At 31.7% G+C, this 369487-nt stretch carries 365 protein-coding genes, 2 pseudogenes and 1 riboswitch (1 of these 368 cut by a window edge); of the genes and pseudogenes, 87 read left to right on the top strand and 280 right to left on the bottom strand.

The genetic code is table 11. The features are described 5' to 3' along the window. Positions 1-1311: LPXTG cell wall anchor domain-containing protein (locus ACO6VN_RS06495; RefSeq protein WP_422404395.1), on the top strand; the 1311-nt coding region annotated here is incomplete at its 5' end. 283 nt (positions 1312-1594) lie between these two features. Here the strand turns inward: ACO6VN_RS06495 and ACO6VN_RS06490 are convergent. Continuing rightward, positions 1595-2284: a queuosine precursor transporter gene (locus ACO6VN_RS06490; RefSeq protein ID WP_064205164.1), complete on the bottom strand. Its 690-nt coding sequence runs from the start codon at positions 2282-2284 to the stop codon at positions 1595-1597. Positions 2285-2435: 151 nt separating this feature from the next. Between ACO6VN_RS06490 and ACO6VN_RS06485 the strand changes: the two genes are divergently transcribed. The 27 genes from ACO6VN_RS06485 to ACO6VN_RS06355 all read left to right on the top strand — a co-directional run bounded on the left by ACO6VN_RS06485 (position 2436) and on the right by ACO6VN_RS06355 (position 28156). After that, complete coding sequence (locus ACO6VN_RS06485; RefSeq protein ID WP_081501341.1) at positions 2436-2630, top strand: zinc-finger domain-containing protein; 195 nt, start codon at positions 2436-2438, stop codon at positions 2628-2630. Between the two features lie 10 nt (positions 2631-2640). Next, positions 2641-3768, top strand: coding sequence for a conserved virulence factor C family protein (locus ACO6VN_RS06480; protein ID WP_194200154.1), 1128 nt, complete (start codon positions 2641-2643; stop codon positions 3766-3768). Between the two features lies 1 nt (position 3769). After that, positions 3770-4207 (top strand): BrxA/BrxB family bacilliredoxin, encoded by a 438-nt coding sequence (locus ACO6VN_RS06475; RefSeq protein WP_017000167.1) that lies wholly within the window; start codon positions 3770-3772, stop codon positions 4205-4207. After that, a complete protein-coding gene (locus ACO6VN_RS06470; protein ID WP_194200155.1) occupies positions 4191-4991 on the top strand; it encodes a class I SAM-dependent methyltransferase in 801 nt (266 codons plus the stop codon). Before ACO6VN_RS06475 ends, ACO6VN_RS06470 begins: the two co-directional genes overlap by 17 nt. 318 nt (positions 4992-5309) lie before the next feature. Then, on the top strand, positions 5310-6263 hold the full coding sequence (locus tag ACO6VN_RS06465) for a thymidylate synthase (RefSeq protein WP_017000169.1): 954 nt from the start codon (positions 5310-5312) through the stop codon (positions 6261-6263). A gap of 12 nt (positions 6264-6275) precedes the next feature. Further along, on the top strand, positions 6276-6752 hold the full coding sequence (locus ACO6VN_RS06460; RefSeq protein WP_017000170.1) for a dihydrofolate reductase: 477 nt from the start codon (positions 6276-6278) through the stop codon (positions 6750-6752). Position 6753: 1 nt separating this feature from the next. Then, positions 6754-7497 (top strand): lysophospholipid acyltransferase family protein, encoded by a 744-nt coding sequence (locus ACO6VN_RS06455; RefSeq protein WP_017000171.1) that lies wholly within the window; start codon positions 6754-6756, stop codon positions 7495-7497. Then, positions 7490-8332, top strand: coding sequence for a DegV family protein (locus tag ACO6VN_RS06450; RefSeq protein ID WP_194200156.1), 843 nt, complete (start codon positions 7490-7492; stop codon positions 8330-8332). The genes ACO6VN_RS06455 and ACO6VN_RS06450 overlap by 8 nt, the downstream gene beginning before the upstream one ends. After that, positions 8322-8888 (top strand): DUF2140 family protein, encoded by a 567-nt coding sequence (locus ACO6VN_RS06445; protein ID WP_017000173.1) that lies wholly within the window; start codon positions 8322-8324, stop codon positions 8886-8888. Before ACO6VN_RS06450 ends, ACO6VN_RS06445 begins: the two co-directional genes overlap by 11 nt. A gap of 21 nt (positions 8889-8909) precedes the next feature. After that, a complete protein-coding gene (msrA, locus tag ACO6VN_RS06440) occupies positions 8910-9428 on the top strand; it encodes a peptide-methionine (S)-S-oxide reductase MsrA (protein ID WP_064205157.1) in 519 nt (172 codons plus the stop codon). A 1-nt stretch (position 9429) separates the two neighbouring features. Beyond that, positions 9430-9855 (top strand): peptide-methionine (R)-S-oxide reductase MsrB, encoded by a 426-nt coding sequence (gene msrB, locus ACO6VN_RS06435; protein WP_017000175.1) that lies wholly within the window; start codon positions 9430-9432, stop codon positions 9853-9855. 17 nt (positions 9856-9872) lie between these two features. Beyond that, the gene (locus ACO6VN_RS06430; RefSeq protein WP_194200157.1) at positions 9873-10376 is read left to right on the top strand and encodes a PTS sugar transporter subunit IIA; all 504 of its coding nucleotides are present in this window, start codon (positions 9873-9875) and stop codon (positions 10374-10376) included. Continuing rightward, complete coding sequence (locus ACO6VN_RS06425; RefSeq protein WP_017000177.1) at positions 10377-10598, top strand: YozE family protein; 222 nt, start codon at positions 10377-10379, stop codon at positions 10596-10598. A gap of 95 nt (positions 10599-10693) precedes the next feature. Further along, complete coding sequence (locus ACO6VN_RS06420; protein ID WP_194200158.1) at positions 10694-12121, top strand: S41 family peptidase; 1428 nt, start codon at positions 10694-10696, stop codon at positions 12119-12121. A gap of 14 nt (positions 12122-12135) precedes the next feature. Next, positions 12136-12639 carry a GNAT family N-acetyltransferase gene (locus ACO6VN_RS06415; protein ID WP_194200159.1) on the top strand — a complete coding sequence of 168 codons (504 nt, stop codon included), beginning with the start codon at positions 12136-12138 and terminating at the stop codon, positions 12637-12639. A 13-nt stretch (positions 12640-12652) separates the two neighbouring features. Next, complete coding sequence (locus tag ACO6VN_RS06410) at positions 12653-13720, top strand: undecaprenyldiphospho-muramoylpentapeptide beta-N-acetylglucosaminyltransferase (protein ID WP_194200160.1); 1068 nt, start codon at positions 12653-12655, stop codon at positions 13718-13720. Positions 13721-13735: 15 nt separating this feature from the next. Beyond that, the gene (locus tag ACO6VN_RS06405) at positions 13736-14362 is read left to right on the top strand and encodes a phosphatase PAP2 family protein (protein WP_017000181.1); all 627 of its coding nucleotides are present in this window, start codon (positions 13736-13738) and stop codon (positions 14360-14362) included. Positions 14363-14711: 349 nt separating this feature from the next. Beyond that, complete coding sequence (locus tag ACO6VN_RS06400; RefSeq protein ID WP_194200161.1) at positions 14712-15386, top strand: response regulator transcription factor; 675 nt, start codon at positions 14712-14714, stop codon at positions 15384-15386. Then, positions 15383-16759, top strand: coding sequence for a HAMP domain-containing sensor histidine kinase (locus ACO6VN_RS06395; RefSeq protein ID WP_422404394.1), 1377 nt, complete (start codon positions 15383-15385; stop codon positions 16757-16759). Before ACO6VN_RS06400 ends, ACO6VN_RS06395 begins: the two co-directional genes overlap by 4 nt. Before the next feature lie 105 nt (positions 16760-16864). Beyond that, on the top strand, positions 16865-19651 hold the full coding sequence (locus ACO6VN_RS06390) for a 2-oxoglutarate dehydrogenase E1 component (RefSeq protein WP_422404393.1): 2787 nt from the start codon (positions 16865-16867) through the stop codon (positions 19649-19651). Between the two features lie 13 nt (positions 19652-19664). Further along, positions 19665-20945 carry a 2-oxoglutarate dehydrogenase complex dihydrolipoyllysine-residue succinyltransferase gene (gene odhB, locus ACO6VN_RS06385; protein WP_216683895.1) on the top strand — a complete coding sequence of 427 codons (1281 nt, stop codon included), beginning with the start codon at positions 19665-19667 and terminating at the stop codon, positions 20943-20945. 350 nt (positions 20946-21295) lie between these two features. After that, on the top strand, positions 21296-22111 hold the full coding sequence (locus ACO6VN_RS06380; RefSeq protein WP_016999790.1) for a VOC family protein: 816 nt from the start codon (positions 21296-21298) through the stop codon (positions 22109-22111). 14 nt (positions 22112-22125) lie between these two features. Further along, positions 22126-22329, top strand: a complete 204-nt coding sequence (locus ACO6VN_RS06375) for a DUF6501 family protein (protein ID WP_135020234.1) — start codon at positions 22126-22128, stop codon at positions 22327-22329. Between the two features lie 207 nt (positions 22330-22536). Further along, the gene (locus ACO6VN_RS06370; RefSeq protein ID WP_422404392.1) at positions 22537-23334 is read left to right on the top strand and encodes an ATP-binding protein; all 798 of its coding nucleotides are present in this window, start codon (positions 22537-22539) and stop codon (positions 23332-23334) included. A gap of 10 nt (positions 23335-23344) precedes the next feature. Beyond that, the gene (locus ACO6VN_RS06365; RefSeq protein ID WP_422404391.1) at positions 23345-25231 is read left to right on the top strand and encodes a vWA domain-containing protein; all 1887 of its coding nucleotides are present in this window, start codon (positions 23345-23347) and stop codon (positions 25229-25231) included. 114 nt (positions 25232-25345) lie between these two features. Then, positions 25346-26683 carry a branched-chain amino acid transport system II carrier protein gene (gene brnQ, locus ACO6VN_RS06360; RefSeq protein ID WP_422404390.1) on the top strand — a complete coding sequence of 446 codons (1338 nt, stop codon included), beginning with the start codon at positions 25346-25348 and terminating at the stop codon, positions 26681-26683. A 270-nt stretch (positions 26684-26953) separates the two neighbouring features. Continuing rightward, positions 26954-28156, top strand: coding sequence for a DUF819 domain-containing protein (locus ACO6VN_RS06355; protein ID WP_194200166.1), 1203 nt, complete (start codon positions 26954-26956; stop codon positions 28154-28156). A gap of 48 nt (positions 28157-28204) precedes the next feature. Here the strand turns inward: ACO6VN_RS06355 and ACO6VN_RS06350 are convergent, their stop codons facing one another. Genes ACO6VN_RS06350 through ACO6VN_RS06340 form a run of 3 tightly spaced genes read right to left on the bottom strand, consistent with a single transcriptional unit; the run spans position 28205 to position 30398 of the window. Further along, a complete protein-coding gene (locus ACO6VN_RS06350; RefSeq protein WP_064205147.1) occupies positions 28205-29407 on the bottom strand; it encodes a toxic anion resistance protein in 1203 nt (400 codons plus the stop codon). After that, positions 29394-30113 carry a 5-bromo-4-chloroindolyl phosphate hydrolysis family protein gene (locus tag ACO6VN_RS06345; protein WP_422404389.1) on the bottom strand — a complete coding sequence of 240 codons (720 nt, stop codon included), beginning with the start codon at positions 30111-30113 and terminating at the stop codon, positions 29394-29396. Before ACO6VN_RS06345 ends, ACO6VN_RS06350 begins: the two co-directional genes overlap by 14 nt. Positions 30114-30128: 15 nt before the next feature. Continuing rightward, positions 30129-30398 carry an acylphosphatase gene (locus ACO6VN_RS06340; protein WP_070045767.1) on the bottom strand — a complete coding sequence of 90 codons (270 nt, stop codon included), beginning with the start codon at positions 30396-30398 and terminating at the stop codon, positions 30129-30131. Positions 30399-30544: 146 nt separating this feature from the next. On the opposite strand from ACO6VN_RS06340, the gene ACO6VN_RS06335 reads away from it, so the two are divergent. After that, on the top strand, positions 30545-30847 hold the full coding sequence (locus ACO6VN_RS06335; protein WP_064205146.1) for a DUF1033 family protein: 303 nt from the start codon (positions 30545-30547) through the stop codon (positions 30845-30847). A gap of 166 nt (positions 30848-31013) precedes the next feature. After that, positions 31014-31214 carry a cold shock protein CspA gene (gene cspA, locus ACO6VN_RS06330; RefSeq protein ID WP_016912585.1) on the top strand — a complete coding sequence of 67 codons (201 nt, stop codon included), beginning with the start codon at positions 31014-31016 and terminating at the stop codon, positions 31212-31214. Positions 31215-31403: 189 nt separating this feature from the next. On the opposite strand, the gene lysA is transcribed toward cspA, so the two are convergent. The 9 genes from lysA to ACO6VN_RS06285 form a co-directional block, all read right to left on the bottom strand. Continuing rightward, positions 31404-32669, bottom strand: a complete 1266-nt coding sequence (gene lysA / locus ACO6VN_RS06325) for a diaminopimelate decarboxylase (protein WP_216683746.1) — start codon at positions 32667-32669, stop codon at positions 31404-31406. Continuing rightward, complete coding sequence (gene alr, locus ACO6VN_RS06320) at positions 32666-33739, bottom strand: alanine racemase (RefSeq protein ID WP_216683747.1); 1074 nt, start codon at positions 33737-33739, stop codon at positions 32666-32668. Before alr ends, lysA begins: the two co-directional genes overlap by 4 nt. Next, the gene (locus ACO6VN_RS06315) at positions 33739-34887 is read right to left on the bottom strand and encodes a M20 metallopeptidase family protein (protein ID WP_064205143.1); all 1149 of its coding nucleotides are present in this window, start codon (positions 34885-34887) and stop codon (positions 33739-33741) included. The genes alr and ACO6VN_RS06315 overlap by 1 nt, the downstream gene beginning before the upstream one ends. 210 nt (positions 34888-35097) lie before the next feature. Continuing rightward, entirely contained in the window at positions 35098-35817 is a 720-nt protein-coding gene (dapD, locus tag ACO6VN_RS06310; protein WP_064205142.1) for a 2,3,4,5-tetrahydropyridine-2,6-dicarboxylate N-acetyltransferase, read from the bottom strand. A gap of 1 nt (position 35818) precedes the next feature. Continuing rightward, positions 35819-36556 carry a 4-hydroxy-tetrahydrodipicolinate reductase gene (gene dapB / locus ACO6VN_RS06305; RefSeq protein ID WP_194200169.1) on the bottom strand — a complete coding sequence of 246 codons (738 nt, stop codon included), beginning with the start codon at positions 36554-36556 and terminating at the stop codon, positions 35819-35821. After that, positions 36553-37443 (bottom strand): 4-hydroxy-tetrahydrodipicolinate synthase, encoded by an 891-nt coding sequence (dapA, locus tag ACO6VN_RS06300; RefSeq protein WP_103269469.1) that lies wholly within the window; start codon positions 37441-37443, stop codon positions 36553-36555. The genes dapB and dapA overlap by 4 nt, the downstream gene beginning before the upstream one ends. Before the next feature lie 21 nt (positions 37444-37464). Further along, complete coding sequence (locus ACO6VN_RS06295; protein ID WP_016999774.1) at positions 37465-38448, bottom strand: aspartate-semialdehyde dehydrogenase; 984 nt, start codon at positions 38446-38448, stop codon at positions 37465-37467. A 20-nt stretch (positions 38449-38468) separates the two neighbouring features. Continuing rightward, positions 38469-39671 carry an aspartate kinase gene (locus ACO6VN_RS06290; protein ID WP_016999773.1) on the bottom strand — a complete coding sequence of 401 codons (1203 nt, stop codon included), beginning with the start codon at positions 39669-39671 and terminating at the stop codon, positions 38469-38471. An 89-nt stretch (positions 39672-39760) separates the two neighbouring features. Beyond that, positions 39761-39937: riboswitch (Lysine riboswitch) on the bottom strand. 432 nt (positions 39938-40369) lie between these two features. Next, entirely contained in the window at positions 40370-41971 is a 1602-nt protein-coding gene (locus ACO6VN_RS06285; protein ID WP_016999772.1) for an ABC-F family ATP-binding cassette domain-containing protein, read from the bottom strand. A 143-nt stretch (positions 41972-42114) separates the two neighbouring features. Between ACO6VN_RS06285 and ACO6VN_RS06280 the strand changes: the two genes are divergently transcribed. Further along, the gene (locus ACO6VN_RS06280) at positions 42115-43020 is read left to right on the top strand and encodes a CvfB family protein (protein WP_147641201.1); all 906 of its coding nucleotides are present in this window, start codon (positions 42115-42117) and stop codon (positions 43018-43020) included. A 236-nt stretch (positions 43021-43256) separates the two neighbouring features. On the opposite strand, the gene pepF is transcribed toward ACO6VN_RS06280, so the two are convergent. Then, positions 43257-45053, bottom strand: a complete 1797-nt coding sequence (gene pepF, locus ACO6VN_RS06275; RefSeq protein WP_194200170.1) for an oligoendopeptidase F — start codon at positions 45051-45053, stop codon at positions 43257-43259. A gap of 203 nt (positions 45054-45256) precedes the next feature. On the opposite strand from pepF, the gene ACO6VN_RS06270 reads away from it, so the two are divergent. Further along, complete coding sequence (locus ACO6VN_RS06270; RefSeq protein ID WP_194200171.1) at positions 45257-45598, top strand: hypothetical protein; 342 nt, start codon at positions 45257-45259, stop codon at positions 45596-45598. Positions 45599-45666: 68 nt separating this feature from the next. Here ACO6VN_RS06270 and ACO6VN_RS06265 read toward each other — a convergent pair whose 3' ends face one another. Then, the gene (locus ACO6VN_RS06265; RefSeq protein ID WP_017000591.1) at positions 45667-46245 is read right to left on the bottom strand and encodes a GNAT family N-acetyltransferase; all 579 of its coding nucleotides are present in this window, start codon (positions 46243-46245) and stop codon (positions 45667-45669) included. Between the two features lie 153 nt (positions 46246-46398). Here ACO6VN_RS06265 and ACO6VN_RS06260 point away from each other — a divergent pair, with 153 nt between their 5' ends. Together ACO6VN_RS06260 and ACO6VN_RS06255 are read left to right on the top strand one after the other, a co-directional pair. Continuing rightward, positions 46399-47154, top strand: coding sequence for a MerR family transcriptional regulator (locus ACO6VN_RS06260; protein WP_216683749.1), 756 nt, complete (start codon positions 46399-46401; stop codon positions 47152-47154). 107 nt (positions 47155-47261) lie between these two features. Further along, complete coding sequence (locus ACO6VN_RS06255; protein WP_422404388.1) at positions 47262-47792, top strand: histidine phosphatase family protein; 531 nt, start codon at positions 47262-47264, stop codon at positions 47790-47792. Between the two features lie 158 nt (positions 47793-47950). On the opposite strand, the gene ACO6VN_RS06250 is transcribed toward ACO6VN_RS06255, so the two are convergent. After that, positions 47951-48484, bottom strand: a complete 534-nt coding sequence (locus tag ACO6VN_RS06250; RefSeq protein ID WP_194200173.1) for a hypothetical protein — start codon at positions 48482-48484, stop codon at positions 47951-47953. Positions 48485-48659: 175 nt separating this feature from the next. Here ACO6VN_RS06250 and ACO6VN_RS06245 point away from each other — a divergent pair, with 175 nt between their 5' ends. The 3 genes from ACO6VN_RS06245 to ACO6VN_RS06235 are packed head-to-tail and all read left to right on the top strand — an operon-like array spanning position 48660 to position 51603. Then, positions 48660-49754 (top strand): efflux RND transporter periplasmic adaptor subunit, encoded by a 1095-nt coding sequence (locus ACO6VN_RS06245; RefSeq protein ID WP_216683751.1) that lies wholly within the window; start codon positions 48660-48662, stop codon positions 49752-49754. Next, positions 49751-50431 (top strand): ABC transporter ATP-binding protein, encoded by a 681-nt coding sequence (locus ACO6VN_RS06240; protein ID WP_194200175.1) that lies wholly within the window; start codon positions 49751-49753, stop codon positions 50429-50431. Before ACO6VN_RS06245 ends, ACO6VN_RS06240 begins: the two co-directional genes overlap by 4 nt. Then, the gene (locus ACO6VN_RS06235; RefSeq protein ID WP_194200176.1) at positions 50428-51603 is read left to right on the top strand and encodes an ABC transporter permease; all 1176 of its coding nucleotides are present in this window, start codon (positions 50428-50430) and stop codon (positions 51601-51603) included. The genes ACO6VN_RS06240 and ACO6VN_RS06235 overlap by 4 nt, the downstream gene beginning before the upstream one ends. A 266-nt stretch (positions 51604-51869) precedes the next feature. Here ACO6VN_RS06235 and ACO6VN_RS06230 read toward each other — a convergent pair whose 3' ends face one another. From ACO6VN_RS06230 to ACO6VN_RS06180, 11 genes are all read right to left on the bottom strand, one after another. After that, positions 51870-53129: an aminoacyltransferase gene (locus tag ACO6VN_RS06230; protein ID WP_016999559.1), complete on the bottom strand. Its 1260-nt coding sequence runs from the start codon at positions 53127-53129 to the stop codon at positions 51870-51872. A gap of 32 nt (positions 53130-53161) precedes the next feature. Continuing rightward, positions 53162-54415 carry an aminoacyltransferase gene (locus tag ACO6VN_RS06225; RefSeq protein WP_422404387.1) on the bottom strand — a complete coding sequence of 418 codons (1254 nt, stop codon included), beginning with the start codon at positions 54413-54415 and terminating at the stop codon, positions 53162-53164. 258 nt (positions 54416-54673) lie between these two features. Then, positions 54674-55333, bottom strand: a complete 660-nt coding sequence (locus ACO6VN_RS06220) for a type 1 glutamine amidotransferase domain-containing protein (RefSeq protein ID WP_422404386.1) — start codon at positions 55331-55333, stop codon at positions 54674-54676. Positions 55334-55413: 80 nt separating this feature from the next. After that, positions 55414-56145, bottom strand: coding sequence for a tryptophan synthase subunit alpha (gene trpA, locus ACO6VN_RS06215; protein ID WP_422404385.1), 732 nt, complete (start codon positions 56143-56145; stop codon positions 55414-55416). Next, positions 56138-57358 (bottom strand): tryptophan synthase subunit beta, encoded by a 1221-nt coding sequence (gene trpB, locus ACO6VN_RS06210; protein WP_422404384.1) that lies wholly within the window; start codon positions 57356-57358, stop codon positions 56138-56140. The genes trpA and trpB overlap by 8 nt, the downstream gene beginning before the upstream one ends. A gap of 5 nt (positions 57359-57363) precedes the next feature. Then, positions 57364-57981 (bottom strand): phosphoribosylanthranilate isomerase, encoded by a 618-nt coding sequence (locus tag ACO6VN_RS06205; protein ID WP_194200181.1) that lies wholly within the window; start codon positions 57979-57981, stop codon positions 57364-57366. Then, the gene (gene trpC, locus ACO6VN_RS06200) at positions 57971-58765 is read right to left on the bottom strand and encodes an indole-3-glycerol phosphate synthase TrpC (protein WP_422404383.1); all 795 of its coding nucleotides are present in this window, start codon (positions 58763-58765) and stop codon (positions 57971-57973) included. Before trpC ends, ACO6VN_RS06205 begins: the two co-directional genes overlap by 11 nt. Further along, positions 58749-59765: an anthranilate phosphoribosyltransferase gene (trpD, locus tag ACO6VN_RS06195; RefSeq protein ID WP_422404382.1), complete on the bottom strand. Its 1017-nt coding sequence runs from the start codon at positions 59763-59765 to the stop codon at positions 58749-58751. The genes trpC and trpD overlap by 17 nt, the downstream gene beginning before the upstream one ends. Next, entirely contained in the window at positions 59731-60327 is a 597-nt protein-coding gene (locus ACO6VN_RS06190) for an anthranilate synthase component II (protein WP_194200184.1), read from the bottom strand. The genes trpD and ACO6VN_RS06190 overlap by 35 nt, the downstream gene beginning before the upstream one ends. Next, a complete protein-coding gene (locus tag ACO6VN_RS06185) occupies positions 60324-61727 on the bottom strand; it encodes an anthranilate synthase component I (protein ID WP_194200185.1) in 1404 nt (467 codons plus the stop codon). Before ACO6VN_RS06185 ends, ACO6VN_RS06190 begins: the two co-directional genes overlap by 4 nt. A 512-nt stretch (positions 61728-62239) precedes the next feature. Further along, the gene (locus ACO6VN_RS06180; protein ID WP_103269484.1) at positions 62240-63286 is read right to left on the bottom strand and encodes a M42 family metallopeptidase; all 1047 of its coding nucleotides are present in this window, start codon (positions 63284-63286) and stop codon (positions 62240-62242) included. A 121-nt stretch (positions 63287-63407) separates the two neighbouring features. On the opposite strand from ACO6VN_RS06180, the gene ACO6VN_RS06175 reads away from it, so the two are divergent. Together ACO6VN_RS06175 and ACO6VN_RS06170 are read left to right on the top strand one after the other, a co-directional pair. Beyond that, entirely contained in the window at positions 63408-64499 is a 1092-nt protein-coding gene (locus tag ACO6VN_RS06175) for a prephenate dehydrogenase (protein WP_016999549.1), read from the top strand. 59 nt (positions 64500-64558) lie between these two features. Further along, positions 64559-65284 (top strand): MBL fold metallo-hydrolase, encoded by a 726-nt coding sequence (locus ACO6VN_RS06170; RefSeq protein ID WP_194200186.1) that lies wholly within the window; start codon positions 64559-64561, stop codon positions 65282-65284. A 260-nt stretch (positions 65285-65544) separates the two neighbouring features. Here ACO6VN_RS06170 and ACO6VN_RS06165 read toward each other — a convergent pair whose 3' ends face one another. The 7 genes from ACO6VN_RS06165 to mqo all read right to left on the bottom strand — a co-directional run bounded on the left by ACO6VN_RS06165 (position 65545) and on the right by mqo (position 72758). Beyond that, on the bottom strand, positions 65545-66270 hold the full coding sequence (locus ACO6VN_RS06165) for a DUF3169 family protein (protein WP_194200187.1): 726 nt from the start codon (positions 66268-66270) through the stop codon (positions 65545-65547). Continuing rightward, positions 66267-66470 (bottom strand): helix-turn-helix transcriptional regulator, encoded by a 204-nt coding sequence (locus tag ACO6VN_RS06160; protein WP_016999561.1) that lies wholly within the window; start codon positions 66468-66470, stop codon positions 66267-66269. Before ACO6VN_RS06160 ends, ACO6VN_RS06165 begins: the two co-directional genes overlap by 4 nt. Positions 66471-67244: 774 nt before the next feature. After that, a complete protein-coding gene (locus ACO6VN_RS06155) occupies positions 67245-68381 on the bottom strand; it encodes a glycerate kinase (protein ID WP_103269141.1) in 1137 nt (378 codons plus the stop codon). Between the two features lie 127 nt (positions 68382-68508). Continuing rightward, complete coding sequence (locus ACO6VN_RS06150; RefSeq protein WP_016999566.1) at positions 68509-68919, bottom strand: VOC family protein; 411 nt, start codon at positions 68917-68919, stop codon at positions 68509-68511. A 119-nt stretch (positions 68920-69038) separates the two neighbouring features. Continuing rightward, entirely contained in the window at positions 69039-70301 is a 1263-nt protein-coding gene (locus ACO6VN_RS06145; protein ID WP_194200189.1) for a Y-family DNA polymerase, read from the bottom strand. Between the two features lie 293 nt (positions 70302-70594). After that, positions 70595-70999, bottom strand: coding sequence for a sporulation protein (locus ACO6VN_RS06140; RefSeq protein WP_194200190.1), 405 nt, complete (start codon positions 70997-70999; stop codon positions 70595-70597). Between the two features lie 274 nt (positions 71000-71273). Further along, positions 71274-72758 (bottom strand): malate dehydrogenase (quinone), encoded by a 1485-nt coding sequence (mqo, locus tag ACO6VN_RS06135; RefSeq protein ID WP_194200191.1) that lies wholly within the window; start codon positions 72756-72758, stop codon positions 71274-71276. A 398-nt stretch (positions 72759-73156) separates the two neighbouring features. On the opposite strand from mqo, the gene ACO6VN_RS06130 reads away from it, so the two are divergent. Next, positions 73157-74170, top strand: coding sequence for a cation diffusion facilitator family transporter (locus tag ACO6VN_RS06130; protein ID WP_194200192.1), 1014 nt, complete (start codon positions 73157-73159; stop codon positions 74168-74170). Then, entirely contained in the window at positions 74170-74355 is a 186-nt protein-coding gene (locus ACO6VN_RS06125) for a 2-hydroxymuconate tautomerase (RefSeq protein ID WP_016999571.1), read from the top strand. The genes ACO6VN_RS06130 and ACO6VN_RS06125 overlap by 1 nt, the downstream gene beginning before the upstream one ends. 110 nt (positions 74356-74465) lie before the next feature. Here ACO6VN_RS06125 and ACO6VN_RS06120 read toward each other — a convergent pair whose 3' ends face one another. Further along, positions 74466-75443: an LCP family protein gene (locus tag ACO6VN_RS06120; protein ID WP_016999572.1), complete on the bottom strand. Its 978-nt coding sequence runs from the start codon at positions 75441-75443 to the stop codon at positions 74466-74468. Between the two features lie 154 nt (positions 75444-75597). On the opposite strand from ACO6VN_RS06120, the gene msrA (ACO6VN_RS06115) reads away from it, so the two are divergent. Both msrA (ACO6VN_RS06115) and ACO6VN_RS06110 read left to right on the top strand, forming a co-directional pair. Beyond that, positions 75598-76101, top strand: coding sequence for a peptide-methionine (S)-S-oxide reductase MsrA (gene msrA, locus ACO6VN_RS06115; RefSeq protein WP_194200193.1), 504 nt, complete (start codon positions 75598-75600; stop codon positions 76099-76101). A gap of 113 nt (positions 76102-76214) precedes the next feature. Continuing rightward, positions 76215-76832 carry a DedA family protein gene (locus tag ACO6VN_RS06110; protein ID WP_194200194.1) on the top strand — a complete coding sequence of 206 codons (618 nt, stop codon included), beginning with the start codon at positions 76215-76217 and terminating at the stop codon, positions 76830-76832. A 20-nt stretch (positions 76833-76852) separates the two neighbouring features. Here ACO6VN_RS06110 and mprF read toward each other — a convergent pair whose 3' ends face one another. From mprF to glcT, 5 genes are all read right to left on the bottom strand, one after another. Next, complete coding sequence (mprF, locus tag ACO6VN_RS06105; RefSeq protein WP_194200195.1) at positions 76853-79402, bottom strand: bifunctional lysylphosphatidylglycerol flippase/synthetase MprF; 2550 nt, start codon at positions 79400-79402, stop codon at positions 76853-76855. Positions 79403-79577: 175 nt separating this feature from the next. After that, entirely contained in the window at positions 79578-80729 is a 1152-nt protein-coding gene (locus tag ACO6VN_RS06100) for an AI-2E family transporter (protein WP_194200201.1), read from the bottom strand. Between the two features lie 211 nt (positions 80730-80940). Next, on the bottom strand, positions 80941-82968 hold the full coding sequence (ptsG, locus tag ACO6VN_RS06095; RefSeq protein ID WP_194200196.1) for a glucose-specific PTS transporter subunit IIBC: 2028 nt from the start codon (positions 82966-82968) through the stop codon (positions 80941-80943). A 269-nt stretch (positions 82969-83237) separates the two neighbouring features. After that, complete coding sequence (gene ptsG, locus ACO6VN_RS06090) at positions 83238-85304, bottom strand: glucose-specific PTS transporter subunit IIBC (RefSeq protein WP_194200197.1); 2067 nt, start codon at positions 85302-85304, stop codon at positions 83238-83240. Between the two features lie 118 nt (positions 85305-85422). Then, on the bottom strand, positions 85423-86259 hold the full coding sequence (gene glcT / locus ACO6VN_RS06085; protein ID WP_194200198.1) for a glucose PTS transporter transcription antiterminator GlcT: 837 nt from the start codon (positions 86257-86259) through the stop codon (positions 85423-85425). A 98-nt stretch (positions 86260-86357) separates the two neighbouring features. Between glcT and ACO6VN_RS06080 the strand changes: the two genes are divergently transcribed. Then, positions 86358-87341 carry a DUF1002 domain-containing protein gene (locus ACO6VN_RS06080; protein WP_194200199.1) on the top strand — a complete coding sequence of 328 codons (984 nt, stop codon included), beginning with the start codon at positions 86358-86360 and terminating at the stop codon, positions 87339-87341. Positions 87342-87659: 318 nt separating this feature from the next. Here ACO6VN_RS06080 and ACO6VN_RS06075 read toward each other — a convergent pair whose 3' ends face one another. The 3 genes from ACO6VN_RS06075 to parE all read right to left on the bottom strand — a co-directional run bounded on the left by ACO6VN_RS06075 (position 87660) and on the right by parE (position 93719). Next, positions 87660-89219, bottom strand: coding sequence for an alanine/glycine:cation symporter family protein (locus tag ACO6VN_RS06075; protein WP_016999581.1), 1560 nt, complete (start codon positions 89217-89219; stop codon positions 87660-87662). Positions 89220-89304: 85 nt separating this feature from the next. Then, the gene (gene parC, locus ACO6VN_RS06070; protein ID WP_016999582.1) at positions 89305-91719 is read right to left on the bottom strand and encodes a DNA topoisomerase IV subunit A; all 2415 of its coding nucleotides are present in this window, start codon (positions 91717-91719) and stop codon (positions 89305-89307) included. Then, entirely contained in the window at positions 91719-93719 is a 2001-nt protein-coding gene (parE, locus tag ACO6VN_RS06065; protein ID WP_422404381.1) for a DNA topoisomerase IV subunit B, read from the bottom strand. Before parE ends, parC begins: the two co-directional genes overlap by 1 nt. A 200-nt stretch (positions 93720-93919) precedes the next feature. On the opposite strand from parE, the gene plsY reads away from it, so the two are divergent. Together plsY and ACO6VN_RS06055 are read left to right on the top strand one after the other, a co-directional pair. Continuing rightward, on the top strand, positions 93920-94498 hold the full coding sequence (plsY, locus tag ACO6VN_RS06060; RefSeq protein WP_016999584.1) for a glycerol-3-phosphate 1-O-acyltransferase PlsY: 579 nt from the start codon (positions 93920-93922) through the stop codon (positions 94496-94498). A 13-nt stretch (positions 94499-94511) separates the two neighbouring features. Beyond that, positions 94512-94811, top strand: a complete 300-nt coding sequence (locus ACO6VN_RS06055; protein WP_016999585.1) for a HesB/YadR/YfhF family protein — start codon at positions 94512-94514, stop codon at positions 94809-94811. Between the two features lie 55 nt (positions 94812-94866). Here the strand turns inward: ACO6VN_RS06055 and menI are convergent, their stop codons facing one another. From menI to ACO6VN_RS06040, 3 genes are all read right to left on the bottom strand, one after another. Beyond that, on the bottom strand, positions 94867-95313 hold the full coding sequence (gene menI / locus ACO6VN_RS06050; RefSeq protein ID WP_016999586.1) for a 1,4-dihydroxy-2-naphthoyl-CoA hydrolase MenI: 447 nt from the start codon (positions 95311-95313) through the stop codon (positions 94867-94869). Between the two features lie 100 nt (positions 95314-95413). Beyond that, entirely contained in the window at positions 95414-98119 is a 2706-nt protein-coding gene (acnA, locus tag ACO6VN_RS06045; RefSeq protein ID WP_194200746.1) for an aconitate hydratase AcnA, read from the bottom strand. Positions 98120-98412: 293 nt separating this feature from the next. Further along, positions 98413-100038 (bottom strand): BCCT family transporter, encoded by a 1626-nt coding sequence (locus tag ACO6VN_RS06040; RefSeq protein ID WP_135020162.1) that lies wholly within the window; start codon positions 100036-100038, stop codon positions 98413-98415. Positions 100039-100233: 195 nt separating this feature from the next. On the opposite strand from ACO6VN_RS06040, the gene mscL reads away from it, so the two are divergent. Then, entirely contained in the window at positions 100234-100593 is a 360-nt protein-coding gene (gene mscL, locus ACO6VN_RS06035; RefSeq protein WP_016999589.1) for a large conductance mechanosensitive channel protein MscL, read from the top strand. Positions 100594-100809: 216 nt separating this feature from the next. Here mscL and ACO6VN_RS06030 read toward each other — a convergent pair whose 3' ends face one another. The 3 genes from ACO6VN_RS06030 to sbcD form a co-directional block, all read right to left on the bottom strand. Continuing rightward, positions 100810-101430 carry an SCO family protein gene (locus ACO6VN_RS06030; protein WP_194200747.1) on the bottom strand — a complete coding sequence of 207 codons (621 nt, stop codon included), beginning with the start codon at positions 101428-101430 and terminating at the stop codon, positions 100810-100812. Between the two features lie 97 nt (positions 101431-101527). After that, a complete protein-coding gene (sbcC, locus tag ACO6VN_RS06025) occupies positions 101528-104551 on the bottom strand; it encodes an exonuclease subunit SbcC (RefSeq protein WP_422404380.1) in 3024 nt (1007 codons plus the stop codon). Then, positions 104551-105678, bottom strand: a complete 1128-nt coding sequence (gene sbcD / locus ACO6VN_RS06020) for an exonuclease subunit SbcD (RefSeq protein ID WP_422404379.1) — start codon at positions 105676-105678, stop codon at positions 104551-104553. The genes sbcC and sbcD overlap by 1 nt, the downstream gene beginning before the upstream one ends. Positions 105679-105747: 69 nt before the next feature. Between sbcD and ACO6VN_RS06015 the strand changes: the two genes are divergently transcribed. Further along, complete coding sequence (locus tag ACO6VN_RS06015) at positions 105748-106260, top strand: DUF2621 domain-containing protein (RefSeq protein ID WP_276325830.1); 513 nt, start codon at positions 105748-105750, stop codon at positions 106258-106260. 18 nt (positions 106261-106278) lie between these two features. On the opposite strand, the gene ACO6VN_RS06010 is transcribed toward ACO6VN_RS06015, so the two are convergent. The 6 genes from ACO6VN_RS06010 to sosA all read right to left on the bottom strand — a co-directional run bounded on the left by ACO6VN_RS06010 (position 106279) and on the right by sosA (position 110709). After that, positions 106279-106752, bottom strand: coding sequence for a CcdC family protein (locus ACO6VN_RS06010; protein ID WP_026023651.1), 474 nt, complete (start codon positions 106750-106752; stop codon positions 106279-106281). 34 nt (positions 106753-106786) lie between these two features. Beyond that, positions 106787-107473 (bottom strand): cytochrome c biogenesis CcdA family protein, encoded by a 687-nt coding sequence (locus tag ACO6VN_RS06005; RefSeq protein WP_016999595.1) that lies wholly within the window; start codon positions 107471-107473, stop codon positions 106787-106789. A 182-nt stretch (positions 107474-107655) separates the two neighbouring features. Continuing rightward, complete coding sequence (locus tag ACO6VN_RS06000; RefSeq protein WP_016999596.1) at positions 107656-107886, bottom strand: YneF family protein; 231 nt, start codon at positions 107884-107886, stop codon at positions 107656-107658. A gap of 204 nt (positions 107887-108090) precedes the next feature. Next, on the bottom strand, positions 108091-110079 hold the full coding sequence (tkt, locus tag ACO6VN_RS05995; RefSeq protein ID WP_064204992.1) for a transketolase: 1989 nt from the start codon (positions 110077-110079) through the stop codon (positions 108091-108093). Between the two features lie 83 nt (positions 110080-110162). Further along, the gene (locus tag ACO6VN_RS05990; protein WP_016999598.1) at positions 110163-110399 is read right to left on the bottom strand and encodes a DUF896 domain-containing protein; all 237 of its coding nucleotides are present in this window, start codon (positions 110397-110399) and stop codon (positions 110163-110165) included. A gap of 79 nt (positions 110400-110478) precedes the next feature. Continuing rightward, positions 110479-110709 (bottom strand): DNA damage-induced cell division inhibitor SosA, encoded by a 231-nt coding sequence (gene sosA / locus ACO6VN_RS05985; protein WP_016999599.1) that lies wholly within the window; start codon positions 110707-110709, stop codon positions 110479-110481. Between the two features lie 143 nt (positions 110710-110852). Here sosA and lexA point away from each other — a divergent pair, with 143 nt between their 5' ends. Next, entirely contained in the window at positions 110853-111473 is a 621-nt protein-coding gene (gene lexA, locus ACO6VN_RS05980; RefSeq protein WP_016999600.1) for a transcriptional repressor LexA, read from the top strand. A 318-nt stretch (positions 111474-111791) separates the two neighbouring features. Here lexA and ACO6VN_RS05975 read toward each other — a convergent pair whose 3' ends face one another. From ACO6VN_RS05975 to ACO6VN_RS05965, 3 genes are all read right to left on the bottom strand, one after another. Then, positions 111792-112808, bottom strand: coding sequence for a CAP-associated domain-containing protein (locus tag ACO6VN_RS05975; protein WP_064204994.1), 1017 nt, complete (start codon positions 112806-112808; stop codon positions 111792-111794). A gap of 20 nt (positions 112809-112828) precedes the next feature. Then, complete coding sequence (guaC, locus tag ACO6VN_RS05970) at positions 112829-113806, bottom strand: GMP reductase (protein ID WP_194200753.1); 978 nt, start codon at positions 113804-113806, stop codon at positions 112829-112831. 91 nt (positions 113807-113897) lie between these two features. Continuing rightward, positions 113898-114848 carry a metal ABC transporter solute-binding protein, Zn/Mn family gene (locus ACO6VN_RS05965; RefSeq protein WP_194200754.1) on the bottom strand — a complete coding sequence of 317 codons (951 nt, stop codon included), beginning with the start codon at positions 114846-114848 and terminating at the stop codon, positions 113898-113900. 137 nt (positions 114849-114985) lie between these two features. Between ACO6VN_RS05965 and rpmG the strand changes: the two genes are divergently transcribed. The 4 genes from rpmG to ACO6VN_RS05945 all read left to right on the top strand — a co-directional run bounded on the left by rpmG (position 114986) and on the right by ACO6VN_RS05945 (position 118639). After that, positions 114986-115135, top strand: coding sequence for a 50S ribosomal protein L33 (rpmG, locus tag ACO6VN_RS05960; protein WP_026023653.1), 150 nt, complete (start codon positions 114986-114988; stop codon positions 115133-115135). A gap of 196 nt (positions 115136-115331) precedes the next feature. Beyond that, positions 115332-116774, top strand: coding sequence for an amino acid permease (locus ACO6VN_RS05955; RefSeq protein ID WP_016999603.1), 1443 nt, complete (start codon positions 115332-115334; stop codon positions 116772-116774). Positions 116775-116911: 137 nt separating this feature from the next. Further along, positions 116912-117226: a hypothetical protein gene (locus tag ACO6VN_RS05950; RefSeq protein ID WP_016999604.1), complete on the top strand. Its 315-nt coding sequence runs from the start codon at positions 116912-116914 to the stop codon at positions 117224-117226. A 12-nt stretch (positions 117227-117238) separates the two neighbouring features. Continuing rightward, entirely contained in the window at positions 117239-118639 is a 1401-nt protein-coding gene (locus ACO6VN_RS05945) for a phosphoribosyltransferase domain-containing protein (protein ID WP_194200755.1), read from the top strand. 59 nt (positions 118640-118698) lie between these two features. Here the strand turns inward: ACO6VN_RS05945 and ACO6VN_RS05940 are convergent, their stop codons facing one another. The 4 genes from ACO6VN_RS05940 to ACO6VN_RS05925 all read right to left on the bottom strand — a co-directional run bounded on the left by ACO6VN_RS05940 (position 118699) and on the right by ACO6VN_RS05925 (position 122824). Beyond that, positions 118699-119505 (bottom strand): Cof-type HAD-IIB family hydrolase, encoded by an 807-nt coding sequence (locus tag ACO6VN_RS05940; protein WP_016999607.1) that lies wholly within the window; start codon positions 119503-119505, stop codon positions 118699-118701. 67 nt (positions 119506-119572) lie between these two features. After that, positions 119573-120484 (bottom strand): homoserine kinase, encoded by a 912-nt coding sequence (gene thrB / locus ACO6VN_RS05935; RefSeq protein ID WP_016999608.1) that lies wholly within the window; start codon positions 120482-120484, stop codon positions 119573-119575. Continuing rightward, positions 120481-121545, bottom strand: a complete 1065-nt coding sequence (gene thrC / locus ACO6VN_RS05930) for a threonine synthase (RefSeq protein WP_016999609.1) — start codon at positions 121543-121545, stop codon at positions 120481-120483. The genes thrB and thrC overlap by 4 nt, the downstream gene beginning before the upstream one ends. A gap of 1 nt (position 121546) precedes the next feature. Next, complete coding sequence (locus ACO6VN_RS05925) at positions 121547-122824, bottom strand: homoserine dehydrogenase (RefSeq protein ID WP_026023654.1); 1278 nt, start codon at positions 122822-122824, stop codon at positions 121547-121549. A 196-nt stretch (positions 122825-123020) separates the two neighbouring features. Between ACO6VN_RS05925 and ACO6VN_RS05920 the strand changes: the two genes are divergently transcribed. Then, the gene (locus ACO6VN_RS05920) at positions 123021-124394 is read left to right on the top strand and encodes an aspartate kinase (protein WP_194200756.1); all 1374 of its coding nucleotides are present in this window, start codon (positions 123021-123023) and stop codon (positions 124392-124394) included. Between the two features lie 290 nt (positions 124395-124684). On the opposite strand, the gene ACO6VN_RS05915 is transcribed toward ACO6VN_RS05920, so the two are convergent. The 8 genes from ACO6VN_RS05915 to ACO6VN_RS05880 all read right to left on the bottom strand — a co-directional run bounded on the left by ACO6VN_RS05915 (position 124685) and on the right by ACO6VN_RS05880 (position 133348). Then, positions 124685-125278 carry a hypothetical protein gene (locus ACO6VN_RS05915; protein WP_422404378.1) on the bottom strand — a complete coding sequence of 198 codons (594 nt, stop codon included), beginning with the start codon at positions 125276-125278 and terminating at the stop codon, positions 124685-124687. Positions 125279-125504: 226 nt separating this feature from the next. Continuing rightward, positions 125505-126305: a hypothetical protein gene (locus ACO6VN_RS05910; protein WP_422404377.1), complete on the bottom strand. Its 801-nt coding sequence runs from the start codon at positions 126303-126305 to the stop codon at positions 125505-125507. Between the two features lie 174 nt (positions 126306-126479). Beyond that, on the bottom strand, positions 126480-127520 hold the full coding sequence (locus ACO6VN_RS05905; protein ID WP_422404376.1) for a hypothetical protein: 1041 nt from the start codon (positions 127518-127520) through the stop codon (positions 126480-126482). Next, positions 127513-127947 (bottom strand): Panacea domain-containing protein, encoded by a 435-nt coding sequence (locus ACO6VN_RS05900; protein WP_422404375.1) that lies wholly within the window; start codon positions 127945-127947, stop codon positions 127513-127515. The genes ACO6VN_RS05905 and ACO6VN_RS05900 overlap by 8 nt, the downstream gene beginning before the upstream one ends. A gap of 369 nt (positions 127948-128316) precedes the next feature. After that, on the bottom strand, positions 128317-130833 hold the full coding sequence (locus ACO6VN_RS05895) for a heavy metal translocating P-type ATPase (protein ID WP_422404374.1): 2517 nt from the start codon (positions 130831-130833) through the stop codon (positions 128317-128319). A gap of 18 nt (positions 130834-130851) precedes the next feature. Beyond that, on the bottom strand, positions 130852-131166 hold the full coding sequence (locus ACO6VN_RS05890; RefSeq protein WP_422404373.1) for an ArsR/SmtB family transcription factor: 315 nt from the start codon (positions 131164-131166) through the stop codon (positions 130852-130854). 962 nt (positions 131167-132128) lie between these two features. Next, complete coding sequence (locus ACO6VN_RS05885) at positions 132129-132458, bottom strand: nucleoside triphosphate pyrophosphohydrolase family protein (protein WP_016999612.1); 330 nt, start codon at positions 132456-132458, stop codon at positions 132129-132131. Between the two features lie 5 nt (positions 132459-132463). Then, positions 132464-133348, bottom strand: a complete 885-nt coding sequence (locus ACO6VN_RS05880; protein ID WP_194200758.1) for an NAD(P)-dependent oxidoreductase — start codon at positions 133346-133348, stop codon at positions 132464-132466. 257 nt (positions 133349-133605) lie between these two features. Here ACO6VN_RS05880 and ACO6VN_RS05875 point away from each other — a divergent pair, with 257 nt between their 5' ends. Then, positions 133606-134349: a hypothetical protein gene (locus tag ACO6VN_RS05875; RefSeq protein ID WP_194200759.1), complete on the top strand. Its 744-nt coding sequence runs from the start codon at positions 133606-133608 to the stop codon at positions 134347-134349. 62 nt (positions 134350-134411) lie between these two features. On the opposite strand, the gene ACO6VN_RS05870 is transcribed toward ACO6VN_RS05875, so the two are convergent. After that, complete coding sequence (locus ACO6VN_RS05870; protein ID WP_194200760.1) at positions 134412-134951, bottom strand: N-acetylmuramoyl-L-alanine amidase; 540 nt, start codon at positions 134949-134951, stop codon at positions 134412-134414. A gap of 123 nt (positions 134952-135074) precedes the next feature. Between ACO6VN_RS05870 and ACO6VN_RS05865 the strand changes: the two genes are divergently transcribed. Beyond that, positions 135075-135995: a diacylglycerol/lipid kinase family protein gene (locus ACO6VN_RS05865; protein ID WP_064210896.1), complete on the top strand. Its 921-nt coding sequence runs from the start codon at positions 135075-135077 to the stop codon at positions 135993-135995. Between the two features lie 87 nt (positions 135996-136082). Here ACO6VN_RS05865 and ACO6VN_RS05860 read toward each other — a convergent pair whose 3' ends face one another. The 3 genes from ACO6VN_RS05860 to ACO6VN_RS05850 all read right to left on the bottom strand — a co-directional run bounded on the left by ACO6VN_RS05860 (position 136083) and on the right by ACO6VN_RS05850 (position 137026). Then, entirely contained in the window at positions 136083-136286 is a 204-nt protein-coding gene (locus ACO6VN_RS05860; RefSeq protein WP_017001237.1) for a TM2 domain-containing protein, read from the bottom strand. A gap of 189 nt (positions 136287-136475) precedes the next feature. Then, positions 136476-136685: a hypothetical protein gene (locus ACO6VN_RS05855; protein WP_017000444.1), complete on the bottom strand. Its 210-nt coding sequence runs from the start codon at positions 136683-136685 to the stop codon at positions 136476-136478. 179 nt (positions 136686-136864) lie between these two features. Continuing rightward, positions 136865-137026: a hypothetical protein gene (locus ACO6VN_RS05850; RefSeq protein WP_017000445.1), complete on the bottom strand. Its 162-nt coding sequence runs from the start codon at positions 137024-137026 to the stop codon at positions 136865-136867. A gap of 127 nt (positions 137027-137153) precedes the next feature. Between ACO6VN_RS05850 and ACO6VN_RS05845 the strand changes: the two genes are divergently transcribed. Together ACO6VN_RS05845 and ACO6VN_RS05840 are read left to right on the top strand one after the other, a co-directional pair. Beyond that, on the top strand, positions 137154-137345 hold the full coding sequence (locus ACO6VN_RS05845; protein WP_194200761.1) for a hypothetical protein: 192 nt from the start codon (positions 137154-137156) through the stop codon (positions 137343-137345). A 149-nt stretch (positions 137346-137494) separates the two neighbouring features. Next, a complete protein-coding gene (locus ACO6VN_RS05840) occupies positions 137495-137824 on the top strand; it encodes a hypothetical protein (RefSeq protein WP_194200762.1) in 330 nt (109 codons plus the stop codon). Positions 137825-137829: 5 nt separating this feature from the next. Here ACO6VN_RS05840 and ACO6VN_RS05835 read toward each other — a convergent pair whose 3' ends face one another. Both ACO6VN_RS05835 and ACO6VN_RS05830 read right to left on the bottom strand, forming a co-directional pair. Continuing rightward, positions 137830-138570, bottom strand: a complete 741-nt coding sequence (locus ACO6VN_RS05835) for a sulfite exporter TauE/SafE family protein (RefSeq protein WP_194200763.1) — start codon at positions 138568-138570, stop codon at positions 137830-137832. 144 nt (positions 138571-138714) lie between these two features. Further along, the gene (locus ACO6VN_RS05830) at positions 138715-139203 is read right to left on the bottom strand and encodes a GNAT family N-acetyltransferase (protein WP_194200764.1); all 489 of its coding nucleotides are present in this window, start codon (positions 139201-139203) and stop codon (positions 138715-138717) included. Positions 139204-139358: 155 nt separating this feature from the next. Between ACO6VN_RS05830 and ACO6VN_RS05825 the strand changes: the two genes are divergently transcribed. Beyond that, entirely contained in the window at positions 139359-139628 is a 270-nt protein-coding gene (locus ACO6VN_RS05825) for a YrhK family protein (RefSeq protein WP_017000453.1), read from the top strand. Between the two features lie 632 nt (positions 139629-140260). Here the strand turns inward: ACO6VN_RS05825 and glnA are convergent. The 4 genes from glnA to hflX all read right to left on the bottom strand — a co-directional run bounded on the left by glnA (position 140261) and on the right by hflX (position 144562). Then, the gene (gene glnA, locus ACO6VN_RS05820) at positions 140261-141601 is read right to left on the bottom strand and encodes a type I glutamate--ammonia ligase (RefSeq protein WP_194200765.1); all 1341 of its coding nucleotides are present in this window, start codon (positions 141599-141601) and stop codon (positions 140261-140263) included. Between the two features lie 19 nt (positions 141602-141620). Next, positions 141621-141977, bottom strand: coding sequence for a MerR family transcriptional regulator (locus ACO6VN_RS05815; RefSeq protein WP_017000455.1), 357 nt, complete (start codon positions 141975-141977; stop codon positions 141621-141623). Positions 141978-142064: 87 nt separating this feature from the next. Continuing rightward, positions 142065-143312 carry an aminotransferase class I/II-fold pyridoxal phosphate-dependent enzyme gene (locus tag ACO6VN_RS05810; RefSeq protein WP_194200766.1) on the bottom strand — a complete coding sequence of 416 codons (1248 nt, stop codon included), beginning with the start codon at positions 143310-143312 and terminating at the stop codon, positions 142065-142067. Positions 143313-143323: 11 nt separating this feature from the next. After that, positions 143324-144562 carry a GTPase HflX gene (hflX, locus tag ACO6VN_RS05805; RefSeq protein WP_194200767.1) on the bottom strand — a complete coding sequence of 413 codons (1239 nt, stop codon included), beginning with the start codon at positions 144560-144562 and terminating at the stop codon, positions 143324-143326. A 108-nt stretch (positions 144563-144670) separates the two neighbouring features. On the opposite strand from hflX, the gene ACO6VN_RS05800 reads away from it, so the two are divergent. After that, positions 144671-145144, top strand: coding sequence for a glutathione peroxidase (locus tag ACO6VN_RS05800; protein WP_017000458.1), 474 nt, complete (start codon positions 144671-144673; stop codon positions 145142-145144). Positions 145145-145414: 270 nt separating this feature from the next. On the opposite strand, the gene hfq is transcribed toward ACO6VN_RS05800, so the two are convergent. The 18 genes from hfq to ACO6VN_RS05710 all read right to left on the bottom strand — a co-directional run bounded on the left by hfq (position 145415) and on the right by ACO6VN_RS05710 (position 167952). Beyond that, entirely contained in the window at positions 145415-145639 is a 225-nt protein-coding gene (gene hfq / locus ACO6VN_RS05795) for an RNA chaperone Hfq (RefSeq protein WP_194200768.1), read from the bottom strand. Positions 145640-145652: 13 nt separating this feature from the next. Beyond that, complete coding sequence (gene miaA / locus ACO6VN_RS05790; RefSeq protein WP_194200769.1) at positions 145653-146582, bottom strand: tRNA (adenosine(37)-N6)-dimethylallyltransferase MiaA; 930 nt, start codon at positions 146580-146582, stop codon at positions 145653-145655. 1 nt (position 146583) lies between these two features. Further along, positions 146584-147594 carry an alpha/beta fold hydrolase gene (locus tag ACO6VN_RS05785; RefSeq protein ID WP_194200770.1) on the bottom strand — a complete coding sequence of 337 codons (1011 nt, stop codon included), beginning with the start codon at positions 147592-147594 and terminating at the stop codon, positions 146584-146586. A 64-nt stretch (positions 147595-147658) separates the two neighbouring features. After that, positions 147659-149335, bottom strand: a complete 1677-nt coding sequence (locus ACO6VN_RS05780; RefSeq protein ID WP_422404372.1) for a glycerol-3-phosphate dehydrogenase/oxidase — start codon at positions 149333-149335, stop codon at positions 147659-147661. Positions 149336-149452: 117 nt separating this feature from the next. Then, on the bottom strand, positions 149453-150946 hold the full coding sequence (gene glpK, locus ACO6VN_RS05775) for a glycerol kinase GlpK (RefSeq protein WP_422404371.1): 1494 nt from the start codon (positions 150944-150946) through the stop codon (positions 149453-149455). A gap of 26 nt (positions 150947-150972) precedes the next feature. Continuing rightward, positions 150973-151791: an MIP/aquaporin family protein gene (locus ACO6VN_RS05770; protein ID WP_017000463.1), complete on the bottom strand. Its 819-nt coding sequence runs from the start codon at positions 151789-151791 to the stop codon at positions 150973-150975. A gap of 162 nt (positions 151792-151953) precedes the next feature. After that, positions 151954-152487 carry a glycerol-3-phosphate responsive antiterminator gene (locus tag ACO6VN_RS05765; RefSeq protein WP_194200772.1) on the bottom strand — a complete coding sequence of 178 codons (534 nt, stop codon included), beginning with the start codon at positions 152485-152487 and terminating at the stop codon, positions 151954-151956. 9 nt (positions 152488-152496) lie between these two features. Continuing rightward, entirely contained in the window at positions 152497-154485 is a 1989-nt protein-coding gene (gene mutL, locus ACO6VN_RS05760) for a DNA mismatch repair endonuclease MutL (RefSeq protein ID WP_422404370.1), read from the bottom strand. Positions 154486-154499: 14 nt separating this feature from the next. Continuing rightward, on the bottom strand, positions 154500-157025 hold the full coding sequence (mutS, locus tag ACO6VN_RS05755; RefSeq protein ID WP_194200774.1) for a DNA mismatch repair protein MutS: 2526 nt from the start codon (positions 157023-157025) through the stop codon (positions 154500-154502). A gap of 785 nt (positions 157026-157810) precedes the next feature. Beyond that, entirely contained in the window at positions 157811-158242 is a 432-nt protein-coding gene (locus ACO6VN_RS05750; RefSeq protein WP_017000467.1) for a RicAFT regulatory complex protein RicA family protein, read from the bottom strand. Then, positions 158243-159778: a tRNA (N6-isopentenyl adenosine(37)-C2)-methylthiotransferase MiaB gene (miaB, locus tag ACO6VN_RS05745; RefSeq protein ID WP_422404369.1), complete on the bottom strand. Its 1536-nt coding sequence runs from the start codon at positions 159776-159778 to the stop codon at positions 158243-158245. A 106-nt stretch (positions 159779-159884) separates the two neighbouring features. Next, positions 159885-160394, bottom strand: coding sequence for a GNAT family N-acetyltransferase (locus ACO6VN_RS05740; RefSeq protein ID WP_194200776.1), 510 nt, complete (start codon positions 160392-160394; stop codon positions 159885-159887). A gap of 12 nt (positions 160395-160406) precedes the next feature. Further along, complete coding sequence (locus ACO6VN_RS05735) at positions 160407-162251, bottom strand: ABC transporter ATP-binding protein (protein WP_216683231.1); 1845 nt, start codon at positions 162249-162251, stop codon at positions 160407-160409. Continuing rightward, positions 162251-163972 (bottom strand): ABC transporter ATP-binding protein, encoded by a 1722-nt coding sequence (locus tag ACO6VN_RS05730; RefSeq protein ID WP_216683218.1) that lies wholly within the window; start codon positions 163970-163972, stop codon positions 162251-162253. Before ACO6VN_RS05730 ends, ACO6VN_RS05735 begins: the two co-directional genes overlap by 1 nt. Positions 163973-164067: 95 nt before the next feature. Beyond that, positions 164068-164358, bottom strand: a complete 291-nt coding sequence (locus tag ACO6VN_RS05725) for a thiamine-binding protein (protein ID WP_017000472.1) — start codon at positions 164356-164358, stop codon at positions 164068-164070. Between the two features lie 71 nt (positions 164359-164429). Next, positions 164430-165296 carry a 2-oxoacid:ferredoxin oxidoreductase subunit beta gene (locus ACO6VN_RS05720; protein ID WP_017000473.1) on the bottom strand — a complete coding sequence of 289 codons (867 nt, stop codon included), beginning with the start codon at positions 165294-165296 and terminating at the stop codon, positions 164430-164432. Beyond that, positions 165297-167054 (bottom strand): 2-oxoacid:acceptor oxidoreductase subunit alpha, encoded by a 1758-nt coding sequence (locus ACO6VN_RS05715; RefSeq protein WP_064204833.1) that lies wholly within the window; start codon positions 167052-167054, stop codon positions 165297-165299. Positions 167055-167160: 106 nt separating this feature from the next. Beyond that, positions 167161-167952, bottom strand: a complete 792-nt coding sequence (locus tag ACO6VN_RS05710; protein WP_026023702.1) for a TIGR00282 family metallophosphoesterase — start codon at positions 167950-167952, stop codon at positions 167161-167163. 152 nt (positions 167953-168104) lie between these two features. On the opposite strand from ACO6VN_RS05710, the gene ACO6VN_RS05705 reads away from it, so the two are divergent. Further along, complete coding sequence (locus ACO6VN_RS05705) at positions 168105-168323, top strand: hypothetical protein (RefSeq protein WP_017000476.1); 219 nt, start codon at positions 168105-168107, stop codon at positions 168321-168323. A 125-nt stretch (positions 168324-168448) separates the two neighbouring features. On the opposite strand, the gene ACO6VN_RS05700 is transcribed toward ACO6VN_RS05705, so the two are convergent. After that, positions 168449-169954 carry a glycosyltransferase gene (locus ACO6VN_RS05700; protein ID WP_422404368.1) on the bottom strand — a complete coding sequence of 502 codons (1506 nt, stop codon included), beginning with the start codon at positions 169952-169954 and terminating at the stop codon, positions 168449-168451. A gap of 503 nt (positions 169955-170457) precedes the next feature. Between ACO6VN_RS05700 and ACO6VN_RS05695 the strand changes: the two genes are divergently transcribed. After that, positions 170458-171348: a staphylokinase domain-containing protein gene (locus ACO6VN_RS05695; protein WP_422404367.1), complete on the top strand. Its 891-nt coding sequence runs from the start codon at positions 170458-170460 to the stop codon at positions 171346-171348. A gap of 61 nt (positions 171349-171409) precedes the next feature. Here ACO6VN_RS05695 and ACO6VN_RS05690 read toward each other — a convergent pair whose 3' ends face one another. After that, a complete protein-coding gene (locus ACO6VN_RS05690; protein ID WP_422404366.1) occupies positions 171410-172009 on the bottom strand; it encodes an FMN-binding negative transcriptional regulator in 600 nt (199 codons plus the stop codon). A 180-nt stretch (positions 172010-172189) separates the two neighbouring features. On the opposite strand from ACO6VN_RS05690, the gene ACO6VN_RS05685 reads away from it, so the two are divergent. The 5 genes from ACO6VN_RS05685 to ACO6VN_RS05665 all read left to right on the top strand — a co-directional run bounded on the left by ACO6VN_RS05685 (position 172190) and on the right by ACO6VN_RS05665 (position 177025). Next, a complete protein-coding gene (locus ACO6VN_RS05685) occupies positions 172190-172663 on the top strand; it encodes an AAA family ATPase (protein WP_422404403.1) in 474 nt (157 codons plus the stop codon). Positions 172664-173196: 533 nt separating this feature from the next. After that, a complete protein-coding gene (locus ACO6VN_RS05680) occupies positions 173197-174210 on the top strand; it encodes an ornithine cyclodeaminase family protein (RefSeq protein ID WP_135032271.1) in 1014 nt (337 codons plus the stop codon). Between the two features lie 18 nt (positions 174211-174228). Then, the gene (locus ACO6VN_RS05675) at positions 174229-175191 is read left to right on the top strand and encodes a threonine ammonia-lyase (protein WP_016998742.1); all 963 of its coding nucleotides are present in this window, start codon (positions 174229-174231) and stop codon (positions 175189-175191) included. 933 nt (positions 175192-176124) lie between these two features. Beyond that, positions 176125-176541, top strand: coding sequence for a YolD-like family protein (locus ACO6VN_RS05670; protein ID WP_422404365.1), 417 nt, complete (start codon positions 176125-176127; stop codon positions 176539-176541). 55 nt (positions 176542-176596) lie between these two features. After that, positions 176597-177025: a GNAT family N-acetyltransferase gene (locus ACO6VN_RS05665; RefSeq protein WP_422404364.1), complete on the top strand. Its 429-nt coding sequence runs from the start codon at positions 176597-176599 to the stop codon at positions 177023-177025. An 84-nt stretch (positions 177026-177109) separates the two neighbouring features. Here ACO6VN_RS05665 and ACO6VN_RS05660 read toward each other — a convergent pair whose 3' ends face one another. The 61 genes from ACO6VN_RS05660 to ACO6VN_RS05360 all read right to left on the bottom strand — a co-directional run bounded on the left by ACO6VN_RS05660 (position 177110) and on the right by ACO6VN_RS05360 (position 219580). Beyond that, entirely contained in the window at positions 177110-177517 is a 408-nt protein-coding gene (locus ACO6VN_RS05660) for a type II toxin-antitoxin system PemK/MazF family toxin (protein ID WP_422404363.1), read from the bottom strand. Beyond that, entirely contained in the window at positions 177504-178019 is a 516-nt protein-coding gene (locus ACO6VN_RS05655; RefSeq protein WP_422404362.1) for a Panacea domain-containing protein, read from the bottom strand. Before ACO6VN_RS05655 ends, ACO6VN_RS05660 begins: the two co-directional genes overlap by 14 nt. A 678-nt stretch (positions 178020-178697) precedes the next feature. Continuing rightward, entirely contained in the window at positions 178698-180077 is a 1380-nt protein-coding gene (locus ACO6VN_RS05650; RefSeq protein ID WP_422404361.1) for an N-acetylmuramoyl-L-alanine amidase, read from the bottom strand. A 49-nt stretch (positions 180078-180126) separates the two neighbouring features. Then, the gene (locus ACO6VN_RS05645; RefSeq protein WP_218688512.1) at positions 180127-180435 is read right to left on the bottom strand and encodes a phage holin; all 309 of its coding nucleotides are present in this window, start codon (positions 180433-180435) and stop codon (positions 180127-180129) included. A 23-nt stretch (positions 180436-180458) separates the two neighbouring features. Next, positions 180459-180917, bottom strand: a complete 459-nt coding sequence (locus ACO6VN_RS05640) for a hypothetical protein (RefSeq protein WP_216683206.1) — start codon at positions 180915-180917, stop codon at positions 180459-180461. Then, positions 180890-181330, bottom strand: coding sequence for a hypothetical protein (locus tag ACO6VN_RS05635; protein WP_216683205.1), 441 nt, complete (start codon positions 181328-181330; stop codon positions 180890-180892). Before ACO6VN_RS05635 ends, ACO6VN_RS05640 begins: the two co-directional genes overlap by 28 nt. A 66-nt stretch (positions 181331-181396) precedes the next feature. Then, positions 181397-181537 (bottom strand): XkdX family protein, encoded by a 141-nt coding sequence (locus tag ACO6VN_RS05630; protein ID WP_147640894.1) that lies wholly within the window; start codon positions 181535-181537, stop codon positions 181397-181399. A gap of 1 nt (position 181538) precedes the next feature. Beyond that, positions 181539-181934 (bottom strand): hypothetical protein, encoded by a 396-nt coding sequence (locus ACO6VN_RS05625; protein WP_422404360.1) that lies wholly within the window; start codon positions 181932-181934, stop codon positions 181539-181541. 10 nt (positions 181935-181944) lie between these two features. Then, complete coding sequence (locus ACO6VN_RS05620) at positions 181945-183219, bottom strand: BppU family phage baseplate upper protein (RefSeq protein ID WP_422404359.1); 1275 nt, start codon at positions 183217-183219, stop codon at positions 181945-181947. Next, positions 183219-185402, bottom strand: a complete 2184-nt coding sequence (locus ACO6VN_RS05615; RefSeq protein WP_422404358.1) for a tail fiber domain-containing protein — start codon at positions 185400-185402, stop codon at positions 183219-183221. Before ACO6VN_RS05615 ends, ACO6VN_RS05620 begins: the two co-directional genes overlap by 1 nt. Continuing rightward, the gene (locus ACO6VN_RS05610) at positions 185402-185794 is read right to left on the bottom strand and encodes a hypothetical protein (protein ID WP_422404357.1); all 393 of its coding nucleotides are present in this window, start codon (positions 185792-185794) and stop codon (positions 185402-185404) included. Before ACO6VN_RS05610 ends, ACO6VN_RS05615 begins: the two co-directional genes overlap by 1 nt. Beyond that, on the bottom strand, positions 185787-187346 hold the full coding sequence (locus ACO6VN_RS05605; RefSeq protein ID WP_422404356.1) for a prophage endopeptidase tail family protein: 1560 nt from the start codon (positions 187344-187346) through the stop codon (positions 185787-185789). Before ACO6VN_RS05605 ends, ACO6VN_RS05610 begins: the two co-directional genes overlap by 8 nt. An 8-nt stretch (positions 187347-187354) precedes the next feature. Continuing rightward, on the bottom strand, positions 187355-188203 hold the full coding sequence (locus ACO6VN_RS05600; RefSeq protein WP_422404355.1) for a phage tail domain-containing protein: 849 nt from the start codon (positions 188201-188203) through the stop codon (positions 187355-187357). Further along, positions 188204-193711, bottom strand: a complete 5508-nt coding sequence (locus ACO6VN_RS05595) for a peptidoglycan DD-metalloendopeptidase family protein (RefSeq protein WP_422404354.1) — start codon at positions 193709-193711, stop codon at positions 188204-188206. 33 nt (positions 193712-193744) lie between these two features. Further along, positions 193745-194038 carry a hypothetical protein gene (locus tag ACO6VN_RS05590; protein WP_422404353.1) on the bottom strand — a complete coding sequence of 98 codons (294 nt, stop codon included), beginning with the start codon at positions 194036-194038 and terminating at the stop codon, positions 193745-193747. Positions 194039-194112: 74 nt separating this feature from the next. Next, positions 194113-194664 carry a hypothetical protein gene (locus ACO6VN_RS05585; RefSeq protein ID WP_016998716.1) on the bottom strand — a complete coding sequence of 184 codons (552 nt, stop codon included), beginning with the start codon at positions 194662-194664 and terminating at the stop codon, positions 194113-194115. A gap of 74 nt (positions 194665-194738) precedes the next feature. Then, the gene (locus ACO6VN_RS05580; RefSeq protein ID WP_422404352.1) at positions 194739-195242 is read right to left on the bottom strand and encodes an Ig-like domain-containing protein; all 504 of its coding nucleotides are present in this window, start codon (positions 195240-195242) and stop codon (positions 194739-194741) included. A gap of 88 nt (positions 195243-195330) precedes the next feature. After that, positions 195331-195933, bottom strand: a complete 603-nt coding sequence (locus tag ACO6VN_RS05575) for a hypothetical protein (protein WP_239706203.1) — start codon at positions 195931-195933, stop codon at positions 195331-195333. Positions 195934-195970: 37 nt separating this feature from the next. Further along, entirely contained in the window at positions 195971-196381 is a 411-nt protein-coding gene (locus ACO6VN_RS05570) for a hypothetical protein (RefSeq protein ID WP_016998713.1), read from the bottom strand. After that, positions 196382-196867, bottom strand: a complete 486-nt coding sequence (locus ACO6VN_RS05565) for an HK97 gp10 family phage protein (protein WP_422404351.1) — start codon at positions 196865-196867, stop codon at positions 196382-196384. Further along, entirely contained in the window at positions 196868-197206 is a 339-nt protein-coding gene (locus ACO6VN_RS05560) for a hypothetical protein (protein WP_422404350.1), read from the bottom strand. It lies immediately after the preceding gene. Continuing rightward, positions 197203-197556 carry a hypothetical protein gene (locus ACO6VN_RS05555; protein ID WP_422404349.1) on the bottom strand — a complete coding sequence of 118 codons (354 nt, stop codon included), beginning with the start codon at positions 197554-197556 and terminating at the stop codon, positions 197203-197205. Before ACO6VN_RS05555 ends, ACO6VN_RS05560 begins: the two co-directional genes overlap by 4 nt. Positions 197557-197636: 80 nt before the next feature. Next, positions 197637-198662, bottom strand: coding sequence for a major capsid protein E (locus ACO6VN_RS05550; RefSeq protein WP_422404348.1), 1026 nt, complete (start codon positions 198660-198662; stop codon positions 197637-197639). 39 nt (positions 198663-198701) lie between these two features. Continuing rightward, a complete protein-coding gene (locus ACO6VN_RS05545; protein ID WP_016998708.1) occupies positions 198702-199073 on the bottom strand; it encodes a hypothetical protein in 372 nt (123 codons plus the stop codon). Positions 199074-199075: 2 nt separating this feature from the next. Next, a complete protein-coding gene (locus ACO6VN_RS05540) occupies positions 199076-199687 on the bottom strand; it encodes a phage scaffolding protein (protein WP_422404347.1) in 612 nt (203 codons plus the stop codon). Positions 199688-199911: 224 nt separating this feature from the next. After that, positions 199912-200961 carry a phage minor capsid protein gene (locus ACO6VN_RS05535; RefSeq protein ID WP_422404346.1) on the bottom strand — a complete coding sequence of 350 codons (1050 nt, stop codon included), beginning with the start codon at positions 200959-200961 and terminating at the stop codon, positions 199912-199914. 8 nt (positions 200962-200969) lie between these two features. Beyond that, positions 200970-202586, bottom strand: coding sequence for a hypothetical protein (locus ACO6VN_RS05530; protein WP_422404345.1), 1617 nt, complete (start codon positions 202584-202586; stop codon positions 200970-200972). A gap of 11 nt (positions 202587-202597) precedes the next feature. Then, a complete protein-coding gene (locus ACO6VN_RS05525; protein WP_422404344.1) occupies positions 202598-203878 on the bottom strand; it encodes a PBSX family phage terminase large subunit in 1281 nt (426 codons plus the stop codon). Beyond that, positions 203875-204306: a terminase small subunit gene (locus ACO6VN_RS05520; RefSeq protein WP_216683181.1), complete on the bottom strand. Its 432-nt coding sequence runs from the start codon at positions 204304-204306 to the stop codon at positions 203875-203877. Before ACO6VN_RS05520 ends, ACO6VN_RS05525 begins: the two co-directional genes overlap by 4 nt. 133 nt (positions 204307-204439) lie before the next feature. Then, positions 204440-204625: a hypothetical protein gene (locus ACO6VN_RS05515; protein WP_422404343.1), complete on the bottom strand. Its 186-nt coding sequence runs from the start codon at positions 204623-204625 to the stop codon at positions 204440-204442. 30 nt (positions 204626-204655) lie between these two features. After that, positions 204656-205315, bottom strand: a complete 660-nt coding sequence (locus ACO6VN_RS05510) for a hypothetical protein (protein WP_216683179.1) — start codon at positions 205313-205315, stop codon at positions 204656-204658. 263 nt (positions 205316-205578) lie between these two features. Further along, positions 205579-205983, bottom strand: a complete 405-nt coding sequence (locus ACO6VN_RS05505) for a hypothetical protein (RefSeq protein WP_216683178.1) — start codon at positions 205981-205983, stop codon at positions 205579-205581. A 26-nt stretch (positions 205984-206009) separates the two neighbouring features. Further along, positions 206010-206504 carry a Holliday junction resolvase RecU gene (locus ACO6VN_RS05500; protein ID WP_216683177.1) on the bottom strand — a complete coding sequence of 165 codons (495 nt, stop codon included), beginning with the start codon at positions 206502-206504 and terminating at the stop codon, positions 206010-206012. Beyond that, positions 206505-206702, bottom strand: a complete 198-nt coding sequence (locus ACO6VN_RS05495) for a hypothetical protein (protein ID WP_192808299.1) — start codon at positions 206700-206702, stop codon at positions 206505-206507. 4 nt (positions 206703-206706) lie between these two features. Next, the gene (locus tag ACO6VN_RS05490) at positions 206707-206859 is read right to left on the bottom strand and encodes a hypothetical protein (protein WP_353804999.1); all 153 of its coding nucleotides are present in this window, start codon (positions 206857-206859) and stop codon (positions 206707-206709) included. A 16-nt stretch (positions 206860-206875) separates the two neighbouring features. After that, a complete protein-coding gene (locus ACO6VN_RS05485; RefSeq protein WP_422404342.1) occupies positions 206876-207091 on the bottom strand; it encodes a hypothetical protein in 216 nt (71 codons plus the stop codon). Between the two features lie 13 nt (positions 207092-207104). Further along, a complete protein-coding gene (locus ACO6VN_RS05480) occupies positions 207105-207335 on the bottom strand; it encodes a thioredoxin family protein (RefSeq protein WP_353805001.1) in 231 nt (76 codons plus the stop codon). Positions 207336-207427: 92 nt separating this feature from the next. Then, entirely contained in the window at positions 207428-207721 is a 294-nt protein-coding gene (locus tag ACO6VN_RS05475; protein WP_353805002.1) for a hypothetical protein, read from the bottom strand. After that, positions 207718-207918: a hypothetical protein gene (locus tag ACO6VN_RS05470; protein WP_422404341.1), complete on the bottom strand. Its 201-nt coding sequence runs from the start codon at positions 207916-207918 to the stop codon at positions 207718-207720. Before ACO6VN_RS05470 ends, ACO6VN_RS05475 begins: the two co-directional genes overlap by 4 nt. Positions 207919-208003: 85 nt before the next feature. Further along, entirely contained in the window at positions 208004-208510 is a 507-nt protein-coding gene (locus tag ACO6VN_RS05465; protein ID WP_422404340.1) for a dUTP pyrophosphatase, read from the bottom strand. Next, on the bottom strand, positions 208511-208996 hold the full coding sequence (locus ACO6VN_RS05460) for a dUTPase (protein WP_422404339.1): 486 nt from the start codon (positions 208994-208996) through the stop codon (positions 208511-208513). Further along, a complete protein-coding gene (locus ACO6VN_RS05455) occupies positions 208993-209256 on the bottom strand; it encodes a hypothetical protein (RefSeq protein WP_422404338.1) in 264 nt (87 codons plus the stop codon). The genes ACO6VN_RS05460 and ACO6VN_RS05455 overlap by 4 nt, the downstream gene beginning before the upstream one ends. A gap of 2 nt (positions 209257-209258) precedes the next feature. Further along, positions 209259-209489 carry a hypothetical protein gene (locus tag ACO6VN_RS05450; RefSeq protein WP_422404337.1) on the bottom strand — a complete coding sequence of 77 codons (231 nt, stop codon included), beginning with the start codon at positions 209487-209489 and terminating at the stop codon, positions 209259-209261. Between the two features lie 11 nt (positions 209490-209500). Then, positions 209501-209749: a hypothetical protein gene (locus tag ACO6VN_RS05445; RefSeq protein ID WP_422404336.1), complete on the bottom strand. Its 249-nt coding sequence runs from the start codon at positions 209747-209749 to the stop codon at positions 209501-209503. Continuing rightward, positions 209746-209973 carry a DUF3269 family protein gene (locus tag ACO6VN_RS05440; protein ID WP_422404335.1) on the bottom strand — a complete coding sequence of 76 codons (228 nt, stop codon included), beginning with the start codon at positions 209971-209973 and terminating at the stop codon, positions 209746-209748. The genes ACO6VN_RS05445 and ACO6VN_RS05440 overlap by 4 nt, the downstream gene beginning before the upstream one ends. A gap of 10 nt (positions 209974-209983) precedes the next feature. Then, positions 209984-210577 carry an HNH endonuclease signature motif containing protein gene (locus tag ACO6VN_RS05435; RefSeq protein WP_135032714.1) on the bottom strand — a complete coding sequence of 198 codons (594 nt, stop codon included), beginning with the start codon at positions 210575-210577 and terminating at the stop codon, positions 209984-209986. Then, positions 210570-210812 (bottom strand): hypothetical protein, encoded by a 243-nt coding sequence (locus ACO6VN_RS05430; RefSeq protein ID WP_135032712.1) that lies wholly within the window; start codon positions 210810-210812, stop codon positions 210570-210572. The genes ACO6VN_RS05435 and ACO6VN_RS05430 overlap by 8 nt, the downstream gene beginning before the upstream one ends. Before the next feature lie 12 nt (positions 210813-210824). Next, a complete protein-coding gene (locus ACO6VN_RS05425) occupies positions 210825-211046 on the bottom strand; it encodes a hypothetical protein (RefSeq protein ID WP_135032710.1) in 222 nt (73 codons plus the stop codon). Between the two features lie 2 nt (positions 211047-211048). Beyond that, positions 211049-211423, bottom strand: coding sequence for a hypothetical protein (locus ACO6VN_RS05420; protein WP_135032708.1), 375 nt, complete (start codon positions 211421-211423; stop codon positions 211049-211051). A 12-nt stretch (positions 211424-211435) separates the two neighbouring features. Beyond that, positions 211436-211732 (bottom strand): hypothetical protein, encoded by a 297-nt coding sequence (locus tag ACO6VN_RS05415; RefSeq protein WP_422404334.1) that lies wholly within the window; start codon positions 211730-211732, stop codon positions 211436-211438. Positions 211733-211814: 82 nt separating this feature from the next. Then, complete coding sequence (ssb, locus tag ACO6VN_RS05410; RefSeq protein ID WP_422404333.1) at positions 211815-212321, bottom strand: single-stranded DNA-binding protein; 507 nt, start codon at positions 212319-212321, stop codon at positions 211815-211817. Then, positions 212318-212500, bottom strand: a complete 183-nt coding sequence (locus ACO6VN_RS05405; protein ID WP_422404332.1) for a hypothetical protein — start codon at positions 212498-212500, stop codon at positions 212318-212320. Before ACO6VN_RS05405 ends, ssb begins: the two co-directional genes overlap by 4 nt. Further along, a complete protein-coding gene (locus tag ACO6VN_RS05400; protein WP_422404331.1) occupies positions 212497-213291 on the bottom strand; it encodes an ATP-binding protein in 795 nt (264 codons plus the stop codon). Before ACO6VN_RS05400 ends, ACO6VN_RS05405 begins: the two co-directional genes overlap by 4 nt. A gap of 9 nt (positions 213292-213300) precedes the next feature. After that, entirely contained in the window at positions 213301-214053 is a 753-nt protein-coding gene (locus ACO6VN_RS05395; protein ID WP_422404330.1) for a DnaD domain protein, read from the bottom strand. Between the two features lie 15 nt (positions 214054-214068). Continuing rightward, complete coding sequence (locus ACO6VN_RS05390) at positions 214069-214782, bottom strand: MBL fold metallo-hydrolase (protein WP_422404329.1); 714 nt, start codon at positions 214780-214782, stop codon at positions 214069-214071. Further along, positions 214772-215551: a phage recombination protein Bet gene (gene bet / locus ACO6VN_RS05385; RefSeq protein WP_422404328.1), complete on the bottom strand. Its 780-nt coding sequence runs from the start codon at positions 215549-215551 to the stop codon at positions 214772-214774. The genes ACO6VN_RS05390 and bet overlap by 11 nt, the downstream gene beginning before the upstream one ends. A gap of 24 nt (positions 215552-215575) precedes the next feature. Beyond that, positions 215576-217552: a hypothetical protein gene (locus tag ACO6VN_RS05380; RefSeq protein WP_422404327.1), complete on the bottom strand. Its 1977-nt coding sequence runs from the start codon at positions 217550-217552 to the stop codon at positions 215576-215578. Positions 217553-217624: 72 nt separating this feature from the next. After that, entirely contained in the window at positions 217625-217909 is a 285-nt protein-coding gene (locus ACO6VN_RS05375; RefSeq protein ID WP_422404326.1) for a hypothetical protein, read from the bottom strand. A 13-nt stretch (positions 217910-217922) separates the two neighbouring features. Continuing rightward, positions 217923-218099: a hypothetical protein gene (locus ACO6VN_RS05370; protein WP_167751623.1), complete on the bottom strand. Its 177-nt coding sequence runs from the start codon at positions 218097-218099 to the stop codon at positions 217923-217925. 10 nt (positions 218100-218109) lie between these two features. Beyond that, entirely contained in the window at positions 218110-218613 is a 504-nt protein-coding gene (locus ACO6VN_RS05365) for a hypothetical protein (protein ID WP_422404325.1), read from the bottom strand. A 187-nt stretch (positions 218614-218800) separates the two neighbouring features. Then, positions 218801-219580 carry a phage antirepressor KilAC domain-containing protein gene (locus ACO6VN_RS05360; protein ID WP_422404324.1) on the bottom strand — a complete coding sequence of 260 codons (780 nt, stop codon included), beginning with the start codon at positions 219578-219580 and terminating at the stop codon, positions 218801-218803. A gap of 87 nt (positions 219581-219667) precedes the next feature. Between ACO6VN_RS05360 and ACO6VN_RS05355 the strand changes: the two genes are divergently transcribed. Further along, positions 219668-219907: a hypothetical protein gene (locus ACO6VN_RS05355; protein WP_422404323.1), complete on the top strand. Its 240-nt coding sequence runs from the start codon at positions 219668-219670 to the stop codon at positions 219905-219907. A 122-nt stretch (positions 219908-220029) separates the two neighbouring features. Here the strand turns inward: ACO6VN_RS05355 and ACO6VN_RS05350 are convergent, their stop codons facing one another. Beyond that, positions 220030-220308, bottom strand: a complete 279-nt coding sequence (locus tag ACO6VN_RS05350; protein ID WP_422404322.1) for a helix-turn-helix domain-containing protein — start codon at positions 220306-220308, stop codon at positions 220030-220032. A gap of 205 nt (positions 220309-220513) precedes the next feature. Between ACO6VN_RS05350 and ACO6VN_RS05345 the strand changes: the two genes are divergently transcribed. Further along, entirely contained in the window at positions 220514-220894 is a 381-nt protein-coding gene (locus tag ACO6VN_RS05345) for a DUF2513 domain-containing protein (RefSeq protein WP_422404321.1), read from the top strand. Here ACO6VN_RS05345 and ACO6VN_RS05340 read toward each other — a convergent pair. Both ACO6VN_RS05340 and ACO6VN_RS05335 read right to left on the bottom strand, forming a co-directional pair. After that, positions 220891-221082, bottom strand: a complete 192-nt coding sequence (locus ACO6VN_RS05340) for a hypothetical protein (RefSeq protein ID WP_103269424.1) — start codon at positions 221080-221082, stop codon at positions 220891-220893. The two genes, ACO6VN_RS05345 and ACO6VN_RS05340, sit on opposite strands and share 4 nt — an antisense overlap. 113 nt (positions 221083-221195) lie before the next feature. Further along, complete coding sequence (locus ACO6VN_RS05335) at positions 221196-221387, bottom strand: helix-turn-helix transcriptional regulator (RefSeq protein WP_422404320.1); 192 nt, start codon at positions 221385-221387, stop codon at positions 221196-221198. Positions 221388-221552: 165 nt separating this feature from the next. On the opposite strand from ACO6VN_RS05335, the gene ACO6VN_RS05330 reads away from it, so the two are divergent. The 6 genes from ACO6VN_RS05330 (at position 221553) to ACO6VN_RS05305 (ending at position 225375) form a co-directional block, all read left to right on the top strand. Next, positions 221553-221933: a helix-turn-helix domain-containing protein gene (locus ACO6VN_RS05330; protein ID WP_422404319.1), complete on the top strand. Its 381-nt coding sequence runs from the start codon at positions 221553-221555 to the stop codon at positions 221931-221933. 134 nt (positions 221934-222067) lie between these two features. Next, positions 222068-222613, top strand: coding sequence for a type II toxin-antitoxin system PemK/MazF family toxin (locus ACO6VN_RS05325; protein ID WP_422404318.1), 546 nt, complete (start codon positions 222068-222070; stop codon positions 222611-222613). Positions 222614-222748: 135 nt separating this feature from the next. After that, positions 222749-223192, top strand: coding sequence for a hypothetical protein (locus ACO6VN_RS05320; protein WP_422404317.1), 444 nt, complete (start codon positions 222749-222751; stop codon positions 223190-223192). A 93-nt stretch (positions 223193-223285) separates the two neighbouring features. Beyond that, entirely contained in the window at positions 223286-223657 is a 372-nt protein-coding gene (locus ACO6VN_RS05315; protein ID WP_016998661.1) for a hypothetical protein, read from the top strand. Between the two features lie 18 nt (positions 223658-223675). After that, positions 223676-224137, top strand: a complete 462-nt coding sequence (locus ACO6VN_RS05310; RefSeq protein WP_422404316.1) for an ImmA/IrrE family metallo-endopeptidase — start codon at positions 223676-223678, stop codon at positions 224135-224137. Between the two features lie 11 nt (positions 224138-224148). Continuing rightward, positions 224149-225375, top strand: a complete 1227-nt coding sequence (locus ACO6VN_RS05305; RefSeq protein WP_422404315.1) for a tyrosine-type recombinase/integrase — start codon at positions 224149-224151, stop codon at positions 225373-225375. A 93-nt stretch (positions 225376-225468) separates the two neighbouring features. Here ACO6VN_RS05305 and rny read toward each other — a convergent pair whose 3' ends face one another. The 31 genes from rny to ACO6VN_RS05150 form a co-directional block, all read right to left on the bottom strand. Beyond that, the gene (gene rny, locus ACO6VN_RS05300; RefSeq protein ID WP_194200781.1) at positions 225469-227028 is read right to left on the bottom strand and encodes a ribonuclease Y; all 1560 of its coding nucleotides are present in this window, start codon (positions 227026-227028) and stop codon (positions 225469-225471) included. Positions 227029-227231: 203 nt separating this feature from the next. Beyond that, positions 227232-228302 (bottom strand): recombinase RecA, encoded by a 1071-nt coding sequence (recA, locus tag ACO6VN_RS05295; protein ID WP_135031905.1) that lies wholly within the window; start codon positions 228300-228302, stop codon positions 227232-227234. Positions 228303-228463: 161 nt separating this feature from the next. After that, a complete protein-coding gene (locus ACO6VN_RS05290; RefSeq protein WP_422404314.1) occupies positions 228464-229621 on the bottom strand; it encodes a CinA family nicotinamide mononucleotide deamidase-related protein in 1158 nt (385 codons plus the stop codon). A gap of 191 nt (positions 229622-229812) precedes the next feature. Continuing rightward, positions 229813-230394 carry a CDP-diacylglycerol--glycerol-3-phosphate 3-phosphatidyltransferase gene (pgsA, locus tag ACO6VN_RS05285; RefSeq protein WP_064204821.1) on the bottom strand — a complete coding sequence of 194 codons (582 nt, stop codon included), beginning with the start codon at positions 230392-230394 and terminating at the stop codon, positions 229813-229815. A gap of 64 nt (positions 230395-230458) precedes the next feature. Further along, complete coding sequence (locus ACO6VN_RS05280) at positions 230459-230854, bottom strand: helix-turn-helix domain-containing protein (protein ID WP_016998654.1); 396 nt, start codon at positions 230852-230854, stop codon at positions 230459-230461. A 21-nt stretch (positions 230855-230875) separates the two neighbouring features. Further along, positions 230876-231691 (bottom strand): YmfK family protein, encoded by an 816-nt coding sequence (locus tag ACO6VN_RS05275; protein WP_016998653.1) that lies wholly within the window; start codon positions 231689-231691, stop codon positions 230876-230878. A gap of 16 nt (positions 231692-231707) precedes the next feature. Then, a complete protein-coding gene (gene ymfI, locus ACO6VN_RS05270; RefSeq protein WP_064210922.1) occupies positions 231708-232412 on the bottom strand; it encodes an elongation factor P 5-aminopentanone reductase in 705 nt (234 codons plus the stop codon). Beyond that, positions 232405-233694, bottom strand: a complete 1290-nt coding sequence (yfmH, locus tag ACO6VN_RS05265; protein ID WP_422404313.1) for an EF-P 5-aminopentanol modification-associated protein YfmH — start codon at positions 233692-233694, stop codon at positions 232405-232407. Before yfmH ends, ymfI begins: the two co-directional genes overlap by 8 nt. Then, positions 233684-234961 (bottom strand): EF-P 5-aminopentanol modification-associated protein YfmF, encoded by a 1278-nt coding sequence (yfmF, locus tag ACO6VN_RS05260; RefSeq protein WP_422404312.1) that lies wholly within the window; start codon positions 234959-234961, stop codon positions 233684-233686. The genes yfmH and yfmF overlap by 11 nt, the downstream gene beginning before the upstream one ends. 81 nt (positions 234962-235042) lie before the next feature. Then, positions 235043-235756 (bottom strand): GntR family transcriptional regulator, encoded by a 714-nt coding sequence (locus ACO6VN_RS05255; RefSeq protein WP_194200787.1) that lies wholly within the window; start codon positions 235754-235756, stop codon positions 235043-235045. Between the two features lie 9 nt (positions 235757-235765). Continuing rightward, positions 235766-238066, bottom strand: coding sequence for a DNA translocase FtsK (locus ACO6VN_RS05250; protein WP_216683989.1), 2301 nt, complete (start codon positions 238064-238066; stop codon positions 235766-235768). An 83-nt stretch (positions 238067-238149) separates the two neighbouring features. After that, positions 238150-239823 carry a ribonuclease J2 gene (gene rnjB, locus ACO6VN_RS05245; protein WP_016998647.1) on the bottom strand — a complete coding sequence of 558 codons (1674 nt, stop codon included), beginning with the start codon at positions 239821-239823 and terminating at the stop codon, positions 238150-238152. A gap of 156 nt (positions 239824-239979) precedes the next feature. Next, positions 239980-241197, bottom strand: a complete 1218-nt coding sequence (locus ACO6VN_RS05240; protein WP_422404311.1) for a M16 family metallopeptidase — start codon at positions 241195-241197, stop codon at positions 239980-239982. Between the two features lie 60 nt (positions 241198-241257). Next, positions 241258-243372, bottom strand: coding sequence for a polyribonucleotide nucleotidyltransferase (pnp, locus tag ACO6VN_RS05235; RefSeq protein ID WP_422404310.1), 2115 nt, complete (start codon positions 243370-243372; stop codon positions 241258-241260). A gap of 122 nt (positions 243373-243494) precedes the next feature. Further along, complete coding sequence (gene rpsO, locus ACO6VN_RS05230) at positions 243495-243764, bottom strand: 30S ribosomal protein S15 (RefSeq protein WP_016998644.1); 270 nt, start codon at positions 243762-243764, stop codon at positions 243495-243497. Positions 243765-243866: 102 nt separating this feature from the next. Continuing rightward, a complete protein-coding gene (locus tag ACO6VN_RS05225) occupies positions 243867-244823 on the bottom strand; it encodes a bifunctional riboflavin kinase/FAD synthetase (RefSeq protein ID WP_016998643.1) in 957 nt (318 codons plus the stop codon). Between the two features lie 12 nt (positions 244824-244835). Continuing rightward, entirely contained in the window at positions 244836-245744 is a 909-nt protein-coding gene (gene truB, locus ACO6VN_RS05220; protein WP_082892509.1) for a tRNA pseudouridine(55) synthase TruB, read from the bottom strand. 85 nt (positions 245745-245829) lie between these two features. Then, positions 245830-246471 (bottom strand): hypothetical protein, encoded by a 642-nt coding sequence (locus ACO6VN_RS05215; protein WP_422404309.1) that lies wholly within the window; start codon positions 246469-246471, stop codon positions 245830-245832. A 4-nt stretch (positions 246472-246475) separates the two neighbouring features. Beyond that, entirely contained in the window at positions 246476-247828 is a 1353-nt protein-coding gene (locus tag ACO6VN_RS05210; protein ID WP_422404308.1) for a HAMP domain-containing sensor histidine kinase, read from the bottom strand. Positions 247829-247832: 4 nt separating this feature from the next. Then, positions 247833-248510: a response regulator transcription factor gene (locus tag ACO6VN_RS05205; RefSeq protein WP_064204813.1), complete on the bottom strand. Its 678-nt coding sequence runs from the start codon at positions 248508-248510 to the stop codon at positions 247833-247835. An 11-nt stretch (positions 248511-248521) separates the two neighbouring features. Further along, positions 248522-249901, bottom strand: coding sequence for an SLC13 family permease (locus ACO6VN_RS05200; RefSeq protein ID WP_422404307.1), 1380 nt, complete (start codon positions 249899-249901; stop codon positions 248522-248524). Beyond that, positions 249898-251082: a glycerate kinase gene (locus ACO6VN_RS05195; RefSeq protein ID WP_422404306.1), complete on the bottom strand. Its 1185-nt coding sequence runs from the start codon at positions 251080-251082 to the stop codon at positions 249898-249900. Before ACO6VN_RS05195 ends, ACO6VN_RS05200 begins: the two co-directional genes overlap by 4 nt. A 176-nt stretch (positions 251083-251258) precedes the next feature. Next, on the bottom strand, positions 251259-251603 hold the full coding sequence (gene rbfA / locus ACO6VN_RS05190; RefSeq protein WP_016998635.1) for a 30S ribosome-binding factor RbfA: 345 nt from the start codon (positions 251601-251603) through the stop codon (positions 251259-251261). A 106-nt stretch (positions 251604-251709) separates the two neighbouring features. Beyond that, positions 251710-252684, bottom strand: coding sequence for an alpha/beta hydrolase fold domain-containing protein (locus ACO6VN_RS05185; protein WP_194200794.1), 975 nt, complete (start codon positions 252682-252684; stop codon positions 251710-251712). 82 nt (positions 252685-252766) lie between these two features. Continuing rightward, positions 252767-253384 carry a LysE/ArgO family amino acid transporter gene (locus ACO6VN_RS05180; RefSeq protein WP_216683962.1) on the bottom strand — a complete coding sequence of 206 codons (618 nt, stop codon included), beginning with the start codon at positions 253382-253384 and terminating at the stop codon, positions 252767-252769. 174 nt (positions 253385-253558) lie between these two features. Continuing rightward, positions 253559-254728 carry a MalY/PatB family protein gene (locus ACO6VN_RS05175; RefSeq protein ID WP_422404305.1) on the bottom strand — a complete coding sequence of 390 codons (1170 nt, stop codon included), beginning with the start codon at positions 254726-254728 and terminating at the stop codon, positions 253559-253561. A gap of 19 nt (positions 254729-254747) precedes the next feature. Beyond that, complete coding sequence (gene malX / locus ACO6VN_RS05170) at positions 254748-256301, bottom strand: maltose/glucose-specific PTS transporter subunit IIBC (RefSeq protein WP_216683959.1); 1554 nt, start codon at positions 256299-256301, stop codon at positions 254748-254750. Positions 256302-256415: 114 nt separating this feature from the next. Continuing rightward, complete coding sequence (locus ACO6VN_RS05165; RefSeq protein ID WP_216683960.1) at positions 256416-257189, bottom strand: MurR/RpiR family transcriptional regulator; 774 nt, start codon at positions 257187-257189, stop codon at positions 256416-256418. Positions 257190-257357: 168 nt separating this feature from the next. Then, complete coding sequence (locus tag ACO6VN_RS05160) at positions 257358-258200, bottom strand: aminoglycoside 6-adenylyltransferase (RefSeq protein ID WP_422404304.1); 843 nt, start codon at positions 258198-258200, stop codon at positions 257358-257360. 82 nt (positions 258201-258282) lie between these two features. Next, positions 258283-260814 carry a glycosyltransferase gene (locus ACO6VN_RS05155; protein WP_422404303.1) on the bottom strand — a complete coding sequence of 844 codons (2532 nt, stop codon included), beginning with the start codon at positions 260812-260814 and terminating at the stop codon, positions 258283-258285. Between the two features lie 26 nt (positions 260815-260840). Further along, positions 260841-261239 (bottom strand): hypothetical protein, encoded by a 399-nt coding sequence (locus tag ACO6VN_RS05150; protein WP_216683854.1) that lies wholly within the window; start codon positions 261237-261239, stop codon positions 260841-260843. A gap of 334 nt (positions 261240-261573) precedes the next feature. Here ACO6VN_RS05150 and ACO6VN_RS05145 point away from each other — a divergent pair, with 334 nt between their 5' ends. The 3 genes from ACO6VN_RS05145 (at position 261574) to arsB (ending at position 263522) form a co-directional block, all read left to right on the top strand. Next, entirely contained in the window at positions 261574-261717 is a 144-nt protein-coding gene (locus tag ACO6VN_RS05145; protein ID WP_016998626.1) for a putative metal homeostasis protein, read from the top strand. Positions 261718-261915: 198 nt separating this feature from the next. After that, positions 261916-262236, top strand: a complete 321-nt coding sequence (locus ACO6VN_RS05140) for an ArsR/SmtB family transcription factor (RefSeq protein ID WP_422404302.1) — start codon at positions 261916-261918, stop codon at positions 262234-262236. Further along, positions 262233-263522, top strand: a complete 1290-nt coding sequence (gene arsB / locus ACO6VN_RS05135; protein WP_422404301.1) for an arsenite efflux transporter membrane subunit ArsB — start codon at positions 262233-262235, stop codon at positions 263520-263522. The genes ACO6VN_RS05140 and arsB overlap by 4 nt, the downstream gene beginning before the upstream one ends. 667 nt (positions 263523-264189) lie before the next feature. On the opposite strand, the gene infB is transcribed toward arsB, so the two are convergent. The 27 genes from infB to ylqF all read right to left on the bottom strand — a co-directional run bounded on the left by infB (position 264190) and on the right by ylqF (position 295585). Further along, positions 264190-266316, bottom strand: coding sequence for a translation initiation factor IF-2 (gene infB, locus ACO6VN_RS05130; protein ID WP_194200803.1), 2127 nt, complete (start codon positions 266314-266316; stop codon positions 264190-264192). A gap of 4 nt (positions 266317-266320) precedes the next feature. Then, complete coding sequence (locus ACO6VN_RS05125) at positions 266321-266647, bottom strand: ribosomal L7Ae/L30e/S12e/Gadd45 family protein (RefSeq protein WP_016998622.1); 327 nt, start codon at positions 266645-266647, stop codon at positions 266321-266323. Further along, positions 266644-266928, bottom strand: a complete 285-nt coding sequence (gene rnpM / locus ACO6VN_RS05120) for an RNase P modulator RnpM (protein WP_422404300.1) — start codon at positions 266926-266928, stop codon at positions 266644-266646. Before rnpM ends, ACO6VN_RS05125 begins: the two co-directional genes overlap by 4 nt. A gap of 17 nt (positions 266929-266945) precedes the next feature. Beyond that, a complete protein-coding gene (gene nusA, locus ACO6VN_RS05115) occupies positions 266946-268013 on the bottom strand; it encodes a transcription termination factor NusA (RefSeq protein ID WP_016998620.1) in 1068 nt (355 codons plus the stop codon). A gap of 18 nt (positions 268014-268031) precedes the next feature. Beyond that, a complete protein-coding gene (gene rimP, locus ACO6VN_RS05110; protein ID WP_016998619.1) occupies positions 268032-268499 on the bottom strand; it encodes a ribosome maturation factor RimP in 468 nt (155 codons plus the stop codon). Between the two features lie 121 nt (positions 268500-268620). Next, on the bottom strand, positions 268621-272940 hold the full coding sequence (locus ACO6VN_RS05105) for a PolC-type DNA polymerase III (RefSeq protein ID WP_422404299.1): 4320 nt from the start codon (positions 272938-272940) through the stop codon (positions 268621-268623). Between the two features lie 98 nt (positions 272941-273038). Further along, on the bottom strand, positions 273039-274742 hold the full coding sequence (locus ACO6VN_RS05100; RefSeq protein ID WP_216683851.1) for a proline--tRNA ligase: 1704 nt from the start codon (positions 274740-274742) through the stop codon (positions 273039-273041). A 17-nt stretch (positions 274743-274759) separates the two neighbouring features. After that, a complete protein-coding gene (gene rseP / locus ACO6VN_RS05095) occupies positions 274760-276046 on the bottom strand; it encodes an RIP metalloprotease RseP (protein ID WP_210618298.1) in 1287 nt (428 codons plus the stop codon). A 2-nt stretch (positions 276047-276048) separates the two neighbouring features. Then, positions 276049-277179, bottom strand: a complete 1131-nt coding sequence (gene dxr, locus ACO6VN_RS05090; RefSeq protein WP_216683850.1) for a 1-deoxy-D-xylulose-5-phosphate reductoisomerase — start codon at positions 277177-277179, stop codon at positions 276049-276051. A 15-nt stretch (positions 277180-277194) separates the two neighbouring features. After that, on the bottom strand, positions 277195-277977 hold the full coding sequence (locus ACO6VN_RS05085; protein WP_064204030.1) for a phosphatidate cytidylyltransferase: 783 nt from the start codon (positions 277975-277977) through the stop codon (positions 277195-277197). An 11-nt stretch (positions 277978-277988) separates the two neighbouring features. After that, entirely contained in the window at positions 277989-278738 is a 750-nt protein-coding gene (locus ACO6VN_RS05080; protein WP_216683849.1) for an isoprenyl transferase, read from the bottom strand. A gap of 139 nt (positions 278739-278877) precedes the next feature. Beyond that, the gene (gene frr, locus ACO6VN_RS05075; RefSeq protein ID WP_016998612.1) at positions 278878-279432 is read right to left on the bottom strand and encodes a ribosome recycling factor; all 555 of its coding nucleotides are present in this window, start codon (positions 279430-279432) and stop codon (positions 278878-278880) included. A gap of 18 nt (positions 279433-279450) precedes the next feature. Then, positions 279451-280173 carry a UMP kinase gene (pyrH, locus tag ACO6VN_RS05070; RefSeq protein ID WP_016998611.1) on the bottom strand — a complete coding sequence of 241 codons (723 nt, stop codon included), beginning with the start codon at positions 280171-280173 and terminating at the stop codon, positions 279451-279453. An 81-nt stretch (positions 280174-280254) separates the two neighbouring features. Continuing rightward, positions 280255-281139: a translation elongation factor Ts gene (gene tsf, locus ACO6VN_RS05065; RefSeq protein ID WP_216683848.1), complete on the bottom strand. Its 885-nt coding sequence runs from the start codon at positions 281137-281139 to the stop codon at positions 280255-280257. A 100-nt stretch (positions 281140-281239) separates the two neighbouring features. Beyond that, complete coding sequence (gene rpsB / locus ACO6VN_RS05060) at positions 281240-282016, bottom strand: 30S ribosomal protein S2 (RefSeq protein ID WP_016998609.1); 777 nt, start codon at positions 282014-282016, stop codon at positions 281240-281242. 160 nt (positions 282017-282176) lie between these two features. Further along, entirely contained in the window at positions 282177-282950 is a 774-nt protein-coding gene (gene codY, locus ACO6VN_RS05055) for a GTP-sensing pleiotropic transcriptional regulator CodY (protein WP_016998608.1), read from the bottom strand. A 19-nt stretch (positions 282951-282969) separates the two neighbouring features. Beyond that, the gene (gene hslU / locus ACO6VN_RS05050) at positions 282970-284388 is read right to left on the bottom strand and encodes an ATP-dependent protease ATPase subunit HslU (RefSeq protein WP_050988886.1); all 1419 of its coding nucleotides are present in this window, start codon (positions 284386-284388) and stop codon (positions 282970-282972) included. Next, positions 284389-284931 carry an ATP-dependent protease subunit HslV gene (gene hslV / locus ACO6VN_RS05045; RefSeq protein ID WP_016998606.1) on the bottom strand — a complete coding sequence of 181 codons (543 nt, stop codon included), beginning with the start codon at positions 284929-284931 and terminating at the stop codon, positions 284389-284391. A gap of 12 nt (positions 284932-284943) precedes the next feature. Further along, positions 284944-285822, bottom strand: a complete 879-nt coding sequence (gene xerC / locus ACO6VN_RS05040; RefSeq protein WP_016998605.1) for a tyrosine recombinase XerC — start codon at positions 285820-285822, stop codon at positions 284944-284946. Positions 285823-285885: 63 nt separating this feature from the next. Beyond that, complete coding sequence (gene trmFO / locus ACO6VN_RS05035) at positions 285886-287190, bottom strand: FADH(2)-oxidizing methylenetetrahydrofolate--tRNA-(uracil(54)-C(5))-methyltransferase TrmFO (RefSeq protein WP_064211586.1); 1305 nt, start codon at positions 287188-287190, stop codon at positions 285886-285888. A 183-nt stretch (positions 287191-287373) separates the two neighbouring features. Then, positions 287374-289446, bottom strand: coding sequence for a type I DNA topoisomerase (gene topA / locus ACO6VN_RS05030; RefSeq protein ID WP_016998603.1), 2073 nt, complete (start codon positions 289444-289446; stop codon positions 287374-287376). Positions 289447-289552: 106 nt separating this feature from the next. Further along, on the bottom strand, positions 289553-290425 hold the full coding sequence (dprA, locus tag ACO6VN_RS05025; RefSeq protein ID WP_216683846.1) for a DNA-processing protein DprA: 873 nt from the start codon (positions 290423-290425) through the stop codon (positions 289553-289555). Positions 290426-290605: 180 nt separating this feature from the next. Next, on the bottom strand, positions 290606-291511 hold the full coding sequence (locus ACO6VN_RS05020; protein ID WP_216683845.1) for a nuclease-related domain-containing protein: 906 nt from the start codon (positions 291509-291511) through the stop codon (positions 290606-290608). Between the two features lie 233 nt (positions 291512-291744). Next, on the bottom strand, positions 291745-292653 hold the full coding sequence (sucD, locus tag ACO6VN_RS05015; RefSeq protein ID WP_017000096.1) for a succinate--CoA ligase subunit alpha: 909 nt from the start codon (positions 292651-292653) through the stop codon (positions 291745-291747). A gap of 19 nt (positions 292654-292672) precedes the next feature. Further along, positions 292673-293839: an ADP-forming succinate--CoA ligase subunit beta gene (sucC, locus tag ACO6VN_RS05010; protein WP_422404298.1), complete on the bottom strand. Its 1167-nt coding sequence runs from the start codon at positions 293837-293839 to the stop codon at positions 292673-292675. An 89-nt stretch (positions 293840-293928) separates the two neighbouring features. Continuing rightward, a complete protein-coding gene (locus tag ACO6VN_RS05005; RefSeq protein ID WP_194200809.1) occupies positions 293929-294720 on the bottom strand; it encodes a ribonuclease HII in 792 nt (263 codons plus the stop codon). After that, entirely contained in the window at positions 294701-295585 is an 885-nt protein-coding gene (ylqF, locus tag ACO6VN_RS05000) for a ribosome biogenesis GTPase YlqF (RefSeq protein ID WP_194200810.1), read from the bottom strand. Before ylqF ends, ACO6VN_RS05005 begins: the two co-directional genes overlap by 20 nt. Positions 295586-295656: 71 nt before the next feature. Between ylqF and ACO6VN_RS04995 the strand changes: the two genes are divergently transcribed. The 3 genes from ACO6VN_RS04995 (at position 295657) to ACO6VN_RS04985 (ending at position 301905) form a co-directional block, all read left to right on the top strand. Beyond that, positions 295657-296595: a glycosyltransferase family 2 protein gene (locus ACO6VN_RS04995; protein ID WP_017000100.1), complete on the top strand. Its 939-nt coding sequence runs from the start codon at positions 295657-295659 to the stop codon at positions 296593-296595. 16 nt (positions 296596-296611) lie between these two features. Next, positions 296612-299206: a YfhO family protein gene (locus ACO6VN_RS04990; protein ID WP_422404297.1), complete on the top strand. Its 2595-nt coding sequence runs from the start codon at positions 296612-296614 to the stop codon at positions 299204-299206. A 128-nt stretch (positions 299207-299334) separates the two neighbouring features. Beyond that, positions 299335-301905 (top strand): YfhO family protein, encoded by a 2571-nt coding sequence (locus ACO6VN_RS04985; protein ID WP_194200812.1) that lies wholly within the window; start codon positions 299335-299337, stop codon positions 301903-301905. 480 nt (positions 301906-302385) lie between these two features. On the opposite strand, the gene rplS is transcribed toward ACO6VN_RS04985, so the two are convergent. The 22 genes from rplS to ACO6VN_RS04875 all read right to left on the bottom strand — a co-directional run bounded on the left by rplS (position 302386) and on the right by ACO6VN_RS04875 (position 323513). Then, a complete protein-coding gene (gene rplS, locus ACO6VN_RS04980) occupies positions 302386-302736 on the bottom strand; it encodes a 50S ribosomal protein L19 (RefSeq protein WP_017000103.1) in 351 nt (116 codons plus the stop codon). A 133-nt stretch (positions 302737-302869) separates the two neighbouring features. Then, positions 302870-303592 (bottom strand): tRNA (guanosine(37)-N1)-methyltransferase TrmD, encoded by a 723-nt coding sequence (gene trmD, locus ACO6VN_RS04975; protein WP_017000104.1) that lies wholly within the window; start codon positions 303590-303592, stop codon positions 302870-302872. Next, positions 303592-304092, bottom strand: coding sequence for a ribosome maturation factor RimM (gene rimM / locus ACO6VN_RS04970; RefSeq protein ID WP_017000105.1), 501 nt, complete (start codon positions 304090-304092; stop codon positions 303592-303594). The genes trmD and rimM overlap by 1 nt, the downstream gene beginning before the upstream one ends. A 62-nt stretch (positions 304093-304154) precedes the next feature. Continuing rightward, entirely contained in the window at positions 304155-304382 is a 228-nt protein-coding gene (locus ACO6VN_RS04965; RefSeq protein WP_016910740.1) for a KH domain-containing protein, read from the bottom strand. Between the two features lie 13 nt (positions 304383-304395). Next, complete coding sequence (gene rpsP, locus ACO6VN_RS04960; protein WP_017000106.1) at positions 304396-304671, bottom strand: 30S ribosomal protein S16; 276 nt, start codon at positions 304669-304671, stop codon at positions 304396-304398. A gap of 336 nt (positions 304672-305007) precedes the next feature. Further along, a complete protein-coding gene (gene ffh, locus ACO6VN_RS04955) occupies positions 305008-306372 on the bottom strand; it encodes a signal recognition particle protein (RefSeq protein ID WP_064204043.1) in 1365 nt (454 codons plus the stop codon). An 11-nt stretch (positions 306373-306383) separates the two neighbouring features. Then, positions 306384-306719 carry a putative DNA-binding protein gene (locus tag ACO6VN_RS04950; protein ID WP_017000108.1) on the bottom strand — a complete coding sequence of 112 codons (336 nt, stop codon included), beginning with the start codon at positions 306717-306719 and terminating at the stop codon, positions 306384-306386. Next, positions 306706-307881, bottom strand: a complete 1176-nt coding sequence (gene ftsY, locus ACO6VN_RS04945; protein WP_017000109.1) for a signal recognition particle-docking protein FtsY — start codon at positions 307879-307881, stop codon at positions 306706-306708. The genes ACO6VN_RS04950 and ftsY overlap by 14 nt, the downstream gene beginning before the upstream one ends. Further along, entirely contained in the window at positions 307878-311444 is a 3567-nt protein-coding gene (gene smc, locus ACO6VN_RS04940) for a chromosome segregation protein SMC (RefSeq protein ID WP_422404296.1), read from the bottom strand. The genes ftsY and smc overlap by 4 nt, the downstream gene beginning before the upstream one ends. Positions 311445-311454: 10 nt before the next feature. Then, the gene (rnc, locus tag ACO6VN_RS04935) at positions 311455-312174 is read right to left on the bottom strand and encodes a ribonuclease III (protein WP_017000111.1); all 720 of its coding nucleotides are present in this window, start codon (positions 312172-312174) and stop codon (positions 311455-311457) included. Between the two features lie 203 nt (positions 312175-312377). After that, complete coding sequence (locus ACO6VN_RS04930) at positions 312378-312989, bottom strand: CHAP domain-containing protein (RefSeq protein WP_216683874.1); 612 nt, start codon at positions 312987-312989, stop codon at positions 312378-312380. A gap of 176 nt (positions 312990-313165) precedes the next feature. Then, the gene (locus tag ACO6VN_RS04925; protein ID WP_017000113.1) at positions 313166-313399 is read right to left on the bottom strand and encodes an acyl carrier protein; all 234 of its coding nucleotides are present in this window, start codon (positions 313397-313399) and stop codon (positions 313166-313168) included. A gap of 64 nt (positions 313400-313463) precedes the next feature. Next, a complete protein-coding gene (fabG, locus tag ACO6VN_RS04920; RefSeq protein ID WP_422404295.1) occupies positions 313464-314201 on the bottom strand; it encodes a 3-oxoacyl-[acyl-carrier-protein] reductase in 738 nt (245 codons plus the stop codon). Next, positions 314201-315121 carry an ACP S-malonyltransferase gene (fabD, locus tag ACO6VN_RS04915; RefSeq protein WP_017000115.1) on the bottom strand — a complete coding sequence of 307 codons (921 nt, stop codon included), beginning with the start codon at positions 315119-315121 and terminating at the stop codon, positions 314201-314203. Before fabD ends, fabG begins: the two co-directional genes overlap by 1 nt. Next, a complete protein-coding gene (gene plsX / locus ACO6VN_RS04910; protein WP_216683872.1) occupies positions 315114-316100 on the bottom strand; it encodes a phosphate acyltransferase PlsX in 987 nt (328 codons plus the stop codon). The genes fabD and plsX overlap by 8 nt, the downstream gene beginning before the upstream one ends. Then, complete coding sequence (gene fapR, locus ACO6VN_RS04905) at positions 316093-316662, bottom strand: transcription factor FapR (protein ID WP_026023680.1); 570 nt, start codon at positions 316660-316662, stop codon at positions 316093-316095. Before fapR ends, plsX begins: the two co-directional genes overlap by 8 nt. A gap of 156 nt (positions 316663-316818) precedes the next feature. Beyond that, a complete protein-coding gene (locus ACO6VN_RS04900) occupies positions 316819-317439 on the bottom strand; it encodes a class A sortase (protein WP_082892475.1) in 621 nt (206 codons plus the stop codon). A 58-nt stretch (positions 317440-317497) separates the two neighbouring features. Beyond that, positions 317498-319537 carry an ATP-dependent DNA helicase RecG gene (recG, locus tag ACO6VN_RS04895; protein WP_194200817.1) on the bottom strand — a complete coding sequence of 680 codons (2040 nt, stop codon included), beginning with the start codon at positions 319535-319537 and terminating at the stop codon, positions 317498-317500. 254 nt (positions 319538-319791) lie between these two features. After that, positions 319792-320664 (bottom strand): L-serine ammonia-lyase, iron-sulfur-dependent, subunit alpha, encoded by an 873-nt coding sequence (gene sdaAA / locus ACO6VN_RS04890; protein ID WP_064204051.1) that lies wholly within the window; start codon positions 320662-320664, stop codon positions 319792-319794. A 19-nt stretch (positions 320665-320683) separates the two neighbouring features. After that, on the bottom strand, positions 320684-321343 hold the full coding sequence (gene sdaAB, locus ACO6VN_RS04885) for an L-serine ammonia-lyase, iron-sulfur-dependent subunit beta (RefSeq protein ID WP_017000121.1): 660 nt from the start codon (positions 321341-321343) through the stop codon (positions 320684-320686). 130 nt (positions 321344-321473) lie between these two features. After that, positions 321474-323123: a fatty acid kinase catalytic subunit FakA gene (gene fakA, locus ACO6VN_RS04880; protein WP_422404294.1), complete on the bottom strand. Its 1650-nt coding sequence runs from the start codon at positions 323121-323123 to the stop codon at positions 321474-321476. A gap of 15 nt (positions 323124-323138) precedes the next feature. After that, positions 323139-323513: an Asp23/Gls24 family envelope stress response protein gene (locus ACO6VN_RS04875; protein WP_017000123.1), complete on the bottom strand. Its 375-nt coding sequence runs from the start codon at positions 323511-323513 to the stop codon at positions 323139-323141. 311 nt (positions 323514-323824) lie between these two features. On the opposite strand from ACO6VN_RS04875, the gene rpmB reads away from it, so the two are divergent. Further along, the gene (gene rpmB, locus ACO6VN_RS04870) at positions 323825-324013 is read left to right on the top strand and encodes a 50S ribosomal protein L28 (protein ID WP_017000124.1); all 189 of its coding nucleotides are present in this window, start codon (positions 323825-323827) and stop codon (positions 324011-324013) included. A gap of 54 nt (positions 324014-324067) precedes the next feature. Here the strand turns inward: rpmB and ACO6VN_RS04865 are convergent, their stop codons facing one another. From ACO6VN_RS04865 to ACO6VN_RS04795, 15 genes are all read right to left on the bottom strand, one after another. Then, positions 324068-324709, bottom strand: coding sequence for a thiamine diphosphokinase (locus tag ACO6VN_RS04865; protein WP_194200819.1), 642 nt, complete (start codon positions 324707-324709; stop codon positions 324068-324070). A 2-nt stretch (positions 324710-324711) separates the two neighbouring features. Next, positions 324712-325359: a ribulose-phosphate 3-epimerase gene (gene rpe / locus ACO6VN_RS04860; protein WP_194200820.1), complete on the bottom strand. Its 648-nt coding sequence runs from the start codon at positions 325357-325359 to the stop codon at positions 324712-324714. Beyond that, positions 325359-326234, bottom strand: coding sequence for a ribosome small subunit-dependent GTPase A (gene rsgA / locus ACO6VN_RS04855; RefSeq protein ID WP_064211540.1), 876 nt, complete (start codon positions 326232-326234; stop codon positions 325359-325361). Before rsgA ends, rpe begins: the two co-directional genes overlap by 1 nt. 41 nt (positions 326235-326275) lie before the next feature. Continuing rightward, positions 326276-327658 (bottom strand): ATP-binding protein, encoded by a 1383-nt coding sequence (locus ACO6VN_RS04850; RefSeq protein ID WP_194200822.1) that lies wholly within the window; start codon positions 327656-327658, stop codon positions 326276-326278. Next, on the bottom strand, positions 327648-328328 hold the full coding sequence (locus ACO6VN_RS04845) for a response regulator transcription factor (RefSeq protein ID WP_017000128.1): 681 nt from the start codon (positions 328326-328328) through the stop codon (positions 327648-327650). The genes ACO6VN_RS04850 and ACO6VN_RS04845 overlap by 11 nt, the downstream gene beginning before the upstream one ends. A 155-nt stretch (positions 328329-328483) precedes the next feature. Beyond that, positions 328484-329764, bottom strand: coding sequence for a cytochrome P450 (locus ACO6VN_RS04840; protein WP_194200823.1), 1281 nt, complete (start codon positions 329762-329764; stop codon positions 328484-328486). Between the two features lie 75 nt (positions 329765-329839). After that, positions 329840-331030 carry a S41 family peptidase gene (locus ACO6VN_RS04835; RefSeq protein WP_194200824.1) on the bottom strand — a complete coding sequence of 397 codons (1191 nt, stop codon included), beginning with the start codon at positions 331028-331030 and terminating at the stop codon, positions 329840-329842. 165 nt (positions 331031-331195) lie between these two features. Next, a complete protein-coding gene (gene pknB / locus ACO6VN_RS04830; protein WP_216683982.1) occupies positions 331196-333169 on the bottom strand; it encodes a Stk1 family PASTA domain-containing Ser/Thr kinase in 1974 nt (657 codons plus the stop codon). Then, a complete protein-coding gene (locus ACO6VN_RS04825) occupies positions 333166-333912 on the bottom strand; it encodes a Stp1/IreP family PP2C-type Ser/Thr phosphatase (protein WP_194201139.1) in 747 nt (248 codons plus the stop codon). The genes pknB and ACO6VN_RS04825 overlap by 4 nt, the downstream gene beginning before the upstream one ends. A gap of 3 nt (positions 333913-333915) precedes the next feature. Next, positions 333916-335007 (bottom strand): 23S rRNA (adenine(2503)-C(2))-methyltransferase RlmN, encoded by a 1092-nt coding sequence (gene rlmN, locus ACO6VN_RS04820; RefSeq protein ID WP_017000134.1) that lies wholly within the window; start codon positions 335005-335007, stop codon positions 333916-333918. Between the two features lies 1 nt (position 335008). Further along, positions 335009-336319, bottom strand: coding sequence for a 16S rRNA (cytosine(967)-C(5))-methyltransferase RsmB (rsmB, locus tag ACO6VN_RS04815; protein ID WP_194200826.1), 1311 nt, complete (start codon positions 336317-336319; stop codon positions 335009-335011). Then, on the bottom strand, positions 336316-337248 hold the full coding sequence (gene fmt / locus ACO6VN_RS04810) for a methionyl-tRNA formyltransferase (RefSeq protein WP_194200827.1): 933 nt from the start codon (positions 337246-337248) through the stop codon (positions 336316-336318). Before fmt ends, rsmB begins: the two co-directional genes overlap by 4 nt. Beyond that, complete coding sequence (def, locus tag ACO6VN_RS04805) at positions 337241-337729, bottom strand: peptide deformylase (RefSeq protein WP_017000140.1); 489 nt, start codon at positions 337727-337729, stop codon at positions 337241-337243. The genes fmt and def overlap by 8 nt, the downstream gene beginning before the upstream one ends. A 110-nt stretch (positions 337730-337839) precedes the next feature. Then, the gene (locus ACO6VN_RS04800) at positions 337840-338772 is read right to left on the bottom strand and encodes an LCP family protein (protein ID WP_194200829.1); all 933 of its coding nucleotides are present in this window, start codon (positions 338770-338772) and stop codon (positions 337840-337842) included. 11 nt (positions 338773-338783) lie between these two features. After that, entirely contained in the window at positions 338784-339977 is a 1194-nt protein-coding gene (locus ACO6VN_RS04795; RefSeq protein WP_194200830.1) for an FtsW/RodA/SpoVE family cell cycle protein, read from the bottom strand. Between the two features lie 214 nt (positions 339978-340191). On the opposite strand from ACO6VN_RS04795, the gene ACO6VN_RS04790 reads away from it, so the two are divergent. Next, the gene (locus tag ACO6VN_RS04790; protein ID WP_216683983.1) at positions 340192-341076 is read left to right on the top strand and encodes a c-type cytochrome; all 885 of its coding nucleotides are present in this window, start codon (positions 340192-340194) and stop codon (positions 341074-341076) included. Positions 341077-341336: 260 nt separating this feature from the next. Here the strand turns inward: ACO6VN_RS04790 and ACO6VN_RS04785 are convergent, their stop codons facing one another. After that, on the bottom strand, positions 341337-343652 hold the full coding sequence (locus ACO6VN_RS04785) for a CDP-glycerol glycerophosphotransferase family protein (RefSeq protein ID WP_422404293.1): 2316 nt from the start codon (positions 343650-343652) through the stop codon (positions 341337-341339). A 205-nt stretch (positions 343653-343857) separates the two neighbouring features. Between ACO6VN_RS04785 and ACO6VN_RS04780 the strand changes: the two are divergent. Continuing rightward, a pseudogene (locus ACO6VN_RS04780) lies at positions 343858-344136 on the top strand (YolD-like family protein); the annotation flags it as partial. Between the two features lie 226 nt (positions 344137-344362). Further along, entirely contained in the window at positions 344363-344680 is a 318-nt protein-coding gene (locus ACO6VN_RS04775) for a hypothetical protein (RefSeq protein WP_422404292.1), read from the top strand. Positions 344681-346185: 1505 nt separating this feature from the next. Here the strand turns inward: ACO6VN_RS04775 and ACO6VN_RS04770 are convergent. Next, complete coding sequence (locus ACO6VN_RS04770) at positions 346186-346362, bottom strand: hypothetical protein (protein WP_422404291.1); 177 nt, start codon at positions 346360-346362, stop codon at positions 346186-346188. A 346-nt stretch (positions 346363-346708) separates the two neighbouring features. On the opposite strand from ACO6VN_RS04770, the pseudogene ACO6VN_RS04765 reads away from it, so the two are divergent. Then, positions 346709-346876: pseudogene (locus ACO6VN_RS04765) on the top strand (tyrosine-type recombinase/integrase); the annotation flags it as partial. 100 nt (positions 346877-346976) lie between these two features. Here the strand turns inward: ACO6VN_RS04765 and priA are convergent. The 4 genes from priA to gmk form a co-directional block, all read right to left on the bottom strand. Next, positions 346977-349385, bottom strand: a complete 2409-nt coding sequence (gene priA / locus ACO6VN_RS04760) for a primosomal protein N' (RefSeq protein ID WP_194200835.1) — start codon at positions 349383-349385, stop codon at positions 346977-346979. After that, on the bottom strand, positions 349382-350584 hold the full coding sequence (gene coaBC / locus ACO6VN_RS04755; RefSeq protein WP_017000156.1) for a bifunctional phosphopantothenoylcysteine decarboxylase/phosphopantothenate--cysteine ligase CoaBC: 1203 nt from the start codon (positions 350582-350584) through the stop codon (positions 349382-349384). Before coaBC ends, priA begins: the two co-directional genes overlap by 4 nt. 196 nt (positions 350585-350780) lie before the next feature. Beyond that, positions 350781-350981, bottom strand: coding sequence for a DNA-directed RNA polymerase subunit omega (rpoZ, locus tag ACO6VN_RS04750; RefSeq protein ID WP_017000158.1), 201 nt, complete (start codon positions 350979-350981; stop codon positions 350781-350783). Beyond that, positions 350981-351604 carry a guanylate kinase gene (gene gmk, locus ACO6VN_RS04745; RefSeq protein ID WP_017000160.1) on the bottom strand — a complete coding sequence of 208 codons (624 nt, stop codon included), beginning with the start codon at positions 351602-351604 and terminating at the stop codon, positions 350981-350983. Before gmk ends, rpoZ begins: the two co-directional genes overlap by 1 nt. Before the next feature lie 173 nt (positions 351605-351777). Between gmk and ACO6VN_RS04740 the strand changes: the two genes are divergently transcribed. Next, positions 351778-353469: an Rqc2 family fibronectin-binding protein gene (locus ACO6VN_RS04740; RefSeq protein ID WP_422404290.1), complete on the top strand. Its 1692-nt coding sequence runs from the start codon at positions 351778-351780 to the stop codon at positions 353467-353469. Between the two features lie 68 nt (positions 353470-353537). On the opposite strand, the gene ACO6VN_RS04735 is transcribed toward ACO6VN_RS04740, so the two are convergent. The 15 genes from ACO6VN_RS04735 to lspA all read right to left on the bottom strand — a co-directional run. After that, positions 353538-353945 carry a VOC family protein gene (locus tag ACO6VN_RS04735; protein ID WP_194200836.1) on the bottom strand — a complete coding sequence of 136 codons (408 nt, stop codon included), beginning with the start codon at positions 353943-353945 and terminating at the stop codon, positions 353538-353540. A gap of 326 nt (positions 353946-354271) precedes the next feature. Continuing rightward, a complete protein-coding gene (locus tag ACO6VN_RS04730; protein ID WP_174700882.1) occupies positions 354272-355867 on the bottom strand; it encodes an SLC13 family permease in 1596 nt (531 codons plus the stop codon). Positions 355868-356192: 325 nt separating this feature from the next. Beyond that, the gene (locus ACO6VN_RS04725; protein ID WP_064204064.1) at positions 356193-356471 is read right to left on the bottom strand and encodes a hypothetical protein; all 279 of its coding nucleotides are present in this window, start codon (positions 356469-356471) and stop codon (positions 356193-356195) included. Between the two features lie 28 nt (positions 356472-356499). Further along, entirely contained in the window at positions 356500-357108 is a 609-nt protein-coding gene (gene pyrE, locus ACO6VN_RS04720) for an orotate phosphoribosyltransferase (protein ID WP_026023706.1), read from the bottom strand. Between the two features lie 5 nt (positions 357109-357113). Continuing rightward, positions 357114-357806 carry an orotidine-5'-phosphate decarboxylase gene (pyrF, locus tag ACO6VN_RS04715; RefSeq protein ID WP_017000583.1) on the bottom strand — a complete coding sequence of 231 codons (693 nt, stop codon included), beginning with the start codon at positions 357804-357806 and terminating at the stop codon, positions 357114-357116. Then, positions 357807-358733 carry a dihydroorotate dehydrogenase gene (locus ACO6VN_RS04710; RefSeq protein ID WP_017000581.1) on the bottom strand — a complete coding sequence of 309 codons (927 nt, stop codon included), beginning with the start codon at positions 358731-358733 and terminating at the stop codon, positions 357807-357809. Continuing rightward, positions 358730-359488: a dihydroorotate dehydrogenase electron transfer subunit gene (locus tag ACO6VN_RS04705; protein WP_017000579.1), complete on the bottom strand. Its 759-nt coding sequence runs from the start codon at positions 359486-359488 to the stop codon at positions 358730-358732. The genes ACO6VN_RS04710 and ACO6VN_RS04705 overlap by 4 nt, the downstream gene beginning before the upstream one ends. A gap of 12 nt (positions 359489-359500) precedes the next feature. Further along, positions 359501-362674, bottom strand: a complete 3174-nt coding sequence (gene carB / locus ACO6VN_RS04700) for a carbamoyl-phosphate synthase large subunit (RefSeq protein WP_194200838.1) — start codon at positions 362672-362674, stop codon at positions 359501-359503. Then, a complete protein-coding gene (locus ACO6VN_RS04695; RefSeq protein WP_216683135.1) occupies positions 362667-363767 on the bottom strand; it encodes a carbamoyl phosphate synthase small subunit in 1101 nt (366 codons plus the stop codon). Before ACO6VN_RS04695 ends, carB begins: the two co-directional genes overlap by 8 nt. Then, entirely contained in the window at positions 363760-365043 is a 1284-nt protein-coding gene (locus tag ACO6VN_RS04690; RefSeq protein WP_194200840.1) for a dihydroorotase, read from the bottom strand. The genes ACO6VN_RS04695 and ACO6VN_RS04690 overlap by 8 nt, the downstream gene beginning before the upstream one ends. Beyond that, a complete protein-coding gene (locus ACO6VN_RS04685) occupies positions 365031-365933 on the bottom strand; it encodes an aspartate carbamoyltransferase catalytic subunit (RefSeq protein ID WP_064204068.1) in 903 nt (300 codons plus the stop codon). Before ACO6VN_RS04685 ends, ACO6VN_RS04690 begins: the two co-directional genes overlap by 13 nt. 18 nt (positions 365934-365951) lie before the next feature. Next, positions 365952-367253, bottom strand: a complete 1302-nt coding sequence (uraA, locus tag ACO6VN_RS04680) for a uracil permease (RefSeq protein WP_017000569.1) — start codon at positions 367251-367253, stop codon at positions 365952-365954. A 147-nt stretch (positions 367254-367400) separates the two neighbouring features. Continuing rightward, positions 367401-367922, bottom strand: a complete 522-nt coding sequence (gene pyrR / locus ACO6VN_RS04675; RefSeq protein ID WP_017000567.1) for a bifunctional pyr operon transcriptional regulator/uracil phosphoribosyltransferase PyrR — start codon at positions 367920-367922, stop codon at positions 367401-367403. A gap of 206 nt (positions 367923-368128) precedes the next feature. Next, positions 368129-369052, bottom strand: coding sequence for an RluA family pseudouridine synthase (locus ACO6VN_RS04670; protein ID WP_064204069.1), 924 nt, complete (start codon positions 369050-369052; stop codon positions 368129-368131). After that, positions 369049-369487 carry the 3' portion of a signal peptidase II gene (gene lspA / locus ACO6VN_RS04665; protein WP_064211145.1) on the bottom strand. 41 nt of this gene lie beyond the right edge of the window, so only the last 439 of its 480 coding nucleotides appear in the window; its start codon lies off the right edge, out of view — the gene reads right to left on this strand; the stop codon is at positions 369049-369051. Before lspA ends, ACO6VN_RS04670 begins: the two co-directional genes overlap by 4 nt.

The raw sequence follows: 369487 nt of genomic DNA, 5'->3' as shown, positions 1-369487 counted from the left end.
ACTGTTACGGATAAAGACAACGATGGTAAACCTGATATTACAACGCCAGCCAAAGGTTCTGACAAACCAAATACTGGTGGAGACGACAAACCAGGTAAAGACGATGGTTCTGACAAACCAAGCACTGACGGAAATGACAAACCAGGCGACCAACCTAAAGATACAGATATCGATGGTGACGGTGTGAATAATAAAGACGAGGAAGCTGCAGGTACTGATCCAACAAATCCTGATTCTGATGGTAATGGTACATCAGACGGTGACGAAGACACTGATAAAGATGGTATTCCGAACAAAGACGAGTCTGATCCAAACGGTACAACTGTTACGGATAAAGACAACGATGGTAAACCTGATATTACAACGCCAGCCAAAGGTTCTGACAAACCAAATACTGGTGGAGACGACAAACCAGGTAAAGACGATGGTTCTGACAAACCAAGCACTGACGGAAATGACAAACCAGACGACCAACCTAAAGATACAGACGGTGACGGCATCCCTGATGACCAAGATACAGATATCGATGGTGACGGTGTGAATAATAAAGACGAGGAAGCTGCAGGTACTGATCCAACAAATCCTGATTCTGATGGTAATGGTACATCAGACGGTGACGAAGACACTGATAAAGATGGTATTCCAAATAAAGATGAATCTGATCCGAATGGAACTACACCTACGGACAAAGATAACGATGGCAAACCTGATGTAACAACGCCAGCCAAAGATTCTAACAACAACGGTTCTGACAAACCAAGCACTGGTGGAGACGACAAGCCAGGTAAAAATGATGGTTCTGATAAGCCAAGTACTGGTGGAAATGACAAACCTGGTAAAGACAATGGCTCTAACAAGCCAAGCACTGGCGGAAATGACAAACCTGGTAAAGACAACGGTTCTGATAAGCCAAGCGCTGGTGGAGACGACAAACCTGGTAAAGACAATACTACTAAACCAGCTGGAAAAGATAGCAATAAAGCAGATGGTAACGGTATGACTAACAGTAATAACAACAGTAACAGCAAAGTAAATACTGACGATAAAGCTGATAGTTCAATGCACGAAAAACACAATTCTTCAATGAAACAACAAGGTACTACAAGTTCTAATGGTCAAAATACAAGTAGCAATATGAATGACAAAAATCAATCATCTAAATCTGGTTCAAATAAAGACCATAAAGGTGCAAAAGTATTACCAAACACTGGTGAAGAAGAAAACAAACAAGCTGGTTTATTAGGTATCACTTCATTATTTGGTGGCCTAGCATTATTATTCAGACGTAAAAAATCTGTAGATAAAGAATAATTCTCTCGTTTATTTAAGTAAGATTATTTCTTGAATTTATAAGAGTAGAGAGTGAGACAGAAATCTCATTTTGCTAAAAAGATTTCGTAGTCCCACCCAGGCAAGGGTGACTAGGTTTGAAAAAAGCTTAGTATAAGCGTATTTTCAATTCAGTCAGCTACTGCCTATATAAAGAAACAGCCCGAGACATTTATATATATGTCCCGGGCTGTTTCCTTATTTCAATAAAAAATCGCTAATCCTTATAAGGATTAGCGATTTTAATTTACTTCTATTTATAATGTTACTCCACAATTTTCCCTTTACGATACATAGACTTAGCTATATAACCAAAAGGCACATTTGTGATTGTTGTTAGTAGTTTAAGGAAATAAGTAGTTATAAATATTTCAAATAATACAGTTCCAGGCATATTGCCATAGAATGCGATTAGCACGAATATCGCTGTGTCAACAATAGAACTAATAGCTGTACTACCATATGCTCTTATGTAGAATGTACTGTCAGAAGAAAATTTCTTTTTAATGATATTAAATAATAGTACATCTAAATGTTGACCAATAATATATGCGAAAATTGAACCTAGTGCTATTCTTGGCACGATACCAAAAATAGTTTTTAATGCATCTTGTGATACATCTTCTTGTGCTGGTATAAATGTTAATGAACATTGTAATAATATAACCATTACAATGACAGAAGAAAAACCTAGCCAAACTGCTTTCTTAGCTTGTTTTCTACCATATATATCATTTAAAATATCCGTTGCAAGATAAATTGAAGCGAACATTACATTTCCGAGTGTTGCGCTCACTGAAAATAACTCTACTGTTTTAATAACTTGTATATTTGCTATAATAGTACCTACGGCAACCCAAACAAATAGACCTGTTTTTCCAAATATACGGTATAGAATCAACATTAATATAAATGTGATTAAAAAGGTAATAATACCAAATAATTCATTATACATAACTTTGTTCCTCCTAAATTTTGATATAGCGGGTGTTTAGAAACCGCGATATTCGAACTTAACAATTATAAAGGCCAAAGTTATAAAATGCAATAAGCTTTATAATCCACAATTTATAATACTAATGATATAATTACGGTCTAAGTAAGGAGTGACGCTTATTTTAGTTGAAGATGAAAAAATAGCTATTAAAAAAATAGATCAATTAATGGAGACATATTGCAAAGGATGTTTATTAAAAACGCATTATAGAGAGACGCAAGGCAAACATCAAGCTCATCAATATTGTATATCTGAATGTTCTATAGGTATACGCATAAAACAATTGGGAAACAAACTTCAATAAGGAGGATATTATGGAAATCGTAAGAGTAGAACCAACACCAAGTCCAAACACGATGAAAATCGTATTATCATTCAAGAAAGAGGATAGAACTTCTCAAACATATACAGAAGTCAACGATCACAACCCTGAATTTATCAATCGTATTTTACAGTTAGACGGTATAAGATCAGTCTTTCATGTTATGGATTTCATTGCAGTCGACAAAAAAGGTAAAGAAAACTGGGATACTTTATTAAAAGACGTGACAGCTGCTATTTCTGGTACAGAAGATGATAACGAAGAACAAGAAGCTAAAGTCAATGAACATTACGGGGAAGTTAAAGCTGAAGTATTAAGATTTAAAGGTATTCCTTATCAAATAAAACTAACAACAGAGAATGAAGAAAAAAGAAAACAGCTACCTGAGATTTATATTGATAGTATGTTAAAAGCAACTAAAGATGAGGACAACGTTGTATTTTTAAGAAAATGGGATGATTTAGGTATCCGTTATGGCGAATTAGATGATGTAATGGAAACTGTACAAGAAGAAATTCTTGCATTATATCCAGAATCAATTCTTGAAAATTTAGTTGAAGAAGCTTTAACTAAAGATATTACAATTCCAGAAAAACAATTCATCCATGTTAGTAAGGAAGAATTCGAACAAGAACAAGATTGGAAAACACGTCTAAGAATGTTAAATGATTTTCCAACGCCAACTGAAGAAGACTATCCATTACTGGAAGTCGCACTTAATGACGAAAAGCCACAAATTAGACGTATGGCTGTTGTATTGTTAGGTATGATTGAGACGAAAGAAACATTACCTTATTTATATGAAGCTATGAAAGATAAAAATGTAGCAGTAAGAAGAACAGCTGGAGATTGCTTTAGTGATTTAGGCTTTAAAGAAGCTTTACCTGTTATGATTGAAGCTTTAGAAGACCCACAAAAAATCGTAAGATGGCGTGCAGCGATGTTTATTTTTGATGAAGGTGACGAAACTGCTTTACCAGCGCTTAAGAATAGACAAGATGATCCAGCGTTTGATGTTAAATTACAAGTTCAAATGGCTATTGAAAGAATTGAAAATGGCGAAGCTGCTTTAGGTTCTGTTTGGAAACAAATGGCTAACAGAAAAAGAGAGGAGAATTAATATGAATGCATATGAACAATACATGAAAGAATTAGCTCAACCAATGCGAAGCGAATTGACTGAGCAAGGGTTTGAAAGCTTAGAAACACCTGACCAAGTTAAAGGTTATATGGAAGACGCAGAGCAAAATGAAACAACATTTGTAGTTGTTAACTCTGTATGTGGTTGTGCTGCTGGATTAGCAAGACCTGCAGCTGTAACAGTCGCTTTACAAAATGATAAAAAACCTTCTCGAACTGCCACTGTATTTGCTGGTCAAGATAAAGAAGCAACAGAAACAATGAGAGAATACATTGCGCAAGTTCCTTCAAGCCCTTCAATGGCTTTATTTAAAGGAAATGAACTAAAATACTTTATGCCACGTGAACATATTGAAGGAAGAGATATCCAAGAAATTTGTATGGATATAAAAGACGCATTCGATGAATATTGTGACTGATTTACGCATAACAACTTCAGTAAAAACAAATGCATCTCTCTACAAACAGGTAGAAGATGCATTTCATTTGCTGAATAAAAATAAATACATACAAAACATTTCTATTATAAAACGTAAAAAATTAACGATAAAACAGATTTTTAAATCTAATGACTCACCAGTTATCGTATTCGAAAATACTGGTCCAAAACTATATTTCACTTCAGAAATACCCATTTATTTTCATTTAGATACCGCGAAAGTAAAATTAAATATGGTAAAAAATCAAAAGCAACCCATATTAAGTGAAATGATAAATCATATAACTAGTAAAGAAACTTCATTTAATTTTGTTGATGGAACAATGGGTTTTGGTAGAGATAGCTATTTAGTATTAAAGCAATTTCCAAACGCTAACGTATTTTCTATTGAACAACACCCTTTAATTCATTTCGTAATTTCTGAAGGTATGAAACTACAACTCAACAATAACGAATTAAAAAGAATTCATTTTATAAATGAAGATTATAATAATTGGATTAAGTTGAATGAAGAAAAAGTTGATATATTATATTTAGATCACATGTTCGAAAAAACTTTAATAGAAAGTGATAGAATGGGTGAACTCTCTAACAATATTCTTAAAATACAAGAATATAAACCGATAAAACACTATAATTACTTAATTTTAAAGGCGCGCTTTGACAGTTTATTATTTAAAGAGTTAAATGTTATGCAATGCTTACGAAAAAGTTCGAAAACGCATTATGGCTTACGCGTAAACAACAGTAAACAAGCCTTATAGCAAAAAACAGAGAAAACCCTAAAATGAATAAAGGATTTTCTCTGTTTTTTAACTTTAAATGAAATGACACATTAAATATGCGTGCGTATCATTACTTATTCAGTGATACACATACTAATCATATAACATAATAATAAAAATAATCCCAAAGTAGCAAATATTTCATTCATTGAGATGGCCCCCTTTAAAGTAATGGTTATTATATTTATCTCTATTATACATAAATATCAAAGGAGTTTCTATATTATATCAGTAGTAAATTATAAGTATTTTCGTTAATATAGAAAAGAAGAATAAAGATTAAAAAGAGGTGCTCGTATGAATAACTTTGATGAAGCATATCACGATTTATGCCGCAAAGTATTAAATGAAGGCGAAAATAAAGACGATAGAACTGGTACAGGTACAATTTCAATATTTGGTCATCAAATGAGATTTGACTTGTCAGAAGGGTTTCCACTACTTACAACTAAAAAAGTTTCATTCAAATTAATTGCCACTGAATTATTATGGTTTATTAAAGGTGATACTAATATTAGATATTTATTGCAATATAAGAATAATATCTGGAACGAGTGGGCATTTAAGAAATGGATAGAGAGTGATGAATATACTGGCCCAGATATGACAGACTTCGGTAGAAGATCATTAGTTAATGATGAATTTAATGAACAATATAAAGAACAACTCGCAATCTTTAAGGATAAAATTTTAAATGATGATGAATTTATGCGTAAATATGGTGATTTAGGTAATGTTTACGGTAAACAATGGAGAGATTGGAAAGATCAAAACGGAGAAAGCTTCGATCAACTTCAAACTTTAATTGATAATATTAAAAATAATCCGAATTCTAGAAGACATATAATCTCAGCATGGAACCCAACTGAGATAGATACAATGGCTTTACCACCTTGTCATACATTATTCCAATTTTACGTAAAAGATGGTAAATTAAGTTGCCAACTTTATCAAAGAAGTGCTGATATATTTTTAGGAGTACCTTTTAATATAGCAAGTTATAGTCTTTTAACACATTTAATAGCTAAAGAGTGTAATCTTGAAGTAGGGGAATTTGTACACACATTCGGTGATGCTCATATTTATAAAAATCATATAGATGCTGTTGAAGAACAATTATCAAGGTCTTCATACAATCCACCTAAACTAAATATCAATACAGAAAAATCACTATTCGATATAGATTATGAAGATTTAGAAATTCAAGATTATCAATCACATCCAAGTATAAAAGCACCTATAGCGGTTTAAAGGAGAATTTAAATGAAATCAATTATTGTATGTCATGATCAAAATAGAGTAATAGGATTAGATAATAAAATGCCTTGGCATTTACCAAACGATTTAAAAAGAGTGAAAAATTTAACATCGGGTAATACAATTGTGATGGGTAGAAAAACATTCGAATCAATTGGTAAACCATTACCGAATAGAAGAAATGTTGTTTTAACTTCTAATGAATCTTTTTATCACGAAGGCGTAGACGTGATTCATTCAATCGATGAAATAGACCAATTAGAAGGCCATATATTTATATTTGGTGGGCAAGGTTTATATGAACAAATGATGTCACGTGTGGACGATATGTATGTAACTGTAATAGAAGATAAATTTCAAGGAGATGCATTCTTTCCACCTTATACCTTTAATGAATGGAATGTAATTTCATCTGAAGCAGGAGAATTAGATGAAAAAAACATACTCCCACATACTTTTATGCACTTGGAAAGGATAAAATAATATGTTAAGAATGGCTAGAACAGTTGGTTGTATTATCGGTTATGCTGCACTTGTATCAACTCAATTACCTAAACTTAAAGAAAAGAAAAACCAAATAGACGATATTAGAAGTCAAGATGAAATGACATTTCTATACGCACAGAGATGGTCTCAAAAAATATTAAAATCTGCAGGCGTAAAGGTACATTTATCTGGTCGTACAGAACCTCTAGATGACCCAGTGCTTTATGTATCGAATCATGAAGGTAATTTTGATATCCCCGTTTTGATTAATCAATTACCACAACCTTTTGGTTTTATTTCAAAAAAAGAAGTTGAAAAAATCCCTTTTTTAAAACCATGGATGGAAGAATTAAATTGTATTTACTTAGATCGTTCTAATCGACGAGCAAGTTTACAAATGATTAAAGATGGTATTAAAAAATTAAAAGAAAAACATTCTTTATTGATTTTTCCTCAAGGTAGTAGAAGTAAAGGCCAAGAGATGCAAGAGTTCAAGGCTGGTTCATTGAAATTAGCTAAATCTGCTCAAGTTAAAATTGTGCCAATAGCAATATACGGTACATCTCAAATAATGGAGAAATATCAATCAAGAAAAATGGTGCCTGGTGATGTCTATGTACATATACTAGACCCTATTGACCCATCAATATTTGAAGATAAAACGATGCAGGAAGTTAGTCACTTTGTTCAAAATCAAATTAGCCTTTCTGTTCAATCGTTAAAGGAGAAAAGCAATGAATAAAATTAAATTAGTTATCGATTCAACTACGGATTTGCCAAAAGATTATTTAGAAGAACACGATATTAGTGTTGTACCTTTAAATATAGTAATTGACGGTGTTACTTACGAAGACCAAACAGAAATCAGTTCTGAAGAGTTCTTATTGAAAATGAGAGAAGCTGAAAACTTACCTAAAACGAGCCAACCAGCAATAGGTAAGTTAGTTGAAACTTACGATAAATTAGGAGAAGACGGTTCAGAAGTCATCAGCATTCATATGACATCTGAATTATCTGGTACTTTTAGCGCAGCTCAACAAGCTAGCCAAATGACAGAAACAAAAGTTACTGTTATCGATAGTAAATTCATTTCTTTAGCATATGGATTTCAAGTAGAAGAGATTGTTAAATTAATTAGCGAAGGCTATACATCAGAAGAAATTGTTAAAGAACATGAAAATATGAAATCTAACATGCGTTTATTTGTTGTTATCGGTAATATAGATAATTTAGTTAAAGGTGGAAGAATAGGTAAAGCTAAAGCTTTATTAGGTTCATTGATGAACATTAAACCTATTGGCGAACTCATTAACGGAAAGATAGAAATGATTCATAATGCTCGCACTCAAAACGCTGTCGTTAAATTTTTACTTAAAGAGTTAGATGTATTCCTAGAAACTAAAGAAATCATCAAAGTCGGTATAGCTGATGCAAATGCAGAAGATTTGGTGAATAAATTAATGAATTCAATTAAAGAAAAAAAAGATATTCATAACTTTGATACAGCAATTACGACACCAGTTGTTTCTACACATACAGGTGAAGGTGCTATAGGCGTGTTTTATTATGGAAAATAAAAATTGGATGAATAATCGCTTTTGGTTTTATGCTTTTACTATTCTTATTGTTCTAATACTTATAGCGATTATTTATGTGTTCACTTCAATAACTGATTCATCTAAATCTGTAAATGAATCAAATGAACAGACGTCCAAAGATTTCACAGTTTCTTTTAATAATGAAGAATTACAATCTCTTATGAATGCGACTTTAAAAGATTATGACATCGAAACAGAAATAACGGAGAATGACTTAATTTTTAATACGACGACTCAAGTTTTAAATAGGGATATTAACATTAAGTTAGATACAATACCTACAAAAGTAAATAAAGATACTATTAAATTTAAAATACAATCAATAGATATTGGTAAATTAAATATTTCAAATCCTTTTGTATTATCTCAAATTAAAAAGTATAGTGATTTACCAGAATATATAAATATCGATCCAAAAGAAGAAACTATATATTTATCTTTAGATAAGATAGATATCGATAATGTTGACGCAATCCAAATTCAAACGTTAGATATTTCGGCAAAAAAATGGTATTTTGATATTAAGTTAAAGTAAATCAACAAGGGAGGCGCAACAATGGCATATGCAACTTTAGCGGGTGGATGTTTTTGGTGTTTAGTTAAACCATTCAACGAATACCCTGGCATTAAAGAAGTGACTTCTGGTTATAGCGGTGGTCATGTTGAAAATCCTACTTATGAAGAGGTATGTACAAATCAAACTGGACATGTTGAAGCTGTTCAAATTGAATATGATGAGAATATAACTGATTTCGAAGCTATTCTTGATATATATTTCAAAACTTTTGATCCTACCGATAATAAAGGGCAATTCTTCGATAGAGGAGAGAGTTATGAACCTGTAATTTTCTATCATGATGAAAATCAAAAGAAAGTAGCTTTAAATAAAATAGACGAACTAAATGAAAGACAAATTTTTGATAAACCCGTAATTACACCAGTGAAACCTTATAAGAATTTCTATCCAGCCGAAGAACATCATCAAGATTATTATTTGAAGAACCCGGCTCATTATCAAGGTTATCAACAAGGTTCTGGTCGTAAAGCTTTTATAGAAAAACATTGGGGGAATTAAAGTGTTAAAAAAATCAAAAGACGAATTAAATGAAATGGAATACCTTGTAACACAACAAGATGGTACTGAACCACCCTTCCAAAATGAATATTGGAATCATTTTGATAAAGGTATATATGTAGATAAGTTATCCGGAAAACCATTGTTTACATCTGAAGAAAAATTTGAATCAGATTGCGGTTGGCCTAGCTTTTCTAAAGCGTTAAATGACGAAGAAGTTATTGAGCTAGTGGATAAAACACATGGCATGGTTAGAACTGAAGTACGCTCAGAAGATTCTAACAGTCATTTAGGTCACGTGTTCAACGATGGACCTAAAGAAGCTGGTGGATTAAGATATTGTATCAATTCTGCAGCAGTTCAATTTATCCCGTATGAAAAGTTAGAAGAATTAGGATACGGAGATTTAGTACATCATTTTAAATAACAGGGGAGACGATTAACATGTTTAAAAAATTATTTGGCGGTAACAAGACAAAAGACGTAAATGTAGAAGTATTTGCACCAATTTCAGGTGAGTATGTAGCAATAGAAGATATACCTGATCCGGTATTCGCTCAAAAAATGATGGGTGAAGGGTTTGGTATCAAACCTGCAGAAGGTATTGTAGTAGCTCCTTTTGACGGTGAAGTTGTTAATGTATTCAAGCCTTCAAATCACGCTGTAGGTGTTAAAGCAGCAAATGGACTTGAAGTTTTAGTTCACGTTGGATTAGAAACAGTTCAACTAGGTGGAGAAGGATTTGAAGCACTTGTAAATACTGGCGATAAAGTTACAAAAGGACAAGAATTATTAAAATTTGATATCGATACGATCGATTCAAAAGTAAAATCTACTATCAGCCCAGTTATTATTACTAATACTGATGATGCTGAAGAAATTAATGTCGAATCTTTAACTAGTCTTCAAAAAGGCGAAACTAAAGCAATAGATGTGAAAATGAAATAAATGAAACAGTATTCATTTTATCAATACGCACTAACAAAACGTAATGAAAACAGCGAAATGGGAAAATTAGCAGACTTAATTTTTCAAGATTTATCTTTTCCGAAGTTTTCAAATGATTATCATACACTCTCAGACTATTTAGAAACAGAAGTAATGTTTACTCAACCAATGAGCGTATTTGATGATTTATACGAATCGTATGAAGAATGGTTAAAGTTCTAAAAGTTTACACTTTGGTGTTTTGAGCACCAAAGTGTTTTTATTTGATTGGATAAACTGTTAAAATAAATTATATTTGACAAGAAAGTTGTGAGATCATGAAATTATCAAATGACAAAAATGATAAGCAAATAACAATGCCACTGTATAAATTACTCATACTTTTATTTATAACAGTATTTTTAACATCTGTTGTTACATTTGCTTCATATAAATTCGGCTTAAATTATGGCAACGATAAACAAAAGAACATTAATAAAATTGAAAAAGTATATGAACAAATTGAAGATGATTATTATAAGGATGTTGATGAGGATAAATTGACTAAAGGTGCAATTGATGGAATGGTCAAATCTTTAAATGATCCGTACAGTGAATACATATCTGCTGAAGATACTGAAAGTTATAATCAAGAGATTTCTGGTGACTTTGTAGGTATAGGTGCTGAGATGGAATCTCATAATAATTATGTACGTATTACAAGCCCTATGAAAGATTCTCCTGCTGAAAAAGCTGGTATTAAGTCTTTAGATGTTATCACTAAAGTTAATAACAAATCTATTAAGAATAAATCGTTGAATGAAATTGTTAACCAAGTAAGAGGTAAAAAAGGCACAACAGTTACGCTCACAATAAAAAGAGAAGGTAAAGAACCTTTTGATGTAGAAATTAAACGAGATAAAATACATGTTACGAGTGTAGATTATAAGAAAAAAGATGATACTGGTATCATTTCTATTTCTAAATTCCAGGAAAAGACAACAGAAGAACTTAAATCAGCTATTAAAAAAGCTAAAAAAGACAACGTTAAACATGTCGTATTAGATTTAAGAAACAATCCTGGTGGTCTTTTAGATGAAGTAATCACGAGTGTTAACCTTTTCGTTGATAAAGGCAAACCAGTCATTTATCTAGAGACAAAAGGAGACAAACCTGAAGCAGTAAAAACTGAAAAAGATAAAATGTCAGGTATCGATGATATGGATTATTCAGTATTAGTAAATAAAGGTTCAGCTAGTGCTTCTGAAATATTCGCCGGGGCATTACAAGATTATAAAATTGCTGATGTAGTTGGAACGACAACTTTTGGTAAAGGCATTGGCCAAAGTCATCAATCATTTGATGATTCATCTATATTAAAATATACAAATATGAGATGGTTGACGCCAAATAAGTCTTATATTCATAAAAAAGGAATTAAACCTAATAAAGAAATCAAGGCACCTAAATATGAAGAAATTGAAATTATAAGTCCTAAAAAATCATTCCAAAACGGTGATAAAGCAAAAGAAGTGAAATCAATTAAGATTGGGCTAAATGCGTTAGGGTATAATGTAAGCAATGAAAATGAAAACTATGATAGTGAATTAGAAAGCGCAGTTAAAAGATTCCAACAAGATCATAATCTTAACGATGATGGTATATTTACAGATAAAACAACAGAAAAATTTATTGACTTAATGCGCAATAAAATTCAAAAAGAAGACATTCAACTAGATGATACGATTAAATACATTCATCAATAAGTGAGGGATCAACAATGAGAAAAGCAACACATTCAGATATGGAAATCATTAATGAACTAACAAATATGGCGAAATCCATCATGAAGTCAGATGATAATCCACAATGGGATGAAGCATATCCTTTAGAAAAAGATTTCTATACCGATATAGAAAATGGTCATTTATATTTGTATGAGTTAAATAATGAAGTGGTAGGTTATGTTTGTATCAACCAATCACAAGCAGATTGGTATAAGCAATTTAACTGGCCTGTACCAATTGATAATGCTGTAGTCATTCACAGAATGGCTACTAACCCAGAGTTTAAAGGTGTAGCCGATAAAATGATGCAATTTGCTATTGAAGTAGCTAACGAAAATAATGTAAAAGTTATATTGACTGATACATTCTCAAAAAACAAACGTGCTCAAAATTTATTCAGTAGATTTGATTTTAAATTTATTGGAGAACATGAATCGAACGAATTTCCATTTGATAAAAATGCACCATTTTATGCGTATTATAAATTGATAGATTAGAAGGAGATTTAAAATGAAAAAAATAGCATTTACAGGTGGCGGAACAATTGGACACGTCGCTGTTAACTTAGCACTCATCCCAGAAGCTGAACAACGTGGCATCGAAACTGTTTATATCGGTTCAAAGAATGGTATTGAAAAAGATATGATAACTGATTCAGCAAAAACTACTAAATATATTCCGATATCTAGTGGTAAATTGCGAAGATATTTATCATTTGAAAACTTAAAAGATGTATTCAAAGTATTAAAAGGTATATTAGATGCTCGCAAAGCATTAAAAAAAGAAAAACCAGATCTAGTATTCTCTAAAGGTGGTTTCGTAAGCGTGCCGGTAATCATCGCTGCTAAATCATTAAAAATACCAACTATTATTCATGAATCTGACGTAACACCAGGTTTAGCTAATAAAATATCAATGAAGTTTGCTAATAAAATGTATACAACATTTGAAGAAACATTAAAATATGTTCCTAAAGAAAAATCAGATTTCATTGGAGCAATTATTAGAGAAGACTTAAGAGATGGTAAGAAAGAAGAAGGATACAAAATAACGGGATTTAATGATAAATTACCTGTTCTATTAGTTATGGGCGGTAGTTTAGGCTCTAAAATATTAAACGCAGCTGTTCGTGACAATTTAGATTACTTAACTAAAAAATATCAAATTATACATTTAACAGGTAAAGGTCATAAAGATGAAAGCATTCAAAATAATCACTATGTTCAATATGAATTTGTCTCATCAGAACTTATGCATTTTTACGCTATTTCTGACACAGTAATCAGTCGAGCAGGAGCAAATGCTATTTATGAGTTTGCAACTTTAAAAATACCTATGTTGCTAATTCCTTTAGGATTAGACCAATCTCGTGGTGACCAAATTGATAATGCTAAAATTTTCGAAAAAAATGGTTATGCTAAAGTTATACAAGAAAAAGAAGTGAATCAAAATACATTAGTTAGAAATTTAGATCAACTTGAAAATGAACGTGAAACGTTGATTGAAAATATGTCTAAATTTAAAGAAAGTTATACAAAAGAATCATTATTCAACAAAATTGAATCTGATATTCAATAATATTGGAGGTATTATATGAGCCAAGCTAATCGAACGTTATTAATACTAATATTTAGCCTGATTTTCGGGGTTATAGCTTTCTTTCATGAATCACGTTTAGGAAAGTGGATAGACAACGAAGTTTATAACTTTATATATTCTACAGAAAGTTTTATTACAACTTCTATTATGCTTGGTTTCACTAAAGTTGGAGAAGTATGGGCAATGATTGCTTTATCACTGTTAATTATTTGTTATCTTAAATTAAAAAGATTAAATATCGAAACTTTATTTTTTGCATTAACAATGATTCTATCAGGTACTTTAAACCCACTATTGAAAAATGTTTTCGATAGAGAACGTCCAACATTACTGAGATTAATTGATATTTCAGGATTTAGTTTTCCAAGTGGACATGCAATGGGTTCAACAGCATTTTTCGGCTCGATTATGTACATTGTTTTTAGAGCTTCAAAACGTTCAATGAAACCTTATTTAACAGGAATATGTGTCATCTTTATATTAATGATATCTACTTCTAGAGTTTATTTAGGGGTTCATTATCCAACTGATATTATCGCAGGTATTATTGGAGGTATTGTTTGTATTCTTTTAGCTCAATTAATGCTTAAAAATAAATTAGATATTAAAAAAACATCCTAGTGATTTGGACAGAATCACTAGGACGTTTTACTTTTATGGGCATAAAAGGGGGTTATAGAAAATGTTCAATCCATACTTAGAGGGGGAACTCTTTTATTTGGTTGAGAATCATTTTCAATTACTATTATAACTAATTGAGAATGAATGTCAATTAGTTTTTTAAAATTTTACTATTTTAAATGATAAAATAGTTTTGCTCATATATAATGAGCATGTGAAACTTGAAAATGTTATCTTTTACTAGAGGGGGAACTCTTTCATTGATAATCATTTTCAATTACTATTATAACTAACTGAGAACGATTGTCAATTATAAAGTGAAAAAAATTAAAAAATTTGAGGTGTCATCATGAAAAAGATACTCATCATTGAAGATGAACAAAATTTAGCAAGGTTTATAGAATTAGAATTAAAACATGAAGATTATGAAGTAGAGATATGTTATGACGGTGAGAGCGGGCTAAATCAAGCTTTAACTGACGATTATGATTGTATACTATTGGACTTAATGTTACCTAAAATGAACGGTCTAGAAGTATGTAGACGTATACGTCGAGAAAAAAATACGCCTATCATTATGATTACTGCTAAAGGTGACACTTATGATAAAGTTATCGGTTTAGATTATGGTGCTGATGACTACATAGTTAAACCTTTTGATATTGAAGAATTGTTAGCTAGAATTCGAGTTATTATACGTAGAAATGTAACATTAGAATCTGACACTAGTACTATTGAAATTAATGATATTAAAATCGATAAAAATGCTTTTTCTGTTTATATAGGTGGAGTATCAGTTGATTTAACTAAAACAGAGTATGAATTATTATTATTGCTCGCTGAAAATCAAAATTATGTATTACAGAGAGAACAAATTTTAAATCATGTTTGGGGTTATGAGTCAGAAGTGGAAACAAATGTAGTAGATGTTTACATACGTTATTTAAGAAATAAATTGAAACCGTTCAAAAAGGAAAACATCATCGAAACGGTTAGAGGAGTGGGGTACGTGATACGTTCATGAAACAACAATCTTTAAAGACAAAATGGATGATGCTTACAACCACGATTACATTTATCATTTTCGCATTGTTTAGTATGTTTATCATTTATTTTATTAGCTTATATTTAAAAGACCAAGAAACTGGAACTGCAACGAGAAGCGCGCAAGATACCGTTAATTTGCTTCAATCTAAGACATTAGGACAAATTACTTCAACTGATATAAACGCGACGATAACAGACAATCAAAAAATGATACTTTTTGATAAATTTGGTAAGCCAATGTTTGAAGAAACACACAATGACAATTTGAAATATACTCCTGAATTTAAACGTGTTAAATCAGTAGAAATATATGAAATGCATGTCGATAACAAATCTTATTTAGTCGTTTATAGTCCAATAAATACAAGCTACTTTAATGGCTATGAAGCAATCGTTCATCCTTTAGATAGCTATGACGCCATTATTAAATTCATGATTATTTTAGCCAGTATATTTGGATTAACTGCTTTATTCCTTATCGCAATAATAAGTTATATTTTCTCATCACAAATTACGAAACCAATTACGATACTTTCAGATAAGATGAAACAAATTCGTCGAGATGGGTTCCAAGAAAAATTAGAAGTACCAACTAATTATGAAGAAACAGACGATATGATCCAAACATTCAATAACATGATGGAACAGCTAGAAGTTTCATTTGATCAACAAAAACAATTTGTGGAAGATGCTTCACATGAATTAAGAACACCATTACAGATTATTCAAGGGCATTTGAACTTAATTCAAAGATGGGGAAAAAACAACCCAGAAGTATTAGAAGAATCATTGGATATTTCCATTGAAGAAATGGAAAGAATTACGAAATTAGTGGAAGAATTATTATTACTATCTAAGGATTCAAGAACAAGCGCAAGTGATGATAATGATATCGTGGATATTAATTATGAAATACAATCACGAATCAAATCATTACGTAAATTACACCCTGACTATTCTTTTGCTTTTAAATCTAATTATGACGCAATCAGAATGAATATTAATCGTTTCCATTTTGAACAAATGTTACTTATTTTTATGGATAATGCCATGAAATATGACAAAAAGAATAAAAATATCGAAATACAAACAAATTTAAAAAATAGAACCATCACAATTGACATAATTGACCACGGAATGGGTATACCTAAAAAAGACCTAGAATTTATTTTTGATCGCTTCTATAGAGTCGATAAATCACGTTCAAGAAAAGAAGGTGGAAATGGCTTAGGATTATCTATTGCTAAGAAATTAGTCAACTCGTATGACGGTATTGTGAAAGTTGATAGTGTAGTCGATGAATATACTAAAATATCAGTAATTTTCAAGGATACTTTCATCAATAAGTAAAATAGGAAATAAACTGCCATAAATGGTAAATTAGCCTTTAATATAAATCGGTTAAGTGCTAAAATGGGAATGTAAACGGTTTATAATTTTCTTGGAGGGTGGAACATGAAGAATGATAATCATGTCGAAGCACCTGTAAGATTTGGAACTAACTTAGGGTTAATGTTAGAAATGTATGATAATTACGTTAATGATCCGGAGTCAGTCCCAGAAGACTTGCAAGTGTTATTCGATGAAATAACGAGTAATAATACAGGCACTGGCCAAAAAATAGGTACAGGGGTGGACAATTCAAGTGTTAAACGTGTTATGCGTTTAATAGACAATATCAGACAATATGGACATTTAACTGCTCATATCTATCCAGTATACCGTCCAGAAAGAAAAAATGTACCTAAGCTAACACATCAAGACTTTGGGCTATCTAAAGAAACATTAGAAAAATTACCAGCTGGTATAGTATCTGACCATTTTGATGGTGAATTTGATAATGCATATGAAGCAATAGAATATATGACTTCATGTTACCAAGGTCCTATAGCTTTTGAGTATACACACATTAATAATAATGAAGAACGTGTATGGCTTAAGAGATATATAGAATCAACAAACACTATTGAAATATCTAAAGATGAAAAAATTGAATTACTTAAAAGCTTAGCAGAAGTTGAAGGCTTTGAAAAATATATTCATAAAAACTTTGTAGGTGCAAAGCGTTTCTCAATTGAGGGCGTTGATACTTTAGTACCTATGTTACAACGTATCTTAAAGCGTACAAATGCTGCTAAAATTCCAAACATCCAAATTGGGATGGCACATAGAGGTAGATTAAACGTTTTAACACATGTACTAGAAAAACCTTATGAAATGATGATTTCTGAATTTATGCATAAAAATCCTTTAATCTTTTTACCTAAAGATGGATCATTAGAAATCACAGCAGGTTGGACTGGAGATGTAAAATATCATCTTGGTGGAACAAAAACGACAAGTAAATATGGAATAGAACAAACTATAACTTTAGCAAACAACCCAAGTCACTTAGAAATCGTTTCTCCTGTCGTATTAGGTAAGACGCGTTCTAACCAAGATACAACAGCTGATCCTGGTAGACCAAGCCAAGATTTAAATAAATCACTAGCTGTATTAATTCATGGGGATGCTGCGTTCCCTGGACAAGGTATTAACTTTGAAGCCATGAACTTAAGCAATTTAGATGGATATACAACAGGTGGTTCATTACACATTATTACAAACAACAGAATTGGTTTTACAACAGAAGCTGAAGATGGACGTTCAACTACTTATTCTACTGATGTTGCAAAAGGTTATGACTTACCAATTATCCATGTTAACGCTGATGACGTAGAAGCAACTGTTAAAGCTATTGAAATGGCTATGGACTTTAGAGAAAGATTTAATAAAGATTTTGTCATAGATTTAGTTGGTTATAGACGTTATGGACATAACGAGATGGATGAACCTTCAATCACGAATCCAATGATGTATAAAGCTATTAAAGAACATCCTTCAATCGAATTAAAATATGGGCAAGAATTAGTAGATCAAGGTTTAATTACTAAAGAAGAAATGAATGAAATCTTTGATGATGTTACTAAAAGACTAAGAACAGCTCACGATAAAATTGATAAAGATGCTGAAATGGATAATCCAGAAATGACAATGCCCGATAAGATTAGCCAAGGACAAGATTATGAAATAACAAATGCGAGCTATGATGATTTGAAAGCTATAAATGACGCTATGTTTGACTATCCTGAAGACTTTACAGTATTTAAAAAGCTTAATAAGGTCTTAGATAGAAGACGTGAACCTTTCGAAAAAGATGGTCTTGTGGATTGGGCTCATGCAGAACAATTAGCATTTGCAACGATTTTACAAAATGGTACACCAATTCGTTTAACAGGGCAAGACTCTGAACGCGGAACATTCGCTCAAAGACATGCTGTTTTACATGATGAAAAAGATGGAAAACAATTTGTTCCTTTACATCATGTTCCAAATGGTAAAGCATCATTTGATATTTATAATTCTCCATTATCAGAAGCAGCTGTTGTTGGGTTTGAATATGGTTATAACGTAGATAATCCAGAATCATTTAATATTTGGGAAGCACAATACGGTGACTTTGCGAATATGGCACAAATGATTTTTGATAACTTCATGGCTAACAGCAATGCTAAATGGGGAGAGAAAAGTGGTTTAGCGTTATTCTTACCACATAGTAACGAAGGACAAGGTCCGGAACATTCTTCAGCAAGATTAGAGCGCTTCTTACAATTAGCTGGTGAAAATAATATGACTATTGCTAATTTAACTAGTTCTTCAAACTATTATCATTTGTTAAGAAGACACGCTAAATATTTAAACACTGATAAGATGAGACCGTTAGTATTAATGTCACCAAAAAGTTTACTAAGAAATAAAACTGTTTCTAGACCAATTGATGAATTCACTACAGGTCAATTCGAACCTATTTTAGTTGAACCGTACAAGAAAACTAAAATTAAAAAAGTGATTATCGCTTCAGGAAAAATGTTCATTGATTTAAAAGCTGAATTAGAAAAAAATCCTAACGATGAGCTTTGTTTAATTGCATTAGAACAACTTTATCCATTCCCTAAAGAAGAGATAAAAAATGTTCTTTCAGAATTTAGAAACTTAGAAACTGTAGGCTGGTCACAAGAAGAAGCTAAAAACCAAGGTGCTTGGAGTTTTGTGAGCTTACAATTGCAAAGTATTCTAAAAGATAGAAATGTTAACCTAGAATATCACGGACGTAAAGTTCGTTCTGCAACTGCAGAAGGTGATGCAGAAATTTATAAACTTATACAAAGTAAAGTTATCGAAGAAGCTTTAAAACATAATTAGGGGGAAATAAATAATGTCAGAGGTAAAAGTACCAGAGTTAGCAGAATCAATTTCAGAAGGAACGATTTCAGAATGGTTGAAATCTGTTGGAGATCAAGTAGAACAAGGTGAAAATATTGTTGAACTTGAAACAGATAAAGTAAACGTTGAAGTTATTTCTGAAGTATCAGGTGTACTTTCTGAAATTAAAGCAGAAGAAGGCGACACTGTTGAAGTTGGATCAGTAATCGCGATTGTTTCTGAAGGTGAATCAGGTTCAACTTCAAGTGAACAAAAAGAAAGTGATGACAGCGAGTCTAAAGATAAAGAAAAACAAACAGAAGCACCTAAAGAAAGCGCTGCTAAATCTGAAGATACTAAACAAACTGAAGATACTAGCAAAGAAGAAGCTAGTTCAAACGACCGTGTACAAGCAACGCCATCAGCTCGTAAACTTGCACGTGAAAAAGGCATTGATTTAAATAAAGTGAAAACACAAGCTGGAGATGTTGTTAGACCAGAAGACGTAGAAAAAGCCTCTCAACCTTCTAAACCAGCTCAACAAGAAAAACAAAGTCAACCAGCAGCACAGAAAAATGAAAACCCATCTAAACCGGTTGTACGTGAAAAATTATCTCGTAGACGTCAAACAATTGCTAAGAAATTATTAGAAGTATCAAATAATACAGCAATGTTAACAACGTTTAACGAAGTAGACATGACTAACGTTATGGAATTACGTAAACGTAAAAAAGATAAATTCCAAGAAGATCATAACGGTACAAGATTAGGCTTTATGTCATTCTTCACTAAAGCATCAGTAGCAGCATTGAAGAAATATCCAGATGTGAACGCTGAAATTGACGGTACTGATTTACTATTAAAACAATACTACGATATCGGTATTGCTGTATCTACAGAAGAAGGTCTAGTTGTACCTAACGTTAGAGACTGTGATAAGAAGAACTTCGCAGAAATCGAACAAGATATTCATGACTTAGCAGTTAAAGCCAATAACAAAAAATTAGGATTAGATGACATGATGGGCGGATCATTCACAATCACTAATGGCGGTGTATTCGGTTCATTAATGTCAACACCGATTATTAACGGAACACAAGCTGCTATTTTAGGTATGCACTCAATTGTTACAAGACCAATTGCAATTGATAAAGAACGTATGGAAAACAGACCAATGATGTATATTGCTTTAAGTTATGACCACAGAATCATCGATGGTAAACAAGCAGTAGGTTTCCTAAAAACAATCAAAGACCTTATTGAAAATCCAGAAGATTTATTATTAGAATCTTAATTTACTGTAATATAATGACCACGACGGCTATCAAAGCCGTTGTGGTTTTTTATTTTTGTTAGTTGTAGTGGATGGAGGTACTATGTTGCACGTGCACCTCGTCTTGCAATATACAGAGGCTTTATGTTGCACGTGCGTCTCGTCTTGCAACATTCGAGGCCATTATGTTGCACGTGCGCCTCGTCTTGCAACATTCGGAGGCTTTATGTTGCACGTGCACTTCGTCTTGCAACATTCGACCAACTCACCCTCTCACCAAAATTAAATTCGAACTGTTAAACTGATTAATTTGTCATATTTATAATTAATTTGGTATAATTTATACGAATTCAATTATAGGAGAGATATTCATGAATGGATTAAGAAGTGTGACATTATGGACCCACAATCTTTTAGAGACTGAATCATTTTATAAAAATATATTAGGTTTAAATACTCTATTAAACAAAGAAACGAATATCTTACATATCGGTGATGCACATTTAGCTCCCGGTACTAGAATTATTTATAAACAATATAAAGGTGAGGATCAAGAGCCGGACACGCATTTTTATGGTGTTGCTTTGCGTGTTCCTACAGACTTTGCGTTATATGAATATAAACAACAATTTGATGACCACAAAGTAGAATATGAATCGGTTCAACAACTAAATGGTAAACATATGTTTAGGTTTTACGATAATAATGGTCATTCATTTTATTTAATTTCAGATGAAAAGAACGCTGGAGTGCCTCTTGGTACTGCTTATGATGATGGTCCTATAAGTCCTCTTCATCAAATACAAGGAATCGGTCCAATCATGGTTAAATCGCCAGAAACTCAAATAACAGGTTCATTATTAAAAAGTATTTTTGAGTTGCAATTATATGCTGAATACAAGACAATAGATGATGAATCTGCTATCGTCTTCAAAATTGGTCCAGGTGGTAATGGAGGAGAATTACATTTAATAGATTATCCACATCCTCTTAAATCTTCACATCCACCTGTCGATAGAGTCGCAATCACAATTGATAATGTCGAACATTTCGATAAAATAGTTGAACATGTTAAAGATATTGATATGCAACACCAAATCATACAACATGAAGAAGGTATGATTTCATTATTTATTCGCGATATAACAGGCATGATTTATACAATTACATTAGACACAGTGAATTAAAGGAGCGTTTATTTATGTTACATGAAACTTGGAAAGAAAATCACGTTATAAAAAGGGTAGAAGTCGTTCATACTGATGCTGAAAAATTTAAAGTATCCGATATGTTAACAGTAGGAAAAGTTTATGATGTCGTGAATGAAACAGAAGAATATTATCAAATTATAGATAATTCTGGGCATGTTGGTGGATATTTCAAAACTTATTTTAAAGAACTATAAAGATTGAATTAAAAACAAACCAGAGGTTGGGGCAATTTAATTGTCTCAACCTCATTGACTATATTAGCAATAGTTGACTAGGATTGAAATCACGCTTCTATCCTAGTCCTCAATGCTGGGGTGGTACAATGAAATCCTTTCAAAAATGAGATGATTCCTGTTCCACTCCCTTTTTAAGTTTATTATTAGTATATAAAGGAGTACACAATGAGCAAATTAAACAAATACATTAACAATGATGAAACAATATATGAAGATGCTTTATCAATGATTAAATTAAATAAAAATATTTTACTAAAAGGGCCAACAGGTTCTGGTAAAACGAAATTAGCTGAAACAATCGCACAAGACATTAATAAACCGATGCATTCTGTAAACTGTTCTGTAGACTTAGATGCTGAAAGTTTACTTGGTTTTAAAACAATCGAAACAAATGAACAAGGTCACCAAGAAATTTTATTTATTGATGGACCAGTTATTAAAGCAATGAAGAATGGCGAATTATTATACATTGATGAAATCAATATGGCGAAGCCTGAGACATTACCAATTTTAAATGGAGTATTAGACTTCAGAAGAGCATTAACTAATCCATTTACAGGAGAAGTTATCGTAGCTAAAGAAGGTTTTTCTGTTATTGCTGCAATTAACGTAGGTTATATTGGAACATTACCAATGAACGAAGCTTTAAAAAATAGATTCGTCGTATTAGATATAGACTACATTGATGGAGAAACACTTAAGACTATCATCAAAGAACAAAGTCAATTAAACGATGAAGAACTTATCGATTCAATTATCCAATTCAATAAAGATTTGAGAGTCATGTCTAGCCAAGGACAAATCTCAGAAGAATCAGCGAGTATAAGAGCGTTGTTAGACCTTGCAGACTTAGCTACCGTTATACCAGTTAGAAGAGCGATTAAACGCGCTATTATAGATAAAATTGATGATGAAAGAGAACAACAAGCAATACAAAATGCAATAGAATTAATTTTCGAGTAAGGAGAATAACATGAGTGATCGTTTTATATTATTCAATGATGAACAAATCGATGCACAACAAATCATGATGTTAACTGACTTAGCAAAATTATTACTTGAAGATCCAAATGTAAAAGTTGCATTCCAAAAATTCCAACATTATGATCCCATTCATAATATATGCAATGTGAGTTTCAACTGGTTACATCGACCAGAAGATATCACAAACGCAGGATTAAAATCTGATATTATGTTAGATACGATTGGCTTTAAACATACAGACCCCTCTATTTACCAAGAAGTATTAGATGAATCGTTCGACCATATGGATTTTTTCAAGCAATTATTTATGCTAATTGAAGAATATAGATTATCTAGTATCATCATGGACACTAGACCAGTTACTAAAAAGCTATTTAATAAACGCTTAAACGTTAAGAAAAGACAAAACAATAGCCAAATACAAGTTTATCAAACGAAAACAACATATACCGATTTGCTATTTCTAACGATTGAACATGCTATCTTAAACGAAAACTTCATTAATAATATTAGTATTACTGAAGAATTCGATGATGCCCTCGTTCAAGTTTTCAATCGCTTAACGCAAATTTTCAATTTAAAAACTTCAGAAGACAGTTACGACTTAGCAGTAAGCATAATGGTGCTCGTTGATTATTTATTAAAAGAAGATATGTTGAACCAATACTATCATCTTCCTGAGCGCATATACGCGTCTTACGAGGAAGAATGGACACTTGAGGATATTAAGCGTCAAGATGCTGCACAAACGGACGATAGTAGCGAAACTGAGCATGACGAAGAGGACATCGTAACTGAAGATGCTGAAACTAAAACAGCCGATAGTCAATCTGATAGCGATCATTATTTAGAAATGGAGCTTCATGAAGGTGAAAATAGCGATGTGCTGACAGATAATGAGCGAGAAGGCGATGCTTCAGATGATATGACTAATATGATGGAGAAAAAAGGTAAAGGATCTAACGATACGATTGATGACGAAGAAGGTGGGTCTCAAGGCAATAATAATCCTTACCAATTAAAAGGTGTAAACAAGAATGTCTCATTAACATTTAACAAACCAGAAATTTCTCCTGAAGATGTTGAAGCATATAAAAGAGCAGTTGAAAGTGTTCAATTTGAAATTAAAGATTTAACAAGTATTATCCAAAAATCAATGAATCATCAATATAGTGACGTTAGAGAAAATTTAACTAAAGGTAGATTACAAAAGAATTTACTTAATTGGTTTATAGATGACCAATACAAATTATTCTTCAAAAAAGATGCATTTAGTAGAAAATTAGATGCTACATTTACACTTTTAGTTGATGCTTCAGCTAGTATGCATGACAAAATGGAAGAAACTAAAAAAGGTGTAGTACTATTCCATGAAACATTAAAAAATCTAGATATTAAACATGAAATACTTGGCTTTAGTGAAGATGCTTTCGAAGCAGATAAATTTAACCAACCGAACACAATTGATGAAATCATTTTATATAACGAATCTATAATGAAACAAAATGATGCACGAATTATGACACTTGAACCTCAAGATGATAATAGAGATGGGGTAGCTTTACGGGTTGCAACACAACAATTACTACAAAGATCAGAAGAACAGAAGTTTTTAATTGTATTTTCTGACGGTGAACCTTCTGCATTTGATTATGCAGAGGATGGTATTATTGATACTCACGAAGCTGTTATAGAAGCAGATAAGCAAGGCGTTTACGTATTTAATGTATTTTTAAATCAAGACACTATTGATGAGAGTATAAGAAATACAGTTCATAATATTTATGGTAGACAAAGCTTATTTGTAGAAGGTGTTGAGAATTTACCTGCTCAATTATCACCACTACTAAAAAAATTACTATTGCAGTCTATTTAATAAACGTTGTAATAAGTTAAAATATATTTATAATTTTCAGAAATTTCATATGGACGAAACCTAATTCCAATGATAAAATATAAATTATTGTAAGTTGTAAAAGGAGTTTAACATATGAATAAGAATATTTTTGTAGTAGGCTTTATGTTATTTGCGATATTTTTTGGAGCAGGTAATTTAATCTTTCCTCCTGCGCTAGGTTTATCGAGCGGTCAATTTTTCTGGCCAGCTATTTTTGGATTTGTAATTACAGGGATTGGCTTACCACTTATCGGTGTAATTGCCGGTTCTATTGAAGATAAAGGATATAGAGCGTCTTTAGGTAAAATTCATCCAGTATTTGCTGTCGTATTGCTTGTTGCTATTTCATTAACTATTGGGCCGTTGTTCGCTATACCGCGTACAGCAGCAACATCTTTTGAAATGGGTATCACGCCAATTTTCGAAACAAATAGTTCAATGGCATTATTTATTTTCTCATTAGTTTACTTTGCTATCGTATTTTACTTAAGTTTCAACTCAAGTAAAATGGTAGATAAAGTAGGTGCTGTTTTAACACCAGTACTACTTATTTCAATTGTTTTACTAATCATTAAAGCTTTCTTCAGCATAGGTGGAGAACCTGTCGTTCCTGGAGAAATGGAAGTTTACAGTAGTGGTGCTACTAGTTTTGGTAAAGGGTTCGTTGAAGGCTACTTAACGATGGACGCGATCGCTGCTATTGCATTCTCAATGATTGTTATTACAGCAATTAAGAGTAAAGGTGTTACAAGAGAAACGGGATTATTTAAACAAACTATTTTGGCAGGTGTAATTGCTGCAATTGCACTAGGATTTATCTATATTTCTTTAGGTTGGATCGGAAATCATATGAACATTTCAGATGCAACATTGAAAGAATTAAATGATAATGGTCAAAATATTGGTACGTATCTATTAACAACTGCCGCTCAAGTATCATTTGGTGAATTCGGTAAGTATTTAATTGGTATTATTGTAGCATTAGCTTGTTTAACAACAGCTACAGGATTGATTGTATCTGTTAGTGAATTCTTCCATGAAATTTTACCAAAAATTTCATACAAATGGTTTGTTACTATTTTCACTTTAGTCAGTTTCATTATTTCAAACCAAGGTTTAACTACAGTTATCCAAGGTTCATTACCAGTATTGTTAGTATTATATCCAATAGCTATTACATCTGTATTATTAATACTATTAGGTAAATACGTTAAGACACCACCAATTGCACAACAATTGGCTGTTGCTTTAGTAACAATTATTTCATTCATTTCTGTATTTAATAGTAATGGGGTTATCAATATCGCATTTATGCAAGAATTGCCTCTAGCTCAATATCAGATGGAATGGATTCCTTTTGCAATAGTAGGTTATATCATTGGATTCATTATAGGTAAAGTTAAAAATCAAGCTCCAATTGAATATAGTTAAAGAAAAAATCCGAGACATAGGACTTGTCTCGGATTTTTATTATGTTAGATGAGCTTATGTAATACTTTAATTTATATGTGAGCGTAACAGCTAACGAGCAAGATACTATAAACAAGCACGTTAGCGCTATAATAATCCTTTTTTAAATACTAGTTACGTTTTCCAGCGTAGCAGAACTGCGAAAACTTTTTAGAAAAAGAGATTTCGCAGTCTCACTCTCTTTTTATTTATGTCATAATAAGTATACATATAATTAAAGGGGTGGGGAATATGATGGTCTTTGCTTTTATTAATAAAGATGAAACATGGATTTTATGGGCTATTTTAGTAAGTATAGCTGCTTTAAGTATCTTTTTAGAACAAAAATATGATTTTGCTTCTAAAATTACTGGAGCTATAATCGCGTTAATTGGTGCTATGATTTTATCTAATTTAAACATTATTCCGATTGAATCTCCAGTGTATGACCAAGTTTGGGATTACGTTATTCCACTTGCTATACCATTATTATTATTCAGATCTAATATTTTTAAAATATGGAACGAAAGTAGAAGGTTATTATTTATATTTTTAATTAGTTCTGTAGGGACAGTAGTAGGGGTTGCTGTCAGCTTTTTACTATTGCATCAATTTATACCACAGCTTAATAAAATTGCAGCTATGATGACTGGAAGCTATATAGGTGGTGGTGTAAACTTTGCTGCATTAAGTACCAAGTTCGAAACACCTGGGGAACTTGTATCGGCAACAGTTGTTGCTGATAACAGTGTTATGGCATTTTATTTTATTGTATTGATTACAATTCCAAATTTAAAATTTGTGAAAAAGTATTTTAGAAGGTTGTATAATAGTGATACTGAATCTAATGAAAACAATGCAGAAGCATATTGGAAAAGAAATGAAATTAGTTTAAAGGATATTGCATATTCAATTGCTATTGCTTTTTCACTAGTAGCAATTAGCTTTAAACTATCAGAGTGGATACAGTCGGCCGTTCCGAAATCAAATCCTTTTTTAGAAGTTGTAGTCGGCATTATAGGGGATCAATTCCTACTATTGACGACTTTATCTTTAATAGTAGTTGCAGCATTTAGCAATTTCTTTGAAAAGTTAAATGCATCTGATGAACTTGGAACATTTTTAATTTATATTTTCTTTGTTGTAATTGGTGTACCAGCATCAATACCGATTATTATTAAAACTGCGCCTTTATTATTTATTTTTGTAGCTATTATATTAATATTTAACTTAGCTGTTACTTTATCATTCGGTAAGTTATTCAAATTTAATATTGAAGAAATGTTGTTAGCAAGTAATGCGAATGCTGGTGGTCCGACAACTGCCGCTGCGCTAGCTATATCAAAAGGGTGGCAAAGCCTCGTAGGTCCTATACTAATTATAGGTACATTAGGTTATGTAATTGGTAACTATGTTGGCACTTTAATGTTCTATGTACTTAGCCAATTTATGTAGAAAAAAGCACTATCTCCTTTTATTAAAATAGGGGATAGTGCTTTTTATTTATGATTTAAATGTATTTCTAAGTTGTTGTTGTTCATCTTTAAGTTGTAATAGTTTAGTTTTTAAATCTTGTTCTAAAGATTGTAGTTCTTGTTCAGCTTGTTGACGTTTACGTGTACCGTCTTCTTGTATTCTTAATGTTTCTTGAATTGTATCCACGATATTTGTTTGTGTCGTCTTAAGTGTCTCAATATCAACAATACCACGTTCATTTTCTTCTGCTGTTCTTATCGCATTTTGTTTCAACATTTCTGAGTTTTTAAGCAACAGTTCATTTGTCGTATCTGTAACTTTCTTCTGTGCTTCTGAAGCACCTTGTTGCCTCAATAAAGTTAACGCGATAGCCATTTGGTTCTTCCATAATGGAATACTCGTTAAAATCGAGCTTTGAATCTTTTCAGCCAATGTTTGGTTAATATTTTGTATCATTCTAATTTGTGGTGCTGATTGTAAAGTAATTTGGCGAGATAATTGTAAATCATAGATTCGCTTTTCTAATCTGTTTATATATTGTTGTAAATCAGCCAAATCTTGTACATCCATTTGGTTATTAGATGCTTTAACTTTTTTCTCAAGCTCCACTAAATCATTTTGTTTAAGTTCATCACGCTTTTGCTCAGCTGCTGCGATATAAATATTTAAAGCATCAAAATACGCTTTATTTTCTTCATACAATTGATCTAATAGACCAACATCTTTCATCAGCATATTTTGTGATTTTTGCAGCTCTACAGATATGCGGTCGACTTGCGCACCAACTGATTGGTATTTGCTAAACATTTCATTAACTGAGCGCTCAGCACGCTTAAAAATACGTTTTAAACGCGATTGATTTTGTTTCTGTAATTCATCAGGATTTACTTCTTTTAATTTGTTCATCAAGTTTCTAAGTGATGAACCGATTGGCCCGACATCTTTAGATTGAACTTGGTTGAGCATTTGATGAGAAAACTGTGATAATTTGTTTTGAGCTTGTTGACCATACAGTAATAGACCATCATTATCTAATGGCTTAATCTGTTTAGCTATTTCGTTTATTTTTTGTTGATCTTCATCTGAGAAATTCTTTTCATAAGTTGAAGTTACATCTGATTGACCAGATTGCTCATTTTCTTGAGCTTCCTGTGGTGCAATTTCATTCGATGAATCCTTAAACGGGTCATCAATTAAGTCATCAAATAAATTTTTATTAGTTTCTGTCATAATTACGCTCCGTTTCATATTCGTATTTTTCTTGATTAGTCTTCAAATTTACTTTTTCTTTAGTTGTTTCAGGTATTTCTTTAGTAAAATCATTTCTGTTTTTAGCCATGTCAGCTAATTCCATCTCAATATCCAATTGATTATAATTCGTTTCATTCAACTGCTTTAAATCAGCAACTAAAGTCCTTTTATTCTCATCAATCGTAAGTTTAGTTTGTTTCAACTTAGCTTTTTCTTCTTTAGTTTTATTCGGCATGCGTTGTAATAGAGTGTAGTTATCAATTAAATTAACTGTATTATCTAAATGCGAATAGAAAAAGCTTTCGACTGTATAAAACTTTTCTGGAGATTGTTTAACAGTGTTGTAAATTGTTCTTGTTAATTTAGCAACTTCATTTAAATTTTTAAATTCATTATATGAACGTACACGCATATAATTTTTATATAACCGTTTAAGTTTTGGGCTCGCATCATTTAATTGTTTTCTAATGAAATGATATTCTCTACGAGTTAATCCCATTTCCTTTAAAAAACGTCTAGAGCTATACCATTGAATAGGAATAAAACTCAATATATATGATCCGATAAACATACCAGTATCTAACATGAAATGTAAATCCAATTGAAATACACTAAATAAAAAAACAACAGACGATATTGGTACAGCTAATAGTGCACCTAATATATACGATAAATTATATTTCATTTTCATCTTCCTAAATTATAACGTTTTGAAATGCTTTGTATTTTCATCTAATGTTACATCTTCTATGTTGTAATCATCTACTTGAGAAGCAGGTGCAACACCTTCAATTATTCCTTTAGTAAAACTTTCTAAGTCATCTGTTTTCCCGCTAGCATAAACTTCAACATAATCGTTAACATTTTCAACTGAGCCAACTATATTATATTTCTTAGCCAGTTGTGCTGTGAAAAATCTAAAACCAACGCCTTGTACGCGTCCATAAACTTTAATGTGTTTTCCGTTCATATTAATCACCTCATATATCCATTATAAAGGGTTTCTTACAAAAAAACTAATAATTAGAAACATAAATACTAAGCGCTTTTCTTGATTTCATCTTCAAATAGATTTAAATTTGTTTTAAGGTAATATTCTGAATAGGGGCGTTATAAATGTGGAAAGTTGTTACTATGCGGGCAGATTATGAGGGCTGGTGGCTATTCGATGATTGGACAGATCATATTATTCATGAAATCATTTGCAATGATTTTGATGAGATGCTAATAACTTATAATGACTTACTGAAATCGTACCAAGAAAAATATGCAAATGAGATAGTTGGTAAATATAATATTCATGCTTTTTATAATAATTGCGATATTGCTTTTTGTGAAGATTGTGAAGAAGATTTACAAATTTTTTATAGTATTCTTATATTAAATGACAATTCTATTTATACACCTTTACCAAATTAATAAATTCTGAAAATATCTGAATTGGTATTGCATTTGAATATTTAGTGACGTATAATAAGTAATAGCAATATCGTTATTCCATATTGCAAATGACATTATATATTTGGTGTTTTTTGTAATATGCGAATATCGCATATTGAATTTTAGTCTTGGAGGTTTCTCAATTATGAAACAAGGTACAGTAAAATGGTTTAATGCAGAAAAAGGATTTGGTTTTATCGAAATCGAAGGAGAAAATGACGTATTCGTACATTTCTCAGCAATTAACCAAGAAGGTTACAAATCTTTAGAAGAAGGTCAAGCAGTAGAATTCGAAGTAGTTGAAGGCGACCGCGGCCCACAAGCTGCAAACGTTGTAAAACTATAAAATATATGAATTTGAAAGACTAGAAAGAAACCCTAACAATGTTAGGGTTTCTTTCTGCAAAACTATAATACTATTAAATAATAATAAAGTTTAAGTTTATATAACGATATCTTTAATTATTTAAAAGCGCTACCCCAGATTTCTATCTGATTGGGTAGCGCTTTTTTATTCAAAAAAATAAATAATTATTTATTTCACATCGTTCAAAATGAGTTGTTTTAATGTTTGTCGCTTAATAACTTCTCTTGCTTTTCCATCTCTGACAAATAACACTGCCGGTTTTGGCATTTGGTTATAGTTAGAACTCATAGAGTAGTGATACGCTCCTGTCGATAATACAGCTATATAATCACCAATTTTTGTTGATTTAGGTAATTTCATATCTTTACCGATTAAATCACCTGATTCACATAATTTACCTGCTATTGTTACTTCTTGTAAATCATCTTCTTGTCTATCTACTAATAGTGCCTCATATTTTGCATTATATAAAGCTGTTCTAATATGATCACTCATACCACCATCAATTGAAACATAAGTATTAACATTAGGTATTTCTTTAATAGTGCCAACTCTATATAAAGTTACACCCGCTTCTCCTACGATAGACCGTCCTGGCTCTATAGATATTTCAGGTATATCCATGCTATATTTTTCACTATTCTCTTTAATAGCATCAGTAATGCGCTTAATACTTTCTTCAATTGGATAGCTCTTATCTTCATTTGTATATTTAATACTGAAACCGCCACCCAAATTGAGAATTTCAATATCAATATTATTTTCTTTTAACCATTCAAATACAATTTGTATCGTATTAATCGTGCCATCTGCCTCAAAAATTTGCGAACCAATATGGAAGTGGATACCTTTAAAGTCTATTTTGTCTGATTCTTGTAGTGCTCGTACACCTTCTAAAGCAGTACCATGTTTTATCGATAATCCAAACTTACTATCTTCTTGTCCTGTTTGTATAAATTCATGTGTATGTGCTTCAACACCTGGATTAACTCTTAAAACTGCTTTGATTGGTTTAGATGCAATTCGGTTAATACGTGTAATTTCATCTAATGAATCAATAACGAAATACTCAACGCCACTTTCAATTGCATATTCTATTTCATCATTCGTCTTGTTGTTACCGTGAAAGTGTATTTTACTCGGATCAAAATCACTCGCTAAAGCTGTAAATAGTTCTCCTTCAGATACTACGTCTAAGCCCATATTTTCCTCTGTCATTAGTTTAAATAATTGAATGCTACTAAAGGCTTTAGATGCGTATGAAATATTATATTTTAGACCACTATTACTAAATGCTTCATGAAATCTTCTACACTGTGATCTAATTTGTTCTTCATCATAAACAATAGTAGGGGTACCATAACTAGCTGCAATTGTCTTTAATGAGATATTCCCCATCGTTAATACGCCTTGATCATTATATTTAACAGTCATGATTTAATCTCCTTTATTAATGAATGATGGTTCAGTGCACTAATTTGTTCTGAATTAGCACCTACACCTTTAAATGTAAATTCGTCTATTCTTATGTCATTGCTATACATTGTTACCATATCTCCATGTTTTACTGATTCATCCACTTCTACAAACATGTGACTCATCATCAATCCACGTATAGGATACCTTTTACCATTGATTAGCGCATCATGTTTAGCACGTGTTTTAAGTATACCGTCTCCATAACCGATATCAACTACTGCAAGGTTACAATCTTTATCTGCTGTATATTGGAAACTATAACCACAAGTTTCGCCTTGTTTAATAGGGCGTACTTGAATCACATTCGCAGTAACAGTAAAATTTTGATGAGTAGTTGAAGTAGGGAGGCTACTATAAGGTCTTGAACCATATAGAATAATACCTAATCGCGCATGCGTATGTTGATCAAGCAAGCCATCTTCTCTTACAAAACTCGCACTATTCTGAGCATGAATAAATTTAAACGTATAACCTGAACTTAAGATTTCGTCTAAACAACTTAACCAAGCTGCTCGTTCTATTTCATACTCATCACCACCAAATTCATCTGCGTATCCGAAATGCGTCCATATTCCTTCTATTTTAACTTGTTCATCATAGGGTAGGTTAGTATTGAATTTTAATACTTCTTGCATTTCTTGAGCATTTTTCAAACCTGAACGGTGTAGCAAGTTTTCTAATTCTAAATGCAACTTAATACCACTTAAAGCGTCTTTAAATTCATAATAAAATTCTAAAGAGGGTAAAGTCATTGCGATATTATATTGTTTTAAAGTTTCAAACTCTGTAGATGGATTCATTAAAAAGATATTTACATCACTGTTTAAATTTCTAATTCTCACAGCTTCATGTAAAGATGTCGTACTAAATGTCTGTATACCAGCAGCGATAAATGATTGCACTGCAAATTCTAAACCAAAATGATAAGCATCATTTTTCACAACAGCCATAACTTCTTGTCCATCTGTAAACTGTTTAGCGTTATTTATAAAGTCTTGTTCATATATTGTGATACGTGCAACCATTATTTATCCCTTCCTTGATTTAACAATGCCATATAATAATCAGCTACTAAAATAAGCACTTCTTCATCAAAATTTAATTTGTTTGTATGTAGACCATACACAAAATCTTTTTCAATATTTTTAGTTCCGAAAAATACAAAATAACTTGGCGCCAATTGTCCATAGAAACTAAAATCTTCGCCGAATAAATATGGTTTTTCTAGTTCATGTAATTCGACACCAGTTGTATTTAATGCTGACTTTACATTTTCGTATAGTGTCGAATCATTTGTAGTAGGTGGGTATCCCTCAGCAAAATCAACACGACATTCAACATCAAATAACAATTCAACACTTTGAGCAATTTTTATCATTTGTTGTTTCACGGTTTCTAAATCTTGTACATCATAAGTTCGAATTGTACCTTCTAAATAGCCATTTTGTGGGACCGTGTTAATTGCTTCTCCAACATTAAATTGACCTATGTGTACAATGTTTCTATTAAGACCATTTAAATGAAATTGTTGAATTTGACTCACTTGGCTTAATACATGCATTAATGCTTCTGATGCAGCTTTTCCTTCTTCTTTACTCGCTACATGACTAGATAAGCCATTTAAATAGAAACGATACTCTGTAGCACTTGCAGTAATTTCATCATTTTTAAATGCTACTGTACCTAAATCTTCAAAAGGCATGATATGTACGCCATAAATTTCTTCTATTTGAAATTGATCAAATACTTTAGATTTTATAAGTTGATTTGCGCCCGCTTCCGTTTCTTCTGAAGGTTGAAAAATGAATACAACGTTATGTGGTAATTCGCCTTTGTCGTATAATGCTTTACACCTTTTCGTAAATAACATTAGCGCTGTCGTATGACCATCGTGTCCACAAGCATGCATCACATTGTCATTTTTACTTTTATAAGGTACTTCATTTTCTTCATGAATAGGTAAGGCATCAATATCTGCTCTATAAGCAATTGTCCTATTTGAATTGCCTTCTAAATAACCAATAATCCCCGTAGTAATAGGTCGTTCATATGGTATTTCCAATGATTTAAGAAAATTTTCAATATATGTTGTTGTTTCAAATTCTTGCATGCTTAATTCTGGATGTTGATGCAAATATCTTCTTGTTTCTTTAACAAAATTTAATTCAGACATTTAAAAATCAGTCCCTTTATAGTATGTATAGAAAGAGAGTGGGACATCAATCCAATTTTTTTTAATAAGATTTCATTGTCCCACCCAAGCATATATAAATAGTATTGAAAATTTTAATATAATCTATTTCAAACTAGATATATATTGCCAATCTAATAATTTAGGCTGAGGCATTTATTTATGTCTCAGCCTAATCTTTTATATGATGAGTTATTGGTTTAAGTTACGTAAAGCAGATACGATTTCTTTTTTACCATCTTGTACATCTGCTGATTGTTTAATAACTTTAGCAGGGGTACCAGCAACAACTGCTCCTTCTGGAACATCTTTCGTTACAATTGCACCAGCAGCAACGATAGCACCTTTACCAATGCGAACACCTTCAAGTATTACTGCATTAGCTCCGATTAGTACATCGTCTTCAACAACTACTGGAGAAGCACTAGGTGGCTCAATAACGCCCGCTAATACTGCACCTGCACCAACGTGCACATTTTTACCTGTAGTAGCACGACCTCCAAGTGAAGCGTTCATATCAACCATTGTACCTTCGCCAACTACAGCGCCAATGTTAATTGTAGCGCCCATCATTACAACAGCGCCATCTTCAATAACTGCATGTTCTCTAATGAAAGCACCAGGCTCAATACGAGCATTTGTATTTGTTAAATCTTTTAATGGTATCGCTGAATTGCGACGATCCATTTCTATTTCGACATCTGTAAATTGATCTGCATATTTTTCATTAAATGCTTTCCAATCTTTAGCATCACAGAAAATTGTTTTAGATGTTTCTGAACCAAAAACTTTAAATGACTCAGGGAACTCAACATTTTCAAATTGACCGTTAACGTAGACTTTTAAAGGTGTTACCTTCTCAGCCTCACTAATATATTGTATAATCTCTTCTGCAGTAAAATCTTTAACCATGTTAAATTCTCTCCTCATTTAAATTATTGTATGTGTAATATCCGTTTTCTTTATTTACTAATATATTTGCCACACTTAGAGCACCGTTGGCAAATATATCCTTAGACTGTGCACGATGCGTAATTTCAATCGTTTCATCATGTCCAGCAAACAATACTTGGTGCTCTCCAACTATTGTACCACCACGTTGAGAACTAATTCCAATTTCAGAAGGTTCACGCTTCGTGTTAGTTTCATGTCTATTGTAAACCGGAACAGTTTCTTCACGCTTTTCTTTAATAGCATCATATAGTTGTACTAACGTACCACTTGGTGCATCTACTTTTTTATTATGATGTTTTTCCAACATCTCAATATCAAAGTCTTCAAGTAATGGTACAGCATATTGAATAATTTCTTTTAGAATATGCACGCCATAACTCATGTTTGCACTAAAGAATACCGGCATATCTTTAGATTTTTCTTTTAACTTTTCAATGATTATTTCTTTTTTACCTGTAGTCGCAATAACTAATGGTAGTTTAAAGTCTTCTTCTAATAGCGGAATTAATAATTCTGGGTTAGAAAAATCGATTGCTACATCCGCTTCAGGTGCCGATGAAATTGTATCAAAGGCAGGGTAGGGATATTGTTTAGAAGGATCTTTAACAACCACGCCTACAATTTCATTATTATTTTCTTCTGCTAGTCTTGCTACACGTTCGTTCATTGCGCCATAACCAATTAATAAAATTTTCATTGTTTTACACCATCTTTAAAGTTAGCAAATGCTTTGCTTAATGTTTGTTGTTCTTGTTCATTTAATGTTACTAAAGGTAACCTTACTTCATACTGACCGAAACCTAGTTCACTTGTTAATAACTTAATAGGAATAGGGTTAACATCTACACCTAAATCATTAAGTAAACTTAGAATTTGATCTCTTAAATTTTCAGCAGTTTTCGTATCATCTTTTTGAACGAGGTCGAATAATTTTTGAGTTTCTTGTGGTATTGCATTTGCCACAACTGAAATTAATCCTTCTCCGCCAAGCTTGTAATAGTCATACATATTATCGTCATTACCACTGTATAAAGCAAAATCAGAAGGTAATTTCTCTTTTAATGTTTGTGCATATTCTAAATCTCCAGTAGCATCTTTTAATGCTACAATATACGGATTTTCACTTAATTTAATCATTGTTTCTACATCAATTGTCATATTTGTTCTAGAAGGTACATTATATAGAACTACTGGCAATTCAACTGTGTTTGCAATTTTAGTAAAGTGGGCGATTAAACCACGTTGGCTTGTTTTATTATAATATGGTGTGATAAGCATAATTGCATCTGCACCTAATTCTTTTGCTTTCAATGATGCTTCAATAGAAGCTTGTGTGTTGTTAGTACCTGTACCTGCTATAACTGGCACACGACCATTTACTTTTTTTATACCTATTTCCAATAATTGATTTTTTTCGTCATTTGTTAAAGTTGGATTTTCTGCAGTAGTACCGTTAATCACGATACTTTGTACACCGTTTTCAATTAAAAATTCTATATGGTTTTCAAATGCTTCGTAGTCTACATTCTCATCTGTGAATGGTGTCGTTAACGCAACACCTACACCTGTAAATATATGTGACATACTTAACACTCCTCAATTTTTTTATTTATTTAAATTCATAACTTGTTCTAAAACTTGTACTGCATTTAAACTTGCGCCTTTTAATAAATTATCAGAAGTACACCAAATATGGAATGTGTTATCTAATGATTCATCCTTTCTAATTCTTCCTACGAATACTTCATCTTTACCCGTAGAATGAATTGCTAATGGATATTCATTATTTTCTACATTATCAACGAGTACAACTCTATCATCTTCATCGAATAATTTTTTAATATCTTCAACTGTAGCTTCTTTATCTAATGTTACGTTCATATGAACGCTATGGCTGTCTTGTACAGGAACACGAACACAAGTTGCTGTAACATTTAAAGTGTTATCGTTTAAGATTTTACGTGTTTCGTCGATCATTTTTTGTTCTTCTTTTGTATAACCATCTTCTAAAAATGAATCGATATGTGGTAAGACGTTATTATAGATTGGGTGAGGGTAGTTAGTTGGTTCTTCACCTTGTTCTCCTTTTAATAAGTCTTCTTTACCAGCTAAACCTGAACCTGATACAGCTTGATAAGTAGTATAAGCTACACGCTTAAGGCCGAACTTATCTTGTAAAGGTTTCAAAGGAACTACAGATTGAATTGTAGAACAGTTTGGATTTGCAATAATTTTTCGATTTAATTTAGGTTCGTTTACTTCAGGAACGATTAAATCGATACCTTCGTGCATTCTCCAGTGACTAGAATTATCTATAACAATTGCGCCATTCTCTTCAAAAAGTGGAGCGAAATGTTCACTCGTGCTGCCACCAGCACTCATGATGACATAATCAAATTGTCCATCTGTTTTATCGTCTGTTAAAGCTTCAACAGTGTATGTTTTACCTTGGAATTCTACTTCTTTACCTGCTGAACGTGGTGATGAAAATAATACTAATTCATCAAATTGGATATTCTTTCTGTCTAATACTTCTAATACTTTTTCTCCTACTAAACCTGTTGCACCTACAACTGCTAATTTTGTCATTTTGTTCACTCCATCATTCATTATATATTAAATGTTTCACACAAAATACGTACTGCTTCTTCACCTAAATCTCGGTCAACGACATAAGAAATACTAATTTCTGATGTTGTTGTTTGATAAAAAGGTATGTCGTTACTAATTAAAGTTCTGAATGCTTTAGAAGCAATACCAGACATATCTCTCATGCCAGTTCCAATTACGGATAGCTTTGCATAATTTTCTTTCATTATGTAGCGAAGGTGAGGGTAATCTAGCATTAAATCTTCTATAATTCTTTCAATTTGTTGTACTTCAGAATCTTTTATTGTAAATGACAATTGTAGACCTCTCTGATTTTCAATTTGTGAAATCATATCTACATTCATTGACTCGTGTTCTAAAGAATCAAACATTTTTTGCAGTAATTTAAAGTTTTGCATTGGATACGTTAATGTTACATGAATCATATGCGTATCTAACGCGACTCCAGTGACTGCTTTTTTCTCTAAAATTTCTGTTTGTGGCATAATCCATGTTCCTTTCACGTTTGATAATGTTCTACCTAAATAAAGAGGTATGTTGTAATTTCTAGCTATTTCAACACTCCTTGATTCTAATACACCAGCTCCTAAAGCACTCATTTCCATCATTTCTTCATAAGAAACTTCAGAAAGTAATTTTGCATCTTTATAAATTCTAGGATCTGTTCCATAAACACCATCAACATCAGTGTATATTTCACAAGTGGAATTTATACTTGATGCTATTGCTACAGCGCTCGTATCTGAACCACCGCGTCCTAAAGTAGTGATTTCCATTTCATCATTAACACCTTGGAAGCCAGCTACTACTAGAATATCGTTTGTTTTAAAAGCTTCTTCAAACCTAGGAGCATCAATTTCAGCTATTTTACTCTTTAAATGATGACCAATTGTTTTAATACCAGCTTGATACCCCGTCATCGCCTTCGTTTGAACACCTATATCATTCAACACCATTGAAAGGTAAGATATTGTTTGTTGTTCACCTGTAGTTAGCAACATTGCTAAATGTTCATCTTTAGGTTGCGATGTTAACGTATCAATATTTTGCATTAAAGTATCAGTCGTTTTGCCCATAGCACTTACAACAACTACTAGTTGTTCGCCATTATCAACGCGAGATTTTAACATATAGGCTATATTTTTAATTTTGTTAAAATCACTTACGGATGTTCCGCCAAATTTCAATACACTTTGTGTCAAGATTATTCCTCCAATTAAAATCGGGAGGTCAACGCCGTAATATAAATAAAAAAACAAGTTCGGCATCCGAACTTGTTTTAATTTATATATACAAGTGATGCACTCCATTTATCATTAAGATAATGACAGACAATAAGCTATTAACCTATACGTCCAACATAATAGTTCTGCAAAAATATTATGTTTCGGCATCGCACCCTTTCACTCCTTGAAGATTGCAGTCCTATAGGGGAGTTACTAATGATTGATGCGCCTCATCAAAAACATATTCAATTGATATGCATTCATTATACATAGAAAGAATATTTATGTAAAGAGAGAAAACAGATTATTTCAAAAAGTCACAACAATTCAACAAATTTAAGATGAATAAAATGGATAAATTAATGCAGAAATAAAGAATAGGTTGGGAGATAAATCATAACTCAAAATAAATAATCTACGATTTTGTTCGTGCATGCTTGCCTAGGGTATGGTTCGAGCCTGTAGTCTCTCACTCATACTATTCCTTCAGGCGTCAGCACTTTACAAAATCGTAGGGAACATTGCGCTAACGGGCTTGTCTTAAGTTTCTTGCACGTTAGAGGGTTCATTATCTTCTAATTCATTATAAACAGTAAGCTACTCGCACTTATATAACAAAAAAACAGGCTGGGACATATATATGTCTCAGCCTGTTCGTGTAATCTCAGCATATATTAGCTATATACACCTTGATCTTTTAGGTATTCTTCATAGCTAATTTCTTTAGAAATTACGCCATCTTCTTTAATATCAATAACTCTATTAGCAATTGTGTTAATAAATTCAAAGTCATATGAAGTAAAGATTAATGAACCTTTGAAGTTCTTCAGACCGTCGTTCACAGCTGTGATACTTTCTAAGTCTAAGTGGTTAGTAGGTTCGTCTAATAATAGAACGTTAGAATTTGATAACATCATCTTACTTAACATACATCTTACTTTTTCTCCACCTGAAAGTACGTCTGCTTTTTTCTTAACTTCTTCACCACTAAATAGCATACGTCCTAAGAAACCTCTTAAGAATGTTTCAGTTTGTTCTTCTGGTGGTGCATATTGTCTTAACCAATCAACTAAATTCATATTTACACCGTCAAAGAATTCTGAGTTATCTTTAGGTAAATAAGAACGAGAAGTCGTAACGCCCCATTTAACTGTACCTTCATCTGGTTCAATTTCACCAGCTAAAATACGAAGTAGGGTAGTTTTAGCGATTTCACTTTCTCCTATTAATACAGCTTTATCATTAGGATTCATAGTGAATGAAACATTATTTAAAACTTTATTACCATCAATTGTTTTTGAAACGCCTTGAACTTGTAATAAGTCGTTACCGATTTCACGACCAATATTAAAGTTAACAAATGGGTAACGTCTTGAAGAAGGTTGAATATCATCTAATTCGATTTTATCTAACATCTTCTTACGACTTGTTGCTTGTTTAGATTTAGATGCGTTCGCACTAAATCGAGCAATAAAGTCTTGCAATTCTTTAATGCGTTCTTCTTTTTTCTTGTTTTGATCTTGAGCCATTTGTGCAGCTAGTTGACTTGATTGATACCAGAAGTCATAGTTACCAACAAATAATTTAATTTTTCCGTAATCTAAATCAGCGATGTGTGTACACACGTTGTTTAAGAAGTGTCTATCATGAGACACAACGATTACTGTATTTTCAAAGTTTATTAAGAATTCTTCTAACCAAGCGATTGCTTGAATATCTAAACCGTTTGTAGGCTCGTCCAGTAATAGAACATCTGGCTCACCAAATAAACTTTGAGCTAATAATACTTTAACTTTTTGGTTATTTTCTAATTCAGACATTTGTTTATCATGTAGGTCGTCTTTAATACCTAAACCTGAAAGTAATACAGAAGCATCCGCTTCAGCGTTCCAACCGTTCATCTCAGCAAATTCGCCTTCAAGTTCAGCAGCACGCATACCATCTTCATCAGAGAAGTCTGGCTTCATGTAAATGTCATTTTTTTCTTTCATAACTTTCCATAATTTTTCGTGACCTTTTAATACCACGTCAATCACTTTTTCATCTTCATGAGAAAAGTGATCTTGCTTTAATACAGCTAAACGTTCATCTTTACCTAATGAAACGTTACCTGATTGTGAGTCTAATTCTCCAGATAACACTTTTAAAAATGTTGATTTTCCAGCGCCATTAGCCCCAATAAGTCCGTAACAGTTGCCTGGTGTGAACTTAATATTTACATCTTCGAATAGTTTACGATCACCAAATCGCAAACTTACATTAGTGACTTGTAACATTAAATGACTCCTTTTCATTAATACTTCTATCGATGAATTATACCATATATCTAACAAAAAAGGACAAGAGAATGAACTGTCGTTACATGAAACAAAATGCATGTTATAATGTAGAAACTAATAAGATAAGAATGGAGAATGATATGGCACAAGAAAAAGATACACTTGTAGGTCGAATAGACTTTTTAAAAGTGGATAGATTGGAAGGTTCAACGTACCATTTACTTGGACCTAACAGCGAACATATTAAAATGAATGCATCTGAAGTAGATAATGAAGACGATTTAGAAATAGGCGAAGATTATAGTTTCTTTGTATATCCAAGCCGTTCTGGCGAGTTATTTGCCACACAAAATATGCCAACAATTACAAAAGACCGTTACGATTGGGTAAAAGTTTTAAGAGTAGATAGAGATGGCGCAGCAGTTGATGTTGGTCTACCTAGAGAAGTATTAATCCCTTGGGAAGATCTTCCAAAAGTTAAAGAACTTTGGCCACAAAATGGCGACATGATTTTTTGTACGCTAAGAATAGATAGCAATAGTCAAATGTTCGCAAGATTAGCGACTGAAACAATTGTTGATACTATGTATAAAGCTGCGGAAGAAACAGTTTTACATCAACATGTTACAGCTAGACCATACCGCTTGTTAAGAGTAGGAACATTTTTACTTTCAGAAGACGGATACAAAATATTCGTACATGAATCTGAACGTAGACATGAACCTAGGTTAGGCGAAGAAATGGACGTTAGAATTATTGGCGTTAAAGAAAATGGCGAGTTAAATGGTTCATTCTTACCATTAGCACATGAACGTCTTGATGAAGACGGACAAATTATTTTTGATTTACTAGTAGAATATGATGGAGAACTACCTTTCTGGGATAAATCTGACCCAGAAGCAATCAAAGAAGTATTTAATATGAGTAAAGCAAGTTTCAAACGTGCAATAGGTAGATTGTATAAACAAAAACTTATCGTTATTGAAACAGGTAAAATTACGATTACTACAAAAGGCTGGGCTCAAGTTAAACAAGACGAAGCATAAATTCTTATATTGTTATAAATGAGTTGAGTATATAAAAGCCGTGACCTAACGCAAAAGTTGGGACACGGCTTTTATTTTTTGAAGAAAATTATTTGTATTAGCGAACGTTGTTGACACGTTTTGCAAGAATAGGCAATAAGGATAACGTTATTGACACGTTTGCTAAGAATAGTCATTAAAGACACTAATAATAAAGGTTCTTTTCGCCATTCATGACGAAAAGAACCTTTATTTAATTATTCAATTTCATCTGTTAATGTTTCTAATTCGTCAATCAAACTACCGATATAAGCTATTGTTTCTTTTAACGGCTTGTCTGTAGTAACATCAATTCCAGCTAACTCTGCTAATTCAACTGGAGATTTTGAACCACCTGATTTCAATACATTTAACCAATCATCAACAGCAGGTTGTCCTTCATTTTCTATTCTTTGACTCATTACTGTACCAATTGTTAATCCAGCAGAGTAAGTATATGGGTATAATCCCATATAATAATGAGGTTGGCGCATCCAAGTTAATTCAGCACCGTCAGTTATTTCGACTTCGTCACCCCAAAAATCTGAAATAACTTTCTTTTTAATTTCATTAAGCAGTGGGGCAGTTAAAGCTTCACCTTCGTCTACTTTTCTATAAACTTCTCTTTGGTACTTAGCTTCTAATAAGTGAGTAACCATATTATGATAATAAGTTCTTGAAATAATTGAACTTATCACCCAACGTTTGAATTTTGGATCATTAGATTTTTTTAATAAGCTATTTGCCATTAACATTTCATTCATTGTAGATGGTGCTTCCACAAAATACATAGAACAATCAGCTTGGTATACATTTTGATATTTATTCGCTAAATTAAAATGACCAGCATGACCTAATTCGTGGGCTAATACAAATACTTCAGTCATTTTACTTGTCCATGAAATGAATATAAATGGATTTACGCCATATGGGCTCGCACAATAAGCACCTGTTTGTTTACCTTTATTTTGAGGAAAATCAATCCAGCGTTTGTCATAACTATCATTTACCATTTGCATATAATCATCGCCAAGCACACTTAATGCGTCTTTAATATATTCTTTTGATCCTTCAATTGATACATCAGGTTCATAAGTTGGATCTAGCGGAATTCTTAAATCTTCAAAACGTATTTCATCTAAATTATTTGTTCGCTTTAGCAATTTAGCATAACGGCTCATATGTGGTGCTAATTCTTCAGAAATCACATCTATTTGTCTATCGTACATTTCTCTCGTAACATCTTGAGGTTCAAGTAAGAAATCTATAACCGAATCATATCCACGAAGTTCGGATTCTATTTTTTCTTTTTGAACATGAGCGTTGTATGTTGCAGCAGTCGTATTTTCATAGAGACGCAATGCTTCGCTGAATTTCTTAAACGCATTTCTTCTCACTTCAGTATTTGAGTGAACTTCAAAATCTCCTTCGAATGATACATAATCTAATGCAATTTCTTCGTTATTTGCTTCAAACGTACCAAACTCAATATCTAACATTTTCGTAATTCCATACAATTCAAACGGTGCACTAAAGGTAGGTGAGAACGTCGCTAAAGTTTTTTCAACTTCAGGATGTAACGTATGTGGTTTTTGTCGTTTTAGTAATGATAAATATTTAGGGTATTCTGATTGTTTAATTAAAGCATTAAATGTTTCCTCTTCTAATTGTAAGATTTCCGATTCTAAAAATGATAATAAACCTGCAATCTTCCCGTATGTAGTAGAAAATTGTGCTGCTACTTTTTGACTATCAGCGTCAGTCGTATCAGTAGAATACAATAGTTCTGCATATGTACTTAAATGTATTACATCAATAATAAGATCAGCTTGTTCATGTAAAGCTGATTCAATAGTCGATACATCCTTTAATTGATTGAGATACTTTTCATTAAAATCAGTCACTCTTTGAACTAAGTCAGTTAACGTTGAATAAAAAGCGTCGTTATTTTCGTATAAACTCGATAAGTCCCATGTTTCGTTAGTAGGTATTTCACTACGTAATTTTTGTCCCATTGTCTCATCCCTTTTTAAAATATTTGCAATGTTCACATAATTGCTCATTTTCATTATAATATTAATCATTTTAGAGTACAAATTTGCTAGGTTATAAAACATTTGTTAAATTCAATTATTTTTATAAAAATACTGCAAAACTTAATTAATATATTAATAATCGGGTATAATATTAGATATAGTTGTAAAGGAGGCGTAATAGTTTGAATATATTTGATTTCCCAAATTACTTATGGATATCATTTGTGATTGTCGTCGTTTTCTCAATATTGTCTTCATTAATATTAAAAAAATATGTTATTAGCGCAATATTAACATTTATAATATTAGGCATTATTGCTTTTATCTTACCTAATTTTTATGATATTACATACGAACCATTATTAGGTTACGCTGCCTTTATGGCCATTATTAGTTTATGCTTCAGTCTTTTAACATGGTATTTAGTCAAAAAGAATAGACAAAGAAGCCTAGAAAAGTTAAGCGAAAAAGAAGGTATAGATAGCGGGCATCAATTTGAAAAATTAAAAAGACGAGAAAAATAATGATAAACAACATAATATAGAATAAAACATCGACCTGAATTTACATTTCAAGTCGATGTTTTATTTTATTATTTAAAATAAACAGGTGTAGCTACAGCATATAATACTTCATTTATTAGCTTACTACCATCTGAACTTAAATCTGAATTCTTTAATGTTCCTTCTAATTCATATCCACAACGCTCAATAGTTTCTATACTTTTAGTGTTTTGAACATCTATATAAGCTTCAATTCTAACAAAGCCATGTTCTTCAACTAAATATTTTGTAACATATTTTATAGCTTCAGTAGCAAATCCTTTTCCTAAACCAGAATTAACCATCCAATAGCCAATTTCACATGAAGGTAATCTTAAATTAATATCTTGTAAAACGATTGACCCAACGAAAGTTTCAGTTTCTTTATCGAAAATAAAATATCTTAAAAATTGTTTGTTTAAGTTTATATCAGTAGTTTTATTAATAAAATCTGTAACTTTAAAATCGTCAAAATTATGATTAAAAAAGGAAACCCATTCTTTTAAGCGATCAACTGAATTAAGCATGCCTTGTTTAATAGTATCTTTATATGTATAAACACGTTCTCCAGCTAGTAAAAATAAACGATCAGTTTCTAGCTTTAAATCAAATTTTATGTTGTGACTCATAATAATGCTCCTATCTGATTCAATTTTTCTTATTTCTATAGTATATCAACTATAACATTATCTATATGACCAAAAATAATATTTTTTAATATTTGTTGTTGACCCTTACGTTACGTTAGACTTTATAGTAATAAGTAGGAGGAGGTCAGAGGAATGGAAATGACTGTAAAAGAAGTTGCAGATTTAGTAGGAATAAGCGTGCGCACGCTCCATCATTACGACTCAATAAATTTATTAAAACCAGATAATACAACTGAAGCTGGGTACAGGTTATATAACGATAAAAGTCTCGAAAAATTACAGCAAATTCTATTTTTTAAAGAACTAGATTTTCCTCTCAAAAAAATAAAAGAAATTCTCAATGATCCATCATTCGATACAAAAGAAGCATTAAGGTTACACAAAGAAATGCTTTTAGAAAAAAGATTGCGTATAGACAAAATGATAGAAACCATTGATAAAACAAATCTACATTTAAAAGGAGAGATTAATATGACAAAAGAAGAAAGATTCGAAGGTTTTGATTTTAGTCAAAATCCTTATGAACAAGAAGCTAAAGAAAAGTGGGGCGAAAAGACAGTTGATAAAGCTAATAAACAATTAGCAAATATGCCTAAGCAAGAAAGATTCGAAAAAGAAGATGAAATGAACACTATATTTAGAGAACTAGCTTCAGTTAATGATAAAGAAAAATCACCAGCATCAAAAGAAGCACAACAACTTATTCAAAATTGGTATGATTTCTTAAATGATAATATCAATTATGAGTATTCATTAGAAATATTTAAAGGTTTAGGTGAAATGTATGTAGCTGACGAACGTTTTACTAAAAATATAAACCGATTTGGTGATGGATTAGCACAATTTATGCATGAAGCTATTAATATATATGTAGAAAATCATCAATAAGAGAAACACCAATGAGTTAATCGAAATAATTACGATTTAAACTCATTGGTGTTTTATATTATGTTTATGTTATTGTAGCTTAATATTAAATTTTAAGGAGAATCATAATGATATACATACTTAGACATTGCAAAGCTATCGGTCAAGATAAACATGCAAATTTAACTGAAGATGGCCAATTATGTGCAGAACAATTAGTACAAGTATTAGCAAACCTTAATATTAATCAAATATACATTAGTAATATGAAGCGTACATATGAAACAATCAAACCATATATAAGTAAATATCAAGTAAATGTTATTACAGATTCAAGGCTCAATGAACGTCAATTAAGCGACATATCATTAGATAATTGGTTAAATGAGCTTAAATACACATTTGAAGACTTTGATTATCGTATACATAATGGCGAATCAAGTTCAGAAGCTCAAAAAAGAATTTTAAGCGTATATGAATCCATTAATCAATCATATAACAGCTTAATCGTTACACACGGTAATATAATGACATTGCTATTAAATCATTTTAATCACAAGATTGGATTTGAAGAATGGAAAGCATTAAAAAATCCAGATTTATATAGCATAGATAAATATAACAACGCTAAACATATAAGTATGTCGTTAAACGAATAGAAAAGGGTCCCCTAATCACAATATACCTAACTTCCTATAATATATATTATGTAAACTAATATGTAGAAAATATATAGTTAACACGAATATCTGTGTTTATTGCGTTTTTATATAGTTTTAACTCGATACTTAATATTATCAATTCTCATTCATTTAAGTCATGCAATTATTAAACTTATGATTATAGAAATTACAACCATTACGACACTCCAAATTATTGATGCTTTTCCTGATAAACTGCTTGTTTCATATAACAAGATTGCTATTAAATATCCTTCTATTAATATTCCGAGATCAAACGCGTGTAGATAAATGTTGTCTTGATCAAATACTGCTAAGCTCGTTATTGAATATTGTTCCGAATCTAGCTTGAATAATGCTTGTATGCTTACTACAATTAAATCAATGATTGTAAAAAGCAATGTGATAAATGTTGTCGCTGCAAATAAGCTTGATGCTTTTACATCTGATTTCATTAATTTAGAAATGATTAAAAATATAACAGATGACATTACAATGCCTAAAATAACGCTTAATCCCGGAATTATGTATTCTAGTACGTTAACAAAATTTGTTAACATTTCATTATTTGGATCACTTATACCTTGTTCTTCAGTTAATGTGCCTAATTCTGATGTTGTCGACATTAATATCCATACTATGATTAATTCTAATACAATACTTAAAATCATGTTTACTAGCCACTTTGGTTTTTCTCTAAATTTATAAAAATTTTCAGCTAAGATCCCCCTATTTAAATAAATTTATATTTATTTAATGTCACCATTTGCCTCGAATTCCATATATTTTTTTACAATATATGTTATTATTTTGGGGTAGACATTTTTAATATAGGAGTGAAAAATTTTGAAGAAGAAACTCATTTGGATAATCGGTATCATCGTTATTCTCTTATTGGTCTTGACTGCATATATTGTAAAACAGACTAGTAATGATAATGACAAGAAAAGTGACGGTTATGATACATATCAAGTTAAGGAAGAATCGCCTTTAAACATTTCTGGGAAAGCTTCCCCATCTAAAATAAAAACATATAATAACAATGATCAGTTAGGTGATTTAGTGAGTACTTTGGTTGAAGACGGAGAAAAAGTAAAGCAAGGCGATACTTTAATCAACTACAATATCAACGATCAAAAAAGACAGGACTTATCAAGTAAGGTTAACGACGCGCAAAATGTAGTTAATCAAGACTATCAAAATATTAATCAGCAACCGAACAACAACGATTTACAAAAGAAGTTAAATCAAGATTTAAATGCATTGAATGAAGCGCAAAAAGAACTATCTCAGTATACTAAACAAATTAATGATAGTACTTATGCATCATTTGACGGTGTAATTGAAATGGATAATGATACAGATGCTGCAAGCGGAGAATCTATATTAAAATTGATAGCAAATGAAACTCAAATTAAATCTTCTGTTTCTGAATTCGATGTGAACAAAATAAAAGTCGGAGATTCAGTTAACATCAAGGTTAATAGTACTGGCGAAAAAGGTCATGGTAAAATCACGAAAATATCTGAACTACCTAGTAACTATGAAGAAAAAGGTGCTACTGGTGCTGGTATGAGTCAAGGCGATAGCGAAGAAGGAAGTTCCCAGGCTTCAAATCCTGTGTCCAATAACCCTACTTTAAATAATGACAACTCAAAATACCAAGTGACAATAGGAAAAATCGACTTACCTATTCGCAGTGGTTTTTCTACAGAAGCAGAAATCCCTATAGATGCTATTAAACTACCTAAGAGTGTATTAACTAGAAATAATGATGTTTTCGTATTAAACAAAGATAATAAAGTTGAAAAACGTCATCTTAATATCGAACGTCAAAATGGTGAAATATTTGTTAAAAAAGGTCTTAAAAAAGGAGAAAAACTGATTGTTTCACCTAAAAAATCATTAAATAATGGTGATAAAGTTGAGGTATCCTCATGATTAATTTAGTAAATGTTAATCGACACTTTAAGAATGGCGAAGAAACAAACCATATTTTGAAAGATATTAATATTTCGATTGAGACTGGTGAGTTTATTGCAATAATGGGACCTTCTGGTTCTGGAAAAAGTACATTGATTAATATTTTAGGCTTTATAGATCGAGGCTATACTGGTGAATATTTATTTAATCAAGAAAACTACCAAAATGTTTCGGATAATAAGCTTGCTGCTGTAAGAAATAAAACAGTCGGATTTGTCTTTCAAAACTTTAAATTAATACAAAATAATACGATATTAGAAAATGTGAGCATCCCCCTACTTTATTCAGGTATGTCCACAAAAGAAAGAAAGCGTCATGTAGAATCCGTTTTAAGAGAAGTTGGCATTGAAGATAAAAAGAATTTAGTACCTAGTAAATTATCAGGTGGACAACAACAACGTGTTGCTATAGCACGTTCGATTGTAAACCAACCGAAATTTATTATTGCCGATGAACCTACCGGCGCACTAGATTCTCAAACATCTAAAGATATTATGAATTTATTCGTACGCTTAAATCGTGATAAAAACACAACTATGATTATCGTCACACATGACCGCAAAGTTGCAGAACAAGCAGATCGCATCATACACATTTTAGATGGTCGTGTTCAACGAGAAGAGGTGGTTGAATGAAAAACTTACCTAACATTATATCAATATCTCTTAAATCGATTATGAAAAATAAACGTCGGAATATCTTCACGATGATTGGTATCATTATTGGTATCGCTGCAGTAATAACAATCATGTCATTAGGTAATGGCTTTAAAAAGACAGCTTCAGAAGAATTCGAAGATACTGGTGCAAGTAAAGGTCAAGCAGTGATAAGTTATATGCCTAGTAATCCAGATAACGCCACTAAAAATCCTTTTGATAAAGAAGATATGGATATGGTAAGACAAATTAAAGGCGTTAAAAGCGTGAAAATTAAAGAAGACAAAAATCAAAGTTATTCAGCGAAATTAACAAATGCTCAAAAACAACAAAATGTTAACATTATTAAAAAGGAACAGTTTTCAAATACAACAGAAGGTCATGGATTTTCGAAAACAGATAATGAATTAAATGAAAAAGTTGTCACGGTAGATAAAACAATAGCGAAAGAAGTATTTAATAATGACGCTATAGGACAAACATTATTCATTGATGATCAAGGCTTTAAAATAGTCGGCATTGCTAATGATGAAATGAATGATTCAGCAGTGCATATGCCTAGCCAAACATTTAGTAAATACATGGGTAACTTAAATCAAAAGTTTCCAGAACTTGAGATTAAAGTAAACGATGATAGCGAAAAGAAAGAAATAGCGAATAAAGCTGCTAAACAATTAAATAAAAGCGGTTCTGGTAGTAGCGATGGCAACTACGAATATACAGACTTAGAAGAAGTTATGAAAAGCATTACACAAGTATTCGATGCCATTACGTACTTCGTAGCTGCAGTAGCTGGTATCTCCCTATTCATTGCAGGTATCGGTGTAATGAATGTGATGTATATTTCAGTAGCAGAACGAACAGAAGAAATCGCAATTAGAAGAGCATTTGGTGCCAAAGGAAGAGATATCGAAGTACAATTCTTAGTTGAAAGTATTGTATTATGTCTCATAGGCGGAATTATAGGATTGGTACTTGGTATATTAATATCAAAACTAGTAGAAGCAGTAACACCTGATATGGTACAAAGTGTTATCAGTCTAGGATCTGTAATTTTAGCAGTTGGCGTATCAACATTAATCGGAATAGTATTCGGTTGGATACCAGCACGCTCAGCATCGAAAAAAGAATTAATAGACATTATTAAATAGAATTGAAACAGGTTGAGACATAAATAAATGTCTCAACCTGTTTTTTATATAATTTAGGCTATGAATGTCGCACGTGCACCTCGTCTTGCAACATTCAGACAAATTACAAGTTGTGACAATATGGCTATCCTTGTTGACACGTTTTACAAGTTGTGACAATATGATTATCCTTGTTGACACGTTTCGCAAGTTGTGACAATAAGGACATTACACCTATAATGAAAGAAGCTGAGACATGTATTTATGTCCCAGCTTCTATATATTTTCTATCTTTTAATTTTTGAGCGTACTTTTTGTAATGTATTGTATAAGAAATACTTTTTCTTATTGATTGGTTTGTAGAAATCACCTATAAGTTCTTCGATTTGTACATTAAATCCTCGTTTGAATCGATATACACCGTAGTCTTCACTGTTTTCAGTAAAGTCTCCTGATAAACCGTAGAAGTTATATCTATCGAAGCCATTATCGAAACAATAGTTAATCATATACCAATGCATCATATATGGGCCCATGAAGTGATTGTATTTTTCGCTTGAACCACCTGAGAAATAGTTGATTTCATAAGCATTTTCAAAGAATACACCTGCAGAGAGATTTAACACTTCTCCATCTGTCTTCATTAACTCACTTGTTTCTAGTAATTCTTTTTGAGCATGGTCGATCTGTCTATCAGTTTCAGCGATTTTCTTAAGTTGCTTTTCTGATTTATTTTCTTTAGCCATCATTTGATCGCGTTTCGTTTCTAATTCAGTTAAGTTTTCTTGAGTAGATTGTATATATTCATTTAAATCTATATACGCTAATGGTACTAATGCTTTAGAACCGTATGTATTGATAAAGTTCATAAAGTATTCGTCTGTTTTAGATATAAAGCCTGCTCTTTCTTCAGTCTCTCTATATAATTTGAAGAATATATCTAATTCGTCTTCTTCTAGAAAACGAACTTTCACACCGTAGTTATGAGCTTTATTAACGTTACGTTTTCTCTGGCTATCGAACCCTTTTTTAACTTCTGCTAAAGTCTTGTCTTTTAAGTTTAGTACGCCCATCCATCTTACTTGGCTTGATGGATCATATTGTGTAGTAAAACCATGGTGTTGATATCCTAATGATTTTATTAAGTCGACAATTTGGTCGTTCGGGCCATCTTCTTTTATTGGATTAAGGTCTTTATCATAGATGTTATAAATCCAGTAAGGGTCTACTTTAACATATAAACATTGATGTTGTTTTAAATATTTTTCAAGCGATTTAAAATAGTATTCTACTAATTGTAAATCACTGTAATCCATCACTGGACCACGGTTTGAATAATAAACATAACTGCCTAATGTTGGTATTTTAGAGAACAAACTTGCTGCAACAACTTGGTTGCTCTCATCTTTAACACCTAATAATACGACTTGGAAGCCATCATTTTCTCTTGTTTTGATATTTTCTTTCACTTGGAAATAATGACTTTCATATTGACTATCAGATACAAAATCGTCGTATTCAGTAACGGTTAATTCTGTAAATTTCATATTATCTAAATTCCTCTCTTACTGAAAATCGTTTATTTTTTTAATACTTTTTTTAACACTTTATAAGCGGTATATGCTGGTTTATTAATTGGTTTCACAAAGTCACCAATGTATTCATAAACGTCTGCATTATAGCCCTTTTTAAATTTAATAACGCCAGCATCTGGTGCATCTTCAGAGAAATCTCCACTAATTCCATAGAAGTTGTAGCGATTAATATTGTGTTCTAATGCGTATTTAATCATTTCCCATTGTATTGCATAACTTCCTGCAAAATGACGATATTCATTTGATGAACCGCCTGCATAGTATACAACTTCGAATGGATTAATGATGAAGAATCCTGCTGCGATTGGTAAAGTATCACCGTGCTCTGCCTGTAATTGTTTAGCTTCGTCTAATTTAGCTTCGTTAGCTTCTCTTTGCTGTTTCAAGTTATTAATTTTATTGATTGCTTTTTGGTTGTCTGGTTTCTTTTCTAATTCTTTTTCAGCTTTTTCAATTTCTTTATTATGTTCCTCAAAGTCTTTTTCTAATTGAGGTATATACGTTTCGAAATCTATATATGCTAACGGTATTTTAACATTGTCAAAGTATTTTAATCTGTTGTAGTAGAAGCCATCACCACGGTCGTCGAAATCTTTCTTCTCTGTTGTATCTTCCATAAATCTTCTAAATATAGGCATTTCATCTTTAGTTAAAAAGCGAACTTTAACACCATTTTTTTGAACTTTTTTAGTGTTACGTTTTCTCAAGTTATCCATGTTTTTAATTAATGACTTTTCGTCCATACCTTCTAAGTCCAGTACAGAATGCCATCTAATTTGATGTATTGGGTGGAAACCAGTTGTAAAACCTTGATGTTCATATCCTAAAGATTCAAATTGCTGAATTAAATTATCACGTTCAAAGCTCTTTAGAACGTTACCGTCATGATCTCTTAATTGATATGGTAAATAAGGATCAATTCTAAAGAATAATGCTTTGTTCTTTTTTAAATACGGTACGATTTTTTTAAAAAAGAAGTCAACAAGTTCTTTATTATCAAAGTCCATTACTGGCCCTCGATTCGAATAAAAATAATTGAACTTTTTCATTACTGGCACACTTGTAAGCAAACATGCAGCCAACACCTCATCTTGGTCATTCTTTACACCAACTAAATGTGTTGAAGTGCCCTCTGATGTCTTTAGTTCATAGTTACCCACTGTCTGAGTAAAATGAGCATATGGCATGTTATTAGTAAATGTTTCAAATTCACCAGTCGTTAAATTTGTAAATTTCATTTATACAATACTCCCAATCTAATATTTATGTATTTAATACAATTATACATTATTTTACCTTTATTCTAAAACAATACTCATTACTATACCATTATTTTACTTCGCACTATAGAGTTTTATGACATAAATGTATAACTAATTAGTTATGAATAAAAAGGAATAGAACGTAACTTTATACATTTACACGTTAGAGATCTTCTAAAACAAACAGAGCTGAGACATTTATGTATGTCCCAGCCTGCTTTTTCCATCACTTTATTATTTTAAAACATTTACAATTTTTTCTGCTACTTCTTCACTTGAATTAGGATTTTGTCCGGTTACAAAATTACAATCTACTACTGTATGTGAGTCGAAATCACTACCTTTGACGAATCTTGCACCTTGTTTTTCTAATTCAGTTTGTAACAAGAATGGAACGTCTTTTTCTAATCCCATTGATTGTTCTTCACTATCTGTGAACGATGTTAATTTAACGTCATTAACTAAATAATCGCCACTAGGCAGTTTGGCACCAATAAATGCGCTTGGTCCATGACAAACTGAACCAATCACCTTATTTTTCTCTTTATAATAAGCTAACATATTCTCTAAATCAGGATTGTTAGGGAAATCAAATACTGTCCCGTGACCACCTGGTAAGAATATGCCATCATAATTTTCAAATACGATATCTTTAATTCCGTAAGTTTGTTGAAGTTTTTCTAAAACATCATGATATTCTTTCGTTTCATCATTTTGTGTTGAGTTTGGATCGATTGGCACACTACCACCACTAACTGATGCGATGTCCACTTCTATTCCATTTTTGATGAAAACTTTGTAAGGAATTGCTGCTTCTTCTAGCCATAATCCAGTTGGTTTACCATCTTTAAATTGAGATGTATTTGTTACAACCATAAGTAATTTTTTGCTCATTAGAAACACTCCTTTTCTTTTGTTACATCCGATTATACATGATGTTAACTTCTATTTCTTGTTTGAAGGGTTTGTAAACTTTATTTTTCGTCTAAAGCATTTCTAATAGACTTTATATATTCGATTGTATCCGTAGTTGGATCTTGTTCTAACCTTTTTACGATTTCACTACCTATAACAACCCCATCGCTAAACGATTTAATTTCTTTAACATGTTCCTCTGTTTTAATACCAAACCCACAAACAACAGGTACTTCAGAGTGTTGTTGTATAAATTTTATTTTATCTTTAAGTGATTCATGGAATCCTCTACCATCACCTGTAGTTGCGTTCATCGTAACTGTGTAAATAAAACCTTCTGCATGTTCTGCAATTTGTTTAATTCGTTCATCACTTGATGTCATCGCAATTAAAGGTATTAATTTCACATTTGTTTTTGCTAATTTTTCTTTGAATCGTTGACCCAATTCAAATGGTAAGTCTGGAATAATTAATCCATATACATTAGCTTCATCTATACGCTCGATGAAACGTTCTACACCATAAGCATCAATTAAATTATAATAAGTCATAAATAGATATGGTGTATGTATGTCGTTTTTATGTTCGATTAATTCATCGATGATTTTATTTACATTCATACCTTGTTTAATTGCCTCTTGCCCAGCTTTCATAATTGTTGGTCCATCTGCTACAGGATCAGAAAATGGCAATCCGATTTCAATGTAGTTAGCACCATACTTATCCATTAGTTTCACATTTTCAATAAAATCTTTGTTAGCCATTATATATGGTATAAATAATTTACTCATTTTGTTCACCCTCTTGATTTTGCATATATTTTCTAATCGTTTCCATATCTTTATCACCACGTCCTGAAACTGTGACAACAATAATTTCATCTTTATCCATAGTTGGAGCTAGTTTTTCCACGTAACTTAACGCGTGAGCACTTTCAATCGCTGGAATAATGCCTTCAAGTTGAGTAAATTTAATCAATGAATCCATCGCTTCTTTATCACTTGCATTCGGATATTCTACTCGACCAATATTGTTATAATAACTATGCTCTGGTCCTACACCAGGGTAATCAAGCCCTGCTGAAATAGAGTGCGCTAATTCTATTTGTCCATTTTCATCTTGTACGAGATACATTCTTGAGCCATGTAGTACACCAGGCTTACCTTTGTTGATTGCAAGTGCGTGTTTCTTAGTATCGACACCTTTACCTGCAGCTTCTACACCATACAATTTAACTTTTTCATCATTAACGAACGGATAGAATGTTCCAATTGCATTTGAACCTCCCCCTATACAAGCTACAACTGCATCAGGTAAACGAGATTCTTTCTCTAAAATTTGCATCTTAATCTCTTTACCAATAACGCTTTGTAAGTCTCTTACTATAGTAGGGAATGGATGTGGTCCTAATGCTGAGCCAAGTAAATAATGTGTATCTTCAACGTTTGAAACCCAATATTGTAAAGCTTTGTTAACAGCATCTGATAAAGTACCTTGACCATCAGTAACAGGTACCACTTTAGCGCCTAGTAGTTCCATTCTAAATACGTTTAACGCTTGGCGTTCAATATCTTCTTCACCCATAAATACGATGAGTTCCATGTCAAACAAAGCAGCGATTGTTGCGCTTGCCACACCGTGTTGGCCTGCACCTGTTTCTGCAACTAATTTTCTTTTGCCCATTTTTTGAGCGATTAAAGCTTGTCCTAATGCGTTATTAATTTTATGAGCACCCGTATGGTTTAAATCTTCTCTTTTTAAATAAATTTTTGCGCCACCCAATGCTTCTGTATATCTTTTTGCATAAGTTAAAGGTGTTTCTCGACCTACATAATCTTTTAAATAAGCATTCAATGTTTCATGAAATTCTGGATCATTTTTTAATTTTTGATAAGTTTCATTTAATTCTTGAATTGCTGGCATTAGTGTTTCTGGCACATATTGTCCACCAAATTCACCAAAAAATCCTAAATCGTCAGCTTCTAATTGTATTTCATCAGCCATTTTTATCATCCCTTCAATTGTGTTAATAATGTTTTAATTTTTGATTTGTCTTTTTTACCTTCTGTTTCAATGCCGCTAGATATGTCATACCCTATATTAGATAATTCACGTTTTTCAATTTGTTGTATCTTTTCTAAATCTAAACCACCAGCTATTAAATATGGCACATCTTCTATATTCTCCAATATAGACCAATCATAAGATTTTCCTGTTCCACCGTAATCTTTCGAAGGTGTATCAATTAAAAATAAATCAACTTGCGCTTTAAATAATTGAATATTGTCTTCTAAAGAATCATTGGCTGGCAATGCTTTAAAAATTTTTATATTTGGATATTTTATTTTCACATTTTCAATGAAATCAACTGTTTCATCACCATGAAATTGTATTGTGTTTATGGAAGTACTTTCTACTAATGCTTCTATATCTTTAATTGTTGGATTTACAACAATTGCGACTTTATCGACTTTATCATCGATATCTTTACTTAAAGTGCTAATTTCTTCTACCGTTACATAGCGTTTACTTTTAGGGAAAGTGATAAAACCTATTGAATCAGCTTGATATTTAACAGCTGTTTCAATGTCCGATTTCTCTTTGAAGCCACAACATTTAATGTACATCCTGTTCACCCCTTTTTAACACTCGAATACTTGGTAGAAATGTTTCTAAATCTGGATGTTTCATTAAAGTTTCGCCGATAAGTGCGCCGTCTACACCACTCTTTGTAATTTCTAATATATCTTCTTCAGTGCGTATACCACTTTCAGAGATATACGTTACACCTTGTTTCTTCGTAGTTAATATTTCATTTGTATGTTTAACATCCGTTACAAAACGTTTTAAATCTCTATTGTTCACACCGATTAACTCGGCATTTGTTTTATGAGCAATTGCTAATTCTTCTTTATCATGTACTTCTACTAATACTTCTAAACCTTTTTGTGTCGCATATTCATATAAATCTTTCAATTGTGTTTCTGTTAATATATTAACGATTAGTAAGATAATAGAAGCGCCTACTTGATGAGCTAAGTCTATTTGTCTTTTATCGATTATAAAATCTTTACACAATACTGGTAATGTTGTTTTAGTCGTTAAGCTTTGTAAACGTTCATAACTGCCATCAAAGTACTTTTCATCTGTCAAAATAGAAATTGCTGAAGCACCATATTGTTCATACAATTTAATTTGTGTAGCCATATCTCTTTTAGGTATGTCTGAAACTGTTGGACTTTTTGCTTTTAATTCTGCAATGATATTCAATCTATCGTCTGTTTTTACACGATTTAAAAATGTTGTTTTATGTTGTACGTCTACTTTTTCTAATTCTTCCATCTTTGTTTCATAATAATTTGTAGCTAGTAATGATTTTTTATATTCAACGATTTCATCCAATATTGTCATATACTTGTCCTCCTACTTGTTCTAGTATAGCTAGTGCTTCTTTGTTATCGATAATACTTTGGGATTTTTCTATACCTTCTTCAATCGTTTCAACTACTCCACCAATATATAATGCAAGTGCAGCGTTTAATACGACTACATCTCTTTTAGGACCATTGTCTTGACCTGATAAGATATTTAACGTGATATGCTTATTTTCTTCAGCTGTTCCACCTTTTAAAGCATCGTTTGATGCAGCTTGTAAACCAAAGTCTTCTGCGTTTATCGTATAATTTTTGATGCCTTCTTCTTGTGAAATTTCATAAATAATATTATCTCCAGATAAAGTTGCTTCATCCATTCCACCAGCACCATGTAGTACAATTGCACGTTTGCGACCTAATTTATATAGTGCTTCTGCAATAGTAGATAATTTTGACTCATCATATATACCCATCACTTGATAATCTAATTTGTAAGGATGAATCATTGGACCAATTAAATTAAAAGTAGTTGGTGTTGTGATTGTTTTTCTTACTGGTTGTACAGTTTTCATAATCGGATATGTTTCAGTAGCACTTAAAAAAGCTAAGTTTGTTTCATTAACTCTTTTAGTTGCTTCATTAATTGGTGTCGTTTGAATATTTAACGCAGATAATATATCAATGCTACCCGTTTTAGATGTGATACTTTTATTACCGTGCTTCAATACTTTCAATCCAGCTGCAGCTACAACAAATGAAGCGGTAGTCGATATATTGAAACTACCTGAATGATCACCACCTGTGCCACAAACACAAATACTATCTTCTATATATGGTCTATTTTTATAAGTTGTCGCTATAAGGTTTTCTGTTAAATAAGATAATTCATCAGATGTTTCTCCTTTCATGCTTAGCGCAACTAAGTGTGCAACTTTCAATGAAACTTCTTCTTTCTCATTCATCATTAATTGCACAAATGATTTCATTTCTTGTTGATCTAAATTACGATATTGGATGAGTTGTTTTAATGTGTTCATTTTGTGCACCTTCCTTTGTTATATTTACAAATGTATTAATTATTTTATCTCCATTATCTGATGCAAATGATTCTGGATGATATTGTATTCCGAAATGCGGGTTAATTTGATGTTCAAACGACTGTATTGCGTCGGGTGTTCTCCCTGTTATTTTTAAGCAATTAGGAAAAGATTTTTCATCACTTATGAGCGAATGATATCTCATAATATTAAAACCAGTTTCACATCCTTGATACAGTTTGGATGATTCTACAAAATCAATATGGTCTACTTTGCCATGTTTTACTTTTTCTCCTACAATTACTTCCCCACCGTAGTAACAAGTTAATGCTTGTGCGCCTAAACAAATACCTAGTATTGGTACGTCATGATATGCTTTAATAATTTTATTTAAATGATTTGTATCTAACGGATGACCAGGACCCGGTGATATTACTAAACCGTCTATTTCCAGATCTAATGGTGCTTCATCCGGATGATGAATGATAACTTCATCATATTGCTTTATTAAATTGACTAAGTTATAAGTAAATGAATCATAATTATCTATTACTAATATCATGGCGATACCTCCAATAAACTTTTAGCTTTTATCTTCGTTTCTTGTAATTCTTTTTGTGGTACAGAATCATAAACTACACCGCATCCTGCTTCTACATTGATATACTCTGAATCAACAACCATTGTTCGAATTGTTAAAGCAAAGTCTAAATCATGATTACAATTTATATAACCAACGCCACCAGCGTATATACCTCTTTTTTGTTTTCTCGTTTCGTATATACGCGTTATAGCTCGCGTCTTCGGTGCACCTGAAACTGTGCCAGCTGGGAGTAAAGCTGTAATCATTTGAAGCGGTGTTACTTCCGGCTTAATTTCTCCTTCAACTATTGTCACGATGTGCATGACATGCTCAAATTTTTCAACCGTCATAAGTTTCGGCATATGGACTGAACTAGTTTTTGCTATTATGTTTAAATCATTTCTACCTAAATCAACAAGCATACGGTGTTCTGATAATTCTTTTTCATCGTTGATTAAAGCTTGTTCATTTGCTAAATCTTCTTCTTCTGTCTTTCCTCTTTTGTTAGTGCCTGCAATAGGATTTGTTGTGATAATTTTCCCTTCTTTTTTTATGAAACTTTCTGGTGAAGAACCTATAATCGTTCTTTCTTCATCATCGATGTAATACATATAAGGACTTGGATTTTGTCGTTTTAAATTTTTATACATCTGTAATTTCAAAGTGTCTTTATTTTCATTTTCAAAAAAGTGTTTATATTTATAAATACGAGAAGGAACAACTTGGAACATATCGCCTTTACTAATTAACGTTTTATAATATGAAACTTCTTCCATAAAAGCTTCTTCAGAAATATTCGTTTCTAAATCACCTTTTTTATGATGATTAATTTTGTTTTCAAAAAGTTTAATATTTTGAAGCTCTTCTATCATGTTGTCTAATTCTTGATTCATAGCTTGTTCGTTTCTATTACTGAAAAGGTTACTCGTTATAACAAATAAATCTTCTTTAAAATGATCAAATACATATACTGATTCAACTAGGTTAAATGAAGCATCTGGATATTCAGATGAAACTTCTATACTTTTTAAAATTTTATTTTGATATCTAATTAAGTCGAAGCTACAATAACCAATCATTCCAGAAACAAATGGTAAATGTTTAAGTGGTTCTGGAATATTATCTGCTTTCATTTCATTAATAAATTGTTCTAATGCTTCATAAGGTCCATCATGTGTAACCGATTCTTGTCCGTTTATATTTATTTGAAAATACTCATCAAAAAGGTTCACTTTACCGATCGCATCAAAAGCTACAATTGAAAATCTACCTTTCATTTGATTCGTACTCGCACTTTCTAATATCATTTTCTTCTTATCAATTTGTCCTAATGTTTCTGGTGTAACATCAGCATTTAATCTTTTATATTTTATGTTCATCCTCTTTACCTCCTAAATAAAAAAACCGCGCAACAACATCCTATACAACAGGACGCTTTTGCGCGGTACCACCTTCATTAATAAGTTAACACTTATTCACTCATTCTATATTTAGCTTTAACTACATGATCCCCAATTCTAAATTTAAGTGTGTTAGTTTCCATCAACCACTAACTTTCTTTAACTACATTCTTAAATTTATACTTATGACCACTGATATTTTTCTATACAAAAAAGACACCACAGTAACGCATTCTGTAAGGACGCGTTACCGTGGTGCCACCTTAGTTAACATTCATTATCATGTTCACTTTAAAAGTTACATTAAATTTTATAATTTGAAAGCCCAATTCTCTCACTGTGTGCAGTGCTAATTTACATCAACCATTAGCTTTCTGATTGCTACTAACATCACGAGATACTTATCTTTCAAATTCCGACAATTGCTTATCGGATTAATTTAAATACACTATACGAGATAATTTTTTTAAAGTCAACCCTTAATATTTAAATTAACTGTTAATTTCAGATAAACAATAAGCTCTTAATAACTTTTCACTTTCTAAAATCGAATCTTCGTGTGTACGTTCTAAAGCGTGAGAAGACTCTATTCCAGGGCCAAATAACCCGTGACGAATATCTGCTCCAGCACGTAAAGCTGCTGATGCATCTGATGCATAATATGGATAAATATCTAATTTATATTTAATATCATTTTCTTTGCATAAATCAACAAAATGATTTCTTAATCCAACATGATATGGCCCAGAACCATCTTTTACACAAATGGATACTGTATATTCATCTGAAGCTTGACCATCTCCTAGAGCACCCATATCAAATGCTATTAATTCAACGACTTTATCAGAAATATTTGAGTTTGCACCATAGCCTATTTCTTCGTTATTTGAAATATAAAATTGAGTCGTATGTGGTAATTCGACATTTTCTTCTTTTAAATATTTTAAAAATTGAATAATCATCGCGACGCTTGCTTTGTCATCAAGGTGTCTAGATTTAACAAATCCTGAAGCAGTATGTTCAAAGCGAGGTTCAAAGCTAACAGAATCACCAATCTCAATTCCTAAATTTCTAGTGTCATCTGCTGAAAATACTTTTTCATCTATTCGTACTTCCATATGTTCAGCATCTCGAGGGATTTCAGTATTATTTTTATAAACGTGAACGCTTGTTTCATGTAAACATATTGTGCCTGATATTTCTAATCCACTTTGTGTCGTAATTGTACAATATTCCCCTTCGATAGCATTCCAACTAAATCCACCTATTAAATCTAATTTTAATCGGCCGTCTTCTTTTATATCTTTTACAATCGCACCGAGTGTATCAACATGTGCAGTAATAACACGTTGTTTATCATCATTTTTACCAGGTACATTAATTAATAATCCACCTTTATGTGTTAAACTTGTTTCATAATTAAGTGCTTCAGCGAATTTTTGGCAATATTCAATTGCTGGATCTGCAAAACCTGATGGACTATTAATATTAACAAGTTCTTTAATTGTTACGATTGTATCATTTACATTGATTGTCATTTTCTCCACTCCCTACTTATTTCATATTAATTAATATTTTAAACTTTTATAGAAATAAATCAATAACACTTGCTTTCATACACTAACTTGCTTTAAACTATTAAAGTATTGGAGGGATTTTATGCAACGTATATTTATAGTAGGACTAGGTTTAATTGGAGGAAGTTTAATACAAAACATTAAATTTCATCATCCACACATACATATAACAGGTTTTGACTGTTTTGATAAATTTTCAGAGATTGCCTACTCTATGGGCATCATTGACGAAGTTGCACATGATTTTGATTCAGCTGCAAGTGAAGCTGACTTAATTATTTTGGCAACACCCGTTCAACAATCAATAGAGTACAGTAAAAGATTATTAAACATTGATACGAAACCTGGCCTTATCGTCACAGATACAGGCAGTACAAAACTTGGTTTAAGTACACTTGAATCAAAATTATTAAATAAAGATGTTCATTTAATTGGCGGACACCCTATGGCAGGTAGTCATAAATCTGGTGTTGTAAATGCTAAGAAACACCTATTTGAAAATGCTTATTATGTCTTGATATATGACCAAGTTGAGAATGAAGCGGCTCATAGTGAAGTTAAACATTTATTAGAACCAACTAAAGCAAAATTTATTAAGATGTCTGCAAAAGAGCATGATTATGTTACCGGCGTAGTTAGTCATTTCCCTCATATTATCGCTTCTAGCCTTATTCATATGAATGAAGAAAATACACAAGTTTCAGAATATGTAAAAACGCTAGCTGCCGGAGGTTTTCGTGATATTACTCGCATAGCAAGTAGCAATGCGGATATGTGGAGAGATATTACTTTAGAAAATAAAGACCATCTTGTAACGTTAATGAATAATTGGATTGAACAAATGGAACAGACGAAAGAAGTTATCGAAGAAGGAAATCCAAGTTTAATTCGTGACTTTTTCCAATCTGCAAAAGAATATCGTGACAACTTGCCTGTTAAAGAACAAGGTGCCTTGACTTCTACTTTTGATTTATACGTAGATATCCCGGATAAACCAGGTATGATCAGTGAAGTTACGAGAATTTTGGGGCAACAACATATTTCCATTACAAACATTAGAATTTTAGAAATTAGAGAAGATATCATGGGTGCATTGCGACTTAGTTTTAAATCAAATAATGATCGTGATAGAGCTATAGAAGCTTTGAATACTTTCGATACATATACTTTGTAATGTGCGATATTAAATTTTGATGATATAATATCACTATTGTATTGAAAGGAAAGATGACTGTGAAACTTAAACAAATCAGTAAGAATGTATATATATTACCTTTTGATAGTCATAGAGATAGACCTAATTTAGGATATATACATGGAGAAAAATATAGCATGTTAATAGATACAGGTAATTCGCCTGCACATTTAACAGAAATGCTAAATGAAATAGAAAAACTTAATTTACCTCAACCGAAAGTAGCGTTAATTACGCATTGGCATTGGGACCATACTTTTGCTATGCATGCATTTAATGGTATAACAATTGCAGAAAAAGAAACAGATTTAACATTAACTAAATTAAAACAATGGCAATGGACACCCGAAGCAATGGCAAAACGCTTAAACTCTGGTGAAGAATGTGAATTCTGTGATACACATATTAAAATTGAGTATGATGATATTTCAGAAATTAAAGTTGTCAATGCAGATATGACATTCGAAGATCATTGTTCATTTGATTTAGGTAATGTAACGCTAGAAGTACAACGCATTGTAAATCCCCATTCAGAAGACGGTGTAGTTGCTTATGTTCAAGAAGACAAAATATTGTTCGCTGGAGATGCCGATACCGGTGATTTCTACTTATTAGACGGTGGATACGACAAAGAAAAATACCATCATTATATTAAAACAGTAGAACAATATGACTATCAAACATATATTCATGGTCACCTAGAACCACTTAGTAAAGAAGGTATTAAAGAAGAACGATTAAATATAGAAGAAGAGTACTTATGAATTAAAACACAAATCTTAACTCAAAATAAATAAGCATATCACTTAACTGATTATTTCAGTTTGAAAGTGATATGCTTATTTTTTTATATAATCTACGATTTTGTTCGTGCATGCTTGCCTAGGGTATGGTTTGAGCCTGTAGTCTCTCACTCATACTATTCCCTCAGGCATCAGCACTTTACAAATTCGTAGAAAATATCGCGCTAACGGGCTTGTTTAAAATTTCTTGCTCGTTAAAGGATCCGTCCTCTTCTTATTCACTACAAAGTTTGTGAAACTTGTTTAGTGTAATACATTGTATTAACAAGATACAGCATAATCATAAGTGTTACTGAGAAAAATTGATTATCATGTGAAGCCAATGAATATATAGATGCTAAAGCGATAATAACAATGATAATTTGTTGATTCAGTGAATATGTTTTTTGTAATGCTAGCAATGTAATATACTGTTCACCACTATCCATCATATTTATAAGTTTTTCGTTCAACTTTTTATCGCCTGGCTTTGGATAATTACGTTCTGGATATAATTTTCTCATGGCAGACATGTGCATATATGCTAATGGTGCTGTTACAAATAGTGTTACTACTACCATTAACGTAGATAAAATACTTACTTCTTCTGCCACATTTATCGCTATATTTAAAATAGATAAACCAATTGCAGTATTAATACCTAAAATGACTGGAGCTAAAATTAACGTTCGCTCAATCTGCATTTCTATTTCATCTTCATTATCAATATTTGTTTCTGTTTCTCTTAATCTTTGTGCTTTTTTATACACATTAATTAATGCGATTACTAAAATAATATATATAATAGCCAACACTACACTCGTTATATCTGTTTGCGTTTTTGATAATTTAAATTCAAACAGTTCATAATTATTGCTTAGTACAACCGATGTTAATCCACCTATAATACCGCCTATTATTAAATATAATAACAAGTTACCAAATAACATGATTTTACTCTTTTTCATAGTTCTTCCTCCTCGAATATGAAAACTTCTTCAACGTTTTCTTTCAGTATTCTAGCTATTCTCACAGCAGTCAGTATTGATGGCATAAAATTATTACGTTCTATTAATGAAACAGTTTGTCTAGAAATACCTGCTTTTTTAGCAAGTTCCGTCTGGTTATAACCCTCACGTGCCCTTAATTCTTTTACTCTATTCTTCATTAAACCACCTACCTACAACATCTAATATACATTATTATAGTCATTTTGACAAGTATATTAGTCAAAATGACTACTTTTATATACAAAAAGAGGGTGGGACATAAAGATGTCTCACCCTTTCAATTCTTATTGGATTTTCTTCCTCATTAATCCAACTAACCACACCTTTATTGGATTTTCTAACTCATTAATCCAACTACACACCTCTTATTGGATTTTCTACTTCATTAATCCAAATACACACCTTCTTATTGGATTTTCTAACTCATTAATCCAACTACACACCTCTTATTGGATTTTCTAACTCATTAATCCAACTAACCACACCTTTATTGGATTTTCTAACTCATTAATCCAACTACACACCTCTTATTGGATTTTCTTACTCATTAATCCAACTAACCACACTTTTATTGGATTTTCTTACTCATTAATCCAACTAACCACACTTTTATTGGATTTTCTTACTCATTAATCCAACTAACCACACTTTTATTGGATTTTCTTACTCATTAATCCAACTACACACCTTCTTATTGGATTTTCTACTTCATTAATCCAACTAACCACACTCTTATTGGATTTTCTTACTCATTAATCCAACTACACACCTTCTTATTGGATTTTCTTCCTCGTTAATCCAACTAACCACACCTTTATTGGATTTTCTAACTCATTAATCCAACTAACCACACTTTTATTGGATTTTCTTCCTCGTTAATCCAACTACAATAAAAAACTATTACTATCCTTATATCTAACATTTTCATTTTATTACTTGCGATAAATCAGTCGGAATATTTGTTCTGACTGTTGTTCTATTAAACTTTGTGCATTTTTAATAGCATATTCTAAACTAACTGGTTTTGAAGTAATACTGAATGCTGCTGTTAAACCTTGATTATGTAATTCTGATAAATCACTTTCTACAGAACCTCCTATTGCAATAACTGGAATATTATAATCAGAGGCTACTTTACAAATACCTGAAATAACTTTTCCTCCTGCTGTTTGACCGTCAATTTTACCTTCTCCTGTAAATATATAGTCAAAGTTTTGCGTTCTTATAAGGTCGTGAAAATTCACAAAATCTATTACAAGTTCGATACCTCTTTCAATATTTGTATTCAAGAAAGCCATTAATCCACCAGCTGTTCCTCCTGCTGCACCAGCACCTTCTATTTCTTTAATAAAAATATTTTTATCTTTTTCAACGACATTAGCAAAATGATTCAAAGCATGATCTAATTCCATTACTTGTTCGTATGTAGCACCTTTTTGCGGTCCAAAAATATGGCTTGCACCTTGTTTGCCGACAAAAACATTCGTTACATCACAAGCAATATCAAAATGTGCATCTTTTAAATTTGTTAATACTTGAGACTCATCTATCGATTCAATATCTTTTAAATGTATGCCTCCATATTTAATTTCTTGTTTGTTTTTATCTAAAAATCGATAACCTAATGCTTGTAATATCCCCACACCTGCATCATTCGTAGCACTTCCACCTAAACATATGATAAAGTGCTTTATTCCTTTTTTAAGAGCATCTTTAATGAGTAATCCTGTACCGTAAGTCGTTGTCACATATGGATTTAATTCATCAGCCGAAAGCAAATCAATACCAGAACTTGTCGCTAATTCAATTATCGCCGTTTGCCCATCACCTGTAATACCATAATCAGCTTTTATTTCTCTATTCAAGGGATCTCTACTATTAATAGTCTTTATTGTGCCATTTGTTGCCTGCACAAGGTTTATCATAGTACCTTCTCCACCATCAGCCATAGGTAGTAATTCAGTTTCTACTGTAGAATCAACTTTATGAATACCCGACTCAATTGCTTTAGCAGCATTTAAAGCATCAATACTTCCTTTGAAAGAATCAGGTGAAATTAAAACTTTCATTTTCGCACCTCATTTATATTCACTTTATATCTTATGATACATAAAATAATTAAAATTGTAACTTTGTTTAATTTTTTGGACAATAAAAAAGCACACCGACTTTATAGCCGATGTGCTTTTTTATTATTTATTCTTGATGGGTATATGAAAAATCCCAACCTATTCCAAATTTATCAATAACTTTAGCATAGGTTTGACCCCAAAACATTTTATCAAGTTCTACTTGTACTTGACCTTCTTTTTTAAATATTTCATAAACTTCTTTAATTTGCTCTTCTTGTTCAAAATCTAAAACAACATATATATTATGGTTCTTATTGAGAGACTCGTCATTATTAGGAACATCTGAAAACATTAATATATGACCATTTACCTCTAATTGTGCATGCAAAATTCTCTTAGGATCTTCTGCTGTTATGCCAGCATCTCCATATGTTTGTGATTCTCTTACACTTCCGTCTAGCGCTTCACTATAAAATGCCAATGCTTCTTCGCAAGTTCCGTTAAAGTAAAGATAAGGTGTAACTTGTTTAATCACATGCACCACTCCCCATATTTGATTATCAGTCAAAATTAAGTATATAAATATGTGTATAGTTTGTCAAATATTATATTTTTACACACATTTATATTATGTTTATAGATTTATTATATAAATTACTTTTTATGTCCTGCTATGAGTCCTGCTCTTTCTCTTGCTGTAGCTGCTGGTGTATATGACACAGCTTTAGATACAACATTAGGACCGTATTTTCTTTTAAGTTTATCGATTGTCTTCTCAAGTGCTTCATCTCGTTGTCTTTCAAATTCATCAATAAATAAATTAAGTTGTCTTGCTCTTTCTGGAACAAAGTTATTTAAAGTGACGCTTAATGTTCGATATTTTGCTTGTTTATCGCACAATTGTTCTGCAAAGCTCCAAATCACTCTAAATATATCCATAGTTAAATTCGTGCCATCTTTTAAAGTATATTGTTTATTAACGTCGCCTTCTCCACTATATCCCATTGAAAAAGATATCGTCTTAACTAATAAATCTCTTGATCTTAAACGCATCGCAACTTCTTCTACTAATTCTAATAATACAACTTTCGTTTCATGATAGTAGTAATCTCTCATCAGTATTTGGCTCTTACATATCGTCGGATTCATAATACGATGTTTTTCTTTAATTTTGCTTAAATCTATACCATTTGCATGCAAATGTAAATCCGTGCCAATTACACCAGACTCTCTCTTTAAATATTGCTGTGGATAGTGCGCTAAATCTCCAATTGTGAAAATACCTTTAGCATTTAATTTCTTCTCAGTTCTATGATTAATCCCCCAAAATTTACTAAGCGGATTTATGGGCCATAACTTTGTCGGTACATCTTGATATCTCCACTCAGCAATGAAATCTTCATTTGTCTTTGACTCCATATCCAATGAAACTTTACTCAATAACATATTAGAGCCTATGCCAATTGCGCACTGAATTTGGGTTTCTTCTTTGATTTCTCTCATTAAACGTTGAGCAAATGCTCTTGGTGTAGAACTAAACTGTTTGTAACTATCCGTAATATCTATAAAAAATTCATCAATACTATATTGATGAAAATCTTCAGGTGCGACGTAACGTAAAGCTATCTTAGTAATTGCTACAGAATATTCTAAATATCGTTTCATACTTGGATTAATAATGTAAATGTCATTTCTATGAGGTATTTCAAACAATCTTGATCCAGTTTTTACACCTAACTTTTTCAAAGGCTCCGTAGCTGCTAACACGATAGAACCTTGTCGTTTAGTATCTGCTATTACTGCTAATTTTGTTGTTAACGGATCCAGCCCTTTCATAATACAAGACACACTCGCAAAGAAGCTTTTCTGATCTATACATAAGATATCTCGGTCCTCACATAAATGATAATCATACATAATGTCACCTTCCCTCAATCGACTGAATATATTTTTATTATATACGAACATATGTTCTATTTCAACGTTAATACGTTTATTTTTGTATAAATAATGTTTTTAATCAACTGAAACGTTATATGTGTTGATGTTCAAAAGAAGGTTTCCCTTATTAATCCCTGTTATTCCAAAATAAAAATAAAACACACCACAAAAGCTAAGGATTACCCTACTTTTGTGGTGTGTTTTTAAGAATTTAAGCATGAACGTTACAATACTAAAATAACAATATTTTTATAAACTAATAGTGAACACTATCTTACTATAATTAATCGTTCTTCGTCATCTGCACCGACAGATTGATCAATATGAACATGTGTTTTTAAGAAGATTTCTTCAGGTTCACCTTTAAAATCAATCTGTTCTAATTTGAATTCAAATTCATATTCTTGTTGTGCGCCTTTTTTAATAACGAAAGATTTATTAACTTTGTATTTATGCAATACATTATCAAATTCAGCAAAATCACTATCTTCATCTTTGTTGTTAACTCTTTCAATTAAAGATAACATAATATATTCTACTTTAATGTCACATGAACCACCATAAAAAATCACTTTACCTTTAATTGGTTCTTCTTCATTAAAAGTTAATTTTTTTAGTCTCGTATCAATTTTTAAATTACCGATACCAATAGAAGTTAGTAATTTTTCAAACATAGAGTGAACCCCCCCTTAATCTTCATTAAGAATAGTTTAACGCGATTGGGTTAAAAGTTAAAGAGAATAAAATCAATTTTTATTTTAGAGTTAAAGAAATTTGTAAATTTGTTACATACGATTAAATATACAGATTATAAATACATGAAAATTATACGCTAATGTGCATGTATTTCGATACTTTCACATTATATTACCAAAAAAAGCTCCCTTCAAAGATTTCACTTTTTTAGAGTGTGCTTTGAAAGAAGCATATCAAAATTTTATAGTTCTATTATTTATATAATCCTAATGCTTTTGAAGTTGATGTATTAATTTCATCAAATACTTCAGGATTTTCAGACAATTGTACTTCATATGAAGGTATCATTTGTTTAATTCTTTGTTTCCATTCTGGAAATTGTTCTGGGAAACTTTTTTCTAATAACTGCAACATAACATGTACTGCTGTAGAAGCACCTGGAGAAGCACCTAGTAAAGCTGATATTGAACCGTCTTCACTTGTGACAAGCTCAGTACCAAATTGAAGTGTCCCTTTCCCGCCTTCTTCTGTGTCTTTAATTACTTGCACCCGTTGGCCAGCAATTACAATGTCCCAATCTTCTAATTTTGCAGTTGGAATAAATTCTTTTAACTCTTCTAATCGTTTTTCATCAGATAAAAGTACTTGCTCCACTAAATATTTCGTTAATCCCATTTCTTTTAATCCAGCAGAAAGCATTGTTAAAACATTATTAGGTTTAACAGATTCAATTAAATCTAAATTTGAACCTGTTTTCAAGAACTTAGGTGAAAATCCAGCAAAAGGTCCAAATAATAATGTTCGTTTACCTTCAATGTATCTTGTATCTAAATGTGGTACTGACATTGGTGGCGCGCCGACTTTAGCTTTACCATAAACTTTGGCTTCATGTTTAGCAATAACGTCTTCATTATTACATACCATGAATAAACCACTAACCGGGAAGCCACCTATATTTGTAGATTCTTTAATACCTGTCTTCTGTAACAGCGGTAAACTGCCGCCACCAGCACCAATAAATACAAATTTAGTGTTGTGATATTCAGTTTTCTTCGTTTCACTATTATAAATTTTTAATTGCCATGTGTTATCTTGATTTCTTCGAATATTCTGAACAGAATGATTGTAATATAACTCTACACCTTCATCTTTTAAATTACTTAAAAGTGAACGTGTTAAATTACCGAAGTTTACATCTGTACCAGATTCTATTTTAGTTGCTGCAATTTCTTCAGTAGTCGGACGTCCCTCCATCATTAATGGCATCCAATGTTTTAATGTTTCAAAATCATCAGTAAATGTCATACCTGTGAATAAAGGATTATTCGATAAAGCATCACAACGTTTTCTCAAAAATTCTATGTTTTTCTTTCCATAAACAAAACTCATATGTGGAACAGGACGAATAAATGATTTTGGATCAGCTAACTTACCTTGATTTACAAGATAAGTCCAAAATTGTTTTGATAACTGAAACTGTTCATTGATTTGGATTGCTTTATCAATATTAACGGAACCATCCGCCTCTTCTTTAGTGTAATTCAATTCACATAAAGCAGAATGTCCTGTACCTGCGTTGTTCCATTCATTAGAACTCTCTTCAGCTGGTTTAGATAATTTTTCGAATAATTTAATTTCTAAGTTTGGTGATAATTCTTTAAGCATTGTGCCTAAAGTCGCACTCATTATGCCACCACCAATTAATATTACATCTGTTTTCTTATGTATTGAATTCATAATTAACTACAGAGCCCCTTTCAATATTAATTTACTCATCTATATATGCCCATAACAAATATACAGAATTTCAGTTATTAAATTTGTTTACATAATTTTATGTATTAACTCTATTATAAACCTAATATCTATATTAAAAAAGTGTCAACTCATAGATAAGGTGTAATAAGACATTTAATGTATTAAGCTACATTAATATAGTAATCAAATAGTATGACATATTTAAATATTATACATTTATAGTATAACACATTCCCTAGCTAATGGTCTTAAGAAATTTCAAACAACACTTATAGTTTACATAATAAAATTATAAGCATCTAAAATGATTAGCAATATTAAATTATGGGAATTAAGATGTTATCATTATAAAAATTTAATATGCAAAGGAGCTTGTTATGAGCAGATTTTTCAATTTTCTTAAAAAAGGTAGCATGTCTTCTTTATCTGCTGCTATCGTTAACTTCATTCTTGGTTTTTTAAAGCTCTTCGCTTTTATTTTTACAGGCAACATCGCTATGTTTGCTGAAATGATGCATTCCTTTGGGGATGCAGCTAATCAATTATTCGTGTTTCTCGGTTCTGCTTTTTCAAAACGTAGTCCTAATGAGAAGTTCCCACTTGGATATGGTCGACTTATTAATCTAGTATGTTTAATAGCAGTTATAATTGTTGGGATTCTATCATACGAAACAGTAAAAGAAGGTTTTCACCATATTATTCATCCTAATGATACTGATGGCCCACTTTTATTTTTCTGGATTAATATCGGCGTACTCGTTATCGGTATTGTTTTAGAAGGTACAGTGTTAAGAAAAGCTGGCAAAGAAATTTTAGAAGAAGCTGGAGAATCCAGCAAAGGTTTATTAACACCTTTCACTAAAAGTTATTTAAATATCAGCAAAGCAAAGCCCGCTACAAAACTTGTATTTATGGAAGATACAGTAGCAGCTGGTGGCGGTATAATCGCTGTATTATCCATTATCATTGCTCGATTAACTGGCTTAGGTATGCTTGAAGGTATTGCTTCAGTCATAATCGGTATCATGATGTTTATTATTGTCGGTATTATATTTGTTGAAAATGCCCAAGGTGTTCTTGGTATCGCTGATCACGAATCAGAAATACATGCTTCACGTATCATTCTAGATGAAAAAGCTGTATCTGATATTAAACGATTAGCTGTCATTAAAGAAGGAGAAGCATTGCATATTGAAGCATTATTAGAGTTAAACAAGAACTTTACGTTAAAAGAGTTGTCAGATATCAGAAAACGGATTATATTAAAGTTGTTAGACTTATCACATGTTGAGGATGTTAATATCGAATTCATTGAAGATGATGGCCAGCAAGACTGGCGCGGTGATACAGGTCCTTCAGCAAATATACAATATAATGAGGAGAGAAAATAATGCCAATCGTAAATGTTAAATTAATTGAAGGTAGATCAGATGAACAGTTAAGAGGTCTAGTTAATGATGTTACCGAAGCAGTACATAAGAATGCTAAAGCTCCAAAAGAAAATATACACGTTATCATTGAAGAAATGAAACCTGAACACTATGGTGTAGCAGGCGTTCGTAAATCAGATTCTTAATTTTTAAATACATTAAAGAAAAAGGGAGCGAGACAGAAATCTTATTTTTAAAGATTTCGTAGTCTCGCTCCTTCTCACTTTGAATACGGATAATATGCCATACTCATCTACTATTCATCAAGAAATTCTTTTATTGCTTTTTTATTCTGTTCTTTATCAATACTTAAAACAGCACCATTTTCAATATCATTTTCATTTGTATAAGAGCCTTTTACTGGCACTGTTAAAGTCTTAATATCTTTATCGCCTCTAGCTATAAAGCTAGCTCCCGTTTTATAAATTGTTTGATCATCTAAATTTGTATTAACATAACCTCTTGCAATACCAGCAATTTTAGGTGCTTTCAGAACTGAATTTACACTTAATAGTTCTGATTTCAGTCCTGTCATAACTTGTTGTTGTCTTCTTACTCGTCCAAAGTCGCCTTCTTCGTCATTTCTATAACGCGCATAACCTAATAATTCTTTCCCGTTTAAGTTATGTTGACCTTTTTTCAGAGAAACACCAATTTTTTCAGACATGTCCTTTTCAACATTGATTGGAACACCGTCTGGTGCAATTTCATCAACCATTTGCTCGAATCCATCAAAGTCTATGATGGCATAGTACTCTGGATCAAGACCAAGGTTTTTCTTCAATGTTTTGCGCAATAATTCTGGTCCACCAAGTGAGTATGCAGTATTGATTTTGTAATTTCGATAACCACCAGGTATTTCAGAATAAATATCTCTCATGACCGAAACGATTTTTAAATCTTTCTTTAAGTAATCATATTGAACAACCATAATTGAATCGGTTCTAGGCTGTGAGTTATCAACTTTACGATCTTCCCCTAACACAAGCACATTAACCTTACCATCATTTCTGGTAGAACTATGGAACTTATGTAATTGATGGTCCTTACCATTCTCAGTTGAAACCTTCAAGCCAGACTTATATGAAGCAGTTATATAGAATACTAACCCGATTAATAGCAAAATGATACCTAAAAGAATAAAAGGCCCTTTTTTAATTCTACGCTTTTTCGTTCTTCGTGGTATATCTGTTTGACGATTGTCATCTGTTTCTGATTGATTTTGCGAAGTCATTGTTACCAACCTTTTATCTTCAAAATTGATATTAATTATATTATAATTAATATCATACACTAAGTTAACCAATTTATGGTTTAAAAATCAAGAAAAAATTGTGAAACAATCGGAAAATAAGACTTGAGACTGAATAAAGGATGGTAAAATTATAATGAATATGAATAAAGCGTATTTCGCAGGTGGATGCTTTTGGTGCATGGTTAAACCATTCGATGAGTATGAAGGTATTGATAAAGTCACTTCAGGTTACATGGGTGGAACAACAGAAAATCCTACTTATGAAGAAGTAAAGACAGGAGAAACAGGGCATCTAGAAGTTGTTGAAATCCAATACGATGTTGCATTATTCTCATACAATAGATTATTAGAAATATTTTTTGCAATTATAGATCCTACTGATGCTCATGGGCAATTTCAAGATCGTGGCTCTCAATATCAAACAGCTATCTTTTATACAAATGATGACCAAAAGAAATTAGCTGAAGAATATATCGCACAGTTAAAAGATAAATTACCTGAGAATCAAACAGTTGTAACAAAATTATTACCATATCAAACATTTTATGAAGCAGAAGATCATCATCAAGATTTTTATAAGAAAAATCCTGAAAGATATCGAGAAGAACAATTAGAAAGAAGTCGTTTTAAAAAATAAATATAACTTTAGTTAAATAGCAGTAAAGTATGTACAATAGTATACTGTACTGTTATTTTTCTGTTTAAAGTTAATTATATTTTTGATATGAATCATTACATAAGGAGTTAATTATGGAACAATGGATTACTGATTTTATGACCCAATATGGATACGTAGGTATCTTTATACTCGTATTTTTAGAATATATTATACATCCCTTCCCTTCTGAAATTGTATTAACATTTGCAGGATTTATGACAACACAATCTAATTTAAGTATTGTCATCGTATGTATATTAGCAGTTGTTGGAGCGGTGCTCGGTGCGTTAGTATTATATGGCATCGGTGCTTGGATTGGCGAAGAACGTATATATCGTTTAATACATAAGCATGGTAAGTACATAGGAATTAAAACTAAAGATTTAGATAAAACAATTACTTGGCTAAATAAGTATGGAAATTGGGCTATATTTATCGGAAGATTTATTCCTATAGTAAGAACTTTGATATCTTTACCTGCAGGAATCACAAAAATGAATATACCTTTATTCATTTTATTAACAGCAATCGGTACTGGTATGTGGAATATACTACTGATTGTATTAGGCATGACATTAGGAAGTCATTGGCATAAAATAATTGAATTCGCAGGTATATATTCCAAATTATTTATCATCATTATTGCGATTATTGTATTATATGTTCTATATCGCTGGTTTAAACGTATAAAAGAAACACGTGCAGATTAAAAAATAACGATAACACCTCGCTATTTGGTGTTATCGTTATTTTTTATTTTATAATTTATCGTCAAACTCACTCTTATTAAATTCCATAATAATGAACTATACTTTTTATAGACTAGAAATCTTGGTTCCCAATCTGGGTGGTATTTTTGTTTGTAATTTCTTAAACCTTGGAAGCTATATATACCGTTCATATTTTCAAAAACTTTAGCAGCAAATTTCTCTCTTAAGTATGCATATTTGTTATAACCTACGTTTGATAATGTAGCCATACCCATATTAAATTGTTTATAGCCTTGTTCTTTAGCCCAAAGCAACATGTGAATATAAAGTGCATCCATCACTGCTATATCAATATCTTTATTCCATCTAATTAAATCAATCGATATTGACTGATTATAATTTGTATACATTAATGAACAAAATCCTACGATACCGTATGCTCCATGACGTATAACGGCAATTGGAGCTTTATTTAAATAATTTAAATTAAAAGCGCCTACTGAAAAGTTCATTTCTTTTTTACCATTTAACCAATTATCACTTATAGTCTTCATCATTTGAATATCTTCTTCACTATATGGTGCCTCTAAAATTTCAAAGCGATAACCTTCAGTTTCAAGTTTATTATATGTTGCGCGCATACCTCTTTTCTTTTTACCAGATAAGGTAAATGTATCTAGGTTAATGAGCGCTTCTTCACCAAGTTTAAAGAATACATTTCCATATTCATGGTATAAAGAAAGTAATTTAGTTTGTACTTGATAAAAAATGATGTCTCTACCTAAAAAATACATTTGATCATAAAATTTAGTTAACACTTCAGAAAATTTATCTTCATTTCCGATAGGATCACCTAATACAATGACGGCATTCATTGTTTGACGATACATAATAAATACGTCTTCATCTTCGTTTACAAAAAATTGTTTATCGCCTGTAAATGCTAGATGACTCACGTAAGAACCTTCATATTTTTGAATGATATTTTCAATTGTTTTAAAATTAAAACCTTTAGTTAAATTTCTTTGATTATTTTTAGAAAGTATAAATGTTATGACTGTTCCTAGAAGTAATAATAGTACGAGTACAACTATAAACAGACTAAATACGGCATATTTATCAAATTTTGTAACTTCATGTGGATATAAATTTAAATAATTCACTGTGATTATTCTGTTGAAAATAAACATGACAAGAATGAGTAAGCCACTTAGCAAAATTTTTATAGGTGTAACGATTTTTTTAACGACATTTGCATTCTTATAACCTATAAATAACAATATTAATAATATTGCTAACCATAAAAATGCAATAATTGTACCGTTCGTTAAAATCGACACAAACATTAATACTAGAGTTGATATAATACTCATTAATGTGGATCGCATTGTCCCGGACATTACACCTTTAGAACAAATAAGTAAAAGCAGTGTTGCAGCGGTATGTAAAGCTAGTAAAATAGAATAAAACGTATAATGATGAGAATATATGGCATCATATAAAATAAATACATGATTAAAATATAAAACAAACCCAGTTATTCCGACTAATAATCCTAATGCGATAGAAGGAATTTTCGTCAATAAATCTCTTTGAATAGCTTTAATAAATGAAGTTGTATCCATCGCAGGCGTATAGAATTTGCTTTCTTCGATATACTTTCTAATAATACTCCCAAACTCGAATGTAGACAGTCCAAGAGCAATAATAAATGGAAAGAAATAATAAACAATTCTATACAGTAATAAAGCCAATAGAACTTGTTCTTCTGGTACGCCTAACGATTTAATGCCTAATAATATTACTAAATCAAAAGCACCAAATCCACCTGGAATCATACTCATTAGTCCTGATAAAGCAGCAATAACGAATATACCTACTAAATGTGAATAATCTACATGAACATTTAGAGCCTGTAAAATAACATATAGTAAAAAGCTCGCTGCTAACCATTCGAACGCTGAAACTATTGTGAATTTAACACCTAATAATCTATCTTGCTCTGTGGAAGGCTTTAAAATTGAAAAGATTATAAATATCGGTAAAAAAGCACTGCCGATGTATAAAACAATTTTAGCCCATGAAATATTATCTAATAATGTATCGACTTTAAATAAATGCAGAACAATTAATAAACATAATAAACTCAGCCCACTTAACATAGAAAGTAATAATAAAGACACACTCTTGATGAGCACCTTTCTATCTTGGACTTCATTTCTATATGAATAAATTCTAATTCCAGCACCTATTAATCCGCCAAATCCTAAAATGCTATTAAAAGTATTAATGATGAAACTGATTGATAAAATTTTATGTAGCGGTAGTTTAATTTTTAATGATTGCTTTAACATAACGTCATATAAAGATAATATTAGGACAGATAGTACACCTAAAATAACAATACCGACAAATATAATTGTATCCATTTCTCTAAATAACACAAATGTCTTTTTAAAGTTAATTTTAGATATTTCATTATGTAGAATATAAATGACGACTATAAACACTAGACATATAAATGGAATTTTTAAAAACGAAATAATGCTCTTACTATTTAATAATTTCATATTTCGACCTCTTAATCATTTCTTCTACCAAATAATACCATAAAATTCAATAAATTTGTATTCATATATAGATTCAAAGCTATTACATATAAAAAAGCAGTGAAGAATTCCATTGTATTAGAATTCTTCACTGCTAGTCTTATTTATTCTTAATTAGATTTATGGTAGAAGATCATTAATTTTCTTTTATTACCTTATTATCTTCTATTTCATATGGTCCTGAATCATCTTTATAATATTTATTATATCTACGTTTAAATAAAGTAAATACGTGTGTTACAGCTACTTTAATAATAGCATATGCTGGAATTCCTAGAATAACACCTATTATGCCAGCTAAATTACCTGCACATAACAATACAAATATAATTGTAAGTGGATGAATTTTCATCGTTTTACCCATAATATTTGGCGAAATAAAATGCCCTTCTAAAAATTGTACTGCTGCCCAAACGATTGCAAGTTTAAGTAGCATAAATGGTGAATCAATCGCTGCCAATACTATTGCTGGTGAAATAGCTATCATAGGCCCTAAATAAGGCACTACACTTGTCACAGCAGCAATGCTTGCTAATGTTAATGCGTAATCAAGCCCAATGATTGAATAGCCAATAAATAGTAATACACCAATACAGAATGCTACAATCATTTGTCCTTGAATATATGAACCAACTTGAAGGTTCATTTTATCAATTAAATCATGTGTATCTCTTCTAAATTTAGGAGGCATTAAACTAATGAAATAGTTTCTAAATTTTTCTCCATCTTTCAATAAGAAAAATAACACAAACGGAAATGTCGCAATAATAACAACTACATGCGTAATAGTAGAAACAAATGATTGGAATTTGTCTCCGAAACTACCTACTGAATTTGATATTTTTTTAGGAATATCACTAAAGTTTTGTTGTAACCAATTTTGAGCTTGAGTGTAATAATCCGCTATAAACGAATTTTTGGATAACTGTTTAATTTTATCGCTAAACTCATCTATATAAGTAGGTAAATTTTTTGAAAAACTTTCTATTTGATGCTGTACGACTGGAATCAATAAAGTAACTATAAACGTAATACCTGCAATGATAATAAGTAGTAAAATAAGGATTCCCCATAACCGTGAAATATTCATTCTTTCCATAAAGTTTACTAATGGGTTAAATAAATAAAATGCTATAAACGCAACGATAATTGGGCCAATTAAAGTTGTCGTTACTGTGATTAATGGTTCGAAAATAAATGAAACTTTTTGGAATATAAATACCGTTAAACCAATGAGTATAAGCAGACCTAAAATAAAATAAATATCTCGGCCTCCAAAAAATCTCATAAATCTTGTTTCTTTACCGTTCGAACCTCTACCTCGTGATTCTTTTTCCAAGAATAGCCCTCCTTGTATTAATTTATAGTCTATTATACCCTAATCGACGAAGTTTAACAGTAAAATTTTACATTAATAGTTTACATAATAATTTTATGTTTTATCATAATGAAAATAAAAAAGAGAAGAATCTATTTGAAGATCCTTCTCTTTTTATATTCTATTTAACAATAAAGATTTTATCGCCTTGTTCTACTTTTCCTTTAACTAATGTTTCTAATTTAGAATCATTAAGGTTTGTTACAACAATCGGTGTTACTGTGCTATCTGCATGCTCTTTAATATAGTCTAAATCTACTTTCATTAAAGGTTGTCCTTTAATAATATCAGTTTCTGCTTCTGCTAATATTTCAAATCCTTGACCTTCTAATTTAACAGTTTCTAAACCGAAATGAATTAGTAATTCCACACCTTCAGTTGATTCTAAACCAATAGCGTGCTTTGTAGGGAATGTCATTTTTAATTTACCGTCAAATGGTGCTACAACTTCGCCTGTTTCTGGAATGATAGCTATGCCGTCACCCATCATTTTTTCAGAGAACACTTTATCTGGTACTTCACTAATATCAATGATTTCACCTTTAATAGGAGAATAAATTGTTGCATCTCCTTCAGCTAGAATTTCAGCATTTTCTTTATTACCTTCTTCTGTAACTGTTGTTTCACTTGGTTTCGTAATTTCACCTGAAATAATACGTGCCATGTCATGTTTAATTTGATCTGATTTAGGTCCAAATATTGCTTGAATATTATTACCTACTTCAAGTACACCTGAAGCACCTAAACTTTTCAGTTCAGATTTATCAACTTGGTCTTTATCTTGAACTTCTACACGTAATCTCGTAATACAAGCATCTAAATGTTTAATATTATCTTGACCACCCATTGCTTCTAAAACTGAGAACGGTAATTCACTATTAGATACAGTTGTTGTTTTTTGTTCTGCATCATCTCGACCAGGTGTTTTGTAATTGAATTTTGAAATAAAGAATCTAAACACAAAGTAGTAAATAACTGCGTATACTAAACCAACTGGGATTACTAGCCACCATGCTGTTTTACCTTGTAAGATTCCAAATGTGAAGAAATCAATGAATCCACCTGAGAATGTATAACCTAGATGTAAATCTAATAAATATAAAATTAAGAATGATAATCCGTCTAATATTGCGTGAATAAAGAATAATAATGGTGCTACAAATAAGAATGAGAATTCTAATGGTTCCGTAATACCTGTTAAGAATGATGTAAGTGCTGCTGAACCCATTAAACCAGCAACTACTTTCTTGTTTTCAGGTTTAGCTGTATGGTAAATTGCTAATGCTGCTGCAGGTAACCCGAACATCATAACTGGGAATTCACCTTGCATAAATTTACCAGCAGTTAAACTTACATTATCAGCAATTTGCGCTTGGAAAATTGATAAATCTCCGTGTACAACTTTCCCTGCTGCTGTAGTATATGATCCAAACTCAAACCAGAATGGCGCATGGAAAATATGATGTAAACCGAATGGAATTAACAGACGTTTAATAAATCCGAATAAGAATACTGCTAATCCAGTATTTGCATCGATTAAACTAGATGAGAATTCGTTTAATCCATATTGAACGTGTGGCCAAATCCAAGCCATTAAAAACGCTAATAGGAATGATGATGCAGCCATTACGATTGGTACGAAACGCTTACCAGCAAAGAAACCTAAGTATGATGGTAACGTAATGTTATAGAACTTGTTATAACACCATGCTGCTAAAGCACCAATGATGATACCGCCGAATACCCCTGTTTGTAACGTTGGGATACCAAGTACTAAAGCATTACCAGGGTTCTCAGCATTAATATCATCAGCTGTGATACCTAAATATTGACCCATAGTCATATTTAAAACTAAGTAACCTACGAATGCTGCTATAGCTGCAACACCGTCTCCACCTGCTAAACCAATTGCTACACCCATAGCGAATAGCATAGGTAAATTATCAAATATAATACTACCAGCACTTTGCATTAAATCAGAAATCATAACAACCGTATCATTTGTTAAGAACGGCATTATTTCAACTAAGTTAGGCGTTTGCATAGCTGACCCAAAAGCTAACAACAGCCCTGCTGCTGGTAAAATCGCAACTGGTAACATTAATGCTTTACCAATACGTTGCAACTGACCAAAGAACTTCTTGAACATTATAAAACCCTCCTGTATTTTGAACTTTATAAATTATGGCACTAAAAAAGGCATGAGCAAATAAACATACCCTTGGGTACATTTTATTTGCTCATGCCTAATCGTATTAGTAACACGCAATTTATAAGTTATTATTTAAGTGTTGAATATTTTTCTACACTTTATCTACCGACTTATTATAGCACGATAAGATTACGCTTTCAATAATATTTTTTATGAAAACACGTGTAACAAAGTATGGGCTCCTGAGACAAATTTCTTTATCCTTTTTATTTCACTAAAAATATTTTATCTCCTTGGTCAATGTGTCCATTAGTTAATATCTCCAACGTTGAACCTTCTAAATTTGTCACGACAATTGGTGTGACTGTGCTATCTGCATGTTTTTTAATATAATCTAAATCAACTTTCATTAGAGGTTGGCCTTTAATAATATCAGTATCAGCTTCTGCTAATATTTCAAATCCTTGACCTTCTAACTGAACAGTTTCTAGACCAAAATGAATTAACAGCTCAATACCTTCTTTTGATTCTAGTCCAATAGCGTGTTTAGTAGGGAATGTCATTTTTAGTTTACCATCAAATGGTGCTACAACTTCACCTGTTTCTGGAATAATTGCTATGCCATCACCCATCATTTTCTCGGAAAACACTTTATCTGGCACTTCACTAATATCTATGATTTCACCTTTAATAGGAGAATAAATCGTTGCACCGCCTTCAGCTAAAATAGCTAAACTTTCTTTATCTCCTTCTTCCGTAACTGTCGTTTCACTAGGTTTCGTAATTTCACCTGAAATAATACGTCCCATATCATGTTTTATTTGATCGGACTTAGGCCCAAATATCGCTTGAATATTATTACCTACTTCAAGTACACCTGAGGCACCTAAACTTCTAAGTTCTGATTTATCAACTTTCGTTTTATCTAAAACTTCTACACGTAATCTTGTAATACAAGCATCTAAATGTTTGATGTTATTTTGACCACCCATTGCTTCTAACACATCAAATGGTAATTCTGATACTGAACTATTACGTGATTCTGTTTCTTTATCTTCTCTTCCCGGTGTTTTCAAATTGAATTTCTTAATTGCGAACGTAAATAAGAAATAATAAACTAATGCATAAATGATACCTACTGGAATAACCAATATTGCGTTGGTGCGATCCCAGTTTAATAATCCATATAATACGTAATCAATAAATCCACCAGAGAACGTCATACCTATTTGAATATGTAATAAATGCATCACTAAAAATGAAGTACCTGCTAATATAACATGTATTCCATATAAAACTGGTGCAACGAATAAGAATGAGAATTCTAATGGCTCTGTAATACCCGTTAAGAATGAAGTAAGCCCTGCAGACAACATTAATCCACCGACAACTTTTTTGCGTTCTGGACGAGCTTGACGATATATTGCATATGCAGCCGCTGGTAAACCAAACATCATGAATGGATATTTACCAGTAGTAAATGCCCCAGCTGTAAATGGTACTTTATCTTTAACTTGTGCCATAAATATACTCTGATCTCCACGTACTAATTCCCCAGCTTTATTTACATAACTTCCGAATTCAAACCAAAACGGCGAATAAAAAATATGATGTAGTCCAAATGGAATTAAAGATCTTTCAATAATTCCAAATATAAATGTCGTTAAAGCTAAATTTTTACCTAATAAAAATGTAGATAAGTTATTTAAAGCTTCTTGTATCGGTGGCCAAGCAAATGACAAAACAATACCTGTAACGATGGCTACTACAGATGTAATAATTGGAACAAATCGTTTACCTGCGAAAAACCCTAAAAATGGTGGTAAATTTATGTTGAAATATTTGTTATAGCACCAGGCTGCTAAAGCCCCCATTATAATACCACCAAATACCCCTGTTTGTAGTGTTGGTATACCTAGAACTAATGCATGTGATGGCTCTCTAGCAGCTTGGCTAAGTGTTTCAGCCCCTTTACTATAAGAGTATATGTTATCTATTGTAATGCCTTTTATAACACCCATTGTAGTATTCATAATAAGATAACCTACTAACGCTGCTAAACCTGCTACGCCATCTCCTCCAGCTAAACCTAAAGCAGTACCAATAGCAAAGAGTAAAGGTAAATTATCAAATATAATTTGACCTGAAGACTCCATAACAGATGCAATCATTACAATAATATCTGTTTTTAACCAAGGTGCAATTTCAATAAATTGAGCGTTTTTCATTGCGTTACCAAACGCAAGTAAAATTCCCGCTGCAGGTAATATTGCAACTGGTAACATTAAAGCTTTCCCAATACGTTGTAATTGACCAAAAAATTTCTTAAACATTGTAAAACCCTCCCATTGTTTAACTCAATAAATTACAGCACAAAAAAAGGCATGAGCAAGAAACTTACCATAAGGTAATGTTTATTTGCTCATGCCTGACGAAACAGTAACACGCAATTTATAAGTTATTATTAAAGCGTTGGATGTGCATTGTTAAATATGCTAATTCAGATTCATAAACTGGCCTCTTTAACTGTGTTTGCATCATCTTCACTATCTTTACAGCAATATTATAGCACAGTGGATATTGCGCTTTCAATAACAATTCAATATCAGTTGCATCCGGAATTCTTTCATCTGCTAAGACTCTTTGAATCGCAAAATGTAAGTGTCTTACAAAACGACTATAATTAATACTATTCTTATCTATATTAACTTCAAGGCCCTCTTCTATTATAATAATTGACTTCTGTATAATTTGTTTTATATTATTTATGTCGTTAAGTGAATGATTTTCTTCAGCTGAATGGATATGTAATGCTATAAATCCAGCTTCTGACTCGATAAACTGTAAATCTAACTTTTCATTTAAAGCTTTAACAGCGTTTTCAGCAATTTGATATTCCCTTGGATAAAGCACTTCTGTCTCTTTTAAAAATGGATTATGAACATAAATACCTTCTTCTATTCGCTTTATTGCAAATACAATATGATCAGTTAATGAAATGAGCGTTTTTTCACTTACACTACCGCCCAACTGTTTATCAATTCCATTTACTACTTCTAATATTGTATTAAATACGTGTTCACTCGTTCCGTTTAATAACTGTGTATATCTATCTTTATCTCTCTCAGATTCTAATAAGTAAACTTTCTCTATTAAATCTGTATCAATTTCTTCACCTTGTTTTTTACCAAAACTAATCCCCTTGCCTATTAAAATTACTTCTTTTTGATAATAGTTAGCAACTAACACATTATTATTGAGTGTTTTTTCGATAATATATTTTCCCATATAAAAACCTCATTCTGAAGACCTATTACATATTATACAATTGATGCTAATATAATGATAGATATAATATATCAATAAATTTATAGGACGTGAGTCATGTGAGAAACTTAAAAACATACATTATTTCTATGCTATCCGTTTTAGTTATTGCTACTATTTTTTATCCGAAGCAACAAGCTCAAGCAGTAACTGAAGAAGCTTGGGATAACGCAGTTACTGTTTATGGAGCAGCTTTAGAGAATAACCCTTCAGCTAAAGAAACAACTTCAAATCTTTTAGGTACAAAAAACAGTGATAAAACAACATATGTTAATGCTGAAGATTTAAATAAATACTTGAATATGCAGTCATCAAACGATGTACTCAAATCTAGCATTCGTATAACGAAAACTTCTAAAGGTAGTGGCTTGAATTTAACAATCAACCAAGATCAAGGTCAAATCACTAAAGTTACAGAAGATACTTACAAAAATGCTCTAATGACAGCTGGTATTAAAGATGCTGACGTTACAATCGCGTCAAGTGAAGATGTTACAGGAGAAAGTGCACTTGCAGGTGTTTATAAAGCCTTCGAAGCACAAGGTGAATCTATAGATTCAAACAGAACACAAGTAGCACAAGAAGAGCTATCTACAATAAACGAGATATCTGAAGAAAATAAAGATCAAGAAGGATTCTCTCAATCACAACTTAACAAGACAGTGGCAGAATCTAAACAAGCAGTTGCAGAAAAATCCGGGAACGTTTCAGTAACTGAAATTACAAATATCGTAAATCAAAAAATTGAAGATAATGGATTAACAAACATCATTAATGAAAATCAAGTTAACAAAATTGTTAATGTAATCGATAGTGCTCAAAAAGACGGTATTTTCGATGGAGAAAATGCTAAAGACTTTATTAAGAACTCTAAAGATTATGTTAATGACATAGTTAAGTCAGATGATTTCAAAAATGCTAAGAAAAAAGCAGAAGACTTAGGAAATAACATTAAAGATAAATTACAAGACGAAGGACTATGGGATAAAATCGTCAACGCAATTAAAGATATCTTTAATTCAATCGCTAATTTATTTAAATAATCCCAATTAATATACAGAATAATGAGGCGGGACATAAATACATGTCTCAGCCTCATTTATTATAATGGCAGTAGCTGACTGGATTGAAAATGCGCTTATATCAAGCTTTTTCCAACCCTAGTCATCCTTGCCGGGGTGGGACTACGAAATCTATTTATTAAAATGAGATTTCTGTCCCACCCCCTTTTTTGTTGATTATAGGATGAATGTTGCACCTGTCTCTTGTCTTGCAATATTTTACATTCAAAACATAAAAAAGACTGCCAATTTTCTCAGCAGTCCTAAGTAACACTTTCATTCATTTTTTATAAATGATAATTATTGATCTTTCTTATCATCATTTAAAGTTTCATCTTTATTTTCTGAAACATTTTCTTCTTCTGAATCTACAGTTGGCTTATTTTTCTTTTTCACTGCTGTATCTTCATTTCTACTATATGGGTTATTGCCCCAAGCTTCAATATTACTGAAGTTTGCTTTTAAGTTTTCTATTTTAAATACTGGATTTAATTTACGTTTTCTTTGGTCTCGATAGTCTTTCGCTACTTCAAACACGACTGTAGCTAGACCGAATAATGCTACGATATTTATAACCGCCATTAATCCCATAAATAAATCTGCAGTATCCCAAACAGTTTGTACTTGTACAACTGAACCAACGAATACCATACCAACAACTAATAATCTAAAAATAAACATTATAAATTTATTTTTCGTTAAATATTCAATATTAGCTTGTCCATAGTAATAGTTACCAATAATAGATGAGAATGCAAACATAAATACTGCAATAGTTAAGAATATACCACCAAACTCACCTACATGTGTTGTTAAAGCTTGTTGTGTAACTGCTACACCTTGTTCTGCATCTGCTCCAAATTGTAAGTCAGTATATAGCAGTAACATAATTGCAGTAGCTGAACAAATAATTAATGTATCAAAGAATACACCTAATGATTGAATTAAACCTTGTTTTACTGGGTGACTTACGGCTGCAGTTGCTGCGGCGTTTGCTGCAGAACCCATACCAGCTTCGTTTGAGAATAACCCACGTTTAATACCTTGCATTAATGCAAAACCAATTGCACCACCAAACGCTGGGTGTAATCCAAAAGCACTTTTTACGATGTTTTGTAACATTGGAATAATTTGATCAACATTCATCGCTAAGATGTAGCCTACTAATATAATGTAACCGACTGCCATAATTGGAACGATGAAAGATGATACTGTTGCAATACTTCTAACACCACCAAAAATAACAATTCCAGTTATAATAGCTAAAATAACACCTGTTATAATATTCGAAAATTCATATTGCTCATTTAAAGATGCAGCAATTGTATTAGATTGCACAGTATTAAATACAAATGCAAAAGTAACTGTAATTAAAACTGCAAAGATAACACCTAGCCATTTTTGGCCAAGTCCACGTTCTATGTAGTATGCTGGGCCGCCTCTAAAACCGCCCTCTTCATCTTTTACTTTATATACTTGAGCTAAAGTAGCTTCAAAGAATGCGCTGGCTGCACCGATAAATGCAATAACCCACATCCAGAATACAGCACCAGGTCCACCAAGAACGATAGCTGTAGCTACACCGGCAATATTACCAGTACCTACGCGTGAAGCCGCACTAATTGCAAATGCTTGGAAAGATGATATACCTTTTTTCCCATCTTCAAGTGTTTCTGGCTTTTCAAAAATAATCCTAAACATTTCTGGCAGCCATCTAAGTTGTACAACTCTAGAACTAATTGTGAAGAATACTCCTGCCAGTAAAAGTAAGAAAATTAAGTTTTGCGTCCAAATTAAATCATTACCCCATTGAACAAAGTCATGAAACCAACTTGGGATATAACTATCAAAGTCTTTCAAACAAATCCCTCAATTCTAAATAAAATTAGTCTAATAAATCATTATCATGATTTTACCATGACAATTAGTATATGACTATATTTTTTTATTCAAGTGCTTTTTCATCGAAGTATGCATCTATGACTTGACCAAACTCACTTTCATCAACGATAAATCTACCATTTGTATATCTTTCGCTGTAATTAAAGTCTTTAGTGTCTACTTTAATGACGTCTTTTTCAGATAAAATTATACAAGTTTCATTTTCAGAAAGAGTTAAAGCTTTTATAATTTTATGTGATTTTGATTTTAATTCTTTTAATATCATTAAACCACGTTGAGATCTTTTCGCGGGAACAAATTGGTCTGCTTTCATATGTTTTACTGAACCACGATCTGTGACAATGAATACTGATTTGTTACTTGGTAACGTTTCTGTCATGACAACATTATCATTATCTTTTAAGTTAATGGATTTAACACCAGCAGCTTTTAATCCTATGTCTGATAGTTCATCTGTATCATATGTTAAGCTCATACCTTTTTCAGTTATCACTGTTAAAAGTTCATCTTCTGTTATTTTCAATACTGAAATAACTTCATCATCATCTTTTAGTTTCATTGCAACTAATGGTCTTGTAATTCTAGATGCTTTAAATTTATCATTTGTTGATTTCTTAATCATGCCGTTTTTCGTAGCAATAATATAATTAGATTCTGGTTTGAAATCAGTTTCAAAGAATATATCTATAATTCTTTCGTCATCACCGATAGGAATCATCTGTGAAACATGTTTACCTAATTCTTTCCACTTTAAATCGGCTATTTCATGTACAGGAATGAATAAATAATGACCTTTCGAAGTAAAAGCAATTAGCGTATCTTGTGTGTTGACTTTTTGATGTTTTAACAAATAATCTCCATCTTTTAAGCCAACTTCTTCAACACCACTTGCTTGATAACTTCTATTTGAAGTTCTTTTAACATATCCATCGCGTGTCATAGAAACAATCGTTTCTTCACTTGGTACAAGAATTTCTTTTTCAATTTTAATTTCAGAGATTTTTTCTTCTATGTCTGTTTTTCTTTCATCACTAAATTCTTTTTTCACAGATCTTAATTCTGATTTAATCACTTTTAACAATGAACTTTCATTATTTAAAATATCTTTTAGACGCTCTATTGTTTTCTTTAATTCATCGAATTCTTCTTCTAGAGATACAATATCTGTATTTGTTAAACGATATAATTGTAGCATTACGATTGCTTCTGCTTGTTCTTCAGTAAATTTATATTTTGCAATTAAGTTTTCTTTAGCATCACGTTTATTATTAGAAGCTCTAATGGTTTCTATTACCTCATCAAGTATAGATAAAGCTTTTATTAAACCTTCAACGATATGCATACGCTTTTCAGCTTGAGAGAGTTCATATTGAGAACGTTTAGTAACAACTTCTTTTTGATGTTCAATATAGCTCTCTAAAATCTCTTTAAGTCCTAATAATTCTGGTCTTCTTTTGTTAATTGCAACCATATTAAAATGATATAAAACTTGTAAATCAGTATTTTTATATAAATAATTTAGAACGCCTTCACTATTTATATCTTTTTTAAGCTCAATTGCTATTCTTAAACCTTCTCTATCAGTTTCATCACGAACTTCAACGATACCTTCTATTTTTTTGTCAGCTCGTAGTTCATCAATTTTTTTAACTAAACTACCTTTGTTCACTTCAAAAGGAACTTCTGAAACGATAATTTGTTCTCTTCCGCCACGTATTTGTTCTATTTCTACTTTACTTCTTACAACTATTTTACCTTTACCAGTTTTATAAGCCTTTTTAATACCATCTAAACCTTGAATAATACCACCGGTAGGGAAATCAGGTCCTTTAATAAACTTAATAAGTTCATCTATTGTTGTAGTAGGTTTATCTATTAATTTTAGTGTCGCATCAATAACTTCACCTAAATTATGTGGTGGAATATCAGTCGCATAACCCGCAGAAATACCAGTAGAACCATTTACTAATAAATTCGGATATCTCGCTGGTAAAACCATAGGCTCCATTGCCGTATCATCAAAGTTTTGAACATGTTCTACTGTTTCTTTATCTATATCTTGAAGCAGTATTTCTGCTAATTTACTAAGTTTAGCCTCTGTATAACGCATTGCTGCTGGAGGATCATTATCGATACTACCATTGTTACCATGCATTTCAATCAATACATGTCTTAGTTTCCAATCTTGGCTCATACGAACCATTGCATCATATACCGATGAGTCACCGTGAGGGTGGTAATTACCGATTACGTTACCTACTGTTTTCGCACTTTTTCTAAAGTTTCGCTCATAAGTGTTGCCATCTTTGTACATTGCAAATAAAATTCTTCGTTGTACTGGCTTCAAGCCATCACGTACATCAGGAAGCGCTCGGTCTTGGATAATATATTTACTATACCGACCGAATCTATCCCCTATAACATCTTCTAAAGGAAGGTTTTGTATTTGTTCAACCATTAATTAACTTCCCCCTCTGTTTCTATTTCATCATCAAGCAGCTGAATATCATCACTTTCAAGTATGCTTTGATCTTCTTGCATACCAAATTGGACGTGTCTTTCAATCCATTCTCTACGCGGCTCAACTTTGTCACCCATTAATGTTGTTACACGTCTTTGTGAACGTACTTCGTCATCTATGCTTACTCTAATTAATGTTCTTGTTTCTGGATCCATAGTTGTTTCCCATAATTGGTCAGCATTCATTTCACCTAAACCTTTATATCTTTGCAGTGTGAAACCTTTACCGAGCTTTTTCATTAATACTTCTAAATCTTCATCTGTCCATGCATATTCAACTTGTTTCTTTCTACCTTTACCTTTTTCTACTTTATATAAAGGTGGTAATGCAATATACACGCGACCTGCTTCTAATAAAGGTCTCATATATTTAAAGAAGAATGTTAAAAGTAATACTTGAATATGAGCACCATCTGTATCGGCATCTGTCATGATGATAACTTTTTTGTAATTACTGTCTTCTAAACTAAAGTCAGCACCTACGCCGGCACCAATAGTATGAATAATCGTATTGATTTCTTCATTTTTAAATATATCTTCAAGTTTAGCTTTTTCAGTATTAATAACTTTACCTCTTAATGGTAAGATCGCTTGGAATTTACGATCTCTTCCTAATTTAGCTGAACCACCTGCAGAGTCACCCTCTACTAAGTATAGTTCATTTTTCTCAGTATTTTTACTTTGAGCAGGCGTTAGCTTACCTGAGAGCAATGTTTCTTTTCTTTTATTCTTCTTACCATTTCTCGCTTCTTCTCTAGCTTTACGTGCAGCTTCACGCGCTTGAGATGCTTTTACAGCTTTCTTTAATAATGACTTAGATAATTGTCCTTTCTCTTCTAAATAGAAAGGTAATTGATCAGATATTACTGAATCTACGGCAGCTCTTGCTTCAGTCGTACCTAATTTAGATTTAGTTTGTCCTTCAAATTGTAGTAAATCTTCTGGAATACGCACTGAAATAATAGCTGTTAAACCTTCACGAATATCGCTACCATCTAAGTTTTTATCTTTTGCTTTTAATTCTCCTATTTTCCGAGCATATTCATTAAATACTCTTGTAAATGAAGCTTTTAGTGCCGTTTCATGTGTTCCACCATCTTTAGTTCGAACATTATTCACGAAACTTAAAATAGTTTCTGAATACTGATCATTAAACTGAAAACTAATATCCACTTCAATTTGATTAGAAGTGCCAGTAAACATTGCAACATCATGTAGCACATCTTTGCCTTCATTCAAATATTTAACAAACTCTTTAATACCATCTTCATAATGATAAAAAACTTCATTAGGCTCTTCGCCTCTTAAGTCTTTTATTTTAATTTTGAGCGCTTTTAATAGAAACGCAGATTCTTGCAGTCTTTCACACAATGTTTCAAAATTATAATGAGTAGAATTTTTAAATATTGTTGGATCTGGTTTGAAATGTACAGTTGTTCCAGTTTTTCTCGTCTTCCCCTTTTTCTCTAATGTTGTAACTGGTCTACCGCCTTTTTCAAATCTTTGTTTATACGTATGGCCTTCTCTGTGAATCGTTACTTCTAACCATTCACTAAGTGCGTTCACTACAGATGCACCTACACCATGTAATCCACCTGATGTCTTATAGCCTCCTTGGCCAAATTTACCACCAGCGTGTAAAACTGTGAAAATAACTTCAGGTGTTGGTTTGCCGGTTTTGTGCAATCCTGTTGGCATACCTCTACCGTTATCAGAAACAGAAATACTATTATCTTTATGTATTGTTACTTCTATTTCAGTACCATACCCATTTAAAATTTCGTCAACAGAGTTATCTACAATTTCATAAACTAAATGGTGAAGTCCGCGAACATCTGTTGAACCGATGTACATACCAGGTCTTTTTCTAACAGCTTCAAGACCTTCGAGTACTTGAATTGAATCTTCACCATATTGAACTTTTGCTTGTTTATTCAATATTTCTCCTCCTACAAACGTACGTTCGTTTTTTTACTATACATTAGTTATTTTGTTATAAATCTCCGGAAAATGCAAGTCCTATCACTAATAGTAGTACAATTTCACTTTATATCTTATGGTAAAATCATATTTTAAATAGTAACCTATTTCTAGTTATGGTAAACTATTAGTACCTGCTAACAAAGGAGTGTTTTATAATGACATTTGTTGTTATTATACTTAGCTACTTGATTGGATGTTTCCCAAGTGGCCTCGTGTTAGGTAAATTATTTTATAAAAAAGATATCAGAAATTTTGGAAGTGGCAATTTAGGTGCTACTAATACTTTTAGAGTATTAGGTAAAAAAGCTGGATTTATCGTAATGTTTTTAGATATTTTCAAGGGATTCATTGTAGTTTTCTTCCCAATATGGTTTAATTTAGATATTCCTAGTATTTTTATAGGAATGTGTGCCGTTGTCGGTCACGTATTTCCAGTGTTCTTGAAATTCCGTGGTGGTAAAGCAGTAGCAACAAGTGCTGGTGCAGTATTGGGTGTTCACCCGATATTACTCATCGTACTTGCAATTATATTCTTTGCTATATTATTCCTAACTAAATATGTATCATTATCTAGTATGGTTGCAGCGACATTTTGTGTTATAGGTGCAATTATAATAGGCGATATACCATTTTTAGTTATTTCAATCGCGATATTCATCATATTATTTGTAAGGCATCGATCAAATATCGTGCGCATATTTAAAGGGAATGAACCAAAAATCAAATGGATGTAAAGGAGAATGCACTATGAATTTAGAAATTACAGATAAAGCAGTTGAATGGTTTAAAAATGAATTAGAATTCAATGAAGACCAAGCGTTAAGAATATTCGTGCGTTATGGCGGTGAATTTCAACTCAAGCAAGGTTTTTCACCTGCATTCACTGTAGAACCTTTAAATTCATCTGAAGTTGGGTTTAAAGACGAAAAAGATAACCTTCCATTCTTTATTGACGAAAAAGATTTATGGTACTTTGAAGATAATGATTTACTTATCGATTTAAATGATAACGAAGAAATTAAATACGAAGCTAAAACTTCAAAATAAACTATAAAACAAGCAGATAAACGTCGCTTTAAGGCGATTTATCTGCTTTTATTTTTTATAATTTTCGATCAATACCTTGTTCTGTTTCTTCTTTAATTTTTAAGTAAGCTTCATGCCATTCTGGGAAGCTTTTATCTAATCTAATTGGTCTATTTGTACCTTTTTTCAAACAAACATGCGTTGTTGAACCTGTACTCACAATTTCCCCATCTTCATTTAATATTTCGTATGAATAAATTGACCTAATTGGTGAATAATGCGATATCCACGTTTTAATGATAACTCTCTCAGGATATGTAATAGATTTTTTATATTTAATATTTAAATCGACTACTGGTGAGATGATACCTGCCTCTTCCATATCTGCATAGCTGAAGCCAGCTTTGTAAATATAATCTGTACGTGCAACTTCTAACCAAATTGCGTAATTTGCATGATATACGACGCCCATTTTGTCTGTTTCTGCATAACGTACATCTATTGGTGTTTCACTATAAATCATTTTGAATAATCCCTCTTTCTAAATCGCTATCCCTAATATCATAACATAAATAAAACGAGTCTGAGACATAAATGAATGTCTCAGACTCGTTTTTCTGACTTTAAGCTAATTTATTTCTTAACACCATTTGTAGAATACCACCGTGTCTATAGTAGTCAATTTCTACTTCTGAGTCGAAACGAGCTAACGCATCAAATTCAGTTACTTTACCGTCTTCATCAGTAGCTGTTACTTTCAGAATATCACGAGGTTTTACACCTTCGTGTAAGTCTACTGAAATAGATTCTCTACCAGTTAAACCTAAGCTATCAGCTGAATCGCCTTCTTTAAATTGTAACGGTAATACACCCATCATAACTAAATTTGAACGGTGAATACGTTCATAACTTTGAGCGATAACTGTTTTAACACCTAGTAAGTTAGTACCTTTAGCAGCCCAGTCACGTGATGAACCCATACCGTAATCGTTACCTGCTAACACACATAAGCCGATACCATTCTCTTGATATTTCATTGAAGCATCATATATAGGCATGATTTCTTCTGTTGGCCAATATGTTGTAAAGCCACCTTCAGTACCTGGCGCTAATTGGTTCTTAATACGAATGTTAGCAAATGTACCTCTCATCATTACTTCGTGGTTACCACGACGAGAACCGTATGAGTTGAAGTCTCTAATTGCTACACCATGATCTTGAAGGTATTTACCTGCTGGTGTATCTTTACCAATTGCACCTGCTGGAGAAATATGGTCAGTTGTTACTGAATCACCAAATTTAGCCATAACTCTTAAATCTTTTAGAGGTTTAATATCAGCTGGTACAGTTGATAAACCTTCGAAGAATGTTGGATTTTGGATATATGTTGATTCTGGATCGAAATCATACAATGGTTGATCTGTTGTTTCAATTTGATTCCATACTTCGTTTGATTCAAATACTGTTTTATATTCTTCACGGAATAATTCAGGTGTTACAACTGAAAGTACAGTATCTCTTACTTCTTCAATTGATGGCCAGATTTCTTCTAAGTAAACATCTTTACCATCTTTATCTTTACCGATTGGATCATGTTGTAAATCGATATTCACAGTACCTGCTAGAGCATAAGCTACAACTAATTGTGGTGATGCTAAGTAGTTTGCTTTAACTAACGGATGAATACGTCCTTCGAAGTTACGGTTACCAGATAATACTGAAGTAACAAGTAAATCTTCGTCTGCAATTGCTTTTTCAATTTCAGGTAATAAAGGACCAGAGTTACCGATACAAGTCGTACAACCGTAACCAACTAGGTTAAATCCTAATTCGTTTAGATAGTCTTGTAAACCAGCATCTCTTAAGTATCCAGTAACAACTTTTGAACCTGGAGCTAGAGATGTCTTAACGTATGGAGGAACTTTTAACCCTTTTTCGATTGCTTTTTTAGCAACTAGTCCAGCACCTAACATTACGTATGGGTTTGAAGTGTTTGTACAAGAAGTGATAGCAGCAATAGCTAAATCACCAGTTGTCATAGTAGTCTTCGTACCATCCTCTAGTTCGATATCTACAGTTTTATCAAATTCAGATTCATCAAAGCCGTGACCTTGGTTACCTGCTGGAGCAGTTACTGAATCTACGAATGATTTTTTCATATCGCTTAATTTAATTAAGTCTTGAGGACGTTTAGGTCCTGATAATGAAGCTTCAACTGTAGCTAAGTCTAAGTCAACAACCTCAGTATATGTTGGATCAACTTTTTCAGCTTTGAAGAACATATTATTTTCTTTTAAGTATTTTTCTACTACTTGAACTTGTTCTTCTGTACGGCCAGTCAAACGTAAATAGCTTAGAGATTCTTCATCTACTGGGAAGAAACCACAAGTCGCACCATATTCAGGCGCCATGTTTGCGATAGTAGCTCTATCTGCTAGTGGTAGTTTTTCTACACCAGGACCAAAGAATTCAACGAATTTACCTACAACGCCTTTTTTACGTAACTCTTCAGTAACACGTAATGCTAAGTCAGTTGCAGTTGTTCCTTGTGGTAGTTCGTTCGTTAATTTAACACCTATAACGTCAGGCACTGGGAAGTAAGATGGTTGACCAAGCATACCAGCTTCAGCTTCAATACCACCAACACCCCAACCTAGAACACCTATACCATTGATCATAGTTGTATGAGAGTCAGTACCAACTAAAGTATCTGGGTAAGTCACTAATTCATTTTCTTCTTCTCTAATGTGCACGACGCTTGCTAAGTACTCCAAGTTTACTTGGTGAACAATACCTGTTGCAGGTGGTACAGCACGATAGTTATCGAACGATTTAGTAGCCCAATGTAAGAATTGGTAACGTTCAATGTTACGTTCAAATTCTAATTTCATGTTCATTTCTAAAGAAGATGGTAAAGCGTAGCTATCAACTTGAACTGAGTGGTCAATAACTAAATCAACAGGAACTTCTGGGTTAATTTTAGATACATCTCCACCTACATCATCCATTGCTTTACGTAAAGAAGCTAAATCTACAACTGCTGGAACACCAGTGAAATCTTGAAGGATTACACGTGATGGTTTGAATGGTACTTCAGCATCTGCATCATTTGTTTTACCCCATTTAGCTAAATTCATAATGTGTTCTTCTTTAATAACATGTCCGTCATACTGTCTTAAAACTGATTCTAATAATACGCGGATAGAATATGGTAAATTATCAACATTAGTAAGACCTAATTCATCTAATGTATTTAAGCTGTAGAACGTATAATTTTTACCGTTCAATTCAAAAGACTTTTTAGCTTGTTCTTTTAAACTTGAGCTCATTTTTTGTTCCCCCTTTAATTTGTACATCAAAATGCTTCATATACAATTGTATAATCAAAACTTAGGTAAAACAACACTTTCACCCTAAAAATCATTATATTTACCATTCAAGTTTTTGATACGCAACCATAAGTTTTACTTATGCATAATAGTTTATACATAAAAATTAGTTATTAAATGAGAATGATTATCAACTCTTTATGAAATTCATTTTAGAAATAATTTAATTTTTATAATAAAAAACGCCTATCAAATAATCACTAATGTGAAATTTGATAGGCGTTTTTAATTGATTAGTCTTCTAATTCTCTTTCTAATCTTCTTTGTTCTTTTAATTCTTGTTCGTATTCACGTTTTGATTTTTCAACGTATTCTTTCATACGGTGTTTATTTGGTGTAATAGATAAACCAAGGTATTTACGTTCTTGGTTAGCATCTTTATAGAACGCTATAATCATCATAATTATGATGAAACTAAATGGAAACGCAGATATTATGGCGGCTGATTGTAATGCGCCTAATCCAGTGTCGCCACCAGAGAATAGCAACACAAATGCGATTAATGATTGTGCTACACCCCAAACAATTTTAATTCTACCAGCTGGCTCTAATGAACCATAAGTTGTTTGCATACCTAAAACGAATGTAGCTGAATCGGCTGAAGTAATAAAGAATATACAAATTAATGCCAAGGAAACTAGCGATAAAAGCATGCCCATAGGCAATTCATTAAATACTCCAAACAATTGTGTTTCAGTTGTCATTTTAAATATTTCAGGTGTTTTCTTACCAACTTCAATACCTGTAACTCCAAACACACTGAACCAAATGAAGCTGACGATTGTTGGTACTAACATAACGCCTAAAATAAATTCACGAATTGAACGTCCACGAGATACACGGGCTATGAATATACCTACGAATGGACTCCAACTCATCCACCAGCCCCAATAATAAAGTGTCCAATCATTTAACCACGCACTCTTTTGCTCATTTAATGGTGCAATATCGAAACCATTAAATAAGAAACTATCAAATAGAGCTCCAGTTGATGATGTAAACATATTTAAAATTAAAATAGTAGGACCAATAATTAAAGTAACAATAAGTAATATACTTGCTAAAATAAGGTTTAAATTACTTAAATATTGAATACCTTTACTTAGTCCACTCCATGCACTTGCAAGGAATAAGACAGTTACAATAATGATGATAACACCTTGCACTACGATATTGTTTGGAACACCGAATAAGTATTCTAAACCACCATTGATTTGTAAAGCACCCATACCTAGTGAAACAGCAACCCCTACTACTGTAGCGAATACTGATAACACATCGATAAATGTTCCGATTGGCCCATCTACTTTGTCACCTAGTAAAGGTCTAAGCGTTTTAGATAATAGACCTGGCTCACCTTTTCTAAACTGTGCATAAGCTAATGCTAATGCTACTACTCCGTAAATTGCCCATGCATGAAAGCCCCAATGTAAAAATGTAGATCTCATTGATTCTGTCATTGCAGCTTTACTTTCCGGACTAGCCGTTGGTGGTGAGATAAAGTGTGACATAGGTTCAGCAGCACCATAGAATACTAGACCGATACCCATACCAGCACTAAATAACATAGCAAACCATGAAATAGTATTAAATTCAGGTTTATCCTGCGGTTTACCTAATTTCAGTTTACCTATTGGGCTAAAAATAATAAATACACAGAAAAATACCATCAATATAGTAATAATCATATAATACCAACCAAAGTATTTAGATATCCAAGCACTGATATCAGCAGTTATACCGCCAAATTGAGTTGGAAAAATAGCACCGAGTGCTACGATTATACCTATTACGATTGCACTAAATGTAAACACATTTGATATTTTTCTACCATTTGGATATTTATGTACGTTCGACATCGCACTACTCCTTTCAAATACAAACTCATAATTGTTTATTCCCGTTTAAATTATTTTTAACCTAATAAATTTAAAAAATAATTTTAACAAAACAGCAACTTCAATACTTTACCAAATATCAAGTTTTAAATCAAATTCACTATTTCAATTTTTGTGTGTTTAAGGTATTATTATGACGACGAGGAGGTGTTTAATATGTCATTATTAAAAGAATTTAAAGATTTTGCTTTACAAGGTAATGTTTTAGATTTAGCAATCGCCGTTGTTATTGGTGCAGCCTTTAACAAAATTGTTACATCTTTAGTAGAGAACGTAATCATGCCATTAATTGGTCTTATTTTTGGTGAAGTAGACTTCGCTGAAAAATGGTCATTAATGGGTATTAAGTACGGTTTATTTATTCAATCGATTATTGATTTTATAATCGTGGCATTCGCTTTATTCATCTTTATTAAAATTGCAAATACCGTTATGAGAAAAGGTGAAGAAGAGGAAGAAATCGATGAACAAACTGTATTACTTACAGAAATTCGCGACGCTTTACGTGAAAAGTAAGTTTTACATATACTATTTGAGGCTGAGACCATTTTTATTGTGTCTCAGCCTCTTCTTTATTCCCTTTTCTTACAAAACGTGTCAATAATGCTATCCTTGTTGTCACTTCTCTTCAAACGTGTCAATAACGTTATCCTTCAATTTATAGATTTTAAAAATAAAAACCCCTAAATCTTAATATTACTAACGATTTAGGGGTTTATTTAAATATGAACTTTAATCTTCAATTGGACCATCTTCAACTAATGTCTTAACATCAGCTACGATTTCTGATTTAGGGAATTTCTTATCCCCAGCATCTTGACCACTATATGTTTTAATAATTTTTCCATTCTGATCAACTAAATAGAAACTTGTACCATGTGTTACTTGGTTACTACCTTTTGGTGGCGGCGCTACGATTGATTTAAAATTATCTTCTGCATATTGCTTAATAAATTTAAAGTCATAATTCGTTACTAGCGTCCATTTTCCATCAGGTACATTATATTGTTTAATATAATCTTTTAATTTTTTAGGTGTATCGTTATCAGGGTCTACACTAAAACTGATTACGCCATAATCTTTCACACCATCTTTTTCTAATTGGTCAATTACTGTACTCATATTATATGTCATTGGTGGACAAACTGTTTCACAATCAGTAAATATAAAATCGGCTATGTATACTTTACCTTTCATATCATTTTGTGAAAATTTATCGCCATTTTGATCAGTGACGTTAAAAGATTGCAATTTGTTCCCATACTGACTCTCGGGTTCTATTGCATTGTTACTACAAGCACTAACTATCAAAATTATGGTAGCGAGTAAGCCAATAAATATTCCCTTTTTCATCTAAACACTCCCAAAATTTGCTATTAATTAAAATATATCAAATTAAAATTACAACTTAAACACATATTTTCATTAATTTATGTCTTTGCTGTGTCTTTTAGTTAACCGTAAAAGAGGTTGTGCTTAAAAATCCATTTTTATTTACATTTAAAATGGTTGGGATTCTAGTTTTTAATTCTGAAACGTGGGAAATGATGCCTACTAACCTTCCAGACATTTGTATATTGACGAGTGTATCCAGCGCTGTTTCTAATGTTTCTGCATCTAACGTTCCAAACCCTTCATCTATAAACATTGATTCTAAGTGCACAGCACCCGCTTCTTGCTGCACTATATTAGATAATCCTATCGCTAAAGATAGTGACGCTTGGAACGTTTCTCCACCTGATAACGACGTTATATGTCTCGTTCTATTAGAAAATCTATCGAACACTTCTATTTCTAATCCGCTTAACCCCATAGACTTTTCTTTTTTACGTACAAGTTGATAACGATTGTTGGTCATTTTAACAAATTGTTGATTTGCGCTATCTAATATATGGTTTAAATAGTAAATGAGTACGTAGTTTTCTAATGACAATTTCTCACTATTCTTACCGTTCATCACTCTAGATAGTTCAATCATTTCTTCTTGTTCTTGTAAATCTCGTTCTATTTTGGCTATTATCTTTTGAATAGCGTCTCGTTTATCTTTATTTTGATCAACTTTTAATTGTAATTGTGTGTTTAATTTCGTCATTTCTGCTTCTAATTCTTTAGCAGCATTTAATTGAGAAATGATGTCTTCTAAATTTGGTACATCACAATCTTTAACTTTTTCAGTTAATTCTTTTACATCCGCTTCTAACTTAATATATTTCTTATCAAATTCTGTTACTTCAACTTCATACTCATCAATTTTATTCACACTTAATATAAGTTTATCTAATTGTTCGTATGACTCTATTTGTTGCTTATCCATTTCACTTTCTAAATATGACTTAATAGATGCTACTTGTTCTTCAAGCATTTGCCTTCTTTCGCTAATAGAACTTAGTTTGTTCTCTATTTGGTACAACTTCTCTTTATATTCATTTACTCGAGACTGTAACGTTTCTAATTCTTGATCATAACTTTTAATTTCATTTTCAAACGATTTAAATTGTTTACTAAAGTCTTCTATAGATTCAAATTGAGTTTCTTTATTAAAATAATCCATGTTATGTTTATAATTTTTGATTTCATTTTGAATACTAATACTATTTATTTCATCTTGAGATAACCCTTTTTCTAAATCGTGAATTTCTTGTTTCATTTTTTGGCTACGTTGTCTACTATCTCTTAAATCCTCAATTTCTTTTTGTATTTTTCCTAAATCATCGTTTACAGATTGTATTTTATGCGAAACTGATTCAATATCATTTAATTTCTTAATCTGTGATTCTGTATTGTTTTGTCTTTCCTTATATACGGCAATATCATTAGAAATTTTTTGATGCTTTAGTTTAATTTCATGCTGTTCTTCTTTTTCTTTTCTTAATGAATCAAAATCTATATCACCGTTTAAGTTCTCTATGTTGGAACCACATATTGGACAAGCATCACCTTCATGCACATGCTTTTGAATTTTCAGTATTTCATCTTCTACTGTTAACACTTCAAATGCATCTGACTCTTTCATGCTTTGTTCAATATTCTTTTTTTGTTGTTCTAACTCACTTAGTTTTGATTTAATCTCTTTCTGAGTTGCAATAAGTGTTTCCTTTTCTTGAAATTGATTTTGTGTATTTTCTAATTGCTGTAATTCAAGTTTTAAAGATTCTTGCAGTTTTAATTTATTTTGTTCTGCTTCATCATCTGCATCTATATCTTTTAAAGATTCTTGCAATGTTGTAATAGAATTTGTCTTCTGAGTTATCTCTTCTTTTAACTTCTCTAGTTGTTTTTTCGCTTCAGGTAAATGTTCTTTACTATCATAATACTGTTCTATGCTTGTATAGATATGATTTGTCTTATTAATAAATGCTCTTTGCTTATTAATGTCCTCTTGGCTTTCAAGCTTTTCACTTAACTTGTTGTTATAAAATTCAAATTGAGTGTGAAATTCTTGCTTTTCAGTTTTTAATTCTTCGTGTTGCTTCTCAGTTTCTTTCTTGTTAGTTTGTTTCTCTTTTAATTGATTATACTGATGCGTAATATTTTGTACTGTTTTTAAATACCTTAATTGTTCTCTTAAGTTATTAATATGCTCAACTTGTTCGTTTAGCATATTTAACTCATGTTGTTTTTCTTGTAATGTATCAAAGTTTTGTTTAATGACCTTCTCTTCTTCAGATTTCTTTTCTAAATTTTTAACGATTGTTTCTTGTTCTTTTAATTCTTTCAACTGATAGTCCAATTTTTCTTTACCTATTTCTTCATACTGTACTAATGCATTTTCCACTTTCTTATAGCGATGGCCTTCTATATCTTTTAGTTCTTTTAATGTTTCATGATCGAAGTCATGTAAATCTGATAAGCATTGAGAAATTTGCTGATAATGACTTTCTATTAAAGCAATTTCTTTCTTCATCTCTTCTCCTAATTGTTCTTGCAATGCTTCGAAACGATCACTATCAAATAATGTTCTTAAGATACTTCTCTTCTCTGTACTATTTGAGATTAAAAATTGCTTAAACTCCCCTTGAGGTAATATTAAAATTTGTCTAAATTGTTTAACGTTCATATGCAATATATCATTCAAATATTGATTACTTTCATTTATCGTACTCGTCTGTATTGACCATTCGCCGTCTACTTCTTTATACACTTCCACAGTAGAATTTGTTGGATTCTTATTTCCTTCTTTTATATATTTAATTGTTCTAACCACTAAATATGATTCATTTTTAATTTTAAATTCAAATTGCACTTTACTTGGTGATTTAGGATCTGCAAAGTGACTTCTTAAATCCACTTTATCTCTTGATTGGGTCGATGTCTCTCCATACAAAGCATATACCATAGCATCAAATATCATCGTTTTCCCAGAACCTGTTTTACCACTTATTAAGAAGAGTTGAGATTTTGATAAATGGTTAAACTCTATCGTTTCATTAATAAACGGCCCAAAGTATTGCATGTTTAAAGTAAGGGGTCTCATTATTCATCAACTCCTTTATTGATTGCTTTTTCAAGTAATTGAACAACCTTTTCTTCTTTAATACCAGATAACTCCTCATCTGTTACATGACTATAAAATGACTTTATGATTTCTATATCACTTAAAGCATGAACATCTAATTGAATTTCATCTTCTTTCACTTCATAATCTTGTCTAGATATTTGTAATGTATTTGGATATATATCACGTATCTTCATAAGTGGATCCGTTACATGATCCATATTCGTCAATTTAAAATGAAAATAGTCTTCCTGATTTTGAATTGTAATATTTTCATGTATAACATCTTCATAAGACGCTTGAACAACATGAAAAGAACGTTTAGGTGTTAGTGGTATAAAGTTTTGCTCAAAACTACTCTCGCTATATTCAAACAACCTATAGCCTTTAGCTTGGTTCTGTTCAGAGAATGAATATTGCATTAACGAGCCTGAATAAAATATATAATCTGATTGAATCGCAAATGGATGATGCAAATGTCCTAGCATAACAGTATCAAAAGACTTAAAAGTTTGAGCGCTAACTGTTTCAATCGTCCCTATCGATAGTGGTCTTTCAGAATCACTTGATTCTCCTCCAGCTACGAATAAATGTCCTACGAGTATATTCGTTTTACTGTCATCCATCACTTCTTCCATATGTTTAACGATATAATCAGTAGCTTCTTGATGTGTATGTATGTCTTTATTGCCAAATGCTTGTCTTATATCAGCAGGCGTGAAATACGGCATAACGTATATATGGATATCATTCATTACTACTGGTTTAAACATGTCATGATAATCTGTCATAATCTTTAATCCTGACTTAGCAAACCATTTTTCACCGTAATTCAATCTTTCTTTCCCATCATGGTTACCACTTATAGCGATTATTGGCGTATTTAATTCTAAATTAATCTTAGATAACGCATCTTCCAACACGACCATTGCATCTTTACTTGGATAATGTAAATCATATAAATCCCCACTTATGATTACAACATCCGGTTTATATTCTTTTACTGCTTCGTATAATTGTTCTAATACATATTTTTGGTCTTCTAATAATGACTGGCCGTTTATAGTTTTTCCTATATGCCAATCAGCTGTATGTAAAATTTTCATATTCTATCACCTTTCAAAATATTTGTTAGACAGGTTTATTTGCTTCATTTATACTAGTCATAAGGAGTGATTTCATTGAGTAACGTATTTATATTCTTTATTGTCTTATGGTGCATAGTTTTTATTTCGTTACTTGCTATTGGCGGATTCTTTATGTTTCGAAAATTCTTAAAGCGCATGCCTAAAGATGATGGCATGAGTGAACTCGATTGGCAAGATTACTATATCCACAAAGCCTTGCCTTTATGGAATGATGAAGCAAGATCATTATTAAACGAATTAGTGTCTCCAGTACCAGATCTTTTTAGAGACGTTGCTAAAGAGAAAATCGGTGGACGTGTATCTAAAATCGCGCTAGAAGAACATGCTACTTCGATTGAACTCGATCATATCATGAGGGGATATATCGTTGCTACACCTAAACGAGATCACAAATTTATGAAGAAAAAGCTAACAGAACTTAATATCGATTATACACCATATTTGCCATTGTTCGAATTAGCAGACGATGAAAAAAACAAGTTTTCTATATTTGATCATGCAGAAGAAATTTCAAATGCAAAAACAACGCACACTCAATAAATGAGTAGTGCGTTGTTTTTATTTTACAACACTTATTTGATTACGTAATTTCTTATATTTAAAGTACATAGATATTCTCCAAGGAACAATCATACTAAATGCCAATAAGAAAAACATACCAGCTAATTGGCCCGGATCGATTGAATCACTCAATACAAACTTGCCTACAGTTCTTATAATCAATAAAGAAATAAGAATTACTGGAAATAATTTTGAACGTTTCATATATATTTCAGAACGTTTAATTTCAAAGTTGGATGTGAATATGAGAAATAATGAAAAGAAAAGACCTACAATGATCGATTCAATTATTTCAGCACCTGTTAGTCTGAAATAAGGCACTACGTACATAAGTGCTCCAGTAGCCATAAAAAATGGTGGTAATATAATCTTTCTAGTATTTGTTGGATAATTTTGTGCTTTCATTCTTACAACTATAACGGCTAAGCTCATTAAAGCTGCTATAAATACTGAAAAAAGCAAATACATGATTAAAACCCCTTTAAGTTCTAAATATCATTTGTGTTTATTCCAAACCCAAAGATTGGAAAAATATTGTTATGTCAGTTAATAAATCAAAGAACAATAAAATTCCCATAATTATCATAATTATACCACCAAACTTCATGATAGCAACATTGTACTTCCTAATTATTTGTAATTTTGTTATAAAGAAAGTTAATACGAAAAATGGAATGCTAAATCCAAGTACATACAGTAGCATATATAACATCGCTTGGGATGAATTTGTTGCTGCTAACGTTCCAATCGCAGCTATAATCGGCCCGTTACACGGCGTCCACCCAGCTGCAAAAGCCATACCAATTAAAAACGTACCAATAAAACCTGAAGGCTTTGCTTTAAAATTAATTTTTCTATCTTTCATTAAAAATTGTGGTTGGAATACACCTAAAATGATTAATCCAAACACAATAATGATGATTGCTCCTACTTGTCTTATTAATGTTTGATAATTTATAAACAAGCCAGATATGTATCCTATGCCCATACCTAAAATCATATAGATTAAACTAAACCCTAACAAAAAGATAATAGTATGTAATATTGCATTACGACTTAGCCCTTTATTTTTTAAATCATCGTAACTCATACCTGTAATGTATGACACAAAAGCAGGATATATAGGTAGAACGCAAGGAGAAACAAAACTTAATATACCTGCACCAAAAGCAACAAAAACTGTTAATTCCATTATATCCCCCCTCACTATTATTTCCATTTTATCAAATTTATGCGTCATTAAAACGATTTATTTTGAACAATAAGTGAAAAGTTATTAAAACTAAGGTTTAATTATACTAAGTTTAACAAATAAAAAGGGACCACATCACTTTCAAGAAGTGTCGCAATCCCTTTAACATCAATGTATATAAACTACTTGATTTTTTGATCCATGTTTTTGTTCATCATTGTCATCATTTGGTTTATTTTCTTTTGAGATGGTTTTTGACCCATTTGCATCATCATCATTCGTAACATTTCCTCATTGATAGGTGGATTCTTTTTCAAGTAATCCATCATATATTTACGCGCAAGGAAGAATCCTAGAGCAATCCCACCGATTAATGCCACGATGATTAATAGTATTGCTAACCATGTTGCCATTATTTCACCCACTTTCTGTATCCTCTAAAAGTTTACTAAATTAAAAAGATTTTATCAAGATGAAACTTAATGTTTCAAAATTAAAAAGGGAGCGGGACAGAAATCTCATTTTGCTAAAAAGATTTCACAGCCCACCCCGGCAAAGATGACTAGGAATAAAACAGTCCAAGACATTTATATATGTCTCGGACTGTTCAGTTTAAATTAGAAACTTAATACTGTGTTTAATACGTTTTCTTTAGTGAAACCGTATTTTTCAACTACTAAGTCTCCAGGCGCACTAGCACCGAATCTATCAATACTAATTACTTTACCTTCTATGCCAACATATTTGTGCCAACCTAATGATGATGCCATTTCGATTGCAACACGTTTTCTTAATGTTGGAGGTAAAACAGTAGCTTTATATTCAGGGTCTTGTTGATCAAATGCATGCCAGTTTGGTAATGATACAACTTGAACACCTTTACCTTGAGCTTCAATATCTTTAGCTGCATCTACTGCTAGAGATACTTCAGAACCAGAAGCTAATAATAGATATTCAGGTTCTATTTCAGAACGGTAAACAATATATCCACCTTTACGAACGCCTTCTTCTACTTCAGCTTCTTTAACATCTAAAGCTGTTAAGTTTTGACGCGTTAATACTAATGCTGTTGGTGTTGATTTAGATTCTAAAGCAATTTTCCAAGCAACTCTTGTTTCATTTCCATCTGCTGGACGAATAACATTTAAGTTTGGAATAGCTCTTAAACCTGATAATTGTTCAACTGGTTCATGTGTAGGACCATCTTCCCCAACAGCAATTGAATCATGCGTAAATACAAATGTTGAAGGAACACCCATGATAGCTGATAGACGAAGTGCTGGTTTTAAGTAGTCACTGAATACGAAGAATGTCGCACCATAAGGTTTAACACCGCCATGCGCTGCCATACCATTTACTGCTGCTGCCATACCGAATTCACGAACACCAAACCAAATGTTACGTCCTTCTGGTGTTTCATCATTAAAGTCTGGCTCATCTTTAACGTTTGATTTGTTAGATGACGCTAAATCTGCTGAACCACCAAAGAATGCTGGTACAGATTTACTTAATGCTTGAATGATATCACCTGAATCAGCACGTGTAGCACTACTGTTTCCAGCTTCATATACAGGTAAATCTTTAGCATAGTCTTCTGGAAGTTCATTAGAAATTGCTTGTTTGAATGCTTCGCCTAATTCTGGGTTAGCTTTAGCATACTCTTCAACTAATTCATTCCATTTTGTTTCATGCTCATTTGCACGAGTTAACATTGTATTGCTGAAAATATCATATACTTCTTGAGGTACGTTGAAACGTTTGGATGGATCTAAACCGTATGCTTTCAATGCCAATTCACGTTCTTCTTCACCAAGTGGTGCACCGTGAGCACCGTTTGTACCTGCTTTGTTAGGAGCTCCGTAACCGATTACAGTTTTTACTTCAATTAACGTAGGACCTTCTAATGATTTAGCCTCAGTTATAGCTTTATCAATAGCTTCTAAGTCATTACCATCTTCAACTAAGATGTAACTCCAACCGTAAGATTCAAATCTATTTTTAACATTTTCTGAGAAAGCTTTATCTAAATCACCATCTAATGAAATATCGTTAGAGTCGTATAAAGTGATTAATTTATCAAGGTTTAAATGACCTGCTAATGAAGCTGCCTCGTGAGAGATACCCTCCATTAAGTCACCATCACTAGCTAAAACATATGTGTAGTGATCAACAACTTCATAATTATCTTGGTTGAATTTGCCTGCTAAGTGTTTTTCAGCCATAGCCATACCAACACTCATTGCAAATCCTTGTCCAAGAGGTCCAGTTGTAACTTCTACACCATCTGTATGATTAAACTCTGGGTGTCCAGGTGTTTTTGAATCCCATTGTCTAAAGTTTTTTACTTCTTCAAGTTCTAAGCTACCAGAAAGATGTAATAAACTATATAGTAACGCTGAACCGTGACCTGCTGATAATACAAAGCGGTCTCTATTAAAATAGTTTTTTGATTGTGGATTAAAGTTTAAATGCTTTGTCCATAAAGTATATGCCATTGGTGCAGCACCCATTGGTAAGCCAGGATGTCCTGAGTTAGCTGCTTCGATAGCATCGATACTTAATGCACGGATTGAATCTACTGCTAGTTGATCTTTTTCATTAAACATATATTATAGTCTCCTTTATTCTGTTATCCATTATCATTATACATCATAATATTCGGAATATTAATTATTATTACTCATTTTAACTAATTTCTTATATTATTTTTCTTTTGGATTTCTTTTAATTTTTCAGGTGTTACATCTTTACCTTCTGGATCGATAACTTTTGTGCTTTCAATCGTATCTTTAAAGTTACCTCTAAAAGCTTGTAAATATTCTGCACGAAGTTTTGTTTGTTCTTTTGCTTCTTGTTCAGAAAGTCCACTTGTTTTCTTTTTATTTGCTAGCTCATTAATTCTTTCAATCTTTTCTTTACTTAACATTTTATCACCACTTTCCATTTAATTAAAAGATAACAAAAAAAACGAGCAAATCCAAATGGATTTGCTCATATTTTAACGATTAATCTATCGAACCTACCATAGCTTTAGATTTACTTATATGATTTGGTTCTGCATCTATATTATTTGGTTGTTGGTTATCTTGTTGTTTGATTTTGTGATCAGTCATTTCGTACGTCTGTTCTGTTGAATAAACAGCATTAGACTGAGCTAAGTATAAATATCCTATTAATAGAGTCATCAAGAACACTGCTAAATATACTAAAACTGTCTTCTTAATTGTTACTGTCATAACTACTTCCTCCTAGAACGTTTGTTTGTATTTTTATAATAACAGAACAACTGTTCGTAGTCAATGAAAATACGAACAAATGTTTGTTCGAAGGAAACGTATGTGCTATAATAAATTTAAATCAATATTAGGAGCGTGCGACTATGAAAGAATTAACTAAACGTCAATCTGAAATATATCAATTCATTAAACATATAGTACAAACAAAAGGTTACCCGCCTAGTGTTCGTGAAATTGGTTTAGCTGTCGGACTTGCTTCAAGTTCCACTGTACATGGCCATTTATCTAGATTAGAAGAAAAGGGATATATAAAACGTGACCCTACTAAACCTCGTGCAATCGAGATTACCGAGACTGTAGGAGAGAACATTAACCAAGAGAACACCATTCATGTTCCCGTCATAGGTAAAGTAACTGCTGGTATACCTATTACAGCAGTTGAGAACGTTGAAGAATATTTCCCGCTACCTGCTCACTTTACATCAACACATAATAGCAATATCTTTATATTAGATGTTATTGGAGACAGTATGATAGAAGCAGGTATTCTTGATGGAGATAAAGTAATCGTGCGAAGCCAAACAATTGCTGAGAATGGGGATATCATCGTCGCGATGACTGAAGATGATGAAGCTACCGTTAAACGCTTCTACAAAGAAGAATCACGTTATAGACTTCAACCTGAGAACAGTACAATGGAACCAATTTACTTAGACAATGTAAGTGTCTTAGGTAAAGTAGTAGGATTGTTTAGAGAAATGTAAAAAAGCTGTGATGCAAGTGCATCACAGCTTTTTTTATATCATATTCCCTTTATTTGATTATTTGAGCTTTTATTTTTATTATAAAAATCTTTTTATGAAACATCTTTTTTATTTAATAATTCTTTGACACGATCTAAAACGTCAATATCTTTATTATTTATTTCTTTATTTTCCATGTTAAACTTCCCCTTTATATGTTATTCCACCAATCAAATTATTAGAAACAACATGTGTAAAACATTTAAGGAAATATGAAATAATTTTTATATCGTTATTATATCAAAGTTGTTTAGACATTGCACTTTGCTTATCTATTTTCTACTGTTGAGTAATATAGTTTTCAGTCCAATAAGGCTGTAAATCTTCGCCAATATCGACACCTACTCCTAACTCTTTATAATCTTTATTTAAAATGTTCTTTCTGTGTCCCAATGAGTTCATTAGTCCATGATGGGCATAAACACTGCTTATTTGACCATATGCTAAGTTTTCACCTGCAGTTACATAATCAAAACCATCATTGTCTAATCTATCAAATGGAGATAAACCTTGTTTATTCGTATGATCAAAATAATCGTTATCCACCATATCTGTACTATGCTTACGAGCAGTATGACTTACATTTTCATTATAAGATAATGTCGGTAAATCAAATTGAACGCGCTCTGCATTGACTATATCAAAATTTTGAAGTTCTAATGCACGCTTATATTCATCTGAAGCAGTATGGTACTGATTTGTACGTTTATCTTCAGTTGACGAAGCTACTTGCATTATTCCTTTAATTTGATTGTCTTGATGCTTATCATAAAATATGGTCGTATAAATGTTATCAAATTTGAAAACATCATAATCAGGATCATTTTGAACTAACTTAACTTTATCTTTTTGAATCTCATCTAAAGGTTCACCGAGAATTGAACGAACTTTATTCTTTTTCATTTTACTCGTTATACCTTTTTGAGATGTTATTAAGTCTTGGTTTGTATATAATCCTGTTACTTTGTCATCGTCATAACTGACCATCACAAATCCATTGTATTGGTCATGATATGCATGCCATTTCTCATTATATTCATTAACGGTTACCCGTTTTGGTTTGCCAAGTTTCTTTTCAACTTCGCTTTTTGTTTGATTGATTTGAATATTATTAATCGCAAATTCTTGTTCTTTCGGCGTCTTTAGTTCAACTTTCTTAGTAGTTTGTTCATCTTCAAGTCCTTGTTGAACATTCATCACTTTTTGTTGAATTTGTTTTGATAAATCTGATTCAGGGACTGGCTTGATTAAGGTTATAATCAATAACAATATGAATAAGTAAAATACTTTTTTCAAGTAGTCCACCTCGCCTATTTTTAGTCGCGGTCACCGTTGAATATTGAATTTCGTACAATCACATAGTCTACTTTAGCGATAGATTGTAAGTCTTTGCCACCTGCATACGAGATAGAACTTTGTAAATCTTGTTCGATTTCAATTAAAGTATCTTTTAATGATCCTTTATGCTCGACAAACATTTTTTTACCTTCTACGTTTTTACGCTCACCTTTTTGGAATTCTGAAGCACTTCCAAAGTATTCTTTGTATAATTTGCCTTCAAGTTCAACAGTTTCACCTGGAGATTCTTCGTGTGCAGCAAATAGTGAACCTACCATAACCATACTAGCACCAAATCTAATTGATTTTGCAATATCACCATTTGTTCTGATTCCACCATCAGCAATAATTGGTTTTCTTGCAGCTTTACTACAATGGTTAATAGCAGCTAATTGCCAGCCACCAGTTCCAAATCCAGTTTTAATTTTTGTTATACAGACTCTACCAGGCCCGATACCAACTTTAGTTGCATCTGCTCCAGCATTTTCTAGTTCACGAACACCTTCTGGCGTTCCAACATTACCAGCAATTACAAATGTTTCTGGAATATGTTGTTTAATGTGCTTAATCATTCTAATAACTTGCTCAGAGTGACCGTGTGCAATATCTATTGTCATATATTCAGGAATTAAATTTTCATTTGCTAATTCTTCTATAAAATCATACTCATCTTTTTTAACACCTACTGAGATAGATGCAAATAAGTTTTTACTTTGCATTTTTTTAATAAATGGAATACGTGCTTTTTCATCAAAGCGATGCATGATATAAAAATAATCATTACTAGCAAACCATTCAGCTAGTTCTTCATTCATCACTGTTTGCATATTAGCAGGTACAACTGGTAATTTAAATGTTTTCGGCCCAAATTTAACAGTAGTATCACATTCAGAGCGACTTTCTACTATACATTTGTTTGGTATTAATTGTACGTCTTCATAATCAAAAATTTTCATATCAATGACCTCTTTCAAAACTATTAATAATAATCCATTAGTTACTATACATGGTTAACATGAAAAAGTAAACGAAATAAGATTATATTTATTAATTATTAAGAGCTTTATCTAAATTCTTGATATTTTCTTCCATTAAAGATTGATATGTGATGTTTTTATCTTTTGCTTCTTCTTTAGTCAATACTTCTAAATTATGAAACTTAAGTGGTTTACTGTCAGTATCTTTCTTTATAATATCTGTTACTTTAGAACTTACATTTTGTTCATATAATATATATGGAGACTTTGATTTATTAATCTCTTTTATGATATTTAGAAGTTCTTTTTGACTAGGCTCTTCATTATTCATTCCAGTTACACCTGTTTGTTTAAAATGATAACGATTTGCTAAATATCCAAGAGAGTCATGAGAAATAAATACAGTATCTCGCTTCGTATCTTTTGTGATTTCTTTCATTTCTTTATCGATTTTATCAATATCTGTTATTAGCTTCTTGTAATTATTTTCATAAGTTTCTTTGTGCGATGCATCTATTTTAACTAATTTATCTTTAATAGATTTAGCCGCTTCTTTATTGGCAATTGGATCAAGCCATATATGCGGGTCATGTTCATTTTCTTCATTATGTGTTGCATCGTGTTCATGCTCATGTTCTTCTCCATCTTCATGATGATGTTCTAATATTTCACTTTCCTCTAAATTAGGAATAGTTTGTAATTTGTGGTCGCCTTGTTTTATTGTAGAGCTAATTTTTTTAGCTACTGGATCCAACTCATCTGAAGAATATACAAATAAATCACTTTTTGCGATATTTAACATTTCTTTTTGAGTGGGTTCGTAATTATGTAAATCAGTACCACTTGGATAGATAGACTCAACATCTACATATTCTCCACCTATTTGTTTAGTAAAACTCTCGTAAGGAAAGTTTGTCGCATAAATTTTTAATTTATCATTACTGTTTGATTTAGATCCACAAGCTGCTAGAAATAAAACAGTAACACATAATACTATAGCTATTTTCGATTTATTTTTCATAAAAGTCTCCTTATTTATATTTATTTTATTATAACAATCTGATGTCCCTATTTCATAGAGTAATTCTATTGCTAAGCATTATATTTTATGATATTATTATAAAACGTAATGATTACTATACAGAAAGGCTGATGAACATGCGTGTAAATATCACGTTAGCATGTACTGAAACAGGCGACAGAAACTATATTTCTACTAAAAATAAACGTACAAATCCAGAACGTATTGAATTAAAAAAATATAGTCCAAGATTAGGTCGTCATACTTTACATCGCGAAACAAAATAATTTCTTATTTATAATAAGATATACGACATTAAAAGTCACTTCATTAATTTGGAGTGACTTTTTTATTATTTCTTTAATTTAATACTTTAAAGCATTTATGTAATAAAATTTTCATTGCTTATTTTCTGAATAGATAATAAAATATTACTTATATTTAAAATAAGTTAATAGTGAAGTAGAAAGTATGGTGATTTATATGGAAGAAATGAAACGTGGTTTAAAGACTAGACACATTTCAATGATAGCTATCGGTGGTTCTATCGGTACAGGTCTATTTATGGCTAGTGGTGCTGTCATTACACAAGCTGGTCCTGCCGGTGCGTTAATAGCATATGCAATTATAGGTGTGATGCTATATTTCTTAATGACTGCTATTGGAGAGCTTGCTACATTTTATCCAGTTTCAGGATCGTTTAGTGCTTATTCTAGTAGATTCATAGACCCTTCTGCAGGTTTTACAGTTGGTTGGTTATATTGGATTATTTGGGCACTAGTGTCTAGTGTGGATATATTAACAGCTGCTAAAATTATTACATATTGGAATATATTTGACAGTATTGATCCATTTGTATGGAGTATGATTTTTATAGTTATATTGTTCTTATTAAATATATTTACTGTTAAAGCATTTGGTGAAGCTGAATATTGGTTAAGTTTTATCAAAGTTGCAACAATAATCATCTTCTTAATTGTCGGTGTGTTAATCATCTTTGGTATTTTAGGTGGTAATGAGCCTTTAGGTTTAACGAACTACACATACAAAGAAGCACCTTTTGTTAATGGTATATCTGGTTTCTTAGGCGTATTACTTGTTGCTGGATTCAGCTTTGGTGGTACTGAAGTTGTTGCAGTTACTGCTGGTGAGTCTGAAAATCCTAAAGAATCTATGCCTAAAGCTATTAGACAAGTGTTCTGGAGAATATTATTATTCTATATTCTAGCAATTGCAGTAATAGCAGCAATAATACCTTATACAGATCCATTGTTATTAAACAAAGATAATACAGTAACACAAAGTCCTTTTACAATTGTATTTGATAGAGTTGGTATCGCATTTGCCGCTTCTATTATTAATGCTGTCATACTAACTGCTTTAATATCAGCTGGTAATTCAGGATTATATGCTACAAGTCGTTTGCTTTATTCTTTATCAAAACATAAACAAGCACCAAAAGTATTTAGTAAATTAAATAAACATAACATGCCATTTGTATCACTATGTGTCACAATCGTTTTAATATTCTTATCAATCGTATATGCAACTTTAAATGCTGACGGTTACTATAGATTATTAAATATGCTTGGTGCACTTGTTACATTAGTTTGGTTAATGAGCATCATCAGTCACGTTCGTTTAAGAATGGCTATACGAAAACAAGGTAAATCAGAAACTGAAACTTTAGAATATAAAGCACCTTTATATCCTTTAGGCCCTATTATTGTTATTTCAGTTATTGCATTCTTACTAATTGGACAATCATTTGATAGTATCATCAATTTAAATATCCCAATTTTAATTGAATCATTCTTACCTATCATACTTGGCGTTGTTGTTTATTTCATCCATAAATTCATAACAAAAACTAAAGTTATTAAATTAGAAGATATCGATTTATCAAAACACAACTATGATAAATAATGAGTTAATACTACCAACAATACAAATACATTGTTGGTAGTATTTTTTTATACAAAAACAATTGTAACTTTTTCTTATTCCATTATATATAGTATAATAAACATAAATAATTAATAACTCATTAAGAAGGTGAAACAATGACTGGACAAACTAATTTATTTGATGATGTACTTAAACAAGATGAACGCTTTGTTATTGTGGTGCAAAGTGCATTTGATTCTGATTCTCAACTCATAAAAAAGACTTTAAGAGAATATACGAGTTTGACAAGAGAACAAATGCAGTCCTTATTCGATCATTTAAAAGATTTATACTTAAATGAACCTTTTGAAGAAAATCAAGTTTTCTATGATATTACAGTATATACAAATCAAGATTATGCTGCCGATCAAGTTTATGCACATATAAAAAGAAAAAAATTTAGTCGTGAATGGACGCATACGAGCAAATAAAGGAGTTATTTCATGTCTCAACAGAGTAAAGTTTTCCCTCTAGATAACAAAAAGCAAGTAGAGGTCAAAGTAATAGATAATCGATTTCAGTTCGAAATAGATGAAATGCTAGCCATGACCCAAGAAGAACATTCAGAGTTTCCTTATATCCCTGTATCTCCCTGTTTAGGATATTCAAGAGCATTGTATCCAGAACATCCATTATTAGTCGGTTTATTATTAGGATTTTTATATCATGAAGCCTTAACCGGCGAAACTGATGAAAGAATGGACACTGTTGCAAGTGCTATTAATAGTCAAAACAGAGGTAAGATGATTCAAGCATTAAATTTAGTAGAAACGAACAAACTCGGACATTACCCACCTACTCGATTTTTAGGGTTGAGTGAACGTGCAGTTAATCTCGGACATTCTATATTTAGTTTATTTGAAGACGATGTTATGTTCTTGGCTTCTACAAGAGATAAAGTGATATCTCATCCACCTTTACTTGATCATAGTGATATTGTTGATACACAAGAAAGACTGTTTTTCTATACTAAAGATAAAGACTTTTTTGATAATGATGAGAGGATTGCCATTATAGATAATCATTTGTTAAATGGTCATTCAGTAATTAATCTAATTATGAAAATTCATAAAAAATATCCATCTAGACAAATGTTCACGGTATTAACACCTATCGATTTAAGATCACAAAGTGTTAAAGAATCATTTTCTAGTTTGGAAAAATCTTTAAATATCAAGATTAATATCATTTCATTAATGTCTTTCGATGTAGAAGTCCAAGATATACAAAATGTTACGCATCAACTTACTCATAATGAACTATTAAAAAATAACCACCATGAAACAAAAGTACAATATTATTCGTTAAGACATATTATAAATGATTACTTTATCGTTAAAGCTCAAAATATGTTACGTAATGGAACAATCCATGATAATCCATACTTTATTTCAACAGGTAGATTTACTTTAAACGGTAGAGAACAACAAATTTCCGAAGAATTATTCCAACGTATGGGCGAGTTACTCGGTGATTTATTAGATGATTCATCTAAAATGATTATCGGTGTTGGAGAATTTCTATATGTACCTCTCCAAATTGCTAGATATTTACCTGGGAAGGAAGTAAAAGTTCAAGGTACAACACGTTTTAATTTTGATTCAAGTACACTGAACCATTCAAACAAAAAAATTAGCTTCATGTCTCCTTTAGAGAGATCAATCACTCATTATTTATATAACTTAGAAATAGATCAATATGATCAAATCATTGTATTAGTTGAGAGATTGAGACACAAAACAGAAATAGATGACTTAGTTCAACAGTTGAAAATACTAGGTGCAAAATCAATTTTAGTTATTGAAATGACTTCTATTGCTTTTAACGAGGATAGACTTTATTAGACATAAAAAAAGCCGTGAAGTGTGGATATTCCATCTTACTTCACGGCTTTTAATTATTCTTATGACTTAAGTAATTTTTCTAAAGCTGTCACGATACCATTATTATCATGGTCATCAGTTACAACGTCTGCAAGTTCTTTAATCGTATCATTAGCATTACCCATAGCAACACCAATAGCTGCTTTCTCTAACATATCTGAGTCATTTAAACTATCTCCGAATGCAATAACTTCTGAAAAATCCGCTTCTATTTTATCAAAAAGCTTTTGAAGTGATTTCCCTTTAGATACTTCATTATTCATAAACTCTAAGAAATAAGGCTTACTTGTAGTTGAAGAAATATGATCGTTAAATTGTCCATTTAGAGACTGATTAGCTTTTGAGATATTTTCTTCGTAATCTATTCCCATAACTTTAGGTACATCTTCAGTAATGACTTCTTTTAAATCTGATACCGATACCATCGGCAAGCCTGTTAATTCACTTTCAATATTCATATATTCATGTGTAGAATCATAAACGATTTCATCATTGATATATGTTAAACTGAAGAAATTATTTTCTCTACAAAAATCTATAATTTTATGTGCATTTTCTTTATCTATCGTCTGTTTAAATACAACTTCATTTGTTGCTGCATCTGTAATAATTGCACCATTATAACTTACAATATATCCACCATTTTGTTTCAAATTTAAAGATTCTGCATGCTTTGTCATACCTGCTGTTGGTCTACCAGAAGCAAGTATAATTTTCATGCCTTCTTGTTGTTTTTTTAATAAATATGCATGTGTTTCTTCACTAATTTTATTTTCTGAAGTTAACAATGTATCATCCATATCCATAACTATGTATTTATATGTCATAACTATCTCCTTAAATGCAATGATGCTTACATTCTACCATAAGAAGAATGTAAGCATCATCTTTATTTTATAAATTAATTGTTGTTTGTTTTACGCCAAATCTATTGATTGTTACAAGCTCTGACTCACAATCTTTAAATTTTTCTTGTAATGTACGCACTAATTTACCACTGAGTTCTTTTTTAATAAGTGTTAATACTGTTGGGCCCGCACCACTAATAACTGTGGCATAAGCGCCGTGTTCTAATGCTATTGTCTTAATATCTTCAAAGTCCGGAATTAAATATTGTCTATAAGGCTCATGAAAACCATCTTTCATCATCATTTTTCCAGCTAGTTCATAATTATGTTGAATTAAAGCACTAATCATCGTATTACTAATTGCACTATATTTTACTGCATCTTTTAATGCTAAATTCTCTGGTAATACTTTTCTAGCTTTTTCGGTAGATAATTCATAAGACGGTATCGTTGCTATGACATCCACCTTTGGAATATCAATATAAGATACATCGGTTTGGTTTTCTTCTGGATCATAAACACCTAAGACTAAGCCACCATATATAGTCGGTGCAACATTATCTGGATGTCCTTCGATTTCTGTTGCTAATTGAAGCAATTCATATTTAGATAGTTTTAAGTTTGCAAAATGGTTCGCCAAAAAGAGACCTGTTACTAATGCTGAAGCGGAACTTCCTAAACCTCTTGCTAATGGAATATCACTATACATTTTCAATCGAAGTGGAGGTACTTTTTGATTGAATTTATTTGCTGCTTGTTGTGCAATTTGAGTAATATAATGTGTTTCATCTTCAGGTAAACCTGTTAAATGAGGTCCAATGTGCTCAAAGTGCCATTGCTGATCTACTGATACGCTTGCTTCAACTTCTAAGTATTTATCTAAAGCCATCCCTATAGAATCAAACCCAACTCCTAAATTTGCTGTTGATGCTGGTACTTTGAGTTGCAATTTCTTCATCGTAAAGCACTCTCGATATAATCAATAATAGATTGTTCGTCATTCTCTAGTGGTGTGATTGGTGAATCCAATAAATCAATCGCTGTATCTGGATCTTTCAATCCATTACCAGTTAATATAGCAACTACAGTTTGATTTGGTTTTAATTTTCCTTGTTCATGTAATTTCAATAAACCTGCAATTGATGCGTTACTTGCTGGTTCGCTAAACACGCCTTCTTTGCTAGTCATTAATTTATAAGCTTTTAAAATTTCTTCATCTGTAACACTATCAATTAAACCATTTGACTCATCTCTCGCCTCTTCTGCCATTTTCCAACTTGCAGGATTTCCAATTCTGATAGCAGTAGCGACAGTTTCAGGATTTTTAACAACTTTACCTTGAACTATCGGTGAAGCACCCTCTGCTTGGAAACCGCACATTACCGGTAAGCCTGATTGATTCAAATTATCAAATTCTTTGAAACCTTTCCAATATGCAGTGATATTTCCCGCGTTTCCAACTGGAATAGCAAAAGTATCTGGCGCTTTACCGTCTAACTGTTCTACGATTTCGAACGCACTTGTTTTTTGACCTTCAATTCTATATGGATTAACTGAGTTAACTAAAGCAATTTCGCCCTTTTCTGCAACTTTTTTTACGATATTTAAAGCTTCGTCAAAGTTTCCTTTAATTGAAACGATTTCTGCACCATACATAACTGCTTGTGCTAGCTTACCTAAAGCTATTTTGCCTTCAGGTATTACAACGATCGCTTTCATACCAGCTCTTGCTGCATACGCAGCAGCTGAAGCAGATGTATTTCCAGTAGAAGCACAAATAACAATTTTCTTACCTTCTTCTTTAGCCTTAGCAACTGCCATAACCATGCCTCTGTCTTTAAATGAGCCAGTTGGATTCAAGCCTTCGAATTTAGCATATAGATTAATATTTAATTGCTCTGATAAATAAGGTAAATGAATTAATGGTGTATTACCTTCATTTAATGTTAGTTCTGGTGTATTTTCATTTACTGGTAAATATTCTTTATATTTATGAATAAGTCCTTGCCATCTTCCCATACTATTGGTCTCCTTCGATTGGATAATATTTTAAAATATTTAATCCATTTTCTTTAAGTTTTTCAGTTGGTAATTCATCTATACCTCTAATAACAATGCCATAGGTATTTTCAGTTCTTTGTTCTACTTTAACACTTCTATGGAAATCTATTATTGATTTAATATCTTCTCTTAATTGATCTTCATCTTTATTACTTTCTACAATGATAAAGTGACTATTTTTCAGAGGGAATTTTACGACATCATCTTCTACAATCTCTTTAGTTGCCTCTGTTTTTAGTTCAAAGTGTGGTGGCAATGTGTGTAAGTCTGATTCAAACTGTAGCGAAACATTCAATAAGTCTGATACAACTGCGCTTCCAGTTGCTAAACTCCCTGCACCTTTACCATAGAACATAGTATCTCCTACTGCATCACCAATAACGTAAATAGCATTATACTCGTCTTCTACATGAGACATTTGATGACTGTTTGGTAATAAAGTCGGTTTTACGCTTGCTACAACTTGGCCATCTTCGAATTTACCTTGGCCTATAAGCTTAATTTTATAACCTAATTTTTCAGCTACTTTTATGTCTTCAATTTCGACATTCGAAATGCCTATTCTTTCTACATCTTCTAATGAAATAACCCTATTAAATGATAAATAGCTCGTAATAACTACTTTACGAGCTGCGTCTACGCCTTCAACATCATCAGTAGGATCTGCTTCTGCATAACCTAAATCTGTTGCAAGTTGTAGTGCTTCTTCATAAGACTTACCTTCTCGTGTCATTTGGCTAAGGATAAAGTTTGATGTTCCGTTAAAAATACCCATAAATTGATTAATATTGTTCGCGTTTAAACCATTATTAATTGCGTTAACAATTGGGATACCACCGGCAACACTTGCTTCATATTTTAACGCTACTTTATTTTTTTCTGCTAAATCTTCTAATACTCTTAAGTGAACAGCCAATAAATCTTTATTTGCTGTAATAACATGAATACCTTTAGATAAGAATGATTTAAGCCATTCTACAGTTGGTTCAATGCCACCCATAACTTCAACAACTATATCTAATTCATCATCATTTAAAATATCATCAATATTTTCAGTTAAATGATATCTTGAAGTATTAATCGCTCTTTTCTTTCCAATAGAGCTAACAAGTATATGTTTAATATGTATAGACTTTCCGATTGTGTCTTCTATTTGCTCTTTATTTTCTTCAATAATCTTCACAACTCCTGTACCTACCGTACCGAGTCCTAATACTGCTACATTTAATACTTTCATTTCCTCACTCACCTTAATATATTGTTCTTGTAAAAAATACAAATGTCTACTTGAAATAGACTCAACTTTATTATAGTATAAATTCATTAAAGATTTTTGTAAAGTTTGAATTATTTGAATTAATAGTAATATTAACACTATTCCAAGCTTTGTAAAGTAGTACAATAACAATACCCCCAGTAAAAGGACTGATAAAATGAAAGTTTCAAAATTCGGCGGAAGTTCCGTTGCTAATAGCACACAAATCAAAAAAGTTTTAGACATTATTAATAGTGACGATGAAAGGAAAATTGTCGTAGTATCAGCACCCGGTAAACGTTTTAAAGAAGATGTAAAAACAACTGACTTACTTATACGTTTGTATGAAAAAATTATAAATAAGCTAGACTACACACATAAATTCCAACAAATCATTGAACGTTATCAAGAAATCGTAGTAGAACTAGAAATGGATGAAATCATTTTAGAACAATTAAAAAATGACTTAAATTGCTTAATTGATACTTACGAAGATAAACCTAAACGATTATTAGACGCATTAAAAAGTTGTGGTGAAGACTTTAACGCTCAAATCATCGCACAATACAATAATGATTTAGGTTTCCCTACTCGATATTTATCTCCAAAAGACGCTGGAATTATCGTTACTGATGAACCCAGTAACGCTATGATATTAGAATCTTCATACGAAAAAATTCATAAATTACGTGAATATGAAGAAACACTTATCGTCCCAGGTTTCTTTGGCTATTCAGAGAATGGAGATATTGTAACTTTCCCTAGAGGCGGTTCAGATATTACTGGAGCAATTTTAGCGAGAGGCATTGAAGCCAGCTTATATGAAAACTTTACAGATGTGTCCGGTATATTTAGAGCTAATCCTACTGTTGTATCTCAACCTGAAATCATACCTGAAATCACATATCGAGAAATGCGGGAACTATCATATGCTGGATTCGGAGTTTTCCATGATGAAGCTCTAGAACCATTATATAAAGATAGAATTCCTGTTGTGATTAAAAATACTAACAAACCTCATGACAAAGGAACATTTATCGTAAGTGAACGTGACATATCTAGTCTGTCACAAATCGTCTCAGGCGTAAGTTGTGACAAAGGATTTACGATCATCAATATTAAAAAATACTTAATGAACAGAGAAGTTGGATTCACAAGACGTGTGTTAAGCATATTAGAAGAAGAAAATATCTCTATCGAACATATTCCTTCAGGTATAGATAACTTAAGTATCATCATGCGAACAACACAAATAAGCGGTAAAGAACAAAATGTACTTAATAAAATAAGAAATCAAATTCAAGTTGATGAACTGACAATTGACTATGATTTAGCAATATTGATGATAGTTGGAGAAGGTATGAATCGAGCAATCGGAACAGCTGCAAGTGCAACAAATGCATTGAGCAAAAACAAAATAAACTTAAACATGATTAACCAAGGTTCTTCAGAAATATCCATGATGTTTGGTATCGATGAACATTATTCTGATATAGCCGTTCAAGCTATTTATGATGAGTACTTTACGAAACAACCAACTGAAGTTATTTAACAATCAAGCTAAGCCAAATGAAATTGGCTCAGCTTGATTTTTTATATTCAGTGAAAGAAATATAAAAGTTCTAACGAGCTAGACTTTTTTAACAAGCACGTTAGAACGAATGCACCTATTATTTTATAATGTGCTGACGTCCACTACAGGCTCGAGTCATACCCCCGACTTTCAAAATCTTAAAAGAGTCCGAGTATAAATGAATACTCCTAATCCATTGTTAATTAGAATTAACGGATTAGGAGTATTTTTTGAATAAGGGATTTATGTCCCAGAATCATTATTATTTACTATGTTTCGGCTAATATAATGTGATTGAGCTTATCTGCACCAATAACTTTTCTGAGCATAAAAAATTGATAATAACTTAAATGCTGTATTAGCTTTTGATATTTATAAATATCATCTTGTCTTAATTCATGATACAACTTATACATCATTTGTATTTCTGGCCTTAAATATTTCACGTCATATTCTAAGCTATGAAAGTATATTTTGTAATCATCAATTTCAATATTATGATCATGACTAAATTGCCACTTTTCATCTTTTGTTTCGTAAATGTATACTTTAATTATCCTCGCATTTGTTACCGGATCATAAATAAAGTATTTACTGTAATCTGACAGTTCATTTTCTGAGATATGCTCATGTTCATTTAATGGTGTCTTCACAACAAATTGATAATTACGCTTTCTAAAGTAAGCATTTAATTCGTCCATTTCTTCTCGACTTATTGTGATACCAATTATTTCTTTTATATGTGTACACTCATTCAAAAATAAATCTACAGCAAGTTCTCCACAAACAATATATTGCAAAGGATAGTCAGACATAATATTTTTCAATTCTTCTAATGTTAAATATTGTTCGTTAGATTCCATTTTCAACCTCCAAAGAAAGCGTTTTCAATTACTTTCATTTTAACAGATTTGGAATCTTTATCCAATAGGTAAGAAATAATTTATTCTTTACGAATCATGATTATTTTTTACAATATAACCATACTGTATCAAATTATTGATTTATCAGCATTTCAAAAGGTTATTTTATTTTATATGTTTCAGACAATTGCCCTTTTTATCATTTGGTTGCCCTTTTTTTGCCCTTTTAAATTGTCTGATTATATATTCTGATTAACCCCCTATATGAATCGTCAATATAGTTTTCCATCACCATATCTAGTATATGTAATAATTCATCAATTGCGACTTGTAAAACCTTTGACAATTCATTTAGATCAACTTTATACCCTTTTGCAGCTTTACTATTTATTGGATTTACACCGTTATAAACATTTATTAGACCTCGTTCTAAAGAACTCAACACATTTTCTTTGTCTAAATCGATTTGATAAATACTAGTTGTATCATCTTCGTATTCCTCTAAGTGACCATTATGTTTAACATAATTATTATAAAACCTAAGTTTTTTCATATGATTCTTGTAGAAGTTATTGATTATCTTAATTAACTCTTTATTATAAGAATCTTTTTTTAAATTTTCTATTCTAAAATTCATTTCTGTGTTATATCGTTTATTATTATTTTCAAAGAAGGTTTTATTAGTGTCTTCATCAAAACTCATAAAGTTTATTATTTGATATAAGTTGTCATATGCAGCTTGTAAGTAAGAATTACTGGATTGTATATTTATTAACTTATTATAATTATTAAACTCGGTTTTTTTATATTTTGAGAACTCAATAAATCTATTCAAATATAGTACAGAAGTAAATATATTAAAAGTTACAGATTTATACTTCAAAAAAAGTATTTTTTGTGTACTTTTTATTCTATACTCACTTTTAAATTTATTCCCTACTAACAAAATAGTATCGTCTATAAAATATTTATTTATTATATCTTCGTTTTTAAAATTTAACTGTACACCCTCCAAAGAATATTTCATGCTATAACCCCTTTTTTAGAAATATTATAGCATGTTTACATATTAATTTAGATATAAAAATAACCCTACCCTAAAATGAGGTATGGTGAAAAATACTCAGTGAATCTGTAAATAATATTATGAAGATAATACAGTTCTTTAAGTAGATTTATTTTACAAACAATACATATAAATTTATTGTTTACTTTTCACATTAAATATAACAAACATTATTAAACTATAACCTATAGGAATGATAAACCAAAAATAACTAGGAGAGAACAACTCAGGATTCTTTATTAACTTCCAAGTTAATATAATTAAAATAAATGTACTTAAAAGTATAAAACTATTTATTAATGTAGGATGTCTAAAATACCATTTTTCAGATTTATGGCCACTATTTAAAGTTTTTCCTGTTAGCTTAGCAATTCCATTCATTAGCATGAATAACAACAATATTACACCCATAAATCCAACGCATGCTATCAATAATGAATCTTCAAGAGAAAATTTCTTATTTTGAAAAATAGCAGTAAAAGTTTGAATACCCCCGAACGCAGTCATTAAAATTGCAGCAAATATACCTAGTATCGATATATATTGAGTTGTAATATTATCATATGTTCTCTTTACTTTTTTTAATTTTTTAGAGGATTTATCTATTTCTCCACTGACTTCACTTAGCCTTTTTTCTAATTTAGTAATTTCGAATTTTTGCTTTTCATAAAGACCCTCTTTTTGCGAAATTGCTAATTTTAAATGTTCTATTATTTTATAACAAATTATTATCTTTTCTTTATTAACCCTAATTTGATCCTCGTTTATTTCATCCTCTTCCATTGTAAAAGGTGTTATTTCATCTTTTTTTCTAATTTTATTTTTCCTGTACTTTTTAATAAGATATAATTCAAATCTTTTTTCAATTATATTCGCAAAATTAGTTTCATTAATCTGTTTATCATTTAATGATTCTTCAGACATATCGTTTTTAAATATTATTTCTGTTAACGCTGAATAAGGTATTAATTGTGGTTTCATACCATCACAATTTTCTATGAACGAATCGAAGTTAAAAGTGTGTTCTTCTTTATTATCATATTCTACCGGATCATCAACATATTTTTTGTATTCTCTTTTGAATAATTCAGCTATCTCTGAACTGTTTTTGCTGTAATTCAAAAACCAATCTTTTTTGATATCACTTAGTAAAATTCTTTCCTCATTATCAAGCATGGAAAGTTTCCTCTAAGTCTTCAAAATTATATTCAGGTTTCAATCCATTTTTGATTTTCCCTTCATTTTTTGCCCAATGACTATGGGTATGGCTCATATCAACTAATGTAAACGGGTTTATTTTTATAAGTTTATCTATCATATTATTCATTTTTTCATCATTTAAATCAGGAGATTTTTCTCCTTCATTTTGTATAGGAGTACTTTTATAATCCTTAAATTTTTCATATAACTCTGGAACTACTGGGCCGTATAACCAAGCTTCCATTTTACTATCATTAAATTGTGTCCTTGCGTAGTCAAGAAATATTTCTTCTCGAATCATATAACCAATGGTGAAATACAATACTTTTTGCAACTGTAAATTAGTTATAGGGCTATCTATTTCACGTGCTCTATATAAAATATGATTAGCAATTTCTTTCATTTTTTATTCCCCCTTTTATTCATTCTCTAAAGGTTAAACACTTCTTACTATTATATACCCTTTCCTTTTCTTTTTATAGCTTAACTTTATAATGTTTTAAAACTACAAATAACACTCATTATAATAATGAGTGTTCGGAACTGCTACCAAAGCATCTGAAATTTTAGGTAAAGCAATTGCACTTGCTAGAAGATATAAAATAAATAGCCCTCAGTGACATGTTTAAGGGCTAGAGTGAGCCTAAAGCTCTTAATACGTATATTATACTATAAAATTGAGTTTGTGGCTTAAAAATACCTACTATCAACTTCATCTATTATAGGAAATAAAACCTTTTTAATTTGTACAATTTATATTATTAATTTCTCCTTATTTATTCTTTAACAATCTTAACGAATTTAAAATAACTAATATTGCTGCACCTGTATCACTTAATACTGCTAACCAAAGCGTTAGTAGTCCAGGGAACACTAAGATAAAGGCAATCATTTTAATAATAATAGAGAAATATATATTTTGTTTAATTATACTCTTAGATTTTTTACTTATAGAGATAGTGTTTGTTAGTTGATTTATATTATCTGACATTAATACTACATCTGCTGTTTCCATTGCAGTATCTGATCCAATCCCACCCATCGCAATACCTACTTCACTTTGTGCTAAGGCAGGGGCATCATTAATACCATCGCCAATCATACCTACACGATAACCTTTGCTTTGTAAATCTTTGATTGCAGCTAATTTATCTTCAGGCATTAATTCAGCATAAACTTCTTTAATACCTGAAAGTTGTGCAATTTTATCAGCGGTTCCTTTATTATCTCCTGTAAGCATTACAGTATTTTTAATATTACTATCATTTAAGCGTCGTAATATTTGATTGATATTTGAACGTAATGGATCTGCTACAGTAATCAAACCATGAATCATGTTTGAAGACGCGATAATGATAACAGAATAGCCTTCTTGCTCATATGATTTTATCTCATCTTTATAACTTACAATATTTTTATTGATTGATTCAATTAATTTTAAATTTCCAGCATAGAAATACTTTTCTTTAATCTTGCCTTTAATTCCTTGACTAACTATATTTTCAAAATCAGTAACATCGTATGTTATGGAATTAAATTGAGATACATAAGCGATAATTGCATTACTAATAGGGTGTGTTGAGTATGATTCTAAGCTCATAACAATATTTAACAATGTTTCTTCATTGCTCTCAAATGTTTTAATTGCTGAAACTTTTGGACGTCCTTCAGTCAAAGTACCTGTTTTATCAAAAGCTAAAGCTGTTAACGTACCTAAAGTTTCCAAATGGTTTCCTCCTTTGATAAGGACTCCATTTTTGGCTGCACTTCCAATCGCAGTAACAATAGCTACAGGCGTTGAAATGACTAGTGCACATGGACATGCTATAACAAGTAATTCAAGGCCTTTATAAAACCATTCTCCCCAAGTTCCTAAAGAAAAAATAGGAGGTATCACCATCACTAATAATGCTAAAATGAATACAATTGGTGTATAAATTTCAGAAAATCGATCAATAAAAGCTTGGGTGGGCGCTTTATTTTCTTGCGCTTCTTCAACCATATGAATGATTTTAGATAGTGTTGTATCTTCTACTAATTTTGAAACACGTATTTTTAAAGTACCATTTTCATTGATAGATCCCGCATAAGTTTCTTCATTTACTGTTTTGTCTACAGGAATAGATTCACCAGTTATAGGTGCTTGATTTAAACTTGAATATCCCTCTATAATCGTGCCATCTAATGGTATTCGGTCGCCTGGTTTTACAAGTAAAACTTCTCCAACACGAATGTCCTTTAAACTTTTTGAAATTATACCCACTTCTGTAATAACATTTGCTTTTGCTGGTGTAATATTCATTAATGATTGTATAGAATTTCTTGTCTTATCTATAGAAATAGTTTGTAATAAAGTTCCGATAGTAAACAGTAAAACTACTATTGCGCCTTCAAACAACTCACCAATTAATATAGCACCAATGACAGCTACTGACATTAAAACATTCATATCCAAACTCTTAGATTTAATAGCATAATAGGCACTTTTTAGGGGTTTTATACCACTGACTATAATAGCTATGATATACATCAAATTAGTTACCACAATAGGCAGTGACATTATAGATGAAACAATACCAAAGATAAGAAATAGTGTTGAAATAATAGGTTTACTAAACAAATGCCACTTTGTATTATTATATTTATTACTGGATTGTAATGTAGCAGAATAACCGATTTTAGAAACTTCTTTTTCAATATTTTTAGTTTGCGAGCCTTCAAAATCAATCTGCATTTTTCCAGTTGAAAAACTGACTTGCACGTCATTAACATATGATAAATTGTTCAAATGTTTTTCAATACTTTTAGCGCAACTACCACAATCCATACCTTCTATTAAAAATGTTGTATAGTTTTGATTACTATCATTTTCTTCGATATCATAACCCAATTTTTTTAGTGTTTGTGTTACTTGATTAATACTAGTTTGAGATTTTAGGTCAACGCTTAATTTACTTGTAGAAAAATTAACTTTAGGATTAGTCACATCGTCTAAAGTGCTTAATGCTTTTTCAATAGTTATAGCACATGAACTACAATCCATACCAGTTACTTTAAAATTATAATTTGAAAATGAGGTGGCAACTTCATCTTCTTCCTCAGAACTATTGTTATTAGCATTGCATGAAATGTTATGAGTTGAATCGATGCCTTCACTGTTATTTGTATAGCATTCGTCATTTTGATTTGCTACTTTAGGTTCATTACCACAACACTTGTTATCATTAACTGTGTCACTTGTGCAACAAATATTGGGTTCAACTTTATTATTACAGCAATTATTACTCATTTAAGTCATCTTCTTTCGTTATATAGTATGATTTTGGCAACTTTCAATATCATCTTCAGTATCTTCAACTACAAAATCAATAAGTTTAAGTAATTCTAAAATTTGGTTGTTCTTTATTTGATAATAAACATATTTACCTTCTTGTCTAGAATTAACTAAGCCACACCCTTTTAGACAAGACAAATGTTGAGAAATACTAGATTGACTGATTTGTGATTGTTTAACGATTTCATTAACCGTCATTTCTTTCGATTTAAGTAACTCTAATATAGTTAAACGTACTTTATTAGAAAGCCCATGTATAAAATGTGCTTTTAATTCTATGTCATTCATTTATTCCACCTCATATTATTTATATCTAATACGATAACATATTAACATTTAATAATATGTTTTACAATAATACTTCTCTTCAATGGTTTAGATAATAGACTTTATAATTCAATTTTTTGATTTAGTAACTTTTATAAGTAGACAAACCTACTCACTAACCTACACTAGGTGGTATAATAGATTTAGTTGTCATATAGACGATTCTTTTCGTTTATATTTTTAATTTATATACACGTTCATCCGACTTATGATGCAGTCGGAGGTTTTTTTAGCGAATTAATCATGTCTATGATTTAACGTAGGGCGTATCATAGGATATTTTTTATGATTTATTAAAATGTTATTACCCTTATACCGAACATTCACTAACTTTTATATATGATATAATATAATTACAAAATATATAAAACCATATTTTTGATGAAATACTATTGCTTTGGTTATAATTCGGTTTAAATGATTGTCTAGGTGTTTATCATTCCTAACTCTCACTTTCTATTATCAAAAAGAAGTCCGTACAATTAAGTAAAGAGCTTCTTTTTTTTTGCTTTAAATAAGTATATTTTTGCTTTCTCAATTCTTCAAGCACTTCTTCAGATTTAATGTTTTTTTAAAAGATATGGTAATTCTTAATCAAGATAATATTAAGAAAATAAGAAAGTACGCTTATTATTTACTAGCACACAATTGGGAAGTTTATCAATTAATATTTTGGAATAAAATTTTGAAAATATTGGCTTGGTTAAACAAAGAAAAAGAACTAGATAATTTTTTTAATACTAACGCAAAGAAAAATGATAAAGAAAAATGATAAAGAAAAAGGGCCAAAATAATGGTTCTTTTTTATACTCAAAATATCGACTTTCTCGCACCTTGCCTTTTTTCTGCCCTTTTTCGATATAAATAAATACAAAAACAACCCTTTAACTAGCATTGTTAAAGGGTTTTACTTATGAATGATACTATTCTTTACGATTTCGTGAATTTTCTTCACTAAATCCATTTGGATATCTTTTTTGTAATTTTTCAATATTACTCTGCCCTATTTCATCCATTTCAATATTGAGTGCTGTAGCACAACACGATATGTACCACATAACATCGCCTAATTCTTTTTTCAGCGCTGTCTTATCTAATTCATGACCATGGAATACATGTTTTTTGATTACATCTGCTACTTCGCCCGCTTCACCTGTTAATCCTAATGCACCATTAATTAAACTTTGAGTCGGGTCCTTATGAATATTTGACATTGTTCTTTTTGATAATTTTTGGTATTCATTTAGTTCCATTTCAATTACCTCTTTTTAATATGATTTTTCAATAGTTGTATTACTGCCTGTGTTCCGTTATCATCGTATCCTGCTTCGCTTAAAGCATCATAAACTTCTTTTGCTTTTAGCAAACCTGGCATATATAATCCCATCTTCTCACTTTCTTCAATTGCTAATTTCATATCTTTAATAAAGTGCTTTACGTAAAAGCCTGGTGCATAATCTTCTTTTACCATTCTAGGCCCAAGATTAGATAAAGACCAACTTCCTGCTGCTCCATGTTCAATGGAATTAAATACTTTATCAATATCTAATCCTGCTTCTTCAGCATAAATAATTGCTTCTGCTACTCCTAACATACCTGCAGCAATAGCTATTTGATTTGATAATTTCGTATGTTGACCATTTCCGCTTTTACCTTGATATACTACATTTTTACCTAGCAAATTAAATATATCTTCCACTTGATTATAGGCTTCTTGATCTCCACCTACCATAATCGTCAACGCAGCATTTTTTGCGCCAACATCTCCACCAGAAACTGGCGCATCTAAACTTTTAATATTTCGTTCTTTTGCTTTTTCATAAATGTCGTGAGCTAAAGCAGGACTTGATGTCGTCATATCAATCACAATACTATTTGCTTTGGCATGATTTAAAATACCATCTTGACTTAAATAAATTGACTCAACATCTTTTGGATATCCTACTATAGATATTATAATGTCACTTTTTTCAGAAAGCGTAGCTATCGAGTCACACCAAGTTGCGCCTTTTTCAACTAAATCATCTGCTTTAGACTTAGTTCTGTTATATACATTCACTTCATAACCTTTATCAATTAAATGGCCAGCCATTGATTTTCCCATGACGCCTGTACCTACGAACCCAATTGTTTTACTACTCATAAATCTTCCTCCTTAATAACTTCCTCATATTTGTATTATACCGATTTGTTAGAAAAATCAAAAATTTTTAAAATTAAATAGGTCGATATTTCGTTGTATTGATTATTTGTAAATATTGTTTAACTCATATTAATAACGATGTTAAAAAATTTAAAACAATTTAAAATTAATTGGGTTTTATTCAAAATCATTGTGGTATTTAAAGAATATTGATACATAAGTGTCAATCTCATTATCAAAATAAAGGAGTGTATTTTATGAAGAAATTTTTAATATTACTTTTATCTTCTTTTCTATTTTTAGCTGCATGCGGTAATGGCAGCGATAGTAAAGAAGATTCATCATCTGAAAAAGAGTCTTCAAGTTCAAAATCTGATGATAGCTCTAAATCAAGTGACAAAAAAGATTCTGAGAAAGACTCTAGTAAAGATTCAGCAAGTGGCTCTGAAGATAAGAGTTCTGATAATAAAGCTAACAGTAGCGATAAAGATTCCTCTGATGATAGCTCTTCTACATCTTCTGATTCTAATTCAGATGACTCTAATACAGAAGATTCTAATTCATCATCTAATAGCGCTGAAAACTCAGGTTCAAACACATCTGGAGATAGTTCAACTTCTACTGAATCAAATAATAGTGATAACTCAGCTTCTAACAGTGAAGCAAATCAGAACGCTACAAACGAAAATAGTTCAGCACAATCGAACGATAATCAACAGCAAGCTGATGAAAGTAATTCTATGAATAACAACAACTTAAATAATAACGAAACTGTATCAGCTTTAGGTGCAGAACAAGCTCAGCAAATATATAATGAGTCTGGTGTAAACCCATACCTTAATTCTATCAATGCTGAATGGAGACAAGAATATAACGGCGGTCTAACTAATCCTGAAAAAGCTTCATTAAATGCTTTAGAAAAAGGTACTTATAATGGACCTGAGCAACCTGAATTATTCTATAATGCATTAGTAGAAATTCAACAACAATATGCACAATAAGAATTTTAAAAAAGCGTTAAGTCATCTAAATGACTTAACGCTTTTTTAGTAAAATATATAATTTAATTCAACATGTACTGCTTAATTTGTTCTATAAAATAGTCTTTCATTTCATTAATAATCCAATCATCAGGTATGCCATCTACTGTTGTACGCCAGTTAGTATGCATTTCTAATGAACGATGAGGGCACTCAGTTTCACTAAATTCTAAATGTAATCTCACTGTATCTCTATTGGGCATTAAATTATAATCAGTCATATCTGCTGCTATGACTCTGAATGTTTCTTGCTCATTTAATAAAAATTCTTCATCTGAACTCGAAAGTGATTCCAGTACCTCGTAACCTATATATTGTTCGTTACCTACTTCGTTTGCTGTATGCCAAGCAATATTTTCTGTATCAATTGCTTGCCATTGGTAATTACGATCAATGTAATAATGAGCAATACCTTGAATATATCTATCTTCCGGGGCGTTTTTTAATACTTCTCGCCATTCATTAGCATTTAATTCACTCGCATCATTATGAACAACAACACCTAATAATGGTTTTTCTCTTTTATCCATAGAATAATTGATATAATCATTTTGTGAGGCCATTTATATTCTCCCCTTTTTATTTCTTTTTATCATTTTAACATATAAAAGTATAAAACTTGAAACTGTATATCTTATCTCATACATGGTATGGTAATAAAAAATATTTCAGGAGGCATTACTCATATGACACAACATTTTCATAAGGGAATATTGTTTTATCATAAAGCTTCTGGCCAAGGCGATGTACACCAAGAGCTTGGTCAAATAACAGAAAACTTAACAAAATTCTGTGATGATTTAACAATTAAATTAAGTAAAGAAGAAGGAGATATTAAATCATTTTGCAAAGAAATAAGTAACAATAATTATGCTACACCTTATGATGTGTTATTTATTTTAGGCGGAGATGGTACTTTAAATGAACTTGTAAATGGTGTAGTTGAAAATAACATTCAACTACCTATAGGTGTACTTCCAGGCGGTACATTTAATGATTTCACTAAGACATTAAACTTATCACAAAAACCTATGCAAGCTTCTGAAGACTTATTGAACAGTCAAATTAAATCCTTTGATGTTCTAAGTGTAAACGGCGTGTATGCTCTAAACTTTACAGGTATTGGACTTATGGTTCAAAATGCTGAAAATGTACAATCTAACCAAAAAGAACTATTAGGTAAATTTAGCTATGTATTTTCAACATTAAAAACTGTTTCTAATCCGCAAATATATGATTATCATCTAATAGCTGATGAAAAAGAATATAGCGGTGAAACATCTATGATATTAATTGCTAACGGCCAACACGTAGGCGGCAATAGAATTCCATTAGAAGACTTATCTCCAAACGATGGCAATATGAACATATTCGTTTTTGAAAATCATAATTTTAGTATTATAAATGATTTCTTCAAAGTAAAAGATAGTATGAATTGGAATGAAATTAGCGACAGTATTACACACATATCGTGTAAAGACGCGTATCTCAAAACAGATCCAGATGCTAGGTTAGATATCGATGGAGAAATTCAATATAATACACCCATTGAAGTCAAAGTATTAAAAGAACGTGTTAAATTGCTTTATTTGGATATGGAAGAATAAACAACATATAAATAAAAACAGCAAAATTCTTATATAAGAATTTTGCTGTTTTTATTTTACAGGACTATTAAGCCCTATTCTATTTTATTATGCGTATATATTACCATGTTCATCAGACGGTCTCAATAATGCGAGAACTGCGCTTATAAACGCGATGATATGAGGAATTCCCGTCCAACAGAATGCTAAGTGTAATAATCCTACAACTGGTTTTTGTGCGTAAAATTTATGAACGCCAAAGTTTCCTAATAAGATTGCTAAAGCAATATAAATCCATTTATTAACTAACATTGTACCCCTCCTTTAACTACACTTATTATTATAAAGTATTCTATTTATCAATACCCAATTTATACCTAACAAAATCTCTTATCATGTGACAATTTTGTTAGATTAAATAAAAAAGAATAACCCTTATAAGGCTATTCTTTACAAAATCACCAAGAGTGTTATCTTCTCTATTGGTAATGAATATTAAATTTAGTTACCTAAATATTGATTAAATTCACGAATAAATTGAGATCTACTATCATTAGATTGATATTTCAATCCGCCTAACATAATAGACTGACTACTAACTGTGATAAAATCATAATCAATTGAATGTTTTAAAAATATATTTTGAGCTTCTTCTTCATTGTATTTGTTCTCTAAATCTTCAAATACTAATATTTTTTTATCGAAAAACATAATTGCCTCCAAAAAAACTTAATATATAAATACTACAAAATATCTAAGCCCTATACTAGAGGCAAATCATGTAAATTATCACTTTTAAATACAAATAGTTATTTTTTTAGTAGAATGAAATATCAAATTTTGATGTTTTTAAATGTTTTTGATTTATTTTGATTGTTATTAAATAAATATTATTTTTTTATAAATTCATCTTCTAAATGTGCCATCATTTTTCTAGCTTTTTCTAAACCTGGAGACTCTTTTTCCACTTCTGTTTGTTTAAGTTCGACAATATTTAAGTCAATTTCATCTTTAAGTTTCGTCCATATTTTTTGGTATACTTGATCATCCATGAAAATTACCTCCTATAAATATCTTTCATATATTACTTTACCCTTTTGGTACCAACTCAATCATAGTATATTAGCAATATTTAATTTATGATACAATAATCGTTAATTAGAAAAGGAGTGAACTTTGATGGAATTTAGCACGGCAATAAAAAAAGGTTTAAAAGCCAATAAAAATGTATATATTATGACTGTTCATAATAATTTATTTAAAGTTGAAGAATTACTTAAAGATGGGTTTCAACATATTTTACTCGAAACACCAGATTATGTTATTAATGTAGCTAAAGAACATATTATATATGTACAGACTGATAAATAAATTAACACGAGTTTAATAATATATCATTTTATGCTAGGACTTTTTTTAAAGTTCTAGCATATTTTTCTATAAAATCGATATTTCACTTTACAAACAAGAACATACGTTCGTATAATGTAAGTATTAACTATTCTAAGGAGTGTTCTGAAATGGATAAATACTTACATTTAATCGTTAATCGTTTTGAATCTTATATCACGTTTTTAGACCATTTTGAATCAACTAATGAAGCGGCTACCTTTATAAATGAATCTTTCATATATAATGAAATGAACAGAGTAGATCATTTATTAAAACATAACAAGAATTTAATAAACAACAAACGATGCGATTATGAATTATATTTTGTTGAATTATTCCATATTTATCACAATACAAAGTCATCACAACATCAATTCGAGACAATGTTATTTAGTTTAAAAAATGCCATTAAAGCTTTAAAAGAAACTTCTCATCATCATTTACAAAATCAATTATAGTTATCTTACTTAAAGATCATTAATATACCAAATACGATTAATAATATATAAACGTATTTAATAAAAGATTTTGGATCTATTCTTTTGCTAATCATATTACCGAATAGCAACGTTAGTACGAGTAGAGGAATAACAATAATGAGCAAATACCATAATGATGGTGACCAAAATCCAGAAACACCATGACTCGTAACAATAAAGCATCCAGTTATAAAAAAGTGTACTTGAGAAATCTTTTTAAGATCAAATATATCCCACTTTTTCAAAGTACCATAAATAACGATTGGCACACCATGACTATTATAAGCGCTACCTAAAAGACCCGCTATAGTACCAGCAATATAATCAAATTGATTTGGTATTTTTTTATTCATTTGATAAACCTTTACAAATTGATTAATGAGATTAACTAGACCATATACTAATATAAAGATACCTAAGCACTTTACTATGACAGCTTCATCAGTCCATTTAACAATAAAAATTCCAATCGGTGCACCTATAATAGAACCAATTAGCAACCTTTTAATAATCGACCAATCAATGTCTTTTCGACTTTTAATAAACACAGGAAAAGCAACAAGAATGCCAATTATTGCGACTATAGATACAGATAACTTAAAATCAATATTCAATAATGAAAGTAATGGCATCGTCACTAGCGCTTCACCAAAACCAAATATATTTCTTACTAAAGCACCTAACAAAATAGCAATTACTACTAGAATTAATAATGAAATATCCATAAGTTCCCCTTTAAATGTAACTTCAAAATACAAAAATGAGAGAGAGTCTGAGACAATTAATTATGTCACAGACTCTTTAAAATAGTTATATCTATTATACCATTTCTAACACTTATATATAATTCATTATAATTAACATTCGAGTTATTTTAACATCAGTTGATAAAACACTAATGTTAACCATTTATCAAATTTAAACCCAACATTACTTAACGTACCAACATGATTGAACCCTTTCTTCTTATGTAACGCTACACTACCTTCATTACTATCATCGATGCCAGCTACCATCGTTTTATATCCTGCTTCAGTAGCATGCGAAATAACTTTATCTAATAAAGCTGATGCAATACCTAACCTCTTATAACGTGGGTCAACATAAATAGAATGTTCAACAGTATATTGATATGCAGGCCAATTACGAAAAGGACCATAAGTAGCAAAACCAACAACACGATTATCCCTTTCAAAAACAATTACCGGCAAACTAGCGTTTCTTTTATTCTCGAACCAAACTTTACGTTCATCCAAATCCGTTTCATCATATGTATAAACAGTTGTAGTATTTACAATAGCATCATTATAAATATCTAAAATATAAACTAAATCATTTTCAGTAGCATATCTAATCATATCTTGACCTCCTCTAAAACTTATTAAATTATACCAATTAAAAAGCATAAGTAAAATTTCTGTTAAAAAATATAACATATATAACAATACTTAGTTTATATTCACTAACTTGAATATTTATTGTAGATTGATATCATTAATTTGAGGTGGTAAAAATGAGATTTGAAGATAAAAAAGAACTAGAATTCACCGTTTTAGGCTTCGATATTAAGATTGATACTTTCTACAAATTACTTTATCAAATTAACGATATAATATTAGCAATGTTCTTTATCGTTGGTAGTTTTTTATTTTTTAAAGAGTCTACAACATTTGCTGGCACTGTTTTATTTGTAATTGGTAGTATTCAAATGCTTATAAGACCATTAATCGCTATTACACGAGATATTCATATTAGTAAGGTAAAAAAAGATATTACAAAATAGATAAAACTGAGTCTGGGATATAAGTATCCTAGACTCAGTTTGTTATTTCTTAATTCTACCATTTTTTTCTTATGTTTATAGCTATTATATCAACTCCTAAACGATATTTCACTTTAGATTTTTCTTGTGAAGATATACGAAAGTACTTTTAAGAGTGTGTTTACTTGGTATTAATGAAGTAGTAAATCCAATAAGAAGTACTCTACTTGGGTTATTGTCTTAGTAAATCCAATAAGAAGTACTCTACTTGGTATTAATGAAGTAGTAAATCCAATAAAACTGCATCTACTTGGATTAATGAAGTAGTAAATCCAACAAAAGGTGCTCTACTTGGATTATTGTCTTAGTAAATCCAATAAGAAGTACTCTACTTGGATTAATGTCTTAGTAAATCCAACAAAAGGTGCTCTACTTGGATTAATGAGATAGTTAATCCAATAAAAAGGCTCTACTTGGATTATTGTCTTAGTAAATCCAATAAGAAGTACTCTACTTGGATTAATGAGATAGTTAATCCAATAATGTAGTGAACCCTAAAAGTTGGACTTTTTTATACTATATCAACTCTTGCATTTTTGATTAATCCATCCAAAAAGAGCTAAGGATTTACATCCCTAGCTCTTCTCTTAATATTAATATTGCTTAATATATTGTTCTCTTTCCCATTCTGATACTTGGGTTCTGTAGTAATCCCATTCTAATGATTTAGATTGGATAAATTGTCTGTAAATGTGATTACCTAATGCTGATTTTACTACATCGTTTTCTTTCATTGCTTTAACTGCTGTATAAAGTGTTGATGGTAAGTCTTGTACGCCCACCGCTTCTCTTTCTTCTCTATTCATTTCATAGATGTTTTGGTCTACTGATTCTGGTGGTGTTAGTTTGTGTTTAATACCGTCTAGTCCTGCTTCTAAGATTGTAGCTAATGCTAAGTATGGGTTAGCTGCTGGGTCTACTGAACGGATTTCGACACGTGTTGACACGCCTCTTGATACTGGTATTCTAACTAGTGGTGAACGGTTCTGTCCACTCCATGCGATATAACATGGTGCTTCGTAACCTGGTACTAGTCGCTTATATGAGTTAACTAATGGATTACATACTGCTGTGAATCCTCTTGCATTTTTCAAGATACCTGCAATAAAGTGGAATGCATTATCTGTAAGTTGCATGTCGCCATCTGGATCGAAGAACGCATTTTCTTTACCATTGAATAATGATACGTTAAAGTGCATTCCGCTTCCGTTTACACCGAATAATGGTTTTGGCATAAATGTTGCGTGTAAATTATGTTTACGTGCGATAGTTTTAACAACGAGTTTGAATGTTTGAATGTTATCACATGCTGTAATTGCGTCAGCATATTTAAAGTCTATTTCATGTTGGCCTGGTGCCACTTCATGGTGACTTGCTTCGATATCAAAGCCCATATCCTCTAATTCTAGTACGATATCACGACGACAGTTCTCACCTAAGTCTGTTGGTGCTAAGTCGAAGTATCCACCATTATCATTTAATTCTAATGTTGGTTCACCTTTTTCGTCTAGTTTAAATAAGAAGAATTCTGGTTCTGGTCCTAAGTTGAAATCTGTAAATCCTAATTCTTGCATTTCTTTTAAGACACGTTTCAAGTTAGTACGTGGGTCACCTGGGAATGGAGTACCGTCTGGACTATAAATGTCACAGATTAATCGTGCTACTTTACCTTTACCTGCAGTCCATGGGAAAATCACCCAAGTGTTCAGGTCAGGACATAGATACATATCCGATTCTTCAATTCGCACGAATCCTTCAATTGAAGAACCGTCAAACATCATTTCATTGTTTAAAACTTTTTCTAATTGTGCAATTGGTACCTCTACATTTTTAATTGTTCCTAAAATGTCTGTAAATTGTAACCTTAAATAACGTACGTTTTCTTCGTCTGCAAAGCGAAAAATATCCTCTTTCGTAAATGTTTGCTTAGCCATGTGTTGATCCTCCAGTATTTTATTTAAAAAATCTTGATAAATCTCCACGGTTGAGTGGACCTTCTGTCTTCGAGGTACCTCTAATTACCCGCTCTCTCATACGTAGTTCTTCATCTGAAAGGTCATTTTTTTCTTCTAGTAGAATTTGTTTAATCCCTTTCATATTGAATCCCTTTTCGATGAGATTTTTAATTTCAAGTAATCTCTCTAAGTCATTTAATGAAAACAACCTCTGATTACCGTCAGTTCTTGTCGGTGTAACCAGCTCATTACTTTCATAATATCTGATTTGTCTTGCTGTAAGTTCTGTTAATTTGATGACTACACCTATTGGAAACACGGCCATGTTTCTTCTAATTAAATCTCTTGACAGCACGACCGCCTCCTTCTACTAAGAACTTAAAATAAATTTAGCACATAAATTTTCAGAAAACAATTATGTGTGAGGAAACCTCACACATAATTATAACATAACTAATTCTTTTTTCATTAATGTTTCCACTGCTCTAATTATCGCGATTTTAACGTGTTCATATGTTAATCCGCCTTGAATATAAGCTTCATATGGTGCTCTAATCGGGCCATCAGCTGTTAATTCAATTGAAGAACCTTGTACAAAAGTTCCTGCTGCCATAATGACATCATCTTCATAGCCCGGCATATAGCTAGGCATCGGGCTGAAATGTGCATTGATTGGGGATGCATGTTGTATAGACTGACAAAATGCAATCATTTGTTCAGCTGTATCAAATGTTACAGATTGTATTAAATCAGTTCTTTCATCTGTGTAATGTGGTGTTGTCTTCATATTTAATTTCTCCAATAGTAAGGACGTAAACAATGCGCCTTTTAAGCTTTGACTAACTACGTGTGGCGCTAAAAAGAACCCTTGGTACATTTCAGGTAAACTACCTAATGAAGCCCCCGCTTCTTTACCGATACCAGGAGCTGTTAATCTATATGCACAACGCTCTATTAAATCTTGCTTACCTGAAATATATCCACCTATTTTAGATAATCCACCGCCTGGGTTTTTGATTAAAGAACCAGCAATTAAATCTGCGCCTACTTCTATAGGCTCTTTATCCTCTACGAATTCACCATAACAGTTATCTACGAAAATAATAATTTCTGGATAAACTTCTTTTATTCTCGTAATAGTATATTCTATTTGCTTTATTGTTAATGAAGGTCTAGAACTATAGCCTTTAGATCGTTGTATTGCTATTACTTTTGTTTTATCATTTATTTTGTTTAATACAGCTTCAATATCAATATTATTATCCTTTAAAGGAACTTCATTGTATTGAATACCTTGTTCAATAAAACTCCCGATACCATTTCCATTAACGCCGATTACTTCTAATAAAGTGTCATAAGGTGTACCTGTTATATACAGTAATTCTTCACCGTGTTTTAATTGACTATTTAATGCTATTGTTATCGCATGTGTTCCTGAAATAATTTGTGGTCTTACTAAACTATCTTCTGCTCGAAAGACTTCTGTATATACTTCTTCTAAATGATCTCGTCCCATATCATCATAACCATATCCTGTAGTACCGACTAAATCTGCTTCTGATATTTTCACTTTATGGAAAGCATCCAATACGCGTTCTTGAGCAATTAATGCATTATGCTCAATTTCATCAAAATATGGTCTTAATGTTGTTTCTACTTCTTTTACTAATGATTGTAATTTTTCTTCCATTTCTTTACCTCTTATTTTTGTTTATATCCTGTTATTTTATACATTTCATTTGTTTCATCAAACTCTAACGTTTCTACTAGTGTATGTGTTTTTTGCCAATACAATTGGTCAGCATTAGACGCATCTAATTCCATCTCATAATATTCCATTGTATTTTTAATCATCTCTACTAGCTTGTCTTTGAATACAACTTGATCTTGTTTATCTCTTGCTGACACAAATATAGAATTCTCGGAGACAGGTTGATTGATGCTATCTACTTTATCTTTTTTATTGAACACAACTAACATTGGAATGTGATTCATATCTAATTGTTTCACAAGTTTCATAACAGTTTCATACTGTTCCATATAATGTGGATGACTAGCATCTACAACATGTATTAATAGTTGTGCATATTTTGCTTCTTCTAATGTTGATTTAAATGCTGCTATAAGTGTCGTGGGCAATTTTTGAATAAACCCAACCGTATCAGATAATATAATATTAAATCCTTCGTTTATTGAAACAGCTCTTGATTTAGGGTCTAACGTTGCGAATAATAAATCTTGTTCAAATGTTTCATCTTGTGATAACTGATTAAACCATGAAGATTTACCAGCGTTAGTATAACCTATTAACGCAACTTGATAAGCTTGGTTATGTTGTCTTCTTTCCCTATATCTTGAACGGTGAGATACAATCGTTTCTAGTTGATGTTTAATTTCGTTCATGCGCGTTCTAATGTGTCTTCTATCAGTTTCCAGTTTAGTTTCACCAGGACCTCTTGTACCAATTCCGCCACCTAAACGTGATAGACTTTTACCATGGCCAGACAGTCTAGGCAGTAAATAATCTAATTGTGCAAGTTCGACTTGTAACTGCCCTTCTCTACTAGAAGCACGTTGCGCAAATATTTCTAAAATTAATTGTGTTCTATCTATAATTTTAGTATCAAACAACTCATCTAATTGTTTCGACTGTGCAGTTGTTAACTCATCGTTAGCAATAATAGCATTTACTTTTACATCGTTTAAATCGATATATTCAATCACTTCTTCTATTTTACCTTTACCAAAGTAATATTGTTGATCTGGTCTATCTCTTTTTTGAGTAAATACTTCAATCACTTCTAATTGACTTGTTTTAGCTAAAGATTTTAGTTCTTCAACTGTTGATTGAAACGTATCTTCATCTACCTGTTTATCATGGAAAGCTAATAATATTACTTTCTCCGTTTCATGATCTGTTGTTATTAAATCATTTTTCATTTTTATCACGCTCTCTTTACTTCATTTTAACATATAATTAGATATGCATATTAATATGACTTTGAATAAATCTTTACTATAATAGAGTTAAGAAAAGGAGTGATTAGAATGTCTATATATGACTTCGAGGTTGCTAAAACAAATGGAGATACTTATTCGTTATCTGAATATAAAGGTAAAGCACTATTAATTGTCAATACAGCAAGTGAATGTGGTTTCACTCCACAGTTTGAAGGACTGGAACAACTTTATCAAGATTATAAAGATAAAGACTTTGTAGTACTTGGTTTCCCTTGTAACCAATTTGGTAATCAAGAACCAGGTGATTCATATGAAGCTTATCAAAATTGTAAATTAAATTATGGTGTTACATTCCCAATGCACGAAAAGATCAAAGTAAAAGGTTCTGATCAACATCCACTTTATGACTATTTAACAAGTGCTAAAAAAGGCATTTTAAACGGCTCCATAAAATGGAACTTCACTAAGTTTTTAGTGAATAAAGATGGAGAAGTTGTTAATCGCTTCTCACCACAAAAAAGTCCAGAACAGTTAAGAAATGCTATAGAAGAAGTATTATAAAAAGAAAGAGTTCGAGACATTAATCTTTGTTTCGGACTCTTTCTATGTATTGGCAGTAGTGGACTGAATGTCTATGTTGCACGTGGATTTTGTAGTTCAAAACTTGGCTATAGCATTATCCTTATTGCCTTTTCTTGCCAAACGTGTCAATGAAGAGACTGTTATGTTGCACGTGAGCATCGTCTTGCAACATAACAGGACTTTATTTATTAAAATAAAAAAGCTAAGACAAATAAATTGTCTTAGCTTTTTTAGCCACGAGCACAAAAATTACGCATTTTCTTTATTTTCTTCTTGTGCTACGACAAAAGTAGAAATAGCATGTTTGTAGATAAGATTTTCAGTGCCTAGAATATCTAGTAATACAACATTCTCGTCAAAGCCTACAATTTTGCCTTTCATTTGGAAACCGTTTAATAAGAAGACTGTTAATTCAGTACCTTCAGATTTGAACTTCTCCAATAATACTTCTTGAATATTTTCTTTCTCTGCCATATGACTTTCCCCTTCACTTGGATAATTGGATTACGTTGTCTGCGATTTCTGATAAAGACTGTTCATCCCGTTGAAACCAAGTTACATTCATTTTATTTTTAAACCATGTCAATTGACGTTTGGCGTATCTTCTTGAATTCTGCTTGATTTGTTCTATTGCAATATCTATGTCTTTTTCTCCTTTTACAACGGGTATTAGCTCTTTGTATCCAATTGCTTGCATACTTTGTGAATGTTCATACCCCATATCAACGAGATTAGACACTTCTCTTAATAATCCTCGCTCCAACATCATGTCAACACGCATATTAATTCTTTCATATAAAGTTTCGCGCGACATGTCTATCCCAATTAATAATGTACCATATTTTCCAGAAAATGTCTGGCTTTTCTTTCTTTCACTTAATGTTTTTTTAGTCTTCAAGTAGTACTCTATGGCTCTTTCTACTCTTTGACGATTGTTTGGATGCACTGATGACGCAGTTTCTGTATCAAATTCTTTTAAATAATTGTGCAATTCAATGTTTGTATAATTCGATAATTCATCAAATTTATTATTAATTTTTTCCAATTCTTCACTTGTTATTTTTTCTTTTTCTAAATGATAATCATACAGTACTGACTGAACATATAAACCAGACCCACCTACTAATATAGGAAGTTTTCCTCTATTATGAATATCATCGATTATATTGGAAACATCTTCTTTAAACTTATACACAGAATAAGGCTCATCTGGATTGTATGCATCTACTAAATGATGTTTTATGCCTTCTTTTTCTTCTTCTGTTACTTTTGCTGTACCTATATCTAATCCTTTATAAATTTGAAATGCATCACCGTTGATAACTTCACCATTTAAAGCTTGAGCTAATCGTATACTAAGTTCAGTTTTACCAACTGCTGTTGGACCTACTATTGCGATTAACGGTTTTTTCGACATATTATTGTTCCTCTTTTTCTAATTGTTTAATTTGCGTCATCAACCAATTAAAGATGTGTTCATATACTACAAATTGGTTCGTTTCAAATAATACTTCATGTCTTTTATTTTTATATAATTGTACAGTGACATGTTTAACACCATTTCTTTTATACAGCGTAGCAAGCTTTTTAATACCTGTTCCAAAACCTCCAAAGTGATCTTCTTTACCAGAAAGCAGTAATATGGGCATATTGAGGTTTTGTTTTTTGATATAGCTTGATTTTTTGGATAATTCAGCCGATTTCACTGTTTCTAAAAAGACTCTGTGAGATACTGAATATCCAGTATAAGGATCTTCTTCGTAAATCTTTTTATTTTCTTCACTTTCGCTAATCCAGTTGTTATCTTTATTTAATTCTTTATGTTTTCTATTAGGCGTCTTAAAGGCTAAGTTATTAATAAGTTTAGATTTAGTACGATTACCTAAAAATAGATTAACAAATTTTAATCCATATAAATTTAATTTACCTTGAATATTTGAATAGACAACAGTGCCGGATAAAATTAATATATTAACATCATTCGGATAATCATGAACATATTTTCTTGCTACTAAAGATCCCATAGAGTGACCTAACAGAATATAGGGCAAGTCATTATTCAATTCAGGTTTGAAAGTATCTCTAATTTCTTTTAAATCTTCTACTAATTCTTTTAAACTATTAAAATGACCTCTAGTAGATTCTTCAATTTTTTTACCGTGGCCACGATGATTATGCCTAATAACATGAAAACCTCTTTTACAAAAATACTCTACTATGCCATCATACCTATCTTTATGTTCTGAAACACCATGTAAAATATGTAAGATACCTATTGGTTTTTCATCAGTTTTATCAATCGTCACTTCTAATGTTTGGCCAGATGATAATGTTATCATGTGATTAAATCTTCTCAAGATACGTACGCCTCCCTCAACCATTATTATAGCAAATTCTATACTGCTTAAAAATACATTGCTTTCATACATAAAAATGCACCCAAAAAATCAAGAGAAAATCTCACTTTTTGGGTGCGTTATTTGTAATCTTTAATTATTTAGCAATTGCAGGTTGATCATTTGGATTAATCGCTTCTTTAACTGCTTTTTCTAATTCTTGTTTGTATACGCGTTTAGTATCTGCATCGTAGTTAAGAACTTTAGCCATAACTTCTAAGATAGCATCTTTATATTCTAATACGTAATTGATATCAAAGTATAATCTACCTGAACGACGTACTAAGAAATCAGTTGGTTTATGCACCATTTCTTTTTGAATACTATAGATAACTTCTGCATAAACTTCAACAGGTAAATCTAAGTCAGCAACTTGCGTAGCATGTGCAATTTCAAATACTTCATCTACGTTTGAACCATATTTTCTAGTTAAGTAACGTGCCACATTTTCAGAAAGATTGTAGCTTTTAGCTTCTTCTACTTTACTTTCAACAAATGCATCGTAGTTATTGCTTCCTCCTACGTTACCGCCAGAAATATAAGTGTGCTTAGTCTCACAAGGTTTGAATTTCAATTTGTATTCTTCTTTTAATCGTTTACTTAATAAGTCTACAATATCTTGAGCCATGTGACGGTAACCTGTTAACTTACCACCAGCTATTGTTAATAGACCTGAGTCGCCTTCCCAGATTTCATCTTTACGAGAAATTTCAGAAGGGTCTTTTCCTTTTTCAAAGATAAGAGGTCTTACACCAGCCCAAGTTGACTCGATATCACTATCTTCAACTTTAACTGTAGGGAACATGTAACGAATTGCATCTAGTAAATATTGACGATCTTCTTCAGTAACTTTAGGTGAAGATTTATCATTATCATATACAGTGTCAGTTGTACCAACGTATGCTTTACCGTCTCTAGGAATAGCGAAAATCATTCTGCCATCACTTTCAGTATCAAAGTATACTGCTTGTCCTAATGGGAAGACACTTTGATCAATAACAATGTGTACGCCTTTAGTAAGTCTTAATTGTTTATTATTAGTAGAATAGTCTTTACTTCTAACGTCATCTACCCAAGGTCCTGCAGCGTTAATAACTCTTTTACCTTTAATTTCAAACATTTCATTGTGAAGTAAATCTGTCACTTCTACACCTGAAACTTTATTTTTCTTATTATATAAGAATTGGTTTGCTTTAGCATAGTTGATGATATCTGCTCCAAATTCACGTGCGCGCTTCATTACTTCAATTGTTAAACGTGCATCATCAGTACGATATTCAACATAGTAACCGCCACCTTTAAGGCCATCTTGTTTAACAAGTGGTTCTTTTTCGATAGTTTCGTCTCTATTTAACATTGAACGGCGTTCTGATTTTTTAACACCTGCAAGAAAGTCATATACTTTTAATCCAATAGAAGTTGAAAATGGTCCCATACTTCCACCTTTATGCATCGGTAATAACATCCATTCAGGTGTTGTTACGTGAGGTCCATTTTCATATACAATTGCTCTTTCTTTACCAGTTTCAGCTACTACTCCAACTTGAAGTTGTTTTAAGTAACGTAAACCACCGTGTACTAATTTAGTACTTCTAGAACTTGTACCTTGAGCAAAGTCTTGCATTTCTACTAAAGCGACTTTCATACCACGTTGTGAAGCATCAAGTGCGATTCCTGCACCTGTAATACCTCCACCTATAATAACGACATCATATTCTTTACTTTTAAGTTGATCTTTAACTTGATTACGATTTAATGCTGATAATTGTTGCATAACCATTTCCTCCTATAAATGTAAAAAAATGAGAGACTTATCCCTACAAATTAAATTGTATGAACAAAGCCTCTCACATCTCTACGGAATATTAACTTACCTTAATGATAACACAACTTAATCTAATTTAAAAGCTTGAGTGGCTTTAACTGCTGTTTTCCAACCTTTATAAAGAGATTCTCTCTCTTCTTCTTCAAGTTCTGGTTTGAATTCAGTTTCTAATTTCCATCTTTCTTGTATTTCATCTTTTGATTTCCAGAAGCCAACTGCTAACCCTGCAAGGTATGCAGCACCTAATGCTGTTGTTTCACTTACTTCTGGTCTTTCAACTGGTGTATTTACAATATCAGCTTGGAATTGCATTAAGAAATCATTCTTAACAGCTCCACCATCTACTCTTAAAGTTTCTACAGTAATACCTGAATCTTTTTCCATTGCTTCTAATACGTCACGAGTTTGATAACATAATGATTCTAAAGTAGCTCTAATGAAATGTTCTTTTTCAGTACCTCGAGTTAAACCAAATATTGCACCACGTGCGTCAGCATCCCAATATGGTGTACCTAAACCAACGAATGCTGGTACTACATAAACACCTTCTGTTGATTTAACACGTTTAGCATAATCTTCAGAAGCTGGTGCTGATTTAATCATTCTTAAACCGTCTCTTAACCATTGGATAGCTGAACCAGATACGAATATACTACCTTCAAGCGCATAATTAACTTTACCGTCTAAACCGTATGCTAATGTTGTTAATAAACCGCTTTCTGATTTAACTGCTTTTTCACCGGTGTTCATTAACATGAAACCACCAGTACCGTATGTGTTTTTAACTTCACCTTTTTCGAAACATGCTTGTCCAAATAAAGCAGCTTGTTGGTCACCTGCTACACCTGCAATTGGAATTTTTTTACCGAAGAAATGATGTTCTTGTGTATAGCCGTAAACTTCACTTGAAGGTTTTACTTCAGGTAACATTGATGAAGGTACAGTTAAATATTCTAATAGCTCTTCATCCCATTTTAAATCATAAATATTGTACATTAAAGTACGACTAGCATTTGAATAGTCTGTAATGTGCGTGCCACCAGTGAATTTCCAAATTAGCCATGTATCAATTGTACCGAATAATAAATCGCCATTTTCAGCTTTTTCTCTAGCGCCTTCAACATTATCTAAAATCCATTTTACTTTCGTACCTGAGAAATATGGATCTAATAGTAAACCAGTTTTATCTTTGAAAATTGGCTCTAAATCTTTAGATTTTAACTCAGCACAAATGTCTTGTGTTTGTCTTGATTGCCATACAATTGCATGATATACAGGACGTCCAGTACTTTTATCCCACACAACTGCAGTTTCCCTTTGGTTTGTAATTCCGATACCTTCAATTTGTTCAGGGGAAATATTATTTTCGTTTAATACACTTGCAATAACGGATAAAACTGATGTCCAAATTTCATTTGCATCATGTTCTACCCAACCACCTTTTGGAAAGTATTGCTTAAACTCACGTTGGCTTACAAATTGAATTGTCCCGTCTTTATCAAATAAAATCGCTCTTGAACTTGTCGTTCCTTGGTCAATTGATAAAATATATTTTTCCATATTAAACACTCCTAATATTTTGTAAATTACAGAATCTCTGAAGTTTCATCTTTAAGAATTGCTTTATTCAATACTATACCGAATAACACTACAACGACAGTAAAGATGATTGAGAAAATGATAAATCCATTAACGATCCCGTTAAATAAAATGTTATATAAAGCTGCACCAAACATACCACCAGCGATTGGACCTAAAATAGGTACCGGTGAGTATTTCCAGTTAGAATCACCTTTACCTGGAATAGGTAATAACATATGCATAATACGAGGACCGATATCACGCGCTGGATTAATAGCATAACCTGTAGCTCCCCCTAAACTTAACCCAATCGCTACGATTAATAAACCAACTATTACTGGATTTAAACCATCTGTAAATTTATTAGCTCCTATAAATAATAATCCCATAACTAAGATCATAGTTCCAATAATCTCACTTAAAAAGTTTGCGATATAGTTTGGATATGAAGGTCCAGTAGAGAATACTCCAAGCTTCGCACCTTGATCTTCAGTTTTTTTCCAGTGAGGTAAGTAAGAAGCCCAAACGAAACCTGCACCGATCATTGCACCAATCATTTGCGCAATAATAAACGGAATAACTTTAGACCAAGGGAATGATCCATCAATTGCAAATCCTAACGTTACTGCAGGGTTTAAATGCGCTCCCGACACATTACCTACTGCATAAACACCTAACATTACGGCTAAACCCCAACCTAATGAAATAACTATCCAATCAGCACCTTTACCTAAAGTCCCTTTTAGGTTGACGTTAGCACAAACACCGCCACCAAATAAAGTTAATATGGCAGTTCCTACTAATTCCGCCAAAAATTCACTCATATTAAACACCCTCCTATAGATTCTTGCTAATACATAAAAAGACCCCCACACAAACCTATACAAATTCATTGCATAGATATCCACGTAGAGGTCTCATTTACTCATCTCATATATTAACTTACTTAAGAGTATAATACTTAATGAAAACGTTGTCAAATCGAATTACCAAATTTCTGTATCACTTGTCGTTATATACTTTGCACCGCTTTCAATAGCTAATTGTATTTCTTCTTCAGTGTTAATTAAACCACCAGCTATAATTCTTTTTCCAGTCTTTTCACTAATTTCTTTTATTACTTTCGCAGCAACTCCAGGTAATACTTCAACGAAATCCGGATCAGCTTGTTTAATCAATTCTATACTTCTACTTAAAGCAGTACTATCCAATATAAATACTCTTAAAGTTGTAAGTGTATTTAACTTTTTAGCTCTTCTAATAACTTTTGTCTTAGTAGAAATAACACCATGTGGTCTAAATTGCTGAATAATATATTCAACAGCCGCTTCATCATTTGATAATCCTTTAATTAAATCTATATGCAGCATAACTTCTTTATCGTTTTTCTTCATTTGATTTAAGATACCTTGTAAATGACCAATATGGGTATCTAATAAAACACATCTTTTATAATCTAACTTAAAAAACTTTTCCATATCTTTCATAGAGCGAATTGCGGGTAATAAATGCTCGTTCATATTATCCTCCTACATTACACGTTTAAATAACTTTTCTAGTTCGTAAGTCGTTAATTCTATAATAATTGGTCTGCCATGCGGACAAGTGAATGGATCAGTTGTTTCTCTTAACTCGTCTATTAAATGAGCCATTTCATGATTTCTTAAATAATGATTTGCTTTTATAGATTTTTTACAACTCATCATGATTGCCGCATCTTCTCTAAGTTTCTTAATATCTACACGCTCATGTTTTAACACATAATCAATCATATCTTTAATGACTTCTTCTACTTCAACTTGAGGTAACCATACAGGATATTCACTAACCATATAATCATGATGACCAATAGGTTCTAAAAATATTCCTGCTTCTTTCAGTGGTTGGAAGTATTTTTCTATAATCATATGTTCATCTCTAGAAAAATTAAAAGTTAAAGGTAATAATAAACTTTGTGTCTCGTTTGTTACCTCACCAATTTTTTCTTTGAAATACTCATATTTAATACGTTCTTGAGCTGCATGTTGATCTATCATAAACATACCTGTATCATTTTGCGCGATGATATATGTGCCGTGAACTTGCCCTACTACTTCCATATAAGGAACTCTAGGTTTATCTTGCGTTTCATGTTGTTCAAGTGGCAATTCGTATTTGTCTTGATCGTATTGTGTTTGTTCTGTTTCTTCTCGCAAAATTGGTTCTTCTTTTTCAATATTAAATTCATTTTCCGGATTTTTATTTTCTTGTTCTTCATCTTCTACATGATGAGCGTCTTGTTCTTCCTGTATATATGAATGATTCTCTTTCGGCTTAAAATGCCATTGTGATGATGGTTCACTTTTTTCTGTTTCAGAAATAATAGGTTTAGGATTATTTATTGAGTTTGTAAAATTTGGTGTTGTAGGAGAATGATTCTCAGATGATGTTTCTGTTCGATTTTTTGCTTCAAAATCTAAACGTTGTTGTTCAAATATTTCTTTTTGAGATTTCTTTTGTTGATGCTTCTCTAACGAAGTACCAGGTATTAAAGATAATCCTCTAAATGCTTCTTTAATTTTATGATTAATTAAATCGAACAACGACTGTTCTTTTGAAAGTCTAACTTCTAATTTAGTTGGATGCACATTCACGTCAACTAAAATTGGATCCATTTCAATATTTAAGTAAACGATAGGATATCGACCAATTGGTAAAAGTGTGTGATAACCTTCAATAATCGCCTTATTTAATACAAAATTCTTAATATAACGCCCATTTATGAATATAGAAATATAGTGCCTATTGCTTCTTGTATGTTCTGGTTTACAAACGAATCCGTGCATAACATAGTCTTCAGTTTCACCTTTAATTTCAACTAAATCTTTCGCGATTTTCATACCATATATTTCAGCCATTACTTCATTTGTACGGCCAGAACCATTTGTCGATATGACTGTTTTTTCATCAGAAACTAAGTTAAACGCTATATGCGGATGACTCATCGCCATTCGGTTAACGATATCTGTAATTTTCCCTAATTCAGTATATAAACTTTTTACATATTTTAATCTTGCAGGTGTGTTATAGAACAATTCACTAACAAGAATATCAGTTCCTTTTTTAGCTTTAGCTGGCTGTTGTTTAATTATTTCTCCATTTTCAACATGTACTTCATGACCTAATAGACCATCTGTACAAGTTTTCATAGTTACTTTACTGACAGAGGATATACTCGCTAAAGCCTCACCTCTAAATCCTAAAGTTCTAATATGGAATAAATCATAATCGTTATCAATTTTACTTGTAGCGTGCCTACCAAAAGCTTTACCGATATCCTCTTCATCTATGCCTGTGCCATTATCTACAACTCTTATTGATTGTATACCTGATTCTTTAATTGTAATGTCAATTTGTGTTGCTTGTGCATCTATAGCATTTTCCAACAACTCTTTAACAACTGAAGCTGGTCTTTCAACCACTTCTCCAGCTGCTATTTTATTGGCTAAGGATAATTCAAGTTCTTTAATTTTTCCCAATGCATTCACACTTTCTATTTAATTTGATTTTGAATTTCTTGAAGTTTAGTTAAAGCTTCAATTGGCGTCATATTCATTAAATCCATAGATTTTATTTGTTTTTCAACTTTTGAAGGTGTTTGTTCTTCGAATAATTGGAAAGATGGCTGTTCAAACGTTTGTTCATTGCGCTCAACACGCGTATTGGATTCTAGCTCTTCTAGAATAACATTTGCTCTTTCGATAATTTCATCTGGTAAATCAGTTAGTTTAGCTACATGAATACCATAACTTTGATCTACTGCTCCTTCTTTAACTTTATGCAGAAAGATTAATTCACCTTGGTACTCTTGTGCAGCTACGTGTATATTTTTAAGTCCGGATAAAGTTTCATCCAAATGTGTTAACTCATGATAATGAGTAGAGAATAATGTTTTAGCTTTAGTATTGTGATGTACATATTCAATCATGGATTGTGCTAAAGCTAACCCGTCAAATGTAGATGTTCCTCGACCAATTTCATCAAAAATAATTAAACTGTCTTCAGTTGCTCCTACCATTGCTTTTTCAGCTTCTAACATTTCAACCATAAATGTACTCTTACCAGAAACTAAATCATCCGCTGCTCCGATTCTCGTAAATATTTGATCAAATATTGGCAATAGCGCATAATCTGCTGGTACATAAGCTCCCATTTGAGCCATAATGCTAATTATAGCTATTTGCCTCATATACGTACTTTTACCAGACATATTTGGACCTGTGATTAAATATATAAAGCCATCTTGGTTCAAATAACAATCATTTGGCACATAATCATTATGATCCATGACTCTTTCTACAACTGGATGACGAGATGATTTAAGCGATAAAGTTTTATCTTCGCTAAATAACGGTCTTGTATAATGGTATTTTTGAGCTATTTCAGCAAAACTTTGTAAACAATCTATTTCTGATAATAATTTCGCTTGTGCTTGTAACTTTTCAGTATAAGCTTTAACACGTTGCCTTAATTCTAAGAATAATTGATATTCTAATTCTATTGCTTTATCTTCTGCACCTAATATAATAGATTCTTTTTCTTTTAATTCTTCAGTTACAAAGCGCTCAGCATTAGATAATGTTTGTTTACGTTGATAACCTAATGCATCAGTATCTACACTATTTAAGTTAGCTTTTGTAATTTCAATATAATATCCGAACACTTTATTAAAACTTACTTTTAATGACTTAACACCGGTACGTTCTCTTTCTTTCAACTGTAATTCAGCAATCCATTGCTTACCATTCGTTGAAGCTTCTTTGAATTTATCAAGTTCAGCATTATAGCCAATTTTAAATAAGCCACCTTCTTTAACGGACAATGGCGGATCTTCGACTAAGCTTTCTTCTAAAAGCTCTTCTAAGTCTTCGAGAGGTTCTAAAGCTTTAAATCGATTAACAGATGTTGAATCTAGTCGTTCAATAATTTCTTTAATATATGGAATTTGTTTTATAGAATAATTTAATTGTACGAGGTCTTTCGCGTTAACATTTCCATAACTTACTCGACCTACTAGTCTTTCTATATCATACACCATATTTAAATAACTTCTTAATTCATCTCTTTCTATGAAACCATTAACAAATTGTTCTACTGCATTTAACCTTTGTTCTATATCATATTGTTTGATTAAAGGTCTATCAATCCATTGTTTTAATCTTCTAGCTCCCATTGGTGTCTTAGTGTCATCCATTAACCATAATAAAGTACCTTTTTTAGATTTTAATCGGATGCTTTCAGTAAGTTCTAAGTTTCTTTTTGCATAAAAATCCATCTTCATATAGTCAAGTGCACGATAAACGACAACGTCTTCTATGTGAGGCATCTCTCGCTTACCATTATCATGTATATAATTTAATAAATATATTAACGAAGTCTCTTGAGGTTTAGACGTTCCTTTTATAACGTCATATTCTCTTTCTTCATAACTTTCAACTACAGTAATCGTTTCAGTAATTAGTTGAATTTGTTTATATAAAGAATCTTGTAAAACTTTATTCACGATAATTTCATTCGGATGTATTGTCGTAATTTCATTGATTAAAGTTGTTTCATCTTCAAAAGATGTTACCTTTAATTCTCCTGTAGTCACGTCACAATAACTTAAATGAAATTCCCCATCTTCTTTAATAAAACTGAGAATATAATTATTCGTTTTTTCATCCATACCTTTTTGTTCCATCACAGTTCCAGGTGTGATGACTTGTACTACTTCTCGTCTTACCATACCTTTTGTTTGAGTTGGATCTTCCATTTGCTCACAGATGGCAACTTTATAACCTTTAGAAATAAGTTTTTCTATGTATCCTGAAGCTGAATGATATGGAACACCGCACATAGGTATTGGGTCTTTTTTAGCATCTCGTCTCGTCAAAGTAATTTCCAGTACTCTAGATGCTTCAATAGCATCATCGTAAAACATTTCATAGAAGTCACCTAATCTGAAAAATAATAAAGTATCTTGATATTGAGATTTTATTTTTAAATATTGAGCCATCATTGGCGTTGGTTTAGACATCTTTCTTCACGTTCCTTTATTTAACTTTGGATTCGTCTATTTTATCAAAATTTTCAACAATACACGAGTATGGTTAATTATAATATAATAAATCGCACTGATACATAACAATTATCTCGAATTTTATTATATAGTTGCGAGTCGCTTTTTATTTATAGTGAATAAGAAGAGTTTGGCATCTCTAACGGGCAAGAATTATAAGACTAGCACGTTACATTTTCTAACGAGCTAGTGATGGTAAACAAGCACGTTAGACTTAAAATTCACTTCATACCTCAAGCAAGCATACACTTTCAAAATAACATTATTATAGAAGAAGATGTCGGAACATTAATCATTTTCACGGACTCTTACTTTGTATTGGCAGTAGTGAAATGGACGTTCTATGTTGCATGTGAGCCTCGTCTTGCAACATTCGAGGACAATATATTGCACGTGGTCCTCGTCTTGCAACATCCATGGACAATATATTGCATGTACGCCTCGTCTTGCAACATTCAATACCTTATTTACTCAAAGGCAAATAGTCGAGACATTTATATGGAACGCTTTCATTATATACAATAGCTGATTGGATTAAAAATATACTTATGTTAAGTTTTTTAATTCTATTCTTCCTTACCGAGGCGATATAGAAATCTTTTTATATAATTTCTGTCCTACTCCTATATAAATAAATTCTCCTAATCTGTTAATTAAAAGTCCAACAGATTAGGAGAATTATTTTGAGCTAAGAATTTATATCCCAGCCTGTAAATATATAATTTAGTTATTAATTTATTGGTTTAGTGTGAACAGCTACTAGCATTAGGTGCATTTTTCATAGCTGCGCCAGTTTCACCAGTTAATTGGTTACCACCAGTTGATTCAATAATTTCATTTGTAACAGTATGGCTAATTGAATGTGAAACCATTTGCAGAAGTTCATTCACTTCTCCTTGAGCTTCTTTAAATTCACTTACAATCGGCATGTCATCTAATTCTTTTTCGATATTAGCTATTTTTTCTTCTACCATTGCTAAAGCTTTATCTTTACCATAGTTTTGGAAATTAACAGCTTGCTTTTGCAGTGATTTTAAACTTGCCATTTTTTCACGAACAGTTTGGTTTTCGTGAATTTGTGCTTCCGCACGTTTAAAAAATTCAACTTCTTCTGTTTCTGACATCATTTTTCCAAGTTTACGTGCTTGGTCTAGTATATCATCTTTTGTATACATTTAATGTACCACCTTTTCTTTAGATACAACTTCAACAAATTCACCATTTAATGAATATTGTTTAGCTTCTGTAATTTTAACCTTTACTATTTTACCAATCACATCTTGAGGTGCTTTAAAGTTTACTAATTTATTCTTCTCAGTGTAACCAGCTAATACTGTTTCATCTCTCTTACTTGATCCTTCACAAAGTACATATACTTCTTGACCTTCATAAGGTTTTAATGATTGAGCAGCATATTCACCGACTACTTTATTTAAACGTTGTAATCTTTGTTTTTTCTCTTTTTCTGGAACGTTATCTTTCATTTTAGCTGCTGGTGTTCCTTCTCTTGGAGAATATACATAAGTATATGCATGTTCAAATCCAACTTCGTGGTATAAATCTATTGTTTCTAAAAATTGTTCTTCTGTTTCATTAGGATATCCAACTATTATATCAGTTGTCAATGCTATATCTGGTATTGCTTCTTTTATTTTATTTACAAGCTCTAAATAACTTTCACGCGAATATTTACGCCCCATTATTTTCAAGACTTTATTATTACCAGATTGAACAGGTAAATGAATATGTGGAACAATGTTTCCACCTTCTGCTATCACTTCAATCAATCGATCATCGAAATCCCATGGATGACTCGTTGTAAAACGAACTCGAGGTATATCAATTTTCGTCATATCATTCAGTAAATCGCCTAAACCATAATTTAAACCATCTATGTCTTTACCGTAAGCATTTACGTTTTGTCCTAATAAACAAATTTCCTGATACCCTTGTCTAGCCAAGTCTCTCACTTCGGCGATAATTTCTTCCGGCATACGACTACGTTCCTTACCTCTTGTAAATGGAACGATACAATATGTACAGAATTTATCGCACCCGTACATGATATTTACCCATGCTTTAATTCTACCGTTACGTACTTTAGGTAAGTTTTCAATAACGTCGCCTTCTTTAGACCAAACTTCAACAACCATCGCTTTAGACATATAAGCTTCTTCTAAAATTTCAGGTAATCTATGAATATTATGCGTACCAAAAATCATATCAACATTTTGGTACGATTTTAGTATTTTATTCACTACAGATTCTTCTTGAGACATACATCCACAAACACCTATTAAACAATCTGGTCTTTCTTGTTTTAAATGTTTTAAGTTGCCGATTTCACTAAACACTCTGTTTTCTGCATTTTCTCTAATTGCACAAGTATTTAGTAAGATAACGTCAGCATCGCCTACTGAATTAGTCGGTGCAAAACCTAATGCTTGAAAAATACCAGCCATTACTTCTGTATCATGCTCATTCATTTGGCAACCATACGTTCTAATATAGAATTTACGACCTTTCCCCATTCCTCTATGTCGTTCATCTATTTTGAAATCATCATGATATTGAACTTCTGATTTACCTCTTTGCTTAGCGTCCTTTAAGTTAGGAGGTTGATAAACATGCTCGAAATATTTACTATAATCTTTTTCTAAATTAGGTTTCGTCTTCGCATTCGCTCCTTGTTTTCTTTGCTCTTCATTCAATGTCAAAACCCTTTCTGCCCATATTGATTTATCTTTATATTATATTAGAGTTCAACATAAAGTGCAAAAAAGTTAAAGCGCTTTATTAAATTTTAAATGACAATTTTTATAACTTAATCCAATATCTTTTTGTTACATTTTGACTCTCTGAAATAAACGGTTTATCTTCTTTACCACCGTTACGTTCAATAACTTTAGCACTGCCAAAGTTATCTTCATCACATGTAATCAACGCATATTCAACAAAATCATTTCTCAATTCCTCTAAAGCGTATTTTAATATAGTCGTTGCATAACCTTTACCTCTTTCGCTACGCCTTACACCGTAACCAACATGACCACCAACTTGCTGTAACCCATCGTTCAATTGATATCGAATATTCGCAGCTCCAACAATGATGCCCCTATCTATTAATACAAATGTTTTGGCTCTAACAAAATCACTATTTTTTGGTGGGATTATGGCTTCTTTTTGCATTTCCAACATGCTATTAAATCCTCCATGATGGCGGACGTCCGTACTCCAAGGAACTATTTTATCATTATTATCGTACCACTCAGATATATATTCATTAAATAGAGGTTTTATATCTTCTTTAATTTCACGAAACTCCATACACATCTTCCTTTACTGTAGTTCTTGAATTTGTTCTTCATCGCCAGCATTTAACATGTGATAGTAAACACCTTGTTTATCAATAAGTTCTTCTTGTGTTCCTGATTCTAGAATTTCTCCATGTGATAATACAAATACTAAATCTGCTTTCTTAACTGTGTTTAATCTATGTGCGATGATAATGCTTGTTCTACCTACCATTAAAGTTTCCAATGCTTTTTGTATTTTAATTTCTGTTACGGTATCGATGCTACTTGTTGCCTCATCTAGCAATAATATTTTTGGATCTTGTAATAAACATCTAGCAATTGAGATAAGCTGTCTTTCACCTTGAGAAAGTGAGCCTGATTCACCTTTTAGTACTGTGCTATATCCATTTTCTAAATTAATGATGAAATCATGTGCATTTGCTTTTTTGGCCGCTTCTATAGCTTCTTCTTTTGTCGCATTAGGTGTTCCATACATGATGTTATCTAATATCGTTCCATCAAATAAGTAAGGGTCTTGTAATACAACGCCTATTTCTTTTCTTAAAGAAGCTCGTGTAATCTCAGTAATAGATTTTCCATCGATTAAAATTTCACCAGATTCTACATCATAATAATGTAAAATCAATTGAACGATTGTTGTTTTACCTGCACCAGTAGCTCCTACAAGTGCAGCTGATTCTCCACTTTTTATTTCAAAGGATAAATCTTTAATTGTTGGTGATTTTTGTTCTTCATCATATCTGAAGTTAACATTGTTAAATTTAATATTTCCTTCAATATTGTTTAAATCTATAGCATTTTTTGAATCTTGTTCTACTGGTTCATTCATAATGTCGAATACACGTTCCGCACCGGCTATAGCAGACAGTACCGTATTAAATTGGTTCGCTAAGTCCGATAGCGGTCTTGTAAACTGCCTTGCATACTCTGCAAAAATAACAATGACACCAACTGTTACACCGGAAGATTCATTTAAAGCTAATATACCACCTATCCCCGCTACGATAGCAAAACTTAAATTATTTAAATAATTCATTACTTTAGGTATTAATCCACCAAATGTTACTGCCCAAAAGCTATATTCTTTAACATTATCTGCTTTCTCATTAAATGTTTCCATCACATAATGCTCTTGAGAAAAAGCTTTTACAACAGTTTGACCATTCACGATTTCTTCGATATAACCGTTCATAATACCCAATTGTTTTTGCCTCATCGAATACAACACGCTTGTTCTAGCTGTAATCCAACGTAAACTTATGAACATGATAGGTATAATGATTACTGTTAATAAAGTTAATAGTGGACTTAAATACAACATGATAGACAATGTTCCTATTAACGTAACAACGCTTGAAGTAAATTGAATGAATGAGGAGTTTAATACTTGTGACACATTTTCAATATCATTTTGCATTCTACTCATTAATTCACCATGTTGTTTTTTATCAAAGTATGAAACAGGTAATTTTTGAAAATGACTAAATAAATTGTCCCTTAATAAATAAACTGTTCGTTGTGCGATATTTACCATCATATACGAACCTATATAAGAAGTGATGGATAATAAAGTATATACAGATATCAATATAATGATATATTTTAATAATCCATTTAAGTCTTTAGGGATAATTTTTGTATCAATTATTCTACCAATTAAAAATGGCCCTACTAAACTCAATGAAGATGAACATATAATCATGAGTATGACAATGATGAGTTGAACACGCTTTTCATCAATTAAACGCCAAATATTTAATAAAGTCCCTTTAGTATCTCGTGCTCTCTTTTTCTTCTTAGTATTATTTTTAGACATATCATCCGGCGTTATAACCGTTTCATGTCCGTACGGATTTTTAATGCCCATCATGTATTCACCGCACTTTCTTGGCTGTTAGCAATCTCATTATAAAGTTTAGATGATTTTAATAATTCTTCATGATGACCTATTGCTTCTATATGACCATCTACCAATAACATAATTCGATTTGCTGTTTTAGCTGTAGAAATTTTTTGAGTAACAATCAGTTTAGTAGTATCTTCATGTTCAAGTGCATCCCATAAAGCTGATTCCGTCTTCACATCTAATGCAGAAGTAGAATCATCAAGTATTAACACACCAGGTTTCCTTACAAGCGCTCGAGCAATAGAAAGTCTTTGTTTCTGACCACCAGATAAAGTAACACCTTGTTGTCCAATCATCGTTTCATACTGATGATCAAATGCTTCGATAGAATTGTGTATTTGTGCTTTTTGAGTAGAATTTTCTAACGTTTCTAATTCGGCATTCGGGTCTCCAAATTGCAAGTTTTCATATATTGTTCCTGAGAATAATAATGCAGTTTGTGGTACATATCCGATAGCGTCTCGTAAATCTTCAATTTCCCAGTCTTCTACATTCTTCCCATCTAAAAGAATTTCTCCTTGTTTAGTTCTATAAATTTTCGGAATTAAACTCAGTAAAGTAGATTTTCCTGAACCTGTAGAACCCATAATAGCAAAGGTTTCTCTCGGTTCAACTTCGAAGGAAATATTGTGAAGTACCCGTTTATTAGCGTTTGGATAAGTAAATGAAACATTATTGAATTTAATACTATAAGCATGATTTTCCACTTTGTGACCGTTCTTTTCTAATACCCATTCATCTGATGGAGTAGTAAGCACTTCTTCTATTCGATCACTGGAAGCCTTCATTCTACTTAATGTCATGATAAGAAATGCCAACATACCAAATCCACCTTGCATTCTCATACCATAATTGATGATTGCGACCAGTTTACCAACTTCTAGAGTTGAACTATTAACCATATCGGACCCAAACCAAATGACAGCTAATATACTCGCATTAATAATAAATAGTAAAGATGGATTAATCAATTCCATTAGTCTTAAAGCGTATGTATAATTATGTCTAATATCCTTTATTTTTTCTTTAAATTGATTAATTTCTTGGTGTGATGTCTGACTCGCTTTGATCAATCTAACAGCTTCAAGATTTTGTTGGAAAAATCTATTCATTTCATCAAATTTTCTTTGTATCTTTGTAAATAATTTAGAACCCGTGCGCGCAATAAAGAATATTATTATAAATATAAATGGCGTTCCAATCACCAAATAAAGTGCTAGTCTAGGTTCAACTATAAAGCTCATTACGATACTTCCAATAATCATCAAAGGGGCTCTTAACATGATTCTTATAGACATATATACTGCTGTATCACAGTTATTAACATCGCTTGTGAGCCTCGTAATTAAACTAGAAGTTTTAAACTTCTCTAATGTTGCCAATGAAAAAGTTTGAATTTTACTAAATTGTGCAGTTCTTAAATCATATGCAAAAGTTTGACTAACATGGCCAGCTACAAAACTATTCCATATCCCAGACACTAAAGCTACAAGACCTGTAACAAGCATAATGCCTAAATAAAGATAGACGTGGTTTAAATCATTCTTTAAAATACCATTGTCTATTATTTCAGATATAAAAATAGGCTGGATTAATTCTACTGCTAATTCTATTAACATTAATATTAAACCTAATATAAACAGACCCGTATACGGTTTAATATATTTTAATACAGTTCTCATATCTTTCGTCCCCTTTACTCCTTAAACCGATATAATATAATACATTTCTCCTTTATATTTATAATAAATAACGTTCATTCATTAAACTATCTTAATTAAGATCTATATTTATCCGTTAACGTATCCATCATGATGCCTTCGGGAACGTGATAAAACTTCACTTGAGATATAATGCTTTTACATTCCAACTCAACCATGCGCTCGTTAATTTGTTCTATTAAAATTAGGCAAGCATTCATATCCCCTTCAATAGTAGTTTCTAAAGGATTCACTTGATACTTTAAACCAGAATCATCTATTATTCTTATTGCTTCATCAACTAAAGGTATTACCCCTGTATCTTCGTGCTCTGGAATAATTTGAATGCTCATTAATGTATTTGTCATTTGAAAATCCCCCTTTTTATTAAAAAAAGCTCATAGACAAACTATGAGCTTAAAGTGTATTCATTATATAATTATTTAAATTGAGAAACAAGCTCTTCAAATTGGTTTTCTTCAAGCTTCAATGATTTTTTAACTAGTGGTGTTTCATCAAGTTGTTCTAATTGTTGTTCATATGATGGTGTTTCTTTATCTTGATATATAATACCTGTAATCATAGATTCTTTATCCATCACTGTTTGTATTGCTTGATTTTTATTTGAAAAATCATAGTCCTCAATATCAGCTAATTTAGTTAAATTCTCTTTAAACCAATCATAAGTATTTATTTTGTTGTATGTTACACATGGTGAAAATACGTTTACAAATGAAAATCCTTTGTGATTGATTGCTTCTTCAATTATATGTGTTAATTCTTTGATGTCGCTTGAGAAGCTTTGTGCTACAAAAGTAGCACCTGATGATAATGCTAATTCTAAAGGTGCAACGTTTTGTTCAATGTTACCTTTAGGTGTTGTTTTTGTAACAAAACCTTTAGCAGAACTTGGTGAAGTTTGCCCTTTAGTTAATCCATAAATTTGGTTATCCATGATGATATAAGTCATATCCATATTTCTTCTTAAAGCATGAATAGTGTGACCCATACCTATAGCAAATCCGTCTCCGTCGCCGCCTGAAGCAATTACTGTTAAATCTTTATTAGCCATTTTAACACCTTGTGCTAAAGGTAATGAACGTCCGTGAATTGAGTGTAGACCATATGAGTTTACATAACCACTCAAACGGCCCGAACAACCTATACCTGTAATAATGGCAACTTCTTCTGGTTCCAATCCTACATTTGCTGCTGCTTTTTGAATCGCTGCTTGCACAGAGAAGTCACCACAGCCTGGACACCAGTTTGGTTTAACATTATTTCTAAAATCTTTAAATGTTGCCAATTATATCAACTCCTTCATATTGCTTGCGATTTCTAAAGCTTTATCTTCTATTTCATGCGGTAAGAATGGTGTACCGTCATATTTTGTTTGGTTAATAATTTTACCTTGATGATTTACATTCATTTTGATAATACTAGATAGTTGTCCTTGGTAATTATGCTCAGCTACAACTACTTTTTTAGCTTTATTAAAGGCTTCTTGTACAGCATCAGTAGGGAATGGATGTAATTGTCTAATTTGAATATGATTAACTTTTACATTTTGCTTATCTAATCTTGTAATAGCTTCTTCGATTGCTCCTATAGTAGAAATGAATCCTACATATAGAATATCCGCTTCATCATATTTTTCATTAGATTTAACTGGTTCATCGATTAATAATTGAGCTGTTTTACGCATACGTTTATCCATTTGTAATTGTCTGTTTTCAGCACCTTCAGAAGGTTTTCCTTCTTCGTTATGTTCAACACCTGTCACATGGTGAATACCACCTTTTGTACCAGGAAGAACACGTGGAGAAATTCCAGAATCAGTCAATGCATAACGTTTAAAGTACGCCTTATCTTCAGGTGTTTCCATGTCTTCTTCTACTAGAGCGCCTCTACGAATTTCAATTTTGTCATAGTCTAATGATTCAACGGTTTGTTTACCTAAAGATAATTGTAAATCTGAAAGTAATATAACTGGACATTGATATTCTTCAGCTAAGTTAAATGCTTCTATCGTTAAATAAAACGCATCGCTTGCGCTTGTTGGTGCTATTACAATTTTCGGAATATCACCATGAGTACCGTAAATCATTTGCATTAAGTCAGACTGTTCTTGTTTAGTTGGTAAACCAGTTGATGGCCCACCGCGTTGAGTATTAACGATTACTAAAGGTGTTTCAGTCATTCCTGATAAACCTATTGATTCCATCATCAATGATAATCCTGGACCAGCAGATGATGTAAATGAACGTACACCAGCATAGTTTGAACCAATTGCCATTGTACATGCAGCAATTTCATCTTCCGTCTGTATAACGGCGCCACCTAATTCTGGTAAACGATCAATCATGTACTCCATAATTTCTGAAGCTGGCGTGATAGGATAAGCTGCCATAAATCTAACTCCAGCTGCTACTGCCCCTAAACCAATCGCGTCATTACCTATCATAAATAAATGGCCATCAGAGTCATTCTTCTCTAAAGTATGTTCACTTTCTAATGAATCCATTTCTTCTTTCATTAATCTATAACCTTCATTTAACGCTTGAATGTTTAAATTAACGACACTTTCGCCTTTACGACTGAATAAATCACTGATTAATGATTCAAATACGTCTGTATCTAAATCCATGACTGCACAAGTAGAACCTACAGCTACCATGTTCTTCATTAACGCTGTTCCTAATTCTTTAGCTACGCCTGTAAACGGTAAGCTCACTAATTGTGCTTTACTATCTTCTGGATTTTCAGGTTTTGCTTTTGCATCGGCAATGATAATACTGCCTTTTTGCATTTCGTGATAGTTCACATCTATTGTTTCTTGGTCAAATGCTATTAATATATCTAAATCATCACTAATCGCTCTTACTGGCGTGGATGATACTCTTATTTTATTGTTAGTGTGTCCGCCTTTGATTCTACTAGAAAAATGACGGTATCCGTATAAATAATATCCTTGACGGTTCATAGCAGTTGCGAATATTTCACCTGTTGACTCAATTCCTTCGCCTTGCTGTCCGCCAACTTTCCATGAAATTTGTGATTTCATCTTATGGCCTCCCCCATATAATATCTCAATTCACATCATACCAAAAAAATCCCTTTAATCCTATGAAATTAAAGGGTTTTAACAAAAATCATCCTAATGGACGATACTATTCAAATGGATGATCATCGTTTATTAATATTCTTTGAATTTTTTTAGCTTTTCCATCTTGAGTTAAATCAACAACGACACCTGAAAGCACTTTTCGACCTTCATTTGGCAAGTTATGACGTTGAGGTAAACTCGTAATAAATCTTTCAATAACCTCATCTTTATTAATGCCGAGAATACCGTCGTAATATCCAGTCATTCCTACATCTGTAATATAAGCTGTACCTTCATTTAAAACACGTTCATCAGAAGTTTGTATATGAGTATGCGTACCAACAACTGCACTAACGCGTCCATTTAAATACCAAGCCATCGCATTTTTCTCAGAAGTTGTTTCTGCATGAAAATCAACAAAGATAAACGGCGTTATTTTAGATGCTTCTTCTATTAATTCATCAGCTTTTTTAAAAGGACAATCGATAGCAGCCATAAATGATCGACCTTGCAAATTGATAATAGCAACATCTTTATCGTTAACTTTAATGATTCTCATACCAATTCCTGGTGCCTCATCAGGAAAATTCGCAGGTCTTACCATTCTATTCGCTTGACCTATAAATTCGTAAATTTCCTTCTGACCGTATGTATGATTACCCATCGTCATAAAGTCTGCGCCCATACGTAAAATTTCTTTATATATTTTTTCAGTTATTCCTTTACCATGTGCAGCATTTTCACCATTAACAATCGTTAGTGTTGGTTTGTATGTTGCTTTAATTTTAGGTAAATATGTTTCTAATTGTTCTCTACCTAATTTGCCTACAATATCACCTATAAATAAAATTCTCACTACAGTCATCCTCTCTATTACTCTTTATATTCTAATGGAAAACAAAATATTTTAAAAGTAATGATTATTAATTTATAATATAGGGTATACGTTACAAGAGCGTTATTTATATAGTAACGTATCAAAAAATTAATAGGAGTGTTTATTTAAACATGGGAATTGATATTGAACCCGAAAAGTTTGCAGAACTAGTGGTTAAAGCAAATCCATCCGTACACGAAGAGGCAGAAGATATTGCCAAGGATAGTTTGGAGTTATACGTAACAGCTTTTAAATTAGCTGAAAAATACGGTAATTGCGCGATAAACTCGCACGAAACTTCAAATGTATTAAAAGAAGCCTTAGATTTAGAGTTGAACTTAACGAATTAAAAATAAACATGAAAAATGAAAACGAGACTAGGTATAGATTATCCTAGCTTAAATAAAACAGAGACGATTATCTTATTCATTTAAGAACCGCCTCTGTTTTTTAATTTGTATAAATTATAAAATTGTTATAATGACTTAAATAACTCTTCCCAATATTGTTTAACTTTATCTCTACTAAATCTATCTTTTATACTTTTAGCCGCATTTATACGCATTTCATTTATTAATTCAGGATTACTAAATAAATAATTCATATTTTCAGCTAATTGTTTTATATTATTTTTTTCAATAATTAAACCATCTTTACCGTTAGTAATAATATCTTCAGGACCATAGTTAAAATTATAACTCAATACTGGAACACCATTTGCCATACTTTCTAATATAGATAACGAAAAGCCTTCTGTTTTCGAAGTTACAATCGAAAAAGCCGCTTCTTTATAAACATTTTCAATATTATCGGTATAACCTTTTAATATAACGTTCTCAGTTAAGCCTTTAGATTTAATTAAATCTTTAAGCTTTTTCTCTTGATCGCCAGAGCCATATATTTCTATCAAAAAGTTTGGATTGTATTCTACGAGTAAACTTGCAGCTTCTACTACATGATGAATTTGTTTTAATGAAACTAATCTAGAAATAACAACTGCTTTATCTTTTTTAAAATTATTATGGGCATCGCTATTTTTCACTTCTATGCCATGCGGTAGCGCAAGTAGTTTTTCATCATGATTTTTTCTAGTTACTATGTCTTCTTTCTGCCTCTCTGTCAGCGCGACTAAATAATCTATTTTATCTAAATTATTTAATGCAAATTTTACAGTACTTACAATTTCTGATTTTTCAACATCAAATGGCTCTTTCACATGATTACTATGTAATCTAATAAGTTTTTTAGCTTTTTCATCATCGACCATTGTCATCACATCATCAGTATTACGAGCATCTGAAATTAAAATTGGATATTCATCATTTTCAACAACTTTTTCTATAAAATAAGCTTTTAAAGCTTCATCACTTTTAAATGTTTTATTAATTTCATTACCATTAAATAATAAAACTTTATGAGCATTGCCAGTTTCAGGGTTAACCCATTTAGATAAATAACAATTGCCTTTACTATCTTTAAAAACCATTTGTCTCGGCTTATTTAAATCAAAATCCATATAAGAAACCTTACCTAAATATCCTTTAGGTGTGTATGCTTCACTTCTAATTCTATATCTAAAATCATTAAAACAATCTACACCTTTTACAGTCTCATCGTCACGATGAGTCATATAATACCTATATAAACCATTTTCATATATTCTATATCCATTTTTATTTTTTACTTTTTCATAAGCAAAATCAGAAGAAATACAATCATTAACTTTCGTTAAATCTTCTTCAACATTTTTCTCATCTCTATAAAAATCATACATATTTCTTATTTCAACATCTCTATTAATACTATAGTATTGAAATAATTTTTCAGTTATAATGTCATAGTCACTATTATAATTAAAAGTTAATATCGTTGTTTTATAACCCAATTCAGCACTCATGTTTGCTTGCTGAATACAAGCTTTAGTTAAACCGCCTCTACCAACATCAAGTGAGTTTATCAAAAAATAAATTTCTTTTCCCATAATAATAAACCTCCTAATTGAGGTTCATTATATAGTCGCTTAAACATCATTTCAAACGATAAGTTATTTCAAAGGAGATAATATGTTTATAACAAAAAACGTTTAATCATTAATTTCGTCTTTATTTTTTTAATAGGATCCATTACATCTTACTTTGACTATAACCTAAAAACAGATTATTCATTCTTAGTATTATCGATTGCCGGGTTAACAATAGGTTACTCAATACTTATTCCTATTAAACTATTAGCTGAATATTTAAGTGCTAAAGAATAAAATATATACCAGTATAATAATAAGAGCGTCGTATCTTAGGATACAACGCTCTTATTATTTCTTTTTATTTAATTATTTATTCTTATTATCTGCACAAATACCTTTTCTAATAGCAAAAGTTTATTAATAAACTTTTTGTTACAAAACTGTAAATTATTTGTAATATACAAATAATAACAATATTTGGTAAATGTGTTATTATATTAAAAAAACAAAGAGGTGTATATATGAAAAGTTTCAAAAAAGTAATGATTTCTCTAGTTGTTGGCAATATCGTTATAACTCCCTTTATTACTTCTAATGTTGATGCTATGGAGCAACCTTCATTTAAAGTTGGCGGTAGAAAAGATTCTCAAGAAATTCAAGGTACTCATTTAATGGTGAATGTTACTGGGGTGGATAAGAAAGGTAACGAAATTCTTGTTCCTGGCTTTATAGAATTCCCTTTAACACCTGGTGAAGTATTAACAAAAAAAGATATTTTAAATTATGTTCAAATTGCAATAGATGCAAAGGCTGCAGATGAATATCGAGTGGTAAATTTAGCGCCTAATTCGAAAATTGAGGTATCATATAGTAATAACAAGTCTGATATATTTCCTATAACAGATAAAGGATTTGTTATTCCTGATTTAACTAAGCATATAGAAAATCCTAGTTTCAAATTGATTACTAACGTAGTTTTAGAAGAAAAATCTTCAACTGATAATAATCAAGTATTTAGTAAATCCACAGAAGTTTCGATAGAGCATTTTGTAAAATTTTTAAAACGCGATAATGAATCAAATATATTATTACCTATCAATACAGGAAGAATCACAAATTTAAAAGAAAAACATCATGTTGGAGATAAAATTACTGAAAATGACTTATTAAAAGCTGCTGAGATAGAGTTTAAAAAGACTAAAGAATATAAAGAAGGTTATCGAATAGTTAAAAGATTAAATGCTAATGTTATAGAAAATGGTGTTAGTTCTAGAATTCTATATGATTTTCAAGATAATAAACCATTTAATTATACGATATCTGGTAAAAGACAGCCTGCTAAATTACATACAGATGGCTTGTCAGATACTTATTACATCTCTAAAAATGGAGACGATTATCCATTAAATTAATAGATTTAAGAAAGTGAGACTACGAAACCTTATAGAAAATTAGGGTTTCTACCCCACTTCCTTAATACTTTTCTATTTCTTCTGCTAAATTTTTATCTAGATCACTTTCAGTATTATTAAGATGTATGACGTCTTTATCCGTTTCACTACGATTTTGACTTAACTTATATGCAGCTTCTAATTTATCTGCTTTTACTTTGAAACCCACTATACCTTTTATTTGTTTTTTTGTCTGATCAGATAAATTTCCCCATGTTGCCCCACCTCTATGTTCACTTTCATACTTATCCAACAAAACTTTTAAATCTTCTTTTAACTGGTGTTCATTTAACAAGACACTTTTCCCATAAACATGTATGCTTTGATAATCCCATGTCGGTACATCCTCAGTTTCATACCATGTTGATGATATGTATCCATGTGGCCCGTGGAATATAATGAGTACATCCTCGTTATTGTCCATTGTTCTCCATTGCTTATTGCCTCTAGCAAAATGCCCAGATATAAATAAAGAATCATCATGCTCATTAATAATTACTGGTAAATGTGTTGCAATAGGTTTTAATTCATCAACAGTAACTACAGTCGCAAAATTATATTTAGTCATAAATTTTTTAATTTCTTGATAATCTTTCATTTGATAATGTTTTGGTATGTACATCTGAATGCTCCCCTTTACAGCTCGATTAAATACACATTTTACATTTAATTTTAAATACCCTATTCAACTATTGTCAAAGCTTTTAATACAAATAAATAATCTATGCTACACTTTAGAGTATGAATTTATAATATCAAATGATGAAAAGAGGTATATAGATGAATAAATTAGGAACTTTGTATTTTTTTACAGGGAAAATGGGAGCTGGAAAATCAACTACAGCAAAAAAAATTAGAAATTAATAAAAACGCTATTTTATTATCTGAAGATGATTGGTTATCTCAACTTTATCCAAATGAAATAACAACATTTGACGACTACTTAAAATATTCAAAATTAATAAAGCCTTTATTAAAAGAACACATACAACGTATTTTAAAAGTTGGCAGCAATGTAGTATTAGACTTTCCAGGAAACACAAAAGCACAAAGAAGCTGGTTACTCAGTATAGCGACTGAAATAAAGGCAAATCATGAATTAATATTTCTTAATATAGATGACGAGAAATGTTTAGAAAGAATAAAAAAGAGAAGTATTGAAGAACCTTCAAGAAAGAACTTTGATACAAAAGAAACGTTTGAATACGTATCTAGCTTTTTTGAAGAACCACTTCTCTCAGAAGGATTAAATATAAACGTAAAATATCATATATAAACAAAACGCTTTTCATTCAAATAATTTATTAATAAGTTATCTTTTTTATCATAAAACCCAAAAATCCTACAACCTGCTAATAATATACAATTTAATATACTAATACTTATCAATTTCTTCATGTTGTACTCCTACAGATTTATTTGTTTATCTATTTATTATAGTATCATTTATTTAAATAAAAATAAGCTAATAAGGTTCGTTTGGTAATAACAATGACATTTGAAACCCTTCAATTGATAGTCGTCAAATACTGGACTTTATGGTGATTTTTATCACACCCTCCAAAATAATACTGCGACTCTTTGAAGTGTGAATTTCTTAAATTTAATAAAATAACAAATTCATAGCAATTTACAAAATTATTATAATCAATTATACTATTAATAATTAAATAGATGTGCTGCTATTATCCCCGGGTAAAAGCATTTAAAGCACCGAAAATTTATTCCATTAGGGCCTGTTTTACAGGAGGAATAAATTTTCGGTGCTTTTTATTTACTTCTATTTAAAACTTTAAGGAGTGGTTTCTATTGGTAAAAATAAAATCTTTAGATAGTGAATCTTTAAAACTGTTACTATCTATTAATGACATTATTCAAATTGTCGAAAATGTATACAAAAGTAAAGCGTGCAATTCAACTATGACATGGCCAACTATATTTTATGAATTTCAAAAAGGAAAAGCAGATATGGATATTAAATCTGGATATATTCAAAATGAAAATATTTTTGGTCACAAAACAGCAAGTTGGTTTCAAGAAAATGAGGTTAATGGATTACCAACTCTAAATGGTTTAATAACTATTTATAATGCAAAAAATGGTATACCAATTGGGATTACTGGCGCTGAATATATAACTGGTATAAGAACAGGTGCTTCAAGTGCTGTTACTATAAAGCATTTAGCAAATAAAACTTCTGAGGATTTACTAATTATTGGTTCAGGTAATCAAGCATTATTTCAAATAGCATCAGCTGTTACAGTATTACCTAATTTAAAAAACATAAGAGTATACAGTAGAAATATTGAAAAAACAAAACTTTTAACATCAAATTTAAAAAAGAATTTAAAAGAAAACTTTAATATTTTTATCGATGATATTGAAATAATCAATGTAATTAATTTAAGAGAAAACGTAGAAAGTAGTGATGTAATAATTACAATCACACCATCTAAAGAACCATTAATCAAAAAAGAGTGGATTAAAAAAGGTACTCATATTAGTTGCGTTGGTGCTGATATGCCAGATAAACAAGAGATTGATCCACAGATACTAAAAATCGCTAAGGTATATGTAGATGACTTAGAACATTGCATAAAATCCGGTGAAATAGAAAAAGCTATAAAAAAAGGTACAATAACTGCCAAAAATATTTATGGTACTGTCGGAGAAGTAATTATAGATAATATACGAGGGAGAACAAGTCAAGATGATATAACTGTTGTTGATCTAACAGGAATGGCTTTACTAGATATCGGAACTGCTTATCATGCACTTAAATTAGCCAATCAAAATAACATTGGGACAACAATAAATATTTAATAAAGGAGAGAAACATTTATGACATTTAATTTTCAAGACACAAAAGATGCCTATAATCGTATTAAAAGCTATACAGTAAAAACACCTTTAGAAGAGTCTTTTTACTTAGGAGATGATAATAAAAAATATTTTTTCAAATTAGAAAGTTTTCAAAAAGTAAAAAGTTTTAAAATTAGAGGAGCGCTTAATAAGATGCTTACTTTAAATAATGAAGAAAAAAAGTCTGGTGTAGCAACAATTTCTTCTGGTAACCATGGAAGCTCAGTAAGTTATGCAGCAAAATTATTAGGAATAAGAAACGTGAAAATTATTGTTCCGGAATCTACACCACAAAGCAAAATTGATAAAATTGAATACTTTGGTGGAGAAGCCATTCTATTGGGCAAAAATTATGATGAAGCAAATTCATTAGGGATGAATTATATACTAGAAAATAATTTAACTTATATAGACGCTTACTATGATGACCCATATATATATGGTGGTCAAGGTACTATAGGTATTGAAATTTTGGAACAAAACCCTGATATAGATACAATTGTTGTACCTATTGGTGGTGGCGGTTTAATTACAGGTATAGCTGTAGCTGCAAAACATATTAAACCAGATATTAAGATTATTGGTGTACAAACCGAAGCATGTCCTGCAATGATTAAGTCCTACCAACACAATACATTTTATGAAGAATACCCTAATACAGATACTCTTTGTGATTCTCTCATAGGTGGAATAGGAAAACTTAGTTATAAATTAGCAAAAGATTATGTTGATGAATTTTTAATAGTATCTGAAAATGGCATTGCTAAAGCGGTAAGTTTTATGGCTAAACAAGAAAAGTTTATTGCTGAAGCTGGTAGTTGTACTACAATCGCTGCAGTTAACGAATACCCAGAAAAAATTTCAGGAAAAAATATTGCATTAGTTATATCTGGCGGTAATATTGATGGTGAAATTTTAACAAATATTTTACGTAATCACTAATTTTAAAACGACTACCCTTTTTCATTACAAACCACAAAAAATCCTACAACCATTTTGGTTGTAGGATTTTTATTTCAATAATTATTATTTTGCGTATTCTGTTTGTATTTTTAGTCTTTGCAACACTTATTAAATGACAAGTTCCTCTATTAAAAAGTGAAATACTGTAATCCTCTTGCAGATAATTCCAAAGAAACTGAGTAACAATTATTGTGTGACTTATCGATAAAGTCAACCCGATATTTTATAAAAATTTAATATATTATTGATGTTATGCAGTATTGTTGATGCTATAATTTTAATTGAGTAAAAGAGCCTTACATTTTCGTGACACCTCTCGAGCCTTGAATTGGTATGGAAATGAGGTGGTAGCATGGATATTAATATTAGCATCAACTTTGATTTTACTGTCGTAGTAACATGGTCAGTTAGTATAGCATTTACTATTGTATATGCCGTATATCGTGCTATTAAAGGAAAGCAAAAAAATAAGCTAACTATATTGGCGTATAGTTAGCTTTAACCTAAAAAGGTTCGTTTGGTAATCACAACCAGACTTGTGAGCCTTTACTCAATGGATAGGCGTCAAGTTACGTGGACTTGATGGCTATCCTTATTACAACTAAATATTACCACATTATATTGTAATTTGACAATAAAAATCTATGATAAAAACCACAAAAATAATCCTACAACCATTGTGGCTGTAGGATTTTTAATTTAATAATAATTATTTTGCGTATTCTGTTCGTATTTTTTAATACTTCTTTATACTTACTTTATGACGACTTTCTACTATATAAATGGTAACATTTATTCTATAAATCAAAACGATACTTATTTATACTTCATATAACTTTTGCCCCGAATTTGCCCCTAAATAAACTTTACAAATCAGAACATTTGTTCGTATAATGTTTATGAGGTGATTAAATGAAAGTCTTTAACCACGACATGCCAGAACCATATAAATACGAAACAGATTATAGAAAGATACCAAGAGAATATCTTAACCCACGTATACCACATGGACGTGGAATGATAAAATGGGCGCCTTTTGCGACTATGCCACAGCAATATGAAGAAATTAATCAACACATACGTGATCAAGATAAAATTGAGAAACCAGAATTAAGCGAATCAGCCCTAGCTGATTTAAACCATGTATTGTTAGAAAAGATGTTTTATAACCCAGTTTCTATTATTAAATATTGGCATAATGGATATATTAAAGATTTGAAGTGTGAAATCCATAAATTTGATAAGATGATGAACATGCTGCAAGTAATTAATGAAGAGAACAAACAAGTTATGTATTTAGATATGGATTGTATTATGGAGATAGAGTAGAATTAAATTATTTATTATTTTAAATAAAATGAAAAAACAAATAAGGGTGTGCAAAATGATATATAAATTACGTGAAAAAGATGAAGAAACTTTAAATTCTTTAGGAAAAATCTGGTTAAATACTAATATAACTGTTCATAATTTTATTGAAGAAGAATATTGGCAGAATAATTATGAGAATGTAGTAGATGCCTTTAAAGAAGCAGAAATAATTGTATATACAAAAAATGGGGAAATAATAGGTTTTTGTGGTTTAATTGATAATTATATAGCCGGTATGTTTATTGTAATGTCAAATAGAAATCAAGGTATAGGAACTAAAATAATCAAATATTTACAAAAAGAAAAAGAAAATCTTTCTCTTAAAGTCTATAAGAAAAACAAAAAAGCAGTAAACTTTTATAACAAAAATCATTTCACAATTGAAGATTTATGCGAAGATGAAACTGGAAACTATGAATATACAATGTATTGGAAGAAATAAGGAATATATTCTCTTAGTAAAAACACCCACCAATTAAGGTGGGTTTAATTTCGTTAAATATTTTTTATATTAAAGTATTTCAATCTAAAACAAAGTTCTATTAAATTCTTGTAATTTTTCTTTTATTTCCACAATTTTCTCACTATATTCTACTTCTAAATCATCAAACTTTTTTGAAGTTATAATATCTTTTGAATGCACAGTAGATTGTTTGTGAGTTCTAACATAACACTCATCTTGAGTAATACATTTTAAATCCGGGCATTCTTTCAACCCAATATTAATATCAAAATTAGAATTAAGATGCTCTTTTTTTGAAACAGAAGATATTGGTAGCATAGTTAAATCACATTCAAATTTTTTCTTTTCTGCACCAATTATTAACACTGGTCTTGATTTATATTTTTTCTTTTTTGAATGTATATCAAAATAAGGAAAACTTGTATAAACTATTTTGTTAATCAATTCTTGAGGAGTTTTAGCTGAAACCAAATGTCACTTCCTCCTCGTTAACATCTTCAAATTCGTCAATATACATGTCATATTCATGATCATATATTCTGATTTTTTTAGCGTCTTCTATAATATCTTTCGAAGTTATTTCTTTATCGCCCGGTGTATTCTCACTTAAATTAATTCTACTTCTTTGCCACGATATTTCTTCGTGTGATAATTCTCTTAAATACCATCCAGAGTATCGAGCATATTGAGAAATCACATTATTAACGATATACTTTTCAGTTTCACTAAGTTTATCTGTTTCACACGGTTCATACTCTTCTTCTAAATAAAAACGCAATTTAGGTATAACCGGACCATGTTTCCATCCCTCGATTCTATCATTGAACAAAACATCTCCAGTTAAAGCTAAAGATTCTCTTTGCGCTAGATATATTAACTTTTGTAGTTTCAATTCACTATCTTCAAATTTAGAACCCGTTCTATGTTCATATGAATAAATTAAGAAATTTGCAATATCTTTAACATTAGCCACGACTATCCCTCCTTTAATTTAAATATAAGGTATAAACGTAACATATTCAATACATACGTTCAAAAAGGTTACAAAATGTAAACTTTTCGTACAATATGTGACACATTTTTTTAGTCTTTGTGTTAATATTCTCATAAATTAACCCCATCACAAAGTGACAGGGCAAGTTCTGGAGTTTATTTTATGAAACAAGAGCACTATCAAAGTGCTTATATATAGTAATACTACACTTATAGATTTTAATCAAATAATAACACCCTAGCCTATTTCGGTAAGCTAGGGTGAATTTACGGAAGTATACATAAACGGAAGAAAAATGTTTATATATTTAATATATCATCTTGATTTATAACTTGCAAATAAAAAAATACCCCACCTAGTTTCCGCTAGATAGGGATTCATAACATGAGTTTGTAAAAAAGTGTGGTGTCTATAATTAAATATATCAACCATATAGTTTGTTGTAAATGAAAATGCCTTACGCTTTCCGGAACGTAAGGCACTGTATATCTTGAGCAATACACAAATGCTTTAGCATTTGTAAAACGAATTTATCATATAAATAATTACTTAGCAATCATAAATTACATAAAAAACACCCTACCTAGTTTCCGCTAAGTAGAGTTTTGTGTAGTTGTTATAATACAAGACTTATAGAATATAACACATTCAGTTAGTCTATTTCCATTTAATCTTGCCCCAATATTTCTCTTTCTTAATCTTTTCTTCTTTATCTGTAATCTTACAAACGGCACAATAGAAATAACCAGCACTTGGATTAGTTGGATATTTGAAACGTACCCACCAATATCCATCTTTCTTAGTTACAGAAATAAAATCTACCCAATCATCTTTTGTATATAACCATGACCCCTTATCTACCACTTTACCTTTTAATCCTGGATTTTTTCTAACTTTAATACCAGTTTTAGATGCGTTAGGATAGAATCGTCCAGGCCATTTCCAAGTAATCTTTTTGCTCTTTCCAGCTGCTGAACCACCGATAGGTTTACCATGAATACCTTCTGCCAATCTTTTAGTAAAGGCTTGAAGATTATTTTTAATATAATTCATATCTTTTTTACTCGTAATGAAGCCCATTTCTATTAGTCGATAGTTAATATTTTCACTGTAAGCTACGTTAGCATTGAGTAAATCGTTTCGTGTTGTAATGCCTCTGATTGTCCCTACTGTTTCCTCTAATGCTTTCTGTAAGCCTTTATCAATGCTATCAGCTGCATAAGCATTTTTAATCACATGGCCACCACTAGCACTTGGGCTTGCACTATCTAAATGAAATTCAATGACGCCATCTGGTTTTAATTTGTTCTTAACCCAATATAGACCATATTTCTTTTTGTCCCCTCGATTATAGCCATAAGCTGTATCTTGATACATATCTTGTTTCTTATCATATAACGTAACTGTATGACCTGCTTGTCTTAGATACTTCGCTACATTATCAATGATATTCTTTCTAATGAAATCACGTTCATTTGTTCCATTTCCTACTGCTCCTGGATCGTTATAACCGTGACCTGCCACAAGGACAAATTTCTTCTTAGTTTTTGGCTTAGTATTCGGTTTAACAACACTAGTTACTTTATCTTTAACTGTAGATTTAGCTTTGTAATGTGGTCTAATGAAATACATAGGGAAATCATACGTATGACTAATATATTGTGCCACTTCTGTTTTATTTGCTCCACCCCCCCACCAATTCTGATCTAGTGAAACAAAAGTATTAATATTTGCTGATTGCACAATAGCTACATGCCCTGCACCGCCTCCCCAGTTACCATTCCAAACAACAATATCGCCTTTTTGTGGTAAAAATGAAGGTGTATTCTTATACACTGTCGCTAATCCATTAAAGTTATTTTTGAATGGTATATCTTTAGCATATAATCCGTATAATTGACCACCCGTTAAATAGTTCCAATAAAAGTTAACCAAATCAAAACATTGCCAACCATAAGCATTATCAAAGTCCCACCCTTTGCCTTTTAACTTGTTCATATAAGCATGGGCTTGTGCTTTTGTTTTTGTAACTGCCATTTAATTCACCTCATTAAAAAAGACAACCCATAAAAGGTTGCCTAAATTTTTATTTATTTTTTAATCCGTCAACTGGTTCTTCTGTCACGGGTGCATAGCCTGATGCCTTAGCCATTTTCTTTTCAGCTTTATATTTATCTTTCTTTTCATCAGCCCATTTAGCCTCTTTAGTCACAGGGTTGTTTTTCCACCATGCCCAAATACTCGCTACACCCATAAATGCCATTGATATAAATTGATAAAGCGCATCTTCATCTACTGGTATAGGGTTAAAGCCACTTAAAGCTAACCCCTGGTTAATTAAAGCTAACATTAATACGATAATTCTTGTAAGTGTTCCTGCGTCTACATTTTTCATTTATATTTCCTCCTTAATATTTATTAAAAAAATAGTGGTGCTATTACTTTAGCTATAATGCCTACTAAACCTATAATCGCTACCAAAATGGACGTTATCATTGTCTTACTCATTTTCTTTTCTTCTAAACCTACATTTATAGCTAACGTTTTATCATTAACAGTTGTTTCTAATTTATTAACCGATTTTTCTAACCTTTCAAATTTCGCATTATTCAATTGGTTTGACTCTTTTAATTCATTAAAGAAATTATTTATTGAGTTATTTAATCTTTCTGTAGATTCTCTTGATGCTTTACTGTCAGCTTTTAAAGTAGTTGTTAATTCAACCATATCTATATGTCTGTCGTTGAATTTCTCTTCCATTTTATCGACCTTTTCATCTACTTTGTCTACTTTTCCGTCTATGTGGTTAATCCTTTTATTAACATCATTCACTCTATCAGTTAAGTGTTTTATTTCTTGAGATGACTGTGTTTCCAAAGTTGTGCACCTCCAATGATTGCTAAAATAAATTGAATCACACCACATAACAGATTTAGATAATACGTGACAAATAAAACTGCTCCTTGAGTAGCAATCACACCAAATATTAGATGTATCACGCCAGCACCAAGTGAACCTAGTAAGAGAAATAACCAACCAGTTCTCCCTTTAAAAAATACACTCAATAATAAGGTTATAGAGAATAAAGCGAACAACCAACCCAGTGCATGTATATCTAAATAAGCACTAAGCCTATAATATAAAGGGGAAACTTTTTCTAAAGTATCAACCAACATAGTTATCCAGTCATAAGCCCTTAATAAACCATGCCCAGATAAAAGAATGATTAGTAAGTTAGCAAATAATTCATATGGATTAACGTTGGCTAGTTTAACCATGATATTTTTCATACAACACCCACTCTCTATAAGTTATTTATATATAATAGACGCCTACCTAAGTAAGCGCCTTGAGTTTTATTCAGGGTAATCTTCCCCTGTAATTTCTGTGTATTGCTCTTTTGTGATACATTCTAACTCTACATATCTTTTAATCTGTGCATTTGTGTAACAGTTTAAATCATAGAAATATTTAATATTGTCGAATCCTGGAAACATATTATTTTCCTCCTTTGATTTCAGCTAATTCAAGCATTATCTCTGCTTGTTGTTTTTCTAAATTTTTAATACTTTTATCTTTCTCGGCATTATCTAACATAGTTGAAGCTAACTTCTTTTGTGTATCTCGTAATTGGTAAGAGCTTTCAGCTACTTGCATTTGTGTTTGTGCCATTTGTAATATTGATTGGTCTGGTAGTTGTGGTTCTCCATCTTCATCTTTAGGCAAACTCTCAAGCCATTCCTCACGAGTAGAGCCTATCCACTCATTACCATTAAAATAATAAGGTTGATAAATGCCACTTGGTGGTGGAATTTCTGTCCAACTTTCATCAGGATAATCTTTTTCACTCCTAATTAACTTTGGAATACCATCATACAAATAAATTATCTTCATTTAACCCCTCCTAGTTATCCCATTTAAATGAACCTAATGCATAATCAGATGAAGTCCAATTAGCACGTTCACTATCTGGGATGTTTAATTTAACTACGCCAGTTGGTGTGATATATCCACTCACAGGCGCCTTATTAGTTGAAGATCTCAAATAAAATGGTTGCATTGTAGTTGTAAAATCTGATGGCAGTTGTGCTATTTGCATATCATTCGCAAAGTTTTCAACATTAATTCTTATAGAGCATGTTTCTATACCATTTATAATCGTTTTTCTATAAGCGCATTTAAAAGCACCAGACGATAACAACTTAGTGTCTTTTTTAACACCGTTAATTGTATCGAAGGGTACCCAACCTGTATCACTATATTTATCATTATGGTACGTTTTCAATTCTTCTTTTGTGTCTTCTATTTTATTATTAACAGAATTAATATCGTCTTTATAACTTAATTGATCATTAATATAATCTCTTAAATCAGTAAGCCCAGAATTCATATTTTCTTTTGTAGCTAACAAGTCTATCGCATTTTGTAAATATTCTTGATTAACCATTTCATTATTTTGAATAGATTCTATCAAGTCATTGTATATTTCCTCTGCTTCACTTTTTCCAGTTTGTAGTTCTGTTTGAATAGTAGAAATGGCCGTGTTTTTTAGATTTGTTACTTGTGTAATTGTTGACGTTTTTAAAGTTTCAATAACTGATGTAGCATTTGAAACTTTAGCGCTAATGGTTGTAAGCCCTTCTTGTAAGGCATCTTTCATTTGCGCAACATAATCTTCGCCATTTGCGATTGCTTCTTCAATGGCTAATACACGTTCGTTTAAATGTGCTTCTAGTTCGTCAAACTCAATAATGTAGTTTAATTTCATTTCTCCATCAAAGTCCCAAGCAAGCGACTCTTGAATAGTAAAACTAAATATACGTTCAGCTACAACTGCTTGTGTTTCTAATTCGTCTGACTTTCTTGTCACATAAACTTGCGCCGTTACCTTACCTGGCATTTTTACTAATTCATTCGGTAGTACAACTTCAAGCAATCCATTTAAACCATCTGCGATAGTTAAACGCTCTGTTATTTTAGAGCCATTAGAATGTACTAACTTGATTGACGATTTAATATTTTCATCACCTAATAAAAGTGGTTTACTTCCTTGTGTAACTTTAAACCTAAATGTTGCAGTATCTCTATCAGCACTTGAGAAAGCAATGTTTAAATCACTTCTCGACTTATATTCTGCTGATGTTTCAAGTGTTAAATTAGCAAGTTTTTTTAACGACATTATTTAACACCTCTTTCTACATATTTAGCAGTTAAATAATTAATTTGATTTTGTTGTTTTTCAATCATTTTATTTTGTTCTTGAATTGCTTTTACGATAGGTGCAATCATTTCTTCGTAACCTATTGAGTATACGTCCTCGCCACCATCTTTTTCATGGTGTTGTAATCCTGCAAAATCAATACCAATATCTTCGGTAATCTTTTGTATTTCTTGTGCAATAAATCCTTGATGTAATCTTTCACGCTTTTTAGAACCATCTTTAGGGATAGGTGTTTTATTGCCAAATTCATCTACAATAAATTCTCCATCTTCATCAGTTTCATAGTAATCCTCACGTAAATCTAATCGATACTCTACTGGTTTTAATTTTTTAATAAATTCTAAACCAAGTGTTGTTTCTTGAATATCTGCTTTATCTCGTTTATCAGAACGTAATTGAATAGCTTGGAATGAATACGGCGTTGTTTTACTATTACCAAGTTGCAATTGATTCGAACCAGTTACACTTGAATTTTGTCCAATACCTGTTATATTTTCATAGCCATTCATTGTAGGATTATTTAAAGCGTTGTAACCGACTGCTGTTGCATTTTTAGCGTTCTTTAACTGCGTGCCACCATTTGCACCAACAAATGTGTTTCTAAAACCATTTTCATTATTTGCACCAGCTGAATGTCCAAGTATTGTGTTTTCTTTTGAATCAGTTGAAACTGACATAGCATTTTCACCAATAACTGTATTAGCAAATGCATTCCCTTTAGAACGAGCCATTGCGTTTCTTCCTATAACAACATTACGGTCTAACTTGTCCTCATGGTTACCCCATCGCCAACCTGCAGCACCATAACCTATGATTGTATTATGAGAAGAATGGACTAATTCTTGAGCAGCAGATTTACCTATAACAGTATCTTGATAACTATCCATCATGTGCCAACCTGCACGCCCTCCAACGAATGTTGAATATTTAGCTTTCAAACCATATTGGAAAGCATTTTCGCCAATCGCTACGATACCGTCACCATTTAGCGTTTGTTCCATTGCGTTATAACCAATACCTACACTGCGTTTAGTTGTTATATTAAATCCCTGTGCATTTCGACCTACTGCTACGTTACTCTGGTTATCTGAACGTTTATTGGCCATAAATGCAGGTTGATCAACTTTACCAGCATAATCTCTCCAATTAGGCCAGTAAGTGTTTAGGGTTTCGTTAATATCTGGTCTAGAATATAGTTGATGTCTGCCCACAATGTTTGAAGATGCCCCTGCCCATTTACCAGCGTTTCCACCAATATAAGTACCTCTATCAGCAAACCTTGATTCCATTAGAGCACCAGCACCTACTGCTGTAGCAGAATAAGTGCTATCTAACTCTTTACCAGCGTCTTGACCAATCATGGTATTTCGTCTTTGACCGTGTGCATGTTTTAAATCCTCTGAACCATATACAGTGTTACCATATGAATTTACTGGGTCTAGATTTGTATTAAGCCCAGCATTAATACCAGTAACTAAGTTATTTAATCTTTGACTGTTTTGTTCAACGTTATTAACCTGTTGTGGAAATGCACTTAATTCAAATTCAATATCATTAATAAATAATTTAGCACCAACCCCAAATGATAAGTTTTTAACTGGTTCATCTAATAAATAAGTGCCCCTAGGGAAATATAAAATATATCCTTCATCTATTTTTAATAAGTTATCACTTGATAAACGATAGCCTTCTTCCACTTCTTCTAATACGTCCAATTTATGAATATTCACATATGCCATACCAGACCACAATTCATCTATTTTAGAATTTACAAATAAGAAGTCTGCAAGTAATCTTTCTGATATTAAATCATGTACTTTATTATCTTCAAAAGTTGCAACTCTGCCATCAATAATTTCTTTTCTACCATCTTTAAACGAACCTAACACTAGATTAGTCACTCTGTTATTTGTGTAATTAATAACATTACGCATGTTCCAATTAACTTTTAATCCTGTATCAGTCACAAAATTCAAGTAATCTATTTGCTTTGCTTCATGGACATGCTCTCCATTTACATGGTGATGTTTGATATAACGAATTAAATCGTTATGTTGTTGCTCGATAGTTTTGAAGTTATAGAATGTTTTTCTTCTGAATGTATGATCTAAAGATATAGGTAAAACTTTGTCTAATATCATTATTCACCCTCCTCTGTTGGTGGTTCATTTTCTTCCGGTGGTTCTGTATTACTTTTTAATTCTTCTATATCTGTTTTCATTTGATTAATGTCATTGAAAATAGTGATCAATGTATCGTTTATCGTTGATAAAGTCCCTTTTATATCTACATTTGATTGTTGTAATTCAGTAAGTGACGTTGATACATTTTCAAACTGACTACTCACATTTGTTTCAATACTATTCATGCGTAAACTTAGTTGATTAATATTCGATTGTTTATCAGAGGTACCACCTTCTAAACCTTCAATCAGTTCTTCTAAACCAATTACGCAATCAACATGTGTCATAGGTACATATATCTCATCGTCATTGTCTTTTAAATATCTAACTTGTGTCTGTATCTCAGCCATCTAATAACACCACCCCTACAGAATCTGAATATAAATTAGGCATAACAAAAGCCGAGCCTCCAAGAGTACCCGACTTGATCTGTTTATCCATATTCCTCATTCTTTTATTAATTGCTTGTTGTATTTTGATAATGTCTGTTTTCTTATTACTGAAATCAACTTCTACTGGTAAATTCAACAATGGATGTGATTCAGTTATTTTAATCACTTTCAGCATCGTATCGAAACCTAGACCATTGTGTTTGAAGTAAACCATATCACGTTCATGTATTGGTTCTGTATCTAAATAATTGGTTGATAACTCGACGACCGGCTCATCGTTCAACTCTTCAATCAAACGTTTTCTAAGCTCTGTTTTATCAAGTATATTATCATCATATAACGTTGGTGCTACTTTAGGATTATCTTTATCATAGTATGGTGAGTAATATTCATCTGTTACATGATATAAATCGGTTCCTTTTAGAACAGCAGTTAAATTCAGTGTTGTTGATTTTTCAGTACCTACATACATACGAGGTTTTTTGTTCTTATAGTCCACGTTACTTACAGGACCAACAAACTCAACTTTGAATGTATGATTCCCTTTAGATAAATTTTTAGCAATGATGATTTGTTCTGTTGTCATTGTTCTACTGTAAGAATTGTAGTTATCAATTACTTCATTATCAAGATACACTCTAACCACGCCACCTAACGAACCTTTTTTAATCGTCCACGTTAGTGTTTCATTACCCCATTTACAGTTAATCTGTTTCGTAAATGAGTTACCAACTCTTTCTGTATACCAAGTACCTTCTTTAACAAATGTACCGTTATACGTTAAGTTGGGTGGCTTAATAGGGTTATAGTTTTTCGTTTCAGCTTTCGTTTTCTTCTTACCAAATCCTCTGATATACGTTTTCTGTTCTTGTGTGCTTACAGATACATTTGCCTCATCTACGTTATAACCACCAATCAATTCAACATCAGAACTTTTACGGTAGTTTTCATCATCATAAATATAAATTGTTTTATTATCTGCATGGTAGAAATAACCAAACAATTCAGCACCTTCAACAAGGAACTCTATACCATTTTTATCGCCAACTTCGTCTAAAGCAATACGACTGTCAAATGTCCCAACAATTTTATATTTGTAACCTAGTTTGTTTCCCTTGAAACCAAAGTCTAAGTACTGCTCTAGTGTCCAAGTTGGTGATGGTAATTCTTCATCATCTTCATTATTCATTTCTTCACTTTCTAAATCTTTATCAATGTAGTGATTTTGGAACTCATACATAATGTGATGTGCAGTAATATCATTGGTTATTGTGACATTATTACTTTTTGGATCAGTTGTTTTAATAACGTACTCTTGTCCACGCCATAATAAAATAGATTCATTCTGAATCATGTCATATATATCTGGATTAAAGCTTGTTTTAAAAGCAGTTATTGATATCGAACGCCCGTTATTATCTTCATGTTCATATTTAAAAGAACCGATGTCGTAGTCAATTAAGACTTCAGCAACGGTTCTACTTGGATTAGTTAATATTAAGTTGTCCATGTTGTCACCTACCTATATATGAACGGGAATATAAATTCCACGGTTGGTAGAGTTATATTCGTTCCAGTTATTTCAATATCGTTATAACCAGGCGCTAATGATAACCATTCATGGTTTGTATCTATACCTACACGTTTTCCATTGATTGTAGGATATACACCGTTAATAATCAGTTGTTGATTAGATTTAATAGCTTTCTTGTATGCAAAAATATCACCAGTTGTACGATTGTGTAACTTAAAACCATTTGGTGCATTGACATTAATTTTAATAATAAGTTTATGTCTATGTGGAAATGGTGCAATCGTATCAGATGAACCATTGAATATTTTAAAGCTTGTTGAATTATGCTTATATTGAATATCATCATTCACTAATAAACCATTACCAAACTGCCATTTGTCAGAAGTTTTATCATATTGATTAGTTTCATATAAAGATTCGGAATAACCTTTATTACATGTGAAAGTAATAGTAAAATCTCTATGTCTTAATGTTAAAGGATCTGTTTCAACTTTGGGCGTAGGTGCAACAAGATATTTGATTCCAGGCATTTTACTATGAACAACATAATATGGTTCTCTACTTTGTATTTCATTTTCTAATTCAAAACAAAATAGATCCATATCTGTACTGTCTGTACCTGTATATCTAAAATGTAAAGTAAGTTCAAATGGACCAAATGTTGTTGAACCCATTAAAGCTCCATCAACTCCACTAATTTCTTGGATGTAAGTATTACCATTTACTTCATGTTTATCAAACCCCATAAATTCAAAACCGTCTTTCTCCATGAGATTGACGGTTTTATTATTGTTGTACATTAATTTAACCCATTTATTATTATTACATTTCATTTAGCCACCACCTATTACATATGAGTTATTGTTATACATTGATCCTTGCTTGCTACTTACTTTTTTAGTTACTTTATCTCCATCCATATAAACATTTGAATCTTTGTTAGCTATTCTATTTGTATCTCTGTTGTTAACAGATTGTAGTTGATTACCAACGCTGATTTGTTCAATGATTTCACGTAATAGTTCAGTGTCTTCATTAAAGCCGAGCATGTCTCCAGTTTTATCGTATAATACTTTACTACGTGCTTTCATAGATGGATCATGACTAATAACTGATTCACTAAATCCACCTTCAGCAAGCCATGCCATTTGTGGAGAATTAACGATGCCACCGTTTGCGTAACCATGTCCTTTACCAATATAGCCTAATATATTTGAACCGTACGCATGTTTAGCCCAGTTCATACCAGCAACCAAGTTATGAAGTGGGTTCATGATGTCGTTCATTCCTTTGCCTTTCATAGATTGGAATGTAGTTGGTTTAACTTGTACAAGACCACTTGCACGACCATGATTATATCCATCAGTACCACCGATAGCATTAGGGTTTCCACTTGACTCTGTTTGTATCTGCTTAAGCCATGCGTTTACATAGCTACTAGAAGTTGGTAATCCAGCTAATACTAGGGCTTTCTTAACTGTAGATTTCCATTTACCACTTCCTGAACCTCCACCAGTTAATGATTTTAACCAATCTGTTGGATCTACTGCTGTATCGTTTGATGGATAACCTTTCATACGTTGAATGTGCAAGTGAGGTGTATTAGATGAACCTGTATTACCAGATAAACCAATTACGTCACCAGCACTTACATTTTGACCAGCTTTGGCAAAAACTTTGCTCATGTGCATGTACCATTGGAACCATTTGCCACCAGGCTCTTTAAGTTCTATCTGATTACCTCCACCAGTATTAACCCAACCAGCTTGTGTAATCTTACCGGCAGTTAATGCTCTGATTTTAGTACCTGTTGGCATACCAAAGTCTAATCCGTAGTGATTGTCTGTACCGTTCATAGTCATACCAATATATTTACCGAACGGTTGAAGTTGAGGATACTTACCATTTAACAACCATGAAGCATCGCCATCTCCACCTTCTACTTCAGAAAACATATCTTTAACTTTATCAATTAAGTTAGGTATTAATTTGCTATAAGCACCTCTCACAAGTTTACCTGTACCACCAGCGATACCATCAAAGTTAACGCCCATTTTACTCATCATTGTTTCAACGAGTTCTTTAGGTTTATCTACCCACTTCATGACATTACCCATTCCGTGACCTAAAGCAGAAGCGCCTTCTTTGATGCCAGCAGTTTTAGCTGCGTCAATTGCCATACTAGCGTTCTCTGCTACATCTTCTGTTTGGTGTTTGGTATTCGCTAGTTTAGCGCCCCATTTACCACCAATCTTACCAAGAAAACCTGTACCACTATTGAATTTCGGTATTAGTCCAGCGCTAGATAGTTCTTGTGTTTCTCTACCAGATATAACACTTTGTCCTTTTCTAAGATTCATTAGGACATCTTTACCTTTAGGAGCAAACATTGAACCGTTTTTATTTCTGATTAATTCTTGATGACCATTGCGACCTTTACCATTACCTGGACCTTTATCATTAACTGTTGCTAGTGTGTTATGTCTTAATCTACCTTGACTATCCGTTTTAACTTGTTTACTTGCACCAGTACCAGTTGATAGTTTAGCGCCTAATGTACCCGAACCACCACTGATTTCATCAATTGGATCAATCAGTTTTTTATCTGTGATCCCTTCGGATATTCTGTTAATACCGTTAATCATCTTATTAAGTCCACGTATAGCGGCATTAGCAACGCTGATACCTAAATCAGCAGCAGCACTTGCCATCTTGTCTTTGATACCAATTAAATAACTCTTAATTCTATCAAGCCAAGTTTTAGCACCGTTATACATGTCTTTAAATTTGTTAACAACATTATTTTTAATAGACGTGACAATTTCCCACATTCTATCTCTAATGTTATCCCATGTGTTTATGATTTTGTTTTTAATGAGATTAATAGTATCTCTAATGTAACCCCAAATCAGTCCCCAAAGTCGTTTGATAGTATTCCATACGGATGTGAATACACCAGATGTTTTATTTTTAATTAAATCCCATGTATATCTGATTTTATTCCATATCCATGTTGCAGTGTTTTTAATCTTATTCCATATAGTGTTCCATATGTTATAAATGAATTCTTTAATCCAAGTATAAATACTAACTGTCTTATTACGTACTGCGTCCCATGTATTACGTACCTTGTTCCATATCCACGTTGCAGCATTTTTGATAGTATTCCATATGTTATTCCATGTGTTGAACAAGAAGTTCTTAATCCATGTATAAATAGATAATGTTTTATTGCGTACAGCATCCCAAGAATTACGTACTTTATTCCATATCCATGTAGCAAAATCACGAATAGCACCCCATACGGATTGCCAAATACCAAATAAGAAATCTCTAAACCATACATATGTTGTATATGTTTTAGATCTAATTGTATCCCATGCTGATTTAACCTTGTTCCATATCCAAGTACTAACATTCCTTACGGTATTCCATAGTCCATTCCATATACCTATGAAGAAACCACTAATCCAAGACCACGTTGTGAATGTAATGTTTTTACTTTCGTCCCATGCTGTTTTTAAACCTTGCCATAATGTTTGTGCGCCATTAGTTATAGTGGAACCCATAGTTCTTAACATGTTCCATAGGAAATTAACTACCCATGCGCCACCACCATATGCTAAGCTCCAACCTTGTTTGATTAACGACCAAATCTGCTTTCCGACATTTTTTAAATGCTCCCAGTTTTCTGTGAAGAATTTACTTATACCTTCTAAAATGCCATTACCAAAGTCTGTTCCGAATGTAACATACTGGCTCCACCATCTGGATAATGTTTCTCCTAACTTTTTAAATGGCGTAGCGATAATTCTACCCAATTCAGTAAATAGGTTATTTATGTTTTCAGCAGTAAAGAAATCTTTAAATCCTTTTTCAAAAGCCATCCACCATTTTTCAGCTGATGAATAAGCTTTCCCCGTTTGTAGGTCTTGTTCATCACCTATATTTTTGTATTGAGCTTTTACTTCGCCTAACACATCATTATGTGTGTTCTCTGCCATACCTTTAGCATCTAGCCATTTTTGTTTAGCAGCACCTAACGCTTTCTTTCTATCTTCGTCTGACAACTCTTCGTTTTGTGCTATTCTATCCAATTCATCTTGATACTCTTTATCAGCATCTTTAATACGTTGATCTCTTAATTTAACTGATTGTTTAACGACATCTTGTGCTTCTTTCATACTCAATGCTTCTTTATTCTTTTGAAGTCTGCCAAGTATAGTCATCTGTTCTTTTTCAGATTCACTTAATTTTTCAACCGAGAATTTATTCAGCTTATCTAAAGCGTCATTGATTTTCTTTTGTTCTTCAGGTGTAACAACACCGTCTTCAAATGCTTTATCTCTAATTTTTTCATAATCAGCAAATAGTTTTTCTGCTTCTTTTTTCTCTTTATCGTTTGTATCTTGAATAGATTTTATATATTTTTCTTGTGCTTCAGCATCTATTTTAAATCTTTCGGGCGCTGATTTATTATCATTAAATATAGCTTGCATATTATCGAGTTGTGCTTTTCTACGTTTCTCTAGTTGTTTTTCCAACTCATCTTGCATGCCATCAGTTAATGTTTTAAAGTCATCTAATTGTTTCTTAGTTGTATCTTTTCCACTTAGTGTTAGTTCAGCTAGTTTAGCAGATGCTTTTTCACTAAAGTCTACATAGTTTTTCAAAGCACTCTTAGTAGTTTTAGAAACACCTTTACCCAATACATCGGTTGTATCAGTTGCTTTCTTACCACCATCGGCAATAGCATCAAAAACTTTCTTAGTAGTATCTTTAAGTTTATTCCATTGTTCAATACGTTTCTTACCTACTTCTGTCTTAGCCCAAGAATCATATAATGCTTTACCGAAGTCTTTTGCTTTTTTACCTACGTCACCTAACCAGCCACCTAATTTTTTGAGACCACTTATTATCGCTCCACCAATTCCTTTACTGAATACTTTAATAATCTCAAAAGCGCCGTTAACTCCATTTCTAAATGTTTCTGATTTCTTGTAAGCAACTACAAATGCAGTCCCTAAAGCAATAATTCCTAATGTGATCCAACCGACTGGACCAGCTAGAGTACCTATAACCCAACCTAGTTTAGGAAATACTTTTGTTATGCCAGCAATAGCACCTTCAGCACTTTTTGTAGCTGTGCTAAATTTAGCGATGAATTGTAGAAACTTACCGAATGGCCCAAATACTGCTGCAATCACACCTGTTAATCTACCAAATTTTTTCAATATAGGACCAATTGCTACAAGTGTTAAAGCACTCCACTTCATAACGCTATTAATAAGTTTCTGTGTATTTTTATCAAGACTGTTATACCAGCCTATAATACCTCTTATACCTTCAATAATTTTATCGAAAGCTCTTCCTAAGGATTCACCCCATTTAGCTGCAGTGGATTCCATACCGTCTAACGAGTTCGTAAACTCTGCCATAAGTGGTTTCATTTTAGAGAAGAAACCTCCACCTTTGCCACCAGCATCTAGAAATGAAGCACCTAGTCTACCGACTGCAGCCCACATGTTAGCAAGGCCAGCAGTGAATGACTTTGCGCCCATTTTCTTAGCTGCGCCACCAATATTTGTTTCGATAGCATTTAAGAACATTTCACTCGAGATTTCTCCATCTCTAGCCATATCAAATACAGCATCAGCAGTTACACCTGCCTCTTTAGCTATCCATTGATAAATAGGTATACCACGTTCAGAAAGTTGTTGTAGTTCTCCATTATATGCTTTGTTCGAAGTTTGAACTTTGTTTATAATAGATCCCATTTCTCCCATACTTGTACCAGCAATTGCAGCAGCATCTCCTGTAAGACTTAAATATCTTGTTAATTCTTTACCTGGTTCAATTCCTGCTGCAACTGCGCTAGATGCAGTAGTTGCTGCTTCACCTAATCCGAATGATGTACCTTTAACTGATTCTAAGGCGTTGTTCATAATGCCTTTTACATCTTTACCACTATGTCCTAAACCATCTAGTTTAGCTTTAGCATTGTCTATTTCGACTAATCTTCCAAAACCTTTACCAATCGTTATACCAGCTAATGCACCACCAGCTATCATTGCTGGTTTCGTTATTTTCTTAGTTAAATTGTCGCCCATTTCAACAGATTTCTTAGATATCGTTTCAAGCGTACCACTAACTCTTTTAAAGCCTTCACCGGTTTTGAATACCCTGTTCATACCTCTAGACATATTCTTTTCCATTGATGTTGCAGCACGGTCTGATGCTTTCTCAATATCATTAAGCTTGTTTGCCATAGCAGTGAACGCAGATTCCATACCACTAGCATTGGAGGTGAACTTAGCTTCCAACTCTTTAATAGTTGCCATAAGACCCCTCCCTTCTTTTATTTATTTTTTAATTTACATATTTTGTTCAGCACGTTTTTTAGCTTCTATTGCTTCAATTTTCTTTTGGACTCTTTCGTTCCATTGATATTTTTTAGCTGGCTTAGAAGTTTGTTTTTCTTTCTTGTTCGGTTGAATTTCTTTTATGAATTTCTTAACTTGATTGAAATCTTCTTTTGATTGAGGATTACTATTAAGCATTGCGATAAAGTTCATGTAGTAATCTGTTTGTTCTTTCTCTGCTTGACGTTCTTCATTATCAAAATGCGTCATTAAATGAGCCAACAACTCATTGAAAGGCGTGTTCAATACTTCTTCACGCCCACCGAGTTCTTTACTTAATTTAAATATGACGGCTTCTTCAATCTGTACATCAGTGCGATTTACTTGTTCGTCTGTTCCTTTTTCGGGAATATCGCTTTGATTACCGTTGAATAAGCGTCTTTGGACTTTTTTAAACGTTCAATTAATTTAGGAATATCATTAACTTCTACAACTGCATCTACAACATCTAGGAATGTATAAATGTTTTGTTCTCCTAACTTTTCATATTGGATACCTGAAGCAATTGAAATTAAGTTTTGTAATGATTCTGGTGCGTTTTCCAATACTAGTTCAAATGAACCTAATACATCTTTAAAGAATTGAGCGCCTACTTGTTTAAATGCTTCAGATTCATTAGTTTGATAAGCTTCATCCAATCCTTTCTCTAATGCTTCTTGATATAGTCGTTTGTTTTCTTCTACAATTTCATTACGCTTTTTAAAGAAACTATCTAAAGCATTTTTAAGATGATCGTTTGTATTAACATCTTTAACTAATTTATTAATTTCTTTAGCTACACCTTTAATTTGTTTTAATCCCATTTCTTTAATTTCTTGTGTTTCTGTAACTTGTTTATTACCTTCATATGTTTTGATTTCAACTTGTGCCATTTGTCATTTCTCCTTTGATATATAAATTAAAAAACAAATAAAAAAGGCAGTGCTTTGACTGCCTTACTTATTCTTTATTCTTCTGTGTCTGGTTCTTCTGGTTCAGGTTCAGGCTCTGGTTCTTCAACTGCGTTAACCGTTACTGTTGCAGCATCTGATTTATTACCGTCCTGTGTTGTTACCGAAATATTTGTTTCACCTTCTGCAACACCAGTTACTGTACCGTTACTTGATACCGTAGCGACTGCTTCATCAGAACTTTTATATGATACTGATTTATTTGTAGCAGTTGATGGTGCAACCGTACTATTTAATTTAATTGTTGCGTCTACATCAACGCTTGCAGTTTTAGGTGCAATTGTTACACCTGTAACTGAGATAGCCTTAGTTTTGAATGATGGTACGTCTACTTTTTCAGACTCACCATTCTCATTTTCAAATGATACTTGGTAAGTGCCAGTAGCGTAATCAGTGTTAGCGTCTAAGCCATCAATTGTGACTTTTGCTTTACCATCTTCTCCACGTTCTGCAGTACCTACCACATCATCGCCTTTGTATACTTTTAATGTATCAGCCATTCTCTTTTGCCTCCTTAATGATTGCCCCTATTCAGCAGTAATAGATGCCGAATTAGTATCAACATCCACCACTACATTTTGGGGAGTATTAGGGTGTTTCTGGTTCTTCTTCAGTACCTTCTCCTAATTCGTCTGGGTCTTTACCAATATAGAAATAGTTATTTGGTTTATTAGCATCAGCACAATCTTTAGGGAACATAGCAAATTCCATTTCGTGATTTCCTTGTTCGTTTGCGAATGATTTTGTCATACCACTAGAGTTAGCGATTTTATGAATGAAGATATCTTCCGACTTATCATCACCCATTTGTCTTGGATGGATTCTTAATGTTCTAGCGCCTGCTCTTAGTGATGCTCCAATAGGTGCATCTGTAACTGAAACTACTTTCCCATCTTCTTTTAATGAAATAGTTCCACTTAATGTTTTACTAATTAAATCTAATGTTGCTTTCATTGCAACAATTGTTACTGTCCCATTCCAACCAACAACTACTTGGTCATACGGTGTATTACCGAAGTCTGGAGAATCAATATCTTCTAGTTCCGGCTCTAAGTTAACCTCTCCACCATCGCCTTGTAACAACGAACCGTCTTCACACATTTTTCCGTCGAATCTAGTTTCAGTATCTAAACCTTCATCAAAAATAAAATCTGCCATACCAAACTCATAATTAATATTTTCTTGTGGCATTGTAATTCCTCCTTAAAATTGGGTATTAAAAAAGCACTCATTCGCAATAAGGCAAAATAAGTGCTAAAAAGTTTATTGTATAAATCATATTGTCATTGCTAACGCCAACTCTAATTGGTGGCGATTCTGCATAAATGTATTGAACAAAATGTTTGTCTGTTCTTAGTAACTCTCCATCTTCATAGACAGGTACTTTCATTACTTTGTTTGTTATACCATGTATAGCATTGTAGCTATCAAATGCTCGATTAGTAGTTTTATCGAAACTTTTACTTCTGATTTCAACTTGATAATTCATCAAATGTGATTTCATATCACTTCTATCAGGAGGATAACCACCATCATAATAGACAACACCAAATTCTGATTGCGCAGTATGGTAATCCACTGTCCACTCTAAGTCAGGTAATTTATCCTGTAATATATTTTTAATAGCGCGTTGGATCATCTAACTACCTCCCTCAAGTAAACGTTCTAGCGCTCTCTCCATTGCTTGCTCGAAATGTTTATCAGTTAAAATAACAGCATGTTGTAGAAATTTACGACCTGGTTGATATCCTTTTACATTTGGTTTTTGACGGGTTCCTGTTCCTCGTCCTCTTATATAATAGTTTGGATATTTCACACCACGTTCATATTTATCTCCAACTGGTCTAACGTTATTTAGTTCGTGAACATAGGTTGCATATTCCATGTTCGTTCCCACATAAACAACGAATGACCTACCTTCTACTCTTGCTTGTGTAGAATGAATACTATCTTCTAGTTCTCCACTATCACGTGGAGCTAATGCTTTAGCATAATCTTCGCAAGTTAAACCGATTTTATCCATTTCATCTAGCAATATAAGGCTAAAACGTTTATTCATTGTCCTAAACTCATTTTGTAATTCTCGAAGTCCGTCCCATTCAATATTGAACTTAATTCCTGCCATCTACATATATCCTTTAACAAAGTGTGCTTTTCCCGATATATCTTGCCCATATTCAAGCTTTTTAACTTGTCCTAATACTTTTGTATTCTTAGGTGTTATATGCTCAATACGGGCGTTTAAATCGATATTCGAAGTGGCATCAGAAAAAGGGATATAAACTTGTGTAACGGACGTGTATTCTTCGCCATCAGCATTATAGATATTTTGAATACTATATCTAACGTGTGCTTTGGTTGATACCTTTTCAGTTACTGGTTTACCGTAATCATCTTTCGTCTGATTTCCATTCATATCGACCATTGGCACAATGACATTGACCTTATCTTTATAAATAATCATATTAATCTACCTATATGACCTACAGATTTAGTTTGTAATTGTTGATTAATCAGGAATAAAACATAAGAATCAAGTAGATTATCAGACATCGTTACGCTAGCATCATTTATTTTTTGTGTCTCAACACCTTGTCTTTTCAACATAGCGTAACCATTTGATTCTCCTTCGAGTTTGTACAAAAGTTGTTTAACAATCATTCGTTCAGTGATGTCTATCATTGGATATAACGAATTGATATCCTCGTAAGCGTCAAAGATATACTTATCAAGTAAGTTTTCTGCTATGTCATCTATCAACTCGTTAGGTGGCATTTCATCGATATATTTTCTTACCTTTTCAATGTTAAGCATTTTATCACCTCAATTACCCCTATTCTGCCGATATAACAACAGATTTAGCATTAGCTGTTACCTCAACGTTTTGGGGTTTCTTAGGGCGTTTCGTCAGCTTTTTCATCTGCAGTTAAAATAGAAATACCTTTTAAATCTTGTAATACTGGCATTGCTACTTCTCCAACGATTGTCTTCTCTCCAATTGGGTCTTGAGAAACAACACTTACAGCATATAAACCAATAGCAAAATTATTATCTGCTGCAGGTCCAACTAATGTTTTACCTAATTTGTCAGCATGCATAACAACTTTGTCATCTTCTAATAATTGTTTGGTGATATCTCCTTCAATACCATCAATCGTTACTTGGCCATCTTCAATTTCTAGTGTAGGTAGTTTCAATTCACTAAACATTTCAAGTAAATCTGAATCTTTGACTAAACGACGTCCTGTATCTTTACCATAGATTTCAAATACAACGTTTGAATTACGTTTAATCTTAGCTAACGTTTTTGAAGTCATAACCATATAAGCAGGTGCTTTTTGACGGTTATTGTCTTTATATGTTTCCATTTGTTCTTGTAATACTTCTAATGGATTTACATCTTCACGAGAGAAATCTCCAGCTGAAATTTTATTGTTATCATCTAAATCTAAATCGAATTTGATTCTAACGTTCGTTTTTGGATCTTCATAATCGAACTCTCCACGATAAACCATTCCAGCACGGATAAGTTCTTTTGTTTCTTCAACACCTTCTTTTAAATCGCCGACACTAATTAAAACATCACGAATTAAAGCATCTACCTCTGATGTTGAACGTGGATTTAAATACTTATACATTTCTTCTTCTGTGTAATTATAAGCATGAGCAATTTTAGTTAACTTAGCCATTGCTTGTTTAATTGAACCTTTATCTCTTAATGGTGTACCTGAATCAAATCCAATGATAGATGCTGCTTTAATTCCCGTCTTCTCGATAATGTCATAAACAACATTGATATCGAATGTCTGTTCAGTTGGGAATACACTTTCTAAACGTCTAGTACGTTGTGGCTCAACATTTTCTACAAACGATTGTAATGTAGCTTGTTGTAAATCTGAATGTTCTGTAATATTTGGCATTTATTATTCCTCCTTAAATTTGCATAAAAATAGGACGTCTTACACGTCGAATGTAATGCGTCCTTGCGTAGCTTTTTTGAAATTGTCTGTAACACCTGTTAATAGTTCCTCGTACACAGATGCTTTACGTAAAGCTGGTACTGATTCATTAACTTCAACATCATCAATCGTTACTGAACGTGATGTTAAAACTGCTGCTGACATTGTTTCTGGTGTAGATTCTTCTACTAACTCATAGAAACCTGAATCAGTGTTTTTAAATACTGCAGTTCCACCTTTAACCTCTTGTCCTTTTGATAATTTGGAAGCGTCTAACGTAACGTTACCAACTGTCCATTCAAGATTTTTAGCATCTCTTAAGAAACTTGGAAACTCTAAATCTTCTGATACTACTTTAGGTTTTAAATTCATTATTATTCCTCCTTATTTTTTCCATAGATTGATTCAGCAAGCTCTTTGCCACGTTTACTATAATCAAATTTTTGCTTACCATTGCCTTGTTGTCCCCCAGATTTGTATTCGGGATTGCCTGACTTTTCTTCTTTCCCTTCTGGGTTGCTTTCACTTCCAGCAGTAGTGCTAGATTGATTAAATAGATAAGCTTTTGAACTACGTAACTCTTGCATAACATCATTAAAGTTAGTAATCTCTCCAGTTTCTTCATCACGATTGAATTTATCTTTATCGATAAATAAGAATACATCGTCTGGGTCATGAGCGTCTTTAGATACTTCTTTTAAGATTTGTTTATCTAAATCATTTGTTGCTACTTTAACTTTGTAGTCTTTGATTTCTTCTTGAAGTTGATTGTTCTTCTCTTCAAGTGAGTTGTAATCATTGGCTTTCTTTTCAAGTGCTGTAACTTGTTTAGATAAACTCTCTTTGTCATTCTCTAATTCTTTAACTTTGTTATTTGTTTCATCAATTTGTGATTGTTTATCACTTACTGATTTACCGTGTTCAGCCATTACTTTATCTATTTGTTCATCTGATAGTTCTAAGGCTTTCAATGTTTCTCTGTTCATATTCATTCTCTCCTTACGTTTTGTTAACGATGTTCGACACCGAATGGATTTGCACAATATCGCTTGTACTTGCGACATCGTCTTTTAATGACTTACGAAACAGGTCAAACGGAATACCACCGTCATGAGATATTTGTGGATCACATATCCTTTCTGCCATGTTTAGCAAAAAAGCTAGGCACAAAAATAACCGGCAATCTCACGACTGTCGGTTTAATTTACTTCTATCCTTTCATTTCTTGTCTAGCAACTCTTAATTTCTTTCTCATCTTTACATAACCAGTACTGTTAGCACGTTTCATTCTTCGAAAAGCCCCTAATGTTTTAGGTGCGTCATCTCCTAGTATTGCTTTGATACTGTTATAGTTCTTCATTTCTTCTCTTGCTTTACGTTTTAATTGTTGATCACGTTCATAACTTTCTCTTTGCTTTTTGGTACGTGGGTCAAGATTAGGATTAAAGTCTTTACCTTTAGCAACGTACTTATTGATTTCATCTTGTGACTTATGTTCAATAACAAAAGGTCTAACTGAACATTTACAGTTAGGATGTACTGGAATGATATCTCTCACGTCTAATTGTGGGAATCTATCATCCTTACCAGTTAATGAGAATACTCTGTCACGATATTTAGCACACTCACTACATGTATTTAAATCACCTACAACATGTACTAAATCATTATCAGCTTGTAAGTATCGATTAACATGAGCGTGTGTTCTAGCAGTGCTTAATTTCGTTCTAACAACTGTTTCTGTATAGAAATCTAAAGGCAATAGCTTGTTGTCTATTGTCCTAAATGACTTCATACCTCCATTGACAAAAGAATCAGATACCCTTTGAATTATCTTTCTACGATTTTGACCGTATAAGATACCTCTAGAAATATCTGATTGCACTTCCTTTAATGTTTCGTTGATTGTACTTACTGTTGTGATATACGCTTGTCTGAATGCTGCTTCTAAATCCATCATTGTATCGCTTGTGATGTTTGCTAAAGCACCAAGATGAACTTGTGAATTGAGTTCGTTTGATAATGAAATACCTTGTTTCTGTAATTGATTAGTTGCTAACTTCAATTCTCTTTCGTAAATCTTAGCAAGTTCAGGTTCAACAAACTCTATTACGTCTGTTCCAAACTGATTAATTAAATCCTCAATGTTCCTAAACATGATTTGTTTTTCTTTATCACTTGTTAGGTCAACATTTTGTATAAGCTTTAATATTTCATTCTGTAGGAATTCAACTGTAGGCTTTATTTGTTCTAGTTTCATTTAATCACCTACTCCAATTCTTTTAGTTCTTCTTCAACTGGATTTATTTCTTCCTCTTCGTCTTGGTTGTCATTGAAATTTAGCCCTGTCATATTACCTCTGAACAACGACATGCTGTCTTGTGAAGTTCTTTCTCCTTCAATCTTTTCAACTTCTTCCATAATCCATTCTTCAGATTTATCTGGATTATTATTACGAACTGTTTGTTCAAGTGATTGCGTACCTGCTGCATAACTTTGGTTATTGATTGTTGTTGTTTCTTTTGAAGTAACTGGCATCATATCTTTTTGAACGATGATTGGTTTCTCAATAATGATGTCTGGATTATCTTGGTTAAGTAACCACATACAGTTCTCAACGCCTTGTTGAATGAACTCTACATATTCATCTCTCATTTGTTCAGATTTCATAATAGATAAGAATAAGTCGTAAAACTTAGCAGTACCAGATTGTGCTTGTGAGCCTTCTGATGTAAAGAAGTCGATTGCTTTCTCACTCGTCTGTGTTTCCATTAACATCATTTTGATAATGTCTTTCACGTAAGAAATGTCGCCAATCTTAGCAATATCAATCTGATGTATTTCTAGTGAACGACCTTCCTCATCAATCGTTGTGACTTCTAAATCTCGATGGTCGAACTTATTATCTACACCATATCTTTCTTGGGACACTTGGATTAATCTATCCATAACTTCTTTTGATACAGATATTCTAGGCTTACCATTACGTTCAAATACTTGTGCTGTTCTGGTCATTGTCCAGTTAACTTCATCTTGTTTACCTTCTTGACCCATTAGCGTACTTCTACCGTACTGATTCATGAATGTTGGATTGAATGGTAGGTAAACAAACAACGTTCGCTTACGACCCTTTAAAACGTATTGTCGTTGGTCTCTTTCTAACTTTGTTATATCGAATATGATTTCTTCATCATCAACAAGTTGTAGGTCTCCGTTATCATCCATCTTGTAAACTGTATGACTACCTGTTAATTCGTCTGTGCCTTCTACTTCTTCGTGAACATGGACGTATTTTTCTTCTTCACGATCAACAATATATCTTAGCTGATATGTCTTACCATCTTCTAATTCGTAATACACATTACGTTCTTTGAACGATAGTTTAACTTGTCCATTCACAAGTTCAGGTACTGCAACAATGCCACCATCTATTTGCCATTGCTTTATATTCATACCATGATGTTTGTTAAAGTTTGAATTGACTTCGATTTGCTCAAGTGTTTCTTGTTGTAAGTCAAACAGTTCGCTGTTGAATGTATCGTCATTCGTTCCCTCGATATGCTGTTCATCAGTTTCGAAGTCTTCATCATCTTCAATCTCATTAATAGGGTAATTGGTTTGTAACTTACCCATCGATCTAGTAATGAACAATGTTGGGATATCAACAATCATCTTACAAATGTTAACCACGATGTATGGTGTCTGAACGTTCTGTGCTTTTACTTCTCCATATTCAATACGGTCAACTATCTCTCCATTAGCTATTAAGTTCTTCGCTCTATCAAATAACTTTGAGTGGAAACCATCATACAAATCTCTATATAAAAACATATCGCCATGTGTATTTAATATATCTTCTTGTGAAAATGTTTTTAATTCTGTCATTGTCTACCTCCTTACCACATTGTTGTTGATGAAATCATAGCCTTAGGTTTCTTCTTCATGTCTTCACTAAAGGCATATCTAGTAGCATCAATCGTATGGTTATCTTTATCTTCTAATCTTGGTTTAGGGTTACCGTCTTTATCAGTTTCGTAATCTATGTTCTCAAACTCTTTTGCTATGTTAGGTGTTCTATTTGGATCTATAATAATTGCGTCTAAATCATCAAGCCATTGCTCTCCGTATTCAACGCTGTCTGGACCTTTCTTAACACCTTTAATACGTTTGATATCATGCTCATTCTTTAGTTCATCAATACTCTTAGGCTCTGCGCTATCAGCAAAGATTGTATCTGACTGATATTTCTTACGGGTTAACCATTTAGCTAACTCACGGTTAGATATCTTTTGCCCATAGTATTCATCAACTGCGTAAATAACATTTTTCTTTTTATCATAATGCCATCTAACAAACGCCAATGGATCTGTTGCATAACCAAAGTCAACGGCGTTACGTATGTTATCGAATGAGCTGTACAACTCATCGGGTATTGTTTCAATTTGTAAATTATCAAACGGTACAACACCACTACCTATTGCTTCTCCTAAGTACTCCCATCTATATCTCATTTCACTTTTCATCTTAGTTGCTTCTGCTTCTTCAACGAATTGTTGTGAGATATGTTGATTGTCTTTATAAGTACTATGATGAACGAATGTATTGTTAGGCTGAAATGATGATTCGTATTTCTTATTCACCCATGATTGTTTTCTCTTAGGTGGGTTGTAACTGTAAAAGAATTTATAAAAAAGACCATCGTCCAACTCTCCACGTAATAATGAGTTAGTGATGGTCTTTACTTCATCTTCTGTTTTAAATTCTGCTAATTCTTCTATCCAACCAATAGCGAATGGAAAGTTAGCATCTTTCAATGACTTGATTCTTTCTGGGTCTTTAGCACCTCTAAAAGCAATGTAATTACCTCTAGGAATATAAGTTATCCTCATAGGCGATTTAGTTACTTTAAACAGATGTGAAACACCTTGATGACTAATAGCCCATTTCAACTGTTCATAAATAGATAACTCGATTGTGTTATCAACTTTACGAATACACACTGCGTTAACTGGATATCTCATAATCATTTGAATTATGATAATTGCAATGTCTGTAGACTTACCACTACCACGTCCACCCTTTTCAATGATGTGTAGTACTTGTGGGTCTATAGATGCTTTCCACGTCTTATGAAATTCTTTAGGTAACAGTTCAGATAGTTTCTTTACATTTGTCATTCAATATCATCTACAAACGTAACTGCCCCACTATGTTCAACTTCTTGCTTTTCAGTCCACATAGCATAGCGTTTACCTAACAATTCAGCAGCTTTAGTTCTAGCAACAATATCAGCACGTTTCTCATGTCTTTCTACTTCACTCATAAAGTCACCGGTAGGGACAAGCATTAATTCCTCGTCTTGTTCTTTACCTCTCATGACTGACGTTAAATACTGTAGTATCTCATCTTGTTCAGCAATACTTTCTTTTCTTAATTCTTCTAGTCTTGCATCAATATAAGATTTAACACTCACATTTTCCAATAATTTTACAACGTTCCCTTTAGCATAGTTATGACTATAACCAGCGTTAACTGCCGACTGATAAGCGTTACCTGTTCTAATATACTCATTAGCAAACATTTCTTGTTTTCTTGTAAGTTTCATTTCATCTACCACCAACTCTCACGTTACTAAACTTTAATTTATTTTAATTTCTCAACTTCAAATACTTTCATAATTACCAAAAGTAAATGTGCTTGTATATAAAAATTAGAGTTAATCACATATTTAAAACTCATCATGTAATCAACTCTACTTCTATATCGTAATCTTTATCGCCTTTAACAATTGGATCATAATCAATTAATACTTTACTTGCGTTAGCATTGTTCTTTAATCTCTTAATCATCGCAATTAAGTGACAATCATTATTCACTTTTCTAATACCTTTTAAAACACCTGATACTACTATCATTACTCTCATATGTTCAACTCCAAATAAAAAACACCCACGTTAGTGAGTGTTGATTTTTATAGGTAACTTATCTATTAGTAATTTTTCGAGCTTATCTCTACCCTCAAGGATTTTCTCAATATCGCTATCCACTTTTTGATAAACTTCCTCAAATTTTTTCAAATTATGTTCATAGTATCCTTCTTTTCCAAACAAAGCTTTTAACTCTACACCATTTTTTTCGACAGTTACGAAATCATGCTGCAATAAGATATCTCCATCATGAGTAATATAATTCCTCAATGACCTAGTATACCTATTAGCTTCGGAAGGCTTTTCTGGATATTTACTATCATTTATATGATTATCATAAAAAGCTCCAGATTTACCAACTTTCTTCTTGGGTTTCCAATCAGGATTATCACTATGTAATATAAAAGTGTTTACAGTTAACTTAATTATAATATCATCCAGTGTATTCACCATTCTAACCAGCATATTTAAATGATAAATAACGTCAATAGAGTTTTCGGGCCAATTTTCAGCCCCTTCTTCTTTGTACTTATTATATGCTTCTTTATAATAACCTTTTGCTTTGGTTAAAATGAACATATTATCATCAAATATCTTTGTTAAATCAAATACCATTTCCTCAATATTCTTGTCAGGATATAACCCCCAAAAGAGGTCAGTAGATTCAAATTGAAATTGTGTCCTCATATCCATTCCCCATTTCCCAAATTAATTAAATGCAATCTAATTATACGAAATCCACCTAGCAAAAGCCAGATGGATTTAATTAATATATAGGATTATAGAAAGGATATGGAAAATAGCCGTAAGGCTGTGTAGTGCGACGAGCAAACTTAACTAGTTTGTCTGATTGAAAGTTGCCGTCCACTCCTACCCACATTTTACAATATCTCACTCTACTTTAACTAATCTGTTCATATTGTTCATTTCGTTCAATATGTTCATTTCATTCAATCAGTCATAATTTCAGCAATCTCATTTAATTTTTGATGTATTTTCCCTGTACTCATTTCTAAGTTGTTTCCAATTTCTCTACAACTTACTCCAGATAACCTTTGATGTAAGATAGTTTCCATAGTGTCATCTATAACTCTATCCCATCTGTTTTGGATATAAATCACCTTATTCTCATATTTTCTAATAACTTTATCTTGTTTAGTCAATCTTACGAATTCTCTATACACTGGATCAGATGTTTCACCTACTGCTTTAGGCATAGTTGATTCAATACCATATTGTGCTATATTACCACCTATTACAGTCCCTAAATATTCTTTCTTTAGATTAGCAATCGCTCTAACATTTGTTTGGTATTCCTCAATCAATTTTAATACTTGTTTAGTCGAATAAGTCATGTGTTCAATTCCTCCGATTAGTTTAGTTATTTGATGTGGTCAACATCATGTAAATAGTCGTAAATTACGCCATTACCACTCCTAACTAATTCGGCATGTTCTTCAAACCATTCATATGGTATGCTTTTTCGTTCATTTTGTTTCTTGAAATCAATGAATTGGTCTATATCTAATTTAAAACAACTGTCATTGAATCTGAATAATACAAGTAAGAATGCTTCAGCACCCATTTTCTTAGTATCGGTCAAATACTTAACTTGATGATCACTCACATTTTTAAAAGGTAAATTCTTTATTCTCACTTCTTTCGTATCAAAGGCTATGTATCTACCTTTGTTATCGCAACCCACAAAATCAACGGTACTCTTTTCTTGATAGCGTGCTTTACCTGTTCTGGTGTTATAACTAATAGGCGTTGCTACTTTATCAATGATTGCTATACCTTTGTGCTTATAAACCCTGTTTACGTTGCCTATAACTGTTTCAAACCATTTACCACGATTAGCCTGTTTTCTATTCAATTAATCGCCCCATTCAATAAAGTGTCTGTTTTTAAATCCTTCCGATAACAAATGTCCAGTCTCTGTTATGTGCTTAAATATACGGGTGTTATCTAACTTTACATGTGTTGGATATATAACATAAACTTTACCAGCTGTTTCTCTGTCGGTATCTATAATACACATATGGAATAACTCTTTTATTTCTTTAGCTTCCACCATCTCACTCTCCTTTGTTATTGTTCTTTTCATGTTCTTCTATTTTTTCGACTAACATTTCAGCTAACAAAAGTTCATTTCTATCAATCAAATCTTTGTTAACTTTAATCAACCACATACATGTTATTGCTAATAGTATCGTTAATATAATCCACATGTTACTTACCTCCTATTTAAAATGTTATATCTTCAATTTTTGTCTTCTTTATTTTTCCACCGTATATACTCGTGAAATGTTCTGCATCTTCGTATTCTTTAAAAGTTATAGCTGAGTTTAATCTCTTTGTTACTCTTGCGTCTATATAATCTATATCCCACCCAGGTATTAAATCTACATCTGCTGCGAAATAACATTTATCCGTTGCCATAACTAAGAAATTGTCTATCATGTTAATTTCCCTCCTACAATGTATTAACGAACCCTAGACATTGTTCCTGTCCTGTATACTTATCTTCTTTACCATCTCTAGTGTCTACAATTGTTGGTACTGTCATAACTATATATTTCATAGCCAACTCTGGCGTTTCTTCTGGATTAACCATTGTTACCTCGATATTTTTATTACTCAATGCTTCTTTAACCATCGGACACTTTGTACAGTGTGTTGTGCTGAACATGTATATATTTTTCATTATTTATTCTCTCCTTAAGTTTGGTTACTCCCCCACAGCTACTACGACAAGATATATAATAATCACGGTTAATAGTGTCATGAATATGATCATCAGCTTCGCCCCATTCCACTGAACCATACTTCATTGTCCTTGTAGGCTTGTGTATTTTCATAGTCGATTGGTGGCTCTGTTCTTAAAATTCTGCTTTCTATTCCATTCTCAGGTGTATAACTATGTTCAACAATATCTCCTGCTTGTAACTCAGGTATTTCAGATGGGTTATTTGTCCATTTTCCTATGCCCACTTGGTCAACTTCATCTTGCACAGTCGCATACTTATATGTGCGTTTGATGAATACGTATAGTGTTAATGCTGCTAGTGATAATGTGATTAAATATTTCATTGTATGTCCTCCTTATACCTAATTAAGATGTATGTTCTATCTAGGTTAATTTGTTCATATCTCACAACGTGGTAGCTTTCTACATACCATTCTTTAATGTTGTTATCCTTAATAAACTTATTAACAAGATTCACCGCTTTATTTTCAACGTCTAAATTATTTACCGTCTCATCTCTAAATTCTTTTAGTTCATACAATGTTATTCCTCCTCTAATAAGTGTGGGTTATCTTCCCAGTACCTCTCTCACTCGTTCTAGGATGTCTGGGGAGCTTTCGCCACCCTTAATATCCACTTGATCCAAAACCATTCGTCCCTCTTTCACTTTCACTCTCAAACTCCTCTACTACATTTACTTCTGGTGTAACGATTGGCACGATAACCAACTGTGCTATTTTGTCGCCTTTGTTGATTTTGTATGTTCTCAAGAAAACATGATTATTTGTAGTTTCTAACGGCTTGCCATCTACACCATTGAAATGTAACCCTATTTCATTTGTTTGTTGTTCGTCATTCTTAATATTCACTTTCACATGACCGTTATATCCTGCGTCTATCTCCCCAGTTTCAACGACTAAATGTGTCTTACTACTTACACCACTTCTGCTAGTTAATAGCCCTACATAACCCTCTGGAATGTCTACTGCTATATCTGTAGCAAGTAATATCTTTTCTTGTGGTTCAATCACAACTGTTTCAGCTGCATATATATCTAATCCAGCACTCACACCGTATGCTCTTGTTGGTGTTGTTGCGTTGTCTGATAGTAATTTGATGTTTAGGTTATTCATTTATTTGTCCTCCGTTTTCTTTTTGTATGCTTGTATGAGTTGCTCGATTGAGTAGTAATGATTAGCAATTGCAAATGGCATGAATAAGTTATTAGTGAACCACCCGTTATATATTTCGTCCATATCACTCATTAATTCATCAACTACATCCATATCACCGAAGTCTACATTTGTTTTTTTAATGTAATGGTCGTAATCTCCATCTTCGATATAATCTAATATGTCATTAATATCACTTTTTGATTGATTGGTAATACTTAACCCAAACGCTAACATGTCTGCTAATTCATCTAACTGAACATCTAACGGCTTACCTGGATTCTTCTTCCAATTCTTGAATGTTTCTAATGTGTTAAACCATTCAAAAAATTCAACCACATATGCTACTTTGCTATCTTGTAAGTTAAGTGTCGGTATTCTACTGTCAAATTTCTTTTGTATTTCTAATAGTTCTCTTAATTGATCTGTTGTTAGTTGGTTATTCATTGTTTGCGTCCTCCATGTAATTCTTCGTATTTTTCAATAATATTACTTGCGTCATACCACCATTCTTCTTCATTTGGGTAATATCCATATTCTTTATAGAAGTCCTTATCAACGTTTCTAATTTTGTCAAACGCTCTAGCCTTAGCGTAAGTTTCTTCAAGCTCTTCTACTGCTTTAGTTTCTTCGTTAGGATTGTAACCTTCTGTAATTAATCTAAGTTCAATTAAGTGTTTTATCCATCTTTCGTGTTCATATCCCATAATCACTCACGCTCCTTACATATGCCTAATTGATCTAGTTCGTTTCTATAACTTAAATATGTGCAATTGCCTGGATGTATATATAATTTGTAATCAATAAACTTCGAGAACTCTTTCAGTAAATTTCTTTGTGCTTGTATATCCTCTATCAGTTCATCACGTTGTTTCTTAAACTGCTCACGTTCTTGTTCCAACTCTGCAATTGACTCTCGTGTGTGTTTGATTGTCGGCATATTGTTTCCTCCTAAAATAATTCCATTTGTTTTCCATCCACTAAATCTTTTACTAATGGTTTGCTTGTATTAAAGTAGTCGTACATTTCTTGCTCTGTATCAAACACTGCGATGCCAATGTCATTTTGAAATACTTCTATTGTTTCAACTTGTCCTGTATTGAAGACACGTACATATATCAAATTACTTTTCCCACCATGCTTGTAACTCTCAACTGCTCTATCCATTTGTTCATCAGTACAGTACTTGAAACGTTTCATTTCAACATGCTCCATATATCTAACTGATCATTCAGTTCTAATTCCAACTTCAAATCATGTGCTGCTTTAAATTGTTTCAATTCACTGTCTGTGAAATGGTGTTTCTGTCTTGTAAATACTGTCTGTGGCATTCCTAGTAAAGTATTTGTATCTTTACCAGGTATAACCGTTATAACTTTCTTACCTTCTGCATTGTATAAGTGATATCTTTCTAGTAGTCCCATATGCTCACTCCTATTCGACTTCAATTAGCTTTTCTTGCAGCTTTACAAACCCTAATCCAGCTTTAGTTAATTCAGGATTGCTAAATATCAATTTTTGTCTATTGAGTTTCAATAGTTCAGACCTCTTAATTAAAATTAGATTATCTATATCAAAATTTCTTTTGTTTCCATCAGCAAAAATGATGACATGATTATCTGGTTTAGGACCGTTGATTTCTTCCCAAATCAGTTCGTGTTTTGGTCTCCACATTTCAGTACGTGTACCGTTATCTTTTATTTTCACAAGTACATATCCATCTTTTCCGTCTAAAGTGCTTCCAATTGGTCTTTTATTTATAGGTGTATCGCCTTTTTTAAACCATCCCTTTTCAACACCTGGTGCATAAAGTCCTTTAACACCTTTATTCCAAGATTGATGTCCTTTTTTAAATTGAGTGTTTAAACCATTATTTAATTTGTTTCTTGCACAAAAGGAACTTATCGTTCCAACACTTTTGTTAGTACCAAATCTTTGATTAAACATTTCAGCCAACTTTTTAAATGGCGTACCTTTCACGTTATCTTTTATAAATTGAGTTTGTTCTTCTGTATAAATCCTAGACATTTTTACCACCGTCCAACATCTTAGGTAAATCGTTAGACTCATTAAATCTATCGTCCATGAATTTTTGACTTTCTAATACCAAACTTCCGTTATCGATAATATTTTTAGCTACACCCATTATTGCTTTAGATCTATTTATTTCTTGCTTTAATTCATCGCCTTTTACATCTTCATCACTCAAACGCTCTAATTGAGCGAATAAGTGGTTATTTAAATCTCCTAATGTGTTTCTCACGTCTTTGTCCTCCTATATATCAAAAATAGATAATTGTTTTTTAGTTAATTTTTCAGTATGTTCGATTTTGTAATCCTTGTTGATAAAACCTTTAAAAGCTAATAATTTTCCGTTTTCATCAGCTATTCTATATATATCAACGACATCAACGTTTACTCGCCATTCTGTGATATTGCCAACACCGTATTGTCCGACTTCATAACAAGATTTATCGTCATACACTTTCGTAATCATACTTACCAACTCCCACAACAATCTTTAAATAACTTTTGAGCATAATCTCCAAATTCAGTTACTTGAGGATACTTGTCTAACCATGGTTTTGGTTTCGCATACTTCTTTTTATATTCAATTCTTCTGTTACTTTCTTCGTGTTTTAAAATTTCTTCTAAGCTTTTCAAATGATTGCCGGTAAACTTCAAATCATCACTTTTAAGATGATTTTTGGCTAGTTCTTCTGACATTGGAAACACATTAATGGCCTCATCTATAGTCCAGCCGTTTAGGATTCTGGACTTATATATCACTAGGGGAATATTATTATTTTCTGCAATCAGTATATTGTCTTCATGTAATGGTTGTTTATAACGAATTGGTATATTATTTAACATGTTCAACTACTCCTAATCTCTATAAATTTGGTCGTTTAATTTATTTAAATTCTGTCGATTTGATATAAGTCTATGTTTTTCAACTGACATTGTTACTCTCATTTCATTTTCAGTAGTTAATCCGACGTATAGGATAAAACCGTATACGTCATTTTTTCTCAAAAACCACTGTAATGCGTCTGTATCACTGATATAGTGACCAGATTGTTTAATACTCTTTAAAAACGTCTTAAATTGGTCTATTAATGGACGTTTTAGTTTATAGTTTTGTTTAACTGCTTCGGATAATTTAAATATCGTAGCTGTCATTTCTCCACCTCGTATCGAATAAAGGATATGTTCTAATTAATCTTTCTATATTTCCATATTTATCACCTGCCTTTCATTACTTCTAATCAAAAGGGAGATCATCATCGCCTATATCTACAGGACCACCATTAGCATTTGCAAAAGGATTATTCTGTTGGTCGTAATTTGCTTTATTTTGTCCTTTTTGAACGCTTTGTCCATTTTGAGTATTGTTGTTCGTATTTTGATTAGTTTGGCTATTTTGATATGAATTTGAGCCATTTTGACTATCTTTAGGTTCTAAGAACTGGACGTTGTCACAAACCACCTCTGTTACATATACTTTTTGTCCTTCTTTGTTTTCATAACTTCTTGATTGAATCCTACCGTCAACACCTGCTAACTTTCCTTTTGATAAATATTGGTTAACATTTTCAGCAGCTTTCTTAAATACAACGCAGTTAATGAAATCAGCTTCGCGTTCTCCTTGTTGATTAGTAAACTTTCTGTTCACTGCTAATGTGAAATTCGCTACTTGTACTCCACTTGGTGTCGTTCTAAATTGTGGGTCCGATGTTAACCTGCCAACTAATACAGATTTATTAATCATATTGTTATTTCCTCCAATGGTTTATTTATTGTTATTGCCGGTGTTGTTTCTCTTTTGTGTATTTGTCTTTGTAACTCTTCTCTAATTAAGTTTTGGTCAAAGTTACACATAATCATGAATTTACGAGCGTATACTTCACTGCAATTTAATCTTTCAATTAGTTTTTGTATTGTTATCATGTTAGATTCCTAAATCCCTTCATTCGATGGTCATTGCCTTCTAATGTAATGCCTGTGGTATTTGACATTAATCTACTAAACAATCGTTGCTGGTCTTTTGTTTTAGTTAATTCTTTAATAGATAAATTAGTAGTTATAATGTTATGTTTGCCAACTCTACTTTCAGCAATCTGAAATAGTTTTGACATGCCATAATCAGTAACATTCATTCCAAAGTCATCAAACACCATTAAATCGACCTGACCTATCGCTTTTTCTAATTCCGTCTCTGTATATTCATTGTCTTTATCAAAGGTAGATCTAAACATCGAAATGAGTTCAGTTAAATTGATGAAGAGTACTGAATATTTTTTGCTTTTCACTTCTTTTAAGATAGACATTGCTAAATGTGATTTTCCTAATCCGAATGAACCCTGTAGTAAAAGCGATTGTTTATTTTCTTCACTAAACGAATTAGCGTATCTCTCACATATGACTTTCGCTTTTTCTTGGTTTTCGTTTTCAGGTATATAAGTTTCAAATGTTGCGTGTTTTGTTTCTTCGTTTTCACTTGAAAAACTAAATATCTTATTAATTTCAATTTGTTTTTGACGTTGTTTAAAGTTGTTTGTCATTTGTTTAGCATGTTCTATCATCTCGCAATCACAACCTAGCCTATATGTGTAACCACTTTTGAATTGATATTCTTCATAGTGCCTGCCACATTTCTTACAAGTTGCTTCCTCAATTAATTTAGGTTGCGTCTTTTGTTCCAATTTATTAGCTATTTTTGGATTGAACAAATCATTCATTTAAACACCTCAATTATTCATATATTTAAGATATGGATTATCTTCGTCTGCTATTTCTTCTTGTTTACTACGTTTTTTGTTTCTTGCTGATATATCTTCTACCGTTTTAACTCCATCATTGTTCCATGATTTCAGTATTGAATTAACATAGCTCCAAGTTGACACATTATTGTTTAATGCTTCTTTCATAGCTTCTATAACTATTTCATTGCCGTACTCTTTGAAGTCATCTATCCAAGCGCTGATTTGTTCTGCAATATAAGGTTTAAGAACTCCAAAACCATTAGCTTGATAGAAGTCGAATGGCGACTGCTGCTTACTACTACTGTTATTCTTCTCACTGTTATTTGTATTATTGTTACTTGTAAAACTGTTACTTGTAGTAGTAAGGTTTTCGAGCGCTCTATTTTTCATCGCTCTATTTTCGAGCGCTTCACTTTCGACCGCTCTATTTTGAAGTGGTCGAGGTTCATGATTTAATGTGTATAAATTTTTTCCATACAAGTTATTACTCTTTACACGTTCAATATTTAAATAGCCATTATCCTCTAATTGTTTTCTATACTTTCTGAACCTGTTTTTGCTTATATCTAATTCATGACATATAAGTTCAACGCTAGGAAAAGCACTTTGATCTGAACCAGCATATGAAGATAAATAAGCATATAAAGCTTTTGCTTCAATATTTAACTTCGTATCTTTCATAACCCTCTTGAATACAAGCCCATAGCCAGTTATGGATGTTTTAATTTGTTCTGTCATAGTTTTACTCCCTTCTTAAAATACATATACAGGTCGCCCTGTTACTCTTTGGATTGATTTCTTAAATAGTTTTTCATCTGAATTACTATCAGATAAATGTATTAGATAAACTTCTTTTAACTGCGACAAGTCACAATCTTTAATGAATTCTATAACGTTCTCTAAACTAAAATGACTTTTTCTAATTCTTTTCTTTAACGAGTGATTAAGAAGACCTGTTTCAACATTTCTATTTAATATTTCTATACTGTTATTACACTCAATTAATAGGTGTGTAAGCCCTGTAAAGGTGTATTTGATGTAATAGGTATCAGTAGCAAACAATAGCTTGTCGCCATTGTCTGACTGAATGAGATACCCTAAAGGTTGTTCTGTGTCATGCTGCACATCAAAAGGTAATATCGTAAATGTCCCTACTCTAAAATGTTCTAATGGTTGAATACCTTTTAATCTAAAGTTGTTGTATCGTTTGTCATTCTTGATTAAATATTGTTTTTCTAAATTACCTATATAACAATCAATTCCATAATTCATTACTTCTTTTAAACCTTTAATGTGATCACTATGACTGTGACTGATTAAACAAGCTGAAATACTGTTTAATTTGAAGTTCAAAGCCTTTTGTATTGTTTTAAAATTAAAACCACATTCAAGTAGTATTTCAGTATCTTCATCTGTAATGTGGTAGCAGTTCCCACTAGAACCACTACCAATACAATTAATTTTCATTACCGAATAATCCTTCATCAAATATTGATTGCTTAGCTTGTTCAGGTTCTTTTACTTCTTCAAATTGAGGTTGTTCAACTGCTACCTTTTCTTTTTCTTGTGGCTTTTCTACTTTTTGTGGTTCTTCTTTTGGAATATCAATTGCTGTTTTATTAGCGTTTTGATTAATTTCTTTCTGTACATCATCATTAACATTGATTGGTTGAATACTTTCTTCTTCGGTATACATAGCACCTAGATTTTCAGGAAACGCTTCACGTAAAGCATTTACGATAGCTGTCTTTCTAATCATTGTTAATGGCATCTGTTTCCAAGTAGATTGTTTCTTGTCATACTCTTCGACTGATACTTTAGATACAACTGGCATATCTCTATCAGATCTATATACCTTTGCCCAACCACCAATTAATTGGTCGTTTTTAAGCTTAACTGCGCCTTCTATTTCGTATAATTCGTTATTACGTTCTACAATAATTCCAGCTTCAATACCTTTATATTTAGTATTAGATTCTGCACGTTTCATAAACGCTTCTTTACCTACTATGATTTGAGCATCACCACCGAATTTAACTAGGTAAGCTTCGTTTAAGAATGGGTTTAGTTTCTGATATTTACACAGTGATAAGAACATCATAATTTCTTGATCATTAACTTCTTTGTTACCTCTAACTAAATACTTTTTAATAATTCCAGGTGATAATTTAACTGTTTCACCGTTTACCTCATATGTTGTACTCATTTTTTCTGCTACTTGATTTTGATTTGTCATTATAAATTCCTCCATTACTTTTTATTAAATTACTTCTACTGTTAACTCTTTATCTTTTTTACTTACTTCTAATTGAATTTGTTGTGACGTTGTTTCGTGTACGTCTGTAACAGATTCAGCGTTATCTATCATGATTGGTGCGTAGAAGTTATAGTGTTTAGATAAAGCGTTAATGATGTCTAATCCTACGTTTATTCTTGCTGCGTTGTTTAATCCACTGTCATAAGGAACACCGTTGTGTAATGCTATACAAACATCTTCCACACCTTCATTGATTAACACGTTGAATAGTTTGAATTTAGTAATCTCAAACTTGTCATTAATTGAACTTTCCATTAGTTTTACTTTTTGTTTAGTAAATTCTTCTGTTAAGAATGTTGCATGTTCTAAATCGTTATATTCTTGTGCTAACTGTTCTTGTCTACTTTCTAATTCGTCAATTCTTTGTATTGCTCTTTGACTAAGCTGGATATCATCAAGTTTTTGTTTGATATTTCTTTGTTGATTGAGTAACGGCTCTTTTTTGCTCTCAATTAAGCCGTTAACATCATCACTGATACTTTGAATAGAGTGTCCCTTTTGTTCTTTAAGTGCTTGAATATCACTATCTATTTGCTTGTATTCGTCTGTATCTTCGACTCTTGTGTTATTACTTTCTAAAACTTTTATTTCTTCTTTAAGTTCATCTATAGATTGAGTATCTTTATTAATCTCTTTCTTGATTGTTTCCATAGACTTTTCAATTTCATCATTTTGTTCTGAAAGATATTTAACTCTGTTTCTGATTTCAATACCGTCTGATTGTATTTTTTCTAATGTTTCTGACTTATCAGCGTTGTAGCTTTCTTCCATCTTCTTAATAGCTTCTTCTTGCATATGTGCTGGTATATCTTGACCACAACAATCACAGACAGTTGCAGTTGTAAATTCCTTTTGTTCATTTACTAATTCTTTATGCTTGCTTCCGAGATTTTTAAACTTTTCGTTTTGTTCTTCCATTTCACTTTCATTTCTTTGTAATTCAGCTTTTAAATTACTTAAATCTCTACGTTTAACAGCTACTGCTCTTTCTTTTTCTGATTCTTCATTGTTCAATGACGTAAGTTTACGTCTACTGTCGCCATCATGATTATCAATCAAATATTGAATTTCTAGTTGTTTAGATTTAATGTCTTTTTCAATTTTTTCTACAGATAGTCCATTTTCAATATCTTTAATTTGTCCATCTATAACTTTTATTTCTTCGTTGATACCAGCTAATTCTTTTTCTAATTTGTCTTTATCGTACTTTTGTACGTCTGGCATATTATGATTAATTTCATCTACACGAACAGGTATTGCTTTTAAATCGTCATTGATAGCTTTCTTATTTCTCTTTATTCTTGCTTTAAAATCTTCTAATGATCCATCACCTAATAACTTTTTAAGCTCCTTTAATTTAGTATCTGATTTGATTACATCTTCATCTGTCACCTCATCAACCAAACTCATTAGAATATTTTTACGTTCATCTTGTTTTAAACTGTTAAACCAAAATGGATTAGTCGTTAGTTTGAATATTTGTTCATCACTTATGATTGAGTTAATGAACTCATTAAAGTCTTTTAATTTTTTAGGTGTTAGCTCTTCTTCTGTAGCACCTAATTCGTATACAGTTTCATGTCCAGTAAAGCTAGACTTTGCTTGTCCACGTTTTCTAGTCCACTTTTCTGAATAAGTTTTTTTGATATGTTGCTCTTTGCCATCTATTTTTAATACTGCATAGACACTGTGTTTAAGGTTGTTAATTTCATCGCCTACGTTATCTAATGTTTTAATTGCAAACTTTGTGCTACCTTTACTGTCTTTATTGAATAGCAACCAATAAAAAGCATCTGCTATTGTTGTCTTACCTGTGTTATTTTCTCCCCTTACTACTATGTCCTTACCTTCAGCTTTTAATTCGAAGTGTTTAGCACCTTTAAAGTTATCAAGTACTAATTTGATTAACTTAATATCCATATCTTTCTCCTCCTGTGGTATAATATAAATAAGTGAATTTCTTAGTCGGACACCTTTTTTAGGTGTCTTTTTTTAGTCGAATAAATCATGGTTCCAATTATTACTGGTCAAGTAATTAAATAATCTTTCGTTTTCGGTCGTATTTTTGTCTAGATAGTCATTTAACATTGCTATGATGTTTTCTTTTTGCGTTTCATAATCATCAGCAGACGTGAAACAAGCTGATACAACTAATTGCTCTGTTCTATTACATGTAATTTTCATATCGACATAGTCACCGTAGTAAAAAATTCCTTTCTCAAACCAGAAACCTTGTAATTGAAAATTGCTATAACGTCTTTCTCCTACTTCTAACATTTAGATCCCTCCTTTAAATATCTTCTTCGTTATTCAAATCGTTGAATAAGTGGTCGAACATTTCGAAAAACATTACTGTAGCTAACCAAAACATTAATGAATGTTCTATTGGTGTAACTGAAAAACTTGATATAATAAAGAACTCAATAACAAGTACTAATGTTAATAACGGATACTTTAAAATATTCATTTAATCCCTCCTATATTCTGCGTTCCATTTTTAATTTCTGTTCATGTGCTTTTGCTACATCTCTAGGATTTTGTTCAATATGTTCACATGCTTTATTTAGAAACATTTGTCCTTGAAACAATACGTCTTTACATTCAGACATCGTTGATAAAACATTGTCTTTTTCTTCTCTGCTCATGAATTCTGGTCGTTTCAAGAAACTACAGTTTTCTAAAGCGTAGATAGCTTCTTTCATTTCTTTGATTAACTGGTTTTTAATTAATCCAGGGTGATCATAGTAAACTTCGTCATTATGCGCTGGTGTTGAAAAACCATTTGAAAACTCATTTAATGTATCTGTTACAAATACACCATCACTACTGTTTGTTGCGAATGCTCTGTAAGTGTCAGAAGAAATTTTCCTATCTCCTTTGACCATCATTGATACATTACTTTTTGTAGTTAAAGCCATATCTGCTAGTCTTTGTTGCGTAATTCCCCTTCGTTCTATTTGTTTATTAATTACGTGTGCCATTTTAAAAATCCTCTCTATATTTATATTTTTTGTATTGTTTGGTTAACTGTTCTGTCTTTAAAGTTCACAAACCATGCGTTAATATATAAGTATCATCATTTGGTCGAATAAATGATGTGTTCTAAAATCTCAATTTGGTCGTTGAGTGTAACTGGACTGGGTTTGGTCACCTAGTTCAGTTATTTTTTTATGCAATCTCACTTGATAACTGTGCTTCGTATCCTTTTTCGGTAAGAATTTCATGTATTTTCAAACGACCTTTTTGTGTCCATTTAGTTTGAAGCTTTGTATCTTGTCTTCCATCCGAACGCACAATTGAAATTGTGTTCGACTTTGTTAATCCTTTATTCATATGCTCTTTATACAAGATCCATTGATTACCTACTTTTCTTTGTAATCTCGCTTCGTTTAATATCTTGTTTAATTTGTTAGCTGATAAACCATAGTCTGCAGCTATTTGTGTAGCTGTCATTGTTCCATTACTTTTAAGAATTTCATCTACATAATCTGCTTTAGGTTTTAATTCTCCAATTTCTTGTTCTAGCATTAGTTTTTCTTGCTGCTCTTCAATCCAACGCTTTGCTCTTTGTACTGGATCTTCAATCATGTAACTATCAGATGAAGTAATCGCAGTCTGCTTAATTTGTTCTTGCATTTGATAAAAAGCATCTACATAAGTTGCAGTGAATAAAATTCCTTTCTCACCAGTCATTTTGTTTGCTACCATATCGCAACCTTTTTTAGTCAAAAGATAGCGTTTGTATGATTTATTGTTACCATTAGTTTTATAAGTGCTTTCTATGAAGTAATCCTGAGAACGCAATTTTGCGTTTTGAGAAATTACACTTTCATAATTCTCAATACTCCTTACTAAATCTGCATGTCGCTTATTAGTTACTTCTGCTATCTCTCGACTGTCTACATATAATTCTTTATTTTGTTCAATTACTTTTAATTCATTTGTCATGTGAATGACCTCCTTAATTTGTTATAGATTTATTATTTTGGTTTGGTACAATTAAATTAATTTATTATGAAAGTGTGGTGAGAAAATATGGGTCCTTATTTCTTAACTCAAGATCAAAAAGAAATAGTTCAATCTCAATTAGAAGAAAAAAGACAAATTCCTTGTTCATGTAATGCCCCTGCTGTAGTAGTTATGAACGATGTAAGTGTTTTATCAATAGCTTCTAATGAATATCCTGGTCCAACAGTAGCAATGGTCAATACTGTTTGTGATAACTGTGGAAATGTACAACAATTTAGTGCTAGACACTTTGATTTAGAAATTTAGTACCAAGTTTTTATTGAATTCAAATCAACATATTTTCCTTTAACACTCTTAATCTCCTCCACCAAGATGATGATTAGGAGTGTTATTTTTAATATTTGTTTTAGTTTCAACTGAATCCCCTCCTATAAAAATTTTTTATGTTTACTTTTTAAAAATTCTTCAAATACTCTTATATTTACTAATAAAATATTTTGAGCAACTGCTATAGATATTCTATTTCGATACCTTTCGTCTTCTTCAGCTTCTTGAAGGTATTTATTTACTGTAGATCTTGATAAATCGAATAACTCGCAAGCTCTAGTAGCCTTAATATAGATAGGCTCAATATAAATTTCTTCATCTAATATTGTGTTTTGATTACTAGGTAAAACAGTTACTACGTTTTGTTTATCTCTAATCATTAGATTTCCTCCTTTTCTTTTGTTGGCGTTCTAATACAACATTTAGTCGTCGCAATGACTATTTAATGTATTTAAGTGTGGCTCGTATCATCGCTCACTATCGCTCGTAAACGCTCTATTAGAACGCCAACATGTTCGTTATTATGTTCTGTCTTACTAAATGACCTTCCGATTTGTATCATTAGACTTGAAAGGTGGTGATTCCGTGAAACTGAACCAAGATTGCATAAGAGATATTTTATTAACTATTGAAGATATGGATTACACTATGGAAGGTTTAACAAAGGAAAGCTTTGAAAAAACCGACAGAATGCAAAAGTATGATCCAATACAAATTTTATATACTCTAAAACGTTTATATGATGCTCGTTTCGTCGAAGTTGCTTTTGCTAAAGGTGAAGCTTTTTATGTTTTTTATATCGTTCATTCGATGACATATGAAGGTCATCAACTTTTAGATTCCATAAGAGATGAACACATTTGGTTAGAAACTAAGAAAAAAGCTTCTAAAGTATCTAGTGTTTCAATACCAGTACTACAAAACATCGCAACATCAGTAATGAAAAATTATTTAGGTCTCGATTAATCTAACTTGAATTCAATGCTATCGATTTGTACATAATAATTATTTTTCAAATGTGGCATATATTGAATTTGCTTATTAATCATATTTTTAGAAATTGACATTTCTAAATTATCTAATGTGCCAACTTCTACAGGTCGTCTATTACCTTCTTTGTCGTAGAAGTAATAGATGACTATTTTTTTAGCCACTTCTTACCCTCCTTTTCCGTGAACTGACTGGTCTATCATGTTCACTTATTTTTACGTATTATTAAGTTAGTCGAATAAATCATATGTTCTAATTACAACTATTAGTTGTTTTATTATTTAAAAAAAATAGTCCAATCAATATCAAGTATAGATCCAATCTGTTTAGCTATTGCAACAGATGGTTGTTTTTTATTATTCTCAATCATGTTGTAATATTGACCTGTTACACCTAATAATTTAGCCATATCTTTTTGTGTAAGATTTAATTCTTTTCTAATATCTTTTACTGAAGATAAAGTAATCATGCTATCACCTCTTTCTGTATTACAACTTTAAGTTGTTATATATAATATAATACAACTTTTTGTTTAAGTCAATAGAAAAATACAACTTTTTGTTGTTTGTTAAAATTAAACTAATAGTTTATATTTATTACATAAGTAAAACAAGATAATTTAGGAGTTGGAACTATGTCCAATAAAGAATTAGCATCTAAATTAAAATTCTATAGAAAACGTAAAAAGTTAACTCAAAAAGATGTCGCTAATCATTTGAATATAACTCCACAAGCTTATCAGCGTTATGAATCACAAACTAATACAAATGAACCTAGTATAGATAATCTAAAAAAGCTTAGTAGCTTGTTTAATATCAAATTAAACGATTTAATAGATATTGAAGAAAATGAAAGTGAGAAAGTTTCTCTAGAAGATGCGGAAGTGCTGATGTTCTCTGATAAAGAAGGTTGGGACGAATTGCCTGAAGAACGTAAGAAAGAAATAATGAGAGAATTATCTGACCTAGCAGATTTTTATATAGAGAAAGATAAACGTGCAAAAGGTGAAAAATAGAAAGGAAAATATAAACTGATCTCATTCAGCTTATATTTTTTTAGATAAATTTAGATTGTATTAAATTATTGGACGATATCGTAATATATATTAAACATAATATAACGCAAAATTCATAAATTAAGGAGAATATTTTGAACACTAACCAATTTAAAAAATATAAAAGAGGGGAAATAATTTATGTAGATTTAGGTAAAGGGGTTGGGAAAGAATTTTCTTTCAAACACTTTGCATTAGTAATTTCAAATAAAGATAGTAAGTATAACGAGAAATTGATTGTAATACCATTGACTTCTAAGAATAAGCAAAGTATTAAAGTTGATATTGATATCTTATATCATTATCTAGAAAGTTATAAGCAATTAATTGAATCAGTTAAGTTTGAATTAGCCGCTGTTAAAGATAGGATTAATAATCTTAAAAGAGGTGATATTATGACATTACTAGAATTAGACACTCAAACTAATATTCTTCTTGATAAAATGAAGAACTACCAACGAATTCAAAGTAAGATTACAAATTTAATTAATAAAAGTTCGTTCGCAAAATATAAAGATATAACAACAATAAGCAAAAAGCGGATTATGCCTTATATAGAAGATTTAGATACAACAATTAGATTAAGTAGAAAAGAAACTAATAGAATTGTTAGTTATACATCGTCATTTATACTTGATTAAATATTATTTCCATATTATAATTCAGACATTAAGAACTTTAGGTTCATTTAATTTGATTAAGAGCGAAAGGCTCTAAAATGTGTCTGTATTTTATATACAGGCACTTTTTTTTATTTGATAGAAGGAGATGCATAAATGAAAAAAGTATTGTTTGCTATCCTAACAGGAATTATATTGCTAGGGGCATGTGGCAATAATAAAGAAGATGATTTTAAATCTGAAAATCAAGATAAAAAAGAAGATGACTTCGATGTAGAAAAATACAATAAAAATTTAGAGGAAAACTCTAAAGAAATTGATTATAAAAAATTTAACGAAAAACAATACGATACTAGTAATAAAGAAAAATACTTTAAACTCAGCAATGTAACAATATCAAAATCAGGAGAACCCGATACTGGTATTGGTGGTGGTTTATATTCTGTAGTTGGCGATGAATATAAACATTACTTTATATATGAAATTTCTAGAGATGATGATGTACATGAAGGCGATAATTATACCTTTTATGGAAGAATTGATACTAAGACTTTTGATTTCCCTGTTTTATTAACACTGCATAAGATTAAAAATCAATAATAAATTTTAGTTTAGCTGACCACTAAATATACTGGTCGGCTTTTATTACAACTTTGAACCGAACATACGTTCTAATATTAGGAGGAAATTAGTATGAATACGAACACTTTAATTGAAATACCAGAAAGATATAAACAATTTAGAATGGATATTACGAATTTTGCTACTTCAAAAGATAATAAGAGAATTGAGAATAATGATAAAGGTATCTGTATCTACTTTGATGATACAGATAATATAGAACCATTATTATTTGATAGAGATATAGTAATACTCGATGATGAATTTAATGGTACGCCTTTTTCGAAATATGTAGCTGAAATAAGATTTTGCGATGAAGCAAGCTTTGAGATTAAAAAACTATCTAACTATGTATCTGTTGATAATACAACCCACCCTATCGAAGATATAAATAACATTAATATCATCGGCAAAGTTATTAAATTAATTAGATCATTTGATTAATATCGGGGAGGTTATTTTATGAGAGTGGAAGACGTTGTTAACGAAATTACAGCATATACAATTTTGGATAGAAGCGATTTGAATATTGATTATATAAGTAGCATATATAACATTATAGTAGTCTATAACTCGCCTACTACATTATATGCAAAAATTAGAAATAGAGATGTCATATGCGTTAGAAACGATAGTTCTGAAAATATGTGGAATGAATTTTGTCATGAGTTTGCTCATTTCTACATGCATTTTGGTAATCAAACAAAAATGAAAAGTTTATTTAATTACAAACAAGAAGCTGAAGCTGAAAAATTTTCATTATTATTACGTATGCCTGAACGTTTAATAGTAACTAATAATTTATGGACTGTAGATTTAATTATAGAGTATTTTAAAGTGCCATTTAAGGACGCTTATCGACGTTTGGAGTTACTAATGAATAGAAGTAAAACACATCGTCTAGTAGGTATTAAATCGATTTAGGAGGTATATACATGTGGATGACTGAATATAAAAGTAATAATAATAAAATTAAATATAGATTTTACGAAAGATATACAGATAATCTGACTGGTAAAGTTAAAAGAGTTAGCGTAGTTATGAATTCCAAGACTAAGCAGGCTAAAAAAGAAGCACTTAAATTATTAGATGAAAAAATTGAGGAGTTAAAAAACCAAGTTAAAATCGAAGGATATGACACACTAACCTTTAAAATTGCGTATCAAATGTGGGAGAAACATTATAAAAATAATAGTAAAAATAAATATTCTACAATGATCACATATTTAACTAAGGGCAAAATATTAAGTAAAATACTTGATTTTGATATATTAGTACATAAGCTTAATTTACCCTATTTACAAAATTGTTTTGATAAGTTGAGAAAATTTAATTATTCTAATCAAACCAATAGAGATGTTCTAAGAATATTTAAGAACGTAATGAACCATATAAAACTATATTATGGTATATCTTTTCCATTTATTAATGATATTCAAGTACCAATCAAAACAAAAACATATGAAGAAATACGAGCAAAGAAGAATAACTATCTTGAAAAAGATGAATTAAAATCAATTCTAGATGAAATTTATGTTATGAAATTAACTGCAAATAACATTGATAATAAACGACATTATTTATTTATGTATTATATTGTTAATTTTTTATCTTTAAATGGTATGAGGATTGGTGAGTTGTTAGCAATTGAAACTAATAATATTGATTTTCAAAACAAAAAACTAACTATAGATGGAACAATATTAAGAATTCAAAATGAAAATGGTCATTATGGTGTCAAAGATGCTACAAAAAACCAATCTAGCTACAGAACAATAGAATTAACGAATCGAAGTTGTGAGATTCTAAAGTCTTGTATTTTAGAAAATAAAAAAGCTAATCAGTGGGATAGCAGATATACTGATAGGGGATTTGTATTTACAAACTATCGTGGAAATCCAATTTATTTTAATAGAGTAAACGAGGCATTAAAAAAGGCATGCGATAATCTTAAAATAAGCAGAAAAATTACAACCCATACATTAAGACATACCCATATCTCATTTTTAACACAAATGGGCATCCCTTTAAAAACTATCATGGAGAGAGTTGGTCACAGTAACCATAAAACTACTTTAGAAATATATACACACGTAACAAATCAAATGAAAAGTGATATGATAAATAAACTAGAAACGCTGGAAAGAAAAGATAATTTTTAATCAAATTGCCCCGAGTTTGCCCCGAGATTCAGTTTATGACATAATAAAAACCCTCTAACCGTTGTGGTTAAAGGGTTTTAAATTTCAAAGCAACTATTTTGCGTATTCAGTTGCTCTCATCTCCCGGACAACTGTCACTTTTATATGCCCTGGATATTGTAATTCACTTTCTATTTGGTCTTTAATACCTTTTGCTATTCTATGTGCTTTTAAGTCATCAATATCTTCAGGTGATACTATTACTCTAATTTCTCTACCTGCTTGAATCGCATATGCTTTTTCAACACCGTCATAGTCTTCAGATATTTCTTCTAATCTCTCTAGTCGTTTAACATAGTTTTCTAATGTCTCACGTCTAGCTCCTGGTCTAGCAGCGCTTAATGCGTCTGCAGCAGCTACGAGTATAGAGATGACTGATGTCGGTTCTACATCCCCATGATGTGAGTGTATTGCATTTATGACTGTATCATGTTCATGATATTTCTTAGCAAGTTCTACCCCTATTTCAACATGGCTGCCTTCAACTTCATGATCGATAGCTTTACCAATATCATGTAATAAACCTGCACGTTTCGCTAATGTTTCATCTTCACCTAATTCAGCTGCTAACATTCCTGAAAGTTGTGCAACTTCTATAGAGTGTTTCAGAACACTTTGACCGTAGCTTGTACGATATTTCATTCTTCCTAATATCTTAACTAATTCTGGATGTAAGTTATGAATACCTAATTCAAAGGTAGCTTGTTCTCCTGATTCTCTCATCAAGTCATCTACTTCTCTTCTTGCTTTTTCAACCATATCTTCAATTCGACCTGGATGTATACGTCCATCAGATACTAAATTAGTTAAGGCTGTCTTAGCAATTTCTCTTCGAATTGGGTCAAAACCAGATAATATTACTGCTTCTGGTGTATCGTCTATAATCAAATCTACTCCTGTTAATGTTTCTAAAGTACGTATATTTCGACCTTCACGACCGATGATACGTCCTTTCATTTCATCGTTTGGTAAATTCACGACTGATACTGTTGATTCTGAAGTATGATCTGCTGCTAATCTTTGTACTGTAGTAGCTAACAGTTCTTTTGCTTTCTTATCAACATTTGATTTAAGTTCACGTTCTTTTTCCTTTACAAGTACGGCAATATCATGTGACAGTTCTTCTTCGACTTTTGAAAATTGCTCTTTACGAGCTTCTTCGCGTGTCAATCCGGAGATGCGTTCTAGTTCTTGTTCATGTTTCGTTATTATGTCTTGAACATTACTCTCTTTTGCATCTACCTGTTGTTGTCGCTCTTCAATTTTAGCTTCTTTGTTTTCTAGAATTTCATCTTTTTTGTCTAAAAGATCAGATTTGCGCTCTAAGTTTTCTTCTTTTTGAAGTAATCTTGCTTCTTGTTTTTGTAGGTCACTTCTTCTCTCTCGAATTTCACTATCAAGATGATCTCTAATTTGTTGATTTTCTTCTTTTGCTTCTAGCAATTTTTCTTTCTTTAGGCTCTCAGCTTCTTTGTTCGCCTCACTTAAAATATAGTGAGCTGACTGACGAGCTTGATCTTGCTTTTTCGTTAAGCTATTTTGTGCGAAAAAGTATCCTACAACAACACCTAGAATAACTCCTAGCAAAATGAGTAAGAGGGTTAATAAGTCCACATAAACACCTCCTTCTATCTAGGTTTTTACGTCTTATATATACAAAAATATGATTAAATGAAACTATGGAATCATACAACTCAATTGTACGTTTAAATTTGTACAAGTGTCAAGGACATCACCTTTATTTTTCATATGATTTCAATAAAAAAGCGTTCTATAAATCATCTCATTACAAGTGATTTATAGAACGCTAATAAAAGTTATTGATCTAGCAATGATTCTTGCTCAGGTTTTTCTTCTTTTTTATCTTTCTTATCTTTCTTAGCTTCTTCTTTAGGTTTACCATTAAAACCTAATTCATTTCTAAGAATAGAATCAATTTCTTCAATGATAGCTGGGTTTTCTTTCAAGTATGTTTTAACATTTTCTTTACCTTGTCCCATTCTTTCACCATTATAAGAATACCAAGCACCTGATTTATCGACGATTTCATATTCAACAGCTAAATCGATTAATTCGCCTTCACGTGAAATACCTTCACCGTACATAATATCAACTTCTGCTACTCTAAATGGTGGTGCCACTTTGTTCTTAACAACTTTAATCTTAGTACGGTTACCTACAACTTCTTGACCTTGTTTCAATTGTTCGGCTCTACGCACTTCTAAACGAACAGAACTATAGAATTTAAGTGCACGACCACCAGGTGTAACTTCAGGGTTACCGAACATAACGCCTACTTTTTCACGGATTTGGTTGATGAATATTGCAGTTGTATTTGATTTAGATATTGCAGCTGATAATTTACGTAAAGCTTGGCTCATTAGACGAGCTTGTAAACCAACGTGTGTATCGCCCATTTCGCCTTCAATTTCAGCTTTAGGTGTAAGAGCAGCTACAGAGTCAACGATAATAATATCAACAGCACCACTTCGTACGAATGCTTCAGCAATCTCTAGTCCTTGTTCCCCGTGGTCAGGTTGTGATAAATAAAGGTTATCTATATCTACGCCTAAATTCTTAGCATAAACTGGGTCTAAAGCATGCTCAGCATCGATAAACGCAGCTACGCCTCCTTGACGTTGTGCTTCTGCAATAGCATGAAGCGCAACAGTTGTCTTACCAGAACTTTCTGGTCCATATATTTCAATAATACGTCCTTTAGGATATCCACCTACTCCTAAAGCTTTATCTAACGTAATAGATCCACTGGACACAGCTGAAACTTCTCTACTTGTGTTATCCCCAAGTTTCATAACTGCCCCTTTACCAAAGGATTTTTCCATATTCTTAATTACTGTATCGAGTGCTTTCTGACGTTGTTCGTTCACGCGATAACCTCCTATATATATAAAATAAGTTTACTTGTTTAATTAGCTATCAATTACTATAAATCTTTTTCTCTTAAAATGCAAGTATAAAGCGAATATTTGTTCGTGTTTTTATGTGTATTTTCTTAATAAATGCGAACACAAGTGCCACTTTTATGAATTTATGCTTGTTCTCTTAAAAAATTCAAAAATTCAATAAGTGCTATGTTACTGATTCTATCACGTTTCCCAGCATAAGATTGACTCAGTCTAGAATTAAATTTTTTGTGTTTTTGCACATCTGAAATATAGACCATCGATTCCTCATCTTGTTCCAATAATATTAAGACAGTATCTACATTAAATCTTTCTTTTAATTTAAAAGCAATGTTCTCAACATTATCTTGCTTAGAAATATTTAATAGTTGATCAATACTTTCTTCTTGTATGACATAACCCTTTAAGTATTTTTCACTTTTATCATTTAATTTCAGCCTTGATAACAGTATACCATCTGTAATACCATCGTATACTAAAAATGGCTTATCTGTATGTGAAAAAATAGCTTCTTCCATCGTCGTATCATCTCTGCCGTAATAATATAAGCCTATTCGATTTAAAATTTCTTCTTTTACTGGTTTTATTAATTCCAAAGCTTCTTGTTTAGTATTTGAATTTGCTGTGATTCTTAGGGAAACTTCATGTGAACCAGCTAGTGGTGCAATTGTCGGATTAGTTTGGTTGTCAATTAAGTCCATACACTCTGTTTCAAGTCTTGATTCCCCGATACCAGCAAATTTTAATGATTCAGAATGAATAACACGTTCCTCATTTAAAAAATAAGGCACAAGATATTGTGTTACCATTGGCTTTAATTCTCTAGGTGGGCCAGGTAATAACACGATTTTTTTATCTTCATGTTCAACATACATACCTGGAGCCATACCAACATCATTTTTTAACACTTTGCTTCCTTCAATTACTAACGCTTGCTGTTTATTATTTGGTGTCATCGGTCTATTTTCATTCTTAAAATATTGCTCAATAAATTCCATCGCTTCTTTGTTTGTTTCTAAACCTCTTCCTAACACATTAGCTACTGTTTGTTTCGTTAAGTCATCTTTAGTAGGACCTAAACCACCTGTTAAAATGACCACGTCATGTGTGGCCATTTCTTCTTGTATTGCATGCTCAAGCCTAGAAGGGTTATCTCCTACTGCTACGTGTCTCATTATACTAGCACCAAGTTCATTAAACGTTTTTGATATAAACTGAGCATTAGTATTTGCAATCTGACCTAATAAAATTTCTGTTCCTACACTAAGTATACTTACTTTCATTTTATTCCTCCTAAAGAAAGTGAAAGGGACATCAATCTCTTGTTCTCATAAGATTTCATTGTCCCATCATAGCAAAGATAACAAGAATTGAATGAGTTTAGCATAAACAATCTTCAATTCAGTTAACTACTGCCAATATAACAAAAGAGCCTGAGACATTGAATATGTCCCGGACTCTTTACAAGATATAACTATTTTGAGCCTTTAAACACATCTCTACCATGGTAAAAGTATTCAATACCAGATAAGATTGTAAAGAATGTTCCTATGTACAATAACCATTGACCTAAATTAATTTGCCATAACATAGAAAATGGTTCTTGTAATAAAATAAATACGAGTGCCACCATCGTAACGGCAGTTTTGATTTTACCTAATTGCCCAGCTGCACTTACAAATCCTTGTTCTATTTGTAAAAGTCTTAAACCAGTAACGGCAAATTCTCTTGCTATAATAATAATAGCTATAACTGAAGAAACTTTGTCTAATTCCACTAGCGCTATTAATGCACTTGCAACTAATAATTTGTCAGCTAATGGATCTAAAAATTTCCCCATGTTAGTAACGAGTTGCCACTTTCTTGCCAAGTAACCATCAAACCAATCAGTAGCAGATGCTATTATAAAAATAATAGCGGCGATAAATTGTTCAATTCTCATTTCTTGTCCAAATAAGAAATCCATCTTACCCATATTAAAATCTACAAGTAAGAAAAGTACAAAAACAGGTATTAATATAACACGTAATACCGTTAATTGGTTAGGAATATTCATATGCTTTCTCCTTCTTTACTATCAATCCCATAATAATACTATTATAAATCAATCCTACTGAGAATTAAACGATTATTATCAACAATATCCATAAGATAAGTAATAGGCCAAAAAATGTAACCATTTGAATGATTAATTTAGAAACCATATTATTTTCTGATATTTCTGATTGGCTTCTTTTTTCTTGTGTAAGCTGGCGAAATGCTTCTTTTGCAGATGGTGCTGATTTAGGTAATTCACTTTGATGTTTATCTATTAATTCTTTAGGACTCATATTAATAGATGAAGCATATTTTGTAATAAAGCCTCTCGTATAATCTGGATTTGGTAAATTTTCAAAATCATTTTTTTCTATCATGACTAGAAATTGACGTTGAATTTTGGTCTTTTCTTCTAATTCAACTAACGTCATACCAAGTTGCTCTCTTTTATTTCGTAAAATCTCGCCAATATTTTTCAAACTTTTTCCACCTCTACAAGATTATTCAAAGAATCCAAATCCATCACCAAACCCCATACTATCATTTGAAAATAAATCATTTTTATTTAATTGTTCATATGTAATTTCTTGATCTTCAGTTTCTCTCAACTCAATAATATAGTCAAAGTCTTCTAAACTATATTCAGAACGCTGTACAAATAAATCAGGGTGTTCTACGACTTTAATTGTCGGTAGACTCATCACTTCTCTCACGAGTTGTTTATGTTTTTCGTCGGTTTGTTTTGAAGTGACAGCACCATCAATAATATAAACGTTTTTATCGCTATATTCACCTTTAAGCAATGAACTTCTTACAGTTTGTTTGATTAAAGTAGAACTGATAAACAACCATTTTTTATGTGCACACACACTTGCTGCAACAACTGATTCTGTTTTACCAACACGTGGCATACCTCTTACACCTATTAATTTATGTCTATCTTCTTTAAATAACTCAGCCATAAAATCAACTAACAAACCTAAATCTTTTCTTTCAAAACGAAATGTCTTTTTATCATCTATATCACGTTTAATATATCGCCCATGCCTTACTGCTAATCTATCTCTTAAACCAGGAGTTCGTAATTTTTTTATTGTGATGTCATCAATTTCTTTTACGATGTTCTCAAAGCGTTTTACTTTATCCATATCATCTGTCTTTATGAGTAATCCACGCCTACCTTGATCTACACCATTAATAGTAATAATGTTAATGCCTAATATACCTAGTAAACTAGAAATATCACCTAACAACCCTGCTCTGTTTACTTGAATATCATATTCTAAATACCATTCTTTTTTAATGACTTCTCCCATAATATCCACCCCAATATTAAGTATACCATCCACCGTTAATACGAAGTACTTGTCCTGTCACACTTTGAGATAACGGGTCCAATAAATAAGCTACACATGAACTAATCTCTTTAGTAGTGATAAATCGATTTTGTGGTATATCTTCTTTTAATTGTATTTGTGTCATTTCATCTAGTTCATTTGTCATTTTACCATGAACGACACCTGGAGTTATAGCGTTAACTGTAATGGATGTTAAAGCTAATTCTTTTGCAAGAGATTTTACAAATCCAAGTTGCGCAGCTTTCATGGTAGAATAAATCGTTTCATAGCTAGCACCTGTTTCTCCCCAGATTGATGAGATGACTATGATGCGTCCATTATCACTTTGCCTTAAACGATCCACTAATGCTTGTACAACTTTTATTAAATTATAAACATTTATCAAATATTGTCCATCAATATCCTCGTCAGACATATCTTGAATGGCGCCAAATAATGATTGACCAGCAACATAAATTAAATGGTCAATATGATTAATTTCATCCAGTTCACGAAATGTTATTTTTTCTGTAAGATCTAATTTCAAAAATGAAACTGGTTGATGTTTATAGCGCGATTTTAATGTTTCTATATCTGCATTATTATAATGTAATATAACTTCATCGCCTCGTGCTAGGCATTCATCAACTATTGAAAGACCTATATCACCGCTTCCTCCAATAATTAATGATTTAGCCATTATCTTTCACCAAACGACTTTCTACGACATTATCAAAATTAATAAGCGATTTTAATGTATGGTGTACGCTATCAACTGTGATTGACTCTAAAATATCTATTAATCTGAAAAGTTCTACCCCTTCAAAATAAAATTTTGTATACTGATTAGCAATATATTCAGGTGAATTTAAACTCGATACAATTTCACCTAATGTTTGTTTTCTTAATCTATTTAATTCTGATACATCGAAACCATTTTCTATATAACTTTGTAATTCTTCAAATATTGCTAACTTAAATTGATCATGTTTGTCTGTAGAAACAGCTAATATCAAGTAACTATAAGTAGCTTCATTAGCAAATTGGTAACCGAAAGTATCATCAATCACATCTTGCTCAAGTAGTTTTTGATAAAAGTCTGTTTGTTCACCGAACATTAAATCTAAAGCGAGCATCATTTCAATATCATTTTTAACTCTTATTTCATCAGAAATACTGTTAGGTTTGAATTTAAATGCAACCATTGATTTTTCATGAACAATCTCCATTTTTGTTTCTACATACTCTTTGTGTACTGATTCTGGTTCGTTAAATGGTTGACGTTGTATAGGAGGCATTTCACTTAATTCTCTTGTTGCTTCATGTTCCCTTACTAATTCAATTGTTTCTTCAGGGTCTACATCACCCACAACAATTAATACCATATTAGCAGGATGGTAAAATGTTTCATAAGATAAATATAAATCATCTGCTGTTATTTTATATATACTTTCAACTGATCCAGCAATATCAATTTGAACCGGATGTTTATGGTACAAAGCGCCTAATGTTTGAAACATCAACTTATAATTTGGTTGTTCTTGGTACATTTTGATTTCTTCAGCAATAATACCTTTTTCTTTTTCTACAGTTTGTTCTGTAAAATATGGGCTTTCAATCATTTTTAGTAATCTAATAATATTGTCGTGAACATGGTCAGTAGCGCTAAATAAATAGCTTGTTCGATCAAATGTTGTAAATGCATTTACTTGTGCGTCGTTTTCAGCAAAACTTGTAAATACATCTCCTTCTTCTTTTTCAAATAATTTATGTTCTAGAAAATGGGCAACACCATCAGGAACCGTTGCATATTCTGTTTCTCCATGTGGTTTAAAAGTATGGTCTAACGAACCAAATTTAGTTGTATATGTAACAAAAGTTTTATAAAAACCTTTTTTAGGAATAACGACTACTTTTAATCCATTTTCTAAAGTTTCTTCAAATACTGTCTCATCTATTTGTTCATAGTATTTATTCGTCATCTTTTTCACCTTCAGTCAGTATATATATCGTATCTAATTGTCCTTGTTGTGAAATGTTCATAATATCTTTTTTAGTTATAGAATTTATTTCTTTAATCCATTCTTCATAATCATATACGGATTGATATCTTGCATGCATATGCAATAAATCAACCATTTGTCTTTGTTTATCGAACATTTCTTGTGCATTTGATATAAGAACTTTCTTGGCTAGTTCTAACTTGTTGTCTTCAAAGTGGCCTTCTTGTAAATCTTTATAAATATTTAATATCGTTTCTTTAGCCACTTGTACTTTATCTTTAGATATGCCACCAACTATATATAAGAAACCATTTCTCGCATCAATTTGTGAATGTATAGAATATGCTAAACTTTGTTTTTCTCTTACTTCACTAAACAATATAGAAGACGCATCGCCACCCAATAACATGTTTAATACTAAGAAAGAATAGTATTCTTTAGAATGGAATGTAATAGGGAAACGGTACCCCATGTTTAACTTCGCTTGATCAATTTCAGTATAATCAGTAATTTCTCTAACTTGATCAATATGTTTTATTGCAGATGTTTCAATTTCCATTTTATTATTATGTTCAAAAGTAAAATATTTTTTGCATAAAGATTTAACTTCTTCTAAGTCAACGTTCCCAATAATATAAGTTGAAATTGCGTTTTCTTCAAGCAAGTCTTGATATGTTTGTACTAAATTTTGTGCATTAATACTGTCTATATCTTCTAAATGGCCAGTTGCTAAAAATCTATATGGTTCATTTTCAAACATATGATTTAAAAATTGCAGGAATGCACGTTGAGATTTATTTTCTTCAATCGCAGTTAATTTTTTCTTTAGTAAAAATTTTTCTTGTTCTGTATATTTTTCATTAAATTGATTGCTTTCTATGTATGGATTAAATATAACTTCATGTAATAATTGTACAGCTTTTTCTAATAATGAAGACTCACTATTCAAATACTTTTCATTTACGATTTCTATACCTATCGTCATGATATGATTGTGCGCTTGTTTATTCACATAACTAAATAAATGCGCACCGTATAAATCTGCTAACAATTTATTCATTTCTTTATCAGTTTGATATTTCTTCGTTACTCTAGTTAATAATTTACTTAATATAGACCTCGAAGTGATTGTTTCGCTATCTAGTGGCGCAACAAATTTAAAGACAATTGTTGTTGTTTTAAATTTCTTTGTTGGTATCACATAAACGTCGTTAGATGCTAATTGTATATGTTCAGTTGTTATCATTTTTGATACCTCTCTTTTTTTATGTATAGATATACAGAAACAAAGCAACAATTGTTACTTTGTTTCTGTGTAATATAATGATTATATCCTATTTCGTTTGATTCGAAACTTAACAAGACTACTTTTGAAGTAATTTAATGAATAAAGTACAGGTCTTTCTTGTTCATCGTAATGAATTTGAGTAAGTAACATCATAGCATCATCAGGATGAGAATTTAATATTTCGCTAATGTAAGGCTCATAGCTAATAGATTCTATCGATGTATCAGCACGAGTGATTTTATATTCTATTTTATTCTCTATTGCGGATAATAGAGATAAATTAGAATGATAGTCACTACATGGAAATAGATCTGCAGAAATTTTATCTAAGCAATATACAACTGGTTCTCCATCAGCTGTCCTCAATCTTTCTATGACAGAAATGATAGCATCATCTTCTATATTCAATACTTCTTTTTCAGTTATAGTCGTTACTTCTTCATCAAGACTAATGAATTCTGTACCAGCTTTCTGGCCGTTTTTCTCTATCATATTGGTAATACTTACAAGTTCATCTAAAGGATAATAAAATGGTTGTCTTGGTTTTACTATCGTACCTTCTCCAGATTTTTGGGACAATATTTGTTCTGTTACAAGTTCATGAATAGCCTTTTCTATTTCTTCATATTCAATATCTAATGTTCTTTTTAACTCGAATTCCGTTGGTATAACTTCTCCCGGTTCTAGTTCACCTTTTTGAATTTTATCTAATAGCCAGTTTTTCACAAAATTAGTCGTTTCACTTGTAGACATAATATCCCCCTATTCATCTTGATAAATATCGACCAAAACTTGTCTAGGTTTACTACCTGATTGTGGCCCTATTACGCCATTTCCTTCTAAATCATCCATTAACCTAGATGCCCTATTGTAACCTATTCTAAATCGTCTTTGTAATAAACTAGCACTTGCTTTTTGTTCTTCAACAACAAATAAATAAGCTTCTTTATACAATTCATCTTCGCTTTCCATTTCCCCTGATTCGCTAGGCTCGTCCGGTTCCATCTCTTTAATGTAGTTAGCTGTTTGCTCACCAATTACATGTTGAACAACATTTTCAACTTCTCCATCCGAGAGAAAAGCACCTTGAATTCTTGTCGGTTTAGAAGAATCTCTTGATAAGAATAGCATATCACCTTTACCAAGTAATTTTTCAGCACCGCCACCATCTAAAATCGTTCTAGAATCTGTCGCTGAACTTACAGCAAATGCAATTCTAGATGGTATATTCGCTTTAATACTACCTGTTATTACATCAACAGAAGGTCTTTGTGTTGCAATAATTAAATGTATACCTGCTGCCCTAGCAAGTTGTGCTAATCTCATGATTGATGACTCAACATCTTTACCTGCCACCATCATTAAGTCAGCTAATTCATCTACAATCACTACTATATAAGGTAGTTGTGCTTGTTTCTCTTCTAACTCCATGTTACTTCTTTCAATGTACTCGTTATAACCCTCTATATTTCTTGCTCCAACATGTTGGAATAAGTCATATCGTTTTTCCATTTCAGATACTACTTTTTGCAGAGCTTGGTTTGCCTTTTGAGGGTTGGTTACTACTGGAGTTAATAAATGTGGAGCGCCATTATATACATTTAACTCAACCATCTTCGGATCAATTAGCATAAGTTTAACTTCATGTGGTTTAGCATTCATAAGAATACTCGTTATAATACCGTTAATACATACAGATTTACCACTACCTGTAGCACCTGCCACAAGTAAATGTGGAAGTTTATTAAGCTCAGCTGTAATAGGTTCACCAGAAATATCCCTACCCAATGCTACTTCTAATTTATTAGTTGTGGACTTCATCTCATTTAATACTTCTTTCAATGTAACCATAGAAATATGTTCATTTGGAACTTCTATTCCCACTGCTGATTTACCAGGAATAGGTGCTTCAATTCTAATATCTTTAGCTGCGAGATTAAGAGCGATATCATTGCTCAAGTTCACTATTTTATTTACTTTAACGCCTTGAGCAGGCTGCACTTCATACTGGGTAACAGCTGGACCAATTCTTATTTGTGTAACTTTAGCATCGACATTAAAGTTTCTTAATGTAGCTTCAAGTAATTTCCCTTTCTCTTGAACAGTTTTCTTAGAAACTGTTTGAGATTTAGGTGGATCATTTAAAATACTAAGCGGAGGTAATTTATAATTTAAATTCTCTGTTTCGTCTATAGTAGATTCATTTGTTTCCTCAGCTGGTTCTTCTTGTTTAATTTCTGATTTAGGAACTGATTTTTTCTTAAGTTGCTGTTTTTCAGTTGATTCAAAAATTGGAATATCATCATAGGATGTTTCTTGATTTTTTGTTTCTTCTTTTGTTGTTTCTGGTGGATTATCCATTTTAATTTCTTTCATATCTGAAACATCTTTGATTTTTTCTTGTTTACGTTTTTCTTTTTCTTGTTTTTTAATTTGAGATTTTTCTTCTCTTTTACGTTCTAAGTTAACCATTTTTGATTTTGTTTTACTTTGTACATTTTCAAATAATGATTTTGTTATATCTCTATGTTTTTTGTTAAATATAAGAATCATACTTGATACTAAAATTAACAATGTAATTAAACCATAACCAAATACTGAAACGAGTTTACTTACCACATTAAATACTTGGTAACCTATGAAACCACCACCATTAAAGTACATGGCATTACTTTCTAAAGCTGAGTATGTTTCACTTAATGACGTTTTAAATGAATCAAATGACTTATCTTTGAAATATAAAATCATTTGGAATAGCAACAATAGTCCAATTTGAAATATGAATAAGCCAGTTAAACGTCTTGTAAACTTCACTTTATCATTTAATGTAATCAATAGTGAAACAATCACGATTAATATATATGTAAAATATTTGGAATAGCCGAATAAAAAGTGGAAGAAACTATCAACCATCAACCCGATAAAACCTAATTGAAAAGCGCCTAACACTATTAAAAACAGCACGAGTACTTCTATGACATACTTTAGCGTGTTATCTTTTTGCTTCTTTTTACCTCGCGTTGTTTTTCTTTTACGCGTTGTTGGCTTTTTCTTTTGTACCATTATACGAATAGCCTCCTTATCAATAATGCAAAAAATAAGCCCAATATTGGGCTTATTTGACTGTAAAATTCTTCAACAAAATATTAGATTTCAGAAATAATTGGAATAATCATCGGACGACGTTTCGTTTGTTCGTATAAATATTTGCCAAGTTTATCTCGCATATTTTGTTTCATTTCTGACCATTCAATTTTCTTTTGTTGTAAGCCTTCTTCTACAATTTCACGTACTTTATCTGAAGCCTCATTTAATAATTCTTCACTTTCTCTAACATAAACAAACCCTCTTGATTGGATTTCAGGTCCACCAACAATTTTTCTGTTTTTAGGGTCTAATGTTACAACAGCAATGAAAATACCATCTTCGGCTAATAAATGTCTGTCGCGTAAGACGATGTTACCTACATCACCTACACCAATACCATCAATTAATACGTTTCCAGCTGTTACTTTTTCATTAGCAATCATTTGCTTGCCATCAAAATTAACAACATCGCCTTTTTCTAGTAAGAAAATCTTCTCAGGATCCACACCAGTTTCAGCTGCTAATTTAGCGTGAGCAATTTGCATTTTAAATTCACCTTGAACTGGGACGAAATATTCTGGTTTCATCAAGTTCAGCATTAACTTTAATTCTTCCATGCAACCATGACTTGATGCATGTGTCTTTTTGTTATTTGGCATAATGTTAGCGCCAGCTTTAACAAGTTCATTCATAGTTTGACCTATGATAACTTCCATATTAGCTGAAGCAGTTGTAGAGATATACACATTATCGCCTTCAAGTATGTTTAAAATAGGATGTCTTTGTAAAGCCATTTGTCCTAATGCTTCGATTGGTTCACCTTGCATACCTGTTGCAATAATTATCATTTCATTTTTAGGATATTTACTTACATCATGAACTGGTACTAATAAGTTTTCTGGGATATTGAAATATCCTAATTTACGTGCAACATTAAAAGAACTTTCTAAAGAACGTCCTAAGAATGAAACTTTACGATTTAATTTGCTTGCTGCATTTAATACTTGTTGAATACGTATAAAGTTTGATGCATAACAAGACACAACAATTCTACCATTAGCTTTAGCAAATTCATCTACCATATGACTTTCGATTACATTTTCAGGAACATTATAACCGGGTTTTTCAGCTTCAGTTGAATCACTAATTAAAGCGAAAACACCGTTTTGACCAATTTCAGTCATTTTAGCGATATCAGGAGCGTAAGCACCTTGTAAACTTTGGTCGAATTTAAATTCACCTGTATAAACGATTGCACCATAAGAAGTATGTATACATACTCCTAGACTATCTGGAATAGAGTGCGTCGTATTAAAGAATGTAACGTTTACGTTTTTAAATCTCATGACTGAATCTCTATTTACTGTATAATAGCGTACTTTTTTGTTAATTCTTCTTGCTTTCATATGGTCTTTAACTAAAGCTATAGTCAATCTTGACCCATATACTGGTGCATCTAATTTTTCTAGGATATAGCTTACCGCACCAATTGAATCTTCATGGCCATGTGATAAGAAGATACCTTTTAATTTGTCTTTATTCTCTAATACATATTGTATATCGGGAATTACGACATCTACACCTAACATTTCATCTTCTGGAAACATTAAGCCAGCGTCTAACATAAACATTTCTTCGTCTACTTCAACGATATACATATTTTTTGCTATTTCTCCAACACCACCAAGTGGTATGATACGAATTTTATCATTTTTCTTTTTTATTAAACTCAAAATTGTTCCTCCTAAATGTAGTCCCGTCCATAATATATTTCTTTAATCATACCATTTATATTATCGTTTATACAAGCACCTATAATCGAGTTATAGATAAATAAAATATTGATTAAACGAATTCACAAACGATTGAGGAATCAATTTATAAATATGTTATTTCTCAGTTAAAATAAATTCTGAATAAGGTGACGCTAATAATGATTTAGTTGCCTCTTTTATATCTTCTATTTCAATCATATTAATGTTCTCTTCAAACTTTTCATTTGTTATCAATTCATTGTGGAACATTAACGATCTAGCATTTCTTGTCATTTTATTTTGATTGGATTCTGAAGCCATTAAAAAGCTCGTAATAATATGACTTTTAGCATCTTCTAATTCTTCTTGTGTAATGCTATCATCTAGCAGTTTTTTCAAAACATCAGTTATTAAATCGCTTGAAGCTTTCACATTTTCTTTATCTGTACCTGCATAAATCGTCAATATACCATTATCATGATAACTTTGGAAATCTGAGTAAACATTGTAACACAGCCCATGCTCTTCTCTTAACACTTGGAACAACTTCGAACTCATTGTTTCTCCTAAAATAGTATTAAGAATGTTTGTCGCATAATAATACTTATTATTATAACTAGGGGCTTCATAACATCTCATGAAATGTGTTTGCTCTAACTCATTTTTATAGTATGTTTTCTTCTTTTCATAAAATTGAGTGTCTCTTTTTTCGTCTTTTATTTCTATTTGCTTATCATCTTTCAATGTATCAATTACAAGTTGTTTTAATTCTTCACTGAACGCTCCTGCAATAGATACAATTAATCGATTACTTTGATAATATTTCTTATGAAAATCTTCTAAAATAGATTTGTTTATAGACTTAACACTATCAGGTTTACCTAAAATCATTCTTCCTAAAGATTGATTCTCAAAAACTTCTGATTCTAACGTGTCCATTAACCACTCTTCAGGAGTATCTTCTACCATTTTAATTTCTTCTAATATAACTTTTTTCTCACGCTCAATTTCCTCTTCAATAAATAAAGGATTTTTAACCATGTCTAATAAAAGGTCAGTCGCTTTACGTTCAAAACGTTTTAACGTTTTACAAAAATAACAGGTATACATTTTCGTAGTATAAGCGTTATTATATCCACCAATTTTATCAAATTCAGTCGATAGTTGTTGTCTTGTGTAATGTTTACTTCCCTTAAATAGCATATGTTCTACAAAGTGTGCGATACCTTCTGGATAATCTCTTTCATCTGCAGTCCCTGTCTTTATATATGCCCCAATACTCACAGTTTCACTGTTCGGTACCTCTTCAAAAATAATAACTGTTCCGTTATCTAAAGTTATTTGTTCTGTCATTTTTTCACCTCATAACAAAAACAGGGACAACGCATTGTCCCCATTCAATTACTTTGTATTTTATTTTTGCTCTTTATCTTCGTTCAATAATACTTTACGTGAAGCATTGACACGTCCTTGGCGGTCGATTTCAGTTACTTTTACTAAGAACTGATCTCCAATTTTAGCTACATCTTCAACTTTATTCACTCGCTCATTTGAAAATTGAGAGATATGAACAAGCGCGTCTTTACCAGGGAATATTTCAACAAATGCACCGAATTTTTCAATTCTCTTAACAGTTGCCATGTATATTGCGCCAACTTCTGCTTCTCTAGTAATATCTTCGATAATCTTGCGGGCTCTATCGATCATTTCTTGATCTTTAGAACCTATAAATACCGTTCCATCTTGCTCGATATCTAATTTAACACCCGTTTCATCGATGATTTCATTAATTTTCTTACCACCAGGTCCAATAACATCTCTTATTTTATCTGGTTTAATATGCATTATTTCAATCTTAGGTGCATACTCACTTAAATCTTCACGAGGTTGACCTAATGTTTCTAACATATGATTTAAGATGTGTAATCTACCAATTCTAGCTTGTTCTAAAGCTTCTTTTAAGATTTGTTCACTTAATCCATCAATTTTAATGTCCATTTGTATCGCTGTAATACCTTTTTCAGTTCCAGCAACTTTAAAGTCCATATCGCCTAAAGCATCTTCCATACCTTGTATGTCAGAAAGAATTGTATAGTTATCATCTTTAGTGATTAATCCCATCGCTATACCAGCAACTGGCGCTTTAATTGGTACACCAGCATCCATAAGTGCAAGTGTAGAACCACAAATTGATGCTTGTGATGATGAACCATTAGATTCTAATACTTCAGATACAACTCTAATTGTATATGGGAATTCTTTTTCATCAGGAATCACTTGTAATAAAGCACGTTCACCTAGTGCACCATGACCAATTTCACGACGACCTGGCGCTCTTACTGGACCAGTTTCACCTACAGAGAAATTAGGGAAATTATAATGATGCATGTAACGTTTTTGATCTTCAGTACCTAATCCATCTATGATTTGATGTTCACCTAATGCACCTAATGTTGCTACAGAGAATGCTTGAGTTTGGCCACGTGTAAATAAACCTGAACCATGTGCTCTAGGTAATAAGTCAACTTCAGATGCTAACGGTCTAATCTCTTCAGGTTTACGTCCGTCTGGTCTCACTTTATCTTCAGTGATTAAACGACGTACTTCGTCTTTCACTAAAGTATCAAGTATTTTACTAACATCTTTAAGAACTTCTTCGTTATCAGGCTCTTCTTCGTTAGTAAAGTGTGCCAATACTTCATCTTTAACAGCAGTTATATTGATATCACGTTGTTGTTTTTCTTCTGTTCTAATTGCGCCGTTTAAATCTAAAGCCTCGGCTTTTTGGATTACAGCTTCTTCAAGAGATTGCTCAACTTCAACAGGTTCAAATGGAGATTTCTCAGGTTGAATTTCATCAATTATAGCTTCTTGGAATTCTACTAATCTTTGAATTTCTTTATGACCAAATAAAATGCCTTCTAACATCGTTTCTTCAGATACTTCTTTCGCACCCGCTTCTACCATGTTAATAGCATCTTTATGACCTGCTACTTGTAAATCTAATAATGAAACTTCTTTAGCTTCTACGTCAGGGTTAATGACATATTCACCATCTACTAAACCAACATTAACACCTGCAATTGGTCTTTCAAATGGTATATCTGAAACAGATAATGCCATTGACGATCCGATCATTGCCGCCATTTCAGGTGAACAATTTGGGTCAACACTCATCACGATAGAAATAACTTGAACGTCATGTCTATAACCTTTTGGAAATAGTGGTCTAATTGGTCTATCAATTAAACGACTCGTTAAAGTTGCATCTTCCCCTGGTCTTCCTTCACGTTTGTTAAAACCGCCTGGTATTTTCCCAGCTGCATACATTTTTTCTTCATAATTTACCATTAATGGGAAGAAATCTACGTTTCTAGGCTCTCTAGAAGCTGTAGCAGTTGATAATACAACCGTATCCCCATATCTTACTAACACTGCACCGTTAGCTTGTTTCGCTAACTGACCTGTTTCTATTATTAATGGACTTCCTGCCCATTCTGTCTTAAAGACTTTTTTCTCTTGAGACATTTATGAATCTCCTCTCATTACAATTAATCAATTATATCATACCATTAATATGTACTCATTTTATAATTTTTTATAAAAAAATCGAAAGAAATCTGATCGATTCCCTTCGATTGGTGTTGCGATTAGCGACGTAATCCAAGTGATTTAATTAGATCACGGTAACGTTGAACGTCATTATCACGTAAGTATGTTAATAAGTGTTTACGACGACCAACCATTTTTAATAATCCACGACGTGAATGGTGATCCTTCGTGTGAGTACGTAAATGTTCGTTTAAAGCAGTGATTTCTGCTGTTAAAACTGCGATTTGTACTTCTGGAGAACCAGTATCAGTTTCATGTACGCGGTATTGTTCGATTAGTTCGTTTTTTCTTTCTTGTGAAATTGCCATTGTCAATTTCCCTCCTATTTTTGTATTCACCTTATACCTGAGCGAATCGTCGGAGTGTCGATCAGCCAAGGAATAGGCACTTTAACTATTATACATAAACCCCTATTGTTTATCAAGTTCAAGTAATGATTTTGCTTTTTCTTTATCTTTAGATATTTGTTCTACAAGTGCATCAATGCCGTTAAACTTTTGTTCTGGTCTAATGAAATGATGCCAAAATACTTCCACTCTCTCCCCGTAAATACTTTCTTCAAAATCGAAAATATTTACTTCGATGCTTACTTGTGAAACTGATGGGTCATGAAAAGTTGGTTTAACCCCTACATTACAGACACCTTCATATACTTTGTTTCTAGACTTAATAAGTAATGTAACGGCATATACACCATTTCTTGGTAATACATATTCGTCACTTGGTTCGACATTAGCGGTTGGAAAGCCTATTGTTCTACCTCTTTTTTCTCCCTGAACAACCATGCCTTTTATAACATATGGACGACCTAAAGCTAAAGTACACGCTTCGACTTCACCTAATTCAAGTGAAGTTCTAATATTTGTAGTTGATATTTTAACATCTTCTTCTAAAGTTTGTTTAGAAACGACGTGTACACTAAAAGGATAATCATTCTCTTGTAAAGAAGCCATATTGCCTTTTCCGTATTTACCAAAGCTAAAATCATATCCCGCAATCACAGCTTTAACATGATTACGAATAAAATATTGTTCTACAAATTCATCTGCAGAAACATCTGCAAAGCTAGAAGAAAAGTTTACGACAAAACAATAATCCACTCCGAGCTTTTCTATTGCTTCGACTTTATCCGTTATCGGCGTTAAATATGTAGTTCTTTTCTTTTCTGGATTAAGTACTACAGAAGGATGAGGGTCAAAAGTCATAACAGCCTTTTTCAAATCGTTATGTTCTGCTACTTCAAGCATTTTTTTCAATACTTTTTGGTGGCCAATATGTATACCATCAAAAAAACCTATTGCTAATGCAATATTCTCATTTACAAATTGTGATGAATTAATTGGGTGTGAAATTTCTATAACTTCCATCAGAATACTCCTTTAAAGAAAAACTTTTTTTGGTTTATATAAATCATTATTTTTTTCATAAGGCTCCATAATCGCTATTGCATGTTCTTTATACCATAGGACAAATTCACCGTCTATATTAGTATTTAAATCGGTTTTCATAATCTTCTGTCCATTTTGTATCCTTTTAACAAGACCAGAATCTTCTACGATTATTTTTTGTAAGCCATTCAATCCATATTCTAATGGAAGAAGCACTTCCTGTAACCTATCTTGCTCAACTATTTCACGTAAGTTATCTAATGTAATAGACTGATTTAACGAAAATCCACCACTTTTCAATCTAACTAAATGAGACATATGTGCAGGATAACCAAGTAATTCTCCTATCTGAGTTGCTAATGTTCTTATATATGTCCCTTTTCCACACTCGACTTCTATTTCAAATTTACAAGTTTGGTTGTCATATGAAATGTCTGAAGTTAGCTCAATACTGTTAATGAAGACTTTACGAACAGGTCTTTCAACTTCAATATTTTGACGAGCGTATTCATATAATTTTTTTCCGTTTACTTTAACAGCTGAATACATCGGCGGAATTTGCTCAATTTCACCCACTAATTTATTTAAAGTTGAACGTATGTCATCAGTACACCAAATATTTTCAGTTACAGCTTTTTCTTCTACTATTTCTCCAGTTTGATCTTCAGTAGTCGTGCTCTTACCAATTGTTACTTCAGCAATATATGTCTTACCACTTTCCATAACATAATCACTGACACGAGTAGCTTTACCTACGCATATTGGTAAAACACCACTTACTTCTGGATCTAAAGTGCCAGTATGACCAACTTTTTTAGTTTTTAATATTTTTCGAAGTTTAAACACGACATCGTGACTCGTCATGCCTACTTCTTTATGAATTGCTAATATGCCATCCAAATTTACGACCTCCAAAACATGCTTCTATTCATTACAAGTTTACATTAAAACTCAAGTAAAAAGAAGAAATAACTAACAATCCATGTTAATCGTCATCGTATTCATCATCGTCGTAGTCATCGTCATCTTCATAGTAATATTGTTCTTTATTTTCATTACCCGCATTATAACTAGGTTGAGGTTGTTCAATATTAAACCATGATACTGAATTAACTTTTCCATTTAACGAATTAACTGAAACGACAGCACCTTCGTTATCATCAACATGTTGAGTAACAGTATATGTCATAGGCTTAGAGTCTTCATTTTTCTTAATATCTATAAAAGTACCTCCCACTTCATTCATAACTATTTGTTTTGCTCTTTTTTCAGTTATAAGCGTTTTTTTCTTGTCATCTTTTTTTGGTTTTTCTTTTGTCTTTGGTTTTTCTTTTTTAGTTTGTTTTTTAGATGTTGTTTGTGACGTAACGTTTTTAATCGTTTCTTTTCTTCGATCAATTTCTAAACTGTATTTTTTATCTTTATCTTTGATTTTCACATAAAAAGTTCGATTATCTTTAGATTGAGTTAATTTAGTAATATCACCTTTATATCTTTCTGATATTAATGTTTTAGCTAAGTCTTTATCCATCAATTGTTCTGTTGACCTGATGTAAATAATGGAAATTAAAGCAATTAGAAGAATTGCCATAACCACTATAAGCAAAGGTTTAATCGCTTTTTTCATTTTTTCACACCTTTCTCACTTTCAATATAAATTCTGATCCGACACCTTCTTCACTTTTAACTTGTATGTCGATTTGATTTTTCGATGCAAGTTCTTTCGCAATTGATAAACCTAACCCAGATCCTCCAGACTGTCGAGATCTTGCTTTATCAACTCTATAAAACCTCGTAAATATTTTTTCAATATCCTCTTCAACAATTCCAGGTCCATAATCTTTAATTATGATTTCTATATATTGAACTTTATCTGTAAGCTCTAAATCAATTTCTGATTGACTATATTTATATGCATTATCAAGAAAAATAGTCATCAACTGATTAAAGCTATCTTTATTAATTTTTCCGACTAATGAATTTTCGGTTGTATATATATTGATTTTCCTTTGATAAACTTGTGAAAGTTTTTTAGTTAAACTCGAAACTTGTTCAATAATATCAACTTTTGACAATTCAATGTCATGAAAAGTACGTTCTGTTTTAGCTAAGTCTAGCATTTGTTCAGTTAAATATTTTAATCTTTTAGCTTCTTCATTAATGGTATCAATACCTTCATCTAATAAATCAGGACGTGTTTTACCAAATCTTTTTAACATTTCACTGTATGAATTCATAACTGTTATCGGTGTTTTTAATTCATGTGATGCGTTGAGTATAAATGCTTGTTGTTTTTCATCATGATCTTTTAAATTGAGCATCATTTCATTAAATGTATTCGAAAGTTCTTTCAACTCTTTCGTATCGTTATCATTTATATCGATTTTACTGTAATGCTTTGTTTCTCTCGTTTTATTCATTTGTTCAATGAGCTCATTAATTGGCTTCAAAATAATTTGCGTAATGATTCTATTCAAAAGAAATATAACGATTAGAATAATGATAGTCGAAACAATTAATATCCATTTTAAAATAGAAAAAGTTTCATATTTAAAATCGATATTTTCAAATATTTGTAGATTGCTGACTTCACCATTTTTCCAAATAATCGGTAAGGATACCATAGCAAAATGATTGCCACTTTTTTCGACGACTTTTTTATATTGTTCATTTTTATATGATTCTGCTAAGTTTTTATACTTAACATCTGTTGAAATTTGAACGACACTTTTATTTTTTTGGTTAACTACTGTAATATATCCATCAGAAAGTAAATAAGATTGCAAAACAGCTTCGGTATTAACATCAGTATCTGAAGTATTTTGCAACTCTTTCATAATATTAATGCCTCGACTTTCTAGCTGAGTTACTTCCGAGTCGAGTGAAACTTTTTGATAAACAAAATAAACAAATAAATTTATACAAATAACAACAATGACAATCATTACCGTTGTATAGAGTTGAATTTTCGTCCCTAGTTTCATAGATTCAATCCTTTATCATATATCCAATACCTCTAACGCTAGATATCAAGGATATGTCATTTTGATCTAGTTTTTTTCTTAAATATCTGACATAAACATCAATAACATTCGTGTCGCCATAATATTCGTATCCCCACACCGCTTCAATAATTTGTTCTCTTGTTAAAGCTTGGTTTTTATTCTGAATAAAGTACAACAATAAATCATATTCTTTTTGAGTTAAATTGACGAGTGATTCATTTATATATACTTCTCGGCTTAATGGATGAATATTTAAATGTTTAAATTGAATTTCATTACGATTCTCTTCAGTTGTTTCATTGTTTTGTTTTAAATGAACTCTAATTCTAGCGAGAAGTTCTTCTATTTCAAATGGTTTAGTCATATAATCATTTGCACCAGAATCTAAACCACTCACTTTATCCATCACTGCATCTCTAGCAGTTAACATAATAATTTTAATGTTACTATCCTCTTCCCTAATCCTTCTCAAAACCTCTAAACCATTTAATTCAGGAATCATGACATCCAATAAAACTAAATCAAAATGATTCGATTCAAACAGTTCTAAAGCCTGTCTTCCGGTATTTGCTATACTAATTTCATAATTTGCATACTCTAATTCCAATTGTATGACTCTAGCAATTTTCACTTCATCTTCAACAATTAAGATTTTTTCCATGTCTCTTCTCCTTACCTAAGCGATAATCCAGTATATTGCCACCAGAAATAATAACACGCAATCATTATTAACATGTAAATAGGCATCAATATACCACTTACTTTCGCTAAATCTATATTTTTAAATGGTTTTCGATCTTGTTCATAAAATAGCAGCAACGCTTTTGAACTCACCGGAAAGGTAACGCAGTAATTTGTCCCTATCAAAGTCATGAAAACAACTGAAATGGGATTTAAATTGAACATATCACTAAATAATAAAAATAACGGAACAAAAACGACGGCTCGTGTAGTGTGACTTGTTACATATAAATGTGATGTTATTGTTATTATAACAATTATGAGTAATACAACTAGTTCATTGATATTTTCGAATTGAGATAAATAACCGTATAAATTTTTTTGTATATATTCTATAACCTTATATGATACAAGTAATTCACCAAGAGCGGTCGCACCTGCAACAAAAAATATTAAACTCCAAGAGATGCTTTTTAAACCTTGTTTCCATGAGATGACACCGATATTAGGTGCCATCATAACAACACTCATAGCAATCGTTATAAATGCAATATCAAACCCATGTAGAGATTCAGTTATCCATAAACTAATCGTTATAAATAAATATAACAATGTCTTTTTTTCTTTTGTACTTAATGGTTTATGTTTACTTTTCACTTCGTTAAAAGATGATTCTGAACCTTTATCATTTTTAATAAAAAACAATTTCTTTATAATAAATAAACTGATAACACCCATTATGATACCAAATGGAAACCCCCAAATAATAAAGTCTACATAAGAAATCGTTTCATTCGTCTGACCTTTTAACAAACCAATACCTACGATATGACTTCCAGCACCGATTAAAGTAAGATTTGCCCCCATTAAAATAAGCACTGGTATCAATAATGCAAAATATTTTTGATTTGATTGAAATCTAGAAGCAAAAGCTTTATAAATTGGAATCATTGAAGCAGCTCTCCCTGATGTGGAAGGTACTAATATAGAAATTATTTGAACGATTATAAATAAAAATATATTCATCTTATTTTCTGTATGACATTTATTATCTATCCAATGGATTAATCTATCTAGTAAACCACTTATTTCAACAGCTGCCCCTATAATAAACGCACCAATCATGAGCCAAACAACGTGCTCATCCATTGATTCAAATAATATTTTTTCAGGAATACCTAACAGTATACCTATTGTTAATGCTATAAATGCAGATAAACCTGCAGGCATATTCGTTAATAAAAATAGACCTAATGATAATACAAAGATGATCAAACTAAGTTGACCTAAATAAGGTAAATCAATATATAAGAATACAACGATAGAAATTATAAAATATAAACACAGATAAACTATTTGCTTATTAGTCATTGAACAACATCTTTTGCAGCAACCATTTGATTGCCTAAATTAATGCCTATTGTAATATGTCTCAAGGCATTTTCAGAACAATTTTCTAGCCATTTATCTGCGTCTAAAATTGAATTTTCTAACGTCGTAGGTTCTGGAATGATGCTACTAAATGCATCAATACCACTTTGATAATTAATCTTTGCATTATGACCTATTGTACCAGCAAAAGCAATAACTGGTTTTTTATGCATTTTTGCAATCCTTGCAACTTCAGATGGAATTTTTCCATTTGGTGTTTGAAAATCTATACATCCTTCTGCAGTTATAACTAGATCTGCATTTTGAATTGCATCTGAAATCTCTATATACTTCATAATAATTTCAAATCTTGGATGTAAACGGGCATTAAGGAATCCATATAAACCTGCACCTAAACCACCTGATGCACCTCCACCATTCATTAAAGAAACATCCTCTTTTTTTAAACTTTTTATGAGTTTTGCAAGATGTTCTAGATTGTTAGACAATAGTTCGACATTTTCAGGAGATGCACCCTTTTGCGGTCCATATACTCTTGCTACCCCTTTTTGTCCACACAATAAATTTGTCCAATTAACTGCTACATCTATGTCTACTAAATGTACTCTAGCATCCATATAACTCATATCAATCCCATAAATCCGATTTATTTCGCCTCCACCGTTTATAAATACAGCTTCACCATTTTCATTCAAGAATTTTATGCCTAACGCCTGAGCCATGCCTACTCCACCATCTGATGTACCTGAATCACCACATCCAATCAGAATACGTTCTGCACCATTATCCAATGCCTTAATAATCGTTTCACCTACCCCAAAAGTTGTCGTGTTTAATGGATTTCTCATATTTTGTGGTACATGTCTCAAACCTGCAATTGCCGCCATTTCTATTACAGCTGTCTTTATACCATTTTCCTCAAAAACACCAAAGAAAGATTTTATAGGCTTACCAACCGGACCCATCACTTGTGTTTTTACTTTTTTACCTTCTTTTAGTTTTGTAATCGTATCTACAAAACCTTCTCCACCATCTACCATAGGTATAGTAGTGACATCATGATAAGGATTCACTTTTTTTATTCCTCTCGAAATAGAATTTCCAACTTCTTCGGCACTTAAGCTTTCTTTAAACCCTGAAGGTACAACTACAATTTTCATTTTAATTTCCTCCTCTATTTGTACTTTGCTATCTTTAACTTATCTACAATGTACATTTACATAGTTCACAAACAATTAGAGGAAAATTAAAAATTGATTAAAAAGAAAAAAACACCCGATAAATTCACGTTAAATGTGAAAATATCGGGTGTTTTTCTTTTAAATATTATAATGTTTTATTCGTTACGATTTAAATCTTGAATCATGCGTTCGATTTTATTACCATAGTCAATTGATTCATCGTATTTAAAGTGTAACTCTGGTAAGATACGTAATTTCATACGGCTTCCAAGTTCGGATTTAATAAATCCTTTTGCTTTTTCTAAGCCTTCGAATGTTTCTTCTTTTTCTTTATCTGACCCCAATACTGTTAAATAAACAGTAGCATGTGATAAATCACCTGGTAGTTCAACATCAGTAATTGTTAAGAAACCAACTCTAGGGTCTTTAAGCTTGTTATTTATAATATCCATAAGTTCTTTTTTCATTTGTTCTCCAACACGTTCAGAACGAATACTCATTAAAATTCACCTCTTTATTAGTCATTACGACTATCTATACAATTATTTATTATAACACATGCCATAATGCTTAAAAAGATAATCGTTTGCACGTTTAAAAAGTTTATTAAAAATTATTAATTTTATTATAAATGATACTTCTAGCTTCTTTCCCTTCTTCAATTGGAAAGATTGGGAATACATGGTTTTGGTTCACATATTCATGATAAGCAACGTCGTTTGAAAATTTTTGAAGTTTTTCTTTAAACAATCTAATATCCGGCAACAATATTTCTCTTGTGCCTACAAAAATAGTCATAGGAGGCAGTGATTGCAAATCTCCATATATAGGTGATAATAAATGATGATTTTTATTCGTATGGCCACACCATAAATCACCACAAAATTGTAAACTTTCAATATCAAGCATTGGATCGCTTTGTTGCAGTTCTTCTGTAATATCTTTGTTATCCATAGTCATATCTATCCAAGGTGAAAGTAAAAATGCATGAAGCGGTTGCTTAATGTGTTGTTCTTTTAATAATTGCATAAGTCCTACAGCTAATCCGCCACCTGCAGAATCACCAATAATAACAACTTCATCGTGTTCTTCAATCATGCATCTATATAAATCAATGATTAACTCATATGATCTAATAAATATTTGATTCGGCGCTTTCGGATATATAGGTACTTCCACTTTTAAATTTACAGTTTTAGCAAGTTCGTCTATAAATTTATGATGATAAATGGTTGGTTGGTGTATATAAGCGCCACCATGCAAGTATAAAATACCTACTTTTGAGTTTAAGTTAGAGTTATATGTTAATACTTGCATTTCGTCAATTTGATATTCATTTATTTTTGTTTTAGGTTTAAATAATTTTGGTAAGGTATATCGTTTTTCATTTTCCTCATATAATTCATTTACAAACTCAGATTTAGATTCATAACTTTCATATTTAGGAAATGTATTTTGCGTTGCAATCATCCATTCAACGATTTGACTTTTCATACTTCTTTTAGATAATTTTTTAACAACATACTGACTAGCTACTAAGCTAGCACCAATAGTAATTACACCTTTTGCCCAGGTTTTCATGTACATCTACTCCATATTAATTGATATTAAATTTATTCCCTTAAATATACTTAAATATTCATAAAATAACAAATATTACCTATTAAAAAATAAGAGTAAGAATGTTTTTTAGTATAATTAAGGCAACGATGAAGATAACAATACTTGAAATTTTATTCAAATATATAATCCATTTACCTGTTTTATCAACTGTTCCAACGGTTTTACCTAAAATCGCTAATAAAACAAACCAAAGCCATGAAATCAAAATAGTGGATGCTGTGAAGATAAATTTATCTAATCCTTCATAAACTGAAGCACTTGTACCAATTACACCAATTGTATCCATGATAGCGTGTGGATTTAATAATGATACTGATATCGCAAACCCAACTTGTTTTTTAGCAGACATAGAAGGCTGATATTCCAAACTTTGAGGTTTTTCCTTCCATAATACAATCCCCATATAAATTAAAAATATAAATCCTATTATATATACAACAAGTTGTAATACCGGCAATGATAATAGAACAAGCGATACGCCTAATACTGCTAATAAAATTAAAAGCGTGTCACATAGACCTGCAGTAATAATTACAGGTATTGTCTTTCTAATTTGTTTATGATTAGCACCTTGATTAAAAATAAACACATTTTGTGCACCTAAAGGTAAAATTAGACCAAGCGCTAATAATAAACCGTGTAAAAAAGCAGCCACTATTTTTTCCTCCTAAAATAAGAATCGTCCTTAAAAACATATGATTCTTATTTTACTATTTAGAAAACTTCTATGCTACTATAATTTTGATTTTGTATTGTTTTTATGATTACTGTTCCTGCTTTTTTCAGTGTATACTTTGAAGGAAGTATATCAATAAATGTGTCAGCCTATTTCTTATCCTTTATAAATACTTAACTTTAATCTATTCAAACCTTCTAATACTTTAGATTTTGGACAACCAATATTATATCTCAAGAATAGCTGTCCATTTCCTCCATAAGTTTTACCATCCATAATAGCGACATTACCTATCTTAATTAAGCGCTCTTGCAATTCATCCATAGTCATATTCAATCCTGAAATATCTAACCAAAGTAGATAAGTTGATTCAGGATATACTAGTTTAATATCTGGTAAATTTCTTTCCAAGTATTCTTGTACAAGCTTAATATTTTCATCAATGTAATTATTTAATTCTTCTACCCATTCACTACATTCATTATATGCGGTAATTGTTGCTTCCATTCCCATTATACTCGGAGATGATAAACCATCTCTTTGTTTTAGATATCGTAAGAATATATTACCATCTTCTAAATCTGGTATTAATACATAAGCAAAAAGTAATCCTGGAAAGTTAAAAGTTTTACTACCGCTAGTTACAATAGCAATATTTTCGGTGCTTTTTTTAAATAAAGGTATATGATTGTATTCTTTACGAACAATATCCATATGAATTTCATCAGAAATAATGTAGACATCATGTTTTCGACATAACTCTATTAATGTCGTTAATTCATCAACACTCCAAACTCTACCAGTTGGATTATGAGGAGAACAAAGTAACAGTATTTTATTATTTGATTTTGATAATAGTTCTTCTAAATATATAAAATCTATTGAATAGTAACCATCTTTGTAAATCAAATCATTCTGTACAACCGTTCTATTATTTTCTTTTATGACATTAAAAAACGCATCATATGCTGGAGTTTGTATGATCACACCATCATTTTCATTCGATTTCATTTTGATTAATTGTGAAATTGCATATATAACAGTTGGAGTATAATAAATCCAATCTTTTTCTATTTTGATATTAAATCTTTTCTGATACCATGTTTCAATAGAATTTTTAAATTCTTTATGATTCCATCTTGTATAGCCGAACACTGGATGACTCATTCTTTCATTCAAACGTTGAATTACTTGTTTGGGCAAAGCGAAATCAGTATCTGAAATAGTAAAAGGTAATAGACCACTTTGGCCAAATCGATCTTGTACATAGTCCCACTGAGTACAGTTTGTACCTTCTCTATTAATAACCTCATCAAAATTATACATATAACTATCCTTTCTAACACTAAATTATTGCATCAAGTTGCTTTCTAACTGTCGTAACTCTTGTTCCGATAATAATTTGTACATTTTGTTTATCTAAATGAACAACTCCTAATGCACCTAATTCTTTTAACTTTTCATCATCAACTTTTTCTGCATTTTCAAGCACTAACCTTAATCTCGTAATACAATTGTCTATGCTCAGTATATTTTCTGAACCACCTATTGCTAGTAACATATCACTTGCAACATTATCTCCTTGGGCAGAGTTATCTGTTCCACTATTTGATTCATTTTTATCAACAGTACGTCCAGGAGTTTTTAAATCAAATTTAAGAATAACTGTTTTAAATACAAAGTAGTAAATAACAAACCATACTATACCTACTATAATAACTAGCCACCATTTCGTATAACTTCCTTGCATAACTCCAAATATTAAGAAATCAAGTACACCACCATCAGTGTTACCAATTGTAACACCAAGAACATTCATTACCATAAACCCTAAACCTGTCATAACAACATGGAATATCCATAGTAATGGGCTAATAAATAAAAATAGAAATTCGATAGGTTCAGTTATTCCTGTTACAAAAGCAGCAACAAAACCTGATATTAATAAACCTTTTATTTTATGTCTATTTTCCTTAGGTGCTGCATGATAAATGGCTAATGCTGCTGCAGGTAATCCAAACATGAAGGTAGGCATTTTACCTTGAGATAAAAACGCAGTAACATTTGAAGATATAGGTATATTATTTTGCAATTGTGCATAAAATATATTTAAAGCTCCAAAAACATCTTTACCATCTACAACTAAATGTCCCCCTACTTCAGTGAACCTTACCATAGATACTAAAATATGATGTAAACCAAAAGGTAGTAATAACCTTTCTCCTGCTCCAAATAAGAATGGGCCGAATACACCAGAATGTTGAATAAGGGATCCCACACTACTTATAATCATTCCAAAGAATGGCCATATAATAGGAATAATTAGACCAACAACAGCTAGTACAAGCGAAGTTACAATTGGTACAAATCTTACTCCAGAAAAGAAAGCAAAACTATCAGGTAATTGTGTATAACTGAATTTATTATGTAATTTATATACAATTAATCCGGAAATAATACCTCCTAGAACTCCCATTTCTAAAGTCTGTATACCTAATACCATGCTTTGACCAGCTTGTTGTAGCTTATCAGAATCTGCTAATTGATTAGTTTCAATTAAGTAAAAATTAATTGATAAATTCATAATTGTATAACCAACAAATCCAGAGAAAGCAGCGACTCCTTTCTCGTGCTTAACAAGACCTATTGGTATAGCAATTGCAAATAACACAGGCAAATATGTAAAAGCAAACCCACCAATTGTTGCTAAAAATTTCAATACAAGTTGAATCATATTATTTTCCAAAATTGGAAATACATCAATCATTGATTCACTAGTAAAAGAACTTCCAATTCCTAAAATTAGACCCATAAAAGCTAATAATGCAACGGGTAACATAAAAGTCTTTCCCATATTTTGAAGAAAATCCCAGACACTACTTTGTTTTTTATTTCCCATCATTTTGCACACCCTTTTGTTCTTTTATTATTCATTAATATACAAGTGTATTATGGGTGTATCAATAGGAATAAAGAATTATGTTTGCGCTTACATATAATGAAAGTTGTTACATTATAATTGTTTACCATACATCATAAGAATTAAATCAATGATAAATATAGTGGCGTGTCTAGAGCTTAAATCTACATTTCCAATGTATATGTTATTTGTTTTAGCAATGAGAGCAACTGTTGATAACTGTGCTAACTGGGAATTACGATTACTTACAATCGAAACAATCGGTACATGATTACTTTTCAACTTCTTAGCATAATTAATCATATGTGAAGTCTCACCACTAGAACTTATACAAATCGCTAAACTATCAGCATTTAAATTATGAGTTATCGCATCTAACTCATCCCAATCAGTTCGTGCATGAGCAATTTTTCCAAGAAAAGTTAGTTTTCTACTTAAATCTAGCCCATTTACAAGACTTGCTCCAACACTTATTATTTCTATCACTTGAGCATTACTGATATATGAAACTGTTTTTTCTAAGTCACCTATATTTATGTCATCAATAGTACGTTGAAGATTATTTATATTTTCTATCATAAAATCATGAATCTCGGTACTAAAACTCTGTACAACATTATTACTTTCTAATTTAGATTGATTTTGTATTAAAGCATATTTTAATTCTCTATAGCCCTCATATCCTAATTTTTGAGAACATCTACTTACTGTCGCTGTAGATACAAATGATTTATTCGCTATATCATCTATACTCAAGTTTGCTATTAATTCATAATCAGTTAAAATAAAATCTAAAACTCGCTTTTCTAATTCACTAAGGTCATTTCTCTTTTTCTGTAATCTACCAATAAGTGCGTTTTGTTCCATATTATCCCTCTCTTAATGTTATCTACTTTACATTATAAATCACATTTATTAATACATATTTTATTTTTTTAAGTATATTTTTGCGTTCTCGTTTCAATAATAAAGTTTCGTACCTTAAAAAACGGGAAGTATATCTCCTTATAAGGTATACTTCCCACTTTATTATCTTTATTCATTTTTTAACTGTTTGTTAATATATTCTTTTATGTTATTTGCTTCTTTAAAATCTAAATTAAAATCTAATAAATTTGAGGTTTCTTGACTCAAGTCATAAAATTGTTCTATTAATTTATTTAGAACACTTGTTATATCATTTATATTGCCATTTGGGTATGATTTAGTTAATAGAATCCATTCCTCTTCTGTAATATATCTTTTTAATAATTTATGATTTTTACCTGTAGAGACTTTCCAATCATATTGATAACCCACTTTCCAATCCAACAAATTAAATAACATCTCACGCATAATATTTAGATGCTCTATAGCATAAAATATTTCTTCCCTTTTAATTCCTTTAATGACGTAAGTTGATATCCACCAAAACTCATTACAACATTCCCTAAAATCTTTCTCGGTAGGCTTTTTAATATGATATGTTTCATCACTAGGTTTACTAACATCTTTAAATTTTTCAGTTTTGTCTACTAGAACTTCTAATAATTGATCTTCTTTTTTGTAATCATCAAAATATTCAATAGAGATAAATCTAAAATCAATACGAATATAATTCTTAAATAATAACATATAAAATAATTGATCTTTAATGCCATCCCTTGAATAAACTCTATTACATTGATAAATAATAGACTCACCAAAATCGTGAATAAAAGACAACTTTTGAATAAACATTTCATAATGTCCTACTAAAAACGCGATATCAAAATCTTGATAATTATCAGGCTCAATATTTTTATTCACTCTCGAGCCATTCATACATACTGCTTTAATATCATCATCAACCATCGCGATATTTAATACTTTCTCTAAAACTTCACGTTCTGATTTCAAACAAAAACCCCCTGACGTATTTGAGGTTTTTCCTCCTAAAATAAGAATCGTCCTTAAAAACATATGATTCTTATTTTACTATTCAGAAAACTTCTATGCTACTATAATTTTGATTTTGTAGTGTTTTTATGATTACTGTTCCTGCTTTTTTAAAGGAATCTTTATCATAATCTTTATTATATTTTAACTCAAAAGAAATAGTTTCGTTAGGATGTATTTCAATTGTTTCTTCTTCATTAAAGCTATTAATACTTATCTCATTATATTTTTTAACATTGCTAATAACATTCAATAGCGATTGTGGGTCTTTATATAATGTTTTTATTTTAAAATATTTAACTGAATTTGTAGTGTTTTCAAGTTTTAAGCTAAAGTTCTTATGAGACGTTATTGGTAATTTCGGTTTAAATATATATTGTGATTTTTTTCTTGATACCTCTAAATCAAGTGAATAAATTAAATTTAATTCGCCTACCTCTATAGTTATATTTTGATTTAATTTGTCTATTGTTTCTGTTTTTTTATTTAGATTTTTTGTTATAGATTGGAATACATTTTTTAACTTTTCATCATATATATCTGAATAATTTATTTTGTATAAATTATTGTGATTTTGCTGAGATAATATACTATTTTCTTCTACTATTGCCAAAATGGCTTTATTAGCCCCTAAATAATCACTTAATTTCGATGGTAAATATGGGTGCGTGTTTTTATATTCTTTTGATTTTGCATCTAATATTATTAATATATCCATTTTAGTTGTTAAGTTAAGACAATCTAAATACGACACAGTATCATTTAAATAAACATTTGAATAGTCATTGATACGTTCTAATTCGTCATGGCTAAGGTGCTTAATGTTCGTAAATATATGAAATTGAATTATTAAGTCAGTTTGGCTTAATAATTCATCTACCATGTCTAAAAATAAATTCAAAATTCTCGTCTCGTAAAAATTCCCAAAATAACCTATTTGTACAGCTTTTTCATTCATCGGATAATAGTGATCGGCTTTATAATATAAATCATGATTAGGTATAGGATACCTGTCTATTTTACTTTTGCTTTTAATAAAATTTTGAAGGTTATTAGAAAAACGGCTCGCCATATATTCAAGTTGATATTCGTTTGTAAATAATAATTCGTCTGCAAAAGCAAAACCAATAAGCTCTGCTAAATTAAATAAACTCTCGTCGACATATGGCAAAAATGGTTGGAAATCTTCTTCTATCTTTAAAGATTCTAAAAGCATATTATATACTTCTATAGAACTATATCTTTCTTTTGATTTAATATCATATAATAAAGGATCTGAAAATTCAGCAACCCATTTAATATTAGGATTGTTTAATTTAATAAATAACGATGAAAAATATGAAGTTGGAAATAACACGCTACTGTACAGAGTTTCATATTTTTCTTTATTATTTAAATAAAAACTAAAAGCTTCATCTATAAATTGTGAGATCAGTCCAAAATCAGAAAAACTAACTGAGCTTTTTGAAACTTTATGTTGGTCTATTTTATCAATACATATACTTTTTAGCTTAAAATCTTTTTCTCTTTTTGATGTCATATCATTGCTGAATATATCTACAATTTTATCGTTGTTAGAAATCCTTTTTGCCATTAAAATACCACTATTATCTATGAATGGTGGGAAACAATATGCTATCACTAATTCTTTTGCCATACCTATATTTACAAAATATTCATTCAAATGATTATAATTTTTCATATTCAATAAGTTTACAACTTCGTTCTTATATTCAGGATATACTTTTAAAAATTTAGAAATAAACCCTGTTTGCGCATTATATTTTGTTGAAATAAATTTCTTAACTCTAGAATGTAAATTACTTTCTAATAATTTATCCAAAGTATCTAATACATCTAACCTTTGAGCAATATTAAAATCATAAGAAAATTTGCCTCTTGAAACTGAATTTTCATTCAGTAGACGATAATATACGACTTCTTTATCCAGATTGATAACTTCTATTTTCGGATTGAATTTTGCATATAAATAACAATAGAAAACAGTGTCTTCACCACTTAACAAAGCAGGATTAAAATATACTGCCTCTAAGTAATGACTAGGTATAAACTTACAAGTTGTAATGCCTAAAATAGCGTGTATATTGAATAAACTATAACCTGTTTCTTTGTACTTTATTAAAGGTAAGTTCACTGGATTATTTTTAACAATCGATCCATCATTTAACATATCATGAATTTGAGTTACTAAAATTGTATCTTCTTTAAGTAATTGAAAACTTTCTTCTATATAATTCGAAGAAATAAAGTCATCAACGTCGAGAAAAGTTGTATGTGAATATTTTACGTATTGCATCCCTAAATTTCTTGCTTTAGAAGTACCCGTTTCATCACTGATTAAAATTAAATGTTTAAAATTCATATGATCAACATGATGAATTAAATATTGATAAGTTTCTTCAAATACACCATTTAATACAAAAATCACTTCGAATTTTGCTTCTTTTACAATTAAATTATTTAAGTTTTTTATTAACCCCTCTATATAAGTCATGCCTTCGTGAATCGGAATAATAATAGAAATACCTTTATCAAATTTTATTGTTTCATTCATCACTTAACCAACTTTCTATTTAAAATTTAACGAAATTTAGTTTTTCTACTTATCATGTGAGGTATTCTTTCTAAAATTCGTTGATTAGTGGATTTTTGTACATTTAATAGTTCGGTAGAATACAAATTAAATATTAGGTAACGACCTTCAATTTGTATATTTTTAATTAAAAATCCATCAACTGAAAGTTCATTTATATGTATGTTTTCATAAACATTTATAAGAATTTTTATTTTAAAATGTTTATTACTGTATCGTGAGAGTATATCAATTATACTTTGTAAATTAACGTCATAACAAAGTACTGTACAGTCAATCATGTCAATTTCTTCATGAATATTCCTCAAAATATTCAAATCTTCTAAAGTATTAATTGTTATCTTTTCTATTTTGTAATCTATTAAAGATAATTCTAAATTAGTCATTGTGTAATCCCCTCTTTTTATTTTTATTAACTCATATCCAATATCTTTTAATCAACTCTAATATATCTAAGTTTATTTATGATATATTCAAATTAATCTCCATAATAAATCCCCTTTATATCATCAAATCTATTTATAACCATTTATCAAAGATTATCATAACTTTATTAAGTATATGTTAATAATGTAAATTCAATTTATACTTTTCCAAAAATAGTAATATAGTCATTATCATTTCATTTTCAATATAATTAGAAATAAGTATTGCAAAATAAAAGAAAAAGATATAAAATTAAATCGTAATAATTACGTTTTAATAAAAGGAGGATTCGATATGGCAGAAAAAACAGACATACAAACAGCTCGTCGTAATTTGAGAAGTCCAAACATCAAGACGCGTAAAAGAGCGTTGAAAATAATAAAAAACTTCAAACGCGCTGCTAGAATCAAAAACATTCAAAATAATGCCGCTTCATAATTTACGTATAAATTTAATCACGATCTAATTTCAATGAATTAAGTCATAAATGTCCTAAAGCCAAAAACCAAAATAACAAAAGCCAATCATTATGTATTTAATGGTTGGCTTTTATTATTTTTAAATTTTCTTCCACTTAATATATACATGTATCTATATAGATGATATTCTATATAATGTTAAGAAGGAGGATTTAATATGTCTTATAAAGAAATAGCATCATTATTAAAAGTTTTAGCTGATCCTAGTAGATTAGAAATTATCGATTTATTATCTTGTGGTGAGCTTTGTGCTTGTGACATTCTGGAACATTTTGAATTTTCTCAGCCTACGCTCAGTCATCATATGAAATCTTTAGTGGATCAGAATCTAGTTTTTACTAGAAAAGATGGTAATAAGCGGTTTTATAAATTAAATGATGAATTGTTAACAGAAATTAACTCTAATATTGAGCTTATTCATACATCTAATTATCAATGTATTTGTAAGGATATGAAGAAAGGTGAATGTAACTCATGACTATACTTGCAATCGCCATTTTTCTTATTACTTTAATTTTTGTAATTTGGCAACCTAAAGGACTAGATATTGGTATTACTGCTTTAGTTGGTGCTATTGTAGCTATCATAACTGGGGTTGTCAGTTTTTCTGATGTCTTTGAAGTTACGGGTATTGTTTGGAATGCTACTTTAACATTTGTAGCAGTTATTTTAATTTCTCTTATTCTAGATGAAATTGGTTTCTTTGAATGGTCTGCTATACATATGGTTAAAGCATCAAAAGGCAATGGTATTAAAATGTTTATATACATTATGCTACTCGGCTCAATTGTAGCTGCATTTTTCGCAAACGATGGAGCCGCGTTAATTTTAACACCTATCGTCTTAGCTATGGTTCGACATTTAGGGTTCGATAAGAAAGTTATATTTCCATTTATTATAGCGAGTGGATTTATAGCAGATACAACTTCTTTACCTTTAATCGTAAGTAACTTAGTGAATATCGTATCTGCTGATTACTTCAACATAAGTTTCTTAGAATATTTAGGTCGAATGATTATCCCTAATATCTTTTCTTTAATCGCTAGTATAGTTGTATTGTGGTTATATTTTAGAACGTCTATACCTAAAATATTTGATGCTACTCATATAAAAGCACCACATGAAGCGATTAAAGATAAAAAATTATTTAATATTTCTTGGATTGTATTAATTGTACTTTTAGCTGGATATTTAGTGAGTGAATTTATCAATATACCTGTTTCAATTATAGCGGGTATAATAGCTATAATATTCTTGATTCTTGCAAGAAGATCTCCTGCTGTTAATACTAAAGCAGTTATTAAAGGTGCACCATGGAACATTGTTATTTTTTCTATTGGTATGTACTTAGTAGTCTTTGGATTAAAAAATGTAGGTATTACTACAATACTGGCTGACATATTAAACTATATTGCCGGTTATGGCTTATTTAGTAGTGTTATGGGAATGGGCTTTATCGCAGCATTTCTTTCTTCTGTCATGAATAATATGCCAACAGTTTTAATAGATGCTATAGCAATTGATCAATCAAATACAATAGGCTTAATTAAAGAAAGCATGGTATACGCAAACGTTATAGGTTCCGACTTAGGACCAAAAATAACACCAATTGGTTCATTGGCAACATTATTATGGTTACACGTATTAACACAAAAAGGTGTCAAAATAAAATGGGGAACATACTTTAAAACAGGTATTATCATTACCATCCCTGTGCTATTCATTACTTTATTAGGACTGTATATTACAATGCTTATTTTTTAAAGTTTATAATTTAGAGGGATCTGAGATATAAATCTCCTAAAAATCCAATAAAGATGTGGTTACTTGGATTTTTGTCTTAGTAAATCCAATAAAGGTGTGGTTACTTGGATTTTTGTCTTAATAAATCCAATAAGAGTGTGGTTGCTTGGATTATTGTCTTAGTAAATCCAATTAGAGTGTGGTTACTTGGATTATTGTCTTAATAAATCCAATAAGAGCGTGGTTACTTGGATTATTGTCTTAGTAAATACAATAAGAGTGTGGTTACTTGGATTATTGTCTTAATAAATCCAATAAAGGAGTGTTTAGTTGGATTATTGTCTTAGTAAATACAATAAGAGCGCGTGTACTTGGATTTACGTAATGGTTAATCCAACTAAAATATCAACTCTTGCTTTTTGATCAATCTCATCCAAAACGAGCTAAGGTTTTATTCCCCTAGCTCTTTTTCTTATATTTATTTCTATTAAGGCAATTCCTAATTCACGATTTTGTAAAGTGCTGACGCCCGAGGGAATAGTATGTGTGAGAGACTACAGGCTCGAACCATACCCTAGGCAAGCATGCACGAACAAAATCGAAGATTATATAAAATTACATCTCATTTTTAACTAAAAAAAGCAGTGAAGAATCTATAAAGATAGATTCTTCACTGCTTTTATATTTATTATTTTCTTTCGATTTCAACCATCTTGAACGCTTCAAAAATGTCGCCTTCTTTAATGTCATTGAATTTTTCAATAGTGATACCACATTCATATCCAGTCGCAACTTCTTTAGCGTCATCTTTGTAACGTTTTAATGTATCTAATTCACCTTCAAAGATTACGATTCCGTCACGAATGATACGTACGCTTGCATCTCTACTAATTTTACCATCTGTTACGTAACTACCTGCAATCGTACCAACTTTTGATACTTTGAACGTTTGACGTACTTCAGCTTGTCCAATTACTTGTTCTTCGTATTCAGGATCTAATAATCCTTTCATAGCTGATTCGATTTCTTCGATTACTTTATAGATAATGCGGTGTAATCTCATATCTACGTTTTCTTCTTCTGCTGCACGTTTAGCGCCTGCATCTGGTCTTACATTAAATCCAATAATAATACCATTTGATGCTGCTGCCAATGTAACGTCAGATGCATTAATTGCACCTACTGCTGTATGAATAATACGTACGTTTACACCGTCAACGTCAATTTTCATTAATGATGCTGCTAAAGCTTCTACTGAACCTTGTACATCACCTTTAATAATAATATTTAAGTCTTTCATTTCACCTTGTTTCATTTGTTCGAACAAGTTATCTAAAGAAACACTCTTACTATCTTGACGTTGTTTCAAGATATTTTCTTGTTGACGTTTTTCACCAATTTGACGAGCTTGTTTTTCGTTTTTGAATACTACAAATCTATCTCCAGCTTGTGGTACATCATGTAAACCTGTAATTTCAACGGGTGTAGATGGACCAGCTGTTTTGATACGCTTACCTAAGTCACTCACCATAGCACGTACACGTCCATATGTGTTACCAACTACAAGTGAATCTCCAACTTCTAATGTACCATTTTGTACTAATAAAGAAGCGGCAGGTCCGCGAGATTTATCTAATTCTGCTTCGATTACAGTACCAACTGCTGCACGGTCAGGATTAGCTTTTAATTCTTCAATTTCAGAAACTAGACCAATCATTTCTAACAATTCGTCTATTCCTTCACGTTGTATAGCAGATAAGTGAACGAATATTGTATCGCCACCCCAGTCTTCAGGGAATAATCCATGCTCACCAAGTTCTTGTTTTACTCTGTCTGGGTTTGCTGTTGGTTTATCAACTTTGTTTACTGCAACAATAATAGGTACTTCTGCTGCTTTAGCATGGTTAATCGCTTCAATAGTTTGAGGCATTACACCATCATCAGCTGCTACTACTAATACAGTAATATCAGTTACTTGGGCACCACGTGCACGCATAGTTGTAAACGCAGCATGTCCTGGTGTATCTAAGAATGTGATTTTTTTGTCGTTGTTTTCGATTTGGTAAGCACCGATATGTTGAGTAATACCGCCCGCTTCACCAGCTGTAACACGAGTGTGACGAATTGAATCTAGTAATGTTGTTTTACCGTGGTCAACGTGTCCCATAATTGTTACAACTGCTGGACGTTCTACTAGTCGAGCATCATCAGCTTCTTCATCTTCGAAATAATTTTCTAAATCTGTTGCATCAACATGGACTTCTAATTCAGCTTCAATATCATAGTCCGCACAAATCAATTCTACAGTTTCAGTGTCTAATGCTTGGTTAATGTTCGCAACAATACCAAGTAAGAATAATTTTTTAATAATTTCTGAAGCATCTTTATTAATTTTTTCAGATAGTTCACCAACTGTGATACCTTCTTCATAAGTAATTAATGAAGGTGTTTCTTGTACAACTTCTTTAGGCTGTTGTTGGTTACTTTGTTTATTATTCTTTTGATTTTTCTTTTGTTGTTTTTTATTTTTTGTCTTGTTGTTATTTTTATTGTTCTTGTTGTTTTGATTTGATTGATTATTGTTTGGTTTATTTGAACTTGAAGTTGCGTGAGTACTTGTTTGTTCTTTTTTAGCTGTTTCTGGCTTAGTTGCCTCTTGTTTTTTAAACGCTTTATTTAATGTTTTAATGTCGTTCTCCTCTAGTGCTTGCATGTGATTTGATACTTCTACACCGTTTTTCTTTAATTCATCTATAATATCTTTACTCTTTAAGTTAACTTCTTTTGCATACTCATATATTCTTTTTTTACTCATATACTCACTCCTCATGAAAATCATGAATCATCGTTTTTAGCTTCTTGCTAAATCCAATGTCAGTTATGCCCAACACCACTCTGCTTTCTTTTCCAATTGCGTAGCCTAATTCAAAGCGTGTAGCAAATGTTAAAAGTGTTACATGATAAGTTGCACATTTATTTTTTATATTTTTTGTAACGTTTGCTGCAGCATCTTCTGAAAGTATGACAAGTTTTACATTCCCTCGTCTTATTTCGCTTATAACAATTTCTTCACCAGTCTTAATTTTTCTAGCTCTTGTTGCTAGTCCAAGAAGGTTTAAAATTTGATCTTTTTTACTTATATTCATTTAGGTATACGCTCTCGATAGATTAATCGAATGATTTCTTTATACACAGGTTCAAGTGCTGATTTATTGCTATCAAAATAGCGTTCCAACTTACCTTGTTCTTGTGCTTTTTCTACGATTCCTAAATCTTTTGAAACATATGCGCCACGTCCAGGTGCTTTACCTGTAGCGTCAGCTTTGATTTCGCCTTCTTTATTCTTTACTACACGAATCATATCATTTTTAGGTTTCATTTCATTTGAAAGTATACATTTGCGCATTGGTATTTTTTTCTTTTTCATGACAAAATCACCTCACTTTATGATTCTTCAGTTGAAATAATTCCAGCTTCTCTCGCGTCTGATTCTGATTTTATATCAATTTTCCAACCAGTTAATTTAGCAGCAAGACGTGCGTTTTGCCCTCTTTTACCAATAGCTAAAGATAATTGATAATCTGGTACAACAACTGTTGTAGATTGGTTTTCTTCATCAACTAAAACTTCGACAACTTGAGAAGGACTTAAAGCATTTCTTACGAACACTCTTGGATCTTCGTCCCATTCTACAATATCAATTTTTTCTCCACCTAATTCATTAACTACAGCTTCAACACGAACACCTTTAGCACCAACACATGCACCAACAGCATCAATATCACCATTATCTGATGTTACACTGATTTTAGAACGGTCACCAGCTTCTCTTGCTACTGATTTAACAATAACAGTACCATCATATATTTCTGGTACTTCTTGTTCAAATAGACGTTTTAAAAGCCCTGGATGAGTGCGTGATACAAAAATTTGTGGTCCTTTAGTAGTTTGTTCAACTTTGTTTACATAAACTTTTATGCGTTCGTTCGGTAAATATTGTTCATTAGGGCTTCTTTCAGCTTCTGAAAGTACAGCTTCTGTACGACCTAAATTAACATAAACATAACGGTGATCTACACGGTCAATTACACCTGTTACAATATCATCTTCTTTATCGATAAATTCATCATAAAGGATTCCTCTTTCAGCATCTCTTAAACGTTGCATAACAGCTTGTTTTGCTGCTTGTGCACCGACACGACCGAAATCTCTAGGTGTAACGTCTTCTTCGTATACATCTCCAATTTCATATGCTGGGTTAGATAATAAAGCTGTGTCTAAAGCTACTTGACCTTTATAGTCTTCAACGTCTTCAACAACATCTTTCCTAGAAATTACTTTGTAAGTACCTTCGTCTAAATTTAATTCAATTCTAACATTTTTGGCACTATCGTAATTTTTCTTATAAGCTGTAATTAAAGCCGCTTCTATTGCATCAATTAATACCTCTCGTGGTATTCTTTTTTCCTTTTCAAGGTATTCAATTGCAAGTAATAATTCATTACTTTTCACAATGTATCCTCCTTTATATTATAACATTACGGATCGACGTGCTTTTGCAATTTTTTTGCGAGGCAACGTGACATTTTTAGTTCTTGTTTTAATTTTCACTTCAAGTGTTATCGTTTCTTCAGTTACTTCTTTTAAAACGCCTAACCATTCTTTATCTCCTTCAACATGTTCGTATAAAGAGATAAATACAGGTTGCTCAATTGCATTTTGATAGTCTTTTTCTTTTTTCAACGGACGTTCCGCACCTGGAGAAGATACATCCATAAAATACGGCTCTTTAATAGGGTCTTCTTTATCCATAACTTCACTTATCTTTTCAGAGGCAATTGTGCAATCGTTTAAATCAACGCCACCGTCTTTATCAATTGCAATACGTAGATAGTAATCTTGCCCTTCTTTAACGTATTCTACATCTACTAATTCATAATTTAACGTTTCGAGTATTGGTTGAATAATTTCCTCAACTTGTGCTGCAACTTTACTCATAATGACCTCCCTCTTAATACAAACAGAAAAGAGCGGGAAAGATCCCACTCTTTTAACGTCAGAGTATTATTTTAAGCAATAATAGTATATCACATAAATCAGGCATGCTCAAGGATATACGTTACAAATCAAAAATAGAAAGCTGAGCTTTATCAGGCATATTTGGCAGTGAACCTAACTCATCTAAATACTCAATAACTTTCTGAGAAACACCCGCTTTTTTATTTAAATCTTCTTTTGCTAAAAACGGTCCTTCTTCTCTTGTTTCGACGATTCTTTTCGCAACGTTTTCACCTAGACCTGGAACAGCGATGAATGGAGGAATTAAAGTATCTCCTTCAATCTTAAATTCAAATGCATCACTTTTCTCCAAGCTAACTGGTTGTATTCTAAATCCACGGTGTGCCATTTCATTTGCGATTTCTAATACAGTCAATACATCTTTTTCTTTTTTAGCTAATTCATGGAATCGGCTATAGTATTCTTTTATTACTGTTTTAATTGACTCTTTATCTCTAGTCATAGTTTTTAAATCAAAATCTGTTGCACGTACAGTAAAGTAACTAGCGTAATAATAAAGTGGGTAATGCACTTTAAAGTATGCAATTCTTAAAGCCATTAATACATATGCAGCAGCGTGGGCTTTAGGGAACATGTACTTAATTTTTTTACATGAGTCTAAATACCAATCAGGCACATTATTTTCTTTCATAGCTTCTTCGAATTCGTCTGTTAACCCTTTACCTTTACGCACTGCCTCCATTATTTTAAAGGCAAGCGACGGTTCTAGCCCATTATACATTAAATAAACCATAATATCGTCACGACAACCGATAACACTTGATAAATCACAAGTACCAGCTTTAATTAAATCTTGTGCGTTACCTAACCAAACGTCCGTACCGTGAGATAATCCTGATATTTGTACAAGTTCAGAGAATGTCGTTGGTTTTGTATCTTCTAGCATTTGTCTAACAAAGCCTGTACCAAATTCAGGTACGCCAAATGTTCCAGTTTTACATAAAATATCTTCTTCAGTTACACCTAATGATTCAGGCGTACTGAAAATTCTCATTGTTTCTTTATCATCTACTGGAATGGTCTTAGGATCTATCCCAGATAAGTCTTGTAACATTCTAATCATTGTTGGATCATCGTGTCCAAGTATATCCAATTTAAGAATATTATCGTGAATAGAATGGAAGTCAAAGTGTGTTGTTTTCCACGCTGATTTTTGATCATCGGCTGGATATTGTATCGGTGTAAAATCATATATATCCATATAGTCAGGTACTACAATAATACCTCCTGGGTGCTGACCAGTTGTTCTCTTAACACCTGTACAACCTTTAACTAAACGGTCAACCTCTGCCCCTCTTTTATGAATACCTTGGTCGTTTAAATAACCTTTTACATATCCGAAAGCAGTCTTTTCGGCAACTGTACCAATTGTACCGGCTCTAAATACTTTATCTTCACCAAATAACTCTTTAGTATAATTATGTGCTTCAGGCTGATATTCACCACTAAAGTTTAAGTCAATATCAGGTACTTTGTCTCCTTTGAAACCTAAGAATGTTTCGAAAGGAATATCTTGTCCTTCTTTAATCATTTCGACATCGCATTTTTCACATTTTTTATCTGGTAAGTCGAATCCTGAACCTACAGAACCATCATCAAAGAAGTGACTTTCTTTACATTTAGGGCATATATAATGTGGTGGCAATGGGTTAACTTCTGTAATTTCAGTCATAGTAGCTACAAAGCTAGATCCGACTGAACCACGTGACCCTACTAAGTATCCATCGTTTAATGACTTCTTAACCAATCTTTGCGATATTAAATAAATAACAGCAAATCCGTTACCAATAATACTTTCAAGTTCTTTCTCTAAACGGTCTATTACGATTTGTGGTAAATCTTCTCCGTATAAAGCTCTTGCATTATTGTAACTCATTTCTCGAATTTCTTCGTTAGCACCTTCCATATTCGGTGTATATAACTCATCTTTAATTGGTACAACAGTTTCTAAACGATCAGCTAAGTCATTACTATTCTTAACGACAATTTCATAAGCTTTCTCTTCACCTAAGAAATGGAACTCATCTAGCATTTCATCTGTTGTTCTAAAGTGTGCTTTAGGTAAAGTTTGACGATTTAATGGATTACCTGGCTGTGAGGCGATAAGTATTTTTCGAGCTATTGCATCTTGTTCATATAAATAATGCGCATTTCCTGTAGCAATAACTGGAATGTTTAATTTTTCGCCAACACTTAATATTCTATGATAAATTTCTTCCATTGTTTCGTTATCTTTTATAAGCTCTCTATCTAATAAACCTTGGTAAAGGCTTTTAGGTTGAACTTCAATATAATCATAATATTGGGCTACTTTTTCAACTGCATTTTGGTCTTTTTGCATAACTGTTGTAAATACTTCACCTTCGTCACACGCACTTCCAACAAGTATACCTTCTCGGTGCTCATTTAATAATGAACGCGGTATTCGCGGTGTACGATAAAAATAGTCTACTAACGAAGCACTTACAATTTTGAATAAGTTTTTAAGGCCTACTTGGTTTTGGACGATTAACGTAACATGAGATGGTCTAGCTCTCTTATACGCTTCGTCATTAGAAAGTCTGTCATTAATTTCATTATGATTATATACCTCTAACTCTTCGAGCTGTTTTAACATTTTTATAAAAATATGTGCTGTTGTTTCAGCATCGTAAATAGCTCTATGGTGTTGAGTTAACTCGACGCCATACTTTTTAGCTAAGAAGTTCAACCCGTGTTTACCATACTCTGTATTCACAGTTCTTGATAATTCTAATGTATCGATAACAGCATTTTTAGTTGCACCAAGACCTATTTTTTCAAAACCTGTATCAATAAAGCCCATATCAAACGAAGCGTTATGTGCGATATAAATTGCATCCCCAACAAATTCGTGGAAATCTTTCAGAACTGTCTCTATATCCGGTTGTCCTTGAAGCATTTCATCTGTAATTCCAGTTAAGTTTTTAATCGTTTCTGATAAACGTTCACCAGGATCTGAAAATCGTTCAAATGTGTCTATTACTTCACCATTTCTCACTTTAACGGCTGCTAACTCAATAATTTGATCATATTGACTGGATAAACCCGTAGTCTCAACGTCAAATACTATATAAGTAGCTGTCTTTAAAGGAATATCTTGTGCTTTATATGCAATTGGCACACCGTCATCGACAAGCATACCTTCCATGCCATAAATCATTTTTATATCATTTTTCAACGCAGCTGCGTGGGCATCTGGGTATCCTTGTACACCGTTGTGATCAGTTATTGCGATTGCTTTATGACCCCATTTAGCAGCTTGTTCTACGTATTTACCGATATGAGTGATACCATCCATTTGACTCATTGATGTATGTAAATGTAGCTCAACACGCTTATCTGGTGCTTTATCAAGTTTAGGTGCTTTTTTAATTTCATGTATATCTGTCATCATCATAACAAGATCTCTAATAAATTGATCTTGTTCAATTCTACCTTGAGCACGAACCCAAGTACCTATTTTTAACGCTTTGAAGTGCTCTAAATCATCTTTACCTTTGCGCGTAAACATTTTTAATATAAGTGAATCTGTGTAGTCTGTAATTTTTAACGTTACAATATGTCTACCACTCTTCAACTCTTTCATTTCTATATCAAAAATCACACCTTCTAGTGCAACTTTAAATTCTTCTTCAATAATATCTTCAATTTTTCTAATGCTATCTACAGTAATATCTTTACCTATTTGACATCTAGCAACAGCATTTTCATCCCCGCCAGTTTCGGCTTTCTCTTTCTTCATTCTTTCCATTTTCTCAGATGCAATGCGTGCTGCTTCTTCATCTTCTTGTTGAATATGAGCTTCAAATGATTCCAACTCTCTTCTCATTTGTTCTTCATTATCCATCGTTTCAAATACAACACGACTGATGTTAAATCCGCATTTCTTCAGTGCTTGAACTAAAGAGCCATTCACTCTTTTTTCAAAATAATCACGTTCAACATCATTATTCACTTGCACTTTAACTACATCATCAGAGAAAATAATAGGCTTTTGTTTTAACTGATGTTTAACTTTATCACTAATACCCGTACCATCTATACAATGTGGCATATATTTTAAGATATGCTCATCTATTTGTTCCTTATTTTCCACTTCAATTGTCCAATCAACTTGTGCAATGCTTTGAAATACACTTTGCAGTTGATTTGTAAAAACTAGATACATTTCACTTGATAAATAGTATGGTAACTTTATATAAAAATGCCATAATCTTTTAGATTGAGAGACATTTATACGTGTTAATTCACCTTGTCCAACTATTTCTTTATCAAGTTCATCTGTTATGTTCAATTGTGTGAGTAACGTTTGGAATTTTTCTTTTCCTGTCATTGACAATTGCACGACCACCTTCATCAAAATGAAAAAGAGGCTATTTTTCATATTAGCCTCTTTAAATATCTTATATTATATCAGATTTTATACTTCTTATCAGTTTATTTCACTGCATCGTAATATGCTTTGATTACTTCTTCAATTTCATCAACATGTACTTCTTGGCTTTCCGTATTATCACGGCGTTTCACTTCTACTATACCTTCAGAAGCTTTTTTACCAACCATAATACGAACAGGTAATCCAATTAAATCAGCGTCGTTAAATTTAACGCCAGCACGTTCTTTACGGTCGTCATATAAAACATCAAATTTCTTTCTTAATTGTTCATATATTTGATCTGAAAGTTCTTTTTGTGCTTCCTGTTTAGGATTAATTGCGATTAAATGTAAATCATATGGTGAAATTGCTTTTGGCCATATAATACCATTATCATCATGATGTTGTTCTATAACTGCTGATAAAGTTCTAGAAATACCTACTCCGTAGCAACCCATAATTAATGGTTGTGCTCTTCCTTGCTCGTTAAGGAATGTAGCATTCATGCTTTCTGAATATTTTGTACCAAGTTTAAACACTTGTCCAACCTCTATACCTTCAGCGAATTTTGCATTCCCTAAGTTATTAGGCAAAGCTTCACCTTCAAGTATAAATCTAAAGTCACCATATGCTTCAACTTTAAAGTCTCTATCAACGTTAGCATTTAAATAATGATAGCTATCTTCGTTAGCACCTACTGCAAGGTTATTAATATCTTGTATAAATTGGTCAGCATAAATTTTTATTTTATCAACATTAACTGGGCCTAAACTACCTGGTTTTGCTCCCATAATATTTTCTATTTCTGTTTCAGTTGCTAACTCAATATTTTCAGTTTTAAAGAATGATTTTAACTTAACATCATTTAATTCATGATGACCTCTAATTAATATCATGACATACTCGTCATCAACTTTAATAATCATAGATTTAATAATTCTATCTAAGGTTACATTTAAGAAATCTGCTAACGCTTGTGCAGTTTTTACATCAGGTGTTTCTACTTTTTCTAATTCTTTAATTTCTGTATGTTCAGGGTTTGGTGTATACACGACTTCAGCTTTTTCAATATTTGCTGCAAAATCAGTTGAATCACTATAAACGATTGTATCTTCACCAATTTCAGCTAACGCCATAAATTCGTGTGTATGATCGCCACCAATTGCACCGGAATCTGCTAATACAGGTCTGAATTTCAGCCCAACTCTAGTAAATATATTATGATACGCATTATACATATCGTTATATGTTTCATCTAATGACTCTTCATCAGAATGGAAAGAATACGCATCCTTCATGATAAACTCTCTTCCACGTAATAAACCGAACCGTGGGCGTTTTTCATCTCTAAACTTAGATTGAATTTGGAATAATGTTATTGGTAAACGTTTATATGATTTCAATTCATCACGTACTAATGATGTAATAATTTCCTCATGTGTTGGTCCAAGAGCAAAATCACGATTATTTCGGTCTTTTAATCTCATTAATTCTGAACCGTAAGCTTCCCATCTACCTGATTCTTCCCATAATTCTGAAGGTTGAAGTACAGGCATTAGAACTTCCACGCCATCAATTCTTTCCATTTCTTCTCGAACAATTCGTTCAATTTTATTTAATACACGTTTAGCAGTAGGTAAATAACTATATATACCTCTAGCATTTTGTTTGATCATACCAGATTTAAGTAGAAATTTATGACTGATTGATTCAGCTTCAGCTGGTTCTTCTCTCAGTGTAGGTATAAATACTTTTGATTGTTTCATTTTTTTCCTCCTGTTCGTTACATGAAGTACCGTTGAATGTCATTCCACGTAACCATAATCATCACGAATATTAAAAATACAGCCCCAATAGATAACATTACCATTTCGGCCTTCTTGTTAATCGGCTTTCTAAATATCATTTCATATATAACAAATAGCAATCTACCACCATCCAAAGCTGGTATTGGTAGTAAATTCATTATACCTAAGTTAACACTTAGTAAAGCTGTAAAGCCCATTAATGTAACAAATCCTTGTTTAACAACTGTATCGACATTACTGTATATTCCGACTGGACCATTCAACATGTCAAACGAGAAGTCACCTGTAAATATACTGCCTATCAAATTAGTTACTGCTAAGAAAATAACTTTACCTGCTACTACAGTTTTTTCAATACCTGCTAATAGTGGCCCAAATACAGTATGTTCAGTAGGTTGCGCTACACCAATCATATATTTTGTTTCGTACTCATCTTTCGCTACTTCTAATTTTCGTTTTTCAGCTGCAACTTTAAAAGATTTTTCCTGACCATCACGATCTACTTTTATTTCAACTGGTTTTTCTTTCTTTTCTTTAAATATTGGTTGAATATCGGTAAACTTATCTATTTTCTTACCATCAACTGTCTTTATTTCATCGCCCTTTTTAATACCTGCTGTTTGTGCAGGACCACCTTTTTCTAAATCACCAAACACAGGATCATTTGTAGGTACGCCACTCCAATAAGCTAAACCTATAAAAATAACTAGAGCTAAAATAAAGTTGAATAATGGCCCTGCAAACAATGTTAAAAATCTTTGGTAAGGCTTTTTACTCATTAATTGTCTATCTTTAGGTGCTATTTGAATTAAATCACCATTTTGAACAAAATATGCTTCTCTCGCAATTTTAAAATGATGTCTTTCTTCATCACTTGCTGTTATACCTTCAATATAAATGTCCTTTTCAAAATCGCTATCTTTAATTTCTATATGCTCAATTTGTTGGAATTTATGTTGGTCGTCCATAATAACATGAGTAATTTCATTTTGATCATTCAATTTAATTGCGATGTGCATACCAGGTGTTAGTGGATTTTGTTCTAAGCCATCACCGGCCATTCTGACATAACCACCAACTGGTAATAGTCTAATCGTATACAACGTCTCATTTTTCTTATAAGAATATATTTTCGGGCCCATGCCTATAGCAAATTCAGGGCACATAATGCCCGCTCGCTTAGCAAAAAACATATGGCCATATTCATGTACTGTAACTAAGAGACCAAATACAAATATAAATGCTAATATTGTATAAATCACGCTTACACCCCGTAATCCTTAGATTTATATGCTGCATCAATTTTTAAAATAGTATCTAAATCTGGAGATGCTATTACTTGATGCTCTTTCATTTCTTTCTCTATCATTCGTTCTATATCTAAAAATGATATTTCCTTATTCAAAAACTTCCCTACTGCTACTTCATTCACAGCGTTTAACACTACTGGCATCGTACCACCTATACTAAGTGCTTTATAAGCCAATTTAATACATTTAAATCTATTAAAATCCATCTCTTTGAAATTTAGTTGACCTATTTGTGCTAAATTAAGCCTCTCTGCGTCTCTAGGTGCTCTTTCTGGATATGTAAAAGCATATTGGATAGGCGTTCTCATATCAGGGGTACCAAGCTGTGCTATGATACTAGAATCATTAAATTCAACCATAGAATGTATAATACTCTCTTTATGGAGGAGCGTTTCTATTTGATCGATATTTAAATCAAATAACCATTTAGCCTCAATGACTTCCAGACCTTTATTCATCATAGTTGCTGAATCAATTGTGATTTTTTGACCCATAGACCAATTAGGATGATTTAAAGCATCTTCTAACGTAACATTTTTCAACTCATCTCGAGTTAAATCTCTAAACGAACCACCACTTGCTGTAATGATAAGCTTATTAATATTTTGATTATTTTCACCGTGTAAACATTGGAATATAGCAGAATGCTCAGAATCGACAGGCAATATTTTAACGTTTTTTTCTTTCGCTTTGTTCATAACAAGTTCGCCAGCCACTACTAAAGTTTCTTTATTAGCTAAAGCAATATCAATTCCAGCTTCAATAGCAGCCATTGTCGGCTTTAAACCTATACTACCTAGAATTGAATTCAATAACAAATCTGTTTTGTGATATGTTGAAACTGCTAATAACCCTTTATCACCGTATACTATTTCTACATCTAAATGGCTAAGTTTTTCTATATCTTCTTCATATTGTACAGATACGATATCAGGTTTGAACTCGTTTATAATATTCTGTGCGTACGCGATATTTTTTCCAACAGAAAATGCAACTAAATTAAAATCAGTTGCATGCTCTCTTATAACATCTAACGCTTGTTGACCAATCGAGCCACTTGCTCCTAAAATAGCAATGTTTTTCACTTGATTCACCTCATCTTACATTTGAAATAGGAATAAGTTCAATAAAGGTAAGACAAAGATAAAGCTATCAAACCTATCAAGTATACCACCATGTCCTGGCATAACATTCCCTGAGTCTTTCACACCAAAATGACGCTTCAATCCTGATTCCACTAAATCACCTAATTGTCCAAACATGCTTAATAACATCGTTAATGGAATAAGTAACCATAATGATACATGCATATCAAAAGATTGTCCAAAAATAACAGCAACAATTAAGCTAGAAATAATACCGCCAATAAAACCTTCAATAGTCTTATTTGGACTTATAAGAGGCCATAATTTATGTTTACCAAACAATCGGCCAAATATATATGCACCTGTATCTGTTAACCATACGACTAATAATGCGAACAGTATGAAGTGTAAACCATGCTCTCTAGTTTCATAAAAATACATAAAGCCAATACCTATATAAACAACTGAGAGCGTACAAAAAGCGGCGTCCATAAAATTAAACCTGTTCTTAGACATAACAGTGTAGCTTAACATCAAGAAGCTCATAATAATCAACAATTGTAGTTGAAATTCTATATTATGTTGTATAAGCTCTTGCGGTAATAAAATAATACATAATGAAGCAACCGACAAAAAGCCCGGTATTGAAATAATCGTTAAATTATTCATATTTAGTATTTCTTTGAGCGCAATTAACGCAAGTAAATAAGCGAGTATTATGACAGGTACTCCCCCATAAATTACAACTGGGAGAAATACAGCCAACGCAACGATTGCGGATATTGTTCTTGTTTTCATTTTTTTCTCCTTTACAGTCCACCAAACCTACGTTGTCTTGACTGATAAATTTTTAAACAATCTATAAGTGATTGTTCATCGAAATCTGGCCATAGTGTTTTAGTAAATACAAATTCACTATATGATGATTGCCATATTAAGAAATTACTCAATCTTTCCTCTCCAGAAGTACGTATTAATAATTCTGGATCAGGAATGTCTGAAGTAAATAAATTATCCTCTATATTTTTTTCTGTTAAATCATCTATAGACATACGACCCACATCGATTTCTTGATATAGTTTTTTAACTGCATTTAAAATTTCTGCTCTTCCACCGTAATTTAAAGCAAAAATTAAATTTAATCCTGTATTATCTTTTGTTTTATTAATTGCCTCATTTATTGCTTTTTTAGTATGATTCGGCAATTGATCTGAAAAACCTATAGTCGATACTTTTACATTTTTTTCGATTAGTTCTGGTAAAAATGTTTTTAAGAAATCTACTGGCAATTTCATAATATAATTGACTTCGTCTTCGGGTCTACTCCAATTTTCAGTTGAAAAAGCATATAACGTTAAGTATTTCACACCTAAATCATTAGCTTTTCTCGTGATTTTTTTAACAGTTTGCATCCCTTCATAATGGCCTTTTATTCGGGGCATTTTTTTATTTTTAGCCCATCGTCCATTTCCATCCATTATGATTGCTATATGTTCTGGAATAGTTAAAATATTATCATTATTTATTTGTTGTTTTTGCTTTATAAACTTTTTTATCATAGCGTCCTCCATCAAACAAACGCGAATTTATATGTATTTGAATTAAACATATCGTAATACATTTTATCACAAAAAGAAGCATTCTGTGTATATAAAGAAAAAAACTGTACCAAAGTCTGATTTGGTACAGCCCATATCTTTAGATTTCTAGAATATCTTTTTCTTTTTCAGTAGTTAAGTCATCTATTTGCTTAATGAAGTCGTCTGTTACTTCTTGAACTTTGTCAGTTTGAGTTCTTAAGTCATCTTCTGAAATGTCGCCATTTTTTTCTTGTTTTTTCAAGTCTTCGTTTGAATCACGTCTTACATTACGGATTGCAACTTTAGCGTTTTCAGCTTCTTTTTTAGCTTCTTTAACTAATTCTTTTCTTCTTTCTTCAGTTAATGCAGGAACAGTGATTCTAATTACTGTACCATCACTTGTTGGGTTTACCCCAAGATTTGCTGCATTAATTGCTTTCAATACATCTTCAACAGAAGATTTATCATATGGTTGAACAACTAACAAACGAGCTTCTGGAACAGATATACCAGCTAATTGTTGAATTGGTGTTGGTACACCATAATACTCAACATTCACTCTGTCTAAAAGATTCGCATTTGCATGACCAGTTCTAATCCCAGCTAAATCTCTACTAAAGCTCTCTATTGTTTTATTCATTTTTGACTTTGTTTCTTTAATAACATCTGCCATGGAATTTACACCTCGTGTTTATTTTGTAATAATCGTACCGATTTCTTCACCTTGAACGGCACGTTTAATATTTCCTTCTTCCATTATCGAGAATACAACAAGTGGGATGTCGTTGTCCATACAAAACGATGATGCAGTTGAATCCATCACTTGTAATCCTTCTTGTAACATTTGAATATATGTCAATCTTTCGTATTTTTCTGCATTAGGATCTTTTTTAGGGTCAGCAGAATAAACACCATCTACATTATTTTTACCCATTAAGATAACATCAGCTTCAACTTCAGCAGCTCTTAATGCTGCAGTTGTATCAGTTGAGAAATACGGATTGCCGATACCTGCTGCAAATATAACGACTCTCTTTTTTTCTAAATGACGGATTGCACGTCTTCTAATATAAGGCTCTGCAACTTGTTTCATTTCTATTGATGTTAATACTCTTGTATCACAGTCCAATTGTTCTAAACTGTCTTGTAAAGCTAGAGCATTCATTACTGTCGCCAACATACCCATATAATCAGCTGTACCGCGATCCATTCCTAAATCGCTACCTGTTTTTCCTCTCCAAATGTTTCCGCCACCAACAATAACTGCAACTTCGCAGTCCATTTGAGCTACTTCTGAAACTTGTTGAGCAATACTTTTTATTACAACTGGGTTAATACCAAAACCTGAATCTCCGGCTAAGGCTTCTCCACTTAATTTAAGAACGACGCGTTTATATTTAGAATTTTTTGTCATCTCGATCCCTCTCTATGCTTATAATTAGGTCTTAATATAACGAAAGAAGACACAAGACGTGTCTTCTTTCAAAAGGTAACCTTAGTTACCTCCCATTTGTCCTTTTACTTCATCAGCAAAGTTATCAGAACGTTTTTCGATACCTTCCCCAACTTCGTAACGAACGAAATCTACAAGCACGCCGCCATCTGTTTTCAAGAATTCAGCAACAGTTTGATCTGGATTTTTAACAAATGCTTGGTCTACAGCACAGATTTCTTCTAAATATTTACGCATTCTACCTTCTACCATTTTTTCAACGATATTTTCAGGTTTGCCTTCGTTTAATGCTTGTTGTTTAAGAATTTCTTTTTCGTGCTCTAATTCTTCTTCAGAAACTTGGTCACGAGAAACAAATTTAGGGTTTAAAGCTGCGATGTGCATAGCAACGTCTTTAGCAGCTTCAGCATTAGTAGAACCTTCAACAAGAGTTAACACACCGATACGTCCACCCATGTGTAGGTATTCGCCGAATGAATCGTTATCTGTTTTAGTTTTTATAGTGAATCTACGTAAAGTTAATTTTTCACCAATAGTTGAAATAGCTTCGTTCATTTTTTCTTCTACAGTTTGTCCATTAGTTAATTTAGAAGCGTTTAATTCGTCAACATCAGCTGGTTTAACTTCAAGAATATGATCAGCCATTTCTTTTACTAAGTTTTGGAAACCTTCGTTACGAGCAACAAAGTCAGTTTCAGAGTTTAATTCAAGGATTACAGCTTCGTTACCTTTAGAAGCAACATATGTTGTACCTTCTGCTGCTACTCGGTCAGCTTTTTTAGCTGCTTTAGCAATTCCTTTTTCACGTAAAAAGTCTACCGCTTTATCGATGTCACCATCTGTTTCTGTTAAAGCTTTTTTACAGTCCATCATACCTGCGCCAGTTTTTTCACGTAATTCTTTGACAAGTTTAGCTGATATAGCCATATTAAATTCCTCCATTTATATAAATAATCAATTATAAAAAATTTAGTAATTCTTTCTAAAAAAAGGTGATAAGTTATAGAACCTTATCACCTTTTTGAAATTATGCTTCAGTAGTTTCAGTTGATTCTTCTTTAGGTGCTTGTTCAGTTTCGTTTAAGTCGATGTTTTGCTCTTCAGCAACATCTTCATTTGAAACGCCTTGTTGACCTTCAATAATAGCATCTGCCATTTTACCAGTTAACAATTTAACAGCACGGATAGCATCATCGTTCGCAGGGATAACATAGTCGATTTCATCTGGATCACAGTTTGTATCAACAATACCAACGATTGGAATGTTTAATTTGTGTGCTTCAGCAATTGCGTTTCGCTCTTTACGAGGGTCAACTACGAATAATGCTTGAGGCATTGATTTCATATCACGAATACCGCCTAAGAATTTGATTAAACGGTCGTATTCTTTTTTAATTTCTACAACTTCTTTTTTAGGTAGTACATCAAATGTACCGTCTTCTTCCATTTTTTCAATTTCAGAAATACGTTTTACACGTTTAGAAATTGTTTTATAGTTAGTTAAGATACCACCTAACCATCTTTGGTTAACGTAGTAGTGACCAGCACGTTCAGCTTCTTCTTTAACTGACTCTTGTGCTTGTTTTTTAGTACCTACGAATAATACTTTACCGCCTTCTTCTGAAACAGATTTAATAAAGTTGTATGCTTCATCAACTTTTTTAACTGTTTTTTGTAGGTCGATAATGTAGATACCGTTTCTTTCAGTAAAGATATACTTTTTCATTTTTGGGTTCCAACGGCGTGTTTGGTGACCGAAGTGAACACCTGCTTCTAGCAATTGTTTCATTGAGATAACTGCCATAATAAATTCCTCCTAATTGGTTTTATTCCGCCATAATCACATATTATAGTAACAACAATCAAAATGTTGCACCAAACTATAATTTACGTGAATATGTGTGAATTTGGCTTTTTCAGCCGTTGTTAAATATATCATATTTAGCTTGACTCATCAAGTATTTTTATTTAGTTATTCCTAACTCATCTAAGAAACGTTCTTTTTTAATTCTTATGAACGTACCTTTCATACCTAACGAGCGTGATTCAATAACGCCAGCACTTTCAAGTTTTCTTAAAGCATTTACAATAACTGATCTAGTTATACCAACACGGTCAGCTACTTTAGATGCAACTAGCAATCCTTCTGGAGCACCTAATTCTTCAAAGATATGCTCAATTGCTTCTCTTTCAGAATAAGATAAAGAGTTGATTGCCATATTAATAGCAGCTTTATCTCGAGCTTCTTGTTCAATTTCGTTATGCTTTTCTCTTAATATTTCCATACCGATAACAGTCGCTGCATATTCACCTAAAACTAAATCGTTGTCGTTAAAGTCTTGAGTAACACGTCCAACAACCAATGTACCTAAGCGTTCACCACCACCTAAAATTGGGAAAATAGTTGTTTGGCTATCTTCAAATAATTCTTTGTTTTCTGGTGGGAAAACAGTTAATACATCATCAATTCCAATGTTTTCTTTAGTTTGGCTTACGTGCATTAATTGATCAGTGTATTCTTTTGGTATATGTCTATCTTCTAACATTTGTATAATTCTATCATTGCTTAATAATTCGTTTAAACTTGAACCTAAAATTTTCCCTCTTCTTGAAACGATAAAAACATTTGTTACTGTTACATCACTTATTGTTTTAGCCATATCTTTAAAATCTACAGCTATCCCTTTATGTTTTTGTAGTAATGTATTTAATTCTCTTGTCTTTGATAATAAACTCATTTAATTTTTGCTCCTTTTTTTATAATATAAATGCACTTAAATCTTTATTCGTTGCGATTGATTCTAATTTTTGATTTACATATTCAGGTGTAATATCTACTACTGCATTTGGCATATTAGAAGCTTCAAAAGATAAGTCTTCTAACATTTTTTCTAATATCGTGTGTAATCTTCGAGCACCAATATTATCTGTTTCTTGATTAACTTGGAATGCAATCTCAGCTAATCTGTTAATTGCATCATCTGTAAAGTTTATAGTAACCATTTCAGTTTCAAGTAATGCTTTATATTGTTCAAGAAGAGATTGTTTTGGTTCTTTTAATATTTTCACAAAATCTTCTGTAGTTAAACTTTCTAACTCAACACGGATTGGGAATCTCCCTTGTAATTCTGGGATTAAATCGCTCGGTTTCGACATGTGGAAGGCACCTGCGCCAATAAATAAAATATGTTCAGTATTCACAGAACCATATTTAGTTTGGATTACACTACCTTCAACAATTGGTAAAATATCTCTTTGTACACCTTGTCGTGAAACATCTTGTCCACCACTGTTATTACTTACAGCAATTTTATCAATTTCATCTATAAAGACCATGCCCATTTGTTCAGTAAGCTGAATTGCTTCTTCGTTCACTGATTCTTGATCGATTAATTCATTCGCAATTTCGTCGATTAAGATTTTTCTAGCAGATTTAACAGGCAAGTTTCTTTCTATTTTTTTCTTTGGCATCATTTGAGAAAGCATGTCTTGCATTTGCGGATTATTTTCCATACCCATCATGCCTAATGATTGTTGTTCTTGTTCTACTTTGATTTTTACTATTTCCTCTTCTAACTCTCCATTAAGAAGTTGTTTCTTTATATCTTCACGTTTTGTTTTGATTTCTTCTGTTGGTGCTTCTTCCTCTTCTTGTTGTTGATTAAAGTTTGGAAATTGACCGCCGAATAAAGATTCTAATGGATTACCTGTATTAGTTTGCGCTTTTTTCTTCATGCTCGGAACGAGTAGTTTCACTAAACGTTCATTCGCTTTTTTCTTTGCATCCTCTAATACGCCTTTTTTCTTTTCTTCTTTAACGATACGTCGACCAACTTCAACTAAATCACGTATCATACTTTCCACATCACGTCCGACATATCCGACTTCTGTGAATTTTGTTGCTTCAACTTTTACAAATGGTGCACCTACAAGTCTAGCCATTCTTCTAGCAATTTCTGTTTTACCAACACCTGTTGGTCCAATCATCAATATATTTTTAGGGATGATTTCATTTCTTAACTGTTCTTCTAATAAACTTCTTCTATATCTGTTTCTTAATGCAATTGCAACTTTTCGTTTTGCATCTTGTTGACCAATGATGTGATCATTTAAACGATCAACAATATCATGTGGTGTCATTTTTAATTGATTTTGTGACAACCTGGAACCCTCCATTTAAATTTCTTCCACTCTGATTTCATGGTTAGTAAATACACAAATATCTGCTGCAGTATTCAATGAAGCTTCAGCAATTTCTCTAGCTGATAAATTAGGGGCATATGATTTCAATGCCCGACCAGCACTTAGCGCATAGTTTCCACCAGATCCGATGGCGATTATGCCATCATCAGGTTCTATCACTTCGCCAGTACCACTTACTACAAGTAGATCCGTTTCATTCATAACGATTAACATTGCCTCTAACTGACGCAACATTTTGTCGCCTCTCCACTCTTGGGCGAGCTCTACAGCAGCTCTAGTTAAATTACCACTATATTCTTGTAACTTAACTTCAAATTTTTCAAATAACGTAAACGCATCGGCAACGCTACCAGCAAAACCAGCAACAACTTTATCATGATAAAGTCTACGCACTTTTCTAGCAGTTTGTTTCATGATAACTTGTTCGCCTAATGTCACTTGTCCATCTCCTGCCATTGCAGAATGTCCATTGTGTCTAATTGCAAATATTGTTGTAGCATGTAATGTTGAACTCATTTTAATTCTCCTTTATGCACGCGGATGTGCAGATAAATATACTTTTCTTAATTGATCTTTTGTAACATGTGTATATTGACTCGTTGTAGACAAACTTTCATGACCTAATAAACTTTGAACTGTTCTCATATCTGCACCTTGATTTAATAAATGTGTCGCGAATGTATGGCGCAATTTATGGGGGTGGATATGATAAACGCCTTGAGTACGTTTAACAATTTCATTCAAAGCATATCTTATGCCACGCTCAGTAATAGCTTGTCCACGCATATTAACAATTAAATAATCATGGTCTATTTTTAACTGACTTCTAAAATTATCAATATAATCTATTATTGCACTTTGACAATATTCACCAAAAGGTACAACTCTTTCTTTATTACCTTTTCCTAATACTTTCACAAAAGAATAATCCAAATCTATATCATCTAATTGAATATGAACTAATTCTGAAACACGAATTCCTGTTGCATATAATAATTCCAATATGACTTTGTCTCTAATATTTGTTCTTTTTCCATCATTTAATGTTTCAAATAGTTTTTCCATTTCTTCTTCATAGAAGAAACTTGGTAAATGATGTTCTTTTTTAGGATGAACAAGTTGAATAAACGGGTTTTGTATATCACTGTCTACACTCATCCAATATTGGTATAAAGATCTCAGTGTTGAGATTTTACGTGATACACTTGTACGTTTATGCTCTTTATCATACAAAAATGCAAGGTATCTCCTTGCATCCTTATATTCAAATTCTTTTAATGACAAATGTTCCGTCTTCAAGAAATTGTTAAATTCAATTAAATCAAGTTCATAAGCATTCAATGTATGCGTAGAAAAGTGTTTTTCATACATTAACATATTTAAGAATTGTTGCTCTATAGCATGCATTTATACTCACTCCTCAATTTATCTGAATTGTATCACAATTATTATAAATCTTAAAATAATTTACTATAACATTACTTTAAATGAATCTAAGTGTTTCAATGCACGATTTGCTAGCTTTTCATAACGTTCTTTTTTATCTTTTATACGTTTTTCTAATGTAGGTAAGAGACCAAAGTTAGCATTCATCGGTTGGAAGTTTTTATTATTATTTGCATGTGTAATATAGTAAGCCATACTACCGATAATTGTTTCTCTTGGGAATACTATTGGTTCCAAATTCGATACTAATTTACTCGCATTAATACCTGCAATTAAACCACTCGCTGCACTTTCTACGTATCCTTCAACTCCAGTCATTTGACCAGCAAAGAATAAGTCATTACGTGATTTCAATTGGTAAGTTTCTTTTAACGCGTTCGGCGAATTAATGAAAGTATTTCTATGCATAACGCCATAACGTACAATATCAACATTTTCTAATCCAGGAATCAATGAAATCACTTCTTTTTGAGCGCCCCATTTTAAATGTGTTTGAAAACCTACAATATTATATAGCGTGCCTGCTGCATCATCTTGTCGTAATTGAACCACTGCATATGGACGTTTCCCCGTCTTAGGATCTTCTAAACCTACTGGCTTCATTGGCCCAAATAAAAGAGTTTTCTTACCTCTTTCAGCCATGACTTCAAAAGGCATACACCCTTCAAAATAAATTTCTTTCTCAAATTCCTTTAAAGGTACTACTTCTGCTTGAATAAGCGCTTCATAAAATCTATCAAATTCTTCCTCTGTCATTGGACAATTTAAATATGCCGCGTCACCTTTATCATAGCGCGATTTCAAATAAACTTTATCCATATCAATTGAATCTTTCTCAATGATTGGTGCAGCTGCATCGTAGAAATATAATTGTTCTTCCCCAGTAATATTGATAATTTCTTGTGTCAAACTTTGTGTTGTAAGGGGTCCAGTTGCTATAATTGTTGGCCCATCAGGTATTTTTGTAATCTCTTCATTCATTACAGTTATGTTAGGATGATTTCTTAAAGTATCAGTAATATACCCCGCAAAATCATGTCTATCTACAGCCAATGCTCCTCCCGCAGGAACACGTGCATTATCAGCAGCTCTTATAATAAGTGAATCGAGTTGTCTCATTTCTTCCTTTAGAACACCAACAGCATTTGTAAGTTGATTACCTCTCAAAGAATTAGAACAAACTAATTCAGCAAATTTATCAGTATGATGAGCTGGCGTATTTTTGACTGGCCTCATTTCATATAAGTTAACATTTATCCCTTTTTTGGCGATTTGATAAGCCGCTTCCGACCCAGCTAGACCAGCGCCAATAACATTTATTGAAGTCATATTAAATGCCTCCTGTTTCCACATTTTTATATTCCATATTGAATTGTATAACAAATCTGAATTTAATCAAATAATAAACTAAAGCAAATTTTTAAAAATTAGTGACAATTTACTATTTCTACCAATAAACAAAAAACAAGTGCAAAAAATTATCTATACCGATAACTTTTTGCACTTCACACATTATTTCTGTTCTTGTTCTTTATAATCACAATTTGGACAAATAACTTGTGCAGATTTTCCTTTTTTACGTTCAACTAAAACTGTATCACATTTTGGACATGAACGATCTAATGGTCTATCCCATGATGTATAATCACATTCAGGATATCTTGAGCAACCGAAGAAAATACGATTTTTCTTAGACTTACGCTCTACCACTTCGCCTTCTTTACACTTCGGACATTTAACACCAATCGTTTTAATAATTGCTTTTGTATTTCTACACTCAGGGAAATTAGAACAAGCCATAAACTTCCCGTATCTTCCCATTTTATAAACCATAGGTGAACCACATAATTCACAATCTTCTCCTGCAGGCTCATCTTTAATTTCTATTTTTTCCATTTCTTCTTCTGCTCTAGCAACATCAATTTTGAAGTTCTCATAGAACATATCGATAACTTTCTTCCATTCTATTTCGCCTTCAGCGACTTTATCTAATAGTGTTTCCATATTAACTGTAAAGTCTACATCGATAATTTCAGGGAAGTATTCTTTCACTGATTCATGAACAATCTCACCAAGTTCAGTTGGTATAAAACGTTTTTGGTCAAGTTTGACATAATTTCGTTTTTGTATTGTGTCAATTGTTGGAGCATAAGTAGATGGTCTACCAATTTTTAATTCTTCCATTGTTTTTACTAAACGCGCTTCCGTATATCTTGGTGGTGGTTGCGTAAAGTGTTGTTTAGGATCAATTTTCTCAGCAGTAACGATATCTCCTTTTTCTAATGGAGGCAATTTACCATCTTTCTCTTCATCTTGATCATCTTTAGCTTCAACATATACTTTCATGAAACCTTTAAATTTAATCGTTTGACCATTTGCTCTGAATTTCAAATCGCCTTGCGTTATATCTGCAGCTACTGTATCTGCTATTGCAGGAGCCATTTGACTCGCCATAAATCTTTCCCATATCAGCTTGTACAATCTATGTTGATCTCTAGATAAAAATGCCTTCATTTGTTCTGGCGTTCTAGCAACACTTGTAGGTCTTACTGCTTCGTGGGCATCTTGTGCACCTTGTTTACCTTTAGTAGCTTTTGCTTTTGATAAATATTCTTTACCATATTCATTTTCAATAAATGTTGCTGCTTCAGCTTGTGCTGTTTCTGATATACGTGTGGAGTCAGTTCTCATATATGTGATTAACCCGACAGTACCTTGCTTTTTAAGATCTATACCTTCATATAATTGTTGAGCAAGCATCATTGTTTTTCTAGCTTTGAAATTCAATTTACGCGAAGCTTCTTGTTGTAATGAAGAAGTTGTAAATGATTTAGCAGGGTGTCTTAATTTTTCTTTTTTCGTTACTTGTGTAACTTCAAATTTGTCCCCATCTAATTGTGTTGTGATTTTTTTAACGTCACCTTCATTTTTCAACTTAACTGGTTTGCTTTTCTCATGTAAGAATTTAGCAGAAAACGTTTTTGTTTTATGTTTGAATAAACCTTCTATTGTCCAATACTCTTCAGGTTTAAAATTATTAATTTCATTTTCACGATCAATCACAAGTCGTAATGCTACTGATTGTACACGTCCTGCAGATAAACCTTTTTTCACTTTCTTCCATAAAACTGGTGATATATTATAACCCACTAGTCTATCTAATATTCTACGTGCTTGTTGAGCATCAACTAACTCATGTTCGATTTCTCTTGGATGCTTAAAACTTTCTTTTACAGCATCTTTCGTAATTTCATTAAATACTACTCGTGATTTTTTATTTTCATCTATATCTAATATATGTGCTAAATGCCAAGCAATCGCTTCACCTTCTCGGTCAGGGTCACTCGCAAGATAAACGTTTTTAGCTTTTTTTGCATGACGTTTTAAATCTTTAACGACTGGTCCTTTACCTCGAATAGTTATATATCTAGGTTCATAATAATTATCTACATCTACACCCATTTGACTACGAGGCAAATCTCTAACGTGCCCCATAGAAGCGATGACTTTATATTTTTTTCCTAAATATTTTTCAATGGTTTTAGCTTTTGCAGGCGATTCGACAATGACAAGATTTTCTGCCAAAGTAACTCCCCCTTGCTATTCTATTGATTACAAATGTAAATGATAAACTGATAAATTCAGCTTTGTCAATTAAAATATTTTTTCAAACCTTTCAATTTGTTCCATTTTACCTAAAATCTTCAAGTATATCTTCAGGCGTTTGTATAAGTTTAGCACCTTCTTGAATTCGTTTATTTACGCCTTTGCTCAAGTTCTGGAATATAGTACCAGGACAACAATAAACATTACGATTTTGATCTAACGCTTGATCAATTGTAATAAGTGATCCACTTCGTTCATTTGCTTCAGTAACTAAAACGCCTTGAGACAAACCGCTTATAATTCTGTTTCTCTCAGGAAAACGCCATTTCTGTAACTTAACATTAGGATAATATTCACTTATTACTAAATGATGCTTTCTCATAAACAAATTTATATAATCTGTAGATTTTGGATAATGGTAATTCAGTCCAAAAGCTGCAACACCAATCGTGTGACCACCTTGATCTATCGTTTTTAGATGAGCGAAATAATCCGCGCCCATTGCTAAACCAGATACAATCGTGATATTAGCTTTAACTAAACTTGGTATTAATGTATCACAAATCTGTTCAGTATAGGTAGTTGCTTTACGAGAACCAACAATTGCGAGCATTTTTGAATGATTTAATAAATTCATATCACCTTGCCCAAATAACATTAATGGATAATCGTAAATCTGCTTCAGTAAATTAGGATAACCCGACTGGTTAGAAAAGACAAATTTAATATTCTGAGCTTCGATGTTATTTACTAGCTCCTCTATATCACTATCTCGATACCTATTATACATTGCAAACATTTTATTATAATTAAAATTCGATTTGGAAATGAAATTTAAGAACTCATCATGATCATCAATAAAATTTAAACTTGTATCATAACTTAACATTTTATGTAAATGCCTAGTCGTAAAACCAGCGTAAGTTAATTTTAAAACTATTTCTTGATTAAAATTCATAATTATTGCTCCTTCTATAGTGCAGAATATGTGAGGTTGGATTAGTGGATTGTGTAGTGGATATTGATTTGAATTTGAGGTTTATTATTGTTTTGATGGGTTTTGCGTGCGCTAACGGGCTTGTTTTTTCACTCGTGCACGTTATATTTCCTAACGAGCTTGTTATATTTGTCTTGCACGTTAGAGCACTTCTTTCGCTATCTCATTCTCTTTTAATGTATATTTCTTGTATCGTTGCCCTTTAGATTCAAAGTATTTATTACAAACTCTACGAATTGTATGTATATTTTCTGCATCACACCATTCCATTGCTTCGGCTAAAGTAAATCCTTCTTCACCTTTAATAACTGCTAGTTCTCTGATATTAAAATAGTATAATTCATTTCTTTTAAAATCTTTTTCACAACAAATACAAGTAGTCATTTTCTTTCGCTTTTCGACAACCATTGTATTTAGGTTTTTACAGTTAGGGCACTTAATCCCTTTCTTAATTAGGCTGAATTCAGTTTTTTTAATACTTTTAAATTGTTGAGAAAACCTTTTTTGTTTTTGAAGTATTTGATTTAATATCGCTTTATCTTTCGCTACTTGAAATGATTGAAAAAGTTTAGAGAATTTATAGAATTCTGATCTTAATAAGACTTGAGATTTATTTGGAATAGTAGATTGAGCCGTAAATGTGGGATTCGAAAAGATTAAATATTCTTGAATTGGGAGATTAATATTTATTTCATTGCATAGTTTTTGGAGATTATTTTTCGCTATATTGAGCTGCATAAACGGAAGTGGATAAGTGTTATTTGATGAACTTTGCATGTAAGAGTTGAAAAAATGGAAGTCTCCATAATAATGTTTAACTTCTAATATACTTATCTGGTTATTATGGACAATTAAAAAATCGACCTGAAATTTCTTATCGACTGTAAATTCTAGATTATGAGTATAAACGACATAATTAATATTTTTCAATGTTTTATTTACAATTAATTCGCCTTCTAAACCCATTAATTTATTTCGTGTCTCATAATCATTATCATACCTAGATTCTAAAGATTTTAAATATAGTGCTTCTGTATTATTATTCATCGCTCACTCCTTATGTCATTTTTTTTACATTTATTATAATATCTCTTTTTATCGTTGTCTATCTTATCTTTTTACATAAAAAACGCCCTTAAAAATAGATAATTCCTAATTTTTAAGGGTATAGATTAAGATTATGAAATAATATTTAACTTTTTTCTTTAAAAAGAAAACACTAAATAAGCACAGCGAATATTGATTGTTATTCACTGTACTTATTCTATATTATTTTTAAATTATTTGATTGTTAAGCATTTGTCATATAGACCGTCTTCTTTTTTGATACGGTTTATTAATGTTTCTGCAATAACTGATGGTGTATCTGCTGTATCAACACCACATTCATTAAGTGTTTTGATTTTTTCTGATGCAGTACCTTTACCACCTGAAATGATTGCACCAGCGTGTCCCATACGTTTACCTGGAGGGGCTGTTTGTCCTCCGATAAAGCCAACTACTGGTTTGTTCATATTAGCTTTAATCCATTCAGCCGCTTCTTCTTCCGCTGTTCCACCAATTTCACCAATCATTACAACAGCATATGTTTCATCGTCTTCATTGAAAGCTTTCAGCACGTCAATGAAGTCTGTTCCGTTTACTGGGTCTCCGCCAATACCAACTGCTGTTGTTTGACCGATACCAGCTTGTGTTAATTGATGTACTGCTTCGTAAGTTAATGTACCAGAACGTGATACAACACCTACATGGCCTTTTTTATGGATGTAACCAGGCATAATACCTATTTTACATTCGTCAGCAGTGATAACGCCAGGACAGTTTGGTCCTACTAAGCGTGTCTTTTTACCTTCTAAGTAACGTTTAACTTTGATCATATCTATAACTGGAATATGTTCAGTAATACAAATAGCTAAGTCTAATTCTGCGTCTGCACTTTCAATGATTGCATCTGCAGCAAATGGTGCTGGTACATAAATAACTGAAACTGTAGCACCTGTTTCTTCTACCGCTTCTTCTATAGTATTAAATACAGGTACACCTTCAACTACTTGGCCGCCTTTACCAGGTGTAACACCTGCAACGATTTGTGTACCGTAGTCTAACATTTGTTTTGTATGGAAAAGTGCTGTTGCACCAGTAATACCTTGTACTAACACTTTCGTATCTTTATCGATAAATACACTCACGTAACTCTCCGCCTTTCTCTTATCGTTCTTGAACTAATTTAACAATTTTTTGAGCACCGTCAGCCATGATAGATGCAGGTTCGATTGCTAAACCAGATTCTTTTAAGATTTTTTTACCTTGTTCTACATTAGTACCTTCAAGTCTAACTACTAAAGGCATATCTAATGAAACTTCTTTAACAGCAGCTACGATACCTTCTGCAATAACATCACATTTCATAATTCCACCGAAGATATTTACGAAAATACCTTGTACTTTAGAATCTCCTAATATGATTTTAAATGCTTCAGTAACTTTTTCTTTCGTAGCGCCGCCCCCCACGTCAAGGAAGTTAGCCGGATTGCCGCCGAAGTGATTAATTGTATCCATCGTAGCCATAGCTAAACCAGCTCCGTTTACCATACAACCAATATTTCCATCTAATGCAATATATGATAAATCATATTTAGATGCTTCGATTTCTTTTTCTTCTTCTTCTTCTAAGTCACGCATTTCAACGATATCTTTATGTCTGAATAAAGCGTTATCGTCAAAGTTCACTTTTGCATCAAGTGCTAAAACTTCACCGTCACCTGTTGTTACAAGTGGATTGATTTCAACAATTGAACAATCTTTTTCTACAAACACATTATATAAAGACATCATTAATTTTACAGCTTTATTAACTGATTCTTTTGGAATGTTAATATTGAAAGCTATTCTTCTTGCTTGATAAGGCATTAAACCAGTTACTGGATCAATTACTTCTTTGAAGATTTTTTCAGGAGTTGCAGCTGCAACTTCTTCAATTTCAGTTCCGCCTTCTTCAGATGCCATTAATGTAATACGATCAGTTGCTCTGTCGATTACAAAACCGATGTAGTATTCTTTTTGAATATCGCAACCTTCTTCAATTAAAAGTCGTTTTACTTCTTTACCTTCTGGGCCAGTTTGATGTGTTACAAGTACTTTGCCTAATAATTCTTTCGCATATTCGCGAACTTCATCAATAGACTTAGCAATTTTAACCCCACCAGCTTTACCACGCCCACCGGCATGGATTTGCGCTTTCACTACATATACATTTGAATCTAATTCTTTTGCTTTTTCTACTGCTTCAGTAGGTGAAAAAGCCACTGAACCATTAGGTACAGCTACGCCCATAGAGCGAAAAATCTCTTTACCTTGATACTCATGGATATTCATTCTCCATCCTCCTAATACATACATTAATGTTTGCTTACTATTCAATTATAGAAAATGTAAGCGTTATTGTAAACAAGGATGGTCTAATTTCAGGAATTGTTAGAATAATATTTCACTTTTGTCTTTATTGGTTCGAAAGATAACCGATGAATTGGTGTTATTCCATAGTTCTCTACACCTTCTAAATGAGCTTTTGTACCGTAACCTTTATTTTTATCAAATTCATATCCAGGATATTGGCTATTATATTCATTCATTAAACGATCACGATATTCCTTTGCAATTACACTTGCTGCAGCAATAGATACACTATTAGCATCCCCTTTTACTATAGAAGTTTGAGGTATATCAATATCTAATTGCATAGCATCAATTAATAAATGATCTGGTTTCACATTTAATTGTTCAATAGCTCTTAACATCGCAACTTTTGTTGCTTGATAAATATTTAGCTCATCTATTTCTTCTACAGTTGCTATTCCTATGCCAACTGATAAAGCTTGTGCATGAATTTGTTGTTCGAATAATTCACGTTTCATTTGAGATAAAGCTTTAGAATCTGTTATACCGATATAATTGTGCCCTGGTTCCAATATCACTGCACTTGCAACAACTGGTCCAGCTAACGGACCTCGTCCTACCTCATCAATACCACATATTAAAGCATCGCTACTATTCTCTAACAATTTGTTTTCATATTCACTCATTCTTAAATATTGTGTTTCTAATTTTTGTAGCTGTTCTATCTGTTTTTGCTTTTTATTTAAAGCTGCTTGAACACCTTTTCGTAAATCGTCTTTATAAATTGAAGTTTCTACATCTTCAAAGCTTTTATATTCATTGATTTCAATAGATATTTCTTTAATTGTCTTTTGTTTCATAGAGACTATCCTTCATTTCTTCGTATATATCAAAGCAATAATTACCGATTTTAGCATTTCTTAAATCTCTAATTAAAAGTTCTGTAACTGCTTCATAGTCTATTTCATTCCCTCTTTTCAGCATTCCTCTTCTTTTACCAATTTGGTCAAATAATTCTACAACATCGTTTTCTTCTGTTAATTCTATTTGATAAAATTTTTGTAATTTTTCAGGATCGTTTTCAATCAAGAAATTTAATCCATAAATTGCTACTTCATCTAAGTGCACTATGCTATCTTTAATTGCACCAGTAAGACTCAATTTTTTACCAATTACTTGATCTTCAAATCTTGGCCATAATATACCTGGTGTATCTAGCAATTCTAATTCTTTACCGACTTTTATCCATTGTTGCTTTTTTGTAACTCCTGGTGTGTTTCCTGTTTTAGCCATCGTTTTTTTGGCTAATTTATTAATGAGCGTTGATTTTCCTACGTTCGGAATACCAACAATCATCGCTCTGATTGCTCTAGGACGCAACCCTTTCCTACGTTCTCTATCGAATTTATCTTTAGTTGCAGCTTTTGCAGCTTTCATTAATTCATTTAAATGTTTACCGTGTTTTGAATCAATTTGAACAGGAAAGAACCCTTCATTTTTAAAGTATTGTGTCCATTTATCTGTTTCACTTTGTTTAGACATATCTTTTTTATTGAGTATTACAACTCTAGGTTTTTGGTTTATGATTTCATCAATCATTGGATTTCTTGACGAAAGTGGTATTCTAGCATCAACGAGTTCGAATACAACATCTACCATTTTTAATTGTTCAGTTACTTCTCTTCTAGCTTTGGCCATATGACCTGGAAACCATTGTATTGTCATTTATATTATCCTTTCTTATTCTAAACTATAGAAATGTGATATATTTACCATATCTATATAGGAGGTTTGTTATGTTAATTTCAATTGTAGTACCCGTTTTCAATGAGGATACTAATATCTCTATTTTACATGAAAAAGTTGCGAACGTCTTTGTTAATTTACCATATGACTTTGAACTTATTTTTATAAATGATGGTTCTACAGACAATTCATTAAATATGATGAAAACTTTAGCGAATTCTGATTCTAATGTTAAATACATTTCTTTCTCCAAGAACTTCGGTAAAGAGTCAGCAATGTTTTGCGGATTAGAACACGCAAATGGTGATGCAACAATTATTATGGATTCAGATATGCAACATCCTCCTGAATTGATACCTGAATTCATTAAATTATATGAAGAAGGCTATCATCAAGTTGTAGCTTCGAGAAATAGAGAAAATGAATCATTTTTAAAACGTATTCCAGCCAATGCTTTTTATAAACTTTCTAAGTATATTGTTGATGTTAAGTTTAAAAGTGGCGAAGGTGACTTTCGTTTAATTTCTAAAAATGTTTTACAAGCTATTTTAAATTTAACTGAATATAATAGATTTTCAAAAGGGATATTTGAATGGGTAGGCTTTTCTAAAACAACTATTACATTTAATCATAAAGATAGAAATCAAGGGAAATCTAAATTCTCTTTCTTTAAATTATTAGATTATGCAATGGATGGCGTAATTAGTTTTAATAATAAACCTTTAAGGATTTGTTTTTATTTTAGTGGAGTTACAATGGTGGTATGTTTATTGTACATTTTAATCACATTTATAAATATCGTGTTACACGGAATCGAAGAACCTGGTTACTTTACGATTATTTCCGCCATTTTATTCTTAGGTAGTTTACAATTATTCAGCCTTGGTGTTATAGGAGAATATATTGGTAGAATATATTATGAAACTAAAAATCGTCCAAAGTATATAATAGATCAAACGAATATGAAAAATAACAATATAGATGAATGAGTAACAGGTGACCTATATGATAAAACGATTTAAAAAATTCTTACATACTAAACAATCTACAATTAAATTTATTCTTTTGCTTGGGCTATTAGCTATTTTAGGACATGGTTATGTCATATATAGATATTTTAAAGATGGCGTGATTTTCACTGGACCAAATGATGGTATTGAACAAATGTTACCTATACAAATGTTTTTATATGAACATTGGACAAAAGGCTCATTCTTCTACACAACAGATTTAGGTTTAGGTGGAGATATGTTAACTGATTTTGCTTACTATTTCTCTACTAATATCTTATTTATTATAAATGTCATTGTTATCTGGATTAGCTCATTCATATTTAATTTTGATACAGAGCGCATGCTTTTTTGGGCACAAAACGCTATTGTATTATCTATTATAAAATCTTTTTTAATTATGATATCAGTCTACTTTTACACTAAAAAAATCGGTTTAAATCGTTTAAGCTCTGTAGTATCAGCCTTTCTATTTGCTGTGTCACCTATATACTTTAGATTTACAGTATACTGGCCGTTTTTTAGTGATGTTTTTATTTTATTACCCTTACTTTTATTAAGTATAGAACGATTTTTAAAAAATAAAAAAATTGGAATGTTTATCTTAATTGTTGCTTTAACTTTTATTAATAATTTCTATTTTGCTTATTATCAAGTTTTAATAGGATTTTTATATTTTATTTATCGATTTACTTTTAAACATAAAGACGATGAAGTACTTAAATGGCAACAGTTCAAAGTATTTTTCGTCGCAAGTTTACTAGGTTTTGGCTGTAGTATTATGATATTTTTCCATTCAGCAAGAGGCTTTATAGGCAATAATAGAGCGACTTATCAAGGTGAAATACCTTTATTATCTGACTTCACAAAACACGACAATATTTTTTACGATAACTATTTAATTGTCGTATTATTTTTAACTATTCAAGCTTTGTTAACTTTTAAACTTTATAAAAATTATTTCTATCGGATGTTTAGTATATTTACAATTTTATTCATTATTGCTAGCTTTATACCTTTTATAGATAGTGTATTTAACGGATTCTCAGCTCCTCAGAAAAGATGGCATTATTTACTTACTTTCTTCTCTAGTGGGCTTATAGCACAATATATATATTATTTTAAATCCTTATCCTTAAAAACATATATATTCACCTGTATTCCGAGCTTCATTGTTATATTATCTAGCTATTTGATCACTAAAGATTATGTTATTTGGATTTGGATGTTACCAGTATTATTTATTATTGGATTATTTGTGTTAATCATGAAATCGTACAAAACTTTAATAATGATTATTTATGTTTTTGGCGTTCTATTATTATCATTTTTAGTATCCAAAGAACATAGTAAAAACCAAATCTATCATGAAGACCATGAAAGAAGAGCAAATACATTCTTTATTCAAGCGAGTACTTTTGATAGTGGATTACAACGTGCTCATATAGATGACATCAAGCAAAATACACAAAGTGATGAAAGAATTGCTTGGCGCGTTTTAGAACAAGACAATACACCTATGTACCAACAATTTAAAGGTATGAGTTTATATTCAAGTATTTTTGATGGTCAATTATATGATTATTTATTTTCTAAAGCTAAAATTAATTTGAAAAATGAATCTTTAAGCCGTTATAGTAATATGCAAAATAGATCTAATTTATATAGTTTATGGTCAACTAAATACCTTATGAAGAAAAGTTATGAAAAAGAATCACCTGCTAACTCTAAAGTTGTAAGTGATGACGGTAAATATCAAATATTAAAAAACAAAGAAATGTTACCTGCTGTTAAAGTTACTAATAAGTATTATAATCAAAAACAACTTAAAACACCCTTAGATGAAGAACATGCGATGATAAATGGCGTTATTACTGATAGTCATAGTAGTGATTATTCACAAATTAAAAATGCACCTAATTTATTAAATCAAACGAATATTACAGAGCGAAATTCAAAATATAAAAACAATATTTTATCTGTTCCTAAAAATGGTGATGGTTTAACAATTACACTTCCTAAAGAGATTGCTAAAAAATATAAAGATATGTATTTAATGCTACATCTTGAGAGAAAACCACCACAATCTAACTTCTCTATTCAAATCAATGATTATTCTAATAATCGCTTGTTTGAGGATTCAAAGTATAGAATGTTACAAGATGATTTATTATATAGGGTACCTGTTACTAGTGATGGTAAAATATTTATTGCTTTAACGAACGGAACATATAATCTAAAATTACAAGGATTGTATGGAGAAGATTACAAAACTTTAAAATCCGCAAACAAAAAGAAAAATTATTCTTATAAAGAAGAAAATGGCGCTATTGATATTGATTTAAATAATCACAGTGGTGGCATGGCAGTCATTAATATCCCTTATAGAAATGGTATGACTGCTACTGTAGATAATAAAGAAGTTCAAGTCGAGAAAGTGAATCATATTATGACTGGTGTAAACGTGTCTAAAAATAGTAAACATATTAAAATACAATATAAACCACCTTTCTTTAAAACTATGATTTTCGTATCCATTATTTCGATAATATTATCATGTTTATATACAAGAAAAGTGAATAAAAGTTAGTATCAAAAGCATACATATACAATTTAAAACTTGTTCATATGTATGCTTTTTCAAACTATAAAAGTTTGATGATACCATTATATGGGAATAATAAACTAATTATATATCACATAACAAAGAGGGACAAAATGAAAAAAATCATCTATTTAATATTCATTACATTATTTTGCGCGATAATTTTTTATATACCAACTATCTATAAATATATGAATTATGATTATTTATATACAAGTATTGGTGATGGATTAAAACAAATGATACCTTTTCAAATATATCTCATACAACATGCTAAACTATTTACAATGTTTTATGATATTGATTTTGGATTAGGAGGAGACTACTTCTCTGATCTAAGTTATTATTACGCTACCTCACCATTTGCTTGGATAGGAATTGTATTCGTTCTAGCTCATCAATTTTTTTCACAATCACAGGACCTGCTAAATACTGTATTAACCAACCAAATTGTGATTGCTATCTTTAAATGTGCATGTATTATTTTTATTACATACTTATTATTATTAAAATATCATTTAAATAGAGTATTAGCCTTTGCAGGAAGTATTTTATACGCTTGGTCAACTGTGTATTATTACTTTACTTTTACATGGTCGTTTTTCAGTGATGTTATGTTTTATCTTCCTTTAGCATTATTAGGAATTGAACGATTATTTACCCAAAAAAAACCTACAGTACTCATTATAGCTATTGCAATCACAATAACATCTAATTTTTATTTTACTTATTATCAATTTATCATTTTAGCATTCTATGTGTTATATAGAATTATATTTAAATATGAAAAAGACATCGTAAATATAAAGCAAAAATTCATCTATACAATCGTTTCAGTATTTATTGCCTTTTTAATTGGTAATTTTGGATTCGTTCAAGGTGTTTTATCTTACTTAGAAAATGACCGAAGTATCATGAATAATAATGTTGATTTAATAATCCCATTTATAAAACAATATAATGTATTATATGGTGGATTTTATATTACTATTTCTTTCTTATCTGTTACTGCTTTATTTTTACGCCCTTTATATAAAAAGTATTATTTTAAGCTTTTTGCTATAGCTACAATCATATGTCTTATTGGCTCACTATCACCATATTTCGATTCATTTTTTAACGGGTTCTCAATGCCTCAAAGAAGATGGGTTTACGCTCTAGCGTTATCTACTGCTATTTTAACCGCTATGGTAGTACAACACATTAAATTAATAACGATCAAACAGTTTTTATTAGCGTCAATATTACCTATTACCACTATTTTAGTAACAGCTATTTGGCAACAAACATTTTATTATTGGTTAATTTTTGTACCTATTTTATGCATTTTACTATTGTTTAAAATAACTTATAAACACCAATATATTAATATTCTTATTTGTATCGTTTTAATGGCGAGTCAATTTGCTTTAATTTATGACTATCAAAATAAAATACTTTCAAAATATACACCTAAGAAGGATTCCATTAAAGATTCTCATATATATACAGAGAAAACAGCTTCTAAAATTAATCATTTAAAAGAAAATAAAATAGATGATTTAAGAAGAATCGATATGTTGCGCCCAATCACAGTCAATTCACCTATGTACTATAACTTTAATAGCACAAAACTGTATAGCAGTATATACAATGCAGATATATTAAAGTTTTATGAAAAAGATTTATTTGTGAGTATGCCTAAAAATAGCAATAGTTATTATGCTGGTTTTTCAGAAAGAAGTAACTTAAACAGCTTGTTTAACGTCGATTACGTAATCAAGGATAAGAACGACTTACATTACCCTACTAACTCTGAGAGAATTGATTCGTATAAGGATCAAGATAGAACTAATCGCATATATGAAAATACAAAAAAACTACCTAGTGCTCGAGTTGTTAACAAAGTATTTAATGATAAAAATTTAAATACACCACTAGTTAAAGAACATGCTATGTTAAATGGAATGATTGATAATCATAAAGACTCAAAAGAACAAATTAAACAGCCAAAAGATTTAGTTGATTCGTCTAAAATTTCGTATAACAATGCAAAACTAGACAATAAAGAATTAACTGTTACAAAAGATGGAGGTGGTATAACAATTAATCTACCTAAAGACACTTCAGAAAAATATAAAGATTTATATTTTATGATAGATACTGAGATCAAGAAACCAAAAGATAAAAATTATTACATTAAAGTGAATGAACATAAAATTTTCAGGCATAAACTATCATATACTTATGTAAGACCGAGCCATACAACTACAGCAAATATAAGAGCTCAAAATACTGTGCATATCAAACTTAAAAAAGGCACTTATCATTTCGATTTAAAATCAATTCAAGGAGAAGATTATTCAACTTTAAAAAATGCTGTGAAGCAAAGTAAAAATCAAGATATTAAGTTTCACAATAAAAATAATCACTACCAAATTGATATGAAACGACACCCTTCTGGTCATCTCGTCATGCCACTTGTCTATAGAGAAGGATTGAAAGCTACCGTTGATGGGAAACCTGTAGATATAAAGAAAGTAAATTATATTATGTCTAGTATTCCTGTTGAAAAAGGTCAAAAGAAAGTTATCATTACTTATCAACCGCCATTATTTAAAACGAGTATGGTCGCAATGTTTATAGGTGTCATACTATTAATTGTATTTCGTAAAACTATACGTAAAAAAGATTCTAAAATATAAATTTCTTTCTCAAAATAAAACCTCCACAATGTTTGTTAAATCAAATAGTGTGGAGGTTTTCTATTTTTTAAATTTTGAATTTTAATATACATCCTTAAATTACTTAATGCTTTAATAGTTTCAATAATATGATGATGCAGTGTACTTTTGTTGGATTAAGTATGACAATAATCCAAGTAGAACACCTTTTGTTGGATTAACTATGACAATAATCCAAATAGAACCCTTTTGTTGGATTAACTTTGACAATAATCCAAATAGAACACCCTTTATTGGATTAACTTTGACAATAATCCAAATAGAACACCCTTTATTGGATTAACTTTGACAATAATCCAAATAGAGCATCTCTTATTGGATTAAGTTATACTCATGAATTCACTTTTTCTCTGACTCAAAATTAAAAAACAAAACCGGCTAAGACAAAATGTCTCAGCCGGTTTTCTACTTAAAATAAAGGACAAATCCTTATATTTTAATTTATCTAATTTCTTTAATACGAGCAGCTTTACCACGTAAGCTACGTAAGTAGTAAAGTTTCGCACGACGTACTTTACCGCGACGTTTAACTTCGATCTTTTCGATTTTCGGAGTGTGTACTGGGAATGTACGTTCAACTCCAACACCGTAAGATAATTTACGAACTGTAAATGTTTCTGAAATTCCGCCACCACGACGTTTGATTACTACACCTTCGAATACTTGGATACGCTCACGGTTACCCTCAACGATACGTACGTGTACACGTAAAGTGTCACCTGCGCGGAATGTAGGAATATCCGTACGTAATTGGTCTTTAGTTACTGCTTCGATTAACTTATGATTACTCATTTATATTCTCTCCTTCTGACTATGTTCTTGCCCAATAATAAATTTAAAATACATTCAATGCTGACAGCGGATCATAGTGATTTTGTGCTCACACACTTATAATACTATATCATAATGCTTATTTTCATTCAATCTATTTTTTATTGTTGTTTAGAATTTTTTTGTCTTTTTCAGTTAGTGGATATTGCTCTAATAAATCCGGTCTTCTTTCCAAAGTTCTTAATAGAGATTGTTCATGTCTCCACTTGTCGATGTTTGCATGATTTCCTGATAACAATACATCAGGAACTTTCATGCCTTGATAATCAGCCGGTCTTGTATATTGTGGGTGTTCAAGTAAACCAGATGAAAATGAATCATCTTCATGAGATACTTGATTTCCTAAAACTCCTGGTACTAATCTTACAATTGCGTCTGTCATTGTCATGCTCGCTAGCTCTCCGCCAGTCAATACATAGTCACCTATTGATATTTCATCTGTTACACAATGCGTTCTAATTCTTTCATCATATCCTTCATAATGACCGCATATAAACACAATGTGTTCACTTTCAGATAATGATTCAGCTTTTTCTTGTGTAAACGGTTCTCCTTGAGGGCACATTAAAATAACTCTTGTATCTGGTGTTTTATCTAAATCTTCCAAGGCGTTAAAGATTGGTTCTGGTTTCAATACCATACCTTGTCCGCCACCGTATGGATAATCATCTACTTGTGAATGTTTGTTATTTGCGTAATCTCTAAAATTCACTGTATTAAATGACACGATATTTTTATCTTGAGCTCTTTTCATAATAGAATGATTAAGAACACCTTCGTACATTTCAGGGAATAAAGTTAAATAATCAATTTTCATTAGTCTAATAAACCTTCCATCGGTTCTATTCTGATTGATTTATTTTCAATGTCTATATCTTTAACAACATCTTCAATATAAGGAATGAGATACTCTTTCTCTCCTTTAACCACCCATACATCATTTGCACCAGTTTCAAAAATTTCTGCTACTTCTCCAATTGCATCTTTTTCGACGAATACTGTACAACCGATTATATCTGAATAATAATATTCATTTTCATCTAATTCAATTGCATCATTTTCTTGCTCTTGAAAAATTTTAGAGCCTTTTAAGTGCTCAATTTCGTTTATGTTTTGAACACCTTCAAACGTTAATAAATGAAAATTTTTATGCATTCTGTGAGATGCGATTACAAAAGTTTGTTCCTCTTTACTATGTTTAACTGTTACATGTTGACCAGGTTGAAATCTTTCATCAGTAAAATCTGATTCAGACATTACTTTGACTTCACCTTTGATTCCATGCGTATTTACGATTTTCCCAATTTCAACGTTCATCTAGCATTGCCTCCTAACTGTTGTTTCATCAACAATAAAAAAGAGCACCAAAGTAGGCACTCTTAATTAACCTCTACAAACACTTTCTTTCCATACTCGTTCATTGAACCAGACACAATTGTACGAATTGCTTTAATCATTCTGCCCTTCTTACCAATAATTCTGCCAATGTCCTCTTCATGAACGTCTATATTGAACGTAATGCTAGAATCTTGTTCATCTTTAGATATATTGATGTTCTCCGGATAATCTACGAGCGGTACTATAATTGTTTGTATTAATTTTTCCATTATAATCTATTCTTTACTTAGAAAGTTTAGAATTATGGTATTTTTCCATGATACCGTGTGTTGATAAGATATCACGAACTGTATCAGTTGGTTTTGCTCCATCTTTTAACCATTTTAAAGCTAATTCTTCATCAATTTTAACAATTGAATCTGATTTAGCAACTGGATTATAAGTACCGATTGGTTCGATAATACGACCATCACGTGGAGAACGTGCATCTGCTACTACTATACGATAAAATGGGTTTCTTTTTGAACCCTTGCGTGTTAAACGAATTTTAACTGCCATGTTTAAAAACTCCTTACTCATTTATAATTTCTTTTCTACAAGTAAATACTATAACAGGATATAAAAAGTTTGTAAAGTGTTTTCTCTTTACCAATTTAAATTTGTCTAAAATTTGTTTATAAAAAGATGGATTTCTATCTAACTATACTCAAAATAATTCTCCTAATCCCTTATATATTCAATTAACGGATTAGGAGAATTTATTTATACTCGATTTTGAAAGTGAATGCTTGCCTGGGGTAAGGCTCGAGTCTTTAGTCTCTCGGGTATACTATTCCCCTGGGCGTCATCACTTTACAAAATCGTGACAATTACTTGTTAGTAACTTATTTTAAATTAAAATGGTAAATTCATTCCTTGGAATGGATTGCTACCTTTTTTGCCTTTTTTACCTTTTTTATTGCTACCAGTAAATTGTTTCATCATTTTTTTCATTTCGCCAAATTGTTTAATCAATCTATTCACTTCTTGTAATGAACGACCAGAACCTTTAGCGATACGACGTTTTCTAGAAACGTTCAGTATTTCTGGATTACTTCTTTCTTCTAATGTCATAGATCTAATAATAGCTTGAACATTATCTATTTGTTTAGGATCCATGTTTGCATTTTTCATGCCCTTCATTTTATTAGCTCCAGGTATCATGTTCATTAAATCATCTAATGGACCTAAGTCTTTAACTTGCTCTAGCTGATCTAAGAAATCATCGAATGTAAACGCAGAAGTTCGCATTTTCTTTTCTAATTCTTTAGCTTTTGTTTCATCTACACCTTGTTGAGCTTTTTCGATTAAACTTAATACATCACCCATACCTAAGATTCTAGATGCCATACGTTCTGGATGGAATAATTCAAGTCCATCTAATTTTTCACTCATACCGATAAATTTAATAGGTTTTTCAGTTACAGAACGAATAGATAGCGCAGCACCACCGCGTGTGTCTCCGTCCAATTTCGTTAATGTAACACCTGAAATATCTAAAGTTTCATCAAATGATTCTGCTACATTTACAGCATCTTGACCAGTCATTGCATCTACAACTAACATAATTTCATCAGGTGTAGAAACTTCTTTCACATCAACCAACTCATTCATTAATGCTTCATCAATATGAAGTCGTCCAGCTGTATCAATAATAACAAAATCCAAGTGTTCTTCTTTAGCATATTTTAATGCATTTTCCGTAATTTCTTTAGGACTTACTTGATCTCCTTCAGTATAGACAGGGACATCTATTTGTTTACCAACTGTCTGTAATTGTTGAATAGCAGCCGGTCTATAAATATCACATGCTACTAATAAAGGCTTTTTATTATAATTTTTTCTCATTAGCATAGCTAATTTACCAGCAGTTGTCGTTTTACCTGCACCTTGTAAACCAACCATCATCACTACTGTTGGTGGCTTAGTACTCATATTAATTTTGCTATTTTCTCCACCCATTAAAGCTGTTAATTCGTCTTGAACAATTTTAATAACTTGTTGTCCAGGTGTTAAAGATTGCATAACATCTGCGCCAAGGGCACGTTCTGAAACAGTGTTAACGAATTTCTTTACGACTTTAAAGTTAACGTCTGCTTCTAATAATGCTAAACGTACTTCACGCATCATTGCTTTAATATCTTGTTCAGTTACCTTACCTTTACCTTTGATGCGTTGCATCGTGGCTTGAAGTCTCTCGGATAAACCTTCAAATGCCATAATTTCTCCTCCTATTCAAGAATCTCTAAGCGTTTTATAGCTTGCTTAATTTCTTGATTATCTGATGACAATCTTTTTAATTCTTGTATTATAGACTGTCTTTCTTTAAATTTTTTAAAGAGTTGCAATTTCGTTTCATATTCTTCTAACAACTCATCTGTCCGTTTTATATTATCATATACAGCTTGTCGACTCACTTGATAAGTCTCTGCAATTTCACTTAAAGCATAATCTTCCAAATAATATAGTTCTAAATAGTTGCGTTGCTTTTCAGTTAATAATCCTTGATAAAAATCAAACAGATAATTCATGCGCATTGTTTTGATTAAATCATTATTTTCTTTCATCTTCATCCACTTCTTCAGTTGTATTTTCAACACTGTCATTTGATTCAATCATATCAGCAAATAACCCATATACGTAACTTTCAGCATCAAATGGTTGTAAATCATCCATTTTTTCACCTAATCCTACAAATTTAACTGGAATTTGTAGTTCATTACGTATGGCTAATACAATACCACCTTTTGCTGTACCGTCAAGCTTAGTTAACACAATGCCTGTTACTTGAGTTACTTCTTTAAATGATTTGGCTTGAGATAAAGCATTCTGACCTGTCGTTGCATCTAAAGCTAACAATACTTCGTGTGGTGCACCAGGAATATTACGATCTATAACTTTTCTTACTTTCTGTAATTCATTCATCAAGTTCGCTTTGTTTTGTAATCTTCCAGCTGTATCACAAATTAAAACATCCGCTCCACGACTTTTAGCAGCGTTAACTGCATCATACATTACCGCAGCTGGATCTGAGCCTTCTTTTTGACTGATGACTTCAACGCCAACTCTTTCTCCCCATACTTGTAATTGTTCAATTGCACCTGCACGGAAAGTGTCACCAGCGGCTAATATTACTTTTTTACCTTCTTGTTTATATCTATGCGCTAATTTACCGATTGTAGTCGTTTTCCCAACTCCATTAACACCGACCATCAATATAACGTTTAATCTGTCATCCTCAATGTCCATGCGGTCAATCTCTTGATCACCTTGAACATATATGTCTACGATTTTTTCTACAATTACTTCTCTAAGCTCTTCTGTTTCAGTAATGTTTTGACGTTTAGCTTCCATACGTAGCTCATCAACAAGTTCCATTACTGTATTAAATCCTACGTCTGCTTGAATTAACATTTCTTCTAACGCTTCAAAGAAATCTTCGTCGACTTTTCTGTAAACAGCTAACAAGTCATTTAATTTATTTTGGAAATTCTCTCTAGATTTTTCTAGACCTTGCTTAAATTTAGCACCCAGTTGTTCTGATTCCCACTCTTCAAATTCATCTAAAGACATTAAACCATCATTAAGTTCTACCGCTTCAGGATTTTGTTTTTCATTTGATTCGGGAGGTAAATCTTCTATAGGTTGTTCCTCTTTAGTTTCAATTTCATCTTTTTTTACTTCATCGCTTGGTGCAAATTTATTTTTTAATCGTTTAAAAAAACTCATGACTGCAATGCCTCCAATTCTTCATCTTTAATTGATTTTAAGTTAACACTCACAAGTTTAGATATACCTGCCTCTTGCATTGTCACACCATATAAACTATCTGCGTATGACATTGTACCTTTTCTATGTGTAATAACAATAAATTGTGTATCTGCTTTTAGTTTATTCAAGTACTCAGCATATCTAATAACATTATGTTCATCAAGCGCTGCTTCAACTTCATCTAGTATAACAAATGGCGCTGTTCGTACGTTCAAAATAGCAAATAACAAGCTAATTGCTGATAGTGCACGTTCTCCACCGCTTAATAAAGATAAGTACTGTCTATTTTTGCCTGGTGGTTGTACAACAATTTCCACGCCTGAATCAAGTATATCTTTATCAGTCAATTGAAGTTCAGCTCTACCACCATTAAATAAAGTTTTAAATACGTTACCAAAATGTTGATTCACTTCATCAAATGTTTCTTTAAATCGTGTAGATACTTCACTATCCATTTCTAATATTACTTGTTCTAGTGTTTCTTTAGCTTCTAGTAAATCTGTTCTTTGATCACTTAAGAAAGTATACCTCTCATTAACCTCTTTAAATTGCTCGATAGCATTCAAATTAACATGACCTAATTCTTCGATAGACATTTTAGTGAGTTTGACTGTTTTACGTGCTTCTGAAATATCTTCAGGCATTTCATACATCGACTCAGCTTTTTCAAATGTAAGTTGATACGTATCACTTAAGTGCGTCAACTGGTGTTCAATCATTATATCTATTTTCGAATGTTTACTTACCATATCTTGTAGACCTGTTTCTATTCCAGAAATACTTTGCCTTAATGTTTCTATGTCTTCCTCAAGTTTTTGAATTTCTTCTTGAATAGCTCTATACATATCTTGTTGTTCTGACATTTTCGTTTCTATTTCAAGTTTCGTATTAGTACTTTGTTCTATATGTTTTTCAACTTCATCAAACTGACTTGTACCACTGTATTCATCCGAGTTAACTAATTCAATTTGATCTAAAATTTTTGTTAATGTATTTTCATTTTCATTTAAATCCTCAGTTAACCGTTTTTTATCCTGTACTTTCAGACGATTTCTCTCTTTTTCCACTGCGAGGTTTGATCGTTTTTCATTCAATAAATTTTGTATCGTTTTTTCACTATCTTTGTTATTAGATAACGATGCGTTTAATTGATTGATTTCTTCATCTATTAACTTAAGGCGTCCTTGAATTTCAGCAAGTAATGATTGTTTTTCTTTTAATGTTTCTTGCCCTTTTATGAAATTATAGCCATCGTTCTTTTCAAACTCGAACGTTTCATTTTCATCTATTAAACGTTTTTCTTTTGCTAAAATAGAATCTAACTGCAATGTCACTTCGTGTTCACTTGCTCTAAGTTCCGTGCCTTTTTCTTGTGTTTCTGAAAGTGTTTTTTCTAATTGTTGAATTTCTTCTTTTAAATTTTTAACTTTCGATTCTACTTGTGTTGTCTGTTTCATAAAGTTATCGTATTTATCTTCAGTTGTCTTAAGTTCATCTTTTTGAGATAAGAGACTCGCTTTTTTCTCTTTACCTCCACCAGTCATCGCACCTCCAGGAGTAATAATATCTCCATCTAGTGTTACAATTCTATGTTTAAATTGAATTGTTCTAGCTAGCTCATTAGCAGTTTCTAAACTTTCCGCAATAATCGTACTACCTAATAAATGCTCTACTATATTGCGATACTGTTCATCAAACTGGACACCTTCTGATGCTACTGTAACAAATCCAGGACTGTTTTTAATTTGATTTACTACATTATCTGGTATAAATCTCTTTTTGATGACATTCATTGGCAAAAATGTTGCTCTACCTAACTTTTTATCTTTTAAATATTTAATCGCTAATCTTGCATCTTTCTCTTCTCGAACAATAATATGCTGTAATGAAGCTCCAAGCGCAATTTCAACTGCTGTAGTTAACTGCGTAGGCGTATCAATAATTTCAGCTACTGCTCCTTCTATGCCTTTTAAAGATTTTTCCTTTAGTACATGCTTTACACCAGAATAAAAACCAGAATAATCTTCTTGCATACTTTTAAGTGTATTAATACGTGTTTTCATTTGTTCAGTGTATCTATATGCTTGATAAAGTTTAGATTCAGACTCTTTATATTCTGTTTCTTTCTCTTTTAAAATCGCGTAATCAGATTTATATTTTTCCGTTGTTTCTTTCAAATCTGTTTCAATTTGTTCTAATTGTTTACCTACTGTTTCTTTCTCTTTCCAGACATTTTGTAAATGATCATATACTTCTTTTTGACGACCATCTAACCTTGATTGTTTTTCTTGATGAGTTGCTAATTTATCTTCTAAAAATCTAATATCATTATTTATATCAGATTGTTCTGTCATCAATTGATAATATTGATCTTTCAGTTCTTCAATACGTTCCTCGAAAGAACCTTCATTATTAGAAAGTTGGCTTTCAAGTTGATTAATCTCTTGAAGCATTACTTGTTGTTTTTCCTTAAATGAAGATAGTTCAACATCGATTTCTTTAATTTGATTAGTTATTTTATCAATACGAGATTGCGTAAGGTTTTTATCTTCTTCTAATCTTTCATTTGTAGCATCACTATTTTTTTGTCTTTCTTTTAAAACTTCTAATTGACCTGTGTAACGCTCTAATGATTCTGTCGCTTCTACTAAAGCTTTATTAGATTCTTGTATTTTAAATGAAATTTGATCACGATTCTTTTTCTTATCATTCAACTTAAATGTTAATTCATCTAATTCAGAAGTCTTTTGATTTTTTTGTGCTTGAAAATGCTCTATATCAGTTTCTAATTGTTTGAAATCTTTATTTAAGCTTTGAATATCATAAACAGTAACTGTAATATCACTCTTTTTCATTTCTTCTTTCAAAGAAAGATATTCTTCAGCAATTGCTGCTTCTTCCCTTAAAGGTTCTACACGTGCTTCTAAATCGAATACAATATCTTCAACTCGGTTTAAATTTTGCTCTGTTTCTTCAAGTTTAGTAGTCGCTTCTTTTTTACGTTTTTTATATTTAAGTACACCAGCAGCTTCTTCAATTAAATAACGTCTATCGCTAGGTTTAGCATTTAATACTTCATCAACTTTTCCTTGAGATATAATGCTAAAAGCTTCTTTACCTAATCCTGAATCTAAAAACAAATCTAATATAGATTTCAATCGAGTTCTTTCATTATTAAGATAATACTCACTGTCACCATTACGATATAATCTTCTTTCAACTGTGATTGTGTCTTCATCTATATTAAGTTTTCTAGAATGATTGTCTAAAGTTAATTTCACTTCAGCGTATTGACATTTTTTTCGTTCTTTAGATCCATTAAAAATAATATCTTCCATCTTCGACCCTCGAAGACTCTTGGCAGATTGTTCACCAAGCACCCATTTTATAGCGTCCGTTATATTACTTTTACCACTACCATTTGGGCCGACTATTGCAGTTACACCATTATCAAATTCAACATGTGTATTTTCTGCAAATGATTTAAATCCGTATGCATCTATCGACTTTAAATAAACCATAAATTACTCCTTAACGACTATTATTCAGCGCTTTTTTAGCTGCATTTTGTTCAGATTCTTTCTTCGTTCGACCTTCACCAATTTCTAAAGCTTCCCCATTTAATAACACCTCTGAGGTAAATAACTTGTGATGAGCTGGTCCACTTTCATCGAGTAGATGATAAGTAATGACACCTTTATTACGTCTATGCATGAACTCTTGAAGCTCAGTCTTATAATCTCTATTAGCGGTATAATTATCATCTATAACATGAGGGTAAACCACCTTATTTAAAAAGGTTTCTACACTTTCTATCCCTTTGTCCAAATACAATGCACCTACAAACGATTCAAAAGCATCAGCAATTAAAGACGGGCGTTCACGTCCGCCGGTCTTCTCTTCGCCTTTACCAAGAAGTAATAATTCGTTCATGTTCAAACTCATTGCAAATGTTACAAGTGATGGTTCACATACAATTGATGCGCGCAGTTTAGTTAACTTACCTTCAGGCAATAATGGAAATTTCTTATACAAAAACTGTGACACCGTCAATTCTAACACCGCATCTCCTAAAAATTCTAAACGTTCATTATGACTTAATTTATCCAGTTTAAAATCATTAATAAAACTAGAATGCGAAAAAGCTTGAATATAAATATCATAATTTTCAAATTCAATATCTAGATTGGACATAAACTGATCAAATTTAACTTTGAATTGCATTATGATTTGAGATTTGTTCTTAGACATTTGTTTCCTCCTAACATTATGTTTCCTATCTATTTTACGTTAAATAACATAAAAAAAAAAGAATATTATCATAAACTTATTTATCTAGACAACAATCGTAAACTATTGAGCAAAAATACATAAAAATACTCCTAATCTAAAAATTAATAAATAACAGATTAAGAGTATTTTAAGAAAAGCTTAACATTTATACCTTTAACATATTAATTGGGTCTAATAAACCACATTTCTGTTTCATAATTATGAGTAATACGCTGTGCTACTTCTGTCTTATCTTCACCGCCACCATACCAGTTTTGATCTAAGCTTTGGAATTGATTTAAATTACCGTCAGCATTACCATTTGTAACAATAGCTGTATGGCCCGCTCCTGAGCCAAAATCTTCATTAAATACAACAATGTCACCTGGTTTAGCCACAAAAGATGGCGTGTTTTTATAAACAGTTGCCTCACCTGTAAAGTCATTTGCAGTAGGTATATCTTTAGCGTAGTCACCATGTAAACCATGACCATATAAATAATTCCAATAATAATTAACTAAATCGAAACATTGCCAACCATAATAGCCATCGAAGTCCCACCCTTTACCTTCTAATGAATTTATATAATCCATTGCAGCTGATGAAGACTTAGTTGCTTCTTCCTTAACTTTACTTGCTTTTTTATCATAATTTCTATGATCAACTTCAATATTCTGTATCTTAGGTGATTTATCTTTTGAGGTACCTTCCTTTGCATCAACTTGAGCATTCAAATTCAAAACTGCCAAACTCGTAAGTGCCATCGTTAATAAAAATTTTCTGTTACCTTTCATATATCCCCCTTATGATTTATGTATATTAATTATTCCGTATGGAATAATTACAACATTTTAACATAATAATAGATATGTGAATAGTTCATCATTTGTGTATGAGTGATTTAAAACTAACTATATCAGCATATAAAAAATCCCGTTAGGCATATACCTACGGGATTTTGTAAAGTGGATTATTTCTCTAATGATTCAATATATTTAACAGCGTCACCAACTGTGTTGATTTTTTCTGCTTCCTCATCAGGGATTTCCATATCAAATTCATCTTCTAATTCCATTACTAATTCAGCAATATCTAGAGAATCAGCACCTAAATCATCTTTAAATGAAGCTTCAGGTGTTACTTTTTCAGCGTCTACTCCTAGACGATCTACAATAATGTCTTTTACTTTATCGAAACTTGCCATTCCATTCACCTCCTTTAAATAATTTAAAACCTTTATATTTCACACTAACATGAATAATACCAAATTATTGCATGTACATGCCACCGTTAACATGAATTGTTTGGCCAGTAATGTAATTTGCTTTTTCACTCGCTAAAAATACTACTGTGTGCGCAATATCACTATCTTCACCAAAACGGTCTAAAGGTATCTGTGATTTCATTTGTTCTTTTAACTCATCTGATAATTGATCAGTCATATCAGAAACAATAAATCCTGGTGCAACAGCATTACATGTAATGCCTCGAGATGCTAATTCACGAGCGAATGTTTTCGTCATACCTTCTACACCTGATTTTGTTGCAACGTAGTTAATTTGTCCTGGGTTACCTACTGAACCTACTACACTAGACAAGTTAATAATACGTCCTGATTTTTGTTTTAACATCGGTCTTGTAACTGCTTGTACACAGTTAAATACACCTTTTAAGTTTGTATTGATTACATCATCCCACTCGTTTTGTTTCATTCTCATAAGTAAGTTATCACGTGTGATACCAGCATTATTTACAAGTACGTCGATGGTTCCAAATTGATTTAATGTTTCTTTAATCATTGCTTTTACTTCGTCTTGTTCGCTTACGTTAGCTTGTATTGCGAATGCGTCTACGCCGAAAGTTTTTATTTCAGAGACAACTTCTTCTGCTTTTTCTTTATTCCCAGCATAATTGACTACAATGTTATAACCTTCTTCACCTAGTTGTAATGCTATTTTTTTACCTATGCCTCGAGAAGCGCCTGTTACAAGTGCAGTTTTTGTCATTATTCATTCCATCCTTTAACATCATCAATTGTTTGAATTGAAGTTATTTTAACATCTCTGCTTATTTTTTTAACAAGTCCTGATAAAACTTTGTTTGGACCTATTTCTATAAAGTGATCAACACCATCTGCAATTAAATATTCAATGGATTGACTATATTCAACTGGTGAGAACAATTGTTTTACCATATTTTCTTTAATTACGTTATGGTCTGTTTCTGGTTTAGCATGAACGTTTTGTACAATTGGGTGTTCTGCGTCGTGCCATTCAAATTGATCTATGTATGCTTTGAAATCTGCAGCAATAGTTTTCATCATAGAAGAATGGAAAGGACCAGATACTTTTAATGGCATAACACGTTTAGCACCTAATGATTTACCTTCTGATACTAATTTTTCAATTAAAGTTGTGTGACCAGAAACTACAATCTGACCAGGACAGTTTATGTTCGCTGGTTCTATTATTTCATCTTCTGTTGATAATTTTTCACAAATTTCTCTAACTTCTTCAATATTTAATCCTAATACTGCAGCCATTGAACCTACGCCTTGAGGAAACGCTTCAGACATTAATAGTCCACGTTTATGTACAATTTGAACTGCATCTTCGAATTTTAATACACCTTCTGATACTAATGCTGAATATTCACCTAAACTATGCCCTAAAGCATAATCATAGTTTATATCTTTTAAAGTATTCATCAGTGCAGTACTATGTGTTAATAAAGCTGGTTGCGTATATTCAGTTAAACCTAATATACCTTCTGAATCTTTAAACATAACATCTAATAAATCGAATGATAATGATTCATTAGCTCTATCTAGGATAGAAGTAGCGTTGATATCTGTTTGGTATAAATCTTCTGCCATACCTACTTTTTGTGATCCTTGACCAGGAAACATGATTGCTATTTTACTCAATTACATCACCTACTGCCTTTCTCATTTTATCTACGATTTTTGTATCTGCAGCGAGTTTTGCTTGTCTTATCGCGTTATAAAATGCACGCTCATTAGAAGAACCATGCGCTTTTACTACAACGCCATTTAATCCTAGTAACACAGAACCGCCATATTCTGCATAATCCATTTTATCACGAATTTTATTGATGTCTTTTTTTAATGTCAATGCAGCGAGTTTATTTTTAGTTGATGAAAACATTGCTTCTTTCATCATTTTAAAAATAGCACTAGCAGTACCTTCGATTGTTTTTAAGACCATATTACCACTATAACCATCTGCAACAACAACATCACATGCATCTAATAATAAAGATTTTGACTCTACGTTTCCAATAAAATTATCAAAACTTTCTTGTTTTAATAATTGGTATGTCTTTTTAGTTTGTTGATTACCTTTTGATTCTTCAGTACCAATGTTCAGTAAAGCTAATGATGGGTTATCAATGCTTCTAACTTGTTTAGCATAAATTTCGCCCATTTTTGCATATTGCACTAAATGTTCAGGTTTAGCATCAGAATTCGCACCAATATCTAAAAACACAAAACCTTTACCCGTAACCGTAGGGAATGTTGCGACAAGCGCTGGTCTTTCTATGCCTTTAATTCTTCCAACAATAAATAAGCCACTACTCATCAACGCTCCTGTATTCCCCGCAGATACACAACCTTCTGCCTTACCTTCTTTCACAGCCTGAGCCATTAATACCATAGATGAGTTTTTCTTTCTTTTTATAGCTCTTACAGGTTCATCATCCATTGTTATCTTCTCATCAGTATGTGTAAAAGTGATGCGTTCGTGTTCAAAATTATATTTCTTTTCATCACCAAAAAGTAATATTTCTAAATCTGGAAAATCATTTACGGCATTTTTTACCGCTTCTATTACGATATCTGGAGCTTCATCTCCACCCATCATATCTACCGCAATTTTAACCATTTTTTTCACCCTCGCTTGCATAATACATTTCAAATTGTCCTTTAAATACTGTCTCTCCATGCACTGTACTTGTTACATCAACTTTAGCAATATGTTTAGATTTATTAATCACCGTAGCTTTAGCAATTACCCGTTCATTCAATTTAACTGACTTTATAAATTGTACAGAACCTTTAGTCGTTAAAGCTAATTCATCATTAATAAGTGCAACACATAGAGAATTTGCTTGGGCGAATATATAGTGCCCTCTCGCAATTTTATTTCTTGTAAAAACATGTTCATCTTTAATATCTAAAAGTGAAATTGCGGATTTATCTAATTCTATGTCTATAATTTCACCAATTACATCTTCTATTGGTAATGATTTAATTTCATCATGTTGTTTTGTTGCAACGTCTTTAATACGACGCCTTAATTCAGGAATGCCAAGCTCCATTCTATCTAATCTAATAGTTTGGATGCTTACATTAAAATATTCACTTAACGTTTCGTCAGTAACAAACGGTTCTTCTTTTAATCGATTTGTAAGTTCTTTCTGACGATTTGCTTTTGTTAATTTCATCTCATCCAAATCCATTCTATTATGTACTTATAGCTATAATTAGCACCTGCTATCATGACCTACCTTATTTATACTAACACGGGCACGACAATATTCTCAACAAATTATACAATAAAAAACGAGTGAAATTTATTTTTTTCACTCGCTTGGTCTTAATTATGCACTTTTTTCTTCAATTGCTGTGTAAATCATACGTTCTTCAAACAATAAAGTATCAGGATTATAAGAATCACATGTAATTAAAGTAAGTTGGTTTGGCTTATCTTTATGCTCATTTAACACTTCTACTTGTGTTGGCTTAACATTTTTAATATTATCAATTTTAAAAGTTTTTTTACCTTCTTTAGTAATCAATTCTACTTTATCTCCAATTTTCGCTCTATCCAAATAGTTAAAGCGAATACCAGCTCCTTCGACTCTATGACCAGCTATTGCAACATTTTGTTCTGTAAGTTTTTCACCTTCATCTACTAATGATAAACCATTTTTTAAATTTTGTTCTGTTGCAGGACCTTTAAAAATCGGCTCATTAATATCAGCTGTCGGTATTTTTAAATAACCAACCATATTATCATTTATTTCAAGCTCATTCATTTCCGTCTTCGTAATCCAAGATTCAACAGGATTTACTTTTACTTTATTATCTTGATTTTCGTATGAAGTAATCACTTTATCATTTACGCGTTCTGTAAAGTATGTTCTAACGTCATTCCAAAAGAATATCGTGATCGATACTAAAATGAGTAAAACACCAATTGTTCTTAATACCCATCTCATAATACTTACCTACTCTCAAATAATGGTAATTTAAATTTATACAATCGACTTTCTCTTGTCAATCGAAATTTTGCTCTTCCATTGTTTCTTGTACTAACAGTCTCAATTTATCATATTTAGGTTTGAAAAACTCACCCGATTGAACCAATTCGCTTGCTTCATCTCTCGCTACTTCAAGCATTCTATAGTCTTCCACTATATTTGCTACTCTAAAGTCTGGTAAACCACTTTGTTTAACACCAAAGAAATCACCAGGGCCACGCATTTCTAAATCCCTTTCAGATAAATAGAAACCATCTGTAGATTCTGTCATAATATGCATTCTTTCAACACCACTTTCAGTTTTTGGTGAAGCAACAAGTGTACAGTAACTTTGATGATTACTTCTTCCTACTCTTCCTCTTAATTGATGTAGTGTCGATAATCCAAATCTATCAGCATCATATATTATCATAAACGTAGCATTCGGAACGTTAACACCTACTTCAACTACAGTTGTTGAAACTAAAATAGCAATTTCATTATTGCTAAATCGATTCATAATATGGTCTTTTTCATCTGATGTCATTTTACCGTGGAGTAAACCAACTTTTTCAGATCCAAACTTCAATTGGAGTTGTTCATATATTGCAGTAACATTTTGGACATCTAATGCTTCGCTCTCTTCAATGAGTGGACATATTACATAAGCTTGTCTACCTTTAACTATCTCACTATTAAGTTGATTTAACACACTATCGATTTCATCGTGTTTTGCCCACGAAGTGATGATTTCCTTACGACCTTTGGGCATTTGTTTAATAGAGGAAACGTCCATTTCTCCAAAAGCTGATATAGATAACGTTCTAGGAATGGGTGTCGCAGTCATAAATAATACATTTGTATCTGCACCTTTTTCTCTCAACTTTTTACGTTGATTCACGCCAAATCTATGTTGTTCATCAATAATAACTAAACCAATATCATTAAATTCAACATCATCTTGTATAAGAGCATGTGTACCTACTAATATATCTACTTGTCCAGCTCTTAATTGTTCAAGTAAAAGCTTTCTTTTTTTACCTTTTACCGAACTGGTTAATAAAGCCACGTTCAAACGACCTCCAAATAACTCGTCTAAACTAATAGCATGTTGTTCCGCCAAAATTTCTGTAGGGACCATTAATGCACTTTGCTTATTCGCATTAAACATTGCATAAATAGCAATAGCAGCCACAACTGTTTTTCCTGAACCAACATCACCTTGTAAAAGTCTGTGCATCTTTATAGGTGCTTTTAAATCTCTGAAAATCTCGTTCACGCTACTCTTTTGAGCATCTGTTAATTCAAATGGCAACGTATCTATAAATTCTTTAACATCTTGAACATTATAATTTAAACCTTCAATTTTATTTGCTTCTTTCTCAAGCTTACTTAACCACTTCATTTTAAGTTGAAATAAAAATAGCTCATTAAAAGCAAAAGTTCGACGTGCCATTTTTAAATAATCAAACTCTATTGGTCTATGTAAAATTGGAATAACATCTTTTAAAGACATCAATTTATATTTACTAATTAAATCTTCTGATAACCATTCGTCAATATCTACTAAACTTAACGCTTGTTCAATATATTTATTAAGTTGCTTTTGCTTTAGTCCTTCTTTTAAACGATATATTGGCGTTAATGTATTGCCACCTTCTTGTCTTTCGGCCATTACTTTCTGTCCAGTAATAATCTGCTTTTTTTGCTCCCATTTCCCTTTTATAGTTACAGTTTCGCCCATTACTAAACGTTTTTTTAAATATGGTTGATTAAAGAAAGTCACTTTTACTGCAATATTATTTATCATCATATGACATGTGAGTTTCGAACGATTTCTACCAAAAAAAGCTACTGTTGGAGATGAATAAACTTCTCCTGTAACCGTCACAACATCACCATCTGATGCTTCATTTAAATTAATAACAGATTCATCTTCATAACGTGTCGGTAAATACAAAACTAAATCTTCTAATGTATGAATATTTAACTCATTCAATAATTGAAGACTTTTCGGGCCAACACCTTTTAATTCTTGTAGTGTGTGATTAGTATATATCAGATGTTGCTTTTTCATTTTTATCACCTAAATTAATTAATACTACTATTATAGAACATTTATATTTATTAAACCAATTGTTAAGAAAGACATGGGAGAAGATAATAGTAGTTTCCCTGAAATAATATGTACATTAGAAGCACCGACATAAATATATACTTTCAATACCGAATATATAAATAAAAGCTCCTAAGCCGTTATCTAAAAACAACGGATTAGGAGCTTTACTATGAAATTAGGAATGTAATCCTTTCACATAGCGCTTTTATTGTTTATGAATTTCCGAAAATTTCTTGTTTCAATCTTTCACCTGTTGGTGTACCTGCTAAGCCACCTCTACCTGTTTCTCGAAGCGCTGAAGGCATTGTTTGCCCTATTTTGTACATAGCTTCGATTACTTCATCTGTAGGTATTCGTGACGTTACACCTGCTAATGCCATATCAGCTGAAATAATAGCATTTGAAGCACCAGCAGCATTACGTTTAACACATGGTACTTCTACAAGACCGGCTACTGGATCACATACTAATCCAAGCATATTTTTCAAGCTGATCGCAAATGCTTCAGCAGACTGTTGTGGTGTACCTCCAGCCATTTCAACTGTAGCTGCTGCACTCATTGCTGCTGCAGATCCAACTTCAGCTTGACAACCGCCTGCAGCACCAGAAATTGAAGCATTATTAGCAACAACAAAACCAAATGCTCCTGTTGTGAATAGAAAATGAATCATATCTTCTCTTGATGGATTCAGTCGTTTTTTTAATGCAAACAATACGCCGGGCGCTACACCAGCGGACCCTGCTGTTGGCGTTGCACATATTTTACCCATCGCTGCATTTACTTCATTAGTCGCGACTGCTTTACTTACAGCATCTATCATTAAGTCTCCAGAAAGTGATTTACCGCTTTCTAAATAATCTTGTAATAATACAGCATCCATACCAGTTAATCCTGTAGTGGAAGTCACACCATTAATACCACGCTCTATAGCTTTCTCCATTGTATCAAGGTTACGTTCCATATTTTTATACACTTCTTCTTTGGAGAGCTTTGTTACGCTTATTTCTTGTTCAATCATAACTTCGTATATTTTTTTATTTTCTTTTTCACATATTTCTATAAGTTCTTTTACACTTTGAAACATTATAACCCTCCTTTTTAACTTACCCCATTAATGACACAGTTTGTACGCCGTCAATTTCTTGTATTTTGTTTAATACTTCTTGTGGTATATCATCGTCCAATTCGCAAGTCATTAAAGCGAGTTCACCTTTTTCTTTACGAGCTACTTGCATACTGCCAACATTAATTCGATATTCACCAAAGACATTTGTAACTTTCCCAATTGTCCCAAAAGTATCTTTATGAAAGACAAGTAACGCTGGATAATTACCACTGATTGCTATCTTAAATCCATTGATGGCAACAATTTCAACTTTACCGCCACCTATAGAAATACCTTCTACTGAAATTTCTAATTCTTCATTACGCATACTAATAATCGCAGTGTTAGGATGTGATCTTTCTTCGAACATCTCTATAAAATTAACCTCAATACCTTGTTGTTCTGCATCTTTTAGACTTGTTTTAATTCTATCATCGTCTGTATCGTATCCTAAAAGACCACCCACAAGTGCGACATCTGTTCCATGTCCTTTATAAGTTTCCATAAAAGAACCATATAAATATATATCTACATGCTTCGGCTTCCCATTAAAAAGCCCTCTAGCTATTAAGCCGATTCTAACTGCCCCAGCAGTATGAGATGATGATGGTCCAACCATAACAGGACCTATAATGTCAAAGACACTTGTATATTTCATCAATTATCACTCATTTCTCTTTTGATTTCACCATACCATTATAACAACTTTACTAAATTTTGTAAGCGTTTTAAAACATAAAAAACAACAACGTCAAATTATTAACATTGTTGTTCTTCATTGCTTTTAATTATTCAACTGAGAATAAGAATGAATAAATAGGTTGATCGCCTTGATGTACTTCAATTTCAACATCTTCATAGTGTTCTTCAACATAAGTTTCTAGTTGACTCACTTCTTCGTCAGTTGCATCTTCACCTTTAATGATTGTTAAAATCTCACTATCTTCATCCAGCATATCATCAATTAACTTTTGACTAACAGCTACATGATCAGAATCACTTACTTTAATTTTACCTTCATTAATTCCCATGAATTCGCCTTTTTTAATTGTGATGCCATCAATATTCGTATCTCTTACTGCATAAGTAACAGATCCAGATTTAACGAATTGCATTGCATCTTCCATTTGTGCTTTGTTTTCTTCTATAGACTGCTCTAAATTGAAGTTTAACATTGCTGATAAACCTTGTGATACAGTCTTAGATGTAACGACAGCTACTGGAATATCAACTAATTGTTCAACTTGTTCAGCTGCCATAATGATATTTTTATTATTTGGTAGAATAATTGCTTTCTTACAACCAGATTCTTTTACTACTTTTACAATGTCTTCAGTCGATGGATTCATAGTTTGTCCACCGCTAATTACATGAGTTGCACCAAGTGATTTAAATAATTTAGTGATACCGTCACCCATCGAAATTGTAATCACTGCAGTGTCAATTTCTTCTTGTTTTTCTTGTTTTATTTTTTTATCTGCACTTTTTCTTAACACTTCTCTATGTTGTTCGCGCATGTTTTCAATTTTTATTTTAATAAGTTCACCATATTGGCTACCATATGTTAACACTTCACCAGGCGTTTCTGAGTGTACATGGACTTTAACAATTTCATCATCAGAAATAACTAATAATGAGTCACCAAATTCACTCATATCTTGTCTAAATTGTTCTTCATCAAATGGTTTTTTATCTTTATCGAATCGCACCATAATTTCTGTGCAGTAACCATAAACAATATCTTCTGTATCGATAATGCCGCCAAAATCATGATCATCATTTATAAATTCGTCAGTATCTACTTTTCCTCTGTTTGGAGCTATTTTTTCTCCTTTTAAAGTAGCAAGGAATCCTTCATAAACAAACATCAAACCTTGTCCACCACTATCGACAACACCTACTTCTTTAAGTACAGGTAGTTGGTTTGGTGTATTGTCTAGTGCTACTTGACCTGATTCAATAAGCGCTTCCATTACAGTAATAATATCATCTGTTGTCTCAGCCGACTTTACAGCAGCCTCACCAGCTTCTCTTGCTACTGTTAGTATTGTACCCTCAACAGGTTTCATAACAGCTTTATACGCTGTATTAACACCTGCTTGGAACGCTTTAGCAAATTGTATAGCATCTATTTCATTTTCATTTTCAATTGATTTAGAAAAACCTCTAAATAACTGGGATAATATTACACCTGAGTTTCCTCGCGCTCCCATCAATAAACCTTTAGAGAAAACTTTTCCTACTTCTCCTATATGTGCGCTGTTTTGGGTTTTCACTTCACCTGCGCCCGATGACATAGATAAGTTCATGTTTGTACCTGTATCACCATCTGGAACTGGAAATACGTTTAAAGAATCTACAAAATCTGCATTGTTTGATAAACTATCTGACCCTTGAACGATCATATCAGCAAACAATTTGCCGTCAATCTTTTTCATACTCTAATTGCCTCCCTATGCTTCCTCATCATCATTAATCACACGAACACCTTGGATATATATGTTTACTGCGTTGACTTTTAATTTTAATGATTGCTCCAAAGTATATTTAACAGCAGATTGAACATTGTTTGCTATTTCTGAAATTTTAGTTCCATAACTCACAATTATATACATATCAACGTCAAGCACACCTTCATTTTGAGATACGATAACGCCTTTAGAGTAATTATCTCGCCCTAAAATCTCAGCAATTCCATCTCTTACTTGATGCTTACTTGCCATTCCAACAATACCATAACATTCTACAGCAGCTCCGCCTGCTAATGTTGCAATAACATCATTTGATATATCGATACTGCCATACTCATTTGTAATTTCTAAAGTCATGATTTCGTCCCTCCTAATAATCTAGAATATATACGTATTTATCTTCATTATTTATGTTCTTTTTAATTATACTTAAAATAACATTCAAATCGCAAGAATTCATCATTTTATTTTTTTTACGTAAGCAACGTTTTCACAAGATATAATTATAACAAATAAACTCAACTTTAAAATACTTTTAGCGAAATTTGTTGATATTTTTTCTTATTTTTGTAAATTAGATATTGAAATGGCATAATACGCGTGTTATATTATTAAAGTGTGTAAACGTAAATAAATGTGTATTTATATTTCATTAAAGGAGGATATTTATGGCTAAAGAATGTTTCGTAACAGGTCGTAAAGCTAGAACGGGTAACCATCGTTCTCACGCATTAAATGCTAACAAACGTCGTTGGAACGCTAACTTACAAAAAGTTAGAATTTTAGTTGACGGTAAACCTAAACGTGTATGGGTTTCTGCTCGTGCTCTTAAATCAGGTAAAGTTACACGCGTTTAATGAATATAAGTCACATATAGTAAAGAGAACCTTTGTGTGGAAGGTTCTCTTTTTTTATATGTCTTTACTTTGAATAATTAATATATTTCCTAACTCAACTTGTACGAAACCTCGTTCCAATCCCCCTTTAAACTCATTGCTAATGGTTAACGTAGAACCTTGATCTAGTGTTGTAAATGGCAATTCATATTTCAACTCATCTAATTTAATTCTAATACCTGTATTTAAAGGTACAAATGATACATAAGTCATATCTCCTACTCTAAATATTTCGTGTTTCCCAGGTTTTAAAACACTTATATGATTTTGTTGATCAATAAGTGAAATTTTAAAATCTTGCTTTAAAAATTCTGGTTTTGTTAAAATTTGAATCGCACCCATATAGTGATCTAATCTGCCACCTGTTGCTCCATAAATTTCTATTTCAGTATAGCCCATATCAACCGCTAAATTTACTGCTAACGCTAAATCTGTATCATCTTTTTCTTTTTTGACGGGATAAACATCTATAGCTTTCCTTATTTGTTCTAACTCTTGTTCATTAACAGAATCAAAATCCCCAACTGCTGATATAGGCTTAATTTGATTGTTAACCAACTCTAAAGTGCCTCTATCTACACCGATCCAGTCTACATTTTTATCATCAAATAGATTAGATGGAATATTTCTAACGCTACATAATAATTTTACTTTCAAAGTTAATCACCCTTTAATTTAAGTACAGGTTGCTTATAATCATCATGTTTAAAATAATAAGATCCTGCTACTAATATATCAGCACCCTTGTCTATGCATTGAGCACTTGTGGTTTCGTTGATACCACCATCGACCTCTATTTCAAAGTTTAAACCGTGTTCTTGTCTGTACTCATTTAACCATTCTATTTTATCTAAAGTTGTTTCTATGAATGATTGGCCACCAAACCCAGGATTAACTGTCATGATTAGAACAAAGTCAACATCTTGTAATATTTGAGCTGTTAATTCTATAGGTGTACCTGGATTAACTACAACTCCAGCCAATTTATCATGTGACTTTATTTGTTGTATAGCTCTATGAATGTGAGGTGTTGCTTCGTAATGAACCGAAACCATATCACTCCCAGCTTCACAGAATAAATCTATCATTTGTTCTGGATTTTCAATCATCAAGTGTGTATCAATCGTCATATCAGTTACTTTTCTTAATGATTCTAGTATTGGTAATCCTATTGAAATGTTAGGAACAAATTGTCCATCCATTACGTCAAAATGTAATATATCTGCTCCACTTTCACGAACTTTATCTACTTCTTCTTTTAAAATTGAAAAATCACATGCTAATAGTGACGGTGCTATTTTGACCATTAATATCTTACCTTTCTATTTTGTATTTCTTCGAATAACGCTACATAATGGTTATATCTCGTTTTATAAAATTCTCTTTCTTCGATTAAAGTTTTAACTGCGCACTTTGGTTCGTTAATATGTGTACAATTTCTAAATTTACATTCTGATTTTACTTCTTCAAATTCAGGAAAATAATTTGTTAAATCTTCTTTTTCAATATGAGAAAAATCCAATGCACTAAACCCTGGAGTATCAGCCAAAAATCCATCTTCCATTTCAAAAAGTTCGACATGTCTAGTAGTATGTTTTCCTCTATTTAATGCTTTAGAAATCTTGTTTGTTTCAATATTTAAGTCTTCAAATAATCGATTCATCATAGATGACTTTCCTACACCTGACTGACCACTTAAGACGATAATACCTTTTATGAGTGGCTTGATTGTTAATGACAAATCATCGTCATTACCGACAAAAATTGTTTCATAGCCAATCATTTTATATTCATTTAACAACTGTTTAATCTGTGCGCTTTGTTCATCAGTAGCCAAGTCTTTTTTTGTGACACATATGACTGGTGAAATATTATATGAATGAACTACGACTAAAAAACGGTCCAAAAGCTGTTGACTCAGTTCTGGTTCTACTGCGCTCATCACTACAATTACTTTATTAATGTTCGACACAGGAGGTCTTAGTAATATATTCTCTCTTTCATGAATATGTTGAATATAGCCACCGGTTTCATTCTCTACTTGAAAATCAACAATATCCCCAACTGTTGGTGATGTTTTCTTTTTACGAAATAAACCTCTAGCTTTTGTTATATAAACTCCATCTTCAGTTTGAACCGAATAATCACCGCTAATCGATTTTATTATACGACCTGTTTTCAATTTAACACCTACCTATTTTTTTATTATAGCTAACTATAAGTTTATGGTTTCTTAAACGATACCACGACTTCAGTTCCTTCATCAATCTCACTTTTTATATCGATATCTGCATCATGATATTGAATAATAGATTCTACTATAGATAATCCCAAACCATTGCTGTCTGCATGGATATTATGTGATTGATCACCTTTATAAAATCTATCTTTTATTTGTGATAGTTGTTCTGGTGACATGCCGAAACCTTCATCGATAATAGAAACATACGTTTTGTTTTCATCATAAAATAATTTAATTTGAATCATACTAAATTCTGGTGAATATTTAATAGCATTGTTTAAAATATTATAAAATGCTTGATATAGTAACTTAGAGTTCCCTTTAATATTTATTTCTTCTAAATCAAACATAACTGACATATCTTTTTCATCAATAAAATAATTTAAATTTCTCACTATGTCTTTTAATAACTTATCCAGCTCTATATCATCATCAAAAGTTAAATGTTCACTGTTATCTAATTCAGATAACAATAACAGTTGCTTCGTCAAATTACTCAATCTATAAGCTCTGCTATAAATATCTTCAATAATTTGAGTTCTCTTATCAGCGTTTTGTTCATGTTCAAGTTCTCTTAGTAAGCTTAAAATTGATTGTAATGGTGATTTAATTTCATGGGATACATTTTGAACGAAAGATTGACGCATTGTATCTAGTTGTTTTAATTCATCTCTCATCCTTATAAACCTTTTTTGAAGTACTCCAATTTCATCATCACGAGTTACTTTAATATCAACATCAAAATTACCCTTACCTATAGCTTTAGTTGTTCGCATCAACCTTCTAATTGGCGTTGTTAACGAATAGCTAGAGAACATAACTAGTGTGAGTGAAATTATAATTAATAAAACAAGTAATATCGCTAAGAATACTCTAAATTCACCTAACATCGTCCCTACGCTTGGTCTCATGAATAGGGCATAATGTTCTCCATTATGATTGATTTTAAGACCTACTGTATTCCTCGTTTCATTGTCAAAAAAGCCTGTTATAAAAATATTAAATGGTCTTTGTTTTATTCCATGATAATCTTTACCATCTAAAACTTTCGTAACTTCATCTTTGTCTAAATTAAATTTCCTAAATGAATCACCATAATAAGTAGCCTTTTGTTTTTCATCATATAGAATGGCTTGATAATGCAAATCACTGACGTGGTTTAAATACGTATCCAAAGATACACCTTCATCATCATCGATATATTTTTGTACCTTTTTTAAAGTTTGCATCACTTTTTGGTCGTTTTTATTTTTCAAATCTATATGATAATAAATATTGGTTAAAACGAATCCAAGAACAGAACTTATTATCATTACTACAATCGTATAAATGGTGATACGCTGAGCTAATGATTTAAACTTCACCTTCTAGCACCACCTTATAACCAACACCTCTTACAGTTTTAATAAGCACGTCGCTATTTAATTTTTCAAGTCTTTTTCTCAAACGTTTAACATGAACATCTAACGTCCTTTCATCACCTTCAAAATCTAATCCCCAAACAACTTCTATAATGCGTTCTCTTTGTAACACTTTATCTTTGTTTCTCATTAAATAATCTAATAGTGTAAATTCCTTTTTGGGTAGTAGCATTGATTTTTGATTAATGGTTATTTCCATATCGATAGAATTAACTGTAGTATTGCCTATTTTCAATTCGTTAGAAGTATTAATTTGAAATCTTCTAAGAACAGCTTTAATTCTAAAAATTAATTCTTTCATTTCAAATGGTTTAGTAACGTAATCGTCCGTACCAGCTAAAAATGCATTTTCTTTATCACTAAGTTCATCCCGAGCAGTTAACATAATGACTGGTACATCAAAGCTGTCTTTTAGCATTTTACAAAGTTCAAATCCATCAATACCTGGCATCATAATATCAACAACAGCAATATCTATATGTTGATGCTCTACAACATCTAAAGCTTCTTCTCCATTTAAACTCGTAATAACATGTATATTTTCACGCTCTATTTCTCTTTTTAAATCATTCAAAATAAATCGATCATCATCTACAACTAAACAGTTAACCAAGCTATCACCTCTTACTTCCTATCATACCAAAAATTGAATAAAAAATTCTCATAATACCTTATTTTTCTATTTAATTTATGAAAAAATATGAGGCTAGGACATAAAATAAATGTCTCAGCCTCATATACATTATCATTTATAAAATCACTTTCATTTTATACGTTACGGTTAACTAGTGCGTTAACATTTGTGATAATCATTCCGTCAACAACACGACCAGGTAATTTATTTAAATTAACAGACGTATCTTGATCTTTTTTAACATCGTAAGAAATATTTTGAGCGAAATATTTCATTGTTTCTTCCATTATAATTATTGTCATCCATTCACCAGCACAACGGTGATTTGTGTAATAATCTCCGCCACCTTGTGGAATTAAGTCGAATGGACTACCATCCCAATCATTAAAGCGGTTAGGATAGAATCTTTCAGGATTTTCCCATAGACCATCTCTGTGTAATGTACCGTAAATATCTAATACTAAGAAAGTATCTTTTTCGATTGTATAACCTTCAAAATCAATATCTACCGCAGCTTTACCTGGTAAATAAGGTACGAATGGATAAAATCTTCTAACTTCTTGGATAAATTTATAAGCGTAGTCATCTTCATTATTAAAGACGCGTTCTGCTTCACCAGGATAATCATGGAAAGCTTTTACACCAAAGCTTACAAAACGGTTAATCGCAACTAATGGACGTACAACGTTCATTAAATCGATAGAACATAATCTAGAATCCATTAAGTTACCTTCGAAATCTTCCCAATGACTAAATTCATATAATGCTGTACCTTGTGGTGGGTTTATTTTACCTTCACGAACAGCAATTATTTGATTTTCAAGGAAAGTCTCTACACGATCTCTTGCTTGTTTAGCTTCTCTATATCCTTTAAATACTGTACCGATATTTTTAAATGAATCAATCATTGTATCCATATCTGCTGCACATTGTTCGATTTCTTCAGGAGAAGCAATAATACCAGCCCATCTAAAGCCAATTTTTGTTAGCATTAAGATTGATTCTTTATAAACATTCACTTCGTCCATTCTTTCCATACGCTCAGTATTCATGAACCATTGATTACGTGTTAGTTCTCTTAAATACTCTAAGTTCTCTTCAGTCATTAAAGACATAAATAGTGCTTTACGATCAATATGTTTTTTGCCGCCAGTAGTATGTATAGCACCTTTACCAAACAAAGTATTTACAATACGTTTAGGTAGTGTTCCTTGTCTTTCAATTAAATCATTATTATAGAATAATTCAGCAGCTTCTTTACCACTTATTACGACAGTTCTACGTCCACCTAATGCTCTTAATTCAAAAATATTTGTGTCATGTTTTTCAAGTCTATTTGGTACATATTCGTACGCTTCTTTTAATACTGTAATAGTATTATCAAGACCTCGTTCTCTTGGTATATTCTTACCCATAAATATGATTGCCCCCTAAATTATTGTAAATTTCATATACTTTCATATTATTTCATTTTCTGATGAAATAATCAATTAACATCTATTATTAATAGCAAATTTAATATCGTAATCATATAATGCGTGTCTTTTTGACCATTCAATGAGCTCATTTGGATATACCATTGAATCATAATTTTTTCTTTTTAGATTATAAACAGGATAGCTTAATAGAAAACGTTGGTCTATCTTCTCCTCAACCAAATCCATATATGATAAATCACCTTTTGTAGGTCTACCAATTACGTTAACTATGTTTGAATTTTGAACTTTTTGAACAAACCATTCTGCAGCCATCTCTGTATCTTTGTCTATTATAATTGTTATATCTTCAAAGCGACTTAGTCCTGTGAATTCAATTTGATTATCATCAAAATATTGCCAATTTCCTTCTGTTTGATCGATAATATTTTGATAAAAAGCTTGTTCATTCATTTCTTCAGACTCTTTATACAGCTTTTCAAGCTTTCTTATAAATAAATTTGTATTTTTTTCAATTGTAGTTTCAACTTGCGCTTCATTAGTTCTAACTTGTGAGCGTAAGCCAACCTCATAAAAATATGGTATTAAAAATTCAGCGATGCTTAATCTGTCGAAATTCGCATTTCTTACGTCAAATATGATGCGAGAACTTTTAATTTTTGATAATTGGTATAATGCATCAATTGTTTGTTCAAATGAAATATTACCTTTAATATTTACAATCGGAATTTCATCTCTTTCATAAATTCGAATTTGTGCTTCTTCTTTGAATATATACTTTTTTAATTCGAAATGGTAAGATTGATGACTTCTATTTATATCAACATCATTTTGCAATGTTAAAATATGATGCCAATCTTCACGATGATAAGGTTTCTCACCTAAAATACGATGATATCTTTTTCGACAATATTCAATTCCATCTCCAGAAAGAGCTGTAATTTCATCACCTACTACAAATCTCAAGTCATCCGTTACTTCAGTGACAATTAAACCATCTTTAGTAGCTCTTACTTTAAATCCAACTTGTTGCTTTTGTTCTTTCAAGGCTGTTAAGCTACTATACTTTATGTTTGCATCATAGAAATAATTATTAATCACTTCGATAAACACTTTATCTGTTAGTTGAGGTGAGTTCACTATATTTTTATACTCTTTATATACTTCAAGTATAGATTCTTGTGTATTTATATTATGTTCAACTTGTTTATGAATATATTCAAATATTGATACATATGGCAACATTTTCATTCACCTCATAACCGTTTTCTAAATTTTACTAATAACAACTGCTGAAATCAATTATTTTTTAAATTCGTTAATTCCCCCTAATAAAAAAGTAGTAAAAATCCTTAATAACAGAACTTTTACTACTTATAAATGTCTTGGACATTTTAAAATTTAAATGCTTTAGAAATCATCATAATCAATCTCGTTACTTTCTATTTCTTTGCCGTCTACTACAACACGATACTCTGCTGATTCATCTTCAGGTATTACGAAATTTAAAGTTTTGGTTGTATCTTTTTTAATAGTGAAAGTTTCAGTAGCATCTTTTATTTTATGTGATTTATCTTTAATAAATATTTCTACTTTTTGACCTTTTTTACTATCAGAACCTGTAAAAGGTATATAAACTGTTTGATTATACGTTTTATCACTTAAACTATCTTCATCATCTTTGTCTTCATCTGAATCCGATTTTTCTTTTTTACCATTAGATATATTAAAGTATATTGTTGAATCTACAGGTAATTGTACATTTTTATATGACTGTTTAACGATAGTGTCTTTTGACTTTTTAGAATCTACTTCTTTAGTTTCTACTTTAAATCCTAAATCCTCTAATTCAGATTTAGCAGTATCTATATTTTCACCTGTATAATCTTTTACAAAAGCTTGTTCAACACCGATAGATTTAGTTAAAATAATCGTGGTATCTTTAGGCACAACTTTACTGCCTGGCTCAATGCTTTGATTAATTATAGACCCTTCAGTAGCACTATCATATTCCTCTTTTATTCTTACAGAATCAAAACCGCTTTTCTCTAGTTTTTCTTTAATTTCTTCACTAGATTTCCCAATGTAGTCTTCGACTGTAAAAGTTTCTATACCTTTAGAAATCACTAAATCAACTTTAGTCATTTCTTTAACTCTTGTTCCTACTTTTGGCGAAACTTTCATTACTTCGCCTTCTTTGAAATTATTACTGAAATCTTCTGTAATTTCGCCTTTTCTCAGACCTTTTTCATCTATTAGCGCCATTGCTTCACCTCTAGATTTACCAAGTAAATTTGGTACATCTTCATACTTAGGAGCAGTCAAAGCAAAACCAATAGCGCCTAAAAGCATGCACACTAATAAAATCGGAACAAATATAATCAACCATTTGCTCTTTTTACGTTTCGGTTTACTATTTACATTGTTTTGAGCTGAATTAGTCTGACTGTTAGCCGTTGAAGCAACAGGTACAGCTTTTGTATGTTCATTGGAACTTTCTGATTTAACAACTGGTATCGTCTTTGTCTCAGAATTTGTATTATATCTTGGCGTTTCATCTTTTCTTTCATCATCCAAAGCTGTCTGTAAATCAAAATACATTTCGTCTGTATCTCGATATCTTAAAGCTTTTTCCTTCTGAGTTGCTTTCATTATTACATTTTCAACGCTTTGTGGGATAGACGGTCGTTCTTCTTTCACAGATGGTATTTCTTCTTGAATATGTTTAATTGCCACACTAACTGGCGTTTCTCCATTAAAAGGTGGATGACCAGTTAGTAATTCATAAAGTACAATACCGATTGAGTATATATCTGAAGATTCATCTGTAGATTGACCTTTAGCTTGTTCAGGAGACAAATATTGTACCGATCCCATTACATGGTTGGTTTCAGTTAATGCTGTTTCACTTAAAGCTCTAGCAATTCCAAAATCTAATATTTTTAAAGTGCCATGTTGAGTCATTAAAATATTTTGTGGTTTTATATCGCGATGGATAATGCGGTGATGATGTGCATGAGCAATACCCTTTAATATTTGAAGCGTCATTTCAATCGCTTCTTCAGCAGATAATCGACCTTCTTTAATTAAATATTCTTTCAAAGTTGGTCCTTCTATATATTCCATTACTAAATAGTAACAATTATCATCTTCTTCAACATCTAAGACGTTCACAATATTATTGTGACTTAAGATTGTTGTATTTTGAACTTCTCTTTCGAAACGTTCGACAGTTTTTTCTTTTTCATAAGGCGGTATATTGATAACCTTTACTGCAACTTTACGATCTAATATATTATCTTTTGCTAAATAAACATTGCTCATACCACCGCCACCTAAATACTTCACAAACTCATAGCGACCGGCGATTATGCGACCTATCATATTTTTCCACCTTCGAACGGACATAATATAAGTGAAATATTATCTTTCCCTTCGGCGTTAATGGTAGCGTCTATCAAATCTTTACCTATTTCATCAACTGTTCCTTCATGCGACATGATAATTTCTTGAACATCATTTTCATGTAAATAATCTGTTAAACCGTCTGAATTTAATAATAAATAATCGTAGAATTTAGTATTAAAATAAAATACATCGGCGATAACACGTTTATCTGTACCCATAACTTTAGTAATAATATTTTTTTGTGGATGAGTAAATGCTTCTTCTTTTGTTATTTCTCCAATCGAAACAAGATGATTAACAAATGTATGATCATCTGTTAATTGCATCATTTCTCGATTATTAATCAAGTAAGCACGTGAATCACCAATATTTGCCACTACGACATTTTTTTCGTAAATTAATACACAAACACATGTAGTTCCCATGCCTCTATATGCATCGTGGCTCATCGATTCGTTATATAAATGTCTATTGATTTCTGATAAGTTCGATTTCAACCATGCTTCAGCTTGTTCAAATTCAATATAATTTTCATTTTCGAATCTTTCTTTAAGTGAATCATTCACAAATTGACTTGCAACTTCTCCTGCAGCATGGCCGCCCATTCCATCACAAATTACAAGTAATTCTTGACCAGTCTGGTTTACATAGATCCCACCTGCATCTTCATTTTGTTCCCGAAATTGACCGACATCTGTAAAAAAACGTGCTTCCATGATTTGTTACCTCGTTTCTTCTTTTCGCTCTTTTGCTCTTAATTGTCCGCATGCAGCATCAATGTCTGCACCTTGGTTACGTCTAATTGTAGCATTGATACCTCTTCTTTTTAATTCATTTTCGAATTTAAAGATATCTTCTTTTGTTGTTTTAACATAGTCGCGCTCTGGTACATGATTTACTGGAATTAAATTCACATGGCAATTTAAATGTTTAATCATTTCTGCTAGTTGTCTCGCATGATGAACTTGGTCATTCACGCCTCCAAATAAACCATATTCAAATGTTATACGACGATTAGTTTTTTCTACGTAATATTCAATAGCTTCCATTAATTTATCTAAATCATATGCTCTGTTAATTGGCATTAATCTTGAACGTGTTTCATTATCAGCAGCATGTAAACTTAACGCAAAGTTAATTTGTAATGATTCATTTGCGAAATCGTAAATTTTTGGAATGATACCTGAAGTTGAAACTGTAATGTGACGCGCACCAATATTTAAACCTTTGTCATGGTTAATAATTTTTAAGAAGCCCATCATTTCATCATAGTTCTCAAATGGTTCACCAATACCCATAATAACAACTTGGCTTACTCTCTCATCAGTTTCATCAAGTGCTTTTTGTACTGTTAGAACTTGAGATACAATTTCTCCCGCTTCTAAGTTACGTTTTAATCCACCTATAGATGATGCACAGAATGTACAACCGATACGACAACCTACTTGAGTCGTTACACAAACGGAATTACCATACTCATGTCTCATTAAAACTGTTTCAATTGTGTACCCATCTTGAAGTTCAAATAAAAATTTTATCGTGCCATCTTTACTTTCTTGTTTAACTGCTACTTCTAATGTAGTGATTTCAAATGATTGAGCTAATTTTTCTCTTAATTCTTTTGATAAATTTGTCATTTCGCTAAAAGAATTTATTCTTTTTACATACAGCCAATCAAAAATTTGTTTTGCTCTAAATTTTGGTTCTGATTGTTCTACTAACCAATCTTCCAATTCTCCCAACTGTAAAGAATATATTGAAGGTCTTTCAAAGTTAGGCATAAATTTATTACGCTTTTTCTGTATCGCGGGCATATTATCTTTCCTTTCTTTTCACTTTAGTAATAAAGAATCCATCAGAATTATAATCTTGAGGGAGTAATTGTAACGTTTTCGTTTCTTGATTGGTTCTTGGGTCTATAAAAGTCGAGAATTCAAAGTCTTTATTAGCTTTTAAAAACGAATAAACAACGTTTTCATTTTCCATTTGTTCAATCGTACATGTTGAATATACAAGTTCTCCACCAGGTGCTAAAGATTTACTTGCATTTTCTAAAATTTCCAATTGTAAATGCCATAATGCTTCTACATCTTTTGATGTTTTTTCATATTTGATTTCAGGTTTTCTTCTCATTACCCCAAACCCACTACATGGCGCATCAACTAAAATATAATCATAAGTTTGATTAAAAGGTTGCGTAGCGTCATGAACATCAGTATTTACATTTTTAAGTCTTAACTTTTTAACATTAAAATCAATCAAATCGATTTTATGTGGATGAATATCATAAGCATCAACTTGACCAGTTTGGTTAAGCATTTCAGCTATATGACACGTTTTTCCTCCAGGTGCACTACAAGCATCTAATACAGTACTACCTTCTTTAACATTCATTATTTCAGCTACGAACATTGAACTTTTATCTTGAACTGAAAGAAGTCCGTCTTTAAATAATCGATCGTTCACTATTGGTTCACCTTTAATGTGCAAACAACGTTCAATATCTTTATCTAATTCGACAGTATAACCGTTACTTTCCAATCTTTCAATAGCTTCTGTAACTGTAATTCTTGTCGTATTCACTCTTACCGTTGTATCAGGAGGCGTTAAACTTAATAAACACATTTCTTTTGTTTTTTCATAACCGAAATGAGTAATCCAATGTTTTGTTAACCATAGAGGCACACTAGCTTCAACTGATAACCTTTTGTCATCATGTTTAATTTCATCAAATGTTCTCAAAGGTGCTGCTATGAAACTTCTAAGTATAGCGTTTATAGCTTTACTATTATGCAGGTCACCACGATTTTTTGCTATGTTTACGGCTTCGTTAATAATTGCATGATCTGGCACTTTATCTAAATAAACATATTGATACGCGCTCATGATTAATAAACGTTTCATCCAACCTTTTAATTTAGTTTGTATAAAAGGTTCTATTAAGTATTCCAAAGTGATTTTTCTTTGTATTGTTCCATATACAAGCTCAGTTAATAAGCCTATATCTTTTTTTGATACAGCTTCATTTTTAATTGCTTCATTAAGCTGTAGATTACTGTATGCTTCACCTGTTAGTACGTCGTCTAATATCGTTAAAGCAACATATCTTACATTATTATTCATCATATTAATTTTGTCCCATCAATTTTGGATTGTAATCCGCTTATATAATCACGTGTTTTTACACGTTTTTTACCTGCTAATTGTATTTCAGTTAAAGCAACGCCTTCTTCCGAACCAGTCGCAACAATAATTGCATCTTTAGTCGTTTCAATGATTTCACCTGGTTCACCTTTGACATTCTCAACGATTTCACTACGCCATAGCTTTAAGTTTTTACCGTCCATAGTCGTATAAGCAACCGGCCAAGGTGATAATCCCCGAATGTGATTGTGAATTGTTTGTGCATCTTTAGTCCAATCAATTCGTTCGTCTTCTCTAGAAATATTCGATGCAAATGTAGCTAAACTGTCGTCTTGAACAATGCTATCATTAGTACCATTAAAAATAGTAGGTAAAGTTCTCTTCAACAAGTCTGTCCCAAGTGTTGCTAGTTTATCGTGAACTTCTCCTACTGTGTCATTTTCAAGTATTTCAACTTCGTCTTGACTAATAATATTTCCTGCATCTAATTTTTCTGCCATGTACATAATCGTAATTCCTGTTTTTTTCTCTCCATTCATTACAGCATAATGAATTGGCGCGCCACCTCTATATTTAGGTAACAATGAAGCATGCACATTGATTGCTTTATGTTTTGGCGCATCAAGCAAAGATTTAGGTAATAATTGGCCAAATGCAGCTGTCACGATTAAATCAGGTTTTAAATTAATGATTTCTTCTAATTCAGAAGAATTATTCAGTTTTTCAGGTTGATATACAGGTATATTATGTTCTAAAGCTACCTTTTTAACTGGCGGTGGTGTTAGTATCTTCTTTCTGCCAACAGGACGGTCTGGTTGTGTTACAACTGCAATTACATCATACTCTTGAATAAGCATCTCTAACACACCTGTAGAAAAATCAGGCGTACCCATAAAAACAATTTTACTCATCCTTATACATCTCCTCTAACTCTTCTTCACTAACTTCTCTCGTCATTTTATCTGTAAACAACTCACCATATAAATGATCAATCTCGTGTAAAATAATTCTCGCAATATCATCATATGCAGTTAATTCTACATCATTACCATTTAAATCTTTACTCTTAACAGTAATCATGACACTTCTTTCAACCTCACCATAAACACCCGGAACGCTGAGACAACCTTCTACATCTGTTTCAGTTTTTTCAGATTGTGTTAAAATAGTTGGGTTTATAAGCTGCAAAATACCATCTTGCTCCATATCAACAAGCGCAACTTTTAAATCAACACCAATTTGTGGCGCGGCAATTCCAACACCATCATTATCAAACATTGTATCTTCTAAATCAGCAATTAATTGCTTTATTGATTCATCAAAATTTACGACATCTTTAACTTCTCTATTTAAAATTGGATTGGGGGCAGTAACAAGTGGTTTTACAGCCATATCTATCGCTCCTTTATAAAAACTCATCGTATAATTATAACTTAAAACAAATAAAAAAGACAGTTATAACTGCCTTTTTAAAATTTTAAAAACACTTTATACAAATACCATTAAGTATCTATTTGTAAATTAGTTTTATATTCTTCTATTATAGTTTTCTTAGATTGCTCGTCAGGTTCAAAATACCATATACCATCATCTTCTATTTGATTCATTCCATCTAATGACAATTTATCAATATGATTTGCACCTTTTTTATAGCTTTCATATAAGTTTTTAAAATCTCCTGCCGAATAATTTGACTTAACATTTTTTTCGCTTGCTTTTAAAATTTTATTTAATGTTATAACATTTTTACTTTTCGTCACTTTTTGTGACACAGCTTCAATAACTTGTCTTTGCCTCGCTGTTCTACCTTCATCTCCACCAGCACCCTCTTGTTTCCTACTTCTAACATAATCAAGTGCTTGTTTGCCGTTAAGATTGGTTTTCTTTCCTTCTTTAAATGTTGACCCATTAAATGAAAATGAAGCATTGCTTGTAACTTCTATACCATCAATAATGTCTATAATTTCTTCGAACCCATCCATATCAATTGTTATATAGCCATCTATTGGTATGTCAAAATTATTCTTGATTGTATCTATTGCTGTCTTAGCGCCTCCATATGCATAGGCATGTGCTATTTTTTCGTTTCTATCTATATCATTAATATAAACGTTTGTATCTCTAGGTAATGTTAAAAGCTTTGTAGTTTCTTCTTTAGGATTAACTGATGCAATCAACAGCGAATCAGTTCTTTGCCCTATATTTTCTTCGTCTCTTTTTTCATCAGTATCAACACCAAAAATTGCAATTGATAAAGGTTTTTTATTTTTAATTTTATCTACGGATTCTTTTTGTTCTTCTTTAGTGCCTATCTTTTCTTGAACATTAACATTGAATTGGTTCAGTCTTGATTTTACATAAATCGTTATTGTTGATCCTATAACCAAGATGATAAACAATGCTATGACAATTTTACCTTTTCTTGTTAATTTCATGTTTTCGCTCCCTATTTATCAGTTTCTAAATCTTTTTCCATATTTATCTTTTTAGTAGTAGCGAGTAATAGCCCGAAAGCGACACTGATACTTAAAAGAGAAGAACCTCCATAACTTAATAAAGGAAGTGTAACACCTGTTAAAGGTATTATTCCTGATATTCCAGCTAAATTAATGAATACTTGTAAAAATAAATAACTGACTACACCTATACAAATTATTTTGTAGTAATTATTTTTAGTCGTATTAGCGTATATAATCCCTTTAAATGTTATATACATATATAATGCTATAACTGCGATAACTCCTATTAAACCTGCTTCTTCAGCTAAAACTGAAAAAATAAAATCTGTGTGTGGTTCTGGTAAATAACCTAATTTCATAATGCCGTTCCCCATACCTTGACCAGTAACGCCCCCATTACCAATCGCTAATAAAGAATTAGATAATTGATAACCTTCACCATTTTCATATTTAAACGGTTCCATGATTACTTTAATTCGATTCAATCTGTATGTATTTTTTGTATCAAATATTAATGTATAAATTAAATAAATTACAAATGGCAGTGAAATCGAACCGAATAATTGAACTTTCACAATATTTTTTATATCTGAATACATTAAAATAAACAATATAATACCAATATTTAATATTGTGCCGCCTAAATCACCTTGAACTAAGATTAAAACTAAACCAAAACCTAGCATAAACAATGGGGGTAATAAAGTTTTAATGTTATATATCCTTGCTTGGGACATTTTTTTATCAATTATGTATGAAAGATATATGATAGAGGCTAACTTTAGAAATTCTGAAGATTGTATGCTGAAAAAACCTAAATTAAGCCAATTTTTAGAACCATTAATTTCACTTCCTAAAATCAAGGTAATAATAAGTAAAATAATGACACCGATAATAATAAATTGTTGAAATGCTTTCGCTTTTAAAGCATCAATGTCCACAAAATAAGCAATAAATAGAACAATTAAAGTACCTACAAATAAAAATATAGATTGCCTGACCATAAAATGATTACTATTAATTATATTTCCATTTGTTAATGAACCCATTCGTGCAGGAACCATACTTGCGCTGTAAATAAATATAATTCCTATAATCCCCAATATTAAATAACAAAATAAAATACTTTTATCCACATTTTTATTTATTTTATTATAATTTTTAAATCTAATTTTATACACCCCACATTCTCAAACAATCGTAACTTTTTTTATTATGTTAGTCAAACATATTTTAGGATAACCTAAATATCATTATTGTTTTATTCAACAAATATATATTGAAATAAACAATGGAATTAAATACAAATATTCCGAAATGTAAAAATACAATTTAGTTAAATTATTGCACTCTGTATTGTATACTAAAATTGCATAAAATTAAGGAGGGGGTTAAATGAAATATAATAAAATTATATTTGGAACTTTAATTTTATTTGTTTTGATCTTAATTACTGCATGTTCTAACGACGAAAAAAAATCAGAAAAAGAAAGTTCAGTAAAATCAGTTCGGACGACTGACCCTGACACTGAAAAAGGTAAGTTATTACGTAAAGGGGAAGAATTAATGATTTATACCAACTCTAAAATGCCTGAGCATGTTGGAAACAAATTAGCTTGTACGAGTTGTCATGCTCAAGGAGGAAATGGAAATGCTCTTTCTCTAGAAGGTGTCTCTAAAAAATACCCACAATACAGAGACCGTGAAGGTAGAGATGTTTCACTTAAAGAGCGAATTAATGGATGTTTTGCTAGGAGTATGAATGGAAAACCTATCAAAGAAAATAGTGAGGAAATGAAAGCAATGGTAGCTTATTTAGATTTTATTAGTGAAGACATTAAAAAATCTGAAGCACCAGAGATAGAACAAGCAAAAAATATACCTGAACCTAATGTAGATAAAGGGAAAGAGGCATTCGATAGAAATAATTGTTTATCTTGTCATGGCAATGGTTCATCGAGTGCCCCATTTACAGGACCATCGTTATGGGGACCAGACTCATTTAATACTGGTGCAGGTATGAGTAGATTTTCAAAAATGTATGACTTCATTTACCATAATATGCCTTTTGGTGAAGAAGGAACGTTGAGCAAACAAGAAGCTTCAGACATAACTGCTTATATATTGACGCAAGATAGACCAGAGTTTGTAAATAAAACAAAAGAAAAATTTTATCCAAAAGGTGGAGAACCTGACGATAAAATTTCTGACAAAGAAAGAAAACAAATATTAAATCATGATTATGATTGGCAGGGATTAGAAGAAGTAAGTTCTAAATAATTGATTTAACCCCTCTAGTTTATTTTAAAGTTAGAGGGGTTAATTGGTGCTATATATAACTTCTACATCATCATTTGCGGATTACTCAACTAATTTTATAACTTATTGCCAGTGTCTATAGAATGTTGTAGATACTGGCTTTTTTCATGATATTAATTCTAAAAATTTCATACCTTTGTGTTGTTGTTTATAAAATATGCCCTTTATTTTCCCTCTTAATAAATATTTTTTTGTAACATTTCGTTTGACCCATTAATAAATCATAGAACTCTTTCTTTTTTCAATTCATTAATAACTCGCTCTGTATTTTTATTATCATCAAATTCATTAATTTTTAAATATTTTTCTTTTATATCACTAGCCACTTTATAATTGTTATTTATTGCTTTATTTACATATTCTATTAACTCTTTTTCACTATATGCGATATCCCCTGGTGCATTTTTGTCATTAACTGGTGGTATCGCTTTATAGTTTTCTGTTAAATAATCTTTTTCTTTCCAATAGAAAATAGGATAAGCTCCTCTATAAATAGCATCATAAATAATAGAAGAATAATCTGTAATGAATATTTTAGATTCTTTCAAAGCTTCAGAAGGATTAGTATTTATTATGTGCTTATATTTCTTTAAATTTTGTTTAATATAATCAGCAAACTTATTATGTGGAACAATTAAAAGTTTATCTAAAAGACCAGCTTTTTCAAAAGTCTCAATTACTTCAATCAAAGATTTATAATAAGAGGTTTTTTCAATTTCATTATTAATAACATAAGCTTCTTCCCAATATCTCCATGTTGGCATAAAAGCGATTTTACTGGCCTCTTTATTCAAGTTTGCTTGATCTAGCTTTGGTAAACCTGTTTTCATTAAATCATTTTTGTCATAGCCCATTTTATAAAATTCTTGTGCTTCCAAATCAGAACTTATGACACTCTTTTTCAAATTATTTGTTTGATTCTCTTTATGAAAACCTAAAGCCATAGGGTTATCCACTGGTTTGGCAAACATTATTCCGTGTTGCAAGAAGTATAAAGGTGTTTTAGTTATTTTATTGGCTAATAAATTATCGTATACTCTGATAGCCAAAACATGATTACTTAACTCGCTTGAAATAAAATTGTCTGCTATGAATAAATATAAATAATGTTTGAAAGAGTAACGTCTTACAAGATCGTTTTTATATTTATCCTTAAGTCTATTAAACCCTTCAAATTTAGAATCAATTATAAATTTATTTACTGATTTAATTTCTTTATCTTTTTTTACACTTTCAAAAACGGCGAAACCTGACTCAGAGGCGTTAGAGGTATTTTTTTCGAAATATAGGTTTACATTTACATTTTTGAAAAGATTAATAACTTTAGCTGTTTTGTTGGCGATCTTTATCTTTAATTTATTTAAATTATTATATATAGGTAGTTTCGGAGTAGCTGTAATAACTAAATTATTAACTAAGCTTATTCTAGATACATAAGCATTCTTTTTATAAACTTTAACACCTTCTACCTTATTAATAATTTCTAAATGATTAAATATGTTTAAAGAATGAATAATAGTATTACCATGTGCGAAATACAAATTATTATGTAACTCTTTAAGTTTACCTAAATTATCGTTTGTAATAGTAAACTTAAAATCTTTTAAACTAAGCCATTCTATTTTTGCCATTAAAAGTCCGTCATTAGTTACAACATTATCTATCTTAACATCGCTACGATATTTATAATAAATCGTTCCCGAATACTCTATGCCTCTTCTAGTTGCTTTTGATGATATAAATGTTGAATTAAATAATAAGTTTGCTCTTGTATCATATTCTATTTTAACTATCTGATTTTTAATATGAGATAGTACAAAAACTCGATTATTGATTTTTATGATTATTGGTTTGAAATTTTTGACGTTATTCTTTAATGTTATTTCCTGGATTTTATTCTTTAACAAATTATTAATTTTAATTATTTGATTAGATTCATCATTTAATTTAAAAGTATTATTTGATTTCATTAATATTTTAAATTGTTCTGTTGAATCAATAACTTTTATACAAGATGTTTTGAAAGAAAACTGAGTAGTTGCTAATGTATATTCTAAAAATGAAACAATATTTTCATATGTGATTTTTAAATATATATATTTTTTTGTATTTTCCGTTCTTTCTAAAGTATCTATTATATTATGGCCTGTTAAAAATATTTCGTTTCCAATAACATGTTCATTACCTACTTGATCTGTAATTTTGTATGAATATTTGGTTTTTTCTATTTCATATCCTTCATAAATTTTTTCGTACTTAATATCAATACTTCTATTAGTATTACCATTTATATAAGGGGTTACGTAAATTTCATTATTTTTAATATGTATATAATAGTTTAAATTATTATGTTTTATAATGGATAATATACCATTAGGAACTGCTTCATTAACTCTGCATAATAAATATTCATTTTCATTTAATAAATTTTTAGATATGTATATATTGTTATTAGAACCAAAAAGATTCAACCTTATATAATCATTTGTTTGTTTAGAAATATTACATAATTCATTAAATATTTTTACTATTTTCAATATTATAACCTTCTTCGCAATTAATTTTGTAAAATTGATCCTTTATTTAATATAGTAACATTTAATTGAATTTTTATAACTAAAATCATTAAAATTTATGTATTTTTATATAATATGGTAGAATCGAACAATTCATAAATGGAAACGTTGATCTTTTCTTTACAAAATAGAACGTTTGTTCGTATAATGTTTATGAGGTGATTATATGAAAGTCATTAACCATGACATGCCAGAACCATATAAATACGAAACAGATTACAGAAATATTCCAAGAGAATATCTTAACCCACGTATACCACATGGACGTGGAATGATTAAATGGGCACCCTTTGCGACTATGCCACAACAATATGAAGAAATTAATCAACACATACGTGATCAAGATAAGATTGAGAAACCAGAATTAAGCGAATCTCCCCTAGCCGACTTAAATCATGTACTTTTAGAAAAGATGTTTTACAATTCAATTTCTACTATAAAATACTGACATAATGGATATATTAAAGATTTGAAGTGTGAAATACACAAGTTTGATAAAATGATGAACATGCTACAAGTAATTAATGAAGATAACAAACAAGTTATGTATTTAGACATGGATTGTATTATAGAGATAGAGTGAAAATATTACAGTTTGGTAACAATGAACATTTTTTATTATATAATCATCTCAACATCGAAAGATGCGAATACAACTAGGAGGATTTAGTATGAAGAAAAAATGGGAAGTTTATATTTTAGCACCAGAAGATTGGAATTTTAGTAAATTAGATTTTATAGGTATAAAGATAAACTCAGATGATAACCTGAGTTTCGAAAGTTATGAGGATGCTTTAGACTTTATAAATTCAATTAATCCCAAAGATTCTAATATAAGTAATTTGGTTAAAGCATCATATCGTATTTTGGAAAACGAATCTGATAATGAGAAGGTGTTAGATTACGGAGTGATATATATTCCTCATTCCTTGTTAAGTGAAGAAATGGTTGATTATTATTTAGAATGCCAAAAGTATATTCCATCATAATACAAAAATAACCCACCAATTATGGTGGGTTTTTCCCCCTCTAACAGAACTTAAGTTCTTATTTTTGGATAAAGATGAGAATTTAACCATTTATTCAGAGCGATTTCTAAGCTATTTAGTGGGTAAATCCATAGGCAAAAACATTTCTCGAGGCGTCTGAGAACTTACAATTTTTGGTCTTATTATTAAAATGTTGAATATCACTTAGTACCATATGGGCATATTCTTTAAAATTCTCGATTTATGAAAGTAAAAAATTTAAATTTACAAATGTTTAAGTATCAACGTCTAGGTAACATATCGATAAAGTCAAACCTATTTTATATAAAAATTTAAGGTATTATGAGTGTTACGAAGATTTTTAGATGATATAATAATCATTGAGTAAAAGAACCTTACATTTTTTGTGACACCTCTCGAGCCTTGAATTGGTAAAGGAAAGGGGTAGCAGCATGAATATAGATATTAACATTAATTTTGATTTTACTCTTGTAGTATCATGGTCGATTACTATGTCCGTCACTATTATTTTTGCAGTGTATCATGCTATTAAAGGAAAGCAAAAAAAATAAGCCAACTGTATAAACACGACTAAATACAGTTAGCTTGACCTTTGTTTTTCTTGCAATATCTAAAGGTTCGTTTGGTAATCACAGCGTAAGTGTGAGCCTTTACTCTATAGTCATCAGTCTCGGCTAAAGACCTGATGGCTATTTCTATTACATCTAAATATTAACACATAAATTGCGTATAGTACAATAATTGTTGTTTAAAAGTTGAACATTAGTTGAATTATAATTGCACTTTAATACTTAAAACAAAGCAAAAAAGGGCTACCCTACCTTAGTAGAATAGCCTCTATAACCAATTTTAAAACATGTCTATAAAATTAACTGTCACAAGTAACAAAGTTATTTCTTCCATTTGATCTTGCCCTAATATTTCTCTTTATTAATCTTTTCTTCTTGATCCGTTATTTTACATACTGCACAATAGAAGTAACCAGCACTTGGATTAGTAGGGTATTTAAAGCGAACCCACCAATATACATCTTTCTTAGTAACAGAGATAAAGTCTACCCATTGACCTGCTTGAATCCAGTCAGACTTTGGTACTTGTTTACCTTTTAGTCCAGGGTTCTTACGTACTTTAATCAGTGTGTTTGCTGTAAATCACCCTGGTTATTTCCGAGTAATCTTTTTGCTCTTTTCAGTTGGAGTTCCACCAATAGATTTGCCGTGAATACCTTCGCAAGTTTTTTAGTGAAATGTTGAAGATTACTTTTTAATATAATTCATATCTTTCTTGCTAATAATAAAGCACAATTCTATTGAGCGATAGTTGATATTTTCACTCTAAGATACGTTAGCATTGAGTAAATCATTTCGTGTTGTATAATGCCTCTGATTGTGCCACTTCTGTTTTATTTGCTCCACCATCCCAATAATTCTAAGCTAATGAAACAAAAGTATTAATATTTGCAGATTGAACAATAGCTACATGACCTACACCTTCTCCTCAGTTAACATTCCAAACAATAGTATCGCCGTTTGTGGTAAAAATAAAGGTACATTCTCATACACTGTTGCTAATCCATTAAAGTTATTTTTGAATGGTGTATCTTTAGCATATAATCCGTATAATTGACCACCGGTTAAATAGTTCCAATAAAAGTTAACCAAATCAAAACATTGCCCGTATTATTATATTTAATGCTTTTCCCTGAAAGCGTTTCTGATTTCGCTTGTATAACATTAAATGGTTTCTATGAGCAGAAACCTTTCGCTCTCACATAAGACTAGACTATATCATCAGTATTTAACTGTCTTGCGCTGTCCATCAATTGGCTATACTTAGTTGTTGAACGTTCCTACATGCTACCTTGTATGCTTCGCTGCTGATTGCTCTCGACTTTACGTTAGGATTTCCCAACAATTCACAAGGTTTTATATGGGCTATGCAATAGGTAACCCATAAGGATTATCAAAGCCCCTACCTTTACTCACTAACCTATACATATAAGCTTGTTTTAGACACACTCATATAAGTTTACTCGTTGAAATGAATATTTCATTAAAAGCAATAATGAAACGTGTAGGACATACCGATGAAAAAACAACAATAAAAGTGTATACACACGTTACAGAAAAGATGGATAAGTTACTCGTTGAAAAATTAGAAAGTATACCATCTTAACGAAAAACGTCTGATTCTGCCCTTTAATTGCCCTTGCTAGTTTGTAGCAAGGCGATTAAACACCTACAGTCACTGATATAAAAGCATTTATAGAAAAATTCTACATCATCATTTGCGGATTTATATCAATCTCTAATGATAGTTTATCTTTCATGTATTGTTCGTGATAGTAGTCATCTAAGTATTGCAGTGCTGTAAGTAGCCCTGGTTCGCTTTTAAATTTAATAAGTATTTGGAATCTATGTTGGTTGTTAATACGTGATAACGGACTTGGTGAAGGACCCAACACAAATGATTGTGGCGTCACATGTTGTACTAAAATATCATGTATATGTTTCGATGCTTTTAATACTTTTCTTTTATCGAAATGACTAATGGTCAAGTTAACAAGGAAGTAATATGGTGGATATCTTCCTACTTGTCTGAATTTCATTTCTTTTTCATAAAAAGATAAGTAATCATTTTTAGTTACGTCTAGAATAGCGTAATGTTCTGGATTATACGTTTGTATCATTACTTCTCCAGTCTTCTCATGTCTTCCTGCACGCCCTGCTACTTGTGTTAAGAGCTGGAATGTTTTTTCGCTTGATCTAAAATCAGGCAAGTTCAACATTGTATCTGCATTTAGCACTCCGACTAATGTTATATTTTCAAAATCTAATCCTTTAGCAATCATCTGTGTTCCTAATAATATATTTGCTTCTTGATTTCCAAATGCATTTAACAGTCGCTCATGGGCGCCTTTTTTAGACGTAGTATCTACGTCCATTCGAATAACTTTGGCATCATCGAATGTTTCATATATAAGTTCTTCAACCTTTTGTGTACCCACACCCATTTGTCTAATATGTTCACTACCACAACTTGGACAAGTCGGTGGCATCGGTTCACTATATCCGCAATAATGACATTTTAAATCATCTGTTGTTTTATGATAAGTTAATGAAATATCACAATTTGGACATTGCGGTACATGTCCACAATCTCTACATAATACAAATGACGAATGACCTCTTCTGTTTAAGAACAATACGATTTGTTCATTTTTATTGATTCTATCTTGAATCGCTCTTGTTAATGGTTCAGAGAACATTGAACGGTTCCCTGCTTGAAGTTCTTCTCTCATATCCACTAACGCTATTTCAGGCATTTTTTGCAAATTCACTCTGTCTGGTAATCCTAAATAATGATAAACACCTTTTTCTGCGCGTGCAAATGTTTCTAAACTTGGCGTTGCTGAGCCTAGCACAACAGGACAATTATGATATTCACTTCTCCATATGGCAATTTCACGGGCATGATATCTTGGATAATCTTCTTGTTTATATGTCGATTCATGTTCTTCGTCAATTATAATAAGACCTAAATTTTCAAATGGTGCAAAGACACTTGATCTAGCACCGACTGAAACGCTCGCCTTACCATCTCTAATTTTTTGCCACTCATCATACTTTTCGCCTTTTGATAAGCCTGAATGAAGAACTGCAACTTCATCACCAAATCTCGCTTTGAATCTATTAACCATTTGTGGCGTCAATGCAATTTCAGGAACAAGCATTATTGCTTGTTCACCTCGATTAAGGACGTTTTCTATCGTTTGTAAATACACTTCAGTTTTACCTGAACCTGTGACACCGTGTAATAGAAATGTCTTTGATTCTTCATTTGAAACTGATTTATCTATATTTTCGAAAGCTGATTGCTGTGCTTCAGTAAGTTCTTTATTATTTTCTTTTTCGAATATTCTGTTCTCATACGGATCACGATTAACGACCGCTTCATATTTTTCTAACACTTGATTTTTCACAAGTGTTTGAATACTAGAATTTGAAAACCCTTCTTCTTTTAACGTTTTTAACAATACATCTTCATGACGATGCTCTATTAAATAATTCAACACATCTAATTGTTTTTCTTTTTTACTAATAGCTTCCAATATTTCATCTAATCTATCAGTCGGTATAATCCTTACACATGTTGCATACTTACGTGTTAATTGTTGACCTACAATTGTATCTTTAGACAATATATTTTTATCTACAAAATGTTCAAGTTCTGAAACGATTTGCAATTTCTGAGCTTGATCAAAAGTTAAAATACCTTCTTTATTGAAGGTATTTAGCAATTCTGCTGGTAAAGGTTCTGGGTCATTTACTTGATAAATTTTTTGGTATTTTGCTTTTACGGCGCTAGGCAACATGATTTCAAGAGCGGATATACGTTTAACTAAATGAAAATTCGCCATCCATTCACTCAACTTAATCAATTCAGATGTAAGTTCTGGTTTAAAATCTTTAACTCTTATTATTGATTTTAATTTAGAGGCATCTATATCACTAGATAAATGTTCACTAATGTCGATAACAAAGCCTTGGATTTTTCTTGATCCAAAAGGCACTTCTACACGAACTCCAACTTTAACGATTTCTTCAATGTCTTGTGGTATTTTGTAATCGAACATTTTGTCTACATTTTTAGAAGGAATATCTACTACTACATGAGCTATCAAGAATTCCACCTACTTGCAATTTCGTTTAAAATTTTAAATGCTATTTTTTGTTTAGATTCTTTCTTAAATGGTACTCTATCTCCATTAGCAAAGAACATTTCAACTTCGTTATCAGAAGATTTAAATCCAATTTCCTGATTTGCAACATGATTAGAAATAATCACATCAGCATTTTTCTTTTTTAATTTACCCATAGCATATTTTTCTACATTGTCGGTTTCTGCTGCAAAACCAACTAAATATTGATTTTGTTTATGTTCACCTAAATATTTTAAAATATCTGTCGTTCGTTTAAAGACTAATTCAAGGTCACCATCTTGCTTTTTCATTTTCTTATCTGATGTTTCAACCGGGGTATAATCAGCTACAGCTGCTGCTTTAATAATCATATCCATATTATCTTTATACTGTTTCACAGCTTGAAACATATCTTCCGCACTTGTAATTTGGACGTATTCAACACCTTTTGGCTGAGTCAATTGAGTTTCTCCACTTACTAATATAACTTCGGCACCTAGGTCTCTTGCTGCTTCAGCCAGTGCATAACCCATCTTTCCACTAGAGCGATTTGTAAAGTATCTTACTGCGTCAACTTTTTCTATAGTCGGACCTGCAGTTATCAAAACTTTTTTGCCTTGTAATGAAAAAGTTTGAAGATTTAAATTTTCTTTAAAATAATCATCAATAATCGTTAATATTGTAATCGGTTCTTCCATTCTTCCTTTGGCTACATAACCACATGCTAAATATCCTTCTCCAGGTGCAATAAATTTATAACCATACTCTCTTAATTTAGCCATGTTCGCTACTATAGAAGGATGTTCCAACATATGAACATTCATCGCTGGTGCGATAAATACAGGCGCTGTAGTCGCTAGTAATGTAGATGTGACCATATTATCTGCTAACCCATTTGCCAACTTACTAATAGTATTTGCAGTAGCAGGCGCAACAATAACAGCATCAGCCCAATCTGCTATAGTGATATGTTGTATTTCACTAACATCTTTTTCGTCAAAAGTATCTGTATAAACATGATTACGGCTGATTGCTTGGAAAGCTAGAGGAGTAACAAATTGTTGGGCATTTTCAGTTAACATCACTCTCACTACGTATCCGTTTTGTGTTAATTTACTTGTTAAATCAATCGCTTTATAGGCAGCTATGCCACCAGTAACAGCTAGAAGTATATTCTTCATTTGTGTACGCCTCCAAATTACAATTATTATTAACACTTATTATACATTCTTTAATTTATACTGTCATGAATTCAATCTATATATTAAATTGAAAAAAGTATGTTATAAGCGCATTTCCAGTCCAATCAGCTACTGTCTATATAATAAACAAGGCTGAGACATGATAATGTCCCAGCCTGCTGATATTATGGAGATATTAATCTTGTAGTTTAGCTTGTACTTTATGAGCTGCAATCTCTTCAAGTGCTTGTCCTACATTTTTAAGAGAACGATACTCATCTAATAATAAACTATCAGGATATTCTTGAAGTTCACGTGCTCTCTTAGCAGCTGTTGTTACAATTAAATATTTAGAGTTAATACTATCTTTAAGTTCATTTTGTGCTGGATATAACATTATTTTTTGGCCTCCAATATCATTTTTCTATATCTAGCTTCTACACGTTCTCTTTTCAAATGTTCAGCTTCAACAATTGATTGAATACGTGCTTTCGCTAATTCTACTTCGTCGTTCACGACAACATAATCGTAAAGATTCATCATTTCTACTTCTTTACGGGCTTCAGTAATACGATTTTGAATAATTTCATTCGATTCTGTGCCTCTACCAACAAGTCTTTCTTTTAAATGCTCTAAACTTGGTGGAGCTAAGAATATAAATAAAGCTTCAGGAAACTTCTTTCTAACTTGTTTAGCGCCTTCCACTTCAATTTCTAAAAATACATCATATCCGTTATCCATTGTATCCCTTACATATTGTACAGGTGTACCATAATAATTACCTACATATTCAGCATACTCTATAAATTGATCATCGGCAATTAAAGCTTCAAATTCTTCTCTTGATTTAAAGAAATAATCTACGCCATCAGTTTCACCTGGACGCATATTCCTTGTAGTCATTGAGATAGAATATTTAAAATCGGTACTAGGATCATCAAAGATTGATTTTCTTACTGTTCCTTTTCCGACACCAGACGGACCTGAGAGAACAATCAGTAACCCTTTTTCTATGTTCATGTCAAACGACCTTTCCTAATGAATACTAACGATTTATCATCATTTTGTTTTTTATATCTTACCATACTTCAATTCTGTATGGCTAGAGAGGTTGTAAACTTTAAACAGAAATATACTCATTTAATCCCTTACATGTTACAATAAATTGACTTTTTAAAAAGGTGTGAATGCAAATGGCTTTTGATGGCTTATTTACAAGAAAGATAGTAGAAGATATACAATCGCTCGTAACTGGGCGAATTCATAAAATAACAGAACCAAGTAACGACACTATTATTTTAACAATTCGTAGTGAAAGAAAGAATAATCATCTATTATTATCTACGCATGCTAATTTTAGTAGATTTCATCTTACTGAAGAAAAACTAGAGAATCCTTTTGATCCACCGATGTTCTTAAGAGTTTTAAGAAAACATCTCGATGGTGGTATCATACAAGCGATAACGCAAATTGGAAATGATAGATTAGTTGAAATCGATATTCATTCAAGAGATGAAATTGGTGACTTAAGAAAACGTACCCTCATTTTAGAAATAATGGGAAGACATAGCAATATTATTTTAGTAGATGGTGAACGTAAAATTATAGATGGGTTTAAACATCATACACCAAATACAAATACTGCTCGTACGATTATGCCAGGTTTTAAATATGAATATCCACCTACAACTAAGAAAATGAATCCTTTTGAAGTAGACGATATTAATAAATATATTGATTTTAATTCTGGTAAAATTGATAGACAATTACTTCAACAATTCGAAGGATTTAGTCCACTTATCACAAAAGAAATTGTATCTAGAAGACCGTTCATGAACCAAAGTACGCTTGTAGAAGCATTCGATGAAGTGATTAACGAAGTAAAGGAAGAACCTAAGCCAGTCATATATAACAACCACTCAACTGGTAAAGAAGTTTTCTATTTTATGCCTCTACATTCTTATGGACAAGACTATACAAGTTTTAACACATTGCATGAATGTTTAGACCGTTTTTATGAATCTCGTGGAGAACGAGAACGTGTAAAACAACGTGCATTAGACTTAGTTAAAATTGTTGACCAACATTTACAGAAGAATAAGCATAAGTTAGAAAAACTTATTAACGAACAAGAAGCAGCAAGTACTAAAGATATACAACAATTATATGGTGAATTGATTACAGCAAATATGTATCAAATAAAACAAGGTGATGAATCGTTAGAAACAATTAATTATTACAATAACGAGCCTATTACTATTCCTTTAGATCCAACTAAATCACCTTCTATGAACGCACAATATTATTATAAACAATATAACCGTTTAAAAACGCGTGAAATAGAATTAGAAAAACAAATTAAACTTACTCAATCTAACATTCTATATTTCGAGTCATTGGAACAACAACTTAAACATATTTCTGTTGAAGATATTGATGATATTAGAGAAGAGTTAGAAGAACAAGGATTTGTAAAAAGACGTAAAAATAATAAAAAGAAAAAATCTAATAAAATTACTTTAACAACGTTTGAATCATCTGATGGTCAAACAATATTATTAGGTAAAAATAATAAACAAAACGATTATCTTACACATCGTATCGCAAGAAAGAACCAACTTTGGTTCCATACTAAAGATATTCCAGGTTCACATGTTGTTATACAAGATACAGAGCCTACAGAAACAACGATAAATGAAGCGGCAATGATTGCAGGATATTATTCAAAAGCAAGTCAATCAGGTCAAATACCTGTAGACTATACTGAAATTAAAAAAGTACACAAACCAAGCGGAGCAAAGCCAGGATTTGTAACTTATGATCATCAATCGACGCTATATGTTACAACTGACTATGATGATATAAAGAAATTATTAAAGAAATAATTTACCAAAATAAAGTTATAAAAATAGCAGTGAAAATTCCACGTTGGTGGAGAATTCACTGCTATTTTTTATTGATTTTCTGGCAATGCTAATTGGAAATTAACGCCGTATTTATCTTGTACCCATGCGAATTCTCTAAAAGTTGGGGGTATTTCTGTTTTAGGCATTAAAATAGCACCGCCTGACTTTAATTCTGAATACAAGGTTTCCATTTCCATAGCATTATCACAAGTAACATATAAAGACATTGCTGGGTTCATTTCAATATCTACTCCGTTACTTTGATCAATCGCCATAAAAATTTCACCGTTTATTTTAAATATAGAATGTTGTACTGTTCCAGGTTCACCTGGCCCTTCTTCGTCATACTTAACCATAGTTAGTATTTCACTATCTTTAAAAATAGATGTATAAAATTTAATAGCTTCTTCCGCTTCACCATTAAACATTAAAAATGTTGTTATTTTAGGTATCATTGGTTTCACTCCATTAACGTATTTAAATTGTTTCTTTTATCTTATATAATGAGTATAATCATTATAAGGTTTAAAGACAAAGGAGAGATATTATGTCATTGTCATTATTATTACCGGTTGTCATCTTATTAGCAATCATCATTATAGGTTATGTCTTCATAAAATTGTTCTTAGGATAAACATTGATTATAAAAACTTTTATAAAATAATAAGCTAAAAGCAAACTGAAGCGCCACTCCGTCATATTTTGAATTAACGGAGTGACGCTTTTTATTTATAAATCCATTTGTAATTTATAAAATTAGTTTTTAATATTTATGCACTTTTTATTTAGTAGACATTAAATCGATGCCGAATAACCATGGCACCATGAACCAAACAAATATCACGATTACAACACAACTGAATAAGTTTAACCAGAATCCTGTTGTCGCCATCTCTCGAATGGATACTTTATCTGTACCAAATACTATCGCATTCGGTGGTGTACCTACTGGCAACATAAATGCACAGTTTGCTGCCATAGCCGCTGGTATCATCAGCGCAAGTGGATGTATGTGTATACCCACTGCTATAGTCGCTAAAATCGGTAATATCATTGTTGCTGTAGCTGTATTCGATGTAATCTCAGTTAAGAATAGTACGAACAGTGTAACAATAAAGATAATCAAGATGATGTTAATACCTTCAAGGCTGGATATTTGTTTACCCATCCATTTATCTAAACCACTTTCTGTAATAGCTGATGCTACAGCTAAACCTCCACCAAATAGTAATAAAATACCCCATGGTAAGTCTTTTGCAATAGACCAATCTAAAATTCGAGCAAATTTTCTTTTTGCGGGCACTAAGAATAATAATACCGCAACGAACATTGAAATCGTTCCATCTTTAACAAGCTCTGTAAATGTAAATTGTGAAAGTAAAAATTCTCTTGATACCCATAAAAATGCTGCTAAACAGAATAATGTTAACACGATTTTTTCTTCATAAGTTGTCTTACCTAAAGCTTTCAATTCTTTTGTAATTATTTCTTTACCGCCTGGTAGCTCCTTCATATCGTGTTTAAATTTCACAAAGTTTAAATACGCCCATGTAATAGCTAATAAAATAATAACTACTGGTACACCCATAACCATCCATTGGGCAAAACTAATTTCTTCTCCAAATATTTTCTCATATTGTCCTTTTAAAATAATTAACGGTGGTGTACCAATTAAAGTACCTAAACCACCAATTGTACCGGCATACCCGATACCTAAAACAAGCGATTTTTCAAATTGTGATAAATGATGTTCTTTAGAATCATCAGTTGTTAATTCATGTGCTTCCTTAATAATAGCTAAACCAATTGGAATCATGATCATTACTGCTGCTGTATTAGACACAAACATCGATAAAGCACCAGTAGCAATCATAAATCCTAATAAAATTCGCCCTGTACTTGTCCCGATACTTTTAATGATAACAAGTGCAATCCTTGTATGTAAGTTCCATCTTTCCATTGCAATAGCAATAATAAATCCACCTAAGAATAAGAATACGATGTCATCCCCATAAGCGCTAGACACTGTTTCGCTATCCATTACGCCCCCTAAAGGAAATAGGAATAAAGGCATTAAACTCGTTGCCGGAATAGGGATAGCTTCTGTAATCCACCAAACTGCAATCCAAAGTGTTACAGCCATAACATAAACCCCTTTTTGGCTGAGTCCTGGTGGACTAACAAATAATAAGACAATTAAAAATAATAAAGGCCCTAAAATTAATCCTACTAACTGTGCTGTATTATATGCTTTTAACTTTGGTTCTGGTTCTTTTTGTCCTTTTAATGCATCTGCTGAAAAGAACTTTAACATTTCTTTAGTTCTTCCACTTTCTTTCCAAAGCTTATCGGTAAGTTTATTTCCCTTTTCTTTCATATATTACTACCCCCTTAAATTGTATTCGTTTACATTTTAACAAATATTACTTCTTTAGAATACTATTTTTATTAAATTATTATAATATTTATGCTTTTTATATATACGGAAGTATAAAATTATATATATATTTATAAAAAAGAGTGGGCCAGAAATCTCATTTTATTAAAAAGATTTCGTAGTCCCACCTCGGCAAGAATGACTGGGGTTGAAAAAGCTTGATATAAGTGGATTTTCAAACCAGTCAGCTACTGCCATTATAATGAATCGAGGCTGGGGCATGTATATATGCCCCAGCCTCAGAAATAGCTATAATTTAAATTTTTTAATTGTTTTGTTCTTTTGTATTAAAGAATCCGTTCTTCTCTAGTTCTTTTTTTATACTTTTGAAAATGTTTTTATCGTCTAAATCATATCTTCTATCTCTGTCTACATTTGTATTATTTGTATAGCCGGTTCTTTCTTTAAAATTATCGTCTCTTACTTTTGAATGCTCAAAGTCCGCCGGTTTGTTAGAATCTTTTTTAAGAAAATCATTAATGTGTCCCCATTTTTTAATCTGCTCACGTTCTTCTTCAGCAGTTAAACGATGTTCACTTTCCATAAAATACGGCCCCCTTTATATGAGTTCATTATAAAGTATCTTTCCATTCTTTTAAAGTTTTAATATCTTTATTTTCTATAAATCCTTCTTTTTCTGCCACAGTTACAAGTTCATCATAGTTTGATAAAGTGTAAAATGGAACATTAATTTTGTTAAATGCTTCTTCTGCTTTGGAAATACCATATGTAAATATTGCGAATACACCTAAAACTTCAGCGCCATCTTCTAATAATGCTTCTACTGCATTGATTGAAGAACCACCTGTAGAAATTAAATCTTCAATGACAACAACTTTTTTTCCTTTGCTTGAAGCACCTTCAATTTGATTACCTTTACCATGCCCTTTGCTTTTTGATCTTACATAACTCATAGGTAGCTTCAGATCATCGGCGATAAATGCAGCATGAGGTATGCCAGCTGTTGCAGTCCCTGAAATAATTTCTACTTCATTAGCATGTTCTTTTATTAAATTAATTAAACTTTTATAAATGTCTTCTCTTATTTCAGGGTAAGCTAACGTGACTCTGTTATCACAGTATATTGGCGATTTAATGCCTGAACTCCAAGTATAAGGATCCTCTGGTGAAAGTGTAACCGCCTTTATCTTTAATAATGATTGTGCAATATTTGAAGTCATGTTCATTATCCTTTCCATCTTTGTAATATTTCGTGATATCTTTCCACTGGATTCGTATGTTGTGTAATTGAACGGCCTACAACAATATGTGTTGAACCAAGATTTTTCGCTTCTTCTGGAGTTGTAACACGTTGTTGATCATGCGTTTTATCCGTTTCTAATCGTATTCCCGGTGTTACTTTCAAGAATTCTTTACCAAGAGTTTCTTTTAATATTTTAGATTCTAATGGTGAACATACGACCCCATCTAAACCAGCATCTTTAGTATTTTTAGCATAATGAACAACTGAGTCTTCTATAGATGTTTGGATATTTTGTTCTTTCTGCATTTGTTCTTCAGTAGTAGAAGTAAGTTGCGTTACAGCTATTAATTTTGCGTTAGGATTCGTAGATTTCAGGCCTTTTAAACCAGATTTCATCATTTCTATGCCACCTGCTGCATGCACATTAATAAGATCTATATTAAATTTTCCTAATCCCGCCAATGCACTTTGTACAGTATTTGGTATATCATGTAGCTTTAAATCTAAAAATATGTCGTGTCCTCTATCCTTAATTGCTTTAATTGTATCAGGACCATTTTGTAAAAATAGTTCCATTCCAATTTTCACAAATAGTGGTTCATCAAATAAATCTAAAAAATTTTCTACTTCTTTCAGCGTTGCAAAATCCAATGCAATAATTGGTGTATCTTTCATTTATTTTACAACTCCTTCTTGTCTATATGTTCTACCTTTAAGTTCGTGAATATGTTGTACCCCTAATTTATCTAATAAACTTGGTAATTCATCAATAATTTCTTTACATACTGTAGGATTTTCAAAATTAGCTGTTCCTACTGCTACTGCATCTGCACCTACTGATATATAGTCGATTACATCTTGAGCAGTTCTAACGCCACCCATTGCAATGATCGGAATATCAATATTTTGACTAACTTCATAAACCATTCTTAAAGCTACAGGTTTAATTGCTGGCCCGCTTAAACCACCAACAATGTTACTTATTATCGGCTTTCCTGTTTTTTCATCAACACGTAGACCAACTAAAGTGTTAATCATCGTGATTCCGTCTGCATATTGAGCGATTGCTTTAGCCATTTCAACAATGTTCGTAACATTAGGAGATAGTTTAACATACACTGGAACAGAAGATACTTCTTTCACCTTTTTTGTTAAATCACTTGCTACTTCTGGTACTGTTCCGAATTGTATGCCACCTTCTTTAACGTTTGGGCATGAAATATTTAATTCTAATGCATGTACGTTAGGTGATTTTGAAATGTGTTCTGCTACATATACATATTCTTCTTCTGTTGAACCAGCTACGTTAGCAATAATTGGTACATCAAATTGCTCTAAATATTTTAGCTCATGTTCAATAATATGATGAACCCCTGGATTTTGTAATCCAATAGCATTTATCATTCCGCTAGCAGTTTCGGCAACACGAGGTGTTTCGTTCCCATATCTTGCTTCTTTAGTAGCAGCTTTTATCATAATAGATCCAAGCTCTGATAAGTCATAGAACTGACTAAATTCTTTACCAAATGCAAAACATCCACTTGCTGGCATTATTGGATTTTTCAAATTTAAACCTGGTAGTGTTACATTTAATCTACTCATATGATAACGGCTCCTTTTTCGAATACTGGTCCATCTGTACATACTTTAACATAACCTACATCATCATCAGTATGGCACACGCAGGCGTAACATGCACCAATCCCACAACCCATGCGTTCTTCTAAAGAAATGTAACCTTTAACATCACTTAATTGTGCTTTTAATGCTTTGAGCATCACTTTGGGACCACAACTATAAAATATATCGAAAGGTGTTTCTAATTGTTCAATAACAGTTGTAACAAATCCTTTTGTACCTAAACTTCCGTCAACCGTACTTATATACGTTTCTCCTAAAGATTCGAATTGTTCGACATAAAATGCATCTTTTGCGCTTTGGAAACCTAACACGTGAATTGTTTTAATTCCTCTTGCATTAAGTTGTTTAGATAATTCATATAGTGGAGGCACACCAATACCGCCACCTACTAATAAAGCGGTATTTTGTGCTTCTTCCACTGGAAAACCATTACCTAAAGGCGCAATAACATCTATAGAATCTCCTGATTTTAGTTTAGAAATTTTTTCAGTTCCTTGCCCTTCTTTTCTAAAAAGCATTGTGAAAGTCTCATCTTCTCGATTCACTTCACAAATTGATATAGGCCTTCTTAACATATGTTCAGTACCCATACCTGCCTTTATGTGTACGAATTGGCCAGGTTTTTTCATATTTTTCGTAATATCACCATAAACTTTTAATTCATAAATAGCGTCTGCAATTTGATTATTTGATACAACTGTCATTAAATGAGACATTGTGATCCCCCTCTACATTTGGTCAGTTTTAAATGTCATACTGTCAATTACATCTGCTAATGCGTTTGCAGTATCAAGTGACGTTAAACAAGGAATGCCGTTCTCTACCGATTCTCTACGAATTTGGAAACCATCTCTTTCATAAATTTTTCCTTTAGTCATTGTATTAACGACTAATTGTACTTCGCCTTTTTGAATAACAGATAGCAAATCATGTTCTCCACCAATTTTTCCTACAGTATAAGTTGGTATATTTTTTTCTTGGAAATATTTTGATGTTCCTTCAGTTGCAAAAATTCTATAACCTATTTCATGGAATCGTTTTGCAATAATGTAAGCTTCTTCTTTATCTTTATCACTTACAGTAAACAGTGCTGTACCTTGATCTTGTACTTTTAATCCGCTTGCCGTTAAACCTTTATATAATGCTTTTTCTAGCGTTAAGTCTTTCCCCATTACTTCACCTGTTGATTTCATTTCAGGTCCTAAAGTAATATCTACATTTTTCAATTTACTAAAACTGAATACTGGTGCTTTTACATACACGCCTTCTTTGTAAGGAACTAATCCGTTTTCATATCCTTGTTCTTTTAAAGATATATTTGTAATTGCTTTTGTAGCTAACTTAGCCATTGGAATGTCCGTTATTTTACTTAAAAATGGCACAGTTCTACTTGCTCTAGGATTAACTTCAAGTACGAAGACTTCACCTTTAGATAAAACAAACTGAATATTGATTAAACCGATAATGTTTAGCCCTTTAGCTAATTTAGTCGTATAGTCTACTAACATATTAATTTCTTCATCTGTTAAAGTTTGTGGTGGATAAACTGCTATAGAATCTCCTGAGTGAACGCCAGCTCTTTCAATATGTTCCATGATTCCTGGTATAACAACTGTTTCCCCGTCTGATATTGCATCTACTTCTATTTCTTTACCTGTTAAATATCTATCTATCAGTACTGGGTGTTCGGGGCTTGCTTTAACAGCTTGCTCCATATAATTTCGTAGTTCCGCTTCAGCGTATACGATTTCCATTGCTCTACCACCTAGTACATATGAAGGTCTCACAACGACAGGGTAACCAATTTCATTCGCATTTTTTATTGCTTCTTCTACAGATGTTGCAGTTTTTCCTAATGGTTGTGGTACATTTATTTTTTGTAATAAAGCTTCGAATTCTTTTCTATCTTCTGCTCTATTTAAGTCCTCTAAAGAAGTACCAAGTATTTTAATGCCCTTTTCAGAAAGTTTATCAGCTAAATTAATCGCAGTTTGACCTCCGAATTGAACAACTACTCCAATTGGTTCTTCATGATTAATAATACTCATAACATCTTCTTCTGTTAAAGGTTCAAAATATAGTTTGTCTGAAATTGAGAAATCAGTCGAAACAGTTTCTGGGTTATTATTTATGATTATTGCCTCATATCCAGCTTCTTGTATCGCCCATACTGCATGAACTGTTGCATAATCGAATTCTACTCCTTGGCCGATTCTTATTGGACCAGAACCTAGAACGATAATTTTTTCCTTCTCCGATACTATTGATTCATTTTCTTCTTCATAAGTGCCATAAAAATATGGTGTTTCTGATTCAAACTCAGCTGCACACGTATCGACAGTTTTATAAACTGGATTGATTTGATGTTGTTGCCTTAAATCATAAATTTCACGTTCAGATTGTTCCCATCTATGCGCAATCACTTTGTCACTAAATCCATACTGTTTAGCCCACATTAAACATTCTAAATTCCCTTTATTTTCTTTAAGTTCATGTTCTATCTCAATAATGTGTTTAAATTTATTTAAGAAAAAGTAGTCAATTTCAGTTAGTTCATGAATTCTTTCTAACGATGTTCCTCTTCTAATTGCTTCTCCAATGAAGAAAAGTCTTTCATCATCTTGTGCTTTAATTCTTTCTTCTATGAAGTTTAGTTCAAATTCATCTCCATTAGGTAATCCTAAATGATGTACGCCATATTCTAATGAGCGAATTGCTTTTAAAAGCGATTCTTCATAAGTTCTTCCAATAGCCATAACTTCTCCAGTTGCTTTCATCTGTGTACCTAAATGTCTTTCACCTTTGTCGAACTTATCAAAAGGAAATCTAGGTATTTTAGAAACAACATAGTCTAAAGCAGGCTCAAATGCTGCATATGACGTGCCTGTAACAGGGTTCAGCATTTCATCTAATGTCATACCAACTGCAATTTTAGCTGCTAATTTAGCGATCGGATACCCCGTTGCTTTTGAAGCTAAAGCAGAGGATCTAGATACACGTGGATTAACCTCGATGATATAATAATTTAAAGAATGTGGATCAAGTGCTAATTGTACATTACATCCACCTTCTATTTTTAAAGCTCTAATAATTTTTAATGAAACATCTCTTAACATTTGGTACTCAACATCTGATAATGTTTGGCTTGGTGCCACCACGATTGAATCTCCAGTATGTATACCAACAGGGTCAATATTTTCCATGTTACACACAACAATGGCATTATCATTTTTATCTCGCATTACTTCATATTCAATTTCTTTATATCCAGCTATTGATTTTTCAATTAAACATTGAGTTACAGGACTATATTTTAAACCGTTCTGAACAACTTCTCTTAATTCAGTCTCATCATTACAAATTCCGCCACCTGTTCCACCCATCGTAAAAGCTGGGCGAACAATTAAAGGATAACCTACTTTATTCGCAAATTGGACGGCGGCGTCTAAATCATTTACAATATCACTTTCCGGTACTGGCTCATTTAATTCATTCATTAAACTACGGAATAAATCACGGTCTTCTGCTTGAGCGATGGAAGATAATTGCGTACCTAACAAACGAACATTATTTTCTTCAAGTACACCATTTTCATGTAATTCAATTGCCATATTTAAACCTGTTTGACCGCCTAATGTTGGTAATAGTGCATCTGGTTGTTCTTTTCTTATAATTCTACTAACAAAATCCAATGTTAAAGGTTCGATGTATACTGTATCTGCAATTTCTGTATCAGTCATAATCGTGGCTGGGTTAGAGTTAACAAGTATGACTTTATAACCTTCTTCTTTTAGAGCTAGGCAAGCTTGTGTACCTGCATAATCAAATTCAGCTGCTTGTCCTATAATGATTGGACCTGAACCGATAACTAAGATGGATTTTATATCTGTTTGTTTAGGCATTAATATTACGCTCCTTCTCTTTATGTAATTGAATCATTTCAATAAATTCATCGAATAAATAATTTGAATCATGTGGTCCTGGAGAAGCTTCCGGATGATACTGTACAGAGAAAGCTGGATACTCTTTATGCTTCAGACCTTCTATTGAACGATCATTTAATGCGATATGTGTAATTTCTAATTTTGTATTTTTGATTGATTCTTCTTCTATAGCGTAGCCGTGATTTTGACTTGTTAAATCAACTTTTCCAGTACTTAAGTTCATAACAGGATGGTTAGCACCTCTATGACCAAATTTCATTTTGTACGAAGTTGCACCTTGTGATATTGCAAATAATTGATGTCCTAAACATATACCAAAGAATGGTATTTTTCCTATAATTGATTGAATCGTATCTAGCGTTTCTTTAACATTCTCTGGATTACCTGGACCATTAGAAACCATCACGCCATCAGGGGCAATATTTAATATTTCTTCTACAGATGTTTGATATGGTACAACTGTCACATCACAGCCTCTTCTATTTAATTCACGTACAATATTTTCTTTTTTACCATAGTCAATCAGTACTACTTTATACCCGTCTCCTGTTGAAATATACGGTCTAATAGATGATACTTGTTCAACTTCATCAGTTCTTAACGTATCATTTTTCAATCTGTGAATAACTGTTTCAATTTCGTTTTCATTATCTGTAAAACCAGCTTTAAAAACGCCGTGGTTTCTAATTTTTCTAGTTAAACTTCTTGTGTCAACACCGGAAATACCTGGAATATTATAAAATTTCAAAGTTTCATCTAGTGTTTTACTAGATCTGAAGTTACTCGGTTCTTGACATGCTTCACGAACAACTACACCATTTAAAGTCAGTGTTAATGATTCAAAATCGTCTCGGTTAAAACCATAATTCCCAATAAGTGGATATGTGAATGTAATAATTTGACCTGTATATGATGGATCTGAAATCGTTTCTTGATAACCTGTCATAGCTGTATTGAATACAATTTCTCCTATTGTTAATTCATCTGAGCCTAACTTAAACCCTTTATAAATGGTGCCATCTTCAAGAACTAAGTATCTTCTATTACGCATTTTTTACTGCCTCCTCATAAACTATTTCACCGTCATAAATTGTCATGATTGGGTATCCTGATACAACTTCATCGATAAATGGTGTATTGCTACTTTTAGAAGCAAATTCTTCAGCTTTAATTGGTCTTTCTGTTTCTAAATCTATTATCGTAAGGTCAGCATAGCCACCTTCTTCAAGTCGTCCATAAGGTAAATCGAATGTTTCAGATGGTTTTATTGTTAAATAAGAAACAAGTTGTTCTAGAGTGAATTTTCCTGTTTTAACAAAATGTGTATATAACAATTGGAAAGCAGTTTCGCTTCCTACAATTCCAAATGGTGCATCAACCATAGAAGCTTCTTTTTCTTCTTTGGCATGCGGAGCGTGATCTGTTGCTATACAATCAATCGTTCCATCAATAAGTCCTTCAATTAAAGCATCTCTGTCTTCTTTTGCTCTTAATGGTGGATTCATTTTGTATATTGCGTCGTCTCCAGGTACATCGTCTTCAGTTAACAATAAATGATGTGGTGTTACTTCTGCAGTCACCTTAATTCCAGCTTTTTTAGCATCTCTTATTACTCTTACACTTTCTTTAGTCGAAACGTGACACACATGATAATGACAATTAGCAGCTTCAGCTAATAACACATCTCTGGCAATTTGGACAGCTTCACATATTGAAGGTATGCCTGGTATGTTAAGTTCGTTACTTCGTTTTCCTTCATGCATTGCTCCACCGTAAATAAGTGAATTGTCTTCACAATGCGCAACAATTGCTTTATCGATTTTAGCAGCTTCTATCATTGCTTCATACATCATTGAAGCTGTTTGTACCCCTACACCATCATCAGTAAATTGGAACATGCCTGTTTCTTTTAAAGCTTTAAAATCTACGTGCTCTTTACCTGCTTGTCTCACAGTAATAGATGCGTATGGTAATACTCTTACAGCAGCATGTTTATTTATAATGTCATGTATTTTTTCTAGATTTTCAACTGAATCCGGAACAGGTTTAGTGTTAGGCATTGGACATACAGTTGTAAAACCACCTCTTGCCGCTGCTTTAGTTCCTGTTTCAATTGTTTCTTTATGCTCTCCACCTGGTTCTCTTAAATGAACATGGACATCAACAAAACCTGGCGAAATAAAATGTCCTTTAGCATCAATCACTTTCAAATTTCCTTCTTCTATTGAATCAGCGATACTTTTGATCTTACCATCTTCTATTTGTATATCTTTCTTCACAAGTTCACCTTGAGATAAGATTTTTCCATTTTTGATTATAAGTGACATTTTACTTTTTCCTCCTTATGATTAAGTACTTCTTGAATACATGCCATTCTCACGAAAACACCATTTTCCATTTGTCTAAAAATGCGAGATTTTGGACTTTCAACTAAATTTGTATCAATTTCGACCCCTCGATTTACTGGAGCAGGATGCATTACAATTGCACTATCTTTCAGTTGTTCGTATCTTTCTTTTGTAAGGCCATAACCAACATGATATTCAGACTTGCTATAAGATTGACCTTTATCATGTCTTTCATTTTGTACTCTTAACAACATGCACACATCAATTTCATTAATAACATCATCAATATTTACATAAGGAATATCAGAAATCTGTTCTTTCCATTGGTCTGGAGCTGAGAACATGACTTCTGCACCTAATTTTGTTAAAGCGTCAGCGTTACTTCTTGCTACTCTTGAATTTTTAATATCTCCTGAAATTAAAACTTTTAACCCGCTAAAATAACCATACTCTTCATAAATCGTCATAATATCCAGTAAAGATTGAGTTGGGTGTTGTCCACTTCCATCTCCTCCATTAATAACAGGTATATTAAGTGATTTTAAAGGTTCATAATATTCATTTTCACTATGTCTGATGATCAGCGCTTCAACTCCTATAGATTCGAGAGTTTTACACGTGTCATATAGCGTTTCACCCTTCTGAACAGATGAAGTATTTGTTTCAAATGGTAAAATGTCTAATCCTAATTTTCTTTCAGCCATTTCGAAACTACATTTCGTTCTTGTAGAATTTTCAAAGAATAAATTTGCTACAGTTGCTTTTCTATCAATTGAACTTATACCTTGTTCTTTTAGATCCTGCGCTTTGTGAATAATGTTTAATATTTCGTCTTTTGTTAAATCAGCCATAGATAATATGTTTTTCAAGGGTAACGCCTCCTAGAATTATTTTATTTTCTTGGGTAAAATGAGATTCAGTAAAATACCAACTGTTGCTGCTAATGCCATCCCTTCAATATTCAAATGAATACCGATACCTGTAAAATCTAGATGTGCTTTTCCGATTCCTAGTACTAAAATTACTGATGCTATAATTAAATTTCTATTGTTACCAAAGTCAATTTTGTTTTCTACCAACATCCTCAATCCACTTGAAGCTATAATTCCGAATAACAGTATCGATACACCGCCCATGACTGGTGTCGGTATAGTGGAAATCATAGCTGTAAACTTTCCAACAAAGCCTAAAATAAGTGCGAGGACTGCTGCACCTCCTATAACCCATATACTATAAATTTTTGTAATTGCTAGTACACCTATATTTTCTCCGTATGTTGTACTTGGAGGTCCACCTATAATAGAAGACATCATAGTTGACACGCCATCACCGATTAATGATCGATGTAAACCTGGCTCTTTGAAAAAGTTTTTACCGACAATTTTATTAATAACGATTTGATGCCCAATATGTTCACTTACCGTTACAAATACAATCGGTAACATGATTAATATTAATCCCCACTGTAATGAAGGTGTGTAATCATGAAAAGGCATGTATATGTCTGGTAATTGTAACCATTTCGCTTTTGCTATAGGTTCTAAATCAACAATGCCGTATAGTAATGATGAAATGTAACCTACAATAATACCTATCAATACTGGTATGATTGATAAAAATCCTTTAAAGAATACTGAAACAATTATTGTTGTAATCAGTGTAATCAGTGCCACTGTAATATAAACACCGCTGTATCCAGTCATTGCGTTTGAATCAGTGTACATTGCCATGTTGACAGCAACTGGCGCTAAACCAAGTCCTATAACCATAATTACTGGTCCTACTACGACAGGTGGTAATAAATTCAGCAACCAATCTGTGCCTGTAAGCCTTATAATCAATCCGATGATTACATAAAGGACACCACTCATGAACAAAGCCACTAACATTTCGCCTAGGTCGTGTGATTTAAGACCAACTATAATCGGTGTGATGAACGCGAAACTTGATCCTAAGTATGCGGGTATTTTTCCTTTAGTAATTAGAATATAAAGTAATGTTCCAAGCCCCGAAGCGATTAACGCTGCTGAAACAGGTAATCCTGTTAAGAAAGGTACTAATACTGTTGCTCCAAACATTGCAAATAAGTGCTGTGAACTTAAGAAAAACCATTGAGAAGGTTTTGGTTTCTCATTTACATCTAAAATAGGTTCAACCGTGCGTTCAAACATTTCTTCGTTGTGTGTCATTTTCCATTCTCCTATTCAAAAAAAGATCCCTTTACAAGATATGCAAAGGGATCTATGTATACAGTTATACCTATACAAATATATACAGGTAGACTGTTACAAAAACGCTCCTTTGCCAGTATCTCGTACTGATTTAAAAGGAATTATTTAATTTAATGTTACTGCTGTTTTATCGTCAATTTCTTCTAGTTCTACTACTATTGATTCGTTAGATGCAGTTGGTACGTTTTTACCAACGTAATCTGCTCTAATAGGCAACTCTCTATGACCTCTATCTACCAATGTAGCTAAGCTGATTTTTCGTGGTCGTGCATGGTCTAATATAGCATCAAGTGAAGCTCTAACAGTGCGACCTGTGTATAACACGTCATCGACGATAATAACATGTTTATCATTAATATCTACTTCGATATCAAATGATTTCACTTTAATTTGACTATGTTCTACATCATCTCGGTAATGTGTGACATCAATCTCGCCAGTTGGCACTTGTACATCTTCTATAGATTTGATTTTCTTTTCAATTCTATTTGCTAAGTGTACGCCTCTAGTTTTCACACCTAATAATACAATATCTTTCGTGCCTTTGTTTTTCTCTAAAATCTCATGTGACATTCTCGTCAAAGCACGATTGATTGCTGCATCATCCATAATCATTCTTTCAGCCATATTCAATCTCCTTCCACAAAAAAATACTCATGTCTTTAAGAAGACATGAGTATATACTGGTACCTTTAAAAAGGTCCACACGCACATATATGTCTTCTCAGCCTCTCAGGACTGTCTGTTAAAGACGATTTAATTGTTAAAACTATAATATCGTTTTTCTAGTATATTGTCAAAGTATATCTGAAATTAAACTAGTATTATTACAATTATTTTTTATCTTCTATTTTTCTTAACTTTTCTATTAACGCTTCGAAATATTCAGGTAAAGGTGCTTCTTTTTCGATATATTTTCCAGTTATAGGATGTTCAAATCCAAGTAACCCTGCATGTAAAGCTTGCCCGCCTAAATCTAAAGTTTTCTTTCTACCATACTTTGGATCCCCTACTAATGGGTAACCAATATGTTTCATGTGCACTCTAATCTGGTGTGTTCTCCCAGTTTCAAGCTGACAATTCACCAATGTATATTGGTCGAATTTTTCTATCACGTTAAAATGCGTTACTGCTTCTTTGCCATCATCAACGATAGCCATTTCTTGGCGCTCTTTTGGGTTTCTACCAATAGGCGCTTCAATAGTACCGAATTCGTGAGGGATATGACCATGTACTAAAGCAGTATATTCTCTAGTTACTGTCTTATCGACTAATTGTTCTACTAGTCCTCTATGTGCAATATCATTTTTTGCTACCATCAATAAACCTGAAGTATCTTTATCAATTCGATGTACAATACCTGGTCTAATTTCTCCATTAATGCCTGATAAATCTGTTATAGCATACATAAGTCCATTTACTAAAGTTCCAGTATAATGTCCGGGAGCAGGATGTACTACCATTCCTTTAGGCTTGTAAACTACCGCAACATCTTTATCTTCATAATATATCTCTATGCCTAAATCTTCTGCTACTATGTCTACTTCTTCTACTACTTTTTCAGTAGCAACAATCGTATCATTCAATTTAGTTTTATAATTTGATTTTACGACTTTACCGTTTACCTCAACTAAACCTAATTTAATCCAATCTTGTATTTGACTTCTTGACCAATCTGGATTTAATTCAGGTAACAATTTATCAATTCTTACGCCCGCTTCTTGCTCTGTTTCTATCTTAAATTCAAACGTATTCAAGCTTTTTCCTCCTTGCCTTCAAATAAAATTACAATAATTAATACAATAACACCAATTGTTAAAGCTGCATCTGCAACATTAAATATCGGGAAATTATAACCAAATATATACGTATCTATAAAATCTACTACTTCACTTCTAAACAATCGATCTATAAAATTACCTATCGAACCAGCTATTAATAAACTCAGACCGAATTGGATTAATGGTTTTCCATAACCTTCGCTTTTAAAGAACATAACTAATATAACTAACACAACGATTGTCACAATATAGAACAACCACATTTTCCCTTGAAGAATACCCCACGCAGCACCTTCGTTCCGATGAGAAGTTATATATAAAAGATTTTTAATAACTTTTACAGAATCACCAATTTCTAATGATTTTACAATCATATATTTTGTTAATTGGTCTAACGCTATAATTATAACT

This window comes from Mammaliicoccus sp. JADD-157 (assembly GCF_049310805.1).
In the GTDB taxonomy this organism is placed as follows: Bacteria; Bacillota; Bacilli; order Staphylococcales; family Staphylococcaceae; genus Mammaliicoccus; species Mammaliicoccus lentus.
This window is presented reverse-complemented; position numbering and strand designations above follow the sequence as displayed.

Excerpts from the sequence above, each read along its gene's own strand:
- ACO6VN_RS06490 (WP_064205164.1), bottom strand. The coding sequence starts at position 2,284 with ATGTATAATGAATTATTTGGTATTATTACCTTTTTAATCACATTTATA.
- ACO6VN_RS06480 (WP_194200154.1), top strand. The coding sequence starts at position 2,641 with ATGGAAATCGTAAGAGTAGAACCAACACCAAGTCCAAACACGATGAAA.
- ACO6VN_RS06475 (WP_017000167.1), top strand. The coding sequence starts at position 3,770 with ATGAATGCATATGAACAATACATGAAAGAATTAGCTCAACCAATGCGA.
- ACO6VN_RS06470 (WP_194200155.1), top strand. The coding sequence starts at position 4,191 with ATGAATATTGTGACTGATTTACGCATAACAACTTCAGTAAAAACAAAT.
- ACO6VN_RS06465 (WP_017000169.1), top strand. The coding sequence starts at position 5,310 with ATGAATAACTTTGATGAAGCATATCACGATTTATGCCGCAAAGTATTA.
- ACO6VN_RS06460 (WP_017000170.1), top strand. The coding sequence starts at position 6,276 with ATGAAATCAATTATTGTATGTCATGATCAAAATAGAGTAATAGGATTA.
- ACO6VN_RS06455 (WP_017000171.1), top strand. The coding sequence starts at position 6,754 with ATGTTAAGAATGGCTAGAACAGTTGGTTGTATTATCGGTTATGCTGCA.
- ACO6VN_RS06450 (WP_194200156.1), top strand. The coding sequence starts at position 7,490 with ATGAATAAAATTAAATTAGTTATCGATTCAACTACGGATTTGCCAAAA.
- ACO6VN_RS06445 (WP_017000173.1), top strand. The coding sequence starts at position 8,322 with ATGGAAAATAAAAATTGGATGAATAATCGCTTTTGGTTTTATGCTTTT.
- msrA (WP_064205157.1), top strand. The coding sequence starts at position 8,910 with ATGGCATATGCAACTTTAGCGGGTGGATGTTTTTGGTGTTTAGTTAAA.
- ACO6VN_RS06430 (WP_194200157.1), top strand. The coding sequence starts at position 9,873 with ATGTTTAAAAAATTATTTGGCGGTAACAAGACAAAAGACGTAAATGTA.
- ACO6VN_RS06425 (WP_017000177.1), top strand. The coding sequence starts at position 10,377 with ATGAAACAGTATTCATTTTATCAATACGCACTAACAAAACGTAATGAA.
- ACO6VN_RS06420 (WP_194200158.1), top strand. The coding sequence starts at position 10,694 with ATGAAATTATCAAATGACAAAAATGATAAGCAAATAACAATGCCACTG.
- ACO6VN_RS06415 (WP_194200159.1), top strand. The coding sequence starts at position 12,136 with ATGAGAAAAGCAACACATTCAGATATGGAAATCATTAATGAACTAACA.
- ACO6VN_RS06410 (WP_194200160.1), top strand. The coding sequence starts at position 12,653 with ATGAAAAAAATAGCATTTACAGGTGGCGGAACAATTGGACACGTCGCT.
- ACO6VN_RS06405 (WP_017000181.1), top strand. The coding sequence starts at position 13,736 with ATGAGCCAAGCTAATCGAACGTTATTAATACTAATATTTAGCCTGATT.
- ACO6VN_RS06400 (WP_194200161.1), top strand. The coding sequence starts at position 14,712 with ATGAAAAAGATACTCATCATTGAAGATGAACAAAATTTAGCAAGGTTT.
- ACO6VN_RS06395 (WP_422404394.1), top strand. The coding sequence starts at position 15,383 with ATGAAACAACAATCTTTAAAGACAAAATGGATGATGCTTACAACCACG.
- ACO6VN_RS06390 (WP_422404393.1), top strand. The coding sequence starts at position 16,865 with ATGAAGAATGATAATCATGTCGAAGCACCTGTAAGATTTGGAACTAAC.
- odhB (WP_216683895.1), top strand. The coding sequence starts at position 19,665 with ATGTCAGAGGTAAAAGTACCAGAGTTAGCAGAATCAATTTCAGAAGGA.
- ACO6VN_RS06380 (WP_016999790.1), top strand. The coding sequence starts at position 21,296 with ATGAATGGATTAAGAAGTGTGACATTATGGACCCACAATCTTTTAGAG.
- ACO6VN_RS06375 (WP_135020234.1), top strand. The coding sequence starts at position 22,126 with ATGTTACATGAAACTTGGAAAGAAAATCACGTTATAAAAAGGGTAGAA.
- ACO6VN_RS06370 (WP_422404392.1), top strand. The coding sequence starts at position 22,537 with ATGAGCAAATTAAACAAATACATTAACAATGATGAAACAATATATGAA.
- ACO6VN_RS06365 (WP_422404391.1), top strand. The coding sequence starts at position 23,345 with ATGAGTGATCGTTTTATATTATTCAATGATGAACAAATCGATGCACAA.
- brnQ (WP_422404390.1), top strand. The coding sequence starts at position 25,346 with ATGAATAAGAATATTTTTGTAGTAGGCTTTATGTTATTTGCGATATTT.
- ACO6VN_RS06355 (WP_194200166.1), top strand. The coding sequence starts at position 26,954 with ATGATGGTCTTTGCTTTTATTAATAAAGATGAAACATGGATTTTATGG.
- ACO6VN_RS06350 (WP_064205147.1), bottom strand. The coding sequence starts at position 29,407 with ATGACAGAAACTAATAAAAATTTATTTGATGACTTAATTGATGACCCG.
- ACO6VN_RS06345 (WP_422404389.1), bottom strand. The coding sequence starts at position 30,113 with ATGAAATATAATTTATCGTATATATTAGGTGCACTATTAGCTGTACCA.
- ACO6VN_RS06340 (WP_070045767.1), bottom strand. The coding sequence starts at position 30,398 with ATGAACGGAAAACACATTAAAGTTTATGGACGCGTACAAGGCGTTGGT.
- ACO6VN_RS06335 (WP_064205146.1), top strand. The coding sequence starts at position 30,545 with ATGTGGAAAGTTGTTACTATGCGGGCAGATTATGAGGGCTGGTGGCTA.
- cspA (WP_016912585.1), top strand. The coding sequence starts at position 31,014 with ATGAAACAAGGTACAGTAAAATGGTTTAATGCAGAAAAAGGATTTGGT.
- lysA (WP_216683746.1), bottom strand. The coding sequence starts at position 32,669 with ATGACTGTTAAATATAATGATCAAGGCGTATTAACGATGGGGAATATC.
- alr (WP_216683747.1), bottom strand. The coding sequence starts at position 33,739 with ATGGTTGCACGTATCACAATATATGAACAAGACTTTATAAATAACGCT.
- ACO6VN_RS06315 (WP_064205143.1), bottom strand. The coding sequence starts at position 34,887 with ATGTCTGAATTAAATTTTGTTAAAGAAACAAGAAGATATTTGCATCAA.
- dapD (WP_064205142.1), bottom strand. The coding sequence starts at position 35,817 with ATGGTTAAAGATTTTACTGCAGAAGAGATTATACAATATATTAGTGAG.
- dapB (WP_194200169.1), bottom strand. The coding sequence starts at position 36,556 with ATGAAAATTTTATTAATTGGTTATGGCGCAATGAACGAACGTGTAGCA.
- dapA (WP_103269469.1), bottom strand. The coding sequence starts at position 37,443 with ATGTCACATATATTTACAGGTGTAGGTGTTGCGTTAACGACACCATTC.
- ACO6VN_RS06295 (WP_016999774.1), bottom strand. The coding sequence starts at position 38,448 with ATGACAAAATTAGCAGTTGTAGGTGCAACAGGTTTAGTAGGAGAAAAA.
- ACO6VN_RS06285 (WP_016999772.1), bottom strand. The coding sequence starts at position 41,971 with ATGTTACAAGTCACTAATGTAAGTTTGCGATTTGGTGATCGTAAACTA.
- ACO6VN_RS06280 (WP_147641201.1), top strand. The coding sequence starts at position 42,115 with ATGGCACAAGAAAAAGATACACTTGTAGGTCGAATAGACTTTTTAAAA.
- pepF (WP_194200170.1), bottom strand. The coding sequence starts at position 45,053 with ATGGGACAAAAATTACGTAGTGAAATACCTACTAACGAAACATGGGAC.
- ACO6VN_RS06265 (WP_017000591.1), bottom strand. The coding sequence starts at position 46,245 with ATGAGTCACAACATAAAATTTGATTTAAAGCTAGAAACTGATCGTTTA.
- ACO6VN_RS06260 (WP_216683749.1), top strand. The coding sequence starts at position 46,399 with ATGGAAATGACTGTAAAAGAAGTTGCAGATTTAGTAGGAATAAGCGTG.
- ACO6VN_RS06255 (WP_422404388.1), top strand. The coding sequence starts at position 47,262 with ATGATATACATACTTAGACATTGCAAAGCTATCGGTCAAGATAAACAT.
- ACO6VN_RS06250 (WP_194200173.1), bottom strand. The coding sequence starts at position 48,484 with ATGATTTTAAGTATTGTATTAGAATTAATCATAGTATGGATATTAATG.
- ACO6VN_RS06240 (WP_194200175.1), top strand. The coding sequence starts at position 49,751 with ATGATTAATTTAGTAAATGTTAATCGACACTTTAAGAATGGCGAAGAA.
- ACO6VN_RS06235 (WP_194200176.1), top strand. The coding sequence starts at position 50,428 with ATGAAAAACTTACCTAACATTATATCAATATCTCTTAAATCGATTATG.
- ACO6VN_RS06230 (WP_016999559.1), bottom strand. The coding sequence starts at position 53,129 with ATGAAATTTACAGAATTAACCGTTACTGAATACGACGATTTTGTATCT.
- ACO6VN_RS06225 (WP_422404387.1), bottom strand. The coding sequence starts at position 54,415 with ATGAAATTTACAAATTTAACGACTGGTGAATTTGAAACATTTACTAAT.
- ACO6VN_RS06220 (WP_422404386.1), bottom strand. The coding sequence starts at position 55,333 with ATGAGCAAAAAATTACTTATGGTTGTAACAAATACATCTCAATTTAAA.
- trpA (WP_422404385.1), bottom strand. The coding sequence starts at position 56,145 with ATGAGTAAATTATTTATACCATATATAATGGCTAACAAAGATTTTATT.
- trpB (WP_422404384.1), bottom strand. The coding sequence starts at position 57,358 with ATGGCTGATGAAATACAATTAGAAGCTGACGATTTAGGATTTTTTGGT.
- ACO6VN_RS06205 (WP_194200181.1), bottom strand. The coding sequence starts at position 57,981 with ATGTACATTAAATGTTGTGGCTTCAAAGAGAAATCGGACATTGAAACA.
- trpC (WP_422404383.1), bottom strand. The coding sequence starts at position 58,765 with ATGACAATATTGGATGAAATCGTTGAATATAAAAAATCATTACTAGCT.
- trpD (WP_422404382.1), bottom strand. The coding sequence starts at position 59,765 with ATGAACACATTAAAACAACTCATCCAATATCGTAATTTAGATCAACAA.
- ACO6VN_RS06190 (WP_194200184.1), bottom strand. The coding sequence starts at position 60,327 with ATGATATTAGTAATAGATAATTATGATTCATTTACTTATAACTTAGTC.
- ACO6VN_RS06185 (WP_194200185.1), bottom strand. The coding sequence starts at position 61,727 with ATGAACATAAAATATAAAAGATTAAATGCTGATGTTACACCAGAAACA.
- ACO6VN_RS06180 (WP_103269484.1), bottom strand. The coding sequence starts at position 63,286 with ATGACAATCAATGTAAATGATACAATCGTAACAATTAAAGAACTTGTT.
- ACO6VN_RS06175 (WP_016999549.1), top strand. The coding sequence starts at position 63,408 with ATGCAACGTATATTTATAGTAGGACTAGGTTTAATTGGAGGAAGTTTA.
- ACO6VN_RS06165 (WP_194200187.1), bottom strand. The coding sequence starts at position 66,270 with ATGAAAAAGAGTAAAATCATGTTATTTGGTAACTTGTTATTATATTTA.
- ACO6VN_RS06160 (WP_016999561.1), bottom strand. The coding sequence starts at position 66,470 with ATGAAGAATAGAGTAAAAGAATTAAGGGCACGTGAGGGTTATAACCAG.
- ACO6VN_RS06155 (WP_103269141.1), bottom strand. The coding sequence starts at position 68,381 with ATGAAAGTTTTAATTTCACCTGATTCTTTCAAAGGAAGTATTGATGCT.
- ACO6VN_RS06145 (WP_194200189.1), bottom strand. The coding sequence starts at position 70,301 with ATGTATGATTATCATTTATGTGAGGACCGAGATATCTTATGTATAGAT.
- ACO6VN_RS06140 (WP_194200190.1), bottom strand. The coding sequence starts at position 70,999 with ATGTTTGAAAAATTACTAACTTCTATTGGTATCGGTAATTTAAAAATT.
- mqo (WP_194200191.1), bottom strand. The coding sequence starts at position 72,758 with ATGAATTCAATACATAAGAAAACAGATGTAATATTAATTGGTGGTGGC.
- ACO6VN_RS06130 (WP_194200192.1), top strand. The coding sequence starts at position 73,157 with ATGAGCAGATTTTTCAATTTTCTTAAAAAAGGTAGCATGTCTTCTTTA.
- ACO6VN_RS06125 (WP_016999571.1), top strand. The coding sequence starts at position 74,170 with ATGCCAATCGTAAATGTTAAATTAATTGAAGGTAGATCAGATGAACAG.
- ACO6VN_RS06120 (WP_016999572.1), bottom strand. The coding sequence starts at position 75,443 with ATGACTTCGCAAAATCAATCAGAAACAGATGACAATCGTCAAACAGAT.
- msrA (WP_194200193.1), top strand. The coding sequence starts at position 75,598 with ATGAATATGAATAAAGCGTATTTCGCAGGTGGATGCTTTTGGTGCATG.
- ACO6VN_RS06110 (WP_194200194.1), top strand. The coding sequence starts at position 76,215 with ATGGAACAATGGATTACTGATTTTATGACCCAATATGGATACGTAGGT.
- mprF (WP_194200195.1), bottom strand. The coding sequence starts at position 79,402 with ATGAAATTATTAAATAGTAAGAGCATTATTTCGTTTTTAAAAATTCCA.
- ACO6VN_RS06100 (WP_194200201.1), bottom strand. The coding sequence starts at position 80,729 with ATGAGATTTTTTGGAGGCCGAGATATTTATTTTATTTTAGGTCTGCTT.
- ptsG (WP_194200196.1), bottom strand. The coding sequence starts at position 82,968 with ATGTTCAAGAAGTTCTTTGGTCAGTTGCAACGTATTGGTAAAGCATTA.
- ptsG (WP_194200197.1), bottom strand. The coding sequence starts at position 85,304 with ATGTTTAAGAAATTTTTTGGTCAATTACAACGTATTGGGAAAGCTTTA.
- glcT (WP_194200198.1), bottom strand. The coding sequence starts at position 86,259 with ATGGGAAAATATATTATCGAAAAAACACTCAATAATAATGTGTTAGTT.
- parC (WP_016999582.1), bottom strand. The coding sequence starts at position 91,719 with ATGGTTGAACAAATACAAAACCTTCCTTTAGAAGATGTTATAGGGGAT.
- plsY (WP_016999584.1), top strand. The coding sequence starts at position 93,920 with ATGACATTTGTTGTTATTATACTTAGCTACTTGATTGGATGTTTCCCA.
- ACO6VN_RS06055 (WP_016999585.1), top strand. The coding sequence starts at position 94,512 with ATGAATTTAGAAATTACAGATAAAGCAGTTGAATGGTTTAAAAATGAA.
- menI (WP_016999586.1), bottom strand. The coding sequence starts at position 95,313 with ATGATTTATAGTGAAACACCAATAGATGTACGTTATGCAGAAACAGAC.
- acnA (WP_194200746.1), bottom strand. The coding sequence starts at position 98,119 with ATGAGCTCAAGTTTAAAAGAACAAGCTAAAAAGTCTTTTGAATTGAAC.
- ACO6VN_RS06040 (WP_135020162.1), bottom strand. The coding sequence starts at position 100,038 with ATGTCGAACGTACATAAATATCCAAATGGTAGAAAAATATCAAATGTG.
- mscL (WP_016999589.1), top strand. The coding sequence starts at position 100,234 with ATGTCATTATTAAAAGAATTTAAAGATTTTGCTTTACAAGGTAATGTT.
- ACO6VN_RS06030 (WP_194200747.1), bottom strand. The coding sequence starts at position 101,430 with ATGAAAAAGGGAATATTTATTGGCTTACTCGCTACCATAATTTTGATA.
- sbcC (WP_422404380.1), bottom strand. The coding sequence starts at position 104,551 with ATGAGACCCCTTACTTTAAACATGCAATACTTTGGGCCGTTTATTAAT.
- sbcD (WP_422404379.1), bottom strand. The coding sequence starts at position 105,678 with ATGAAAATTTTACATACAGCTGATTGGCATATAGGAAAAACTATAAAC.
- ACO6VN_RS06005 (WP_016999595.1), bottom strand. The coding sequence starts at position 107,473 with ATGGAATTAACAGTTTTTGTTGCTTTTGGTGCAGGTATATTAAGTTTT.
- ACO6VN_RS06000 (WP_016999596.1), bottom strand. The coding sequence starts at position 107,886 with ATGGCAACATGGTTAGCAATACTATTAATCATCGTGGCATTAATCGGT.
- tkt (WP_064204992.1), bottom strand. The coding sequence starts at position 110,079 with ATGTTTAATGAAAAAGATCAACTAGCAGTAGATTCAATCCGTGCATTA.
- ACO6VN_RS05990 (WP_016999598.1), bottom strand. The coding sequence starts at position 110,399 with ATGTTAAGTAAAGAAAAGATTGAAAGAATTAATGAGCTAGCAAATAAA.
- sosA (WP_016999599.1), bottom strand. The coding sequence starts at position 110,709 with ATGACAGTAACAATTAAGAAGACAGTTTTAGTATATTTAGCAGTGTTC.
- lexA (WP_016999600.1), top strand. The coding sequence starts at position 110,853 with ATGAAAGAATTAACTAAACGTCAATCTGAAATATATCAATTCATTAAA.
- guaC (WP_194200753.1), bottom strand. The coding sequence starts at position 113,806 with ATGAAAATTTTTGATTATGAAGACGTACAATTAATACCAAACAAATGT.
- ACO6VN_RS05965 (WP_194200754.1), bottom strand. The coding sequence starts at position 114,848 with ATGAAAAATAAATCGAAAATAGCTATAGTATTATGTGTTACTGTTTTA.
- rpmG (WP_026023653.1), top strand. The coding sequence starts at position 114,986 with ATGCGTGTAAATATCACGTTAGCATGTACTGAAACAGGCGACAGAAAC.
- ACO6VN_RS05955 (WP_016999603.1), top strand. The coding sequence starts at position 115,332 with ATGGAAGAAATGAAACGTGGTTTAAAGACTAGACACATTTCAATGATA.
- ACO6VN_RS05950 (WP_016999604.1), top strand. The coding sequence starts at position 116,912 with ATGACTGGACAAACTAATTTATTTGATGATGTACTTAAACAAGATGAA.
- ACO6VN_RS05945 (WP_194200755.1), top strand. The coding sequence starts at position 117,239 with ATGTCTCAACAGAGTAAAGTTTTCCCTCTAGATAACAAAAAGCAAGTA.
- ACO6VN_RS05940 (WP_016999607.1), bottom strand. The coding sequence starts at position 119,505 with ATGACATATAAATACATAGTTATGGATATGGATGATACATTGTTAACT.
- thrB (WP_016999608.1), bottom strand. The coding sequence starts at position 120,484 with ATGAAGAAATTGCAACTCAAAGTACCAGCATCAACAGCAAATTTAGGA.
- thrC (WP_016999609.1), bottom strand. The coding sequence starts at position 121,545 with ATGGGAAGATGGCAAGGACTTATTCATAAATATAAAGAATATTTACCA.
- ACO6VN_RS05925 (WP_026023654.1), bottom strand. The coding sequence starts at position 122,824 with ATGAAAGTATTAAATGTAGCAGTATTAGGACTCGGTACGGTAGGTACA.
- ACO6VN_RS05920 (WP_194200756.1), top strand. The coding sequence starts at position 123,021 with ATGAAAGTTTCAAAATTCGGCGGAAGTTCCGTTGCTAATAGCACACAA.
- ACO6VN_RS05915 (WP_422404378.1), bottom strand. The coding sequence starts at position 125,278 with ATGGAATCTAACGAACAATATTTAACATTAGAAGAATTGAAAAATATT.
- ACO6VN_RS05910 (WP_422404377.1), bottom strand. The coding sequence starts at position 126,305 with ATGAAATATTCTTTGGAGGGTGTACAGTTAAATTTTAAAAACGAAGAT.
- ACO6VN_RS05905 (WP_422404376.1), bottom strand. The coding sequence starts at position 127,520 with ATGCTTGATAATGAGGAAAGAATTTTACTAAGTGATATCAAAAAAGAT.
- ACO6VN_RS05900 (WP_422404375.1), bottom strand. The coding sequence starts at position 127,947 with ATGAAAGAAATTGCTAATCATATTTTATATAGAGCACGTGAAATAGAT.
- ACO6VN_RS05895 (WP_422404374.1), bottom strand. The coding sequence starts at position 130,833 with ATGAGTAATAATTGCTGTAATAATAAAGTTGAACCCAATATTTGTTGC.
- ACO6VN_RS05890 (WP_422404373.1), bottom strand. The coding sequence starts at position 131,166 with ATGAATGACATAGAATTAAAAGCACATTTTATACATGGGCTTTCTAAT.
- ACO6VN_RS05885 (WP_016999612.1), bottom strand. The coding sequence starts at position 132,458 with ATGGAACTAAATGAATACCAAAAATTATCAAAAAGAACAATGTCAAAT.
- ACO6VN_RS05880 (WP_194200758.1), bottom strand. The coding sequence starts at position 133,348 with ATGAGTAGTAAAACAATTGGGTTCGTAGGTACAGGCGTCATGGGAAAA.
- ACO6VN_RS05875 (WP_194200759.1), top strand. The coding sequence starts at position 133,606 with ATGAAGAAATTTTTAATATTACTTTTATCTTCTTTTCTATTTTTAGCT.
- ACO6VN_RS05870 (WP_194200760.1), bottom strand. The coding sequence starts at position 134,951 with ATGGCCTCACAAAATGATTATATCAATTATTCTATGGATAAAAGAGAA.
- ACO6VN_RS05865 (WP_064210896.1), top strand. The coding sequence starts at position 135,075 with ATGACACAACATTTTCATAAGGGAATATTGTTTTATCATAAAGCTTCT.
- ACO6VN_RS05860 (WP_017001237.1), bottom strand. The coding sequence starts at position 136,286 with ATGTTAGTTAATAAATGGATTTATATTGCTTTAGCAATCTTATTAGGA.
- ACO6VN_RS05855 (WP_017000444.1), bottom strand. The coding sequence starts at position 136,685 with ATGTTTTTCGATAAAAAAATATTAGTATTTGAAGATTTAGAGAACAAA.
- ACO6VN_RS05850 (WP_017000445.1), bottom strand. The coding sequence starts at position 137,026 with ATGGATGATCAAGTATACCAAAAAATATGGACGAAACTTAAAGATGAA.
- ACO6VN_RS05845 (WP_194200761.1), top strand. The coding sequence starts at position 137,154 with ATGGAATTTAGCACGGCAATAAAAAAAGGTTTAAAAGCCAATAAAAAT.
- ACO6VN_RS05840 (WP_194200762.1), top strand. The coding sequence starts at position 137,495 with ATGGATAAATACTTACATTTAATCGTTAATCGTTTTGAATCTTATATC.
- ACO6VN_RS05835 (WP_194200763.1), bottom strand. The coding sequence starts at position 138,570 with ATGGATATTTCATTATTAATTCTAGTAGTAATTGCTATTTTGTTAGGT.
- ACO6VN_RS05830 (WP_194200764.1), bottom strand. The coding sequence starts at position 139,203 with ATGATTAGATATGCTACTGAAAATGATTTAGTTTATATTTTAGATATT.
- ACO6VN_RS05825 (WP_017000453.1), top strand. The coding sequence starts at position 139,359 with ATGAGATTTGAAGATAAAAAAGAACTAGAATTCACCGTTTTAGGCTTC.
- glnA (WP_194200765.1), bottom strand. The coding sequence starts at position 141,601 with ATGGCTAAGCAAACATTTACGAAAGAGGATATTTTTCGCTTTGCAGAC.
- ACO6VN_RS05810 (WP_194200766.1), bottom strand. The coding sequence starts at position 143,312 with ATGGAAGAAAAATTACAATCATTAGTAAAAGAAGTAGAAACAACATTA.
- hflX (WP_194200767.1), bottom strand. The coding sequence starts at position 144,562 with ATGAAAAATGATTTAATAACAACAGATCATGAAACGGAGAAAGTAATA.
- ACO6VN_RS05800 (WP_017000458.1), top strand. The coding sequence starts at position 144,671 with ATGTCTATATATGACTTCGAGGTTGCTAAAACAAATGGAGATACTTAT.
- hfq (WP_194200768.1), bottom strand. The coding sequence starts at position 145,639 with ATGGCAGAGAAAGAAAATATTCAAGAAGTATTATTGGAGAAGTTCAAA.
- miaA (WP_194200769.1), bottom strand. The coding sequence starts at position 146,582 with ATGTCGAAAAAACCGTTAATCGCAATAGTAGGTCCAACAGCAGTTGGT.
- ACO6VN_RS05785 (WP_194200770.1), bottom strand. The coding sequence starts at position 147,594 with ATGTATGAAAGCAATGTATTTTTAAGCAGTATAGAATTTGCTATAATA.
- ACO6VN_RS05780 (WP_422404372.1), bottom strand. The coding sequence starts at position 149,335 with ATGCAACAATTATCAGCATTAAATCGTAATCAAGTTAAAGATCAACTT.
- glpK (WP_422404371.1), bottom strand. The coding sequence starts at position 150,946 with ATGGAAAAATATATTTTATCAATTGACCAAGGAACGACAAGTTCAAGA.
- ACO6VN_RS05770 (WP_017000463.1), bottom strand. The coding sequence starts at position 151,791 with ATGAGTGAATTTTTGGCGGAATTAGTAGGAACTGCCATATTAACTTTA.
- ACO6VN_RS05765 (WP_194200772.1), bottom strand. The coding sequence starts at position 152,487 with ATGAACGAGCATTTATTACCCGCAATTCGCTCTATGAAAGATATGGAA.
- mutS (WP_194200774.1), bottom strand. The coding sequence starts at position 157,025 with ATGTCTAAACCAACGCCAATGATGGCTCAATATTTAAAAATAAAATCT.
- ACO6VN_RS05750 (WP_017000467.1), bottom strand. The coding sequence starts at position 158,242 with ATGTATACAAAAGATGATATACTAGACCAAGCACGTAAACTTGGAAAA.
- ACO6VN_RS05740 (WP_194200776.1), bottom strand. The coding sequence starts at position 160,394 with ATGGAGTTTCGTGAAATTAAAGAAGATATAAAACCTCTATTTAATGAA.
- ACO6VN_RS05735 (WP_216683231.1), bottom strand. The coding sequence starts at position 162,251 with ATGGGCATTAAAAATCCGTACGGACATGAAACGGTTATAACGCCGGAT.
- ACO6VN_RS05730 (WP_216683218.1), bottom strand. The coding sequence starts at position 163,972 with ATGAGAACTGTATTAAAATATATTAAACCGTATACGGGTCTGTTTATA.
- ACO6VN_RS05725 (WP_017000472.1), bottom strand. The coding sequence starts at position 164,358 with ATGACAAATACATTAATGAGCATTCAAATTATTCCAGAGCACGAAGAT.
- ACO6VN_RS05715 (WP_064204833.1), bottom strand. The coding sequence starts at position 167,054 with ATGAAATCACAAATTTCATGGAAAGTTGGCGGACAGCAAGGCGAAGGA.
- ACO6VN_RS05705 (WP_017000476.1), top strand. The coding sequence starts at position 168,105 with ATGGGAATTGATATTGAACCCGAAAAGTTTGCAGAACTAGTGGTTAAA.
- ACO6VN_RS05700 (WP_422404368.1), bottom strand. The coding sequence starts at position 169,954 with ATGGGAAAAGAAATTTATTTTTTGATAAACTCACTTGATGTTGGTAGA.
- ACO6VN_RS05695 (WP_422404367.1), top strand. The coding sequence starts at position 170,458 with ATGAAAAGTTTCAAAAAAGTAATGATTTCTCTAGTTGTTGGCAATATC.
- ACO6VN_RS05690 (WP_422404366.1), bottom strand. The coding sequence starts at position 172,009 with ATGTACATACCAAAACATTATCAAATGAAAGATTATCAAGAAATTAAA.
- ACO6VN_RS05675 (WP_016998742.1), top strand. The coding sequence starts at position 174,229 with ATGACATTTAATTTTCAAGACACAAAAGATGCCTATAATCGTATTAAA.
- ACO6VN_RS05670 (WP_422404365.1), top strand. The coding sequence starts at position 176,125 with ATGAAAGTCTTTAACCACGACATGCCAGAACCATATAAATACGAAACA.
- ACO6VN_RS05665 (WP_422404364.1), top strand. The coding sequence starts at position 176,597 with ATGATATATAAATTACGTGAAAAAGATGAAGAAACTTTAAATTCTTTA.
- ACO6VN_RS05650 (WP_422404361.1), bottom strand. The coding sequence starts at position 180,077 with ATGGCAGTTACAAAAACAAAAGCACAAGCCCATGCTTATATGAACAAG.
- ACO6VN_RS05645 (WP_218688512.1), bottom strand. The coding sequence starts at position 180,435 with ATGAAAAATGTAGACGCAGGAACACTTACAAGAATTATCGTATTAATG.
- ACO6VN_RS05635 (WP_216683205.1), bottom strand. The coding sequence starts at position 181,330 with ATGAAAAATATCATGGTTAAACTAGCCAACGTTAATCCATATGAATTA.
- ACO6VN_RS05630 (WP_147640894.1), bottom strand. The coding sequence starts at position 181,537 with ATGTTTCCAGGATTCGACAATATTAAATATTTCTATGATTTAAACTGT.
- ACO6VN_RS05625 (WP_422404360.1), bottom strand. The coding sequence starts at position 181,934 with ATGAAGATAATTTATTTGTATGATGGTATTCCAAAGTTAATTAGGAGT.
- ACO6VN_RS05620 (WP_422404359.1), bottom strand. The coding sequence starts at position 183,219 with ATGTCGTTAAAAAAACTTGCTAATTTAACACTTGAAACATCAGCAGAA.
- ACO6VN_RS05615 (WP_422404358.1), bottom strand. The coding sequence starts at position 185,402 with ATGATATTAGACAAAGTTTTACCTATATCTTTAGATCATACATTCAGA.
- ACO6VN_RS05610 (WP_422404357.1), bottom strand. The coding sequence starts at position 185,794 with ATGGCTGAGATACAGACACAAGTTAGATATTTAAAAGACAATGACGAT.
- ACO6VN_RS05605 (WP_422404356.1), bottom strand. The coding sequence starts at position 187,346 with ATGGACAACTTAATATTAACTAATCCAAGTAGAACCGTTGCTGAAGTC.
- ACO6VN_RS05600 (WP_422404355.1), bottom strand. The coding sequence starts at position 188,203 with ATGAAATGTAATAATAATAAATGGGTTAAATTAATGTACAACAATAAT.
- ACO6VN_RS05595 (WP_422404354.1), bottom strand. The coding sequence starts at position 193,711 with ATGGCAACTATTAAAGAGTTGGAAGCTAAGTTCACCTCCAATGCTAGT.
- ACO6VN_RS05585 (WP_016998716.1), bottom strand. The coding sequence starts at position 194,664 with ATGGCACAAGTTGAAATCAAAACATATGAAGGTAATAAACAAGTTACA.
- ACO6VN_RS05580 (WP_422404352.1), bottom strand. The coding sequence starts at position 195,242 with ATGGCTGATACATTAAAAGTATACAAAGGCGATGATGTGGTAGGTACT.
- ACO6VN_RS05575 (WP_239706203.1), bottom strand. The coding sequence starts at position 195,933 with ATGCCACAAGAAAATATTAATTATGAGTTTGGTATGGCAGATTTTATT.
- ACO6VN_RS05570 (WP_016998713.1), bottom strand. The coding sequence starts at position 196,381 with ATGATCCAACGCGCTATTAAAAATATATTACAGGATAAATTACCTGAC.
- ACO6VN_RS05565 (WP_422404351.1), bottom strand. The coding sequence starts at position 196,867 with ATGGCAGGAATTAAGTTCAATATTGAATGGGACGGACTTCGAGAATTA.
- ACO6VN_RS05560 (WP_422404350.1), bottom strand. The coding sequence starts at position 197,206 with ATGATTATTTATAAAGATAAGGTCAATGTCATTGTGCCAATGGTCGAT.
- ACO6VN_RS05555 (WP_422404349.1), bottom strand. The coding sequence starts at position 197,556 with ATGCTTAACATTGAAAAGGTAAGAAAATATATCGATGAAATGCCACCT.
- ACO6VN_RS05550 (WP_422404348.1), bottom strand. The coding sequence starts at position 198,662 with ATGCCAAATATTACAGAACATTCAGATTTACAACAAGCTACATTACAA.
- ACO6VN_RS05545 (WP_016998708.1), bottom strand. The coding sequence starts at position 199,073 with ATGAATTTAAAACCTAAAGTAGTATCAGAAGATTTAGAGTTTCCAAGT.
- ACO6VN_RS05540 (WP_422404347.1), bottom strand. The coding sequence starts at position 199,687 with ATGAACAGAGAAACATTGAAAGCCTTAGAACTATCAGATGAACAAATA.
- ACO6VN_RS05535 (WP_422404346.1), bottom strand. The coding sequence starts at position 200,961 with ATGAAACTAGAACAAATAAAGCCTACAGTTGAATTCCTACAGAATGAA.
- ACO6VN_RS05530 (WP_422404345.1), bottom strand. The coding sequence starts at position 202,586 with ATGACAGAATTAAAAACATTTTCACAAGAAGATATATTAAATACACAT.
- ACO6VN_RS05525 (WP_422404344.1), bottom strand. The coding sequence starts at position 203,878 with ATGACAAATGTAAAGAAACTATCTGAACTGTTACCTAAAGAATTTCAT.
- ACO6VN_RS05520 (WP_216683181.1), bottom strand. The coding sequence starts at position 204,306 with ATGAAACTTACAAGAAAACAAGAAATGTTTGCTAATGAGTATATTAGA.
- ACO6VN_RS05515 (WP_422404343.1), bottom strand. The coding sequence starts at position 204,625 with ATGAGAGTAATGATAGTAGTATCAGGTGTTTTAAAAGGTATTAGAAAA.
- ACO6VN_RS05510 (WP_216683179.1), bottom strand. The coding sequence starts at position 205,315 with ATGAGGACACAATTTCAATTTGAATCTACTGACCTCTTTTGGGGGTTA.
- ACO6VN_RS05505 (WP_216683178.1), bottom strand. The coding sequence starts at position 205,983 with ATGACTTATTCGACTAAACAAGTATTAAAATTGATTGAGGAATACCAA.
- ACO6VN_RS05490 (WP_353804999.1), bottom strand. The coding sequence starts at position 206,859 with ATGTGGATTATATTAACGATACTATTAGCAATAACATGTATGTGGTTG.
- ACO6VN_RS05485 (WP_422404342.1), bottom strand. The coding sequence starts at position 207,091 with ATGATAGACAATTTCTTAGTTATGGCAACGGATAAATGTTATTTCGCA.
- ACO6VN_RS05480 (WP_353805001.1), bottom strand. The coding sequence starts at position 207,335 with ATGAAAAATATATACATGTTCAGCACAACACACTGTACAAAGTGTCCG.
- ACO6VN_RS05475 (WP_353805002.1), bottom strand. The coding sequence starts at position 207,721 with ATGAAATATTTAATCACATTATCACTAGCAGCATTAACACTATACGTA.
- ACO6VN_RS05465 (WP_422404340.1), bottom strand. The coding sequence starts at position 208,510 with ATGAATAACCTAAACATCAAATTACTATCAGACAACGCAACAACACCA.
- ACO6VN_RS05460 (WP_422404339.1), bottom strand. The coding sequence starts at position 208,996 with ATGAATAACCAACTAACAACAGATCAATTAAGAGAACTATTAGAAATA.
- ACO6VN_RS05455 (WP_422404338.1), bottom strand. The coding sequence starts at position 209,256 with ATGGGATATGAACACGAAAGATGGATAAAACACTTAATTGAACTTAGA.
- ACO6VN_RS05450 (WP_422404337.1), bottom strand. The coding sequence starts at position 209,489 with ATGCCGACAATCAAACACACACGAGAGTCAATTGCAGAGTTGGAACAA.
- ACO6VN_RS05445 (WP_422404336.1), bottom strand. The coding sequence starts at position 209,749 with ATGAAACGTTTCAAGTACTGTACTGATGAACAAATGGATAGAGCAGTT.
- ACO6VN_RS05440 (WP_422404335.1), bottom strand. The coding sequence starts at position 209,973 with ATGGGACTACTAGAAAGATATCACTTATACAATGCAGAAGGTAAGAAA.
- ACO6VN_RS05435 (WP_135032714.1), bottom strand. The coding sequence starts at position 210,577 with ATGTCTAGGATTTATACAGAAGAACAAACTCAATTTATAAAAGATAAC.
- ACO6VN_RS05425 (WP_135032710.1), bottom strand. The coding sequence starts at position 211,046 with ATGATTACGAAAGTGTATGACGATAAATCTTGTTATGAAGTCGGACAA.
- ACO6VN_RS05420 (WP_135032708.1), bottom strand. The coding sequence starts at position 211,423 with ATGTTAAATAATATACCAATTCGTTATAAACAACCATTACATGAAGAC.
- ACO6VN_RS05415 (WP_422404334.1), bottom strand. The coding sequence starts at position 211,732 with ATGACAGCTACGATATTTAAATTATCCGAAGCAGTTAAACAAAACTAT.
- ssb (WP_422404333.1), bottom strand. The coding sequence starts at position 212,321 with ATGATTAATAAATCTGTATTAGTTGGCAGGTTAACATCGGACCCACAA.
- ACO6VN_RS05405 (WP_422404332.1), bottom strand. The coding sequence starts at position 212,500 with ATGATAACAATACAAAAACTAATTGAAAGATTAAATTGCAGTGAAGTA.
- ACO6VN_RS05400 (WP_422404331.1), bottom strand. The coding sequence starts at position 213,291 with ATGAATGATTTGTTCAATCCAAAAATAGCTAATAAATTGGAACAAAAG.
- ACO6VN_RS05395 (WP_422404330.1), bottom strand. The coding sequence starts at position 214,053 with ATGACAGAACAAATTAAAACATCCATAACTGGCTATGGGCTTGTATTC.
- ACO6VN_RS05390 (WP_422404329.1), bottom strand. The coding sequence starts at position 214,782 with ATGAAAATTAATTGTATTGGTAGTGGTTCTAGTGGGAACTGCTACCAC.
- bet (WP_422404328.1), bottom strand. The coding sequence starts at position 215,551 with ATGACAAATCAAAATCAAGTAGCAGAAAAAATGAGTACAACATATGAG.
- ACO6VN_RS05380 (WP_422404327.1), bottom strand. The coding sequence starts at position 217,552 with ATGGATATTAAGTTAATCAAATTAGTACTTGATAACTTTAAAGGTGCT.
- ACO6VN_RS05375 (WP_422404326.1), bottom strand. The coding sequence starts at position 217,909 with ATGTTAGAAGTAGGAGAAAGACGTTATAGCAATTTTCAATTACAAGGT.
- ACO6VN_RS05370 (WP_167751623.1), bottom strand. The coding sequence starts at position 218,099 with ATGAATATTTTAAAGTATCCGTTATTAACATTAGTACTTGTTATTGAG.
- ACO6VN_RS05365 (WP_422404325.1), bottom strand. The coding sequence starts at position 218,613 with ATGGCACACGTAATTAATAAACAAATAGAACGAAGGGGAATTACGCAA.
- ACO6VN_RS05360 (WP_422404324.1), bottom strand. The coding sequence starts at position 219,580 with ATGACAAATGAATTAAAAGTAATTGAACAAAATAAAGAATTATATGTA.
- ACO6VN_RS05355 (WP_422404323.1), top strand. The coding sequence starts at position 219,668 with ATGGGTCCTTATTTCTTAACTCAAGATCAAAAAGAAATAGTTCAATCT.
- ACO6VN_RS05350 (WP_422404322.1), bottom strand. The coding sequence starts at position 220,308 with ATGATTAGAGATAAACAAAACGTAGTAACTGTTTTACCTAGTAATCAA.
- ACO6VN_RS05335 (WP_422404320.1), bottom strand. The coding sequence starts at position 221,387 with ATGATTACTTTATCTTCAGTAAAAGATATTAGAAAAGAATTAAATCTT.
- ACO6VN_RS05330 (WP_422404319.1), top strand. The coding sequence starts at position 221,553 with ATGTCCAATAAAGAATTAGCATCTAAATTAAAATTCTATAGAAAACGT.
- ACO6VN_RS05320 (WP_422404317.1), top strand. The coding sequence starts at position 222,749 with ATGAAAAAAGTATTGTTTGCTATCCTAACAGGAATTATATTGCTAGGG.
- ACO6VN_RS05315 (WP_016998661.1), top strand. The coding sequence starts at position 223,286 with ATGAATACGAACACTTTAATTGAAATACCAGAAAGATATAAACAATTT.
- ACO6VN_RS05310 (WP_422404316.1), top strand. The coding sequence starts at position 223,676 with ATGAGAGTGGAAGACGTTGTTAACGAAATTACAGCATATACAATTTTG.
- ACO6VN_RS05305 (WP_422404315.1), top strand. The coding sequence starts at position 224,149 with ATGTGGATGACTGAATATAAAAGTAATAATAATAAAATTAAATATAGA.
- ACO6VN_RS05290 (WP_422404314.1), bottom strand. The coding sequence starts at position 229,621 with ATGAAAGTAAGTATACTTAGTGTAGGAACAGAAATTTTATTAGGTCAG.
- pgsA (WP_064204821.1), bottom strand. The coding sequence starts at position 230,394 with ATGAATATTCCTAACCAATTAACGGTATTACGTGTTATATTAATACCT.
- ACO6VN_RS05275 (WP_016998653.1), bottom strand. The coding sequence starts at position 231,691 with ATGGGAGAAGTCATTAAAAAAGAATGGTATTTAGAATATGATATTCAA.
- ymfI (WP_064210922.1), bottom strand. The coding sequence starts at position 232,412 with ATGGCTAAATCATTAATTATTGGAGGAAGCGGTGATATAGGTCTTTCA.
- yfmH (WP_422404313.1), bottom strand. The coding sequence starts at position 233,694 with ATGACGAATAAATACTATGAACAAATAGATGAGACAGTATTTGAAGAA.
- yfmF (WP_422404312.1), bottom strand. The coding sequence starts at position 234,961 with ATGATAACAACTGAACATATACAATTAGCATCTAACGACGTTTATGTG.
- ACO6VN_RS05255 (WP_194200787.1), bottom strand. The coding sequence starts at position 235,756 with ATGTCTACAAGTGAAACGACTAATTTTGTGAAAAACTGGCTATTAGAT.
- ACO6VN_RS05250 (WP_216683989.1), bottom strand. The coding sequence starts at position 238,066 with ATGGTACAAAAGAAAAAGCCAACAACGCGTAAAAGAAAAACAACGCGA.
- ACO6VN_RS05240 (WP_422404311.1), bottom strand. The coding sequence starts at position 241,197 with ATGACAGAACAAATAACTTTAGATAACGGAACAGTTATTATTTTTGAA.
- pnp (WP_422404310.1), bottom strand. The coding sequence starts at position 243,372 with ATGTCTCAAGAGAAAAAAGTCTTTAAGACAGAATGGGCAGGAAGTCCA.
- rpsO (WP_016998644.1), bottom strand. The coding sequence starts at position 243,764 with ATGGCAATTTCACAAGAAAGAAAAAACGAACTAATCGAACAATACCGC.
- ACO6VN_RS05225 (WP_016998643.1), bottom strand. The coding sequence starts at position 244,823 with ATGGAAGTTATAGAAATTTCACACCCAATTAATTCATCACAATTTGTA.
- ACO6VN_RS05215 (WP_422404309.1), bottom strand. The coding sequence starts at position 246,471 with ATGAAAAAAGCGATTAAACCTTTGCTTATAGTGGTTATGGCAATTCTT.
- ACO6VN_RS05210 (WP_422404308.1), bottom strand. The coding sequence starts at position 247,828 with ATGAAACTAGGGACGAAAATTCAACTCTATACAACGGTAATGATTGTC.
- ACO6VN_RS05205 (WP_064204813.1), bottom strand. The coding sequence starts at position 248,510 with ATGGAAAAAATCTTAATTGTTGAAGATGAAGTGAAAATTGCTAGAGTC.
- ACO6VN_RS05200 (WP_422404307.1), bottom strand. The coding sequence starts at position 249,901 with ATGACTAATAAGCAAATAGTTTATCTGTGTTTATATTTTATAATTTCT.
- ACO6VN_RS05195 (WP_422404306.1), bottom strand. The coding sequence starts at position 251,082 with ATGAAAATTGTAGTTGTACCTTCAGGGTTTAAAGAAAGCTTAAGTGCC.
- rbfA (WP_016998635.1), bottom strand. The coding sequence starts at position 251,603 with ATGAGTATTCGTTCTGAACGTGTTGGAGAACAAATGAAAAAAGAACTT.
- ACO6VN_RS05185 (WP_194200794.1), bottom strand. The coding sequence starts at position 252,684 with ATGAAAACCTGGGCAAAAGGTGTAATTACTATTGGTGCTAGCTTAGTA.
- ACO6VN_RS05175 (WP_422404305.1), bottom strand. The coding sequence starts at position 254,728 with ATGTATAATTTTGATGAGGTTATTAATAGAGAAGGTACAAACTGTACT.
- malX (WP_216683959.1), bottom strand. The coding sequence starts at position 256,301 with ATGGGAAATAAAAAACAAAGTAGTGTCTGGGATTTTCTTCAAAATATG.
- ACO6VN_RS05165 (WP_216683960.1), bottom strand. The coding sequence starts at position 257,189 with ATGGAACAAAACGCACTTATTGGTAGATTACAGAAAAAGAGAAATGAC.
- ACO6VN_RS05155 (WP_422404303.1), bottom strand. The coding sequence starts at position 260,814 with ATGAATGAAACAATAAAATTTGATAAAGGTATTTCTATTATTATTCCG.
- ACO6VN_RS05150 (WP_216683854.1), bottom strand. The coding sequence starts at position 261,239 with ATGACTAATTTAGAATTATCTTTAATAGATTACAAAATAGAAAAGATA.
- ACO6VN_RS05145 (WP_016998626.1), top strand. The coding sequence starts at position 261,574 with ATGGCAGAAAAAACAGACATACAAACAGCTCGTCGTAATTTGAGAAGT.
- ACO6VN_RS05140 (WP_422404302.1), top strand. The coding sequence starts at position 261,916 with ATGTCTTATAAAGAAATAGCATCATTATTAAAAGTTTTAGCTGATCCT.
- arsB (WP_422404301.1), top strand. The coding sequence starts at position 262,233 with ATGACTATACTTGCAATCGCCATTTTTCTTATTACTTTAATTTTTGTA.
- infB (WP_194200803.1), bottom strand. The coding sequence starts at position 266,316 with ATGAGTAAAAAAAGAATATATGAGTATGCAAAAGAAGTTAACTTAAAG.
- ACO6VN_RS05125 (WP_016998622.1), bottom strand. The coding sequence starts at position 266,647 with ATGAATATAAGTAAAAAAGATCAAATTTTAAACCTTCTTGGACTAGCA.
- rnpM (WP_422404300.1), bottom strand. The coding sequence starts at position 266,928 with ATGAAAAAGAAAAAAATACCAATGCGCAAATGTATACTTTCAAATGAA.
- rimP (WP_016998619.1), bottom strand. The coding sequence starts at position 268,499 with ATGAGTAAAGTTGCAGCACAAGTTGAGGAAATTATTCAACCAATACTC.
- ACO6VN_RS05100 (WP_216683851.1), bottom strand. The coding sequence starts at position 274,742 with ATGAAACAATCAAAAGTATTTATACCTACACTGAGAGAAGAACCAGCT.
- ACO6VN_RS05085 (WP_064204030.1), bottom strand. The coding sequence starts at position 277,977 with ATGAAAACAAGAACAATATCCGCAATCGTTGCGTTGGCTGTATTTCTC.
- ACO6VN_RS05080 (WP_216683849.1), bottom strand. The coding sequence starts at position 278,738 with ATGATAAAAAAGTTTATAAAGCAAAAACAACAAATAAATAATGATAAT.
- frr (WP_016998612.1), bottom strand. The coding sequence starts at position 279,432 with ATGGCAGATGTTATTAAAGAAACAAAGTCAAAAATGAATAAAACAATA.
- pyrH (WP_016998611.1), bottom strand. The coding sequence starts at position 280,173 with ATGACAAAAAATTCTAAATATAAACGCGTCGTTCTTAAATTAAGTGGA.
- tsf (WP_216683848.1), bottom strand. The coding sequence starts at position 281,139 with ATGGCTATATCAGCTAAACTTGTCAAAGAATTACGTGAAAAAACTGGC.
- rpsB (WP_016998609.1), bottom strand. The coding sequence starts at position 282,016 with ATGGCAGTTATCTCAATGAAACAATTGCTAGAAGCAGGTGTTCACTTC.
- codY (WP_016998608.1), bottom strand. The coding sequence starts at position 282,950 with ATGAGTTTATTATCAAAGACAAGAGAATTAAATACATTACTACAAAAA.
- hslU (WP_050988886.1), bottom strand. The coding sequence starts at position 284,388 with ATGGAGGGTTCCAGGTTGTCACAAAATCAATTAAAAATGACACCACAT.
- hslV (WP_016998606.1), bottom strand. The coding sequence starts at position 284,931 with ATGAGTTCAACATTACATGCTACAACAATATTTGCAATTAGACACAAT.
- xerC (WP_016998605.1), bottom strand. The coding sequence starts at position 285,822 with ATGCATGCTATAGAGCAACAATTCTTAAATATGTTAATGTATGAAAAA.
- trmFO (WP_064211586.1), bottom strand. The coding sequence starts at position 287,190 with ATGACTTCAATAAATGTTATTGGCGCTGGTCTAGCTGGGTCGGAAGCG.
- dprA (WP_216683846.1), bottom strand. The coding sequence starts at position 290,425 with ATGAATTTTAATCAAGAAATAGTTTTAAAATTAACTTACGCTGGTTTT.
- ACO6VN_RS05020 (WP_216683845.1), bottom strand. The coding sequence starts at position 291,511 with ATGAATAATAATACAGAAGCACTATATTTAAAATCTTTAGAATCTAGG.
- sucC (WP_422404298.1), bottom strand. The coding sequence starts at position 293,839 with ATGAATATCCATGAGTATCAAGGTAAAGAGATTTTTCGCTCTATGGGC.
- ACO6VN_RS05005 (WP_194200809.1), bottom strand. The coding sequence starts at position 294,720 with ATGAAACAAAAGACAATTAAAGAAATATCTATTGAAATCAATGAATAT.
- ylqF (WP_194200810.1), bottom strand. The coding sequence starts at position 295,585 with ATGACAATACAATGGTTTCCAGGTCATATGGCCAAAGCTAGAAGAGAA.
- ACO6VN_RS04995 (WP_017000100.1), top strand. The coding sequence starts at position 295,657 with ATGTTAATTTCAATTGTAGTACCCGTTTTCAATGAGGATACTAATATC.
- ACO6VN_RS04990 (WP_422404297.1), top strand. The coding sequence starts at position 296,612 with ATGATAAAACGATTTAAAAAATTCTTACATACTAAACAATCTACAATT.
- ACO6VN_RS04985 (WP_194200812.1), top strand. The coding sequence starts at position 299,335 with ATGAAAAAAATCATCTATTTAATATTCATTACATTATTTTGCGCGATA.
- rplS (WP_017000103.1), bottom strand. The coding sequence starts at position 302,736 with ATGAGTAATCATAAGTTAATCGAAGCAGTAACTAAAGACCAATTACGT.
- trmD (WP_017000104.1), bottom strand. The coding sequence starts at position 303,592 with ATGAAAATTGATTATTTAACTTTATTCCCTGAAATGTACGAAGGTGTT.
- rimM (WP_017000105.1), bottom strand. The coding sequence starts at position 304,092 with ATGAACGTTGAAATTGGGAAAATCGTAAATACGCATGGAATCAAAGGT.
- ACO6VN_RS04965 (WP_016910740.1), bottom strand. The coding sequence starts at position 304,382 with ATGGAAAAATTAATACAAACAATTATAGTACCGCTCGTAGATTATCCG.
- rpsP (WP_017000106.1), bottom strand. The coding sequence starts at position 304,671 with ATGGCAGTTAAAATTCGTTTAACACGCAAGGGTTCAAAAAGAAACCCA.
- ffh (WP_064204043.1), bottom strand. The coding sequence starts at position 306,372 with ATGGCATTTGAAGGTTTATCCGAGAGACTTCAAGCCACGATGCAACGC.
- ACO6VN_RS04950 (WP_017000108.1), bottom strand. The coding sequence starts at position 306,719 with ATGAAAGAAAATAATGATTTAATCAAAACAATGCGCATGAATTATCTG.
- ftsY (WP_017000109.1), bottom strand. The coding sequence starts at position 307,881 with ATGAGTTTTTTTAAACGATTAAAAAATAAATTTGCACCAAGCGATGAA.
- smc (WP_422404296.1), bottom strand. The coding sequence starts at position 311,444 with ATGGTTTATTTAAAGTCGATAGATGCATACGGATTTAAATCATTTGCA.
- rnc (WP_017000111.1), bottom strand. The coding sequence starts at position 312,174 with ATGTCTAAGAACAAATCTCAAATCATAATGCAATTCAAAGTTAAATTT.
- ACO6VN_RS04930 (WP_216683874.1), bottom strand. The coding sequence starts at position 312,989 with ATGAAAGGTAACAGAAAATTTTTATTAACGATGGCACTTACGAGTTTG.
- ACO6VN_RS04925 (WP_017000113.1), bottom strand. The coding sequence starts at position 313,399 with ATGGCAAGTTTCGATAAAGTAAAAGACATTATTGTAGATCGTCTAGGA.
- fabG (WP_422404295.1), bottom strand. The coding sequence starts at position 314,201 with ATGACAAAAACTGCACTTGTAACAGGCGCTTCTCGAGGCATAGGTAAA.
- plsX (WP_216683872.1), bottom strand. The coding sequence starts at position 316,100 with ATGGTTAAAATTGCGGTAGATATGATGGGTGGAGATGAAGCTCCAGAT.
- fapR (WP_026023680.1), bottom strand. The coding sequence starts at position 316,662 with ATGAAATTAACAAAAGCAAATCGTCAGAAAGAACTTACAAATCGATTA.
- ACO6VN_RS04900 (WP_082892475.1), bottom strand. The coding sequence starts at position 317,439 with ATGAGATGGGTATTAAGAACAATTGGTGTTTTACTCATTTTAGTATCG.
- recG (WP_194200817.1), bottom strand. The coding sequence starts at position 319,537 with ATGAAAAAGCAACATCTGATATATACTAATCACACACTACAAGAATTA.
- sdaAA (WP_064204051.1), bottom strand. The coding sequence starts at position 320,664 with ATGTTTCAAAGTGTAAAAGAACTTATAGAAATATGTGAAAAAGAAAAT.
- sdaAB (WP_017000121.1), bottom strand. The coding sequence starts at position 321,343 with ATGAAATATACAAGTGTCTTTGACATTATAGGTCCTGTTATGGTTGGA.
- fakA (WP_422404294.1), bottom strand. The coding sequence starts at position 323,123 with ATGAAAAAGATTGACGGCAAATTGTTTGCTGATATGATCGTTCAAGGG.
- ACO6VN_RS04875 (WP_017000123.1), bottom strand. The coding sequence starts at position 323,513 with ATGACTTTAGAAATTACAAATGAGTATGGCAGTATCGATATATCAAAT.
- rpmB (WP_017000124.1), top strand. The coding sequence starts at position 323,825 with ATGGCTAAAGAATGTTTCGTAACAGGTCGTAAAGCTAGAACGGGTAAC.
- rpe (WP_194200820.1), bottom strand. The coding sequence starts at position 325,359 with ATGGTCAAAATAGCACCGTCACTATTAGCATGTGATTTTTCAATTTTA.
- ACO6VN_RS04840 (WP_194200823.1), bottom strand. The coding sequence starts at position 329,764 with ATGGGTAAGAATATACCAAGAGAACGAGGTCTTGATAATACTATTACA.
- ACO6VN_RS04835 (WP_194200824.1), bottom strand. The coding sequence starts at position 331,030 with ATGTTGCCATATGTATCAATATTTGAATATATTCATAAACAAGTTGAA.
- pknB (WP_216683982.1), bottom strand. The coding sequence starts at position 333,169 with ATGATAGGTCGCATAATCGCCGGTCGCTATGAGTTTGTGAAGTATTTA.
- rlmN (WP_017000134.1), bottom strand. The coding sequence starts at position 335,007 with ATGCCCGCGATACAGAAAAAGCGTAATAAATTTATGCCTAACTTTGAA.
- rsmB (WP_194200826.1), bottom strand. The coding sequence starts at position 336,319 with ATGATGAATAATAATGTAAGATATGTTGCTTTAACGATATTAGACGAC.
- fmt (WP_194200827.1), bottom strand. The coding sequence starts at position 337,248 with ATGAGTAAAATTGTTTTTATGGGTACGCCTGATTTTTCTACAGGTGTG.
- def (WP_017000140.1), bottom strand. The coding sequence starts at position 337,729 with ATGGCTGTAAAACCACTTGTTACTGCCCCCAATCCAATTTTAAATAGA.
- ACO6VN_RS04800 (WP_194200829.1), bottom strand. The coding sequence starts at position 338,772 with ATGAAATTAACAAGAAAAGGTAAAATTGTCATAGCATTGTTTATCATC.
- ACO6VN_RS04790 (WP_216683983.1), top strand. The coding sequence starts at position 340,192 with ATGAAATATAATAAAATTATATTTGGAACTTTAATTTTATTTGTTTTG.
- ACO6VN_RS04775 (WP_422404292.1), top strand. The coding sequence starts at position 344,363 with ATGAAGAAAAAATGGGAAGTTTATATTTTAGCACCAGAAGATTGGAAT.
- coaBC (WP_017000156.1), bottom strand. The coding sequence starts at position 350,584 with ATGAAGAATATACTTCTAGCTGTTACTGGTGGCATAGCTGCCTATAAA.
- rpoZ (WP_017000158.1), bottom strand. The coding sequence starts at position 350,981 with ATGTTATATCCAGCACAAAATGAACTTAAAGATAGTATTAACTCTAAA.
- gmk (WP_017000160.1), bottom strand. The coding sequence starts at position 351,604 with ATGAACATAGAAAAAGGGTTACTGATTGTTCTCTCAGGTCCGTCTGGT.
- ACO6VN_RS04740 (WP_422404290.1), top strand. The coding sequence starts at position 351,778 with ATGGCTTTTGATGGCTTATTTACAAGAAAGATAGTAGAAGATATACAA.
- ACO6VN_RS04735 (WP_194200836.1), bottom strand. The coding sequence starts at position 353,945 with ATGATACCTAAAATAACAACATTTTTAATGTTTAATGGTGAAGCGGAA.
- ACO6VN_RS04730 (WP_174700882.1), bottom strand. The coding sequence starts at position 355,867 with ATGAAAGAAAAGGGAAATAAACTTACCGATAAGCTTTGGAAAGAAAGT.
- ACO6VN_RS04725 (WP_064204064.1), bottom strand. The coding sequence starts at position 356,471 with ATGGAAAGTGAACATCGTTTAACTGCTGAAGAAGAACGTGAGCAGATT.
- pyrE (WP_026023706.1), bottom strand. The coding sequence starts at position 357,108 with ATGACTTCAAATATTGCACAATCATTATTAAAGATAAAGGCGGTTACA.
- pyrF (WP_017000583.1), bottom strand. The coding sequence starts at position 357,806 with ATGAAAGATACACCAATTATTGCATTGGATTTTGCAACGCTGAAAGAA.
- ACO6VN_RS04710 (WP_017000581.1), bottom strand. The coding sequence starts at position 358,733 with ATGAGTAGATTAAATGTAACACTACCAGGTTTAAATTTGAAAAATCCA.
- ACO6VN_RS04705 (WP_017000579.1), bottom strand. The coding sequence starts at position 359,488 with ATGTCTCATTTAATGACAGTTGTATCAAATAATCAAATTGCAGACGCT.
- carB (WP_194200838.1), bottom strand. The coding sequence starts at position 362,674 with ATGCCTAAACAAACAGATATAAAATCCATCTTAGTTATCGGTTCAGGT.
- ACO6VN_RS04695 (WP_216683135.1), bottom strand. The coding sequence starts at position 363,767 with ATGCGTAATAGAAGATACTTAGTTCTTGAAGATGGCACCATTTATAAA.
- ACO6VN_RS04690 (WP_194200840.1), bottom strand. The coding sequence starts at position 365,043 with ATGTCACTTATAATCAAAAATGGAAAAATCTTATCTCAAGGTGAACTT.
- uraA (WP_017000569.1), bottom strand. The coding sequence starts at position 367,253 with ATGACACACAACGAAGAAATGTTTGAACGCACGGTTGAACCTATTTTA.
- pyrR (WP_017000567.1), bottom strand. The coding sequence starts at position 367,922 with ATGGCTGAAAGAATGATTATGGATGATGCAGCAATCAATCGTGCTTTG.